Source organism: Halobacillus amylolyticus (assembly GCF_022921115.1).
In the GTDB taxonomy this organism is placed as follows: domain Bacteria; phylum Bacillota; class Bacilli; order Bacillales; family Halobacillaceae; genus Halobacillus_A; species Halobacillus_A amylolyticus.
Genome location: NZ_CP095075.1, coordinates 2,959,728 through 3,421,100 on the forward strand (window position 1 = coordinate 2,959,728; position 461,373 = coordinate 3,421,100).

At 41.6% G+C, this 461,373-nt stretch carries 430 protein-coding genes, 15 pseudogenes and 3 riboswitches (1 of these 448 cut by a window edge); of the genes and pseudogenes, 310 read left to right on the forward strand and 135 right to left on the reverse strand.

Translation table 11 applies throughout. The features are described 5' to 3' along the window. The 22 genes and pseudogenes from MUO15_RS15235 to MUO15_RS15330 form a co-directional block, all read left to right on the forward strand. A protein-coding gene (locus tag MUO15_RS15235) for an ABC transporter ATP-binding protein (RefSeq protein WP_245030442.1) crosses the window boundary here: on the forward strand, positions 1 to 932 show its 3' portion. 889 nt of this gene lie to the left of the window's left edge; only the last 932 of its 1,821 coding nucleotides appear in the window; its start codon lies beyond the left edge, outside the window; it ends in the stop codon at positions 930 to 932. A gap of 172 nt (positions 933 to 1,104) precedes the next feature. Beyond that, positions 1,105 to 1,527: a GNAT family N-acetyltransferase gene (locus MUO15_RS15240; protein ID WP_245030444.1), complete on the forward strand. Its 423-nt coding sequence runs from the start codon at positions 1,105 to 1,107 to the stop codon at positions 1,525 to 1,527. Positions 1,528 to 1,765: 238 nt separating this feature from the next. After that, positions 1,766 to 2,710, forward strand: a complete 945-nt coding sequence (locus MUO15_RS15245) for an ATP-grasp domain-containing protein (RefSeq protein WP_245030446.1) — start codon at positions 1,766 to 1,768, stop codon at positions 2,708 to 2,710. A 279-nt stretch (positions 2,711 to 2,989) separates the two neighbouring features. Then, the gene (locus tag MUO15_RS15250) at positions 2,990 to 3,283 is read left to right on the forward strand and encodes a hypothetical protein (protein ID WP_245030448.1); all 294 of its coding nucleotides are present in this window, start codon (positions 2,990 to 2,992) and stop codon (positions 3,281 to 3,283) included. Positions 3,284 to 3,606: 323 nt separating this feature from the next. Next, a complete protein-coding gene (locus MUO15_RS22205) occupies positions 3,607 to 3,744 on the forward strand; it encodes an IS1096 element passenger TnpR family protein (RefSeq protein ID WP_396266256.1) in 138 nt (45 codons plus the stop codon). A gap of 301 nt (positions 3,745 to 4,045) precedes the next feature. Next, on the forward strand, positions 4,046 to 4,504 hold the full coding sequence (locus MUO15_RS15255; RefSeq protein WP_245030449.1) for a cupredoxin domain-containing protein: 459 nt from the start codon (positions 4,046 to 4,048) through the stop codon (positions 4,502 to 4,504). Between the two features lie 212 nt (positions 4,505 to 4,716). Beyond that, complete coding sequence (locus MUO15_RS15260) at positions 4,717 to 5,616, forward strand: DNA-3-methyladenine glycosylase family protein (RefSeq protein ID WP_245030451.1); 900 nt, start codon at positions 4,717 to 4,719, stop codon at positions 5,614 to 5,616. A gap of 299 nt (positions 5,617 to 5,915) precedes the next feature. After that, entirely contained in the window at positions 5,916 to 6,227 is a 312-nt protein-coding gene (locus MUO15_RS15265; RefSeq protein WP_256464192.1) for a nucleotidyltransferase substrate binding protein, read from the forward strand. Between the two features lie 2 nt (positions 6,228 to 6,229). Further along, positions 6,230 to 6,535, forward strand: coding sequence for a nucleotidyltransferase family protein (locus tag MUO15_RS15270; protein ID WP_245030455.1), 306 nt, complete (start codon positions 6,230 to 6,232; stop codon positions 6,533 to 6,535). Positions 6,536 to 6,661: 126 nt separating this feature from the next. Next, positions 6,662 to 7,201, forward strand: a complete 540-nt coding sequence (locus MUO15_RS15275; protein WP_245030456.1) for a TetR/AcrR family transcriptional regulator — start codon at positions 6,662 to 6,664, stop codon at positions 7,199 to 7,201. A 439-nt stretch (positions 7,202 to 7,640) separates the two neighbouring features. Beyond that, positions 7,641 to 8,533 (forward strand): annotated as a pseudogene (locus MUO15_RS15280) (3-keto-5-aminohexanoate cleavage protein). Positions 8,534 to 8,535: 2 nt separating this feature from the next. Continuing rightward, the gene (locus tag MUO15_RS15285; RefSeq protein ID WP_245030457.1) at positions 8,536 to 9,501 is read left to right on the forward strand and encodes an L-carnitine dehydrogenase; all 966 of its coding nucleotides are present in this window, start codon (positions 8,536 to 8,538) and stop codon (positions 9,499 to 9,501) included. A gap of 25 nt (positions 9,502 to 9,526) precedes the next feature. Next, positions 9,527 to 9,997, forward strand: coding sequence for a thioesterase family protein (locus MUO15_RS15290; RefSeq protein ID WP_245030458.1), 471 nt, complete (start codon positions 9,527 to 9,529; stop codon positions 9,995 to 9,997). 36 nt (positions 9,998 to 10,033) lie between these two features. Beyond that, positions 10,034 to 11,233: a quaternary amine ABC transporter ATP-binding protein gene (locus tag MUO15_RS15295; RefSeq protein WP_245030459.1), complete on the forward strand. Its 1,200-nt coding sequence runs from the start codon at positions 10,034 to 10,036 to the stop codon at positions 11,231 to 11,233. Then, on the forward strand, positions 11,230 to 12,060 hold the full coding sequence (locus MUO15_RS15300; RefSeq protein ID WP_245030460.1) for an ABC transporter permease: 831 nt from the start codon (positions 11,230 to 11,232) through the stop codon (positions 12,058 to 12,060). The genes MUO15_RS15295 and MUO15_RS15300 overlap by 4 nt, the downstream gene beginning before the upstream one ends. 21 nt (positions 12,061 to 12,081) lie before the next feature. Next, a complete protein-coding gene (locus tag MUO15_RS15305; RefSeq protein ID WP_245030461.1) occupies positions 12,082 to 12,963 on the forward strand; it encodes a glycine betaine ABC transporter substrate-binding protein in 882 nt (293 codons plus the stop codon). Between the two features lie 65 nt (positions 12,964 to 13,028). Continuing rightward, positions 13,029 to 13,313, forward strand: a complete 285-nt coding sequence (locus MUO15_RS15310; RefSeq protein WP_256464137.1) for a CocE/NonD family hydrolase — start codon at positions 13,029 to 13,031, stop codon at positions 13,311 to 13,313. 16 nt (positions 13,314 to 13,329) lie between these two features. Next, positions 13,330 to 13,428: a CocE/NonD family hydrolase gene (locus MUO15_RS21725; protein ID WP_256464138.1), complete on the forward strand. Its 99-nt coding sequence runs from the start codon at positions 13,330 to 13,332 to the stop codon at positions 13,426 to 13,428. Between the two features lie 162 nt (positions 13,429 to 13,590). Further along, a complete protein-coding gene (locus MUO15_RS15315; RefSeq protein ID WP_245030462.1) occupies positions 13,591 to 13,779 on the forward strand; it encodes an aspartyl-phosphate phosphatase Spo0E family protein in 189 nt (62 codons plus the stop codon). Positions 13,780 to 15,158: 1,379 nt separating this feature from the next. Next, entirely contained in the window at positions 15,159 to 16,010 is an 852-nt protein-coding gene (locus MUO15_RS15320; RefSeq protein WP_245030463.1) for an ABC transporter permease subunit, read from the forward strand. 5 nt (positions 16,011 to 16,015) lie between these two features. Then, complete coding sequence (locus MUO15_RS15325; protein ID WP_245030465.1) at positions 16,016 to 17,026, forward strand: ABC transporter permease subunit; 1,011 nt, start codon at positions 16,016 to 16,018, stop codon at positions 17,024 to 17,026. Positions 17,027 to 17,049: 23 nt separating this feature from the next. Next, entirely contained in the window at positions 17,050 to 17,298 is a 249-nt protein-coding gene (locus MUO15_RS15330) for a hypothetical protein (protein ID WP_245030467.1), read from the forward strand. A gap of 35 nt (positions 17,299 to 17,333) precedes the next feature. On the opposite strand, the gene MUO15_RS15335 is transcribed toward MUO15_RS15330, so the two are convergent. Further along, positions 17,334 to 17,795: a GNAT family N-acetyltransferase gene (locus tag MUO15_RS15335; RefSeq protein ID WP_245030469.1), complete on the reverse strand. Its 462-nt coding sequence runs from the start codon at positions 17,793 to 17,795 to the stop codon at positions 17,334 to 17,336. Positions 17,796 to 18,000: 205 nt separating this feature from the next. Here MUO15_RS15335 and MUO15_RS15340 point away from each other — a divergent pair, with 205 nt between their 5' ends. Next, entirely contained in the window at positions 18,001 to 18,147 is a 147-nt protein-coding gene (locus MUO15_RS15340) for a hypothetical protein (RefSeq protein WP_245030471.1), read from the forward strand. 45 nt (positions 18,148 to 18,192) lie between these two features. Here MUO15_RS15340 and MUO15_RS15345 read toward each other — a convergent pair whose 3' ends face one another. Further along, on the reverse strand, positions 18,193 to 18,351 hold the full coding sequence (locus MUO15_RS15345; protein ID WP_245030473.1) for a hypothetical protein: 159 nt from the start codon (positions 18,349 to 18,351) through the stop codon (positions 18,193 to 18,195). A 731-nt stretch (positions 18,352 to 19,082) separates the two neighbouring features. On the opposite strand from MUO15_RS15345, the gene MUO15_RS15350 reads away from it, so the two are divergent. The 10 genes from MUO15_RS15350 (at position 19,083) to argF (ending at position 30,832) form a co-directional block, all read left to right on the forward strand. After that, complete coding sequence (locus MUO15_RS15350) at positions 19,083 to 19,349, forward strand: GNAT family N-acetyltransferase (protein WP_245030475.1); 267 nt, start codon at positions 19,083 to 19,085, stop codon at positions 19,347 to 19,349. 26 nt (positions 19,350 to 19,375) lie between these two features. Beyond that, entirely contained in the window at positions 19,376 to 19,738 is a 363-nt protein-coding gene (locus tag MUO15_RS15355) for a hypothetical protein (RefSeq protein WP_245030478.1), read from the forward strand. A gap of 112 nt (positions 19,739 to 19,850) precedes the next feature. Continuing rightward, positions 19,851 to 21,161 carry a lysine N(6)-hydroxylase/L-ornithine N(5)-oxygenase family protein gene (locus MUO15_RS15360; RefSeq protein ID WP_245030480.1) on the forward strand — a complete coding sequence of 437 codons (1,311 nt, stop codon included), beginning with the start codon at positions 19,851 to 19,853 and terminating at the stop codon, positions 21,159 to 21,161. A 325-nt stretch (positions 21,162 to 21,486) separates the two neighbouring features. Continuing rightward, complete coding sequence (gene argC / locus MUO15_RS15365) at positions 21,487 to 22,521, forward strand: N-acetyl-gamma-glutamyl-phosphate reductase (RefSeq protein ID WP_245030482.1); 1,035 nt, start codon at positions 21,487 to 21,489, stop codon at positions 22,519 to 22,521. 24 nt (positions 22,522 to 22,545) lie between these two features. Then, a complete protein-coding gene (gene argJ, locus MUO15_RS15370; RefSeq protein WP_245030484.1) occupies positions 22,546 to 23,769 on the forward strand; it encodes a bifunctional ornithine acetyltransferase/N-acetylglutamate synthase in 1,224 nt (407 codons plus the stop codon). Then, positions 23,732 to 24,547 carry an acetylglutamate kinase gene (gene argB / locus MUO15_RS15375; protein ID WP_245030486.1) on the forward strand — a complete coding sequence of 272 codons (816 nt, stop codon included), beginning with the start codon at positions 23,732 to 23,734 and terminating at the stop codon, positions 24,545 to 24,547. Before argJ ends, argB begins: the two co-directional genes overlap by 38 nt. Next, the gene (locus MUO15_RS15380; RefSeq protein ID WP_245030488.1) at positions 24,544 to 25,728 is read left to right on the forward strand and encodes an acetylornithine transaminase; all 1,185 of its coding nucleotides are present in this window, start codon (positions 24,544 to 24,546) and stop codon (positions 25,726 to 25,728) included. The genes argB and MUO15_RS15380 overlap by 4 nt, the downstream gene beginning before the upstream one ends. Before the next feature lie 64 nt (positions 25,729 to 25,792). Continuing rightward, a complete protein-coding gene (locus MUO15_RS15385) occupies positions 25,793 to 26,860 on the forward strand; it encodes a carbamoyl phosphate synthase small subunit (protein ID WP_245030489.1) in 1,068 nt (355 codons plus the stop codon). Continuing rightward, positions 26,853 to 29,885 (forward strand): carbamoyl-phosphate synthase (glutamine-hydrolyzing) large subunit, encoded by a 3,033-nt coding sequence (locus tag MUO15_RS15390; RefSeq protein WP_245030491.1) that lies wholly within the window; start codon positions 26,853 to 26,855, stop codon positions 29,883 to 29,885. Before MUO15_RS15385 ends, MUO15_RS15390 begins: the two co-directional genes overlap by 8 nt. Further along, positions 29,882 to 30,832, forward strand: coding sequence for an ornithine carbamoyltransferase (gene argF / locus MUO15_RS15395; RefSeq protein ID WP_245030493.1), 951 nt, complete (start codon positions 29,882 to 29,884; stop codon positions 30,830 to 30,832). Before MUO15_RS15390 ends, argF begins: the two co-directional genes overlap by 4 nt. 53 nt (positions 30,833 to 30,885) lie before the next feature. Here the strand turns inward: argF and MUO15_RS15400 are convergent, their stop codons facing one another. Then, a complete protein-coding gene (locus MUO15_RS15400) occupies positions 30,886 to 32,310 on the reverse strand; it encodes a Na+/H+ antiporter NhaC family protein (protein ID WP_245030495.1) in 1,425 nt (474 codons plus the stop codon). Positions 32,311 to 32,825: 515 nt separating this feature from the next. Continuing rightward, positions 32,826 to 33,245, reverse strand: a complete 420-nt coding sequence (locus MUO15_RS15405; RefSeq protein WP_245030497.1) for a VOC family protein — start codon at positions 33,243 to 33,245, stop codon at positions 32,826 to 32,828. 411 nt (positions 33,246 to 33,656) lie between these two features. On the opposite strand from MUO15_RS15405, the gene MUO15_RS21805 reads away from it, so the two are divergent. The 3 genes and pseudogenes from MUO15_RS21805 to MUO15_RS15410 all read left to right on the forward strand — a co-directional run bounded on the left by MUO15_RS21805 (position 33,657) and on the right by MUO15_RS15410 (position 35,209). After that, positions 33,657 to 34,118 carry a CBO0543 family protein gene (locus MUO15_RS21805; RefSeq protein ID WP_305853291.1) on the forward strand — a complete coding sequence of 154 codons (462 nt, stop codon included), beginning with the start codon at positions 33,657 to 33,659 and terminating at the stop codon, positions 34,116 to 34,118. 306 nt (positions 34,119 to 34,424) lie between these two features. Beyond that, a pseudogene (locus MUO15_RS22210) lies at positions 34,425 to 34,793 on the forward strand (DUF4181 domain-containing protein). A 284-nt stretch (positions 34,794 to 35,077) separates the two neighbouring features. Continuing rightward, positions 35,078 to 35,209 (forward strand): YpzI family protein, encoded by a 132-nt coding sequence (locus tag MUO15_RS15410; protein ID WP_245030499.1) that lies wholly within the window; start codon positions 35,078 to 35,080, stop codon positions 35,207 to 35,209. Positions 35,210 to 35,365: 156 nt separating this feature from the next. On the opposite strand, the gene MUO15_RS15415 is transcribed toward MUO15_RS15410, so the two are convergent. Both MUO15_RS15415 and mnmH read right to left on the reverse strand, forming a co-directional pair. Next, entirely contained in the window at positions 35,366 to 36,799 is a 1,434-nt protein-coding gene (locus MUO15_RS15415) for an alkaline phosphatase PhoX (protein WP_245030501.1), read from the reverse strand. Between the two features lie 260 nt (positions 36,800 to 37,059). Next, the gene (mnmH, locus tag MUO15_RS15420; protein WP_245030503.1) at positions 37,060 to 38,100 is read right to left on the reverse strand and encodes a tRNA 2-selenouridine(34) synthase MnmH; all 1,041 of its coding nucleotides are present in this window, start codon (positions 38,098 to 38,100) and stop codon (positions 37,060 to 37,062) included. An 883-nt stretch (positions 38,101 to 38,983) separates the two neighbouring features. Between mnmH and MUO15_RS15425 the strand changes: the two genes are divergently transcribed. From MUO15_RS15425 to MUO15_RS15435, 3 genes are read left to right on the forward strand one after another with little or no spacing between them, the layout of a single operon-like run. Beyond that, complete coding sequence (locus MUO15_RS15425; protein WP_245030505.1) at positions 38,984 to 39,448, forward strand: AAA family ATPase; 465 nt, start codon at positions 38,984 to 38,986, stop codon at positions 39,446 to 39,448. A 20-nt stretch (positions 39,449 to 39,468) separates the two neighbouring features. Next, complete coding sequence (locus MUO15_RS15430; RefSeq protein ID WP_245030507.1) at positions 39,469 to 40,740, forward strand: ATP-dependent nuclease; 1,272 nt, start codon at positions 39,469 to 39,471, stop codon at positions 40,738 to 40,740. Then, entirely contained in the window at positions 40,737 to 42,110 is a 1,374-nt protein-coding gene (locus MUO15_RS15435) for a UvrD-helicase domain-containing protein (protein WP_245030508.1), read from the forward strand. The genes MUO15_RS15430 and MUO15_RS15435 overlap by 4 nt, the downstream gene beginning before the upstream one ends. A 47-nt stretch (positions 42,111 to 42,157) precedes the next feature. Here the strand turns inward: MUO15_RS15435 and MUO15_RS15440 are convergent, their stop codons facing one another. The 6 genes and pseudogenes from MUO15_RS15440 to MUO15_RS15465 all read right to left on the reverse strand — a co-directional run bounded on the left by MUO15_RS15440 (position 42,158) and on the right by MUO15_RS15465 (position 46,894). Continuing rightward, the gene (locus MUO15_RS15440; RefSeq protein WP_245030510.1) at positions 42,158 to 42,523 is read right to left on the reverse strand and encodes a recombinase family protein; all 366 of its coding nucleotides are present in this window, start codon (positions 42,521 to 42,523) and stop codon (positions 42,158 to 42,160) included. A gap of 24 nt (positions 42,524 to 42,547) precedes the next feature. Next, complete coding sequence (gene istB, locus MUO15_RS15445; protein WP_245030512.1) at positions 42,548 to 43,315, reverse strand: IS21-like element helper ATPase IstB; 768 nt, start codon at positions 43,313 to 43,315, stop codon at positions 42,548 to 42,550. 1 nt (position 43,316) lies between these two features. Beyond that, positions 43,317 to 44,890 (reverse strand): annotated as a pseudogene (istA, locus tag MUO15_RS15450) (IS21 family transposase). Positions 44,891 to 44,999: 109 nt separating this feature from the next. Continuing rightward, a pseudogene (locus MUO15_RS15455) lies at positions 45,000 to 45,203 on the reverse strand (recombinase family protein); the annotation flags it as partial. Between the two features lie 255 nt (positions 45,204 to 45,458). Beyond that, positions 45,459 to 45,656 carry a hypothetical protein gene (locus tag MUO15_RS15460; protein ID WP_245030514.1) on the reverse strand — a complete coding sequence of 66 codons (198 nt, stop codon included), beginning with the start codon at positions 45,654 to 45,656 and terminating at the stop codon, positions 45,459 to 45,461. A 455-nt stretch (positions 45,657 to 46,111) separates the two neighbouring features. After that, on the reverse strand, positions 46,112 to 46,894 hold the full coding sequence (locus tag MUO15_RS15465) for an ornithine cyclodeaminase family protein (protein WP_256464139.1): 783 nt from the start codon (positions 46,892 to 46,894) through the stop codon (positions 46,112 to 46,114). Between the two features lie 303 nt (positions 46,895 to 47,197). Here MUO15_RS15465 and MUO15_RS15470 point away from each other — a divergent pair, with 303 nt between their 5' ends. Then, entirely contained in the window at positions 47,198 to 47,407 is a 210-nt protein-coding gene (locus tag MUO15_RS15470) for a hypothetical protein (protein WP_244751817.1), read from the forward strand. A gap of 125 nt (positions 47,408 to 47,532) precedes the next feature. Here MUO15_RS15470 and MUO15_RS15475 read toward each other — a convergent pair whose 3' ends face one another. The 4 genes from MUO15_RS15475 to MUO15_RS15490 all read right to left on the reverse strand — a co-directional run bounded on the left by MUO15_RS15475 (position 47,533) and on the right by MUO15_RS15490 (position 50,855). Continuing rightward, positions 47,533 to 48,111, reverse strand: a complete 579-nt coding sequence (locus MUO15_RS15475) for a hypothetical protein (RefSeq protein WP_244751816.1) — start codon at positions 48,109 to 48,111, stop codon at positions 47,533 to 47,535. Positions 48,112 to 48,461: 350 nt separating this feature from the next. Beyond that, positions 48,462 to 48,689 carry a hypothetical protein gene (locus MUO15_RS15480; RefSeq protein WP_245030518.1) on the reverse strand — a complete coding sequence of 76 codons (228 nt, stop codon included), beginning with the start codon at positions 48,687 to 48,689 and terminating at the stop codon, positions 48,462 to 48,464. 694 nt (positions 48,690 to 49,383) lie between these two features. Next, the gene (locus MUO15_RS15485; RefSeq protein ID WP_245030520.1) at positions 49,384 to 49,869 is read right to left on the reverse strand and encodes a DUF4367 domain-containing protein; all 486 of its coding nucleotides are present in this window, start codon (positions 49,867 to 49,869) and stop codon (positions 49,384 to 49,386) included. Between the two features lie 554 nt (positions 49,870 to 50,423). Then, the gene (locus tag MUO15_RS15490; protein WP_245030522.1) at positions 50,424 to 50,855 is read right to left on the reverse strand and encodes a DinB family protein; all 432 of its coding nucleotides are present in this window, start codon (positions 50,853 to 50,855) and stop codon (positions 50,424 to 50,426) included. Between the two features lie 352 nt (positions 50,856 to 51,207). Here MUO15_RS15490 and MUO15_RS15495 point away from each other — a divergent pair, with 352 nt between their 5' ends. From MUO15_RS15495 to MUO15_RS15525, 6 genes and pseudogenes are all read left to right on the forward strand, one after another. After that, the gene (locus tag MUO15_RS15495) at positions 51,208 to 51,816 is read left to right on the forward strand and encodes a recombinase family protein (RefSeq protein ID WP_245030524.1); all 609 of its coding nucleotides are present in this window, start codon (positions 51,208 to 51,210) and stop codon (positions 51,814 to 51,816) included. A gap of 42 nt (positions 51,817 to 51,858) precedes the next feature. Beyond that, positions 51,859 to 53,321: pseudogene (locus tag MUO15_RS15505) on the forward strand (Mu transposase C-terminal domain-containing protein). Then, positions 53,314 to 54,120 (forward strand): AAA family ATPase, encoded by an 807-nt coding sequence (locus MUO15_RS15510; protein ID WP_245030530.1) that lies wholly within the window; start codon positions 53,314 to 53,316, stop codon positions 54,118 to 54,120. Before MUO15_RS15505 ends, MUO15_RS15510 begins: the two are co-directional and overlap by 8 nt. A 784-nt stretch (positions 54,121 to 54,904) precedes the next feature. Further along, positions 54,905 to 57,706, forward strand: coding sequence for a pullulanase (locus MUO15_RS15515; RefSeq protein ID WP_245030532.1), 2,802 nt, complete (start codon positions 54,905 to 54,907; stop codon positions 57,704 to 57,706). 390 nt (positions 57,707 to 58,096) lie between these two features. Continuing rightward, complete coding sequence (locus MUO15_RS15520) at positions 58,097 to 58,567, forward strand: YdcF family protein (protein ID WP_245036052.1); 471 nt, start codon at positions 58,097 to 58,099, stop codon at positions 58,565 to 58,567. 82 nt (positions 58,568 to 58,649) lie between these two features. Next, positions 58,650 to 61,409, forward strand: coding sequence for an alpha-amylase family glycosyl hydrolase (locus tag MUO15_RS15525; protein ID WP_245030542.1), 2,760 nt, complete (start codon positions 58,650 to 58,652; stop codon positions 61,407 to 61,409). A 128-nt stretch (positions 61,410 to 61,537) separates the two neighbouring features. On the opposite strand, the gene MUO15_RS15530 is transcribed toward MUO15_RS15525, so the two are convergent. The 7 genes and pseudogenes from MUO15_RS15530 to MUO15_RS15560 form a co-directional block, all read right to left on the reverse strand. After that, a complete protein-coding gene (locus tag MUO15_RS15530) occupies positions 61,538 to 62,068 on the reverse strand; it encodes a DDE-type integrase/transposase/recombinase (RefSeq protein ID WP_245030544.1) in 531 nt (176 codons plus the stop codon). Between the two features lie 275 nt (positions 62,069 to 62,343). Further along, complete coding sequence (locus MUO15_RS15535) at positions 62,344 to 62,559, reverse strand: transposase (RefSeq protein ID WP_245030548.1); 216 nt, start codon at positions 62,557 to 62,559, stop codon at positions 62,344 to 62,346. A 445-nt stretch (positions 62,560 to 63,004) separates the two neighbouring features. Then, positions 63,005 to 64,033 carry a LacI family DNA-binding transcriptional regulator gene (locus tag MUO15_RS15540; protein WP_245030549.1) on the reverse strand — a complete coding sequence of 343 codons (1,029 nt, stop codon included), beginning with the start codon at positions 64,031 to 64,033 and terminating at the stop codon, positions 63,005 to 63,007. Positions 64,034 to 64,072: 39 nt separating this feature from the next. Next, positions 64,073 to 66,451 carry a glycoside hydrolase family 31 protein gene (locus MUO15_RS15545; RefSeq protein WP_245030551.1) on the reverse strand — a complete coding sequence of 793 codons (2,379 nt, stop codon included), beginning with the start codon at positions 66,449 to 66,451 and terminating at the stop codon, positions 64,073 to 64,075. A 65-nt stretch (positions 66,452 to 66,516) separates the two neighbouring features. Continuing rightward, positions 66,517 to 67,359 (reverse strand): sugar ABC transporter permease, encoded by an 843-nt coding sequence (locus MUO15_RS15550; RefSeq protein WP_245030553.1) that lies wholly within the window; start codon positions 67,357 to 67,359, stop codon positions 66,517 to 66,519. 1 nt (position 67,360) lies between these two features. Next, a pseudogene (locus MUO15_RS15555) lies at positions 67,361 to 68,643 on the reverse strand (carbohydrate ABC transporter permease). 94 nt (positions 68,644 to 68,737) lie between these two features. Continuing rightward, positions 68,738 to 70,018 (reverse strand): extracellular solute-binding protein, encoded by a 1,281-nt coding sequence (locus tag MUO15_RS15560; RefSeq protein WP_245030554.1) that lies wholly within the window; start codon positions 70,016 to 70,018, stop codon positions 68,738 to 68,740. A 294-nt stretch (positions 70,019 to 70,312) separates the two neighbouring features. On the opposite strand from MUO15_RS15560, the gene MUO15_RS15565 reads away from it, so the two are divergent. The 8 genes and pseudogenes from MUO15_RS15565 (at position 70,313) to MUO15_RS15600 (ending at position 76,933) form a co-directional block, all read left to right on the forward strand. Continuing rightward, entirely contained in the window at positions 70,313 to 72,076 is a 1,764-nt protein-coding gene (locus MUO15_RS15565; protein ID WP_245030556.1) for an alpha-glycosidase, read from the forward strand. A 40-nt stretch (positions 72,077 to 72,116) separates the two neighbouring features. Continuing rightward, on the forward strand, positions 72,117 to 73,493 hold the full coding sequence (locus MUO15_RS15570; protein ID WP_245030558.1) for an MATE family efflux transporter: 1,377 nt from the start codon (positions 72,117 to 72,119) through the stop codon (positions 73,491 to 73,493). A gap of 323 nt (positions 73,494 to 73,816) precedes the next feature. Continuing rightward, positions 73,817 to 74,071, forward strand: a complete 255-nt coding sequence (locus MUO15_RS15575; RefSeq protein ID WP_245030560.1) for a site-specific DNA-methyltransferase — start codon at positions 73,817 to 73,819, stop codon at positions 74,069 to 74,071. Between the two features lie 143 nt (positions 74,072 to 74,214). After that, a pseudogene (locus MUO15_RS15580) lies at positions 74,215 to 74,409 on the forward strand (helix-turn-helix domain-containing protein); the annotation flags it as partial. Between the two features lie 206 nt (positions 74,410 to 74,615). Continuing rightward, the gene (locus MUO15_RS15585) at positions 74,616 to 74,888 is read left to right on the forward strand and encodes an HU family DNA-binding protein (RefSeq protein ID WP_245030562.1); all 273 of its coding nucleotides are present in this window, start codon (positions 74,616 to 74,618) and stop codon (positions 74,886 to 74,888) included. 716 nt (positions 74,889 to 75,604) lie between these two features. Then, complete coding sequence (locus MUO15_RS15590; protein ID WP_245030564.1) at positions 75,605 to 75,793, forward strand: hypothetical protein; 189 nt, start codon at positions 75,605 to 75,607, stop codon at positions 75,791 to 75,793. 76 nt (positions 75,794 to 75,869) lie between these two features. Beyond that, positions 75,870 to 76,319: a JAB domain-containing protein gene (locus MUO15_RS15595; protein WP_245030567.1), complete on the forward strand. Its 450-nt coding sequence runs from the start codon at positions 75,870 to 75,872 to the stop codon at positions 76,317 to 76,319. A 224-nt stretch (positions 76,320 to 76,543) separates the two neighbouring features. Next, a complete protein-coding gene (locus MUO15_RS15600; RefSeq protein WP_245030569.1) occupies positions 76,544 to 76,933 on the forward strand; it encodes a hypothetical protein in 390 nt (129 codons plus the stop codon). Positions 76,934 to 77,297: 364 nt separating this feature from the next. Here MUO15_RS15600 and MUO15_RS15605 read toward each other — a convergent pair. Then, positions 77,298 to 78,436 (reverse strand): annotated as a pseudogene (locus MUO15_RS15605) (M14 family zinc carboxypeptidase). Between the two features lie 100 nt (positions 78,437 to 78,536). Beyond that, positions 78,537 to 79,589 (reverse strand): M14 family zinc carboxypeptidase, encoded by a 1,053-nt coding sequence (locus tag MUO15_RS15610; protein ID WP_245030571.1) that lies wholly within the window; start codon positions 79,587 to 79,589, stop codon positions 78,537 to 78,539. A 300-nt stretch (positions 79,590 to 79,889) separates the two neighbouring features. On the opposite strand from MUO15_RS15610, the gene MUO15_RS15615 reads away from it, so the two are divergent. Next, positions 79,890 to 80,345 carry an SgcJ/EcaC family oxidoreductase gene (locus MUO15_RS15615; RefSeq protein ID WP_245030573.1) on the forward strand — a complete coding sequence of 152 codons (456 nt, stop codon included), beginning with the start codon at positions 79,890 to 79,892 and terminating at the stop codon, positions 80,343 to 80,345. 283 nt (positions 80,346 to 80,628) lie between these two features. Next, the gene (locus MUO15_RS15620; protein ID WP_245030575.1) at positions 80,629 to 82,512 is read left to right on the forward strand and encodes a Xaa-Pro dipeptidyl-peptidase; all 1,884 of its coding nucleotides are present in this window, start codon (positions 80,629 to 80,631) and stop codon (positions 82,510 to 82,512) included. Between the two features lie 901 nt (positions 82,513 to 83,413). Here MUO15_RS15620 and MUO15_RS15625 read toward each other — a convergent pair. After that, the gene (locus MUO15_RS15625) at positions 83,414 to 84,205 is read right to left on the reverse strand and encodes an ABC transporter permease (RefSeq protein WP_245030577.1); all 792 of its coding nucleotides are present in this window, start codon (positions 84,203 to 84,205) and stop codon (positions 83,414 to 83,416) included. Between the two features lie 8 nt (positions 84,206 to 84,213). Then, complete coding sequence (locus MUO15_RS15630; protein WP_245030579.1) at positions 84,214 to 84,852, reverse strand: ABC transporter ATP-binding protein; 639 nt, start codon at positions 84,850 to 84,852, stop codon at positions 84,214 to 84,216. A gap of 540 nt (positions 84,853 to 85,392) precedes the next feature. Between MUO15_RS15630 and MUO15_RS15635 the strand changes: the two genes are divergently transcribed. Next, entirely contained in the window at positions 85,393 to 86,595 is a 1,203-nt protein-coding gene (locus MUO15_RS15635; protein WP_245030581.1) for an MFS transporter, read from the forward strand. Positions 86,596 to 86,842: 247 nt separating this feature from the next. Here MUO15_RS15635 and MUO15_RS15640 read toward each other — a convergent pair whose 3' ends face one another. Beyond that, complete coding sequence (locus MUO15_RS15640) at positions 86,843 to 86,938, reverse strand: putative holin-like toxin (protein WP_245030583.1); 96 nt, start codon at positions 86,936 to 86,938, stop codon at positions 86,843 to 86,845. 234 nt (positions 86,939 to 87,172) lie between these two features. Between MUO15_RS15640 and MUO15_RS15645 the strand changes: the two genes are divergently transcribed. Together MUO15_RS15645 and MUO15_RS15650 are read left to right on the forward strand one after the other, a co-directional pair. Next, on the forward strand, positions 87,173 to 88,099 hold the full coding sequence (locus MUO15_RS15645; protein ID WP_245030585.1) for a DUF4349 domain-containing protein: 927 nt from the start codon (positions 87,173 to 87,175) through the stop codon (positions 88,097 to 88,099). Between the two features lie 3 nt (positions 88,100 to 88,102). Further along, complete coding sequence (locus MUO15_RS15650) at positions 88,103 to 88,624, forward strand: GNAT family N-acetyltransferase (protein ID WP_245030587.1); 522 nt, start codon at positions 88,103 to 88,105, stop codon at positions 88,622 to 88,624. Between the two features lie 43 nt (positions 88,625 to 88,667). On the opposite strand, the gene MUO15_RS15655 is transcribed toward MUO15_RS15650, so the two are convergent. Continuing rightward, on the reverse strand, positions 88,668 to 89,189 hold the full coding sequence (locus tag MUO15_RS15655) for a GNAT family N-acetyltransferase (protein ID WP_245036053.1): 522 nt from the start codon (positions 89,187 to 89,189) through the stop codon (positions 88,668 to 88,670). A 170-nt stretch (positions 89,190 to 89,359) separates the two neighbouring features. On the opposite strand from MUO15_RS15655, the gene MUO15_RS15660 reads away from it, so the two are divergent. The 3 genes from MUO15_RS15660 to MUO15_RS21995 all read left to right on the forward strand — a co-directional run bounded on the left by MUO15_RS15660 (position 89,360) and on the right by MUO15_RS21995 (position 92,042). After that, on the forward strand, positions 89,360 to 89,797 hold the full coding sequence (locus MUO15_RS15660) for an SRPBCC family protein (RefSeq protein WP_245030589.1): 438 nt from the start codon (positions 89,360 to 89,362) through the stop codon (positions 89,795 to 89,797). Between the two features lie 125 nt (positions 89,798 to 89,922). Further along, the gene (locus MUO15_RS15665; protein ID WP_245030591.1) at positions 89,923 to 91,065 is read left to right on the forward strand and encodes a DEAD/DEAH box helicase; all 1,143 of its coding nucleotides are present in this window, start codon (positions 89,923 to 89,925) and stop codon (positions 91,063 to 91,065) included. A 185-nt stretch (positions 91,066 to 91,250) separates the two neighbouring features. Beyond that, complete coding sequence (locus MUO15_RS21995; RefSeq protein ID WP_318036166.1) at positions 91,251 to 92,042, forward strand: CAP domain-containing protein; 792 nt, start codon at positions 91,251 to 91,253, stop codon at positions 92,040 to 92,042. A 189-nt stretch (positions 92,043 to 92,231) separates the two neighbouring features. On the opposite strand, the gene MUO15_RS15675 is transcribed toward MUO15_RS21995, so the two are convergent. Further along, positions 92,232 to 92,591 (reverse strand): hypothetical protein, encoded by a 360-nt coding sequence (locus MUO15_RS15675; protein WP_245030593.1) that lies wholly within the window; start codon positions 92,589 to 92,591, stop codon positions 92,232 to 92,234. 478 nt (positions 92,592 to 93,069) lie between these two features. Between MUO15_RS15675 and MUO15_RS15680 the strand changes: the two genes are divergently transcribed. From MUO15_RS15680 to MUO15_RS15695, 4 genes are all read left to right on the forward strand, one after another. Next, the gene (locus tag MUO15_RS15680) at positions 93,070 to 94,026 is read left to right on the forward strand and encodes a Gfo/Idh/MocA family protein (RefSeq protein ID WP_245030595.1); all 957 of its coding nucleotides are present in this window, start codon (positions 93,070 to 93,072) and stop codon (positions 94,024 to 94,026) included. A 21-nt stretch (positions 94,027 to 94,047) separates the two neighbouring features. Further along, positions 94,048 to 95,442, forward strand: a complete 1,395-nt coding sequence (locus MUO15_RS15685) for an amidase (protein WP_245030597.1) — start codon at positions 94,048 to 94,050, stop codon at positions 95,440 to 95,442. A gap of 13 nt (positions 95,443 to 95,455) precedes the next feature. After that, entirely contained in the window at positions 95,456 to 95,956 is a 501-nt protein-coding gene (locus tag MUO15_RS15690) for an NUDIX hydrolase (RefSeq protein ID WP_245030598.1), read from the forward strand. A 62-nt stretch (positions 95,957 to 96,018) separates the two neighbouring features. Continuing rightward, positions 96,019 to 96,162, forward strand: coding sequence for a hypothetical protein (locus MUO15_RS15695; RefSeq protein WP_245030599.1), 144 nt, complete (start codon positions 96,019 to 96,021; stop codon positions 96,160 to 96,162). 185 nt (positions 96,163 to 96,347) lie between these two features. On the opposite strand, the pseudogene MUO15_RS15700 reads toward MUO15_RS15695, so the two are convergent. The 9 genes and pseudogenes from MUO15_RS15700 to MUO15_RS15740 all read right to left on the reverse strand — a co-directional run bounded on the left by MUO15_RS15700 (position 96,348) and on the right by MUO15_RS15740 (position 104,322). Further along, positions 96,348 to 97,105, reverse strand: a pseudogene (locus MUO15_RS15700) (class I SAM-dependent methyltransferase). Between the two features lie 3 nt (positions 97,106 to 97,108). Next, positions 97,109 to 97,870 carry an alpha/beta hydrolase gene (locus MUO15_RS15705; protein ID WP_245030600.1) on the reverse strand — a complete coding sequence of 254 codons (762 nt, stop codon included), beginning with the start codon at positions 97,868 to 97,870 and terminating at the stop codon, positions 97,109 to 97,111. 20 nt (positions 97,871 to 97,890) lie between these two features. After that, positions 97,891 to 98,895, reverse strand: a complete 1,005-nt coding sequence (locus tag MUO15_RS15710) for a hypothetical protein (RefSeq protein WP_245030601.1) — start codon at positions 98,893 to 98,895, stop codon at positions 97,891 to 97,893. Between the two features lie 78 nt (positions 98,896 to 98,973). Beyond that, positions 98,974 to 99,594, reverse strand: coding sequence for a response regulator (locus MUO15_RS15715; RefSeq protein WP_245030602.1), 621 nt, complete (start codon positions 99,592 to 99,594; stop codon positions 98,974 to 98,976). Between the two features lie 180 nt (positions 99,595 to 99,774). Then, a complete protein-coding gene (locus MUO15_RS15720; protein ID WP_245030603.1) occupies positions 99,775 to 100,767 on the reverse strand; it encodes a zinc-binding dehydrogenase in 993 nt (330 codons plus the stop codon). Then, on the reverse strand, positions 100,764 to 101,720 hold the full coding sequence (locus tag MUO15_RS15725) for an ArsA family ATPase (protein WP_245030604.1): 957 nt from the start codon (positions 101,718 to 101,720) through the stop codon (positions 100,764 to 100,766). The genes MUO15_RS15720 and MUO15_RS15725 overlap by 4 nt, the downstream gene beginning before the upstream one ends. A 147-nt stretch (positions 101,721 to 101,867) precedes the next feature. Continuing rightward, the gene (locus tag MUO15_RS15730) at positions 101,868 to 102,134 is read right to left on the reverse strand and encodes a cory-CC-star protein (protein ID WP_245030606.1); all 267 of its coding nucleotides are present in this window, start codon (positions 102,132 to 102,134) and stop codon (positions 101,868 to 101,870) included. A 14-nt stretch (positions 102,135 to 102,148) separates the two neighbouring features. Beyond that, a complete protein-coding gene (locus MUO15_RS15735; RefSeq protein ID WP_245030608.1) occupies positions 102,149 to 102,526 on the reverse strand; it encodes a hypothetical protein in 378 nt (125 codons plus the stop codon). 59 nt (positions 102,527 to 102,585) lie between these two features. Then, positions 102,586 to 104,322, reverse strand: coding sequence for a carbon starvation CstA family protein (locus MUO15_RS15740; protein ID WP_245030610.1), 1,737 nt, complete (start codon positions 104,320 to 104,322; stop codon positions 102,586 to 102,588). Between the two features lie 281 nt (positions 104,323 to 104,603). Between MUO15_RS15740 and MUO15_RS15745 the strand changes: the two genes are divergently transcribed. From MUO15_RS15745 to MUO15_RS15760, 4 genes are all read left to right on the forward strand, one after another. Beyond that, positions 104,604 to 105,209 (forward strand): anthranilate synthase component II, encoded by a 606-nt coding sequence (locus MUO15_RS15745; protein ID WP_245030612.1) that lies wholly within the window; start codon positions 104,604 to 104,606, stop codon positions 105,207 to 105,209. After that, positions 105,206 to 106,945: an aminodeoxychorismate synthase component I gene (gene pabB, locus MUO15_RS15750; protein WP_245030614.1), complete on the forward strand. Its 1,740-nt coding sequence runs from the start codon at positions 105,206 to 105,208 to the stop codon at positions 106,943 to 106,945. The genes MUO15_RS15745 and pabB overlap by 4 nt, the downstream gene beginning before the upstream one ends. Positions 106,946 to 106,964: 19 nt before the next feature. Next, positions 106,965 to 107,336, forward strand: a complete 372-nt coding sequence (locus tag MUO15_RS15755; RefSeq protein ID WP_245030616.1) for a thiol-disulfide oxidoreductase DCC family protein — start codon at positions 106,965 to 106,967, stop codon at positions 107,334 to 107,336. Positions 107,337 to 107,504: 168 nt separating this feature from the next. After that, on the forward strand, positions 107,505 to 108,335 hold the full coding sequence (locus tag MUO15_RS15760) for an STAS domain-containing protein (RefSeq protein WP_245030618.1): 831 nt from the start codon (positions 107,505 to 107,507) through the stop codon (positions 108,333 to 108,335). A 266-nt stretch (positions 108,336 to 108,601) separates the two neighbouring features. Here the strand turns inward: MUO15_RS15760 and MUO15_RS15765 are convergent, their stop codons facing one another. Then, positions 108,602 to 109,621 carry an NADP-dependent oxidoreductase gene (locus tag MUO15_RS15765; RefSeq protein WP_245030619.1) on the reverse strand — a complete coding sequence of 340 codons (1,020 nt, stop codon included), beginning with the start codon at positions 109,619 to 109,621 and terminating at the stop codon, positions 108,602 to 108,604. A gap of 98 nt (positions 109,622 to 109,719) precedes the next feature. Between MUO15_RS15765 and MUO15_RS15770 the strand changes: the two genes are divergently transcribed. The 6 genes from MUO15_RS15770 (at position 109,720) to MUO15_RS15795 (ending at position 115,370) form a co-directional block, all read left to right on the forward strand. Beyond that, positions 109,720 to 110,466, forward strand: coding sequence for a GNAT family N-acetyltransferase (locus MUO15_RS15770; RefSeq protein WP_245030620.1), 747 nt, complete (start codon positions 109,720 to 109,722; stop codon positions 110,464 to 110,466). A 274-nt stretch (positions 110,467 to 110,740) separates the two neighbouring features. Beyond that, positions 110,741 to 111,514, forward strand: a complete 774-nt coding sequence (locus MUO15_RS15775) for a DUF4037 domain-containing protein (RefSeq protein WP_245030621.1) — start codon at positions 110,741 to 110,743, stop codon at positions 111,512 to 111,514. Between the two features lie 57 nt (positions 111,515 to 111,571). Continuing rightward, positions 111,572 to 111,675: riboswitch (TPP riboswitch) on the forward strand. A 91-nt stretch (positions 111,676 to 111,766) separates the two neighbouring features. Next, positions 111,767 to 112,369, forward strand: a complete 603-nt coding sequence (locus MUO15_RS15780) for a Ykof family thiamine-binding protein (protein ID WP_245030622.1) — start codon at positions 111,767 to 111,769, stop codon at positions 112,367 to 112,369. A gap of 1 nt (position 112,370) precedes the next feature. Next, the gene (locus MUO15_RS15785) at positions 112,371 to 112,955 is read left to right on the forward strand and encodes an ECF transporter S component (RefSeq protein WP_256464140.1); all 585 of its coding nucleotides are present in this window, start codon (positions 112,371 to 112,373) and stop codon (positions 112,953 to 112,955) included. Further along, positions 112,952 to 114,604 (forward strand): ABC transporter ATP-binding protein, encoded by a 1,653-nt coding sequence (locus MUO15_RS15790; protein ID WP_245030623.1) that lies wholly within the window; start codon positions 112,952 to 112,954, stop codon positions 114,602 to 114,604. The genes MUO15_RS15785 and MUO15_RS15790 overlap by 4 nt, the downstream gene beginning before the upstream one ends. Beyond that, positions 114,591 to 115,370, forward strand: coding sequence for an energy-coupling factor transporter transmembrane component T family protein (locus MUO15_RS15795; protein ID WP_245030624.1), 780 nt, complete (start codon positions 114,591 to 114,593; stop codon positions 115,368 to 115,370). Before MUO15_RS15790 ends, MUO15_RS15795 begins: the two co-directional genes overlap by 14 nt. A 37-nt stretch (positions 115,371 to 115,407) precedes the next feature. On the opposite strand, the gene MUO15_RS15800 is transcribed toward MUO15_RS15795, so the two are convergent. Together MUO15_RS15800 and exaC are read right to left on the reverse strand one after the other, a co-directional pair. Continuing rightward, complete coding sequence (locus MUO15_RS15800; RefSeq protein ID WP_245036055.1) at positions 115,408 to 115,776, reverse strand: DUF779 domain-containing protein; 369 nt, start codon at positions 115,774 to 115,776, stop codon at positions 115,408 to 115,410. A gap of 23 nt (positions 115,777 to 115,799) precedes the next feature. Beyond that, positions 115,800 to 117,320, reverse strand: a complete 1,521-nt coding sequence (exaC, locus tag MUO15_RS15805) for an acetaldehyde dehydrogenase ExaC (RefSeq protein WP_245036056.1) — start codon at positions 117,318 to 117,320, stop codon at positions 115,800 to 115,802. Between the two features lie 253 nt (positions 117,321 to 117,573). On the opposite strand from exaC, the gene MUO15_RS15810 reads away from it, so the two are divergent. Next, complete coding sequence (locus MUO15_RS15810; RefSeq protein ID WP_245030625.1) at positions 117,574 to 118,449, forward strand: 5'-3' exonuclease; 876 nt, start codon at positions 117,574 to 117,576, stop codon at positions 118,447 to 118,449. Between the two features lie 91 nt (positions 118,450 to 118,540). Here MUO15_RS15810 and MUO15_RS15815 read toward each other — a convergent pair whose 3' ends face one another. The 3 genes from MUO15_RS15815 to MUO15_RS15825 form a co-directional block, all read right to left on the reverse strand. Beyond that, positions 118,541 to 119,173: an SDR family oxidoreductase gene (locus tag MUO15_RS15815; RefSeq protein ID WP_245030626.1), complete on the reverse strand. Its 633-nt coding sequence runs from the start codon at positions 119,171 to 119,173 to the stop codon at positions 118,541 to 118,543. 66 nt (positions 119,174 to 119,239) lie between these two features. Next, complete coding sequence (locus MUO15_RS15820) at positions 119,240 to 120,184, reverse strand: PD-(D/E)XK nuclease family protein (RefSeq protein ID WP_245030627.1); 945 nt, start codon at positions 120,182 to 120,184, stop codon at positions 119,240 to 119,242. Positions 120,185 to 120,209: 25 nt separating this feature from the next. Further along, the gene (locus MUO15_RS15825) at positions 120,210 to 120,524 is read right to left on the reverse strand and encodes an MGMT family protein (RefSeq protein WP_245030628.1); all 315 of its coding nucleotides are present in this window, start codon (positions 120,522 to 120,524) and stop codon (positions 120,210 to 120,212) included. 101 nt (positions 120,525 to 120,625) lie between these two features. Between MUO15_RS15825 and thiD the strand changes: the two genes are divergently transcribed. Beyond that, a complete protein-coding gene (gene thiD / locus MUO15_RS15830; RefSeq protein WP_245030630.1) occupies positions 120,626 to 121,423 on the forward strand; it encodes a bifunctional hydroxymethylpyrimidine kinase/phosphomethylpyrimidine kinase in 798 nt (265 codons plus the stop codon). Between the two features lie 208 nt (positions 121,424 to 121,631). Here the strand turns inward: thiD and trhO are convergent, their stop codons facing one another. Continuing rightward, positions 121,632 to 122,573 (reverse strand): oxygen-dependent tRNA uridine(34) hydroxylase TrhO, encoded by a 942-nt coding sequence (trhO, locus tag MUO15_RS15835; protein WP_245030632.1) that lies wholly within the window; start codon positions 122,571 to 122,573, stop codon positions 121,632 to 121,634. Positions 122,574 to 122,832: 259 nt separating this feature from the next. On the opposite strand from trhO, the gene MUO15_RS15840 reads away from it, so the two are divergent. Then, complete coding sequence (locus MUO15_RS15840) at positions 122,833 to 124,335, forward strand: flotillin family protein (protein ID WP_245030634.1); 1,503 nt, start codon at positions 122,833 to 122,835, stop codon at positions 124,333 to 124,335. A 67-nt stretch (positions 124,336 to 124,402) separates the two neighbouring features. On the opposite strand, the gene MUO15_RS15845 is transcribed toward MUO15_RS15840, so the two are convergent. Together MUO15_RS15845 and MUO15_RS15850 are read right to left on the reverse strand one after the other, a co-directional pair. Next, on the reverse strand, positions 124,403 to 124,945 hold the full coding sequence (locus MUO15_RS15845) for a cysteine hydrolase family protein (RefSeq protein ID WP_245030636.1): 543 nt from the start codon (positions 124,943 to 124,945) through the stop codon (positions 124,403 to 124,405). A gap of 224 nt (positions 124,946 to 125,169) precedes the next feature. Then, the gene (locus MUO15_RS15850) at positions 125,170 to 126,357 is read right to left on the reverse strand and encodes an MFS transporter (RefSeq protein ID WP_245030638.1); all 1,188 of its coding nucleotides are present in this window, start codon (positions 126,355 to 126,357) and stop codon (positions 125,170 to 125,172) included. A 276-nt stretch (positions 126,358 to 126,633) separates the two neighbouring features. Between MUO15_RS15850 and MUO15_RS15855 the strand changes: the two genes are divergently transcribed. The 5 genes from MUO15_RS15855 (at position 126,634) to MUO15_RS15875 (ending at position 131,737) form a co-directional block, all read left to right on the forward strand. Beyond that, on the forward strand, positions 126,634 to 127,122 hold the full coding sequence (locus MUO15_RS15855) for a PTS sugar transporter subunit IIA (RefSeq protein ID WP_245030640.1): 489 nt from the start codon (positions 126,634 to 126,636) through the stop codon (positions 127,120 to 127,122). Between the two features lie 17 nt (positions 127,123 to 127,139). Continuing rightward, entirely contained in the window at positions 127,140 to 128,549 is a 1,410-nt protein-coding gene (gene treP / locus MUO15_RS15860) for a PTS system trehalose-specific EIIBC component (RefSeq protein ID WP_245030653.1), read from the forward strand. Between the two features lie 29 nt (positions 128,550 to 128,578). Further along, the gene (gene treC / locus MUO15_RS15865) at positions 128,579 to 130,264 is read left to right on the forward strand and encodes an alpha,alpha-phosphotrehalase (RefSeq protein ID WP_245030655.1); all 1,686 of its coding nucleotides are present in this window, start codon (positions 128,579 to 128,581) and stop codon (positions 130,262 to 130,264) included. Between the two features lie 24 nt (positions 130,265 to 130,288). After that, positions 130,289 to 131,002: a trehalose operon repressor gene (gene treR, locus MUO15_RS15870; RefSeq protein WP_245030657.1), complete on the forward strand. Its 714-nt coding sequence runs from the start codon at positions 130,289 to 130,291 to the stop codon at positions 131,000 to 131,002. Positions 131,003 to 131,230: 228 nt separating this feature from the next. Beyond that, on the forward strand, positions 131,231 to 131,737 hold the full coding sequence (locus MUO15_RS15875) for a DUF6933 domain-containing protein (protein WP_245030659.1): 507 nt from the start codon (positions 131,231 to 131,233) through the stop codon (positions 131,735 to 131,737). A gap of 197 nt (positions 131,738 to 131,934) precedes the next feature. On the opposite strand, the gene MUO15_RS15880 is transcribed toward MUO15_RS15875, so the two are convergent. Together MUO15_RS15880 and MUO15_RS15885 are read right to left on the reverse strand one after the other, a co-directional pair. Continuing rightward, positions 131,935 to 132,588 (reverse strand): DUF429 domain-containing protein, encoded by a 654-nt coding sequence (locus MUO15_RS15880; protein ID WP_245030661.1) that lies wholly within the window; start codon positions 132,586 to 132,588, stop codon positions 131,935 to 131,937. A 226-nt stretch (positions 132,589 to 132,814) separates the two neighbouring features. Continuing rightward, positions 132,815 to 134,095, reverse strand: coding sequence for a helix-turn-helix transcriptional regulator (locus MUO15_RS15885; RefSeq protein ID WP_245030663.1), 1,281 nt, complete (start codon positions 134,093 to 134,095; stop codon positions 132,815 to 132,817). A 693-nt stretch (positions 134,096 to 134,788) separates the two neighbouring features. Here MUO15_RS15885 and MUO15_RS15890 point away from each other — a divergent pair. Then, positions 134,789 to 136,738, forward strand: a complete 1,950-nt coding sequence (locus MUO15_RS15890; protein ID WP_245030664.1) for an aconitate hydratase — start codon at positions 134,789 to 134,791, stop codon at positions 136,736 to 136,738. Between the two features lie 195 nt (positions 136,739 to 136,933). On the opposite strand, the gene MUO15_RS15895 is transcribed toward MUO15_RS15890, so the two are convergent. The 4 genes from MUO15_RS15895 to MUO15_RS15910 form a co-directional block, all read right to left on the reverse strand. Next, entirely contained in the window at positions 136,934 to 137,887 is a 954-nt protein-coding gene (locus tag MUO15_RS15895) for a ring-cleaving dioxygenase (RefSeq protein ID WP_245030666.1), read from the reverse strand. 89 nt (positions 137,888 to 137,976) lie between these two features. Next, positions 137,977 to 138,684 carry a YqjF family protein gene (locus tag MUO15_RS15900; protein ID WP_245030668.1) on the reverse strand — a complete coding sequence of 236 codons (708 nt, stop codon included), beginning with the start codon at positions 138,682 to 138,684 and terminating at the stop codon, positions 137,977 to 137,979. A gap of 70 nt (positions 138,685 to 138,754) precedes the next feature. After that, positions 138,755 to 138,907 carry a sporulation histidine kinase inhibitor Sda gene (gene sda, locus MUO15_RS15905; protein WP_245030670.1) on the reverse strand — a complete coding sequence of 51 codons (153 nt, stop codon included), beginning with the start codon at positions 138,905 to 138,907 and terminating at the stop codon, positions 138,755 to 138,757. 18 nt (positions 138,908 to 138,925) lie between these two features. Beyond that, a complete protein-coding gene (locus tag MUO15_RS15910) occupies positions 138,926 to 139,495 on the reverse strand; it encodes a helix-turn-helix domain-containing protein (protein WP_245030672.1) in 570 nt (189 codons plus the stop codon). A 261-nt stretch (positions 139,496 to 139,756) separates the two neighbouring features. Between MUO15_RS15910 and MUO15_RS15920 the strand changes: the two are divergent. After that, positions 139,757 to 140,367: pseudogene (locus tag MUO15_RS15920) on the forward strand (trimeric intracellular cation channel family protein). Between the two features lie 68 nt (positions 140,368 to 140,435). Here MUO15_RS15920 and cysK read toward each other — a convergent pair. Next, positions 140,436 to 141,365 (reverse strand): cysteine synthase A, encoded by a 930-nt coding sequence (cysK, locus tag MUO15_RS15925; protein ID WP_245030685.1) that lies wholly within the window; start codon positions 141,363 to 141,365, stop codon positions 140,436 to 140,438. Between the two features lie 214 nt (positions 141,366 to 141,579). On the opposite strand from cysK, the gene helD reads away from it, so the two are divergent. Next, on the forward strand, positions 141,580 to 143,898 hold the full coding sequence (helD, locus tag MUO15_RS15930) for an RNA polymerase recycling motor HelD (protein WP_245030687.1): 2,319 nt from the start codon (positions 141,580 to 141,582) through the stop codon (positions 143,896 to 143,898). Positions 143,899 to 144,024: 126 nt separating this feature from the next. Here the strand turns inward: helD and MUO15_RS15935 are convergent, their stop codons facing one another. After that, on the reverse strand, positions 144,025 to 144,663 hold the full coding sequence (locus tag MUO15_RS15935; RefSeq protein WP_245030689.1) for a YpmS family protein: 639 nt from the start codon (positions 144,661 to 144,663) through the stop codon (positions 144,025 to 144,027). A gap of 16 nt (positions 144,664 to 144,679) precedes the next feature. Further along, positions 144,680 to 145,603 carry an SGNH/GDSL hydrolase family protein gene (locus MUO15_RS15940; protein ID WP_245030691.1) on the reverse strand — a complete coding sequence of 308 codons (924 nt, stop codon included), beginning with the start codon at positions 145,601 to 145,603 and terminating at the stop codon, positions 144,680 to 144,682. 182 nt (positions 145,604 to 145,785) lie between these two features. Here MUO15_RS15940 and MUO15_RS15945 point away from each other — a divergent pair, with 182 nt between their 5' ends. The 5 genes from MUO15_RS15945 to MUO15_RS15960 all read left to right on the forward strand — a co-directional run bounded on the left by MUO15_RS15945 (position 145,786) and on the right by MUO15_RS15960 (position 151,443). Then, on the forward strand, positions 145,786 to 147,786 hold the full coding sequence (locus MUO15_RS15945) for an ATP-dependent DNA helicase (RefSeq protein WP_318036167.1): 2,001 nt from the start codon (positions 145,786 to 145,788) through the stop codon (positions 147,784 to 147,786). After that, positions 147,738 to 148,067: a helicase C-terminal domain-containing protein gene (locus MUO15_RS22000; protein ID WP_318036168.1), complete on the forward strand. Its 330-nt coding sequence runs from the start codon at positions 147,738 to 147,740 to the stop codon at positions 148,065 to 148,067. The genes MUO15_RS15945 and MUO15_RS22000 overlap by 49 nt, the downstream gene beginning before the upstream one ends. 145 nt (positions 148,068 to 148,212) lie before the next feature. Next, on the forward strand, positions 148,213 to 148,941 hold the full coding sequence (locus MUO15_RS15950; protein ID WP_245030693.1) for an SDR family NAD(P)-dependent oxidoreductase: 729 nt from the start codon (positions 148,213 to 148,215) through the stop codon (positions 148,939 to 148,941). Further along, positions 148,934 to 149,965 carry an S-adenosylmethionine:tRNA ribosyltransferase-isomerase gene (locus tag MUO15_RS15955; RefSeq protein WP_245030695.1) on the forward strand — a complete coding sequence of 344 codons (1,032 nt, stop codon included), beginning with the start codon at positions 148,934 to 148,936 and terminating at the stop codon, positions 149,963 to 149,965. Before MUO15_RS15950 ends, MUO15_RS15955 begins: the two co-directional genes overlap by 8 nt. Before the next feature lie 221 nt (positions 149,966 to 150,186). Then, a complete protein-coding gene (locus MUO15_RS15960) occupies positions 150,187 to 151,443 on the forward strand; it encodes an L-lactate MFS transporter (RefSeq protein WP_245030697.1) in 1,257 nt (418 codons plus the stop codon). A gap of 220 nt (positions 151,444 to 151,663) precedes the next feature. On the opposite strand, the gene MUO15_RS15965 is transcribed toward MUO15_RS15960, so the two are convergent. Beyond that, entirely contained in the window at positions 151,664 to 153,112 is a 1,449-nt protein-coding gene (locus MUO15_RS15965) for an Eco57I restriction-modification methylase domain-containing protein (RefSeq protein WP_245030699.1), read from the reverse strand. A gap of 246 nt (positions 153,113 to 153,358) precedes the next feature. Here MUO15_RS15965 and MUO15_RS15970 point away from each other — a divergent pair, with 246 nt between their 5' ends. Beyond that, positions 153,359 to 153,949: a biotin transporter BioY gene (locus MUO15_RS15970; protein ID WP_245030701.1), complete on the forward strand. Its 591-nt coding sequence runs from the start codon at positions 153,359 to 153,361 to the stop codon at positions 153,947 to 153,949. 60 nt (positions 153,950 to 154,009) lie between these two features. Then, complete coding sequence (locus MUO15_RS15975) at positions 154,010 to 155,059, forward strand: PQQ-dependent sugar dehydrogenase (RefSeq protein ID WP_245030703.1); 1,050 nt, start codon at positions 154,010 to 154,012, stop codon at positions 155,057 to 155,059. A 52-nt stretch (positions 155,060 to 155,111) separates the two neighbouring features. Here MUO15_RS15975 and MUO15_RS15980 read toward each other — a convergent pair whose 3' ends face one another. Then, positions 155,112 to 155,510 (reverse strand): hypothetical protein, encoded by a 399-nt coding sequence (locus MUO15_RS15980; RefSeq protein WP_245030705.1) that lies wholly within the window; start codon positions 155,508 to 155,510, stop codon positions 155,112 to 155,114. A 185-nt stretch (positions 155,511 to 155,695) separates the two neighbouring features. Between MUO15_RS15980 and MUO15_RS15985 the strand changes: the two genes are divergently transcribed. From MUO15_RS15985 to MUO15_RS16060, 16 genes are all read left to right on the forward strand, one after another. After that, positions 155,696 to 156,136, forward strand: a complete 441-nt coding sequence (locus tag MUO15_RS15985) for a DUF6376 family protein (RefSeq protein ID WP_245030706.1) — start codon at positions 155,696 to 155,698, stop codon at positions 156,134 to 156,136. A gap of 152 nt (positions 156,137 to 156,288) precedes the next feature. Beyond that, on the forward strand, positions 156,289 to 157,389 hold the full coding sequence (locus tag MUO15_RS15990) for a M24 family metallopeptidase (RefSeq protein WP_245030708.1): 1,101 nt from the start codon (positions 156,289 to 156,291) through the stop codon (positions 157,387 to 157,389). A 384-nt stretch (positions 157,390 to 157,773) separates the two neighbouring features. Continuing rightward, the gene (locus MUO15_RS15995; protein ID WP_245030710.1) at positions 157,774 to 158,172 is read left to right on the forward strand and encodes a hypothetical protein; all 399 of its coding nucleotides are present in this window, start codon (positions 157,774 to 157,776) and stop codon (positions 158,170 to 158,172) included. A 159-nt stretch (positions 158,173 to 158,331) separates the two neighbouring features. Next, positions 158,332 to 158,991, forward strand: a complete 660-nt coding sequence (locus tag MUO15_RS16000) for an alpha/beta hydrolase (RefSeq protein WP_245030712.1) — start codon at positions 158,332 to 158,334, stop codon at positions 158,989 to 158,991. A gap of 149 nt (positions 158,992 to 159,140) precedes the next feature. Further along, positions 159,141 to 159,341 carry an alpha/beta-type small acid-soluble spore protein gene (locus tag MUO15_RS16005; protein ID WP_245030714.1) on the forward strand — a complete coding sequence of 67 codons (201 nt, stop codon included), beginning with the start codon at positions 159,141 to 159,143 and terminating at the stop codon, positions 159,339 to 159,341. Positions 159,342 to 159,580: 239 nt separating this feature from the next. Next, positions 159,581 to 159,937: a spore coat protein gene (locus MUO15_RS16010; protein ID WP_245030716.1), complete on the forward strand. Its 357-nt coding sequence runs from the start codon at positions 159,581 to 159,583 to the stop codon at positions 159,935 to 159,937. Between the two features lie 190 nt (positions 159,938 to 160,127). After that, on the forward strand, positions 160,128 to 160,481 hold the full coding sequence (locus MUO15_RS16015; protein WP_245030718.1) for a lmo0954 family membrane protein: 354 nt from the start codon (positions 160,128 to 160,130) through the stop codon (positions 160,479 to 160,481). A gap of 29 nt (positions 160,482 to 160,510) precedes the next feature. Next, positions 160,511 to 161,152, forward strand: a complete 642-nt coding sequence (locus tag MUO15_RS16020) for a PspA/IM30 family protein (protein WP_245030720.1) — start codon at positions 160,511 to 160,513, stop codon at positions 161,150 to 161,152. Between the two features lie 83 nt (positions 161,153 to 161,235). Then, the gene (gene liaF / locus MUO15_RS16025) at positions 161,236 to 161,952 is read left to right on the forward strand and encodes a cell wall-active antibiotics response protein LiaF (RefSeq protein ID WP_245030722.1); all 717 of its coding nucleotides are present in this window, start codon (positions 161,236 to 161,238) and stop codon (positions 161,950 to 161,952) included. Beyond that, entirely contained in the window at positions 161,949 to 162,989 is a 1,041-nt protein-coding gene (locus MUO15_RS16030) for a sensor histidine kinase (RefSeq protein WP_245030724.1), read from the forward strand. Before liaF ends, MUO15_RS16030 begins: the two co-directional genes overlap by 4 nt. Continuing rightward, on the forward strand, positions 162,986 to 163,618 hold the full coding sequence (locus tag MUO15_RS16035; protein ID WP_245030731.1) for a response regulator transcription factor: 633 nt from the start codon (positions 162,986 to 162,988) through the stop codon (positions 163,616 to 163,618). Before MUO15_RS16030 ends, MUO15_RS16035 begins: the two co-directional genes overlap by 4 nt. A gap of 454 nt (positions 163,619 to 164,072) precedes the next feature. Further along, a complete protein-coding gene (rpiA, locus tag MUO15_RS16040; RefSeq protein WP_245030734.1) occupies positions 164,073 to 164,774 on the forward strand; it encodes a ribose 5-phosphate isomerase A in 702 nt (233 codons plus the stop codon). Between the two features lie 139 nt (positions 164,775 to 164,913). Then, positions 164,914 to 166,440 (forward strand): RQC-minor-2 family DNA-binding protein, encoded by a 1,527-nt coding sequence (locus MUO15_RS16045; protein ID WP_245030736.1) that lies wholly within the window; start codon positions 164,914 to 164,916, stop codon positions 166,438 to 166,440. A 67-nt stretch (positions 166,441 to 166,507) separates the two neighbouring features. Then, the gene (locus MUO15_RS16050; RefSeq protein WP_245030738.1) at positions 166,508 to 167,152 is read left to right on the forward strand and encodes a DUF4166 domain-containing protein; all 645 of its coding nucleotides are present in this window, start codon (positions 166,508 to 166,510) and stop codon (positions 167,150 to 167,152) included. A 13-nt stretch (positions 167,153 to 167,165) separates the two neighbouring features. Next, positions 167,166 to 168,002 carry a tryptophan 2,3-dioxygenase gene (gene kynA, locus MUO15_RS16055; protein WP_245030740.1) on the forward strand — a complete coding sequence of 279 codons (837 nt, stop codon included), beginning with the start codon at positions 167,166 to 167,168 and terminating at the stop codon, positions 168,000 to 168,002. 97 nt (positions 168,003 to 168,099) lie between these two features. Continuing rightward, complete coding sequence (locus MUO15_RS16060) at positions 168,100 to 169,437, forward strand: polysaccharide deacetylase family protein (RefSeq protein WP_245030742.1); 1,338 nt, start codon at positions 168,100 to 168,102, stop codon at positions 169,435 to 169,437. A 198-nt stretch (positions 169,438 to 169,635) separates the two neighbouring features. On the opposite strand, the gene MUO15_RS16065 is transcribed toward MUO15_RS16060, so the two are convergent. Together MUO15_RS16065 and metX are read right to left on the reverse strand one after the other, a co-directional pair. Further along, positions 169,636 to 170,610 carry a homoserine dehydrogenase gene (locus tag MUO15_RS16065; protein WP_245030744.1) on the reverse strand — a complete coding sequence of 325 codons (975 nt, stop codon included), beginning with the start codon at positions 170,608 to 170,610 and terminating at the stop codon, positions 169,636 to 169,638. Further along, entirely contained in the window at positions 170,607 to 171,674 is a 1,068-nt protein-coding gene (gene metX / locus MUO15_RS16070; RefSeq protein WP_245030745.1) for a homoserine O-acetyltransferase MetX, read from the reverse strand. Before metX ends, MUO15_RS16065 begins: the two co-directional genes overlap by 4 nt. An 80-nt stretch (positions 171,675 to 171,754) precedes the next feature. Next, positions 171,755 to 171,868: riboswitch (SAM riboswitch) on the reverse strand. A gap of 154 nt (positions 171,869 to 172,022) precedes the next feature. Between metX and MUO15_RS16075 the strand changes: the two genes are divergently transcribed. The 3 genes from MUO15_RS16075 to MUO15_RS16085 all read left to right on the forward strand — a co-directional run bounded on the left by MUO15_RS16075 (position 172,023) and on the right by MUO15_RS16085 (position 174,188). After that, a complete protein-coding gene (locus tag MUO15_RS16075; protein WP_245030747.1) occupies positions 172,023 to 172,223 on the forward strand; it encodes a DUF2188 domain-containing protein in 201 nt (66 codons plus the stop codon). Positions 172,224 to 172,456: 233 nt separating this feature from the next. Further along, positions 172,457 to 173,674 (forward strand): NAD(P)/FAD-dependent oxidoreductase, encoded by a 1,218-nt coding sequence (locus MUO15_RS16080; RefSeq protein WP_245030749.1) that lies wholly within the window; start codon positions 172,457 to 172,459, stop codon positions 173,672 to 173,674. 40 nt (positions 173,675 to 173,714) lie between these two features. Beyond that, on the forward strand, positions 173,715 to 174,188 hold the full coding sequence (locus MUO15_RS16085) for a hypothetical protein (RefSeq protein WP_245030751.1): 474 nt from the start codon (positions 173,715 to 173,717) through the stop codon (positions 174,186 to 174,188). A gap of 26 nt (positions 174,189 to 174,214) precedes the next feature. On the opposite strand, the gene MUO15_RS16090 is transcribed toward MUO15_RS16085, so the two are convergent. After that, the gene (locus MUO15_RS16090; RefSeq protein ID WP_245030753.1) at positions 174,215 to 175,060 is read right to left on the reverse strand and encodes a TetR/AcrR family transcriptional regulator; all 846 of its coding nucleotides are present in this window, start codon (positions 175,058 to 175,060) and stop codon (positions 174,215 to 174,217) included. 112 nt (positions 175,061 to 175,172) lie between these two features. Here MUO15_RS16090 and MUO15_RS16095 point away from each other — a divergent pair, with 112 nt between their 5' ends. The 3 genes from MUO15_RS16095 (at position 175,173) to MUO15_RS16105 (ending at position 180,781) form a co-directional block, all read left to right on the forward strand. Next, complete coding sequence (locus MUO15_RS16095) at positions 175,173 to 178,322, forward strand: efflux RND transporter permease subunit (RefSeq protein ID WP_245030755.1); 3,150 nt, start codon at positions 175,173 to 175,175, stop codon at positions 178,320 to 178,322. 256 nt (positions 178,323 to 178,578) lie between these two features. After that, the gene (locus MUO15_RS16100; protein ID WP_305853250.1) at positions 178,579 to 179,685 is read left to right on the forward strand and encodes a threonine synthase; all 1,107 of its coding nucleotides are present in this window, start codon (positions 178,579 to 178,581) and stop codon (positions 179,683 to 179,685) included. A gap of 133 nt (positions 179,686 to 179,818) precedes the next feature. Then, positions 179,819 to 180,781 carry an NAD(P)/FAD-dependent oxidoreductase gene (locus tag MUO15_RS16105; RefSeq protein WP_245030757.1) on the forward strand — a complete coding sequence of 321 codons (963 nt, stop codon included), beginning with the start codon at positions 179,819 to 179,821 and terminating at the stop codon, positions 180,779 to 180,781. Between the two features lie 251 nt (positions 180,782 to 181,032). On the opposite strand, the gene rarD is transcribed toward MUO15_RS16105, so the two are convergent. Together rarD and MUO15_RS16115 are read right to left on the reverse strand one after the other, a co-directional pair. Then, complete coding sequence (rarD, locus tag MUO15_RS16110; protein WP_245030759.1) at positions 181,033 to 181,938, reverse strand: EamA family transporter RarD; 906 nt, start codon at positions 181,936 to 181,938, stop codon at positions 181,033 to 181,035. 185 nt (positions 181,939 to 182,123) lie between these two features. Next, positions 182,124 to 183,716, reverse strand: coding sequence for an FAD-dependent oxidoreductase (locus MUO15_RS16115; protein ID WP_245030761.1), 1,593 nt, complete (start codon positions 183,714 to 183,716; stop codon positions 182,124 to 182,126). 201 nt (positions 183,717 to 183,917) lie between these two features. On the opposite strand from MUO15_RS16115, the gene MUO15_RS16120 reads away from it, so the two are divergent. The 4 genes from MUO15_RS16120 (at position 183,918) to cls (MUO15_RS16135) (ending at position 188,995) form a co-directional block, all read left to right on the forward strand. Further along, a complete protein-coding gene (locus MUO15_RS16120; protein ID WP_245030762.1) occupies positions 183,918 to 184,415 on the forward strand; it encodes a PTS sugar transporter subunit IIA in 498 nt (165 codons plus the stop codon). Between the two features lie 810 nt (positions 184,416 to 185,225). Then, positions 185,226 to 186,689: a glycoside hydrolase family 32 protein gene (locus tag MUO15_RS16125; RefSeq protein WP_245030764.1), complete on the forward strand. Its 1,464-nt coding sequence runs from the start codon at positions 185,226 to 185,228 to the stop codon at positions 186,687 to 186,689. 167 nt (positions 186,690 to 186,856) lie between these two features. Continuing rightward, positions 186,857 to 187,378: a transcription repressor NadR gene (locus MUO15_RS16130; protein ID WP_396266357.1), complete on the forward strand. Its 522-nt coding sequence runs from the start codon at positions 186,857 to 186,859 to the stop codon at positions 187,376 to 187,378. A 174-nt stretch (positions 187,379 to 187,552) separates the two neighbouring features. After that, entirely contained in the window at positions 187,553 to 188,995 is a 1,443-nt protein-coding gene (gene cls / locus MUO15_RS16135) for a cardiolipin synthase (protein WP_245030768.1), read from the forward strand. 438 nt (positions 188,996 to 189,433) lie between these two features. Here cls (MUO15_RS16135) and MUO15_RS16140 read toward each other — a convergent pair whose 3' ends face one another. The 6 genes from MUO15_RS16140 to MUO15_RS16165 form a co-directional block, all read right to left on the reverse strand. Next, positions 189,434 to 189,868, reverse strand: a complete 435-nt coding sequence (locus tag MUO15_RS16140; RefSeq protein ID WP_245030769.1) for a cell wall hydrolase — start codon at positions 189,866 to 189,868, stop codon at positions 189,434 to 189,436. A 301-nt stretch (positions 189,869 to 190,169) separates the two neighbouring features. Further along, positions 190,170 to 190,436 (reverse strand): lysozyme inhibitor LprI family protein, encoded by a 267-nt coding sequence (locus tag MUO15_RS16145; protein WP_245030771.1) that lies wholly within the window; start codon positions 190,434 to 190,436, stop codon positions 190,170 to 190,172. A 154-nt stretch (positions 190,437 to 190,590) separates the two neighbouring features. Then, a complete protein-coding gene (locus MUO15_RS16150) occupies positions 190,591 to 190,848 on the reverse strand; it encodes a transposase (protein ID WP_245030779.1) in 258 nt (85 codons plus the stop codon). Positions 190,849 to 190,925: 77 nt separating this feature from the next. Beyond that, positions 190,926 to 191,414 carry a DUF4372 domain-containing protein gene (locus MUO15_RS16155; protein WP_245030781.1) on the reverse strand — a complete coding sequence of 163 codons (489 nt, stop codon included), beginning with the start codon at positions 191,412 to 191,414 and terminating at the stop codon, positions 190,926 to 190,928. Positions 191,415 to 191,604: 190 nt separating this feature from the next. Continuing rightward, a complete protein-coding gene (locus tag MUO15_RS16160) occupies positions 191,605 to 191,778 on the reverse strand; it encodes a hypothetical protein (RefSeq protein WP_245030783.1) in 174 nt (57 codons plus the stop codon). A 488-nt stretch (positions 191,779 to 192,266) separates the two neighbouring features. After that, on the reverse strand, positions 192,267 to 193,415 hold the full coding sequence (locus MUO15_RS16165; RefSeq protein WP_245030785.1) for a S1C family serine protease: 1,149 nt from the start codon (positions 193,413 to 193,415) through the stop codon (positions 192,267 to 192,269). Between the two features lie 194 nt (positions 193,416 to 193,609). Here MUO15_RS16165 and MUO15_RS16170 point away from each other — a divergent pair, with 194 nt between their 5' ends. The 9 genes from MUO15_RS16170 to MUO15_RS16210 all read left to right on the forward strand — a co-directional run bounded on the left by MUO15_RS16170 (position 193,610) and on the right by MUO15_RS16210 (position 204,980). After that, positions 193,610 to 194,302, forward strand: a complete 693-nt coding sequence (locus tag MUO15_RS16170; RefSeq protein ID WP_245030792.1) for a response regulator transcription factor — start codon at positions 193,610 to 193,612, stop codon at positions 194,300 to 194,302. Then, positions 194,299 to 195,648, forward strand: a complete 1,350-nt coding sequence (locus MUO15_RS16175; protein WP_245030794.1) for a sensor histidine kinase — start codon at positions 194,299 to 194,301, stop codon at positions 195,646 to 195,648. Before MUO15_RS16170 ends, MUO15_RS16175 begins: the two co-directional genes overlap by 4 nt. 123 nt (positions 195,649 to 195,771) lie before the next feature. Beyond that, positions 195,772 to 196,284: an acyl-CoA thioesterase gene (locus tag MUO15_RS16180; protein ID WP_245030796.1), complete on the forward strand. Its 513-nt coding sequence runs from the start codon at positions 195,772 to 195,774 to the stop codon at positions 196,282 to 196,284. 220 nt (positions 196,285 to 196,504) lie between these two features. Further along, positions 196,505 to 197,920 carry an alanine/glycine:cation symporter family protein gene (locus tag MUO15_RS16185; protein WP_245030797.1) on the forward strand — a complete coding sequence of 472 codons (1,416 nt, stop codon included), beginning with the start codon at positions 196,505 to 196,507 and terminating at the stop codon, positions 197,918 to 197,920. A gap of 134 nt (positions 197,921 to 198,054) precedes the next feature. Next, complete coding sequence (locus MUO15_RS16190) at positions 198,055 to 198,807, forward strand: PRC-barrel domain-containing protein (RefSeq protein ID WP_245030799.1); 753 nt, start codon at positions 198,055 to 198,057, stop codon at positions 198,805 to 198,807. Positions 198,808 to 199,395: 588 nt separating this feature from the next. Beyond that, entirely contained in the window at positions 199,396 to 201,294 is a 1,899-nt protein-coding gene (locus MUO15_RS16195; protein ID WP_245030801.1) for an ABC-F family ATP-binding cassette domain-containing protein, read from the forward strand. Positions 201,295 to 201,469: 175 nt separating this feature from the next. Continuing rightward, positions 201,470 to 202,717, forward strand: a complete 1,248-nt coding sequence (locus tag MUO15_RS16200; RefSeq protein ID WP_245030803.1) for an aminopeptidase — start codon at positions 201,470 to 201,472, stop codon at positions 202,715 to 202,717. 141 nt (positions 202,718 to 202,858) lie between these two features. Continuing rightward, a complete protein-coding gene (locus MUO15_RS16205; RefSeq protein ID WP_245030805.1) occupies positions 202,859 to 203,038 on the forward strand; it encodes a hypothetical protein in 180 nt (59 codons plus the stop codon). Positions 203,039 to 203,450: 412 nt separating this feature from the next. Further along, complete coding sequence (locus MUO15_RS16210) at positions 203,451 to 204,980, forward strand: BCCT family transporter (RefSeq protein WP_245030807.1); 1,530 nt, start codon at positions 203,451 to 203,453, stop codon at positions 204,978 to 204,980. 44 nt (positions 204,981 to 205,024) lie between these two features. On the opposite strand, the gene kynB is transcribed toward MUO15_RS16210, so the two are convergent. The 3 genes from kynB to recQ all read right to left on the reverse strand — a co-directional run bounded on the left by kynB (position 205,025) and on the right by recQ (position 209,173). Then, positions 205,025 to 205,645, reverse strand: coding sequence for an arylformamidase (kynB, locus tag MUO15_RS16215; RefSeq protein WP_245030809.1), 621 nt, complete (start codon positions 205,643 to 205,645; stop codon positions 205,025 to 205,027). A 12-nt stretch (positions 205,646 to 205,657) separates the two neighbouring features. After that, positions 205,658 to 206,932, reverse strand: coding sequence for a kynureninase (gene kynU / locus MUO15_RS16220; protein WP_245030811.1), 1,275 nt, complete (start codon positions 206,930 to 206,932; stop codon positions 205,658 to 205,660). 90 nt (positions 206,933 to 207,022) lie between these two features. Further along, positions 207,023 to 209,173 (reverse strand): DNA helicase RecQ, encoded by a 2,151-nt coding sequence (gene recQ, locus MUO15_RS16225; protein WP_245030813.1) that lies wholly within the window; start codon positions 209,171 to 209,173, stop codon positions 207,023 to 207,025. Positions 209,174 to 209,376: 203 nt separating this feature from the next. On the opposite strand from recQ, the gene MUO15_RS16230 reads away from it, so the two are divergent. Next, positions 209,377 to 210,309: an NADP-dependent oxidoreductase gene (locus tag MUO15_RS16230; RefSeq protein WP_245030815.1), complete on the forward strand. Its 933-nt coding sequence runs from the start codon at positions 209,377 to 209,379 to the stop codon at positions 210,307 to 210,309. Positions 210,310 to 210,610: 301 nt separating this feature from the next. Here MUO15_RS16230 and brnQ read toward each other — a convergent pair whose 3' ends face one another. Continuing rightward, complete coding sequence (gene brnQ, locus MUO15_RS16235) at positions 210,611 to 211,921, reverse strand: branched-chain amino acid transport system II carrier protein (RefSeq protein ID WP_245030817.1); 1,311 nt, start codon at positions 211,919 to 211,921, stop codon at positions 210,611 to 210,613. 280 nt (positions 211,922 to 212,201) lie between these two features. Here brnQ and MUO15_RS16240 point away from each other — a divergent pair, with 280 nt between their 5' ends. After that, positions 212,202 to 214,073: a cation:proton antiporter gene (locus tag MUO15_RS16240; protein ID WP_245030819.1), complete on the forward strand. Its 1,872-nt coding sequence runs from the start codon at positions 212,202 to 212,204 to the stop codon at positions 214,071 to 214,073. Positions 214,074 to 214,394: 321 nt separating this feature from the next. On the opposite strand, the gene MUO15_RS16245 is transcribed toward MUO15_RS16240, so the two are convergent. Next, positions 214,395 to 214,574: an SE1832 family protein gene (locus tag MUO15_RS16245; protein WP_245030820.1), complete on the reverse strand. Its 180-nt coding sequence runs from the start codon at positions 214,572 to 214,574 to the stop codon at positions 214,395 to 214,397. Positions 214,575 to 214,667: 93 nt separating this feature from the next. Between MUO15_RS16245 and MUO15_RS16250 the strand changes: the two genes are divergently transcribed. Continuing rightward, positions 214,668 to 215,516, forward strand: coding sequence for a GNAT family N-acetyltransferase (locus MUO15_RS16250; protein WP_245030822.1), 849 nt, complete (start codon positions 214,668 to 214,670; stop codon positions 215,514 to 215,516). Between the two features lie 37 nt (positions 215,517 to 215,553). On the opposite strand, the gene MUO15_RS16255 is transcribed toward MUO15_RS16250, so the two are convergent. Next, positions 215,554 to 216,621, reverse strand: a complete 1,068-nt coding sequence (locus MUO15_RS16255) for an AI-2E family transporter (protein WP_245030824.1) — start codon at positions 216,619 to 216,621, stop codon at positions 215,554 to 215,556. Between the two features lie 197 nt (positions 216,622 to 216,818). Between MUO15_RS16255 and pepT the strand changes: the two genes are divergently transcribed. From pepT to MUO15_RS16275, 4 genes are all read left to right on the forward strand, one after another. Continuing rightward, a complete protein-coding gene (gene pepT, locus MUO15_RS16260) occupies positions 216,819 to 218,057 on the forward strand; it encodes a peptidase T (RefSeq protein WP_245030826.1) in 1,239 nt (412 codons plus the stop codon). A 274-nt stretch (positions 218,058 to 218,331) separates the two neighbouring features. Next, a complete protein-coding gene (locus tag MUO15_RS16265) occupies positions 218,332 to 219,135 on the forward strand; it encodes a TerC family protein (protein ID WP_245030828.1) in 804 nt (267 codons plus the stop codon). Positions 219,136 to 219,204: 69 nt separating this feature from the next. Continuing rightward, entirely contained in the window at positions 219,205 to 219,390 is a 186-nt protein-coding gene (locus tag MUO15_RS16270) for an SE1561 family protein (protein ID WP_245030829.1), read from the forward strand. 19 nt (positions 219,391 to 219,409) lie between these two features. Continuing rightward, on the forward strand, positions 219,410 to 219,862 hold the full coding sequence (locus MUO15_RS16275; RefSeq protein ID WP_245030831.1) for a GNAT family N-acetyltransferase: 453 nt from the start codon (positions 219,410 to 219,412) through the stop codon (positions 219,860 to 219,862). An 8-nt stretch (positions 219,863 to 219,870) separates the two neighbouring features. On the opposite strand, the gene MUO15_RS16280 is transcribed toward MUO15_RS16275, so the two are convergent. Then, positions 219,871 to 220,791, reverse strand: coding sequence for a prenyltransferase/squalene oxidase repeat-containing protein (locus tag MUO15_RS16280; RefSeq protein WP_245030832.1), 921 nt, complete (start codon positions 220,789 to 220,791; stop codon positions 219,871 to 219,873). Positions 220,792 to 220,940: 149 nt separating this feature from the next. On the opposite strand from MUO15_RS16280, the gene MUO15_RS16285 reads away from it, so the two are divergent. After that, positions 220,941 to 221,387, forward strand: a complete 447-nt coding sequence (locus MUO15_RS16285; RefSeq protein ID WP_245030834.1) for an OsmC family protein — start codon at positions 220,941 to 220,943, stop codon at positions 221,385 to 221,387. A gap of 63 nt (positions 221,388 to 221,450) precedes the next feature. Beyond that, entirely contained in the window at positions 221,451 to 221,801 is a 351-nt protein-coding gene (locus MUO15_RS16290) for a hypothetical protein (protein ID WP_245030835.1), read from the forward strand. A gap of 31 nt (positions 221,802 to 221,832) precedes the next feature. Here MUO15_RS16290 and MUO15_RS16295 read toward each other — a convergent pair whose 3' ends face one another. After that, positions 221,833 to 223,488 carry a glycoside hydrolase family 13 protein gene (locus tag MUO15_RS16295; RefSeq protein ID WP_245030837.1) on the reverse strand — a complete coding sequence of 552 codons (1,656 nt, stop codon included), beginning with the start codon at positions 223,486 to 223,488 and terminating at the stop codon, positions 221,833 to 221,835. Between the two features lie 272 nt (positions 223,489 to 223,760). On the opposite strand from MUO15_RS16295, the gene MUO15_RS16300 reads away from it, so the two are divergent. The 3 genes from MUO15_RS16300 (at position 223,761) to MUO15_RS16310 (ending at position 226,153) form a co-directional block, all read left to right on the forward strand. Next, positions 223,761 to 224,093, forward strand: a complete 333-nt coding sequence (locus tag MUO15_RS16300; protein WP_245030839.1) for a hypothetical protein — start codon at positions 223,761 to 223,763, stop codon at positions 224,091 to 224,093. 131 nt (positions 224,094 to 224,224) lie between these two features. After that, positions 224,225 to 224,404 carry a hypothetical protein gene (locus tag MUO15_RS16305; protein ID WP_245030841.1) on the forward strand — a complete coding sequence of 60 codons (180 nt, stop codon included), beginning with the start codon at positions 224,225 to 224,227 and terminating at the stop codon, positions 224,402 to 224,404. Between the two features lie 279 nt (positions 224,405 to 224,683). Continuing rightward, positions 224,684 to 226,153, forward strand: a complete 1,470-nt coding sequence (locus MUO15_RS16310; RefSeq protein ID WP_245030843.1) for a potassium/proton antiporter — start codon at positions 224,684 to 224,686, stop codon at positions 226,151 to 226,153. A 165-nt stretch (positions 226,154 to 226,318) separates the two neighbouring features. On the opposite strand, the gene MUO15_RS16315 is transcribed toward MUO15_RS16310, so the two are convergent. Continuing rightward, positions 226,319 to 226,648, reverse strand: coding sequence for a four-helix bundle copper-binding protein (locus MUO15_RS16315; RefSeq protein ID WP_245030845.1), 330 nt, complete (start codon positions 226,646 to 226,648; stop codon positions 226,319 to 226,321). Positions 226,649 to 226,719: 71 nt separating this feature from the next. Next, entirely contained in the window at positions 226,720 to 227,376 is a 657-nt protein-coding gene (locus tag MUO15_RS16320) for a DUF4396 domain-containing protein (RefSeq protein WP_245030852.1), read from the reverse strand. Positions 227,377 to 227,525: 149 nt separating this feature from the next. Here MUO15_RS16320 and MUO15_RS16325 point away from each other — a divergent pair, with 149 nt between their 5' ends. The 5 genes and pseudogenes from MUO15_RS16325 (at position 227,526) to MUO15_RS16345 (ending at position 233,936) form a co-directional block, all read left to right on the forward strand. Beyond that, a complete protein-coding gene (locus tag MUO15_RS16325; protein WP_245030861.1) occupies positions 227,526 to 227,843 on the forward strand; it encodes a metal-sensing transcriptional repressor in 318 nt (105 codons plus the stop codon). Between the two features lie 13 nt (positions 227,844 to 227,856). Beyond that, positions 227,857 to 230,260, forward strand: a pseudogene (locus MUO15_RS16330) (heavy metal translocating P-type ATPase). A 25-nt stretch (positions 230,261 to 230,285) separates the two neighbouring features. Continuing rightward, complete coding sequence (copZ, locus tag MUO15_RS16335) at positions 230,286 to 230,489, forward strand: copper chaperone CopZ (RefSeq protein ID WP_245030863.1); 204 nt, start codon at positions 230,286 to 230,288, stop codon at positions 230,487 to 230,489. Positions 230,490 to 230,984: 495 nt separating this feature from the next. Beyond that, complete coding sequence (locus MUO15_RS16340) at positions 230,985 to 231,374, forward strand: ArsR/SmtB family transcription factor (RefSeq protein WP_245030865.1); 390 nt, start codon at positions 230,985 to 230,987, stop codon at positions 231,372 to 231,374. A gap of 21 nt (positions 231,375 to 231,395) precedes the next feature. Beyond that, complete coding sequence (locus MUO15_RS16345) at positions 231,396 to 233,936, forward strand: heavy metal translocating P-type ATPase (protein WP_245030867.1); 2,541 nt, start codon at positions 231,396 to 231,398, stop codon at positions 233,934 to 233,936. Between the two features lie 93 nt (positions 233,937 to 234,029). Here MUO15_RS16345 and MUO15_RS16350 read toward each other — a convergent pair whose 3' ends face one another. Beyond that, a complete protein-coding gene (locus MUO15_RS16350; RefSeq protein WP_245030869.1) occupies positions 234,030 to 234,977 on the reverse strand; it encodes a cation diffusion facilitator family transporter in 948 nt (315 codons plus the stop codon). 121 nt (positions 234,978 to 235,098) lie between these two features. Further along, positions 235,099 to 235,425: an ArsR/SmtB family transcription factor gene (locus MUO15_RS16355; RefSeq protein ID WP_245036058.1), complete on the reverse strand. Its 327-nt coding sequence runs from the start codon at positions 235,423 to 235,425 to the stop codon at positions 235,099 to 235,101. 291 nt (positions 235,426 to 235,716) lie between these two features. Continuing rightward, positions 235,717 to 235,866, forward strand: a riboswitch (FMN riboswitch). Positions 235,867 to 236,039: 173 nt separating this feature from the next. Between MUO15_RS16355 and ribD the strand changes: the two genes are divergently transcribed. From ribD to MUO15_RS16390, 7 genes are all read left to right on the forward strand, one after another. Next, the gene (gene ribD / locus MUO15_RS16360; RefSeq protein ID WP_245036059.1) at positions 236,040 to 237,113 is read left to right on the forward strand and encodes a bifunctional diaminohydroxyphosphoribosylaminopyrimidine deaminase/5-amino-6-(5-phosphoribosylamino)uracil reductase RibD; all 1,074 of its coding nucleotides are present in this window, start codon (positions 236,040 to 236,042) and stop codon (positions 237,111 to 237,113) included. A 2-nt stretch (positions 237,114 to 237,115) separates the two neighbouring features. Continuing rightward, a complete protein-coding gene (gene ribE / locus MUO15_RS16365; protein ID WP_245030871.1) occupies positions 237,116 to 237,763 on the forward strand; it encodes a riboflavin synthase in 648 nt (215 codons plus the stop codon). Positions 237,764 to 237,779: 16 nt separating this feature from the next. Further along, the gene (locus MUO15_RS16370) at positions 237,780 to 238,973 is read left to right on the forward strand and encodes a bifunctional 3,4-dihydroxy-2-butanone-4-phosphate synthase/GTP cyclohydrolase II (RefSeq protein ID WP_245030873.1); all 1,194 of its coding nucleotides are present in this window, start codon (positions 237,780 to 237,782) and stop codon (positions 238,971 to 238,973) included. Between the two features lie 308 nt (positions 238,974 to 239,281). After that, positions 239,282 to 239,752: a 6,7-dimethyl-8-ribityllumazine synthase gene (gene ribH, locus MUO15_RS16375; protein ID WP_245030880.1), complete on the forward strand. Its 471-nt coding sequence runs from the start codon at positions 239,282 to 239,284 to the stop codon at positions 239,750 to 239,752. A gap of 358 nt (positions 239,753 to 240,110) precedes the next feature. Beyond that, entirely contained in the window at positions 240,111 to 241,355 is a 1,245-nt protein-coding gene (locus tag MUO15_RS16380; protein WP_245030883.1) for an aminopeptidase, read from the forward strand. 218 nt (positions 241,356 to 241,573) lie between these two features. Beyond that, on the forward strand, positions 241,574 to 242,587 hold the full coding sequence (locus MUO15_RS16385; RefSeq protein WP_245030885.1) for an acyltransferase family protein: 1,014 nt from the start codon (positions 241,574 to 241,576) through the stop codon (positions 242,585 to 242,587). 86 nt (positions 242,588 to 242,673) lie between these two features. Then, a complete protein-coding gene (locus tag MUO15_RS16390) occupies positions 242,674 to 243,333 on the forward strand; it encodes a type 1 glutamine amidotransferase domain-containing protein (RefSeq protein ID WP_245030887.1) in 660 nt (219 codons plus the stop codon). Between the two features lie 65 nt (positions 243,334 to 243,398). Here MUO15_RS16390 and MUO15_RS16395 read toward each other — a convergent pair whose 3' ends face one another. From MUO15_RS16395 to MUO15_RS16410, 4 genes are all read right to left on the reverse strand, one after another. Continuing rightward, positions 243,399 to 244,754: a YjiH family protein gene (locus tag MUO15_RS16395; protein ID WP_245030888.1), complete on the reverse strand. Its 1,356-nt coding sequence runs from the start codon at positions 244,752 to 244,754 to the stop codon at positions 243,399 to 243,401. Positions 244,755 to 244,879: 125 nt separating this feature from the next. Then, positions 244,880 to 245,752 (reverse strand): fructosamine kinase family protein, encoded by an 873-nt coding sequence (locus MUO15_RS16400; RefSeq protein ID WP_245030890.1) that lies wholly within the window; start codon positions 245,750 to 245,752, stop codon positions 244,880 to 244,882. Positions 245,753 to 246,085: 333 nt separating this feature from the next. Continuing rightward, positions 246,086 to 246,979, reverse strand: a complete 894-nt coding sequence (locus MUO15_RS16405) for a GNAT family N-acetyltransferase (RefSeq protein WP_245030892.1) — start codon at positions 246,977 to 246,979, stop codon at positions 246,086 to 246,088. Between the two features lie 94 nt (positions 246,980 to 247,073). After that, positions 247,074 to 249,200, reverse strand: a complete 2,127-nt coding sequence (locus MUO15_RS16410; RefSeq protein WP_245030894.1) for an immune inhibitor A domain-containing protein — start codon at positions 249,198 to 249,200, stop codon at positions 247,074 to 247,076. Between the two features lie 264 nt (positions 249,201 to 249,464). On the opposite strand from MUO15_RS16410, the gene MUO15_RS16415 reads away from it, so the two are divergent. The 6 genes from MUO15_RS16415 (at position 249,465) to MUO15_RS16435 (ending at position 254,768) form a co-directional block, all read left to right on the forward strand. Then, complete coding sequence (locus MUO15_RS16415) at positions 249,465 to 251,102, forward strand: ABC1 kinase family protein (RefSeq protein ID WP_245030896.1); 1,638 nt, start codon at positions 249,465 to 249,467, stop codon at positions 251,100 to 251,102. A gap of 114 nt (positions 251,103 to 251,216) precedes the next feature. Continuing rightward, positions 251,217 to 251,408 carry a hypothetical protein gene (locus MUO15_RS16420; RefSeq protein WP_245030898.1) on the forward strand — a complete coding sequence of 64 codons (192 nt, stop codon included), beginning with the start codon at positions 251,217 to 251,219 and terminating at the stop codon, positions 251,406 to 251,408. Positions 251,409 to 251,562: 154 nt separating this feature from the next. Continuing rightward, complete coding sequence (coxB, locus tag MUO15_RS16425; RefSeq protein ID WP_245030900.1) at positions 251,563 to 252,258, forward strand: cytochrome c oxidase subunit II; 696 nt, start codon at positions 251,563 to 251,565, stop codon at positions 252,256 to 252,258. Positions 252,259 to 252,286: 28 nt separating this feature from the next. Beyond that, positions 252,287 to 254,059: a cytochrome c oxidase subunit I gene (gene ctaD, locus MUO15_RS16430; RefSeq protein ID WP_245030902.1), complete on the forward strand. Its 1,773-nt coding sequence runs from the start codon at positions 252,287 to 252,289 to the stop codon at positions 254,057 to 254,059. Positions 254,060 to 254,061: 2 nt separating this feature from the next. Then, positions 254,062 to 254,196, forward strand: coding sequence for a hypothetical protein (locus MUO15_RS21730; protein WP_256464142.1), 135 nt, complete (start codon positions 254,062 to 254,064; stop codon positions 254,194 to 254,196). Then, on the forward strand, positions 254,193 to 254,768 hold the full coding sequence (locus tag MUO15_RS16435; RefSeq protein WP_245030904.1) for a cytochrome c oxidase subunit 3: 576 nt from the start codon (positions 254,193 to 254,195) through the stop codon (positions 254,766 to 254,768). Before MUO15_RS21730 ends, MUO15_RS16435 begins: the two co-directional genes overlap by 4 nt. A gap of 182 nt (positions 254,769 to 254,950) precedes the next feature. On the opposite strand, the gene MUO15_RS16440 is transcribed toward MUO15_RS16435, so the two are convergent. The 4 genes from MUO15_RS16440 to MUO15_RS16455 all read right to left on the reverse strand — a co-directional run bounded on the left by MUO15_RS16440 (position 254,951) and on the right by MUO15_RS16455 (position 258,582). Beyond that, positions 254,951 to 256,186 (reverse strand): GNAT family N-acetyltransferase, encoded by a 1,236-nt coding sequence (locus MUO15_RS16440; protein ID WP_245030906.1) that lies wholly within the window; start codon positions 256,184 to 256,186, stop codon positions 254,951 to 254,953. Between the two features lie 280 nt (positions 256,187 to 256,466). Next, positions 256,467 to 257,378, reverse strand: coding sequence for an IS3 family transposase (locus MUO15_RS16445; RefSeq protein WP_245030908.1), 912 nt, complete (start codon positions 257,376 to 257,378; stop codon positions 256,467 to 256,469). Continuing rightward, the gene (locus MUO15_RS16450) at positions 257,378 to 257,683 is read right to left on the reverse strand and encodes a transposase (protein WP_245029473.1); all 306 of its coding nucleotides are present in this window, start codon (positions 257,681 to 257,683) and stop codon (positions 257,378 to 257,380) included. The genes MUO15_RS16445 and MUO15_RS16450 overlap by 1 nt, the downstream gene beginning before the upstream one ends. Before the next feature lie 182 nt (positions 257,684 to 257,865). Next, the gene (locus MUO15_RS16455) at positions 257,866 to 258,582 is read right to left on the reverse strand and encodes a YwaF family protein (RefSeq protein ID WP_245030910.1); all 717 of its coding nucleotides are present in this window, start codon (positions 258,580 to 258,582) and stop codon (positions 257,866 to 257,868) included. Between the two features lie 383 nt (positions 258,583 to 258,965). On the opposite strand from MUO15_RS16455, the gene MUO15_RS16465 reads away from it, so the two are divergent. Beyond that, on the forward strand, positions 258,966 to 260,303 hold the full coding sequence (locus MUO15_RS16465; RefSeq protein ID WP_245030913.1) for a sodium-dependent transporter: 1,338 nt from the start codon (positions 258,966 to 258,968) through the stop codon (positions 260,301 to 260,303). 107 nt (positions 260,304 to 260,410) lie between these two features. Here the strand turns inward: MUO15_RS16465 and MUO15_RS16470 are convergent, their stop codons facing one another. After that, positions 260,411 to 260,650, reverse strand: coding sequence for a hypothetical protein (locus tag MUO15_RS16470; RefSeq protein ID WP_245030915.1), 240 nt, complete (start codon positions 260,648 to 260,650; stop codon positions 260,411 to 260,413). 234 nt (positions 260,651 to 260,884) lie between these two features. On the opposite strand from MUO15_RS16470, the gene MUO15_RS16475 reads away from it, so the two are divergent. Continuing rightward, positions 260,885 to 261,184 carry a YwdI family protein gene (locus MUO15_RS16475; protein WP_245030917.1) on the forward strand — a complete coding sequence of 100 codons (300 nt, stop codon included), beginning with the start codon at positions 260,885 to 260,887 and terminating at the stop codon, positions 261,182 to 261,184. Positions 261,185 to 261,196: 12 nt separating this feature from the next. Beyond that, a complete protein-coding gene (locus tag MUO15_RS16480) occupies positions 261,197 to 261,565 on the forward strand; it encodes a DUF423 domain-containing protein (RefSeq protein WP_245030919.1) in 369 nt (122 codons plus the stop codon). On the opposite strand, the gene MUO15_RS16485 is transcribed toward MUO15_RS16480, so the two are convergent. The 3 genes from MUO15_RS16485 to MUO15_RS16495 form a co-directional block, all read right to left on the reverse strand. Next, the gene (locus MUO15_RS16485; protein WP_245030921.1) at positions 261,562 to 261,810 is read right to left on the reverse strand and encodes a hypothetical protein; all 249 of its coding nucleotides are present in this window, start codon (positions 261,808 to 261,810) and stop codon (positions 261,562 to 261,564) included. The two genes, MUO15_RS16480 and MUO15_RS16485, sit on opposite strands and share 4 nt — an antisense overlap. A gap of 68 nt (positions 261,811 to 261,878) precedes the next feature. Further along, positions 261,879 to 262,412 carry a spore coat protein GerQ gene (gene gerQ / locus MUO15_RS16490; RefSeq protein ID WP_396266258.1) on the reverse strand — a complete coding sequence of 178 codons (534 nt, stop codon included), beginning with the start codon at positions 262,410 to 262,412 and terminating at the stop codon, positions 261,879 to 261,881. 20 nt (positions 262,413 to 262,432) lie between these two features. After that, positions 262,433 to 262,855, reverse strand: coding sequence for a cell wall hydrolase (locus MUO15_RS16495; RefSeq protein WP_245030923.1), 423 nt, complete (start codon positions 262,853 to 262,855; stop codon positions 262,433 to 262,435). A gap of 144 nt (positions 262,856 to 262,999) precedes the next feature. Here MUO15_RS16495 and MUO15_RS16500 point away from each other — a divergent pair, with 144 nt between their 5' ends. Further along, positions 263,000 to 263,665 carry a response regulator transcription factor gene (locus tag MUO15_RS16500; RefSeq protein ID WP_245030925.1) on the forward strand — a complete coding sequence of 222 codons (666 nt, stop codon included), beginning with the start codon at positions 263,000 to 263,002 and terminating at the stop codon, positions 263,663 to 263,665. Next, positions 263,662 to 265,020: a sensor histidine kinase gene (locus tag MUO15_RS16505; protein ID WP_245030932.1), complete on the forward strand. Its 1,359-nt coding sequence runs from the start codon at positions 263,662 to 263,664 to the stop codon at positions 265,018 to 265,020. The genes MUO15_RS16500 and MUO15_RS16505 overlap by 4 nt, the downstream gene beginning before the upstream one ends. Positions 265,021 to 265,032: 12 nt before the next feature. On the opposite strand, the gene MUO15_RS16510 is transcribed toward MUO15_RS16505, so the two are convergent. Then, a complete protein-coding gene (locus tag MUO15_RS16510; RefSeq protein WP_245030934.1) occupies positions 265,033 to 265,530 on the reverse strand; it encodes a DUF1648 domain-containing protein in 498 nt (165 codons plus the stop codon). Positions 265,531 to 265,664: 134 nt separating this feature from the next. On the opposite strand from MUO15_RS16510, the gene MUO15_RS16515 reads away from it, so the two are divergent. The 4 genes from MUO15_RS16515 to MUO15_RS16530 are packed head-to-tail and all read left to right on the forward strand — an operon-like array spanning position 265,665 to position 268,003. Further along, positions 265,665 to 266,600, forward strand: a complete 936-nt coding sequence (locus MUO15_RS16515; protein ID WP_245030936.1) for an ABC transporter ATP-binding protein — start codon at positions 265,665 to 265,667, stop codon at positions 266,598 to 266,600. Beyond that, positions 266,578 to 267,282 (forward strand): ABC transporter permease, encoded by a 705-nt coding sequence (locus tag MUO15_RS16520; RefSeq protein WP_245030938.1) that lies wholly within the window; start codon positions 266,578 to 266,580, stop codon positions 267,280 to 267,282. The genes MUO15_RS16515 and MUO15_RS16520 overlap by 23 nt, the downstream gene beginning before the upstream one ends. Then, a complete protein-coding gene (locus tag MUO15_RS16525) occupies positions 267,282 to 267,719 on the forward strand; it encodes an ABC transporter permease (protein ID WP_245030940.1) in 438 nt (145 codons plus the stop codon). The genes MUO15_RS16520 and MUO15_RS16525 overlap by 1 nt, the downstream gene beginning before the upstream one ends. Continuing rightward, a complete protein-coding gene (locus MUO15_RS16530; RefSeq protein ID WP_245030942.1) occupies positions 267,716 to 268,003 on the forward strand; it encodes an ABC transporter permease in 288 nt (95 codons plus the stop codon). The genes MUO15_RS16525 and MUO15_RS16530 overlap by 4 nt, the downstream gene beginning before the upstream one ends. Before the next feature lie 105 nt (positions 268,004 to 268,108). Here MUO15_RS16530 and hemQ read toward each other — a convergent pair whose 3' ends face one another. Further along, a complete protein-coding gene (gene hemQ, locus MUO15_RS16535) occupies positions 268,109 to 268,846 on the reverse strand; it encodes a hydrogen peroxide-dependent heme synthase (protein WP_245030944.1) in 738 nt (245 codons plus the stop codon). Positions 268,847 to 269,075: 229 nt separating this feature from the next. On the opposite strand from hemQ, the gene pta reads away from it, so the two are divergent. Then, positions 269,076 to 270,047 carry a phosphate acetyltransferase gene (pta, locus tag MUO15_RS16540; protein WP_245030946.1) on the forward strand — a complete coding sequence of 324 codons (972 nt, stop codon included), beginning with the start codon at positions 269,076 to 269,078 and terminating at the stop codon, positions 270,045 to 270,047. Between the two features lie 168 nt (positions 270,048 to 270,215). On the opposite strand, the gene MUO15_RS16545 is transcribed toward pta, so the two are convergent. Beyond that, positions 270,216 to 271,058: an octanoyl-[GcvH]:protein N-octanoyltransferase gene (locus MUO15_RS16545; protein WP_245030948.1), complete on the reverse strand. Its 843-nt coding sequence runs from the start codon at positions 271,056 to 271,058 to the stop codon at positions 270,216 to 270,218. A gap of 182 nt (positions 271,059 to 271,240) precedes the next feature. On the opposite strand from MUO15_RS16545, the gene MUO15_RS16550 reads away from it, so the two are divergent. The 7 genes from MUO15_RS16550 (at position 271,241) to MUO15_RS16580 (ending at position 278,059) form a co-directional block, all read left to right on the forward strand. Continuing rightward, a complete protein-coding gene (locus tag MUO15_RS16550) occupies positions 271,241 to 272,083 on the forward strand; it encodes a glycerophosphodiester phosphodiesterase (protein ID WP_245030950.1) in 843 nt (280 codons plus the stop codon). A gap of 176 nt (positions 272,084 to 272,259) precedes the next feature. Beyond that, positions 272,260 to 273,555 (forward strand): HD domain-containing protein, encoded by a 1,296-nt coding sequence (locus MUO15_RS16555; RefSeq protein WP_245030952.1) that lies wholly within the window; start codon positions 272,260 to 272,262, stop codon positions 273,553 to 273,555. Between the two features lie 14 nt (positions 273,556 to 273,569). Continuing rightward, on the forward strand, positions 273,570 to 274,070 hold the full coding sequence (locus tag MUO15_RS16560; RefSeq protein ID WP_245030954.1) for a YwgA family protein: 501 nt from the start codon (positions 273,570 to 273,572) through the stop codon (positions 274,068 to 274,070). A 119-nt stretch (positions 274,071 to 274,189) separates the two neighbouring features. Beyond that, positions 274,190 to 276,178 (forward strand): ABC transporter permease subunit, encoded by a 1,989-nt coding sequence (locus MUO15_RS16565; protein WP_245030956.1) that lies wholly within the window; start codon positions 274,190 to 274,192, stop codon positions 276,176 to 276,178. 113 nt (positions 276,179 to 276,291) lie between these two features. Beyond that, positions 276,292 to 276,729: a GNAT family N-acetyltransferase gene (locus MUO15_RS16570; RefSeq protein WP_245030958.1), complete on the forward strand. Its 438-nt coding sequence runs from the start codon at positions 276,292 to 276,294 to the stop codon at positions 276,727 to 276,729. A gap of 42 nt (positions 276,730 to 276,771) precedes the next feature. Then, a complete protein-coding gene (locus MUO15_RS16575) occupies positions 276,772 to 277,320 on the forward strand; it encodes a class I SAM-dependent methyltransferase (RefSeq protein ID WP_245030960.1) in 549 nt (182 codons plus the stop codon). 169 nt (positions 277,321 to 277,489) lie between these two features. Next, positions 277,490 to 278,059, forward strand: a complete 570-nt coding sequence (locus tag MUO15_RS16580; protein ID WP_245030961.1) for a GNAT family N-acetyltransferase — start codon at positions 277,490 to 277,492, stop codon at positions 278,057 to 278,059. Between the two features lie 71 nt (positions 278,060 to 278,130). On the opposite strand, the gene MUO15_RS16585 is transcribed toward MUO15_RS16580, so the two are convergent. Further along, entirely contained in the window at positions 278,131 to 278,562 is a 432-nt protein-coding gene (locus MUO15_RS16585; RefSeq protein ID WP_245030963.1) for a hypothetical protein, read from the reverse strand. Positions 278,563 to 278,863: 301 nt separating this feature from the next. Between MUO15_RS16585 and MUO15_RS16590 the strand changes: the two genes are divergently transcribed. Next, positions 278,864 to 279,841 carry a ring-cleaving dioxygenase gene (locus tag MUO15_RS16590; protein ID WP_396266259.1) on the forward strand — a complete coding sequence of 326 codons (978 nt, stop codon included), beginning with the start codon at positions 278,864 to 278,866 and terminating at the stop codon, positions 279,839 to 279,841. A 363-nt stretch (positions 279,842 to 280,204) separates the two neighbouring features. Further along, a pseudogene (locus MUO15_RS22215) lies at positions 280,205 to 280,336 on the forward strand (hypothetical protein); the annotation flags it as partial. A gap of 325 nt (positions 280,337 to 280,661) precedes the next feature. Here MUO15_RS22215 and MUO15_RS16595 read toward each other — a convergent pair. Beyond that, positions 280,662 to 282,182: an AbgT family transporter gene (locus MUO15_RS16595; RefSeq protein WP_245030968.1), complete on the reverse strand. Its 1,521-nt coding sequence runs from the start codon at positions 282,180 to 282,182 to the stop codon at positions 280,662 to 280,664. A gap of 768 nt (positions 282,183 to 282,950) precedes the next feature. Between MUO15_RS16595 and MUO15_RS22220 the strand changes: the two genes are divergently transcribed. Next, the gene (locus MUO15_RS22220) at positions 282,951 to 283,250 is read left to right on the forward strand and encodes a beta-galactosidase (RefSeq protein WP_396266260.1); all 300 of its coding nucleotides are present in this window, start codon (positions 282,951 to 282,953) and stop codon (positions 283,248 to 283,250) included. Here MUO15_RS22220 and tatC read toward each other — a convergent pair. The 3 genes from tatC to MUO15_RS16610 all read right to left on the reverse strand — a co-directional run bounded on the left by tatC (position 283,179) and on the right by MUO15_RS16610 (position 286,088). Next, the gene (gene tatC, locus MUO15_RS16600; protein WP_245030970.1) at positions 283,179 to 283,901 is read right to left on the reverse strand and encodes a twin-arginine translocase subunit TatC; all 723 of its coding nucleotides are present in this window, start codon (positions 283,899 to 283,901) and stop codon (positions 283,179 to 283,181) included. The genes MUO15_RS22220 and tatC overlap by 72 nt on opposite strands. 72 nt (positions 283,902 to 283,973) lie before the next feature. Beyond that, complete coding sequence (tatA, locus tag MUO15_RS16605; protein WP_245030972.1) at positions 283,974 to 284,207, reverse strand: twin-arginine translocase TatA/TatE family subunit; 234 nt, start codon at positions 284,205 to 284,207, stop codon at positions 283,974 to 283,976. Positions 284,208 to 284,456: 249 nt separating this feature from the next. After that, positions 284,457 to 286,088 carry a PhoX family protein gene (locus tag MUO15_RS16610; protein ID WP_245030974.1) on the reverse strand — a complete coding sequence of 544 codons (1,632 nt, stop codon included), beginning with the start codon at positions 286,086 to 286,088 and terminating at the stop codon, positions 284,457 to 284,459. Between the two features lie 454 nt (positions 286,089 to 286,542). Here MUO15_RS16610 and MUO15_RS16615 point away from each other — a divergent pair, with 454 nt between their 5' ends. Continuing rightward, on the forward strand, positions 286,543 to 287,967 hold the full coding sequence (locus MUO15_RS16615) for an aldehyde dehydrogenase family protein (protein ID WP_245030976.1): 1,425 nt from the start codon (positions 286,543 to 286,545) through the stop codon (positions 287,965 to 287,967). Between the two features lie 93 nt (positions 287,968 to 288,060). On the opposite strand, the gene MUO15_RS16620 is transcribed toward MUO15_RS16615, so the two are convergent. The 4 genes from MUO15_RS16620 to MUO15_RS16635 form a co-directional block, all read right to left on the reverse strand. Beyond that, the gene (locus MUO15_RS16620; RefSeq protein ID WP_245030978.1) at positions 288,061 to 288,453 is read right to left on the reverse strand and encodes an ectoine synthase; all 393 of its coding nucleotides are present in this window, start codon (positions 288,451 to 288,453) and stop codon (positions 288,061 to 288,063) included. A 46-nt stretch (positions 288,454 to 288,499) separates the two neighbouring features. Then, entirely contained in the window at positions 288,500 to 289,780 is a 1,281-nt protein-coding gene (gene ectB, locus MUO15_RS16625; RefSeq protein ID WP_245030986.1) for a diaminobutyrate--2-oxoglutarate transaminase, read from the reverse strand. Between the two features lie 30 nt (positions 289,781 to 289,810). Next, on the reverse strand, positions 289,811 to 290,353 hold the full coding sequence (ectA, locus tag MUO15_RS16630) for a diaminobutyrate acetyltransferase (RefSeq protein WP_245030988.1): 543 nt from the start codon (positions 290,351 to 290,353) through the stop codon (positions 289,811 to 289,813). A 568-nt stretch (positions 290,354 to 290,921) separates the two neighbouring features. Next, entirely contained in the window at positions 290,922 to 292,007 is a 1,086-nt protein-coding gene (locus tag MUO15_RS16635; RefSeq protein ID WP_245030990.1) for a mechanosensitive ion channel family protein, read from the reverse strand. A 162-nt stretch (positions 292,008 to 292,169) separates the two neighbouring features. Here MUO15_RS16635 and MUO15_RS16640 point away from each other — a divergent pair, with 162 nt between their 5' ends. The 3 genes from MUO15_RS16640 to MUO15_RS16650 all read left to right on the forward strand — a co-directional run bounded on the left by MUO15_RS16640 (position 292,170) and on the right by MUO15_RS16650 (position 294,889). Continuing rightward, the gene (locus tag MUO15_RS16640; protein ID WP_245030992.1) at positions 292,170 to 293,105 is read left to right on the forward strand and encodes an alpha/beta fold hydrolase; all 936 of its coding nucleotides are present in this window, start codon (positions 292,170 to 292,172) and stop codon (positions 293,103 to 293,105) included. Next, complete coding sequence (locus tag MUO15_RS16645; RefSeq protein WP_245030994.1) at positions 293,032 to 293,817, forward strand: alpha/beta hydrolase; 786 nt, start codon at positions 293,032 to 293,034, stop codon at positions 293,815 to 293,817. Before MUO15_RS16640 ends, MUO15_RS16645 begins: the two co-directional genes overlap by 74 nt. Positions 293,818 to 293,989: 172 nt before the next feature. After that, complete coding sequence (locus MUO15_RS16650) at positions 293,990 to 294,889, forward strand: hypothetical protein (protein WP_245030996.1); 900 nt, start codon at positions 293,990 to 293,992, stop codon at positions 294,887 to 294,889. A 291-nt stretch (positions 294,890 to 295,180) separates the two neighbouring features. Here the strand turns inward: MUO15_RS16650 and MUO15_RS16655 are convergent, their stop codons facing one another. Continuing rightward, positions 295,181 to 295,591 (reverse strand): GlcG/HbpS family heme-binding protein, encoded by a 411-nt coding sequence (locus tag MUO15_RS16655; RefSeq protein WP_245030998.1) that lies wholly within the window; start codon positions 295,589 to 295,591, stop codon positions 295,181 to 295,183. Between the two features lie 96 nt (positions 295,592 to 295,687). Next, complete coding sequence (locus MUO15_RS16660) at positions 295,688 to 295,870, reverse strand: 2-hydroxymuconate tautomerase (protein ID WP_245031000.1); 183 nt, start codon at positions 295,868 to 295,870, stop codon at positions 295,688 to 295,690. A gap of 171 nt (positions 295,871 to 296,041) precedes the next feature. Here MUO15_RS16660 and MUO15_RS16665 point away from each other — a divergent pair, with 171 nt between their 5' ends. Both MUO15_RS16665 and MUO15_RS16670 read left to right on the forward strand, forming a co-directional pair. Next, positions 296,042 to 296,590, forward strand: coding sequence for a YwhD family protein (locus MUO15_RS16665; protein ID WP_245031002.1), 549 nt, complete (start codon positions 296,042 to 296,044; stop codon positions 296,588 to 296,590). Between the two features lie 191 nt (positions 296,591 to 296,781). Then, positions 296,782 to 297,123 carry a YolD-like family protein gene (locus MUO15_RS16670; RefSeq protein WP_245031004.1) on the forward strand — a complete coding sequence of 114 codons (342 nt, stop codon included), beginning with the start codon at positions 296,782 to 296,784 and terminating at the stop codon, positions 297,121 to 297,123. A 229-nt stretch (positions 297,124 to 297,352) separates the two neighbouring features. On the opposite strand, the gene MUO15_RS16675 is transcribed toward MUO15_RS16670, so the two are convergent. Continuing rightward, positions 297,353 to 299,404 carry a transglycosylase domain-containing protein gene (locus MUO15_RS16675; RefSeq protein WP_245031005.1) on the reverse strand — a complete coding sequence of 684 codons (2,052 nt, stop codon included), beginning with the start codon at positions 299,402 to 299,404 and terminating at the stop codon, positions 297,353 to 297,355. A gap of 203 nt (positions 299,405 to 299,607) precedes the next feature. On the opposite strand from MUO15_RS16675, the gene speE reads away from it, so the two are divergent. From speE to MUO15_RS16705, 6 genes are all read left to right on the forward strand, one after another. Beyond that, a complete protein-coding gene (gene speE, locus MUO15_RS16680) occupies positions 299,608 to 300,441 on the forward strand; it encodes a polyamine aminopropyltransferase (RefSeq protein ID WP_245031007.1) in 834 nt (277 codons plus the stop codon). Between the two features lie 3 nt (positions 300,442 to 300,444). Continuing rightward, complete coding sequence (gene speB, locus MUO15_RS16685) at positions 300,445 to 301,317, forward strand: agmatinase (protein WP_245031013.1); 873 nt, start codon at positions 300,445 to 300,447, stop codon at positions 301,315 to 301,317. 620 nt (positions 301,318 to 301,937) lie between these two features. Continuing rightward, entirely contained in the window at positions 301,938 to 302,384 is a 447-nt protein-coding gene (locus MUO15_RS16690) for a hypothetical protein (protein ID WP_245031015.1), read from the forward strand. Between the two features lie 78 nt (positions 302,385 to 302,462). Continuing rightward, positions 302,463 to 302,891, forward strand: coding sequence for a YwiB family protein (locus tag MUO15_RS16695; RefSeq protein ID WP_245031017.1), 429 nt, complete (start codon positions 302,463 to 302,465; stop codon positions 302,889 to 302,891). Beyond that, on the forward strand, positions 302,888 to 304,555 hold the full coding sequence (gene argS, locus MUO15_RS16700; protein ID WP_245031019.1) for an arginine--tRNA ligase: 1,668 nt from the start codon (positions 302,888 to 302,890) through the stop codon (positions 304,553 to 304,555). The genes MUO15_RS16695 and argS overlap by 4 nt, the downstream gene beginning before the upstream one ends. 302 nt (positions 304,556 to 304,857) lie before the next feature. Then, positions 304,858 to 305,037, forward strand: coding sequence for a XapX domain-containing protein (locus MUO15_RS16705; protein ID WP_245031020.1), 180 nt, complete (start codon positions 304,858 to 304,860; stop codon positions 305,035 to 305,037). Here MUO15_RS16705 and cls (MUO15_RS16710) read toward each other — a convergent pair whose 3' ends face one another. Next, a complete protein-coding gene (gene cls / locus MUO15_RS16710) occupies positions 305,038 to 306,219 on the reverse strand; it encodes a cardiolipin synthase (RefSeq protein WP_245031022.1) in 1,182 nt (393 codons plus the stop codon). Positions 306,220 to 306,415: 196 nt separating this feature from the next. Here cls (MUO15_RS16710) and MUO15_RS16715 point away from each other — a divergent pair, with 196 nt between their 5' ends. The 8 genes from MUO15_RS16715 (at position 306,416) to icmF (ending at position 318,091) form a co-directional block, all read left to right on the forward strand. After that, positions 306,416 to 308,548: a heterodisulfide reductase-related iron-sulfur binding cluster gene (locus tag MUO15_RS16715; protein ID WP_245031024.1), complete on the forward strand. Its 2,133-nt coding sequence runs from the start codon at positions 306,416 to 306,418 to the stop codon at positions 308,546 to 308,548. A 315-nt stretch (positions 308,549 to 308,863) separates the two neighbouring features. Next, positions 308,864 to 310,051 carry an acetyl-CoA C-acetyltransferase gene (locus MUO15_RS16720; protein WP_245031026.1) on the forward strand — a complete coding sequence of 396 codons (1,188 nt, stop codon included), beginning with the start codon at positions 308,864 to 308,866 and terminating at the stop codon, positions 310,049 to 310,051. A 15-nt stretch (positions 310,052 to 310,066) separates the two neighbouring features. After that, positions 310,067 to 310,918: a 3-hydroxybutyryl-CoA dehydrogenase gene (locus MUO15_RS16725; protein WP_245031028.1), complete on the forward strand. Its 852-nt coding sequence runs from the start codon at positions 310,067 to 310,069 to the stop codon at positions 310,916 to 310,918. A gap of 21 nt (positions 310,919 to 310,939) precedes the next feature. Next, complete coding sequence (locus MUO15_RS16730) at positions 310,940 to 312,085, forward strand: acyl-CoA dehydrogenase (protein ID WP_245031030.1); 1,146 nt, start codon at positions 310,940 to 310,942, stop codon at positions 312,083 to 312,085. A 15-nt stretch (positions 312,086 to 312,100) separates the two neighbouring features. Next, a complete protein-coding gene (locus MUO15_RS16735) occupies positions 312,101 to 313,240 on the forward strand; it encodes an acyl-CoA dehydrogenase (protein ID WP_245031032.1) in 1,140 nt (379 codons plus the stop codon). Between the two features lie 21 nt (positions 313,241 to 313,261). Further along, positions 313,262 to 314,194, forward strand: a complete 933-nt coding sequence (gene meaB, locus MUO15_RS16740; RefSeq protein WP_245031039.1) for a methylmalonyl Co-A mutase-associated GTPase MeaB — start codon at positions 313,262 to 313,264, stop codon at positions 314,192 to 314,194. Between the two features lie 2 nt (positions 314,195 to 314,196). Continuing rightward, on the forward strand, positions 314,197 to 314,826 hold the full coding sequence (locus MUO15_RS16745) for a TetR/AcrR family transcriptional regulator (RefSeq protein WP_245031041.1): 630 nt from the start codon (positions 314,197 to 314,199) through the stop codon (positions 314,824 to 314,826). Between the two features lie 19 nt (positions 314,827 to 314,845). Then, positions 314,846 to 318,091 (forward strand): fused isobutyryl-CoA mutase/GTPase IcmF, encoded by a 3,246-nt coding sequence (gene icmF / locus MUO15_RS16750; protein ID WP_245031043.1) that lies wholly within the window; start codon positions 314,846 to 314,848, stop codon positions 318,089 to 318,091. Between the two features lie 744 nt (positions 318,092 to 318,835). Here icmF and MUO15_RS16755 read toward each other — a convergent pair. Continuing rightward, positions 318,836 to 320,113, reverse strand: coding sequence for an IS110 family RNA-guided transposase (locus tag MUO15_RS16755; protein ID WP_245031045.1), 1,278 nt, complete (start codon positions 320,111 to 320,113; stop codon positions 318,836 to 318,838). Between the two features lie 695 nt (positions 320,114 to 320,808). After that, entirely contained in the window at positions 320,809 to 321,126 is a 318-nt protein-coding gene (locus MUO15_RS16760) for a hypothetical protein (RefSeq protein WP_245031046.1), read from the reverse strand. 291 nt (positions 321,127 to 321,417) lie between these two features. Here MUO15_RS16760 and rpoE point away from each other — a divergent pair, with 291 nt between their 5' ends. The 44 genes and pseudogenes from rpoE (at position 321,418) to MUO15_RS16985 (ending at position 364,586) form a co-directional block, all read left to right on the forward strand. Beyond that, positions 321,418 to 321,972: a DNA-directed RNA polymerase subunit delta gene (gene rpoE, locus MUO15_RS16765; protein WP_245031048.1), complete on the forward strand. Its 555-nt coding sequence runs from the start codon at positions 321,418 to 321,420 to the stop codon at positions 321,970 to 321,972. Positions 321,973 to 322,127: 155 nt separating this feature from the next. Then, the gene (locus MUO15_RS16770) at positions 322,128 to 323,738 is read left to right on the forward strand and encodes a CTP synthase (RefSeq protein WP_245031049.1); all 1,611 of its coding nucleotides are present in this window, start codon (positions 322,128 to 322,130) and stop codon (positions 323,736 to 323,738) included. Positions 323,739 to 324,005: 267 nt separating this feature from the next. Continuing rightward, the gene (locus MUO15_RS16775; RefSeq protein WP_245031051.1) at positions 324,006 to 324,374 is read left to right on the forward strand and encodes a response regulator; all 369 of its coding nucleotides are present in this window, start codon (positions 324,006 to 324,008) and stop codon (positions 324,372 to 324,374) included. Between the two features lie 375 nt (positions 324,375 to 324,749). After that, entirely contained in the window at positions 324,750 to 325,613 is an 864-nt protein-coding gene (fba, locus tag MUO15_RS16780; RefSeq protein ID WP_245031052.1) for a class II fructose-1,6-bisphosphate aldolase, read from the forward strand. Between the two features lie 102 nt (positions 325,614 to 325,715). Beyond that, the gene (fsa, locus tag MUO15_RS16785) at positions 325,716 to 326,357 is read left to right on the forward strand and encodes a fructose-6-phosphate aldolase (RefSeq protein WP_245031054.1); all 642 of its coding nucleotides are present in this window, start codon (positions 325,716 to 325,718) and stop codon (positions 326,355 to 326,357) included. A 67-nt stretch (positions 326,358 to 326,424) separates the two neighbouring features. Further along, positions 326,425 to 327,711, forward strand: coding sequence for a UDP-N-acetylglucosamine 1-carboxyvinyltransferase (locus MUO15_RS16790; RefSeq protein WP_245031056.1), 1,287 nt, complete (start codon positions 326,425 to 326,427; stop codon positions 327,709 to 327,711). Between the two features lie 261 nt (positions 327,712 to 327,972). Next, a complete protein-coding gene (locus MUO15_RS16795) occupies positions 327,973 to 328,212 on the forward strand; it encodes a hypothetical protein (RefSeq protein ID WP_245031058.1) in 240 nt (79 codons plus the stop codon). Then, positions 328,185 to 329,150, forward strand: coding sequence for a class II fructose-bisphosphatase (gene glpX, locus MUO15_RS16800; protein WP_245031060.1), 966 nt, complete (start codon positions 328,185 to 328,187; stop codon positions 329,148 to 329,150). The genes MUO15_RS16795 and glpX overlap by 28 nt, the downstream gene beginning before the upstream one ends. 416 nt (positions 329,151 to 329,566) lie before the next feature. After that, positions 329,567 to 330,828 (forward strand): annotated as a pseudogene (gene rho, locus MUO15_RS16805) (transcription termination factor Rho). Between the two features lie 261 nt (positions 330,829 to 331,089). Beyond that, positions 331,090 to 331,335 (forward strand): type B 50S ribosomal protein L31, encoded by a 246-nt coding sequence (locus tag MUO15_RS16810; RefSeq protein WP_244754827.1) that lies wholly within the window; start codon positions 331,090 to 331,092, stop codon positions 331,333 to 331,335. A gap of 226 nt (positions 331,336 to 331,561) precedes the next feature. Continuing rightward, positions 331,562 to 332,182 carry a thymidine kinase gene (locus MUO15_RS16815; protein WP_245036062.1) on the forward strand — a complete coding sequence of 207 codons (621 nt, stop codon included), beginning with the start codon at positions 331,562 to 331,564 and terminating at the stop codon, positions 332,180 to 332,182. Between the two features lie 126 nt (positions 332,183 to 332,308). Continuing rightward, complete coding sequence (locus MUO15_RS16820) at positions 332,309 to 332,710, forward strand: HMG-box domain-containing protein (RefSeq protein ID WP_245031062.1); 402 nt, start codon at positions 332,309 to 332,311, stop codon at positions 332,708 to 332,710. Positions 332,711 to 333,268: 558 nt separating this feature from the next. Next, on the forward strand, positions 333,269 to 334,339 hold the full coding sequence (gene prfA / locus MUO15_RS16830; protein WP_245031065.1) for a peptide chain release factor 1: 1,071 nt from the start codon (positions 333,269 to 333,271) through the stop codon (positions 334,337 to 334,339). After that, entirely contained in the window at positions 334,332 to 335,189 is an 858-nt protein-coding gene (gene prmC, locus MUO15_RS16835; RefSeq protein WP_245031067.1) for a peptide chain release factor N(5)-glutamine methyltransferase, read from the forward strand. The genes prfA and prmC overlap by 8 nt, the downstream gene beginning before the upstream one ends. Before the next feature lie 127 nt (positions 335,190 to 335,316). Further along, positions 335,317 to 335,931 carry a stage II sporulation protein R gene (gene spoIIR, locus MUO15_RS16840; RefSeq protein ID WP_245031069.1) on the forward strand — a complete coding sequence of 205 codons (615 nt, stop codon included), beginning with the start codon at positions 335,317 to 335,319 and terminating at the stop codon, positions 335,929 to 335,931. 189 nt (positions 335,932 to 336,120) lie between these two features. After that, the gene (locus MUO15_RS16845) at positions 336,121 to 336,447 is read left to right on the forward strand and encodes a hypothetical protein (RefSeq protein WP_245031071.1); all 327 of its coding nucleotides are present in this window, start codon (positions 336,121 to 336,123) and stop codon (positions 336,445 to 336,447) included. Positions 336,448 to 337,021: 574 nt separating this feature from the next. Continuing rightward, positions 337,022 to 338,053: an L-threonylcarbamoyladenylate synthase gene (locus tag MUO15_RS16850; protein ID WP_396266358.1), complete on the forward strand. Its 1,032-nt coding sequence runs from the start codon at positions 337,022 to 337,024 to the stop codon at positions 338,051 to 338,053. 52 nt (positions 338,054 to 338,105) lie between these two features. After that, positions 338,106 to 338,648, forward strand: a complete 543-nt coding sequence (locus tag MUO15_RS16855) for a manganese efflux pump MntP (protein ID WP_245031081.1) — start codon at positions 338,106 to 338,108, stop codon at positions 338,646 to 338,648. Between the two features lie 69 nt (positions 338,649 to 338,717). Next, positions 338,718 to 339,329, forward strand: coding sequence for a low molecular weight protein arginine phosphatase (locus MUO15_RS16860; protein ID WP_256464143.1), 612 nt, complete (start codon positions 338,718 to 338,720; stop codon positions 339,327 to 339,329). A 96-nt stretch (positions 339,330 to 339,425) separates the two neighbouring features. After that, entirely contained in the window at positions 339,426 to 339,872 is a 447-nt protein-coding gene (gene rpiB / locus MUO15_RS16865) for a ribose 5-phosphate isomerase B (protein ID WP_245031083.1), read from the forward strand. A 251-nt stretch (positions 339,873 to 340,123) separates the two neighbouring features. Continuing rightward, positions 340,124 to 340,675, forward strand: a complete 552-nt coding sequence (locus MUO15_RS16870; protein WP_245031085.1) for a TIGR01440 family protein — start codon at positions 340,124 to 340,126, stop codon at positions 340,673 to 340,675. Between the two features lie 25 nt (positions 340,676 to 340,700). After that, positions 340,701 to 341,954, forward strand: coding sequence for a serine hydroxymethyltransferase (locus MUO15_RS16875; protein ID WP_245031087.1), 1,254 nt, complete (start codon positions 340,701 to 340,703; stop codon positions 341,952 to 341,954). A 477-nt stretch (positions 341,955 to 342,431) separates the two neighbouring features. Further along, the gene (gene upp / locus MUO15_RS16880) at positions 342,432 to 343,064 is read left to right on the forward strand and encodes a uracil phosphoribosyltransferase (protein ID WP_245031090.1); all 633 of its coding nucleotides are present in this window, start codon (positions 342,432 to 342,434) and stop codon (positions 343,062 to 343,064) included. A gap of 12 nt (positions 343,065 to 343,076) precedes the next feature. After that, the gene (gene wecB / locus MUO15_RS16885) at positions 343,077 to 344,225 is read left to right on the forward strand and encodes a non-hydrolyzing UDP-N-acetylglucosamine 2-epimerase (RefSeq protein WP_245031092.1); all 1,149 of its coding nucleotides are present in this window, start codon (positions 343,077 to 343,079) and stop codon (positions 344,223 to 344,225) included. A gap of 307 nt (positions 344,226 to 344,532) precedes the next feature. Continuing rightward, entirely contained in the window at positions 344,533 to 346,725 is a 2,193-nt protein-coding gene (locus MUO15_RS16890; protein ID WP_305853251.1) for a S8 family serine peptidase, read from the forward strand. 507 nt (positions 346,726 to 347,232) lie between these two features. Next, positions 347,233 to 347,601 (forward strand): ATP synthase subunit I, encoded by a 369-nt coding sequence (locus MUO15_RS16895; RefSeq protein WP_245036066.1) that lies wholly within the window; start codon positions 347,233 to 347,235, stop codon positions 347,599 to 347,601. 24 nt (positions 347,602 to 347,625) lie between these two features. Next, on the forward strand, positions 347,626 to 348,348 hold the full coding sequence (gene atpB / locus MUO15_RS16900; protein ID WP_245031101.1) for a F0F1 ATP synthase subunit A: 723 nt from the start codon (positions 347,626 to 347,628) through the stop codon (positions 348,346 to 348,348). A 49-nt stretch (positions 348,349 to 348,397) separates the two neighbouring features. Continuing rightward, positions 348,398 to 348,610: a F0F1 ATP synthase subunit C gene (atpE, locus tag MUO15_RS16905; RefSeq protein WP_026799008.1), complete on the forward strand. Its 213-nt coding sequence runs from the start codon at positions 348,398 to 348,400 to the stop codon at positions 348,608 to 348,610. Between the two features lie 244 nt (positions 348,611 to 348,854). Continuing rightward, positions 348,855 to 349,376 (forward strand): F0F1 ATP synthase subunit B, encoded by a 522-nt coding sequence (gene atpF, locus MUO15_RS16910; protein WP_245031103.1) that lies wholly within the window; start codon positions 348,855 to 348,857, stop codon positions 349,374 to 349,376. After that, entirely contained in the window at positions 349,373 to 349,918 is a 546-nt protein-coding gene (locus MUO15_RS16915) for a F0F1 ATP synthase subunit delta (protein ID WP_245031109.1), read from the forward strand. The genes atpF and MUO15_RS16915 overlap by 4 nt, the downstream gene beginning before the upstream one ends. A 22-nt stretch (positions 349,919 to 349,940) precedes the next feature. After that, positions 349,941 to 351,449 carry a F0F1 ATP synthase subunit alpha gene (gene atpA, locus MUO15_RS16920; RefSeq protein ID WP_245031111.1) on the forward strand — a complete coding sequence of 503 codons (1,509 nt, stop codon included), beginning with the start codon at positions 349,941 to 349,943 and terminating at the stop codon, positions 351,447 to 351,449. A gap of 142 nt (positions 351,450 to 351,591) precedes the next feature. Next, the gene (gene atpG / locus MUO15_RS16925) at positions 351,592 to 352,455 is read left to right on the forward strand and encodes an ATP synthase F1 subunit gamma (protein ID WP_245031120.1); all 864 of its coding nucleotides are present in this window, start codon (positions 351,592 to 351,594) and stop codon (positions 352,453 to 352,455) included. Between the two features lie 40 nt (positions 352,456 to 352,495). Further along, positions 352,496 to 353,887: a F0F1 ATP synthase subunit beta gene (gene atpD, locus MUO15_RS16930; protein WP_245031122.1), complete on the forward strand. Its 1,392-nt coding sequence runs from the start codon at positions 352,496 to 352,498 to the stop codon at positions 353,885 to 353,887. A gap of 90 nt (positions 353,888 to 353,977) precedes the next feature. Further along, positions 353,978 to 354,382 carry a F0F1 ATP synthase subunit epsilon gene (locus tag MUO15_RS16935; protein WP_245031124.1) on the forward strand — a complete coding sequence of 135 codons (405 nt, stop codon included), beginning with the start codon at positions 353,978 to 353,980 and terminating at the stop codon, positions 354,380 to 354,382. A 614-nt stretch (positions 354,383 to 354,996) separates the two neighbouring features. After that, a complete protein-coding gene (locus tag MUO15_RS16940) occupies positions 354,997 to 355,230 on the forward strand; it encodes a DUF1146 family protein (RefSeq protein ID WP_245031126.1) in 234 nt (77 codons plus the stop codon). Between the two features lie 84 nt (positions 355,231 to 355,314). Beyond that, positions 355,315 to 356,031: a YwmB family TATA-box binding protein gene (locus MUO15_RS16945; RefSeq protein WP_245031134.1), complete on the forward strand. Its 717-nt coding sequence runs from the start codon at positions 355,315 to 355,317 to the stop codon at positions 356,029 to 356,031. A 34-nt stretch (positions 356,032 to 356,065) separates the two neighbouring features. Further along, the gene (murA, locus tag MUO15_RS16950) at positions 356,066 to 357,376 is read left to right on the forward strand and encodes a UDP-N-acetylglucosamine 1-carboxyvinyltransferase (protein ID WP_245031142.1); all 1,311 of its coding nucleotides are present in this window, start codon (positions 356,066 to 356,068) and stop codon (positions 357,374 to 357,376) included. A 127-nt stretch (positions 357,377 to 357,503) separates the two neighbouring features. Beyond that, positions 357,504 to 358,535, forward strand: a complete 1,032-nt coding sequence (spoIID, locus tag MUO15_RS16955) for a stage II sporulation protein D (protein ID WP_245031144.1) — start codon at positions 357,504 to 357,506, stop codon at positions 358,533 to 358,535. 941 nt (positions 358,536 to 359,476) lie between these two features. Then, a complete protein-coding gene (locus tag MUO15_RS16960) occupies positions 359,477 to 360,478 on the forward strand; it encodes a stage II sporulation protein SpoIIQ (RefSeq protein WP_245031146.1) in 1,002 nt (333 codons plus the stop codon). A gap of 413 nt (positions 360,479 to 360,891) precedes the next feature. Next, positions 360,892 to 361,170, forward strand: a complete 279-nt coding sequence (spoIIID, locus tag MUO15_RS16965; RefSeq protein ID WP_245031148.1) for a sporulation transcriptional regulator SpoIIID — start codon at positions 360,892 to 360,894, stop codon at positions 361,168 to 361,170. Positions 361,171 to 361,338: 168 nt separating this feature from the next. Next, positions 361,339 to 362,340: a rod shape-determining protein gene (gene mreB, locus MUO15_RS16970; RefSeq protein WP_245031149.1), complete on the forward strand. Its 1,002-nt coding sequence runs from the start codon at positions 361,339 to 361,341 to the stop codon at positions 362,338 to 362,340. A gap of 75 nt (positions 362,341 to 362,415) precedes the next feature. Continuing rightward, entirely contained in the window at positions 362,416 to 363,243 is an 828-nt protein-coding gene (locus MUO15_RS16975) for a flagellar hook-basal body protein (protein WP_245031151.1), read from the forward strand. Between the two features lie 216 nt (positions 363,244 to 363,459). After that, positions 363,460 to 364,302, forward strand: coding sequence for a flagellar hook-basal body protein (locus tag MUO15_RS16980; RefSeq protein WP_245031152.1), 843 nt, complete (start codon positions 363,460 to 363,462; stop codon positions 364,300 to 364,302). Between the two features lie 20 nt (positions 364,303 to 364,322). Next, positions 364,323 to 364,586: a DNA-directed RNA polymerase subunit beta gene (locus tag MUO15_RS16985; protein WP_245031154.1), complete on the forward strand. Its 264-nt coding sequence runs from the start codon at positions 364,323 to 364,325 to the stop codon at positions 364,584 to 364,586. Between the two features lie 285 nt (positions 364,587 to 364,871). Here MUO15_RS16985 and MUO15_RS16990 read toward each other — a convergent pair whose 3' ends face one another. Further along, positions 364,872 to 365,648, reverse strand: a complete 777-nt coding sequence (locus MUO15_RS16990; RefSeq protein WP_245031156.1) for a nuclear transport factor 2 family protein — start codon at positions 365,646 to 365,648, stop codon at positions 364,872 to 364,874. Positions 365,649 to 365,921: 273 nt separating this feature from the next. On the opposite strand from MUO15_RS16990, the gene MUO15_RS16995 reads away from it, so the two are divergent. The 3 genes from MUO15_RS16995 (at position 365,922) to MUO15_RS17005 (ending at position 368,587) form a co-directional block, all read left to right on the forward strand. Then, positions 365,922 to 367,169 (forward strand): FAD-dependent monooxygenase, encoded by a 1,248-nt coding sequence (locus tag MUO15_RS16995; RefSeq protein WP_245031158.1) that lies wholly within the window; start codon positions 365,922 to 365,924, stop codon positions 367,167 to 367,169. Between the two features lie 333 nt (positions 367,170 to 367,502). Further along, complete coding sequence (locus MUO15_RS17000; RefSeq protein WP_245031160.1) at positions 367,503 to 368,036, forward strand: hypothetical protein; 534 nt, start codon at positions 367,503 to 367,505, stop codon at positions 368,034 to 368,036. Continuing rightward, positions 368,024 to 368,587 carry a class I SAM-dependent methyltransferase gene (locus MUO15_RS17005; RefSeq protein ID WP_245031162.1) on the forward strand — a complete coding sequence of 188 codons (564 nt, stop codon included), beginning with the start codon at positions 368,024 to 368,026 and terminating at the stop codon, positions 368,585 to 368,587. Before MUO15_RS17000 ends, MUO15_RS17005 begins: the two co-directional genes overlap by 13 nt. Positions 368,588 to 368,854: 267 nt before the next feature. Here MUO15_RS17005 and MUO15_RS17010 read toward each other — a convergent pair whose 3' ends face one another. Beyond that, positions 368,855 to 369,001 carry a lmo0937 family membrane protein gene (locus tag MUO15_RS17010; RefSeq protein WP_245031164.1) on the reverse strand — a complete coding sequence of 49 codons (147 nt, stop codon included), beginning with the start codon at positions 368,999 to 369,001 and terminating at the stop codon, positions 368,855 to 368,857. A gap of 203 nt (positions 369,002 to 369,204) precedes the next feature. Here MUO15_RS17010 and fabZ point away from each other — a divergent pair. From fabZ to MUO15_RS17030, 4 genes and pseudogenes are all read left to right on the forward strand, one after another. Further along, positions 369,205 to 369,626, forward strand: a pseudogene (gene fabZ, locus MUO15_RS17015) (3-hydroxyacyl-ACP dehydratase FabZ). A 426-nt stretch (positions 369,627 to 370,052) separates the two neighbouring features. Beyond that, complete coding sequence (locus MUO15_RS17020; protein ID WP_245031166.1) at positions 370,053 to 371,369, forward strand: S8 family peptidase; 1,317 nt, start codon at positions 370,053 to 370,055, stop codon at positions 371,367 to 371,369. Between the two features lie 161 nt (positions 371,370 to 371,530). Further along, on the forward strand, positions 371,531 to 372,802 hold the full coding sequence (locus tag MUO15_RS17025) for an N-acetylmuramoyl-L-alanine amidase (RefSeq protein ID WP_245031168.1): 1,272 nt from the start codon (positions 371,531 to 371,533) through the stop codon (positions 372,800 to 372,802). A gap of 189 nt (positions 372,803 to 372,991) precedes the next feature. Then, positions 372,992 to 373,345, forward strand: coding sequence for a hypothetical protein (locus MUO15_RS17030; RefSeq protein ID WP_245031170.1), 354 nt, complete (start codon positions 372,992 to 372,994; stop codon positions 373,343 to 373,345). A 522-nt stretch (positions 373,346 to 373,867) separates the two neighbouring features. Here MUO15_RS17030 and MUO15_RS17035 read toward each other — a convergent pair. Beyond that, positions 373,868 to 374,056, reverse strand: coding sequence for a YjfB family protein (locus MUO15_RS17035; RefSeq protein ID WP_318036169.1), 189 nt, complete (start codon positions 374,054 to 374,056; stop codon positions 373,868 to 373,870). Positions 374,057 to 374,326: 270 nt separating this feature from the next. On the opposite strand from MUO15_RS17035, the gene MUO15_RS17040 reads away from it, so the two are divergent. Next, the gene (locus MUO15_RS17040; protein ID WP_245031172.1) at positions 374,327 to 374,950 is read left to right on the forward strand and encodes a hypothetical protein; all 624 of its coding nucleotides are present in this window, start codon (positions 374,327 to 374,329) and stop codon (positions 374,948 to 374,950) included. A gap of 422 nt (positions 374,951 to 375,372) precedes the next feature. On the opposite strand, the gene MUO15_RS17045 is transcribed toward MUO15_RS17040, so the two are convergent. Both MUO15_RS17045 and MUO15_RS17050 read right to left on the reverse strand, forming a co-directional pair. Beyond that, positions 375,373 to 375,660 (reverse strand): hypothetical protein, encoded by a 288-nt coding sequence (locus tag MUO15_RS17045; RefSeq protein ID WP_245031174.1) that lies wholly within the window; start codon positions 375,658 to 375,660, stop codon positions 375,373 to 375,375. Positions 375,661 to 375,902: 242 nt separating this feature from the next. Then, positions 375,903 to 376,496, reverse strand: a complete 594-nt coding sequence (locus MUO15_RS17050; RefSeq protein ID WP_245031176.1) for a hypothetical protein — start codon at positions 376,494 to 376,496, stop codon at positions 375,903 to 375,905. Between the two features lie 272 nt (positions 376,497 to 376,768). On the opposite strand from MUO15_RS17050, the gene MUO15_RS17055 reads away from it, so the two are divergent. Further along, a complete protein-coding gene (locus MUO15_RS17055; RefSeq protein WP_245031178.1) occupies positions 376,769 to 378,109 on the forward strand; it encodes an efflux RND transporter periplasmic adaptor subunit in 1,341 nt (446 codons plus the stop codon). Further along, positions 378,110 to 381,196 (forward strand): efflux RND transporter permease subunit, encoded by a 3,087-nt coding sequence (locus tag MUO15_RS17060; protein WP_245031180.1) that lies wholly within the window; start codon positions 378,110 to 378,112, stop codon positions 381,194 to 381,196. A gap of 472 nt (positions 381,197 to 381,668) precedes the next feature. Here the strand turns inward: MUO15_RS17060 and MUO15_RS22225 are convergent, their stop codons facing one another. Then, positions 381,669 to 381,812, reverse strand: a complete 144-nt coding sequence (locus MUO15_RS22225) for a putative holin-like toxin (protein WP_396266262.1) — start codon at positions 381,810 to 381,812, stop codon at positions 381,669 to 381,671. 323 nt (positions 381,813 to 382,135) lie between these two features. Between MUO15_RS22225 and MUO15_RS17065 the strand changes: the two genes are divergently transcribed. Next, positions 382,136 to 382,321, forward strand: coding sequence for an H-type small acid-soluble spore protein (locus MUO15_RS17065; RefSeq protein WP_245031182.1), 186 nt, complete (start codon positions 382,136 to 382,138; stop codon positions 382,319 to 382,321). Between the two features lie 36 nt (positions 382,322 to 382,357). Then, positions 382,358 to 382,537: a small acid-soluble spore protein H gene (locus MUO15_RS17070; RefSeq protein ID WP_245031184.1), complete on the forward strand. Its 180-nt coding sequence runs from the start codon at positions 382,358 to 382,360 to the stop codon at positions 382,535 to 382,537. 101 nt (positions 382,538 to 382,638) lie between these two features. Here MUO15_RS17070 and MUO15_RS17075 read toward each other — a convergent pair whose 3' ends face one another. Then, the gene (locus MUO15_RS17075; RefSeq protein ID WP_245031186.1) at positions 382,639 to 382,854 is read right to left on the reverse strand and encodes a hypothetical protein; all 216 of its coding nucleotides are present in this window, start codon (positions 382,852 to 382,854) and stop codon (positions 382,639 to 382,641) included. Between the two features lie 336 nt (positions 382,855 to 383,190). On the opposite strand from MUO15_RS17075, the gene MUO15_RS17080 reads away from it, so the two are divergent. Together MUO15_RS17080 and MUO15_RS17085 are read left to right on the forward strand one after the other, a co-directional pair. Continuing rightward, a complete protein-coding gene (locus MUO15_RS17080) occupies positions 383,191 to 383,343 on the forward strand; it encodes a Fur-regulated basic protein FbpA (protein WP_245031188.1) in 153 nt (50 codons plus the stop codon). Between the two features lie 270 nt (positions 383,344 to 383,613). Further along, positions 383,614 to 383,808, forward strand: coding sequence for a hypothetical protein (locus tag MUO15_RS17085; RefSeq protein ID WP_245031190.1), 195 nt, complete (start codon positions 383,614 to 383,616; stop codon positions 383,806 to 383,808). Positions 383,809 to 383,832: 24 nt separating this feature from the next. On the opposite strand, the gene MUO15_RS17090 is transcribed toward MUO15_RS17085, so the two are convergent. After that, positions 383,833 to 384,114, reverse strand: coding sequence for a hypothetical protein (locus tag MUO15_RS17090; protein ID WP_245031192.1), 282 nt, complete (start codon positions 384,112 to 384,114; stop codon positions 383,833 to 383,835). A 303-nt stretch (positions 384,115 to 384,417) separates the two neighbouring features. Between MUO15_RS17090 and MUO15_RS17095 the strand changes: the two genes are divergently transcribed. The 4 genes from MUO15_RS17095 (at position 384,418) to MUO15_RS17110 (ending at position 387,682) form a co-directional block, all read left to right on the forward strand. Next, a complete protein-coding gene (locus tag MUO15_RS17095; protein WP_396266263.1) occupies positions 384,418 to 385,749 on the forward strand; it encodes a copper amine oxidase in 1,332 nt (443 codons plus the stop codon). Positions 385,750 to 386,139: 390 nt separating this feature from the next. After that, complete coding sequence (locus MUO15_RS17100; RefSeq protein WP_245031194.1) at positions 386,140 to 386,448, forward strand: hypothetical protein; 309 nt, start codon at positions 386,140 to 386,142, stop codon at positions 386,446 to 386,448. Between the two features lie 2 nt (positions 386,449 to 386,450). Continuing rightward, positions 386,451 to 387,125: a class F sortase gene (locus MUO15_RS17105; protein WP_256464144.1), complete on the forward strand. Its 675-nt coding sequence runs from the start codon at positions 386,451 to 386,453 to the stop codon at positions 387,123 to 387,125. Between the two features lie 368 nt (positions 387,126 to 387,493). Continuing rightward, on the forward strand, positions 387,494 to 387,682 hold the full coding sequence (locus tag MUO15_RS17110; RefSeq protein WP_245031198.1) for a hypothetical protein: 189 nt from the start codon (positions 387,494 to 387,496) through the stop codon (positions 387,680 to 387,682). Between the two features lie 125 nt (positions 387,683 to 387,807). Here the strand turns inward: MUO15_RS17110 and MUO15_RS17115 are convergent, their stop codons facing one another. Next, positions 387,808 to 389,280, reverse strand: a complete 1,473-nt coding sequence (locus tag MUO15_RS17115) for a spore germination protein (protein ID WP_245031200.1) — start codon at positions 389,278 to 389,280, stop codon at positions 387,808 to 387,810. Positions 389,281 to 389,653: 373 nt separating this feature from the next. Continuing rightward, positions 389,654 to 390,250 carry a class I SAM-dependent methyltransferase gene (locus MUO15_RS17120; RefSeq protein WP_245031202.1) on the reverse strand — a complete coding sequence of 199 codons (597 nt, stop codon included), beginning with the start codon at positions 390,248 to 390,250 and terminating at the stop codon, positions 389,654 to 389,656. Between the two features lie 622 nt (positions 390,251 to 390,872). Between MUO15_RS17120 and MUO15_RS17125 the strand changes: the two genes are divergently transcribed. Then, positions 390,873 to 391,622: a MerR family transcriptional regulator gene (locus tag MUO15_RS17125; protein ID WP_245031204.1), complete on the forward strand. Its 750-nt coding sequence runs from the start codon at positions 390,873 to 390,875 to the stop codon at positions 391,620 to 391,622. Positions 391,623 to 391,633: 11 nt separating this feature from the next. After that, positions 391,634 to 392,632, forward strand: coding sequence for a phosphotransferase enzyme family protein (locus MUO15_RS17130; RefSeq protein ID WP_245031206.1), 999 nt, complete (start codon positions 391,634 to 391,636; stop codon positions 392,630 to 392,632). A 62-nt stretch (positions 392,633 to 392,694) separates the two neighbouring features. Here the strand turns inward: MUO15_RS17130 and MUO15_RS17135 are convergent, their stop codons facing one another. Continuing rightward, on the reverse strand, positions 392,695 to 393,102 hold the full coding sequence (locus tag MUO15_RS17135) for a PilZ domain-containing protein (protein WP_245031208.1): 408 nt from the start codon (positions 393,100 to 393,102) through the stop codon (positions 392,695 to 392,697). Between the two features lie 462 nt (positions 393,103 to 393,564). Beyond that, positions 393,565 to 394,272: a CBS domain-containing protein gene (locus MUO15_RS17140; RefSeq protein ID WP_245031215.1), complete on the reverse strand. Its 708-nt coding sequence runs from the start codon at positions 394,270 to 394,272 to the stop codon at positions 393,565 to 393,567. 326 nt (positions 394,273 to 394,598) lie between these two features. On the opposite strand from MUO15_RS17140, the gene MUO15_RS17145 reads away from it, so the two are divergent. From MUO15_RS17145 to MUO15_RS17240, 20 genes are all read left to right on the forward strand, one after another. After that, complete coding sequence (locus tag MUO15_RS17145) at positions 394,599 to 394,928, forward strand: helix-turn-helix domain-containing protein (protein WP_245031217.1); 330 nt, start codon at positions 394,599 to 394,601, stop codon at positions 394,926 to 394,928. 268 nt (positions 394,929 to 395,196) lie between these two features. Continuing rightward, a complete protein-coding gene (locus tag MUO15_RS17150; RefSeq protein ID WP_245031219.1) occupies positions 395,197 to 395,958 on the forward strand; it encodes a tyrosine-protein phosphatase in 762 nt (253 codons plus the stop codon). Positions 395,959 to 396,267: 309 nt separating this feature from the next. Then, a complete protein-coding gene (locus tag MUO15_RS17155) occupies positions 396,268 to 397,035 on the forward strand; it encodes a tyrosine-protein phosphatase (protein WP_245031221.1) in 768 nt (255 codons plus the stop codon). Between the two features lie 90 nt (positions 397,036 to 397,125). After that, the gene (locus MUO15_RS17160; protein WP_245031223.1) at positions 397,126 to 399,000 is read left to right on the forward strand and encodes a polysaccharide biosynthesis protein; all 1,875 of its coding nucleotides are present in this window, start codon (positions 397,126 to 397,128) and stop codon (positions 398,998 to 399,000) included. 25 nt (positions 399,001 to 399,025) lie between these two features. Further along, positions 399,026 to 399,904, forward strand: a complete 879-nt coding sequence (galU, locus tag MUO15_RS17165) for a UTP--glucose-1-phosphate uridylyltransferase GalU (protein ID WP_245031225.1) — start codon at positions 399,026 to 399,028, stop codon at positions 399,902 to 399,904. Positions 399,905 to 399,926: 22 nt separating this feature from the next. Next, the gene (locus tag MUO15_RS17170) at positions 399,927 to 401,255 is read left to right on the forward strand and encodes a UDP-glucose dehydrogenase family protein (protein WP_245031227.1); all 1,329 of its coding nucleotides are present in this window, start codon (positions 399,927 to 399,929) and stop codon (positions 401,253 to 401,255) included. 311 nt (positions 401,256 to 401,566) lie between these two features. After that, positions 401,567 to 402,199, forward strand: a complete 633-nt coding sequence (locus MUO15_RS17175) for a sugar transferase (RefSeq protein WP_245031229.1) — start codon at positions 401,567 to 401,569, stop codon at positions 402,197 to 402,199. Positions 402,200 to 402,201: 2 nt separating this feature from the next. Next, positions 402,202 to 403,071 (forward strand): NAD-dependent epimerase/dehydratase family protein, encoded by an 870-nt coding sequence (locus MUO15_RS17180; RefSeq protein ID WP_245031231.1) that lies wholly within the window; start codon positions 402,202 to 402,204, stop codon positions 403,069 to 403,071. Positions 403,072 to 403,075: 4 nt separating this feature from the next. Then, positions 403,076 to 404,296 (forward strand): glycosyltransferase family 4 protein, encoded by a 1,221-nt coding sequence (locus tag MUO15_RS17185; protein WP_245031233.1) that lies wholly within the window; start codon positions 403,076 to 403,078, stop codon positions 404,294 to 404,296. A gap of 42 nt (positions 404,297 to 404,338) precedes the next feature. Then, entirely contained in the window at positions 404,339 to 405,370 is a 1,032-nt protein-coding gene (locus MUO15_RS17190; RefSeq protein WP_245031235.1) for a nucleoside-diphosphate sugar epimerase/dehydratase, read from the forward strand. Between the two features lie 12 nt (positions 405,371 to 405,382). Then, the gene (locus MUO15_RS17195; RefSeq protein ID WP_245031237.1) at positions 405,383 to 406,477 is read left to right on the forward strand and encodes a polysaccharide biosynthesis C-terminal domain-containing protein; all 1,095 of its coding nucleotides are present in this window, start codon (positions 405,383 to 405,385) and stop codon (positions 406,475 to 406,477) included. 3 nt (positions 406,478 to 406,480) lie between these two features. Beyond that, positions 406,481 to 407,608, forward strand: a complete 1,128-nt coding sequence (gene wecB, locus MUO15_RS17200) for a non-hydrolyzing UDP-N-acetylglucosamine 2-epimerase (RefSeq protein ID WP_245031239.1) — start codon at positions 406,481 to 406,483, stop codon at positions 407,606 to 407,608. Between the two features lies 1 nt (position 407,609). Continuing rightward, a complete protein-coding gene (locus tag MUO15_RS17205; RefSeq protein WP_245031241.1) occupies positions 407,610 to 408,761 on the forward strand; it encodes a glycosyltransferase family 4 protein in 1,152 nt (383 codons plus the stop codon). A 144-nt stretch (positions 408,762 to 408,905) separates the two neighbouring features. Beyond that, entirely contained in the window at positions 408,906 to 410,102 is a 1,197-nt protein-coding gene (locus MUO15_RS17210; RefSeq protein ID WP_245031243.1) for an O-antigen ligase family protein, read from the forward strand. A gap of 172 nt (positions 410,103 to 410,274) precedes the next feature. Beyond that, the gene (locus MUO15_RS17215; RefSeq protein WP_245031245.1) at positions 410,275 to 411,675 is read left to right on the forward strand and encodes a hypothetical protein; all 1,401 of its coding nucleotides are present in this window, start codon (positions 410,275 to 410,277) and stop codon (positions 411,673 to 411,675) included. Positions 411,676 to 411,885: 210 nt separating this feature from the next. Next, entirely contained in the window at positions 411,886 to 413,037 is a 1,152-nt protein-coding gene (locus MUO15_RS17220) for a polysaccharide pyruvyl transferase family protein (RefSeq protein ID WP_245031247.1), read from the forward strand. Positions 413,038 to 413,040: 3 nt separating this feature from the next. Beyond that, positions 413,041 to 414,675, forward strand: coding sequence for a cytidylyltransferase domain-containing protein (locus tag MUO15_RS17225; protein ID WP_245031249.1), 1,635 nt, complete (start codon positions 413,041 to 413,043; stop codon positions 414,673 to 414,675). Between the two features lie 12 nt (positions 414,676 to 414,687). Further along, the gene (locus MUO15_RS17230; protein ID WP_245031251.1) at positions 414,688 to 415,761 is read left to right on the forward strand and encodes an N-acetylneuraminate synthase family protein; all 1,074 of its coding nucleotides are present in this window, start codon (positions 414,688 to 414,690) and stop codon (positions 415,759 to 415,761) included. 23 nt (positions 415,762 to 415,784) lie between these two features. Then, entirely contained in the window at positions 415,785 to 416,783 is a 999-nt protein-coding gene (gene galE, locus MUO15_RS17235; RefSeq protein WP_245031253.1) for a UDP-glucose 4-epimerase GalE, read from the forward strand. A 166-nt stretch (positions 416,784 to 416,949) separates the two neighbouring features. Continuing rightward, positions 416,950 to 418,239 (forward strand): flippase, encoded by a 1,290-nt coding sequence (locus tag MUO15_RS17240; RefSeq protein WP_245031255.1) that lies wholly within the window; start codon positions 416,950 to 416,952, stop codon positions 418,237 to 418,239. Between the two features lie 698 nt (positions 418,240 to 418,937). On the opposite strand, the gene MUO15_RS17245 is transcribed toward MUO15_RS17240, so the two are convergent. From MUO15_RS17245 to MUO15_RS17255, 3 genes are all read right to left on the reverse strand, one after another. Beyond that, on the reverse strand, positions 418,938 to 420,548 hold the full coding sequence (locus MUO15_RS17245; RefSeq protein ID WP_245031257.1) for a hypothetical protein: 1,611 nt from the start codon (positions 420,546 to 420,548) through the stop codon (positions 418,938 to 418,940). 287 nt (positions 420,549 to 420,835) lie between these two features. Beyond that, positions 420,836 to 421,117: a YdcF family protein gene (locus MUO15_RS17250; protein ID WP_245031259.1), complete on the reverse strand. Its 282-nt coding sequence runs from the start codon at positions 421,115 to 421,117 to the stop codon at positions 420,836 to 420,838. A 14-nt stretch (positions 421,118 to 421,131) separates the two neighbouring features. Continuing rightward, a complete protein-coding gene (locus MUO15_RS17255) occupies positions 421,132 to 421,434 on the reverse strand; it encodes a YdcF family protein (RefSeq protein WP_245031261.1) in 303 nt (100 codons plus the stop codon). Positions 421,435 to 422,155: 721 nt separating this feature from the next. Between MUO15_RS17255 and MUO15_RS17260 the strand changes: the two genes are divergently transcribed. The 5 genes from MUO15_RS17260 to MUO15_RS17280 all read left to right on the forward strand — a co-directional run bounded on the left by MUO15_RS17260 (position 422,156) and on the right by MUO15_RS17280 (position 427,359). Continuing rightward, on the forward strand, positions 422,156 to 423,565 hold the full coding sequence (locus MUO15_RS17260; RefSeq protein WP_245031263.1) for a PTS transporter subunit EIIC: 1,410 nt from the start codon (positions 422,156 to 422,158) through the stop codon (positions 423,563 to 423,565). Positions 423,566 to 423,595: 30 nt separating this feature from the next. Continuing rightward, a complete protein-coding gene (locus MUO15_RS17265) occupies positions 423,596 to 424,636 on the forward strand; it encodes an ADP-ribosylglycohydrolase family protein (RefSeq protein ID WP_245031265.1) in 1,041 nt (346 codons plus the stop codon). Beyond that, entirely contained in the window at positions 424,626 to 425,339 is a 714-nt protein-coding gene (locus MUO15_RS17270; protein ID WP_245031267.1) for a GntR family transcriptional regulator, read from the forward strand. The genes MUO15_RS17265 and MUO15_RS17270 overlap by 11 nt, the downstream gene beginning before the upstream one ends. 214 nt (positions 425,340 to 425,553) lie before the next feature. Continuing rightward, entirely contained in the window at positions 425,554 to 426,534 is a 981-nt protein-coding gene (locus MUO15_RS17275) for a translation initiation factor eIF-2B (protein ID WP_245031269.1), read from the forward strand. A gap of 9 nt (positions 426,535 to 426,543) precedes the next feature. Further along, a complete protein-coding gene (locus MUO15_RS17280; protein WP_245036071.1) occupies positions 426,544 to 427,359 on the forward strand; it encodes a BtpA/SgcQ family protein in 816 nt (271 codons plus the stop codon). Positions 427,360 to 427,991: 632 nt separating this feature from the next. On the opposite strand, the gene MUO15_RS17285 is transcribed toward MUO15_RS17280, so the two are convergent. Then, positions 427,992 to 429,131 carry a Fic family protein gene (locus tag MUO15_RS17285; RefSeq protein WP_245031271.1) on the reverse strand — a complete coding sequence of 380 codons (1,140 nt, stop codon included), beginning with the start codon at positions 429,129 to 429,131 and terminating at the stop codon, positions 427,992 to 427,994. Positions 429,132 to 429,964: 833 nt separating this feature from the next. Between MUO15_RS17285 and MUO15_RS17290 the strand changes: the two genes are divergently transcribed. The 4 genes from MUO15_RS17290 to MUO15_RS17305 all read left to right on the forward strand — a co-directional run bounded on the left by MUO15_RS17290 (position 429,965) and on the right by MUO15_RS17305 (position 433,026). Continuing rightward, a complete protein-coding gene (locus MUO15_RS17290; protein WP_245031273.1) occupies positions 429,965 to 430,762 on the forward strand; it encodes a glutamine ABC transporter substrate-binding protein in 798 nt (265 codons plus the stop codon). 76 nt (positions 430,763 to 430,838) lie between these two features. Continuing rightward, positions 430,839 to 431,498, forward strand: coding sequence for an amino acid ABC transporter permease (locus tag MUO15_RS17295; RefSeq protein ID WP_245031275.1), 660 nt, complete (start codon positions 430,839 to 430,841; stop codon positions 431,496 to 431,498). Then, a complete protein-coding gene (locus tag MUO15_RS17300; protein WP_245031277.1) occupies positions 431,498 to 432,220 on the forward strand; it encodes an amino acid ABC transporter ATP-binding protein in 723 nt (240 codons plus the stop codon). Before MUO15_RS17295 ends, MUO15_RS17300 begins: the two co-directional genes overlap by 1 nt. Before the next feature lie 236 nt (positions 432,221 to 432,456). Further along, the gene (locus tag MUO15_RS17305; RefSeq protein ID WP_245031279.1) at positions 432,457 to 433,026 is read left to right on the forward strand and encodes a DUF7713 domain-containing protein; all 570 of its coding nucleotides are present in this window, start codon (positions 432,457 to 432,459) and stop codon (positions 433,024 to 433,026) included. Positions 433,027 to 433,816: 790 nt separating this feature from the next. Here the strand turns inward: MUO15_RS17305 and MUO15_RS17310 are convergent. After that, the gene (locus tag MUO15_RS17310) at positions 433,817 to 434,320 is read right to left on the reverse strand and encodes a sigma-70 family RNA polymerase sigma factor (RefSeq protein WP_245031281.1); all 504 of its coding nucleotides are present in this window, start codon (positions 434,318 to 434,320) and stop codon (positions 433,817 to 433,819) included. A gap of 193 nt (positions 434,321 to 434,513) precedes the next feature. On the opposite strand from MUO15_RS17310, the gene MUO15_RS17315 reads away from it, so the two are divergent. The 3 genes and pseudogenes from MUO15_RS17315 to MUO15_RS22230 all read left to right on the forward strand — a co-directional run. Then, positions 434,514 to 434,981 (forward strand): sigma-70 family RNA polymerase sigma factor, encoded by a 468-nt coding sequence (locus MUO15_RS17315; protein ID WP_245031283.1) that lies wholly within the window; start codon positions 434,514 to 434,516, stop codon positions 434,979 to 434,981. A 312-nt stretch (positions 434,982 to 435,293) separates the two neighbouring features. Next, positions 435,294 to 436,247 carry an LCP family glycopolymer transferase gene (locus tag MUO15_RS17320; RefSeq protein WP_245031284.1) on the forward strand — a complete coding sequence of 318 codons (954 nt, stop codon included), beginning with the start codon at positions 435,294 to 435,296 and terminating at the stop codon, positions 436,245 to 436,247. A 267-nt stretch (positions 436,248 to 436,514) separates the two neighbouring features. Continuing rightward, positions 436,515 to 436,598: pseudogene (locus MUO15_RS22230) on the forward strand (hypothetical protein); the annotation flags it as partial. Between the two features lie 425 nt (positions 436,599 to 437,023). On the opposite strand, the gene MUO15_RS22235 reads toward MUO15_RS22230, so the two are convergent. From MUO15_RS22235 to MUO15_RS17330, 4 genes are all read right to left on the reverse strand, one after another. Beyond that, the gene (locus MUO15_RS22235) at positions 437,024 to 437,122 is read right to left on the reverse strand and encodes a putative holin-like toxin (protein WP_396266265.1); all 99 of its coding nucleotides are present in this window, start codon (positions 437,120 to 437,122) and stop codon (positions 437,024 to 437,026) included. Between the two features lie 407 nt (positions 437,123 to 437,529). Further along, on the reverse strand, positions 437,530 to 437,730 hold the full coding sequence (locus tag MUO15_RS17325) for an amidohydrolase family protein (protein WP_245031285.1): 201 nt from the start codon (positions 437,728 to 437,730) through the stop codon (positions 437,530 to 437,532). A 287-nt stretch (positions 437,731 to 438,017) separates the two neighbouring features. Then, positions 438,018 to 438,179: an amidohydrolase family protein gene (locus tag MUO15_RS22240; RefSeq protein ID WP_396266359.1), complete on the reverse strand. Its 162-nt coding sequence runs from the start codon at positions 438,177 to 438,179 to the stop codon at positions 438,018 to 438,020. Beyond that, a complete protein-coding gene (locus tag MUO15_RS17330; protein ID WP_245031286.1) occupies positions 438,107 to 438,304 on the reverse strand; it encodes a hypothetical protein in 198 nt (65 codons plus the stop codon). The genes MUO15_RS22240 and MUO15_RS17330 overlap by 73 nt, the downstream gene beginning before the upstream one ends. 272 nt (positions 438,305 to 438,576) lie before the next feature. On the opposite strand from MUO15_RS17330, the gene MUO15_RS17335 reads away from it, so the two are divergent. The 8 genes from MUO15_RS17335 to MUO15_RS17370 all read left to right on the forward strand — a co-directional run bounded on the left by MUO15_RS17335 (position 438,577) and on the right by MUO15_RS17370 (position 448,044). Beyond that, entirely contained in the window at positions 438,577 to 439,725 is a 1,149-nt protein-coding gene (locus MUO15_RS17335) for an acyl-CoA dehydrogenase family protein (RefSeq protein ID WP_245031287.1), read from the forward strand. Beyond that, positions 439,722 to 440,822: an acyl-CoA dehydrogenase family protein gene (locus MUO15_RS17340; RefSeq protein WP_245031288.1), complete on the forward strand. Its 1,101-nt coding sequence runs from the start codon at positions 439,722 to 439,724 to the stop codon at positions 440,820 to 440,822. The genes MUO15_RS17335 and MUO15_RS17340 overlap by 4 nt, the downstream gene beginning before the upstream one ends. After that, positions 440,819 to 441,625, forward strand: a complete 807-nt coding sequence (locus tag MUO15_RS17345; RefSeq protein WP_245031289.1) for an enoyl-CoA hydratase/isomerase family protein — start codon at positions 440,819 to 440,821, stop codon at positions 441,623 to 441,625. Before MUO15_RS17340 ends, MUO15_RS17345 begins: the two co-directional genes overlap by 4 nt. 60 nt (positions 441,626 to 441,685) lie before the next feature. Beyond that, complete coding sequence (locus MUO15_RS17350) at positions 441,686 to 442,660, forward strand: TAXI family TRAP transporter solute-binding subunit (protein ID WP_245031290.1); 975 nt, start codon at positions 441,686 to 441,688, stop codon at positions 442,658 to 442,660. Between the two features lie 39 nt (positions 442,661 to 442,699). Next, complete coding sequence (locus tag MUO15_RS17355; RefSeq protein ID WP_245031291.1) at positions 442,700 to 444,685, forward strand: TRAP transporter permease; 1,986 nt, start codon at positions 442,700 to 442,702, stop codon at positions 444,683 to 444,685. A gap of 11 nt (positions 444,686 to 444,696) precedes the next feature. Next, complete coding sequence (locus tag MUO15_RS17360) at positions 444,697 to 445,917, forward strand: CaiB/BaiF CoA transferase family protein (RefSeq protein ID WP_245031292.1); 1,221 nt, start codon at positions 444,697 to 444,699, stop codon at positions 445,915 to 445,917. A gap of 24 nt (positions 445,918 to 445,941) precedes the next feature. After that, positions 445,942 to 446,718 (forward strand): IclR family transcriptional regulator, encoded by a 777-nt coding sequence (locus MUO15_RS17365; protein ID WP_245031294.1) that lies wholly within the window; start codon positions 445,942 to 445,944, stop codon positions 446,716 to 446,718. A 630-nt stretch (positions 446,719 to 447,348) separates the two neighbouring features. Beyond that, complete coding sequence (locus MUO15_RS17370) at positions 447,349 to 448,044, forward strand: hypothetical protein (RefSeq protein ID WP_245031296.1); 696 nt, start codon at positions 447,349 to 447,351, stop codon at positions 448,042 to 448,044. A gap of 136 nt (positions 448,045 to 448,180) precedes the next feature. On the opposite strand, the gene MUO15_RS17375 is transcribed toward MUO15_RS17370, so the two are convergent. Then, positions 448,181 to 448,789 carry an RraA family protein gene (locus tag MUO15_RS17375; RefSeq protein ID WP_318036235.1) on the reverse strand — a complete coding sequence of 203 codons (609 nt, stop codon included), beginning with the start codon at positions 448,787 to 448,789 and terminating at the stop codon, positions 448,181 to 448,183. A gap of 604 nt (positions 448,790 to 449,393) precedes the next feature. Between MUO15_RS17375 and MUO15_RS17380 the strand changes: the two genes are divergently transcribed. Next, complete coding sequence (locus MUO15_RS17380; protein ID WP_245031298.1) at positions 449,394 to 450,386, forward strand: N-acetylmuramoyl-L-alanine amidase family protein; 993 nt, start codon at positions 449,394 to 449,396, stop codon at positions 450,384 to 450,386. 179 nt (positions 450,387 to 450,565) lie between these two features. Here the strand turns inward: MUO15_RS17380 and MUO15_RS17385 are convergent, their stop codons facing one another. Beyond that, positions 450,566 to 451,780, reverse strand: a complete 1,215-nt coding sequence (locus MUO15_RS17385; protein ID WP_245031299.1) for an ROK family transcriptional regulator — start codon at positions 451,778 to 451,780, stop codon at positions 450,566 to 450,568. Positions 451,781 to 452,107: 327 nt separating this feature from the next. Between MUO15_RS17385 and MUO15_RS17390 the strand changes: the two genes are divergently transcribed. From MUO15_RS17390 to MUO15_RS17415, 6 genes are read left to right on the forward strand one after another with little or no spacing between them, the layout of a single operon-like run. After that, positions 452,108 to 453,694, forward strand: a complete 1,587-nt coding sequence (locus tag MUO15_RS17390) for a solute:sodium symporter family transporter (RefSeq protein ID WP_245031300.1) — start codon at positions 452,108 to 452,110, stop codon at positions 453,692 to 453,694. A gap of 26 nt (positions 453,695 to 453,720) precedes the next feature. After that, the gene (locus MUO15_RS17395) at positions 453,721 to 454,878 is read left to right on the forward strand and encodes a galactokinase (protein WP_245031301.1); all 1,158 of its coding nucleotides are present in this window, start codon (positions 453,721 to 453,723) and stop codon (positions 454,876 to 454,878) included. Between the two features lie 16 nt (positions 454,879 to 454,894). Then, complete coding sequence (gene galE, locus MUO15_RS17400) at positions 454,895 to 455,884, forward strand: UDP-glucose 4-epimerase GalE (protein WP_245031302.1); 990 nt, start codon at positions 454,895 to 454,897, stop codon at positions 455,882 to 455,884. Between the two features lie 20 nt (positions 455,885 to 455,904). Beyond that, positions 455,905 to 457,425 carry a UDP-glucose--hexose-1-phosphate uridylyltransferase gene (gene galT / locus MUO15_RS17405; protein WP_245031303.1) on the forward strand — a complete coding sequence of 507 codons (1,521 nt, stop codon included), beginning with the start codon at positions 455,905 to 455,907 and terminating at the stop codon, positions 457,423 to 457,425. Between the two features lie 20 nt (positions 457,426 to 457,445). Beyond that, positions 457,446 to 458,384 (forward strand): aldose epimerase family protein, encoded by a 939-nt coding sequence (locus tag MUO15_RS17410; protein ID WP_245031304.1) that lies wholly within the window; start codon positions 457,446 to 457,448, stop codon positions 458,382 to 458,384. A 1-nt stretch (position 458,385) separates the two neighbouring features. Beyond that, positions 458,386 to 460,338, forward strand: coding sequence for a beta-galactosidase (locus MUO15_RS17415; protein ID WP_245031305.1), 1,953 nt, complete (start codon positions 458,386 to 458,388; stop codon positions 460,336 to 460,338). Positions 460,339 to 461,373 lie beyond the last annotated feature (1,035 nt).

Here is a 461,373-nt window from a genome sequence, read left to right on the forward strand (position 1 = left end):
CAATTTCAATAGGTGTCATCGTAACATTTACAACCTATTCCCGACAGTTTACTCGCCCGCTGAATGATCTGGCCAACCAGTATAATATGATTCTATCAGCAGTGGCCGGGGCAGAACGTGTTTTCCAAATAATCGATGAAGCGGAAGAAAAGCAAGATGAGGAGGAAGCGGATGATATAGCTTCGATGACTGGAGAAATCGAATTTCGCTCAGTTGATTTTTCCTATGGTGACGAACAAGATACGCTGACCAACATTAATTTTCATGCCAATCCAGGCGAAACCGTAGCCTTAGTCGGTCCAACAGGTGCAGGTAAGACAACGATCATCTCACTCCTTTCGCGCTTTTATGAAACAAAAGGCGGACAGATTTTAATTGATGGAAAAGATCTGAAGACGATCAGCCGTGACAGTTTACGTCGCCAAATGGGAGTGGTGCTTCAAGATTCCACCATGTTTCACACAACCATTCGCGAAAATCTACGCTATGGCCGTTTGGATGCTACAGATTCCGAAGTCGAACAGGCAACAAAAGCTGCTCACGCTCATGAGTTTATCGTAAAGCTTCCCCAAGGTTATGACACCGTACTCGATTCAGATGGAAAAGGTGTCAGTCATGGTCAGCTTCAATTACTTTCGATTGCTCGTGCCATGCTCGCTGACCCAGCATTGTTGATTTTGGACGAGGCTACAAGCAGCATCGACACAGTGACTGAAATGAAAATTAATGATGCTTTGACTAAGTTAATGAAGGGGCGCACCAGTTTCGTCATCGCACACCGGCTGAACACGGTTCGATCAGCTGACTTGATCGTAGTGTTGCAGCACGGTGAAATTGTTGAACAAGGTAGTCACCGTGAGCTTTTGGGGCAAGAGGGTTTTTATGCAGAGTTGGTAGAGGCACAGCAAATGGAGAGACGGGGGTTGATGTAACCCGCCCGTTTGCAGAATTCGCAGCTATTTTTTGATTTTCACGGACAAATCGAGAAAATAGCGGCTAAATTCAATTTTTAGCGGCCAATTTGGAAATATCGCGGCTAAGTTAGGTTTTGTACGGGTGAAAAGTTGAGAGGGAGAATCAATATGATTATTCGACGAGCTAATCATGGAGATGAAAGAGGGATTGCCCAAGCCTGCATTGCAGGGGACGAGTTTACTTACCCGCGATATCATTCCTTCAAGTTATGTAGATCAATACTTAGAAGAGGTGATTGGTAAATGGTACACAGAAGAGAGAATTGCTAAAGGAATTGTTGACGTGGGCCGTGAGTGGAACGGTTGGTTTGTTGCTCAACAAGGTGGGGAAATGTTGGGATCTATTGGTGGGGGGATGCACGATGAGATCACTTCAGAGGTGTACGTCCTATACCTCCATCCAGGGAAAAGAAATGGTGGAATTGGAACAAAGCTTCTAGAAATACTAACTGAGGTTCAGCGAGGATACGGTGCTACAGAACAATGGGTTTCGGTGCTAAAGGGAAATCATTATGGCTTTCCTTTTTATGAAGCAAGCGGGTTTCCTTTTTAAAGGGAAGAGCTATCAAATGATACCGATCCTAATCAAGAGTTATATTCTTTGAGATTGAGCGGGAAATTTAGGGAGCGTTTTCTTTTTATTGAATAGAATAAATTGTATGAGCATAACAGGGTAAAAGGGTCGGTATAATGTGTTATATTCAATATAGATACTCTAATATAAAAACGATTTCTTACTCTCAACACCAAAGAGAATGACTCGAAGCTCAATCAGAAAGGAGTCTGATCCCATGAGTAAAATTTATGTTTTACACGAAAATGACGAATGGACAAATCATTTAACAAAACGTCTACAGGAACTAAAGCTGCCATTTGAGGTATGGCACTTGGATCAAGGAAACATCGACTTAACTAGTGAGCCTCCAGAAGGCATTTTTTATAATCGTATAAGTGCCTCTTCACACACAAGAGATCACCGTTTTGCCCCAGAATTTACAGAAGCCGTGCTTGCTTGGCTTGAGCGACACGGACGTACGGTTGTAAACGGAAGCCGTGCGCTTCGGCTAGAAGTAAGTAAAGTGAATCAATATATGGCCCTAAATGAGACCGGCATTACGCCACCGAAAACGATCGCATCTGTTGGCAAAGATCAGATTATTAGCGCTGCCAAAAAGCTGGACTTAGTTCCCTTCATTACTAAACATAATCGTGCAGGGAAAGGGCAAGGTGTTCAATTGTTCCATTCCATCGAAGCACTGAAAGAGTATGTATATGGGGATTCATTTGACGAACCCGTCGATGGGATTACACTTGTTCAGCAGTACATCGAAGCACCAGAGCCTTATATTGTACGTCATGAATTTGTCGGCGGAGAATTTTTATATGCTGTAAAAGTAGATACATCTGAAGGCTTCGAATTATGCCCGGCTGATGCATGCACCATCGATGACATTTATTGCCCAACAGGTGAAGAAGAAACAGGTGGGGCTAAATTTGAAATTTTAGATAACTACCACCCTCCGATCCTTGAACAATATGAGAAGTTCTTGCAGGAAAACAATATTCAAGTTGCTGGTATTGAAGCGATTCAGGATCAAGACGGACAACTTTATACGTATGATGTGAATACGAACACGAATTATAACTCTGATGCTGAGGCTAGAGCAGATGTTTATGGTATGCTTGCTCTTGCCAAATATTTAGGGCAGCAGTTGTCTTCTCTTCAAAAAGTGTAATTTTCTGCTTATAAGGAATGTGGACTAAATGTTAGATCCACAGATTTGTTTAGAGAAAGCAATGGCCCGACTCATTATGTCGGGCCATTGCTTTTTTCGACAGAATGAATATATTGATAGTATCAAGCCTGGTCAAGGCAGGAAAGTTAATGAAGAACACATATGAGGTACCCGCACCTATCCTCAAAAATTTCTTTGAATACTTAAGTTATTTGGAAACGAACCAAGTTAAATTAACGAAAGCCAGACAGCATCTCCCCCGAAAAGGACCTGCTTGCGATGTATGCCGATCTAACTGATGTGGACGATGAGATTCCGAAAAATCCAACCCAAATAGATATTCCAATTTTACATTTTTTATACCACCTTTTAAAAGAGCTTGTTCCTAAAAACAGGCAGAAAGCGCCAAAGGATATTGACTTCTTATTTGATATTCTTGAAGTCTATCCGGCCAATCATCCAATTAAAGTTAGTCAAACGGATAGACTAGAAGATCTTTTGAAAGACTATGCTTACTTCTTACACTATTTTACTTATTTTGGGCTGTGGACGTTTGAAATTGACAAGTTTTAAACCGAGCAACTACATAGCGCCTCTTTTGTTAAAGAGCTAAAACTATCTGATTTGTTTAAACAGGCAGCTTCAAGACTCATTGATGGAAACGTGGAAAGAACCTGTTAACACGACTTTCGGAGCTGCAGCACATTTGTTTCATTAATGGGTCTCCCTGGGGAGGACGATAACCAGGTGGGGGATGAAATAGAAAGACTCTTTCCATTATTAAAGAGAATGTATCCATCATGGGAGCTAAACAAAACTTTATTAAGGAAGAGGGACGAGTTTATTGACGGAACATTTGTTTTCAAAGTTCAATCCTACCCTTCCCTCCTCATACATTGGAGCTATTAGGTACGCAGACTCTTTTGGAACTCCATCACGCTATTCAGCAAATCTTTGATATGAGCGACGACCACCTATACGCTTTTTATATGGATGGCAAGAAATTCGGTGAACAAAGGTTATCACTCCCATAGTGAAAGTAGAGGACCTTTTGTGAACGATAAAAAGATAGGTGATTTAGGTTTGTATGAGGGAGGGAATTTCTTTACTTGTATGATTTCGGAGCTAAATGGGAATTCAATGTTGAAGTTATAAGGATTTAGGAATTAAAGTGAGCATTGAAAATAGTCACATTCGCGGCTAAATCCTGTGTTTCCGTGGCTATTTCGAAAGTATCTGAGGGAAATCGGCTTTTTCATAAATAAAAAAATAATAGACAAGTTCCTATGGTTTGGTTGCATAAGCATAAGTAAACAAGCCATGGGAGGGGTCACATTGAAAGTATTATTTCTTACAAAGCGGAAAATTGGATTTTTTCTCGGTGTTCTAGTGCTTGGAGCTGCTGCATTTTTTATAGGAAATTCATTATGGTGGAATGACACAACACCTACACTATCGGAGTCAGTAAATGCAGAAACGCGAGTGATTAATCTAGTTACAGGAGAATTCAAATCCAAAACAGCTGACGGAAAAGAACTAGAAGCCTACCGCTGGGATCCAGGAACAATTTATGTTGAAAAAGGTGAGCAGTTTAGGTTAAGTATCTATGGAGTGAATGGCAAGGAGCATCCGTTTACAATTGAGGGAACAGACGTGAAGGGCGTGGTCAAAAAGGGCGAAGAAACAATCGTCGATCTTAAGTTTGATGAAGAAGGTGTATATCGACTCATTTGTCAAACACATGCCGACATTCAATCCAATGGTCCAATGATTGCTTATATCGTTGTTGACTAATGTAGATTGTAGATTGCGAGTCTCCTAGCATTAAAGAACGACAGAATGTGAATCTAATTTTATGGTATTATTAATTATAGATGATTACAGAATGGATCTAGACCTCACCCATTGAACCAGCAGGCCAATAGGGAGGTCTATTTTATTATCCATTTTTGAGGAATAAAGTGAGCAGCCACGTGCATGTGAATGCAAAGATTAGGGGGCAAGAGATGATGACCAACGATAATTATATGATCATTCCCACACCATCGGATTTTAACTTTGAAGAATGTTTAGTGTATTTAAACAGATCTAATCAAGAAGTACTTCATCAAGTTGAAGGAAAGAAGCTAACCAAGCCCCTCAAAATAAATGAATCTCTTATTCTGCTTAAGATGACAAGCGGAGATGATGCTTTAACCGTTGAGTTTCCTTTTGATAAACCAAGTCTAGAAAAGTGTGTAGCTGTAGAGTCTTACATATGTAACTGGTTTGACCTAGGAAGAAATCTAGAGAGTTTTTATAAAATGGCACACGAGGACTCTATCCTAAACAACCTCGTCCTAAAACACTCTGGATTACGCATCGTTGGAATTCCAGATTTGTTTGAGGCTCTGACTTGGGCTGTCATCGGACAGCAAATCAACCTCACCTTCGCCTACACACTTAAGAAGAGGTTTGTTGAGTTTTTTGGTGAAAGGGCCGAGCATCAGGGCGAGGAATATTGGCTTTATCCTAAAAGTGAAACCATCGGATCCCTCACAGTTAATGATTTAAAAGAGCTGCAATTTACAACTAGAAAAGCAGAGTATGTAATAGGGATCGCCAAAGCAATAGTTTCCCGGGAAATAACGAAGGAGGAGCTTTTGCAAATGGATTATTCCGATATGAAAAAGAGATTAATGATGCTGAGAGGCGTAGGGGAATGGACGGCAGACTACGTCATGATGCGATGTCTCAACCAAACCTCGGCCTTCCCAGCAGCCGATATTGGCCTACACCATGCGTTAAGAAAACAACTCGGATTAGATCGTAAACCTTCGACGGAATATGTTGAAAAACTATCAAGGAATTGGGGGGATTGGCGAGCATATGCAGCCTTTTATTTGTGGAGGTCTCAATATGGATAAACCAAGTACACTGGATCCCCTTCCTACAGAGGTTGGGATTTTGGAAATCCAAAGGTAGAATGTAGTCCTAAAAAGTAAATTATAGGGTTATGCAGTTAATCTTTCGGGAAAAGATGGTTGTTGAAGTATGCAAAGTCTATGAAATGAGAAAATATAAAATATATTATTTAATCTTAAAGAGAACAAGAACTGCAAAGGGGATGTTTCAGACTATGGACGGAAAAGAAAAACGTTGGAAAGAGAGGTTTGAGAATTTCAAACGGTGTTATAAACTTTTGGATAAATAATCCAATAAAAATATTAAAACAGAATTGGAGAGAGCAGGAGTCATTCGATTTTTTGAAGTGACGATTGAATTGGCGTGGAAGGTGCAAAAAGACTATCTGGAATCAGAAGGGCATCTCGTTAGAAGTCCAAGAGCAACGATCAAACAATCCTATCAAGATGGTTTGATTGAAGATGGTCACACTTGGATGGATGCATTAGATAAAAGAAATTCAACAACACATACGTATGATGAGGTGTTGGCTGAGAAACTAGTTAATGAAATCATACAAAGGTTTCTCCCCGCCTTTAAACAATTATATATAACTCTGCGGGAGAAACTTTAGTTATGTATGGGTTACTGGAAAGAGACCTGGATTATATGATGCAAGCTTTTAAAAGTCTTACGGAAATTGAGACGGTTCGTTTATTTGGAAGTCGGGCCATGGGAAATTACAAAAAGGGATCAGATATAGATCTAGCTGTTTTTTGGGCCCATGTAACCAGTCGTACTATTTTTAAGCTGACTGAGTTATTAGAAGAAGTGTATCCTCTCCCTTATTTTTTTGATATTGTTCATTATGAATCGATAACAAATGCAAAGTTTAAGGAGTGTATAGATCAACAAGGGGTAGATCTATTCAAACGTGTATAATAAACTCACCCCACTGGTGTATAGTAATAACTTCCACATAGGAATAAAAGTCATGATTGAAACTATACCGTCTGGATAGTATAGTCATAGTCATAGTCGTAAATCTTTTATTAAAAGGAGATTAGTATGGGCAGAAATTCTAGGAAAGTAGAAATTCTTCATGCTGCATCTAAAATTGTTAGTGATAAGGGTATTTTTAATTTAACCTTAGAAGCGGTAGCCGAACAGGCGGGAATTAGTAAAGGCGGCTTGCTCTATCATTTTCCATCGAAGGAAGCGTTAGTTAAGGGAATGGTGGAACATTTAGCTAGTAATTATCAAGAGAAGATCAGTCATAATGCTGAATTAGATCCAATTGAAAAAGGAAAATGGACACGCTCCTTTTTGAATGTAACGTTTAATCAAAGTTATGAAAATAAGGATATGAACGCTGGGTTACTTGCTGCTAAAGCGGTAAACTCGGATTTGCTTCATCCAATTCGTGAGGCCTATTCGAATTGGCAGCATGAAATTGAGAATGACGGATTAGACCCCATTAAAGCAACGATTATTCGTTTAGCCATTGACGGGATTTGGCTATCTGAACTGTTTGATATTTATCAGATTGAAGAGGATAAGAAAGATGAAGTGTACAGAAGATTGAAATCATGGGCAGAAGAGGAATGAGCTCCATCCATTAGGGTGGAGCTTTTTTTGTTGCTTAAAAAGGTTAGCGCTTCGGATATTTTGGTGAACGCTCACAAATAGGTGCCAAGCGCTCGGAAAATAGCTTTAGGCGCTCACAAAAGTGACTAACCGATCACTTTTTCTTTCTAAACGCTCATCGCTTGAAACTTTAACAAGAAAACAAAACATTTAATTAAATTTTTTAAATAAAATATTCAACTTGTTTAGTTTTTTCTGTACAGATGTGAAGCGCTGATATGAAAGGGTATATAGAATTTTTATTGTATTGTAATAATGCTCAGGAACGTTTATAGACGTGAATAATCACTTGAAACGTAACCGTCTGGATGGTACAGTTTTATTTGTATTTAGAAACCGTCTGGATGGTATAGTAATTAACTTTTATAAATATAGACAAACATTTTAGGAGGAAAACACGATGAATAATAAAGTGTTATTAACAGCAGCTGTTACAGGTGCAGGTGATACAACGCAAAAAAACCCTCATGTCCCGGTAACACCGAAAGAAATTGCTGATTCGGCGATCGAGTCTGCTAAAGCTGGGGCTACGGTAGCGCATGTCCATGCTCGTGACCCGCAAACGGGTGGGATTAGCCATAACGTTGATCATTATCGTGAAATTGTCGATCGCATTCGCGAATCGGATACAGATGTCGTTATTAATATTACATCAGGTGGCGGCGGTGATTTTATTCCGAGTCTAGCCACGCCAGCTGCTGGCGGTGATGGTACGGATATGCAGACACCGGAAGAACGTCATGCACCTGTGGGGCAATTGCTTCCTGAAATGTGTACGCTTGACTGCGGCAGTACGAACTTTGGAAATATGATTTATCTAAGTCCGACAGATTGGCTTCGTGAGCAAGCGAAGCTCGTTCAAGCAAGCGGTGTAAAGCCAGAGCTTGAATGCTTTGACACTGGTCATGTGCGTTTTGCTAAGCAATTAATTAATGAAGGTCTTGTTGATGGAGATCCGATGTTCCAATTTTGTCTCGGCATTCCTTGGGGGCAGAGGCAGACGCAGAAACGATGCTTTATATGAAGAATCGGTTACCTGAAAATGCTCACTGGTCCGCGTTTGGTATCGGACGCATGCAAATGCCGATAGCGGCACAGGCAGCTATGTTAGGCGGCAATGTTCGGGTTGGTTTAGAAGACAATATTTATTTGAAAAAAGGTGTTATGGCACGAAATGACCAACTTGTTGATAAAGCAGTCGATATGCTGCACGGAAATGGTATAGAGATTATGACACCACAAGAAGCTCGCGAACAATTTAATCTGCGTAACCCTCATGAAGGAGGAAAATAACTATGGCTATGAACAGAACAATTAATAATATTACAGTAGTTGGAACAGGAGTCATCGGGAATGGCTGGATCGCTCGCTTTCTAGCTCAAGGCTATGATGTCGTTGCCTTTGACCCAGCTGTTGGTGCTGAAGAGCGCACTCGTAAAGCAATTGACCATGCCTGGACATCATTGGAACAGAGAGGACTTGCTCTAGGAGCTTCAAAAGATCGTTTGCGTTTTATCAATACCATGGAAGAAGCGGTAGCTGAGGCTGATTTCATTCAGGAAAATGTTCCTGAACGTGAAGATCTGAAGAAAAGTGTTCTGGGAAACATTGATCGCTATGCAAAACCCGAAGCCATTATTGCATCAAGTACTTCTGGAATTATTCCGACTACATTGCAATCGAATTTACAATATCCAGAGCGGTTCATCGTAGCTCATCCATTTAATCCTGTTTATTTACTTCCTTTAGTAGAGGTTGTAGGCGGAGAATCTACTGATGCAGCTATTATTAAAGAGGCGTGTGGACTTTTTGAAAAAGTTGCCATGAAGCCGCTTGTTATTCACAAAGAAATCGATGGTCACGTTGCTGACCGTTTAATGGAAGCTCTTTGGCGTGAAGCACTGCACTTAGTCAATGATGGTGTGGCAACGACGGAGGAAGTTGATACAGCAATCATTTATGGTGCTGGTTTGCGCTGGGCGCAAATGGGTCCGTTCTTAACATTCCACTTGGCCGGGGGTGAACAAGGGATGCGCCATATGCTTGAGCAATTCGGCCCAGCCCTTAAACTCCCATGGACGAAGCTCAAGGCTCCAGAGCTTACAGATGCCTTAAAAGAACGAGTCATTGAAGGGTGTGAAAGTTACGCAGGTAATCAGTCTGTTGCGGATCTTGAACACAAACGAAATGAGTTTCTAGTTAAACTGCTAGATTTAGTTGAAGAGTATTGGCCTGAGTCCAAAAGTCTTGTGAAAGAATAAAAAACTCATAGATGGAGTGATGAATATGCCAGAGTCAGCGTTTAATTATCAGGATCATGTGCATAAGGAATGGGTGGATTACAACGGTCATATGAATGATGCCGCATATGCAGCTATTTTCAGTCACGCGGTGGATTATTTCATGGATTACATCGGTTTAGATGAAAAAGCTCGTGAATCGTTTGCTTATACTATTTTCACATTAGAGACACATCTTTGCTATTTGAAAGAAGCCCATGAAAATGAAAAGATTCACGTTTCTGTTCAATTAATAGACGATGATGCAAAGCGTCTTCACATCTTTTTTGTAATGAAAAATAATCACGGGGACACGCTGGCTACAAGTGAGCAGATGCTAATGGGAATGAGTACGGCTGAAGGGAGGCCCGCTTCGTTTCCTGAATCAGTCTCTCAAATGATTAAGCAAATACGACAAGCACATGAACATTTAGAAACGCCTAAACAAGTGGGCAGACAGATTGGTATTAAGCGATAAGTCATCACTTGATCGGGATAAAAGAGGAGAATGTTTATGAATAAGATCGAAGTCAAAAATATGACGAAAATCTTTGGTTCTCATCCTAAACAAGGCTTGAAACGTTTAGATAATGGGGAACAGAAGGATCAAATTTTAGAAGAAACAGGTTTGACGGTTGGAGTGAACCAAGCTTCATTTGACGTTAAGCCTGGAGAATTCTTTGTGATTATGGGGCTGTCAGGAAGTGGGAAATCAACATTGATTCGCCTGGTGAATCGCCTGATTGAGCCAACAGCTGGTGAAGTCTATATTGACGGAGACGATATTACAAAAATGAACCAGGCCTCCTTGATCGAAACACGACGCAAGAAATTAGGGATGGTTTTTCAAAAGTTTGGTTTATTCCCCCATCGCACAGTATTAGCTAACGTAAGTTATGGACTAGAAATACAAGGAATGAAAAAAGAGGAACGAGAAGAAAAGGCGCAGAAGTCGATTGAGGATGTTGGCTTGAAAGGGTATGAAAATAGCTATCCTGATCAATTGAGTGGCGGGATGCAGCAGCGTGTAGGCCTTGCTCGTGCCCTTGCCAATGATACTGACATCCTGTTGATGGACGAAGCTTTTAGTGCCCTTGATCCTCTCATCCGTAAAGAAATGCAAGATGAGTTGCTTCATTTACAGAAAAAGTTGGGCAAAACGATTTTATTTATTACCCATGACCTGGATGAAGCATTAAAACTTGGTGATCGTGTCGCCATTATGAAAGATGGACGCATCGTACAAGTAGGTACTTCTGAAGAAATCCTAGAGAATCCAGCGAACAAGTATGTATCTAATTTTGTGAAAGACGTAGATCGCTCCAAAGTACTGGAAGCTCATCATGTCATGCAGAAGCCTGAAGTGTTAACAACGTATAAAGATGGTCCACGTGTGGCTGTCCGCAAGATGGAAGAGGCGGGTGCTTCCAGCATTTTCGTTGTCGATAAAGAGGATAACTTCAAAGGCTTGTTAACAATTGATGATGCTATTGAAGCGTACAACAAAGATATTCCTTTAGAAAAAGTCCTAAAAGAAGATGTACATGCGACCTTACCCGAGACACCACTTAATGAGCTGCTCGGGATTGCAGCAGAGACGAAGTATCCAATTGTTGTACAAAATGAAGGCAAGCTAGTTGGGATTATCTCACGTGTTTCTATTCTTTCAGGACTTGTGCTTGGAAAAGAAAAAGATGAGGTGAATGAATCATGAATTATTTCTACTTGCCTTTAGAAGAGTGGACGAATTCTTTTGTGAATAATTGGCTGCTCCCTGTGTTGGGTGGATTTTTCAATCAAATTAGTAAAGGCCTTGGAGCATTTATTACGGGTGTGACCGATTTACTCATTGCCGTTCCCCCAGAGATTATTGCCATTGTACTGATTTTACTAGCTTGGAGGACTGCTGGTAAGGGCATAGCATTATTTACGCTGATCGGTTGTATTTATTTAGGCTCTGTCAATCTATGGGATGGTGCGATGCAGACAGTTGCCGTCGTGATTGTCTCGACATTACTATCAATCATTGTCGGTGTACCTGTGGGGATAGTAAGTGCAACCAATTCAATAGTCGATAAGATCACCCGTCCGATTCTCGACTTTATGCAGACATTGCCTAGTTTCGTTTATTTAATTCCAGCAATATTACTATTTGGACTTGGCGGTGTCCCGGCGGTGATTTCAACATTTGTATTTGCTACCCCGCCAGCGGTTCGTATGACGAGTTTAGGAATAAAACAAGTTCCTGCCGATGTGGTTGAGGCCTCAAAGGCTTTCGGTTCTACACCAAAGCAGTTGCTTTTCAAAGTACAACTGCCTATGGCTGTACCAACGATTATGGCGGGAATCAACCAGACGATCATGTTAGCCCTGTCGATGGCGGTTATTGCCTCAATGATCGGTGCGCCAGGACTTGGATCAACTGTTCTATCAGGGATATCAACAGTTAACGTCGGACTTGGCTTAACAGGTGGTTTAGGCATTGTTGTGTTAGCGATTGTTCTTGACCGAATTACTCAAGGATTAGGTCAAAAAGTATAAATCAAAAGGAGAAGGTTACTAATGAAAAAGATTTTATTAGGTATTACGACAACACTACTACTAGCATTTATCGTCGGCTGTTCAGCTGAAAAAGAAGCAAGCAGCAGTGAAGCTTCAGATGAGAATGGCAAAGATAAGACGATTACTTTTGGTGTGACACCGTGGACAAGTACTGTCCCTCCAACTAAAATCGCCGGACTGATTTTAGAAGATATGGGTTATACAGTTGAGGAAACAAAGGCAAACGTTGGCGGTGTATTCATGGGATTATCCCGTGGAGATCTTGATGTGTTCATGGATGCATGGCTTCCTATGCACCAGGTGCACTTGGATAAATTCGGAGATAAACTAGATGACACAGCTGTAAGTTATCCGAAAGCAGAAACTGGCTGGGTCGTACCGACGTATATGAAAGATATTAATTCGATTTCCGACTTAAAAGGAAAAGAAGACCTGTTTAATAACAAAATGTATGGAATTGAAGAAGGGGCAAGTGCAACGAAAGAGTCTAACGAGATCATTAAGGCTTACGGGTTAGATATGAAACAAGTGAACTCTTCTGAAGGTGGTATGATCGCACAGGCGTCCCGTATGATGGCCCAAGAAAAGCCAGTCGTATTTTATGGTTGGCGGCCACACACGATGTTTAACAAATTTGATTTGAAAGTACTCAGCAATGACCAAGGATTCTTTGGTTCTTCTTCTGTTCACGTCATTACTAACAATAAACTGAAGGAAAAAGCACCAGATGCCTATGAATTCCTAAGCAACTGGAGTATTTCTATTGACGAAGTTGAGGCAATGATTGTGGAAATTGAAGAAAACGGCAAGGATGCTGAAAAAGTCGCTCGCGAATGGATTAACAACAACCAGGACAAAGTCAACAAAATGTTGGGTAAATAATGGTTTATGAGAGGTCTGTAGTCAACTGCAGGCCTCTCTTTTACATAAGAAAGGATGACTATTCGATGCAAGAAAACGAGCGAATCATTGTACAAAAAGATGTTTCATGTACTTTGAGAGATGGCACGATATTATATGCGAATATTTATCGTCCTAGTGTAAGGGGGTCTTACTCAGTTTTACTGACAAGACATCCTTATAACAAAAACCTTCCTGATTTCTCTCATCGTTATGTTGACCCATTTAGGTTGGTGGAAGCGGGGTTTATTGTCATCATTCAAGATGTACGTGGGCGCTTTGCGTCTGAAGGTTACGATATCGTCGAGTGGGCTTCCTCAACTGCCCTATAGTAATGGGAAAGTAGGAATGTTTGGCTTGTCTTACTATGGATTTACACAGTTGTACGCTGCTGTTGAACACCCTCCTGCGTTAAAAGCAATCTTTCCTGCAATGACGGGATATTGAACTTCCCATTATTCCTATAAGGTAATGTCTCATTTTGAGAGATATTGACATTGTTTGTAGAAGATGTTGATTTATTTTAAATAAGTAATCATAATAATACCGTTGTGTTTTGAGACTAACGATCTAGGTTAACCAATTAAATCCATGGGAGGAAGAAAATAGATGACTAAAGTCATAGAACCTGTCCGATATGATTTAGCAACAGCGATTTCAGTTAAAAAGAAAAAGATGATTGAACTAGGTATGAGGTATGGATTGGCAGATAAAAGAACAATAAAATGCAGTCAGCAACTTGATGATCTTTTAAATAGATATACAAATGTAAAACATCAGTCATATGAAATTATTTAAGATAGAAGCTTTTATTGAGTATAAGCTGCAAGGCCGTAATATTATTATGTACAGTAGAGTAAACACCTTGGCTTGAAGTCCTCACGTGAAGAATGGCGCCGATTATCAATTGACATACTTAAATTAGAAGGATTGTCAGCAACACCATTGAATAAACCCCAAAGATACTTAAGGTTAATTTCATCATCACACTCCTATGTTGGAGAATGCTACCCAACACTACACCTACGATAATGCGTTGAGAATTTTGGTACGTAGTCTTCCCTTCAACCTCATGAATTTTTGCAAAAGAGGATGGCTTGCCTAAGAAAAGAGCCCAAGTAATAAGTTAAGAAACAGGTTTAGTTGGTAACAGACGAATTTTCCTTCTATTACGGTTTCAGGTTGACCTCGTCCTTCTAAGTCAGCTTCTGCTTACAACTTCTAAATTTCTTCTTTTATGTTTAATGGATAATGGAATCAATTTCATAATTTAGGTCCCATTGCCCAAGGGATTCAAAACGTAAAAAGAAGCCCCTCAAGTTTAGTCAAATTTTTTAAATCATTTTTATTAGGTTAAGGGCAGTAATCCGGAAGACTCCATCTCGAGATAGGTTTCCGTTGCCTTGGATGGAGAAGGAGGTCCAGGAAATCACACGCTTTCCGTAGGCATGCGCTGAGTCTCCTCGGACTCCGTCGAGGCCACTGAAAAAGTCTATTTAAAGAAAAAATACTATATATTGGTGGTTACCTCCTTTTAATTTTCTGTATGTTGATTGATTTCATTGTTACTTTCTGAAAAAATCAGTTCTTCAGTGGCCTCACTCCGTCCTCCGGGGTCTCACCTGTCATGTTCATCCCCAGGGAGTCTCGCCATTTCCCCGCCATTTCCCGGACCTCCTTGTGTTTGTGAGAAAAACGGAAACACTTCAGGTTCACAAGTCACCCAAACGACAGAAGAACTTCTTATCAGAGAGAGGATAATCTTCTTGTGATGCAGTTATTATGCCATATCATGGTGGATGAAACCCTCTGAACATGGGAGACTCATTCGGACTACGAATGGCTCCGTTCATCACTTTTCGGAAAAGAGCCTTCTATTCTGCCAGTCTTTGGTGTTTTAAAAAGAGCAATTATGAAATTGATTATATAAATATTTGGCTACTCAACAAAAAGTACCTGGTAGGTAAGGGGGATTTTAAGTAAATGGAAGATATTCCAAAGTCTATGTGTTATATTTTGTAAAACTAAAATAACCTAATGCGTACTAAAAGGAGCCTATTATGGCTCCTTTTAGTATGTTGAGGGGGCTTCACTTTTTTGAAAAGTTAATATACTATAGTTATATTCCAAAAAAATCCTTTTGGTCTTATAGAGATCTTATGAAAAGGAGAGATGGTGTGAGATATGTTGTTCGCTTTTTTATCATCATTACTACTATTCTTATCATCGGTGGCATCACTAGTTTATTTCAAAACGGTATTAATATCGATATAACTACATTTTTTTCAAATATGAAAACACTCATTTCTCTGATATTCAACCCCTTAGATCTAACTTTTCGGACCACCTCATCTATTCATGCCACCGAATACCCTGTCTTTCCTCAATTTTTTGAGTACTATGGTTATTCGTTGTTTATGCTGTTTTGCGGTCTCTTATTATCTTTGATCCTCTCCCTGCTATTAACGGTCCTTACACTCCATCTTTCCATTAAGAAACGTGAATTCGTTTTGTGGGTATCAAATTTATTTGAGTCTCTTCCTGACATTTTTGTTATTGTCATTGCTCAAGTCACGTTTGTTGCTATTTATAGAGAAACGGGTCTTTTAGTATTTCAGGTGGCAGGAGCATCCGACAGGCCCTTCATGCTCCCACTGCTCACGTATTCGATCTTACCTACGATCTTTCTTTTCCGCACGTTGATCATGATCTTTGAGGAGGAATTAAAACGACCTTACGTCGAATTGGCTAAAGGGAAAGGAATGACACGCACATACATACTGTTGCGCCACGTTTTTCGTAATGGGGTTACAAGTCTAGTTAATCATTCCAAAATGGTCATAGCTTTCATGATTTCTAACCTAATTATGCTTGAAATTCTATTTAATTCTTATGGTATGACATGGTTTGTTATCAATCATCCAACATTTGAAATAGCAACCATCAGTATGATCCTCTTATTTATCCCTATTTATATTGTAGAGTGCATCGTCCAACAGGTTAGAAGAAGGTCGATAGGGGAGGGGTGAAGTCGATGAAGTTGTTAAAAAATAAGTCGTTTATGGTTGGATTCTTATTTATTTTCTTAATGGTGTTAGGAAGCCTGATGTATGGTTGGTTATTTGATAATGCTATTCCGACGGCAGAACTTCGCTATACAGAGGATGGGGTAAAACGGCCGCCATATTCTCCTGCTGAATATCCGCCATTTGGAACAAATAATATGGCGCAAAGTCTATTTCATATCATTTTGATTGGTGCGAAATATACACTTGGGATCGCTTTTGGAATCGCTATTCTAAGGTTTACTTTTGCCACGATGATTGGTACGTTATCTGAGGTTTACTTACCAAGACTAACTGCAAAGCTACAACATTTTTTAGAAGGATTTTATTACTTTCCCGTCACACTCATTTCTTTTCTCGTTCTAGAGTGGATTTTATTCCAGGATGGATTTGACGGTCCCAATAGGGATTTCACTTATAGTTTCGAAACCAGAATTATTTTCGAGTTGGTTGTATTAGTGATTGTGGCGCTTCCGATTACGTCAACGTTAATCGCCAAAGAAGTGAAGCAAATCAGGCAAATGGAGTTCATGGACAGTGTCCAAATACTAGGTGGCAGCCGCTTCCATATTATAAAAAAACACATCTATCCCTTTCTTAAACCACAGCTTGTGGTGATCTTACTTAGAGAGGTCATCCAAGTACTAATCCTATTGGCGCACCTTGGTATCCTGGGGATCTTTTTTGGAGGGGGGCAAATGGCGGTTGATATCTTTGATAATTCTATATTTGTATCGCTTTCTAATGAATGGTCAGGATTAATTGGAGAAAATTACACCTTTTTATTTACTCCTTTTTGGTGGATCGCCCTCGTTCCGATTATTATGCTTACACTTGCGGTACTAGCGGTAAAACTGATGCTCGAAGGTTATCAAAGAGTAATAAATAGTAAGGAAAAGAGGGAAACGAAGAAGCAGAGTGAACAAGAAATAAATGTTACAGATGAAACGTTGTTTAAGCGTGTGTCGAATAATAGATAAAATCATCCGAGGGGGATTTTTAGATGAAAATTAAAGCACGACTTCCTCTAATCATCATGACATTTGGCATTGTTGCTGCTATTGTAGAAAGTGGATCATATCCATTTCTAATGAATAGCATATACATATTCAAAGGGTTGGTAATTTTAATAGTCACGGGGGCTATTTGCTATAGCTTTGAAAAATTGAAAATGAATGATGTCGAGATTCATTTACTCACAGCTGTCTTAATTGTGATGGGAGGAATAATGGTCGATTCTACTATCTTCTAGCCAGAGGAAATAATAAAGAAAAAGCCCACAGCGTATTAAGTGAGCCTTTTCCTAAACCGGATCATATCTAATGCCTGAATTCCGTCCTCATAAATAGGTTCAGGATAGCTGGTGAAAAAGTCCTTGTAAATAGCATCGATTCGAAAGCCGGCTTTTTGATAAAAAGCCATATTGGCTATACTTGAGTTAGCAGTCCCGACAACCATGTCATGAACCCCTTTATCTTTGTACAGCTTGAAAGCTTTTTTTACTACAAGTTTTCCTAAGCCCCTTCCCTGATAACTGGAATCGATAGCAAAGTTCTTCAGCTCAACGCTTAAAGGAGAAGAGAAAGTAAACAGACAAACTCCGATAGTTTTGTCATTATACTCAATGGAGTACATCTCTCCTTCATTGATGTATTCTTTAATGATGTCTTCCGTTTCATCTGCCAGAAGAAGATACGGTAAATAATCGTTTCTGTTCTGAACAGGAGTTAACTTAATTGAATCAGCCATATGGCATACTCCTCACTGGATAGTTCCTCTTTTAGTCGAATAAAATCTTGATCGCTTAGTTCGAGTCAGTTCACTTTAGCCTTCTTCTCGTTAACATCATTACGAATGAAGAAAAAATTTGTTTCAAACGTGTTAAAATAAAAGAAATGGGGAAGGTATTTGATACAAATTATCATAGCAATACGTAAGGGGAGGTGTAAGAGTAATGCAAAAGAAAGTTTCGCTTGCAGGCTGGCTGTTGTTCGTAATTGGTGTCGGCTTTTGGGTTTCTGATATACAAACCCCACTTTTTGACATAGACTCCGTTTTTGTAGGCATTGGAGCTGTATTGCTGCTAATCTCTGGGTTATGAAGATAAAAAACCAACAAAATGAATGACCTTTCTTAACTATTATCCCTACCTTTCCTCTCTTAATAAATCCAGCGTTGGCCACCAGGTGGATGGTTCAGTTGACTGAAACCTCAAACCCTTCAACTTTAATAAGAACAAGCCCTGTTGTACTGTTATGGAAATAATGGCCAGCCCCTGATCAACCCCTTCATACCATTTATCCACTTTTCTTACACCCAAATTCACTTCGTACCATTTCTTCAACCGTTCTAAGTTCGTTGCGGGATAAATATACTGCCAATTTGAAATATAATGATCACTCCTTTTTTCTTCTTACCTTGAATAAATTTCATAATTTAAGACCCTTGTGCCCCTCAAAATTAGCTGCAGACCGTATCAATGCACACTGATATGAACAACAGGCTGGATTAATTTCCTTAGACTCTAGTTTGGCGTAACAGTGACTCCACTGCGGCATCACGAACACCTTCATAACAATAACCTTTACGAATAGAGTATTTTAAAAAACAAGAACTCAACATTCGGCTCGTCTTTGTATTTTTTAAAAGCGCAATAATGAAATTGATTCACCTTATTAACGATTCTAACGAAATTTAAGTTTCAGGAAGGAAAAAAGATTTTTAAGAAGAAAGTCTAAACTAATGAGGGAAAATGAGTAAAAAAGGATTGGTGTACATGAAAATAAAACCGTTTACTAATACGGATAAGGATCTAGAAGCGATTGTGGAAATTTACTGCTAGTCCTTTCAAGAGGAAAACGCAGAAATAGTCCTGCAAACAATAATCAAGCATTCTACATATGAAGGAATCTCAGGGATAAAATATGTAAATGAGAGTAGAAAAGTATTAGGTTTTGCTTATGGATATTCCTCTCTGCCAGGTCAATTTTACCGAGAAAAATTACAATCGCAGTTGAATGCAGAGGAACGAATTCATTGGCTGGACAACTGTTTGAATTTGTAGAACTGGCTGTGGCCCCTGGCCGTAGAAAGAAGGGCATTGGACGTATGCTTCATGATGAATTATTAAAGACCACAAATCACGCCACTTCCATCTTGACTACATCTACTGATAATCTCCCAGCGATCCAATTGTATAAGCAGTGCTCCTGGCAAGTTGTGAAAGACTGTGCAGCCGTCATTCCTAATCTTCCTCCCTTAGTGATCATGGGAAAAGAACTGTGGAAAGAGGAAGTTAAATGAATGATGTGCGTAAGTAGTTCACGGCTATGCATAATCAATTTTTGATAGAGTGGTCTAAAGCCTTGGAAAACGGAGATACTTCTACCATCGAGAGAATGTCACCAGACTACTATGTTACCTTCTTCTCTGAAAATCAGCTTCCTGAGTATTTTGATGGCAAGGAAGCTGTAGAAGGGATGCGTGCTTCTGTAGCATCCGCTCGTGGCTTTACAAAGGCATATGATAACAGAACTATCCGAATGAGAAATAAAGATAATGTCGTGGGATTCTATGAACAAGTACTTCTTAACAGGGAACAGGAAGAGGTCAGCCGACTGTTTACGATAGAAAACTGGTGCAAAGCGGACGAACAGTGGATTTTAGTAAGAGAGGTAGAAGAGAAAATATAAACCATACTTTAAATAGCCGCCTCCCTAGGCTTGTTACCGCCTTCTTAGGAATATGGTAACATGGGAGTAGTGTTCTGAAACGGAGCTTTTCAGAAAAAGGAGTAGTGTAATTATGGAACAACAAGACAAAATGTACGACTTAATCGGGGTGGGAGTAGGCCCCTTTAACTTGAGTCTGGCCGCACTCTTAGATGACATAGACAGTGTCGATAATCTTTTTTTCGAACAAAAAGACACCTTCGATTGGCACCCAGGTATGCTTATAGAAGGCACGAAAATGCAAGTCCCCTTCATTGCAGACCTCGTAACCATGGCCGACCCAACCAATAAACACAGCTTTCTCAACTACATTAACGAAAACGAACGCATGTACCAATTCTATTTCTTACAGCGACTTGACATCCCACGACGTGAATATAATGAATATTGCCAATGGGTCACCCGCAGGCTCCCTAGCTGCAAGTTCGGCCAACGCGTCACCGGCGTACACCACATCAATGACAATGAAGAATACTTCAAAGTAGAAGTACTCAACCTCGCTACCAACCAAACAAGCGAATTTAAGTCACGGCACCTCGTTATGGGCACAGGCTCCGTTCCTGTTATGCCAAAGTCGTTTAAGGACCTCCCTGCTGAAGACGTGTTCCACACAGCAGATTTCCTCCCTAACCGAGAACGTTGCCGAAACGCTAAGTCAATTACCGTCGTTGGCTCCGGTCAGAGCGCCGCCGAAACCTTCCGCGAGCTATTGAAAGAACAGCAGGATTACGGTTACAGGCTCGACTGGATTACCCGCTCATCAGGCTTCGCTTCGATGGAAGAGTCCAAGCTGAGCCTCGAGCACTTTTCACCAGATTATGTGAATTACTTTTACCAATTGCCGCAAAAGCAAAAAGACGAGATTTTTGCTACACAAGGGTTATATTATAAGGGAATCAGTAATCACACGATTAATGACATTTACAATCTCTTATATGAATACTCTGTAGGCTGTGACGAGCTTGATGTCGGACTTCAGGTGCTAAGCGAAGTGAAGAATATTAAGCCTAGACAAGACAGCAATGGCTATGAAATTACCTGTTATCACACGCAAAAAAAGCAAGAATTTACACACGAAAGTGATGTTGTGATTACGGCAACCGGCTACAAGCCTAATGTGCCAGACTTCGTTCATTATTTAGGCGACTTTCTCGAATGGGATGAAGAAGGACGTTATAGGGTTGAAGCGGACTATCGACTGAAGAAAACAGATGACTCAACAAATGAAATCTATGTTCACAGCGGGATTTCTCATACGCACGGTGTTGGTTCAACCAATCTTGGTTTGTCGGTTCACCGAAATAAAGTAATCATTAATCATTTGATGGATCGTGAAGTGTATTCGATCCCGCAAAAAAACATCTTCCAAAACTTTGGACTATAAATAATGGAGAAAAAGGTCAGCTTCGGCTGGCCTTTTTTTATGTCAGTAAACGCTTATGGGGTGTCTGAGGTTATAAAAGCAGTAATACAATTGCACGAAATTGGTGGGGAATTGCACGAAATAGAGCCATAATTGCATATATCCAAAAAAAGAAGGCCCATTTGCGCACAATCCCGATTTCATGCTCAGTCTTCCCCCCTTAAAGCCGAGAAAATTCAGAAACTTTCTCATAACCTATTGACATTTTGCACGTAAAAAGGAATAATAGCATAATTATACGGTGTTATTAATAAATATACATTTATATACGAAAGGAGCCGGCAGATTGAAAATAGGAATCGTTGGAGCCACTGGATATGGCGGAGTAGAGCTTTTTAGATTGTTATCCTCACATCCTTCTATTCAGTCCATTACTTTATATTCTTCCTCGCAAGCAGGGGAGAACGTGAACGAGATATACAGCCATTTGAATACGATACAAGATCAACTGCAGCCATTAGAGCCAGAACATATGAAGGAAGAACTGGATGTCATTTTTCTAGCTACACCTGCTGGCGTGTCAAGCGAGCTAACCCCAGACCTTATTGGAAAAAAAGCGAAAGTGATCGACTTATCCGGAGACCTTCGCCTCCTAAGCCAGGATTCTTATAAACAATGGTACAAGAAAGAGGCAGCTCCTGATTCAGTGGTTCAACAAGCGGTTTATGGTTTGCCGGAATGGAACAGGTCAGCGATTAAATCAGCGAAAGTCATTGCAAATCCCGGATGTTTTCCAACTGCTGCCTTGCTGGGACTTGGCCCTTTGATAAATGAGAGGCTGTTAGATCCAAGCCGAATCATCATTGATGCGAAGACGGGAGTGTCTGGTGCGGGGAAAAATCCAAGCGCGATTACTCATTTTGCTCATACACAGGAAAATTTGCAAATTTACAAGGTCAATCAGCATCAGCACATTCCAGAAATTGAGCAACAGCTTACGATTTGGAATGAAGCAGTATCGCCTGTCACCTTTTCCACTCATTTGATCCCGATGACGAGAGGAATTATGGCAACGATGTACGGAGAGCTGACAAAGGATGTATCCGCTCAACAGCTGCATGATTGTTACCAAGCCTATTATGGCGAACATCCTTTTATTAGAGTTAGGAAACAAGGGCAATATCCTTCCACAAAGGATGTTTATGCGTCGAATTATTGCGATATGGCTATAGCCGTTGATGAGCGTACACAGCGAGTAACGATTGTTTCTGTAATTGACAACTTAATGAAAGGGGCGGCGAGCCAGGCTGTCCAAAATATGAATCTAGTAATGGGGATAGAGGAAACGACAGGGCTCCTTCATGTTCCTGTTTATCCATAATTATCGAAAGGGAGAGATCGATTGATGCAAGCAACGGAGGCATACACGATTGAAAAGGTGGAAGAAGGAACGATTGTAACGCCTGTAGGGTTTACGGCGGGTGGCCTGCATAGTGGCCTTAGGCGTGTGAAAAAAGATTTCGGCTTACTTATGAGCGATCAGCCTGCCTCCGTCGCAGCTGTTTATACGCAAAGTCATTTTCAGGCACCTCCCCTTAAAGTAACGCAAGAGAGCATCGCCGCTTCAGGTAAACTGCAGGCTGTTGCCATTAATAGTGCCATAGCGAACGCCTGTACAGGTGAACAGGGCCTTGCAAATGCCTATAAAATGAGAGAACTGATCGCTGATCGCTTCTCTATTCGAAAATCATACGTGGCTGTCACCTCAACGGGTGTAATAGGGGAACAGCTCCCGATGGATAAAATCACTTATGGGGCTCAGAACGTGTATGCAACAAAGGATGGGGCCAACGATTTTCAACAAGCGATTTTGACAACAGATACAAAAGAGAAGAAGACTTGTTATCAGCTGATTATCGATGGTGAAACAGTGACGATCGCAGGGGCAGCGAAAGGGTCTGGAATGATTCACCCTAATATGGCTACGATGCTCGGGTTTATTACGACAGATGCAACGGTTGAATCTGAATACTTACAAACTGCTCTAAGTCATTCGATTGAAAAATCCTTTAATCAAATTACGGTCGATGGGGAGACGTCCACTAACGACATGGTGCTTGCTCTTGCGAATGGCAGCATCGCAAATAATTCCCTTACACCACAGCACCCGGATTGGCCAGCTTTTCAACAGGCGCTTCAGCTTGTTTGCGAGGATTTGGCAAAGCAAATTGCAAAGGATGGCGAAGGGGCAACGAAATTAATTGAAGTCAACGTAACAGGTGCCGCTTCAAATGAGGAAGCAAGAATTATCGCCAAGAATGTTGTCGGCTCGAACTTAGTGAAGACGGCCGTGTATGGAATGGATGCCAACTGGGGGCGGATCGTCGGTGCCATTGGCTATAGCGAGGCCAAGGTTGATGCTGATCGATGCAGCATTTCCATTGAAGATCAGCTTGTTTTCAGTCAAGGCACCCCGTGTCCTTTTTCAGAAGAGCAAGCGAAACAAGATATGAGTAAGGAAAAAGTGACGATTGCGATAGGACTCAATGAAGGTGATGGATTGGGAACGGCTTGGGGGTGCGATTTGACGTATGATTATGTCAAAATCAACGCTAGCTACCGAACGTAATCAGAAGCCTGTTGTGGTGGTGAAACTTGGTGGGAGTATGCTTGATCGATTGTCGAAAGACTTTTACCAAAGCTTTATGGAGCTGCGCAAACATTATCACTGTGTCATTGTTCATGGCGGGGGCCCGGCGATCACGTCGATGCTTGACCGGCTGAAAATTGAATCCGAGTTCCATGAGGGTTCTAGAAAGAGTACGAAAGAGATCCTTGAAGTGGTTGAGATGACGATGGGTGGAAAGGTGAACGCGCAAATCACTTCGAAGCTTGGGCGCCAGTCGATTCGGGCAATTGGTATAAAGGGATCGGATGCATCGTTGTTAACGGCTCGCTTGATTGATCAGGAGAAATGGGGATATGTCGGAGAGGTGGAACAGGTAGAAACAGATCTGCTGCTCCGCTTACTTGAAGCAGATTACCTGCCTGTCCTTGCCCCACTTGGAAAAACCCAAGACGGGCAAACCGTTAATATTAATGCAGATCTTGCAGCGGCAGCTGTAGCCAAGGCTATGAATGCTGAGAAATTATTGTTTGTAACAGATGTTCTTGGAATAATGCGTCAAGGTGCTGTCATGGAGGAAACTACGCCAGAAGAGATCACTTCACTGATTGAAAATGGCTGGATATACGGCGGAATGATTCCGAAGGTGCAGTCAGCTGTAGATGCGCTGTCTGATCAGCTTGAGGAAGTGATGATTGTCAGTGGAGAACAGCCACTGATTCAGAAGAACCAAATGGTCGGGACGAAGATTCGATCAAAGCGAAAGGAGGGGATCGAATGAGTTTATTTCCAACCTATAATCGATTTCCACTGACACTCGTGTCGGGGAATGGAACAACAGTCATGGATGATCAAGGGAAAGAATACTTGGATTTTGTTTCAGGTATTGCCGTGTGCAACCTGGGCCACCGACCTCCAGCCGTTCAACAAGCTATGGAGGAGCAGCTTAATAAATTGTGGCACGTATCGAATTTGTATGAGATCCCTCTACAACAGCAAGCAGCAGAGCTCCTAACGAACGTGACAAATTTAGATTATGTGTTCTTTTGTAATAGTGGAGCAGAGGCGAATGAAGCAGCGATCAAGCTGGCACGAAAACATACAGGCAAAGAGAAGATCATCACCTTTAAGCACTCCTTTCATGGCCGAACTTTCGCCACGATGAGTGCAACAGGGCAAGATAAAGTTCATAAAGGCTTCGGAGCATTGCTGCCGACGTTTGAATACTTGCCATATAACGACGTGGAAGCACTAAAATATCTCCAAGCTGATGATGCAGCGGCCATTATGGTTGAGGTCATTCAAGGAGAAGGAGGCGTCGTAGCAGGAACCACTGCTTTTCTTGACGCCGTTCAGAAAAAATGTCAGGAGATCGGTGCTTTGCTCATTATTGACGAAGTACAAACAGGAATCGGCCGTACAGGCGCACCTTTTGCGTATCAGCATGCGGAACTAGATCCTGATATTGTAACCTCCGCAAAAGGCCTTGGGAGCGGCTTTCCCGTTGGAGCAATGATCGGAAAGGAACCACTAGCTAACTCCTTTAATCCAGGTTCACACGGTTCAACATTTGGAGGAAACCCACTCGGTATGGCTGCCGTGAAAGCGACGCTTGACACGATCTTTAATTATCATTTCCTAAAGGAAGTGGAGGAACGAGGAACCTTTTTTCAAAAGGAATTGCAAACGCGGCTGCTTCCTTTGGCACCTGTTCGTGAAATACGCGGCCAAGGATTAATGATTGGTATCGAAGTGAACGTACCAGTTCCGGCCATCATTGAGGAGCTGAGGGAGCAAGGCTTACTAGCCGTCCCTGCAGGAGCTCAAGTCGTACGCCTATTGCCACCTTTAAATGTGTCCTATGAGGAACTCCAAACAGCAGTCCAGCAACTTGAATTCGTACTCAAACAAAGCAAGTACACAACTCAAGCGAAAGCTAATGTTGAAAATACAACCCATTAATATAACAAAACAGAGCGGTGAGCCCGCAACCCATAAATAATAACGTACAGCGAGGTGTTTAGCTATGCAAAAAGGATATCTTACCTTACAAGACGGTCAACAGTTTCAGGGCGAAGCATCTGAAGATTGGGCTGACCCCATTGAAGGAGAAATCGTCTTTTTCACCGGTATGACTGGATATCAAGAGGTGTTGACAGATCCATCCTATCAAGACCAAATCGTCGTCTTCACCTACCCGCTAATCGGGAATTACGGCATCAATGAAGATGATTTCGAAAGCAGCAAACCACAAGTGAAAGGTGTTGTCATGCTTCAATGCGCTGATACAGCGTCACATTACAAAGCGACGACTTCACTCAAAAAATATCTTCAAAAAGCAAGTGTCCCTTTTTTAACAGCCGTCGATACTCGTGAAGTTACAAAAGCGATCCGCACAGGAGGGACCCGCCAAGCAGCACTGGCAACGACACCAGCCAAGCCTGAAGGTCTTCCTGGCAAAAAGCAGATTTACCAGGCTAAAGGCGAGAAAATAAACACCTACGGCCAAGGGACCGAACACATCGTGTTAATCGACTTTGGCTTCAAACATTCGATTTTAACCCGTCTTTTAGAAAAAGGTGCTCGCGTGACGGTTGTTCCATTCACTGAAATCCATGCGATAGATGAACTCAATCCAGATGGTGTCGTTCTCTCAAACGGTCCAGGAGATCCAAAGGACACCGCACCCTTTTTGCCAAAACTGAAGACCGTACTTGAATCTTATCCGACACTAGGCATTTGCCTCGGTCACCAAGTGATTGCCCTCACATTTGGGGGGGATACGAAAAAGCTTTCCTTCGGTCATCGTGGAGCCAATCATCCTGTGAAAGATCTCGAAACAGGGAGAGTGTTTCTAACCTCACAAAACCATAATTACGTTGTGGATGAAGACAGCCTGGAAAATATAGCACTCCACCCCTGTTTTACCCATGTCAATGATCAGTCAGTAGAAGGGCTGAAACATGAAAGTTTGCCGATTTTATCTGCACAGTTTCACCCGGAAGCGAAGCCAGGACCTGAGGATGCACTATGGTTATTCGATGACTTTTTCGAGCTAGTAACAACAACGAAAGGGGAGAAAGCCTATGTCTAAGAAGATTCTTGTGATCGGATCAGGGCCGATTGTGATCGGGCAGGCGGCAGAGTTTGATTACTCTGGAACCCAAGGTTGTCTCGCCCTCAAAGAAGAAGGATACAATGTTGTACTTGTTAACAATAATCCGGCAACGATTATGACGGATAAAAAGATGGCAGATGCCGTTTATTGTGAACCACTTACGGTGAACAGTATCGAAGCCATTATAAAAGAAGAAAAACCAGATGCCTTACTTGCAGGACTTGGAGGACAAACGGCCTTAAACTTGGCGGTCGAGCTTGATAAGCACGGTATTTTAGCAGCTCACCAAGTGGAGCTCTTAGGTACGAGTGTACCCTCGATCCAGCAAGGAGAAGACCGTGAATTATTTCGTGAGCTGATGAGCGAACTTAACCAGCCTGTTCCCGAAAGTGAAGTAATTGTAAGCGTGGATCAAGCTGAAGACTTTGCTAAACGTGTAGGATATCCCGTCATTAGTCGCCCGGCTTATACCCTTGGCGGACGCGGAGGCGGGATTACCGATAACGAAGTGGAGTTAAAAGACCTGATTCAAAATGGCCTGAAAGCGAGCCCCATCGGTCAGATTATTATCGAGAAAAGCATCGCCGGATTTAAAGAAGTTGAATATGAAGTGATGCGCGATAAGAATGGCACATGTATTTCTGTGTGTAACATGGAAAACTTTGATCCCGTTGGTGTCCATACAGGTGATTCCATCGTAGTGGCCCCATCACAAACACTAACAGATCAAGAATATCAAATGCTCAGAACAGCGGCGTTTGAAATTATTTCTGAACTTGAGGTGATTGGCGGCTGCAACGTACAGTTCGCTCTTGATCCAAACAGTCAGCAATATTATGTTATCGAAGTCAATCCAAGGGTAAGTCGTTCCTCTGCACTTGCATCCAAAGCGACCGGCTATCCGATCGCTAAAATGGCAACAAAAATAGCTCTTGGCTATACCCTGGATGAGTTGAAAAACCCGCTGACTGGAACAACATACGCAAGCTTTGAGCCAACACTCGATTACGTTGTCGTTAAATTCCCAAGATGGCCGTTCGATAAGTTTCCTCAAGCTGACCGTAAGCTTGGTACGAAAATGAAGGCAACGGGTGAAGTGATGGCGATTGATCGTACACTCGAAGGCGCTTTTCAAAAGGCTGTTGAATCACTTGATCAGTCGATTCCAGCACTTGACCCTAACAACCTGATGACACACTTGAAACAGCCAACAGATCTGCGCTATTTCGCCATTTTAGAACTGCTTCGTCAAGGGAATACGGTGGAACATATCCACAACGAAACAGCGATCGATCTATTTTTCTTAAACATTCTGAAAAACCTTGTGCACATGGAGCAATCGATTCAAACGTACACGAGTGAAACCTTGCCAGCGGAACTTTTGCAACAGGCAAAAACCTATGGATTTACTGATCAGTCGATCGCCAAGCTGATCAAAGCGAACGAAGAAACCATCACACAACTAAGGCAAAATTACAATCTTTATCCGAGTTACAAGATGGTCGACACCTGTGCCGCTGAATTTGAAGCGGCCACCAATTATGCCTATGCTACCTATTCAGGCATAAACGAAATCGAGCCGCTCAAATCCGACAAAAAAGCACTCATCATCGGCTCTGGACCGATCCGGATCGGCCAAGGAGTCGAATTTGACTACAGTGCCGTCAAAGCCATCGAAACACTGCGAGAGCTTGGCTGGACGACGATCATGATTAACAACAATCCAGAAACCGTCAGCACCGATTACGAAACTGCCGACCGTCTCTATTTTGAACCAATCAATAAAGAAGTCATTGAAGGGATCGTCGCACACGAACAAATCGATCACATCTACACCCAATTCGGCGGCCAAACCGCGATCAACATTGCAGCCCAACTTGAAGAAGCCGGACTGCCACTTGCCGGTGTCACGGTGGATACGATCGCCCAACTTGAAGACCGTGATCAATTTTATTCACTATTAAAAAGTCTTGATATTCCGCACATTCCCGGGGCGATGTGCCACACGATAGAGGAGGCCTTGCACGCAGCAAGCTCCTATACGTATCCACTCCTGTGCCGCCCATCCTACGTCATCGGCGGCCAAGGCATGGTGAAAGTTAACAGCGAACATGAACTAAAGGCGGCTCTTGCGGAAACAGAAGCCCGTCACTATCCAATCGTGCTTGATCAATTTTTAACAGGTCAAGAAGTGGAGGTGGACTTGGCGGCTGATGGAGAGCACATTTTCATTCCGGAAGTGATGGAGCACGTTGAGCCATCAGGGATTCACTCAGGCGATAGTATGGCTATTTTTCCATCAACCATCAATGAAAACGTGAAGGAAACGATCAAAGAATATGCTCGTAGAATGGTACAGCATGTCTCGTACAAAGGCATCATGAATATTCAGTTTCTCTTAACTGGAGACACGGTTTATGTGCTCGAAGTAAATCCGCGTGCCAGCCGTACGGTGCCGATCGTTAGTAAAGTCTCAAATATTTCCTTGATCGATCTTGTGACACGCATTCTTGCCGGCGATGATTCCCTTCAAATAAGTAAACTACCACAGCCGGAATTTCAGCATGTGGCAATCAAATATCCACTATTCTCTGATCATGCTTTACCAGAGCTTGATCACAAACTGAATGCTAATATGAAGTCAACCGGTGAAGGCATGTGCCTTGGGCAGACAGTCCAGGAAGCATTGGCGAAAGTGTTCGAGCATCTGCCACACTTTTATAAGAAAAATGTTTGCTTTATGGAAACCACCTTTGCACATGAAGGGCTACCGAATGAGCTCAATTTCTCAGAATGGATCCAGACAAAAGACGCGAGTATATATGTAAATGATCAGCAAACAGTGGAAGCGAAGGAAAGAAGAATCCAAGCATTGAAATACGGGATTACCGTTTTCAGTCAAAAGGAAACTTTTGAAGCTTATATAACTTCACTGCATTCAAATCCGTATAGACCAACCCCATTACCCGGGGTTTCACGAGAAGGAGTGCAACTAGGATGAATTTAATGTATGAAATGATGAACCACACTTACTCATTAAAGGGCAAAAACGTCAATACATGGCTCGACTTTTCCCAATCCGATATATCTGGGCTGCTCGCGCAAGCGCAGCATTTAAAGGAGAATCCCCATAACAACATCTTAGCAGGAAAAACGCTAGGCATGATTTTTGAAAAGTCGTCCACGCGTACCCGTGTCTCCTTTGAAGTGGGCATGTTTCAAATGGGCGGCCATGCCCTTTACTTGAACTCCCGGGACATTCAAATCGGTCGTGGCGAAACGATTTCGGATACAGCGAAAGTCTTATCAGGCTATGTCGATGCCATCATGTATCGCACGACATCACATGAAAAACTGCAGGAGCTTGCTGAGCATGCTACCATCCCTGTCATTAACGGGCTGTGTGACCAGTATCACCCCTGTCAGGCGCTGGCAGATATTTTCACAATCCTTGAACTGAAAGGCAAATTAGCCGGAATAAAAGCCGTTTATGTCGGTGACGGCAATAATGTGGCCCATTCGTTCATGATCCTAGGGGTGCTGATGGGCATGGATATCGTTATCGCTTCACCGAAAGGATATGAACCTGACACAGAAATCTTAGCAAAAGCCAAGCAAGTAGCAGTAGAAAATAACGGGTCTGTTGTTGTAGAACATGAACCCATCAAGGCTGTTGAGGATGCAGATGTTGTGTACACAGACGTTTGGGCAAGTATGGGGCAAGAGGGGGAAGCAGAAGAACGCATGCAAGCATTCCAAGGATTTCAAGTCAATGATGAGCTATTAAAAGAAGCTAAAGCAGATGTCCACTTTTTACACTGTCTGCCAGCACACCGTGAAGAGGAGGTCACCGCAAGCGTCATTGACGGTACGCGATCTGCTGTTTTTCAACAAGCTGAAAACCGCTTGCACGTACAAAAAGCAATCCTCCAATCTGTGATTGGTTAAGATAGGTGAACAAAATACAGTGAAAAATCCTCACCCGCGCGGGGTGAGGATTTTTACATGAAGAACGCTAGTGCTAAATAACCTAAAGCTGCCACACCTGCTGCCATCAAGCCCGGCTTCAACTTAAATTTGGCGTACTCAATCGTATTTAAGTTCAAAATCCCGGCTGTCGTATTTGTATCGTCGCTTAAAGGGGAAGCGAAGGCACCGAACGTTCCACTCGCAAACACGGCACCAATAACAACGGGGAGGAAGCTGCCTGCCGTTACCGCAATGGAAAGAGCAACAGGCATCAAAATCCCCCAGGCGCCCCACGCTGATCCAATAAAATAGGCGAGTCCACAACCTAGAACAAAAATAACAACAGCAACATATCCAGATGGAATCCAATTGAACCAGGAGGAGATTGTTTCCGCAAAGCCAAGCGCAGCTGTGCCCTTACTCAATCCCCACACCATTGCGAGCAACAAAATAACTCCCATCATCTCGTTGCCGCCCTCAATCAACTCTTTCATCTGTTTGCGGAGCGGTTCTTTAGAAAATTTCAAGTACACGACAAACCAAATTAGTGTTAAGACAACCGCTAAGACCATGGCACCCAGCACATTATCATTAATTAAGGCTTGGAATCCGGATTTTCCTTTTTCAACTCCGATCGCATACATGAAGGCAAACGTAAGGATAATGACACTGGCAAGGGGAATAATCAAATTCCAAGGTTTTGCCGGAAGGTCTTTTTTTACGGCGGGGTGACAATCCTCCCATTTATCATCCTGTTGGTCATCCTGCTGGTTGTCGCCTTGTTTATTTTTATTCTCCGCATCCGTTGCATTTTTCTTCGAACGATGAAAGAAACTTAAATAAAATCCGAGAAGCAGCATCGCAAAGGCAAAGAAGTTAAAGGGAATGCTTTGTAGAAAAAGGGTATAGGGGTCCCCAGATGTACCGGCCTGATGAATGGACAGCTCAACAACCGAGGTCATGTAGCCTACAAATGCTGTCGCAACAGGTATAACAGCCACGAGTGGCGAGGCCGTCGTTTCAATAACAAAACCAATCTCCTGTTTTGTCATCGGAATTTTCTTGCGCATCGCCTTCATCACAGGTGCGATCGTCACAATACGAAAACTCGGTGTACTAAACGTTCCCACTGCAGACAACCATGACAAAATAAACGCTCCTCGCTTATTCTGTACTTTTTCTGTTGCTGCCTTCACAAAACCTTTAATTCCCCCTGACATGCGTACAAGGCCAATCATGGCGGAAAAAGCGTATAGGAAGATGATGATTTTTAAATTATTTTCATCTTGAAGCCCTTGAATGATGAACTGGACAGAAGTAAGCATTCCATTTAGCCAGTGAGGCTCTGCTAAATATCCGGCAACAATCACGGCAAATAGTAAGCTCGGAACCACCTGCTTTGTCCAAATTGCCGCAATAATTACGACAACGAAAGGAATAATTGATAACCAACCCATTGTGGCACCTCTTTCCGTTGATAGATCATTTTTTTAGCATGGATGAAGAAGGTGATTTGTATGCATAATGAATGCAGGAAAACCTGGGGATAAGTGTGAGTACTCAAGTAGGAGGTTGTCCACATGTGGATATATTTCACAAGATTGTAATGTAAATGGGGATAAATTAAGGCGTAAATAGCACGTAACTGTTACTTATGTTCAATTTTATTCATCGGTTGTGGATGGGGTTGTTTAGGAGGAGCTTTTGCACAGGCTTAATCAGGTTTTACTATCGAAATCAGATAAGTTAGAATAATTTTGAGTTAAGTTCGAATCCAGGAGAAAAGGGGGAGAATCAATACAAATTAGGGAGGAATCTTTATTATTTAGTCAGAATCCTGAAGAAGGTTTTCTGGAATTGTGTTAGATGGGAAGTCTGGCATCTGTGGACATATGAATGATTTACACTTATCCAGGAAGACAAAAATATAGCTGGAAGCAATCGATATTTGCATCGCTCTCCAGCCAGACTCTTAATGCTCATTAGGATAATCACAAAACTCGATGATCGTTCCTTCTGTATCTGCAGGATTTAAATAAATTAAGCGTCGACCATGTTTATTTGTCCTCCTGGTGTCCTCCATTACACGAATATTTTCATCTTTTAGCGAAGCAATAGCCTCATCAAGGTGATCAACCTGGTAAGCAACGTGGTGAACACCCTTTCCTTTTTGCTTAATAAAACGAGCAATGGGGGAAGTGGTGTTATTTGTAGGGCATAACAGCTCTGTTCGATTTCCGTCAATATCCATGATCGCAATCTCGCTTTCGACTCCCTGTGCTTCACTGCGGTAACGGTCAATCATCGTAGCCCCTAATATATTTTCATAAAAGTCGATGCTCTCCTGGAGCTGTCGGACAGCCACTCCAATATGGTCAAATTTTTTATTCATTCTGTTCTACTCTCCTCGTTCGTTTGCCACTTACATTTTATCACAATCAACCACACATTTAGTTTTAAAAGGTTTCAAGCAAAGATAAGCGGGATCAGGAATAATAACGAGTGGTTAGCTTAATTTAAATCTGCGCATTTTTAAATTTTTTAGTCGAAGTGAGACAAACTAAGGGCAAAGGAGGTTATCATATGGGAAAGAAAGCTAAAAACAAAAGTAAAGAAGATATAAATGCCTTGAAGAGAGAAAAAGGTGAAAAGAAAGAAAATGGGACAAATAGTCACCCCTAATTAAGAGGAGAGACTTTTTTAATAACAAAATTATGGTATCTGTCCCCGGTGCTTTACCATACCGGAGACAGATACCATTGCTTATATTAATATAGAAGGTTGAGGGGATGCTACCGTGGAAATGATCACCCTGTGGTGTTTGCACATATTGGGTTTGGTGCTTTTCATATTTGCGTTAAGAAAGCCACCGCGGAAAGATTGGTTGTTAATGTTCTTGATTAGCGCCTACTTTGCCATTATATTGGGCGTCATAGTCGTGGAGGAACATCTCCTTACATATCCCGTTTCGTTATTCAAACACTTCCAATCGAGTGTTCTGTTTGAATTTCTGTTATTCCCAGTTTTATGTACCTATTATTATCAAACGTCCTACTTTACTGGCGCATTCGGTATCATTTGGCAGGCCGTTGTATTTAGTGGTGTTTTGACGATCATTGAATTTTGCTTGGAAAGATACACAGATCTAATTAGATACCTACAGTGGGATTGGTATTATACCTTTACAAGTGTTTTCTTATTTATGGTCAGTGTTCGTTTTTTAATGTGGTTAATTAATTATAGAGTAAGGAGCATTGCAGAATAAGTAGCATTTAAACGTGATATAAAGTACCTTCTTCATCCACTTCGCGCGCCCCATAACGAATAACATTCATTACTTGGTCAAGTAAGAAAATCCATGGTTTCTCCAACTTTTTCAGGGTTTTTTGGTGTTGCCGCTCTCTCTTTTCATGTATTTATAATAAGATATCACCATTAATGTAATGAGGAAAATTTTTGACTTTGCTAATTCCAATTGAAACATTTGCTGTTCCTATTCGTAGTAACAGTAAATGAAGGATCTGGAAGGGAAGATTTTGTAGTGTATTTCTATGGAATCGAACCAATAGACATGATTAGGTTGGTTGTTCTCATTGCAGTGTTCGTAAGTGTATTTTTAATTCTCCATACGTTAGTGAGAAAATGGCTAGGTTTGAAAAAGAAGAATGGGTTTAACAATCATTTCATCAATGATACTCATAGACGAGGGGTATGGTTTATGAGTATCGTGTTTTTAGTTGTCTTCTTTTTCTTTAGAGCAGCGTACCCTTATCTTTCTCTCTTTTTTACTTGGGCACCATTTGTCTAAACGTTTGTTCTTTTAAGTTTTCGTGCATTTATGGTGTGGAAATACGCAGAGAATTCTAGATGCTACATCCTTACTTTAAGTGACCTTGGCCTTTTTATTATAAGCGTACTCTTGATTAATGAGTTTCTCTAGTTATTTATAGTAAGCGGCCTGAAGCAAAACCTGTCTTATACTTATTGAATTAAAGCTTGTAAAGGGAAGTGATTTGTATAGACACAAGAAAAAATAAAGAGAGTAAATGGGGCTGGGTAGCTGACCTTCTAATTTCTATTCCAGAACTCTTGGTCTATGTTATTAGAATGATCCTAAAAGGCCTTATTACTGTAATAAAATTCTGGAACTAATCACATCTTCTATTTTTTAAAGTATGACAACGTCGGTCTCTCTTCATAATAACTATGAAAGGAGGCTATAAAATGGGAAAAGATCGACAAGAGAAAAAGTTAAAGAAGTCAAACAGGGTTGAGTCTGACCGTGATCAAAGCTTGGATTATCCTGGGGCTACTCAAATGGAAAGTGCGGAACAAGCGCGTAAACGGAATAAGTAAACAGAGCTTTGTGGATAGGCTCGGTTGTCTTTAAATGACAGACAAGATGCGAAAAAATCTGTGGCAGGACCTACCTGCTACAGATTTTCGTATCTTATCTTCTAAAGCTTGTTTCTGTCTCCTTATCAGCCTGAAGTGGGTTTCTTTTACCTCTTACTACAAAATTGGCATGCCATGGCGCTGAAATGCAGCAACTTCTAAATCAGACATTCCTTGAACTTCAGCAAATGCCGAAATCTTGTCCGAAACTTTAGGTGCATACTGTGCTGGTGGAGCGGCGTGTCCCATTTGTCTTCTGCGACCGGCATTCTTACGTGCGAATGGCCCCCAAATCGCGAAAGTTAAGCCAGGGCTTTGAATATTTACGAAAAATGTATTTCCTTTTGTGGAGAAGGTAGGGCCAGCCAGTTCAGAGCCGTTGATTTTATTTTCCGAAAAGACGTAAGTTTCGCCCTCAGGTGTAACCCCAATGATGCGATCAACCCCGCCGCCATCTTCAGAAATCCATAAATCTCCCCATGGAGTGATACAGATATTATCGGGCATCTCTAAATCATTAGCTGACGTTGATTCATAAAAAAGTTCTAATGTATTGGTCGCTGGTATATAGCGGTAAACGCGTCCTAAATTTTTTTCACCTGCTGAAGTATCGTCAAACCAGAACACACCACTTTCAAAATAAGCACCTTCTAAGCGGCTGAAAGAAATACATCCTTTACGACCTGCCTCAAGGGTAGGTTTTTCCGGATCAACATCCTTCCAAACGATTCCGAGTTTTTGTCCGGTATAAAAATCGCTTGTACTAGCTGCGCTCATTTCTTCCATAGCTGCGGCTTGCAATGTACCCCCTTTTTGAAGGGCGCCAATCTTTTGACTGCGATCATTTGGAAGAAACCGATAAAGATAGCTTGGACCGCCATCTTCTGTCAGGTAAACAATCCCTGTAACAGGATCTATGGCCGTTGCTTCGTGTGAAAAAGCACCCATCTCCCTGATTGGAGTTTTTGAGGTCTTATTTTCTGGATCATGAGGGTCGACTTCAAAAACATAGCCATGACCTTCCTCAAGCGTCTCTTCACAGGTTAACCAAGTTCCCCAGGGTGTCGTCCCTCCAGCACAATTTCGAATCGTCCCTGAAGACGAGACGTACTCACTGCTTACTTTGCGATTGGCTCCTACAACTAAAGCTGTAGTTCCACCAGTGTTATCTTTGTGATATGGATTTTTACCAATGACAGGATACTTTGGATTGCCGCTCAATTCATGATTACGTACTAAAACAGTTGAATTGTGCGGCCCATCGAATGCTGCCATACCATCAAAGTTCTCCGGTATAGGACGGCCATCTGAAAGTTTACCGCCTTCCTCTGAGATAATGCGATATTGGAATCCCCGTGGGAGATCGAGGATTCCACCAGGGTCTTTTACTAAAGGCCCATAGCCACTTAACGATTTGGACTTCTTTGGTGAGGCTAGTGCACTATTTCCACCGAGGGAAAGAATTCCTGATGTACCTAGTGCCATGGCTGCCGTGCTCATTCCGCTTACTTTTAGAAAATCACGCCTGTTCATATTAGATTTGTCGCTCATTAAAAGATGCCTCCTTTGATAATGTTGAGGTGAATCTATTAATAAGCTAGCAAATTTGTTTTAACTAGATGTTTGATTATTGTGAAATTATTGTTAATAAGTTGAATCATCTGAAAGTAGACTTAAAGTTAAAATATGTATGGTTAGGGATTTGGGGGAAGATATGGAGGATTCAAGGTCACTCGCATCGTTTCGATTTGAAATGGTTTGACATGCCTCACCCTGCTATGGGGGAGAGGACTGTCAAATTGAAGTTATCCTTATTTCACTTGTAATTCATCTGCGATATTTTGAACGTTCTTTATCGCTTCAGTGATATTATTCGCTTGAACGGTGATTTTACTGTTATCTGGGTATTGCTTGGCATTGTGGTCGTAAAGAGGGTCATAATAATACTCCAGCAGCAATTGAACCGCTGAATAAAATTCTCCATTTTCTAAATGGCTTTCAATCTCATTGGCAATCGGCGTGTGGATTCTTTTTTTGATGATCCGAAAGGCTTCGATACATTCCTCTTGATGATTCCAAGGTTGATAGTCTTCTAAGATGTTCATAATCCTCTCATTTATAGGTAAGTCGATAAATAGTTGTGTTCCTTGTTCCTTTTTATTAAATAGAAAATCAGGGAGAACTGCTTTTCCAATGCGTTTGCTTTCCCCCTCTAACAAGACATATGGCGATTGTTGGTAACGCAATAGATCTTGCACGAGAAGTGATTCAAATTTCTTCTGGTTATTTGGCTCGAGTCCGATTTGGCCAAAGATGGATCCCCTGTGATTCGCCATTTTTTCTAGATTAAGAACGGGATATCCTTCTTTCTGCAGATGACGTAAAATGGTGGTTTTTCCGGATCCTGTATATCCGTTGAGAGCGTAAACTCTTGGTTCGAATTCCAGCTGTTCCAGTGTATGAACGACCCATTGCCGATAACTTCTGATCCCACCTTCTAAGCGATAAACGTGAATTCCCATTAAATCAAGGACAGTAGCAGCAGTATTACTACGCATCCCGCCCCGCCAACAAAAAACAGCTTTCCGTGTATCAATTTGATTGAATTTCTTGATAAACTGTGGGAGCTTAGCTGAAAAAATTTCAAGTCCCCGCTCCCTTGCAGCTTGTGAGCTCACTTGTTTATAAAGGGTACCAACTTCGGCTCTTTCCTCATTATTAAATACAGGTATATTTAAGCTGCCGGGAATCGTAGCATCGTTATATTCGGACGGGGAGCGGACATCGACAAAGGTAATCTCCTCACTATTTTGTAAAGTGAGTAATTTATTTAGCGTGATATCTTGATACATTTTTTAATCCGCCTTTCGCAAAACCTTAGTTAATATTAAGGTAACGGCACATAGTAAATCGAACATCAACACAGGTTTGGTTATACTACTATGAAAAAGACCCCTCACTGCCAAACAAAGCACTTGAGGGGGTATGTTTAATAATCAACCAAAAGATATATCTGGTGAGTTATGGTAGAGATTCTGTGGGCGTCACGTCTTGAGATGTCTACTAAAATAGAGACAGAATAGGAGATTAATAGTGACGCTCAAAACCCCTTTATTATGCTATTATATCATAGAATCTCTCACTAATTGAATATCGGGGGTTGAAGAGCGAGCCCTTGATGGAGACACATTTGTAAAACCTTCTTATATGAGCTCATCTTGGGATAGAAATAGCCTTTACTACGAAGTAAGAAATGATACTCAAACTGGAAGTGCTTCAGGAAGATCTCTTAGTAGCGATACTTCTTGTAAAGAGGTTTAGTTTGGAATATCGGTACATCTTCGTTTCCTAGTGCTATTCAACTTTAACGTATTCTAACTATATAGATGGAGGAAATTACCCATTTCTTTAATCCGATGGTTTAGCTGCCAGTAATAATATTGGTTACAGTATTATATCTGATGTGTATACTTACGGTACACCCTGAGGAAACAGGTAAAAAGACTATAGGACCAAGGGTAAAATCTTCATTCCGGGTTGTTCCGCAAACGGTTCATATAATGGGTTGATTTCTTGCAAAAGTTATGGAAAATAAGGGCAGGATTGTTGAAGACTCAGTTTCGGGAATAAAGAATGAAAAGCTCAATTTCTGCTAGGTTCCCTATCAACAATGTTGTTCCATAATTAGGAATGGTAGTATAATTGAACCACCCCAATATGTAAAGGAGTATCGCTTTGAAAATTTCAAATATAAAGGTCAAAAATTATAGAAACCTTAGAAACGTTAAGATTGATACTAATAATGTTGTTGTCTTTATAGGAGATAATAATAGTGGAAAAAGTAATCTTCTCAGGGCTATAACCCTTCCTTTTATTAATCATGAAATTGGAGCATTTAATAAGAATTTGGGTTGGCAGGATCTTAATAATGATGCAAGACAAGAGTATTACTCATTTATAGAAAGTAACTTAGACAAAATCAGAGGCGACGAGTGTGAACTAGATGATTTTCGTAGTTACATACCTTCAGTAAGTGTGGAAGTATCATTCACTCCTCAAGCTTTATCGGAGGAGTATTATGTTCGTAATTGGACTAATAACTTAGAAGCGAATCCCCTGCCTTTTCTATTAGATATGAATTCAAAGTTGAAGAACCTCAAGATCTACTTAATCATATCTCAGGCGTATTACAGGATGTAGATTCTATAGAAAATTTAAAGATGAATTTACTACCAATTGAGTTCTATAAATACCAAATAATTATCCCTACAACAAATGAAAAGGTTTCATTTACAGAACTTTCTTATTTCAAATACAATTCTTTAGCTGCTGAAAGAGATGATTTCTCAAATAAAGCTTCTCAGTTGGGATCTAAATCATTAGTATCTCTTTTGCATAGTAAGATGGACTCTGATGATAAAAAGAAAGTAGAACAATCATATGAGACTTTCTTCAGCGATTTAAAGGACATTAGTAGTTTAGAAGAAGTATTTAACTGGCAGGAAACATCGGGATTAGAGAACGCTAGAGATTTCTTCGAACAGATTACTTTACTTCCGAATATCCCTACAATGAACTCTTTATTAAATAACGTTCGCTTGGGATATGGAGATGAATACTTAAATGCTCAAGGGCTAGGTTATCGAAACTTGATATATTTATTTGTTATGTTGAACTCATTAAGTATAGAGAGTGATGTGGCTTTAAACATCTTAACAATAGAAGAGCCAGAGGCTCATCTAAGTGTAAGCAATGAACACCTTTTAGCTAGCTTTATCAATACAACAATGAATAACAACAATCAACTGCAGCTTTTTATTTCAACACACAGCCCAGAATTTCTTAATAAGCTAGAATTAAAGAATGTGACTATAGTATCAGAAGGGAAAACTTATGCTTTAAAGAAACAACTGGAAGAGGATCAGTTAGATTACTTGGCGAAAAAACCAAACTTAGATTTTCTTAAGTTCCTATATTCAAGAAGATGCATTTTAGTAGAAGGCCCCACAGAAGAAATGCTTATCAAATCATATTTAAGTACACAAACCGACCAGTTGCATGACATTGAAGTGATTTCTTTACATAAGGGTTTCAGAGACATGATAGATATATGGCTTAAAGTGAATGAAGGGTCCAATCACAGAATTGGTATAATCAGAGACTATGACAACCAGCCAAAAGCTCAACAGCATCATGAAGAATATAATCATTATTCCAATGTTTGTGTTGCAACTACCCAAGAATACACACTAGAACCTGAATTCGTAAAAACAGGTGATAATTTCGATAAATTGAAAGCATACTTCTCTACTGAACATTCTTGGAAAGAAATTGATACGGAAGAACAGCTATCTGAGAAGTGGAAAAAGGCAAAAACGGATACAATGCTACGCTTTTGCAGAGATATAGGTACTGATGCATTAAACGACGTTGAAATGCCACCTCATATAAGCAATGTAATTCATTTCTTGAAAACAGGTGATAAAATATGAATATTGTAGTCGCTGGTGCTGGCGCAGGGAAAACAACCTCGATGGCTGAAGTCGTAATTTCAAGGCTTAAAGAGGTTGCAAATGGTAAATTCATATACGTCATTAGCTACACTAATTCTGCAAGAGATAGAATTAGAGAAAAAATAAGGGAGAATGAGGGGAGTATTCCTAGACAAGTAAAAGTTGAGACTATTCATTCTTTCTTGTTACGAGAAGTTATTTACCCTTTTAATCATTTAATTTACGGCGACTTTTATAAATCTGCCTCGCAAATGCCTCTCCCCACGAAACATGCATTTAAAGCATCAAAGAAAAAGGAGTTAAGGGAGAAAAATCTAATACACGTAGAAGACGTAACAAAGACTGCTAGATACCTTTTATGTGGAAAAAGCAATGATACCAAAAAGATTAAATTTAGGCGTGATAATGCTTTGAAAATGTTATCCGGATACTTGGATTCAATATTTGTGGACGAATCACAAGATATGGACAATGAGTTTTCCAAGGTATTGTCTATGCTAAATCATAATAATATTAGTGTTAATCTAATAGGTGATCCTAAACAAGACCTGAGAAATAGAGGTGCTTTTAGGCAAATTATATCTGGGGAGATACCTGTCAAATACAAGCCAGAAAACCATCGCTGTCCCATTATACATGTTGATTTTTCAAATAGATTTATAGCATCAGAAGAACATCAAATTTCGACAAAAGAAGATGGTACTTTAAAATACTTAGTGGAGTCCAGCTGTGATATTCAAAAAGAAATTGAAAGTGATATATATGATTTAGCTTATATTTATCAAAAAAATGCTCGATTTAAAACTCATAAAGAAGATAAAACAAAAATAGAAAGTCAATTATTTTACGAATTGAAAATACTCACACGTAAGTCGTCTTCTATGAAGGAAAAGAACATAGACCAACAGGCATATATACTTTTAAGGAAGACGATTAATACAATTAAAGACAGAAAAAGCACTAGAACAATTTTTAATGGACTTGAAAATGATCTTTCAATAATTATGGATTACAAAGATAAGGGGAAAATTGGTTCTGCTGTAGATGAATACAGAAGGGTTCTATCAGATGAACCTGGTGTGTTAGTAAATTCAATTGACGGGATCAAAGGTTTAGAAGGAGATAATTGTTTATTCATTGTTTCTACTCAGCTTGCACCATACTTATTTAAGGAAGTTGTTGACCAAAATAAAATGATGAACTATTTATATGTAGGGCTTACAAGGTCGAAAAGCGATCTAACTATAATGGTTACAAAAGAAGTTGAAAAAGAATATGGATATCAATACATTCGTCACCAATTTAAGGAGCTAGGTATAGAAGAGTTAAGACCACTCGAAAGAAAGTGATCAACAGTTATTAAAAATATTATAGCAAAGTTGAATTATAAAGATATTTACCGCCTGCCAAGGTAACGGTAGAACGTAGCCCTGCTTACTTCTGTAGCACCCAATATCTCCTGAATACTGTATTCTTTACTATCATACATCCTAAAGGCCATATCCAATTTGGATTGGTCTTTTTTCGGTCGCCCGCCTTTTCGCCCCCGAGCTCTTGCAGCATCCAATCCGGATTTCGTTCGTTCAGATATAATGTCACGTTCAAACTGAGCCAAACCACTAAAGATCGTAAAGACGAGTTTCCCCATCGCTGTTGTCGTATCAATATTCTCATTTATAGAAACAAAGTTAATGCCTTTATCCTGGAAGTCATTAATTAGATCCACCAAGTGTTTTGTGCTACGACCAATTGTAACCGTCAAGTGATTTTGAACACTTTTTGATCATTAATTCTGAACAGTTTCTGACTGAAATAATGACTTTCGATATTTAATTCGGTGACTTGGCCCATCGAAATGAAGAACTTCAGAACGGTGAAGAAGACGATCCAAGATGGCTGTCGTAATTCCTTGATCACCAAGGAGCTCTCCCCATTCCTCCGGTCCTTTATTTGAGGTCAGGATAATTGAACTTTGCTCATACAGATGATTTACTAAATGGAAAAATAGATTCGCTTCGTTTTGATCCATCGCCATATACATCAAGTCATCAATGATGACCAAATCAGCGTTTCTTATTCGCTTTAACTGCACTTGTGATTTGCGAAGATATTCTTCACTTTTCAATAAAGGTACCAGCTCTCCGATCGACACAAAAGAGACGCGAAGACCGTTATAAATGGCTTCTAATCCAAGTCCGATGGCGATGTGTGTTTTACCTACACCTGGCGGTCCCAGAAAGATTAAATTATATGATTCTTCCAACCAAGTAAGCTCTTTTAGCTGTTTGATCTGTCTTTCACTTAACGACGAGATCTCCTCGATATCAAACTCCTCAAGAGTCTTTTGATACGGGAATTTCGCCCACTTCAAGTGTTTATCAATCATTTTCTCTTGTCTTCTTTTCTCCTCATATGTGAGGAGTTCCCTCAGGAACTCTTGATAAGTCCAAGAATGAGCTTCGGCCTTCCGGAGAAAGGTCGGAAGCTCTTTGGACATTTCGGACAGTCTTAAGTGATTAAGCTGATCCTGCAAGTTTTTAACCGAATACTCCATCTCAGGCACCCCCTAAGATATCCAGATAACTATCCAAATCTCTTAACCTTGCTTTCTCTTTAAAATGGGCAGGGGGTGGAGACATATCCGGTATTTGTGATGGTACGCTATTCGTATCCATGATCTGAACTCTATGCAAGTGCTCGGCTACGTCATAAAAGTCATTGGCACTCCATAGCTCCTGGTCAATACATTGCTCCAGGGCTGGATGGATGAACGCAGGAAAACATTTGATGGTTTTTTGTATAATTTGCAGCTGATCCCTGACATACCTGGGATAGCGTTTCGATATTTCTTCAAGAAAGAGATTAATCTTACTTTCCTCTTGAAATGGCTCTTTGACAGTGTCTTTATAGGCGTTAATTCCTCTTGTTCGATCTCTGGTGTGATGCTTATTCTTAATCAGTTGCCCTTTCCCTTTGGAAAGGGCGTGAATAGCTATCGGAGTATCTCCCCGTGTCTTTTCAATGATCAACTCGTTCTGGTCGATTCGTATGTAGACCTTGTTATCCCCATGAGGCTGATAAGTTCCCAAAGGGACGGAATAACGATTAGAGAGATACTTTACGATATTGTTCTTATGGACCGTTCTTGTTATACTTGAACCACGGTTACTCTCGAAAGAGAGTAGGGTAGAGACTTTTCGTAAGTGTGGCTTTTCCAGGGCAAACACTTCGACAGGTCTCTTTTTTGTTGTATTGTGAACTTGATAGTTTCCTTTCTTTTCAAGCCACCTCATGCATTGTTCATTCCAGGAGCTAATATTATGGAAGAGGCGGTGCTTCGCAAAATTCCTTTTAAGGAACTTGACCACATTTTCAACTTTACCCTTTGATTCTGGATCAGCAGCTTTACATAGATAAACGGAAAATCCTCTTTGCTGTTTGTACGCTTGGAACTCTTCTGTAAAGATAATATCTCCACCATTTTCGCTTACGGTCATTAACTTATCCTGGTCATAAACGATCTCTTCTGTTCTTCCTCCATAAAACTCAAAGGCGTTCTCATGAGAACGCAACACATCACGTGTAGTAAAAGGATGTTCCTGCCATTCCGCATACTTATATCGCGAATGAGAGAGGACAAAGGCAATGACATAAACTTTTCCCCCTTTCCCTTCAGCCTTTTCAACTTTCGCTTCTCCAAAGTCCACCTGCAATTGGTGACCGGGGGTAATTCCTCTATTTCTTCGTACGTTCGATACGTCAACGTTTTTGGTATGTGATACTTATCTCTCAATTCCCTCACATACGTTCGGACGGTGCTTTCCCCTACGTCTGAAAAAGAACATCGTTCTTCCAGCCAGTATGAAATTTGAGAGGCTGATAAATCCGGGTGTTCTTTCAACCATGAAAGAATTTGTTTCTGGTAAGGATCCAGTTTTCTTGATCTGGTTTTCAAAATCTCCACCCACTCCAATGCTTCTTCAAAGTCTTTATCTAGGTATTCATAAACTGTCGTTCTAGATAGGTTACATTTCCGGGCAATGGCTGCCACTCTAAATCCTTGCTTTTTTAATTGATGCACTTCCACAATGGTTTCTAATTTGTTCACCTTCCTGATCCTCCACTTCATCCGTTAACATTCATACCTATTTATTTTAACGGATGGGAGGTGATTGGGGATCAAAAAGTGTTCAAATTTATCAATCAAAATCTGTCTAGTTTAGTCTAGCAGTTACACCAATTCGATCAAGCTTATAAACTACCACTGTATCTCCTTCACGGAGATACTTCATCATTTCAGTGAATGCGGGCCGATCTTTTTTCGTTCCCGTAATTTTTTCTGAATAAATATTTTTTCCTTCCACACCGTATTTCTTTAACGCATCAAATTGCATATGTAAATTTTGATCTTTTGTACTGACCCGGGCATATCCAAATAACATATTTTTGTAACTCTGTGAATTTCAGTGATAAATGACGCATTAATTTGAGAGCTATTTGTCATAAGAAGGTTATCCCTAAACGAATTTGGTTGTTATATAAAAACACCATACGAATTTTTCGTACGGTGTTAAAAGATTTTTTTATGATTAGACGTTCAACACAGTGTTTCTATCTTTTGCAATCGCTATTTAATAAGTGAAGAGCTCTTATTAGCTGATATTAAGCAATTACTTTAGTTGCGGTACAAAATAAATCTAAAATCCCCCACCGCCCATTGGAGGACCACCCCTCCGAGACTTCTCTTTTTCAATGGCCCTTTCAACTTCTTTTTCTTGCTCTGTCTTCTCACGATAAGGGGTGTGGAATTTCCTTTTTTGTTTTCGTTTATCAAGGTAAACCATGAAAATTATAAATAAAACTAAAAACAATCCCCATAAAATGTTAGAAAGCAATGTGTACTCACCTTTCAATAATTGCTAAATCAAGCTATTAGCGAATGGCGCCCGTTTAAGTAAGATAAGCTTTTAGTGTCAAGAGTAGTCACGATCTTGAAATCGCTTAGAATTACTACGAGAAGACGGGATACCAAGCAAGACACGTAGAACCCCTATAAGAATAAAGGTGATCATTATTCCTAAAGCAATTCCCATAAAATTATGACCTCCCACTTATGCCTTTTAGTGTACTATCTTGAAGTTTTTTGTTCACAAAATTTTCTTTAAGTTAATAACAATTATTTCAAATATCCATAACTTTCACAAGGAGTTACTCCATTATATGGTCCTATACATAAAGAATGAGCACAATTCATTATTTCAGAATGGCGCCCCTTATACAGAAGACTTGATTTCAAGTTATCTTCCACCGTGGCTCCCTATAAGGGAAGAATAGGATCGCACAATTTCAGTTATTTGTGAAATTCAAAAAAAGACCCGACATCATTCTTAACTGCTTTTTGGAAAACTTCCCAAGCAATGATAAGATCTTGAAAGGCCAGACCTACACAACCAAATATCGTCGTTTGGTTGGAATCAGCCCTTCCACATCTTTGACTACCTAGTACCTCTCCTAATTCATAGACATTAAAAATCGACTCCTTAAGTTTCTTATCTTGAAGTACCCCCATTCTGTGGCCTAGTTCAACATCATCACAAACAATGACTGATTGTCCTAAAACATTTGGACTGACTTCAAACTTTCCTGGTTGGTCAGCACCGAGAGTAGTAATGTGTGTGCCTTCTTTTATCATCTCCGGATAAATAAAGGGAACTTTTGACCAGGTAGCCGTAATAATTATATCAGCATCCATCAAAGCCTCTTCTAATCTTTCACATATAATAAAAGAGGTTTTCAATTCCTTACTCATTTCATCAACAAATTTGATTGAATTCTGACTGTTTGTATCAAATACGTAGACTCTTGATATTGAACGAAAGTAAGATAAGGATTTCAATTGTGTTCTTCCTTGTACTCCACTACCTACAATTGCAACGTTCTTCGCTTCTTTTCTTGATAAAGTATGAGTGCCAAGAGCGCCAGCTAAACCTGTTCGAACTGCTGTCAAATAAGAAGAATCCATAATAGCTAACAATTCTCCTGTTTCTATATCATGTAGTTGGATAATTCCTTTTATGGCCTTAGAATCGTCTGGAAACTTAGCATGAGTTTTAACAGTGTAAGCTGGGGTCAAGTCAGGAAAATGCGGATTTACAACGTTAAGATTTAAAAAGGGAAAAGAACCTAAATCCTCTGTGTATTAACTGAGAATTTAGGTTCTTAATCTTCAACAATCGCGCCCCTTTTCATGAATACTTGATTTCGAGATATTATTAATAACGATCTTCCGATTTTGCCCCCTTTACCAGAAGACTTGGATTCGAGATAATTAAAAGACAATAAATTATCTGTTTTACCTTCCACTAAAATACGTTTCAAAATGTGTATGTTAAAATAGGAAAATAATCCACTATAAGTATAGAAAGGCGTGTATTCGATGGAATTAATAATCCTAGGAGGAATCATAGGTGCCATTTCAATTAGTGTAATTAAATTCGCAATTAAAGGAAAACCTTCGGATTCCAAAAGACGAGAGTACACTCCCACAAGTGATGTATATAGTGGAAAGAATAGAGATTATAGCAGTCATGCACCTGTAGAAACTCATAGAAAAGCTCCTTATGAAGAAGTGGACAAAACAGAATAAACTAAGAATTGATCATTGAAACATTAAAAATGGTGCCACCTTTTCCATTGTAACTCAACTCCTGTTCATCTTTTCTTCTATAATTATAATTGAAACTGTAATATAATATCCCGCAGAAATTATATTTACCTCTTACTTCGTCGCGCTATAATGAAATACACGCCAACCAATAAAACGACCGTAACAGCCAAATAGATATATACAGAATGATTATTTGTATTTGTTAAATCAACAGAAACTTCCTCTTTCGGTGCCTCTCCTTCACCTAGAGCATGAATATCCTCATCTGCTTCCGACAATAGTGCTGTTCTGGAACAGAGGCTGACATGAAGCCCGCCATCCCTTTCATTGGCATAGACGATATAATCCTTATTTAAACTAAATTCATATCCGCAGCTTGCTGAACTTCTTTCCGTATGTACGACAACCTCTGATTTATCCATTCCCTTCCATGTCTCTTCCACTTCTAAAACAACTGCAATTGGATCAGTAGATGATTGAATAAGATTATTTTTGTTCTTATCCATTATCTTCACCACTTTTCCAGAGAAAACCGCCATACTCTCCTCAAGTTCTTCTTCTGGTGTACCGGGTAACACGCATGAACAAGCATAACTGTTAGTTGGTAAAAAAGTTAGAATAAAGCTCGATGTTATCATAAACAAACCAGCATACCTGAAAATTTTCTTGTTTACTTTGGACAAAATCAATCCCTCCCCATACTAATTTGACGATATCTCACTTAAGAAGTTACAAAAAGCCTAATTTCTCCGTATTAGAATTGAGAAATTAGGCTTCTTTCATTACTGCATTAATTAGCCCGATTCAGAAGGACTCACTATTCCGTTAGCGCGCCCCATTAATTGAATACTTGGATTCAAGATAATTTAAAGGAAAACCCATATAGATAAGCAAAACATAGTGAAGTGATCTTGTTTGTTCCAATATGCAGATAATAAATTCATTTACTTGCCACATAGGTAAGCCACATTCCAATTATAGAATGCCTTTTTGCAATTTGTTATCTCATTAAAAAAATTCTGGAATGGGTGTCCTAGAAGCCTGATCCACCGCCAAATGTATTTCTATTTGCTTCCGCGTATGCCCGACTTTTAGCCTCTGCTTGGTTTAGGGAATCTGGTTTTCTTCTGTCTAACCGATAATCTCTGTTGTTCTTTTTGCTTTTGAAGAATATTTTTTTGAAAATAATTCCAATTAAACCAGGTAAAAACAACACAAAGAGAATTCCAAATAGTGTTAAGACTGCGCTTAGTATAAGCAATCACTCCCTCCGTTTGGATTAGTAAGAAGTTGAAACCACCTTCATATTAACACTGGACCTTAAAAGTAAAACGGATGCGTTATTCGATACACGCGCCCCCCTACAAGGGAAGATAATGGAGTAGAGCCAATTGCCTTATTTAGATTGTATTAATTTTAACACAAATTGGAGTCTTACTTTAAAAATCCTTATTCAAGAATATGCCCCTTTTCTGAAAGAAAGAGCGCAAGTCTTATTCAAGATTTGCTCCCTTAAACAGAAGACTTGATTTCAAGATAATCTAAAAAGACCATGATACAGACCTTCCACTATTGCCCCTTTATGCAGAAAGCCCAGTTTAAAGATAAATGAAACAGTGTGTTAGTTCGTATAAAGCTGTTTTGGTTAGGATATATTAATTCGATGAGTGTCAGAATCAGACACTTATGAGTAGTCTCGATCATTGTAAAGATCGGATCTCCTACGTGAGGATGAAATTCCGAGTAGAACACGAACTACTCCAATGAGAACAAAAATAATAACTAACCCTAATGCAGCTCCAATTTAAATACCACCTTTTATTGATGTTTCTACCCTTGTATTTCTCATCAGTATCAATTCAACATTACGTCGTTAGATTGAAGAATTGAATTTACATACTCTAAGCCGAAAGAAAGAGCTAAGCATTACATGCTGTCTAAACTTGATTACTTACTCATTTAAAAGATTCCGCAATTTGAATTAGTTCTTCTTTGGAAATTTCCGCTTCTTTACTTGTACTAGCCGTAGATAAATTGTAAACTACACCTTCATCCTTCCAAACTAACCGCTTAACTTTTGTTTTTTTATCATTCACTTCACTTTCAGCATAGTCACCATCAATGGCACCTACTTTCACTTCTTCCGTCTCCATGTCCAGATTAATGGACTCCCCGTTAAAAGTCATCAACTCTACAGAATTATTTTCACCAATAAAGTTAAAGTTAAATACTTTCTCCTCGTCCATAGTTGGAGTAGGTGAAAAAGAGGCATCTTCAACTTCAAAAGGAAATTCTGTTGGGAGCATGGGCTGATAAGACTTTTCCTCCAATTGTGTACGAAGATTTTCACCATCGTAGGATATTTGTCCGCTGGCATTACCATTTGTACACCCGCTTAAAATAAAAAAAGCTGCTATAATGGACAACAATAACACTCTCATTTCTGTTCCTCCTTAAAAAATTCCAATAATACATGTACGCATCATTACACCAAAAAGTTTCAAGCTAATCAGTAAGTAAATTTGAATTCTAAAAAACATAATAGTGCTTTATAAAATTCACATTTATCTCGAATTCAAGTCTTCAAGATAATGGCCGATTGTTGAAAGAGAAAGATGAAACACTTATCTAATAATTTTATAATCTTATCAGTAGGGTTTACTCTATTGATAATCTTTTGCATGACGATTATTACAGTGTTTTGACTGTCTCATATACATGTACCAAAATGGCTTAACGTTGTAAATCCGCATTTTCCTGACTTGACCCCAAGCTGGAATTGATTCTAACAACCCTGGGAACAGAACCATTGAACTAGTATTCTTTCTTGGAAGGTTTGATTGTGCACGTTGCCCCTTAATTTTAGTAGCATGTGAATATTTTATAAACCCTTCCTTAAGATCATTAATATGGTGTTTTGGGATGATTAACTGTCTAATGTCAAGATCACTTAAAAGTAAAGTCATGACTTCTCCTCTCTATAATTACTTAAAACCTACATTGACCACTCATTTATCCATTGGTTCGGCAAAGTCAATCCTGCTTGTTTGAGAGCAACAAAATATTGACCTTGATGTACCCCTTCATGTTGAACTGTAGTATTTAAAAACTCTAAGATAGTTAAATTTTCGCCTCCCATTCGAATTACTTCCCGATTAGTGTTCGAAAACTCTCCTGCTAATTCATTTGTACTTCTTTCTAACTGATCTTTAATGTCTATATCTTTCGAAGGAAGAACTCCAGGGAACGATACAGTACCCTTTCTTAATCCCTCTGTATATGTATCACGTACTCGAATTAAATGAATAAATAACTTTCTTAATGTACCTAATTCCGTTATTAACTGTTTATCCCATTGATTTTCAGGAATTTCTATTGCTAATCTGTTCGTCATATTAGCTGCATATACAAAGCCAATTGCATTCATTTGTCTATAACCTCTTTTCTACGTTGGTTCTTAGTAAGAAGATATTCGAGATTCTCAATCATCTTCTAAATAACTGCCCTTTAACTTAATACCAATTATTTCAAAATCACATCTTTTTCACAATACTTTATTCCAGATAATGGCCCTTTTCCGAAATAGTGTTTTATTAGTGTTTGTAAAAGTAAACCTTTTCGAACAGTTTAGTTTTACATCTACTAGTGATCTATTAACGTTCGAAAATAACCGAAAATCATTTTGTGAACGTCCGCGGTTTAGTCTATACATTTACGAACGATTTGATGTATAATTAAGAATATAAAAATAACTCTTATAGAAAGGTGCATCCTAGAATATGGAAAGTAGACGAATGGGGTACTTAAGGGTAAGTAGCAAAGACCAAAATGAAGAACGACAAATGGCGGCTATGAAAGAACATGGAATTAACGAACGGGATATTTTCATCGATAAAGTTAGTGGCAAAGATTTTAAACGCGAAAACTATCAACTCCTCAAACGTGTTCTTCGTCCAGGTGATATTTTATACATTCATGCGCTTGACCGTTTCGGAAGAAACAAAAACGAAATTGTCGAAGAGTGGAATGATATCACAAAAAATATTCAGGCAGATATAGTTGTCTTGGACATGCCCTTGTTAGACACCACCCAATACAAAGACAGCATGGGGACCTTTATTGCTGACCTCGTCTTACAAATTCTATCTTGGATGGCGCAAGAAGAAAGAGATCGCATTCGAAAACGGCAACGGGAAGGTATTGATGCCGCATTAAAACAAGGGAAAGCCCTTGGAAGACCGAAAGCTAATATAACAGAAGTCTTCCGAGAAACCTATGTGGAATGGAAAGAAGGAAAAATCACGGCCACTCGGGCTATGCAGAAAGCCCAGGTTAAGAAAACGACCTTTTATAAGCTTGTGAAACAGATGGAGGAGAATCCGACATAATCCTACCTATTTATACCTGAAGTATAAGAAAGGGGAAAAAACATGTCGCCTCATAATAATTCCGTCCTGACCTCTTACACTGAAGAACAAAGAGCCAAAGCCATGGAAAGGTTCCGTCTTATTCGCCCTTACTTAGAAGGCGAAACGTCTTTATCGACTATTGCTTTAGACACTTCTGTTTCATTACGTACTTTGCAAAGGTGGGCCCAATATTATCGCAAAGGGGGATTGCAAGCACTGGTGACCAAGGAACGCTTCGATCGAGGCAGCCGAAAATATCACCTGAAATCGTTAAAGTGATTGAAGGGCTTGCTTTAAAAAAAGCACCTCCCAGTATGGCTTCCATCCATCGAAAAGTTGAAAGGATTGCGATGGAGCATGGATGGACGGTTCCGAGCTATGGAACTGTCTACGATATTATCGAATCCCTTCCTTCTTCGTTAAAAACATTAGGGAATGAAGGATCAGTTATATACAAGGAAAACTTTGATTTAATTCATCGACGAGAAGCCCAACAGCCCAATGAGATATGGCAAGCCGATCATACCTTATTGGATATTTGGATTTGGAATGAAAAAGAAAAACCAGCTCGCCCTTGGCTAACCATTATTATGGATGACTATAGCCGTGCCGTAGCTGGTTACTTTTTAAGTTTTGATGCTCCTTCGGCTATTCAAACGTCTCTCGCATTACATCAAGCCATTTGGTCAAAGGAAGACAGCCGATGGAGGGTTTGTGGTATTCCGAGTATTTTCTATACGGATCATGGCAGTGATTTTACTTCGGACCATCTGGAACAGGTTGGTGCTGATCTACGTATGCAACTTATTTTCTCCACTGTTGGGGTCCCTAGAGGACGAGGGAAGATTGAGCGTTTTTTCCAAACCATCAACCAGTTATTTTTACAGGAGCAACCCGGTTACATCTCCCATTCACGACCTTCACTATCTCCATCTATGACTTTACCCGAACTTGATCGTCAGTTACGAGAATTTCTGATTGAAACGTATCATTTTCGTGTTCATGGAACAACTGGTTTCCCACCTGTGACACGCTGGGAATCCGAAGGTTTCCTTCCTCAACTCCCAAATTCTCTCGAGGATTTGGATTTACTATTATTGAATGTTGCTACATCTCGCCGTATCCATCCGGATGGCATACGATTTCAAGGTTTTCGCTATGAATCAACGACATTAGCTCCTTATATCGGAGAAGATGTGACCATTCGATATAACCCTCGTGATTTAGCTGAAATAAGGGTCTTTTTTCATCGCCAGTTTTTATGCCGGGCAATTTGTCCGGAACTAGCTGGGTATGAAGTGGATATCAAAGATATTATAGCTGCACGAAGTCATCGGAAAAGAAATGCCACCCGTCAAATCAAGACACGTAATGCGGTTTTTGAAGAGTTGGTACAAGATTCCCATAAAAGGTCCAAAACAACAGAAGCTGACGAAACTCCGAAATCATCTAACACAAAATTAAAGAGGTATAAGTATGAGTGATCAGTCAACCTTTTTAGAAACGAAGGAATATCGCCGTTTTGTGGAATTTTGTGAAGCTTGCCGGAAGTACCAATATATTGGTGTATGTTATGGGGAGGCTGGTGTCGGCAAGACAATGGCTGCAAAGCACCTCACCCGGTGGGACCTATTATCGCCATGGCTTGATCTTCCAAGAATAGAAGATGATCAACAAGTCCCATTAGAAGTCCTCGATGAACATACTCTGTATTATACAGCTCCTGTTGTTAAACCGGCTCAGATTGGAAGGGATTTATCTGTCTTGAATCTTCGCTTAGCCATGCTGCATGAAAAAGCGCATTATCAAAAAGATGGCATACAGAGACGAATCCCAGATTTTTATGGCAGTACCGAACTTGTACTCGTTGACGAAGCTGATCGTCTTAAATTAGTAGGGTTGGAATTAATCCGAGACATGTACGATCAACATCCAATGGGGGTCGTACTTATTGGTATGCCTGGTTTTGAGCGCCAACTAATGCGCTATCCGCAGTTATATTCCCGTATTGGCTTTGCGCATGAATATAGAACGTTAAAAAGAGATGAAATGACCTTCATATTAAAAAATAAATGGAAGGAACTCAGTCTGAACATTAACCTTGAAGATTTTACGGATTACGAGGCCTTTACGGCTGTCGTTCGTATGACTGGTGGGAATTTTCGGCTTATTCAGCGCCTCTTCACGCAAGTTGAACGAGTCATGGCCATCAATCAGGTCGAGACTATATCGAAAGAAGTGGTTGATGCGGCCAGGGAAAGTCTTGTAATTGGTCATAAATAGGAAGTTGTTATTGATTATTTCATCATAAAAGTTTGAATGAAACATTATGGGTTATGTACGTCATTTAAAGATGAAAAAATCCCGCCATTTATCTCTGAAGTTCACAGATAAATTTTCGGTTTCGTATGCTTGTTATCAAAAACGAACGATTATGAGAAGAGTAAACAGAGTAAAGAAACCAGTTTCACTCGTCATTTTTCCTGTACCTTTTTCGTTCCATAAAAAGGACCTTTTCCAAAAAAGTAATCTCTTGCTCTATAGTATTTTTCACACATTTATCATTGCAGTTATTAATCTCTCTCTTTAGTCGTATCAGTTCCCTGGATATAAAGGCTATTTCCCATTGATTCAAGTTCTATCCCCCTGACATCCTTTGACTTCCCTTTTTAACAGGAATTAGACATACCATTATCATCCTATTAGGGTTATCTTGATATTGAATCTTCTACATAAAGGGGGCATATTTGTTTGAGATTATCTTGAAATAAAGTCTTCCGTTAATACGAAGGGCCATTTTGCGGAAGATCGGTAGGAATTTTTTTGAAAGAAATTATAACCACTAAGCTGCAGATTTGTGAAAGAAGGAGTCTACTAAGAGATAGTGATGGTTTAAAATTCAGACTATTATAAAAATAAATTGAAAGGGCTTACAAATAATGATAAAGTGGTTAGTGATGTGAAAGGAGGAAATTAAGATAATTGGAACTTTTTGTTTGTTCATTGTGCAAACGATTGCCTAAATTTCAGGCTCAGATTCTTCATAAATTGATAGGGAGGAAATGTAATGAGAAAAGTGCTGGGAAAAAGTGTTCTTATCATGTTGGCGTTTGTTATGGTTTATTCATCATCAGGTAGCATTGTTGCTAGTGAATTTAGTAAAGATACTGCCTCTAAATCACTTACTGAATCACCGATTCCAGAGGGTCATATAAGAGTTCATTACCAAAGGACAGATAGTGATTATAGTGGTTGGGGGTTGCATCTTTGGAATCAGGATGGGGACAACCCCGCTATTGATTTTGTTGTGGACTGGTCAGAGCCTATTATGTTCGATCAGAAATCTGATTGGGGAGTCTATAAAGATATCAAAGTAAGTAATATTAAAAACGGCTTAAACTTTATTGTTCATAAGGGTGATACAAAAGATGTTGTAAAGGATCGTTCTTTTCCGACATCAGGGGAAAGAGAATTTTGGCTTGTTCAAGGTCAAGAAAAAGTCTATTTGGAAGAACCTGAAACAAGTAGCGAACTGACATATGTTGAAATTACTAGCAAAAGTCAAATGACAGGTTACTTAAATGGAAGTGGTGAAGAGCTATCACGTGATGAGTTACAAATCGTTGATCAACGTGGCAATGAAATCGGAATAAAGAGCGTCAAGGTAAGTCATTCACAATTCACGCTGACTACTACTAAAAACCTTGATCTGTTGAAAAGTTATACCGTTTCTCTTAACGGTACAGAAAAACATGCGAGGATTTCTTGGGAATTAATGGACAAAGAATTTGCCTACAAGGGCAACGATCTTGGGGCTACTCTACATGATAATGGAGAGGCAACATTAAAGTTCTGGTCACCTCCTGCTACGAACGTTTCCGTTATTCTCTATGATAAAGACAACCAATATAAGGTGATTAAAGAAAGTACACCGATGTCTAAAGGTGAAAATGGTGTATGGAAAGTCCAACTAGATCAAGCTAATACCGGGGTTAGTGACTTGAGTGGCTATTACTATCAATACCAAATACATGTATATGGACAAACGAACATAGGCCTTGACCCTTATGCAAAATCAATGGCCGCATGGAGCAACGAAGATGGAGATAGCGTTGGTAAAGCTGCTATTATTGACCCATCGTCGATTGGACCACAATTAGATTATGCAGATATAGATGGGTTTGAAAACCGAGAAGATGCTATTATTTGGGAGGCTCATGTCAGGGACTTCACCTCTGATCCGAGCATTGATTCAGATCTAAAGTCACAATTTGGAACATTTAATGCGTTTGCTGAGAAATTAGATTATATTAAAGAGCTAGGAGTAACACATATTCAACTACTTCCAGTGATGAAGTACTACTTCGGAAATGAGCTTAACAGTGATGAAAGAGAAATGGAATATTCTTCACAAGGCAATAATTACAACTGGGGATATGATCCACACAGCTATTTTTCTCCAACGGGGATGTACTCTGAACAACCAAAAGATCCAAAAGCACGGATAGCAGAACTAAAGAACCTCATAAAAGAAATTCATAAAAGAGATATGGGAGTCATTCTTGATGTAGTTTACAACCACACTGCGAAAGTAAGTATTTTGGAAGATCTCGTTCCAAACTATTACCACTTCATGGGTGAAGAGGGCAATCCTAAAGTGGGCTATGGTGGTGGAAAAGTAGGGACTACGCATGCCATGTCCAGAAAATTAATGGTTGATTCCATTAAATATCTGGTAGAAGAATTTAAAGTGGATGGCTTCAGATTCGATTTGATGGGAGATTTGGATGCCGAAAGTGTACAAATAGCCTATAACGAAGCTAAAAAATTAAATCCGAATATCCTCATGATCGGAGAAGGCTGGAGAACTTTTGTTGGAGATGGTGGTCCTGAAGATGAGGTCATGCCAGCTGATCAGGATTGGATGAATCATACAAATGGCGTAAGTGTGTTCTCTGATGAAATAAGAAATGAACTAAAGTCAGGATTTGGAATCGCAGGTGAACCGAGATTTATAACAGGTGGGGCGCGTGACATAAGAACTATATTTAACAACATAAAGGCCCAACCAGGAAACATCAAGGAAGATGATCCGGGTGACGTCGTTCAGTATATAGCCGCACACGATAATCTGACCCTTCATGACGTTATCGCTTATTCGATTAAAAAGGACCCAGCAGAACACGAAGAAGAAATCCAAAAAAGAATCAGGTTAGGAAATTCCATGATTTTAACCAGTCAGGGAATTGCATTTCTGCATGCCGGGCAAGAATACGGACGAACCAAGCAATGGAAAGGCGAGGAAAAGCCTAAGAACTCAGCAATCTATATGGTAGACCAAAATGGTGAACCTTTTGATCACCCTTACTTTATAGACAATTCCTATGATTCTTCCGATCGTATCAATATGTTTGATTGGAGCAAAGTGACAGAGAAAGGTGTTCATAAGGAGACTATGGAATATACAAAAGGTTTGATTGAATTACGGCGCTCAACAAACGCTTTTCGACTAGGAACGATGGACGAAGTTAATTCAAATATTTCGATGATCGATGTCCCCGAAATCGATGAACGAGACATGGTCATCGCTTATAAAGCAGAATCTACCGATGACACGGGGAATTACTTTGTGTTCGTTAACGCCGATAATCAAGAGCGTAAACTTACATTACATGAATACAATTTAGCAGCAGGTAAAGTTATAGTAGATGACGATGAGGCAGGAAAGGAAAAAGTAAGCGATCGTTCAGGCTTCAAATTGAATGCCAATGAGATTACATTGGAGCCTTTAACAACGGTTGTAGTGAAGTGTGATTCTCCCGGCAATGGGCATGACCCTTGTGAAAAACCAAAGAGAGGAAAGAAATAAGCTAGTGACAAATGGGCTCCACTTCTTTTGTGGGGTCCTGCTTATGCTTCTAATTTGCGATTTTTGTTTAAGAGGTATGGGAACGATGAATATGCCCGGGAAACAATATTGTGGCTACACTTTCACTGGATTACTAAAATGATTTTGTGGGTATAAACACGGGGGCTTTTTCAATGTCCAAGTATCGGGCGCGCGCGACAAGTTCTGTTATAAGCGCTTTTCAGCGTGAAAATACAGGAATTTTAGACATTTAAAAATTCAACTTTACAATGGAGGATGGGAATGACGGAACCATGTTTTCTGAAACCATCCCGCCAATACTCCTGCATGCGTTAGGACCGGAATTTCTTGTGGCTGAAGATTCCGTGAATTCTTCTAAATGATGCCATCATCGTTTTAAGTGGAAATGAGGAACGTTTTGAACATGCAGCGGAGTTATTCAGCGAAGGACTAGCTGAACATATGATCTTGACGAATTCCTCGGAAAGTGGGACCACCCCGGAGGAAGCCATGGATTTGGTAGTGCCTCAAGAGGCCATTTATGAAGAACCTGATGCTGATGCTAGTAGTACATATGAAAATGCGACACTTTCAAAACACACTATGGAAAAAAAGGGACTTAAATCCTCTCTTGTGGTCACTAGTGATTACCATTCCCGGCGAACAAAGATGACATTTGATGATATATATGACAACCAGATAGAGCTGAACCACTCCTTTGCTCCTTCTTTCTTCAATCCTTCCGATGGAATGACAGAACACGAAAAAAGAATGACGTTCAGCGAATATGTGAAAATAGCAGTCTATTGGTTCCGTTTATCTTTGAGTAAACGGAACTTTTTTTCCTTTTCTGACATTTAATCACTTAGTCCTATGGACATTCTCTTTCGACTCCTTTATTATGAGAGCGATTTCACTTATATTTTGAAAGGATGGGGTTCGTTTGATTAAAAAACGATGGGTTTGGCTGATTGGTATTGCGCTTTTATTTTTGTCAATTGCGCAACCGTTTGCATCAACTTATGCAGATGCCAAAACTTACGATCAAGTAGTATTGCGTGGGAACGCTGAAACCTTAGATTGGAGTTCGGATGATAATCCACTGAGTTACAATGCCGAAGAAGGAGTATGGATCAGTAAGCCAATTCCTTTGGAAGGTGGACAAGTGACAGAGTTCAAGTTTGTTTATGATGGAAATTGGATGCCCGGAGCAAACTTGACGTACACAGCTCCTCAAGATGCGGAGTATATATTCGCTTTTCACCCTGAAAACGAACGCAAAGTCGACATCCGCCTCGCTGATACTTACGAAGCAAGTGTAGAGCTTGAACTCACCGTCCCTGAGGGAACGCCAGAATGGGTAACGCCTACGGTCGGTTCAAGCAAAAATGACTTCCATTACACAGCCGCACCTATGACAAAAACCTCTGAACATACGTACACAGCTAAAATTGTAGGGCAAGCAGGCGAAGAAGTTTCTTATTTTTATAGTCTTGCCGGGGAATCTTATAATGAAGAACGCTCCGAACCTCGTACAGTGACTTTATCCACAACTGGCGATACCAAAGAGGATACAGTCACCCAGTGGAAAAAAGTACCTGTCGCCCAATCGGTCACTCATGATTTTAACCATACCCCATACGTACCTGATCACCGTGATGATGTAACGGTTAAAGTCGAGGTGCAGCACTTTGGACCAATCGACAAAGGAGCCATCTATTACACGACGGACGGCACCACTCCAGGTGGAAAACGCGGAGAAGCTGTCGATGGACAAACCGTTCCTTTAAAAGTGACGGATACATCTGAAGATGCCGATGGATTGAAGACATCAATTATGGAAGGGATCATCCCCCCACAGAAAAAAGAAACCCGCGTAAAATATAAACTCGATGTTTGGAATTCAAACAGTGACGGCTCTCAATTTGCCGATAATAATGTGTTGAATTCTGAAGAAGCCACCGAATTCGCTTATTATGTAGACACATATGAGTCTCCGAAGTGGGCGAAAGAAGCGGTCATTTATCAGGTGTTCGTCGACCGTTTCCGTGATGGAAGTACAGAGAACAATACGTCTGTAAAGCCTGAACAACCATATGACGAACAGTTAAAAGGCTGGCTGGGTGGAGACCTTCAAGGTGTCCTTGAAAAAATGGATTATATCGAGAATCTTGGAGTGAATACACTTTGGATTTCACCAATTTACGAGGGACCGTATTCCCACGGGTATCATCCGACAGACTTCATGAACATCGACCCTCGTTTTGGCAGCAATCAACTCATGAAAGAGCTTGTCGATGAAGCACACAAACGTGATATGAAAGTCGTCTATGATCTCGTACCGAACCACACATCCGATCAGCATGACTTTTTCCAGGATGCTTTAGAAAAAGGTCCGGAAAGTCCTTACTATGATTGGTATACATTTACGAATTACCCGAATGAATATGATACGTTCTATGGCATTCAAGAACTTCCTGAATTGAACAACGACAATCCAGAAACACGCGCGTACATGTTGGATGAAGTCGTCCCGTTCTGGATGAATGAAATCGGTGTCGACGGTTTCCGTCTGGATTATGCCAAAGGTCCAAGCCAAAGCTTCTGGGTCGATTTTCGTCATAAAGTAAAATCACTGGATGACGATGCTTTCATCTTCGGAGAAGTGTGGGACAACCTTGATACCATCTCTTCTTACAAAGGAAAGTTAGATGGGGCGATCGATTTTGAGACGCATTCAGCGATTACGAATGCCTTCATTCAAGATGGTTCAGTAAACGCACTAGCGTCATCTCTTGAGGAGACTTTCGGAACTTATGGCGATGAATTTGTTGCGGCAACCTTTTTAGATAGTCATGACATGCCGCGCTTCCTGTTCGAAGCAGATGGAAATGAAGAAACATTGAAAAATGCAGCTGCTTTACAGTTTACGCTGCCTGGCGCACCAATCATCTACTATGGAGATGAGGTCGGCTTGTCTCAGAGCGGTGACCATAACCTTGTGGACGAGTGGAAAGACCGCTACTACCGGGAAATGATGATTTGGGAGGAAGAAAAGCAGAACGAGGAGATTCTCTCACACTACAAAACGTTGATTGATGCAAGAAACAATCAGCCGGCCTTAACGCATGGAGATTTCAACATCATCCACTCTGATGATGATGTACTGGTCTTTGAACGTTCCGTGCCACAGGACAAAGTGCTTGTCGTCATGAACCTGGGTGATGAGGACCGGAAGCTGGATATCATCGACCTCTACAACCAGCAAACACCGAACAAAGTACAGCTCACTTCACTTCTTGACAAGGAAAAGCTAAAGAGTCATAAGGGCGAGCTTGAGATGACGAGCGAAGCTGGCTCTGTGGATATTTATGATGTCAAAGGGAAGCTACGCTACGAAGCTCCATCGGAAGAAAAGAAATACAACAAAGTCGTATTGCGTGGATCTGCACCGTTCGACTGGTCCAGTGATGCCAACATGCTGACCTTCGATGAAAAAGATGCCCTTTGGAAAAGTGAGCCGATTGAATTGATCGCAGGGGAAACGGTGGAATATAAATTTGTCCGTGACGGCGAATGGCTTGAAGGTGATAACCTCCGTTTCACACCTGAGGCAGGTGGGAAATATATCTTTATATTCGATCCGCAAAACGAATACCAAGCGACGGTGGAACGGATTCAAGCTGTGAATGAAGCCGCCTGACAGAAAAAGCTTCCTACTTTTTTGAGTAGGAAGCTTTTGTTATTTAGGATAATCCCACAGAATCTTCCACTCCCTTTTTCTTCTGCCACAGGGTATCCTAATGCTGTGAAAAGATTCAATATAGGCATTCATATTGGGCGATTTAGGCGGTATTCGCCCAGTCCCCTTTCTTCACAGAAACGATGAAATGCCCAACCACAGAACTGTGGCCCGTTATCGCTTCGTATGATGAGGTTCTTTTCGCCATCGTTAAGTCCTCGGTTTTGCAGGGCTTGTTCCAACATCGAGACAATGTGAGATCCCTCACATACATGACCATGGTAATAACCGACAATGGAGCGATCATAGACATCAATCGCAATCGCCAGGAAGAAGAAACGCCGAGACGAGCGTACGGATCCATATTTGATATCCACCTGACACAATTGATTGGGGCCTGTCACCCGGCGGTTTTTCGCGAGATGACGCGGTGCTTTCTCTTTGACTTCCCGTTGTGGGATCAGGATATCAAGTTCTTTATACAGGCGATATACTTTTTTCTTATTGATGATTAAGTCATAATCGCGACGCAAACAACTTGTCAACTTCCGATAACCGTAAGCAGAAGCTTCCCCCTTCACAAGCGTGAGGATATACGTTTTGACTTGCTTGTCGGTCACTGTATCCCCGATCTGCGTCTTGGTGTATCCCGGCGCGGGACGCCCTCCCTTTCTATGGGGAACAGGAGTCCCATGTTTACGCCGGTAATAATACGTGGAACGGGAGATCTTCAAGAAATACAATACCCGTTTAGCTGGGAATCCCTCGTCCACCCACTGAGAAGCGAGATCTATTTTTTCGGTGAGGTCGGAAGCTTTTTTTTTAGCTGTTCCCGAAGGAGAGCGACCTCTAGTTCTTTTTCTCCTAGGCGCTTCATGGCCTGATCATATTTTGTTTATAGATCGTGCGATGAAGAAGGGACAGAGAGGGTCGTTTCGTTCTCCCGTTGCATCTCTTCCTCTATCTCATCCCGATAGCGTCGTACCCATTTATGCAGCGTGGAGGAAGAAACCCCTACTTTCCGAGCGATAAAAGCCATGTTGCCAGATTCTAAAGCCATACAAACATATTGTTTTTTAACCTCTTCCATCGGCTGATTTTTTTGACTCATATAGACGCCTCCTCTTATATTTTCATTATAAAAAATGAGTGGGGAGGTGTTCAAATCGGATAAGGGGCTAAATAGAAATCACTTCGAATAGCCATCAATTGTCTACTAATAGCAGCTTTCTCAACATTTAAGACTGTCAATTTACCTAATGGTTTGCTAGGGTTTTTGTTTAGTTGTCCATTTTGTAACGTTGATGCCTTTTCCATCCAAGGAAAAGTCTGACGATCCTGTTAAATAAGGAGTACCATTCTCCTCATTTCGTGTAAAGGGTCATTATGTATATACCTTTTTGTCAGACTATTCTGAAATTGACCTTTTCGAGGGGTTGGGCAAAAACACCCATTTATACTATCCATTGTATGATTATAAACTTTGAAAAAAAGAAAAGGTATGAAGAGAAAGCGGCCTGGCTTTCCTTCACACCTTTTGGCAGTTATGTCACTAATTAATTTGTCTGGCGGGTTTGACATGAGTTACGCTCTACAAGTCGGTAAGGGACTGTCACACGTTTGGGCTTTGTTTCCGGGACTTTAATTTTTTCGATTAAACTGTCCGCGGCTTCATAACCGAGCCAGAAAATGTTAATGCAGACCGACGTTAACGACGGTGTCGATATTTCCGAAAGCATCACATTATTAAAACTGATGACTGAAATATCATCAGGAACTTTAATGTCCATTTCACTAAGCGTCTTTAATATGCCAAGTGCCATCAGGTCATCGGTAACAACGAGACCAGTCGGCGGTTCCTCAAGGGACATGAGTTCATTAATGGCTTCCTGCCCTCCTTCTTCAAGAAATTCCTCATGAACGACGTAATCGTCACGATACGTTAATCCTGCTTTTTGAATAGCCTTTTCATAGCCTAGCAGCCGGTCAACTGTAACAACAAGGCCCCTGTCTCCCCCGACGAAGCCAATCCGATCATGCTGCTGTTGGATTAAATGCTCTGTCGCGTCTTGAGCTGCTCTAAAATTGTCGTTGTCAATGTGGGTAATGTCTTCAATGTTTCGAAATGGTTTTCCGATCACAACAAATGGGAAATTGCTTTCCTGCAAATAAGTCATGATGCGGTCATCAACGCGTGAATACAACAGAACGATCCCATCTACACGTCTTCCTTGAATCATGTCAACCACACCGTCATACATCTCCTGCTCAGACGTTCCTGTCGTCATATAGAGCGCATACTTATTTTCGTGTGCCTTTGCACTGATGCCGCGAATCACTTCCGGAAAGAACGGGTTTTGAAACACACTATTACCTGAACTCGGCATAACAATGCCAATTGCCTGCGTATTTTGATTAGCGAGGCTTCTGGCACTGAAATTTGGATGATAGCCGAGTTCCTTCATCGCTTCTTTGACCCGTTTTTTTGTTGCTTCACTGATCCGAGGATTGTTAGCAATTACTCTCGATACGGTTGATGGTGCTACATTTGCAAGTTTTGCAACGTCTTTGATTGTGACTGCCATTCTCGTGCTCCTCCTCAGGTCCGAAAGTGATCCGACCATTTACATACTAATATTAAAAGTTAACGTCTTTATGCTACAGTTGAATGTCAACTCATTCTCATCCAACTGTCGGTCATCTACAATAACTGCTGTCTCTTTTGTTTGGTCGTGCAGCACGAAGGTAACCTTTTCCCATTTCGGTTCAAAACGGCTGTTTTGCTCATCTATTGTTATTTTAACGGTATTTTCGTCAAAATAACAGCTTATTCTCTTTTCCACTGTGATGCCATCCTGATAGGCGAACGTCTCACCGTCATCATCATAAAACGTATACGCCGATTGACCTTCCTCGACTGGATAAACATGAATTGTCATTTTTTCATCAGCCACAGCTGTTGATTGCTTGACTTCACCTTCAGACAAGACAGCTCCTGCTTTTATAAAAATCGGCAGTGTGTCAAGATCGGCTTCAACAAGTACGTGGTTTCCACCCCTGTACTTATGGTCATTCCAATAGTCGTACCAGTCACCTTCCGGTAAATAAACGACGCGATGTCTTGTGTCTGGTTTTAGAATCGGTGCGATGATTACATTTTCCCCTATTAAAAACTGATCTGACAATTTGTACGTGTTACTGTCATAAGGGGATTCCATTAACAATGGACGCATCACTGGCACACCTGTTTCACTTGCTTCTTTAAACAACGTGTATAAATGAGGAAGCCACTTGTAGCGCAGTTCAATATATTTTTTGATAATGGATTCGTATTTTTCACCGAAAGACCATGGCTCTTGTCTTGCAAACTCTAATGCGCTATGATTTCTGAAATAAGGCGTGAATGTCCCGAACTGAGTCCAGCGTGCTAACAGCTCAGCGGATGTGCCGTGTGCAAATCCTCCAACATCCGGACCGGTGAAAGCAACGCCGGAAAGACCGAGATTCATACACATCGGCAGAGCCATCGATAAATGCTCCCAGAAACTGCGGTTATCACCCGTCCAAACAGCACCATAACGCTGAACACCGGAGAATCCGGCTCGCGTTAGCAGAAATGGGCGTTTACCGTCCAAAAGCGACTTCATTCCGTTGTATGTTGACTCTCCCATGTATAAACCATATACATTATGCATTTCACGATGCGTTTTCAAATCACCGTCGTTATCATGCATGACCTTAACATCCATCGTTTTTGTTTCATTGAACACCGCGGGCTCATTCATGTCGTTCCAAATACCTTCAATGCCGAGGTCTGTGTAAAACTTGTGTTTTCGGCCCCACCATTTACGCACTTTGCTGTTCGTAAAGTCCGGGAATGCACTGTTTCCCGGCCAGACGTCACCAAAGAAGATATTTCCCTCAAGGTATTTGCAAAAAAGATCACCGAGAATACCATCTGAATAAATAGCATATTCCGGGTCTTCTTTTACGCCCGGATCAACGATTGGAACGGTTCGAATCCCTTTGACTTTCAAGTCCTGAATCATCTTTCCCGGTGTCGGGAAACGTCCGTGATCAAATGTAAAGACACGATAGCCGTCCATATAATGGATATCCAAATAAATCGCATCAAGTGGGATCCCTTTTTCAAGAAACGTATTGGCAAGCTCCCTTACTTCTTTTTCGGTTTCATAGCTATATCGTGATTGATGATAACCGAGTGACCATTTTGGAGGGAGCGGCATTCTTCCGGTCAAATCAGTATATTGTTCAACTACGTCCTTCGGTGTTGGGCCCGCAAGGATATAGTAGTCGATCTGTCCGCCGTCAGCAGAGAATGAGTAAGTATTCTTTCCCGTTTTCATGTCGAAAACGGTTTTAAACGTGTTATCAAAATAAATACCGTGGGCTTTGCCGTCCCTTAGTGTCATAAAGTAAGGGATCGATTCATAGAGCGCATTCGTTTCGGGATTATGCGGAGCATAAACATCGGAATTCCACATTGTATACTTTTCACCGCGCTTATCAAGAAAACCGGCTTTTTCACCAAAGCCGTAAAAGTGATCGTTTTCGCTCATTTTTTTGAAACAAATCACTTCTTTGTTTTCTTTGTAGACCATCCCCATCTCCGTTTCGAGAACGAGAGGACGGGCATTTGCATCGTAAGCCGAAATTCGAAAAGGCTTTCTTTTTACAACAAGTTTGATGTGGCTGCTGTCAATGGTGATAGAATCTGTTTCTTCATTTACAACAATCTTCACATCTTCAGGTTCTTTCACAAGAGCAAAACTGCTTTTCATCGACGGTTCTTCAAAAGGATTCATCACCACACGGACACTATCCGAACGATAAAACCTTATTTTTACATAACCTTGTTCACCAGTAAACTGAACGTCTTTGCCGCTTTTCTTTACATGCTTAAGGTTTCCGATATCGTGATAAGTTGTGTCTTTTAGTTGATTTTTTTTACCTGGATGAATAGCAAAGCTTGTATCCTGCATTGGTGTCCTCCTATCCTGGCTCTTATCATATTCATTCTATTTTACGAGTATGTTTCCTGTCTGTATTAACCTTTCGTTCCGCCGGCTGTTAATCCTGAAATCAAGTAGCGTTGCAGTGACAGGAACAATAGTGAAATCGGAATGGCGATTAACACAGAACCTGCCGCAAATTTCGTAAATTCAGCTCCGAAGTCATTGGCTACTAATTCATAAAGACCAACTGCTAGTGTAAACTTTTCATCAGATGACAAAATAATCCCAGCAAGAATGAAGTCAGTAAACGGTGTGATGAAGCTAAACAGTGCAACGACAGCAAGAATCGGCTTCGCAAGCGGTAGAACAATTTGCCAAAAGATTCTTAAATGCCCGGCTCCGTCCATTCTTGCTGACTCGTCTAACTCTTTTGGAATTGTGTCAAAGTAACCTTTAGCAAGCCATGTGTTCATCGGTAACAGACCACCGACATAAATTAATATCAGTGCTAAGTGGGTATCAAGCAACCCGGTGACTAACGCCAATACATAGATAGCGATTAACGCAGCAAAGTTAGGGATCATTTGTAAAATCAAAAATGTCATTAACCCATACTTGCGGCCCAAAAAGCGATACCTTGAAAAGGAATAAGCCATTAAGGAAATCATCGTTACTGCCACAACCATCGTAATGCTGCATATTTTCACCGTGTTCCAGTACCAAAGCAAGTAATTACTTTCTTCAAGATTAAACAGTTCCTTATAATGCACAAGCGTTGCATCCTCTGGTATCATCGATGCACCTGATAAACTATTCCCGGGGTTCAGCGAGGAGCCAATAATCCAGATGACCGGATATAAAATAATCGCAATGACCGTGAAAATAATAACGTAAGACAACGTAAGTCGAATGATATTTTGAGTTTTTATATTCATATTACATCATATCCTCTTCTTGGAATGACTTCGTTCTCTTAAACTGCCATAAAGCAACCGATATGACAATTAGTGAAAGAATCATCGTAATCGCAGCTGCTTTCGCATATTGTGCAGATTCCAATGTCAAGGAATAAATCCAAGAAATTAAAATGTCTGTTGAGCCGGCAGTCGACCCAGGAACAGCAGGTCCCCCGCCGTTAAATAGGAATATTACGTTAAAATTATTAAAGTTAAACGTATACTGCGTAATGATAATAGGCGCGGTGGCAAACAGTATCATCGGCAATGTAATATTGCGAAATTTGTGCCACATTGAGGCACCATCCATGGTTGCCGCTTCATACAATTCATCGGGAATCGACTGCAGTACACCTGTTGTCATGGCAAAAATGAACGGAAAGCCCAGCCACGTTTGGATCATAATCAATGCAACCTTTGTCCAAAATGGGTCCAGCAGCCACTCGATTGGCCCAATCCCTAAAGGCTCCAAAAGTTGGTTGTTGATCGCTCCGAACGTACCGTTGAACATTCCGGCAAAAACGAGAATTGATACAAAGGCTGGAATCGCCCAAGGCAAGATGAATAGCGTACGAATGGACCTCTTAAACTTCAAATCTTTCTGATTCATTAGTACGGCTAAAAAGATGCCGACCACAACTTGGAGCGTTGTGGCACATAATGTCCAGATAATCGTCCAAGAAAATACATCGATAAACGTCTCGCGCCAAAGGTCAAGTTTGAATATATCAATAAAGTTTTGAAAGCCCACCCAATTGACTAAATTGGCAGGGGAGAATGATACAAGTCATAATTCGTAAATGAGAGCAATATGACGAAAAGGATCGGAAAGATAACAACAAAAACCAATAAGAAAAAACCTGGTGACAACATCAAATATGGAAAACCCGTATCCACAACATTTCGGTATTGTTCTGAAAGTGACCCTAGTCTGATTCCCATGTCCCTTCTCTTACCGCTTTTATAAGCATCTATTAAATTGTAGGCATAGATACCAAGCCCGAACATGAGCACAATGAGCGCAATGATCCCTTTGACTAAAAGGAAAATTGAGTGATCTCGCGGGGTCTCTGTACCTAACGTGACTAATCCCCACAGCCCTATATCGAAAAGATCTCGGAATACAACGATAAAGGAAATGGCGATAATGAGGAGAACCGAACCTTTAACAAATTGACGATTATACATCTGACCCAAGCCTGGAATGACAGATAAAGCTAAAGCTGTCTTTCGTCGTTTCGTGCTGTTCGTATTTTCATCCATAAACACCAACGATCTCCTTTCCACCTAACTTCACTCGATAAAGTGAGAAGCAGCACCTCACCTTTGAGGTACCGCTTTTTATTTTTTAATATGTTTATTTCATTGCATCAATTTTTGCTTGAATGTTTTCTGCAGCTTCATTAAGTGCTTTCTCTGGTTCCTGCTTCCCTGTTGCAATTAACTGAAGTGCTGTTGCCATTGGCTCCCAAACTTGACCCATTGCAGGAATGCTTGGCGTTGGAACACCACGTTTTGCTTGGACAAAGATTGCTTTTGAAGCTTCATTTTCTTGAATAAGCGGATCTTCTACTAGAGATTTAATCGGTGGAATCTCTCCGGTCTTCTCGTACCGAATCTTTGAATTTTCCTTATTGGTTATCCATTTGACAAGTTTCTTTGACCATTCCTTATGCTCTGAGTAGGCACTGACATGCCAACCCTTAACACCGATAAACGTTTCAGGATATTCGCCGTTAGGCAGCTTTGGAAGCGGAGATACACCGTATTCGATTCCGGCATCCTCAATCGCTTGGAAAGCCCAGGGCCCATCCATTTTTGAAGCTACTTTCCCGTTGCTGAATAATCCATTCATCGTTGAGCCGCCGCTTTTTCCGATAATACCTTTTGGAAATAAACCCGATTCATACCATTTTTGAATATAATTGGCACCTTCTATTGCACCTTCGCTGTTGATACCAAGATCATTCGGATCCAATTGACCACCATCATTTTTGAACACATATCCGCCGTATCCACCCGTAACGGCATGGGAGAAATAGAAATTATCCCAGAGTGCCAAAAATCCGTATTTCCCCTCTTTCGTAAAATCCTTGGAGAATGCCCATAGTTCTTCGAATGTCTCCGGGGCTTTGTCCATGTATTTCTTGTTATAAATAAATATTGGTGTTTCAACTGCTTTAGGCAAACCGTACAGTTGACCCTTATATGTTAATGCCTGAATGGAAGACTCTGTGAATTTTTCAACGACTGACTGATCTACTTCCATCGGTTCAAGAAGGCCTTGAACAGCTAAAGCACCAATTTGGTCGTGCGGAAGTGTGAGTACGTCAGGACCTTTTCCAGCTGGTCCGTCCAAACGAAGTTGTTTCTTGATATCGATCATTGGAAATTCTTTGTACTCAACTTCAATCCCGTATTCCTCTTCAAAACTCGCAATTGCTGGTTCTAAAGCAACACCACGGTCTTTGTCTTCCCAAACAACAAGTTTCTCTGGTTTCGTTGTGGTTTCTCCTGATTTTTTATCCCCCTCTTTATCACCTTCATCAGTATTCCCTGATCCTGTTTCGGCCGGTCCACATGCGGCAAGAACACCAAGCAAAAGAACAAACGTCAATAATAATGCCAACTTCTTCACTTCTAACCCCTCCAATAAGATGATTAGTTTATCCAACACAAACTTTGCGCCAATCCGGTTAAAATAAACTCTGCAATTGGGAAACCGTTTGCACTGTGTTTTCGTTTTTATTATAAACGAACTATATTTTCAGCGCAAGCGTTTTCATAAAGTTTTTTGAAAATTTTATATTTGACCTTAAAACGACTACTGTATAGAATACTAATTAATTTAAGGGCAATGCTTTGTACTGACAACAACCCCCGTTTTCCCAGTCGGAAAGCGGGGGTTTCTATTTTTGAAAGGAGACTTTTTATGCTGAAAGAAGCGATATATCACCGCCCGAAAAATAATTTTGCTTATGCATACGATGAGAAAACGCTGCACATTCGCTTGCGTACAAAAAAGCATGATGTTGAGAACGTTTCGCTCATTCACGGCGACCCTTATGATTGGGAGGACAACAGCTGGAAGACTGTCCGTAAAGAAATGTCCTTAACAGCATCTGATGATTTATTCGACTATTGGTTTGTCGAAATCAAGCCACCTTTCCGCCGTCTCCGCTACGGTTTTGAACTGACCGATGGAACTGAAAAACTCGTGTACACGGAGAAGGGTTTTTTTGATGAAGCACCGTTTAACGAGATTCAGAACTACTTCTGTTTCCCGTTTTTGAATGCGATTGATGTCTTTCAGGCACCTCACTGGGTGAAAGATACGGTCTGGTATCAGATTTTCCCGGAACGCTTTGCTAACGGAAACAAGGATAACGATCCTGAAGGTGCATTGGAATGGGGCAGTGAAGAACCGAAGCCTTCAAACTTTTTTGGTGGAGATTTCGAAGGCGTCATCGAACACCTTGATTACCTTGTAGAGCTTGGGGTCAGCGGCATTTATTTCACACCGATTTTCAAAGCGTATTCCAACCACAAGTATGACACGATCGACTACATGGAAATCGACCCACAGTTCGGAGATAGGGAAACGTTTAAACGTCTTGTTCAAAAGTGTCATGAAAAAGGTATTCGCGTTATGTTGGATGCGGTATTTAATCACAGCGGTTATTACTTCCCTCAATTTCAAGATGTTCTTGAAAAAGGAAAGAATTCGGCATATACGGATTGGTTTCACTTATCGGGATTTCCGATTGAAAAGGAGCCTAGTCCAAACTATGACACGTTTGCATTCGAGCCGAATATGCCGAAGCTAAATACTGAAAATCCGGAAGTGAAACAGTATTTGTTGGACGTTGCAACCTACTGGATTAAGGAATTTGATATTGACGGCTGGCGTCTTGATGTCGCCAACGAAGTCGATCATCAATTCTGGCGTGATTTTAGAAGAGCAGTGAAGGAGATCAAACCAGAAACTTATATTCTCGGGGAGATCTGGCACGATTCGATGCCATGGCTGCAGGGAGATCAGTTTGATGCGGTTATGAATTATCCGTTTACGATTGCGGCCCTAGATTATATTGCTAAGGACGAAATCAGCGCGAAAGATTTCGCGAATCAAATGTCGAATGTCTTTCAATCTTACCCGGAGAATGTAAATGAAGTTGCTTTTAATTTGCTTGGGAGTCATGACACACCACGCGTGTTGACGTTGTGTAACGATCAGAAGGAAAAAGCGAAACTGCTTTATCTTCTGCAGCTGTCGTTCGGAGGAACGCCTTGTATTTATTACGGGGACGAAATCGGCATGACCGGCGGAGGCGATCCTGGCTGTAGAAAATGTATGGTTTGGGATGAAACTCAACAAGATTTAGACTTAAAATCATATATGCAGAAACTCATCCAGTTGCGTAAAACAGAGCCGGCTTTCGGCAATGAAGGCAACCTACGCTTCATTGAAGCAAACTGTGAAACGAATCATTTAATCTACTCAAAGTCTCATGAGGATGGGATTATTTTAATAGTCATTAATAACACGGAACAACCTGTAGATGTGACCATTCCAGGGAACTTTAACGAAAAAGAAATCGAAAATTTGTGGACTGACGAGAAAGTAGAAACAAACAATGGTTCATTGACAGTGAATTTAGATATATACGGATTTTCTGTATTAAAAGTAAGCTAGCAGCTACCTTATTCACTGCTTTTTTAACGAGGATGAGATCATGACAAAACAAGGAAAACTGACTAAAAATGAGCTTAGCCTCTTTGCATTAACATGGCCAATTTTCGTTGAAGTGCTCCTCCACATGCTGATGGGGAATGCGGACACGTTAATGCTCAGCCAGTATTCGGATGCTGCCGTTGCTGCTGTTGGTGTCGCAAACCAGGTTCTCGTCGTCATCATTGTGATGTTTGGATTTGTGGCGACGGGTACAGGTATTATTGTCGCGCAATACCTCGGGGCCAATAGCAGTAAAAGTGCTTCAGAAGTTGTCGTGACCGCCCTTTCCGTCAACTTTTTGTTCGGGCTCGCCTTAAGTTTGGTCTTATTTCTGTTCGGAAAACCGATTTTGCTGGTGATGAATCTGCCGGAAGAATTGATAGAGCAAGCTTTAAATTACCTTAAAATTGTCGGCGGCTTTTCTTTTGTTCAAGCTCTTATTATGACTGTGGCCGCTTCCCTTCGTAGTTACAGTTTTACCAAAGATGCAATGTACGTGACAATGGGGATGAACGCGCTGAATGTTATCGGAAACTACTTATTTATTTTCGGGCCGTTCGGTTTCCCAGTTCTCGGTGTCACCGGCGTGGCGATTGCAACTTCGGTCAGCAGAAGTATTGGTCTTGTTGTTTTACTCGTGCTGATTGTCAGACGAATCGATGAAAAGCTGCCGCTTTCGATGCTGTTTACTTTTCCAAGGCACCATATCCGAAGCTTGTTAAAAATCGGCATCCCTTCTGCGGGAGAACATCTTGCTTACAATATGTCGCAAATGATGATTATGTACTTTATCGCTATGATGGGAACCGAGGCGATTACGACTAAAGTGTATACGCAAAATTTAATGATATTCATCTTTTTGTTTTCCATTGCCTCTGGCCAAGGAACGCAAATTCTTATTGGACGGTACATTGGTGCCAAACGTGTCGATGATGCTTACACCCGTTGCTTGACCAGCTTGAAAATGGCGATGGTCATTTCCGTCTCGGCTGCGATTGCATTTTCGATTCTTTCAGATAGGTTGTTCAGCATCTTCACAACCGACCCGGATATTATCACACTCGGTGGTACGTTGCTTGCGATGACGATTATCCTTGAACCAGGTCGTGCATTCAATCTTGTCGTCATTAACTCGCTGCGTGCCACAGGTGATGTCAAGTTTCCTGTATACATGGGCATCATATCAATGTGGGGCATCAGTGTCCCGCTTGCTTACGTTGCCGGCATCGTATTTGATTGGGGTCTCGTCGGTGTTTGGCTGGCTTTTATTGTTGATGAGTGGCTCCGGAGTGTGATTATGCTGATCCGTTGGCGTTCACGTGTTTGGGAGCGAATGGCGTTTGTTCATGATGAAAAAGAATTAGCCGAAGTACGTTAAAAGTGAGTCTATAACTAAACAATCTTTTCGTTTAAAAAAGCTGATATGGGTCAAGACCCATATCAGCTTTTCCCATTCAGGGGGCTAGCCATCATTTTAACGTTCCACCCACGCTAAGACAGTATTTTCCATAAAAAACACGGGTTTAACAACTTTAAGCAATAATCTCATATTTCTACGCAAAAATTTTAAACGCATTAATGATTTGAAAAAGTCCCGAAGTTCATAATTAGGTGATTTTGAAGCCGAATTTTTATCGTAGAATACGACATCTACGATAATTTAAATGTATTTTTGTAAGAAAATGGTCTAGCGCGGGTTGCGTGTCAAAAAGTTATAAAACAGAAATAATGAAAAGAATGAATCGCACTTTGAAAAGCTTTCCAGAACTATGGATGAATGAAACTTTGAACAAGACTCAAGTTATCCATTCTATTCGAAGTTTTGATCCAAAGCTATTAGATAAACTTTTAGCTGATGAACTAATCGGTCAAACATATACCCAAAATATAGGGGATGTCAAAGTCTTTAAAAGACAAGAACTAATCGATTTTTTTCGTGAAGGAAATGGCAGATGAACTTGCTGAATTGGTGTTGAATGGCACCAAAACAGCGACAGCTTCCAATTATACGATGTATGAGGAAGAGGAGCCGTTACCGCACGTTGGTCTCGATAATAGACAGTGCCTTTTGCGAAGTGACTGAAGAACTCGCTTATTTAGAACGTGAAGGAATTACTCTCGCCAAAAAGGAAGGGAAATATAGAGGTCGAGTAAAAAAGTATCATTCGAAACATGAAGGCATTAACTATGCTACGGAGCTTTACAAAGAGGGAAACATGACTGTGAAAAAAATTTGTAAGTTCACAAATGTATCAAGGTTAGCTTTGTACAGAAAACTGGCGGAGGAGAAGTAAAAAGATGCCACCCCTAACGTATCGCCCCTCAATCTACGAATCGTTTCCGAACCCCTTTAATAAGACTCACTGAAACCAGTTCAGTTAAGTGCATCACTTAAACAGTAACGGTCAACCGGGTAAATAACCGGATTCTCTCATTACCTTGATAACTAAGGGTATATATGGTAAAACAAAAGTGTGTCGTATAAAAAGGAGAGATACTAATGAACAAAACAGATTTAGTTAATAAAGTTGCTAAGGATTCTGAGCTATCGAAGGAGAATGCAGGAAAAGCTGTTGATGCCACTTTGGAATCCATTACAGAAGCACTTGCAAGCGAATATAGTGTTCAATTAATTGGATTTGGTAACTTTGAATCAAGAGAGAGGGCAGCACGTAAAGGCCGTAATCCACAAACAGGTGAGGAAATAGACATACCAGCAAGTAAAGTACCTGCATTCAAGCCGGGGAAAAGCCTTAAAGAAGCAGTAAAATAAGATACCTTTAAGTCAACATTACATGTTGACTTTTTTATTTTGTCTTGGGGAATAATATTTATCTCGTATTTAACAACAAAGGCGTTATGCTTTGAGATAAATAAATCCATCCAAAGGTGAATTTCCTCCTGATGTCGGAAATCGTGTCGTTTACTTTCGTTTGACTCCAATGATTCACTCAAAACTTTATATGCCTTGTTTCGGGCATCGATCCCTCACAAACCGACTATTTCAAAAGTGCGCTGAAATAGTTCGCTCAAAATCGTAATGCTGCGGCCAATGAAAACCAATTGGCTGCAGCATTATTTTTTTCGCTTTCACTCTTGTTCTGCGGGCATCCAACCCTTGAAAAAGATAAAAGCTGTCTCTTTACCGTTTTTGTGTGCTGTATTTTTTTACCTTTCTTCTTTGTGTCTCCTCATTATACATTCTTTGTTCGTAACTCCATCAAGGGCAGGCGAAAAGCAAAGGAAATCGGCAAAACCAAGTAGGCTAACTGGCACTAGCAAAGCAAAGTACGTTTTGGCAATGGCCAGTAAGTCATTGGGTTTCACTCGTTTTCCAACGGACACACCATGAGAGAGCTAATATGTTGATTTGTGCCTACGTGTCCTATGCTTTTCTGGCAAGTCGGCTACAATTCAAGCCGACCCTTGATTCCGTTCTCACAAAAATGTGGTGGGGAGCCATCAAAAAAAGAAAGAGAGGTGAATCAAATGATCATCGAATTAGTAATCACAGTTATTCTCATAGCTGCAGGGTGTTTAGTTTTCTTGCAGCTGTATGATTTCTTTGAAAATGAAACAGTCCGCACGCTATTGGTCGTAGCATACGGACTGTTCACTGTGTTCATGTTGTTTCATTGGTTTGCTGATTACATCTTGTATCAATTAAACAATCTGTAATCGACGAGGGGAAGGTGCCACTTCCCCTTTTTTCTTATGTGCTTACTATATCACAAATTTTAGGAGCGTGTTACAAATGGAACCGATTTATAAAATTGTACGAATTAAGCAAGTGGTAAGGGAAGCAGAATTATCAAATGTCGATGTTATTCGATCACCTGAAGACGGTGCAGACATTGTCCATCAGCTAATTGGTGATGATGATCGGGAAGTGTTTTTGGTGATTTGCTTATCAACGAAAAATGGTGTTATAGCTGTTCATCGCGCTCGTGTTGGTGCGGTAAATGCGAGTATCGCTCATCCGAGAGAGATATTCAAAAGTGCAATATTGAATAATGCTGAAAGCATCATCATTGCACATAATCACCCATCAAGTGACCCTAGTCCTTCCCCGGAGGATATACAGGTAACGAAACGCATGTTGGAAGCAGGCAAGATTGTCGGTATCGAGGTTCTTGATTCCCTTATTGTCGACAGTAATTCCAATAAACATGTTAGCTTGAAGGAAAAATGCTACATCAATTAACTTGAGAGGGGGTTTCCCCTTTCGAGTTTTTCTTCTTAAAAAGATGCTCATTTTTGCCTAGTTACGTTGTCAAAAATGAGAAAACAAAAAGATTTAATGAAAGGGCGGATTATAATGAAAAAGCTACAAAACAAGTGGTTTCTTAAATTCCAAACTTAGAGCAGTATTTATCAAACCGTGAAAGCACGCTTTTAGCTGATGATGCGTTATCTTCCTTAGATGTAGTGGAACAGACATTTTTAAAGTTAGCTTGGTTTTTTGAAAATCCTGAAAAGGAAAATTTCAATTTAGAATGTCTGTATAAGCATTTAGAGAATGAATGGTTGGAAGTTGCACTTGAAGTGGTAAATACTTTCTTTAGGAAAGATACGTTTTTAATCAAAAATCCAACAACGTACTTTGTAACTGAAAAAGATATATATTTAAACCAATCACAGTTCGCGGATTTTTTAACGGAACACGATGTACCGTTTACTCGTCACAAGTTGAACAGTTATTTGAGCCGAGGTGTTTTTCCAAACCCCGATATGGTTGCTGCAGGTACAAAATATTGGCATCAGCAAACGTGTGAACAGTATTTAGGGACACTTGATAAGCAAAGTAGTTCACACTAAAGGTTTCATGCAAATGTTTGGCTTGGGTGAAAAATAAATGACCTGTGCGACTGCGCTACAGTCTGACCGAAAAGCCAAACAACGCTTTTCGTCATTCTGTATGTGTCGCTTCCCCCTAGAATCTTCGATAACAACGGACTGCCCTAAATCTTATAGAATGGTAGTAAACGACTACTAATCAAAAGATTGGAGGGGCTCCCTATCTATGTCTATTATACGACTAATGATTTACACAGCAATATATCGGGGGTGAAGATTGAGAGGTTTTCTCCTGACTGAATTGAAATGGGGAGGGCAGAGCGCATTCTCCCTAAAATTATGTAAAAAGAAGAGACGAAAAAATAACTCGTCTCTTCCTGCGATTTTATAAACCTGGAGAATAGGATGTTGTTGGAATCTCATTATACCGATCAGCATCCAGGTTCTTCACTGTACCTTCAGCTACTCCCTCAATAATACCATTTAGACCTGTTTCAACTGCTTTAACGAGCATTCCTTTTTTCTTCTGTCCCATGCTCTGAGTTTGACCTGTTACCTCAAATAGTACAGCGCCGCTGCCATTTAAGGCGAAGGAGCCTAGCGCTGTCCCTGGGAGATCCAGTCCTTGACTGTATAGAGTAATGTTATCAAAAGGCGAATTGCCCATGGATTGAAGGGCACCATAGGCTGCTAGGTTAAGTTGTTGTGAGAACTCATAGTTATAGGTGTCTGCATATTCTGCGTACTCTTGTCCTTCAGAACTATTTGGATGGGGGACAAATTGGCCTGATAGAGATAGGGTGACAGGGTCATCTGTTCCGTCAACGTAGTACAGTCCTTGGTGATGCAAGTCCACAAAGACGTCAACCGTACCGAATTCTTCTTTTAACCCTTTGTACACGTCACGAACCGTTTGTGACTCTGGAGTGATATACCAGCCTGGGTCGTCGGAGGTTCCCGGGATGTCTTTGGCTTTTGGTACATAATCAAGATCCGGATTAAAATCACGATTTACATCAAAACCGGGACGAGGAGCATAGTTATCACCTTGCAAAGTTCCTGTGTAATAATTCCATGTAGGCCCATCCGCCTTGGCAAGCTGTGGGAAATCTGCTAATACTTCTTTCCAAGACATATCGTTTCCTCTTCGGTCTAATTCAGAAGCATCTGGGTTCATTTTTGGCAAAGCGACTAAAGTAATTTCTTCTCTTACTTTTTTAGCATGGGGGAATTGCTTGAACCTAAGTATTGTAAAATATTTAACAATGCCTCGGTTCCTGTTTTTTCGTTCCCATGAATTTCACTCTCAATCATGATGACGCGGTCTCCGGTCCCGACCCTTGCTTGATAGATATTCCTTCCACTATTCGAGTGGCCGGCCACACTGACTTCAACTTTCCCTTTACTAGTTTGTTCGATTTTATCAAGTTTCTTACCTAACTGAGTATAGTCCGTGAAACCAGAACTATTATAGGTTTGTTGATCAGGAGTTCCCGGATGATTCCCTGCCGCAGATGCCGGCATCACCATGCTGGTAGAAAGGACAATCGTGCTTAAAACAGCCAGAATTTTTTTCTTCTTCAAACTCACCACACTCCTTCAACTTTTTTTGTCAAATTAATAATTATTCTGCAGAGTAATTACTTTCCGGCAGTGTTTCCCAGAAAGAGGTATCTGCTGAATTGATAGAACCGTCAGCTAGTGAATTTAAGCTTGCTTCCATAGCTGTTACAACTTGCTTAATTAAGTAGCCGTTACTTTTTTGCCCTAATACGTAATCTTCATAATAATGGTCTGCCATTCCTCTAACTTCAAGTAATAGAGTAGAGATTCCATACTCTAAAGCTAGTCCGTTTCTGCTGATTGTTGGTTTGTTACTGCCAGGATATTTGGAAAGAAGGCCGTACCCTTTGGAGTCAATAGCATTGTATAAGACAGCACCTAGCTGCTTTGACTGTTCTCGAACTTCTGGGGCTACATTTTCGTTTGTAGGATAAAGAATGGATCCTGAAACAAGCTCACCTGTTTCCCCTAGAGTGGCTTGAGTTCCTTGGTGGTGCAGGTCGATCATGTAATCAGGTTGGTATTTTTGCAAAACATTTTGATGCAATGCTTTCGTTTCGGGCTGGTTACGATCAACATGGTCACGGTTAAGATCAACACCGTTTGCATTGTAACGAGTGTGAGTTCCGGCGACGTAGTTCTCTAAGGAGAAATTGACATCACCTTCAGCACCATCCACGTTTAATCGGGGAGCGATAAGCACATTTACATTATTGAGGATTTCTTGTACTTGTTTTCCGTTAGAAGTTAAGTTTTTAATGACTTGAAGAGCGCCTTCCGTCGTCAGTGTTTCATTGCCGTGCTGCTGGGTTAGAAACAGGATGGTTGGGTTATCTTCATCTATGCCAAAATTGGCCAAGTATAAATCCCTGCCTTTTACAGATTGACCATAAACCTCAAGCTCCAATGCTTCAGAACGCTTATCTGCTTTTTCCAAGAAGTCGACCATTTCTTCGTAGGAGTGAAGGCGTTCATTTTTAATGGTTTCATTTCCTCCATAGTTCGGTCCGTTGGGGCTGTTTTCTTCTGCCAAAACTGTACCTCCCCCTGTCAAAAATGTCCCTGATATCAGTAAGGCTCCACTTACTACTGCTGTTAAGACTTTGTTTTTCATAAACATCCTCCTAAGATTTATTTATAAACTATTTCGGTTAGTAGCAGGTGGATACCTTTCTTAGAAAGGAAAATAATTCCATATGCCCACAGTTGTTTAAAGTGTTAGTAGTTTAAAGGCCTTTTGAAATGGATATATTTACCTCGTTATAAAAGGAGCTGTTCGGCGGCCATTGAATTGATGTCACTTTGAGTTATATACTGTCATATGAGTGTGTATAGATAGCTTAAGAACAAATATTGATATTCAAATGATACGAGGATAATTGGAACGGCATTGGGATTGTAGGAGGTATGTATGATGGATCATTCTCGAATAAAAGAAGAGGTAACTGCACTCTATAAAAAGTTAATAGAGGCCTGGAACCATCGAAATGCAAAGGCTATGGCTACACTATATACCGAAACAGGCGAGCAAATTGGATTTGATGGAAGTTTAATGGAGGGACCAGAAGAAATGGTTTCGGAGCTTAGTGAAGTATTTGGCCAGCATCCCACCCCACCATTCGTTAGTAAAGTAAAGGATGTTCGAATATTAGGAGAGGAAAGTGCTGTGTTACGCGCCATCGTAGGAATGGTTCCCCCAGGTCAGACAGAACTAAATCCAGAACTTAACGCTCATCAGACACTTACTGCGGTGAAAAGAGATCAAGAATGGAAAGTTGAACTTTTTCAAAACACGCCTGCTCAATATCACGGCAGGCCGGATTTAGTCGAGGCGATGACAGAGGAGTTGAAAAATACCCCGGATAAGTAAACTATGTAAGCTGATGCTAGAAGAAACCTAGCATTAGCTTTTCTATTCTTATGAGTTTGTCCACATCGTGTTTAGCCAATAGGGGAACAGCCTTACATTCAGTGAAAGCGAATTTTGTATAATTTAATAGATATATGGCGCATTATTGAGGTGATTAATTATTCATGGTGCATTAGCCCCGTGCCCTTTCTAGTGTTTTTAGATTTTTTCGAAATCTTAGAGGGACTAACTAGAATTTCAGCGAAGATATAACTTATGAATTCTAGTTTAGGAGGGGTAATCTGTGAAGAAAAAGGTATTCTTACATACCACGTTTTTATTATTGATATTATCAACTGTGCTTACCGTTCAGCCGGCTGGTGCTGAAGACGGTAACTCTAAGCCTTCAGATGTCCAACAAATTGAAGTGAAAGACGGAAAAACTCAGCCGGTTTATTCCCATGAAGAAGCGATACGGGAAACAGTCTTTATCGAAACGTCTGTTGATAGTGATGGCGACGGGGAACTTGATCGCATCCACGCAGACATTATTCGACCGAAAGAAACGGAACAGGGTTTAAAAGTTCCGGTCATCTATGAAATGAGCCCATACCGTGCTGGACTCAATCCGATCAATTTCCATGATGTCGATGTCCCTTTAAATCCAGTAGACCATAAGAAACCTGCGAAAAAAGGGAAGGATGAACAAGGTGAAGTAAGTCTTGCACAAGACCAGGGTGCGACCAGCACATCTGCAGCAGCCGGTCCAAATGAACCATCGTTCCCAGGTTACTATGACGATTATTTTGTTCCCCGTGGATATGCAGTTGTTCTTGCTGAAAGCCTAGGAAGTGGGCTTTCAAATGGATGTGCAACGTCAGGCGGCGAGAACGAAACGCTTGGTACAAAAGCCGTTATTGATTGGTTAAACGGCAAAACAAAAGCTTATGACAGTGAAGGGAATCTTGTTGAGGCTGATTGGTCCACTGGAAGTACAGGCATGATGGGGATTTCCTATAATGGTACATTGCCAAATGCTGTATCTACAACGGGCGTAGAAGGATTAGAAACGATTGTTCCGATTGCGGCAATTAGCAGCTGGTACGATTATTACCGAGCAAATGGCGCTGTTGTAGCACCAGGAGGGTATCAGGGAGAAGACACAGATGTCCTGGCACATGCTGTTACGACGCGTGCGAACGCAGGAGAATGTGATGACGTTCTTCAGAAACTTGAGAGATTACAGGATCGTGAAACAGGCGACTACAATGAATATTGGGACGAACGTAACTATGTAAAAGATGCTAGTAAAGTTGAAGCAAGTGTTTTTGCCGTACATGGCCTAAACGATTGGAACGTAAAGACGAAGCACCTATCCCAATGGTGGGACGCTCTTGGCGAAAATAATGTAGAACGTAAACTTTGGCTTCACCAAAGCGGACATGCCAATCCTTACTATCTCCGTAATGAAGAATGGCTTGATACGCTAAATAAGTGGTTTGACTATTGGTTGTACGACATTGACAACAATGTAATGGAAGAGCCAATGGTAGATATTCAACGAGAAGATGGAAATTGGAAAACGTATGAGTCTTGGCCTGCGAAGGATGCAAAGGACATTTCTTTAAACTTCCAGGCAGAAGGGGCTAGTCTTGATCTAAAGCCAATGTCAGGCAAAAATAAGACGACAGCGACTTTTGTAGATAATCCAGCAATAACAGCTGAAACACTCGCTGAGAATCCAGATAGTGATCAAGAGAATCGATTAGTTTACCAAACACCAAAACTTGAATCTGCACTTCGAATAAGTGGAACACCTGAAGTTTCCATTCGAGCAAGCATTGACGCACGTGCCGCTAATTTAACGGCACTGCTAGTAGATTACGATCCAGATGAAAAATCATTTGAAATCGTCACGAGAGGTTGGATGGATCCGCAAAACCGCCATTCGATTTCTAAATCCCACTCGCTTGTACCAGGTAAAGAGTATAAGTTCACGTGGGGGATGCAGCCTGAAGATTATATCTTTGAGGAAGGCCACCAAGTAGGTGTGGTTCTGCTTTCTTCAGATCATAACTATACGATTCGTCCGGAAGCGGGGACTGAGATTACTGTTGATCCAAAACGGAGTAAGGTTATCTTGCCTATTGTGGACGGAAGGAAAGCCATTACTTTTTCGAACGAATAGTTTTTCTTGGAATTCCATGACAACCATACTAACGCCTCCTGGATCTTGGCTAGGGGGCGTTTTTTGCTGAGTGACAGTAAAATTGGTCTCTCAATTTAATGAAACAGACTGTTTTTCTTAAACAAACGGGGCGTATTCTGAGTAATGTCTTGTGCAAATGATAGAAAGAGGTCTTGCTTAGAAACTAAAACCAGCTATTTGAGAATCCTAGCTGGTTACTTAAGGATTCTCCCATGTTATTTAAGAATTACCCCGGGTTATTAAGAATCCTCTCATGCTATTTAAGAATCACAACTGGTTATTTTAGTAACTGAAAGTGTCTGTGTCCCCCGGCGCGTTAATGCATTAACGCGCCGGGGGGCACAGGCCACCAAATCTAAAAAGTTAGTACCTAACGGGTATGTTCAGGAATATGTGGATTTGTATGCCAACAACATAACTGCAAATCCGCAGCCCCATCTCCACATAGGACTGGCTTTTGGAAGGTTTTTTCTTGCTAAACTTATTCTTAATAAAACAGCAAAAACGTGGAAAGATATATGCTAAGGATAGAGCAGAATCATTGTTTTTGATTATGTAAAAAAGAGAGTGTCCCACAATGGTTTGTGGGACACTCTCTTTTAATTTTCCACAGTGTAACTTTTGAGTATCTGTTACAAAGACCTCTTTTTTCTAATCTTTAGTCTTTGGATCATCTTCATCTTCTCCATCATTTTCTGGATCGTCCAACGGCTCTTCCATGTTTTCTTCAGTATCTTCGGGTTTAATGCTTCAATATTTATGGGGGCTGGTATGTTAATTATAAACATATGTTTAGGTGTGGTTGCTTACTTACATATTGTCCTCAATAAAGGGGCGTTGTACTAAAAAATTAAAAAAGCCGATATGAGAGATTCCCATATCAGCCTTTACCATTCATTGTGTTATGGAGTAGTTGACTGCTTTCGTTGAAGAATACTTTATAGGCTAGATTGACAAATACGATAACCGTTAACGAAACGGCCCCAACAATACCGAGCAGGATGGCAATTTGATATTCGATAGCGACGAACGGACTCGCTCCGGCTAAAATCTGCCCGGTCATCATTCCTGGTAAAAACACAATTCCCATGCCGACCATTTTGTTAATGGTGGGCAGGATGGCGGAATCAAATGCACGATTGACCCATTTTTTGGTGGCTGCCTGTGGCGTCGCACCAAGCATTAATGCCGCTTCCACTTTATGCCTCTGGTCATTCATCCCATCAAGCAGGGTCTGTACACCGAGCGTAACCCCTGTCATGGCGTTACCAATAATCATTCCGGCGATTGGAATGAAATATTGAGGGTCGTACCAAGGTGTAAGCTGGATGACGATAAAATTAAAGTAAAGCAAGCTAACGACAGAGCCTGCAATCATAGAAATTAGAACGGCGCGCTTTAGCGGTTTGCCTAGCTCCCCACGGACCCTGCTTGAAATATTGCGGATAGAGAAGGCGACCATGATCGCAACGACAAGGATGGTCAGTAATGGGTGTGGGTTTTCAAATAACAACATTAAAATATAGCCGACAATAAGCAACTGTAACGTCATTCGTATGGTGGCAATTAAGATCTGTTTTTCCCTCGGGATTTTGCGCCAGCGTACGATGGCTAATAAAATAATAATGAATACATAAGCTGCTCCGAGCTGCCAGAGCGTGAGGTTAATCATTTCATCTCTCATGATGATCCCTTCCCTTGTAACGTATATTCATGGAAATCAATGGTTTGATCAGAAAACGCAGCCGCCACTGAACTGGAATGGGTCACAAAAATAACCGTTTTCTTTTGTTCCTCTGCAAATGTCATAAAATTCTCCATGACTTCATGCTCCAGATCCTCATCAAGGGAGGATGTTGGTTCATCCAGCAAATACACCGGGCTTTCCATAAGCGTCATTCGTGCTAAAGCCAAGCGCTGCTGTTCACCTCCAGATAAGGTTTCAGCCTCGCCCTCAAGATCTTTATGTAAACGAAAACGTTCCATCGCTTTCTTGCAAGCTGCTTCATCGGGTACTTCCTGCTCAGCGAAGTGAATGCCGGCTAACAGATTATCTTTCACACTTTCGCCAAACAATACGGGATGTTGTGTAAGCATGACTACTTCTCTTCGGTGCGCAATGGGCTCAAGTTCTGAGACATTTTTGCCACGGAAAAACAGCTTGCCGTCACTTGGGGAAATCATGTGATTCAGAAGCTTTAGAAATGTAGACTTACCACTGCCGCTTTCGCCGACAATACAAGTTTTCTGATGTTCATTGATCGTTAATGAAGGTATATGCAAGATATCATGATAGGTGACGTTCTCAAAGGTGAACAAAGCGGAAACACTCCTTAGACATAACAGAATGGGTACTTTTATAAGACTCTCTAAAGCCAATTTTATCCTAAATGAAGGACTAGAGAAACTAATACGAAACGGGTACGCCTTAATTTCCCACAAAGGTCATAAATTATCACATAGGTAGAGAAACGAGAGAGGATAAAGGATCATATAACGAAAGCGATGTCATTGCTGTTACAATTTGGGTTTGAAAATTTAAATTTGCGTCGCTTAGGACTGGATGTTTTTCATATAATGAAAGAGTGATTCGATCATTTCAGAAACTAGGCTTCAGGCAGGAAGGAGTCATTAGAAATAATCTCTATTACAATGGAGACATTATGCCTTATGGGTGTACTAAAGGGAAGGGTTTCTTGAAAAATAAGGATTGATGACATTTCGCTACTCCTAAGTGAAAAAATGTAGTAGTTTTTTGTGTCAACTGCAATGTTTTTTGAAAATAGTTAGGGGGTTCTCTTTATATGTAAATACTGCCTTTTTTATCAATCATTAAAACGATAAAAAGGGGTAGTGAATATGAAAACTCAATCTTTTCGGTTCTTATGGATCGGCCAGGCGGTTGCCAACCTAGGTGATGTGTTATTAATCGTTGGGCTGATCTCCATTTTATACACCTTAACTGAATCAGCATTGTATTTGGCGTTGTTGCCATTTGTGAATACGTTTGGACGTTTTATCAGTGGAATGATTTCTTCAATTGTACTAAATAAATATCGGCTGAAGTCTTTGTTAGCTTGGTCTCAAGTGGGAAAAACAGCTGTATTGTTTGGACTTTCATTATTGATCAGTTTTTTGCCCGATCCAAACATCATGGTTATCCTTACATTTGTTTTAGGGATTGCTTTTTTGGACGGATGGGCAGTACCGGCAACTCGTGCCATGCTTCCGAGGTTAGTTTCTGAACAAGATATTGTGAAAGCGAATAGTTTCGTATCGGTAGTAAGTGAAACCATCCAATTTGGAGGCTGGGCTCTTGGGGGAGTTCTTGTTGCACTTACAAGCGGTGGCCATGTCATTTGGCTTACGTTTGCTTTGTTCATTAGCGCCTCCTACATGATGCATAAGGTTGTTGATCACACACCTTTTCAAAGAAAAAAGAGTGGCAACCACCCAATCGCAGCTATGAAAGAGGGTTGGCAAATGATTTGGGGATCCAAGCTTTTTAGGAACCTCCATGTGATGATTTTCTTTGAAGCCATTGCGAATGTTGTTTGGATAGCCGCTATCCTCTACGTGTTTGTGACAGAAGTGCTACATCAAACAGAAGCTTGGTGGGGCTATCTCAATACTTTATTTTTTATAGGATTAATTTTGGGAGGGGTATTTTGTTCGAAATTCTCTCTTATCCTTGAGAAAAAAATGAGGAAGTTTCTCATCTTATCTTCATTTGGTGTCAGCCTTCTAACGTTTACATTTGGATTGATTTCAGTAGCTTGGATAGCGCTGATTTTTGCAGCTTTTCACGGTTTTATCGAGCAGCTCAAAACGATTACGGTTCAGACCTATGTTCAAAAAGAGGCTGCAACAGATGAGTTGCCTAAGCTTTATGGAGCTCAAAGTGCGTTAGTATCCCTCACATTTGGAGTATCTTCGCTAGTCTTTGGATTCTTGGCGGACACATTTGGAGTTCCATACGCTTTCTTTATTGCGGGAATATTGCTTGCTGGATCGGCGATATATGCTTTTGTTCAGCGCGGATCTTTTCCTGAAAAAGTATGAATAGTGGGGAGATGCGCTTTTCGCGCGGATATAATCAGGAAATCGCAGATAAGGTTCGGGGTGGAAACTTTGTTGATCAACAGTGGTAAGGTAAGCTTGCACATGGTATAATAGTTATAGAAAAACATATAATGAAAAAAGGGGCGCAGCTGCTACTGCGACCCTTTTAGATAATGGTTCCCCCAGGGGATCAGCTATTTAGAGAAATAGACCTCTCCCGATCAACTTGTCAGGTTAATAGGGAGGTCTATTTTTTATTGATCATTTTTATGATCAATGCGAGCAATGCAATCAAAAACGTTCCAAATGTAAACAAAACCATTAGAACTTCATACATGCTCATGGGCATCACCCCCTTATTGTCGTGGGGTTAGCCGACCACCCTAAAAGAATATTATCCAACTATGATTTTACCACACTTGTGTACACAAACCTATTCATTTTTAGAACAAGTGTTCCCGATGCTGATAAATTACAAAATTATCAAGTATATGTAACCTTTTTCAGTTAATTCCGTCTATACTACCAAAGCCGTTCAATCTTCCCCGGAGAAGAATTGATCAGACAGGAGGTCAACATGAGAAAATGGATGGTTGTGATAGTGATTCTCAGTTTTTGCGCTTTAGCCACTTCCTGCAGCGATGACTCAAAAAGTACGGAATCGTCAGCTGACAAAGCGACTTTGGTGACCGAAGAAAGTGGTAAGTTTTCTACTCCACCAAATGAATTAGAAAACGTACAACAAGATGACGCGTCTAAAGAGGGAAGTACTCAAGCAGGAACAGGTGAAGTGAACCAATCTGATCGAAAAGTCATTTATACGGCCAATCTCCGTATTGAGGTCAAAGATTACCAACAATCCATCGACGATATTCAAGCAAAGGTTTCTGAATATGGTGGTTATATTGTGGAATCAAATATGTCTGGAGATTCTGGCGAGGATTCAGCCAATGGGCATGTAACCGCGCGCATCCCCCAAGGAGAGTTTCATGAGTTCATTCAGTTGGTGGAAGAGGGCAGCAGCAAGGTTCTTGAAAGTTCGATTTCAGGGCAAGACGTGACAGAGGAGTACGTCGATCTCGAGTCTCGCCTAAAATCTAAACGTGTAGTTGAGAAGCGGCTGCTTTCTTTTATGGAACAAGCTGAAAAAACGGAAGATCTATTGAAGATTTCTAACGATTTGGCTAAAGTCCAGGGCGAGATAGAAGAAATACAAGGGCGAATGAATTACTTGCAAAATAAAGCTGATTTGGCCACTGTAACTGTTCATATTCAAGAAAATAATGTGCGTATTTCTGGGATGAATGATGAGGAACTAAATACGTGGGATCAAACAAAGCAACAATTTTTGAAGAGTATAAACTTTCTCATTTCCATTTTCTCAAGTTTAGTTGTTTTCTTTGTCGGCAACATACCCGTGTTGCTTCCTCTGATCATCATCGGTGTAATTGTATTCTTGATGATTAGGAAGAAAAGAAATAAAAGATCACAGGAAGGAGTATAGTATATGGGACATGTATCTTTGATTAAACCTACAGCGAATTTAGAAAAAGAGTACCTTTCCTTTTATCAAGAATGGAAAGAATCTGGAGAGGAAATGGTTCCATGGGTGATTGGAAAAGACCCGTCAGATTTTGGTGCAATGGTTGAGAGTCTTCTGGCATCAGAAAAAGGGAGGAATCTTCCAGAGGGGTGGGTGCCTGATTCGACCTTTTGGCTTGTAGACCGTGATCAAACCGTGTTAGGCGTAGTAAATGTACGCCATCAATTAACAGAAAAGTTGTCCAACTCGGGCGGCCACATCGGCTATGGCATTCGTCCTTCTGCAAGGCGGAAAGGGTATGCTGTAAAATTATTAGCTTTAACTTTAGAAAAGGTGAAAGAATTGGGGATCCTAAAGGTCCTCGTCGTTTGTGATGAAGGAAATATAGGATCTGAAAAAACAATTAGAAAAAATGGCGGAGTTCAGGATGATGACTTTGTTGAAAAGGATGGAAATGTAATGAAAAGGTTTTGGATAGAAGTATAAGGAACGAGCCCACAACCTGTTTGGCTGTGGGCTCGTTCTATGGTCAGCCCTGCCACTCAGAGTCTAAGATACTCATTTCATATAAACTCCAGTATTCGTTGTTCATTTTTCGATGATCACGTAATAAACCGTCCTTTTTAAACCCCGCTTTTTCATAACAGCGAATGGCCGGTTCGTTAAAGTCAAACACTCCAAGGCTGACTTTATGAAGTTTAAGTTCATCGAAGGCTATTTTAAGAACTTCCTTCATCATCGTTGTCCCCATCCCTTTTCCACGAGTCTGATCTCCTACGATGACTTTTCCAATTCGGGCCGATTTATTTGTTCTATCAATGTTTCGCAAGGCTATGTGTCCAACTATAGTGTCCGTCCGTTTGTTGATCACGCAGTAGATGAACTGACTGGCATGCTCAGTATTTGAGTCGGTTACATAGTCTTGTAATTGCTCATAGTCAAGTGGGTATTGAAACATAGGGCCGCCCCATTGTAGTAAAAATTCTGGAGATTTGATCCAATCCATTAGTTGAGGAAAATCGTTTTCTGTAAAATAGCGAAGTTCTATCATATCCATCACATGTTCCTTTCCGTTTTTGGCAAAATCAATATTGTTATAGATAGTGTACTTTTTCTAGGTGATGAAGTCACGAGGCATGTCCTTATTTCGTAAAGGAAATTGCTAAGCTATAGTGAATGGGATACAATAACACGAAGAAGATCGATCATGGAGGGGTACATATGGCGTTCCTTGAGAGTAGTGTTATCATACAAAAACCGATTGACGAGGTATTCGCTGTAGCGACAGACTTTTCGAAGAGTCCAGAAATAATGAAAACGGTAGTCGATGTTGAATCCTTAACAGAGGGACCAGTCCGGGAAGGCTATCAATTTAAAGAAGTACGCGAGATACGCGGCCGTAAATCTGCGTCTATTATTGAAGTTACTGATTTCGAGCAAAACAAGAGCTATTCGGTTCGAAGTGCGCAGCATGGAATTGATTTGCGCTATCATTATACTTTTATTGAAACGACGGAAGGTACGAAGGTTGAATTTAATGGTGAATTAGAAACATTAGGTTTACGCAACACATTAATGAAGCCGCTTATCAAAAAGATTATCAAAAAAGAAGATGCCAATCACTTGGGTAAAATGAAGACATTCATTGAAGAGGGTTAGCCTCAGTGTGATATAATGAGAGAAATCAAAATAGACGTACGCAATTAAAGGTCTCATTCTGTAAATTTGGGGACCTGTTTTTTTATGAATTAGAAGAACGCGTCCGGCAAAGGAGAAGACTAGTTATGACCCAATCGACAGACCCTATATGGTTTCAGAATTTAGCACCTTTTATAAAAGAAGCGTGGGAGGAATCGAGCTTCGATCAACCCACATCCATTCAACTACAAGCCATCCCACTTATCAAAGAAGGAAAAGATGTCATCGCTGAGGCACCCACTGGCAGTGGAAAAACACTTGCATATTTATGGCCGCTGTTGGAACAAATCGATCCTATGAAAAAGCACACGCAAGTACTTGTGCTCGCTTCTTCGCATGAACTCGTCATGCAAATTCATCAGGAAGTTCAGGCATGGTCAAAAAATAGTGGTCTAACAAGCGCGACGTTAATTGGCGGTGCAAATGTAAAGCGTCAAATTGAAAAACTTAAGAAGAAACCGCAAATGGTTATTGGTACGCCGGGCAGGGTATATGAATTAATGAAGCAGAAAAAGTTGAAAGCACACGAAATGAAAACACTCGTTTTTGATGAAGCGGATCAGCTTCTTGTCCCAGAACATCAGGAGACTGTCCACAACATTGTTAAAGCAACCCTTAAAGAAAGGCAAATCCTCCTTTTCTCAGCAACGTTACCAAATGAAGTAGAAACATTAGCCAATGAGTTTATGAATGATCCTGAAGTAGTTCGCGTAACGAAAGAAGTGTTAAAACCGAATGTTGAACATGTATATATTTCTACGCAAGACCGTGACAAGGTAGAAACACTTAGGAAATTAGCCCGAATGGAATCGTTTAAAGGGCTGGCATTTGTGAAAGATATTGGGAATTTAAGTGTTCAGGCAGAAAAACTTAGGTATAAAGGCTTGGAAATAGGTGTCTTGCATAGTGGTGCTAAAAAGGAAGAACGTGCCAAAGCATTGAAAAGTTTTCGTAATGGGGATTTTCCCCTGTTACTAGCAACGGATGTAGCAGCCCGAGGTTTAGATATTAAAGATATTACGCATATCGTTAATATAGATACACCCAAAATTGCCTCTGAATACATTCATAGAGCTGGACGTACTGCGCGTTTAGGAGCTGCATCGGGTACGGTAATATCACTAACTAATCCAGTAGAAGATAAACGTTTGAAAAAGTTTGCGAGAGACTTCAACTTCTCCCTTACAGAAAAAGAGATCTATAAAGGAAAGTTAACAAACTGTAAATAAACATCACTATTTTTCCAGTACAGGAATGGGTTTGATAATAATTCTTCGTTGGGAATGCAAGAAATTCCTGGTGTTTGCTAGGGAAGACTTACGATAACTATCGGCCCTTGTTGCTGGATGCTAGGCATGGAATACTAATGTTAACGCTTCAAGCTGCATTAAACAAAACAAAAGGAGTGAAAGCTTTGCTTAAAAGATATTCTTTCATTTTAGTCGCTGTTTTAGCTATCGTTTCCATTTCTTCTCCAGCAACAGCATCAGCCCAAGAGCGGGGAACTTGGAAAGTAGAACAAGTAAATACACAGTCTGCTGGAGAATGGATGACCTATATACAAGATTGGTTATCAGAACAGAACCTGGAATTCAGTGTGGAGAGATTCGAGCAGAACTTTAAGGTTCTCTTTAACCCAGAACAAATTCCAGCGGAACAACAACCAGCACAGCCTTCTCAAACACAAGAACTAGAGAAGGAGCAACCACAACCAGCTCAGCAAGAGCAACCAGTCGAGCAAGCTGCTCAGGCTCCCCAGTCAGGGCAAGAGTCTACAGAAGCATCTCAAGCACCAGCTGAGGTTGAAGCAAATGCAACATCTAATTACGAAGAAAAAGTTGTTCAGTTAGTCAATGAGGAGCGAGCAAAAGAAGGATTGGCACCTCTTGAAATGCATAATCGCCTAAGTGATCTTGCACGTATGAAATCACAAGACATGGCAGACAAAGGATATTTCAGCCATACGTCACCAACTTATGGTTCACCTTTTGACATGATGAAGCAATATGACTTCAGCTACTCAACAGCAGGCGAGAACATCGCGGCAGGCCAACGAACTCCACAAGAGGTAGTGGAAGGTTGGATGAACAGCCCTGGACACCGCGCAAACATTATGAATGAAAGCTTTACTCATATCGGTGTAGGTTATGTTGAAGGCGGTTCATATGGTACGTACTGGACTCAATTATTTATGACACCTAGATAAGTAAGATAGAAAAAGACAGGCTCTCAACTCGAGAGCCTGTCTATTATTTTGTTAACGTAGGAGCTTAACTGAGCAAGACTAATTATCCATCCCCTTGATGATCACGCGGAGGAAGTTCAATCGCTGAGTACCCTGGAGAGTTAGGTGTTGGTGCATGATGTTCCTGTTTTAACCCACTCTAAACTTTACTTAAATTCCCTTTATCGGGCGAACATATCCCTCGGCACTGGTGTTGTCGATTTTCTTTTCAGCTTGAACCCACTGGTGGATGAGGTATACCAATGTTAAGAGCATCGTGATAAGCCCGGCGATCATAAATCCAAGTGTCGGAGTAGATTCGTAATAGACAAAGGAGACCTGATGGTAAATGAAGAAGAGTAAGGTTGTTCCTGTAAAGTAGGCAAGCTTGTCTAAATAAGCCCTTGATTTCTGGAATGGGCACTTGAGAATTAGCGGACCCCAATAAATGATGGAGCTGAACCCGAGAATCATGAGGTGGAGAACGATTCCCCATTCGTTGGAAATCGTGTGTAATACCTCATAACTCACTAATACTCCACCAACAAACAGAGCCATGCTAGAGAGCAGCCGATTACTTCTTTTTACAAAAAATCGAAATGAGCTCCGAAACCATAAATGGTGTTGATTTGCGTATGAAATGAGCAGAGGAGCAACTATAAAAGCGATTAAACTACGTGATGTATTTTCGATAGGTTGAACGTACAAACTGTTGAGGATTACGATACCGATAACGAAAAAACAGATAAATAAGTGAGGCAAGAATTTCCGAGTGCGAAGTGTTGAGGTTTGTCCCATATTTACCATCTCCTTGAAGCTTTACAGCTAGATTTCCTGCGTGGATATTTATTAAACCGATAAGAAACGGTTTTAATGATATAGGTTAGTGTGTCAACTTTTGACTTATTTAGTAGAGGAAAATAACGTTAATGAACGTATCATGTTGTTTAAACTTGATCGCCTTAAAATGTTATAATTTTAAGAAAAGTACGCAGAAAGAGGTGTTGATATGAAGTGGGGGATTTTAAGTACAGCAGCGATTGCAAAGAAAGCACTTATTCCAGCACTACAACGTGCAGAAGATGCGGAAGTTGATGCGATTGCCAGTCAAAATGGTAAAGAAAGAGAAGTAGCAGAGGAGTTTGGTATTCCCAAGGCCTACTCCAGTTATGAGTTGCTTTTAGCTGATGAGGAAATTGAGGCTGTATACATTCCGCTTCCTAACCATTTGCACAAAGAGTGGACGATCAAAGCGGCTGAAGCAGGCAAGCATGTTTTATGTGAAAAGCCTGCTGCACTAAAAGCTCAGGACGTGGAGGACATGATCACAGCTTGTAAACAAAATCAAGTTTATTTTTTAGAAGCGTTTATGTATCAATTTCATCCCCAGCATGAGAGAGTGAAGCAATTGATAGAAGAGGGGGCAATTGGTGACGTTGGACTTGTCCGTGCTAGCTTTTCCTTTCATTTTAATCGAGATTCTAATAATATTCGCTTAGACGTAAACAAAGGCGGTGGAGCCCTTTGGGATGTAGGTTGTTATGGTATCCATTCAGCCTTACACGTGCTGAGTCAGGAAGTGAAGAACGTTAATGCAGTTGCACACATCGATGATAAGTTCGGGGTGGATACAACAGCAGTTGCTACGTTGATGTTAGAGGACGAAACCATTGTGCAAGTAGATTGTAGCTTTGATGGTGTGCCGCGCAATGAGTATGAGGTGATTGGCACCAAAGGCATGATCAAAGTTCATGATGCCTACCGTCCAGATAAGAAAGACCATCAGGGCATCGTTACCATTCAAACTGAAAATGGCACAGAAGAGATGATCATTGAAGGGGATCAATATCGCCTTCAAGTGGAGACCTTTATGAATGCCATTCAACGGCAGGAATCCTTCGTTGATTATCATAGGGAGACGGTTCGTTACATTGAAGTGATGGAGGACTTGCAGCAGCTTTTGTAAACAAAGGAGTTTTTGTTAAAAATGAAAATCCCGGAATTGGCGCAGATGGACGGATTGGATCAACTCCATCTGATAAGAAATAACCAAATAAAGGTTACAGAGATTACCGAGCACTATATTCAAGTGATCAAAGAGAAAAATCCACAGCTTAACGCGGTCGTGCACACAATGTTTCATACAAGCACGAAAGAGGATGGTGTCTTTGCAGGGATGCCCTTTTTAGTAAAAGACTTGAATGCAGTTAAAGGGGAGCCGTTGACAAGTGGTTCGAAGCTGATGGACGGGTATACGGCGGAAGTGGATGATGTGAATGTAAGACGTTTCAAACAGGCAGGACTTACGGTTATAGGAAAAACGAATACGCCTGAGTTCGGATTTACTCCTGCGACTGAATCGACATATTTAGGATACGCGAAAAACCCTTGGAATAGGAACTACTCCCCTGGGGGATCGAGCGGGGGAGCCGCTGCTGCTGTAGCCTCTGGAATGATCCCCTTTGCCCATGCGAACGATGGGGGAGGTTCCATTCGAATTCCTGCCTCCTGCTGCGGTTTATTTGGATTAAAGCCTACCCGAGGGCGAACGCCTTTATCGCTGAGCTTCAATAGCTTATCCGTCAATCACGCTGTGACAAGGTCTGTAAGGGATAGCGCCGCACTATTAGACGTATTAAAGGGCCCTCAGAAAACAGATTCCTTTTTCACCCCGAATGATCAAAGTTCTTTTTTAGAGCAAGCAGGGAAAGAACCGGGGATATTGAAAATTGGTTATATGGCGGACTTTGGATCATTAATGGAAATTGACGGGGAAGTACAGAAATCGACGAAAGCTACAGCTGAGCTTTGTGAACGTCTTGGTCATCAAGTTGAACTCGCCTACCCAGATTTTGATTTGCACCGATTTATGGATGCTTTTGTAACTGTATGGGTCGTAGGGGGAGCATTGGCTGTGAAAGAAGCTGCCCGTTTAAATCGGAAAGAGATAAATGAGATGAATATGGAGCGGATCCTTTTCACCTTACATAAGAAAGGTAGTAATATGACAGCACTGCAGTATGAAGAGGCACGACAATATCTACATACAGAAAGTGTAAAGGTACATGAATTCTTTGACAGCTATGATGTGCTTCTGCACCCCGTGAATTCGAAGCCACCACTGCCGTTAGGGCATTATAATGGAGAAGAAAAATCGGTGGATGAAATATTGGCAGTGTCCGCAGAGTATGCCCATTTAACACCTATTGCGAATGTCACAGGCCAGCCGGCCATGAGTGTACCTCTCTATTGGGGTGAGAATAACCTTCCGATTGGCTCGCATTTTATGGGGCGTTTCGGTGATGAATCCACTTTAATTAGGCTTGCTGCACAGTTAGAAAAGGCACAGCCGTGGTGGGCAAAATATGGGGAGCTTGTTTAGGAGGTGGACTAGGGTGTATAAACAAACAATTGCATTTATAACAAAAGGTGATTTATTGTTAATGCTTAACCGAAACAAAGCACCTAACCAAGGGTTGTGGAATGGTGTTGGGGGTAAAATGGAAGCTGGAGAAAGTCCAGATGAATGTATTGTACGTGAAGTTAAAGAAGAAACTGGACTTCCTGTAGACCAAATGCATTTTATCAATAAAGGCTCGGTGAGATGGGAAATTGACGAGAAACGGTTTGGTGGTATGTACGTTTATCACGTAAAATTGCAGGGGACATACGCGCTTCAAACGCCATCAGCAAACGTTGAAGGGATCTTGGACTGGAAAGATCAATCATGGGTACTAGATGAGCAGAACCAGGGTGTTGGAGGAATGATCCCTAGGTATCTTCCCCAAGTTCTAAAGGGAGTAGAACCGTGTGATCATCATTTTATAATGCAAGATCAGAGAATTGCCCGATATGAGTGCCAACCTTTGTCCGTGGCGAAAAACTTTAAAATATAAGGCAGTAGGAGTATGATTGGAGTGATCTATTCATATGATTGAAAAAATAAGGAGGAATTGAAATGGCCTGGTTTCACACCATCCTGTCAGCTAGATTTCTATTTATTGGTTTCTTCTCCTTAACTGCATTAAGTTTACTTACCTTTCAATCTGTTGCAATGTTTCATGCAATGATCGATTTCTTTGAAGTATTCAGGAGAAAATAAAACAGAAAGAAAAAGGATGAACCAATTGATGGTTCATCCTTTTTCTCTGATAGGTAGGAATTCATCTAAATATGCAATTAATGTCTGATTTCACGCAATTATCCCGTGAAATATGCAATTAATTGATATTTGGTGCAATTATCGCATTTTATGTGCAATTATCAATGATTTCGTGCAATTCGAAATCAGTCGGCCTGACGATGAGCGGTAGCTTCAAAAGTAATCGTCCCGGTGGAATTCGTAGGATAGCTGTCAAACTGATAGTCGCTTGACAGAATGATATCCTTAAACCCAAGGCTTTGTAAAATCAGCCTGAATTCCTCCACACCATACCAACGCAGTGGAAAGCGTTCGAGTTCAGTTTGTATTAACTGACCGTTTCTCCACCTTTCATATTGACTGTAAGAGATAGAATATTGGTTAACCTTCAACAATATGATCATCTAATGTAACCATATCACCATTGTCCAACTCCCATGTTCGAGTAGAATGTTTTCCAATTGGAAATTCAGAGGGTACCATGAGATCAATGATAAGACGACCCCCAGGTTTCAAATGTCTATGGAAGTTTCGTAACGCTTGTAGAGAAAGTTCTCTTTCATAGAGTAGAAGGAACGTGCCCGTAGGAATGATGATCGCCTCGTAAGTCTCATCAGTTGCAAAGGACTCCATTTTATCTTGGAAGAGAGTAGGTTGAAGTCTTCTCTGTTCACAGTTGGTTCGGCATATTTCGATCATATCAGCGGAAAGATCGAACCCGTCGACATCTAATCCTTCTTCAAGTAAAGGAATGAGCATCCTGCCAGTTCCTGATGCAGGTTCTAGGATCTTGCCTTGTACGGATGCTAATCGCTTTTTGTAAAATTCGATATCACCAAAAGAGTGGCCAATTGGCTTCTAGGTTGTACACTTCTGAAGATAATTCACTGTAAAAACTAGTCATATGTTATCCTCCATTTGCAAATGTTAAAAGCCAGTCTGAGGCAGTTTGTTGAACCACGTCCAGATGGTCAATAAAGCTATGTTCGGCCCCGTTAATGACCTTCAATTTGGAGCTTTCAGGAAGCCACTTCATACCTTGCTTCGTAATCGGCATTAGAGTTCCTTCTTCCCCTTGATCTCCATGAATAAGGAGAGTAGGGCAGGTGACGTTCGACAACAGCTGCTCTTGATCACATCGTTCAAAATCCTTCAGCATTTCTTCGGTGATGAGCATATTGTTTCGGTAAGGACCATTCACTTCTACTGTAAAAGTACCAGTTCTTGCTAACTCTTTTAGCTGTTCTTGATTAAATATGTCTGGCCAATGATAGTTTACAGGTCCCGTGCCGGCCCCCGTTAAAATCATTGTTCTCACATATCGATGGTTAAATGCTTCCAGGCACACCCGTGCTCCTAAACTGTGCCCATACAGAATAATGTCCTCATAACCTGACTCAATCGCATAATGCATAGCCGGAGTTAAGTCATCGACCTCATTGGCTAATGTAAGCGGACTGTCTTCGCTCTCGCCACAACCACCAAAGTCAAACCGTAATACACTAAGGCCGAGTTGGTGAAAGGCAGAGGCAAACAAGCCAAAGCGACCGCGCGAGGAGCGGTTAGAGAGAAAACCGTGGCACATAATAATAACCGATGTTCCTTTGTTGCTATGTAAATCGCCAACTAAGGTTAAATCCCTACTGTTAGAAAAAGTAACACGTTTCACCTAGAAAATGCCTCCTTTCATTAGTCAATTGCACAATGAGAATAGTGAATAAGTTCCCCCGTTAGCATATGTAACTGTTGAATATTTGCTTTTGACAACTGCTGGAAGCCTAAATCTAGTAAGCTATTTTGAACATCTTGAGGACAGGAATCAAGAAACTCTTCTATTAACCTGTTGTCAGTCTCCTTAAAGAACAACCACAAAGCTTCGCCATAGGCTATCCAGGCAAGATGGGTGTCTTGAGATTGGTACCTTTTTGCTTTGTTAACAAAAATAGAATCCTGGTGTGGAGAGAGGTCAAAGGAGAGAGTTTTTTTCCGATTTCTTAGATAGTGTCGGAAATTACTGATGTTATTGATAATGGCCTCTGTATTCGGCAAGGATGTAAATGGTGAATGGGTCAAAAAAGATTGAAGGTGTTCTGTATGTTTTTCTTGAATAAAAGGAATGACTGCACCAGTGGATAACGTGCCCTGCTCCAAATAGGAATACAGGAGGGCTGCCTCGGCCCAAGCTCCAAGAGAAGCTTGGGTTGCTGTCGTGGGATAGCCTGCTTTTAGCATTTTATCCGCATAAGATTGCCGTTCATTGACTATATTTGTAACGATTTTAATTAGCTTTCTTTTTCCTTCTGGAGAATAGAGGAAAGCCTTTGCCTGATTCTGCAAGTGATAAAGCCTGTCATCGTTATCCTTTATGATGTATAATTCGTCGAGATAACGATGGCCCCATGGATCTTCAAGGAATTCGTCGATAGAAGGTCGTTTAGAGATTGGATAAAGGTCTACTTGTAGCATCTTATTTCGATAGGATTCGTTACTAGAAGTCTCTGCATCGATTCCGCTTGAATAAATGCTTAAGTCTAGATCACTATATTGATCATCATCACCCCGTGCTACTGAACCGGTGACAAATGCATAGTCCGCACCCATTCCTTGCGATTCCTCAACAAAGCACTTAGCAACCTCTATTAAATCCATATAAGCTAATCTCCATTCATATTTTGAAATCGTTACGATCATCATAACATTACCATTCTGCCAATTGGTACCTAAGTCCCTTTAAGAATATGCAAAACGGAAGCCCTGTCAAACAGGCTCCCGTTAATTCGTATACCATTTATAAAGTTTTTTCGGGCGGCCGATCTTTTGGTGACCGATGACTTGCTTAACCTGTCCTTCTTCCAATAAATACATTAAATAGCGATAGACGGTGGGATAGGCTAACCCGACACCTTGTGAAATAGTATCAACAGAATTTGCCCCCCGATGTTCTTTTAAAAAATGTGCTACAGCGTCGAGTGTCCCTTTGCTGATCCCTTTTGCACTGTAGACGTCTTCTTCGGACTCGAGTCTTTTTCTCATATTAGCGATTTGGATGTGTAAGTGAATGCGGGAAATAATGTCGAGTTCCTTTACAGGTTTTAAGGCAAAGTCTGTGGCACCTGCTTTCCTAAATGCATCGGCAACATCTTGATGATCATCTTCTGTTAAAACAAGAATAGGAATTTGCTGATTTTCCAAACGAATTCCCTGAACTAACTCAAGTCCATTCATGATAGGCATGTGATAGTCTACGATTAAAATATCATAATCATGTTTTCTGAATAAGTTAAAGCCGCTTTGTCCATCTATAGCGATCTCTGCTTCAATCCCATCTTTTTCACATAAATCTTTTAACATTGTACGTAGAGAATCATCATCATCGACAATTAAGATCTTCATTCTTACACTCCCCTCACAAATCACCGAATCATTTATCTTTATCACGTTGCAGTATTAATACTATTTATATTATAATTTTATGCCATTGTTAGCAATGGGGAAGATCGATAAAAATAGAATTTTCATCACAGATATTTGCCTATAAGAATCCCCATGGCGTTAACCATGGGGACGATTCAATCATTCAATCGTAAAACCGATTTTTCCGAAGTTTTTCGTATCGCGAAGATATTCAAAGGCCTCTTTATACTGTGATAAGTTAAACATGCGATCGAGTTCAGGCTTGATTTTATTTTTTTCAATGAAAGAAAGCATGTCAGCAAATTCCTCGCCGCTTCCCATTGTAGAACCTAGCAAGTTATATTGCCCATAGAAAAACTTGCGGATATCAATGGTGACTTCATCTTCTGTCGTTGCACCGAACGTGACGATCGTTCCGCCTCTGCGAATAATAGATAAGGACTTATCGAACGTCGCACGTCCAACGCTCTCGATAAGCAGATCTACTTTTTCATTCTTCAATTCTTCCTTCCAGTCAGATTGGGTAGGTATCGCTACATCTGCCCCGAGCTCTTTAGCCTTTGCTAGCTTCTCGTCATTTCTCGACGTAACAATGACCCTGGCGCCGACAGCTTTCGCAAATTTTAGTGCAAAAGTGAGAACACCACTACCGATCCCTGGCAGCATGATGGTATCACCCTGGGTCACTTTTCCTCGAGTAAATAATACGCGGTAAGCTGTTAAGGCGGCAAGAGGGAGGATGCCCGCTTCCTCCCATGATAAGTGCTCAGGCTTAGGTGCGATATTATCAGCAGGGACGGAGATGTATTCTCCGAATGTACCATGATCAGGCAATCCTAAAATATCAAAGCCCTCAGGGGGAGCATCGCTATTATGCTTCCATCCCAGTCCAGGATTGATAATGACTTCATCGCCTTTAGTTAAGCCTTGAACGTTCTGGCCAACTTCTTCAACGACTCCAGCCCCATCTGAACCGAGGATTAAAGGGGGCTGATTTGTTTTATGTCTTGACGTTACAGCAATATCCCGGCGGTTCATCCCGGCCGTTTTCAACTTAACTTTAACCATACCATTTTCCACGGTCGGCTCGTCTATATCCTGGTAAGATAGTCCCTTTAATCCTTCTAGTTCTGCATGTGTAATTGCTTTCATTTGTGTGTCTCCTCCTTCGTCAGTTGCTTCAAATGGGTAGCGAAGATTGATAGCTTGTCCATATCTGCCACATCTTCCTCGAACAATGGTACTTTAATCGTTTGTTGATGCGGGAAAGTTTGATCAATTTGGTGTAGATAGTCCTGCTCCTGTTTTCTGCGTTTCTGTAAAAATGCTCCATCTGCATGGTCAGGCAGCACTTTGTTGACGATCAATGTTTTAATGTGAAGGTGGTGTTTATCCAACTGCTTGATAGCTTGTTGCGTTTCTAAAATGGGTAACCGTTCAGGTATTAAAACAAAAATAAAACCGGTCTGTTTGTCATCCAGAATGATTTCCCGTACAGCAGCAAATTTTTCTCTTCGCTTTTGCAAAATCTCGTAAATGGGATCGTCGACAGGTTCTCCGTCATTAAGAAGCTCAGTATAATTGTCGTTGATTTTTTTCCTACGTTCAAGCATTCCGTCTATCCATACACTCATCAACTCCGGCAGTGTCAATAACCGTATCGTGTGGCCTGTTGGGGCGGTGTCAAAAATGATTTTATCAAAGTGGTCAGCTTCTTCAAGGATGATGGAAATTAACCGATCGAAAAGGGCCGCTTCATCAGCCCCGGGAGAAGCACTGGCCATATCGATTTGGCGGTGAACTTCCTCAACCATTTTCGACTTTACTAATCCCTGTAAGTTGTCTTTTACACCTTCAATGTACTTTTTAGACTCCCTGTTAGGATTAACCTCGATTCCCCATAAATTTTCTTCAAGTTTGGTTTTTTCATGCTGAACCTTTTTATGAAAAATATCCCCAAGGTTATGGGCGGGATCTGTTGAGACAATTAATGTCTGGTTGCCTGCGCGAGCGAAGGCAACGGCAATCGCAGCTGAAGATGTAGATTTTCCTACACCCCCCTTACCACCCACGAATAGGATTTTGTTTCGGTGCAAATTATTCATTGTCATGTCCCCCCTCTTTGTGAACCAATTGGTGTCTGGCCTAGCACCCTGGTTCGGTGCTATTCTTTTCGTTTAGGCAGCTGTAAAAATATTTTACTGTGGTAAAATTACATGAAGTGGCCACATTCAGCGCAAGCGCTTTTGTGCTTAACAGCAGCGAATGCCATCAAGTGGAGATTTCTCCATGCCCATCCGCAGATGCCAGTCGTGGAATTTCTCAATAATGTATGGATACAGTTCGAGTGTATAATAAAAAGCGGGGTTTGGGATGCCGAGCATGTCAGAATAAACGAGCAGCAGGAATAAGTCATCTTCATCACGAAGTTCTCTTGCAATTTCATTCTTGTGGGGGAGGCTTAACACTTCATCATAGAATTCAAATAGTCGTTTAAGTGAGAACTTTTTATTTGTCATAGAACACCACACCCTTATGCATATAACATATCTTCAATTAATGTATCACAGTTTTCTAAGTCTTCCGTATATTTGCCATTGATGAAAACAGCATTATATTTGATATGGAGGGAGAAATGTTTAATGGCTTTAAAGAGAGGTATATGACGATCTTTTACTTGCTTCATAAAGTACATACCTATCGCGAAGATGTTTCTAGGGTCTAGAAAATTTATCAAAATTTGATCGCCATATGTTGCTTCCAATCTCCTGTAGAATTCACCCATAAGCTGCCGGTCAGGATCATGATGCTTAAATTCGTCTTTCATTTCTATGAAACCATCCCCGCATATTCCTCCACAGCATCCCATTCCGATCTCTTTTTCCGCACGGATAATCATAATTTCAACCATTCGAGCTCCTCCTTTATAAGGATAAAAGCCGCACTAGATCAGTGCGACCCTAATTATACTTAAGCACTTTTTTCTATATTGTCATCTTTTCCATTAAGAAGGACTGAGGCGGCTGTAAGTAAGATCCAAATAGTAAAGATAAGGATAATCGCTCCAAAGCTGAATAGGAGCCAATCACTTCCAGCTGCCCATGGGGCCCATTCCGTGATTACCTGGTCAATCATTGCCCATAGTGTCATAAACATGAGGAACAGCATAGGGATCAGCGTTGGCCAATAGTTTCTTCCCAGTCGTTTGAGCCAAATAGATATTAACAGTAAACTGATTCCTGCTAGAAGCTGGTTCGATGTACCGAAAAGCGGCCAGAGTAAGTAGCCTCCGGAACCAAATCCTTTAGGCCCCTGTGGGATTAAGGTCAAGGCAGCACTTGAGACAACAGCGACTGTTGTAGCTACATGTGTCTTTGTTAATGGTTGAACGTTATATTCAACACCCAATTCTGAAATGATATAACGCATAAGACGAACAGATGAATCAAGGGTTGTAGCAGCAAAGCTTACGATGATAACCGAAACAATCGTTGAGGCAACGCTTGCTGGTATGCCAAGCCCTGTGGCTAATTGTGCGGCGCCTTGGATGAATACAGTAAGCCCAGCGCCGCTTGCCGCTGTAAAGCTGCTGTACGTTGCAGAAAATTCGCCTGCAGTAGGGAAAAAGGTGATGACGGCAATGATAGCGATTAAAGCTAAAGCCCCTTCACCAACAGCTCCTAAATATCCTACAAAACGGGCTTCTGACTCGTTGTTCAATTGCTTGGAAGTCGTTCCGGATGAAACTAATCCGTGAAACCCGGAAATCGCTCCACAAGCAATGGTTATGAATAAGAGTGGAAACCAGGAAGTATCCGCCTGCCCATTACTTACAGGAGCTGTTACTTCTGGATTTGAAAACAACAGACCCAAATAAAGCAACCCTAAACCGACCAGCAGCTGGTGTGAGTTGATGTAATCACGCGGCTGTAACAGCTTCCAGACAGGTAAGGTAGAAGCGATGTACACATATACCATCAAAACAATGATCCACACGAGGAATGCCATTGAAGTAGCACTTGCGCCGAAGAGACTTGTAGCCCCTTCACCACCGAAGTAGCTTACTAGATCAATTTGCAAAATGGGCACATAGCTTGCTACAATCGCCGCCAAATACATCACGGCAAGGGCAATAACCGACGGCAGCAGCATATTGCCTTTTTTCTTATACACACTGTACCCGATCCAAATCGCTAGTGGAATTTGAATAAATACGGATAAAACACTTGCTGGAAACGAAATAAATAAGTTTGCAATGACCCAGGCAAATACGGCGTTAACCATAACAACTAGTAATAAAATAATGAATAAAAACAATTTCTTCGCCCGCTCGCCGATCAACTTGCTGGCTAATGTGCCCATCGATTGACCTTTATTTCTAACAGACAAGACTAGTGTTCCAAAATCATGAACACCAGCAGCGAATATGGTCCCAAGCAAGACCCATAAAACAGCAGGCAGCCAGCCCCAATAAACAGCTATAGCTGGCCCGACAATAGGTGCCGCTCCAGCAACCGATGTAAAATGGTGCCCCCAAAGTACAAATTTATTTGTGGGTACAAAATCGACCCCATCTTTGTACTTATGAGCTGGGGTTACGTAGTTTGGATCTAAGCGGTAAATTTTTTCCGCTATAAACTTTGAATAGTACTTATAACCTAATGCAAAGACAATAATTCCGACTATTGCAATCCAAATACCACTCATAAAATCCCTCCTAATGTTTGTGACAAGTACTATATGTATACGTTTGCAACTCATAAATATTATACTATGAACTTTTCTTTATTTACAATAAAATTAACTGACTTATCAAAATATTGCGCCGAACCTTTCACGTAATGGCTTTTCGTAGAAACAAAAGATATAGGTCAAAAATATCAGTAAGACAAGATTCGGTAAAATTCGTGTGTTTCGTGAATTTAGGATCGTGAACAGATATAATTGGGAAGAGAATGATTTAGATAGAATTGAAGGAGTTCTTTGTAATGATTGTAATGATAGATAACTATGATTCATTTACTTATAACCTGTTCCAATACTTTAAGCAATTGGATGATGATGTGAGTGTGTTTCGAAATGATCAAGTGACGATAGATGAAATAGAACAGTTAGATGCAGACTTGATTGTCATTTCACCTGGCCCAGGCCAGCCTGATGGTACAGGGGTTTGCTATGAAGTGCTAAGCCATTTTTCGCGCACCACACCGATTCTGGGTATTTGCCTTGGTCATCAAATGATCGTTGAGTTTTTTGGAGGGAAAATAGAAAAAGGATTACGGCCGATGCACGGTAAAGTGACAATGATCACACATGACGGGAAATCTGTTTTTCATAAACTTCCGTGTTCTTTGAAAGTGACAAGATATCATTCTCTTCATACGCCAGCTGAAGAACTGCCATTATCGCTTGAAATTAGTTCCATGTCTGAGGATTCTGCCGTGATGGGGGTCCGTCACCACATCTATCCAGTTGAGGGGATACAATTTCATCCAGAGTCTATTTTGACAGAGTATGGTTTTCAAATGCTTGAGAACGCTTATAAACAAGCCTTAGTCTTTCGTGAAAAAAAGGGGGAAGGAGTGATGCTATGACACAGCCACATTTGTTTTTTGAATTTGCGGATCAGAATGGTAAGAAACAACCAATGTGGTTTACTGAACCTCATTTGATAATTAAGGCAGACAGTTTGGAGGAGGTTCGCAGTGCTTCTATTGAAGCAGAGGAAGCTTTAGAAAAGGGGTTTTACGTTGCGGGATTTGTTTCCTATGAAGCATCACCAGCTTTTGACTCTGCTTTGAAAGTGAAACAAAAGGGGAAGTGGCCACTCGTTTGGTTTGGAGTGTTTACTGAACCTCAGCCTGAAGGTGCCATCTCTTCGTCACAAGCGTATTCGCTCTCCTCTTGGGAACTTGGTACCACTTACGGGGAGTATCAAGAAGGGATGGGGCAAATTAAGGCTGCTATTGAGCGTGGGGATACTTACCAAGTGAATTACACTACAAGACTGCAAGCTGCTTTTAATGGTGATGCCTTTTCCTTTTACAGACAATTAGCCTCCAACCAACAATCATCTTACAGTGCATATATGTCATTAGGAAATGAACAATATGTCTTATCGGCTTCTCCTGAGCTTTTCTTTCGTAAAAATGGTTCAAGTCTTGTGACAAGGCCTATGAAAGGAACTGCAAAGAGAGGACGTACATTAGCCGAGGATGAGAATTATAAAGCAGCACTGAGTTTATCGGAAAAAGATCAAGCCGAAAACTTAATGATTGTTGATTTGCTAAGAAATGATGTCGGGAGGCTGGCATTGCCAGGAACGGTTAGGGTGCCGAGGCTATTTGATATCGAAACTTATCCAACCGTTCATCAAATGACTTCAACAGTAGAAGCACAATTACCCGAAGGCACATCGATGTACGAAATCTTTCGTTCTTTGTTTCCGTGTGGGTCAATTACAGGTGCTCCCAAAGTGCGAACGATGGAGTATATCGCTAGCCTTGAAAAAACGCCAAGGGATGTATATTGTGGGGCTATAGGTTACATGACACCATATCAAGAGGCTGTGTTTAATGTCCCCATTCGAACTGTTTTGCTTAACAAAGGACAGGCTATATACGGAACGGGCGGCGGTGTAACATGGGACTCGACGACAAACGGTGAATACGATGAGCTTCAAACGAAAGCAAAGTTGTTAACAGAAGCAATACCCTCCTTTAAGCTTCTTGAAACGATGCAGCTTAAAGATGGGTATTATCCATTATTGAAGCGTCATATCGAGCGAATCAGCCAATCGGCACATTATTTTAATTATTCATTTGATAAAAAGGCTGTAGTGGAGAGGTTGGAACAAAATGCACTAAATTATCCCAAAGGGTTACATCGGGTTCGGCTGCTCAATGACCAACTGGGAGAGGTTGAAATTGAAACAACAGCATTGACTCCACCATCTAAAGAAGCCCATTGTACATTAGCTCATTCACCAATCGATTGTGAGGACCCTTTTCTTTTTCATAAGACGACACATCGCCGCGTGTATCAAAAACACCAGCACAAGGCGGGAGGAGAAAGCTTTGCGGTCTTATTATGGAATGATAGGGGAGAACTTACAGAATTTACAATAGCCAATCTAGTAGTAAAAGCGAATGGTGAGTATCTGACCCCGCCTATTTCAAGCGGCTTGCTTGGTGGAACCCTAAGAGGAAAGTTAGTGGAACAGGGAAAAGTAAAAGAACGTGTCATGTATAAAAGTGATCTCGCCTCTTTTGAAGAAATTTGGATGGTCAATGGACTGCGAGGATGGATCAAGGTACAGATGCACGAATAATTAGAAGGAGGGGATATGGATGAAACATATTGTGTTTTACGATGCAAAGTGCCCTTTTTGTTTTAATGTGAAGCGTGTAGTGCACAAATTCGATTGGCGTAAACAAATGAAGTGGGTATCGATCCAAGAGGTTGAAAAAACGTACGGAAAATATCCATATTTAGAAGGCCGGAATACGCGTGATGAAATTCATATGCTCACAAAAGAAGGGGAATTGAAGGCAGGATTCCAAACGATTCGTCGACTATTAATCCTTTTACCGCCGTTTGCCTTTATTGGATTGCTGCTATACTTACCTGGAATGGAGCGGATTGGATCACCTCTATACAGATGGTTCTCGGGTCATCGTTATCAATGGTTTGGCCAATACGATCAACCTCGGTATAAATAAGATGCCTTAGCTTACCAGAGGAAGTTCGATTAAACTCTGAGTGGAGTTTGACTACTAGCGACACGTCTCATTGCATAGATACTTTCCGCAAGTCTTCGAATCGTTTTACAAATGCTCAATGCTTTCATTATCATAGATATATAAAGAATAAAAGGAGATTCATATACTATGGAAGAAGAGTTAGCTTATATAGGTAAAGAAATTGTCGAGCAGCGTCATGAACTCGCTAATAGAATTCAAGCCAAAGAAGGAAAAGGATTTGAACGCAATCTTGTCCTTGCAAATGTGAGCCGTGAACAAATAGACGGCTGGAGGGCGACATTATTTCAATACTTAGGTGAAGCTTTATATGGAGACTATGAAACGATAGAATCACAAATAGAAGAATGGGCGATTCAAACCGGCGACGTAGCATCCAAATATGACGTGCCTTTAAATGAGATTATCCCTACACTCGGTTATTGCAGGACGGTGATTTGGAACATGTTTGAAAAAGAATTAGCGGAGGACCGCTTTGCTGCGAAAACAATTTTACACGTAAGTAAGCTAATCGATCCATTACTAGATAAGGTTATGCATCAGCTTAGCCAAATCTATAATAAGCATCATAGTGAAGAATGGCAAAAAGCTCAGGAAAAGCTGATGGAATTATCTGTGCCTGTGGTTCCCATCACAAATGGAGTAGCGGTATTGCCGATCGTTGGGGGGATAGATACAGAGCGAGCCCAGTTGATTATGGAAACTTCTCTTGAGAAAAGTACGAAATTTCAACTGCAATACCTGTTAATTGATATTTCGGGTGTCCCAGCCATTGACACGTCTGTGGCTCACTATATTTTTCAAGTCACCCATTCCTTGCAACTCGTTGGGGTGGAGACGATCTTAACAGGGATTCGCCCTGAAATCGCCCGTTCTGTTGTTGAAATGGGAATGAAATTTAGCAAAGTTAAAACACGGGCCAATCTGCATCAGGCTTTAAATGAGATTGGGGTAGGTTGAACCACCTTTCAAAGTTGGGGAAGAGATATTCTCGAACAGTGGGGTATAAAACAAACGCAAGTACATTGCGTTTGTTTTATACGTTAGGTTGAAATTATGCTATTTATCAATAGGGTAGAATCTTTTTAGTTTTGGGCAGAATGATGACAAATTAGAATCATTGTGAGTTTGGAAGAATCATTCTATATTTGGACAGAATCCGGCTGAGTTTGGGAAAAATAACTCAAACCAAAATACAGCTGTTTTATAACACTTTTCGACCCCAATTATTGCGGATCAGCTATTTTGACTAATTGTTTGCCTGTATTGTTTCCTTTAAATAGACCAAAGAAAGCATCAGGAATGTTTTCAAATCCCTCGTGAATCGTTTCTTCATAAGTGAGTTTGCCATCTTTAAGCCAAGCGGAAAGGTGTTCAAATCCTTCCTTAAAACGCTCTTGATAGTCTCCAACAACGAATCCCTTGATTGTAGCGCTTGATTTTATTAAATGCATTTGTATCCGTGGACCCTGATCATTTGGTACATTGTACGAAGCAATAGCGCCACATTGTGTAATACGCGCAAATTTATTTAACAAAGGGTAAACACTGTCGGCAATTTCTCCCCCTACATTGTCAAAATAAATGTCTACACCACTAGGGCAGGCAGATTGAAGAGCCTTCGCGACATTCTCGGTTTTATAATTGATTGCCGCGTCCGCTCCTAACTCATTTGTAATATAATTTGTCTTTTCATCACTACCGGCGATGCCTACAACTCGGCAGCCGAATAGTTTCCCAAGTTGTACCACCGTTGAACCCACAGCACCGGCAGCTCCAGAAACGACGAGAGTTTCTCCTTCTTTTGGCTTCCCGATATCAATAAGGCCAAAATAGGCAGTAAGTCCTGGCATCCCAAGAATTCCTAATGATGTGGTGATCGAGCCAAGGGTTGGATCCACTTTTCTAACTGAATCAGCAGATGTAATCGCTTTTTCCCTCCATGGAAGAGAGCCTGTCACAATATCCCCTGTAGTGAATTGCTCTGCTTTAGACTCTATTACTTGAGCAACAACTCCTCCCGAGATAGCTTCGTTTAATTGAAAAGGGGCGACGTATGACTTCGCATCATTCATGCGTCCCCTCATATAAGGATCAACCGATACATATAACAACTCGACTAACAATTCGCCTTCTTGAGGCTGCAGCGATTCAGCCTCAATGATACTTAGATGCTCATGAGTCGGGACAGTTTTTGGCCTTTTAATTAATTGAATTTCTCGATTCAAACTCCTCACTCCTTCCATTATTTACATTTCCTATTGTATCGCATCTATGGATCCAGATGAAAAAGAAACGGCTGGACGTTAGAATATAAAATGAGTACATGGCAAGGAGGGCAATTATGGAAGAATGTGATTTTGATAAGGCCAAGCTTTATGAAAAAGTGAAATTTGTGGAGGGGGAGAACTTTACTACAGTTGAAGAAACGAAGCATTTATCACAAGAGGAGTTTCTTCAACTGATAGAGTATTTAGGTAAAGATGAACGTTTGAAAAAAGCAGGAACCCTTTCCATTCTAGTTCAATCACCCCATCATATTGATAAAATAGATAGAGAACTAATCGATGCCGGATTTATGCTGCATGATGTGACTGTTACTGTGAAAAGGGATCTATCAAATCTGAGCCTGGCGGAAACAGGGGCTTATAGATTTGTTACCATGAAACCGGGGATGGAGGACACATTCAAAGATATATGGTCTCAAGCTATAACAGGCTCGTTGAATGCGCAGTCAAATTTGACGATGGATGACCGACTAAAAAGTGTAGAAAAAGAGCTTGGCCCTAATTTTAGGCGTACATGTCTAATTGCATATGAAGGAGAACAGCCCATTGGTGTAGTCATGCCCCATATTGAACCTGGTACGATAGCAGAGGGTAGATTATTTTACTTTGGGCTTATCCCTGAAGCACGTGGAAAAGGGAAGAGTAAGACATTGCACCGCCAAGCATTAACTATATTGCGTCAAGAGTTTGAAGCGACCTATTATATCGGTTCTACCAGCTATCAAAACACCCCGATGTTAAAGGTGTTTGCCCACAATGGTTGTGTGGAGATCGATCGGAGTAAAGTGTTTAGTAGGTCTTAGTAAAAAACCCCCTGAAATGGTAATAAGTCTTATTTGCAAAATTATCAAACAATTTATCGCTTCATTCTCTGATTTTTGGTAAAGTTAAGGAAATCATTTTTTTACTTATGGAAAAGATATTGAAAGGTGAAACAGATTGGCATGTGTAGGATCAACAGTTATTAGGGAGTAGTTAGTTCACATGTATGAAAGGGCTTTCTGACTAATCAATCGTGTTGTCTCTTATTCCATTTATCAAAAGTCAGTTTAAAGAACAGGCGGTGGTTGATAGACTATGGATTTAAAAACATTAGCAACAAAAGTGGCAAACGTATATGAACAAAATTCTAAAGTAGAAGCTGTTTATATCGCAGGATCTGTTGCGAGAGGCTGGGAGGATTATTATTCCGATGTAGAACTAAATGTGTTGTGGTCCGAGGGGCCGACAGATCAAGATCGTCTTTCTGTTATTGAACAGGTGGATGGGCAACTGATGGATTTCTACGCTTATGAAGATGAAGAATGGTCAGAAACATTTCAAGTGAATGATGTTAAATTTGAAATAAGCGGTTTTTTAACGGAGACCATTCGGAAGGTCGTCCAACGTGTAACGAAAGAGTTTGATATCGATCTAGATAGTCAATGCCTGATCGCTTCGATTCATTATGGAGAAACTGTGTCAGGTACAGAGCTAATGGATGGGTTGAAGGCCAAAGTTCAAGTGTATCCTGATCAATTGGGTCATGCGATGATTGATGCTCACTCTGTTCTTGGAAACAGATGGAAAAACCGTCAAGCTTTAATTGAGCGGGAAGACTGGCTGATGCTCTACACCGTTATGACTTCTGTCCAGCATAACATGATGGGGGTATTATTTGGACTCAACTGCATGTATGTCAATCATCCGGCATTCAAATGGCAGCGGCAAACGTTAAACCTAATGAATATTAAGCCGGAAAATATTATTGAGCGACTGGAAAGTGTATTTTTATCCAGTCCAAAACAAGGACTAGATGAGCTTGAGAGTATTGTGCAGGAAATGGACGAACTCGTTAAGGAAAAAGAATAAGCTTTACAAAACAGAAACCTTCCATTACGATGAAATTGTACAAAACTGCATATAGTTAACGAACACTAGGGGAGCTGCGGACGCGGCTGAGAGGAAATGGATTCCGACCCTTATAACCCGAACTAGATAATACTAGCGTGGGGAAGTGGAGTCGATCGTAGAATAGCAATGGTATACACATATACTTACGTTCGTAACTGCATTCCCTCGGGGATGCAGTTTTTTTGTATTTAATAAAAGGAGGAAGAAATCATGAGTCAAGGTTGTGGATCAACAAATCGTATTACAGGAAGTTCATTTTCAATTTATCCGATGACCGATCTTTTTGTCGAGATTATTAAGTCATCACTTAACGAGGTCGACACTTCTAAGGTATGGATAAAGACAGACGACGTGACAACAACGGTTAGAGGACAAATGACACATGTGTTTGATGTAACCAGAGCAATGTTTTTACAGGCGGCAAAAATGGGAGAACATGTTGTTTTCCAATCAACCTATTCAATTGGCTGTCCCGGAGATTCAGCAGGGGATGTCTATATGGCAGAGGATGGCGTCCCGTTGAACGGATCGCAAAGTAAGCGGATCGGTCAGGATGTTGCAGCTAAGTTTTCACTTTACCCAATGGGTGGCGGGGACTACATGGATGTAATTTATAGTCAAATTGAAGAGATGAAGAAGCAAGGAGTCGAGGTGAACGAAGCCCATTACTCTACACGTTTAGATGGGGATGGAAATAAGGTTTTTAACGGCCTTGAGCAGGTGTTTGAGCAAACAGAGAAGCAAGGGTCCGCACATACGGTTATGACGGTTACAATGTCTGCAAACAGTCCGTCAACAAAAGGAGGAGAGTAGATTGAGCCTTAAAAATTGGAAGTTAAAAGAAATTGTTGTCATGTCAGTGCTTTCCGTTGTATTTGCAGTTGTTTATTTAGCTTTTCTACCAGTTGGAAAGCTGCTAGCCGGTCTATTTGGGCCAATTGGCTATGACCTAATCTTCGGAATTTGGTTTATCGTCTCTATCATAGCTGCCTATATTATACGAAAAAAGGGAGCGGCCTTTTTATCGGAAACCATTGCGGCAACAGTTGAAATGCTGCTTGGAAATGCCATGGGACCGATCTTAATTTTAACAGGTATCATCCAGGGTCTAGGAGCAGAAGCAGCTTTTTCGATAACAAAGTATAAAACGTATAACCTGCCTGTATTAATGTTAGCTGGTGCGGGAGCGGCTCTATTCAGTTTCGTCTGGGGATACTTTCGCTCAGGGTACGCCGCCTTTGGGACTGGTTACGTGATCAGTATGCTCGTTGTCCGCATAATTAGTGGTGCCCTCATCTCTGGCTTGTTAGGGAAGACTATAAGTGACGCACTGGCAAAAACGGGCGTGCTGACAGGCTTTGCATTAGGAAAAGAACAACGAAGGAAGAAGGCCGCATGAAATTAATAGAAGTGAATCAACTGCATATTCGATTTGAGGACGAAGAGAACGATGTCTTGTCAAATGTGAGTTTCTCAATGGATAAAGGGGAAAGACTTCTTTTGTTAGGGCCGAGCGGATGTGGGAAAAGTACGTTGACATATGGGCTGAGTGGCATTCATCCTCGTGAGTTGGACGGGACAATGACAGGTGATATTCAGTTTAGAGGACATCCTGTAAAAAACTATTCCCCAGGGGAAATGAGTCAGCATGCCGGTGTTGTTTTTCAAGATCCAGACAGTCAATTTTGTATGATAACGGTCGAGGATGAAGTGGCGTTCGGCCTAGAAAATATGGGTACACCTGTTGAAAAAATATCTGGTCTGATTGATCAAGCTTTGCTTCTAGTTGGTTTAGAAGGTGTAAAGCTGAGGGCGATAAGCACGTTATCTGGTGGGCAGAAGCAAAAACTTGCTTTGGCCTGTGTGCTTGCCATGGAGCCCGAGCTGTTAATTCTTGATGAACCAACCGCTAATCTTGATCCGAAAGCTACCCGTGATTTTATTGAAACGATCGAAAAGCTCCAAAAGGATAAGGGGTTTGCGCTGATCGTTATCGAACATCAACTGGATGGCTGGGTTTCTTTTATCGAACGGGGTCTGATGATGAATCGAAGTGGAAGCATTTTTTATGACGGGCCGATCAGACAAGGGATCTCCATCCATAGACATACATTGCAGGAGCAAGGGATTTGGATGCCAGCCATCACTGAATATGTTATCGAAAAAGGATGGGACCAATTTGATCATTTGCCGCTAACTGTAGATGATTTTCTCAACGAATGGAGAGGGACGCGAGAAGAAGTGGGGGGCTCCTCCGCTACCAGGGATGATCGTTCCTCTCTACCCATTCTTGAACTATCAGCTATATCCTGGACGAAGAGTGACCGAAAGATCATTAACGATGTGTCCCTTGAGATCAGAGGGGGAGAATTCATAGCTATAGCGGGGGCAAACGGAAGCGGCAAAACCTCTCTGTCTAGAATAATGTCAGGCATTCAAAAGCCGGGCATGGGCAAAGTGTCCTTTTCAGGGAAATCGTTATACTCTTGGAAAGAAATCGATTTACGGCAGCATCTGGGCTACGTCTTCCAAAATCCTGAGCATCAATTAATTACTGACACCGTTTATGATGAAGTTGCCTTTAGTCTCAGGATTCAACAAATGGGGGGAGCGGAAATGGATAAACGGGTAAGGGGGATTCTTAGCACATGCCAGCTTGACGGGTTAGCCCATCGACATCCATACACATTAAGCCAGGGCCAAAAGCAGAGGTTGAGTGTGGCAACAATGATTGTCGATCATCAAGAGCTGCTCATTTTAGATGAACCTACGTTTGGTCAGGATGCCAAATCCACCAAACAGCTTATGGATTTGTTAAATATGAGATGCAGTAAAGGCTCAACGATTGTGATGATCACCCACGATATGGAACTTGTTGATCGTTTCGCTGACAGAGTTCTTGTTGTTAACGATGGGCAGATTGTTGCAGATGAACACCCGCATAAGCTCTGGGAAAATAGTAATTTAGCGGATTGGCAGCTTGACTATCCTGTTCGTGTGAAACTCAAGCATTTGATGAAAAGGGAGGGGTTATATGCTTCTTCATAGACTCAATCCAAGTATAAAGGCTTTAACCGTTATTGCAGCAGTTATCGGACTTGCTCTGATTTTTGACCCGATCACCCCATTGTTATTTAGCATTTTGACAGTGGCTTGCACCTTTCTTTTCGGAAGAGTAAAGGTGAAGTATTATCTCATGTTTTTAATCCCATTTACGATTATTTCGTTTGGGATGCTGTGGACCACAATTGTCTTTGCGGATGCACCGGAGCATCCTAATCAGATTGTCCATTTGCTTTTGTGGGAAGTGCCGAAGGAAGATGTCATTGTTGCTCTTTCTCTCGCTTTAAGAATGTTCGCATTTGCGACCTTATCGTTAATGTTTATTTTTACAACGGATATGGTTGGTTTTATTTTAAGTCTGATGCAGCAATGTAAGTTATCTCCAAAACTAGCTTATGGAGTCTTAGCAGGGTATCGCTTTTTACCTTTAATGAAAGAGGAGTTTCAGCATATTCAAGAAGCCCATCAAGTGAGGGGTGTGAAACGGGGAAAAACGATGAAGGAATCGTTTAAACAGTATAAGCGGTTTGTTATTCCATTGTTAGCTGGTGCGATCCGTAAAGCTGAGAGAACAGCTGTGGCGATGGAATCTAAAGGGTTTACTGGCAGTAGAGAGCGAAGTTTTTATCGAGTCTTTACCGTGAAAGGGATAGACTGGATCTTTTTCATCACTACGCTTGCTTCATTAATCGTGATTGCCTATATTTCCTATCTGCTGGGGTACTTCAGCTGGTATCAAGGACAATTTTAATTATAAATCCCCTGCTTTGATCGGCAGGGGATAAGATTTACACCAACCCCGCTGTTTTAAGTTCTTTATATTCTTCATCGGAAAAGGCGCGAGAACGTGTTAAGAATCGTTTTCCTTCCACACCTTCTAAGGAAAACATTCCACCGCGTCCATCCACTACATCAATAATGAGCTGGGTATGTTTCCAGTAATCATATTGCTTTTTGTGAATATAAAAGGGGGTCTCGCCAATTTTTCCGAGCAGGACGTCCTGGGCACCTGTAATAAGGTCTCCTTCTGGATAGCACATCGGAGAACTCCCGTCACAGCAGCCGCCGGACTGATGGAACATAAGCGCACCATGTTTATCTCTAAGTGATTGAATCAATTGGAGGGCTTCATCGGTAGCTGTTACACGATCAACCATCATCCGTCACCTCCTCTCTAAGATTAAAAGAATCCTAGTTTTTGAGCACTGTAACTTACGAGCATGTTTTTCGTTTGCTGGTAGTGGCTTAGCATCATCTTATGATTCTCACGGCCAACACCAGACATCTTATACCCGCCAAAGGCTGCGTGAGCAGGGTAAGCGTGGTAGCAATTCGTCCACACGCGGCCGGCTTCAATGCCGCGGCCGAAGCGATAAGCTGTATTGATGTCACGAGACCAAACACCTGCACCAAGACCATAAAGTGTATCATTGGCAATCTCCATAGCTTCCTCAGGATCTTTAAATGTAGTCACCGCAAGGACAGGACCAAAGATTTCTTCTTGGAAAATTCTCATCTTATTATTTCCTTTAAACATCGTTGGCTGGACATAGTATCCGTCAGCAAAGTCGCCATCAAGTTTGTTGCGTTCTCCGCCGATGAGACATTCCGCCCCTTCCTCTTTACCAATATCAAGATAAGAAAGGATTTTATCAAGCTGTTCGGAAGACGCTTGTGCCCCCATCATGACTTCAGGATCAAGTGGGTTCCCCGTTTTGATTGCTTTGACGCGATCAATTACTTTTTCCATGAACTGATCATAGATAGATTCATGGACGAGCGCTCGTGAAGGGCAGGTACATACCTCTCCCTGGTTTAGGGCGAACATAACCATTCCCTCAATCGCTTTATCGAGGAAGTTGTCATCCTTGCTCATTACATCTTCAAAGAATATGTTCGGGGACTTCCCGCCAAGCTCAAGGGTGACAGGGATAATATTTTGCGAAGCATATTGCATAATCATCCGGCCAGTTGTCGTTTCGCCGGTGAAGGCCACCTTATTGATTCTAGGGTTTTGGGCAAGCGGCTTCCCAGCTTCGAGGCCAAAACCATTAACGACATTTAGTACACCTGGCGGAAGTAAATCTTCAACTATTTCTAAGAAGTATAAAAAGGAAGCAGGTGTCTGCTCAGCCGGTTTAAGTACAATCGCATTTCCGGCAGCTAATGCAGGAGCTACTTTCCACGTCGCCATTAGAATAGGGAAGTTCCATGGGATGATTTGTCCAACTACACCTAGGGGTTCGTGAAAGTGATAAGCAACCGTGTCGTTGTCAATTTCGCCAATTGAACCTTCCTGGGCACGAATCACAGAAGCAAAGTAACGGAAATGATCGATGGCTAACGGGATGTCTGCATTAAGCGTTTCCCTGACAGCCTTTCCATTTTCCCAGGTTTCCGCAACCGCCAGCTTCTCAAGGTTCTCCTCCATACGATCGGCGATCCGATTTAAAATCAACGATCGCTCTGTGACCGACGTTTTACCCCAAGCGTCCTTTGCTTCATGAGCAGCATCAACTGCAAGTTCAATATCTTCCTCTGTAGAACGGGCCACCTGACAGAACGTTTTCCCTGTTACTGGAGTGACATTATTGAAGTATTGTCCTTTCACCGGCGGTGTCCATTTACCACCGATAAAATTATCGTAACGTTTTTTGTACTGTACAATCGACCCCTCTGTGTTTGGAAACGCGTATACCATGTTATTCATACCTCCCATTATTATTCTAATAGTGCAAACGCTTACAAAATAGCATATGTAAATAGATTGCACTTAATTCGAAATTACCACTATATCAGAATATTGTCAATTATTAGATAGTTGCCACGCCTTGAAATAAATACGGGAGGGCGATTTGGAATTAGGGGGAGTCTTCTCCATATATTTCTCCCCCAGTCGGCAGTCTATTTTTGTTATAATAGAATCATCTTTATTGAAAAAAGGGGAACGGACGATGACAACAACGAATCGAATTATGCTCGTTGACGGAATGGCATTACTTTTCCGCGCGTTCTATGCCACGGCAATGAGCAATTATTATATGATTAATAGCAAAGGCGTGCCTACAAATGCTGTTTATGGGATGATGAAGCATTTATTTACAGCGATTGATACGTATCAGCCGACACATGTTGTGTGCTGCTGGGATATGGGAAGCAAAACGTTTAGGAATGATCTGTTTCCAGAATATAAGGCGAATCGCGGAGAAGCACCTGAGGAGTTGATCCCGCAGTTTGAACTTGCCAAGGAAGTTGTGGAATCATTGAATATCCCGAATGTAGGCCAGGCTGGTTTTGAAGCAGATGATTGCATGGGAACATTAAGCCGCTTGTACTGTGAAGATTCACAAGTATTCATCCTTACAGGCGATCAAGATATGCTGCAGTTGCTGCAGCCGAATGTCTCTGTTGTATTATTGAAAAAAGGATATGGCAACTATGCTGAATATCAGGAAGGTGCTTTTTTTGAAGAAAAAGGAATCACACCTGCCCAAATGGTAGATTTAAAGGCATTAATGGGGGATAGTAGTGATAATTATCCGGGCGTGCGAGGAATTGGTGAAAAAACAGCACTAAAGCTATTAATCAAGCATAAAACGATCGAAAGGATACTAGAAAATATCGATCAGTTAACAAAAGGGCAACGCAATAAAATTGAACAGGACCTTGAGATGCTTCACCTATCGAGGAAGCTTGCGCGTATTCATTGTGAAGCGGACGTCAATTGCTCATTGGAGGATGCTCTGTTTTTCATAGATGAAGAGCAAATGGGAAGGAAATTTGATGAGCTGGAGTTTAAGAATTGGCAGAAGAATATTGTAGGGATGTAACAAACAGCCGGTTCTCAGGGTAGATGCCGACTGCTGCCGTGTCTATACTAAAAACAGCCGCCCCTTGTTTGGGAGCGGCTGTTTTACTTAATTAAAGGCTCTTTAGCGCATCTTCGATTTGTGTGTCACCGGAAACCATTTCGAATGTTTTATGGTAGGCATTCGGTTCTTCGAGTGCTGCGATCATCGTCTTCGCGACATCGGCTCTTGGAATAGAATCACGGTCTACTTTTTTACCAACTTTAATTTTACTAGTACCTTCCTCGTTGGTTAAACCACCAGGACGGACGATCGTATAGTCTAACTCTGTGCCTTGCAAGTATTCATCTGCTTCAAGTTTCATTTTCAAATAATGCTCCATCGGTCCAGAGCCTTGACTAGGGTCATCTGCAGAAATTGCACTTAGCATGACAAACTTCTTAATCCCTAGGTTTTCTGTTGCCTTAACGAGGTTGATAGCCCCGTCACGGTCAACCGCTGTCGTTTGATCTGAGCCTGTGCTTGATCCGGAGCCAGCTGCGAAGATGACGGCATCCATTCCTTTAACCGTATGCCCTACATCTTTCGTTAAATCAGCTAAGACGGGGATACCGCCTAATCCTTCAATCTTTGTTTTCTGTTCTTCTTTACGAACCATACCATAAGCTTCGTGGCCATCTTCTTTCAGATATTGTATGAGTAAACGTCCTGTTGTACCATTTGCTCCTGCTACTAGTACTTTCATAACTTGTAAACATCTCCTTCTGTTCATTCTACATGAAGTTTATCCGTTCTGCTGTTTGTTCAAACATCATTTGCTTGCGGGAAAGCAAAGTTCCTGATAGTTACAGCGGGCACATATCCGCGGATCTTCTTGCATGGGGTACTGTTCAATTGGCAAAGGTTGGTTTTGTTCACTATCTAAAAGGTGTTCCTTCATTTGTTCGATACTAATATGATAGAGACGCTGAACATTTACCAAATCGTGCTCATTCAGCTTATGCTCAATGTTAGTACTTTCTAATAAATACTCGTTGCGGATGATAATATCATCGAGTGACTCAATGTCATGCTTTTGCTGTAAGTACAGTGCATAAAGAGCAAGCTGGTTGCGATCTTCATCAGACGATTTGCCTGTCTTCCAATCAACAATCACCCATTTGCCTTGTCGCAAATCCTTGTACACTAGGTCCATCACGACAAAAATCTTCGTTCCATCTACCTTCATAAATCTGAATTTCTCGGATTCTATAAACCGCATATTTTGTTTATTAAGAACATCTGCAAACGATTGACTAGCATAAAAGTTTTTCACCGTGCTATGAAGTCGATCCGTAATTTTTGTAATCTTGGACGGTGGGAGAGTATTCGTCTGGCTATAGTAAACTTCGTGAAGCATCGTATAATGCTTAGGGCGGTTGTACCAGAGATGCTCCTTGCGAGTGGATTCAACGAAGCCTCGATTCAAGTGATGACGAATCTCATCAACGACAGCCTCCTCGCTAGGAATCTCTTTACCGCTTAGTACATGTTGAATAATTTGATAGATTAGGTCATGCACAACACTGCCGAAATGCATCTCAAGATTCGTGATTTTCTTTAAGCGATAAGCTTGGCGGGCCAGCGAATCCCCATCCGTCAGCCAACCGTTGTGGGAAACATAATAATCATAAGCATATTTCCGTAAGCAAGTCAGCATCGTCTTATGCCGCGACAACGACCAAGACAACTCCGGAAAACGCCTCACCTCAAACATCCCAATTCCTCCTCAGGTCTTACAATCATTTCCTTTCATTGATACTATACTGATATGTATCTAAGTCCACGCGTTTATTTATGACAACAATTCCTTCAGTCTCCAGTAACAACTGTTGTTCCATAGCAGCGGCTTCATCCTTTAACGCTATTTCGCCTTTAACATTGATCACTCGGTGCCATGGTAGTTGATACTTCCTGCTCATCGAATGAAGAACGCGCACAACCTGTCGCGCCGCCCGAGGACTGCCCGCAAGGCGTGCTATCTGTCCATATGTCATCACATATCCCTCAGGAATCTCCATGATAATTGCTATCACTGCTTCTGTAAAAGGTTTCACACGCAAGCCCACCTCCTAAAACCATCTATAACAAATAGCCTCATCTATGTAAGAATGTTACAATTCAACTTATAGAATTGATAGAAAGCGGAGGCCTACCCATGAGTATACCACGAACACTAACCATCGCAGGATCAGCAGCCCAAGGGAGTGCCGGTATTCAAGCCGACCTGAAAACCTTTCAAGAACTAGACGTCTACGGTATGAGCGCCATCACAGCCATCGTCGCCAACAACTCCACAACAGAACAAGGCATTTTTACACAACAAATCGAAGCCATCGAAGCACAGATCCACGCATCCTTCGAGCACGTTGGACCAGATGCACTAAAGACCGGCATGCTTTTCACCGAGCCGATTATCAAGCGAACCAGTGAAATAATTGCATCCTCTTCGGTAAAAGGGATCGTAGTCGACCCCGTTATGATTGGGAAAATGGGGTCACAACTCCTCCAAGATGAGGCAATCGAAACGCTAATCACTCACCTGCTGCCGCTTGCAACGATCATCACACCCAACCTGCAAGAAGCGGCACGAATACTAGATGAACCTTTGCCACAATCCCCTGAAGCGATGGAGGCCGCCGCCTGCAAGCTCCATCAGCTAGGGCCAGATTATGTACTCATCAAAGGCGGTTCACTTAAAAACCATGCTGCCGTTGATATTCTATATGACGGGAGTACAGTGAAGCGCTTTGAGTCTGAGCGTGTTAACACGATCCATACAAGTGGAGCAGGATGTACGTATTCAGCAGCCATCACCGCTGAACTTGCCAAAGGGAAAACGGTAGAAGAGGCTGTAGGCATCGCAAAAGCGTTCGTAACAAGCGCCATCCAACATGCCCTCTCCTTCAACCGTGGCATCGGCTCAACCAACCACGCCGCCCACAGAAAATACTAGGAATATGAATAAAGTAAAAAAGTTCCACCTCAGGTCATCCAAAATATGGATGACCTGAGGTGGAAGGATATGTAATTGTGGGGGGCGATGCCACCCTGGTAAGGATGGACGTCCTGCTGCCTTAATCATAGCGATCGATTATGCATTTGATGAAAGGTAAACCAAGCAAAAGACCCTCGCACAAAAGCGAGGGCCTGCCTATTTACATTTAATTGTTAATACGATCATATTTATCGATTTGTTTTTTGCGAACGGCATCCCAGCGATTCTCTGGGTGCTCTTTACATTCTGTTGTACAAGCTGCATGATGCTCTTCTTCACATTCTGCACAGCAAACGTACTGACGATTACATACAGGGTTGCTGCAGTTAATCATTCGGTCTTCCACCTTGCCGCAATGCTCACATTCCGCAACTACTTTTTCTTCAACCTGGTTCACAGGTACGGAAATGCGCTCATCAAATACGTATAATTTTCCATCAAAAAGCTGTCCCTTTACTTCAGGGTCTTTTCCATACGTATTCACACCGCCTTCAAGCTGGTACACATCTTCCACACCATTTTTCATCAAAATGCCGGTCAGCTTTTCACAGCGAATACCACCGGTGCAATAGGTGATCACTTTCTTATCCTTCCATTGATCCGCGTTCTCGGCAATCCATTCTGGGAATTCACGAGAATGCTCGACTCCAGGCTGGATCGCATTGCGAAAATGGCCAATACGGTATTCATATTCGTTACGCCCATCAATCACGACGGTGTCATCATCCTGAAGCATCTCGTAAAATTCCTTCGGCTTCAAGTGTTTTCCACCTATTTCTTTCGGATCGATGTCATCATCCTCAATGCTCCAGTTTACAAGCTCAGGCTTCACACGGCAGTGCATTTTCTTAAACGCATGTCCTTCATGTTCATCTATTTTAAAGTGAATATCTGCAAAACGTTCATCTGAGCGTACATAGCCCATATACTGCTCCACTTGTTCAACAGTTCCAGAAACCGTCCCATTGATTCCCTCAGGAGCAACAATAATACGACCGCGAAGGTCAAGATCTTTACAGAATTTTAAATGATTCGCACAATACTCTTCGTAATCGGGTAGATCAACATATTTATAATACAACAGAACTCGGTAATCTTGTGAGCTCATTGGTGATTCCTCCCATATTTAGATCCATAACAGTAGTTAATAACATAATTGTCCATACACTATCATAGTCGATTTTTTCAACAATTTCAAATGTCGATTCCTCAATTTGTATTGCAATCGTTTTTAAGCATCATTTTTTAAAAAAATGGAAATAGACTAGAACTATACGATTCTAGGGGATCAATAAATTTCCATTATTTATTTTCCTTTTCTTGACAAAATGCTACAATATAATTAGATTCTTTTAGGGGGAATACATATGACAATGGTTAAGATTCTATCAATCTTAATACCTATTTTAATTGTCGTGGTTATCGCGGCAGTGGTAGGGTTCTTTTGGTTGAAGCTTCGTTATCGAACATCGAAGTCTAACGAAGCATTGATTATTACTGGTCCTAAATTGGGGGACCCAGAGAAAGAAACCAATATTTTCAGTGATGATGAAGGCCGTTCCATGAAGATCATTCGCGGGGGCGGGTATCGCTTAAAGATGTTCCAAACGTCAACACCGGTGAACTTGACATCTTTTCAGTTAAAGCTTGAAACCCCTCGTGTCTACACAAACGGTGGAGTCCCGATTGTGGCGGATGCTGTCGCGATGGTTAAGGTTGCGGATAGCTTAAAAGGAATTGCTAACTATGCAGAGCAATTTTTAGGGAAAGAACAGTCTGAAATTGAAACCGAGATCGTTGAAGTATTAGGGAGTAATCTACGTGCCATCCTTTCTAAAATGACTGTTGAAGGCATCAATGAAGATCGGGAAAGCTTTAACGAACAAGTGACAAAGATTGCTCAGCAGCAGTTGGATGCCATGGGGTTCAAAATCACATCACTAGGACTAACAGATTTACGTGATGCCGATGAAGATAATGGATACTTAGAAAACTTGGGCCGTCCACGTATTGCGGAAGTTAGAAAACAGGCAGAAATTGCAGAGGCAGACAGCGAGCGTGAAACCCGGATGCATGTTGCCCGTACAGATCAAGAAGCGAAAGAGGAAGAGTATAAGCGGGAAACATCTATTGCCCAATCACGTAAGGAAAAAGATATTAAGGACGCTGCTTTTAAAGAAGAAACTGAACGAGCGCGTGCTCAAACAGAACAATCCTATGAATTAGAGCGCACCAAGCTGGCTAAAGAAGTGCAGGAAGAAGACTTACAGCTTAAGCGCCGCGCCAAAGAAGAACAACTTGAACTTCAACACATCGAACGTGAACGCTCGGTGAAATTAGAAGAAGAAGAAGCCAAAGTCCGGAAAGCCAAAGCCGATGCACAAGCTTACGAAACGACTAAACGTGCCGAAGCTGATGCACGGAAATCCTCTATTGCAGGGGAAGCACAGGCTCGAATTAAAAAAGAAGAAGGGCTGGCAGAAGCTGAAGTTATTCGTGAAAAAGGTAGGGCAGAAGCGGAGTCCAGACGTTTGATTGCTGAAGCGATGGAAAAACACGGTGACATCATTATCGTTGAGAAAATGATTGAAATGCTACCACTGTTCGCTGAGAAGATTTCGGCTCCATTGAACAATATTGATTCCGTAAAAATCATCGATTCAGGGAACGGTCAAGGTGTCCCATCCTTTGGAAAGAGTGTGACCCAAACGATGATGGATATGCACGAACCACTAAAAGAATTAACAGGATTTGATATTACCGACATGCTTTCCTCTATCAGTAAAAACGGTACAAGTGTGAATACAGAAGCAGATAAACAGTCGAACGCACAAGCCCTAAATGAAGGGACATATAAGGAAAAAGAATAAGCTCATTCAATAGAAGGCTCCCTCATCGTGAAGGAGCCTTCTATTTTTATGAGGAATAAAATACCATTTACCTAACTTCAGCCCCCAGGACATTTTTAAAATGTCCAAGTGCCCATTCGTGCCCCGCCAGGTTAAAGCTAGCCGTCGCCTCTTTATGAACCACAATCTTATATCCTAAATTATAAGCATCAACTGCGGTATGAAGCACACAAATATCAGTGCAAACACCAATTAAATGAATCTCTTTAATCCCACGCTCACGAAGCTTCACATCCAAATCCGTACAGTGAAAAGTACTGTAACGAGTTTTATCCATAAAATAAACCTCGGAACGATGAACATCATACAAATGTTTCAGCTTGCCATATAAACGCCTGCCTTCTGTGCCCCGAAGATTGTGGGGAGGGAACAATTTTGTCTCAGGGTGGTACGGATCAACTTCCTCATGTATATCAACAGCCATCACGACATATTCCCCTTTTTCCAGAAATTCTTCCGTAGCCTGAACTAGGGGATCCTCAATATTCTGACCAGGCTCCCCACAAGTAAGGGCGCCTTCGTTTGCCACAAAATCATTTGTATAATCAATTACAATAAGTGCACGATTCATCGTCTCAACCGCCTCCTTGTGTATATACATATATCTTAACACAAGGTGGAAAGCGTCTAATAAGCAATTATAGTTTTTTTCGTGCAATTAATTGGTATTATGTGCAATTAACCCGAATTTCGTGCAATTAATTCAAATGATGTGCAATTAACGAGGATTTCGCGCAATTGACTAACACTGGAACAAAATAAAAAGACCAGGCGAGCAACCAGCCTGATCTACCTTTATACAGAATGTGCATGCCGTACTGCTTGGGGATTTTTGTGCATCGTCATAAACATAACTGCCCCACACAAAATAAGCAGCCCGCTCGTAACGAAAAACACAGCAGAAAAGCCATATAATCCCGACAGGATCCCACCCATGGCCGGACCGATTATATTTCCTAGAAAACGAATACTCGTATTGTAGCCAAGCACCTCACCCTGCATCGCGAGAGGAGCTTCCTGGCGAATGTACGCTGTCCGAACTGGAATAATGCCGCCAATCGAAACACCAAGCAAGAAACGTAACCCAACAAGCTGCCAAATATTCGTTACAAACGCAGCCGGAATGTACACAATTCCCGCCATGAACAGCAGGAACACAAGAATTTTCACATACCCTTTACGATCTGCAATTCGTCCCCAGCGCTGGGCCATTAACAAATTACCGAGCCCAGCTGCCGAAAAGGCGATACCAGAGAATAGCGCTAAATTCGCAGGTCCATGCAACTCCCCAACATATAACGAAAGAATTGGCTGAATACTAAAATGAGCGATTTGAACAAACATGGACACAATCATGACCATCAAGAGCACCGGATGCCTAACAATGTGCTGAATCACTTCCCGTGAAGTATAACTCGACTTTTCGCCTTCCTCTTCTTTCTCAATCGTTTGTTCATGAATCCCTAAGAACACAATAATTGCTGAAAGAAAGACCGTCACCGATACAAGTTGAAACGTCGTGCCATAACCGATAGAGTCAGCAACCAGACCACCGATCAAAGGGCCAAGCAAACTTCCTGTAATACTCCCTGTTTGGAGCGTACCAAGGACCTGCCCGGCAATTCGCTTCGGTGTTTGTGTCGCAATTAACGCTTGAGACATAGGTATGAATCCGGTAAAAATCCCCATGAAGAGCCGGAGCAGAAATAGTTGCCACACCGTGGTTGCGAACCCCATCAATAAGACGGATAAAGCTAGCCCTGTTGCAGAGAAGATTAGGATGTTACGTCGCCCATACTTATCACCAATCCGCCCCCAAATAGGAGAGAAAATAAATGCCGTAACAAACGTGATTCCAAAGACTAACCCTGACCACGTTTGCACGAAAGAACTAGAAAAGTCACCAAGTTCTTCAATATATAAGGATAAAAACGGTAAAACCATCGTAATACTACCAGCTATGAAGAAGTTGGCAAACCACATAATCCATAAATTACGTTTTGCTCGTTGTTCCTGTGTAAGGATAACAAATCCCTTCTTCCTAATTTATTTCGCTACCCTAAATATTTATATCATAAAAACTTCCATATATAAAGAAATAAATCCAGAACAGAGAGCCTATTAAGAGTATGAAAAGAACGGGAATATCATTCCAAATTAAAACGGTTGCAAAACATGTATATACAAATTATAATCATAATTGAGTTATGTATATACATGTTAATTGGACGTAATGTAAGCGTTTAAGGAGGAGTAAAAATGTTAAAAAAACTTTTTGGAAATAAAGAACAGTCTGTATCGATTTTGGCCCCTGTACAAGGGAAGGTTCTGGCTTTAGAGAAAGTTCCTGACCCTGTTTTTTCAGAGAAAATGATGGGAGAAGGAATGGCCGTTCAGCCCACCGACGGAACGGTCGTCAGTCCTGTTGAAGGAGAAGTTGTGCAACTTTTCCCTACCAAGCACGCTGTTGGACTAAAGACGAAAACAGGTGCAGAGGTACTCATTCATATCGGATTAGAAACCGTCAGCATGGATGGGGAAGGGTTTGAAGCCTTTGTAAAACAAGGAGATAAAGTGAAAGCAGGAGACCGCTTGATTACGTTTGATATTAACTTAGTAGATGAGAAGGCTAAGAGTACAGTTACTCCAATTATTATCACAAATAGTGATGAATTCGAGGTTAAATTAACAGATGAGAAGGAAGCTACAGCCGGTGAAACAGAACTGCTAACAGTAAACAATAAATAAAGGTGGGAGGGAAGAGCATGAATCACAAACAGCAAGCCGAACAAATATTAGAAGCCATCGGCGGCAAAGAGAACCTATCGGCTGGTACACACTGTGTCACTCGACTTCGTCTAGCTCTCCATGATGAAGGGATTGTCGATCAGGAAAGGCTAAATGAAATTGATGCAGTTAAAGGTTCTTTTTCAACAAATGGCCAGTTTCAAATTGTAGTAGGACAAGGAACGGTAGATAAAGTATATAAAGAATTAATAAAATTGGCGGATATTGGTGAGTCATCAAAAGATGAAGTAAAAGAAGCATCAAAGGGTAATATGAACTGGCTTCAACGCGCAGTTAAGACATTAGCAGATATATTTATTCCCATTTTACCGGCCATCGTAACAGCTGGTTTACTTCTTGGTATTAACAACATCTTAACGGCACCGGGGATTTTCTTTGATGAACAATCGATTATTGATGTGTACCCTCAATGGTCCGGTATCGCAAACATGATCATCGTCATTGCAAATACCGCCTTCGCCTTCTTGCCAGGACTGATCGGTTGGTCGGCTGTTAAGAAATTTGGCGGTAGTCCAATTCTCGGTATAGTCATGGGTCTTGTCCTTGTAAATCCGGAATTATTGAATGCATGGTCTTACGGGGATGCTGTTAAGGAAGGCACCGTTCCAACTTGGGATTTATTTGGAATGACTGTTGAAAAAATTGGCTATCAAGGTCAGGTGCTGCCTGTACTTGCTGCTTCCTATGTGTTAACGAAAATTGAATTGTTTTTACGTAAAAGAGTTCCTGACAGCATCCAGCTGTTAGTTGTTGGCCCAATCGCTTTACTTGTAACAGGTTTCTTAACCTTCATTATTATTGGCCCAATCACATTTGCAATCGGAAACGCTATTACTGATGGTTTAGTATCTGTTTTTGATAATTTTGCGGCACTAGGTGGATTAATTTATGGTGCCCTTTATGGTGTAATGGTTATTACCGGAATGCACCACACTTTCTTAGCTGTAGACATTCAGTTGATCGGCAGTACAGGAACGACATTCTTATGGCCGATGCTTGCTCTATCAAACATTGCTCAAGGTTCTGCAGCACTCGGTATCATGGCAGCATCTAGAGATGAGAAGCTGAAAGGTCTCGGGCTATCTTCTGGTATCTCAGCATATCTCGGTATAACAGAACCAGCCTTGTTTGGTGTGAACTTACGATTTAAATATCCATTTATTATCGCTATTTCATCTTCCGCGATTGTTGGTCTTTATGTCGCAGCTTCCGGAGTTGTGGCAAGCTCAATTGGTGTCGGTGGAATTCCGGGGATATTCTCTATTGTTGCAGAATATTGGCTGGAGTTTGCTATTGGGATGGCATTTGTTATCGTAGTTCCATTCGTGGCAACATTGTTATATGCAAAACGTAAACGTGACGTGTAACCTTAATTTTCAAGAACGGTGGTGCTCCTATGACAGAACAACCTTGGTGGAAACAAGCTGTCGTCTATCAAATTTACCCGAAAAGTTTTAACGACACGACAGGAAATGGTGTAGGCGACATTCAAGGCATTATCGAAAAACTAGACTATTTAAACACACTTGGGGTTGATGTCCTATGGCTGACCCCAATGTACAAATCGCCGCAAAATGATAACGGTTATGATATTAGTGATTATTACGACATTCATGAAGAGTATGGGACAATGGCTGATTTCGAGCGATTGCTTGAAGAAACTCATAAACGCGATATGAAGCTGATCATGGACATTGTTGTGAACCACACGTCAACAGAGCATGAATGGTTCCAAGAATCGAAGAAATCGAAGGATAATCCGTACCGTGACTATTATATTTGGAAGGATCCCGTTGATGGGGGTCCTCCAAATAACTGGCAGTCCAAGTTCGGTGGGAACGCATGGGAATTTGATGAGAACACAGGTCAATATTACCTCCATCTATTTGATGTGACCCAAGCTGACGTAAACTGGGAGAACCCGGAAGTCCGCGAAGAAATTTACGAAATGATGCGCTTTTGGGGTGAAAAAGGTGTCGATGGCTTTCGACTCGACGTTATCAACTTGATTTCAAAGAACCAAGACTTCCCGAATGATGACGGAAGTGTTGCCCCAGGAGATGGGCGCAAGTTTTATACAGACGGGCCGAGAGCTCATGAATTCATGCATGAGATGCACCAGGAGGTTTTCGCCCCTTACGACCTTATGACAGTAGGAGAGATGTCATCAACGACGATTGACCATTGCATCCGCTACACAGCGCCTGAAAGAGAAGAACTAAGCATGACGTTTAACTTCCATCACTTAAAGGTCGATTATCCTAATGGGGAAAAATGGACAAAAGCCCCGTTTGACTTTTATGAGCTAAAACAAATTCTCTCTACATGGCAGGAAGAAATGAATCAAGGCAACGGCTGGAATGCCCTGTTTTGGTGTAACCATGACCAGCCCCGTGTGCTGTCAAGATTCGGAGACGATGTAAACTATCCAGTCGAATCAGGGAAAATGCTTGCGACGACGATTCATATGATGCAAGGAACCCCCTATATTTATCAGGGTGAAGAATTTGGCATGACGAATCCTGGTTTTGACTCGATTGATCAGTACCGTGATATAGAGTCTTTAAATGCTTACAACATGCTCCATGAAAAAGGTTTGAGTGAAGCAGAAATCATGGGGATTCTAAAACAGAAGTCCCGCGACAATTCCCGTACACCGGTTCAGTGGAATAACGAACAGCATGCCGGTTTTACAAAAGGCACTCCGTGGATCCCTGTGGCTGAAAATTACCCGCAGATTAACGCGGAAAAAGTGATGCAGGAACAGGCCTCCATTTTCGCCCATTACCAGAAGTTGATTGAGCTGAGAAAAGACAATCCGATCATCACGCACGGAGATTATCAGCTGCTGCTTCCTAACAATGACCAAATTTTCGCGTATCTAAGGCAATGGCAGGGAGAAAGCTTGCTCGTTATCAATAATTTTTACGGGCAAACAGCAACATTCACTCTTCCTGATGATGTTGAGGTAAAAGGGGCCAGTGATGTGATGATAAGTAATTATCAAGACGCACCTAAGGACTATCATCATGTTGAGTTAAGACCTTATGAGTCCATCGTTTACCACATCCGCTCAACTTGATATGATAAAAAGCGGTGATAGCAAATGAAGAATAAATTTATCGTAATTTATAATGATTTAGTGAAGGCCCTCCGGCAAGGTGAATTTAAAGCTGGTGATACCCTCCCCTCGGAGAATGAATTAACTATCAGGTTTGAGACTTCTAGAGAAACGATACGAAAAGCACTCAACCTGCTTTCACAAAACGGTTATATTCAAAAAGTCAGAGGGAAAGGTTCAGTGATTCTTGACCACAGCAAGTTTGAATTTCCGGTCTCCGGATTGACAAGTTTCCATGAATTATCCAATCAACTCGGCCAAACCGTTAAAACCCATGTTCACGAGTTGTTTTTAGAAACGGCCAATAATCAATTGCGTTCGCGGCTGAACTGTTCAGAAGACATGAGGATTTGGAAAATCTCACGCTCGAGAGAGATTGATGGGGAGCGGATTATTCTAGATAAGGACTATATACTTGAAGATGTTGTACCAGGATTGACAAAATCGGTTGCCGAGCACTCGATCTATGACTATATCGAGAATCAGCTCGAGCTTGAGATCAGTTTTGCCAAAAAAGAAATTGTAGTCGAACCTGTAACAGAAGAAGATAAAGCCCATTTGGATTTAGACAACCACTCCCAGGTCGCTGTTATTCGAAGCTACGTTTATTTGGCAGATGCTACCTTATTTCAATACACGGAATCAAGACACAGACCCGACAAATTTCAGTTTGTTGATTTTGCCCGGCGAACAAAATAGCAGTGAGGAAGCCAGAACCCATTACATGTTGTGGCTTCTTTTTTTCTCAAAGAGGCAATTAATCGCTGAAAAATGCAATTATGCTCTCATTTCGTGCAATTAAATCACTTTATGTGCAATTAATCAAAATGATGTGCAATTCAATTGGTTAAGCTAAGGGATATGAATAGAGTGGATCATGATTAACTGTTACACTAGGGATAGAAAATGACTTGAGGTGGGAAGAGTATGTTTGTCATAGGAGCAACACAGAAGCTAGCGAAAGAACTCAAAAAAGATTTGGAAGATCCAGAACAATATCAAGACGTCTCAAAAATTTATCAATGGCATGCGAATATCATCACAGTAAACAGACGTAAATGTCTGATGTTGATGAATAACAAAACAGGGTTGAACCTAACATTGTTCGGGCTTAGAAAGCAGCAATTCGAGAACATCGAAAATGTAATTAAAGGTTCCTTGAATCAATTGTTTCAACTGTTAAAAATAGATAAAGGAATTTCAGATCATATGTTAGAGAACGCTAGTGGATTTGCTTTTACAAAAACAACAAACCGTCAGACTTTAGGCATGATGAACCAAGTAAAAGCCATGGTGGAAGACGCTGCAGATGGGTTGGAATATGAGGCTATTGATGCAGAAGAAATAAATTACATTACCAATGCTGAATTGATATACGGCCCTCTTAGGTATAGTACACCCGTTGAAACATTGAAGGATTATTTTGAAAACTAAAAAGGACCACACCGCAAGGTAGGTGTGGTTCTTTTTAGTATACGTTGGATGAAATACTTAAAAGTAAGGCTCTATTGTTAATTGCAAATCAGCTGAGCATTAAGAAACCATGTGCAACTATAGCCAATTAAACGTTTAGTTGGCTATGATGCCTAGAAAAGGTATAGTGTTTACATACTTAAATGGGGTTCTTTTTCCTAACAAGAAAAGGGATAAGGATGATGTGGCGGGTTGGCATCATAACTCCATATTGGATTACGATTTGGACTCCCATAACCCCAAGCTGCAATAGCAGCGGCACAGGCGTCAATGAGATGACTCGTTTGCAGGAGGTTTACTTGCATTCCTCTTAAACCGAAAGTCATCATCCAGTTCGCGATCCAATCCGCACTTTCAGGGGAACGTTTATAAAATAGCGAGTGCTCTCGTCCCTCATCCTGAGGTATTCTTGCAGCTAGAGTTGCTCCAGGATGAACCTCAATAACTTTAACATTCACATGATGATTCAACAAAGAAGCAAGCTTCATTCCTCTGGCCGTAATGTATATCATTTTAGTTAACGTTGGCGGCATAATTGAACCAGACTTCATCCCCAATTCCTTTGTGAATTGCCTTAGTTCTTTCTCAAGCTTTCGATCCCCACCGCCATCTTCATAGGAAAGAGGGGCATCAATGCCGACAACCACCTGTTCTTCAGCAGACAAATTTGTAATTAGTGAAAGAATATCCTGATCTGATGCAGTATTTAGAAGCTGATCAAGATAGAGTGTATCACCTTGATCATCAAAAACTGCAACAGCTGTATCCTTATGATTGGAAGGTCCTGATAAATCAATGCCGACTATTTTCATCTATATCCCACCTTTTTAATAAAAAAATACTCTCTACCATTATGATAGAGAGTCAATAAAATATATAGGTATAGGATTAGGGGGTGTTCATTGTTCATAAAATCAAGGTTGTACTAGGCTTGTACTACTAAAGGTTCCGGCCAAGCTTCTTCAGCGCTATCATAAACAACTGGAGATGTAGCGCTAGCTAAAAACGCAACAAAAGCTAGGATTGCAATAAGCTTTTTCACAATAATATCCCTCCTAATTGAGAATGTTTATTTAACAATTTAATTGCTAACCTAAGGTAGGATGAAGCCTTTTTATACATCCGCTGTTTCTCCAATAGATCTGCTAGAAACATTGAATAACGGATGATATATATGTGTTCCTTCTTCTGTTCGAAGAAGGGAATAACATCACTTTCCAAAAAGTTACTTATATCCTTATCATCGTTAATAACCTTTTTATAAAATTCAAAGTGAAATTGAAAGGGTTTTGAGGGATAGATTTTAAGTTTTTCTTCACCATAGTTAACCCATTTAAGACACCCCTCATGGTCATCTTTCTTATAATGCTCAATTACTAAACTATGAATAGAAGTTAATAAATAAGAGTTTCGAAATGATGTACTTAAATCATTATATTCAATACTTTTTTCATAACTTTCAATAGCGACCGCATGATTACCCATGCGTGCTTCTAATGTACCAATATTGATGTAAACGAGAGTGAGTTGGATATTGTTACCAATTTGTGCAGCAATCTTCCGTGCAAGATGATAGTTTTCAAGAGATTTGGCGTAATTCCTTAAACGGCTATAATTTATCCCTTGAATAATATGGCAATCAGCACTCTTAGCTAAATCATATTGTGTTTGGAAGATTTCCAGTGCTTGATCCGTATAAAACACAGAAGCTGATAAATGGTTAGCTTGGCTTGTGCTCAAAGCAAGCAGGTAAAAAAGATCACTTTGTTCCCAATCTTCTATTTCCAATGAAGAACTATAGTTTTTAGCCTCCATTAATTGTTGAAAGGCATCATTAAACTCATTTCTATAATACTTCACCAGTCCTGAAGCTAAATGGTAATAGAACTTCATCTCATCATCAAAAGTATCCTTGTGCTGCCGGATATTTTCCCAAGCCTCATAAGCCTTCTCCACCTCATTTTTCAACAAAAGATGTCGAATGCGGAACAACTCGAAAAAGATATACAATTGATGATTGGCCAGCGTTTCTTTTTGCTGGAGTAGCTCTTCCTTCAGCAGCTCAGCATCTTCCCTACGCTTAAACACGATCGCTTCATACCATTCCTTCAACTTTTCCTTGGAAGGATGGCTGTAAGAGGATTCGCAAAAATCCAGACCGAGCCTTTCGTAAAGCAACTCGAGCACCTCTATAGCTGGAACGGTTTGATCGTTCTCAATCTTAGAAAGGTAAGCTGACGAAATAATACCCTCAGCTAGCTGGTTTTGAGTCAAACCTTGTTTAACTCGATGAAACCGAAGCACTTTACCATATTCCATTTTCCACACACCTAGTTGATCAACTGTAGATTTGTCAGAAGTTTCTCTTTCAAATCTATATTCAGAATACACGTTCGACTAGGATATTTCAACTATATTCATAGGTTTCCCAAGTCGTTCAAATTTCGTGCCTTTAAGGGGGATAAAAAGCACTAACTTTCACAGACCTATAGCAAGAAAAATTATGTTATAGTGTCGTTGTAGCACAAAAAGGGAAGAAATGGATCAAATAGAAGTCGTTTGTGGCGAAAAATGTCACAGGACCGTGTTTGATTTCAATCCTTAATTTCAAGCGCTATTTCTCAAGCCGCTCATGATGCGAGCTCGGAGTAATGTGGGTGCTTAGTAACATTTAATTTGCGAATTCCTCCCCTAAAATATATCGATGTGGATGAGATCTTTGATCTCATCCTTTTTTTGGCTTAAATGGTTTTCTCTCCGGTCAAGCTAAGCGTTCACTTTTTTAGCCTGTAAAACGCTATCTAAAGAGGTTTGGTACAAAGTAGTACCTATATGGAATAGGACCTGTCCAATCATCGAACAAAGCAGCACGCCCTCTGACCCTGAGGATTTCAGATTTTCTTAAATATTTGCGATAGAAAATGGGAAACATGAGTAAATTAAGATTGAAAAGGGTATAAATGTTATAGGTGAATATTTATGGGCAATTGTTAAAATAAGGAGGAATGCTGTGTGGGATATAATGTCACACAAAAGCTGATTAAGGATCATTTGGTCGAAGGTGAGATGAATCCTGGCTCAGAGATTGGGCTGAAAATTGATCAAACCTTAACTCAAGATGCGACAGGTACGATGGTCATGCTTGAGTTAGAGGCAATGGGAATTGATCGGGCAAAGACAGAAGCTTCTGCTCAATACGTCGACCATAATTTAATTCAAGAAGATAGTAAAAACCCGGATGACCACTTGTTTTTAGAGAGTGCGGCGAAACGATTCGGATTATATTTCAGCAGGCCTGGTAATGGAGTCAGTCACCCTGTTCATATGCAGCGTCTGGCTAAGCCTGGGCAAACACTGCTTGGCTCAGACAGTCATACATGTGCAAATGGCTGTATGGGGATGCTTGCTATGGGGGCGGGCGGTATTGATGTCGCTATGGCCATCGCAGGAGAGCCTTTTTATGTGAAAATGCCGAAAGTATGGGGTGTAAAAGTAACAGGAGAATTCCCGGACTGGGTAAGTGCTAAGGATGCTATCCTGGAAATGCTTAGACGGCATGGAGTTAAGGGTGGAGTCAATCATGTCTTTGAATATTATGGCCCAGGAATTAAAAATTTAACAGCTATGGACCGCCACGTTATTGCTAACATGGGTGCGGAATTAGGGGCAACTGGGACAGTTTTCCCTTCGGATGATGAAACGAAAAGATACATGAAGCTGCAAGGACGTGAAGATGACTGGATTGAGTTAAAAGCTGATGATGATGCTAAATACGATGTACATGACGAAATTGACTTATCGGAGCTTGAGCCAATGATTGCTAAACCTTCAAGTCCAGGGAATGTAGTCCCTGTCAGCGAAGTGGAAGGGGAACCGATTTATCAATCCTATATTGGATCCTCCGCAAATCCGGGATTTCGTGATTTTGCTATTGCCTCAAAAATTGTTGAAGGCAAGCATATTGCGGATGGTCTATCGTTTGATTTGAATCCTACCTCACGACAAATGCTGATCGACTTATCCCAGCAAGGGCATATCGCAAACTTCTTGCAGGCGGGTGCTCGCCTTCACCAGGCCGGATGTAACGGTTGTATCGGTATGGGGCAGGCGCCGGCAACAGGCCGTAATAGCCTGCGAACAACACCACGTAACTTCCCGGGTCGTTCAGGTACCAGAGAAGATAGTGTATTCCTATGTAGTCCAGAAATAGCTGCTGTCTCTGCACTGAAGGGTGAAATTACCGACCCCCGAAAGGCTGGATTTGATTACCCGAAGGTTCAGGAATTAGATAAACCAACCATAGATACACAGCTACTTGATAAACCATTAACTCCTGAAGAATCTGCTAAGGAAGAATTAGTGAAAGGGCCAAATATAGCATCTATCCCTAAAATGGATGAATTGCCTAATGATATGGAATTGCCGGTCTTACTTAAAGTCGGTGATGACATTTCAACAGATGAAATTTTAGCAGGCGGGGCCAGGGTGCTGCCATTCCGCAGTAACCTTCCTGAGATTAGTAAATTCACCTTCGAAATTGTAGATGATACTTATTACGATCGAGCGATGAAACAGCGTGAAGATGGTGGTCATGTCATTGTTGGAGGAACAAACTATGGTCAAGGATCAAGTCGTGAGCATGCGGCTTTAGCACCTAGATATATGGGATTGAGAGTGGCTATTGTGAAGGACTTTGCGCGAATTCACTGGCAAAACCTAGTCAACTTCGGTATTCTTCCACTCACTTTTGTTAATGAAAAGGATTATGAAGATCTTGAACAGGGCGATGTGCTGGTCTTTAAAGATCTTCGGAATACAATTCATAAGGGAAATGAAGTAGAAGTGAAAGTGAAGGGTAAAGATAAAACGATTAAAGCTGAGCACGCCCTTTCTAAACGTCAGCTTGAGATGATGCAATCAGGCGGCCTAGTGAACTGGGTTAAAAACCGCTTGAATAGATGAGTAGGAAAGGTAAAATGACGGTGCAGCATAGTAAAAGCTGTGGTCCAAAATAGTGGACCACAGCTTTTTAACTCCTGAAGTGTCTGCGCTGCCCAAATCCGACAAACCGCCCTCTCTCTCCTTAAAAAGCGGTTCACAAATCTCAAGGTTGCATAAGAAATAAAAAATCCGTCCAATAGGGCGGATTTTCTAAATTTACTCATTTGTAGTTTCGAGCGGAGTCAGGTTTGCTTCTATTTGTTCACGCTTATGTTCTAAGAATGGAGGCAAGGCTAAATTTTCTCCCAGATGCCCCTCATCTTCATCTGTGGTAAAGCCTGGTCCATCCGTTGCCAGCTCAAATAGAATGTGGTTTGGCTCTCTAAAATAGAGCGATTTGAAATAAAAACGATCAATCAGACCTGAGTTAGGGAATCCTGCATCCTGGATTTTATCTTTCCATTTTTCAAGTTCCGCTTCATCTTCAACGCGAAAAGCCACATGATGGACACTTCCCCGTCCAGGTCGTTCCCGGTGTAATTCCGGATTTGTCTCAATGTGAACTTCAGCACCCGTTCCACCTTCACCCGTTTCAAATACAATACGATCATCAAACGTTCCAACTTTACGGAATCCAAGGATTTCTGTTAGTACTTTTGCTGTAGGAGCAGCCTCGGCAACTGTTAAATGGACTGGACCAAGTCCGTTAATTCCATTTTCTTGTGGAACAATGGATTTGTCCCAGGCAGTGCCAGCAGTTACTCCTTCATTATTCTCATCTGATACCAGCATCAATCGTTGGCCCTCGGGATCACGAAAGGCCAGCGTTTTTCTACTCATTGTTTCTTTGATCGGATCCTGGTCAACACCGTATGCGTCAAAACGTTCTCTCCAATATTCTAGCGCTTTATCATCCTGTACCCTAAGAGAAGTTGTTGAAATACTGTGTGTGCCGGGATAAGTCCTACCGGCACGAGGTATTTCGAAAAAGGTTAGATCCGTACCTGGGTTTCCTTTTTCATCAGCATAAAATAAATGGTACATTGAGTTGTCATCTTGGTTAACCGTTTTTTTTACTAAGCGCATGCCCAAAACATCTGTATAAAAGTCATAGTTCTTTTTAGCATCGGCTGTAATAGCAGAAACATGGTGAATTCCTTTTATATTCATCTCAACAACCTCCCCTAGTTGCGTGTGTAGAATATCTCGATTTCAAGATAGATGATACAATAAAGTACATATTTTGTCAATTGGAATCATCATTGACAATACCCTGTACGTTTAAAAGGGAAGAGATGAGTCTGCTGGCTTTTTGAAAAATGAGTAATCGGTTTTCGTATAAACCATTTGTTTGGAAGGGGTGTTGTTAGGCCTTGAATAGATATGTCTGCTGAGGCATGTTGAAGCTGCCAGCGTTTATGAACAATTGGCCCTTTAAAGACATGCTGTTTTCTTGTAAGCCATAGAGCGTAGCGTTCAGTTAACCAGTACAGAAGGGAACCGGGGCTTGCTAGGAAAGGGGCGCCAAATGGATGTACACATGCATGGAAGTGAGCAGGGGGATACCCATTGTGTGTACGCCTGCTCGTATAGTGAACAGTATGGCCGGTTCGGTCTAATCGCATGTTTGCATGGAGGTAAGGCAGGTTGAACTGTCTTGCGAGAACAACACCTGCAGGGTGATTTGCATCTAACGATAGAAAGTAGACACCGGGTTCACCCTTATACGTAACGTATGTTCGTACATTTAACTCCAGTAAATGACTGAAATAGGGGAGAGGTGGAAGTCCTCGCAGACGCATATGGTTTATGTGAAATGGAACAACGGCAAGCCAGGCAGACCCTTCAAACGTATCTATTTCAAAAGACTTAGGTACGAAAGGACGAATAATATGCGTAGGCATTGGCCAGTGGAAGAAAGTCAATTCCTCCCATTCTTGATACATAGTCCAAGGTTGAAAGCTCATAAAAACATCCTTTTTTATGATGGTTTACCCATTTTAGCTCATAACCATACAATCAAAGGAAAGTAACTAATTATTTCACTTTCTTAATGCGAGCCTTTTTTTCCTGTTTCCTTCTGTTTAGTTCTTCCACGATTAGATCGATAAACTCCTCGTCCAAACCTAATTCAACCGCCCTCTCAAAGGTAAGGTTAAGGATGCGTCCAGGTAATTGTTCTAGATTCATGATAGGTCCCCCCTTGCCCTAAGGTAAAAGTTCAGTGGATGTTGTAGCTGCTCCGAGTACTTTTCCTTCATCGTTATATAAAGGTTGGCCAAAAATGTAGTACTCAGTATGACCAGTGGATAAAGGGAATAAAATTCGTCTGTGTATAGTAGCTTCGGTTTCTATGACCTTGCGTTTTAACTCCATAAGTTCTGTGATTCCGTCGTTTAGATCACTATGATCATCTCGTTTTCCTATAACTAGGTTTGTATCAAAATCTGGATCTGGGTTAAACATCCATGTGTACTTTAACTCTAAATCACAATGAGCGACAATGACCGGGGAGTGGAGGAGAGCGATCCTAAATGGCTCACTTAAGTGTGCTGAGAAAGACAGATATGGATTGACATGAAGGAAATTTGCGATTTGTGAAGCTACCGCTATGCTTGGATTTCTGGTGCTCGTTTCTATTTGGGCATAATAAGCTCGGTCAATAAAAGCTCCTTTAGCAACTTGCTGTTGTGTTAAGTTCCTTTCTTTCCTGAGTTGAATCAGCCACTCTCTTATTTTAATCACACCCATTACGTCTTTAGTTAAATAATAGTTCAAGAGATAGTTCAAAACTCCTTGTGGCAGTTTGCAACAAAATAGCCCGTCACTTATAAAACTTTGGAAATGGGGAGGGTTATTTTCAAAAATCCTATTATATAGCCTTTGAAGCATACCTTGTCCATCTTATAGGTGGGATTTTATCGGTAGTAGTTTTTACCCTAAACTAAACAAAAGTAATCTAATCAGAACGATTATTTTGTGCTAAAATATTCTTTTGAGACTCATTTATGCCGGGAAAAAGAGGGGGATTGCTGCGGCATGTCCTTTGAAACATTAACAATCATAGCTGTAAGTGCGTTTGCGTTTAGTGGGGCCATTGTGGCTTTAAGTGAGCGATATGATATTTTCGGTACGTTCATGTTAGGCATTGCAACACCATTTGCAGGGGGATTATTCGGAATATTGCCATGGATGTACCTGTGGTGCATGTCTGGGAACAAGGCCATTTGTTTTATGTAGCGATGGGAACGATTGCGATCGTTTATTTTTTTCCAAAGGGATGGGTAATGTTCTGGGACCGCTGGAACATTTATTTAGATGCGATTGGATTATCAGCTTTCGCCCTCCAAGGGGCAACCTTTGCAATAAATCATGATTTTCCATTAGGGGGTATCATCTTTGCAGCGATTTTGACGGGTGTTGGAGGTGGAATGACCAGGGACGTGCTCGCACAGAGGCGTCCGATGGTGCTCCACCAAGAAATATATGCAGTTTGGGCTATGGTGGTGGGATTATTAGTTGGTTTAGAAATAGTTGATCTAGCAAGTTCTTGGCAAAAGTACACACTGTTTTTCGCTATTATCGGATGCCGAGTGCTTTCTTATCACTTGGGATGGCACTTGCGATTTCGTGATTTGTACCGGTTATAAGAGGCATAGATATGGATAAAACAAAAGTGAGCTCCTTTATAGAATAAAGGGCTCACTTTTTTCGTAAATTAATAACGGAATAGATCTCCTGATAAATAGCGTTCACCTGTGTCAGGTGCAATCACGACGATAACGTCCTCTGCATTCTTCCTTTTGGCAACCTCCATCGCTGCCCAGCATGCTGCTCCGCCTGAAGTTCCAAGTAACAGGCCCTCCTCTCGGGCTAACCGACGGGTGACTTCATAGGCATCTTCATCGGTAACCTGGAAGATTTCGTCCATTATGTCCATGTTTAAAATATCAGGTATAAACCCAGGGCTTGTCCCTACAAGCTTGTGCTTGCCGGGCTTTCCTCCTGAAAGAACCGGTGAACCTGAGGGCTCGGCCACATGAATGGTTAGATCTTTGTAGTATTTCTTTAACTCTTCCCCTGTTCCAGTGATCGTTCCCCCTGTACCTGCTGTTGAGATGAAAGCTGAAAGAGGTTTTCCAATGGAGTCCATTGCTTCAATGATTTCTGATGCAGTTGTGTGCCGGTGGGCATCGGGATTGGCCATGTTTTCAAATTGCATGGGCATAAAGGCGTTATCCATTTCCTTAACAAGTTCTTTAGCCTTAGCAATAGCCCCAGGCATTTTGTCATCACCGGGTGTTAAAACAATTTCAGCACCGTAGGCCTTCAGTAAATTGATGCGCTCCTGTGTCATTGTGTCCGGCATAACAAGGATCGCCCGGTATCCTCGTGCAGCAGCATTCATAGCAATCCCTATCCCGGTATTCCCACTCGTTGGTTCGATAATAGTGGATCCTGCATTGAGATGGCCATCCTGTTCGGCTTGAATGATCATATTATAAGCGGCTCTATCTTTTACACTGCCACTAGGATTTTGCTTCTCCAATTTCATATAAATAGTGGCCCCGCCCTCTGGTGTAATGCGGTTAAGTTTAACGAGCGGAGTATCTCCGATTAGGTCAGCGATGTTGTTTACGACACGCATGCGGTCACTTCCTTTTATATATAACTTTGTAAAAATTGTATCATAACCTAATCGTTTGCATAAAAAAAAGACACACTAGTGTCTGTAAATTGTTTTTCAGTTGCAAGTGTGATAATATCAAGAGTGGTATTTGAATTTATATATAATTATCCAATATATATTTTACGCGAGTTTGAAAGGTTTGTCAACTTTTTTGTGGAAGGAAGATATCGATATGACCTTCGAGGGTAATGATTGGGACGTTGAACAACAAAGAATCGCTGAAGTGCGTAAAGTTATAGAAGCAAAAAAGGAACAGTTGCTTAAAAGTACGGGTGCTCTCAAAGGGGACATTATTGATCTTAGGAAGAAATTCTGGGATGATGTGACGGTTAATTTTGATGAAGTAGATGACGCTGTTGAAACCTATGCAAGCATTAAGCAGCAATCAGAGCTTTTGTCAGAACGTGAAAGAAGCCACGGGCAATATTATAAGAATAAAAAACTGCTTGACCGCATGGAGGAGTCCCCTTATTTTGGGCGAATTGATTTTGCCGAAGATGAAGTAGCTAAAGAAGCGATCTATATTGGCATTTCCTCATTGATGGATAAAGAAGAGGATCATTTTCTTGTGTATGATTGGCGTGCACCTGTCTCAAGCATGTACTACGACTTTGAGCCTGGCCCCGCTCACTATGATACACCTGAAGGTACTGTTGAAGGGGAAATAGAGCTTAAAAGACAGTTTGTTACAGAAAATGGTATGTTAACAGGAATGTTTAATACAGGGATTACCATTGGAGATTCTTTACTGCAAAAAGTGCTCGGAGATCAGGCGAGTTCGCAAATGAAAAGTATCGTAGCTACTATACAAAAAGAGCAAAACGCCATCATTAGAAACGAAAGTAGTCGACTACTGCTTGTGCAGGGTGTAGCCGGAAGTGGAAAAACATCTGCCGCCATGCAAAGGGTCGCCTATTTACTTTATAGATACCGTAAACAAATGAATGCAGATCAAATATTATTGTTCTCACCAAACCAAATGTTTTCAAGCTATGTGGCGTCAGTCCTTCCTGAGTTAGGTGAAGAGCCAATGCAGCAATCGACCTTTCAAGAATACGTTTCCAAGCGCTTAGATGATGAATTTGATTTGCAGACACCGTTTGAACAATTGGAAAGTTCTTTAGTAACTAAAGGAAGTGGTGAAAATCATCACGAGAAAGAGGCCGTAGATTTTAAATCAAGCGCTTCTTTTAAAACGATGATTGATAACTATCTGGGTCATTTGTCTAGCAACGGAATGAAGTTTAGAAGTATCAAATTCCGTGGAGAGGTTAGGATTTCAGCTGAGCGGATTGAGGAATTCTTTTATCAGCTAGATTCGGCGATGTCGATGGCCAATAGAGTGGACCTCGTTAAGGACTGGTTATCTAGTCAGCTTAAGCACGTGGAAAAGGAGGAGCGAGCTAAAGATTGGCCAGAGGAAGAAGCTGCCTTACTTACTAAAGAAGATTATTTGAAAGCCTTTCAAAACCTTGAACAACACCAGAATTTTAATGAAGAGACCTTTAATGATTTTGAAAAAGAGGAAAACCTGCTGAAGAAAATGGTAGTTAGACGAAGGATGGCTTCTTTGAGAAGGAAAATTGCAAACTATAAATTTATCCAAATGGAAAAGGTGTATGAGGGTCTTTTTAATGAGTCATTCCCTCAGGTTGATTTGCAACCGAAAAACTGGACTCAAATAAGTAAACATACAATGCAAAACGTACAAGAACGTTATCTTCCTGTGGAGGATCAAACGCCTTATTTATATTTGCAGGACCAGCTTGAAGGGCGAAAGGTAAATGCCTCTATTCGCTATGTGTTCATGGATGAAGCACAGGACTATTCCGTTTTTCAATACCTTTATATTAAAGAGATGTTTCCATACGCTCAATTCACACTTTTAGGAGATAAACACCAAGCCATCTATACACATAACCATGGTGGCATGACAATTCTAGATAAGCAGGCTCACAACGGGGAAGCGAAGAAAATGGAGCTATCCAGAAGTTATCGTTCCACAAGGCCCATCGTGGAATTTACCAAACATTTATTGGAGGATGGAGCAAGTATTGAAGCCTTTAATCGAGATGGGCAGTTGCCACGTCTATGGGAAGTGACAGAGATTCAAGAAGCCAAGCAAAAGATTATCGAAGTCGTTCAGGATCGTCATAGAGAAGGCCATGAGACAATCGCCATTCTTTGTTATTCCCTTGAGGAAAGTAAACAAGTTAATCAGTTAGTGGGGGAGCAGCTTGGCGCCACATTGATTTATAAAGAAACACAGCAATTCCAATCGGGTGTGCTCATTTTACCTGTTTATTTTGCGAAAGGGATTGAGTTTGACAGTGTTCTCGTTTACGACGCTGCGCAACAAGGCTACCAGGACGAGGAAGGACGTTTGATGTTATATACTGCCTGTACTCGTGCTATGCATGAACTGGATATTCTTTATAATGAGAAAGACAGTTCCATCCTTTCAGAAATTCCAGAAGAGCTATATACCTAGAAAAGCGAGACGCCCTGGTAGGCACGACAAGCATAAGCGCAGCGGCGCAGTGAAGTGCTTTTTCTACACCGAAACAAACTGTCTATGTCGCAAAAAAATAAAACCGCTGCTCGGGGAGCGGCGGTTTTATTTTAGCTTTTCTTCTACGAGGGCTTGCGCAAAATTAAAGGTGTCATTCGGCACCGAGATACGGAAAGCCAACTGGTTTGAATTTAAGTTGAAACGGTCTACTGCTATTTTAAAGTTCGAAGCTGTATCCATTTGAGTAACAGCAACATAAATATTTTCTTCATTAGGATGAACTCTTACCCACTCAGGCAATTTATAATTTTCAGCTACAAATTCCAACACCTTTTTATTAGGCAGGGGGAGCTTCCCAAGCGATATTCGCTCTTGTTCCAAAATAAGGTCACCATTTTTTTGAACGACAGGTTTTAGTTCTAGCTTAATAGGAATTGTTTGCTCAAATGCTTTAATATTTCCGATGAGTGTAACGTTCCTGTCTAAGGAGATCGAATAATCGAATATCGTTTGTGTAGAAAGCTCACCTAAATATTCATTAGCTAGTTGTTCAAGGTTTTGCTTTGTCGAAACAATTGTAAACTCAGCATCCGAGCTCTCTCCTTCAGGTTCAACATTAACAATTGTGTAGGCTGTTGGAAGGAAAACAAGGGATAGGATCCAGACGATGATTCCTAGATTAATCACGGCCAATACGCCAAAGGAGGACCTCCATTTATTTTTTAAAAACCAACGTTTTAACATTTACATTCCACCTGTATTATTTCTCTATTTCCGGCCTGATCACTTCAAGTATCCGTTCTGCCATTTGCTTATATCCTTTAACATTAGGATGAAAATGGTCCTGCTTCCATAAAAGTTCTTCCTCTTTACCCGCAAAAATATCTTTAATTGGTATGAAGGTGGCCTGATCATATTCGGATATTACCTCTTTGCCAATACGATTCCATTCATTCATAATTTGCGTGAGTTGCGGGATATTGTCAAAGTATTTCGCGAAAGGATTATATAACCCGATCAAATAAATCGGTGCATCTGAGTTTAGTTCTATAATGCGCTTCATGATTTGATGAAGCCGCTTTTCATAGCCAACGTGCTCAGCAGCGAAGTCTTCGTAGTTCAAGCTAGTAAAGTTATTTTTCACAACTTCCATAACGTCATTGGCACCAATTGTAATTAAAACAATATCAGCTTCTTCAATAGATGAAGCCAATTCATCTTTCTCCATTCGCTCAAGCAGCTGATCTGTTCGATTGCCACGTTTTCCATAGTTTTCGATATTGATATTTTCACTGTCTTCATTACTATTAATTGTCTCTTCTAGAATACCTACATAGCCACCGTTATCTGTACGATCACCGACGCCTTGAGTTAAGGAATCCCCTATTGCTACAATTTTTAAATCTTCATGAACGAACAGGTTTTTAGCGCCTTCAATGACACTCGTAAACACTTCCTGCAAGCCTTCACTTAAGGTCCCTTCTTCTTGTTCTTCAACAGGCTTCTCTTCATACTCCTTTTCTTTAGGAGATGGCTTTTCTTCTTCTGTTTGCTTTTCTTCGGTGGCTGGCTGGCTATTGTCTCCTTGGGACATGCTTTCAGGTTGGTTAATCAAAGATGCGATTATCAGAACAAGAAAGATGAGAGAAAGAATAACGATAGCTAGCCACTTTAATTTTTTCATAGTGCTATCACCTGTAGTTTTTGAATAAATTCGCTTATCATATATTATATGATTAATTCACAGTTTGAGAAATATAATAGTTTTACATGTTATTATAACATGTAAAACTATTGAATAGACATTCGAAATCGGCTGACAAAAAAAGGCGGTCCACTGTCGATTTTGTTATAGGAGGGCTTCCTTTGGATCAGCAGATGAGCATTTCAGTACGTGAATTAGTGGAATATGTATATCGGGAAGGAAGCATAGATAATCGCTTTCGTACAAATACAGCATTGCAGGAAGGAACAGCAATTCATAAGGCGGTTCAAAAAGAATATAAAGAAGGCGAAGAAAAGGAGGTCCATCTCGAGTATGTGTATGCATATGATGAGCTGAAACTACGCATTCATGGTCGGTGCGATGGGCTGCTAAGAACAGAAAAGGGCCCTAGAATTGATGAGATTAAATCAACTGCAAGAGATCTAGAAGAACTTACAGAAGAAAGTTTCCCTGTATATTGGGCACAGGCGAAATTATACGCTTATATATATATGGAACAGGAACAGCTGGATGAGATTGACGTGCAGTTGACTTATGTTCAGAAGCAGACAAAGGAAAAGAAGCGTTTTGTTCAAACATACACGAAGGGAAACTTGGCGTTATTTATCAGAGAGACAGTTGAAGAATATGTGTCTTACGCCAGGATATTACTTCATATTCGAGAACAAAAAGAGAAAACAATCCCTGATTTAACTTTTCCATTTTCGAGCTACAGGGAAGGACAGCGTCAGCTCGCAGGAAGTGTATACAGAACTGTAAAAGAAAAACGGACCCTCTTTGCGCAAGCCCCAACCGGGATTGGCAAAACGATATCTACTTTGTTTCCATCTGTTAAGGCAATGGAAGCGGGACAACATGAACGGTTATTTTATCTAACAGCAAAAACGGTTACCCGGTCCACAGCAGAGGAAGCTCTCCAGTTGATGGAGGAAACAGGATTAATGTTGCGTTCTGTTACATTAACTGCAAAAGATAAGATTTGTTTTAAGGAAGAAACGATCTGTCAGCCTGACTACTGTGAGTTCGCAGACGGCTATTATGATCGGATTAATGGTGCCATTGTTGATGTGCTTATGAATGAAACGCAAATAACACGAGCAGTTATTGAAGAGTATGCAAAAAAACACAGTGTATGTCCTTTTGAATTTTCATTAGATCTTACGGATATTGTTGATGTAGTTATTGGTGATTACAATTATATATTTGATCCAAGGGTGGCATTGAAAAGACTCATGCCTGAACAAAAGAAGCAAACCACTCTACTCGTTGATGAAGCACATAACCTAGTGGAACGTGCCCGAGAAATGTATTCAGCTGAAATCACCCGCGATTCCTATAGAAAAGTGGAAGAGTTGTGGCGAACGGAGAATGTAGAATTAGCTGAAGCCGCAAGGGCCATAACGAAGGATATGAATACTGTCGATAACGGACAGAGTGAAACAGAATACGAGCTTCAGGATGTGCCGGGTCAGCTTGAGGAGAATTTGGAGCGGCTTATTAATAAAGCGGAACGCCAGCTTCGCGATCAGAATGCAGAAGAAGAGAAAGATGAATGGTTGCTGGAATGTTACTTTGCCACACAAAACTTCCTGAAGATCTTGGGTATAGTTGATGAACACTATGTGCATATTGGTGCAAAATTGGGTCGGGATGTGTCTATTAAACTTTTCTGTATTGACCCATCCTATGTTCTAAGGCAAGCCGCAAAGCCGTTTCGCTCAAGTATCTTCTTCTCAGCTACTTTATCGCCTTTTGGTTATTATAAGGATATGCTCGGTGGTCACGAGAAAGACTATATTCTCAGGCTTCCATCTCCCTATGCTGCAAGTCAAATGGAAGTATCAATTGCTCCATTATCAACGAAGTATAAAAACCGAGAAGAGACAGCGGAACGTTTGGCTGCGTTATTGTACCACCAGGTTAATAAACAATTCGGTAATCATTTATTCTTTTTCCCTTCCTATCAATATATGCAATTAGTCTATCAATATTTTCAAAAATATCACAATATCAATTCCGTCGCACAGGAGCAAGGGATGACTGAGGAACGAAGAGATGACTTTCTTGCCCAGTTTGTTACTGGGGGAGGCTTGTGGGTTTTGCTGTTCTTGGTGGTGTCTTTTCGGAAGGTGTTGATTTGAGAGGAAATCGTTTAAATGGAGTTGCCGTTATAGGAATTGGTCTTGCGCCGCGCAATTTTGAACGGGAATTAATCAAATCTTACTTTTCAAACCGCGGTCGAAATGGTTATGATTACGCCTATGTATTCCCCGGTATGAACAAGGTGTTACAAGCTGGGGGAAGACTAATTCGTTCTGAACATGACTATGGTGTAATTCAGTTAATTGATGACCGTTTCTTGAGTAGAAAATATGTCAATCTTCTACCTGAGGAATGGAAAGACTACAAAATAATCAACTAAACTATTTCCCGGGAAATAAATTACGACAAAGGTCGTAAGGTTCCTAGATCTAATGTGTGAGGGTAATATACCTTGATTGCATCATGTCTCTTTTCTTTCCTTTTTCTATACTAAGAGTAACTTAGGTGGAGAAAGGAGAATTTTTATGAAGAAAACTATTATGATTACAGGCGGGTCGAAGGGGCTTGGGAAATCTTTGGCTCTCGGCTTTGCTAAGCAACAACATCGTGTCGCCATTTGTGCAAGAGGTGAGAATGATTTAAAAGCAGTAGAAGAGCAGATAGAAACATTGGGGGCAGAGGTAGTTGCAACAAAGGCCGACATGTCAGACGCAGCAGATGTAGAGAAGTTTGTTTCTATAGTAGAAGATCGTTTTGGCAGCGTCGATGTTCTGATTAATAACGCCTCCATATTTGGACCGGGACCGAGGCAACTCCTTGATTATACTGATGAATCGTTCTCCAACGTACTAAAAGTGAATCTTATGAATCCGTTTTTAGTTACAAAACGGGTGTTGCCTGGAATGATTGCTAACAGGTCGGGGTCGGTGATTAACTTGACGTCAGAAGCAGGGAGAACCGGCTTTGCCGAATGGGGCGCTTATGGTATTTCAAAGTTTGCCATTGAAGGAATGGCTGAGACTTGGGCAGCAGAAGTGGCAGAGTATAACATTAGAATAAATATGGTCGACCCTGGCGAAATAGATACAGCGATGCATGACAGGGCCGTGCCGGATTGTGACTACGATCTGGCACAGCCAGAGGAAAGACTTGATGTCTTTTTCTATTTGGCTTCTGATCAATCAAGTAAGCATAATGGGGAACGATTTGAAGCGGCAACTTTCGTAAATGAGGCAGGGGTTTCAAATGAATAAGATGAAAGCTCCCTTTCAAGTACCTGCTCATCTTCATGCAACTGCCCCTGTTGAATATCGTCAAGGTGAACGTGACAACGTAAGGTTGATGGTGCTAGACCCTTTGACTGGGCAGAGAAAGCACACAAACTTTCATGATATTATGAATATTTTTCAAGCAGGCGATGTTCTCGTTTTGAATCAATCTAGGACGATTCCATCAAGTCTTCACGCAACTGGAACACGTGGCGATGTCGAAGTACGGTTAGCCAGAAAGATAGATGAGCATAGATTTGAAGTTTTGTTATTAGGAACTACCTATGAAGAAGGAGATCAGATTTACTTTCAAAATGGTTTCTTTGCGACTGTTGAAGGCAACGGTAACGAGTATCCCTTGCAAGTAGTCAACTTTAAGCTTAGTGGTGTTTCGTTAATGGAGTTTATTTATGAATATGGATCTCCTATTTATTACGAGTATATTAATGATCCATGGCCTTTAAATAAATATCAAACCGTGTATAGTTCTACCCCAGGTTCAATAGAAATGACTTCTGCAGGACGTGCTTTTACATGGGGAATGCTTTCTTCACTTGTGAAGAAAGGGGTTCATCTATGCTATGTAACCTTGCATACCTCTTTAAGCTATTATGGAAATAACAAATGGCCAACACCGTCGAATCACCCGGAGCTCTATTCCATTCCAAGAGAAACGGTTGACACTATTAATGATGCAAAAGCGGAAGGCCGTAAAGTAATTGCTGTAGGAACAACAGTTGTTCGTGCGCTAGAATCCGCGGTTATCGAGGGTCACTTAACACAACAGAATTCTGTGCTTACCGACTTGTATATTAACGGTAACTATTCTTTGAAAATAACAGATGCCTTGTTAACAGGGTTTCATGAACCGGAAGCAAGTCATTTGGATTTACTGAAAGCCTTTATTGACGAAGCTGTTCTCCTAGAGGCTTATAACGAAGCCTTGAAGCAAGAATATTTGTGGCATGAATTTGGAGATATGAATTTAATTATCACAGGTGCCTCTTAAATGCCGCACTCGAACCCCTTCCTCTAAGCGTAAGTGAAGGTGAGAGTATTCATGACGCTCCTAACAAAGGAAATTATTGAGATCGCTCAAAAGATTAACAGCGCTGGATGCTTGTACCTGTAAGGGTTTACAAGTATCCAGCACCTTTTCAGAAAATTTAGAGTTTACAACTTAAGAAATTAGGTTAATATTAATGATGTCAGAAAAAAAGGAGGTACATTATGACAGAGCGAAAAGTTAAAAATCGTTGGCTCATTGCCTTATCTGCTGTTGGAATACATATATCCATCGGCTCTGTGTATGCTTGGAGTAATTTTACCTCTCCATTGAGAGAGGAATTTGGCTGGGATTCACAGCAAGTACAATTAACCTTCAGCATAGCTATTTTATTTTTAGGGTTATCCGCAGCGTTTTTAGGATGGTTTGTAGAGAAGTATGGGCCGAGAGTTGCGGGGATTACCGCTGCAGTCTTCTTTGGGGTTGGTATATTTGGTTCTGGATTCGCAATCAATTTGGGATCGTTATGGGCCCTTTACTTTTTTTACGGAGTGTTAGGTGGTATAGGTCTTGGAGTAGGGTATATTGCCCCAGTTTCGACATTAGTTAAATGGTTTCCAGATCGACGAGGTCTTGCTACGGGTATGGCTATAATGGGATTTGGTTTCGCAGCAGCTATCTCTAGTCCGATTATGAATTGGTTGATTGGTTCGGTAGGGATTGCGGCTACGTTTTATATACTGGGGGCCAGTTACTTCATAGTTATGATTTTGTCTTCCTTGTATTTATCAAAACCCCCACAAGATTGGAAGCCGGAGGGATATGAAGAATCGGAAAACAATAAAAAGAAGGGCAAGGATTTAGCCAACCTTCGAGCCAAAGAATCTTTGAAAACAAAGCGTTTTTATTATTTATGGATCATGCTGTTCATTAATGTGACGTGTGGGATAGCTGTGATCTCGGCAGCAAAACCACTTGCGGAAAACAGTGTGGGTTTAAGTGCCGGCGCTGCAGCGACTCTAGTAGGTGTGATGGGGCTCTTCAACGGCTTAGGTCGTATTGGCTGGGCAAGTGCTTCCGATTATATAGGCCGAGCGAATACGTACGTTACGTTTTTTATCATTCAGATTGTCTTATTTCTGGTGCTTCCTTACACAAGCTCTGTCGCACTATTTGTTATTTTATTTGGCCTTATTTACACGTGCTATGGAGGGGGATTTTCAACTATTCCTGCGTTTATCGGGGACATGTTTGGTACAAAAGAGCTTGGTGCAATCCATGGTTACATTCTCACAGCATGGTCAGCAGCGGGACTAGCCGGACCACAGTTTGCCGCTTATATGAATGATAAGACGGGAAGTTATGAAAGCAGCCTGATTTTCTTTGCAGGCTTGTTCGTCATTGCTCTGATCGTGTCGGTTTTAACCAAGATAGACATTAAGAAGAAAAGGAAAGATCTTGAACAGACATCAACAAATTAGGCATTAAAAGCTCAAGCTATTTAATAGCTTGAGCTTTTCCTCACGCCAGGAAATTGTAAAAAATATTTGCCCGTGAATAAGCTTACATGAAGTTAGCCACATCCAGCTCCAGCGCCCAGACACTCGAGACATAAGTCAATCGCCTCCGTGGAGAAACACCACTCCACGCGCCGCTTGTCTTATGCTTGTCGTGTCTACCGGGGCGCTTACGCTTTTGTTGTTATAGCATTTCGATCAGCATGTCACAGAAGTTTGTGACATGCTTTCTATTTTCGGGAGAAATTTGATAGACGTCAAAAATGCTGTCATTTATTTTTTGCTGGTGAGCTGAAGAGTCATATGACAAGGTCTTTTTCTTTTCCGAAACGATGTTCTCCACTTGCTTTGCAATGCTTCTTTTCAACTGTGGAGGTGGTTCAATATAGGGAAGCTTCTTAATATATCCCGATGTAATCATATTGGTACGATTCAGAACTTTACGGAGCATATACGTTGTCAAACTGCTGTTAAGCAGCCCTAATATATAGTAAAGATCTTCATCGTTTTCAGTGAAAAGATTTGTATTAACCCCAAATAAGCTGCCTGCAGGAAGGTATGAAGCTTGAAAGTCTATTCCCATAGAGGAGCAGGTAATTCCTTCACGATAAAAGTATTGTTGGTTACGAACGGTGAAATTAGGAATCGCCTGGCTGTACTTTTTCCAGTTTTTATGGATATAGTGTTTGGGCTCGTAATACCACCTATCACGAATGCCGCTGTTTTTATAAAAAGGAATCCATTCCTTGTCTTTTGTATCAATTTCCCAAGGTTTACGTAAAAACACTTTATCATTACCGGTCGAGATCCCTGTGCCCCCGTCTACTTTATCGACTAGTGTATAGGCAGGAGTAATAAACAACGATAGGATTTCAAGAGGAACATTAATGGCAAAGTTGAAGTTAGGCATCTTGTGAAAATAGGATTGCGGCAAATATTGAACGCGCTCGCTTGGTGGTGTCTCATAATCATCGGTCGCGAGGCGATCTACTAATTTCATTTGATGTCTAGAGGCAGGTGCTCCTTTTTTAATTGTGATGATGGCTGTCCGAACATCAGCTTTACCGCTATGAAACAGCTTCCGTGGAGCGAGGGTGACTTCCAGAATTTCCGTGTTTTTAAGTAGATACTCACGAAACTTCGTATAATAAACATTTGTTAAAAATGAATCCTGTACGATCATACATAGAATGCCATTCTCTTTCAATAATTGAAGACCTTTATAGATAAAGAGTGTGTACATATTATGTACGCCAATTTCTTTGAATTCTTTTTCAAGCTCGTCTTTATGTTCGCGGAAATATGTGCTTTGCCGTTTCGATTTATATGGTGGATTCCCGATAACAGCATCGAATAATTGACTGGGCCGTGCTTTAAGAAAATCCTGATGAGTAAATTGGACCTCAAATTCCTCAAGAGACACTTCATGATCGATATCATAGGCATGAATGTGGGAAGGCTTTTGCCCTTCCTCTATCAACGATTTTACAAAAACACCATCCCCTGTTGAGGGATCTAATATAAGAGGGGGACGCTTATCATGTCCTATTTCTTGCAGTACAGTTTTAACCATATACTTAACGGTAGATATGGGTGTGTCATATTGTCCCATGGATCGCTGATAGGAAAGCATGGATACTCCTCCGGTACTTTTTCAGTATACTTTACACCAAAATGAGGAAAAAGTCACCATATAATGGGTTTAAAGGAGGGCGCACATACACTTAGCTGCATTATTCATGCAAAAATAAATCAGTATGATAAGAGGTTTTTGAAAGAAAGGTTTTTAAAATATATGTTAACCTATTAATTTTTAAGTTGACAGTCTATACCTTCCTTCGCTATCTTAGTAATAGATAAGTATGGAGGAGGAATAGAATTGCAGAAATCACGTTCAACTGCTTACGATATGACAATAGGAGCCTTATTTGTAGCGTTAATGGCAATTGGCTCAAATATTACCGCATTTGCACCTTTTTTATCGATCATGAACGTACCACTTACTTTGCAGACGTTTGTGGCCATTTTAGCCGGAATTATATTGGGAAGTCGTTTAGGGTTCTTCTCGATGTTTGTTTATACAGTTCTAGGTTTAATAGGTGCACCTGTTTTTGCAGGATTTAAAGGCGGAATAGGGACTATCTTCATGCCGACGTTTGGCTTTATCCTTTCTTTTATGATTTTAGCTTTTGCCGTTGGAAAGATAGTTGAAAATCGACGCACCTTTTCGATGTACATGAGTGCCTCCGTGGTAGGGTTACTGATTAATTTTATTGTTGGTGTGAACTGGATGTACATGGCACTTCAACTATGGGTTGGTGAAGGTTCTGGCATCGGGTATGCGATTGCCTGGTCGAGTATGACACCATTTCTGGTGAAAGATTTAGCGTTAGCGGTTTTAGCAGCAGTATTTGCTTATAGATTGGAAAAAGGTGTGCTTCACCGAACTCCTCTGCGTCAAACAGCATAAAACGTGCGCTGTCATAGCTGCCCTGCTACAATGAGGGTACCAATGTATCGGGAGGCAGGTATGAAAATTCTAATGTGGCTGATGATTGTATTGATAATGACCGCTTGTCAACCTAATGAGGAATCGTCGAATCAAACACCACAAGAAAAGTCTGGTGACTCTACGGAAGTAGCAGCAACCCTGCAGTCACCATGGGATATCGAGGCAAATGGTGGCACCATTTTTATAACGGAACGTGAAGGACAGATCGTTTCATGGACGGAAGAGCAAGGAGTAAGCAGAGCCGAAGTCGTCACAGAGAAAGACATTACCCAAATCGGTGAGGGAGGACTGCTCGGGTTTAAGCTTGACCCGAACTTTAATACAAACCATCAAGCATTTGCCTACCATACCTATGAAGGAGAAAACGGTCAGATTAAAAATCGAATAATCATGCTTACCTACGAGAATAGTCAATGGACAGAAACAGACGTGATCCTTGAGGGTATACCAGGCGCGAACTTTCATAATGGCGGTCGCATTGAGATAGGGCCTGATCGTAAGCTGTATGTAACGACAGGGGATTCATTAAATGGAGATTTGGCACAGGATAAGGAGAGTTTAGCAGGGAAAATCCTGCGCCTCAATTTGGATGGTTCTGTTCCGGAAGACAACCCATTCGAAGGCTCTTATGTCTATAGTTATGGTCACCGTAATCCACAGGGGCTTGCGTGGGACGAAGATGGGCAGCTCTATGCCTCTGAGCACGGACCTGATAACCATGATGAAGTGAATAAAATTAATCCTGGCGACAATTACGGATGGCCTGACATAGTCGGGGAAGAAAATGCGGACGGGGTAGAGGGGCCTATTTACCAAACAGGTGAAAATACATGGGCTCCTTCAGGAATAGCTGCCTTCAATGAAAGACTTTACATCGCAACATTAAGAGGAACGGCTTTACGGACGCTATCCTTTGAAGGTGAGAATCCATCTATAGTAGTGGATGATTACGGAAGAATTCGTGACGTTGAGCAAATCGGTGAATCGATCTATTTTATTACCAATAATACCGATGGGCGAGGGAGCCCAGAGGAAGACGATGATCGCCTTATAAAGCTTTCCCCTTGATTGTAGATAATCCAAGAATACTCCTTGTTTGGAGTTTTCTTGGATTATTCCTTTATTCCTCTGAAATAAACTTGCCATGAACAAAAACCATGATGGCAAAAACAACAAAGGCAATTAATAATATAGTTCCACCTACGATAAAGAACACGGTGTTAAATGTTCCCATGCCTCCAAAAGGTTTTGTGAAATATAACCACATTCCTGTCGTTAGGCCTAATACACCGAAAAAGGATGTCCATACATGAACCTTGGCAAGTTTAGAGTCTTTTGGAATAGAAAAGACTTTGTAATAAATAGCGAAGGCAAATAAAGACAGCCATCCCACAACGAGGATGTGTGCATGAACAGCTGTGAGTTGATAGCCGCCCCCTCCAGCCATATGCGACCCCATAAAGGCACCGATTAAAGCATAAATTGCTGAAACTCGTACAAAAAATCGGGTACGATCCAATGGAAACCCCTCCAAATACTAATTAGAATCTTATGCCATTATATCGAAGCTGAAAACTAAAAGATACGAACAGATAAGGAATGTTGCAAAAGGTTCAAAAATGCTTCATTCTATAAACGAGGTTTTTGAATCTTTTTCTCCATTCATACGTAGGATAGGTAGTCGTGACATGAGGAGGAAATGAAGTGAAAAAGTTTTTAGTACTATCATTGTTACTAGTGGCTTTAAGTGGCTGTGGACTTATTGAGGAAGCAACGAACGGATTGCAATATACTGAGGATGTGACAGCATTTATTTCTGATGCTGAGGAGTTTTCCAGTGACTTGCCTAATTTAATTGAGCAAGCTCAGAATGATGCGATTAGTTTTGACGATGTGGAAGAACGCCTACAAGAATTTCAAACTGAAATCGAAGAAGTGCAGGCAATAAATCCGCCAGAGCTTGCTGAAAGTATTCATAACGACCTTATGAATTACACCGATCAACTGGAAACGGGTGTGAATGAAATGATCCAAGCTGCCCAGGATCAAGCAATTAATATGGAATCTCTAGAAAACTCTTCCCTGTTCCAAGCGATCCAACAAATTCAGCAAATCCAAGAAAACATAAACCAATTAGGTGGTTAAAACGAGCATACTATATGCTCGTTTTTTATTGGGCAAAACTTCCACCTCAGGTCATCCAAAAAATTGGATGACCTGAGGTGGAAGTTTTATGGGATTTGGATGAGGTGCCTTTTTGATATATGATAGAGTTGAAACGAAGAAGGGATGATCTTATGGAACATAGATTGAATCGTTTTTCTATCTACTTAAAAGAGAATCATATTGATGTAGCTTTCTTAAATTCTAAAGAGAATGTCTTTTATTTAACAGGTTTTCAGACCGATCCGCACGAACGGTTGCTAGGCTTGCTTGTTTTTCCTGAAGCTGATCCGATCGCTGTCCTTCCTGGTATGGAGGCAGGTCAAATTCGTGATGCCGGCTGGACCTATGACGTGATTGGCTATGCTGATCATGAGAATCCTTGGACGATAATGGCGGATAAGATGAAACAACAGGGGGTTCTTCAGCCGAAAACGGTAGGGTTCGAGAAGCAAGTTCTTTCCTATGGACGCAGTGAGTCACTACTAGCCCTTTTTAAGGAAGTATCTGTCATAGATGTCGAGGGACAGCTTAATGAGATGCGCCTCGTGAAGGACGAGCAGGAAATCAGCATTATGCGTGAAGCAGCTGAGCTTGCTGATTTTGGTGTGAAGATAGGAACAGAAACACTTAAAGAAGGTATTACAGAAATGGAAGTTCTCGCGACGATCGAGTACGAATTGAAGAAAAAAGGTGTCGCGGAAATGTCCTTTTCTACAATGGTGTTGTTCGGTGAAAAGTCTGGACAGCCCCACGGAAATCCTGGCGACCGTAAGCTAGAAGCTGGCGATTTCGTTTTGTTTGATCTTGGTGTTGTCTGGAAGGGGTATACATCAGATATCACTCGGACGTATGCTTTTAAGTCAATTTCCGATGAACAAAAGTCTATTTATGAGAAAGTTCATGAAGCCATTGAAGCATCGCTTTCCATTAGTAAACCGGGGACCCGTATTGGCGACCTCGACCAAACAGCAAGGGATATCATCACAGACGCTGGTTATGGCGAGCTATTTCCTCATAGAATCGGTCATGGTTTAGGGATCAATGTTCATGAATTTCCTTCCATGAGCCATCTGAATGATGGCGTGTTGAAGGAAGGCATGACGTACACGATTGAACCTGGTATTTATGATCCGGCAGTCGGTGGTGTACGTTTAGAAGATGATGTCTTAGTAACTGCCGATGGTTGTGAAACGTTAACAAAAACTCCAAAGGAACTCCGGATAATTGAATAGCTGTTAAAGCCTGACATCCTAAATGAATGTCAGGCCTTTTTTGTTTTTACAAAATGGAAACTCTTTTGTGAAGGGGACTCAGAAATATTTTTTAATAAATAGATCCTTATTTTTCACTCCTAACAGCAAATATATTTCCTTATTATGTTAAAATTATCACGGTTACAATATAAATATCATCGTACTAAGGAGTGGAGCCTTGGACTTTCTAACAGATAAAGTGATATACATATCTTGATTCATATTAATCATCCATTGGTGGTGGGGTTGGTGTGAAGGCAAGGGGATTTTATTAATTACTCGAAACAGCTAGGAATGCATTATTATAGTCATGTCTATGTTGAGGGATGAACATACGAAAAGCCACAGAGAGGAATGGGCAGTATGGTTGAATACTTTTGGCTTATCCCACTGGTGAGTTTGATTATTTTGGTTCTTCATGGAACTAAGGAATTTCCGAAAATCTACAAAATTATTGGTGATGGATACTTTTTTATACTTACAGTGGTTTTTATCGTGATAAGGGAAAGAATTAGTTATCTTTACGAAGAACCACCTATACCTGATATTTATTGGGGCAAAAATTCAGCTTGGGCAGAAGTAGCCTCCTGGCTATACTTATTGCCAGCAGCAGTAATCATGTTCATTGCTTATTGCATTTGGTTTGAAAATACAAGCGGGGTGAAAAATAAAGTTCTTTTATCCATTAGTATTATTCCGGTCATTTTCATTTTCATTACTTATACAATAGTATTTGGCCTAATTTATGGATACAGGCCATAGTAGTGGGCTTATTTAGGTAGAGGTAAGTGAAAGGCTTATGCTCTGAACAAGTATAGATTAGCAGGTGATAAGGTACCTAACCTCAAAGAGACCTATACGGGAGCAAGATATAAAGAAGAACACGTGCATACATTAACTGTCAGGAAGGAGGAGGGAGTGATGGAAATCATACAAAAAGAGATTCTTACCACCATTAACCACTCGATTCCATACACCTATGTTCAGAAAAAAGCAGATAATAATAAAATCTGTATTATGATTCCAGGATTAGGATATACAACAGACCAACCATTGTTTTACTATGCCACTGGTCTGTTTTTAGGAAAAGGTTTTGATATTTTACATATTAATTATAAATATGATCCAAAAGAGTTCAATGAATTGGAGCGGGGTGAAAAGGTCGGGATAATTAAAGAAGATGTTCAATCTTTCTTGGATCAAATTTTACCTGCAGGGAAATATATCCGAAGTTATATAATTGCTAAATCGATTGGTACAGCGGCACTAGCTAATGAGCTAGCAAACCGTGGAGAACTAAAGAATGCTAAAGCCATATGGTTAACCCCTTTGCTACAAGTAGATTATATCTTTGATCACCTTATTAACAATAAGCAACAGGAAGGGCTCGTCATTATTGGTGATAATGATCAAGGTTATATTGAGGAGCGTTTTAGTAAATTGTCTGGAAGTGAAAACATAAATAGTATCTTGGTAAAAGGAACGAATCACTCGCTGGAGCATAAGGATGGACTGTATAAATCAATTGATTGCCTTAAAGAAATAATAGAGGAAATTGATAAATTCATCTCAATTGAATAGGGAGAGAGAAACTCATCCCAATTCATGATGTGATCTGAACACTAATATCGGTTTTGGTGATATTTTCCGGGTGTAGAACTAACTTTTATCCAAAATATAAGTACTGAACAGTGTTAAACTGTTCCAATTCCCACTAGGGGTGATCAGTGATGGCCGACAACAATAGGAATGAATTGTTAGTGCCTGGTGCAGAAAATGCAATGGATAGTATGAAGGAAGAAATTGCAAGTGAATTTGGTGTTAAGCTCGGAGCAGACACCACTGCGCGCGAAAACGGATCGGTGGGTGGCGAAATGGTCAAACGAATGATCAAAATTGCCGAATCAAGTATGCAAGACAAAAACAAATAGTAAGAAGAAAAGGGGACTCTTATTTCGGGAGTCCCCTTTTCTTTTCCCAAAAGGCAAGCACTCATTGGTAGGGCTCAGAAAAGGCTAGAATAAATTATATAACCTTACAAAAGACTCTCTTTGAATAGTGGAGGTGTGAAGAATGGAAAGCGAAAAATTTGGGGTCCATGAAGTGACTGACTTGCGCGAGCTAATTAATTTTAAAGTAGCTTGTCATTTGACACAAGGGAGGTCCAAAGATGAATAATTTCCTTGAAAAAATAACGGGCATGGCGCCATTGACCGATCAAGTCATTGCGACAGACATTTTATTGGCTGTTAAGTCTGAAATAAAAAGTTATTCTTTAGCTATTACTGAAACGGCTACGAAAGAAGTTAGAGATACATTAACCCAGCAATTAGAGGAAGTTATTGCGTTCCATGAACAGATCTCAGCTTATATGATAGAAAACGGATTCTACCATCCACATGATACATCCAAACAGCTGCAAGTGGACATGAAAACGGCCGATACGGCATTGAGTATGACGAAGGGTAAAAATTTCAGTACCCTAAGCCTACGGGGACAAATGACTAGAAATATAAATAAGCCATGATATGCAGGTGATTCAAAATCCTGCGTATTATGGCTTATTGTTTTTTTTATGAGCTTGTCCATCCTGACTATAAAAGTTTATACGTACATACGCCTCAAGTCGTAGGCAGAAATATGTCTCTGGCTCATTACTGAGAAAGACGATTCACCGTATGATAGAGGTAAGAAATCGGCGAGGAGGGAAATAATCGATGAAAAAGTTTTTGCTGTTTATTGCAGGACTAGTTGCACTTGGCGTTCTCCTAACAAATCTCGGTCCAATGGTTTTGTTAGGCGTCAGCGTATGGTTACTGTATGTCGTGTTCAAGCAATTTATGAAGAGTGATTCAACTGCCGGAAAAATTGGCTGGGTTGCGTTAGGGCTGATTATCCTTAGTGTGGCGGTTTCCAACATCTATGCAGTCATTGGACTCGTTGCAGCTTATGCTTTATACGTGATTTATAAGAAAATGACAACGAGAAAGGATGAATCCGTGGTTAAATCAAATAGTAGTGACGATCCGTTCACGAATTTTGAAAGACAGTGGGCAGAGTTAAACAAGTAATTTTACTTTAAAAAAGGGAGAGATTGATAATGGCTAACTTATTTACCCGTTTGAAGGATTCAATCACGTCAGATCTGCATGAGGCCCTTGATCAAAAGGAGCAAAAGAATCCGATCGCTATGCTGAACCAGTACTTGCGTGAGAGTGAAAAGGAAACAGAGAAGGTTCGTAAGCTGGTGGAGCGTCAATATCGTTTGAAGGACGAGTTTGGACGCGAATATCAAAAGGCTCAAGACATTGCGGACAAGCGTAAACATCAGGCTGAAGTGGCTGAAAAGGCTGGAGAAGAGACGATGCATGCCTTTGCCGTGAAAGAACAGGAAGAATACGAAGCACGAGCGGAGCGTCTTAAAGCTTCTCGCTTGGATGCAATTGAGCAGCTAGAGACGCTTGAGCGTAAATATGAGGAAATGAAACATAGATTGAAGGACATGCATTTGAAGCGGATGGAACTGATGGGACGAGAAAATATCGCCCGTGCCCATAACCGGATGAATCAAGTCATTGAAGATACAGCGGACAAGCCTTATTCTAGGTTTTCAGAAATGGACCGCTATATTGAGGATTTAGAATACAAGGTGAACAGTGCCTATTACCGTAACACTTTTGACAGTAAGATTGCACAGCTGGAAAAAGATATGAAGAATACAGAGGATGTTACGGTCCAGTAGGAATCATGGTATCATTAAAGGCGCAGTGTACTGCGTCTTTTTGGTCCTTATAAGATAGGATTAGCGGGAAGGAGGATGCCTGTATGTTTAAGCACATGTCAACAAACACGATCAACACGATTTTAATCATAGGGGTGGTCCTCCTCGTCCTAGAAGTCACCTTTTTTAATGGAGGCCTGATTTTCTCCTTATTATTTTCAAGTATTTTTCTTTATATAGGTAAGAAAAAGTACCGAAAGCTTTCGGGAAAAGTCGTGTTTTGGATCGGCCTGTTGAGTCTTGTGTTAACGATCTTGAACATGATTGCTGTACGATTTCTGATTATAGTCGTCCTTGTACTCTTCGTCCGTCATTATTTTCGTTCGAAAAAAGAGCCTGAACAAATCGAACTTGATGTCCAAGTTGATGATTTTGCTGAGTCAGAAGAGCCTTTTGTTAAGCAAAAGTTTTTCGGTGATGAAATGACAGCGAAAACGTCTTATAAGTGGCAGGACGTAAATGTGCATGGCGGATTTGGTGATCGGATGATCGATCTCAGTCATACTGTGCTTCCTGATGATGAGGCCGTTATTTCCATTAGACACTTAGTTGGCAATGTTCAAGTGTACGTCCCTTATGAAGTAGAAGTGGCGGTTAATCATAGTGCGATCTTAGGGCGGGCTGCTATTTTTCAATATCGTAAAACGAAGCTGTTTAATCAGACCGTATCCTATCGCACGCCGGACTATATGACAAATAAACCCAGAGTGAAGATTATCACCTCCATTGTGTCAGGAGATCTTGAGGTGAAGCGAATATGAATAGTTGGCAAAAACAAGTTCTGATTGGTCTCTTGTCATTTATCATATTTGCAGCTATTCTGCTAAGCTTTACCTTTACTGCATTTCCGTTAAAGGACTGGGCGGATTTATGGTCAACGGAAGTGCTTGATTTACCTTATGTTCTGCTAGCGCTGGCTTTTGCTGTAACTGTTGGATTAACCATTGGTATAGTCCAGGGCTTTGTCCTTAGAAAAAGATTCCACTATGTAGAACATCAACTTGATGAAATCGCAAAAGGGAATCCTGTTTTATACGATGATGCAGATGCAGGTGAAATGCAGCAAATCGAGGAGAAAATGAAGCAAATTGAAGCAAGGTTTAAAAAGCAAACGGAGACGGCTCAGCGCTTAGCCTCCGAGCGTGCTGAAGAACGAGAGAAGAGCTTGCAGGAGGTTGTTATACAAGAAAGAAACCGGCTTGCTCGCGAGCTTCATGACTCCGTGAGCCAACAATTATTTGCTGCTTCGATGATGATGTCAGCTATTAACGAAGGTGAGACTGAACAAAAGTCGTCAAATAAGCAACTCGCGATGGTCGAGAAGATGATTCATCAGTCACAGCTTGAAATGAGAGCATTGCTTCTTCACCTGCGTCCGGTTGCTTTAAAGGATAAGTCGTTGCAAGAGGGCTGTGAAGAACTTTTGCGTGAGCTCACACAGAAAGTTCCGATGACGATCGAATGGACGGTTGAGTCATTGGCACTTGAAAAAGGAATAGAAGATCAATTGTTCCGGATTTTACAAGAAGCCGTATCCAATACACTCAGGCACGCGAAAGCTGATACGCTGACAGTTATGCTCATCGGGCGAGACGACCATATTATTTTGCGAATGGTGGACGACGGAATTGGATTTGATGTCGAGGAAGCAAAAACAAGCTCCTATGGATTACAAAATATGCAGGAGCGAGCCTTTGAAGTAGGGGGCACATTGAAGATTGTCAGCTTGAAGAATCAAGGAACGCGGCTAGAAGTAAAAGTACCTCATTTTAAAAAAGAAGGAGAAGAATCGACATGATTACGGTTTTATTTGCTGATGACCACGAAATGGTCCGGATTGGTGTATCTGCTTATCTGTCTGCCCAAGCAGATATTGAAGTAGTGGCTGAGGCGAATGATGGCGGTGAAGCAGTGGAAATGGCTTTAGCCCATCGTCCTGATATCATTTTAATGGATCTCGTTATGGAAGAAATGGATGGCATTGAAGCAACGAAACAAATCATTGAGCAATGGCCGCAAGCCAAGATTATTATCGTAACCAGCTTTCTTGACGATGATAAGGTGTACCCGGCGCTTGAGGCAGGCGCGACAAGTTATATGTTGAAAACGTCGAAAGCAGGCGAAATTGCCGATGCAATTCGTGCTACACATGCCGGACAGTCCATTCTTGAGCCAGAGGTAACCGGTAAAATCATGACAAAGATGCGTACGCCACAAGAAGATGGACTTCATGAACAACTGACAGCAAGAGAAATGGAAGTCCTCCTTCTTATGACTGAGGGAAAAACGAATCAGGAAATTTCGGATCAATTGTTTATTACTTTAAAAACGGTGAAAGTTCACGTCAGTAATATTCTAGGCAAGCTAGGGGTACAAGATCGTACGCAAGCCGTCATTTATGCCTTCAAACATGATCTCGCTAAGTAGATAGCCTCGCCAAAAGGTGAGGCTATTAGTTTATCACTACATACAGTATGGCGAGTAATAAAATCAGATAGAAGATGATAAGTTTGATGTAGACGTTTCTCATGAGATTCCCCTCCCCATGAAGGTCTTTTTCTAGTTTATGTAGAAGGTATGTAATCATTACCTGTCCATCTTAAAGTGAGTGTTCAAAAAGTTGCCAAATTAGAACGCCGACAAGGATCGTCACATCCTGTGACAAAGTCGGCACTAGCACGTCCTGTGCGTCGCAAGAAGTTCGAGACGCGGAAGTTTGGAGGACCACAGCGTATGCCCTTAATACGTGAGGACCGGAAAAACCGAGCAACGAAGAAATTCGCCGTTTATCATTTGGTGACTTTTTGAACAACCTCTTAAAGGAATATTTTCGTTTTTTTAAAAAGAATTAGGGAATAACAAGAAGGATGAGGTGATAACAATGACGTGGAATAATCCTTTAGCAAAAACGTTGAAGTGGTCGGGGGAGATTTCCAATCAAGCTCAAAAAGAGAGAGTAGCTCAACAGGTGAGTAGTTTTGTAGAGGACGGGGATGTGATTGGTGTCGGGTCTGGTTCTACAGCATTTCTGGCCCTTCAAGCCATCGCCAAGCGTGTCACAGAGGAAAGCTTAAAAATACAGGCGATTCCAACATCTAAGGAGGCTGCTCTCAATTGTGCGGCTCTTAATGTACCAGTGACGACCCTAACTGCAGCACGCCCGAGGTGGGGGTTTGATGGAGCGGATGAGGTTGACGAACAAAGTCGTTTAATTAAAGGACGGGGAGGTGCATTGTTTGCTGAGAAACTTGTTATCGCAAGCTCAGCTAAAACGTACATTCTCGTCGATAAAAGCAAATTTGTTAAAAAGCTCGGCTCAGTGTTTGCTGTACCCATTGAAGTCGACCCACGGGCCATTCACTTAGTGGAAACTAAACTGAGTGACTACTTCGATCCACAATCGATTACGTTAAGGATGGCTGTATCAAAAGATGGTCCTGTGATTACAGAAGCGGGAAATCTGTTATTAGATGTACGTTTTAGTGAGATTATTTCCACCATGGAGAAGGAAATAAGCGCGATCCCAGGGGTGATTGAGTCGGGGTTGTTTTTTGATTATCCGATAGAAATTTTATCCGTGTAAGTACTTGTACGAAAAGGTTTTCGCCTATCTTTTGGTGGCTTTTCGCCCTTAATAAGCCCAAAATTACAATAATCATTGGTAAGTTTACATACTTTTTCTATAATAGAAGTATATCCTTCAATTCTAAAGGGGAATTAATATGGGACTGCCAGAAAGTATGACTTACAAGTATGATCGCTACCCGTACGTTATCCTTACTCCTATAGGGAAAATGAACAAACAAATTCGCTCAATTGGGCATAAATTTGAACGAGGACTGCTGTCTCGTATCAATGATGCGATTGCCGATCAAGTGAACCATCGTTCGCTAAAATTAGACCGGCTGCAGCGTTATTTAACCGTTGAAGGAAACACAGCTCTACCTATTTCTTATTTAAAAGATGATGTAATAAACCCTTATTTAATCAGACCTGAGCTATTTCTTTGGACCCAGCATCCGAAAGAACATGGGCTGCCTTATAACAAAGAATTTTTATATGATACAAATGTTACTCAGTTATCTTCGAAGGGGCTTGAACACCATTTGGCGCAAGTGATGGATGATTATTTCTTTTTAGCTGAAATTGCAGAGCATCCAAAGCAGTATTGGTTTAATAAAATTGCTGAAAGTTTTCATCAGCATCCGATTGTTCAGCTTGCCCACTGGAAACGGGATGTCATAGAAGCTGTTGAAACGATGAATCAGTCTGCGTTACTCTCACAACTAAGGTATCCTGAAGAGGTTGCGAGATGGAGAGACCGCATTGATACTGTGATGCGACCATTTCGTGCATTACCAAGGCTTTGGTTGACCCAGCAAAAAGAAATGTGCCGGCATGAGAAGCAACTGCATTTCAATTCCCGTAGCCGGTCAATTAGCTGTCGCTGTGAAGTGTGTGACCTGACTGTGTTTTATCACCTTGACAATGATTGTGTTACCTTACAAGAAGAATATAATTTCGAACGTACCAGTAAGAGAATCACGACAATTGAACAGCAGTTTAATGATATAGCTCAGAAGAATACTACTATTCTTAACCAAATTCAAGAGCTGACAAGGATGAAAGGAAATCTACGGCCAGCCAAGTCCGTGTTAGATGAATCTGTGAGAGTAGCAAGGCAAATCGAGAGGTATAAGGAAGGAGAGAGTGTGCTAGCTTCTTATCCCCTGCTTGAAATGCATGACCAATTGACGTGTTCAGCCTTTCCGACTAAACGTTCACCTTCTGTGTTAGTATGGCTGTCTAACGTTCACCTTTGTGATGTCGGCATGTTGAAGCAGCTTTCTATTTGGAGAAATCATATGGATGGTCAAGTTCATGCTAACGCTGACACTCTGCTTAAGGAACTGCAGGCCCGACTTGATGAAGTTGAATATACCGATGAAGATATTATTATCGAGATCAAAGGTCATGAACTGAGCTATGCCTACGTTCAGCAGGTGCTTGATTTGATCCACTACTACGGAACAGATTATCCTGCTCATACACTCGTTCAAGTGCTTGCAGGCAAATCTACGAATAAGCTACGGCGCTTAAAGCTTCACGAAATACGCTGGTTTGGGTTGTTGTCTGACTGGCCCTCTAAACATATTCAACACTTATTTAATCAATTAGAGAGACAAGGTTGGCTGATGAAACAACGAAAAGGCTATTCGATCAGCGCTTTTGCAGAAGAAGTATTGTAATGAGAAAACAGGGCTTTTTAAAAAGCCCGCTACATAACAACTTTAAATACAAAGGAGGCAGGTACACGTGAAATCTATTTATCATCAAGCACTAGGTGAGAAATTCGATCGTCTTCATCCTGAACTGCAGAAGAAATTTGGGATAACAAGTGAACAAAAAGTAATGGTGCTGGGACAAGGACGCATGACAGAAATTCGCGGGACACCGGCACTTATTCGACCATTTTTGCATATTGGATCAAAAGATCACGTAATTTTTGCAGAAAGGGGGAAAGACGTACCGTTTACTCTTGAGAATTATTCCTATGTTGATGAGCAAGGTTGTGAAGCAATCAGCTACATTCGAAGGTTCTTTTTTCCCTATGCCATACGTGGATTTGATGCAGTGATGTCTTATGATCCGGAGCAGGAAACGGTAGTCGATGATCTGGGCAAGTCCGGCCGTTTATCAACGGTAATGGAGCTTGATGTTACTAAAGAAGGAGGCTTGCTGATGCGTTCAAGGGAAATGAAACTCAATAATCATTTTACTTTTATCGGACCGCGTACTTCCTTGTATGAGCATTACGAAGAAAAAAATCAAGCCTTTCGTGTACATGTGCACGTGGAACATCCATTGGTAGGCACATTGCTCATGTACGAAGGTCTTGTTCATACAGAATTTTTACCAATTACTCCTAATCATATTCCAGAGCGAGGAATTCTAACCTAAAGGAGGAATTAGGATGAGCAAACATGATTCTAAAACAACCGAGAATGTACATACGGAGTTTAAGGAACATATGACGTACGGGGAATATTTAAATCTGGATCAACTACTTTCTGCTCAAAATCGACTTTCGAAACATCATGATGAAATGCTGTTCATAATCATACACCAAGTGAGTGAATTATGGATGAAGCTGACTTTGCATGAACTGAGGGCTGCAATTGACACGATCCGAGAGGGGGATATACAGGAAGCGTTGAAAATGCTGTCGAGAGTATCAAAGATCCAAACACAAATCATCCATGCATGGGATGTTCTCTCGACCCTGACACCGGCTGAATATGTCCAGTTCCGTGACGATTTAGGTCAAGCATCGGGTTTTCAATCCTACCAATATCGTATGGTTGAATTTGCCTTAGGATACAAGACGCCACACGTTTTGAAAATTTATGAAAAGGACCCTGAGCTTCATAAGGAACTTCGAAGCGCTTATGAAGCACCCGGTATATATGATGCAGCAATTGAAAAGCTGGATGAAGCTGGGTTCGAAATTAATAAGGATCTCATAAACAGGGACTTTACAACTATTTATCAATCCGATTCAAGTGTTGAGACTGCCTGGCAGGAAGTGTATAAAGATGTAGATAAATACTGGGACCTTTACCAGCTTGGAGAGAAATTGGTAGATATAGAGGATTGGTTCCAACAGTGGCGTTTCAGACATATGAAGACAGTTGAACGGATTATCGGCCACAAATCAGGGACGGGCGGCTCTTCGGGGGTTAGCTATTTGAAGAAGGTACTCGATCACCGTTTCTTTCCAGAATTATGGGATATTCGTACGAGCCTCTAAATTAACTGAATAAATGGAACATAACAAATATATTAATTAATTATTACGTTTATGTTACACTAAGGTGTGAATTTATTACGGGTAAAGAGGGAAGGTTATGAAGCGATTAAATGTATATATAGCACTCCTTAGTTTATTGTTGATATTGACGGCTTGTTCCTTTTTTATAGCGGATGCAAATGAGAGATCGGATAAAGTAAGCTCAGCGTCATCCAACCACTATGAGGTAATGATGGAAAGTGAGATTGAAGAATACGAGAATTATCAAATTACGATTCATTATCCGCAAACACCAAATGATCAAATTGACCAGATTATTATAGATTATGTGAATCAGAAGAAGGACTCATTTAAAAAGAAAAGCTATGAAGTTGTCATCAATAGCGAAAATAATTCAGCTCACGAACTGCATATTGATTACGAAGTTCTTTATCAGGACGACGAAGTATTTGTTGTCCGATTTGTAGAGAAGACAGATATCGGGCAAGATCAAATTGATGTTACCCGCACAGTTATGAATTTTAATAAATCAAGCGGAAAACGTTTAGATCTTAAGAACCTATTTAAAAGGGATACAAACTATTTAGGGGTCTTAGCCAAGGAAACTAACCAGCGACTTGAAACACAAAAGGAATTCGAGGCTGACCCGAGCAACTTTGAAGAACTAGCTTTAATGGGTGACTCTCTCGTTGTATATATAACTGGAGAAGATCAAAAGAAACTGGCTACAGAAAAATCAGAGGTCTCTATTGATAAGAGTGCACTCAAAGATGTTTTGTTGCCAAAGTATGCCAAGAAAATGAGACCTCAATTGCAAGACAATGATACAACATCTTATCCACCCATCAAAATGAAGGAAGAACCTACACAAGAGATGACTGAGAAACTTGTCGCCATCACTTTTGATAATGGTCCTCATAAAAAGAGAACACCACTTGTTTTAGATGTGTTGGCAGAATATGATGCGAAGGCTACCTTTTTTATGATTGGAAAGCGAATCAAACATTATCCTGAAACGGTAAGAGAAGTAGCTGAACAAGGTCATGAGATCGGTAACCACACATGGGATCATTCAAGCTTTGATCGGCTTTCAGATAGCGAGATTAAGCAACAGCTGGTTGATACACAAAATGTCATTCAAGAGGTAACAGGGATAACAACAAACCTTGTCCGTCTTCCATTTGGTGAAGGTCTCTCGGAAGCTTATGAACCCTATTTTGATGTCGTTTCATCAACGATTACCCCGACCCAGGATTGGAATCTAACGAATGCATCAGAAATTGCCCATTATGTGACTTCTAACGTGGAGGATGGATCGATTATTGTGTTAAGCGATCTTCATTCAACCACACCGAACGCACTGAAGATGATACTTGCGGATTTATCCGAGCGAGGGTACAGTTTTGTAACAGTAAGTGAACTAGCAAATAAATAAAAGGAGCCTTTAACTATCACTCTAGTTAAAGGCTCTTTTTTAACTTAGGAAACTATACAGTGCCCGGACACTTGAGACATAAGACAATCGTCTCCGTGGCCTCACAGGATGTGGGGCCACGAAGACGTTGAAATAAGATGTTTCGAACATAGTCGAACATCACCTCTCGTGTCTATGGAGCGCTCCTGCTTTTGTTGCTTAATATTGAAGTAGTTTTACTGGATAGGACTGAAGAATATGAACAAAATCTTCCACCATCGCACTCGCTGTCGACAATTTACCGGCACCAGGCCCTCTTAATGTCAAGGGACCTGCTAAATCACTGATAAGATGAATAGCATTATCAACCCCGTCAACAGAGTGAAGCCCATGTGTTGGCGGTAAGGCTTGGGGTTTTATACTGGCATATAGTTCACCATTTTTTTCTTCAATCGCAGCGATGTGACGTATTTTCTGCCCGCTGGTTTTAGCGGAGGTTAAATCTTCAGTTGTGACGTTAGTTATCCCTTCACATGGGACATCGGCCCAGTTTGGTTGTCTTTTATAGATGAGTTGACTAAGAATCATCAGTTTGTAAAAAGCATCATAGCCTTCAATATCGTTCGTTGGATCAGCCTCAGCAAATCCTTGTGCCTGCGCTTCTGTTAGTGCGGTATTGAGACTTTTTCCTTCGTTCTGCATGGAAGAGAGGATAAAGTTACTAGTTCCATTCAAAATGGCCTCAATTTTTGTTACTGAATTGACCTGCAGAAGCTTAGTGATCATGCTAATGATGGGGGTGCCAGAGGCTGTTGTTGCTTCATAGCCAATGCCTACATGGTTTGCGGCTTTATCTAACAAATGAGTGCCGTGTTTGGCAAACATTACTTTGTTTGCTGTAATGACGTGAATTCGCTTGTCGATGGCTTTTGTTAAATAGGAAAAGCTAGGCTGTTCACCAACAATAGCCTCAAAGATTACATCAGGTTCTTGTGCAAGAATCGCATCAAATTGATCGGTTATAAGAACAGAATCAGGCAGAATGCGTTCCTTCGCTTTGTTTTGAACGAGGACACCACATAACTGTACTGATTCTCCTGTTAATTGGGTTAGCTGTTTCTGTTTATTTTGCAGAATTTGATAAACGCCCTGTCCGACTGTTCCAAATCCTAGAATCGCTACTTTAATCGTCAACCTTCATTCACTCCCTCGTTCAATTTATCACCAAGCCACGCCCCCCATTCTGAAAATTCCACAAGAAATCCATCATGTCCATAGTCTGTTTGTACATGATAATGCTCACTGTCTGAGGCATATTCACTAAAGGGCTGAATCAGTTCTTTTGGATAGAGAAGGTCGTGTTCAAAGCTTACGGTATAGAGGTGCGGTTTATAATTCTCAGCCGTTTCCTGTAAGTTACCGCGTCCTCTTCTAATATCATGGTTGTTCATGGCTTCTAGCAAATAGAGATAGCTATTCGCATCAAAACGCTGCTTTATTTTTTCACCTTGATAATTTAAATAGGACTGGATCGAGTAAAGAGCATCCCCCTGCTCCCGTGCAAATCGTTTTTGAAAAAGAGGACCGCTTCTGTACGTAACCATGCCGGTCATTCGGGCAATTTCAAAGCCGTGCAACTCGTCATTAGATCTATAATCTCCGTCATTGTAGGCTGGATCATCCTGGATAGCCCTTGCCCCAATATGGTTAAAGGCAATCCCGTAATCACTTAAATAGGGGGTGGCGGCTAAAACGTAGAGCTGCTTCATAAATTCTGGATAAAGCATTCCCCATTCAAGTGTTTGCATCCCCCCAAGCGATCCCCCCGCCACGGCATGAAGTTTGGTAATCCCTAACTTTTCAAGTGCTCTGTGTTGGGCGTGAACCATGTCGCGGATCGTTACGTTTGGAAAATCCAGGCGGTACAACTCACCAGTCTCAGGATTTATACTTGCAGGCCCAGTTGACCCGTGGCATCCTCCAAGGACGTTGAATGTGATCACTTGAAACCGGGTAGTATCAATCGGACATTGCTCCCCGACAAGACCAGCCCACCAGCCGGGACTTTCTTTAGAACCAATAGCGTACTGATTTCCGGTTAAGGCATGGCAAAGTAGAATGACGGGGGCGTTCCTAGGACCGTAGTGCTCAAAAGCCAGCTCCACTTGAGGAAGTGTCTCACCAGATTCAAATGTAAAGTTTCCAATCGAAACTTTTGCTGTTGTCTGTTGCTGTTCAGTAGGGTTTTGCAATGACATGCTTCATCCCTCCTTCAAAATGATTTCCATATAAAAAGCCCTCTTCTTTAGTAAGAAGAGGGCGTATGTATCGATTCCTCCTCTTATCTGTCAGATCCAGATTCGATCTGTAGGAATTAGCACCTTTTCAAGCCGATTGCTTGAAGGTTGCCGGGCATCACAGGGCCTAGTCCCTCTGCCACTCTCGATAAGAGATATTCAGTTCACTTACTTTTTAAATGTATGTTTCGAATTATAAAAGGAGAATGTAGTATTGTCAAACTATTTTTGATAATGAACCGGAATGTTTGAGGCGATTTCATAGTGGGAAGACTCATTGTAGAACAATGAATAGAGGAGAGATAATTGATGAAGGAATACAGTGTTGTACCAAATAAAGATGTGACAGGCTGGTTAGTGAAAATTGAAGATGTCGCGCCGACTGATTTATATGATGAGCGGGATACAGCGGTCGAGAAGGCAACTGAATTAGCGGAGAACGATAAGCCTAGCCGAGTGCTTATCATGGACCAAAATCATAATATAGAACAAGAAAAGAAGTTTGAATAGACGAAAAGGCTCCCACGATGGGAGTCTTTTTTAGTGCAGGAGTCGAAATATGCAATTATGTTATCATCTCGTGCAATTATGCTGTTTTATGTGCAATAAATGATAATTCCGTGCAATTATACGTTATTTCATGCAATTAATTCACTGCAACCCACCCCTCAAACTCCTAACTAGCTGTTTTTGTGAAAAAACGTTACGCTAAAGAAAATAGGGAGCGAAGGATGTGCAGGGAGATGGAAGAATATGTGGATGTTGTGATTGTAGGAGCGAGAGTGGCAGGATCAAGTCTGGCGATCTTACTTGGAGAAATAGGGAAGCGGGTGCTGCTGATTGATAAGGCATCTTTTCCGAGTGATACACTATCTACACACCATATGTCACATGTCCATTACCTTGCGAAACTGGGTGTATTGGAAGAGGTCGAAGCAAAGGGGTTGCGGAAAATTAATAGAATGCGTACATATATTGGTGATAGTTTTGTAGAGGGCCCGAGAGATTCCTATACGATTATTCCAAGACGCAGTCATTTAGATCACGTTCTTCTGTCCAAAGCCTGCAGTTATGATAGGGTCGAGTTCTTATCAGGATGGTCTGTAAGAGAACTGTTTTATGATAAAGACCAAGTAAGCGGAGTTGAAGCGGTCGATAGCAGAGGGGAAACCAAGACGATCCATGCTTCGCTTGTGGTGGGGGCTGATGGAAAGCATTCAAATATTGCTGAGTGGGTTCAGGCAGGAAAATACGGGGCACATTCCCCGCTTCGCCCCGTATTCTACGGTTATTATCACGGGATAGAGCCGTTAATCGAACCGACGACAGAGATCTTCCTTAATGAAGGCCGAATCGGCTTCCTATTTCCGATGGAACCTGGGGTCGAATGTTTAGGTCTTGAAGTACATCCAGAAGAATTTAAGGAATTTGCTAAAAACCCAGCAAAGTTTGAGGAAACCTACCAAACATTTTATGGGATGGAGCGACGGTTAAAGCACGCGTCACTCCAAGGGAAGATTATTGGCACGCCAGGTGTGCCGAATTTCTTCCGTGAGCCTTCAGGAAAAGGATGGATCCTAATTGGCGATGCGGCCCATAGTAAAGATCCGAGCACGGGACTTGGTATCAATGATGCCTTCATGCAATCCTTTTTGTTAGCTGAGGCGATGCAGAAGTATGAAGAGGGAACACCCTGGAAAGAAGTCATGGCTGAATTTAAGGTGAAACGAGATGACCGGCTTATGCCTGGCTACCGCCTGACCCTTGATTACATTCAGTCAATGAGATCATGGTCTAAAAACGAAGAAGCCCTCTTTCAGTCGATGGCGGCCAATCCGATGGTATGGAATAAAATTATCCCCCATCTTCCTGATTTGTTAAAGGAGCATTCTGCAGATGTTCCAGAACTTTATGGGTCTGTGGAAGGGGAAGCGAAGAACTTTGGCTTAGGGAAGGAGTAAGGGCCTCTCATATAGAATGAAGACTATAGAGGTGGTTATAGTGACATGGACGAAAGAAGAAGCTTTTGCAAAACTACAAAGCATTTACACAGATAAAGTCATGCAAGAGGAGAAGCGCAGAATCTTTCAGCAAGTGTATCGCCACTTGCATGAACACTTGGATGACTTAGCTGTTAAGTCGGGTCTAAAACAGGAAACAGAGAAGCAGCTGAAATTCTTCAAAGAATATACCTTTATGCCTGGCGATAATTTGTTTCAGTCGATGCGCTATGTATTTTTGTTAGCACGGGGTGAACGTGAAAGCGATGCACAAACGACAGAGCAGCATTTGAATCGAATTTACCGCTCGCTGTTCCAACCCGCTGGCTTGAAAAATCCCTATATCCCTGACTCCTTTTGGTCAACAACATTAGGCGTCGCTTGTCTAGTTGCACAAAAGGGCGTTGAGTCGGTGTATCCGATTCTTGATGAAATCGTTGAAGCAGAGCAAATGGAAGAATTTAATAACCGCTAGATGTGTTAAGCGTATTCTAGCGGTTATTAGATTTGGAAAAAAGAACGAATTTGTCCAACGACTTGCTGAAAGTCATGTTCTTCTTCAAGGTTTGTCAGCATACCTTTAATGACAGCAAGACGAGGTTCGGAACTTTTAAGTTCTTCAAGAATCACCGCAATCGTGTCTTTAATATCCTTTGGAGAGGATGTCTGTCTTTCTTGCAAACCTTCTACAATTTGATCTAATTGTTGAGAATAGTAGTCCCTTGGAATAATTTCACTCATGATTTTTTCTGTGATGACTGGTTGGTCATTACTGCGGTTGAATCCCTCTACTAGAAAGTCAACTCGCTTTAGCATCCCTTCGCAAAGGTTTTCAATATCAAATTTAACATTCTCAATAATGATCAAATCGATATACGTTTTAAATACCCCCTGAAGAAGAAGCGTAATTTCCCATACACACTCTTTTATGTCCTTCCCATAGATATCCATAAGGTTTTTTTTATAAAAATGATAGGAGTTAAATCTCATATGCTGCAGGAATTTTTCAATATCATCATTAAACGGAATCGCCTGCTCGCGTATTTGCATAATAATAAATTCACGATGTTCGATGATTTCTTTAAATGTGACGGAAAGGTTTTTAATAAACTTCTCCCGCGGATTCAAATCCTTAGCTTGAATTTCATCTGTTTTCACCTGAATTTGTCTGGAGTAATGGTAAAAAATGTCTAATAAAAGGGCGTCCTTCGACTTAAAGTGTAAATAAAATGCTCCTTTGGATATGCCGCATTCATTGGCGATCTCCTGGACAGAGGTTGCACTAAAGCCCTTTTTAGCAAAAAGTTTAATTGCCTGTTCGATGATGAATATACTTTTATCTTCCATGTTGTTTACCCCTTAAATTGTAAAATAAAAAATGTACCTCTTGACTTTTGACCGGTCAGTCATTTATATTATAATCTGTTATGACTATCTGGTCAATCAGGAGGGGAATAGTGTGAAGCAAATTATAAATTTTTCTATGAACAACAAGTTTGCAGTTTGGTTAATGACTATTATTATAACCATAGCAGGTTTATATTCAGGTTTAAATATGAAACTAGAAACAATTCCAGATATCGAACCGCCGATTATTACGGTATCTACCGTTTATCCAGGAGCCACACCTGAAGAAGTGGCTGAGAATATATCGGAACCCTTAGAACAACAGGTGGCTAATTTAAGTGGATTGAAAACGGTCAGTTCTACATCTTATCAAAATGCTTCTACACTTACGCTGGAATATGGATTTGATAAAAACTTGGATGAGGCAGAAGATGAGTTGAAGGACGCAGTTGGCCAGGTTAATTTACCGGATTCTGCCCAGGATCCTACTGTCAGCCGGTTGAACTTTAGTGCTTTTCCTGTTGTCAGTTTAAGTGTGATCAATAAAGAGCAATCCTTAGATGAGCTGACGACAACAGTAGAAGACCAGGTTGTACCCTCACTAGAAGGAATTGAAGGCGTTGCTGACGTGCAAGTGTCAGGACAGCAAGTTCAGGAAGTTCAGATCGATTTTGACGAAGCTGCTTTAGAAGAGCGTGGGATGAATGTTGAGACAGTACAGAACTTAATCAAAGGTTCGGATGTTTCAATCCCGCTTGGGTTATATACTTTTGAAGATACACAAAAATCTGTCGTCATCGATGGGGAATTAACAACAGTTGAGGATCTAAGAAACCTAGAAATCCCTGCGATCCCTACGTCACAGGGATCGGCAGCACCACAAGGCCAGCCTTCTTCCCAAGGAGAAGCTCCGGAACAGGGGCAGGCATCTGGGGGAACGATGACGGCAGAACAGGCAGCCGAGGCCGGAATCCCAACTGTCCAGCTTCAGGAACTTGCCGAAATTGAAGTTGTCGGGCAGGCAGAGTCTATTTCCCGTACTAATGGGGAAGATTCGATTTCCCTGCAAATCGTAAAATCTCAAGAAGCTAATACTGTCGATGTCGTTAATTCAGTAAAAGAACAAACGGCAGAATTAAAAGAAGAACTCGCTGGAACAGAATTTATTTACTCTTTTGACCAAGGAGAGCCGATTGAAGAATCGGTTAGCACGATGTTGAACAAGGCGCTGTTTGGAGGATTATTCGCCGTTATCGTCATCCTCTTATTCTTGCGCAATTTCAGAACAACAGTCATTTCTGTGATATCGATTCCGCTTTCCTTATTAATAGCCGTCCTCATTCTTAAGCAGATGGATATTACATTAAATATTATGACATTAGGTGCCATGACGGTAGCTATAGGCAGGGTAGTAGATGATTCGATTGTTGTCGTAGAGAATATATACAGGCGAATGTCACTGTCTGATGAAAAGTTAAGAGGCAAAGACCTTGTTCGCTCCGCTACACGCGAAATGTTTATGCCGATCCTATCCTCGACGATTGTGACGATTGCCGTATTTTTACCGCTAGGACTAGTAGAAGGAACCGTTGGGCAAATCTTTTTACCGTTTGCTTTAACCGTTGTCTTCGCATTGCTTGCCTCCTTGCTTGTAGCCATTACTATTGTGCCGATGATGTCCCATTCATTATTGAAGCAAGGTAAAATGAAAAAAGTTGATCACGATCATAAAGATGGACGTTTAGTTAGAGTTTATCGAGCACTGCTAAATAGCACGTTAAATCACAAAATTATTTCATCGATGATTGCATTAGTGATTTTAGTTGGTAGTGTCGCTCTCGTACCGTTGGTAGGGGTGAGTTTCCTGCCTGCTCAAGAGCAGAAAATGATCATAGCCACATATAGTCCGGAGCCAGGTCAGACACTTGAGGATGTTGAAAATACCGCCATTGATGCCCAAGAATATTTTGAAGGCAGAGAAGGTGCAGAAACGATTCAATATTCTGTGGGTGGGGAAAATCCGATGAGCCCCGGTGCATCGAATCAAGCCGTATTCTTTGTGGAATATGATAGTGAAACCGAAAACTTTTCCTCAGAAAGTCAAATGGTGATTGATCACCTGCAAGAATCAACTGAAAAAGGAGAATGGTCATCCCAGGACTTCTCTTCTACAGGCTCAAGTAGTTCACTCGAACTTCTCGTTTATGGAGATAGCATTGACGAAATTGAACCTGTTGTAGAAGATGTTCAAAACGTTTTGTCTAAACAAGAGAATTTGACAGGAATTGATTCAAGCCTATCTGAATCATACGAGGAATACACACTCGTTGCTGATCATGGAAAATTAAGCGAACTTGGATTAACAGCAGGTCAGTTAGGTATGGAGTTGAGTCAAAATGGTGAACAGCCTGTACTCACAACGATTAAACAGGATGGTGAAGAGTTAAATGTGTATGTTGAAGTAGAGAAGGACAATTATGCAGGCATTAATGATATAACAGACCAGGAACTGCAAACTCCGACAGGTCAATCTGTTGCCATTAGTGAAGTGGTTGAGGTGGAGGAAGGAACAACAGCTGATACCATCACTAAAAAAAATGAACGCGTTTATGCCAGTGTCAGCGCCAAGATTACCACTGACGATATCGGCGCTGTGTCTGCTGATGTACAAAGTGAAATTGACGACCTTGAATTACCGCCTGGCATGGAAGTAACCATGGGCGGAGTCGCGGAGGATATTCAAGAATCCTTCACCCAGCTAGGGTTAGCGATGCTTGCAGCAATTGCGATCGTCTACCTCGTGCTCGTGATCTTCTTTGGCGGGGCCATGGCGCCGCTTGCCATTCTATTCTCGTTACCATTCACAATTATTGGTGCTGTATTAGGCTTACTTATTAGCGGAGAAACGATTAGCATTTCCGCCATGATCGGTGCCCTAATGTTAATTGGAATTGTCGTGACGAATGCGATTGTTTTAATAGACCGCGTGATTCATAGAGAAAAAGAAGGCTACACGACAAGAGAAGCATTAGTAGACGCCGGAATGACACGCCTGCGACCGATCCTTATGACTGCACTTGCCACGATCGGTGCCTTGCTGCCATTGGCTTTAGGCCTTGAAGGTGGATCAATTATTAGTAAAGGACTAGGGGTTACCGTAATCGGAGGGTTAACAAGTTCCACGTTGTTAACGTTGCTTATTGTGCCACTAGCCTATGAAGTATTAAGTAAGTTCCGTAAAAAGAAGAAAGTTAAAGCGTAGAGATAAAAGAGCCATCCCATATTGGGATGGCTCTTTTATCAGCGCTTAGGAGAGATTTATCAGCGCTTAGGAGAGATTTATCAGCGCTTAGGAGAGATTTATCAGCGCTTAGGAGAGATTTATCAGCGCTTAGGAGAGATTTATCAGCGCTTAGGAGAGATTTATCAGCGCTTAGGAGAAATTAACCGACGCCCGCTCCGTCATGAAGGAATTAGAACGAGGCATATCGAAAAAAGAAGAGAGAGGAGAACTGTATATGAAAGACAAATTTATAGACTCAGGAACAGGGGAAGAGTACACACCCTCTATATCAGAGTGGCGTCCCCAAAAAGGAATCTTTACTCTAAAGCCATACCATGTCGAATTTCCTATAGAGAAGATTAAAGGTCGCGGTCCATCTATGTGGAGGTATCAGGAAGCACTACCATTCGAGGATCAGGAACCCCCCTCTGCCATCACACTTGGAGAGGGGATGACCCCACTCGTCAGCCTTGATGGACGCAATCCTAACATTCTGATGAAAATGGACTATCTTATGCCTACGGGTTCCTTTAAGGATAGAGGAGCAGCTGTTTTAATAGCGAAGGCTAAAGAACTTGGAGTGACATCAGTGATCGCTGATAGCAGCGGAAATGCGGGGACATCGATCGCTGCCTACTGTGCTCGGGCGAATATCGATTGTCACATCTATGTTCCGGCCTCCACTTCTGAAAAGAAAATCGCTCAAATTAAGGCACATGGGGCTGAATTGCACAAAATTACTGGTTCGCGTGAAGATACAGCGCGAGCCGCCATAGCTCATGTTAAAAAGGAAAAGCTTTTTTATGCGAGCCACGTGTATAATCCCTACTTTTACGAAGGGACGAAGACGTTTGCTTTTGAAATATGGGAACAACACAACTTTTGTGCGCCAGATACATTAATTCTTCCAGTTGGGAATGGGACACTGCTATTAGGAGCTTATATTGGCTTCAAGAACCTAAAACAAGCTGGAATGATCAAGAGGGTTCCTAAGATCATTGCTGTTCAAGCTGAGCCTTGCGCACCTATCGCCAAGGCCTTTCATCAAAACAAGGCCATTTCTGCTGTTGAAAATATTGGCACCCAAGCGGAAGGAATTGCGATCGCAAATCCAGCTAGGGGGCAACAAGTCATTTCTGCTGTAAAAGATACAGAGGGTACGATCATTACAGCACCAGAGGCTCAAATTGATTCAGCAATACAGGAGCTAGCTAGGAAGGGTTTTTATGTGGAACCGACAACGGCCGCTACGTATGCCGCATTCAAAAAATATAGGGGAAACTTTTTAAATAAAGATGATGTTACTGTCCTATCACTATGCGGTTCAGGTTTAAAGAAATAAATGAGGAGAGGATTCATATCAATGAAAAGGAGGGGAGAAATCGCACATTTGCAGAAAGGAATGGAACAGACTGAATAAAATAAATTTAATCAGGTGGTCAGTCTTTTTTCATAAACAAGGAGGAAAATCAATTATGCATAGGTATGATGTTGCAATTATTGGATCGGGTTTATCGGGGATTATTGCGGCACAAAAACTACATCAATCCAATTCCAAGGTACTCCTTTTGGAAAAAGATCCGCGTGTAGGAGGCAGGCTTGCGACAAGGAAATTTTCTAAAGGTAAAGTAGATTATGGTGCACAGTTTTTCACTGTTCGATCGGATGAACTTAACCAAGAAGTTCAAGATTGGCTGGAAAAAGGCTGGGTGAAGCAGTGGTTTGGCGAGGATTATCCGCGGTATACCTCAGTAGCTGGAATGCAGGAATTCTCAAGGTGTTTAGCCGCAAATCTGCCGCTATTCCTTTCAAGAAACGTATCGTATATAAATGATCAGGGCTCCTATTTTTTATTAGGTGATGAAGAGGGAAGGGTCTACGAAAGTGAACAGGTAATATGTACAATGCCTGCTCCTCAAACCTTGAGCCTTCTTGCCAACAGCCCCGTCCGTGTTGCGCACACAGCGCAACATGCGTTAAGGGCGCTTACGTACAAATCTACATATGTAGGGCTTTTTCAGTTTGATCAGCCTACCGTTTTTCCAGAAAACGGCCACATGGATAAAAATCTGCCTTTAGGGGTGGAGCGGATGGTCGATCATCAAAAGAAAGGGATTTCATCAGAGGCGATCGTTAGTATTTATATGACGGCCGACTGGTCTGTGAACCATGACGAGGAAAAGGATATCCTCGAATTGGTGAGAAACAAGACGGCATCCTATCTAGATTTTCAAACTCTCGTTTCTCAGCAACTGGAAACATGGCGTTACGCGCAATCAGCTGACACGTATCCTCAATCCTTTTTACAGTTAGATAAAGAAGGGAGAATATTTGCTGTCGGAGACGCTTTCCTGCGAGCAGATGACCAAGCGGGGCGAACCCGATTTGAAAGTGCCTTCCTTTCTGGATATGATATAGCATCCCACTTAAGAGCTTGAAGAAATTCTGCGAGAAGTAAAAGAGGCTGGGACAAATTCTAGTGAAATCTATTCGGGTTATTTGTGCGCCAAGGAAGGATTTCTACCATCGCTCCGTCAAAACACTTCGCTTTCCTGCGGGATCTTTGGCTCGCGCTGTTCCCGCAGGAGTCTACGTATTTTGACTACGCTAATTATCTGCGTTTATACTATTCATTTTTTATCGTTCGTTCTTTGACATCATTGCTTTACTTATGTCCTAGCCTCCAATTTCATTGAGCTGTTTTACCTTCATATCTGCGCAACCGTTTCATTCTAGAAACTGTATATACGGCAAGTCCCGCCCAAATTAACGTAAAGGATACAAGGTGCACCTCTGTAAATGGTTCATTATAAAGAAAGACGCCGAGAAACAGCATGATCGTAGGAGCGAAGTATTGTAGAAAGCCTACCATTGAGAGCGGTATTCGCTTGGCACCTGCTGAGAACAGCAGTAGCGGAATAGCCGTAGCGACCCCTGATCCAAATACGATTAGTGTCGTTATTGACCAGAAGTCGATATCCGGAGGCGGTCCTTGAACACGCAAAAGATAAGTGAGTGCTATGGGGGAAACGATTAGTGTCTCAACCGTTAAGCCAAACATCGCATTCAATGAAACGAGTTTTTTCAGTAAACCGTAAGCCCCGAAGCTCAATGCCAGTAGTAAGGCGATCCACGGCACGGAACCGAAATGTACGGTCATGTAAATCACGCCACTGGCCGCTAAAATGAAAGCGAGCCATTGTGGTTTTGAAAACGTTTCTTTTAAAACGATCATTCCAAGCAGAATACTGACTAGTGGGTTGATATAGTAGCCAAGACTGGCCTCAACTACGTGATTATTGTTGACTGCCCATATGTATGCAAGCCAGTTAATACTAATCGTAATCGAAGCAAGCTTAACCCCGATCAAACTTTTTTTATCAGCCCAAATCCGTTTCGACTCATCGACAAATGGTTTCCATTTTTTTAGAATGAGCACAATACCCATCATAAATACGAAAGACCAAACGATGCGGTGAGCTAATATTTCAAAGGCGGGGATCTCTTGTATCAATTTCCAGTATATGGGTAAAAACCCCCATAAAATATATGCACCTGCTGTATATATTACACCGAGCTTATTATCATCCAACATTAAGCATAACCCTTTCGTGATCCTGTTTATCTACTTAAGCTATTCTAGCCAATTAAATAAAAATTGGAAAGAAAAAGGGTTTATAAATTAAAAGATACTATTCAAGCTCCAAAATGAATCTTTGTTTCCTTTGTTAAAAATGTTTACTAAACAAAAAAAGAGCGCCAAATAAGCGCTCCTTACTCCTATTGATGATCAGTGGATTCTTCAAAAGCTTCCGGATCATCAGGAATCATGGGAACTTCCTCACTGTCATTAAATTCGATTTTTTCAAGGGGGCGTTTTGCCGGTCCTTCCATAACGGCTCCGTCATATGAGAAACGGGAACCGTGGCAAGGGCAATCCCATGTATGCTCGCCACTGTTCCATTCCACTTCGCAACCCAAGTGTGTACAAGTTGTATCGAGAAGATGGAGCTCTCCTTTATCATCTTTATAAGCACCTGCCCGTTTGCCTTCCCACTGTACGATGGTTCCTTGACCTTCTTCTAAGGTGGCAGGTCCCTTATCTACAAGCTCTACTTTTCCTTCGACTAAATGTGCAGCCACATTCATATTATTGGTAAGAAAATGCTTAATGCTCGGATCCGCTTTAAATCGTGCAGGTGAAAAGACAGAATGATATTTGGACTCTCGCCCCATTACATAATCAGTAAGTAATTGACCAGCAACTGCGCTGTTCGTCATACCCCATTTTCTAAACCCTGTCGCTACAAAAATTCGATCGTTATTCATCGTCATCGGTCCAATATAAGGAACTTTATCTAATGTCGTTAAGTCCTGGGTTGACCACTGGAATAATTTATTTTTGACCCCGAATGTGCGCGCTGCATATTCTTCAAGCGCTTTGTAGTGAAAAGACATATCGTTTCCTTCACCCGTACGATGACTCTCGCCGCCAATCAACAAAATTTCCTTGTCATCAAATACAGCAGATCGAATGGATCGTTTAGGTTCATCGATGGATAAATACATCCCGTTTGTCCATTCTTTTTCAGGCTCGATGGCGATTACGTAGGAGCGTTCAGCATACATCCGGCTGAAGTACATCCCTTTATCGTAAAAAGGGAAGTGTGAACATGTGATAAGGTAATCAGAGGTAATCGTGTGGCCCTCTCCCGTCTCAACTTCGACTTGCTTTCCTTCTTTAACATCCACAGCTTTCGTATGTTCGTAAATTTCACCGCCTAGCTCGATGATTTCATTAAGGAGATAGGCCAAATAACGTAATGGATGAAAATGTGCTTGATTACGCATACACAGGACCCTTGTTGTTTCCGTGTCGAAAGGAAGATCGTCAAAATGTTCCCCCGCAATTTCCAGCCGCCCATACGCTTTCTGTTCCCTTTCAAGCTTTTTGGCACCTTGCTCTGTTGTCGCGAATAGATAGGCATCTTCACGCTGCCAATTACAGTTTATCGAATGATCATTAATGTGCTTTTCAATGGTGGCCATGGCGTCTTCTTGTGCTTTGAAATAAAGAGCCGCTCCCTCTTCGCCAAAATGCTTAATGAGTTCATGATAAATAAGACCATGCTGAGCTGTTACTTTCGCTGTTGTATGGCCAGTTGTTCCATTCAATAGTTCATCTGCTTCAATGAGGGTAACCTTTTTCCCCTCTTTAGCAAGCATGTAGGCCGTTGTAATTCCTGTAATCCCCCCACCTACAATCGTGACTGTTGTCGCTGTCGATTCCTTGAGCACCGGGAAACTGTCAAGCTTCGTATTCTTCCTCCACATTGGTTCTGGCTTTGTCCACTCTTTGAAGTTTTTACTCATATGGATCCTCCTTTATTTTGTTGCTTTTTCACAGTTTGTCCTATCCTGCACTATTCATGTAAAAATCGACTTCTTAGTATGGAATGACATGCGCAAGCCTTAAGAAATTTTGCAGTGCCAGATTTACATAACATTTAAGTTTACTGCAGGGAATCAAGGGAAAAGTAAGAATAGCTTTTTTTAAAAGAGAGGAATGATTCCATGTTAAAAAAGTTATTTGGTGGAAATAAAAGTACAGAAGAACAGTTCGTTGCTCCATTGTCAGGAAAGGTTGTTCCCTTAGATGACGTTCCAGATCCTGTCTTCAGTCAAAGAATGATGGGGGACGGGGTAGCTATTGAACCAACAGATGGTAAAGTAGTCAGTCCTGTCGCAGGAGAAATTATTCAGGTTTTTCCGACGAAGCATGCGGTTGGCATTAAGACAAAATCGGGTATAGAAGTACTCGTTCATATCGGACTCGAAACGGTTTCAATGGAAGGCGAAGGATTTGAAGGGCACGTGAAGGCTGGCGATGACGTACAAGTGGGAGATTCTTTAGTGACCTTTGACCCTGTCCTTGTTAGTGAAAAGGCTAAGAGCACGACGACACCAGTCATTATTACTAATTTTGAGGATGTTGTAGATCATTTTGAGCCATCATACAGTGATACGGCAGCTGCCGGCGATACACATATCATGACAGTGAAGACGAAATAAGATAGTGGGAAAACAATAAGTCTAGAGTGATGACTTTCGACAGTCCTATTTTTTGGTTCTTTTCTCCAACGCCTCTCATTTCCTATTCTAGAAATAGAACCTTGTAGAGTATTTTAGATTGTTGCTATCTGGGTCCGCCGTTGCTACACACTTCGCTTTCCACGGGCAGCCAGTGAGCCTCCTCGAACTCCAATGTCGTTTCGTTCTGCGGGGTCTCGCTTTTCTCGCGTGCGTTTTCGTGTGTATCAATGGCTCCCGGATTCTGCTTAAATTTATTGTTTTAAAAACCAACATTTCTTTATAAAACGGCCTCAAGAAGAGATCGACAAAATAAAAAGGAAATGGATTCATCGCAAAGTTGAAGGAAGGGATTTAAAAGAATTGGTTGAGGCGCTCCTAGTCTTTGCGAAGAAAAGCCAAGAACAGTTGCTGCTGACGGTTGCTTGTCTGAAAATAAAGAAGATTGCCTTAACCTAGCTAGGGTCAGTTAGGGGAAGGAGAGTCTTTTTCGCTTACGGGAGGGCGAATACTGTGAGACTCCTGCGGAAAAACGAGCGATCGAGACCCCGGAGTGTGGTTTCACGAGGAGGCTCGGGTGTTCGTCCGCGGAGAGCGAGTGGTATTTGCCCGTACGTACACACAAATAATGCTTGTAGAGAAAAAAACAAGGGGTTCCTCTACAAGCTGCCCAGAGTGATTACTCTGGGCTTATTTTTGCTAGAAACCAATGATAGAAAAAAGGTATAATTGCAGGAAAGGCGGCTAAACAGTAGCCAGAACAGTAAGGTATAAGAAGGTGGAGGGAAGTAAATGTCTAATAGAGATATTGAATTACGCAACAAGGCAGAAACTGCCGTGGAAGAAAACAGGGAACTGGTTCATTCAGATCAGTACAGGCCTAACTTTCATCACATGCCGCCTGTCGGATTATTGAACGATCCGAATGGTCTCGTCCAATGGAACGGTGTTTTTCATCTTTTTTATCAATGGATGCCGTTTAAAACAGACCATGGGGACAAGTTCTGGGGGCACTATACATCAACAGATTTCGTGAATTGGGAGCAGCAGCCCATTGCTCTGGCACCATCCAGTTGGTTTGATAAAAACGGTTGTTATTCAGGGAGTGCAGTCGTCCATGATCACACATTGTATCTTTTTTATACAGGGAATGTGATGAATGAAAAGGGCGAGAGAGAAGCCCATCAATGTTTAGCGGTTTCAACAGATGGAATTCATTTTGAAAAAAAAGGACCAGTTGTTCATTTGCCAGACGGCTATACTGCTAATTTTCGTGACCCGAAAGTGTGGAGAAAAGGCCACAGCTGGTATATGGTGATTGGTGCGCAAAGTAAGGATCTGCTTGGAAAAGCGGTTTTGTTCCAATCTGATAACCTGACAGAGTGGGAATTGGTTGGAAATATGGCAGGCGCGTATGAGAATGGACTCGGTGAATTTGGTTACATGTGGGAATGCCCGGATTTTTTTGAATTGAATGAGCAAGGTATTTTAATGGTATCTCCCCAGGGATTAGAGGAAAAAGGAATGAACTATGCCAATACGTATCAAAGCGGTTACTTCACAGGAAGGCTGGATTATCAGCAGCCTGATTTTAATCATGGTGTGTTTAAGGAACTTGACCGCGGATTTGAATTTTATGCTCCTCAAACAACCTTAGATGAAAAAGGACGCCGTATCCTTATTGGCTGGTTAGGTGTTTCTGACCAATATGAGCAAGCACATCCCACCATCAGAAATAAGTGGGTGCATTGTTTAACGATACCAAGAGAGCTGATATGGAATGGATCTCAAATCGTGCAAAAACCTTTGGAAGAACTGAAAGAAATGAGAGACTCTATCCTCCTTCATTCCGATATAACGATTGAAAATGATCAAAAAGGGATTCGCGGTATTGGCGGAAAATCAATAGAAGTGAACATTGAGTTCGAAAATATTGAAGAACAATTTGCTGTTGAATTATTCCACTATGCTGCCTTTAACTATCAGAAAAAGAATGGTGTGCTTACACTATCAAGACCCCATTTAGAAAACAAGGACAAAACAGAATTTCGCCGAGTTAAAATTAGCAATGAGTTAAAGCAATTGCGGCTGTTTATTGATCACTCTACACTTGAGATTTTCGTTAACGAAGGTGAAGAAGTATTTACATCACGTATCTTCCCTCAGATAGAGGATGAATCCGTCTTATTCACCTCCCTAGGGTCAAGTACGTTTTCTATCGAACAATGGAAGTTAAACGGATATACTTATTCATAGAGAAAAGCGTCCGAGCGAGGGCACCTTTCTGTTATATTCGGGTTGCTATTGACGTTATACTGACATAGAGCATACGAGAGAAAACCCTCTCTCCTGACTTACAATTATGATAAAATAGGGTATATGATCATGGTACGAGGGAGTCGTTAACATTGGGTGAATCAAAGATGAAAGCAAACGAACGGAGACAACAGATCCTGACTTTATTAAAAGAGCAGAATGAGCCGATTACAGGAAGTTCTATAGCGAAAGAAATGAATGTGACCAGGCAAGTTATTGTAGGGGATGTATCGCTTATCAAAGCTAGTGGGGAGCCAATTGTAGCAACAAGTCAAGGATATGTTTACTTAACAACAGTGCACCCTGAATCGGCATGTAAGCGGACGATTGTATGCCGGCATTCCGCGGAGCAGACGGAGGAAGAGCTGACGATCCTGGTAGATCACGGTGTGAAAATAGAAGATGTGGTGGTGGAGCACCCGGTTTATGGTGACTTGACAGCGCGGTTAAATATTTCGAGTCGCCGAGACATTCAGCGTTTTATTGAGCAAGTAAATTCGACGAACGCATCGTTTTTACTGGAACTAACAAGTGGGATCCATACACATACCATTTCAGCTGATCATATTGAGGCTTTAGATGATGTGGAAAAAGAACTTGCAGAAAAAGGAATTTTATTAGAATCTTAGTGAGTAGAGGCAGACTCTTCAAGAGCTTTGCCTCTTTTTTGTTAGCCATGATTTTATGCAATACGAGGGGATAGACCAGGCTGGCTTCCTCTTTATGACTTTGTTTCTAGGTCATAAAATCACAATTATGCTATAGTATAGAAGCAATAGTGTATAGAAAAGGAAGTGAATGATGTGGACTTTCTCCCTTATGTATTAAGTACAACTCTTGTTTTAAACGTCATTTTAGCCTTGGCTATTATCTTCCTTGAACGTCGGGATGCAAGTTCCACATGGGCTTGGTTAATGGTTCTCCTCTTTATTCCAATAGCAGGTTTTTTTCTATATTTAATTTTTGGACGTAAATTAAGTAATAAAGAGATTTTTACGTGGGATAAGAAAAGCCGCTTAGGCCTACTGACAGCTGTCCAAGATCAGCTGCGTTCCATTAAGGAACACACGATGAAGGTACACCATGAAGACATCGTCCAATATGAAGACTTGATCTATATGCATCTGAAAAATAATGATGCATTACTTACACAAAATAACGAGGTGGAAATTTTCACAGATGGTCAAAAGAAATTCCATGCGCTCATAGAAGATCTCGAACAGGCTAAAGACCATATCCACCTTCTGTATTATATTGTCCGGGACGACCAATTAGGTCAGCGAATAGCTGATGTGTTAGTTAGAAAGGCGGAGCAAAACGTTGAAGTGAAGCTCCTCTATGATGACATGGGTTCAAGAAAACTAAGCCGTAAATTCGTAAGGAGAATTGAAGCGGCTGGGGGAGTAGTTGACTCATTCTTTCCACCACTGATACCTAAGTTAAACATGAAAATTAACTTTCGTAATCACCGGAAATTAGCGATTATTGATGGAAAAATCGGCTACATCGGCGGCTTTAATATTGGTGATGAATACTTAGGCTACAGTAAACGCTTTGGTTATTGGCGTGATACACACATTCGTCTTGAAGGAGGGGCTGTAAGCAATATGCAGACCCGCTTTATCTTGGATTGGAATTATGCATCAAGGGATGACATTTTTTATGATGAACGTTATTTCCAAGCGGAAGCAGAAGGGAATGTTGGTGTTCAAATTGTTTCAAGCGGTCCCGATTCCGACTGGGAACAAATTAAGAATGGCTATATAAAAATGATCATGTCAGCAAAAGAGTATGTCTATATCCAGACACCTTACTTTATTCCTGACGATAGTTTATTAGATGCTCTACGAATCGCTGTTTTATCAGGTGTTGATGTACGGATTATGATTCCAAATAAACCGGATCATCCGTTCGTTTATTGGGCTACCTATTCTAACATTGGCGATCTATTAAAGGCAGGAGCGACCGTTTACATTTATCAAAAAGGCTTTCTTCACGCGAAAACGATCGTTGTCGACGGGAATATTGCTTCTGTTGGAACAGCCAACATTGATGTACGAAGTTTCCGGTTAAACTTTGAAGTGAATGCGTTTCTTTACCACCCCAATACTGCCCACGTATTGGCTGCTCGTTTTCATGAAGATATTATCGATTCGACTGAACTTACGTTTAATCTGTATAAAAACCGTTCGTCTTGGATTAAGTTTAAAGAATCCGTTGCCAGGCTTTTATCACCTATTTTATGAAGAAAGGCAGAAAACCGCCCTGGTCATGGCTGCAAGGAGTTTGGCGTCTTTCAATGTCGAACGAATCAACATCTCATTAAGTTTAGCCGTGGTTTCTTTGATTTGCCTGCGAAATTAAAAAAACGCTGTGGTATGATCGGTAGGGCCGAATTCCACATTCACCCTGTATCCAGTACAAATAAAGTTATTTCTTTAACGTCTAAAGCCGCATTCTTCCATTGAAAAATGCGGCTTTTTTAAAAAAGTTGATTCTTTGTTCTGCAATCGCACCCGTTTTCATAAAGACTTGATTTCAAGATAATATTGATAGCATTCTCTAGCTTTTGCCCCCTTATCTTCAAGACTCAATATCGAGGTTCTTTCGCATCATCTTTTAAACTACCCCCGTTAGTTTAAGTGCAATTTCATCAACTCGTTTTCTTGGAGAAATATAATAACTCAATAAACACTGGCACATGTTCCAGCTGCTGGTTCATAATAACAATGATTTTTATAACGACCAGTTAAAGGTTCACCGTACCATGTTGGAGGACACGGAGCATATGGATTGAAATACCAAAGAGCATATTTAGCCGGGTGTTGCCTCCAAAACTTCAAATTCTTTCTTGCTAATCTTTTCTCAACAGATCTCGCTCCTTTATAAAATAGACTACCCTTTTGAACAGCTTCAAAAGAAAAATTTCCTCCTTGTACTTGAAAAATAACATCTCGAATGGTTCTTACATCTGTAAAATCTAAACAATCCGCTACAGCCCGGTTAACAACTACATTTCCCACATACAACATTCCTTGTTTTCCTTCACCTACGGCTTCCGCTCTCATCATCCTTGCCATTAAAGCTACGTCTGAACTTGTGTATTTTACTCTTGGCATTTTTTCCACCCCAAAAATATTGTATGAAAAAAGCCTGCTTTGATGTCATTAAATAGTGCTTCGTTTTAAATCTATAGGTTTTAAGTGTGTAAGATTAAAAATATGTCATTCTTTTTTACACCTTTATTCAACTAATCTGCTCTTCAATTCTAAAATAAAGAAATGGCGGCTGTTCTTATTGAATAATCGCGTCCGTTTGTTTAAGTGCATTTTTTACAAACAAAGCTGCCATCTTCAGACTGTCTCAAGTACTGGGTGAATAACTTAAATGGAAAATAAAGTACGCGTTAGTTTTGAAATATTACTTCATATAATTTGCAACTAACTCATAGCACCTTTCTTTTGTAAGACTTGCTTGCGTAGCCACATATTCTAATGATTCTGTTGAACCACCTTCATATTCTAGTGATGCTTCTTTAGCAGCCTCATCTCTAAATTCTACCCAATTCCGTTGTTCTTCTGTTAATTGATCCATCTGTTCTGGACTAAGCTGTTCTTTCAATACTCCATAGATTTCATTCAATGCCTTATCCCAGTTTTTATATCTTTCCTCCTCTTGTTCCTCCATATCTGATCACTAGTGTTGCATTAATATAGTTTGAAGATTCAGTTTTATTACTTTCTCCCTTTAAAGTTAAAAAGGGAACACCCACCTAACAAGCGGTTCTATCCATTTGGTATTTTTATACAGATAAACAGGCGGAAACCACAGCTTTTTAAGATTATGGTACACATCGAAGAGCATTTTCCCACTCTTGATAAGGCTCCCATAGTAAAGCTTTTAGGCGTCTCGCGACCTTCAAAGGACTGGATGACGATTGTTTCTCTTGCCTGTGTAAAACGAGTAAACAATAGGTGATCAAGGCCATGTAAATTTGATTCTGGGCAGCTTCTTCATCGAAGCTGAAGAAACGTTTAATCGTCACATGTTGCTTGATCCAACGAAAGAAAAGCTCAATGTGCCAACGGTTACGGTACATTTCAGTTAAGGTTTCAGCTGATCCATGAGAATGTCTAACTGATTTCGGTCATGGTCTTTCGCTGGTGTCATGACGGCTTAATCCGGAAATTGGTGAAGGTCATCCATAAATACAAGTCTCAAATGGATTTTTAGACCTCCTTTGGTCTTCCGAAATTGAGCCCAAGGAAATTGATCATGATTTAGAGAAATCGTTGTGGAATCAATGAGATAGAGGGGTTTTCCGAATTTCATCGGCGTTTTACCACCCTTGATTTTCATGGCTAAATCAGCGAAGATGGCGGCCAGAATGTCTGAATCCACAGATCGATGTTTGCGTGATAATTGAGAAACACTGAGCGATTCGAAGCCTAGGTGAGCTTGTAGATTTTTATTCACTAGAGAATCTTCCAACGCCCGAAGGCTCGTCACTTCGTTCAAATGAGCGTAAATCATCAAATGAAGATAAGATTCAAACGAACACTTTTTCATGTATCGATCCATTTCTTGAATGGGATCGTCTAAATATTTTAAGTTTAAGGGTTCTACGTATTTACCAAATGACGTTTTTGCGGTATTCTTGTCCATGAGATGGTCCTTTATATTGGATTTGGACAGGAACTCCCTGCACCAACCATTATAAGGGATTTTTTTATGGAAAAGAGTAGATTCTGAACATTTAGATATTATTTATGCAATACTAGTGATTTCCATTATAAAAAAATATTGTAACTCATAAATCGTTTATTATACCTATTTTCTGGAAGTATCATTTCTACTACCTTACAATAATGTTGTCATAAATCGCATACATAAAAAAGAGCGCCCCGGCTACTGCCAGGGCGCTTTTAACCTCATCACTTTTCGTTAATCCTATTAAGAAATTTCTTAAATAAACATAATGTTCTTTATAAATTTCCTCAATTAGTTCTAATGGATTGATCTTATGCATTTTTAAACCCCCCGCAATATCTCCGGCATTAAAGTGACGATTATAATCCAAAAAGGTTGCAATCTTTTTAAGTTTCTAAAAAAATTAAAGGGACCGTTTAGTCGGTCCCTTAGGGTAAAGAAATTCCTTTATAGTTCTAACATAATAATCTGGTGAATTCTGTTTCTTTTTATATTTGGGTTCTGCTTTAACAATTGACGAACAAATTCAGTTTTATTTATTGGAGAGATGGTAGTGGTCTTAAATCTCCTACCTTATCCATGGACAAGGCGGGGTCAGCAAATGGGTTTTTTGTCGGTCTAATACTACCATAGTTAATGTCTTTATTATATTTTAACATAAATATCCAATTTACCTACTATTTCTGAATATAGTCCGTTTGGGGAACATCTTGATTGTCACTTAACACCATGAGCTAATACATCAAAAAAGGACCTGTGCTTCTAGTCACAGGCCCTTCTAAAGGAGAGAGGTTAAATTTATATTTTTTACTGGGAGGAAAGTTCGAGTGAAACTTTCATTGGTTCACCATTTCGATAAACTGTGAGTTCTACTTGTTCGCCAGCTTTCGCTTCTGTATATAAATAATGGCGTAGACTCATGAGCGATGTTACTTTCTTGTCGTCAATTTTTGTAATCACATCATACTTTTGTAGATTAGCATCGGCAGCAGGTGTTCCTTGTGCCACTCCGGCAACGATAACGCCTTGTTTAACGGCGCTAGGCAGGTTTAATTTCCTTTCAAGAATAGATCCTGGAACTTGGCTAACATCTTGTAAGGATACACCCATATAAGGTCGTTCTACGCTTCCATGGTTTTCTAGATCTTTAATTACTGGCTTAGCTACATCCATAGGAATCGCGAACCCGATACCTTCCACTTTTTCTTTGGCAATTTTCATAGAATTAATCCCTATGACTTCACCTTGAAGGTTAACCAGTGCTCCGCCGCTATTTCCTGGGTTAATAGCAGCATCTGTCTGAATCACTTCGGTTTGCCAGTCTGGCTGGCGGTCTCCGTTTATATCAACAGGGATATTACGGTTAAGACCACTGACAATTCCCTTGGTGACTGATCCAGCGAACTCCATGCCCAGTGGGTTGCCGATGGCTATGGCAGTTTGGCCAACCTCTACGTCTTCAGCTGACCCTAGCTCAGCAACTTCTTCGACATGTTCGCTATCTATTTGTAAAACGGCTAGATCTGTTAATGGGTCACTGCCTTTCAATTCGGCTTCCACTTTCGTACCATCACTTAAAATCACTTCAAGTTGTGAAGCATTTTCAACAACGTGGTGGTTTGTCACGATGTAAGCTTGATTACCGTCTTTTTTATAAATGACCCCAGATCCTGTGCCGGCTTTTTGTAACCCACGTGGACCTTCCTTAATGTTACTGACACCTACTACAGTCTGTGCCGTTTCATTTACAGCTTGTGTGACAGCCTCTTGAGTTTCACCAAGTTTTAACTCGTCGGCCTGGGCGGTCGGTTTACTCGTATTGAAATTGATCGAGATCCCCTTCCATTGAAATACAGTTGTTATAAAAAACACAGCTATAATAGCTCCTAATACCCCATAAGCTAAACCGGAACGTTTGTAATGCTTTCTGGACTGTTTGTTCTCCTCGTCTAACATATGATCAATGACCCCTTTCTCAAATCAAAAAATGATCAAGTGGATGACTGACTGCTTCTCTCTGTACAATTTTTATTCTACTCATGAGTTATGGCATGACTTTGGAGGAAATGTGGAAAAAGTGTGTAAAACGAGTTTCTTTTTTAAAAGTATGCGAAAATGTAAAAAAGCCTTGATCGTAAGGAGGAAATTATATGGACCAAACGATTGGTTTAGTCGAAGATGACGCGAATATTAGTGACATCGTAATAGGTTATTTAAGTAAGGAAGGATATAAAGTAAACGCTATGGAAACGGCGGAAGCAGCCTGGGAATTATTTGAGCAGGATCCTCCAGATTTATGGGTGCTTGACCTCATGCTTCCAGGTATGGATGGGTATGAATTTTGTAAGAAGGTTCGGCAAACGTCTGAAGTACCTATCGTGATCATTTCAGCAAAAGACGAGGAGCTTGACAAGATTTTAGGCCTTGAACTAGGGGGCGATGATTATTTAACAAAACCTTTCAGTCCGAGGGAACTTGTGGCTCGTGTGAAACGCCATTTAAAACGGTGGGAGGTTATGAAACCTGAAAATACACCCCCGTCTGATCATATAAAAGCAGGCAGACTTACTTTAAATATTGCAGAGAGAAGTGCCTACTTTCGGGAACGAGAAGTTGAGGTGACGACAAAGGAGTTCGAACTGTTAAGGATACTGGCTGAGCAAGACAATCGTGCCTTTAGCAGGGAGGAATTGCTCGTTCAAGTTTGGGGCGATGATTACTTTGGCAGTGACCGAGCTGTAGATGATTTAGTGAAGAGGCTGCGCAAGAAAATGCATGACCTGCCGCTTGAAACCGTTTGGGGACATGGCTACAGGCTGCGGGTGAACCGAGGGAAATCATGAGGCTCCTTTACCAGTTGAATGCCGCATTTACAGCCCTTATTATTGTCGTCATGTCGATTACCGCTTTCTTTATTTATTCATTACTGATGGACACACTTATTTTAGATGAGCAGCGTCAATTGAAACAGCGTGCTGGGTGGCTTGTTGATATCACCAATGAGCAGGATCCTAATGTCAGAATTCCTCAGTTATCTAAACTGATTCAAGATCGCAACTTCCCGCTTTTAATATTTGATCGTAATGAGGAAGAGGTTTTATTTAGAACTCTCCCAAAAAGTACGGCGCAATCTTGGGTGGAGCGTTATGATAGTGAACTAGTCGACAAAGAAGTGTGGGAGAGTCAAGGTGAAAGTTATGTCGTCTATGCTCTTCCAATTGCCCCTGGAAATAACAGAGTTTTGGTGATGGCAACCCCCTTAGATGATCTTCAAGCTGTCCAGTCTCTTTTCGCAGTTCGGATGGTTGGTGTGTTCTTTATCGGGTTGATGCTTGCGATTATTGTAAGTTACTTTCTAACCAAAAGGCTCGTGACTCCGCTTACGAGATTGAAACAGGAAGTGGAGAAAATTGAAAAGAGGCAGTTTGATCAAGTGCAAACTGTAAAATCAAGCGGAGAGATTAAAGAAGTAGAGCGTAGTGTGAGACAGATGGCTTATGAACTTGAACGCTATATTACATCACAGAAGCAGTTTTTCCAAAATGCCTCCCATGAATTAAAGACACCGCTGATGTCAATTCAAGGCTATGCGGAGGGGATCCGTGACGGTGTTTTTGAAAGGGATGCTGCAGATAAAGGGCTTACGGTGATCGTCAGTGAGACTGAGCGATTGAAGAAGATTGTAAATGAAATGATTTTATTAGCAAAGCTTGATAGCAATGAGGACGTGTATCATCCTGAAGAAACGAATGTTGTAGAATTGATTTCTCAAGCGAAGGATCGTTTGGTTCCTCTTGCAAAAGGTAAAGACATAGAATTGCATTTTGAACAGAGTGAATCCTTCTATACCTATATCGATAGAGAACGCATTCTTCAAGCTTTAATAAATATGGTTGGCAATGCTATACGTCATGCAAACCACCAAGTTACCCTTCACTCTTTTGTGAAAAATGATACGTTGAAGTTTCTTGTAACAGATGATGGTGAGGGAATACCGGATGAACTGCTTCCCCAATTATTTGAACGTTTTATCAAAGGAAAAGGTGGGGAGACGGGGCTTGGGTTAGCGATCTCCCGTGCCATTGTTCAACGGAGCGGTGGTACCATACGTGCATATAATAATGAAGGGAAACAAGGGGCAACCTTCGAAATAACCTTAACAAAAAGGATGGCAAATAAGGATACGTGATATAATAGCAACAGGGAACGATTCCATATAAGAGATGGTTTGAAAGTTGCCGAAATAGGCAGGCGACTAAGATCACTCCCACCATTTGGAACCTACATTACCAAAAGAAAGAGAGGGATGACAATGGAAGCAAAACCTTGCATTGATTCATTAGCCGTTAAAAATTCACATGTACTGCCACCAGATACAAATAGTCATGGAACACTATTCGGAGGCAAGCTGATGGCTTATATTGATGACGTTGCAGCGATCGCGTCTGTACGCCATGCCCGTAAACCTGTAGTCACAGCCTCGACTGACTCCGTCGATTTTCTTCAGCCTGTCTTTGAAGGTGATACGATTTGCCTGGAGGCTTTCGTCACTTGGACACATAATACATCTATGGAAGTGTTCGTTAAAGCAATCACAGAAAACTTACTTACAGGTGAAAGAAAAGTATGCACAACGGCATTCTTATCCATGGTTGCTGTTGACGAAAACAATCAGCCAAGCCCTGTCCCGCCAGTTTATCCGGAAACGGAGCAAGAAAAATGGCTGCACGAAGGGGCTGGCAAACGTCGGGAACAGCGTAACCTAAGAAGAAAAGAATCGAAAGAACTAGCTGAATTGTTCGGAACAGGATTACCATGGAAGTAGGACCCTCCTTCAAAGGGACCTAGAAGACACGAAGCCCTGGCCATATGGTCAGGGCTTATTAAGGTTAATCTGATGTAAATGCATGTCCTATTTCAACTTCGTATGATTATTGGTAAAGTGGACAATGGTGCTTCATCTATATATTTTTTTGGTTTCTATTAAGACCAATAAGGGAAAGGGTTACTCAGTGTAAAAAAATTTTAATTTGGAGGTGGATTGGATGGAAGGTTTATTAACAGAATTGAATAATTGGATGTGGGGTTACATACTTGTAGCAGCATTATTAGGTCTTGGTCTTTATTTTACTATTCGTTTGAATTTTGCTCAATTTCGTTATATTCCTGAAATGTTTCGAGTCTTGTTCGATAAGAGGGCAATTTCTGCTAAAGGGAAGAAAGGGACGTCACCGTTCCAGGCATTCGCGATCAGTACAGCATCTCGTGTAGGTACAGGGAACTTAGCAGGTGTGGCTGCGGCCATTTCTGTTGGTGGTCCAGGAGCTGTTTTCTGGATGTGGATGGTGGCTCTTTTAGGCGGGGCATCAAGCTTTATTGAGAGTACATTGGCCCAAGTATATAAAGTACCTAATAAAGATCAATATCGCGGCGGTCCGGCTTATTACATGGAAAAAGGGCTGAACAATCGGACGTTGGGAATTGTCTTTGCTGTTACGATCACCTTTACATATGGGCTTGTATTCAGTTCTGTACAGTCCAATACCATTCGATTGGCTTTTGAACGCTCCTTTGATATTGAAAGATGGACCATGGGGATTATTCTTACCATTATTGTTGCCCTGATTATTTTTGGTGGTCTAAAACGGATTGCACAGGTTACTCAATTTGTTGTACCAATTATGGCGATCTTCTACATCATTTTAGCCGGGTATGTACTTATCGCTAATATTGGCGGCATCCCTCAGATGCTCAGTATGATCTTTCAGGGGGCGTTTGGATTTCGTGAGGTAGCTGGCGGAACGTTCGGCGGAATGATTCTAGTGGGCGTGAAGCGCGGGTTATTCTCAAATGAAGCCGGCATGGGTAGTGCCCCGAACGCTGCAGCAACTTCAGAGGTGAGTCACCCTGTAAAACAAGGTTTGATTCAAACACTTGGTGTATTCACTGATACCCTGCTGATCTGTAGTGCAACGGCAGTTATCATCTTGTTCTCAGGTGAATACACAGGTTCAGATCTTGATGGCATACAACTAACTCAATTAGCTTTTGAGACTCAGTTGGGACAGTGGGCAGCGATCTTTATTGCTATTGCCATTTTCCTATTTGCATTTAGTTCCATAATCGGAAATTATTATTATGGGGAAACGAATATTGAATTCATTAAGGGAAGTGCAACAGGGATGTTTATTTATCGACTTGCCGTTCTTGCGATGGTTCTATTTGGCGCTGTTGCTGAATTTGGCCTTGTTTGGTCTCTTGCTGATCTGACAATGGGTATTATGGCGTTGATCAACCTTTATGCCATCTTTAGGCTATCTAAAGTGGCTTATGCAGCATTAAAAGATTACAGTAGTCAGCGAAAGCAAGGGAAAGATCCTGTTTTCTATCAGGATCATTTACCTGGTGTCAAAGGGATGGAATACTGGCATAGGGATCAAACGAGCGAAAAAGAGCATTAATTTAAAGGGAGGGCTCTCTAAAACGCAGATGCGTTCTAGAGAGCTTTTTTTATCTCCTTTCAATAATGAACGTTTATGGAATTACGCACCGGGGAATTAAAAAGGAAAGGCGCATTTTTCAAGGAGGCTTAAAAGTGATTCATAATGAAAAGACAATTCAAGGCTATAAGATTAATGCAACAGACGATGAGTTGGGGAAAGTTGACTCCTTACTTTTTGATGATGAAAATTGGACGGTTCGCTACCTTGTAGCGGATACCCGGAAATGGCTTCCAGGACGAACGGTATTGCTTTCACCGATTTCCATCAAAGCAGTCAATCATGAAGAGGAACAGGTTTCTGTTCATCTCACGAAAGATCAGGTGAAAGATAGCCCCGACATCGACACTGAAAGTCCGGTCTCTCGCAAACAGGAAATGAGATTAAATCAGTTTTACGGTTGGGGAAGTTATTGGGGTGGTCCTGGTGTTTGGGGACCAGCGATGTATCCAAGTGAATTATTTGAAGAGGATTTTGTGCAGGAACCGCAAGGAATAGGCGAGAACTCAGAGGAGTCTCATATAAGAAGCACCTCGGAAGTTCAGAATTATGAAATCCACGCAGAAGACGGTGGGATCGGTCATGTTGAGAGTTTTCTTGTAGATGATGAAACGTGGAAAATCCGTTATATCATCGTTGACACAAAAAATTGGAAGTCTGGAAAGAAAGTGCTTGTTGCACCAGCATGGATTACAGAAGTGAGGTGGGCTGAAAAAAGGGTTTATGTTTCCCTAGATCAGAAAAAGGTTGAAAATGCCCCAGAATACGATCCTGACGCTCCCATCTCTAGAGCGTATGAAGAAAAACTGTACGGTGCCTACGGAAAAAACCCATACTGGAAGGAATAAGAAAATGAAACGAACGGGGGACTCTCTCGTTCGTTTTTCTATGTGAATCAATTTCATAATTGCTCTATTTAAAAAGCCAAAGACTGGCAGAATATAAAGCTCTGTCCGAAAGGTTCAAAATGGGTTCTTATCCAGTAGATTTTTAAAGAAGTTTGAGACTTTCTATCAATGTTGCTTCACAACCGCCCTCGTTTATTGAATTTTAGTAAGGTTCCGTAGTTTTTAATAGGAGAATGGGGGGCTTGAGAAACCACTCGCTTTCCACGGGGAAGACGGCAAGCCTCCTTGGTCTCCGACCTCCGGGGTCTCGCCAGCCTTTCCTTTCCCGTAGGAGTCTCGCAGTTTCCCGCCCCCATTTCGATAATGAGATCAACGGAACCATCTTAATAAAAGTCGGAGGCGGTGTCTTTGCGAAAGTCTTTTGAATACTACAATCCTGCAAAGAAACAACTCTTTATACTTAACGATTATGTAAATCCCAATGGGTGGAAATAGGCACCCTGCTAACACCCAGATCTCCCCAGAGGAAAACTTAACGATTTTTATGATAAAATGGGGGTTAGTTTGTTAGATAAAGGGTGAACGAAAATGAGTCTATTGTCTGTTGAGCAACTGAGTAAAAGCTACAGTGATAAAGAACTGTTTACCAATCTATCGTTCACTATTTCAAACCAGCAGCGCATTGGTTTAATTGGTGTCAACGGGACTGGGAAATCAACATTAATGAAGATTATTGCTGAGATTGAATCAGGTGATACTGGAACAACTCAGCACGCGAAAGATTTTACGATAGAATATTTACCTCAAGATCCTGAACTGCAGGTAGAGAAAACCGTGTTAGAACAAATTTATTACGGTGATTCTTCTGTGATGGTTGCGATTAGAGAGTATGAACAAATTTTACGGCGGCTTCAAGTTCATCCTGAGGATGAGCAGATTCAAAATCAACTGCTTAAACTACAGCAAAGAATGGATGAAACAGGTGCTTGGGAAGCAAATACACAAGCAAAGACGATTTTGACAAAACTTGGTGTAGTGGATTTTGATAAAAAGGTGAAAGAGCTTTCCGGCGGCCAGCGAAAACGGGTAGCCCTGGCTAAGGCCTTAATTCAGCCGGCCGACCTTTTGCTGCTTGATGAACCGACGAACCATTTGGATAATGAAACGATTGAATGGCTTGAGGAATATTTAGCGCAATTTAGAGGCTCATTGATGGTTGTAACTCATGACCGCTATTTCCTGAATCGGGTGACAAATATTATTTATGAGCTCGATAAAGGTAAGCTGTACACGTATGAAGGGAATTATCAAACCTTTTTAGAAAAGAAAGCGGAGCGGGAAGAGTGGGAAAGGCAAGCAGAACAAAAGCATCAGAACACCCTTAGAAGGGAGTTGGCCTGGTTAAAACGCGGGGCCAAGGCACGAACGACAAAGCAAAAGGCTAGAAAACAACGAGTTGAGACGATGCAGGAGCAAAATTTTAATACAAATAAGCAAGACGTTGATATGGCTATCGGCTCGTCACGTTTAGGGAAGCAGGTCATTGAATTACAGAATATCTCCCACGCTTTTGGTGCCGAGTCGATTATAGAAGACTTTAACTATTTAATAGTACCTGATGAACGTTTGGGGATTATTGGGCCCAATGGCTCCGGGAAAACAACTTTGTTAAATATTATGGCGCAGCGTCTTAACCCTGACCATGGGGATTTGACCATTGGCTCTACTGTGAATATCGGCTATTACACACAAGATCACGAAGAAATGGATGAATCACTAAAGGTCATCGAATATATTAAGGAAGTTGCTGAGGTGATTTCTACAGCAGATGGGGAAGAAATTACAGCTGAACAAATGCTTGAAAGGTTCCTTTTTCCAAGGCCACAACAATGGACGTATATTAAACGATTATCTGGCGGGGAACGCCGGAGACTCTATTTATTACGTGTGCTCATGAGTGAACCGAATGTCCTTTTCCTCGACGAGCCAACGAACGACCTTGATACGGAAACGTTAAGTATTCTAGAGGGATATTTAGAACAATTCCCAGGTGTCGTCATTACCGTTTCACACGATCGCTATTTCTTGGATCGAGTGGTTGATAAGCTGCTTGTGTTTGGAGGAAATGGGGGCATTGAAACGTTCTATGGCAATTATTCTGAACATCTCGAACAAACGCAGGTGAGGCAGAAGCAACAGGCGATGCAAGTGCAAAGTACCGTCTCAGAGCAAGAGGAAACGAGAAGGTCGAATCGTAGCCGTAAATTATCTTATCGGGAAAAACAAGAATGGAAGACCATTGAGGATGAAATAACCACGCTTGAGGAACAAATAGAAGCTATTGATGAACAGGTTTCTGAAGCGGGGAGCGACTACAATAAGGTCGAGGAGCTATATAAAAAGAAAGAAGAATTAGAACAACAGTTGGAAGCGAAAATGAACCGCTGGGAAGAGCTATCCCTCATCGTTGAAGGAATAGAGAAATAAACCTGAGGATGACGTGACTACTTTTCTAAGTAAAGTTAATAATATAGATCATGCTCACTCATGCAATAAGATCCAATCGAACTGCTTTTCAGCACCGTTGGGTCTTATTTTTTGTGACAGATGGTGAGTTGTGAAATAATGTATACGGATACATAAAAATTAGGGGAGGTAAACTATGTTATTACCTAGTCAGGAACAATTGGAGAAGTATGCACAACTTGCTTTGCAAACGGGTGTAAATTTACAGAAAGATCAAAAGCTTATGATTAACTCAACGGTAGAAGGCGCGCCATTTACTCGTATAATTGCCAGAAAAGCTTATGAAATGGGTGCCGAGGATGTACACATTGTTTGGACTGATGATGAGTTAACCCGTTTACGCTATGAGCATGCGGATGTAGAAGTATTGAAGGAGGTCCCTGATTGGCAGAAAGATATGTATAGTTATTTCGGTGAAGAGGGGGCAGCAATTCTGTCTGTTCGTTCAACAGATCCAGACCTACTAAAAGGAATTGACGCAGGAAAAGTAGCTGCTGCAACTAAAGCTCGGTCTGAAGCGATGACGAAGTTTAGAGGGTTTACAATGAATGATCGCATTCAATGGTCAATTGTGAGTATTCCAATTCCAGCTTGGGCACAAAAGATCTTTCCAAATGAGACAGAGGAAAATGCTGTTGCTAAGTTGTGGGAGCAAATCTTCAGTATCGTAAGAGTGAACCAGGAGGATCCTGTGGCAGCATGGGAGGAACACAACCGTAAATTAAGACAGGCACGTGAGTTTTTAAATAAGAAGAAATATAGCAAACTAATTTACAAAGCACCTGGTACAGACCTGGAGGTTGAATTGCCGGAAAATCACATTTGGAAAGGCGGTGCCGCTCAAACCGCCGAAGGGAAAGTGCCATTCAATCCGAATATGCCGACAGAGGAAGTGTTCACTGCTCCCCATAAATACGGCGTAAACGGTCAAGTATCAAGTACAAAACCGCTTAATTATGGCGGTAACGTTATCGATCATTTCACACTCACCTTTAAAGAGGGCAAGGTGGTAGATTTCAAAGCTGAAGAGGGTGAAGAAACACTTAAGCATCTATTGGATACAGATGAAGGTTCTCGCAGGCTGGGAGAACTTGCCCTTGTTCCACATGAATCACCGATTTCCCAGTCCGGATTAATTTTTTACAACACGCTTTATGATGAAAATGCCTCTTGCCATTTAGCTTTAGGAAAAGCTTATCCTAACAACGTAGAAGGGGGCTCAGACATGAGTGAATCTGAACTTGATCAGAGTGGCGTGAATCACAGCTTAAGTCATGTTGATTTCATGATGGGATCAGGCGAACTGGATATTGATGGTGTGCTAGAAGATGGATCAACAGAGTCCGTAATGAGAAAAGGAAGCTGGGCCATATCTTTTGAATAAAAAATATAAATGATCGGACACTTTGAAAAGACGCTGATATCAGCGTCTTTTTCCATGAAAAATATCGTAAATAACGGAGGAGGATTGAACAAATGGAAAGAAGGGTATTAATAAGTAAACAAATAAAAAGGAGGCTTATCCATGGTAGATATAGAGAGTGAACTCCCAGGATTTCAGTCTAATCCAAATACCTTTGGTAAGTGCAGTAGTTGTGGGAAAGAATTAATGACGAAAAAAGAAGCAGAAATAACGATGTGTAAAGATTGCCAGAAGCGTCATCGAGATAAAGATCATGTTTTAGATGAAGATAAAAAAAAATAACTAAGTAAGAGTAAAAGGCTACAGCTGATCTAGTGCTGTAGCCTTTTTAATTGAGTGAAAGCAGCTATGCCTTTACATAAAACAATAATAGGTGGTAGAGTATAACATTGTGTGGAAAAATTAAGACTAACTATATTAAAAAGGATGTTCAAAAAGTCACCAAATGATAAAGTGAAACTTCCGTCAGTGTGGTTTTACTGACCGTGAATGCGGGATAACGGCGAATTTTTTCGATACTCGGTTTTTCCGGTCCTCACGCATGAAAGGCGCTGTGGTCCTCAAAACTTTCGCACCTCGAACTTCTTGCGACGCGCAAGGAACGTGCTAGTGTCGACTTTGTCACAGGATGTGACGATCTTTGTCGACGTTCTCATTCGTCAACTTTTTGAACACACACTTAAAGGAGTTATTTATGCATCAGAAACAAACCGGTAAAATAGACTGGCCTGTCTTTATAATTAGTGGCGGGGCTTTGCTATTATTTGTTATTTTAGCACTTATTGATATTAACTGGATCGAATCATTTGTTAACACAACTTTTGCCTGGTCAGTCACTTATTTTGGTGCGTTCTGGCAACTATTAATGTTAGCGACTTTCTTTGTTGGTTTATGGCTGGCATTTTCTAAATATGGAAAAATCAAATTGGGTGGAATCGACAAGCCTGAGTTAAGTTTATATAAATGGTTATCGATTATTATGGCTACTTTATTAGCTGGAGGTGGCGTGTTTTGGGCGGCTGCCGAGCCTATGTTCCACTTTCTAACTACTCCCCCGTACCTGTCTCATTTAGGAATCGAAGCCGGTACAGAAGCAGCCATTAATCCAGCACTGGCACAAAGCTTTATGCATTGGGGATTTTTGGCTTGGGCGATATTAGGAACGATTAGTGCGGTCGTTATGATGTATGGACATTATCATAAAGGTATGCCAATGAAGCCGAGAACGCTTCTTTATCCGATTTTTGGTGAGAAAATCCGTGAAAATTGGTTCGGTACACTTGTCGATGCCTTTTCTATCATTGCTGTGGCAGCAGGAACAATCGGCCCTATTGGTTTTCTTGGTTTGCAAGCAAGTTACGGACTCCAAGAAATATTTGGCATCCCTAACGAATTTAGCACACAGGTTTTAATTATCATTGCCGTGGTTTTAATCTCGACAATATCAGCTATAACGGGTCTGTATAAAGGGATTCAGTTTTTAAGCAGCTTTAATGTTCGTCTTGCTTTAGGGTTGATGATTTTTATTGTGATTTTTGGCCCTGGAGGATTCATTATTGATCATTTCGTTTCATCGTTTGGATTCTATGTGGATCAGTTTATACCTATGAGTACATTCCGTGGCGACTCTGATTGGTTATCACTATGGACTGTGTTCTTTTGGGGATGGTTTATTGGTTATGGGCCAATGATGGCTATTCTAGTAAGTCGTATTTCACGCGGTCGTACGATTCGTGAAATCATCGTAGCTATTTCCATTTTTGCACCCATTATCTCTACTTTCTGGTTTACAATTCTTGGCGGCTCAGGTATATTCTTTGAGCTTCAGAATCCAGGATCAATCTCTGAAGCCCTAAATGCGGCAGGAAAGCCCGCAGCTATGTTTGCCATCACCGAGCAATTTCCGTTGGCAGCTATTATTTCACCTTTGTTCTTATTACTGACAATTCTGTTCGTAGTGACAACGAGTGATTCGATGTCTTATACCATTGCCATGGCCGTTACAGGTGAAGGGAATCCGAAAAAATGGCTCCGTGTTTTCTGGTCTGTCATTATGGGTGCTATTGCAGCGATTCTTCTCATTACCGGAGACAGTGGTATTACACAGTTGCAGAACTTTATTGTCGTGACAGCCGTGCCTGTATCTCTGCTATTATTGCCAATGATTTGGCTCGCCCCACGGGTTGCCAGACAAATGGCTATTGAACAGAATATAAAGAAGTAAAATAAAGAGCTCTTGCGCGTTAGATTCGCGCAAAGAGCTCTTTATTATTTTTGACGAAGAACAGCACGGACGGGGCTCCCATCTGCTTGCTCCATCTTGAGCGGGAAGGCCATAAGCTCATATGTTCCAGGAGCGACATGGTCAAGAACAATGCCTTCAAGGATCAGAATGTCATGGTTATAAAGGGAGTGGTGAGCTTGTAAGGACTCGCTCGTCTCGGGATCAACAGAAGGAGTGTCAACACCAATTAGATCGATGCCCTGCTCTTTTAAATAAGGGCCCACATCCTCATCGATCACGGTATAATTATTAGGGAAATGTGTTCGATCCTCCCAACTGATCGAACGGAACAACACCTTACTCACACCTTCAAACGCAAACGCCTGTAAATCTTCCTTCGTAATGACATCTTTGCCTTCCATATTGACGACTAGTGCATCACCGTAGAAGCGATGAACATCAAGATCAGCCATTTTTAATCCATCGTTATCATAATGAAAGGGTGCATCGACATGTGTGCCGATGTGATTGCTCCCTTTATGGCTTTCAATATTGACAGAGCCGGTTTCTTCCATGGATGCGGTTAACTGATAGTGGAAAGGTTCGTCACCAGGCCATGGGGGTGTGGAATCATTGAGTGTCATGGAAATGTCAATCAGCTTCATCAAGTTACCTCCTTAAGCAATCGTGTCTCGCTCATTTTTAAACTTTTTTTGTTTTCCGTGTTTGACAATATCCTTTAAGATCATCATAACCTCATAAAGGTCTGTGTAGGAAGTGTAAAAAGCTATCGGCGCCAAACGGATCACGTTCGGTGAACGAAAATCTGGTATGACATGAGCTTGCTTCAATGCTTTGCAAATGCTTGCCGCTTCTTCATGAATTAAGCTCACATGCCCGCCACGTCGCTGATCTTCCTCAGGATTTGCTATGGTAAATCCCAACTGAGCTAATTCCTCTTCAATAAAGTTCATCATAAAGCGCGTCTGTTTTAGTGATTTTTGCCGTACTTGTTCGATTCCCGCCTCTTGAAAAATGTCCAGTGATCCAAGTAACGGAGCTGAGCTTAAAATATGCGGTGTACCCATTTGGAAAGCGCCGGCACTTTCTGCAGGGGTAAGATCGTGATCCATGTCGAATTGCTTGTCTTTATTAGAACTGAACCAACCAGCGAGACCTGGTTTTCGGCCCAGATGCTTCTCATGCACAAACAATCCCCCTACACCACCAGGGCCGCTGTTTAAATATTTGTACGTACACCAAACAGCAAAATCTACACCCCAGTCATGGAGCTCGTGAGGGAGGGCGCCAATAGAGTGAGCTAGATCAAAGCCAACGGTAATCCCTCGGTCTTTGGCGGCTTCCGTAATTTTTTCAATATTGAGCAGCTGCCCGCTCCGATAAAGCACAGACGGCAGCAGTACAAGGGCAACCTCATCATTCAATGCGTCGATGATCGAGTCTTCTGATAAGGTATAACCATCGGCACTTTTTACTTGAACTAGATGTTCAGAAGGTTCATAGCCATGAAGCTCAAGCTGACTCTTTAGTGCATAAATATCAGATGGAAAATTCAGTTCGTCTGCCACGATTTTAGTCTTTTTTCCTTCAGGTTTATAAAAAGTAGCCAGCAGTTGATGTAAATTTGTTGTGATTGATCCCGTGTTAATGACTTCTGCAGGCTTTGCACCAATCAGTGGAGCGGTTTTTGCCCCGAGTTTTTCTGATAGATAAAACCATGGTTCTTTACCTTCTGTCCAGCCATTAATGCCGAGTTGTTTCCAATCTTGGAGCGATGTGAGCAAGGCTTGTTCCGACCGCTTAGATAAAAGGCCGAGGGAGTTTCCGTCCATATAATATGTATTCTCAGGTAAATGGAACTCCTGCTTAAACTGTTGTAATGGATCCTCTTGATCTAGTTTCACAGCGACTTCTTTTGTTAGACGTTGCATAGATATCCCATCCTTCCCAGAAACTACTTTCCTTTACCATAACAAGCGAACTGCTGTTAAAAGAACTGCCATGATAGACAGTTCTTTGTACTATTTCATATACCCATGTTTAACAAGGACAGCTTTGACTAGCCGATAGGAGTAATCCTCTGGAAGTGCTTCCTTGAGCGGCCGTAGTTTTTTTTCATCCAATTTACTATATTCCATTAAAACATTCTCTTCTTGCACATCATTAAACCATACATCCCAATCTATCATTTCACCTTCTCTAATAGACCGGAAGATATGATTTTCAATCGTTTGTGCACTCATTTCTCGGAGTTCCGCAACTTCCTCAATTGTCTTCTCATCCTTTTTCCACATGTCAAAAGAGATCTCATGACTTGGCCTCGGATCGGCAGGGTCCTTTTTCTTGACCCTGCTTGGCTGGGAATAGGAAGCGGGTGGCTTAGGGCGTGATTCTGCTTCCTCAGCCCACGGCTTAATTTTCTCTAGAAAGGCTTCTCCATACTGCTCAAACTTTTGTTCGCCGACGCCCTTCATTCTCAGCATTTCCCTTTCGTTCATAGGAAGGTAGATCGTAAAATCCTTTAACGTAGCATCTGAGAAAATAACGTAAGGAGGCAGATTAGCAGTATCAGCTAATTCTTTTCGCAACACTCGAAGCACTTCAAATTTATCTACATCATAGTCGATCTCTTGCTCTGATGTTGTCGTTTCAACAAGCATTTTTACGGGCTTTTCCCCTTTTAGAACGGTAACGGATTCAGGTGTAAGCTTTAATGTTGGATACCTTCCCTCACCAGGGCTCAACAGGCCTTCCGCCGTTAAAAAGTTGATAAATTGCGTGAGTCCTTTTTCTGTATAATGAGATAAAATTCCGTATGTTGTCAGCTTATGGAATTTAAATTGTAATACTTTTTGATCAGAGGAGCCACGAAGCACTTTGGCCGTTAACCCTGCTCCAAATCGCTCACCCATTCGTTTAACACAGGATAGCACCATTTGTGCTTCCTTTGTCATGTCTTTCTCTTCCCCTTCATATAGGCAGTTGGAGCATTTCCCGCACGGTTCGGTATGAGTAGGGTCGGCGAAATAGTCAAGAATATATTGCTGAAGGCACATATGTGTATGGCAGTAATTGATCATCGATTGAAGTTTCTGATATTCATCCTTCTTTTTCTCTTCACCCATCATCGACTGGTCAATTAAAAAGCGCTGCAGGTGAATATCTTGCCCAGAAAAAAGCAGCACACAATCGCCGGGCTCACCATCTCGCCCGGCACGGCCGGCTTCCTGGTAATAGGACTCAATATTCATCGGCATCGAGTAATGAATAACATAGCGGACATTCGATTTATCGATCCCCATGCCAAATGCGTTTGTAGCAATAATCGTTGTGATTTCATCCTGGACGAAATCACTTTGCACTTGCTTTCGCTGATTTTCGGTCATTCCAGCATGGTACTTCCCGGCAGAAAAGCCTTTCTTGGACAGGAAGTTTTGCAAGTGGTCAGCATCTTTTCGTGTAGCGGTGTAAATAATACCTGACTCATTGGGCCGCTGTTCTAAATATTCAAGAATAAAATCACGCTTATCCCGTCCTTTTATCATACGAAAAGATAAGTTTTCACGGGCGAATCCTGTATTCACAACGGATTCATCTGTCACCTGAATCAACTTTTTGATATCTCTGATTACTTCTTGTGTCGCTGTAGCCGTTAACCCCATAATGACAGGGAGATTTGGGATTTGGTAAAGCGTTTGAACGATTGAGCGATAGCTTGGCCGAAAGTCATGCCCCCATTGCGAGATACAATGGGCTTCATCAAAAGCAATTAAAGACAGTTTGATCTGTTTAATCGTTGATAGAAAGGAACTGGAATCAAAGCGTTCAGGGGCCACATAAACAAACTGATAGCGTCCGCGCTTCATGTCATGAATACGGTCACGCTGCTCTTCAAATGACAGGGAGCTATTAATATAAGTTGCCGCAATCCCGTAGGAGGAAAGCGCATCAACCTGATCTTTCATAAGAGAAATTAGTGGTGAAATAATGATGGCTGTGCCTTCTAAAGTAAGACCGGGAATTTGATAACAGAGCGATTTCCCTCCGCCCGTTGGCATTACAGCAAGTGTGTTTCTATTTTGCAGAACATGTTGAATCGCTTCCTCCTGACCAGGACGAAACGATGTGAATCCATAATATTCTTGTAAAAAACTTTTAGCTTGTTCGATCATGTTTAGATCATCCTTTAGAGAATTCTTTTCCTATCGTATCATGTTTTGATTTACTTGAAAGGGGAAAAATAAGGGGTGTACATTTATTTTAATTAGACTGAGGGTTCAAAAAGCTTCTGAGTGCGAAATAGCAAGTTAACGAAGAGATTCGCCGCTTCCCATTTGCTGACTTTTTGAACAACCTTTTAGGAAGGTGAAATATAGTGAAAGCAATCGTAATAGAACAGTATGGTGGAAAAGAACAATTGATAGAACGAGAGGTGCCCGCCCCAGAAATACAGCAAGATCAAGTGTTAGTTGAACTTCATGCAACATCGATTAACCCGATTGATTGGAAATTAAGAGAGGGATATTTACAGGAGAAACTAAATTTTGAATTCCCGATTATCCTAGGATGGGATGCAGCAGGAGTCGTGAAGAAAATAGGAAGTGCAGTGAAAAATTTTAAAGAAGGTGACCGGGTATTTGCTCGTCCAGAGACAACGAGGAACGGAACTTATGCACAGTACGCAGCCGTTGATGAATATTTGCTAGCCCACCTTCCCGATTCGATATCTTATGAGGAGGCGGCAGCTGTTCCTCTTGCAGGATTAACAGCTTGGCAATGTCTCGTTGATTTTGCCAATATAAAAAAAGGCGATAAGGTTCTGATCCATGCTGGCTCAGGCGGTGTTGGTCATTTTGCGATTCAAATTGCCAAGTCCTTTGGAGCCACAGTTGCTGCAACTGCTAGCAGCCGTAATCAAGATTGGGTAGAAGAACTTGGTGTCGATCACTTTATCGATTATAAACAAGAGGATTTCTCAGAGCTATTAAGTGATTATGATATTGTCCTCGATACGATGGGCGGCGACATTCAGGAAAAAAGCTTCAAGGTGCTGAAAGAAGGTGGCCGAATGCCATCAATTGTCCAGCCGCCAGATGGAGAAGTGGCAGAATCCTTTGGCGTGAAAGCTGGGTTTGTCTGGCTTGAGCCTGATGGCGGTAAGTTAAGCAAGCTTGCCAACCTGATGGTGAAAGGGGAAATGAAGCCTGTTATTGGTCATCAATTTGACTTTAGTGAACAAGGATTGAAGAAAGCGCATGAGTTAAGTGAGACCCATCATGCTAAAGGGAAGATTGTTATTTCTATTTAATCAAAAAGTTAACCTCAGGTCATCTTTAAAGGCCTGAGGTTTTCTACTGTTAAAATCGGCAAATGTGCAATTAGGATTCGATTTCGTGCAATTAATCAGTTTAATATGCAATTAACTTCTTTTTCGTGCAATAATGCCATTAAATATGCAATTAGTACGTTCATTCGTGCAATTATTATTTCCAGTCCACTACAGGGGTGTACCGGGGCGCCGGGCAAAGCCTTGACGTAAAAGTAAGTGTTACGGTTATCGTCAATAAGAAAAAAGGGGCAGTTCCCCCTTGAATAGAGGAACTGTCCCTTTATTTTGAGACTGTATGCGGTGAGGGTGAGACGATCGAGTGAATAATTCCTCCTGCGATACCACCAATAAGCGCTGGTACGAGCCAACTTAGATTAATCTCATAAAACGGTAATGATTGAATATAAGGTGTAACTGCCGATAATGGTACGCCTGCAGCTACAAGCCCATCATATAAGCTAACAAGACTAGTCAGAATAATTGCTCCTCTGTAAACGTAAGGTGAATGATGAATGATTCCCCCTGTAAAGGTAAGAATAATTAACACGATAGCAATAGGATACACGAATACAAGTACAGGAACAGAATAGGCAATAATCTGGTTCAGTCCTAAATTAGCAATAGCAAAGCTTATGATGGTAACGGCTAAAGCAACTTGCTTGTAAGACAGTGATGGGAAACGGCTGCTGAAGAATTGAGCACAGGCAACAACTAATCCAACACATGTAGTAAAACAGGCCAGTCCTACTATAAGGCCTAAGAGGAGGGTGCCGATATCTCCATACATTATATTAGCAGCTCCTGCGAGGATCGCGCTTCCATTATCATAATTTCCTTCTGTTGCCATTTTAGCGCCTATCCATCCGATAGAGATATAAACACTCATTAATCCAAATGCGGCTACACTTCCAGCCTGGAATGTACGAAACGTGAGCATTTTTGAGCTAACCCCTCTGTCGCGTAATGAAGTGACAGTAATAATTCCGAATGCTAAAGCGGCGATAGCATCCATTGTTAGGTAGCCCTCTATAAAACCTGTGAAAAATGGCTGTGCACTATACTTTTCATTCGCTTGCTGTACCTCACCCGATAACAAAAAGAAACTCCCGATAACTAAGCCGACGATAGAGATGAACAGTGCTGGTGTCAGCCATTGGCCGATCCGGTCTACAAGCTTAGATGGATTCAAACTTATAAAAAACACTAGTCCGAGGAATAGTGCAGTAAATAATAGTAAACCTAAAGAAGAAGATTCTGTTAACCAAGGAGCAAGCCCTGACTCATAAGCTACACTTGTAGCACGGGGAATAGCAAAGAGAGGCCCGATGGTCAAATAAACAACAGATATAAACACAATTCCGAACAAAGGATGGACACGACTGGCTAATTCAATGGCTCCGCCCCTAATACGGGAAATAGCGATGACAGTAATAATAGGAATCCCAACTCCTGTCAGGATAAACCCGGCAATGGCGGGTAAGTAGGAAGTTCCGGATTCCATTCCAAGTGTAACTGGATATATTAAGTTTCCGGCACCAAAAAATAAAGCAAATAAAGTAAAGCCGGTAAAGAGTGTATCTCTTCCTTTCATGTCTGTTCCTCCTCTAAGGTGTCAGTTGTATATAGGGTCAAAGTGATTCTTAACAAAAGAAGCATTCTACTATAAGTGTTTCATCACCGCCGTAATATTATCAATGTCAAAAAATTATGTCAATGTTTAAAGGTTAGGATGTCATTTAAAAGGGGAGCGTTTACATAGTTATTTTAAACTTTTCGGTACAATATAGTTTACAGATGAAAAGTAGCAATATAGAATATGTCTATGTTATTAGCGAATATACATAATCCTTTTCAAAGTAAGGAGACATTTTATGATTGATTCACTTCTGTTAGAACTAATGCTGGTCGGTCTTTTGGGGATCGGCTCACAGTGGATATCCTGGCGTTTTCGCCTTCCCGCTATTGTTGTCATGTCGATTGTTGGTTTACTTGCCGGTCCGGTTTTTGGGTTGATGAATCCTGAACAGGACTTTGGCAATTTATATAGTCCGATCATCTCACTTGCTGTTGCCGTCATTTTATTTGAAGGCAGTCTCAACTTAGACTTTAAGGAAGTCAAAGGGCTCGGGAGACCTGTATTTCGAGTAGTTACATTTGGTGCCTTTATCAGCTGGGTACTTGGTTTGCTAGCTGCTCATTATGTCGCTGGTTTATCTTGGGCTGTAGCGTTTGTAATCGCAGCCTTGTTTATAGTTACAGGTCCAACCGTTATTTTACCTTTATTAAGACAGTCAAAATTGAAGCCAAGACCAGCAAAGATTTTAAAATGGGAAGGGATTATTGTAGATCCCATTGGTGCTTTGCTTGCTGTATTTGCTTTTGAGATCACTGAATTTCTTGTCGGTACCAATCATTCACCTATGGCACTGCTCTCGTTTTTCCTGGCAGCCATTTTTGCGGTGATGCTCGGATATGCATGTGGTAAAGGCGTAGGCTGGATGTTTGAAACAGGTTATGTTCCGGAATACTTGAAGTCTCCTGTCGTACTTACCGTTGTCATCGCTTGTTTCACTATTGCGGATGAAATTACTCACGAAACGGGATTGTTGTCTGTAACAGCAATGGGGATGACCCTTGCTAATATGCATATCTCTTCGATAGCAGATATGAAGCACTTTAAGGAGAGTATTTCATTATTGTTGACATCAACAATCTTTGTACTTTTGACAGCCTCTCTCACACGTGAAACGTTACTGCAAATTTTCAATATTGAAATCATCGGGTTTGTACTCTTAATGTTATTTGTCGTTCGTCCGCTGTCCATTTTTGTATCGACGTGGGGTACCGATTTATCCCGACCTGAGAAGCTGCTGGTCGGCTGGATTGCACCTCGCGGGATTGTGGCGCTTACCGTTTCCGGCTATTTTGCGGGTGTTTTATTAGATGCGGGATTTGAAGATGCTTCAATCTTAATTTCTCTTACCTTTGCACTCGTCTTTACCACCGTTGTGGCTCATGGTTTTTCAATTGGCTGGTTATCGAAAAAACTTGGTCTGTCTATGGAAGGACCACCTGGGGTCTTGCTTGTTGGTGGAAGTAAATTTACAACTAAACTTGCAAAAGCACTCCAAGATGTAAAAGTTCCTGTACTAGTCAGTGATTCCTCATGGGAAAGATTGTCGAGTGCACGGGCAGAGGGGATAAAATCTTACCACGGAGAAATCTTATCGGAGCAGACAGAGTATAAACTCGATATGACACCATATGAATACATGCTGGCTGCCACCGAGTTTGATTCGTATAATGCATTAGTTTGTACTACCTTTGTACCAGAATTTGGTCGCAACAACTTGTTCCAACTAAGTTTAAGTAAACGTGAAGGCGACAAGCTCGAGGACCTTGTTCATACGATTGGCGGGCGTGTACTATCTAAAGTGGGGGCTTCATGGGAAGAGTTGAATACGATGGTCGAACACGGCTATGTATTTAGACGAACAAACATTACCGAACGGTACACGTATCGGGACTATTTGAATAATATCGACGATCAAGCTATCCAAATATTCGTGAAAAAGCCTAGTAAAAAAGTAGAATTCTTTAGTGAAGAAATTGAAGCAAGAGTTGAGCAGGGGGACGTGGTTGTTTCCTTAACACCGCCAAAAAAAGAACTTGAAAAAATTCAAGAGAAGCTGGAGAGGCAGCGGAAGGCGAAAGATAAACAACCTGAGGCCGAAAGTGAATAGGAAAGATAACAAGCATTATGAATGACTACACACTATATAATGCCCTGTCCCCGTGTTAGAGTGGGTCAACAGGGATAAATACTATCTAGATTAGTCAAGAAAAAGGGTGTGCGATTAGGATCGCACACCCCTTTTTCATAGCTTAGGAAGCTATGGAAGGATTTGATTGTGGATAAGGTTACTCGAAGTTAGCACATCCAGCGCCAGCGCGCAAGACACGAAAGACTAGTCAATCGTTTCCGTGGAGGAAAACCACTCCACTGCGCTGCTTGCCTTATGCTTGTCGTGTCTCCCGGGGCGTTTGCGCTTTTGTTCATATGTTTATTTAGCTTCAGCTAGTTTATGGTTAAGATCTTTCAACTGTTCTTCCATGCGAGCCAGCTGATTTTCCGCGTTTTGCACGTTGGCCCCTGTTGCTTCAAGCTTATCTAGATCTCCTTGGATACGTACATAGTCTAATTTAAGAGCAGCAATTTCATTCTCAATTTCTTTCCTCGTCATCAAACAACACCCCCTTCTTTTATTGTAGAGGTTGTGTCAAGGGGTTATAATAGTGGAAATTTTCTTTAACGAATGAAAAGGGAGGCTGAACAGATGAGGGTGGAAAGACCAGTTGATTCAAAATTGTTTGCTAAGCAGGCTGAACCACTTTTATTACATAAAGAAGCGGAGAATAACCTGCCGCTCGGCATTATTGAACGTTGGAAACACACGACTGGGGAAGAGACTTCTGCGTTTATGCTCGAGTTATATGATGGGGATAGCCTTGTCTATATGACACTGAGGACCCCGCCGTATTTATGGATCCTGCCAGCAATTTCGACAGTAACCAGGGCAGAAATCAAGTTTTTAGTCGACTTTTTATTTGCAAACGGGTACGAAGTCCCTGGTGTGCTTGGCCAGTCTGAAGTTGTGCAATGGTTTGTGGAAGCATGGGAAGAATGCAGCGGGCAAAAGGGTGAGCTTCATATGAGGCAAGGCATTTATCGGTTAGGTAAGCTAGAAAAAATTACGAAAGCAGAAGGGGAGTTAGTGGTAGCCAAACAACAGGATTACATGCTTTTAGTTGATTGGCTGCTGGCTTTTAGTGAGCAGACAAGTGACTCCTTTAATAGAGTGTGGGCCGAACAACTCGCTGGTGATATGATTGCAGATCAAAAAATGCACTTTTGGGAGGTTGATGGAAGCTATGTGTCGATGGTCTGTCGAGCTCGTTCAACACTAAATGGTGCCACAGTGAATGCTGTCTTTACTCCAGATGAATGTAAGCGCAAGGGGTATGCTACACAAGCTGTAGCTGCATTAACAGATAAGTTGCTAAATGAAGGGTATCATTTTTGTGCTCTTTATACGAACTTATCCAATACAACATCCAACTCCATCTATCAAAAAATTGGTTACAAGATTGTTGGTCAATCACTCGTTTATCATTTTAAAAAGTAATTAATATCCCCGCTATCCAAATGACAGCGGGGATTTATTAATGCTCTGTTTTGTTTGCCAGCCACTCATGATAAAAGTGTGTGATGACCGTTTTCACAAGTGCATAAGCTGGAATCGCAAATAACAGTCCAAGGAAACCTGCTAAACTACCTGCGGCCAAAATGATGGTAATGACCGTTAATGGATGGATGTCTAAAGCTTTCCCCATAACGTTAGGTGACACAAGGTTACCCTCAATTTGCTGAGCTACAACCATGATGATCGCGACATATAAAACTAAAATCGGTTTTTGGAATAAGGCTACTAAAACAGCAGGGATAACCGCTAAGAAAGGGCCTACGAATGGAATGACGTTCATTAGCATAGCGAATAAGGCCAAGGTTAATGAGTAGTGCAAGCCGATTACTAAATAGCCTACAAGTAAAATCATTCCGACAAAAACACTGACAGTAAGCTGACCGATAATAAATGAATTTAACGTGTGGTCCATAGATTTGGCGAGTTTTTCAAAGCTTTTCCCGAATCGTTCATTCAAAAATTGCCTAACAAAAGGGACAAGTTTATCGCCATCTTTCAGCATAAAGAATAAGAATAGAGGGACTAGGACAAGAGCAAATACAAAGCCAATGAACTGACTAATTACATCGATAATAATGGTGGAAGCACCTTTTAAGTAAGATTCCAAGTTTTGTATGACACCGTTGATGGCACTATTGAATTGATCGGGAATAATAGCCTGGTTTTGCTGCCAGTAATTAATGGTTTCTCCGACCATGTCGATCATTCTCGGGAAGTTATCAATTAATCTTGAGAATTGTTCTTGGGCGATCGGTGCGATAAAACGGGTGATTAAGAAGCCAATGAAAATAAATAAGAGAAAGATAATTAAAATCGCAAGCAGTCTTGGCACACGGTATTTTTCTAAGAAAAGCAGGACAGGTCGTGAAATGTAAAAGAGAATGCCGCCGCCGATAAAAGGTATGGCTATGGCGGTTAAATAGGTGAAGAGAGGATCAAAGAAAAAATGAATTTCATGTATGAGTAAGATGAATAGTGAGAGCAGGATCCCAGCAATTAAACTTTGAAACCAGCGTTTATGAATCATGCGGAACACACCTTTATGTATTTATTTTCAGTATCTTTAAGATATTCGCCTTATAAAGTGAAATTCCTGCTATTGGAGGAAAATACAGTCTACAAAAATAATATGATATAAGGTTATCACTATTGCTCTTTCATTGAAAACATTTTTCAAAAAGCATATGGTTAGGATAATAAAGATACTTGCAGAGGAGAATGAGCATGAAAGATGAATTATTAAGGCGGTTTACAAGTTATGTCAAGGTCGACACACAGTCGGATGAATCAAACGAGACCTGTCCATCGACGGAAGGACAGCTTACACTTGCCAAACAACTGGTTGAGGAGTTAAAAGAAATCGGGATGGAAGAGGTAACAATGGATGGAAATGGGTACGTCATGGCTACGCTTCCCGCCAATACAGAGAAAGCTCTTCCTGTAATCGGATTTTTAGCACATGTAGATACAGCAAGGGATTTCACAGGAAAAAATGTTCGCCCTCAAGTTATTGAAAATTATGATGGCGGTGATATTCATTTGAATGAGGAGGTAGTTCTTTCCCCGAGTGATTTTGAGGAATTACTTACATATAAAGGCCATACCCTTGTGACGACGGATGGCACGACATTACTTGGGGCTGATAATAAAGCGGGTGTCACGGAAATTATGACAGCTATGCACTATTTGATTGATCATCCCGACATTAAACACGGGAAGGTACGTGTCGCTTTTACTCCAGATGAGGAGATCGGGAGAGGACCGCATAAGTTTGACGTCGAGCAATTTGGTGCTGATTTTGCTTATACTGTAGATGGCGGACCGCTTGGTGAGCTCCAATATGAAAGCTTTAATGCGGCTGATGTAAAAATAAACTTCAACGGCAATAGTGTTCACCCTGGAACAGCTAAAGGTAAGATGGTCAATGCTTCAAAGCTTGCCGTGGAGTTTATTGAACAACTGCCAAAGCAGGAAGCACCAGAATTTACTTCTGAATATGATGGTTTTTATCACCTTGTTTCTTTCCAAGGCGATGTGGAAGCAGCCCAGTTGTACTATTTGATTAGAGATTTTGACAAAGCGGCATTTGCGGAACGAAAAGACAACCTGCTTTCTATTGCCTCACAATTAAAGGAGAAATACGGCGAGGATCGTGTTAGCATAAATGTGAATGATCAATATTATAATATGAAAGACAAAATTGAACCGGCGAAGGAAATTGTTGATGTTGCTTATCAAGCGATGACCAACCTGTCTATCGATCCGATTGTGCGGCCGATTAGAGGGGGCACGGATGGATCACAGCTTTCATATATGGGTTTGCCCACACCAAACCTTTTTACGGGAGGGGAGAACTTCCACGGTAAATATGAATACGTCTCCCTAGATAACATGGTGAAGTCTACACAGGTTATCGTAGAAATTTGTAGACTTTTTACGGAGGATCGTAAAAAATCCGTATAGTTTGTACATCAACTACCATAATAATACTAGTTAACCGGACAGGGACATATATCTGTTGACAAATGCCGGAACCATGCTATGATGAAATAAGAATTAGCATTTCCTAAAGGGGAGTAGCTGGACAATAAAGTCGTCATTACGGGATCACCCCCGGCTTTATTGGCAACGGGCGTTGTTAGCGAGACCTTTACCCACCAGGGTAAAGGTCTGTTTTTTTATGGTCCTTACCTAAAATGGTGGGATCATTTTTTATTGAAAAAGGAGAGTAACAAACATGGATGCTCAATTATTGATTGAATATGGCTGGGTATTACTTGTGCTCATCGGTTTAGAAGGTATTCTCGCTGCTGATAACGCACTAGTACTCGCCATAATGGTAAGACATTTACCACCAGATAAACGAAAGAAGGCCCTGTTTTATGGACTGTTAGGTGCATTTATCCTGCGGTTTGGTTCATTATTTGTCATTTCTTTCCTCGTCGATGTATGGCAGGTACAAGCTCTGGGTGCGGCTTACTTACTGTTCATCTCTGGTAAAAACTTGTATGACAGGTGGAAATCTAGAGGAGACGCAGAGGCTGCATCAGATCCTGATGATGCTGAGGTGGATACAGAAGGCCAAGGAAGTGGCTTTTGGATGACGGTGCTAAAAGTAGAGCTTGCCGATTTGGCATTTGCGGTCGATTCCATTCTGGCAGCCGTTGCGTTAGCTGTAGCCCTGCCTGAAACACCATTGCCGCCGGTAGGAAGTTTAGACGGCGGACAGTTTGCTGTCATCTTGACGGGTGGTATGATCGGGATTATTATTATGCGTTTTGCGGCCAATATTTTTGTGGAAATTCTTCACTCACGGCCAGGTCTTGAAGTTGCAGCCTTTCTCATTGTTGGCTGGGTAGGGGTGAAACTGGCAGTCGCAACACTTGCCCACCCTGATATTGCCTTGCTAAGTGATGGCTTTGCACACTCAACTGCCTGGAAGTTGTTCTTTTACTCCGTATTAGTACTAATCGCAGCCGCAGGTTGGTTCTTATCAGGTAAAAAAGGGGAACCGGAAAAACAAGGGCAATCTGATCAATAAGAAAGAGAGAGGAGAGCCTTATCATATAAGGCTCTCTTTTAACTATCAAAAGTTTAGGGGGATAACCAAATGGGAAAGGCAGCAGAGACACCATCTGAGCAATTTCGTTACGTGAAAAAGCGCATTCAAATGCTGAATCAAGTCGTTGAGGTGATGGATCCAGAACAAGTCGATCAGGAAGACTTTGAGCGGATCCTTGACATGATTGAACAACTGCAGATGAAAATGCAGCGTTTTAAAAAAGACTGGGAATAGGGATAGGGAGTTGACTACTGTGGAATTTCGTCCAATCACCCAAGCTGAAGCTGAAATCATTGCCGGGTGGCATTACCCAAAGGAATACAGCTTCTACGATATGAAAGCCGATAAAGAAGACTATGAGGAGTTTATTAACCCTGACGTGAGAAGTGAACATACATACAGTGTCTATCAGAAAGGACAGTTAATCGGCTTTCTCACAGCTAATTCAGCTGCTCCGAAAACCGTCACTATCGGTCTTGGTATGCAACCTGACCTAACTGGAAAAGGAGGCGGAAGCCTATTCTTAGAGAGTTGCCTTGATTTCGTGTACGAACACTATGAGCCATCGAAGATCACATTATCCGTCGCATCTTTTAACAAAAGAGCCATTAAAGTGTATAAGCGGGCAGGATTTGTTTACGTTAAGTCATTTCAGCAGCAAACGAACGGAAGCATTTATGAATTTGTCCAAATGGAAAAGTCGTGAGATACAAGTTATCTCACGACTCTTTGGTAGTTTAACAGCAACTTGAGTGCTTCATAAGTGAGAACGCCACGCCATTCTTGTTTGGCTTCTTCCCAGCTTTCTGAGTATGCATTCCATTCCCACGGAGGTTCGATAAATGGGTCATTCTCTAAAGCTTGAATGAAAAAAGCCAAGTTATCATCAATCTTCTTTTTTGGAATTCCAAATTGAGTGCTTTCCGGGTCTAGTATAAATTTTAACGGAAAAGGTACGTAATTTTTCCACTTTTCCTCATCAATAACAACAAGGGATTGGACCGCTTTTCCTAGCTGCTCCGCTGCTGTGTTCGTCACTAAATCAGGGTGCAGTTGAAAGAAACGCTTATAACAATAGACTTCATGTTCAGATTCAAAGGTGGTTAAACTTAAGAAATAATCGACACACTGTTGTACTAACTGATCGACATCGAGGCGGGTGACTTCGCTGCGATAGCGACGCAGATAGCCGATGATTTCTGCACTAGGATTCCCCCAGTGATGATCAATCCAGGACATCCCATCCTCATGAACCGTCCACCAGAAGGCGTGCGGATATTCATTAACCTCTGGCGGCACAGCGTACCAGCCTTGCCGTTCACTATTGAAATGATTCTCAAGGTAACGAATCGCTTTTCCAATCATTTGCTTCGCCCGTGGGTCATTATCAATTTGCACTAAAACTTGCAAGGCAATGGTTGTAGCTATCGAGGAAGAATGCGGCAGTCTAATATCAGCCTCCAGCCCTTTTCCAAAACCACCATCTTCGTTTTGGTATCCAGACAGTACAGCTATGATTTCATGTTGATGCCCGTCTTCAATCAGATGTTTAACTCGGGCCTTTTCGAGGTCACGCCCATGTTCAAGGATCCAATTTTTTGCACGTTCAAAGTTGCCATTGGACAGTACTATCAAAAATGATCATCTCCTATCTTAAGGCTTGTTTCGCCATGGGAAGGGGGAATTCCTTTTTCTATGTAAGCAAATGATTTCATTTGAAAATACCTGCTCGTTTACAATGAGTAGACTAGATAATTTTTTTCGATTTAAAAGGAGTAGATACAATGGCGTTTCATCACTTTCATCTTAAAGCAAACTGGCCGGGTGGGCGTAACGAGGTCGGCTCTATCGAAGCAGATAAACTGAAAACAAAGATCTCGATTCCTAAAGAAATGGATGGACCGGATATTGGCACAAATCCAGATGAGATGCTGTTAGGGGCTGCAGCTACCTGTTATATCATCAGCTTGGCAGCAATGATTGAGCGTGCTCAATTGCCGCTAAAGGAGATGGACATGGAGTCTGAAGGGATCGTTGATGTTACAGATGGGATCTTTACGTATAAAAAGATTGTTCATCGACCAAGAGTGGTCCTGACCAATGATGCAAGCCAGAAAGAACTGACTAGATTGCAAAAGCTAGTCGACAAAGCAGAGGAAAGCTGTATGATATCAAAAGCCATTCAAGGTAACGTTGAGCTTGAGATGGAAGCAGATCTTACGATTGAATAATTTTCATGAAAGGTCTCTGTCGTCATAGGGCAGGGGCTATTTGTTAAAGGAAGGAATGCGGATATGAACTTTTTCATAAGTTTTCTTATTACATATTTGTATTATCTGATCATCATCATTGGGGCATCATTCTTGAAAACTGGTAAGGATATTTGGGGCGAAGTTCTCCTCAACCAGGGGCTATATGGCTTTTTTGTTACCTTGATTGGATGTGCTATTGCTGATCTACTGATTAAAGGTAAAGTAAGACCAGTACTCCCAATGGTTGGGTTAGTTGGTGTTGTCTATGGGGCGGGTATCTTGCTTTTGTTCAATATAGGTCGAGTTCCTGTTCTTGTCTTGTTTGTGTTTGCTGCTTTCACAAGTGTTGGTTTGATGTTGTTTTATTCGATGAGAACGAAAGGAAAAAACTAACCACGTCCGTAAAGACGTGGTTTAATTTTGGCTAAAACAAGTAAACGCGGGCTTCATAAGGTGACAGCTTTACATGTTTTGTCTCGTGGTCAGAAGGATTAGGTAGATTCGTAAGTCGCAGTGCATCCAATGTTAATGTGTAGTCACTTTCAAAGCTTGCTTCAGCTGCTGTTAAATTCGCTAAAATTAATGCGGTTTGCTCATCATATGTGCGTGTATAGGCGTAGACTTGTGGATCATCTGGAAGCAACAACTCATAGGTGCCATACGTAAACAATTCATGTTGCTTTTTTAATCGTACCAGTTGTTTATAATGTGAAAGGATGGAGTGCTCATCTCGCAATTGCTGGGCAACATTAATGGATGGATAATTAGGATTGATTTTCATCCATGGCTTCCCTGTGGTGAAGCCTGCCTGATCTTCTGCTGTCCATTGCATAGGTGTTCGGCTGTTGTCACGGGATGTTTTCCATAAGATAGGCATAATTTCTTCATGTGACCAGCCGTCTGCCTTTTTATTCTGATAAAAGTTCTTAGCAGCGACATCATCATAGTCTTCAAGAGATGGAAAAGCCACATTTGTCATACCTATTTCCTGTCCTTGGTAAATAAAAGGTGTCCCCTGCATGAGAAAGTACATCGTTGCCATCGCTGTTGCACTTTCCCGCCAAAATTCATGATCATTTCCCCACGTCGATACCGAACGAGCTTTATCATGGTTTTCAATAAACAGTGCATTCCAGCCATCGTCTTCAAGCCCTTTCTGCCAATGGCTTAGTGCTTCCTTAACACCGATGACATCAAGTTGCTGCTCAGTACCTTGATCCCAAAGGTCGAGATGCTCAAACTGGAACACCATATCCATCTTTCCTTCTTTTCCAACCCATAAATGTGCCTCGTCTGCACTTACACCATTAGCCTCCCCGACGGTCATGACATCATAATTTCCATAGGTGCGGTCCTTAAACTCTTGCAAAAAGGTATGAATGCCATCCTGGTTCATGTGCTTATCAAAGGAAGAAACGTAGTGTTTGTTATCAGGGTTCGGCATATCAGGAAGACCGTCCTGTTTCTTAATGTGACTGATGGCATCAATTCGGAAGCCGTCTATTCCTTTATCGAGCCACCAATTCACAGTACTGTACAGTTCTTCTCTAACTTCAGGATTTTCCCAATTTAAATCAGGTTGTTTTGTTGAGAAAACATGCAGGTAATACTGGTTAGTCTTCTCATCGTATTGCCAGGCGGAGCCTTCAAAGATACTTTCCCAGTTGTTTGGCTCCCTGCCATCCTTACCGTCCCGCCAAATGTACCAATCGCGCTTCGGGTTGTCCTTCGAAGAACGTGATTCAACAAACCATGGATGCTCGTCACTTGTATGGTTAAGCACAAGGTCAATAATCAGCTTCATACCACGTTTATGAACCTCATTTAATAGCTGATCGAAATCAGCCATCGTTCCGAATTCTTCTAAAATATCCTTATAATCAGATATATCGTAGCCGTTATCGTCTTTAGGAGATTTGTACATGGGACAGATCCAGATAAAATCGATTCCTAAATCCTTAATGTAATCCAGACGGTCAATCATACCTTGTAAGTCGCCAATACCGTCCCCGTTTGAATCCTGGAAGCTTCTTGGGTAAACCTGATACCCAACTGCTTCTTTCCACCAAACCTTCTCCATAATTATAACCTCCCTTAATAAACTTGTTTCTTTACCGTAATGCTCGGAGACACGACGAAACAATTCGTTTCCAAAAGATCGTATATAATAAAATGTTCAATATTTGTGCAAACGTTTTCCTGAACTAGGTCATATCTTAGCTGATTTTCTTGGATCTGACAATAGTATCCTATTGAAAAAAGCTGTGCTCTCAGGGAATAAGTCTTTTCGATTTGAAGTATGTCTTGATATAATAAGGTTTGGTAGTACTACGTAGGGAAGGAGGGAACGTCGTGAAAAAAAGCTTGATATCTTTAATGGGGATGTTAACGTTATTTTTCATGGTTTACACTCATCCAACCGAAAGGCTTGAGCAATATGCCACAGATTCATTGGATGAGCCGATGGTAACGGAAGCATACGTGAATGCTGAAGTTAAGGCAATCACCGTATCTCAAACGACGATCGTTCCTAATTGGAAGGGTGAATTTACACTTCCTGCCTCAGTAGTCAAACCACTTCCTCTACAAACGTCTATCCCTTATGAATTTAGCTTCGAAAGGCTCTATTCATCCGATTCATCAGGGTTTATTGACGTTATAAAATACCAATCAAACTACCTCTGATCACTCATATACAAATTTCTCATAATCCCTATCCCTATAGGCTTTTTTTCTATGGGAAAAAATAGGCTTAGACAAGATTTTTTTGAGTGAAAGCTTGTTTAAAGTGCATAAGATTAAAAGGAGAGTTGTATATGTCATCTAAACTAAAATCTTATAAAGCGGAAATGCTTGAATATTATTTCATGTTACTCCTCGTTTTAGCATTGTTTTTCGGTGTTATCTTTTTGTCAGGTGTACTGACAGGAACGAATTGGGCTGCTTATTTCCCTGGTTTCTCTTGGGGTATGCTCTTGAAGTGGGGAATCTTCTGATCTGATCATTGCTTTTTAACTTAAAAGCATTGGTTTAACAAGAGAGAAGTGCAATGGACGTACGATAGTTACGTATGTCCATAAGAACTTGCCCTTTATGTTGTATTTTTCTAAGGCAGATACTTCTATAAAACACTGCTGCAACAAGTCTGATTAGTGGATTATTATCAGAAAATATATTAATCTTAACTTAGTAGTTTTGACCGAAAAGGAAAATAGTTTTAGGGCGAGTAAACAGCTAGTTTTTAGCTGGGATCTGTTATTTTAAAGGTGGGTTATATGGACTTTAGTGTTGAATCAATTATATTATTACTATCAATCATGCTATTAACTGGCGTATTGACTACAAAGTTTTCCATACGCTTAGGGATGCCCTCTCTAATCTTGTTCTTGGTGGCTGGAATGCTTTTAAATAACTATATCTATTTTGAAAATGCAAAACTTGCCCAATTGATCGGGATCTTTGCCTTGATTATCATCCTTTTTGATGGTGGTACACAAACAAAGTGGAAGGATATCAAGCCGATTGCAGGCGCAGCCAGTTCACTTGCGACCGCAGGGGTGCTGATAACTTCATTTGTTACAGGGGCTGCGGCTGTTTATATATTTGGTCTTTCATGGCTTGAAGGGTTGCTGCTAGGTGCGATCGTTGGTTCAACTGATGCAGCAGCTGTATTCTCCGTTTTAGGTAATAAAAACATAAAGAAGAAGATCACATCGACCTTGGAGGCAGAATCTGGGACGAACGATCCGATGGCCGTTTTCTTAACGATCATCTTCATTGACCTAATCCAAATTCCTGAGACGTCTGTTTGGGAAGCGATAGGAAGCTTTTTTGTAGAAATGGGATTAGGGCTAATCGCTGGATTATTGCTAGGGAAGTTGACCGTTTTTGTTGTTAACAAAATTGACTTGGATTCATCAGGACTTTACCCTGTGCTTGCTTTATCGTTTGCTATCTTTACATACGCCTTCACTGCTACTATTGGCGGGAGTGGCCTATTAGCCGTATATATTATGGCTGTTTTTGTAGGGAATAGCGACTTAATGTATCGCTTCGCAATTCTTCGTTTTAATGAAGGATTCGGATGGATGATGCAAATCCTCATGTTTATGATGCTTGGTCTTTTGTCTTTTCCAAGTCAGCTGTTAGGAGTGGCATGGAAAGGGATTCTCTTATCCATCATATTGATGTTCATCGCAAGACCGATCGGAGTATTTATCAGTACGCTCGGAATGAACTATAACCTTAAGGAGAAAACCTTCATATCATGGGCAGGATTGAAAGGTGCCGTACCGATCGTGCTAGCCACATACCCCCTTATAGACAATGTGGAAAACAGCGATCTCATCTTTAATGCTGTATTCTTCGTTGTTATCATATCCGCATTAGTCCAGGGCAGCACCTTATCATGGGTAGGTTCACGTTTGAAATTAGCAGGTGATCCGAAGAATCGTTCGATTGGTGAACTTGAATTAATTAACCTAGGGAAAACAGAAACAGAAATTATCGAAGTAACGCTTGGTGAAGATTCACCTATAACTGGCCGTGAACTCAACGATATTGATTTTCCAAAAGAAACGATTATCGTAACGATTGCCCGTGGAGATGAAGTGATCACACCAACCGGGGACTCAATCATGCAAGCCTATGATACCGTTTATGTCCTAACACAGAAAAAGAAACGTAAAGAAGTGAGAAAACTGTTGACAGTTAAAGGGCAGGAAACAGCTAAGAAGAATAATTAATCCTGTAGTAGGTGTACTGAAGTTTAGGATGTAAGGCTAAATATACGATGTCATGATAATTCTAAGCAAATCTAATAAATAGATAAAGAACCACAAACCTTCAGATAAGGTTTGTGGTTCTTTGAAATTACTCCTATTTCAGGCTTTTCGACAGTGCGATTGTTATTATGAGACTAGCTTTTCACACTCATCTGCACATTTGCGACATGCTTCTGCACACTTTTGACAATGGTCGTGGTTATGTTTGGCACACTCATCACCACATTGGCGGCAGGCTTTAGCACATAATTGAGCGTATTCCCTTACAAAAGGTGTATCACGAGTTAATGCTTGCTCGAAGGAGGCGCAAATATCTGCACATTCACGGTCGAGCCGTATGCATTCGGCCATATCTTTCACATGGTCTTCTTGCAGACAAGACGTGAAGCAGTGGTTGCAGGCTTCCATACACTCGTGTAACACTTTAATTACATTTTGATATTGTTTATGACTCATATAATATCCTCCTAAAGTATGTCTTGCTACAACTATTTCCAGAGCAACATTATTTAAAACATTAACTTGAGCTACATTTCCTCTTTAATCCCCCTTCTCACTAACAACCAATTAGCAGGATAGCTGGTAAGGAAACCCAAAATCATAGCAATTTGCATCATAAACCAATACGTTGGTTCAGCTGGCCTTGGCGGAGTGGTAAATAACACAAAGTGTACAATAGCCATCCAGCCGAACATTCCTATTTCAAATGCAATCAAGGACAACGAATCTGCCTTAATTGCTGCTTTAATGGATCCTGTGATACCTTGATCCTTATTCATAGGATAAATGGCGTAAAATTGAAAAATAATACCAAACACGTATGCTAAAATAAATTCCACCATGTAATGAGCAAGTAGTGTGGAACCCGCAATCGTCATCGCTGTTAAAGCGACAATCGGAATGCCTAACACATCGCCTAATGTACAACCAGATGAACAGTGACTGGTAGATACAAACACCTTTGCTGGCCTTCCGCGGTTGTCTTCTGTATCTGAATTTTTGGCCTTTAACCGGCCCCACTTAAAATAAGTCCATAAAGCAAACGGTCCAAAGAACCAGCCATTGATCGGCCAGACAAAATTCATGATCTTCATCATCTGAGGGTGTCTTAACACATCGACTATGATGATGGCAGAGCATAAAAAACCTATTCCTAGTGCTATCCAAGAAATAAGGGTTAACATTAGATTACCTCCTGTTATAGCATTTGCTTAACATATACCCAGTACCAGTATTTAAGTAAACGTGTGATGCTGTAAAGTAATGGGTTGTAAGTCTATTGACTCAAAATACCTGTATAGGGTATATTATAAAAAGAGGAGGATTAATAAGAATGGATGACAACATTTTGCCTGAAAAAAGTGGGAAACAACCCGCAGCTCCTAGAACAGATGCAGAGAAGCAAGCCGTGTTAAATCGATTGAAGCGAATTGAAGGTCAGGTTAGAGGGATTCAGAAGATGGTTGAAAATGACCGCTATTGTGTCGATATCCTTGTTCAAATTTCAGCTATAAATAAAGCAATAAATAAGGTAGGTTATTCATTATTAGAGCGGCATACGCATCATTGTGTTGCCGACGCGATTAAAAAAGGGGAAGGCGAAGAAGCTATTGATGAATTAATGAAAGTTGTTCAGCAGTTCTCCAAATAAGGGGCATGAATCGATGAGTGAACAAAAGAGTGTCAATGTTGGTATTACGGGCATGACGTGTTCTGCCTGTGCCACTCGTATTGAAAAAGTGTTGAATAAAATGGACGGCGTTGACGCCAGTGTCAATCTGGCCATGGAAAACGCCAAAATTAGTTATTACGAAGATCAGGTCCAACCAAATGACCTTATCGAAAAAATTGAAAAGCTTGGATATGGTGTTCAAAAGGAAAAAGTTGAACTCGATATCCATGGGATGACGTGTGCAGCATGTTCCACTCGTATTCAAAAAGGCTTAAGCAGAATGTCGGGCATTGAAACAGCCAGTGTGAATCTAGCCACAGAAGCTGGTGTTGTTGAATATGATCCAGGCTTCGTTTCCCTTGACGATATTATCGCAAAAGTGAAGAAGCTCGGTTATGAAGCGGTTATTAAAAAGGATCGAGAAGAACAAAAAGATCACAAAGAAGAGGAAATCAAAAGAAAGAAAAGACAACTGGTCATTTCGGTGATCCTTTCATTGCCATTACTGTACACAATGGTAGCACACCTGCCGTGGGATCTTGGAATTCCGGTCCCTGCACTTCTAATGAATCCCTGGTTTCAGTTTCTCCTTGCCACACCGGTTCAGTTCTATATTGGTGCACCGTTTTACCTCGGAGCCTATCGTGCATTGAGTAACAAAAGTGCGAACATGGATGTACTTGTTGCCCTCGGAACGTCTGCGGCTTATTTTTACAGTGTGGTAGAAGCGATCCGGTGGCAGCTAAATCCAGACGTTATGCCTGAGCTATACTTTGAAACAAGCGCAGTACTGATCACACTGATTTTGGTAGGGAAATTATTTGAGGCCCTAGCCAGAGGACGGACGACAGCGGCGCTAACGAAACTTCTTAGTTTGCAAGCGAAAGAAGCCACTGTCCTGCGTGATGGTAAAGAGGAAAAGATTCCTGTTGAGCACGTACAGGTTGGTGATGTGTTACTTGTTAAACCGGGTGAGAAAATTCCAGTTGATGGCAGTGTAACGAGGGGCAATCATCGATTGATGAATCGATGATTACCGGTGAATCATTGCCGGTTGAAAAGTATGAAGGCGATGCTGTGATTGGTTCGACAATTAACAAAAACGGTACACTACAAATGAAAACTGAAAAAGTTGGAAAAGACACGGCTCTTTCAGGGATTGTAAAAATTGTCGAAGAGGCGCAAGGTTCTAAGGCGCCCATCCAACGGACAGCTGACGTGATCTCAGGTATTTTTGTTCCCATCGTTGTCGGGATTGCCGTCGTGACTTTCCTGGTATGGTATTTATTTGCCGCCCCTGGTGAGTTACCTGCTGCACTTGAAGCAGCGATTGCTGTCTTAGTCATTGCCTGTCCTTGTGCACTCGGCCTTGCCACACCGACATCGATTATGGTTGGTACAGGGAAAGGTGCCGAGAAAGGAATCCTCTTTAAAGGGGGGAATATTTAGAAGGCACACAACAATTAGATGCCGTCCTGTTAGATAAAACGGGTACAGTGACGAAAGGGAAGCCTGAAGTCACAGATTTTGTTGCTTTAGAGGAAGATGAAAAAGCGATTTTAGCTGATTTAGTCACTGCAGAAAAGGCATCCGAACATCCGCTGGCAGAAGCAATTGTTGCCTATGGTGAAGAAAACGATGTAGAAATAAAAGAAGCGGATCACTTTGAAGCTGTACCTGGACACGGGATCAAAGCTCAAATAGAGGGAAGACAGATTTTCGTTGGTACTAGAAAACTGATGAAGCGTGAAAATATAAGCTTTGAGGAGCACGAAAGAGAATTGTCCCAGCTTGAGAAACAGGGTAAAACCGCTATGTTTATTGCCACTGACGGAACTATAAAAGGGTATGTTGCCGTTGCCGATACGGTCAAGGAAACTTCGAAAGAGGCGATTCAAGATCTGAGGTCGCTTGGAATCGAGGTTTATATGATTACCGGGGATAATGAGCGAACGGCCCAGGCCATTGCCGAACAGGTGGGCATTGACGGGGTATTTGCTGAAGTGCTCCCCGAAGAAAAAGCCGAAAAGGTCAAAGAACTGCAGCAGCAAGGGCAAAGAGTGGCCATGGTCGGCGATGGAATTAATGACGCTCCTGCATTAGCAACGGCCGATATCGGTGTCGCAATCGGAACGGGTACCGATGTGGCTATTGAAACGGCAGATATTACGTTAATCGGCGGTGACCTTGAACATCTAAGTAAGGCGATCATTCTCAGCAAAAAAACAATGAAAAATATTCGCCAGAACTTGTTCTGGGCTCTAGCTTACAACACAGCTGGAATTCCGATTGCTGCAATAGGGTTGTTGGCCCCTTGGGTCGCGGGTGCAGCGATGGCGTTCAGTTCGGTTAGTGTAGTTAGTAATTCGCTCCGTTTGAAGCGAGCTAAAATATAAAATTTTATGAAGGGAAGATGTTGAAATGCAAACAACGTTACAAGTAAAAGGAATGACTTGCGGTCATTGTGAGGCAGCTGTAAAAGGGGCACTACAGGAAGTAAACGGCGTGAAGGATGTAAATGTTGACCTTACTACAGGTAAAGTGGATGTCTCCTATGAGGGCGATGTAAGTCATGCTGAAATGGAAGAGGCCATTGAAGAACAAGGATATGATGTTGTTTCTTAACAAACAAAGAGGTTTTTTATAAAAAAAGATCCTGTCGTTTGCTGGTTGTGGATAACATGCTGCCCGGTATTGACAGATACGGAGATTTGTAAAGCTATTCAAAAGACCACCCATCTCCCCGTTCTGATGTTAACAGCCTGAACTGATATGAGGATCGAGTACGCGCCCTTAGAGAAAACTAAATGGAGTTAACTACAAACTGCCTAAATAGAGGTGAAGATAGATGATGAATATGAAGGAGACCTTATTAGTGACAAAAAGTTTGTTGAAGTTGTGAGGATTAATTTTCTATAAAGGTGCATAACCAGAATACTTTGCTTTTCAGCATTACGTATCGTATGTAATGGAGAGACACAGGCTGTCATGTTTTGTTGACTGTCTGTGTTTTTATTTATCTTTTATGCGACTGAAATAAGTCTATTTGTTGACAAAATTCAGAGAGAAGCATATGTTGTGATTAAATAATCAAACAAGTATTAGAATGAAGGTGATGAAATGGCAGAGGAAACGTTAAAGATAAATGCAAAGGATATATGCGATACGTTTTGTTTCGATGAACAAAAAGTGGATCGACTGCAACCTCAAATCGAAAAGGTTCAAGGGGTAGAATTGATTTTTAAAGCTCTATCTGATGCTACGCGGTTAAAGATCGCCTATGCCCTAACATTAGATGAGGAATTATGTGTATGTGATGTCGCTAATATTATTGGGTCAACTACGGCTACCGCTTCTCACCACTTGCGGCTCTTACGAAATATGAGATTAGCGAAATACCGTAAAGAAGGAAAGCTGGTGTTCTATTCTCTAGCAGATGAACATGTACACCAACTTGTTTCTATTGCCATGGTTCACTCTAGAGAAGGAAATAAGACTGAACGAGTGTGACGGTAGGACGGAGGGATCGGAATGAGCAACACAGAAAAACAAATGCAGGAAAGCTGTTGTAAAGAGGATCATTGTTCATCAAAGCAGGCTTCTCAAACGGCTCCAAATTCAGAAGAAAACACTTCATGTTTTGAAGATGAACCATGTGGAAATATAAGCGATCAGAATTCTCAGATGGCAGCCCAAACTTCTGCCTGCTGTGGGGACAATGATTGTAAGGGGAACAAAGAGATTGATGATCAAGGTACGACGTCGCTTGAAACGTTCGAGTATCAGATAAAAGGGATGGATTGTCCTTCTTGTGCCACAACCATCGAAAAAAGTCTCACCAAAACAAAAGGGATCAATACGGTTCAAGTCAACTACGGTACTGGCAAAATGGCTGTTGGCGCTGATCATTCCTCGGTTTCAGACCAGATTCCTAAACACGTCCGTAAGTTAGGATTTGAAGCTGAGTCCATTCCCTCCAAAAAGAATACGCAAAGCTATAAGATTGAGGGGATGGATTGTGGGTCCTGTGCGATGACGATTGAAAAGCATCTTACAAGGAACCCGAATGTAAAGGAAGTCAGTGTGAACTTTTCTACAGGGAAAATGCATATTGACCACAATACCAATCAGCAGGAAATTATAAAAGAAGTGGAAAGGGCTGGTTTTGGGGCCTCTCTTGAATCTAGCAGAAAACAACAGGAGGGACCTTCTGAGACAAAACAAAAGGATGCAACAACAATGATTTCCGGACTCCTTTTAGCCCTCGGATTCTTTGGCTCTTTTACCAACATTACTCCTGAATTAATCACAGTATTATACGCTGCAGCAATTGTCATCGGAGGATATAAGCCAGCTAGAAGTGCCTTTTATGCGATTAAAAGTGGATCACTAGATATGAACGTGTTAATGGCATCCGCAGCTACTGGAGCAGCATTCATTGGTGAATGGTTTGAAGGAGCGACGGTAGTTTGGTTGTTTGCATTAGGAAATACACTGCAAAACAGATCGATTGAACGTACGAGAGAATCCATCCGGAGTTTAATCAATCTTACCCCATCTGAAGCTACTGTCAAAATAGGAGAGAAGTTGGTCCGTAAACCTGTGGAGGATGTTTCCATCAATGATAGGATCGTCATCAAGCCAGGAGAGAAGATCCCGCTTGATGGGGAGATTATTTCAGGAACGTCAAGCATCAATCAAGCCCCTATTACCGGGGAATCGATGCCCATCGATAAGCAACAAGGGGACACGGTTTATGCTGGAACAGTCAATGAGAACGGGTCCTTAGAGGTTAATGTAACAAAATTAGTAGAAGACACAACAATCGCCAAGATTATTCATCTTGTTGAGGAAGCCCAAGAAAAAAAGGCTCCGACGCAAGCGTTTGTCGATCGATTCGCAAGAGTTTATACACCGATTGTTTTCGGCCTTGCCCTCCTCGTGATGGTTATTCCCCCGTTATTAGGGTTTGGAACATGGTCAGAATGGCTTTATAAAGGTCTTGCCTTATTGGTAGTTGCTTGTCCATGTGCTTTAGTGATTTCCACGCCTGTAGCCATTGTCTCCGCTATTGGAAATGCGGCCAAAAATGGCGTTTTAATTAAGGGTGGGACATTTCTAGAGAAGGCAGGGGCTATTAAGGCGATAGCTTTTGATAAGACAGGAACATTAACTGAGGGGAAACCAAACGTTTCTGAAGTGTTATCTATCCATGGAAATGAAGAGGAATTGATCAGCATTACACGAACGATCGAAGAACACTCTACCCATCCCATTGCGCAAGCGATTACAACCTACGCAACTGAACAGGACATTGATGCAAAAAACGGAGACTCCTTCAAAGCCATTACCGGCAAAGGCGCACAGGCAACGATTAATGGAGTGGAATACTTCGCGGGTAATCCTAAATTATACGATGAAATGAATGTTCCTCTTACGGATCTAGAGGATCGCATTCAGACTCTACAGCAGGACGGCCATACACTCGTAGTGGTAGGGACTCGTTCAGAAGTTCTAGGTGTCATTGCTGTGGCGGATACGATACGAGACATTACCGTTCAATCCATTCAGAATCTCAAGCAAGCTGGGATGGGAGAAATGGTGATGCTGACAGGTGATAATGAGGGAACAGCTAAGAAAATTGCTGCCCAAACCGGGGTGGATCGCTATTTTGCTGAACTGTTACCCGAGGATAAGGTGACAGCTGTGAAGAAACTGCGGAAGGAAGGAAAAAGTGTTGCCATGGTCGGAGACGGCATTAATGATGCTCCTGCCCTTGCCACAGCTGATCTTGGGATTGCGATGGGCGGCGCAGGAACGGATACCGCCATGGAAACAGCAGACATTGTTTTAATGGCGGACAATTTAGAAAAGCTTCCTCATACGATTCGTTTGAGTAGAAGGGCATTAACCATCATCAAACAAAATGTTTGGTTCTCCTTGCTTACAAAATTGGCTGCGTTGTTTTTAATTTTTCCGGGAATTTTAACTTTATGGATGGCCGTGTTAAGTGATACTGGGGCTGCCCTGTTAGTGATACTCAATAGCATGAGGTTATTAAAGCAGAAATAGGAAGGTGCAGACCTTCCTATTTCTTTTACCATTTAATTTGAGGAAAGGAACAATCCCAAACGCTAAGTCTAGGAGGTAAAAAGAGCATATGATTTAGTGATCATGTTGGTGAGAGTGATCTTCACCTTTACATAAAAGTGAATCATCATGAAGGTGTTCTCGTGTTTCCATTTGAACCGTCACATGCCCGATATCTTTATTCTGTAGTTGATCTTCAACATTCCTTAATAGTTCCTGACACTCTTGGATCGTTAAATTCTCCGTGACAACAGCATGACAGGAAAGCGCATTTTGTCCACTTGTAATACTCCAAACGTGTAAATCGTGAATACCTAAAATACCAGGAATAGCTTCGATTGTATTGGTAATGTCTTTAATATTGACGTTTTTGGGTGTTCCTTCCATTAAAACATGGACAGCATCTTGCGCTACACGCCAACCACTAATTAAAACGAGAATGGCCACAATGACACTTGCAAGAGGATCTGCCCACCCCCATTCAAAAAACATGATGAGTAGTGCAGCAATAATTGCGCCAACAGAACCTAATAAGTCACCTAAAACATGGAGAAATGCACTACGTAAATTCAAATTTTCTTTTGTATCCCCCTGGCGCATCAGTATCCAAGCCACTGAAATATTTACAGCCAAACCAATAATAGCAATAGTTAGCATCCCCATAGATGCAACCTCTGGAGGGCTGGTGAAACGTTGATAGGCCTCATAAAAGATATACAAGGCGATTAATACAAGAGTAACCCCATTAAATAGGGCAGCAAGGATTTCAAAACGTTTATATCCGTATGTCTTACTGTAATTCGCTACTTTTTCACCCATTACAAAAGCTAGTACCCCAACCCCCAGTGAGACGGAATCACTAAACATGTGACCAGCATCGGATAATAAAGCAAGACTGTTCGTTAAGAAGCCCCCAACAGCTTCAATCACCATATAGGTTGTTGTAATAATAAAGCTGATCAGTAAGGCCTTCTTATTTGCTCCGTGAGTATGATCGTGTCCATGCCCATGCCCATGTCCCATTAGAATCCCTCCAATAAATCTTTATATAAATACATCAACATATGAACATATATTAACTTAAAGTGAATAATGTTACCTTTATCTTTAATAAAATTTTTCATTCTATGCTTAGTTGAAAATTTCAGTTATGGCACGCATGTTCAATTGTTTGTTTGAGCACACCCATAACGTGGACGTCATCATGGGAATAAAATAACGTGGTGCCTTCTCTTCGATATTTTACAAGTCGTAAGTTTTTCAAAAAACGTAATTGATGGGAAACAGTTGACTGTCTAAGGTTTAAGCCTTCAGCAATTTCATTTACTGAATATTCTCGATCAAAAAGTAGATATAGAACTCGGATTCTTGTGGGGTCACCTAGTGCTTTGAAAGTTTGAGATACTACAAATAAAGTTTCTTCACTTAATCCTTGTTGTTCCTCGTTGCCTAATTGTTCTTCATGGTTGATTTCTTTCACGTAAATCCTTCCCTTCCTATCCAATTTGTATGAATATAATCCTAAGTAATATGTGTATATCAGTATATGTACATATTTTATTATCAATGAAAATTATTGTCAATTTATCCTGCGGGAGTAAGCATCGAAACATCACTGACAAACATGGAGGCATGTATCGCTGGTTATTTTAATTGCGAAGTAGAGTGCTCTTTTCATTACCTTAAAAGCTAAATCAGATAATGCTAATTAGTTGCGAATTTATCAGGATTTGTTTATATTAATTGTATGACAATTAAATCATTAATCCTTCGGGGCAGGGTGTAAATCCCGGCCGGCGGTGATGGACATATCGTTCAAAGCCCGCGACGGGGAAGAAGTGTAACGATTCTTCCCCCTGATTTGGTGAGATTCCAAAGCCGACAGTGAAAGTCTGGATGGGAGAAGGAGCGAAAGCGTAATTGAGGTGCGGAGATTCTGTTCTTGTACCTTCTATTCGCTGTACTTATTTTTCAAATGATAACATGCCCTGAAGAAGTCTATCTTCTTCAGGGCTATTTTTTTTAGATAGGATTATAAAGCCAAGTACACTGGAGGTGGTGAATCTGGAACGTGATCAAAGGTATATGGCGATGGCGATTCAAATGGCAAAGGAAACAATAGGCCAAACGAACCCCAATCCTTCTGTCGCTGCAGTCGTTGTCAAAGATAATCAAGTGGTTGGTGTCGGTGTTCACGTAAAGGCTGGGGAACCACATGCTGAAGTTCATGCTTTGAAGATGGCAGGAGAGAAAGCGCGGGATTCTGAAATATATGTGACGCTTGAGCCTTGCAGCCATTTCGGACAAACGCCTCCATGTGCACAAGCGATTATTGATGCGGGGATAAAACGTGTCATTATTGCTTCTCATGACCCAAACCCTAAGGTAAGCGGTCGAGGCATTCAAATGATGGAACAGGCGGGAGTTGAGGTGAAGTCGGGCATTCTAAAAAGGGAAGCCGATCAAATGAACCGTGCCTTTTTCCATTTTATAAAAACAAAGCAGCCCTATGTAAGGTTGAAATCAGCAATGAGCTTGGATGGTAAAATTGCTACTTCAACTGGTGAAAGTCAGTGGATTACTGGTGAGGCGGCAAGGTTGGATGGCCATGCTTATAGACACTGTTCCGCTGCTATATTAGTCGGCATTAATACAGTTCTTGTGGATAATCCTAAACTAACGACTCGTATAGAAGGGGAAGGCAGGAACCCAATCCGAATTGTGCTAGATACCGAGCTGCGAATCCCGACTTCTTCTCAATTAATTCAAAACGATGAAGCCCCGACATGGATTTTTACAGGGAATGGCGTTCAGGATGAAGAAATCGAAGCCTTTTTACGTATTCCGCATGTGGAAATCATTCGATTGGAAAGTGAAAGAGTAGAAGTGGAAGCTGTTCTAAATTTCCTAGGTGAACGAAAACTGACTTCATTGCTGATTGAAGGCGGAGGAACGATTGCAGATGCTTTTGTTCGAGCAGGTAAAGTGAACGAAACGATCACTTACATCGCGCCGAAATTGATTGGCGGCAAACAAGCGCTCACACCTGTAGCCGGGAAAGGAATAAGCAGTTTAAGAGAGGTAGACGCCTTTCAGTTTCTTTCCACAGAGCAGCTTGGCGAGGATATTAAGATCGTTTCGGTTAAAAAGGAGGAGTGAAGATGTTCACGGGAATCGTAGAAGAAATGGGCACGATTAAAAGTATTAAGAGCAAAACGGAAGCGCTTGAGTTAAGTATCGGAGCGCAGGAAATTTTGTCCGATATGCAGTTGGGTGACAGTATTTCGATTAATGGCGTTTGTCTTACTGTTACAAGTTATAGTGATCAAAGTGTGGAATTTGATATTATGCCTGAAACATTTCGTGCAACGAACCTGCATGAGCTGAAGGAAGGCAGTCCAGTGAACCTTGAGCGTGCTATGGCGGCAGGCGGACGCTTTGGTGGTCATTTAGTATCAGGACACATCGACGGAACTGGTGAGATTATCGCTAAACGGCGGGAATCCAATGCGGTTTACTATGAGATCGAATTGCCAAAAGAACTTATTCATTATTTTGTATATAAAGGGTCGATTACCGTCGATGGAACGAGTTTAACCGTATTTGGGGTGGATGAAGACCGGGTAACAATTTCACTTATTCCGCACACGATGGAACATACTGTACTTGGCAATAAAGAAGCAGGTGATGTAGTGAATATCGAATGCGATATGATTGGAAAATATGTCGCGCACTTTTTAGGGAAAGATCAAGAAAGCAGTCAATCAAGGCTTACGAAGGATTTTCTAAGTGAAAATGGATTTGCATAAGGAAGAGGGTGGGACGATGTTTGATTCAATAGAACAGGCAATTACAGAATTAAAACAGGGTAAAATGGTCATCGTCTGTGATGATGAGAACCGGGAGAATGAAGGGGATCTGGTTGGTCTTGCCGAACATGCAACACCTGAGATGGTTAACTTTATGATTACCCATGGCAAAGGGCTTGTTTGCACACCAGTTACTGAGAAATTAGCGGATCAGCTGGAATTGAATCCGATGGTGGACACTAGCACAGACCCTAACAAGACGGCATTTACAGTAAGTATTGATCATAAGGATACGACGACAGGCATTTCCGCAGATGAGCGTGCTTTGACGATCCGGGAAATGCTTAACCCGTTGACCGGAGCGGATGATTTCCAAAAACCGGGCCATATTTTTCCATTGGTTGCGAAAGAAGGCGGAGTGCTTCGTCGGGCAGGTCATACAGAAGCAGCTGTTGACTTAGCGGTACTTTCTGGCTCAAGGCCAGCTGGAGTGATTTGTGAAATCATTAAAGAAGATGGGACGATGGCAAGAGTGCCTGATCTTCGCAAAATGGCAGATGAATTTAATATTCCGATGATTACGATTGCAGATTTAATTCAATATCGTTACCGAGTGGAAGACCATGTTAAACGTGAAGTAGAGGTTCAGCTCCCCACAGAGTACGGCGATTTTCGAGCTGTTGCCTACACGAATGACATCGATCATAAAGACCATATCGCTTTAATAAAAGGAGACATTGATCCAGAAGAGGCTACACTCGTTCGGGTGCACTCTGAGTGTTTAACAGGTGATGTGTTTGGATCCTATCGATGTGACTGTGGACCACAGCTCCATAATGCCCTACGGCAAATTTCAGAAAACGGCAGTGGCGTTCTACTTTATATGCGTCAAGAAGGCAGAGGAATCGGGCTATTAAATAAACTATATGCTTACAAACTGCAGGAGGAAGGCCTTGATACCGTTGAAGCCAATGAGAAGCTCGGGTTTGGGCCAGATCTCCGCGATTACGGCGTAGGCGCACAAATTTTACGAGAGCTTGGCATTTCTCAACTTAAGTTGTTAACAAATAATCCGAAAAAGATCTCCGGCCTTGGCGGCTACGGCTTAGAAGTCATCGAACGTGTTCCGATCCAAACGGAATCAAGAAGAGAAAATGAGGGCTACCTAAAAACAAAACAATCCAAAATGGGCCACCTATTTCATTATTAAAAGAAAAGTGAAAAAGCCCGCTTAGCCCGTAGGCATAAGAAAAGCGATGGAGTGAGGTGGTCTTGCCTCACACAGAGGGAATGACTTATGCTCTTATTAGGGGCCGGGCTTGGGAGCTGGACAGCCTCGGTCAGACTCGATATTTAAACAGTTAAGAAAGTCTAGTTTAGCCGCGTTTTTTTATAATCGCCGCGAAAATCGAAAAATAGCCGAGATATTCGAATGTGGCTGCGAATAGCGATCGTGCTTATACACAAGTGTTCAGAATAAGTAGTAGTAACTAATGAAAGACAAAGAGGAGTGGTTTGATGATTAAAACATTAGAAGGAAATTTAGTAGGAAGCGGATTAAAGATTGGAATTGTAGTAGGAAGGTTTAATGACTTCATTACAGGAAGATTGTATGACGGCGCACTTGATGGTCTAAAGCGACACGGCGTAAACCTTGACGATGTAGAAGCAGCATGGGTCCCTGGAGCCTTTGAGATTCCTTTAGTGGCAGGTAAAATGGCTAACTCTGGGAAATATGATGCTGTCATCACACTAGGTGCCGTCATTCGTGGCTCTACCCCACATTTCGATTACGTATGTGGAGAGGCAGCCAAGGGTGTTTCACAAGCAAGTGTGCAAAGTGGTGTGCCGGTAATATTTGGTGTTATCACAACGGATACGATTGAGCAAGCCATTGAGCGAGCAGGTACAAAAGCTGGAAACAAAGGCTGGGAGGCGGCAGCGGGCGCTATAGAAATGGCCAACCTCAATCGTCTCTTTGAAGCATAAAAATACGACCATCGTCAGGAAATAGCTTCCTGACGATTTTTTTCTGGCCATTCATATAGCGGTTTTTTAATTAGGGAAGAATAATCAAGAGTTTCGTCGAAATGTTTAAGAATTTGGAAAGAATAACAAAGAAGTAAGGTAGGATCCTTCTGATTTTGGGTAGAATCACAAAGGGTTCGGACAGAAACATAGACCATTCGGGCAGAATCCCAATCAGGAAGACGCGAGAAGTACTGGATGATAAGGCGAAAATTCTAACTTTAGGGCAACTCGATAGTACCCTATCTAATTTAGTGGGATTTATTCGAAAAATATGAAATAATAACTAGTAGATTATTTCATAGTTGGAGGTATTCAATTGACTACACATAAAAAACAGTTAGAAAAGTATGCTGAGCTAGCGTTAAAGAAAGGCGTTAACTTGCAGAACGGCCAGGGGCTGATTATTAATGCTCCAATTGAAGCCGCTGATCTTGTCAGAATTATTTCAGCTAAAGCTTACGGGAAAGGCGCTAAGAACGTTCACGTTGAATGGAACGATGAAATACTGAGTTATATGAAAATGAAAAATGCTCCAAAGAAAGTATTGGAGACCTTTCCGAAATGGAAGGCAGAAGGATTAGAGGAAATGGTGAAGGATGGCTATTCCTTATTAACAGTATATGGTCCCAACCCTGACCTTCTAAAGGGGATTGACTCTGAACGGATTGCGAAGGCAAATAAAGCGAGTGCTGAGGCTTTATCAGAATACCGTGATTACATCATGAACGATAAAACGACATGGTCGATCATTGCCTACCCTCAAGCTGCCTGGGCTGAGAAGGTTTTCCCGGATTTGAACACAGAAGCGGCTCAAAGCAAGTTATGGGAGCAGATTTTTAAGATTACTCGAATTGATCAGGAAGACCCAATCAAGGCATGGGAGAAACATAATGAAAGCCTGCGTCAGGCGAGAGAGTATTTGAATAAAAAGCAATATAAAAAGCTTCATTATAAAGCGACAGGTACTGATTTAAGTATTGAATTACCTGAGAATCACATTTGGCATGGTGGCTCGGCTACTTCTGAAAAAGGGATTGAGTTTAATCCGAACATGCCGACTGAAGAAGTGTTTACGATGCCGCACAAGTATGGTGTTCAAGGTAGAGTCAGTAGCACGAAACCGCTCAGCTATGGCGGGAACTTAATTGAAAACTTCACACTGACATTTAAGGATGGGAAGGTCGTTGATTACAAAGCTGAAGCTGGACAGGAAACGCTTAAGCACTTGCTGGAGTCAGACGATGGTTCACAGCGACTAGGCGAAGTGGCCCTCGTTCCTAATGAATCGCCGATTTCCCAGTCCGGTCATATTTTCTACAATACGTTGTATGACGAAAATGCGTCCTGCCATCTTGCTTTAGGAAAGGCTTATCCGACCAATATTGAAAAAGGTCCATCTATGTCCAAGGATGAAATGGACAAGCATGGAGTTAATGACAGCCTTGTTCATGAAGATTTCATGATGGGCTCAGCAGAGATGGATATTGATGGAGAGACTCAGGATGGCAGCTACGAGCCTATATTCCGTAAAGGCTCATGGGCTATGGAATTTGAATCATAAGTCATTTTTAAAAGCCTGCGGTATTTTCGCGGTTTCTGACAATAGAGTTTATTTGAAAGTCCCAGATATGATGTAGCTGTTACATTTTTGACATTCCGGTTACAGTTCATTTAAAAAGCGATAAAAATGACTTTCCCCCTATATAAATGTGGTAAAAAGGAGTAGGACATAGTTTGAAGCTTATGCACTAACCACAGAAATTTAAAGGGTGGACAATTATGAAACGTGAAGCACTTTTTGACAATGCGAAGCTCTTACTGATTTTTCTAGTTGTGTTTGGCCATCTTATTCAGCCATTTACCGATGGTTCACACATCATGTACACCATCTATATGTGGATTTATACGTTCCATATGCCAGCGTTTATCCTTTTATCAGGCTTTTTTGCTAAAGGGTTAGGGGATAAGGATTATATTGTTAATTTAGCGAAAAAATTGATCTTACCGTATATGATTTTTCAACTCACCTATACAGGCTACTTCTTCTTTATAGGAAAAGATGGCTGGCTGAGCGGTCCATTTTATCCTCATTGGTCATTATGGTTCTTATTTAGTTTGTTTTGCTGGCACATTATGCTCTATTGGTTCAAAAAGGTTCCTGCCCCATTGGGAATGTTTGTTGCGGTTGGACTTGGGATAGTTGTCGGGTATTTTAATGATATCGGCCATATGTTCAGCCTCTCTAGGACGTTTGTGTTCTTTCCATTTTTCTTAGCTGGATACTGGTTAACGAAGGAAAACGTCAAGAAATGGAGAACACCTCAAGTTCGCGAAGCGACACTTCTTTTTGCAACTGTTGTAGTGGGCTTAATCGCCATTTTCCCAGAGTTTGATTCAGGGTGGCTGCTCGGTTCAAAATCGTACAGTATACTAGGAAATCCTGAATTTGGCGGTTTACTCCGTTTTGGTGTTTATGTAATCGGTGGAATAATGACGGTTTGTATTCTTGCTTGGATACCGAATAAATCGTATCGCTTTTCTGTATTGGGTGGAAGAACACTGTATGTGTACCTGCTTCATGGTTTCTTCATCCAGTTTTTCCGGGAAGCTGGTTGGTTTAAAGTTGATAATATTTTTGACTTTGCCGGCTTGGCTATTGTATCGGCAAGTATTGTATTCTTGCTGTCAAGTACTTCCATTCGTACATTAACACAGCCAGTGATCGAAGGAAGAGTACAATTAATGAAAAAATGGTGGTATAAACTAGCCAAAAAAGATTATACAACAAATTAATTGAAAGAATCATACCTCTCTTAGGATTGAAATGGGTCGTCTAGTGAAAGACTATTGATATAGAGCCTAAGGGAGGTATTTTTTGTATGGGAAAAAAGATCTTATTCATTGCTACAAATGTTGATCAATGGGAAGATGGACAAAAGACTGGGTTATGGTTGCAGGAGTTTGTAGAGCCGGCTACAGAATGTAAACAAGCTGGATTCGAAGTCACTGGGGCCAGCATAAAAGGCGGCAGGATTCCAATTGACCCGAACAGCTACAGTAATGAACTACCCAGGGTTTGGGATGGAGTCATGGAACCGATTCACGATACGGAAAAGCTTGAAAACATAGACTTGAATGATTATGCAGGTGTATTCTTCACAGGCGGCCACGGAACGATGTTTGATTTTCCCGATCAGGAAGTCATCCATTCTGTACTGCAGCATTTTGTAGAGAAAGATAAAGTGATTGGTGCTGTTTGTCATGGTCCAGCAGCCTTTGTAGGGGCAAAAGATTCTAGTGGGGACCCGTTTATAAAAGGAAAAAACATAACAGGCTTCAGTACGAAAGAGGAGAAGGAAATGGACTTTACGGACAAGGTACCATTTTTGCTTGAAGATCGATTGAAAGAAGAAGGAGCAAACTTTCAAACCGCTGCCCCGTTTGAGGAACATGTTGAGGTGGATGGAAAACTTGTTACAGGACAGAACCCTCAATCAAGTTTAGCAACCGCCGAAGCTTTTCTTAAGAAATTGACATAAAGAAAGCCGCTATTCCAACATAGGATAGCGGCTTATTTTTCCTGAAAGTGACTTTTGAACAACCTCTAAAAGATTAGATGAGCGATAAGAGCAATAACTGGAAGTGTAATAATCGTTCTTAACAAGAAGATAATGAATAAATCCTTCATGTTTACAGGTACTTTAGAGCCTAACAGCAATCCACCGACCTCTGACATATAGATCAGCTGAGTCACGGATAAACTAGCTATCACAAAACGCGTCATTTCACTTTCAATCGATGCACCAATAATGGCTGGCAGGAACATATCAGCAAAGCCAACTAAAATCGTCTCAGATGCGGCTTGAGCATAAGGGATTTGCAACAATTCAAGTATTGGAACAAAAGGTAGGCCGAGCCAAGTGAATACTGGCGTGAACTCAGCGATGACAAGCGCAATGGTACCTAAAGCCATAACAATCGGAGCAACCCCCATCCACATGTCTAGAATATTTTGTCCGCCTTGTTTAAAGAATTCTTTTACTCCGCTTGATTTGTTTCCACGATTAACGGCCTGTGTATAGGCATAAGTAAAGGTATTATGCTGTTCAGGAATCGCCTCGCTAATATCATCAGCTTCTTCGGTAACATACGTATTAAGCTTGCGAGATAATGGTGGGATTCTCGGCATGATTAACGCCGCAACAAGACCAGCAAGAGCAACGGTTAAATAGAAGGGAATAAACATATGCTCAAGACCTACCTCAGTAATAACAACTAAACTGAAAGTAATGGATACGACGGAGAAGGTTGTACCGATCACGGCCGCTTCTCTTTTTGTATAATATCCTTCTTCGTACTGTTTACTTGTTAAAAGGACACCGATTGTTCCATCGCCAAGCCATGAGGCTAAACAGTCAATGGAAGAACGTCCAGGCAGTTTAAAAACGGGGCGCATGATCTTCGTTAATAAGACACCGAAGAGCTCAAGCAGTCCAAAATTAAGCAGTAATGGCAGGAATAAACCAGCAAATAAAAAGACCGCAAATAGAACGTGCAATAAGGAATCTAATAGTAGTCCGCCCGTAACATCAGAGATGACGGCATCAGGTCCGATTTGAAAATAAACCATAACAGCAAAAATCATCCCTAGAACACGAGTGACAACCCATACCCATGGCACATTGAACAGTTGTTTGAAGAATGGAGTATTATCCAGCTTGTCGGGTCCAACCAATTTAACGAGAACAGTTCCGATCGCTGTGATCGATATAATCAACATCATGATGAGAGAAAGGTAGTTGGCTAGTGCTCCCTGAATCCAGCCTGCCATGATAGCAATTAGAATCGTAACACTCCCATCCCCTGGATTATAAAATGGGACCATAAATAAGAATATACCTAGTAAAGATGGCAATATGAATTTTAAATGTGATGAAACTTTGAAGTCGCTTGCTTTCATCGAAGTATCGCTCCTGACTGATCAATTTTTATAATACAGAATAAATATGCAGCAAAATAAATTTTAATACAAAAACCGTCAGTTGCCAATAAAAATTTTTTACCAGTATTTAATTTGGAGACAGTTTACCCCCCTGTATATCTGGTTAAAATTCTGTCAACAGGCGGACCATAGCTTTCACCGAACATGTTTAAATGAACGAGAAGATAGTATAGCTGGTATAGTGGTTTCATGTCTTCGTATTCGAAAGGGAGCGGCATCATTTCTTGGTAAGCCGCATAAAAAGTTGATGGAAACCCTCCAAATAACTCTGTAAAAGCTAGTTCAAATGCATGATCTCCATATACAATGGATGGGTCGATGAGATAGGGGATACCCTTCTGTCCAATCATATAGTTTCCAGCCCACAGATCGCCATGAAGAAGAGAAGGCGAAGGGTGGTGAGGAATCCATCGATCTAATCGACTAATCAATCGTTCAAGCTTGTCTCTTCTTTTGTGTGGCAACGTGCTGCTTTCAATGGCCAATTGAAGCTGAGGCTGCAGGCGATTTTCCCTATAGTAATCTAACCAGCTCTCGCTCCAGCTATTGTCTTGAGTCAGCCGCCCAATAAAAGTTGGCTGGTCGAGTCCAAACTGTTCAGCCGGATGTAGGTGCATTTTCGCAAGGTTTTGACCAAATTTTTCTGCAGAATGGGCTTGTCTATCTTCTTCAATCCATTCCATGATAAGGACTCCTGTTTCTCCCTCGTCAGGTTCATTGTAGTGATAAACCTTTGGGACATTTATGGTATTCGTTTGATCAATACGCTCTAACCCAAGTGCCTCTACTGTGAAGAAGTGTGACGGTACATTGGTATTTGCCTTAATAAAATATTCATGATGGCTTGTCCGTACATAAAAAGCTTCGTTAATATCACCGCCGCTTACACTTTGCATCACCTTGATAGGGCCAGGGTCATTTAGTTGTTCAAGTGCTCTTTGAATGACTGGCTTCATAAGAACCTCCTCTTTCTTACAATAACTTAAAACCCTAAAAGTTGAAATAGTGAAATAATTTTAGTTAACCATGTTATTCGTTTGTTTGTTGATCACGATCCTGTTTTATGTAAAGGAGATTCCGAGTTTATTTGCGTCCTAAACTTAAAAATAGGGAAGGGTCCCCGATTATTTTGGGATTTAGACTGATCGGATTTGCTTAAATGGACCACTCACCATATCCTATACCGTACAGCTGGAAAGTCTGATTAAGAAAAAAAGCCAGAGCAGCGTTATAGAAACTGCTTTGACTTTCCGTGGAAAAATATGCTTAATGTCATCAACGAATGGTTCTTAATGATAGAACGGCGGTGCTTCTAAATCATTCAGGTTTTTCTCATAGGCATAAATCGTGTTAATATCTCGGAACCCCAACTGTTGATAGAGCTGTTCAGCCTGGGTGTTTTGATTGCGGACAGATAAGGTCACTGCATCGACTCCATAGACGTAGAAGGCATATTGTAGAGCGTGCTCGATTAACTTTGTCCCGATCCCTTCGCCACGGTCATTAGGCTGAACATTCACAAAACAAATCTCTCCCTCGGAGGCAGTGATCGTTTCATAATAAAGGTACCCGACAAGATGTCCATTCTCCATGTAGCCAAAAAGCCTATTTTCGTCTTGTTGAGCATGTTGAATCATTTCTTCGGTCGTGTAATAAGCCCCTGCTGGATGAAGCACATGTAATGATTCAAAATCGCTACCTGATCGTTCAGATATATGTGTGCTTTTCTCATGTGAAGGGGAGAATTGCGAGCGATGCATGGCTAACGTTTTTTCAATGTTATACAACGTAAAGTCATGCCGTTCCGCAAAAGAAACTAAAGGTTGATTCGCTTTGAAACAAGCTACCTTTACACTATCAAAATGGAGCATAAGGGTAAGGGAAGCTTTATCCCATAGCTGTTCAATCACATCAGTGTTTTCTCCTTTAGTAAAAGGCCCAAGCAAACGAGCAAGATTTTGATCGAAGAAAGGGAGAATCCCAATAAAGCCAATGATCTCATCCTGGTCCCAAGCTACATAGGCAAGGGGTTCCTGAAATTGTGTCAATGTCCAGATTTGTTCAAAAATCTCATTTGGATCTGAAGCAAGCCAGGCAACAAAGTGTTTATCTTGTTCGTTCATGGAGTGAAGCCACTGAGCGATGGTGTGTAACTCTTTTACCTCTAATTCACGGATCTGCATACGATCACCTTTTTTCCTTTTTAATCAAATCATGCCACAAAAATAAAGAAAAACCAACCAGCAAAGAGGCTGGTTGGTGAACGGATGAAAAAAGTTAGTTTTTCTTAGGTCCTTTCCCGTTATTCTCTTTGAACTCAACTTCATATTCAAAAGGAACAGGAATTGTGCTATCTAGTGGTGCAGCATAATACGTAGTCATGTACGTTTTTCCTTTTCTAAAGGCTTGTTGAAGTTCCAATGCTTCCTCGTCGGTCACGTTGAATGGATCAACTTCAATGACTTGGAATTTACCATTGTTCTTCTCTTTGATGAACGTCACACCATAGTTTACGTATTCCTCTTTCAGCTGAGCTTCAGACATAAAGTCCTCTGTGCTCGTTCCATCGTAGCTAAGTCCGATTTCAGGGATGGAAATATCATCAATGAACCAGCCTGAATCATTATAGCCCCAATCCGTAAGATAACGGAAGGAGATTAGCACTTCTTCTCCAGCATATTCAGATAGATCAAACGCTTCTTTTTGGAAATCTTCATAGTGTCCTGTGAACCCAGGAACATTTTCTTTAATCGTAGGATAACCATTTTCAACGACATCTGACCGGGTATTTTCGTTCTCTAACGATGTCCACGTTTCCCCATTATCTGTGGAAACTTGAACCATTCCGAAATCCCATCTTTCTTCAATATCGATGAAGTTATCAAATGTAAGTGTAGCCTCATTAACGCCGGTAAGATCAGCATCGAAAATCATCTTGTTATCGAGTTCATTCCCTTTACCAGCCCAGTACACTTGATCATCACTGCCTAGTGGGTCTTGGACGGACTCCCATTGTAGTGGAAGGAAGTCGATCCCGTTAAACTTGAAGTTCTCAACATTTTGGTTTGGTGCGAAATTAAACTCTTTAAAATCCGTACCCCATGCAGGGACACCGTCTTTTTCATACGTTTTTGCCTTTTCAAAATTCACGGTAAAGCCGCGTTCGCTGCCATCTTCTACTGGAATTTCACGTAAATCGATGTTCTCGAAACCATATTTCCCGCCTTTAAACTTGTCATCGTCGACGACAAGGGCAGTGGAGAAATCCTGGTACACTTCATTGAAGGTTACATTTAGACCAAAGTCTTTATAGGCTTGCTCAAAACTAGCAATACTGTTCTCCTCATCAACAGCTACATGGCGAATGAACTCTTGTCCGAATCTTTCATAGTTATAGACGGTAAACAGTTGCACTAAGGCATAGTCAGCAATCGTTTCGGGCCCAGTGGCTGCATTTACATGCTCGTCCCAGCTTGTTAAGGAGTTTTCAGGGTGGTCAAGCAAGAAGTTGATACTATTTGTTCCAAGACCATATCCACCAAGAAATTCTGAAAACGTGGACATTCCTTCATTCAACCATGTTGTTTCATCACCGTCATTGTCAGCGTGAATTAAGTGCTGCAGTTCGTGAATTGTGGTTGCGAAAAATGTACTTTCTAGTCTTTCTTCCCAATCGGCGGAATCGATGGAAATAATGTTACGGTCCGTATAATTTTCGAGTGTTTGCCAGAAGAATCCTGCGACGAAAAATGGATAATCTGGGTTGTTAAAGTTTTCATCAGGAATATTACTGACATGAATCATGACTTTGTCGCCATCACCTTCGTAATATCCTTCAGGGACAAGACCCAAATCCTCAAGTTGGGCATTTGTTCCGTCAAGTGAATCAGGCATGCCAAAGAAATCAGTAGCTTTTGGATAAATGTTAGAGTCAAATTCAGCAGCCATCTTGTTCACTTGTTCTTGGGTCACCACATGTGGATCACGTGGGTCACCTTCACCAAAGGATAGGTCATTGGCTACCCAGATCTCTACATGCTCACCAACACTGCGTAACGTGTACTCTTGGAATGCTAAGTTACGGTCAAGAAATAACTTGGTTTCCCCTTCCTCGTATGTAGAGGTAGAATTATCCTCATTAGATTCTGAGGACTTAGCTTCATTAAAATTAACCTCTTCAGCAGCTTCTTTTATTTCCTTAACTGCTTTCTTTTGAAACTCTTCACTTTGTGATTTCTTTTCAAGCATTCCATCAATATCAACCCGATCCCCATACCGCTCAACGTTCCAGTTGCTGTAATCAGCGCTTGAATCGGCATTTGCACTTACACCCGATGCTGTAGGTGCAAGCAAAGAAAGCGATAACGCGCCGACCGACAGTAAAGCTGTCATCTTATTCTTCATGTAGAAGTACCTCCCCCAATTATTTAGTCCCCTTAGAACCATCTTCTATTATAAAGGCAGAGTGAATAATTTTCAAAAAATTTAGAATAGTAAATTAGGATGATATTTACGACAAAAGAATCAGAAGTCATCATTCGAAAGTCCCTTTTGAACTCGAAGCGTTGCATATATTGTCGAATGAGAAGCCAACTCTTTTTAAGGTTGATGAATTTCTAATAAGGGTAAAGAAGACAACATACAACCTATAGGAAATGGGGGAGGGGAATGAACAGCCAGTTGAAATACATATCGCTTTACCGTATCACAGTAATCGTTTGGATGGCAGTGAAATTTTTATTGCAAATTTTTTGGTTTCATAAAATACATCGTATATGGGATCAAGATACAAAAGATAAGTGGAAAGAGTTGCTTGAAAAACAGGCATGGGAATATAGAAGGAAAGCCATTGAACTTGGCGGGCTGCTGATTAAGTTTGGGCAATTTCTTAGTTCGAGGGCAGACCTGCTTCCACGTTTATTTATTAAGGAGCTTGAAGGATTAGTTGATCGAGTCGAGCCTACTCCATTCCATTACTCCGAGCAGATGATAGAGCAAGCGTGGGGAGGTCCTATTGATGAACAGCTCAAATCAATTGATAAGACACCGGTAGCTTCCGCATCCATCGGGGATGTGTACCGTGCCGTATTACATGATGGAACCCCTGTAGCAATCAAAGTCCAGCGCTATCGCGTGAACGAGATTTTTAAAGTCGATTTCAAAGCATTACGGATGGTCTTCTTTATTATAAGAACATTTACGAGATATGGAAAAAAGGCTGACTTACCGGCCTTGTATAAAGAGGTCGTCACAGTCATTACGAATGAACTGGATTTCACTCTTGAGCTTTCAAATGCCAATCGTTTTAAAAGAAGATTTAAAGATTTCCCTTCTGTTTACATTCCCGACTACTACAAAGAAATATCCACCAAACGTGTTCTCGTAATGGAATGGATTGAAGGAGCGAAAATAACGGATCTAGCTTTTATGAAGAAACATCAGATCAGTCCAGAGAAAGTAGCCAAAACTTTGTTTGAACTATGTGTCGAGCAATATTTATTTTCAGGGATGTTCCATTCAGATCCCCACTCGGGAAATTTAATGATCCGATCTGATGGAACAATTGTAGTCATTGATTTTGGTATGGTTGGTGTGATGAAACAGACAGAGGCGGATTCTATTCGATCAATGGTGCAAGGGTTTATTTTAGAGGATTACGATCGTGTGATTCGTGCACTGATTGAAATGGATTTTTTACTAGCGGATGCAGATATTGAACGTGTGAAAAAGTTAATTAAGCAAACAACTGATTTATATTTAGAGGGCGGTTTCGGAAAACTGGATGCGAATAAAATGAATGACATCATGGATGAACTGCAATCTTTTATTAAGGAACAGCCGATCCAACTTCCAGCAGACTATGCTTTTCTAGGAAGGGCAACATCGATTGTTGTGGGGGTATTAATGGCCATTTATCCGCAGGTCGATTTAGTAGATTGGGGCAGACCCGTGCTTAAACGGTGGATGTCAGGGGAAAGTTCACGTGCTTCCTTTTATAAAGAGATTATCAGTGAATCAGCTAAGCCCCTTCTTTCACTTCCACGAGCATTGATTCGCTATTTAGAGGATGGCAACAAGCAAAGGGAGTGGGAGCGTACTCAACATCAGAAGAAACTTTTTCATCAGTTTTATTTGTTTTACGGGATGATGGCTTTTTTACTCATGACGTCAGGGGGAGTTTCGGCCCTTTATGCAATGGTCCGTGACATTCGTCTATTTTTAACAATGGGGATCGTTCTTTGTGGACTAGGTGTTATAGGAATGCTTGTTGTGGGAATCAGTCACATTCGTATGATAAAAAAATAGTAAACACAACAATGAGGAGGAGTAAAAAGTGAGAAGTTTATTAAGACAAGGTTTTTACCTCGGGTTAGGTGCAGCTGGAAGTGGGAAAGAGAAGTTTGAAAAAAGGTAAATGAAATGGTAGTCGTCAAAGGTGATGTAAATCCCACTGAAGCAAAGGATATCTTAAATGACTGGGTAACAAAAGGTGAACAAACAAACGAGGAGTGGAATGAACAATCCCAAGCAAGAATACAAAGACAATTGAAGAAGCTTGGATTTGTAACGAGAGAAGAATATGAACAATTAGAAGAAGGCTTGAACGTCTAGAAAAGCGGGATAACTAAAGTGGGTGTTTTTTCTACGGGTACTAAGTCATGATAGGAATCCTACATGTTTTAGCTGTTGATATATGGGAAATGGTTATAACAAAGATAGGTTTGAGGGTGAGAGGGAAAAAATAAAACAGTAAAGGTTGAGTGGTATGAAGAAATTATTTCCTTTGCTTACACTTGTTTTGCTGAGCGGTTGTAATTTACGAGTCTTAGACCCAGCTAGTGATTCGGCGGAAAAAATAACCGATTTGATTTATGTAAGTTTCGCGATCATGATGCTCGTATTGGCGGTCGTTTTCGTTTTATTTGTTTTGTTCATAAGGAAGTATAAAGAAAGACCAGAAACGTCTGACTACATACCAAAGGAAAAAAAAGAAAATAAGCTGCTTGAAGTGACCTGGACGGTTATTCCTTTTCTTTTGCTAGCTATCTTGGCTGTACCGACTGTCAAAGCGACTTATGATATTACAAGCAAAATGTCTGATTTGAGTGAAAGCGAGCCAGAGGAGGCGGTGGTCGTTGATGTGGAAGCGAAGCAATTTCGCTGGGAATTCACCTATGAGAATGGGAAAACAACGATTAATGAACTTGTCTTACCTAAGGATCAAAAAGTTACATTTCGGCTAACATCAACGGACGTGATCCATTCTTTTTGGATTCCACGTTTAGCAGGCAAAATGGATGTGCGGCCAAATAAGGAAAACAGGCTTTCCTTTGTCCCGCGTGTCACTGGAACTTTTCAGGGGAAATGTGCTGAATTCTGTGGTACCGGACACGCGAATATGCGCTTTGAAACAAAAGTAGTGACTCAAGAGGAGTTTGAGAGCTGGTTGGCAACAGAGTGATAGTATCGTGAATAGAGGTGAATAGACTATGAATCTACCATTGATTGGACAAGTACCTTCTGATGTGGTGGCAGCATGGATTTTTTCAATATTGGGTGGTATTGTACTCTTTTTATGGGTGACGAAGAAACAAAAATGGCCTGTCGTATTCGAATATATGAGAACAACCCACCATCGTAAAATTGGAACGATGTATATCTTGTTTGCGATTGTCTTTTTCTTTAGAGCCGGGATAGATGCTTTGTTTATAAGAACACAACTATCTGTGCCAAATAACGATTTCTGGGTATTTCAAGGCGATAAATACAATGAGGTTTTTACAACCCATGGAACGATTATGATCTTTTTCGTGGCCATGCCGCTGCTGATCGGTTTAATGAATGTCGCTGTACCGCTGCAAATCGGAGCTAATGATTTAGCCTTTCCCTACTTAAATGCCGTAAGCTTTTGGCTATTTCTTGCGGGCGGAATTATTTTCAATATGTCCTTTTTCTTTAATGCAGCACCTAACGCAGGGTGGACAGCCTATGCCCCGCTATCTACCGATACCTATTCACCAGGACCGAACATCAATTACTACATATTTGGGTTGCAAGTATCGGGACTTGGAACAATATTTACAGCGATTAACATGATTGTAACCATCGCCCGTTTAAAAGCCCCAGGGCTGAAATTAGCACGTATGCCGCTATTCTCATGGTCAACACTTGTGACATCCTTTCTCATTCTTATCGCGTTTCCTGTTTTAGCCATCGCTTTATTGTTGTTAACCTTTGACCGATTTTATGGGACATCCTTCTTCGGAGGGGAGATGGGATCACCTGTCTATTGGCAGCATTTGTTCTGGATATTCGGCCATCCGGAAGTTTATATTCTCGTACTGCCGGCCTTTGGTATATTTTCTGACGTGATTTCAACCTTTTCTAGACAAAGAGTCTATGGTTACACATCAATGGTGATCGCCCTGGCCCTGATTGGTTTACTCGGCTTTATGGTTTGGGCCCATCACATGTTCACAGTCGGACTCGGTCCGCTTGCGAACTCTGTCTTCGCCATTACAACTATGCTGATTGCGATTCCTACAGGGATCAAGGTATTTAACTGGTTATTTACGATGCGAGGCGGTGTCGTAAGAATAAAAACCCCGATGTTGTTTGCGCTCGGCTTTATCCCGACCTTCGTCATGGGTGGGGTAACAGGAGTAATGCTCGCTGTAGCTGCAGCCGATTACCAGTATCACGACTCTTATTTTGTCGTTGCCCATTTTCACTATACGATGGTTGGAGGTACGATCTTAGGGGCCTTTGCCGGAATTTATTATTGGTATCCGAAAATGACCGGGAAAGTTCTTGATGAAACACTTGGACGCTGGCATTTTTGGCTATTCGTTATCGGTTTTCACCTTACCTTCCTGCCGCAGCATTTCGCAGGACTGAACGGAATGCCGCGTCGTGTTTATACCTACACATGGGAGGATGGCCTGTTTGTTTTTAACTTCATAAGTACCATTGGAGCGTTTTTAATGGGGATAAGTATGCTATTCGTCATCTGGAATCTTTATAAAACCCATCGATTTGGTAAAAAGGCTGAAGGCGATCCATGGGACGGGCGGACCCTTGAATGGTCAGTGGACTCCCCGGCCCCTGAGCATCCCTTTAATCCGATGCCTAAAGTCAAGACAATCGATTCCTTTTGGTACAGCAAAATAGGGAAGGCGAAGCTTGAAGATGCAGAAGAACCGAGACCGTCCCCCCGATTGCCGTTGAGAGCTATCAGCCTGTCACGCTGGCGGGAATTATGATCGTGCTTAGTATTGCTTTTGTCTACAATTGGATTTGGCTGCAAGTGATTTTTGGCATCACCGTTTTCATCTTTTTTATTGTCCGTTCGTTAACGGATGAACGGAAAACAGCCTACAGAGAGGAGGCGGAGAAATGAGCCAGTCAGCGTCTCAGACTTTATTTGGTGATAAACGGTTAGGTTTCTTCATTTATTTAGGAGTAGAGGCTGTCATGTTTGCGACATTGTTTGCCACCTATATTATTTTTACTCCTGCTTCACAAGGGGCCGCTCCTTCAGAAGTATTTGAGCTGCGTTCTGTTGTATTGGCATCCGTATTTCTACTGTCCAGCAGTGGGACATTGCTCATCGCGGAAAAAGGCTTAGAAAATGGGGATCGAATGAAGATATGGATGGGGCTGATCACAACGTTTCTGCTCGGTGCCGTGTTTTTGGGATTAGAAATCCATGAATTCTATAAATATGTGCATGAGGGCTATGTCATATCAATGAATAATTTTCTGGCCTCCTTCTATGTTCTCGTCGGGCTGCACGCCTCCCACGTAGCTTTTGGACTTGGCTGGATGATTCTGCTCATGCTTCAATTGAAACGGGATCTACCTAAGGCGTTATTTGAGGAAAAACAAAAGATATTCAGTTACTATTGGCATTTCGTTGATTTTATTTGGGTCATGATCATTATCTTCGTATATGCACCTTATTTCTTTTAGCATCAAAAAAGCGACTAGTCTTAAGCAAGCTAGTCGCCTTTCTTTGGAAAAATCAAGGATTGGGTAGAATCAAGCTCGTTTTGGGCAGAATCAAGCGATTTTGGTCAGAATCAATGAATTTCAGTTATAATTCTTTCCATTTTAGTCAGAATCCTTTTTAAAGAGGGAAGAATAATCTCGCACTAAAAGAAGGACCAGTTTTCTGGTTTTTGTGGCGAGTCAAAAAGCCGCTTCACTTGTCCGGCCTGACCTTCTGACCCTTTTATCTCAGCTCTTTTATAACGTGAAAGGGTAGATAAGGACACACACCCCATTAAAAGAGAAGAGAGGTCGGCAATCCCGATAGCGACACGGACCCCATCGCCAAGGTCATCACACATTTGAGGTTTTCCTTGTTCAAAACGGTAGGAATAAGTTGTCGGCTCCGTATCCGTAAGGGTGTCTTCCACATCGAAATGCACCGTAACCGTTTCAGAACCAAAAGAGTGTTCACTGATGTATTTCATGAATAGGGGAAGGTCGACGATGCGATACATCACACCTGTTCCTCGTTTATGTGTTTCATGATACAAACGGAAGATAAGATCCTCGGTAACGTTTCTCGGATCATCCAATAAAAAAGCCAGCGAGTCATCATATGTCGGAAACACGATGGATCGTACTTGATCCTTTTGGTTATGAAGAAAATTAATAAGAGATTGAAAGGCTTCATCTGTCCGTGTGAACCAGTCGGTAACATGCAGGTCGTGACGTAAGAAAGTATCACCTGTCTCTCGCTTAAATTGATAGATCATGTAGCCTTCGAGTCTTCCGTTGTTCCGGCAGCCAATTGCATCAGTATGCTCCATAGCCACGTGGCGAAATTCATAGTCATCTTTATTACAGGCGCCGTGGGTTTCTTCGGCCCATTCATTGTAAAAACGTTGGATTTCCTGCTGATTCTCAAGACGGGTCGCTGTGACTACATTTTCAAAATAGGGAAGTTGACCTGGTGAAAATTGGTAGACACTGAGTTGTGGTCCAAATCCGAAACCCATTTTTCGATAAAAGTCTGGACGAAAAGGGTACAAATGGACAAGCGGATAACCTTCATTTTGCGCCTGTTCGATGACGTGTGTGACCATTTGTTTAGCTATGCCTTTTTTCTTATATGGAAGGTCAACGGCAAGTGTACCTAAACCAGCAGATGGAACCGTTTGGCCATATACATTCATTGGAATAGAGTAGTGGATATAGCCTGCAACGAGATTGTTTTCTTCATACACACCTATATGGCTAATTCGATCATATTGATCCATTTTCTCACGATGTTCGGTAGCCTTTTGCTTATCTTCTGCTGTATTCAATCCCATCCCTGGGTAGCAGCGGCTTTGAATATCTGTGAATGAAGCGAAATCTGATAATGCTTTGATTTCCATAAAAAACCTCTCCCTTCTATCTAATATAGTAATCTACTCATGGATGAAAGGAAAGCATGTTCGTCGAGAGACTGAAAAAGTCTGACCCGGAAACAGGTTAGGGAAGAATCTTTTTCAATTAAGGCAGAATCCCAGGAGTTTTGGGCAGAATTGGAGATCTGTCAATATAGTGGACATTCATAGACCGGTATTTGAACCATTCTTTTTCTTCCGCGCGTCCTCTTTCGAGACGCTTGGATGCCTCCGCCTAAAGGAAAGAATCAAAAACCAATTCATTCCTTTAGGCAGAGGACATTTGGTTCTTTTTGAGCTTTTTATCATGGTTCATTTTATAGCTCTTTTCTTTTTCTAACGGAGTTAAATAGTCCAATGTAGAATGGATTCGTTTTTGGTTATAAAAATTGATGTAAAACTGAATGGCTAGTTTGGCTTCTGCTTTTGTCTCATAAACATGTTTGTACAGGTATTCTTTTTTCAGAGAGGCAAAGAAACTCTCTGCACATGCATTGTCGTAGGGGTTTCCCTTCCGACTCATACTTATGGTCGCTCCTGCCTCCTTAAGTGTATCTAAATAAGCCTTAGAACAGTACTGAGAGCCACGATCTGAATGGTGAATCCAACCCGACTTAGGGTTACGAATGGCCAAAGCCTTTTCTAAAGCTTTTAAGCACAGGGTGTGATCCATATGATCGTCTAACTGATAACTTATGATCCGTCGGGAAGCAAGATCAATAACAGGATTCAGATATAAAAAGCCTTCTCCTGTGTGAATATAAGTAATATCAGTAGCCCAAACCTGGTCTGGGGCCTCTGGAAGAAAGTCACGGTTTAAATGGTTTGAGTGAATGGTTTCATCGTGATCAGAGTCTGTCGTATTGATGAACTTTTTAGGTGGTGTGGCATAAAGGTCCAGTTCTCTCATTCGATTCGTCACTTTCTTTTGAGAAACCTCCACCTGATCCACTTCTCGAAGCATAAAGTGGATGCGAGGGCTGCCGTAACACCCATAATTATCATGATAATGGAAGAGGATCCGTTCATCGATATAACGGTTCCAAGCCTCTCTTTCCGTTTCTTCTCTGTCCAGACGATTCAAATAATCATAATAACCAGATTTAGACACACCAAGAACTTGGCACATCCTCGAAATGGTGTGTTCGTGTCGGTGTTCATGAATGAACTTGAACTTCACTACTTTTCCTGATTGAAGATGTGCATGGCCTTTTTTAAAATGTCGACTTCCTCCTGGAGCTCTACGTTACTTTTTTTCTCTTTTTCATACATTTCCTTGTACTCAGAGGCGGTCAACAGTTGATTCTGTGCTTCTTTTTCTTCCTTCTTTTTTTGGTCACGATACTCCGTCTTCCATCTTTTAAGGTTACCGTAGGGAATATCGAGTTTCTGACTAAGGTCCGTCATTTTGTGTCCGTCCAATTCCATTAACTTCACAACATAAAGCTTAAACTCAGGGTCATAATTTCTGTACTTTTGGGTCAATGTGAACACGTCCTTTAATGCTTTGTGATGATTAAAACATGGTTCAATACTAGTGTCCACTTTTTATACTAACTCTAGAATTTCTTTCAATTTGGAAAGAATCCTTTGTGACTTCGTTAGAATTAAATAGATTTTGGACAGAATCTCTCCAGATATGGACAGAAAGATGAAAAAGGGAATGTTCATCTAAGGGAGCTTCCTATACGATAAACCCCTAACATAAGCAAAAAGACGAGCAAAGCAAGTAAAGATAAGTGGACGTAATACCAGCCCCCTTCACCCAAATAATCTAACGGAGTCGCAGCGGCGGGCGGGCCACTAAGATAAAGGTAGTTTGATCCAATCAGCTTATTAACAAACCCAATCAGAATGGAGTAGAGAACAAGATAGCTGTACGTTTCAAATAGGACTCGTCGGTTAATAGAAACATGAGTTGTGACAATCAGAAATAGACTTGCCCATGTAATCGCCATATGATGCAGGAAGAACTTCCAGAAGCGGAAATGCTCATAGCCATGAGGGATATCTGGAGTGATTAGTGCAAGCAGGGCTGGGGCAATTCCAATGAAAAAGTTGATTTGAATAAGTTTTTTGTTGTAAGTGAGCAGTCCAATCATTGCGATCAGGGAAGCGACCCCACACAAATGCAGTGGTAGATGTTCCGCAGGGGAGAATACTTCATTAGCTACCGTCCATACTTGATAGCTGACTTCGCAGGTGACGAGTAGGAAGAATAATACCCACCTTATCCAATCGTGAATGCGTGTTCCTTTTTTAATACGTGAAGAAGACAGCCATAATCCGATCATTCCAATGCTGAATATCACAAGCATGATTAAGTGGGCAGTTCCAAAGGCATGAAAAGGCTGATCGATCCATGGGCCGAACCATTGTTTCATCAATACACATCCTAGTGATTCTAGTTTTGCTGTGCTATGATTCTATTATACAGACGTTATAGAAAGAGGGGTATCATGCGTAAGGTTAACTGTTTCAAATGTAAGCATTTCTTTACTACATGGAATCCGCAGTTTCCCAGGGGATGCAAAGCTTATGGGTTTAAAGGAAAAGAAATGCCTTCTGATCTAGTTTTGAAGACAACGGGAACGAGCTGTATGCAGTTTGAGTCTAAGTCTAGTCCATCCCAAAAACCATACTCATCGCCACATTCACATATAGATATCAGGATGTAAATAAAATGTAATTGCTATTGTTTGTCGTTCTTCATTTAAATGTATGATATGCTGAAAAATATTTAAATAGAATGAAAGGAGATGAAGATATGGCAAGAGAGAAATGGGGGACGAAGCTCGGCTTCATGCTGGCGGCCTTAGGTTCAGCTGTAGGATTAGGTAACATTTGGCGTTTCTCTTTCGTAGCAGGAAATAACGGAGGAGGCGCTTTTTTACTTTTATACATTGCTTTTATTATTGTAATCGGCGTGCCGCTCCTATTAACGGAAGTTAGTATTGGGCGAAAGGCGCAGAGTGATGTAGTCGGCTCCTTTAAAAAGCTTGCCCCAGGTACACCCTGGTTTTTATCTGGATTTTTTGGAGTTATAAGTGCATTTTTAATATTAGGCTTTTATAGTGTTGTCGCGGGCTGGTCGATTTACTACTTCTGGAAGTATGTAACCGGCGAATTTTTCACCCAGCCAGCAGCAGGCTACGCTGCCGTATTCGGTGATTTTACCGCACATGCGTGGCATCCTGTTTTTTGGACGGCTATGTTTATGGCCTTTACGATCTTTGTCGTATTAGGTGGTGTGAATAAAGGTATAGAGTTTATCAACAAACTGTTTATGCCTATTCTTGCAATCATATTAATTGTTCTTGCCTTTTACAGTGTTTCACTTGATGGAGCAGCAGCAGGATTGAAGTTCCTATTTTATCCTGACTGGTCATCTCTCCGTGATCCATCGATCTATTTAGCTGCACTAGGACAGGCATTCTTCTCTCTCAGTCTCGGTATGGGTGCAATGCTGACATATGGCAGTTATTTATCGGGTGAAAATAAACTGCCTGGAGCAACGCTTGGAATCGGGCTTGTGGGAACAAGTTTTGCTGTGATTTCAGGTGTCGTCATTTTTCCGGCAGTATTTGCTTTTGGGATTGACCCAGCATCAGGGCCCAAGCTTGTGTTCATTACGCTCCCCGGAATATTTGAACAAATGCCTTTTGGCGGGATCATTGGAATTGTATTCTTCTTTGCCATTATTATTGCTTCTTTAACGTCATCTGTTTCGATGCTTGAAGTTCCTACCGCGTACTTCATGCGTATCTTTAAATGGTCACGTCAATTTACGACCATTCTCGTCGGTGCAACGATGTTTGTGATTGGAATTGTTGTTTCGTTAGGTTTCGGGGTTTGGTCTGGTATAACACCAATTGGTAATAACAACATTTTAGATTCGATGGACTATGTGGCATCGAATATTCTGCTGCCAATGGGTGGACTTTCCATGGCCTTGTTTGTAGGATGGTATTTTACTAAAGAACAAGCTTTACAAGCAGCTGATATGACGGACTCAGTCTTTGGGGGCGTGTGGTATAAGGTAGTTAAATATATCGCACCGGTTATGATTATACTCATCTTCTGCCAAGCTCTCGGGATTATCTAATAGACGTGGGCAATTTTTATAAAAGAGGAATATGTATGAGATGGCCGTATGATTTTTGTGTAAAATATTTTCTTGCAAAATTTTTCGATTGTTGAAAATGGGTTCCGTTATAAAAAAGGAGAAAGGTGGGGGAAACGACTCGCTTTTCGTGGGCGGGCGCCGAGCCTCCTCGCTTCGCTGCGGGGTCTCGCCAAATCCTGCACCACAGGGAGTCTCTCCGTTTCCCCACCACCTATGATCATTAAAATGAACGGAACCGCTCCTATCAGTTCGTGATAGGTGAGCCTGTGATAAGAAATCACTGTTTTAGGTGTTCCATTCCGGCAATCATTAGTATACATTTTCACTCTTACCTCCTTAACGTTTAGAGTTGTCATACGCACGACTTATAGTAGTGATGGCTGATAGCATGTCATCCCCTTCCCCCTGTCTCTGCTTTTAACAACGGAACTTATTCCAAACCTTTATTTATTTGATTGCCCTCTACAAGACATAAAGAATGGGGGCATGTTAAGATGATAGCGGAGATACTTTAATGTAGTGTCTGAGATACGGAAACATGAAAAAGGAGCAGTCAGATAATGGCTATAACGAATCAAACGATATTAAAAAAGATGTCGAGTGAAATTCAGGAAGCAATGCTGAATCATGGGGATGACCATAAAGTTCGTGAGCATATTCGTGCAGTTAAACTGCTGTCTGATCTCGTATTAGAAGAAGGATCGGATTCCAAGCAGACTACTGCGGGGGCGGTTCAGGAACCGACTGTTGAAGAAATCCGGAAAATGATGGGGGCCGATAAGCCTGTACAAAAAGCACCCAAGCCGGAATCCGGCTTAAACCATGATGAGGCAAATGGGAAGTCGATTTTTGATTTTTAAGGGGTGGAACAAATGAAACTGTTTTTAATACTTGGTGTGCTGAATGGATTTTTATCTGTTGCGCTAGGAGCATTCGGGGCACATGGATTGGAAGGAAAAGTTTCCGAAAAAGGGTTAAGCCAATGGAGTAAAGCAGTAGACTATCAAATGTTCCATACGATGGCACTGCTTGTGACAGGGTTATTAATGAGCAAAATCCAGACCGGTATGATGACGAGTGCGGGATGGTTCTTTTTTATAGGAATCCTACTATTTTCAGGTAGTTTATACATTTATGCACCGACTGGGATTAAGACCTTTGCAATGATTACGCCGCTTGGTGGATTGTCATTTTTGATCGGCTGGATCCTGCTTGGTTACGCTATTATCAAACATATTTAAAAATAGAGAATCGTTACGAAAATGAACAGAACGATAGCACGCAGCAGCTGACTTATGCATGAGATCAGTTGCTGTTTTTTTAATTCAATAAATGCTTCGATGGCTAAGCCGGCTGCTAAAATGTAAAACATAAACAAAATAATCCATTGATGCCCTAGGTTGAATAGAGCAATTATGGCTAGAACAACTGCTACAAGCAATGTCGCCAACTGCAGCTTATAGTATTGTTCATAGGGGTGTTTCATAACATCACCCTCTTTAAAATAGAATGATGCAGGAAACCCACTATGTGATAGTGGGTTTCCTACATTTACTAACGTGGCGGGTACTGGCTCATTCCCTGTGATCCATAGGGATAGCTGTAGTTAATTTCACCTTGGAATGTAATGTAATCTAAGTAAATCATGAGCAGTAAATAACGCTTGCCTGATTCAGGGTCACTTAAGATGATATGGTCACGACCGGCAGCTTCAATGATTCCTCTGAAGACTTGAGCGTTCCACTCTTCATTGTTCTCAAAGGTCATGTAAACCGTTGCTCTTTTACCTTCATTTAAACGTAAAATATTTTCGATGTAGGATTCTTGCATGGGAAGCATTCCTTGAGGGTTGACTCCACCACTTTGCTGAACTTGAGGCATTGGTGGAACTTGCATCCCTCCTTGCTGTCCTTGAGGCATTCCTTGCATTTGTCCCCCTTGCATGTATGGGTTAGCGTTGGCGTTGACGTTACCTCCTTGATTTGATGCTCGTGCGGCTTGATAGTAATGTAAGTAAGGATTTCCTGGATAGTAGGGGTTCGGCTGTTGTTGTGCCCCTTCTTGTTTCCCGGATTGTTCATTAGCCAATGTAATCACTCCTTATATTATTAATAAGCTTTTGGACACTCGGAGCTAAGAGGTGCATAGAAGCAATGTGATTTGTATCTTCCTACGTTCCATTGTCCAAACCACTGGGCTGGGCAGCTCCCTGGCGGCTTGAAAAACCAGAGGGAATTGGAAGCGGGGTGGTATCTGTTACCTTTGATTACCTTACGGGCAAGGGCAATATCCTGCTCACGTGCTCGTTGGTAAAAGTACCCCTTCTGTGTAGCCTCAAATCCTCCTGGGCTTTGAAAAACCATGTCTCTGATTGTGCTAATCTCAGTAAAATCTAGACAATGTACTCTTACACGGTTGACCCCCGTATTTCCAACCATTAACATGCCAAGTTTGCCATCACCTTCAGCCTCAGCCCTCATTAACCTAGCAAGCAGTTTTACACCTTTTTCGGTCTTAGGTATGACAGCCATCCTGTCACCTCGCTTTATACTTCATCAAAAGCTGACTCTTAATCACTATATTCAACTGCCTGTATGTTATGAATGTAAATATTAAAAAAGTGGCGGAGATGGTGTATCATTTACTGTAAGAAAAAGTAAAAGGGAGAGGGAATCATGATGCATATTTTATACCTTGAAGATGATACCGAAATAGGGGAATGGGTCACGCAAAAGCTCACGGAGCGTAACTACAAGACTACATGGCTCACATCGGGGATTGATCTTCCTGAAAATTTCAGCTTGTATGACCTGGTCATATTAGATGTGATGCTTCCGGGGCTCGATGGTTTCTCGATAGGCCGTCGTGTGAAAAGAAATGACTCGACCATTCCAATCATTATGCTTTCAGCCCGAACCTCAATTGATGATAAATTAGAAGGGCTTGAATTCGCTGACGATTACATGACAAAGCCTTTTCATCCGGAGGAATTGATTAAGAGAATCGAGGTGCAGTTAAGAAAGTATGAACGATCTACGGAGCAAACGATCCGAATAGGCCATTTAAATATTGAGCAACATGTCATTATGAATAGAGAAACGAACGAAGAAATTATTTTGACAGGGAAGCAATTTTACATATTCCGTTTTTTCCTTAAGCATTTAAACCAAATCTTAACAAAGGAACAATTATATGAGGGGGTATGGCAGGAGCCTTATCGTGAAGGCGATAAGGTGTTAATGGTCCATATCAGACATTTAAGGGAAAAAGTAGAGAAAGATCCGTCCAATCCCATTATTATTGAAACAATACGCGGAATCGGCTATCGGGTGAGAGCATGAAGAAATGGCTAAAATCGCTGCAAGCAAAATATTTACTCCTTATCTTGCTTGCTTTCCTTGCATTGCCTATATCTTTCCCGTTTGTATCTATGGTTGTCTACCTACCAGCCACCCTTTTGGAAGAACCGAATGAGCCATATGGAAACCATTCGACCTTTGAAGCTAGGTGGAATAAAGAAGCAGATGCCTTAAGCGGGGCGGAAGATGAGCAGGTGAGTGCACGGCTTTATGAACTGTACGAGGAGTTTCCAGATGCATCCATGTTTTGGGTGAACGAACAGGGAGAAACAATGGAAACCGTAAATTATGAGGACTCATTGCCTGAGCAATGGTCATCGTCATACACTGTTCAATTTATGAAAAACAACTATGACAATGATCCGTTTACTGTCGTTTCGTTTATTGGGGAGTCAGAAGAAAATCAAGGTTTCATGGTAGTCCAGCTTGATCGTGAATTCATCGGCCCCCCGATTACACAATTAAGCAGTTTTTACAACTACGTCTTTGGTGCTGTTATCCTCTTGTTTATGAGCGTATTTGTTTTTCTATCATGGCTATTTTTTAAAAAGTTCCATAAGAGGCTTGTAAGATTGCAAGATGCAATGGAACGAAAAGGAGAAGCGGGTATTCCTTTCCCCGTAAAAAGGTCGAACGATGATGAAATCGGTCAACTGGAAGAAAGTTTTAATCATATGATCCATGAGCTCGAAGAAAGTCGGCAGCGCGAGCAACAAGAAGAGAAAATCCGTCGGGAATTGATTGCTAATTTGTCCCATGATTTGCGTACGCCATTGACGACGATCAGAGCAGCATTGAATGGGGTCAGCCCGGAAGTAACAAGTGAACAGGGGCGGAACAAGTTACTGTCCGTCAATAATAAAATCGACTATGTGAGTGAACTGATCGATAATTTATTTTCATTCACCCTTTTGACAGGGAAAAAGTACCCTTATCATCCAGAAAAAATGGAGATGAACCGTTTTATTAGAGAAACAGCTGCACACTGGTATCCAGCGTTAGAAGAGCATGAGATAGAGGTCGATGTGCAAACATTAGATACGCCAATTTATTGGAATGTTGATCCCAAGTGGATGGAGCGCGTGTTTGATAACCTTTTGCAGAATCTTGTGAGGTATGCCTCTGATGGAAGGTATGCTGGATTGGTCGTCACCCATGATACGATAACGGTTGAGGACAACGGTCCAGGGATGGAAAGAACTGCAGATCGGCAGGGGGCAGGAATCGGTTTGTCGATTGTTGAATTAATGACCCGGGAAATGAATGTGAAATTAGCGATAGAAACCAATAAACAAGGTACAAAAGTGAATATCACTAAAAAGGACGCCGATGCTTAAACAGCAGGCGTCCTATTTTAACAGCAGGGAGCGGATAAGGAAGTAGAAAGTCACCCCTAAGGTTCCTCCAAGCGTAATAATCATGGGCCATAATCCTAGACTTTCCTGATAACCGAGGCCGATCTGAATGCTGGCCCAAGTTAAATAAGAGAAGGTTAGAACAATGACGAGTTTTAACATACTCAGCATCAGCACGGCATTTTTATATTGAGCTCCGGCGTTGTTTTCATTTATATTGACGATGTAATTATGCACGTGAGGATATTTTTCAAGCATTGTAAAGGTTACCCAGATGAATAGAGAAATAATAGGAAGAGCCACAACAGACCACTTCCCACCATATCGATCAGGTTCTCCACTTACACTAAAATGAACAGGTATGGTATCGGGGATGCGAGTCCAGACGATAAACAAATAAATAAAGGCAACAACAATGGCGAGAAAGGAAAGCAGGGTAGAGAATTTTTCGAATGTAGAGGCAGGCAATTTAATTCGGGGTTGGTTTTTCATCGTGTGTTAACCTCCTTCATTATAATGTACGGATGAAACTTGTAAAAGGTTTCCTGAAATTTAAACCAAATTTAAACAAACCTTGAGTTTCATTTAAATAAGGGTGTGTAACATGGGTGTAGAGGTGATGAGTGGTGAATGAAACGATTATTCAAACCCATGGATTGTTAAAAACATTTAAACAGGCAAACGCAGTGGACCGTGTGGATATTACGATTAAAAAAGGGGAGATTTACGGATTCCTCGGTCCTAATGGCGCAGGGAAAACAACAACGATCAGAATGCTGCTGGGACTGATGAAGCCAAGTGGCGGAAGTATTCAGGTGTTTAACAAAGATTTAAAGAATCACAAGATTGATATTCTTCGCAAGGTAGGTTCTCTCGTTGAGTCCCCGTCCTACTATGAACATTTAAGTGGTAAAGAAAACCTGGAAACATTGCGAAAGCTTTTGCAAGTACCAAAGGAGCGAATTGACCATGTATTATCTGTTGTTCGTTTGACAAAAGATGCCCACAGGCTTGTGAAAGAATATTCGCTCGGCATGAAGCAGCGTTTAGGCATTGCTTCGGCCTTACTCGGAGATCCAGAATTGCTTATTTTGGATGAGCCAACGAATGGCCTTGATCCTTCCGGGATACATGAGATGAGGGAATTAATCAAATCGATGCCAGAAACGTATGGGATTACCGTGATGATCTCAAGCCATTTACTGAGTGAGATTGATCAGATGGCGACACAAGTTGGAATCATTTCGAAAGGAAGAATGATTTATCAGGATTCAATTGAAAAGTTAAGGAGCAAAGCTCGTCCGCACATTCGTCTGAGGGTAGGGAACGGGGCTGTGGCCAAATCGAAACTGCTTAAATCAGGATATGTGGTTGAGAGTGATGACGATTATATTTATATGGAAGATGGAAGAGATGAATACATTTCGGAACTTGTAGCCACATTGGTAAACCAGCGGATTCCTGTTTATCGCATTGAGGAACAACGCCAGTCTCTCGAGGATATTTTTCTGGATCTGACAAGGGAAGGGAGCGGGTCACATGCTGCCCATTCTGCGAGCTGATTTATTAAAAGTAAAGCGGAAATGGTTTTGGCTGCTTGTGTTCTTAGGGCCATTTGGGGTGATAGCTCTTCAAGGGGTGAACTATGGGGTACGCTATGACTGGATCATGCAGAATTACCCTGATCGATGGGGGACGTTAATTCAGTTCGTCAACATGTTCGTCTGTCCAGCCTTATTGTTAGGAATGGCGATTTTAGCTTCGCAAATCGCCTCGATTGAACATAAGCAAACCTCCTGGAAGCAACTATTAGCATTGCCTGTAAGAAGAAGAGATGTGTTTATTTCAAAATTTTTGATTACCGCAATGATGATCGGATTATCATCTATCTTATTGTTTATCGGAACAATTGTCCTTGGAGTAGTGTTGGGATTTGGCTGGAACTTTCCAATGGTCGCTATCCTGGAAAATAGCTTTTACCCCTTCCTGGCAGGACTTCCGGTTTTGGCCCTGCAGCTTTGGATGTCGATTGCAGCAAAAAATCAGGCTGGACCGCTGGCTATTGGCATTTTCGCTGCTGTTTTCTCAACCTATGCTTATGAAGCACCAGACTGGTTGATTTGGAAATGGCCGCTGATGTTCCCAGGAAAAGATCCACTTCCATTTGTAGGACTCGGCTTGCTAGTTGGATTCTTAATTGTTTTCGTTGGTGTACTTGATTTTAAGAGAAGGGATATTGCCTAATGCTGTTATCATTGCTTTCTTCAGAGTTTTTGAAAATAAGAAAAACGAAAGTCTGGCTGCTGTTATTTGTCAGCCCGATATTAGCAGGGGTTATCGGCTCTACAGCCTCTCCTCCTATGGAAGAAGGGACGAATGGATGGGCTTTTTTATTCATGGTTATGGTGCCAGTACATTCGTTGCTTTTGCTTCCATTAATGGTGAGCGTATTTTCAGGGTTCATCTGTCGGTACGAGCACCAGAATGGAGGATGGAGACGGTTGTTTAGTATGCCCGTTTCTAGGCAGAAAGTCTATGCAGCCAAGTTTTTGATAGTATATGGATTAGTGGTATTAAATCAAATGATGTTTTCCGGGGCCTTTGTTTTAGTGGGGGCGATCAAAGAAATCGGGGAGCTATACCACTTGAACTGGTACTTAAATGCATGGCTGGTGGCTTGATCTCAACACTGCCTTTGATCGCGGTCACTTTATGGTTAGCGATGATTTGGTCAAGCTTCGCAGCACCGTTCACTGTCAATGTTATCCTTACATTGCCTAATATGTTAGTAGCGAACTCAGAAACATTCAGTCCCATTTATCCATGGGTACAGCCATTTATGATGATGATGCCTAAAGGAGGCGTGTTTTCTGTCCCTATCGAATCACTAATAATCGCCATCGGAGCAGGTTTCATCATCTTCTATACCGCAGGAAGCATCAACATCCAAAAACGAACCGTATAAAGGAATAAACTTCCACCTCAGGTCATCCATTTTATGGATGACCTGAGGTGGAAGTAACTGTAAAACAAAAAACAGCCCTGCTTAGGGGCTGTTTTAGAAGCTAGGTTATACGTGTAAGAATTGTTCAACGGATTCTGGTTTCAGCAGATTTCCAACGTAGAAGGAACCGAAGTCGCCATAGCGGGAGGTTACTTCATCAAAGCGCATTTCATAAACGAGCTTTTTAAACTGCAGCACATCGTGTGCAAATAGCGTAACGCCCCATTCCCAGTCATCTAAACCGATAGAACCAGTAATGATTTGACGAATCTTACCTGCATACTGACGCCCAGTCATGCCGTGAGCGTACATCAGCGTCGCGCGCTCATCTTTTTCAAGTACGTACCAGTTATCATTCCCTTGACGACGCTTGTCCATCGGATAAAAGCAAATGTGATTCCATTTCGGTAAAATCGGCTTCAAGCGCCCTTTAATATTTGGATCTTCCTCATCCACTTGCCCCATGTAATCCGATAGTTCAACTACTGAAACATAAGAATAGTCTTTCACAGTGAATTCAGCTAGTTTGGACTTGTTAAAAGCCGTTTCAAGTTCATTCAGTTCTTCTATAGTAGGACGAACAAACATCATCATAAAGTCTGCTTTTTGACCGACAATTGTATATAAAGCATGACTTCCCTGTTTGCTTTTCTCCGTATCATCCCACTTTCCAATCAGCTGGTGAAATTCGCTGATGGCCTGTTCGCGTTCTTCACTGCTTGCATATTTCCATGAGGTCCAATCGATTGAGCGGAAATCATGCAGGCAATACCAACCATCCGCCGTAACAACTGTTTCTGGCATGGCTTGATCGCTCCTTTTTATATAAAATGTTTAAGTAATCCTTCCTATCCCAATATAACACAATTGCCCTACCCGCATCAGTTCAGGAAATTTGAAGGTATTGTGAACAAAAAAGTAGGGTACATTGAAGATGTAATCGCTTTACCAAAATATTTCCTATCATATTACTTTTAATTAAACACAAAACATCTTATTATATAGTACAGAATAAGAAATAGGAGGGGTCAATATGAGTAACCTATTTGACACGCTGAAGGCTAAAATTGATGGAAAAGGTAAGAAGGTCGTGTTCCCTGAAGGGTTAGATGACCGTATTCTGACCGCTGTCAGTAAACTAGGTGCAGAAGGATTAGTCACACCTGTACTAGTCGGAAATAAAGAAAAAGTAGAACAGAAAGCATCAGAGCTAGGAGTGGATATTTCTACATCTGAAATTCTTGACCCGGAAAACTACGATGCTTTTAATGACATGGTTGCAAGTTTTGTGGAACGCCGTAAAGGCAAGGTAACAGAGGAGAAAGCACGTGAAGTTCTAAAGGATGAGAACTATTTCGGAACGATGCTCGTGTATATGAACGAAGCGGCAGGGCTCGTTAGTGGTGCGGCTCATTCTACAGCTGATACCGTACGTCCAGCCCTGCAAATCATTAAGACAAAGGTCGGCATAAAGAAAACATCCGGCGTATTTATCATGGTTCGTGACGAGGAGAAATATGTATTCGCAGATTGTGCTATCAACATTTCACCAGACAGCCAGGACCTGGCGGAAATCGCGTTGGCTAGTGCTGATACTGCGAAGCTTTTTGACATTGATCCTAAAGTTGCGATGCTTAGCTTTTCAACTAGGGGTTCAACAAAGTCCACTGAAACGGAAAAAGTAACGGACGCACTGGAGCTTGCTAAAGAACAGAATTCAGACTTGCTGATCGACGGTGAGTTCCAATTTGATGCTGCATTTGTTCCCTCTGTTGCCGAGAAAAAGGCGCCTGATTCTCCATTAAAAGGTGAGGCCAACACGTTTATTTTTCCAAGCCTTGAAGCGGGGAACATTGGATACAAAATCGCTCAGCGTCTAGGTAACTTTGACGCGGTGGGGCCAATTTTGCAAGGGCTGAACCAGCCGGTCAACGACTTGTCCCGCGGCTGTAATTCTGATGATGTCTATAAACTTGCGATCATTACCGCGGCACAGTCTCTTTAAAAAATGCCCCGGAGGCTAGTCAGCTTTCAGGCTCATTTTTTATCAAATATGCAATTATTCCGTTAAATGTGCAATTATCTGGATTTACGTGCAATTATTTAAAATTATGTGCAATTAACCTCAGATTTCACGCAATTCCATAGTAGGCAAACCAAAAGCACTCGTGCGTTATTCCATCCGCTCGAGTGCTTTTGCATTTCGCTCAATCATTTGTTCAAATCGTTTATTGAATGAGTCTATTTCCTCACCTTCAAGCTGCTGAACGACAACTCTTTCTGATAACGTCCTCAACTGATATAGGATCCTGTCGCGAACATCAGCGACACTTAACTGGGTTCCTAACAGCTCGTTCATTGACGCCATAACCGATGGATCGATATAAGGATAGCTGAAGCGGGTTTCCTCATCTTGTCTTCCAATTTGGTAAAAGTTCTTGAGCAAAAGTGCCCGCTCCATGCCGCTTCCTGTCACGTCTAAATAAATTTGCACGGCTGATCCTTGTTTAACACGACGCTGTGATATCCCGGCAAATTTCCGTCCATTGATACTTAAATCATAAGTTCCTGGACAATAAGATTGGGTAATTTCATAGGCCTCGATTTCGTCAGTGAGATCTGCAAAGAGATGCTTGATGAACACGACCATTGCCTCATACCCTTCGTGGATATTGACCTCTTTTGAATCAGGAAAAATGAAAGAAAGGTTCAAAACGCCTTCATCAAGTACCACAGCAAGCCCGCCCGAATTCCTCACAATAACCTGATATCCCTGTGTTTTTAAATAATCGACAGCTTCAGATATAAAAGGCAAGCGTGCGTCGGGTATGCCGAGCACAACGGTATGATGATGAACCCATAACCTTGCAGTAGTCGGAGACGTCCCTTGTCCAACGGAGATAGCCAGGGCATCATCTGTCGCAAATGATTGGAGGGCCGAAAATCCAGGCCCTAAGCTGCTTTGGTCAATGAAACGATATGTTTTAGGGTGTAATAATGTGTGAATGTTGTTCATGAAAATGTTTCTCCTTTTTAGTAAACCGTACTTATTATAACAGATGAAAGGAGTAAGTGCCTTTATGAAAAAACCTCCCTTAGATAGATTTACCTAAATTTACAAAAACACAATATTACCTATATATTCCTTTAATGTAAGATTGATAGAGTTAGAGATACCAAAAGAAGGGAGAGAAGTATATGCCGCGTTTTTTGTTTATTTTGATCACGGGGGTTTTATTTATGGGAGTATTTAGCACGTCAGGAGAATCCGTATCGGCAAATGAATTGAAGAATAAGGATCGCCAGCAAACATTGACCATTGCCCACAGAGGAGCTTCCGGATATGCGCCTGAGAACACCATGGCAGCTTTTGAAAAATCAGTCGACATGAAAGCGGAAATGTTTGAGCTTGATGTTCAAATGAGTAAAGATGGAGAGCTTGTCGTCATTCATGATACCACAGTCGACCGCACGACAAATGGATCCGGACAGGTGAAGGATTTTACATATGAGGAATTGCGACAGCTTGATGCAGGCAGCTGGTTCAGTGAAGAATTTGCTGGTGAAAAAATTCCGACACTCGGGGAAGTGCTTGATGCCTATAAAGGAAGGTCCGGGATTTTAATTGAGTTGAAATCGCCATCCCTATATCCAGGAATTGAGCAAAAGGTAGCTGCTGCCCTCGTTGCCCGCAATATGCATAAGCCTGAAAATGATAAAATCATCGTCCAATCTTTTGACCATGAATCTATGAAAACTTTTCATTCGATTCTGCCGTCTATGCCAGTAGGGGTTCTGCTTGGATATAGTGAAGAGGGGGTCTCAAATGAACAACTGGCAAACTTCTCTTCCTATGCAGAGTATTTCAATCCAAATAAAGCGATGATTACAGGAGATCTTGTAAACCGTATTCATGAATTTGGTATGAAGACACACCCCTATACTGTTAGGGATCAAGAGTCAGCAAACTTTCTATTAAGCGTGGGAGTGGATGGTATTATCACAGACTTTCCTGACTACGTCGATCCGCACAAAGGATAATTTTCTTTTAACTTAATAAGAGACTGGTAAGGTTGATAACTTACCAGTCTTTTTTGTGTTTTAAGCTTTTACATAGTATCTCAGTTCGGTTGGCATTTTCGTATCTGTCAAGATGTTTTTTTATATTAAAATAAGGTATATAATAGTAGGAAATGTCGTGAAGAAAGGATAAGCTAATGGCCTATCGTGACGAACAATTAAGTGAAGAAAAAGTATTTAAGGATCCCGTTCACCGTTACATACACGTACGTGATCGTGTGATTTGGGATTTGATTGGCACCGCGGAATTTCAGCGGTTGCGAAGAATCCGGCAGCTTGGGACATGCTACCTAACCTTTCACGGGGCAGAGCATAGCCGCTTCAACCATTCACTCGGAGTCTATGAGATTGTTAGAAGGATCATTAGCAACTTTAAGGATCGTCCGAATTGGAATGAAGAAGAACGGCTGCTATGCTTAGCGGCTGCATTGCTGCATGATCTCGGCCACGGTCCCTTTTCTCACTCGTTTGAAAAAGTATTTAAGCTCGATCATGAAGACTTTACGCAAGCGATTATTCTTGGGGACACAAAGATCAATCAAGTGCTCTCAAAAGTGGAGAAAGGCTTTCCGAAAAAAGTTGCAGATATCATTAATAAAACGTATAAAAATAAGCTTGTTGTCAGCCTGATTTCCAGCCAAATTGACGCGGATCGGATGGACTATCTGCAGCGTGATGCCTATTTCACAGGTGTAAGCTACGGACACTTTGACATGGAGCGGATTCTTCGTGTAATGCGCCCGATGGAAGATCAAGTCGTCGTGAAAGAGAGCGGCATGCATGCAGTAGAAGATTACATTATGAGCCGCTATCAAATGTATTGGCAAGTTTATTTTCATCCGGTAACGAGAAGTGCCGAAGTAATTTTGTCAAAGATCCTCCACCGCGCAAAAGAGCTTCATGAGAAAGGTTACACTTTCAAACTTGAACCGACACACTTCCTCTCCTTTTTCAAAGGGGAACCGAATTTAAGAGAGTATTTAGCGTTAGATGAATCGATTACGCTCTACTACTTCCAAATGTGGATGAATGAGGACGACCCGGTTTTATCTGATCTATGTGAACGTTTCGTTAACCGGCGTCTCTTTAAATACATTGAATTTAACCCTAATTTGCAAATGAATGAATGGATGGAGCTTTATAAGCTGTTCGACAAAGCAGGTTTGAATCCAGACTACTATTTAGTTGTTGACTCAAGTTCCGACTTGCCCTATGACTTTTACCGTCCCGGGGAAGAAGGCGAGCGCCTGCCGATTCATTTACTGAAGCCAAATCAGGAGCTTAAGGAATTGTCCCGTCTATCCGATATCGTTGAATCGATTTCCGGAAAGAAGCGGACGGATCATAAATTGTATATTCCTCTCGATTTTCTTGAGGAAATGTCGAGTCGAAGCAAGACGAAACAGCGTATTATGGAAATTTTGTTTGGATAAGGAGTGGAGCCGTTATGTTGGAGAATCATGCAAAGCTAATGCAGTTCTTCTCAAGCTCTGAAGATATCGTAGGACGAAAAAAGCTGCAAAAAATGATTTACATCTTGAAAAAGTGTGAAATCCCTTTTGAGGAGCGGTATGAATTTCACTTTTATGGACCCTATTCTGAGGAGTTGACGCTTAGAATCGAGGAAATGTGCAATTTAGGTTTTATAAGTGAAGCCAAAGAGGAGAAAAAGAATTACTACCAGTATCGGTACCGCATTACAGATTCCGGCCGTGAGTTTCTAGAACAATCGTCAGTAAAACTTCCGCCGTTTGATCAACATATGAAGGAAATGAATGCCAAGAGCTCCCGCTTTCTTGAACTCGTTTCGACGATGCTTTTCTTTGAACATCTGCCTAAAGATGAGATTACCGAGAAAGTACACACTGTAAAGAGTAAACAAAACTATTCTAGTGAAGAAATAACAGATGGTTGGAATTTTATTGAAAAAATCCGCCGTATTCATTAATATAGATAGTAGATAAGATATACTGTTATACAGTGTATCTTTTTTTTACATACAGGTGACTGATAATTATAAAAATTAAAAAACAGAAAGGCTTGTTAAAAGCTTTCGGGGGTTAAAAAATGAAGATAATCAAGTTTTTATCTTATTATGTATTTGGATTATTTGGCATTTTACTGATCAGTGCATCACCTGCATTATTTAGAGCGGGAACCTTTCTCAACATGCCTGCATACCTAGATGAACTTACAAATTTATTCGGTAACATGGTTCAACCCTCCGAATGGGTGTATTTTTTTAAAGGCAGCCCTGAGCCGTTGCTACCGTATTTGTGGGAACCTTATCGTTACTCGATGACAATCTTTTTCGGCGCCATTGCCGTAGGATTCATTTTAGCGTTTGTATTTGCAGTCGGGACGTTTTTTCTGCCAGCGATTTTAAAACGGATCGTTATGCGCTTCTTAAATCTAGTAGAAGCTGTTCCAGACTTGCTCCTCGCTTTCAGCTTTCAGTTACTGATTGTTTGGCTGTATAAGCAGACAAATGTGTTGTTCATGGATTTCGTAACAGTTGGCCAAGAGAAAATTTATTGGCTGCCTATCATCGCGTTGGCCATCCTTCCAATGGTTTCATTATACAAAATCATCTTAGTTCAGTTAGATGAAGAAATGACGAAATCCTATGTGCAGATGGCAAAAAGTAAAGGCATGGTTAAATCGTTCATCCTCAACATTCATATTCTTAGAAACATTATTAAAAGTGTCTTTTACCACTCCAAGATTATTCTGTGGGGTGCATTATCCAGCTTGCTTATTATTGAATATATTTTTAATATCAACGGCATTACAACGGCGTTCATGAATGATTTTAGACCGATCGTAACAACAGTTATTTTGACCATGTTATTTACACCGTTCTTTGTCTTCTACCAGGGAACAGAATTGTTTATTTTTAAGGAAAATAAAATAGCCGAAGAAACCAATTTGAAGATGAATCGCTTTGTTGATTCTTTTTCACGAAGGCCAAGCGGAAAATGGCTAAAGCAGTTCTTTCGTGAAGCAGGCGTCCATTTTAAAAATATAAAATTCCTCATCGGCTTTGGTGTCATTTTTGTTATTGTGGCTATCAGTGTGATTTATACAGCAACTGCCGATCCGCTAGTTGATAAGTTTTATCACATCTATGGGGAAAATGGTCAACTGGTCAGTGCCGCTCCGCACAGTCCTGAATACGTGTTTCTAGGTACAGATGAACTTGGGTTTAGTATTCTTGACCAGCTGTTAACAGGGGCAAAATACACCGTTCTATTTGGAATAGCGATTGCTTTCCTCCGCGTAACGATTGGATTTATCCTGGCCATTCCTTACGCTTTTTTCTGTCCGCCACGGCTGCAACGGGTGCTAGAAAAACTTGTGGATGGGATGCATTTTCTCCCTTTAACCGTCATCGCCTATTTATTACTGAGCCCTGTCCTTTTGATGCCCCCGGGTGGTTTTACGACTACGGAAGTGGAGCGCATTATTTACCAGGCAGTTATTCTTACCTTATTAGCGGTTCCGCTCGTCATCATGTTATTTGGAAACGAAATGAAGTTGATTATGAAGGAAGAATTTGTGTTGAGTACGAAGGTGTTAGGTGGCAGTTCGGTTCATTTACTGTGGAAGCATTTGCTACCCCATCTGAGTGCTCGTATGGGAATTGTTTTTGGCCAGCAATTCATCCAAACCCTGCTCATCTTCGTTCATTTAGGCGTTCTCGACATATTTTTCGGCGGAACCATCGTCTCAAGCGGCGGGTTTATGCAAGACCCGCCGCAATCAACAACATATGAATGGTCTGGACTGGTTGGATCATCTAAAAATGCTTTGATGACAGGGAGATGGTGGTACATCATTCCTCCGCTTCTCGGATTCATGGTCGTCATCATTGCTATGCAGTTTGTCATTCAGGGAATTAAAGAAGTTCAGCAAAAGCGTGTCGGTGTACCGATTGACCGCAGCCAATGGTTCCGAAGACTTTTCCGCAAGCGGACAGTGGAAAAAGCTCCTGTAAAGCAACCTGCAAAAGAGGACTTTGTATTTAAACATAGTGAACACAGCCGTTCTTCATAAAAATGAACTGACCATAGCAGGGATGAATATAGGACGGCAACGGCGAGGGTTCTAGAGTAATTTAAGTCCTGATTTAAGGAGAAGTATCATATTTAATCAGAAAGAGGGATCTTATGAAAAATACAGTGATTAAAGAATTACAATCTCACAAAGCAATACTTGAGGCCTTTCCAGTTATGAATCAACTACGAACTCATCTAGATGAAGAAACATACTTAGCACTTGTAACAGAAGCAAAAGAAAAGGAAAGCTACAGGCTTTTTGCCCTATATGATCGAGGTGAAATCGTTGCTGTAACGGGGTTTAAACCTATGATCACCCTTTACTATGGTCGGTTTGTGTGGGTGTGTGACCTTGTAACAAACAGCGAAAGTCGTTCAAAAGGATATGGAGACAAGCTGCTTACTTTTGTACATGAATGGACGAACGAAAATGGGTATGAAAGTGTTGCTTTATCATCGGGATTGCAACGAATGGAGGCGCATCGTTTTTATGAAGAACGGATGGACTACGACAAGGTAAGTTATGTGTTTAAAAGAAAGATCGATTAGCAAAGACGGCAATAATGAAATGATGGTTAGGAGCGGTGGATAATGAGCCATGAAAAAGTGGTGATTGGAGCTGGCGAATATAACAATAACCCTGGTTGGAGGCAAACTCAAGAAACAGAACTTAACTTACTCAATAAGAACGATTGGATAAAAGAGTTCTCAGAAAACAGTCTATCTGCCATATTAGCTGAACATGTTTGGGAGCATTTGACCTATCAAGAAGGAAAAGCAGCTGCAAAAAATTGTTTTGAATTTTTAAAGACAGGCGGTTATGTCCGTTGTGCTGTACCAGATGGTTTTTTTAGGAATGAGACCTATCAGAATATGGTTAAGGTAGGCGGTCCTGGGCCTGAAGATCATCCTGCAGCTAGTCACAAATACGTACATAATTATAAGACTTTAACACACTTATTTGAAGAAGCTGGTTTTGAAGTAAGGTTACTTGAATACTGCGATGAAGCTGGCGTTTTTCGACAAAATGAGTGGGAGGGAAAAGAGGGGGTTATTTTTCGCTCGAAGAAGTATGATCCCAGAAACCAGGGTGATGGAGTAGCTTTTCCATCTTTAATTATCGATGCTATTAAAAACTAAAACTACTGAAGTGGAACCCTTACTTCATCAATAATATGGGAGTATCAGCTATTTACAAAGAGCGTATAGTGCAAAAAGACTGGAAATCAACATGGAATAAGATTGAAATTCATCACCTTCATCATTATTAAATATGATGAGACTTGTTAGACGAAAGGAGTCCTTTTATATGAATCCTATACTACTCGAATTTCCTCATGAATTTAAAACAGACCGATTACTAATTAGGATGCCGAAACCTGGGGACGGAAAGGCCGTACATAGTGCGATAAAAGCTTCAATTAAAGAATTAAAGCCCTGGATGCCGTTTGCTCAAAATGACCAAAGCGAGGAAGAAACTGAAATAAATATACGTGAATCCCATGTCAAGTTTTTAAAACGGGAGGATCTAAGATTGCTTGTTTTTCTTGAAGAAACAGGGCAATTGGTTTGTTCCTCAGGTCTACACCGTATCGATTGGGATGTCCCCAAGTTTGAAATAGGATATTGGGCAGACACCCGTTTTAGTGGAAAAGGATATACAACTGAGGCTGTAGCAGGCATAACAGAGTTTGCCTTTAAAGAACTAAGTGCAAAGCGAGTGGAAATAAGGTGCGATTCAAATAATTCGAAAAGTATGGCTATACCCGAAAGACTGGGTTTTAAGTTAGAGGGAGTACTTAGAAATGACGACCTTTCAGTGGAAGAGAAGGAGCTAAGGGATACTTGCGTCTATTCAAAGGTAGACTTAAAAGATTAGCCATATTCATATTACGTTAATTTGATAGGAAGATAGGGAGATCCTTACCCTATCTTCCTCCAAGCTTTGGTTTACATACGAACAATTACTGCACCGCCGCCGCTCCCTTGGACACACTTGGTATCTTCCTGACCATGCATCGACTGCAGCAATTGATTATTTTGTGCAATCAATTGACTAAGCTTATCCATCTGATTTTCAAGTCTGTGTATCACCTGCAGCATATATTGCATATCTGGTGAGTTACCATGATATGAATTGGCTGGGAAAGACGAATATGGGTAGCCATGAACGTTCTGTTTCTTTTGGAAAGGGCGTTGGGAGGGAGAGGGATACTCTGGAAATACCCCATTCTTGTGCATGGCACCTTGAGATTGTGTTCTTTCTTCTGATCCTTCGCCTTGATCGTTGACGTAACTTTGATATCCATTCCTTTCACTTTTTCCCCATTGATTTTGACGATAGGGGTGCCACTCTGGTTGGGATGAATTGTGGGAAGACATCCTTTAATCTCCTTTTATCATATATTCGGTTTTTTCCTTTATTGGGTATAAACATTTAATAAATGATTGATTTGCCCATGAATATAGCATCCTCCTGTATTTTTACTGGCCTACAAAACCAAAATATTGACAGCAAATTTTATGAATAGTATATTTATCTTGAATTAGAGATAAATGATTTTAGGCTAAATGTAAATACGTAAATAAAACAGGTCATTTACTAAAAAAATAAATAGTTAGAAGTCAGTTCAGTAAAGGGAGAGAGAATCCCTATCCTAGAGGTGAAATGGAGGAATTTAAAATGAACGGATTAAAAGGACTACACCACGTTACTGCCATTACGAGTAGTGCAGAAAAGAACTATGAATTTTTCACATACGTATTAGGGATGCGCTTGGTGAAAAAAACGGTGAATCAAGATGACATTCAAACCTATCATTTGTTTTTTGCAGATGACACAGGCAGCCCAGGTACAGATATGACATTCTTTGATTTCCCTGGCATCCCAAAGGGGGTACATGGCACAAACGAGATGTCAAAAACATCTTTCCGTGTGCCAAGTGATTCTGCACTGGATTATTGGGTGAAACGTTTTGATCGTTTAGAAGTGAAACACAATGGAATTAAACAGCAATTTGGTAAAAAGACACTCTCTTTTGTAGATTTTGATGATCAGCAATATCAATTGATTTCAGATGAAGGAAATGAAGGAGTAGCTGCTGGTACACCATGGCAAAAGGGACCGGTCCCTTTAGAATTTGCCATTACGGGATTAGGACCGATCTTTGTGCGGGTCGATAACATTGATTATTTCAAAGAGATGATGGAAAAGGTTCTGTTATTCAAAGAAATCGATAAAGAAGGTTCATTCCACTTGTTTGAAGTAGGGGAAGGGGGAAATGGTGCACAGGTTGTTGTGGAATATAACACGATTCTTCCTCAAGCTAGACAAGGTTATGGTACGGTTCACCATACGGCATTTCGTGTCGAAAACCGCTCTGTTTTAGAAGAATGGATTGAACGTATGCATAGTTTCCGGTTCCAAACCTCTGGTTACGTCGACCGACACTTTTTCCAATCACTATATGCAAATGTGGCACCACAAATATTATTTGAATTTGCGACAGATGGGCCTGGGTTTATGGGGGATGAGCCGTATGAAACACTTGGGGAAAAATTATCTTTACCACCATTATTAGAACCAAAACGTGAGAAAATTGAAGATTTCGTTCGCCCGATTGACACCGTGAGGAGCACAAAGGAATTTACTAAGGATTAAGAGCATTTTAAACTGATCTACAAAGTCAAGCGTCTCTCTTGAATGGGGAGGCGTTTGTTCTGCGGGAGTGGTCACTGTTATTTCCTTTCAGAGTTAAAATAAAAAATCTATCCTAGAGGGCGGAGCGGACACTGATCGAATGCACGCCGCCTTATGATCAGCCCTATAGTATAGTGGGTGGCATTTTTTATAGTGAAACGCATGTCTTTAATTACCCTAAGGCTTAAGCTAGAGCTAGTAAAAGGATTACTTCTTTCCATGACCATAGTTTTTCAGATATTGTTTGTTTTTCCGAACATCTCAATCCTTTCTGAAAAATCAGTGTTAAATCCATGATAATACGTGACGTAACGGACCCTTCGTTATTACGATCAAATTGCACTAGTGCAACCAGCTGGCAAGGAGGCTACAGGGAAAAGACTCTATACGGAAAAGGAAATGCTAATGCTCGAAAAGGTCGTCATCCTTAGATGTTTCAGGGGGATGAGCTTTTAGCTGGAAAGTTCTGGAAGGCGCGAAAACCGAAAAATCATTCTCAAAAGATGAGGCTATATCCGGTATCACAAGAAATTACACGATTTATCAATGAGGCTATATCTATTTATGAGAAAGGGTGTAATACAAACGAGAGCAATTGAGAAGGAAGGGTTTTTCTGAGTAAATTAGATCCGGGGAGGTCACTAATTTAAAACTACTCCCTCCTTCCCTAGGATCATTATAACAGAACATTTGTTCCTGTGTAAGGTTTAAGCACAATAGTACAAGTATATAAAGAAGTAACCGTCATTGAGCGGTTACTTCTTTGTTATAGTCTATTTTTTTAGTAATGGATAGGTGACCCTGGTCCAAGATCAATTCCTAATAACATCCATATGATTAGGAATAACGTCCATGAGACGAGAAAGAAAATGGAATAAGGGAACATTACGGAAATAAGAGTACCAATCCCCATTTTTTTATCGTATTTTTGCGCAAACGCAATAATGATAGCAAAATAGGTCATTAATGGTGTAATAATGTTCGTGGACGAGTCTGCCACCCGATATGCCATTTGGGTCAATTCCGGAGAATAACCAAGTTGCATCATAATTGGTACGAAAACAGGGGCCATCATTGCCCATTTAGCAGAGGCACTCCCGATAAACAAATTAATAAAACCAGAGACGACAATGAAGCCAAGAATCAACGGGATACCAGAAAGATTAATCGATTCAAGGAACTGGGCCCCATAAACTCCAATGACAATTCCCATATTTGATTCTGAGAAAAAGGCAACAAACTGTCCTGCTGTAAAAGCTAAGACAATGAACATTCCCATAGACGCCATGGTGTCGGAAAGCTGATCAGCAACATCTTTATCGTTGCGGATATTTTTGGTTACCTTTCCATATACAAGGCCAGGGATGAAGAATAAAATAGCAATAATCGGTACTAACGCATTCATGAACGGAGATTGAACGATGGATCCATCTTCTCCTCGAAGTGGAGCGTTAGGCGGTACGATGAGTAAAGCAAATGCAATGATTCCTATTGCAAGGGCAATACCTGATGCAATAAGTCCTTTTTTCTCTATTGGGCTAAGCCCTTTGAGTTCTTCTGTAGATTCGCCTTTATACTTACCTAAACGCGGTTCTACAATTTTTTCAGTTACCCAAGTACCAACAAAGGTGAGCAAGAAGACTGAAGCAAAGATAAAATAATAGTTCATAGCTATGTTCATGCCTTCTGCATAAGCAGGATCTATAATGGCAGCCGCGTCAATGGTTAATTCCCCAAGCATTGGGTCGGTCGCTGATAAAAACAGGTTAGCACTGAAGCCAGCTGAAACACCAGCGAAAGCAGCAGCCAAGCCAGCTAAAGGGTGTCTTCCCAGGGCGATAAATATGACGGCGCCTAATGGAGGCAGCACCACATATCCTGCATCAGAAGCAACACTGGACATAATACCGGCAAAAACTAGTCCAGCTGTAACGAGACGTTTTGGTACAGATAGCACAAATCCGCGTAAGCAAGCACTAATTAGACCTGTTCTTTCAGCAAGTCCAATACCAAGCATTGTAGCCAGTACCACTCCAAGTGGTGCGAATCCTATGAAGTTATCTACCATACTTTCAAAGATATATTGAATACCTTCAGCATTTAACAGGTTTTTGACTTCTACCATTTCTCCTTCTTTACCGGGGTGTTCTACACTAACACCAGTTGAAGAGATAATAGCTGAAAGTAAAATAACGGCCAACGCTAATAAAGCAAATAATGTAACCGGATGGGGGAGTTTATTTCCTAAGAGTTCAACCCCGTCCAGAAAACGTTGGAACAGTCCTTTACGTTTCTTTTCCATTGTTTTCGTTCTCCTCTCCGTTATTGGGAAATAACCAGTAATGAAATTTTTCTAAAAACTATACATAGTTGTTTACTAGAATCATTTATCATTATATAGGGAGGTTCGTATAATTTAAACACAGTTAGAATAAGTAGGAATAGTAAAAAGATTATATCGTTTCTTAAAATTTAACAATTAAATGAAGGGAAATTCTTGATACATTGAAGTTAGTTTTGAGAGCGCTATATAAAAGATCTAGCGAAGGGTTAGATCGTGGAAGGGTATGCCACTCTATTAGTGCGTGTTCAAAAAGTTGCCGAATGAGAACGTCGACAAAGATCGTCATATCCTGTGCCAAAGTCGACACTAGCACGTCCTGTGCGTTGCGAGAAGTTCGAGCCACGAAAGTTTTGAGGGCCACAGCATATGCCTTTCATACAGGGAGCGGAAAAATTGAGCAATGAAAACGAGGAAGTTCATCGTTTATCCTGCATTAACGGTCAGTAAAACCCCAAAGATATCGTCGTGAAAATAAGAAGCTAAGCGGGGAGGGGGGGTTAACTGTCCGTTAATGTCCGATTTTAAGGAACACAGACTAAGGTCGCCACGTCTTGTGGCAACGTCTGTGTGACCCACGTCGTGTAGGCCTCAACGAACCATTAGTGAAAACCCCACTGATGGAAGTTTCACTTTATCATTTGGTGAATTTATGAACATCCTCTATTATTAAAATAGTAAGGACTTGCTAAAGCATATATCACTGAAACAGGCAGGGAAAGATATTGGGTGATCGTCATCAGTGCTGTCAATTCTTATATCTATAGGGAGTATGGCGTCCCCGTCACCAGAGAACTCGTTCGTCCCTGCCAAAATGAAAAAGAAATCATCGTATGGCAAATTGATAACGAGTTCGGCCAATTTCCTAGAAATAAATATTGTTATCTTTATCCTTCAAATCTTCCAAAAGAAAAGGCCACCGTTACTCCTCTTTCCGTAACCGGATGCAACTCATTACTATGCCGCGACCGAGAGCTTCTGTTTGCGTTTATACACCACTTTAGACAGCAAGACACTACATTCATATAAAAATAGCATAGGAACCACAACTAATATATCTGCCAATAGATCTGGCGGTGTAATCAAGACAGCAATTAAAACTAGCACAAAATAGGCATACTTCCTGATTTTCTGAAGTCTGTACGGGTTTAATACACCAAGGCTAGTCAAAAACATAATGATGACAGGAAGTTCAAATAAAAATCCGAAGGGCAGGGTCATATGTAACATAAAGCGGAAATACTTCTCTGTTGTGAAAAAGGTGTAAAACATGTCCTCTGATAAAGAAAGCAAGAAATCAAAAACAATGGGAAAGATCACAAAGTAGCCAAATGAAATACCGACAAGGAACAGGATGAATAACGCTGGAATGTAAGCTAGCGTTACTTTTTGCTCTTTAGGGGTAAGGGCGGGCCGAACAAACAGCCAGATTTGATGGGCGACGATCGGGATTGTGCCGGATATTGAGACGACACAGGCGATCATTAAATATACCCAAAGAATTTCGCTAGGTCCAAGAACAGCCAGTGTGACATCGATATCTTTACTCAACCACCTGTAGATCTCTTTTACATACATAAATGCCAAAATAAAAAACAGAATAAATGAGCCGAGGACAATGATTAGTCGTTTGCGCAATTCGCTTAAATGTCCGATAAGATCCATTTCGTGCTTTGTCATCATGATGCCTCCTTAAAGGATAAAAGAAAGATGTAAGCAGGAGAGGGCTACTTACATCTTCTTTTATTTGATTTAGTTCGTTGATTGTTTTTCTTTTTGCTCGCTTGAAGCGGCTTGTTGCTCTTTATCGACTTTATCCTCTTTATCCTCTTTATCATCAGACATTAAATCTTGCGTAGACTTTTTAAATTCCTTTAGAGTCGTTCCAAATGCTCGTCCCATTTCTGGAAGTTTAGACGGTCCGAAAATGATCAACGCAATTACGAGAATGATAATTAAACCAGGTATTCCAATATTTTGAAGCATATAGATTCACCTTTCATTTATGGTTTGGTGGTGATTTGGTGCCTTTGCCGGAGAAAGTTGAACAGCTTATAATCCGCTTTTCTTTCACATAGCTGGCATTCTTTATCACAGCTCTCATGCTCCTCGTGAGATAAAGAATGGACATGAGGGAGATCAATCAATTTCAAGGCATTTTTGACGTGTTTCGCACATACCATTATCAATCCTGTCCACCTCCCAGTTTAAAATGGTGTGATACTCGAGCAACGGCTATTTGTTGAATTTTCCCCCTTCAACGGTCACAAGACAAGAACGTCCGAACTCGTATCCTGGGTGTTGATTCCAGGTGGCAGGATGCTGTACATCTAAAAATAGTGTACGCTCGTCTGGAGTCAGCCATGGGCCTGTGACCTCGCTGCCAACAGGTCCTGAAGCAAATTGGAATGGTTCTCCAAAGTTCTTTCCATCAGTTGGGATCATGAAGGCACCGCAATTCTTATATTCAGAGTAAACGTTATCCTCTGTAGCTGCGAAGTCTTCTACGACCCATAGGTTTCCTTTGCTGTCAAAGTGAAGGTTATCAGGGCAAGTAATTCCAGATTCGCGTCCACCTGCTACAAATACCTGGAACGTAAATTCAAGGCTGCCGTGATCCTCCTTGGCAGGTTCGAAGCGAACAATTTGGCCATAGAAGTTTCCATGATCTGAGTTATTCGTTAATGAAAGGAACACACTGCCATCTTCAGGGTTAATTTCCACATCCTCTGGACGGTCAAGCGGGGTTGCTCCTACTGCACGCGCCGCATCACGCGCATAAGTTAGCACATCTGCTTGATTTTTAAAGAAGGTCTCCCCATATTTTTTATAGGTTTGCAAATCCTCATTATTATCATAATCAAGAGCTATCCATTTTTGATTGCCTAGATCCGCTACGTACAGTGTTCCTTTTTCTAATAGATTAAAGTTGGCTTCACGGCTGGAAGAATTGTACGTTTTGTCACTAATAAATTTGAAGAAAAATTCATCGCGCTTATCATCACCCATGTAGACAACGACTCTGCCGTCTTTCGTTAGTCCCATAGCGGCATTTTCGTGCGCGAAACGTCCAAGTGCCGTATGTTTATGTATGGGTCTATTTGGATTAAATGGGTCAACCTCAACAACCCAGCCATAATGTTCATCCGTGAAATTTGGCCAGCCGTAATCATCGGCGTAGAATGTATTTTCTTCACAGGAAAGGGCGGTATTCCATAGTGTGCGCCCACCACTGCAGTTGCCAAGAGTTCCTTCTACCGTTGTTGCACCTTTGACGGCTTTGCTTCCGGCAGCGGGACCTGTTAATTTGATAGGAGTTTTGGCGGTAACACGACGATTATATTGATCATCTTGGACAAGTTTCCATTGGCCATCTTCCTTCGTAACTCGGATGACAGATCCGCCTACTGATTCCTTTTGCATGTTTAATAGTTTCGGATAGTTCTTCAAATTAAAAGAGTCAAAGGATTCCGGATTTATGCCTAGCATGTTCATGTAATGCTCAGGTTCAGGAAATTCATGGTTGACCCAGATCACACCGTCTTCTGAACTGTTGCCACCTTCTAAACTATCAATGGGGAAATAGACTGTAAGATCTGCAGAATCCCCAAATGTTTCTCCTTTAGAGTTAATGACATCACCATAGGAAGCAACGATATTATAGTGGTACCCTTTTGGCAGAACGAGATCATTGTCCCATGTACGCTCAATAGATTTGAACGGAGCCGTGAGAGGTTTGCCATGTCCTTTGTGGGGCGGCCCTTGACCATGGCCTTTTTTGGAGCCTGCAGCACTTATTCCTGTAGAAGCGACAGCCAAAGCAGCTGTACCACTCCCCATATAGGTTAAAAATCTACGACGATCCATTTACGTTCCACTCCTTAACCATAGATTAGTGACTTACAAGTTAAAGTATAGGGACACCTGGTGAAAAAGTTAATAAACGTAGTGTAAAGTATTATTAATTTCCGTTAAGAAATGGTTAAAAATCAACAAGATGAATCTATTGTTGTAATTTGGATTTTAGAATTGTGGACGAATGCGGTTGATCATGGAGGGAATTCCAAGAATGTATAGAAGTTTATAAGGAGGAGGGGATCGTTGTGGGTACACATACGGGAAACTTAGGGTACAGAAAGGTTTCATCGAGTCTAGGAATACGGTTTTATGGTAAATAATCTCTAAGAATTTGGTTATACTCCAGTTACTGATCTTTGTTTTAAATGGAAGAGTTAAGGTTATATAGTTTCTAGAAACGAATATAATTCAGATGATTTGTTTAACAGGAGCATAATCTTTCTATAAAAAGGAGACGGTGGGTATGCGTAATCAATTGAAGCATTACATTAATGGGGAATGGGTTGAATCAACGGGTTCTGAAATAGAAGAGGTCATTAATCCAGCGACGGAAGAAGTTATGGGTAAAATTAGCCTTGGAACGAAGGAAGATTTGGACAAAGCTGTAAAGGCAGCACGCGCAGCACTTCCTGCTTTTTCACGAACAAAAAAAGAAGAGCGGGTAGAAATGCTCGAAAGAATTGCCGCTGAGTACGAGAAGCGTAAAGAGGATCTGATTGAAGTCATGACGGATGAGTTAGGCGCTCCTTTGTCCATCTCAGAGAAAGTTCATTATAAAATGGGCTATGCACACTTTTCACAAGCTGCCGAATCTCTTAAGGAATTCTCATTCACTGAGGAGCGCGGCAATCATACTCTCGTGAAAGAAACGGTAGGAATCAGTGGGCTTATTACACCATGGAACTTCCCAACAAACCAAACGTCAACTAAGATTGCCAGTGCTTTTGCGGCAGGCAGCCCGGTTATCTTAAAACCATCTGAACTGACGCCGTTTGCCGCGATTATTTTGACGGAGATTTTTGAAGCTGCTGGCGTGCCAAAAGGAGTCTTTAATCTCGTGAACGGTTCAGGAGAAGTAATCGGAGACGGCATTAGCTCCCACCCTGACATTGACTTCGTTTCCTTTACAGGTTCAGTGGGCGTCGGACAGAAGGTTATGGAAAATGCTGCGAAGACAATTAAGAACTTTGCACTCGAACTAGGAGGCAAATCACCCCTCGTCGTGCTTGAGGATGCGGATCTAGAACAAGCAGCAAGATCAGCTGTGACTCACATTGCAATGAATACAGGTCAGGTGTGCTCGGCAGCTACACGTATCCTTGTTCCTTCCTCCATTAAGGAATCTTTTGAAGAAGCGGTTCAGCATGTACTTCCAGAGTTTCCTGTTGGGGATCCGCGTAAAGAAAACTTCGTTGGTCCACTTGTTGCCAAAAAGCAGTGGGATAGGGTTCAATCCTATATTGAGAAAGGCATTGAAGAAGGTGCCACACTAATTGCTGGTGGGAAAGGTAAACCAGAAGGCATTGAAAAAGGTTACTTTGCAAGACCAACTGTCTTCACGGATGTGAAAAATAACATGATCATTGCACAGGAAGAAATCTTTGGTCCAGTCATGTCGATCATCACCTATGAAACGATAGACGAAGCGATTGAGATTGCCAACGATACTGTTTATGGATTAGCTGGTTATGTAGTTGGTGAAGATCCAGAGCTTCTTCGCAAAGTGGCGACAAGCATTCGTGCCGGTCGAATCACGGTCAATGATAAGGGGAAAGATTTCTCCGCACCATTTGGCGGCTATAAGCAGTCAGGTATTGGTAGGGAATGGGGCGATTTCGGCATCGAGGAGTACCTCGAAACAAAAGCGATTCTAGGCCTCCCTTCATAAGTACAGATCAAACAGGGCATGAGTTTCTCACTCATGCCCTGTTTTTCTATGAATATAAAAATCCTCCCTATCCGATAGGGAGGATTTCATCATTTATTCATCATCTACTGGATATACTCCATTTTCGTCATGAATTTCACGGCCTGTAAGCGGCGGGTTAAATACACAAACCATGCGCATATCTGAGCCTTCATAAGCACGCAAGAGATGCTCATCATTCTCATCAAGTGCGTAGATTTCATTCTTTTTGATCGGCCAAACCTTACCGTCTTTTAGTGTTTCAACTTCGCCTTCCCCTTCAATGCAATAAACCGCTTCAAGATGATTTTGGTACCAAATGTGTGTTTCTGTGCCTGCTTTAATCACAGTATCGTTGACGGAATAACCCATGCCATCCTTTTTAAATAACAAGCGGCGGGATGTCCAGTTATCGCCCTTTACTTCATTTTCTGTTCCAAGTACGTCTTCTAGTTTTACTACTTTCATAATGTTAGCCTCCAATAGGTGTTATATGTTTAATTGTATCGTGTAATTAAGATGTAACTAATTCTTTTTCTTTAGCAACAGCTTCAACGGCTGCTTCAATTTTCTTAAAGCCTTGTTCAAGTGCTTCCATCTCAATGTTGATCGGTGGGAACAGCTTGAATACTTCATCGTCTGCGCCAGCTGTTTCCATAATTAATCCTTGTTCAAATGCGAGCTCCGCGACTTTTTCAGAGAAACCTTCGATATCAGAAGAGATTCCTTGCATGATTCCACGGCCTTTACGATAGCCGTTCATTTCAGGGTATTTTTCAATCAAGCCGTCTAGGAATGTAGTGATCTTGTCGGCTCTTTTTTTAATCCCTTCTTCAAAGCTTGGATCTTCCCAATATCTAAGAGCTTCTGTTGCCGTAACGAAGGCCATGTTATTACCGCGGAACGTACCGTTATGTTCACCTGGAGCCCAAATGTCATGCTCTGGCTTAATCAATGTGATCGCAAACGGTAAGCCGTACCCGCCAATGGATTTAGACAGGCAAACAACATCAGGTTTAATACCAGCGGGTTCAAAGCTGAAGAACGTACCTGTTCGACCAACACCTGCTTGAACATCGTCAATGATTAGGAAAATGTCGAATCGGTTACAAATGGACTCAAGCTTCTTCAACCACTCAAAACGTGCTGTGTTTAAGCCGCCTTCGCCTTGTACCGTTTCAAGGATAACTGCAGCTGGAATTTCTACACCACTTCCGCCGTCTTCAAGATAGCGCTCGAAATAGTCAAGTGTATCGAGATTTTCATCGATGTAGTTGTCGTAAGGCATGGTAATAGCGTTATGAAGTGGAATACCTGCGCCTTTTCGTTTGAAAGAATTTCCGGTAACAGAAAGTGCACCAATGGTCATGCCGTGGAAACCATTTGTAAAGCTGACAACTTCCGTACGTTTTGTTACTTTACGAGCTAGTTTTAAAGCACTTTCTACAGTGTTCGTGCCTGTTGGTCCAGGGAACATCACCTTGTATTCAAGGTCACGAGGTTTTAGGATCACATCGTTTAGTTTGTTTAGAAAGTCTGCTTTCGCAGTAGAAGCCATATCTAAACTGTGAGTAATTCCATCATGGGTAATATATTCAATAAGCTTTTCTTTCATGTTTGGATCGTTATGGCCATAGTTCAAGGCACCAGCCCCACTAAAGAAATCTAGATATTCTTTGTTATCAACGTCCCACATCTTGTACCCTTTAGCTTTTGTAAAAATGGTTGGGAAGCTGCGGCAATAGGATCTTACCTCTGATTCCAATTCGTCAAAAACCTTTAGATCGTTATTCATATAGTGCAATCCTCCTTGAAATAGTCAGTTTTATTTATTTAATTCGGGAGATTTCTCTTTAGAAAATGGTCCAATTCGAAATGTCAATTCTTCTTCATGTTCGTCTCCAGGGAATAGCTTCTCCGGAAAGCACTCTGTAATTGTACAAGTTGTTTTGTTATCACGAGCTAATCGTTTAAACAAGGACTGTGAGGCATCATTCGATGGTGTCACTGTTGCTTCGAGGTAGCGCACCTCGCTGCCGTCCTGACGTTTAACAAGCTCATGTAAAATTTTAGAGGCTATGCCTTTTCCACGCTGGGAAGCATCGATTCCAATTTGCCAGACAAATATGACATCGCTTCTCTCAGGCGGAATAAAGGCAGTGACGAACCCAACCAATTTGTCGCCTTCCTTTGCAACGACACATGTTTCGGAAAAGAATTCACACATCATAATGTACTTGTAGGGTGAATTTTGATCGAGGGATGAGTTATTTACGAGGTCCCACATAGCTGAGCCGTCTTCAACAGTTGGTTTATCAAAAATTAGCTGTTCATTAGTACGAGTGATGGTTGCGGTTTCCTGATTCATGCAAGATCACCTTTTTCATACTGGAATGTTATTATGACAATGTCCTCCTTTAGAAGTTTTATAACTAATTTTTTAGGATCATTGAACAAACAAGACAGAAAGGTTCTGCAATCGCTTACGCTTAGCCATTTGGAAATTCTGCCGTTGTCAATATTTTTATAATAGTGTTCTGTCCAGATATAATCAAACCAGTTTTATAGGTAAAAAACGGCATTAATTGGTATGAATGGGGATGGCACACACTAAGTACCGCGATATTACAAATTGCTAGTGTATAGTTAAAAATACAGACGATTTTAAGAAATCTGATTTTTCTAGCGTGGTAAAAACCTTCCAAAACCCTATACAGATCAAGGGTTTAGATATAATGAGATATAACGAGTAAAAAAGAGAAAAATGAAGTAAAAAATTTGTAAAAGAAAGTAGAAAAGTTTGGAGGGTTGTTTTATTCTTTAAATGATCCCCACTTATCCGAAAAGAAGGGGCGATACAAACGTTTGGGGAAGCGTAGATAAAGAGGGAGCCTGCAGCAGTTTTCCATTGCTGCAGGCTTCCGCGAAGACCCGAATTATTTTCTTGTCTGTCTCAGCACTTCCTCATCGATACTTCTAACATGTAGATCTCTTTGCGGAAATGGAATCTCTATGTCATGTTCCAGCAGTTTATCATGAACTCGAAAGTTGAGGTCGCTTTTTGTTCTAATGACTTCTTCAGGGTTAGACAGCCAAACAAAAAGTTCAAAGTCAATGGACGATTCACCAAAACCCACAAAGTTCACAAATGCTGCAGGTTCAGCTAAAACAACTTCAGATGCTTGCTCGGCCTCTTCAGCCAATTCTTCAAGTAACTTTTTTACTAGGTGAACATCTGTACCGTAAGCGACACCAACAGGAATAGCAAGACGGATTCTAGGATCACTGTAGGAACGGTTTACGACTTGTTCCTCTAAAAAATATGAGTTTGGCATAATAATGTGTTCATTTTCAATGGTACGAATAACCGTTGCTCGCATGTTGATTTTTTCTACGTCTCCAATTACATCGTTAACGATGATGCGATCCCCAACCTTAATTGGGCGTTCAAACAGAATAATCAGCCCGGAAATAAAGTTTGAGGCAATATTCTGCATTCCAAAGCCAATCCCCACACCAACAACCCCAGCAAATACCGTTAACGCACTGAGGTCAATTCCGACAGTTGTTAAACTGACGATCACAGCAATAACCATAATCACGTAATGGAATACTCGCTCTAATGTAAAACGAATACCTCGGTCTAGACGGTACCGCTCATAGACGGCGGGCAGCAATAAATGATTCAGAATTTTCGACAGACGGTTGGCTAAAGAAATAATAAGGATGGCAATAACAATTAAAAATACAGAAATTCTTACCTCGCCTACGGTAAAAATGGCTTGAAATAACCATTTAGTTTTTGAAAAGTAAATCAATAGAAAAAGAAAGGCTCCGTTATAAGCGGCCCAATTGATAAATGAATTGAGTGCATGTTGGATGCGATTATTGTGTTTAATTGTTCGAACGATGACAAAATGCAGGATCCATTTTAATGCGAAGATGCCAAGTAAGGCGAAACAAACAAGTAAAGCATCTTGCCAGAAATACCATGTTATGATGTATTCCCAATTGTTTGACATAAAGATACTCCTCCAATAGATGATGGGGTCAGGATATATTATCTCATATCTCTAATTGAAGACAAATAAGGGATACTGGTTTGATAGCGAAAGCTTGTATGTTTGTAAAGGAGAAGAATTTTCACACCATTTACTTTCGTGAAAGGTAGGGGAGCAGTGACCATGAAAGAGTTTCAGAAAACGATAGAACAACATACATTTCACGTATATACAGAGGGCAGGGAACAATTGCCCGCTCTTGTCTGTCTTCATGGGGTGACGGCTGATTCGAAGACATTTACCGGGATGGTTGAGCACATGAAGAATCACTTTCATCTTATTTTATTGGATGGACCCGGCCATGGGAGGACCAGACCGCTTGTCCACGAAGAGGATTATGCGTTTTCATTCCTAGCGAAGCGGTTAGATCAAGTCATAATGCAGCTCACCAGTAAGCCATTTTTTATTATGGGACATTCTTGGGGTGCCGACCTGGCTCTTCATTATACAAAAGCCTTTCCGGAAAAAATAGAAGGTGTCATCTTGCTTGATGGTGGATATGTTTTCCCAGAGCACGTGCCAGGGTTAACGAAAGAGAAAGCCCTCTCCGCTTGGGGAGAGTACAGTCATACGAGTGTTTACTCATCCTGGGGAGAATTTGTTGATACTTATCAGGGATATACAACGAAAAAATGGGATGACACACTTGATCTAACAATTGCCTCAAACTTTAAGAAAGAAAAAGGAAAATATAGATTAGTAGCAGAATCCTTTTCCCTGTTATCAATGATTAAAGCTTTCTATCGGGAGCCTAGTTCAACTGCTTACACGGATATTAACTGTCCGACACTACTATTTCACGCTGCCTTACCATTAACCGATAAGTCTCGAAAGCAGGGTTTAAGACAGATTCAAGAAAGTATTCCAGACCTTAAGGTGATAGGAATCAAGAATACGAAACATAATGTCCATTGGGATGCACCTGAAAAAGTATCTCAAGAAATAAAATTGTGGATAGGAAATGACATCTTGGAGGTGGCCCATAATGCTGGAAAAATTCAAAATGTTTATACCACCTTTTGGCCAAGAACGAATGATTCGAATCTATTTACCAACTAAATACTATAAAGAGAATATAAGATTTCCTGTGTTATACATGCACGACGGTCAAAACGTATTTGAAGATCATGATGCGATTGGCGGAGTTTCCCTTGGACTTAAAGACTATCTCGATGACAAGGAACTTGATGTAATCGTTGTAGCCATTGATACTAGCCTAATAAAAGAGGATAGAGTGAACGAATATTGCCCATGGGCGGGGGGTGAGTTCAGTAAAGTGATCACGGGCAAGGATAGTGACTTAGGGGGCAAAGGGGGAGGGTACATAGAGTTTATTATCAATGAACTTAAACCTTTGATAGATCATAAGTATCGTACGCTTGAACATGATACTTCAATGGCAGGCATATCGTTAGGGGGCCTAATCACCACCTATGCGGCTTGCTGTTACCCTGATACTTTTTCTAAAGTTGGCGTGTTATCCTCCGCGTTTTGGCGTAATCAAGAAGAAATAGAAAAGCTGATTCATGTGTCGGATTTGTCAAAGGTTGACAGATTTTATCTAGACTGCGGGACGAGAGAAACGAGGGACGATTGGATAAATAGTAAATTTTTCGCCTGTAATCAATCAGTCTATGAAATGGTGAGCAAGAAAGTAGCGAAGACAAAGTTTGAGATAGTAGAAGGTGCTGAACACCATTATTCGTTTTTTCAACAGAGAGTTTCTGACGTTATAGCTTATTTGTTTCCCGGAAGCTCGAATGAAAGGTGAAAAGTCCTTCTCGTGTAATTAAAATCCAATTTATGGAGTAGGGTCGTTATATGTAAGATAGGTGGGGGTGTAAGAAACAATTTCTAAGTTACCTCCCCTATTCAATTGGAAGTAAGTTTAGTGAACCTACAAAAAGCTGAGGTATTCAGAGAAAGGATGAAGACTAATAAATTTGGCAAAAGCGTTCTATCTTAATGGGAAGAGCGTCTTTTTTACAGAAAAAACAGAAGGGATTATTAGAAAGGGAATAGAAATGGTAAAAGATGAACTACATCTAATTGGAGGAATTTTTTTAATGAGATATGCCGTTTCAGTTACAGATACCACATTTGTAAAAGAGATAGAAGAGAGTGGAATCAGCCTAAATGAGCAGTTGGCCGATTTTGCTAAGTCATTAGCAGAAATTACGAGCTTTGAAAAACCAAGAGGAATTGTTTTCCATGATCTCAAATCAGCAACAGAACTTTATTCAGAGATCCCGCTACCCGCCTATACTTCTAGAGACTTGATCCATATCAATCCATTAACTGAAGTTTGGAAAGACATTTTTTTGGAATCAGCCAGGGGAAAGAGCGTCACAAAAGCGGAATTGTATTACTCATCACTTGAGGACGTTGATGTTGCTATCATTGCTGCCCATGAGCTTACCCATCATGCTGACTTCTTTCGTGATGATTTTGAAGGTGATGAGGAGAATATGTGGTTTGAGGAAGGCATGTGCGATTACATTGCGAGAAAGTTCATGCTATCGGAAGAAAAGTTTGATGAAGTTTCAGAAGTGGAAAATCTTTTGATTGAGGCCTACAAAGAGGATTACGGTGAATATACACTTGACCAATTTGGAAAGTCAGGATATAGGCAAGGGAATAGTTCGGGTTATTCTGCTGACTTTTACGATTATTGGCGCAGTACGAAAACAGTGCGTACGCTTGTGGAGAAATATTTTGACGGGAGTGTTGGGGGGCTTATTGATTGTTATGAAAAGTGGGATGAAAAGGTCCCTCTCCATTTGTATTTTGTTAATCGTTTGGAACTGTCGGAAGAAGAGTCTAAGAGGTTGTGGTTTAGATAGAAATAGTTTTTCAGAAGGGGAAACCGGTCTAATATCACCATGATGAACATGCTTTGACTTTTATGAGTGGGCAGTGGAATGTTAACAAGGAGTTGGTCTAAGAGGATATAGACTGTAACTTCCCTTTACCAGCCCAAGGAGAGGTGTTGATAGTGACAAAAGCAGGAGCGGATTTTTATCGGAGCATCGCGCTTGTTTCCTTTTAGGAAGTCGGCAGATCAGCAGACGTAAAGAAAGCCCACTTGGTATGATCAGTAATCGCATACCTAAGCAGGCTGGGGATGTTTTATTTTAAAGCGTTTCGAATGCTTTAACAGCAGCTTCCGCAACCTGCACATCATGTTCTACTTTACTGCCGCTGACACCGACAGATCCGACTACTTTTCCTTCTTTAACGAGCGGGATTCCGCCGCCAAACACTACAATACGACCGTTATTGGTTGTGTTCAGTCCATAAAGTTCTGCTTTTGGTACGGTTGCATCTGCTAGATCAGATGTAGGCATCTTAAGGGCAACAGACGTCCATGCTTTATTTTGGGCAATGTCAACGCTTGCAAGCCAAGCATCGTCCATACGATGAACAGCAGTGAGGTTGCCTCCTTCATCATAGATCGATATAACCATCGCCACACCAAGGTTTTTCGCCTCTGTTTCTGCACTTTCAATCAGTTTCTTTGCCTTTTCCAATGTTAATTGACTCATGTTTGCATTCCCCACTTTCTGAAATTTAATTTACATAGACTACCTTCCACTTGTTATAATTTTAAAACATATCGTTAGGCTTTATTTTTCACAATATCAATCTGCTAATCGTTTTCCTGCCACGCCATAGTTCTGCTTGGACATTTCCTCTATAACAACAGTGACCGCTTCTTTGCGGGCACCTGTGGTATCTGTCACAGCGTCAGTTACTTTTTCAACCAAAGCCTGTTTCTGGTCGTCGCTTCGTCCTTCGAGCATTTGTACTGTAATAATCGGCATGCTGTTCTCTCCTTTAATGCGTTAATTGGGTTACTACACCTTCTTCTGCAAAAAACGTCAAATTCCTGCTTGCTTTTAATAGAATTTTTAGAGTTCTCTGTTGTGAAAAGTAGCATGCGATTATGTTAAAGTAGAAGCAACAGTTAGTCTAGAAGGAGGATGTCGTTTAGCATGAAGGAATTTGATCAATTTAAAAATAAAGATGAAGGCGAAAATAGTGATAAGAAGAAAAATCAATTTACGATCATAAAAGACGATTCAACTGATGGACATGGCGGATATGGGGTTGGGTCCATCAGTCTTGAGAATATGACACCTGTCATCGTCGATCCTAATGAAGAAGAGGCGTTCGTTGATATGGGGGCACTCCATGCACGAAGCAAGGTCGAGAAGCGGGTTCGTTTTAAGCCTGATCGTTTTGAGGTGCCAAATGGCAAGCTGTATTGGATTGCCTGGGTGACTGTCGCTCATCGTGAAGGTCTTCCTTGCTATTATGGGGTGGCTGGAAGTGAACTAGTCGTTGATCGTGAAATTCGCCGGGGTTATAAATCGATGCCGGAGCATGTTAATCAGATGGACAAATCATTGAAAGGACGCTTTGTTGTCGAGCATATGGATGAGAAGTCGAAGCGGATCCTTGGTGAATATTTACGTGATTTCAAACCAGAACTTTGGGAAAATACTGGTCAAGAATTGAAAGACTCACTTGGAGTACAATAACTGAGCTGCTGTGCCTTCTCTTTTTCAAAAAGAGGAGGCGCTTTTTTGTGTAAATATGCAATTAACCTTCTGTTTCGTGCAATCCCCTCCACAAGGCCTGATTGAACTTTTTCTGGGAGAAAATACAAGTATACGTGAGGTGTTATTGTGATAGAATGAGAACAAGTGTTCTTGATAAAGGAGGGGTTACTATGGATCATCGCAATCATGACCGTGGGACAATCAAATGGACATCATTGATGCTGCCGGAGCATGTGGAATTGATCAAAAAGCAATGGAAGGAGGATCAACGAGTCGAGAAAGGGATCATCGATGAGCAAAAGGCGGTGGAGATTGACTTTATTTTGCAGAGAGCGCTCCATGACGATTTAACGGTTAATGTCAAAGTCCATAATGGGTTTGATTATGAAAATATTCGTATGAAAATTACTTACATGAACAAGTTTGAACGTAAGGTCTTTGGCAAGGAGGAAGAGTCGAAGGAAACAACAAGTTGCAGGCTTGATGACATTGGTGATATTACCATCGTGTAGCCTTTATAAAAAGTTCACAAAATGTTCACTTAAAATAAGTGGCTTTTTAGAAGACGAATCTTGACGAACAAGCTATCTGGATAATATATTAATTAACACATGGGTTATACATGTATTTACTAGGACAAAGAAAGCGACCGGCTAGTCACCGGTCGCTTTCTTTGTCTTTTTATACATTTACTTCCACCTCAGGTCATCCAGAAAATTGGATGACCTGAGGTGGAATATATTAGGAGAACCAGTCGACGATGCCATCGAGCCAGGAGTCATCTTTGAGTTCTTCGTTGATTTCTTCCTCATCGCTTTTTTCGTTTTGTTCACATGTTTCGGTTGGAATGTTCTCCTCATCCATGTAAACGAGCCGTTCCTTTGGACAGCCTGGACCGGATAGTTTGCCCGTTTTAGGATTAATGTACACACCCTTAACTCCAGGTGTCGGGGTAAAGGCTGCGGCGGGCAGCGGTTGATGGATCGTTTCCATCGTGTCGGCCCACAAATGTTTGGCATATTGATGATCTTTTGTTTTTGTAATCGCACGGTTGTCGTCATAGCCTGTCCAAACCCCCATGATATACTGCGGGCTGAAGCCGATCATCCAGCTGTCAGAATCTGTTGTTCCTGACTTACCGCCATACATACGGGTCAATTGGTCAGCAATACTCGCCCCTGTCACACTCATGTAACCATTAAGTGCTGTATCGAACATACCTGTCATCATATGGGTGACGGTAAAAGCAACATTGGGATCGATGTTTCTTTCGGTATCTGTATCGGGTTCATACTTGTACAACACGTTATCATGGCGATCGGTGATCTTTGTGATTGTGTGACCGCGGACAGCTTCAGATCCACTCACCATCCTCATATAGCCATCGACCATTTCATAAAGTGAAATTGAAGCAGTGCCAAGGGCCAAAGAAGGTACGGCAGGCAGCTCACCAGAGATCCCAAACGTACGCAATGTATCAACAAAATTCTCTGGGCCGATATCGACATTCGTTGTTACAGCGTAAATGTTGTCAGATAAAGCTAAAGCTTGAGCCATCGTAATTTTTCGGTTGGCATAGTAATTGTTATAGTTACTTGGTGAATAGACTTTGCCGTTTTTCAGCTCAAACGTTGTCGGTTTACTCGCAACCATCGTCAGCGGTGTGTAGTCACGCAAAAGGGCAGCATAGTAGAGGAATGGTTTAATAGTAGAGCCAACCATTCTTTGTGCATCTGTTGCCCTGTTATAGGCGCTCTCGGAATAATTTTTTCCACCAGCTAGAGCTGTGACCGCACCTGTCTGACTGTCCATAATGACACTCGCTGTTTGAATTTCAGAGCCATTGGCAATGGTTTGATCAATCGACTGCTCAAGCTCCTTTTGGTGATTTTTATTTAAAGTTGTATAAATGTGGTACCCGCCTGTTTTAATGGCATCCACATCTGTTTCAAGTAATCTAGCTGCTTCCTCGGTTACTTTATCCTGGAAGTAAGGAGCCACAGCTTTCGTTGCTTCGCCGGAATGATCATAATAATCGAGGGACACCTTTAACGCTTGTTGCTCTTTATTAGGTGAAATATAGCCAAGCTCCTCCATACGGGAAAGAATTTGTTCCTGGCGTGAGTTAGCATTTTCGGCATTGTTAAGAGGGGAATAGTAGCTCGGCCCCTTTGGAATGCCGGCAAGCATTGACGCCTCAGCAAGCGTTAGCTCTTTTGCATGCTTGTCAAAATAATATCGGCTGGCCGCTTCAATTCCGTAAGCGCCATGTCCGTAATAAATCGTGTTCAAATACCCCTCAAGGATCTCATCCTTTTCATAGAAAATTTCTAAACGCATCGCATAGAAAGCTTCCTTAATTTTTCGTGTCCACGTTTTTTCATGAGATAAGTAGAGGTTACGTGCATATTGCTGGGTAATCGTACTCGCCCCTTCAACCATTTTCATAGCCTTTAAGTCTGTCAAAGCAGCAGACGCAATTCGTCTAAAGTCAAAGCCAAAGTGGTCGTAGAAGCGGTGATCCTCAATGGCGAGTGTTGCATGGACGATCTCTTCAGGCATTTCCTTTTTACTAATCCAATAACGCTCCTGCGCCCCGTGGGTTTCGTCAATCACTTTCCCTTCCGAGCCATAGTAGATGGAATTCTGCTCGGTGTGAAGAGAAGGGGGTCCCAGACCAACGGCATAAATAAACACAGCAACAAACGCAATGAGGCCAAGGACTCCGCAAGTGACTGCGGTTTTCATTGTTCTCCGTATCCATTTCCATTTAAAACGAATAAATAATAGCATTTTTACTTCTCCTGCCTGTAAAGAAATAATAAATATTGCTATTATTATGGGAGAATGGTGGACAAATTAAACATTCCCTTGCTTTTTCTAACGTTTAATCTATAATTTGATTGGTTACAAATGTATGTTTAAGAGGCTGCCGCTCATGATTTGGTGACTTTTTGAACAACGTCTTACATGAGTGTTGAAAGGAGAACATCAATATGGCTACATGGTTTACCGAAAAACAAACGGAGAACTTTGGCATTACCGCAAAAGTGAACCGTTCATTGCATAAAGAGCAAACGGATTTTCAAGAATTAGAGATGCTCGAGACCGAAGAGTGGGGGCGGATGCTGCTGCTTGACGATATGGTGATGACGACAGAGAAGGATGAATTCGTTTACCACGAAATGATGGCACACGTACCGTTGTTCACACACCCGAGTCCAAAGAAAGTACTCGTCGTTGGCGGTGGTGACGGCGGCGTGATTCGTGAAGTCTTGAAGCATGAAAGTGTCGAGCAGGCCACCCTGGCTGAAATCGATGGCAAGGTCATCGAGTATTCGAAAAAATACTTACCGAGTATTGCAGGTGCCTTAGAGGATAAGCGTGTCGACGTGCAAGTTAGCGACGGCTTCATGCATATCGCGAAAAGCGAGCGGGAGTATGATGTGATTATGGTCGATTCGACTGAGCCTGTAGGTCCAGCTGTTACCCTTTTCACAAAAGGATTTTACGAAGGAATTGCGAACGCCTTGAAAGAGGATGGCATTCTGGTCGCTCAAACAGACAATCCGTGGTTTAAAGCGGATCTGATTCGCCAAGTGTACGGTGATGTAAAAGAGACCTTCCCAATTACCCGCGTCTACACGGCGAATATCCCGACATATCCGAGCGGGCTGTGGACGTTTACAATGGGGAGCAAGATTTACGATCCGCTCCAAGTGCCAGACGAGCGTTTTCAGGAAATCGACACGAAATACTACACGAAAGAGCTTCACAATGCCTGCTTCGCCCTGCCCAAATTCGTCAAAGATGTAACCGAGGGGGATTAACCTATGCGATTTGACCCGGCCTATTCAGGAAAAGTATTTATCATGAGCCGCCCGAATGAAGAGGAAGCGGAGGCTGTGATCTATGGCATGCCGATGGACTGGACGGCAAGCTTCCGCCCAGGTTCCCGTTTCGGTCCAAACCGGATTCGTGAAGCTTCAATCGGACTTGAAGAGTATAGCCCTTACCTGAATCGTCATTTAGAAGAAGTCAATTATTACGACGCCGGCGACATGCTGCTTCCGTTTGGCAATGCCGAGCGCAGTCTTGAGATTATTGAGGGCTATATCGACGGGCTTTTGGAAAAAGGGAAGTTTCCGCTCGGACTCGGTGGAGAGCATCTCGTCAGCTGGCCGGTCTTTAAAGCGTTTCATAAAACGCAGCCGAACCTGGCTATTATCCATATCGATGCCCATGCCGACCTTAGGGAGGAGTACGAGGGAGAAATTCTCTCCCATTCCACTCCGGTCCGAAAAGCATGTGAGCTGATCGGGCCTGAGAACGTCTACTCCTTTGGGATCCGCTCCGGCATGCGTGAGGAATTCCAGTACGCTGAGGAGAGCGGCATGCACATGTCGAAGTTTGACGTCCTCGAACCATTGAAACAGATTTTGCCTGAATTGGCCGGCCGCCCCGTCTATGTCACGATCGACATCGATGTTCTCGATCCAGCCTACGCCCCAGGCACAGGCACAGCAGAAGCAGGCGGCATTTCGTCAAAAGAATTGCTCGCCGCCATCCATAAGATTGCTGCTTCTGATGTAAAAGTAGTGGGTGCCGATTTAGTTGAGGTTGCTCCAGCTTACGACCAAACAGAGCAAACGGCGATCGCAGCCAGTAAATTTGTGCGCGAAATGCTTTTAGGGTTTGTTAAATAAATGATAAAATGGGTCCGTTGCTAGACGCAGCGGATCTTTGTTTTTAGAGGTTGTTCAAAAAGTCACCAAATGATAAGAGACGAATCTCTTCGTTGGCTTGCTTTTGAAGAGCGTGTGCCCTGCCGTCTACGAGCCTATTCAAAGAAGTAAATTCCCCGGGACAAGGCAGCGAAGAAGGATATTCTCTGAAGTGGCTTCGCTACTTACGTATTATTAGGCAGCAGTGGAACTTCTATTAAAACCGTGCACGGTCCTGTGCTGTGCACAACCTAGAAGTCAGCACGTCCTGTGCAAGTCCGTTCCTTGGAAAAGAAGGACACTTTTCCTTCGTGCGAAGCCAATTCGGGGGAGATTTCCTTGGTGATCAAAGCTTCGCCGCCACGACCTTCTTTCTTCTAAATTGGCAACTTTTTGAATACTCACTTTTATGCAAATATGCAATTATTGATGATTTCATGCAATTATCGTGCTGTTTCGCGCAATTAAGTCTGGAAATGTGCAATTATCTGAAATTATGTGCAATTAGCCGTAAATTCGTGCAATTGTGCTGATCACTATCGTATAAAAAGGCAGCCGAATGGATGACTTTCTGACTCACCCAAATAAGGAGTTTTACGACTATGAACAAAAAACTAATCAGCGTAACTGCAGTGTACGCCCTCATTATGGCTGCCCTGCTTATTTTGACCTTCAATTTCGATTGGAACCCGTCTGGGTATAGCTACGAAGTGAACGGTTCCACACTGACCGTACAAGAAGGACTCGGCCATTCAGAGGTAACAACTGTTGAAATTAGTGAGCACATGTCGAACGTGCTGCTTTTTCAAGTAGCCATTAGTGATGTGAAGACTCACTGGCACACGGATATCATTATGCTAGCCCTGTTTTTCCCGCTGATTTTATTTGCTATTTTCAAAGACAAGCGGCCATTTAAAAAGGTGCTCTCCTATAAATGGTTCCTCGGGATTGTCTGCGCGGTTATTCTCATTTATACCGCAGCAACCGTGCCTAATTACTTTTCACAAATTCAAAAGGTTGAAGAGAACGTACAAAAGTTGTCAGATTAACTTGAGTTTTTGCTGCTGAGTTCTTATAATAGATAAGTTAAGGATGGACGCAGGATCTGATGGATGGAGGAGTATGAAATGACAGACGTGAAGCTTAAGCTCATAACGGAAATCAGAGATGCGGATCGTAAAGAAGAGATGACGCTGTCTGAGCCTGGGAAATTTTATACGCGTGATGAAACGGAGGTCCTCACGTTTACAGAGCATCCTGAAGAAGGGGAGTCTGTAAAAACGATGGTGACAATTAAGCCGGATCATATTAGTATTAAACGAACAGGTGCGGTAGAGATGCGGCAAGTTTTTCAAAGGAAAAAAGAGACGGAAAATATTTATCGCCATACCTATGGTGATTTTCATATGAGGACATGGACAGACCAAATTGAGTATCGTTCGCTGACAGAAGCTTCTCAAGGTCGTCTGTTTATTAGTTATCAGATGACAGTAAACGATGATGTCACACAACGTCATCGATTGACGCTTATTTTTGAGGAGGAAAGGGAATCATGAACATTGTCGAACAGACGGAACAGAAGTTGAAGGATGAAATTGTCCAAGCTGTGAAACAGGCAGGCCTGGCCACAGATGAGGAAATGCCGATCGTCGTTCTTGAACAGCCGAAGGATAAATCACACGGAGATTATGCCACGAATATGGCGATGCAATTAGCCCGGATTGCGAAAAAGAACCCGCGCCAAATTGCAACGGAGCTTGTCGAACAGTTTGATCGTTCCAAAGCTTCGATTGAAAAAATTGAAATCGCCGGACCAGGGTTTATTAATTTTTACATGGACAATCAATATCTCTCAGATCTTGTGCCGTCCATCATTGAGGCTGGCGAAAATTATGGACGAACGGATAGCGGACAAGGCCATAAAATCCAAGTTGAGTTCGTTTCAGCGAACCCAACTGGTACGTTGCATCTAGGCCATGCACGTGGAGCCGCTGTTGGTGATTCGTTGAGCAATGTCCTTGATGCAGCTGGTTATCAAGTATCGCGTGAATATTATATTAATGATGCCGGAAACCAAATGGCGAATCTGGCCTTGTCTGTCGAGGCACGCTACATGCAGGCACTCGACAAAGATTGGGACATGCCTGAAGATGGCTACCATGGTAAGGACATCATCGAGCTTGGCAAAAAGTTGGTCGAAGAAGACGGCACGAGATGGGTGGATGCCTCTGAAGAAGAGCGCCTGGCCTTTTTCCGTAAATATGGGCTGACTTACGAGTTGAACAAAATTAGGACAGACTTAGAAGAGTTTCGTGTTCCTTTTGACGAATGGTTCTCAGAGACGTCTCTTTATGAAGGCGACAAAATTGACAACGCGTTAAATGTGCTGAAAGAAAAGAATTATGTCTATGAAAAAGATGCTGCCACGTGGTTTCAGACGACAGCTTTCGATGATGATAAAGATCGAGTGCTCATTAAAAATGATGGCACATACACCTACTTAACCCCGGACATCGCTTACCACAAAAATAAGCTCGACCGCGGCTTCGATACACTGATTAACATTTGGGGAGCCGACCATCATGGCTACATTCCACGGATGAGAGCGGCGATTCAAGCCCTTGGCTATCAAAAAGATACGCTTGAAGTGGAAATCATTCAAATGGTCAACCTGTTCCAGGACGGGGAAAAAGTAAAGATGAGTAAGCGGACAGGCAAAGCCGTTACACTAAGAGAGCTGATGGAAGAGGTCGGAATCGACGCGATGCGCTATTTCTTCTCGATGCGCTCAAGTGATTCCCATCTTGATTTCGATATGGATCTCGCCCGTTCAGAATCCAATGAGAACCCGGTTTATTACGTTCAATATGCTCATGCGCGTATTTGCACGATGCTTCGCCAGGCTGAAGGAAAGGGACTTGCAGGTGGAGAATTCGATGGCAGCTTCTTAACATCGGAAAAAGAAGAAGATCTTCTGAAGCGCCTCGGTGAATTCCCGCAAATCGTTGCCGATGCCGCCGAAAAGCGCACACCGCACCGTGTGACACAGTATGCCTTTGAGTTAGCATCGAATCTGCATAGCTTCTACAATGCAGAAAAAGTGCTTGACGAAGCACATCCGCAACGTACGGCTGCAAGAATTGCGCTCATGAAGGCCGTCCGTACCACCTTGCAGAATGCACTACGCTTGATCGGCGTTTCTGCACCGGAACAAATGTAGCTGCATAACCTAATCAAAGAGTGTCCTTGCTGTTTTGGCGGGGGCATTCTTTTTTTCAAAAGAAAAGGCCTATCGAATTCGCGATGAATCGAGTTTAGTCAGAATCTTTTCCGGTTTGGACAAAATCTTTCTGAGTTTAGTTAGAATCTTTCTCAAATCAGGGAGAAACTTTCTGAATTTGGAAAGAATCTTTACATATTTGGGTAGAATCGCGTTGTATTTGGTCAGAATCACACGAGTCGAAAGGATAGCTCTTCATGAACGGAGAAAGATAGTAATAAGAGTAAGAGGAGGAGTAGACAATGAAGGAAGTCATTTTAGCTTTACTAACAGGTTTTATCGTAGGAATTATTTTTGCTGCGTTTAAATTGCCGATCCCGGCTCCTCCAGCGTTAGCCGGAGTTGCGGGAATCGTTGGCATTTATTTGGGGTTTAAATTCTTTGCCTGGGTGGGGCCGATGGTGATGACGATTTTTAAATAGTTAGAGAAGCGGCCGTAGCAGCTTAGCTATTTGAACGTTAATTTTTGTTGCGAGGGAGCGTTGAGCCAGCCATTCTTCATTAAAGGGGATGGAATTCTGAACGTCATCCATATACCCCTTTCGTAGATCATTAATAAATGACTCGTCATAGACAAAGGTATTGACTTCTTTATTCAAAAACAGGCTGCGCCGGTCGAAATTGGCTGTTCCGATATCGGCCAGGCTTTGGTCCACAATGAGTGTTTTTGCATGATAGAAACCGTTATCGTACAAGTGAATGTGTGCGCCAAAGCGATACAGCTGTTCTAAATAGGGAATGGCAGCTTCTTTTACAAAGGGATGATCAGCTTTAAGCGGTACCATGATGCGAAGGGTAATTCCTCTTTCAAGCGACTGCTTAAGGGCATCCATCAATTTCCTTGTAGGGATGAAATAAGGAGTACCAATTAAGATTTCCTGCTGAGCTCGTTCAATCATTTGCAAAAATTCATGCTCAAGTTTAACGCCGTCTGTCGCCATCACTTTGACCGGATGCTTGGCTTCGGCGTGATGGACTGAGGGAGCATGTTTTTCGCCTGTTGCTCCATACCAGTCATCAAGAAAAACGTGATGAAGCTCTTTGACTACAGGACCAGTTAAGCGCAGGTGATAATCACGCCAATCGCCGAATTTAGGGTTCTCGCCTAAATAGTTGCGGCCGATATTAAATCCGCCAACATAAGCAATTTTTCCATCAATGACTGTGATCTTTCGATGATTGCGCCGATTTAATTTATAAAAAAAGTACGGGAAACCAGGAACGGCAGAAAATTGAAATTGTACTCCAGCGTCTTTCAAGTCGCTGCGAATCGACTTAGACATCTGGTAGCCTCCCAATCGATCCGTGAGTAAGCGGACTGGCACCCCTTCACGTGCTTTATTCTTCAACACTTGGAGAAAATCACGTCCTGCTTGATCGCTGCTAATTAAATAGAAGAATATATCCACTTGCACTTGTGCTTCCGATATTTCTTGAAAAAGGTCCTCAAATAAAGGTGCTCCATTTTTATATAACCGATAATCCCCGGTTGTTTCGGCAAAGGGAAGAATGCGAGCATTATTTTGATGGCTTTTCTTTCCTAATTTAAAATCTAAAATAATAAGAAGTAGGATGAGTAGGCAGATTAAGATCATAGTAAACATTTAGTAGTGTCTCCTTTCCCATTAGGTAGCTTTCCCTAATATTGCTGATTTGAACAGGAAATATGTAAAATGTATTGACTGAATGCTCATTCATAATTATAGTTAATATATAAGATTCAGAAAATTGACAGGTTTTCGAATTGGCATGGGGGTGTGATTCGGAAATTTGTGTAACCAACGTAGAGGGGGAGAACAGATGAATCCTTTGTTACTGGCAAATTGGATTTTATTCCTGGGTGTGACGGTATATGGCTTATATTTGTTTGTACGAGTTGTGCGTACACGCGTCGCCTATATCCAAATGGGGAAAAAAGTCGAATTTGATGGTCAGATAAAGAGACGTCTTCAAAAAATATGGATTTACGTGTTTGGACAGAAGAAGTTGTTGAAGGATAAGAAATCGGGAGCCATTCATGTCATGATGTTTTATGGCTTTATCCTCGTTCAGTTTGGAGCGATCGATTTCATTTGGAAGGGACTAGCACCTGATTCACATTTACCGCTAGGTCCGCTGTATCCTGGTTTCACCTTTTTTCAGGAGCTTGTGACATTAACAATTCTTGTCGCTGTCATATGGGCGTTTTACCGTCGCTATATTGAGAAGCTTGTTCGCTTAAAGCGTGGTTTTAAAGCAGGAATGGTCCTTCTTTTTATTGGATTATTAATGGTTTCAGTACTTATTGGAAATGGAATGGGATTAATTTGGCATGGTCATGAAGGAGCATGGACAGAACCAATTGCGACAATTATTGCAAACGCTTTCGGGTGGATGCCGCCTGCAGCTGCAGCCAGCGTATTTTTCGCTATGTGGTGGATTCATTTATTAGTTCTTCTCACATTCCTTGTCTATGTTCCACAATCGAAGCACGCACACTTGCTCGCAGCGCCAGTCAATGTGTTCTTAAGCCGTGAGGGTCCTCCCGGCAAACTTAAGAAAATTGATTTTGAAATGGATGAGGAAGCCGATGAAGAAGACGTTTCCTTTGGTGTTGGAAAAGTGGAGGATTTCAATCAGCTGCAAATGATTGACTTCTACGCTTGTGTTGAATGCGGCCGTTGTACAAATGTATGTCCAGCGGCAGGTTCAGGAAAGATGCTGTCACCGATGGATTTGCTTGTTAAAATCCGCGACCACTTAACGGAGACAGGGGCAGCCGTTACTGGTAAGGCGCCATGGGTTCCTTCCTATGCTTTTGCAGGAACTGAAGGCAATACCCTTGCAAAAATGGCTGAGTCCCAAGGTGGAAACGAGGCGGCTGCTACGGCTGAAGACGTAAACGGTAAAAGCTTGATTGGTGACGTGATTACAGAAGAGGAACTATGGGCTTGTACAACATGCCGTAACTGTGAAGATGCCTGCCCAGTTATGAATGAACACGTCGATAAAATCATTGACCTTCGCCGCTATCTCGTTTTAACAGAAGGTAAAATGGACCAGGATGGACAGCGTGCGATGATGAACATCGAACGCCAAGGAAACCCTTGGGGACTATCTAAGAAGGAACGTGAAAACTGGCGCGATACCGAGGAAGATGTATCGATTCCGACTGTAAAAGAACTTAAAAAATCAGGCGAGGAATTTGAGTATCTGTTCTGGGTAAGCTCCATGGGCTCCTATGATAACCGCAGCCAGAAGATTGCCATGGCTTTTGCCAAGCTTATGAATAAAGCTGGCATTAAGTTTGCGATTCTCGGTAACAAGGAGCAGAACTCCGGCGATACGGCCCGCCGCATGGGGAATGAATTTTTATTCCAAGAACTTGCGGAGAAGAACATTAAAGAATTTGAGAAGCATGACGTCAAAAAGATCATTACGATTGACCCGCATGCGTATAATATTTTCAAAAATGAATACCCTGATTTTGGCTATGAAGCGGAAGTCTTTCACCATACGGAAATGCTGGCTGAATGGCTGAAGGACGGCAGATTGAAGCCTGACGTTGAAGTGAACGAAACGATTACCTATCACGACAGCTGTTACCTTGGGCGTTACAACGAAGTGTATCAGCCGCCACGCGATGTCCTTGAAATGATTCCAGGCGTAAAAGTCGTTGAAATGAATCGTAACCGCTCAAACGGCATGTGCTGTGGAGCCGGCGGCGGGATGATGTGGATGGAAGAGAAATCAGGTAACCGCATGAACGTTGCCCGTACAGAGCAGGCTTTAGAAGTAGAACCAACGATGATTTCAAGTGGCTGCCCATTCTGCCTAACGATGCTTTCTGATGGTACGAAAGCGAAGGAAGTGGAAGAGAAGATCAGTACAATGGATATTGCAGAGATTTTAGCAAAATCGATTTTCCCGGAGAAAGTGGAAAAGTCGGCATAGAAAAGCGGAACACCTTGAAGCTAAACGGCTAAGATGTAAAGTTTGGACGCTAACTATTTAAAAAAGCCGCAAAAAATTAAAGTTGGCCACGGTAATTGGGAAGTGCCCGCTAAATGTAGGATTTAGTCGCGAAATTGAATTTTGAACGGTTATCTTCCAAATCGACAAGGACAAAAACTATCTTTTTATGAATCTAGTGTGAAAAATGTGGAAAGTGTACAGTAAATTATGTACACTTTCCTTATGAGGGGAAATTGAGCGAGCGTTCAATCGCTATTATTGTAAGCGTTACCAATATAAAGGAGGAAATTCATTATGACGAAAACTGTAATCGTAGCAGGGGCACGTACACCTTTTGGAAAATTTGGCGGAGGTCTGGCCCCTTTAACGGCTGCACAGCTAGGCGGAATTGCCATCAAAGCTGCTTTAGAAAGAGCGAATGTGAAAGCAGAGGATGTGAAGGAAGTCATCATGGGCACGGTTTTACAGGGTGGTCAGGGACAGTTACCTTCCCGCCAGGCTTCACGTGAAGCGGGCATTCCTTGGGATGTGAAGACGGAAACGGTTAACAAGGTTTGTGCATCTGGCATGCGTAGTGTAACGATGGCTGATCAGTTCATCCGTTTAGGGGAAGAAGATATTATTGTTGCCGGTGGTATGGAAAGCATGAGCAACGCACCATACTTCATGCCGAAAGCGCGATGGGGCATGCGTATGGGTGATGCAGATGTCAAAGATATGATGGTGCATGATGGGCTTACTTGCTCTTTTGAAAATGTGCATATGGGCAGCTACGGAAATCGAACGGCCAATAAATTTGAATTGACGCGTGAGTCGCAGGACGAATGGGCGGCTCGCAGTCATGATCGTGCTCTTCAGGCGATTGAGGATGGCAAGTTGGCTGAGGAAATTGTCTCAGTTGAGGTTCCGCAGCGTAAAGGGGATCCGGTTGTTATTGACACAGATGAGGCACCGAGAAAAGGAACGACTGCTGAAAGGTTGGCGAAGCTGCGTCCTGCGTTTGATAAAGATGGAACGATTACAGCTGGAAATGCTCCAGGTGTGAACGATGGGGCTTGTGCGATGCTGCTTATGTCTGATGAAAAAGCGCAAGAAATTGGGGCTGAAACGTTAGCTACCATTCTTGCTCATGATGAAGTGGCGGTTGAAGCCCATGATTTTCCGGAAACGCCAGGGTTAGTAATTAATAAGCTGCTTAAAAAAGCTGGTAAGTCCATAGATGAAATTGATCTTTTTGAAGTCAATGAGGCTTTTGCAACGGTGTCGCTAGCGAGCGGAAAAATTGCTGGCATTGATCCGGAAAAAGTCAACGTAAACGGTGGCGCTGTGGCACTTGGACACCCGATCGGAGCAAGTGGTGCCCGTATTTTACTTACCTTAGCACATGAACTGAAGCGTCGCGGCGGCGGTTTAGGTATTGCGGCGATTTGCTCTGGCGGCGGTCAAGGGGATGCCGTATTGATCGAAGTACCGAAACAGTAACGAGGGGGAGTCAACATGTCAGTTAATCAAGTGATGGTCATTGGTGCCGGACAGATGGGAGCAGGGATTGCTCAAGTATTCGCTCAGTCAGGCCTGAAAGTGAAATTAAATGATATGAACGAGGAAGCATTAAACAAAGGGATCACAGGTATTGAAAAACGTTTGCAACGCGTAGTAGATAAAGGCAAATTAACAGCAGATGAGCAGGCAAAAGCGAACGAATTGCTCTCCGGAACGACTGATTTGAACGATGCATCTGATTGCGATCTCGTGATTGAAGCGGTCGTAGAAAATATGGATGTAAAAACGAAGGTATTCCAAAGCCTTGATGAAATTACACCGGCTCATGCAATTTTGGCATCCAATACCTCATCTTTGCCAATCACTGAAATTGCAGCGGTTACGAAGCGTCCATCTCAAGTCATCGGTATGCACTTCATGAACCCGGTGCCAGTCATGAAACTTGTGGAAATCATCCGTGCCATTCAAACGAGTGATGAAACGTATCAAGTGATTGAGGAAATGACGAAGAAGCTGAATAAGGCGCCTGTTGAAGTCAATGACCTTCCAGGCTTTGCTGCCAATCGGATTTTGATGCCGATGATTAATGAAGCGATTTTTGCTGTTCATGAAGGTGTCGCTTCCGTAGAAGATGTTGACACGGTCATGAAGCTCGGGATGAACCACCCGATGGGGCCACTGACACTGGCTGATTTCATTGGTCTTGATACATGTCTGTATATTATGGAAGTTCTTCACGACGGCTTTGGCGACAGTAAGTATCGTCCGTGTCCACTGCTTAGACAGTATGTAAAAGCAGGCTGGCTCGGTAAAAAGTCAGGTCGAGGATTTTACAGCTACGAATAACAGGTGAGGGAGAGAGCAAGCATGAACCTGCAGTTTACGGATGAACAACAGATGATGAGGAAGATGGTGCGGGATTTTGCCGAGAAGGAAGTTGCTCCGGCCGTTGAACGTATGGAAGAGGAAGATCGTTTTCCTGTGGAGTTGCTCAAAAAAATGGGGGAGCTTGGTTTAATGGGCATCCCGATTCCTGAACAGTATGGCGGTTCTGAGATGGATTACACATCTTATATCATTGCGATTCATGAGATTGCTAAAGTTAGTGCGACATTAGGGGTTATTTTGTCCGTGCACACGTCGGTAGGTACCAACCCTATTCTTTATTTTGGCACAGAGGAACAGAAGCAAAAGTATATTCCTAAACTCGCCTCTGGGGAATACTTAGGAGCGTTTGCTTTAACAGAGCCAAGCGCTGGTTCGGACGCTGGCAGTTTAAAGACACGTGCGGAAAAACAAGGTGGCCATTACATTTTAAATGGATCAAAAGTATTCATTACAAATGGCGGTGAGGCGGACACATTTATCGTTTTTGCACGAACGAATCGTGATGAAAAAAACGGCAAAGGGGTCAGCGCCTTTATTGTTGAACGTGACACGCCAGGTTTTTCAATAGGCAAAGCGGAGAAGAAAATGGGACTGCATGGGTCGAGTACGGTGTCACTTAATTTTGATCAATGCCAAGTTCCCACTTCGCAATTGCTTGGTGAAGAAGGGGAAGGCTTCAAGATTGCCCTTGCGAACTTAAATGTCGGCCGAATTGGCATTGCTGCCCAATCTCTAGGAATTGCAGAGGCCGCACTCGAACACGCGGTTGCCTATGCAAAAGAAAGAGAGCAATTTGGCAAGTCAATCGCAAAGCACCAGGGGATTTCTTTCAAGCTCGCCGACATGGCGACAGATGTGGAAGCTGCAAAACTATTAGTCTATCAAGCGGCATCCTTACAAGCGGCTGGCGAAAAATGCGGCAAGCAAGCATCGATGGCTAAACTATTTGCATCAAAAGCAGCGGTCAGCACGTCGATTGAAGCTGTCCAGGTGCACGGGGGCTACGGCTACACGGAAGATTACGCTGTCGAACGTTTTTTCCGTGACGCGAAAGTGTGCGAAATCTATGAAGGAACGAGCGAAATCCAGCGAATTGTCATCAGTAATCATTTAATAAAAGGTTGAACAGGGGGATGGACGATGAATTTCAAGCTTACAGAAGAACAAGAAATGCTTAGAAAAATGGTACGCGATTTCGCGAAAAATGAGGTCGAGCCAACAGCAGCTGAGCGTGATGAAGAAGAGCGTTTTGATCGTGAAATTTTTGACAAAATGGCGGAGCTTGGCTTGACCGGAATTCCATGGCCAGAAGAGTATGGCGGGATTGGGTCAGATTTTGTCAGTTACGTGATTGCCGTTGAGGAGCTGTCCCGTGTTTGTGCATCAACAGGGGTAACGCTATCCGCGCATATTTCTCTATGCAGCTGGCCAATTTATAAATTCGGAAATGAAGAGCAAAAGAAAACCTACCTCGCCCAGCTTGCTTCAGGCGAAAAGCTGGGAGCTTACGCGTTATCAGAGCCGGGAGCAGGCAGTGATGTCTCCTCAATGCGTACACAAGCGAAACTTGATGGCGACCATTACGTGTTAAATGGTAACAAAGTGTGGATCACGAATGGCGGTGTCGGTGATATTTATATCGTTTTTGCCAAAACAAATCCGGATGCTGGCAGCAAAGGAGTTAGTGCCTTCATCGTTGAAAAAGGAACAGAAGGCTTTACGTTTGGGAAGAAGGAAAGAAAGCTCGGCATTCGTTCCTCTCCAACAACAGAACTGATTTTTGAAAATTGCAGGATTCCTAAAGAGAACTTGCTTGGTGAAGAGGGGCAAGGCTTTAAGATCGCAATGATGACACTTGACGGCGGCCGTAACGGGATTGCTGCTCAAGCACTTGGGATCGCTCAAGGAGCACTGGATGAATCGGTTAATTATGCAAAAGAGCGTGAACAATTTGGTAAGCCGATCGCCAAACATCAAGGGGTCTCCTTTAAGCTTGCTGACATGGCAACCGAAATTGAAGCAGCCCGGCTATTAACCTACCAAGCGGCTTATTTAGAATCAGAAGGCCAGCCCTATGCGAAAGCGTCTGCGATGGCGAAATTGTTTGCCGGCGATGCTGCCATGCGTATAACGGTTGAGGCTGTCCAAGTCCACGGCGGCTATGGTTATACGAAAGATTATCCAGTTGAACGTTATATGCGTGACGCGAAAATTACGCAAATTTATGAAGGTACAAATGAAATCCAGCGTCTCGTTATCGGGCGTATGGTAACACAGTAAGAGAAAGGAAGGCCCATAGCAATGCACCCTCTAGCTGAACGGATCAAAAAACAGGATATGCGGGCACTGGCACGGGCAATTTCAGTCGTGGAAAGTGACCATCCAGATAAACTGTCGTTAATGAGTGACATTTTTTCGATTAAAAAGAGTGCCCATTACATTGGAATCACAGGCTCTCCAGGGGCTGGGAAGAGCTCACTGATTAATCGTCTGCTCACCCATTTGAGAAACCAAGAGCTTACCGTTGCGGTCATTGCTGTTGACCCGACGAGTCCGTTTAGCGGTGGGTCGTTGCTCGGGGATCGTACGCGCATGAATCAGCATTTTCTCGATCCAGGCATTTTCATACGCAGCATGGCAACGCGCGGAAGTTTAGGGGGTCTGGCGCGGGCGACGAAGGATGCGATACGTGTATGTGATGCCTATGGATTTGATGTCATTTTAGTGGAAACGGTCGGGGTAGGCCAGTCAGAACTAGACATTATGAAGGTCGTTGATACGACAGGTCTAGTGCTGACACCGAATAGTGGCGATGTCCTGCAAATCTTCAAGGCGGGGATTATGGAGATTGCTGATCTTTTTATTATCAATAAAGCGGATCTGCCTGGAGTCGTCAAATTAAAAGCGACCTTAGAGGAATACATGATGATCGCCGATCCTAAAGGCTGGCGGCCGCTCATCGTTCGAACAATTTCCACAGAGAACAAAGGGATGGAAGAACTTTGGGATGGGGTATCCCGCCACCGCACCTATTTATATGACACTGATCAAGGAGAGAAAAAACGCCGTCAGCAGCTTCAGCTTGAGGTCTATGAGTTGGTCCGTGAAGAAATTTGGCGTGATGTGAGAGAGCATGTGGAGGATGATCAGGAGAAGCTGCGTGAAGTCAGCGATCCTGAAGCAGATCCATACAGGCTCGCACGCTCCTGGTATCAACAATGGAAGGGTGACTGAACATGACGAAAAACCAAGTACCCTCTTCAATAAAAGACGAAGCCCTCGTAGAGAAACGGCGTGAACAAATGGTCAAAGGAGCGGTAACCCTTTTTACGGAAAAAGGGTTCCACAAAACGACCACTCGTGAAATTGCCAAGGCTGCAGGGTTCAGTATCGGCACATTATATGAATATATTAGAAAAAAAGAAGACGTCTTGTTCCTTGTTTGTGATTCTATCTACGAACGAGTAAAGGAACGAATGGAAAGTTCAATTGATCAGAATGAAACGAGTATCGACAACCTCGTTTGTGCTGTGCGTTCGTACTTTTCCCTGATGGACGATATGCAGGGGGAGGTTCTCGTTATGTACCAGGAGGTCAAATCATTATCAAAAGATGCTCAAGACTATGTCCTGCAGAAGGAACGAGACATGGTCGCCATGTTAGAGAAAGTAATCATTAATAGTCTTCCTAATCAGCTGCCGGAAGAGGATACGGCACTGATCGCCAATAACATATTTGTTCAAGGGCAGATGTGGGGATTCAGACGGTGGATGCTGCAGCGCACGTTTACTTTGGAATCTTATACAGACAGACAAATCCATTTGCTGCTTCAAGGGCTGAATGTTCCAAAGGCGAATTTATCTTAGGTGAAGGAGGAGAGGTATAATGGAACAACCGCACGTATATCAAGCGAAAAACCCGGTGCGATTTGTGACGTCATCGAGTCTTTTTGACGGCCACGATGCGTCGATTAATATTATGCGCAGAATTTTACAAGCAACTGGAGCTGAGGTCATCCACCTCGGACACAACCGCTCCGTAGAGGAAGTCGTCAATGCGGCTATTCAAGAGGACGCCCAAGGGATTGCCATCTCATCTTATCAAGGGGGCCACGTCGAATACTTCAAATATATGGTCGATCTCTTGAGAGAAAAAGGGGCCGACCATATTCGAGTGTATGGCGGAGGTGGAGGTGTCATCCTTCCACGCGAGATTAAAGAGCTCCACGAGTACGGTGTTGCCCGCGTGTTTTCACCGGAAGACGGCCGCGGCCTTGGCTTGCAGGGTATGATCAATACGATGATGGAGGAGTGCGATTTCCTTCCGCCGCTCAATGTAAAAGAAGCGGTCGCTGATTTGAAAAATGGCAGCCACCAGGCGATGGCACGCTTTATAACATATGTTGAGAATACGCCGAAGGAAGACCGTGAAGTCGTTGCAGCATTCGAAACTGCCGTAGAAGATACGACAGAAAAAACGATACCGGTCCTCGGTATTACCGGCACAGGTGGGGCAGGAAAAAGTTCATTGACAGACGAATTGATCCGCCGCTTCATTCATGAAGTGCCTGATAAGAAGATCGCTATCCTGTCTGTTGACCCGACGAAAAAGAAAACAGGGGGCGCTTTGCTTGGTGACCGTATTCGCATGAACGCGATTTTTAACCCGCGTGTTTATATGCGTTCGCTGGCTACACGTGATGCCAGCTCTGAGGTATCGAAGTCGATTGAAGAAGCGATCCAAGTCGTCAAGGCAGCAGGGGTTGATTTTGTTATCGTTGAAACGAGTGGGATTGGTCAAGGGGATGCGGCAATCACCGACATTACTGATCTATCGATGTATGTGATGACAGCAGAATTCGGTGCCCCTTCCCAGCTTGAGAAGATCGATATGATTGATTTTGCTGATTTTATCGTGATTAATAAATTTGAACAAAAAGGCTCGGAGGATGCACTTTCACAAGTACGGAAGCAATATGAACGCAGTCACATGCTGTTTCATCAAGATGCGACGAAGTTCCCTGTTTACGGTACGATCGCCAGTCAATTCAATGATCCGGGTACGAATACATTGTTTGCCGGTATCATCGATAAACTAAATGAAGATTATGCCTGGCAGGATGACACATCATTTGAACGTGTCGATAAAGTAGAAAAACAGAACGTGATCATTCCAAATGAACAAAAGCAGTATTTGCGTGATATTTCGCTTGCTGTCCGTGACTATCATAAACATACGAATGATCAAGCAGATCAGGCCCGTAAGCTTTACCAGCTCAATGGAACTCTTGAGATGCTCGGAGACGATGAACAAAAAGCAAGTATCGAACGTCTGATAGAAGATTATGAACGTAGGCTTGACCGTGAGTCGAGCGAAAAACTTGGGGACTGGGATGATCTGCACGAGCGCTACAGCGGAGAAACCTACACATTTAAAGTCCGTGATAAAGAAATTACCATGGACCTGACGACAGAAAGCCTTTCCGGAATTAAAGTGCCTAAGGTAGCATTACCTCATTATAGCGACTGGGGTGATCGGTTAACTTGGTTGCTGCGTGAAAATGTACCAGGAGCCTTCCCATTTACGGCCGGTGTTTTTCCGTTTAAGCGAAAAGGGGAGGATCCGAAGCGTCAGTTTGCTGGTGAAGGAACACCTGAGCGTACCAATCGCCGCTTTCATTATCTTTCAGAAGGTGATGATGCCAAACGTCTAAGCACAGCTTTTGACTCGGTTACGCTATATGGGGAAGACCCAGATGAGCGTCCTGATATTTACGGAAAAGTTGGCGAGAGCGGTGTCAACATTTGTACACTTGAGGACATGAAGAAGCTGTATGATGGGTTTGACCTCGTTGACCCGACAACGTCTGTATCAATGACGATCAATGGTCCGGCTCCGATCATTCTGGCGATGTTTTTCAATACCGCGATTGACCAGCAGCTGAATAAGTTTAAGGAGGAAAATGGTCGCGAACCGAATGCAGATGAAGCGTCGAAAATTAAAGAAGATACGATTCATGTCGTACGCGGAACGGTTCAGGCGGATATTTTAAAAGAGGACCAGGGACAGAATACGTGTATTTTCTCAACAGAATTTGCATTGAGGATGATGGGCGATATTCAACAATACTTTATCGATCATGAAGTCCGCAACTACTATTCTGTATCGATTTCCGGCTACCATATTGCTGAAGCTGGGGCGAACCCGATTACACAGCTTGCTTTTACATTGGCAAACGGGTTCACTTACGTGGAGTACTATTTAAGCCGCGGCATGGACATTAACAAATTTGCACCAAACCTGTCGTTCTTTTTCTCAAACGGCCTTGATCCAGAATACACCGTACTTGGCCGCGTAGCCCGCAGAATTTGGGCGATTGTGATGAAAAATAAATACGGTGCCAATGAACGCAGTCAGAAGCTGAAGTACCATATTCAAACATCCGGCCGTTCTCTGCACGCACAGGAAATCGACTTTAACGATATTAGAACGACATTGCAAGCCTTGATTGCCATCCAGGATAATTGTAACTCTCTGCACACAAACTCTTATGATGAGGCAATCACAACACCAACCGAGGAATCTGTTCGACGTGCGATGGCGATTCAAATGATCATCAGCAAAGAATTCGGCTTAACAAAAAACGAAAACTCCCAGCAAGGCGCGTACATTATTCGTGAACTGACTGATTTAGTTGAGGAAGCCGTTTTACAGGAGTTTGAACGGATGAACGACCGCGGTGGTGTGCTTGGCGCGATGGAACGTCAATATCAGCGTGGTAAAATTCAAGAGGAATCGCTTTACTATGAAGGCAAAAAGCATTCTGGTGAACTGCCGATTATCGGCGTAAACACCTACTTGAACCCGAACCCACTGACAGAGGACGATATCAATTCAATGGATATTGCTCGTGCAGACAAAGAAGAGAAAGAGCACCAAATCACAGAACTACGTAACTTCCAGCGGACGAATGAAGCGAAAACAGCTGATGCTCTCAAACGTTTGCAAGAGACAGCAAGCGGTGGAGGCAACATTTTTGCTGAATTGATGGAAACGGTAAAAGTAGCCAGCCTCGGGCAAATTACCAATGCTCTGTATGCAGTAGGCGGACAATATCGACGTAATATGTAAGTAGAAAAGCGGAAAAGCCCGTTTAGCCCCGTACGCATAAGACAAGCGGCGCAGTGAAAAAGGATTCAAGGAAGTTCGGTTTTAGCCGAACATCCTCTAAACAGCAAGCCTCCTCAGGCGAAGCCTTCCGGGGTCTCGCCTCGCTCCTTCTCCCGCGGGAGTCTCGCCGTTTTCCCACCCACCTGTTTTGTGATGAACGGAGCCATTCGTATTCCGAAAGAGTCTCTCAGAGGGCTTCATCCATCATGATGTGGCATAATAACCGTGTCACAGAGAGATTTTCAGCTCTCTGATAGGAAGTTCTTCTGTCGTTTTGGGTACTGTGAATCTGTAATGTTTCCGTTCTTCTCACAAACACAAGGAGGTCCGGTAAATTGCGACACTCCCTCCGGAAATATTGATACATCAAGGGTTATAAGCTATTTTTATCTATCAAAAAATTTTTTTGCACGCCACTCACCAATCAGTTTATTCCTTTTCCTCAAATTTAAGGGAGTTACGGTTACGCGTTGCGTTCCCTAAATGGAGTAGGGTTCCGTTTTGTATAAATCGATGCATCTTGGATCTCTGCTTTCTTATGAGGACGTACCCTCCCATGTCTCTTGGCGTCGTGCGCCTACATTCCTTCGTTCGGTCTCATCATAAGGCAGAGGCCGGCCTATTTCTCCTGTTTAGACTCGTAGTCTCCCGTCTCGCCTGGCGCCAGCTTCTCCGTGTCATCTTATGAGTTGGGAATGTGTTTGATCACGCGGCCTGTTTGAGGCAGTGAAGGTCCTGCTTCATTCGGTCCTCATTGAAATGAACCTGGTGATTCGATAAACCAAAAAAGATTTTTAACAGTTTTCCGCAAAGTACAACCATAGCTTCCTTTTTCTTCAAAGGATTTATGGAGCGAGTGATATAGTATTGATACAACTCCTGAAATATGCTGTTATTTTGAAGCAGCGGTAAAATGGCGCGATAAAGAAGGTTCCTGAGCCGTTTCCTTCCACGTTTGGAAATCTTCTTCTGTCCCTGGTGTTTTCCAGAAGAGTTCTCACGCAGCGTTAACCCCGCTAATTTAATGAGTTGGCGTGGGTGGTTGTACTGCTTAAGAGATCCGGTCTCCGCGATCAAGTCAATGACCGTATTCTTTCCAATGCCGGGAATGGATACAAGGTATTCGTATTCCTCAAGTTGTGTAGCCAGCTCCTCCAATCGGATATTGATGTCCTGTAATCGACGTTCGACAAGGAGGAATTGGTCTACAAGGGTGGCGATTTCAAATCGTGCCATCTCTATCCCTTCCGTAAGCCCAATGGATGCTTCGGCTGTACGCTTCATCTTTCGAATCGTACTCTTCGCGGGTGATCGTATGTCCGCCTTTTCCCTGTAGATCAGCGCCAGTTCTTCTACTTCTTGATGGAGAAGATCTTCCGGTAATGGCGTGTGCTTTAAGATCGCACAGGCCAACTGTCCAAAGCCTTTAATGACGGTTTTAAATTCCGGGAAGTATTGGTCTAACCACCTCGTCATCTGGTTTTTCAGACGTGCGTGTTCCTCTTTGAGTTTCCATCGCATGGACGAACCGTTTCTCAGTTCAGCTTCCACACCCTCTGGAATCCTAGGATAGCTAAAGTTCCCGCCTACCATGAGTTTCGAGATGAGACGCGAATCCTTTTTATCATTTTTTGTTTGAAGATTATCATCAAATTCTTTAGATTTTTTTACATGCATGGGATTGACGACCACGAAGGGAATATTCGATTCCATCAGGAAGGAAGCTAAATTCATCCAGTAATGGCCTGTGGGTTCAAAGCCGATGAGAACACTGCTCTTCTCATGCCGTCGAAGCCATTCATTCAACTGTTTGCGAAAGTCTTCAAACCCTTCCAAGCTCTGTTTGAAACCTATGGGACCTTGTAATTCGCGTCCGCGGTCATCTAACGCGCATGCATAGTGAGTTTTCTTAGCGATATCGATACCGATCACTAAGGACTCTTCGGTGATTTGATTTATTCGTTCATTCCTATTATGATTCAAGGGGAAGTCCTCCTTTTGATGTTTGTATTTGGTTGTACAAATGCATCATAACGGAGGGCTTTTTTTTATGCAAGAACCTCTATTCTAAATCCCACAGGAATCTCCTGTGGGATGAACATGACAGGTGAGGCCCCGGAGGACGGAGTCCGAGGAGACTCAGCGCATGCCCACGGAAAGCGAGTGATTTCCCGGACCTCCTTCTCTATCCAAGGAAACGGAAACATATCTCGAGATCGAGTCTTCCAGATTACTGCCCTTAACCTAATAAAAATGATTTCAAGTTTCCTACTTGACTAGATTTGGGGAGGTGCTTCCTTTTTTGCGTTTTGAATCCCTTGGGCAGAAGGGGCTTAAATTATGAAATTGATTCATACAGTAAAAAAAGCGGAAAATAGAACCCAGCCTCTTAAACCGGGCTGGATTTTTAACGTTATTGAAGAGTGGATCTATGTAATGAAGTGAAAAATGGCTAAATATGCATATATTCTATATTTCGTGCAATTAATCAGAATTTCATGCAATTATCCTTGAATATGTGCAATTATTGAGGATTTCGTGCAATTATTCAAAAATATGTGCAATTACGGCTAGTCACCAGTTTTTAAAGGAGTCAAATTATGATGACATTCGGCAGAGGAGATCTAGCATAATAGAAGAAAGAAAAATCAGCCCTGCCTAAGCAGGACTGACCTTGTTTAATGACCGCCGCCGACGCTGTCTTCGTCATGGGCTTGGTTAATTTGTACGATATATGGATGGGTATTCCCGTACCACTCATAAGAGATGTCATAGCTTTCACCAGATGTCAGCACCATCCAGGTATTCGTATCTTTCACGTGAAGCTGCTGATCATCGACAGTTATAAAATAGCCTTTTTCTCCATGAGTCTTTTCGGTAATCGTCGCTTCAGTTAAGTGTTTCTCGTGAATGATTCCATAGTTTGTGAATGCCCATGTACCAAGTCCAACAACTATAATAATTAGTATGATCCAGTCAAAAGGGTGTGTCTTCATATCGTCTCTCCTTTTCATACTCTCTCCTGTTATTTTACGACAAAAAATGGAGAACACCAAATGAGAATGCTTTCTTATATGGTGTTTTCTTCCACCTCAGGTCATCCAGAATCTGGATGACCTGAGGTGGAAGAAAAAGGGTAGTGGATGTAGGTGTTTGTCTGCCTTTTTCTTATGGATGATTTGATTTTTGTTAAGGCTGACCATATAATGGATGGTATGATTAAATGTGATCCGTATGCCTATGATGTAATTAATAGATCATTTGATGAGTAAAGGAGTGCTTTGAAGGTGAGTGTAAAGGAACTGAGTAAAGAGCAAGTAGAGGAAATATCAATGATTGAACTAGCAACAATGATCCTTGAGGATAAGAGAGAAGCGATCGATTTTAACGAAGTTTTCGAGCGTATTGCTTCATTGAAAGGATTCAATGAGAAACAGAAGGAAGAATACATCGCCCAGTTCTATACAGATTTAAATGTAGACGGTCAATTTATGACGATAGGAACAAATAGATGGGGCCTAAGAAGTTGGTATCCTGTAGAACAAATGGAAGAGGAAATTGCCAACCTTCCACAGAAACGTAAAAAGAAAAAGAAGAAAAAGAAACCATCTAAATTACTTGAAGATGAATTAGGTGAGTCTGGCTACGATGATAGCGGTGACGATGATGATGACCTGGAAGAGGATATTGAATTGACTGATGAGGACCTTGATCTAGGTGATGATGACGAAGATGATGACGAAGGTGACTATGAGGATGACGACTTAGATGAAGAGGAAGAAGAAATGGTTGAAGACGACGTCAGCTTCGTTGGTGATGATGACGAGAAAGATAAATCCTAAGGTTGACTTTCAAAGTCCGAATGAGTAGTATTTTACTTGGGCTCTTTAAATTTTGATTAACATTCAAAAACGCTCCCCTTATTGGGGGCGTTTTTTTTATTTTTTCACCACCCTGAGAATACTACCAAAAGGATCAGTTTATAAAAGAAAGAGGGATGATTGTGGCAACGAAATATATTTTTGTAACAGGCGGTGTAGTCTCGTCTCTTGGAAAAGGGATCACAGCAGCTTCACTTGGCCGATTATTGAAAAACAGAGGATTAAAGGTGACGATCCAGAAGTTCGATCCATACATTAACGTGGACCCGGGGACGATGAGTCCTTACCAGCACGGGGAAGTATTTGTAACAGAAGATGGGGCGGAAACGGACCTTGACCTCGGACATTATGAGCGTTTTATTGATATTAACTTAAATAAATTCAGTAACACAACAACAGGGAAAGTCTATTCAAACGTCATTAAAAAAGAACGCCGTGGGGATTACCTTGGCGGAACGGTGCAAGTCATCCCACATATTACCAATGAAATTAAGGGACGCGTTTTCCGTGCTGGACATGAGACGAATGCAGATGTTGTGATCACAGAGATTGGTGGAACGGTCGGGGACATTGAATCCCTTCCATTCCTAGAGGCGATTCGCCAAATTAAAAGTGACATCGGTCGCGAGCATGTCATGTACCTTCACTGTACACTCGTCCCATATTTGAAGGCTGCTGGAGAAATGAAAACGAAGCCTACCCAGCATAGTGTAAAAGAACTTCGTTCGCTCGGAATTCAGCCTGATGTTATTGTGCTGCGTACTGAAATGGCCATTTCAGAAGATATGAAAGAAAAGATTGCCTTGTTCTGTGATATTGATAAGCAAGCGGTTATTGAAGCGGGAGACGCTGACACTTTATACAACGTGCCGCTTGATCTTCAAGCCCAAAAGCTCGATGAACTCACGTGCAAGCATTTTGGCTTAAAAACGGATCCTGCTGATATGACCGAGTGGAACAAGCTCGTAGATAACGTGAAAAATTTAAAAGGAAAAGCTACAATCGGTTTAGTCGGGAAATACGTTGAGTTGCCAGATGCGTACATTTCTGTTGTAGAGGCACTCAAACACGCTGGCTACAGCTATGACACAGATGTAGAAGTGAAGTGGATCGATTCCGAAGAAGTTTCAGATCAAAATGTTCGCGAAATGCTAAGTGATGTGGATGGTGTACTAGTGCCAGGAGGCTTTGGTGACCGTGGCATCGAAGGGAAAATTACTGCGATCCATTATGCCCGCGTGGAGCGTGTTCCGTTCCTCGGTATTTGTTTAGGAATGCAACTGGCTACGGTGGAATTCGCGCGCCATGAACTCGGATTAACAGGTGCACATTCAGCAGAAATTGACCCATCTACACCGCATCCAATCATCGACCTTTTACCCGAACAAAAGGAACTTACTGATCTTGGCGGGACCCTTCGTCTCGGTGTTTATCCTTCTCGTCTTATGGCCAATACGAAGGCGCTGGAAGCTTACGGGGAAGAAGTGATTTACGAGCGTCATCGTCATCGCTTCGAATTTAATAACCATTATCGTGAACAAATGGAAGCAAAAGGCTTTCTTTTCTCAGGGACAAGCCCTGATGGCCGATTAGTTGAAATTATTGAGGTGGAAGATCATCCATGGTTTGTCGCAAGCCAGTTCCATCCAGAATTCAAATCACGTCCGACACGCCCCCAGCAGCTGTTCCATAGCTTTATCGGAGCCGTTATTAATGAGAAATTATAAATGATAAAGAGGCAGGCTTTACGGCTTGCCTTTTTATATAAAGACTTGTTATTTACCAAAAATTGCAGGAGTTTGCGAGTTGATATAGAAGATATAAGACTAGAGAAGGAAAAAGGTATGGGCATGCAGATAGTAAAAGATGGTGGCCTCCCAATAGACACACCATAACAAATGGCTTTTTGGACCGGGACTCTTTAGAAGAAGTTGTTTGATTCTAAGCAAGTGTCGAGGCAGCTAACACTAGAAAAAGAAGGGCTGTGACAACCTATGACAAGCAAAATTCTCATTGTTGACGATCAACCAGGAATTAGAATGTTACTAGAGGAATTTCTTAAAAGCGAAGGATATGAAACTATTAGTGCAAATACAGGAAAACAAGCTTGTGAAATGGCAATGGAGCATAACCCGGATCTCGTTTTAATGGATTACAATTTGCCGGTAATGAGTGGTGGAGAGGTTCTCAACTACTTAGATATTGAAAAATTTGATAAGCCCGTTTTTATTATGACAGGTCTCTCTGTAAGCTCGATTGAAGAAGATACTCACTATTCCTTTGTTCAACATGTCATCTCAAAACCATTTGACATTCACGCGATTCGTCAAATGATAGCAGACTGTCTTGTTCGTGAAGGTTAACGAGAAAAATTTAGCACAACCACAACTTCTACATTATATAAGGATGGACATATGAGGGCAGTTTTCCATACCTTCTGCCTTATTTCTCTAAGTTTTGCGAGAGTCGATTTCGAAGTAGATTCTTATAACGAAGGGAAAATTTTTTATAAATAGGATCAAAACACGTAGCTTTCTATGCCATAGTACGCTGGCATTTATTGATGATATAAAAACTTTTCTAATTGAAAGCGCTATCTGACTCTCGCGATGTTGCACCTTCGAGAGGGTATTGGTATTCTAATACTGTAGCTTTATTTATACGACATATTTTTCAGTACGGAAATTGAAAATATGGAAGTAAATACGAGAAGTATTTTATTTGAAGGAGGATCTTTCATGCCGTTAGTTTCAATGAAAGAAATGCTAGAAACAGCTAAGGGAGAACGCTACGGAGTAGGTCAGTTTAACCTTAATAATCTTGAATATGCTCAAGCGATTCTTCAGGCTGCTGAAGAAGAGCAATCTCCAGTTATCCTCGGGGTATCTGAGGGTGCGGGCCGATACATGGGCGGCTTTAACGTAGTAGTGGCTATGGTTAAGTCACTTATGGAATCTTATGGGACAACTGTACCTGTTGCGATTCACTTAGATCACGGATCAAGTTTTGAGAAATGTGCAGAGGCGATCCACGCTGGATTTACTTCTGTCATGATCGACGCGTCTCACGATCCGCTTGAGGAAAACATTGCTCTTACAAAAAAAGTTGTTGAGCTTGCTCACATTCACGGGGTTTCTGTTGAAGCAGAACTTGGCCGTGTAGGTGGACAAGAAGACGACCTTATCGTGGATGATGCAGAGGCAGCTTATGCGATTCCTTCCGAGTGTAAACAACTCGTTGACGAAACAGATGTTGACGTATTTGCACCTGCTCTAGGCTCTGTTCATGGACCATACAAAGGTGAACCAAACCTTGGCTTCGATCGCATGGAAGAAATCATGGGGCTTGTTGACAAACCACTTGTGCTTCACGGTGGAACAGGGATCCCAACAGCGGATGTTAAAAAAGCTATTTCTTTCGGTACAGCCAAAATTAACGTAAACACAGAAAACCAAATTTCTCAAGGTAAAGCAGTGCGTAAAGTTCTTGCTGAACAGCCGGAACAATACGATCCTCGTAAATACTTGGGACCTGGTCGTGACGCAATTAAAGAAACCGTCATCGGCAAAATGCGTGAATTTGGTTCTTCTCAAAAAGCATAGCTATGCACGTCCAAGGAAGCCGTTACCAAGTAACGGTTTCCTTTTCAACATGTATGAAAACGCAACCATATGACATATTTCGACATCGGAGGGGTGTTTAGGATGAAATTTTTTGTAGATACGGCTAATATTGATGAGATAAAAGAAGCGAACGCTTTAGGGGTGCTGGATGGGGTAACGACAAACCCGAGCTTAGTTGCGAAAGAAGGCGTTTCTTTCCACGACCGTTTAAAAGAAATCACTAAGGAGGTCGATGGTTCAGTAAGTGCTGAAGTGATCTCACTTGATGTTGAGGGCATGCTCAAGGAAGCGAAAGAACTTGCAGCCATCGCCCCAAATATCACGGTAAAAGTCCCGATGACACTGGACGGGTTGAAGGCTGTAAAAGCTTTGAGCGATTTGAACATAAAAACAAATGTAACCCTTATCTTTTCAGCCAACCAGGCATTGCTTGCGGCACGTGCAGGAGCGTCCTACGTATCACCGTTCCTTGGACGTCTTGACGACATCGGTCACAACGGAATGGAACTCGTTGCTCAAATTGCGGAAATTTTCGACCGTCATGCGATTGAGACAGAGATCATTGCCGCATCTGTTCGTCATCCTGTCCATGTAACAGACGCAGCATTGAATGGAGCCCACATTGCAACGGTTCCATTTAAACTTTTTGGCCAGCTCGTTAAACATCCTCTGACTGATCAAGGTATTGAAAAATTTCTTAATGACTGGAATAATCAAAAATAAAGAGTCATTTGGCAAAAATTGCACATAATAAAGATATAATCTTTACCTTTAAAGCGAGGGGTTTCTCATGAAAAAACTACTAGTAGAAGGCGGAACCCGCTTGCGCGGACAAGTACGCGTAAGTGGAGCAAAAAACAGCGCCGTTGCTCTATTGCCTGCCGCGATTTTAGCGAACTCAAAAGTAACAATCGAAGGACTTCCGAGCATTTCTGATGTAGGGACCCTTTCTGATTTGCTTGAAGAAATTGGAGGTACCGTCCGCCGTGACGGCCAAACGATTGAAATTGAGCCATCCGAAATGATTTCAATGCCGCTTCCAAACGGCCGTGTCAAAAAACTGCGTGCCTCTTATTATTTTATGGGGGCTATGCTTGGTCGTTTTAATAAGGCTGTCATTGGATTGCCTGGTGGGTGCCACCTCGGGCCGCGTCCGATTGACCAGCATATTAAAGGATTCGAAGCACTTGGCGCTGAAGTGACCAACGAACAAGGTGCAATTTATTTGCGTGCAAAAGAACTGCGCGGTGCAAGAATCTATTTAGACGTGGTCAGCGTGGGAGCCACCATCAATATTATGCTTGCAGCCGTCAAAGCCAAGGGGAAGACAACCATCGAAAATGCAGCGAAAGAACCCGAAATTATTGACGTGGCCACACTTTTAACAAGTATGGGTGCGAAAATAAAAGGGGCAGGAACTGACGTGATCCGTATTGAAGGTGTAGAGGAGCTCAACGGCTGTCTACACACAATTATTCCAGATCGGATTGAAGCAGGAACCTATACGATCATGGCTGCAGCTCAAGGCGAAGAAATGATCATTGATAACGTGATTCCGCAGCATCTTGAATCCCTTTTGGCAAAACTGCGCGAGATGGGTGTAACGATTGAGGAGAATGATGAACAGCTCTATATTAGACCAGGTGAAAAGATCAAGAGTGTTGACATTAAAACGCTTGTCTATCCCGGTTTTCCAACTGATTTACAGCAGCCATTCACGACATTACTAACAAAAGCTGAAGGTACAGGGGTCGTGACGGATACGATTTATCAAGCGAGATTTAAGCATGTCGATGAATTACGAAGAATGAATGCATCAATTAAAGTCGAAGGCGGTGCAGCTATCGTCGCCGGCCCTTCCCGACTCGAAGGTGCAAAGGTAAAAGCCTCAGATTTAAGGGCAGGAGCTGCATTAGTTATTGCTGGTCTAATGGCAAAAGGAGTAACTGAAATTACTGGCGTAGACCACATTGAACGAGGATACGAAAACATTACAAATAAACTAGTAGAACTCGGCGCAAATATCTGGTATGAGGAAATGTCAGAAGAAGAAGTCGAACAATTTCAGAATTCATAGGAAAAGCGGAAAGGGGCGTTTAGACCTGAAACGCATAAGTAAGACGACGCAGTGAAGTGATCTTCCTTCACGGAGTTGGATTACTTATGTCGCGAAGGTCTGCCCCTTGCAGCTAGACATAGGAAAAGCGGAAAGGGGCGTTTAGACCTGAAACGCATAAGTAAGACGACGCAGTGAACAAAAGGATTCAAGGAAGTTCGGTTAAAAACGGCGCGTCCTGTGCCAACACCGAACGACCCCACGTCCTGTGGGGCCACGGAGTTGGATTACTTATGTCGCGAAGTTCTGCCCCTTGCAGCTAGACAAAGGAAAAGCGAAAGCGCCCTGGTAGACCGATTAGAGGAAGTTCGGCTAAAGCCGAGTTATGAGGAAGTTCAACGTCGAACTACCCCGCGTCCTGTGGGGCATGCTAAAACATCATTTCCATGGGGAGATGAGGAAAAATTCTATATAGAGAATGGGGAGAATGAACCATGGAAAGAAGTTTATCAATGGAACTAGTAAGAGTAACAGAGGCAGCCGCTTTATCATCGGCCCGCTGGATGGGAAGAGGAAAGAAAGACGAGGCCGATGATGCAGCTACCTCAGCTATGCGTGATGTGTTTGACACCATCCCAATGAAGGGGACGGTTGTCATTGGTGAAGGAGAAATGGATGAAGCGCCGATGCTTTACATTGGCGAGAAGCTCGGGAATGGCTTTGGTCCGAGAGTTGACGTAGCTGTTGATCCACTTGAAGGCACAAATATTGTTGCTCAAGGGACGTGGAATGCGCTGGCAGTCATAGCCATTGCCGATCATAACCGGCTTTTGCATGCACCAGATATGTATATGGAAAAAATTGCAGTTGGCCCTGAAGCCGTTGGAAAAGTCGACATCAATGCGTCGGTAGCTGATAATCTTGCAGCGGTAGCTAAAGCGAAGAACAAAGAGGTTGAAGACGTTGTAGCGATTGTCTTAAATCGAAAACGGCATGAAGGAATCATTGAAGAGATTCGTGCAGCGGGAGCCCGTATCAAGTTAATCTCAGATGGGGACGTGGCTGCAGCCATTAATACTGCTTTTGACGATACGGGTGTTGATATTTTGTTCGGATCAGGCGGAGCGCCAGAAGGAGTGCTTGCCGCTGTTGCTTTAAAATGTCTCGGTGGTGAAATTCAAGGAAAACTTATTCCTTCAAATGATGAAGAATTGAAAAGATGTACAGACATGGGAATTGAAGATATCAATAGAGTTCTTTACATGGATGACTTCTGTGGTGGGGATGATGCCATCTTCGCAGCGACAGGTGTAACAGATGGAGAACTTCTACAAGGCGTCCAGTTTAAAGGGCAGAAAGCAACAACTCAAACCGTTGTCATGCGTGCGAAATCAGGAACCGTCCGTTTCATTGACGGCGATCACAGCCTTAAGAAGAAGCCGAATTTAGTGATTAAGTAATGGTCTAATGGGAGGCTCTGCGCGACCTTAGCCTCCCTCATCCTACTTTTTACCCTCTTACCAACTTGCCAAAAAAACCTCTTGAACCGACATGATTACTAGATGTACAATAAGGTAGGTTTACAAGCAATAATAGAACAACATAAATAAGCGAAGCCTCTGTAAGCTTCACATCCCTCTTGTTTCTTCTTTTTATTTCCAAAAGGGCAACTAGTGCTCCTACTTGAATCACATAGATTGGTAGAAGGCTTACTCTGGTATACAAACAATCTCAAGATTTGAAAAAACGCAAGCACTTTGCTAGAAAGTATTCGTTTTCCTTCGATAAAGCGATGGTCTAAGCAGCAGCTGCTTCCGATAAAAACAATTAAAGTGGTGATTTTGTGGCAGAACTAACGATATCCAATTTAGAAGGCATGACCTTAAAGAAACTCTACTCTTTAGCGAAACAGTACAAAGTTTCCTATTATGCTAAGCTAACGAAGCGAGAGTTGATTTTTGCGATTTTAAAAGCACAGGCAGAGAAAGATGGCTTTCTATTTATGGATGGTATTTTAGAAATTATTCCCTCAGAAGGCTTTGGCTTCCTTCGTCCTATTAATTACTCGCCAAGCGCTGAAGATATTTATATATCCGCTTCACAAATTCGCAGGTTTGATTTGCGAAATGGAGATAAAGTCAGTGGGAAAGTACGTCCTCCTAAGGAAAATGAACGATATTATGGCTTGCTTCACGTCGATGCCGTTAATGGGGAAGATCCTGATTCAGCAAAGGAACGTGTTCATTTTCCAGCATTAACCCCACTTTATCCAGACCGTCACATGAAGCTTGAAACAGAAAGCAAGAAACTTTCCACTCGTATTATGGACTTGATGGCACCAGTTGGGTATGGGCAGCGTGGATTAATTGTTGCTCCACCTAAAGCAGGTAAAACGATGCTGCTTAAGCAAATGGCCAATAGTATTTCAACCAACCACCCTGATTCGAAGCTGATTATCTTACTTGTTGATGAGCGTCCAGAGGAAGTGACCGATATTGAACGCTCCGTAGCGCCAGATGTTGATGTTGTCAGCTCAACCTTTGACGAAGTACCGGAAAACCATATTAAAGTGGCCGAACTTGTCCTTGAACGGGCGATGCGTCTCGTTGAACATAAGCGCGACGTCATTATCTTGATGGACAGCATCACACGGCTTGCCCGTGCGTACAACTTGGTTATTCCGCCGAGCGGCCGTACACTTTCCGGGGGATCGACCCGGCAGCCTTCCATCGTCCTAAGCGTTTCTTCGGTGCGGCTCGAAATATTGAAGAAGGCGGAAGCTTTACCATTTTAGCGACAGCTCTTGTTGACACGGGCTCCCGTATGGACGATGTGATCTATGAAGAATTTAAAGGAACAGGGAACATGGAGCTGCATCTTGACCGCAGCCTGGCTGAGCGCCGCATTTTCCCGGCCATCGATATTATGCGTTCAGGAACGAGAAAAGAAGAACTTCTCTTACCGAAAGCGGAGCTCGATAAAGTCTATGCGATTCGTAAAGCCCTTTCTGATTCCCATGACTTTACCGACCGCTTCCTGCGCAGACTGCGTTCATCGAAAACGAACGAAGAGTTTTTCGACCTTATGGACAAGGATATGAATATGAAAGGGAAAGCAGCACAGGGCCGTCGCAGCTAACCCGATTTCTTTTTTTCCAGAAGGCTCTTTTAATAAAGTTGTTTTTGTATAGGAAGACCGCAGAGGGAAATATGCCCACTTTTCCGAAGACACAACTTTCCAGAATAAAATGGGAATCATCTAAGGCTGTTGCATTGGACAGGATAGACTGATATAATCTTTCTATGTGAGTTTCAGTAAAAGGTGTATGCACTAACCTTCGACGGCTCTTACAATAACTCTGTTTCTGAAGGACTCAGGGCAAAAAGGAGTGGAAGAATCATGAAAGCAGGAATTCATCCAGAATACCGTAAAGTTGTATTTCTTGATACAAGTTCTGATTTCAAATTTCTAGGTGGATCTACACAAGGATCTGAAGAAACAATTGAATGGGAAGATGGGAGCACATACCCACTAATCCGTGTTGAAATTAGTTCTGCGTCTCATCCATTCTACACAGGCAAACAAAAAGCTGACAAAGCTGGCGGCCGTGTGGATCGCTTCAAGAAAAAATATAACCTTTCATAATAATGAGTGGGCATCCTTTAGGATGTACACTGCATAATTTTGAGCAAGAACAGGCAAATTGTCTTACCGTTTGCCTGTTTTTTTGTAAAAGAAAAGCGGAGGCGCCCTGGCAGACACGACAAGCATAAGCAGAGCGGCGCAGTGAAGTGATCTTTCTTCACAGAGGCGAACTGCTTATGTCTCGAGTGTCTGGGCGCTGAAGCTAGACAAGGGAGCGACAGTGGACGTGTATGTCATGAAACAGAGCGGATGGGTAGAAGTGATTTGCGGTAGTATGTTCAGTGGAAAATCGGAGGAATTGATCCGCCGAGTCCGCCGAGCTACATACGGAAACTTGTCTGTTCGTGTATTTAAACCCGCCATTGATAACCGATATAAAGAAGATTCCATCGTGTCACACAACGGAACATCTGTCCTTGCAAGACCTGCATCTGAGTCACTTGAAATTCTCGAGAAAGTGAATGATGAGGTGGACATTGTCGGTATAGATGAAGTTCAGTTTTTTGATGAATATATAATTGAAGTCGTCGAATGTCTTGCTGATCGCGGCATTCGCGTCATCACAGCAGGACTGGATACAGATTTTCGAGGGGAGCCTTTCGGGAAAGTTCCTGAACTCATGGCTTTAAGTGAAAGTGTCACAAAGCTAAACGCCATCTGTCCCGTCTGCGGATCTCCGGCTAGTCGCACGCAGCGCCTGATCGACGGGAAGCCGGCTTCCTATGATGATCCGATTATTTTAGTCGGTGCCTCAGAATCGTACGAGCCGAGGTGCCGTCACCATCATGAGGTCCCAAATAAACCCAGGCAAGCGCAAGTGAAAGCCCACGTTGAAAAATATGCCTGATGTAAAACCCACCAACTTTTTGAAAAGTTGGTGGGTTTTTTTGTGAACAAATGTTTAGTTACAAGGTACGCATAATCCTCTTCATCTCTGTAAAAACTAGAGAAAAAGAGAAGAGGTGTGTAAGAGATGATTCGAGTAATTGGAGTACTTGTAATGATGACATTGATAACGGCGGCATGCGGCCAGCAATATGAGAACTTCCAGGGAAGCACGAACCGCGAGGACATAGAGAATATGAGTCTGCAAGATGAAAACACATCAGATGTGGAATATGAAAATCCCCGTTCGATGGATCGAGTCGGTGATACGTGGGGACGAAAGCAAGATCGGGAAATGATGAAAGAGGCCGCAAACCAAGTTCCAGGGGTTACGGTGAAACGTGTCATTATTGAAGCAGGTCAAGCGTGGGTGACGGTTAGTGTCGACCGCGAATTGAGCAATGAGGAAAAAATGGATTGGAGCAAACAAATTAAAGAATCTGTGTATGGAGCTGTACCGCGCTATAATATAAATGTGAAAATTAGGTAGTAGCGACTCCAGGGTTTTCGACCTCATGCTGTTTTCATGTAAATATGCAAATAATCGTCTAATTGGTGCAATTATTGACTTTTTCGCGCAAATAACCCGAAAGATATGCAATTGAGTAAATTTCATAATTTAAGCCCCTTATGCCGAGGTATTAAAAAAAGGGGGTACCTCCTCAAGTCTAGATTAAGCAACGCCAAAAGAGGATAAGCTAAAACCCGAATCAAAAACAACATGAATGGCTCATGTTAGCTGTTGAAATACAAGAAGACTCCTGCGGGAACAGTGACCAAAGCGAGATTCCACAGGAACGGAACGTCAGTGACGTTCGAGGAGGCTCGCTGGTTGCTCGCGGGAAAGCATATTTTAACTGCGTGTTTATAACAACAAGCTTTTCGAAAAAGTGCCTTAAATCTTTGTACTTTTTAAATTTTTTTGCAATTTAGCTTCGATTACGTGCGATCCACAATAACGCTAAACCTGTTTTTAAGAGGGATGTGGTTGTAACCCTATCCTCTCTATAATATAATTAGACTGTTATGGAGAAAGAGGTGCATACCATTGATCGAACGTTTGCAAACACTTGAAGACCGTTATGAAAAATTGAATGAATTACTCAGTGATCCTGAAGTAATTTCGGATACGAATAAACTACGTGAATATTCAAAAGAGCAATCAGGTTTACAGGATACGGTGACGGCCTACCGTGAGTATAAGGAAGTAGCCGAACAGCTTGACGATGCGAAAGTCATGCTTGATGACAGCCTTGATAGCGAGATGGAAGCAATGGTGAAAGAGGAAATCAATGAGCTTTCTGAGCGAAAGGTAGACCTTGAAGAGCGTTTGAAAGTCCTTATGCTTCCGAGTGATCCAAATGATGATAAAAACGTAATTATGGAAGTTCGCGGAGCAGCTGGTGGAGACGAAGCGGCTTTATTTGCAGGTGATCTTTACCGGATGTATGCAAGATACGCGGAGTCCCAAGGCTGGAAGACAGAAGTCATTGAAGCGAATGCCAATGATGTCGGCGGCTACAAAGAGATCATTTTTATGATTAATGGGGATCGAGCCTATTCAAAAATGAAATTCGAAAATGGCGCCCATCGTGTCCAACGTGTTCCGGAAACGGAATCGGGTGGGCGGATTCATACGTCGACAGCAACAGTCGTTGTTATGCCAGAAGCAGAAGAAGTCGAAGTCGAGGTACACGACAAAGATATTCGCGTTGATACATTTGCTTCAAGCGGACCAGGCGGACAAAGTGTAAATACGACCATGTCTGCGGTACGGTTGACGCACGAACCAACTGGAATCGTAGTGTCCTGTCAGGATGAGAAATCACAAATCAAGAACAAAGAAAAAGCGATGAAGGTGTTACGAGCACGTATTTACGATAAGTTTCAGCAGGAGCAGCAAGCTGAATTTGATGAAAGCCGTAAATCTGCGGTTGGAACAGGGGATCGTTCAGAGCGGATACGTACGTATAATTTCCCGCAAACACGTGTAACGGATCACCGTATCGGCTTAACGCTACAGAAGCTTGACCAGGTTCTGCAAGGCAATATGGACGAAATTCTCGAGGCTCTGCTGATTGAAGAGCAAACGAAGAAGCTGGAGTCTATCGGTGAATAACGAGCAAATGCCGTTTGCTACGATTCAGGAAGCCCGACGCTGGGCTTCTCTTTTTTTACAAAAGCATGGCCGCGAAGTTCGGGTAGCTGACCTGCTGCTGGAACATCAGCTTAGTCTATCATTTTCCCAGTTGCTCGCTTATGAACGCGATTCTTTTCCGGAACAGAAGCAGGTATGGTTTAAAAAAGCCGTTGAGGACCATGCCTGTACAGGCGTTCCCGTCCAGCACTTAATTGGAAAGGCGCCATTTTATGGACGAGAATTTACGGTTAATCATCACGTGCTAATCCCCCGGCCAGAAACGGAAGAGCTTGTGCTCGGTACAATCAAAAAGATGAAGCTGAAGTCGCCTGTGATTGCTGATCTCGGCACAGGCAGTGGGATCATCGCCATTACTTTAAAGCTTGAGCTATCGTCGAGCCAGCTTTTAGCTACAGATCTTTCCACAGAAGCCATCCAAGTCGCTAAGCAAAATGCTGACACACTCAATGCTGACATCGAGTTTTTCCAAGGTGATTTTCTCGAGCCGATCAAACAACAGCCTATTGATGTGATCGTTTCAAACCCGCCCTATATTGCTTTTTCGGAACAGCTTTCGGAAACGGTTAAAAATTTCGATCCATCGTTAGCGCTATTTGCCAAGGAAGAGGGATTGGCTGCTTATCGGACGATCGTTGAGCAACTCGCTCGATACAAGTTATCCCCATCGCTGGTTGCTTTTGAAATTGGCCATGAACAAGGTGAAGCAGTCAAAAGCCTGATTGAAAGAAAATTACCTGGCTATGATGTCCAAATCAAGCAGGATATTAACAAAAAAGACCGAATGATTTTTGCTGAATTAGCCGACTAGAGAACTTCCTCAAGGGGGCTGGCATGAATGTACAGCCCTAACTCATGTTCTGATCAGATTAATAGATTTCATGTTTAAAAGATTTCCTCCCTGCCCATACTAGCCAGTAACAGGGGAGGGATTTTTTATGAAAAAAATAATTCTTACTACAGCAGCGGTTTTAATAGTTTTATCAATTTTACCTTGGGGACATATGAGCGGAGCATCCTCAAGTTCACAATATCAAGTCATTCCGGACGAAGCGATTCGTCTGAGAATATTAGCTGATAACAATGATAAAAAGGCGCAAGAGCTTAAGCGTGATGTACGCGATGAAGTTAATGCTGAAATTACCAAGTGGGTGGAGGAACTTACCTCTATCGAAGCAGCTCGGTCGCTCATTCAGTCAAGACTACGAGACATAGATACGATTGTAAAAGAAACGATTGAACAAGCAGGGAGCGAGCAAAGCTATCAAGTAAAGTATGGCAAGCAAGTTGAATTTCCTACGAAGCTATATGGCTCATACATTTATCCAGCGGGTGAATATGAAGCAATCCTAATCACGCTGGGTGAAGGAGAAGGCGATAATTGGTGGTGCGTCCTATTCCCGCCGCTTTGCTTCTTGGATTTCTCTAACGGCGCGACCGTTGCCCACGCGGAGGAAACGGATGGTGAACAAGATTCTGAGCAGGCAAAAGAACCTGAGAAGAAAGAAGTGGAGTTCATTCTCGTAAAACTTTGGAAAAAAATCGTATCCTAGCATATCATCTCCTCTCTTTTCATAGAGTACTAGAAAGGTTGTTCAAAAAGTCACCAAAAGCGTGAAATTTCTTATTTAAAGGGGATCTGCATCTGTGTCTACAAGCTTACTCGAGAAAAAAGATAAGGAAGCCAAGAATAAATTCACGTTCGGCAGCTTTTTGAACACATACTAGATAGGGGGAGTTTTATGTATATTGAAAAATTGAACCTTAAACATAACGGAGAATGTGGATATGTGATCAAAAAGGATCATCATGAGGTGGGCTCATTTATTTTGGCTGAACAAGAGGAAGGGGTCAGCAGGCTACAACAGCTAAGTGTGGCAGAAGACGTATCTAAGGCGGGTATCTTATATGTCTTTGAATTGATTCAGGACTATGTGAAAGAAGAAGAGATTCGCGAACTGCAGGTGGAGAGTCACTCGAAAGATCTCAATCATTTACTCGCCCATCAACAGTTTGAGTGTAAGGACGAGGAGCAGCAGTTGTGGACATATAAAGTTATCAACAATTAATGTTGATAACCGGAGCACTTATTCACAATTATATAAGATTTTGTGGATATCGTGTGGATATACTTTCAGGTGGTAGAGGATATCCACCTGAAAGACACTGGATATGTGGATAAAACTGTGTATAAGTTGAGGATAACCTGTTAGTAGTGTCTGAATTTGCGATTATCTGCCGAATTATTCATAATTATTAGTAGTAAGTTGTTAAAAGTGAGTGTTCAAAAAGTTGCCAAATTAGAAGAAAGAAGGTCGAGGCGACGTAGCTTTAAGCGCCAAGGAAATCTTCCCCGAATTGGCATCGCACGAAGGAAAAGTGTCCTTCTTTTCCAAGGAAAGGACTTGCACAGGACGTGCACGGTTTTAGTAGAAGTTCCGCTGCTGCTTGTTGATACGTGAGTAGCGAGGCCACTTCAGAGAATATCCTTCTTCGCTGCCTTGCCCCGAGGAATTTACTTCTTTGAATAGGCCTGTAGACGCAGGGGAACACGCTCTTCAAAAGCGAGCTAACGAAGAGAGTCGCCTCTTATCATTTGGTGACTTTTTGAACAACCTCTAAAAAGGAGAACCAGGCATGAATATGACTACACAGTATTGGAAGCTATCCACAAATGCAACTGAGCACGATCAAGCCATCAGAGAAGCGGCTGGGCTGCTTCATCAACAGCAGGTCGTTGCTTTTCCGACAGAAACGGTTTATGGACTCGGGGCGGATGCGACGAATGAGGTAGCGGTTCAACGTATTTTTGAGGCGAAGGGGCGGCCGGCAGATAATCCCCTGATTGTTCATGTTGCAGACAAATCACAAGTCGAGGGGCTTGTGACAGAAACCCCGCCAATTGCACGCAAATTAATGGACAATTTTTGGCCAGGGCCTTTGACGCTGATCCTGCCAAGCAATGGCACGGCCGCTTCAAACGTAACGGCTGGTTTGCCGACGATCGCCATTCGCATGCCAGATCACACCGTTGCACTGAGCCTTTTAACAGCAGCAGGAAGGCCTTTGGCTGCACCGAGTGCCAATCGCTCGGGGCGGCCTAGTCCCACAGAAGCTGTTCATGTTAGTCAGGATCTCGATGGACGGATTGCCGGGATCGTGGACGGTGGCCCTACAGGAGTTGGCGTCGAATCAACAGTCCTTGATTGTACAGCGGAAATTCCGATGATTCTGAGGCCGGGGGGAGTTACAAAAGAAGACTTGCAGCCATTTATTCCAACTATCATTATTGACCCGGCATTGGCTGATCAAGAAACCAAGCCCAAGTCACCAGGGATGAAATATACCCATTATGCGCCGGAAGCCCCGCTCTGGCTCGTTGATGGAGATAGGGAGTTTTTTCAAAATCAATTGAATCAATTGAAAGCAACGGATCAGCGTGTTGGCGTCATCGCAAGTAGTGAACTAGCGGCAGAATTAGATCATAATAGGGTACTAACATGTGGGTCCAAGCAGGATTTGACTGAGGTAGCCGGCAACTTGTACGGGGCTTTAAGGCAGTTTAAGAAATCGGATGTCGACGTCATTTTGTGTGAAACCTTCCCGGAGCACGGGGTAGGGGCTGCGATTATGAATCGTTTAACAAAAGCAGCCGTCCAAAAAGTGAGTCAGTAGCAAACATACTTGCCCCATTTTCCGCATAGCATGTCCGGAGGGGGGCTTTCTCATGATAGTTGAACATGTTGCGTCATTATTGTTACTTTCATTTGCACTTGGTATGGATGCTTTTTCCGTATCTCTTGGGATGGGCATGCAGGCAGTTAGGCTTAAACATGCTTTTTTTGCAGGCATCGTCGTTGGGATTTTTCATATGCTGATGCCCGGCCTCGGAATGGTATTAGGTACATGGCTTTCAGATAGTGCTAGCACGTGGGCTGCGGTGGCAGGGGGCTTCTTATTGCTCGGACTTGGCTTTTACACCATTTTTGCATCATTTGCAGAAAAACGATCCGCTGCCCATACACTCGTCGGTGCCGGTCTGTGGATATTCGCAGTAAGTGTAAGCATTGACAGCTTTCCTGTGGGTTTCAGCCTCGGACTTAACGATACAGCCATTATCATATCGATCTTGTCTTTTGGAGTGGCTAGCACTGTACTTACGTGGGCAGGCTTTATTATAGGCAGACGAGCAAGCGGGCTTCTTGGAACGTATAGTGAATTATTGGGCGGGAGTATTCTGTGCGCGCTTGGTCTTTACGCCATTTTCTAAACTATTTTTTTCCGAAATAAATGTGATATGATAAATAAAAACGCCTCAGGTGAGGAGCAGTGAATCGACATGAACGTTTTATTTGTATGCACAGGGAATACTTGCCGCAGTCCTATGGCTGAGGCTCTTTTAAAGTTTAAAAATAATGACATTGACGTCCGTTCAGCAGGAATTTTTGCAGGATACGGACAACCATTGTCAGAAGGAACAGAACACGTGTTAAGTGAAATTGGGCTTTCCTTCAATCATTCTTCAACATCAGTTAACAAGGACCTTCTCAAATGGGCTGACCTCGTATTAACGATGACCGATAAGCATAAGCAAACTTTGGCATTGCAGTATCCTGAGGAGCAAACTAAATTTTACACGTTAAAAGAATATGTTCTCATTGATGAACAGCAATGGCAGCAGCTCAAGAATCTTTATGCGTCTTTTGAGGAAAAAAGGATCTTTCATTTAAGTAATATGGAAGAAGACCTGACGGAAGGCGAAATTGAAAAACGCCTTCGTAAAGAACTTTCAAATGAGATCGAAGTGATTCAACAACTTGAAGCCAAGATTCCAAGCTTAAATATCACAGATCCTTACGGCAAAAGTGTCCAAGTGTACAGGGAGACACGTGATGAACTCAATGAGCATATCGACCTTCTATTGAAAAAACTTTCCAACAATATCGATTAATGAAACGACGGATTAAGATCTTCTGCAAGGGGTTTTCCTTCCCTGCTAACTACGGTAAAATAAACGAATAACAAGATAGAGGAGAGTGTCGATCCGATGAAAGTGATTATAGCATCCGATCACGGTGGAGTGAATCTGCGTCGTGAAATAGCAGACGTACTCGATGAATTACATATAGAATTTGAAGACATCGGCTGTAATTGCGAAACATCCGTAGATTTCCCGGACTACGCCATTCCAGCCGCCGAACGAGTGGCCAGCGGCGAATTTGATAGAGGGATTCTTATTTGCGGGACAGGCATCGGCATGTCAATTTCAGCCAATAAAGTGAATGGTATTCGTGCTGCCCTTGTCCACGACCTGTTCACAGCAAAAGCAACTCGCGAGCACAATAACTCCAATGTCCTTTGCATGGGGGAACGTGTCATCGGACCAGGTCTCGCCAAGGAAATCGCTCGTACCTGGCTTGAAACAGATTACGAAGCCGGCCGCCATGAAAATCGGGTAGGGAAAATTACGAAGTATGAAGGACGAAAAGCATAGGCGAGCGTTTAGGTTTAGAAAATTTTACATCTTTCACGACAAGGGGAAAAAGAGATTTATATAATTTGCTGACAGCTCGATCAAATGCTCACCTTAGATAGGGATGCGGCCAAATGCCATCTTCTTTTTTTGAGCATACGTACCCAACGAAGAATTTTGAAAAATATGATAGAATGAAAATATTCAGGAGAAGCTCTCGTGCTTCTCTTTTTTACAAGAAAAATTTAGCCACTCAAAAAGGAGATGAGCATATGACTGATGTACAAGCCATTCAGCAGGAGGTAGCTTCCGTTGTCAGACAGCTGTTGGAAAGCGGCCATATCAAGAATGGTCTACTTGTCATTGGGTGCTCAACCAGCGAAATTGCTGGCGAAAAAATTGGCACTTCAGGCAGTGAAGCAATTGCCAAAGTTGTGTATAATGAATGGCAGAAGCTCACTGAACAAAAAGGAATTGACATCGCATTTCAGTGCTGTGAACACTTAAATCGTTCACTCGTCATCGAACGCTCTGTGCAAAAGCAGCATAACTACAAAGAAGTAGCGGCCATTCCCGTTCCGAAAGCAGGTGGATCAATGGCTTCCTATGCTTATAAACAGATGGAGGATCCTGTTTTAGTAGAGGCGATTGAAGCAGATGCGGGAGTAGACATTGGAGATACGCTAATTGGAATGCATTTGAAGCGCGTCGCCGTACCGCTTCGCCTTGAGCAAAAAGTAATTGGACAAGCACATGTCACGGTAGCTCGCACCCGCCCGCCACTCGTCGGCGGCGCCCGAGCGGTTTACGAACTTGAAGAGTAAAGTAACTTGAGAGGGGAATTCGATCATGGAACATGTTAAATCAACGGATGCAGAAGTGTTTGCAGCTATTAAGGATGAAAAAGATCGTCAAAACCACAATATTGAGCTGATCGCTTCTGAGAATTTCGTATCCGAAGCTGTTATGGAGGCAATGGGATCAGTTTTAACAAACAAATATGCAGAAGGTTACCCGGGGCGCCGTTACTATGGCGGCTGTGAGCACGTTGATGTTGTTGAGAACTTGGCAAGAGATCGTGCCAAGGAACTATTTGGGGCTGAGCATGCCAACGTCCAGCCGCACTCTGGCGCCCAGGCGAACATGGCTGTTTACTTTACGGTTCTTAACCCTGGCGATAAGGTGCTTGGCATGAACTTGAACCATGGCGGCCACCTTACTCACGGCAGCCCGGTAAACTTCAGTGGTACGCTTTATGACTTTGAAGAGTACGGTGTCGATCAAGATCATGAACAAATTGACTACGATGCTGTCTTGGCAAAAGCAAAAGAAGTGAAGCCGAAGTTGATCGTAGCAGGGGCAAGTGCCTATCCACGCGAGATTGATTTTGCTAAGTTCAGAGAAATTGCGGATGAAGTCGGCGCCTATCTCATGGTTGATATGGCCCACATTGCCGGGCTCGTCGCTTCCGGTTTGCATCCAAACCCAGTTCCACACGCCCAGTTCGTAACGACAACCACACACAAAACGTTGCGTGGACCACGCGGCGGCATGATTTTTTGTGAAGAAGAATTTGCTAAGAAAATTGACAAATCCGTATTCCCGGGCATGCAAGGCGGTCCGCTTATGCACGTGATCGCAGCAAAAGCTGTTTCTTTCAAAGAAGCGCTTGATCCGGAATTCAAACAATATTCCCGCCAAATTATCGCAAATGCAAAACAGCTGGCGGAATCGCTTAAGAAAAATGGTGTCCGCCTCGTATCCGGCGGTACCGACAATCACTTGCTGCTACTCGACCTGCAAACCCTCGGCCTAACAGGAAAAGTAGCCGAAAAGGCATTAGACGAAGTTGGCATCACGACCAACAAAAACGCGATTCCATTTGATCCGGAAAGCCCATTTGTAACGAGTGGAATCCGCATTGGTACAGCGGCCGTTACAAGCCGTGGCTTCAAAGAAAAAGAGATGGAAGAAATCGCTGAACAAATTGCCCTAACACTGAAAAATCATGAAGATGCTGATAAACTGAAGGAAGTAGCTGAACGTGTACAGAAGCTGACGTCCCGCTTCCCACTTTATCCAACATTGCTGACAACTTCCTAATGTAGAAGCCACTAGCCTCAGGGTTAGTGGTTTTTCTTTTGCGTTTCGGCGTTGTCGAGTTGGTCGGAGGTCGTGGCTAATTGCACGGAATTTTAAATAATTGCACGAAATTTGGATTAATTGCACGAAATTCGAGATAATTGCACATAATCCGGGATAATTGCACGTAAATCTCATTAATTGCATATATCCAAATTTGCAGAGGAAGGGCATTTTTTCGTGACCGGCTAGCTGCGAGGGGCAGCCCTTCGCGACATAAGCAGTTCACTTCCGGGAAAAAAGAGCACTTCACTGCAGTGCTCTGCTTGGGCCCGCAGGACGCGGGTCAGTTCGGCGTTGGAACAGGACGTTCCGTTTTTAGCCGAACTTCCACTAATTCAGGTCTAACCGCCCCTCTCCACCTTTCGTGACTTGCTTGTTCGATTTTTTTTCAGTACAATTTATAGGATGCATATTATGAGAAGGAGTTGACTGGCAATGGGAAAAGTTTATGTGTTAGACCATCCATTAATTCAACATAAATTGACGTACATACGCAAAAACGAAACAGGGACGAAGGATTTTCGCCAATTAGTCGATGAAGTCGCCGCCCTTATGGCTTTCGAAATCACTCGTGACCTGCCGCTTGAACAAGTGGAAATCGACACCCCGGTTGTATCAAACGCGAAAGCCCAAGTGCTGACAGGGAAGAAAATTGGTCTAGTACCGATCCTTCGTGCTGGTCTAGGCATGGTAGACGGGATTATCAAACTGATTCCTGCAGCGAAAGTAGGTCATGTCGGTCTTTACCGCGACCCTGAAACACTGCAACCTGTAGAATACTATGTCAAACTTCCAAGTGATATCGAAGAACGTGAACTTATTGTGATTGATCCAATGCTCGCGACAGGCGGTTCCGCCAACGAAGCGATCGAATCATTGAAAAAACGCGGCGCCCGCCAAATCCGCCTGATGTGCCTCGTCGCTGCACCTGAAGGTGTCGAGGCTGTTCAAGAGGCGCATCCAGATGTTGACATTTATTTAGCCGCAATGGACGAGCGTTTGAACGAAAAAGGCTACATCGAACCAGGCTTAGGCGATGCAGGTGATCGCCTGTTCGGCACGAAGTAAGGAGGCCCATCCATGTCCAACCGCATTAAAGTCATGACTATTTTCGGAACACGCCCCGAAGCGATTAAAATGGCGCCGCTTGTTTTAGAATTAAAAAAAAGGTTAGAGCAGTTTGAGCCCATCGTCACAGTGACCGCTCAGCACAGACAGATGCTTGACCAAGTCTTGAATATTTTCAGCATTGAACCCGATTACGATTTAAACATCATGAAGGATCGTCAAACGCTGACGGCTGTCACAGCACGAGCGCTTGAGGGGCTTGACGACATCATGAAGAAAACCGAGCCGGATGTCGTGCTTGTTCATGGTGACACAACGACAACATTCGCAGCCTCTCTCGCAGCCTATTACAATCAAATTCCCGTCGGACACGTCGAAGCGGGGTTAAGAACGTGGAACAAATACTCACCATTCCCGGAAGAAATGAACCGCCAGCTAACAGGTGTCATGGCCGATCTTCATTTTGCACCGACGAATAAATCGCGAGATAATCTGCTAGCTGAAAATAAAATTGAGAATAACATTTTTGTCACAGGAAATACTGCAATTGATGCTTTGAAGACAACGGTCGACAGCGAGTATACTCACGAAGTCCTTGACCAACTAGGTGACAAGCGCCTCGTGTTGATGACCGCCCATCGCCGCGAGAATCTCGGCAATAACATGCAGCAAATGTTCCGCGCGATTAAGCGTTTGGTGGAAACTCATGACGATGTGCAAGTGGTCTACCCTGTCCACTTAAACCCTGTCGTGCAGGAAACAGCTGATGAGATCTTAGGGAATGATGACCGCATCAAGCTGATCAAACCACTTGATGTCATCGATTTCCACAACTTCGCATCGCGCGCCCACTTGATTTTAACCGATTCAGGCGGCGTCCAAGAAGAAGCGCCATCCCTTGGTGTTCCTGTGCTCGTTTTGCGTGACACAACCGAACGTCCGGAAGGCATCGAAGCAGGCACATTGAAACTTGCCGGCACAGAAGAAGATCATATTTTCAACCTGGCCAACGAGCTCCTGTCCGACGACAGTAAGCACGAAGCGATGTCACAGGCTTCAAATCCTTACGGTGATGGACAAGCGTCCGCTCGCATTGCCGAAGCAATTCGCTACTTTTTCAAGGATCGCGACGATAAGCCGGATACTTTTGAAACGAAATAATCAAAAAGGATCAAACCCACTCGCCGGGTTTGATCTTTTTTTATGAAATAAGTCGTTTGGTCAGAATCCTTCCTTGTTTAGTTAGAATCCTCACGATTTTGGGGAGAATGCCTGAGCTTTTCATCAGAATAACTCCAATTTCGGGTAGAATCGGTTGGATTTTGGTCAAAATCCCTCGAACAGCAACCATTGAAAGCTCGGCAAAAACTCTAATGCTATTTTCATCATGCATAGCAACTTCTATTCATCACAAACTATGGAAAAAGGAGCTTCTTGCATGGGCAAAATTTCTGCACTCGTACTCCTCTTGGCGTTGGCAACCGCAGGGTTTAGCAATCAAGCTGATCCTATTCAGCCTACACGCCCTGAACTGCTGAAAGACCAGCCGGAGCCGTCAGAGGAAGTCACCATTATTGTCGAACTAGACGAATCACCAAAAGCTTTTGCGAGTCAGATCGAAACGAGGCTCCCGCGGCTCGAGATAGTCGCAACCTACACGACCATTTTTCAAGGGGTGGCGATCAAGGGAGAGGCGGAAGAGCTTGAGAAGCTCGCCCGTTTAGATACGGTCGTCAATCAATATCCTGTTCGAACCTACACCACTACCCTCACCCCACAAGCTGAAAAAACTCAAACGCTTACGACAGATGTGGTGCGAAGCCAGACCTCTTTTACAGGAGAGGGTGTCAAGGTTGGGGTCATTGATACAGGGGTGGATTACACACATCCTGACTTAACCGCCAACTACCGTGGTGGCTTTGATGTCGTTGACTTTGACCAGGATCCGATGGAAACGATGGGGCAGCTAGGGGCGACGATGCATGGGACACACGTCTCCGGGATCATTGCGGCTGATGGGGAAATGAAGGGTGTCGCGCCTGATGCTGAGCTTTATGTCTATCGCGCGCTTGGCCCGGGTGGATCAGGTTCATCGGTGCAGGTGATTGCCGCAATTGAGCAAGCCGTTGAAGAGGGGATGGATGTGATCAACTTATCGCTCGGAAACACAGTCAATGGTCCTGATTGGCCAACGACGAAAGCGGTCAACAAGGCAGTTGAGCTTGGCACGACCGTTGTTGTCGCAGCGGGAAACTCGGGCCCGGCCTCCTGGACAGTCGGTTCGCCGGGTACCTCACAGAAAGCGATCACGGTCGGGGCCGCCTCTCTCCCGGGTACGCAGCCTGTCCTTACATTGCCGGGGCAGGATCGAAAGGTCGGCGTCCAGCTTTTGCAGGGCTCCGTACCCTGGACTTTTACAAAAAAATATCCCTTAATCGACGGGGGGACAGGGGAGAACGGTGTGCCCCCGGCGTCAGGAAAGATTGTTGTGATGAAGCGGGGAGTTGTGCCCTTCGGTGTGAAGACGCGCCTTGCGTATGAGCAGGGTGCGGTTGGTGTGATTATTTACAACAATGAAGAGGGACAGTTTCAGGGAATGATGAACGGCAAGGAAATTCCGATTCCAGTTGCAACTGTCAGCAAGGAGGATGGGGAGTGGCTGCTTGAGCATGGCGTCGAGGAAAATCAGTGGCTCGAAACGACCATGAAGCAAATGGACCATGGCATCGCTCCGTTCAGTTCAAGAGGACCGGTGACGACGAATTGGACGGTCAAGCCGGACATTCTCGCACCTGGCGTCCAGATTATCAGTACGGTGCCGGGTGGATATCAACCGCTGCAAGGGACAAGTATGGCCGCACCGCACGTCGCTGGTGTTGCTGCACTCATCAAAGAAGCTCATCCCGACTGGACACCGGCCCAAATCAAGCATTCGCTCATGACAACAGCCGATTTGTTGATACAGAAGAAGGGACAGCCCTACCCGCCGACTGCACAAGGGGCCGGGTACATCGATACCGAAGCCGCGATTAATCCGGATCTCTGGATTGAACCGGGTGCACTCAATTTTGGTCGTATTAAGAATAACTTCTTTCGGGAAAAAGTTATGGTGACATTGCACAACAAAGGGGATAACAGCCAAACGATTAGTGTGCCTGAGCCCGAAAGTTCAAATGGGATCACATGGATGACGCCGCAAACCGTTGAACTTGAGCCAAATGAGAAGGTAGAGGTGCCTATCGAACTCAGCGTGTCGAAGGCTTTCGTTGAAGCGGGGGTTCATCAAGGATATGTCACCTTGAAGAGCGATGACCAGGCTTATGAAATCCCGTATCTGTTTATGATGGAAGGTGCCGATTACGAGAAAGTGTCAGGCTTTGAGCTTTATCAAGACTGGCAAACATCGAAGGATCTATCGTACCGCTTTCATTTAACAGAAGCGGTCGATCAGCTTACAGTTGACTTGTACCGTGCAGGAACAATGCTGCATCAAGGTACATTGTTCGAACTAGAAGAACCGGAGGCGGGCATGGTTGAAGGTGAAGTTGACCGCGGATTTAAAGGAGAACTAGGCGGAGCCTACATTGCCGTCGTCACCGTCACAAAAGACAAAAAAACTAGCACCACCACCTTCCCAGTCCAATTAAAAAACCAACAATAACTAACAATAACTTCCACCTCAGGTCATCCAAATTATGGATGACCTGAGGTGGAAATAATAGGTTTATAAGGAAACAACCACTCAAGCTTTGGGTGGTTGTTTGTGTGTTTGTGTCCATTGTGTGAATTGTGACGGAAATGTGATCGACTGGTGTCGTGTAATTGTACTTTTGCTCGTAAACTCATTGACATCATATGACCCCTATTGTATTCTTACATAGTGTGGAATGATAAGGTTTTCATCCCTTGGGAGCACTGGATATTTATTCTTTATAGCTTATGGATACAAGGGGTAAGTGATGCCTTTCACATAAGCAAATACACGTGGAATTTGTCTTTTTGAACCCCAGCTAGCGGGATGACCACTTACTGGTGTTTTTATGGAAGATAGATCGGATCTTTATTCCAAGCACACCCCTCTTTTCTAACATGAGGTCTTCTTATGCTTAGAAAGCAAGTACATGCGGAACGATTCATTTGGTACGAACGTACACGGGAGACGATGCACATGAAAGATTATCAACACATGATAGTCCGTCAGCGAAAGTGGATGTTCTACCTACTAGCCTTACTCGTTTTAGGGTGGGGAGTCACACCGTGGCAACCGGTTTTCCTCGGACTTCTACTAGGAAGTTCCCTTAGTTTCTACAACCTCTGGCTCATGCAGCGAAAAATCAAAAAGCTCGGTGAGGCATCAGCAGACAACCACTCTATCAGAGGGATCGGGACTTTTACAAGATTGGCTTCAGGTGCTTTAGCCGTAGTCATCGCCCTTCAGTTTGAAGAACATTTCCAATTGTTTGCAGTAGTATTGGGCTTAATGGCAGCCTACATTGTCATTTTAATAGATTACCTGTTCAACAAATCAACAGATTAGCATGACGGAAGAGAGGTGAACAGATTGAATCACGAAGCACCGATGTGGGAGGATGCGTTTGGAATCACCTGGCTTGATTTCAACTTATCTAACGTGTTAATGATGTTTATTGCTTCATTAATTGTATTTATCCTCGGAGTTGCGGCAACAAGGAATATGCAACGCTACCCTAAAGGTTTCCAGAACTTCATGGAATGGTTGATTGATTTCATAAAAGGAATCATCGGTTCAAATATGGACTGGCGTACAGGTCGGCTTTTCTTACCTCTGGGTCTAACATTATTTGCCTACATATTTGTTTCGAATATGCTGGGAGTCATTACCAACGGGGTTGTCGGACATAATCTATGGTGGAAATCACCAACAGCCGATCCAGGAATTACGATGACGCTTGCGATTATGGTCGTAGTGTTATCCCATTATTATGGGGTTAAATTAAAAGGTGGTAAAGAGTATGGAAAAGGGTTTGTACGCCCAGTGCCATTTTTGTTACCTTTTAAAATTATCGAGGAATTCTCAAATACGTTAACGCTTGGGTTGCGTCTATACGGGAACATCTATGCAGGTGAAATTTTACTTTCTTTATTGGTAGGACTTGCAGCTAGTGGTATTGGTGGATTCATTGGAGCGTCGCTTCCGATGGTCGCATGGATGGGCTTTAGTACATTTATCGGTTTCATCCAGGCATTTATTTTCGTTATGTTAACGATGGTTTATATGTCTCACAAGGTGAGCGATGACCATTAAAATAAAAGCATAAAAAAACTTTTTTAAAAATATGAGGAGGATTTTCATTATGGGTCTATTAGCAGCTGCAATTGCAGTAGGTTTAGCGGCACTAGGTGCTGGTATTGGTAACGGTTTGATTGTAAGTCGTACAGTTGAAGGGATTGCGCGTCAACCAGAATTGCGCAGTGCACTTCAAACAACAATGTTCATTGGTGTGGCACTAGTTGAGGCAGTTCCAATCATCGGCGTTGTTATCGCATTTATCGTAATGGGTCAGTAATTGAGACAAGCGTGGGTGGCGAAGTTCATATTCGTGAATCTTCGCCATTGCTTTATATCTTATTAAGAACTTCATACCCAAGTTTATGTAAAGGAAACTTCGCCTTAGAGCTTGCTGCTTAAAAGTCGGGCTTTTCTTGATTATCTAGCTCTAGCACCTAAAGCCTCTCGAGATCCTATCTCACGGCTGATCAAGTGCTTGTGCTTTTCTTATGTTAGGTGTGGTGTGGAAAGGAGTGACAACTGTGCAAGGATTTACTGCGAACTTAGTCCTGGGTGCAACAGGATTTGCCGTTGGCGATATGATTATTCAACTGTTCTTCTTCATCATTCTACTTGTACTTCTAAGGAAGTTTGCGTGGGGACCATTGATGAACATGATGAAAGAGCGTGAAGATTATATTGCAAATGAAATAGATACAGCCGAAAAAAGCCGTGAGGAAGCAGCACGTCAACAAAGTGAAGCTTCAGAAGAGTTGAAAAAGACGCGTCAAGACGCACAGAGTATTATTGAGGATGCGCGTAAAACAGCAGGACAGCAAGAACGAGATATCGTTGAATCCGCTCGTAAAGAAGCAGAGCGTATCAAAATCTCTGCTCGTCAGGAAATTGAGCAAGAGCGTGATAAAGCCGTTCAAACACTTAAAGATCAGGTGGCTTCCATGTCTGTTATGATTGCATCGAAAGTAATCGAAAAAGAATTGTCTGAGCAAGATCAGCAAGCATTAATTGATAAATATATCAATGAGTCAGGAGAAGAGCGATGAGTGATAATACGATCATTGCGAAACGTTACGCCACCGCTCTTTTTCAGCTCGGACAAGAACAATCCAAACTGGACGTAATAGAAACTGAATTACGTGCACTGCGTGTCATTTTCAAAGGTAATAAAGGGCTTGTCCAATTCCTTAAGCATCCCCGTTTAACAGTGGATGAGAAGAAACAGCTGCTGAACGATTCTTTGAAAGATTTTTCAAAGGAAACGCTTCACACTCTAATGCTGTTAATTGATCGTCATCGTGAAGAAATCATGATTGATATGATTGATCACTTCATCTTGAAAATGAATGATCTAAAAGGGATTGCAGACGCAACCGTTTATTCCGTGAATGAACTTTCAGACGTTGAAAAACAACGTATTTCAGCAACGTTTGCACCAAAAGTCGGCAAACGTTCATTAAACCTTACTAATGTGATCGACACATCCATTATCGGAGGCATTCGTCTTCGTGTAGGCAATCGCATTTTTGATGGTTCTGTCAGCGGGAAGCTTAGCCGAATCGAACGTCAGCTAGTTTCTCAGAAATAAAAGACGATAGGGGTGAAATGGCATGAGCATCAAAGCTGAAGAAATCAGTGCGCTGATTAAGCAGCAAATTGCAAACTACGAATCAGATATTGAAGTCAACGATGTAGGTACAGTTATCGAGGTTGGTGACGGTATCGCTCGTGCTCATGGTCTTGACAACTGTATGGCCGGAGAGCTTGTTGAATTTTCTAACGGTGTCATGGGGTTGGCACAAAACTTGGAAGAAAGTAATGTTGGTCTTGTTATACTTGGACCATTCACAGATATTAAAGAAGGCGATGAAGTTCGCCGTACTGGACGCATCATGCAGATTCCTACAGGTGAGAATATGCTTGGGCGTGTCGTTAACCCTCTAGGGCAGCCAGTTGATGGCCATGGTCCGATTGAAACGAGCAACACTCGTCCAATCGAGTCACCAGCTCCCGGAGTTATGGATCGTAAATCTGTTGATGAGCCGCTTCAAACAGGTATTAAGGCGATTGATGCACTTGTACCAATTGGCCGTGGACAGCGTGAGTTAATTATCGGAGACCGTCAAACAGGTAAAACATCTGTTGCAGTCGATACAATTTTGAACCAGCACGACCAGGATATGATTTGTATTTATGTGGCCATTGGTCAAAAAGAATCAACTGTTCGAGGCACAGTGGAAACACTGCGCCGTCATGGAGCGCTTGATTATACGATCGTTGTTACGGCAAGTGCATCTCAACCTGCACCGCTTCTTTACCTTGCGCCATATGCTGGTGTTACGCTTGGTGAAGAGTTTATGTATAACGGTAAAAACGTTCTAGTCGTATATGATGATCTTTCTAAGCAAGCAGCCGCTTATCGTGAGCTTTCCTTGCTGCTTCGTCGCCCGCCAGGCCGTGAAGCATTCCCAGGGGATGTATTCTACTTGCACTCCCGTTTACTTGAGCGTGCCGCTAAACTTAGTGATGCGAAAGGCGGCGGTTCTTTAACTGCTCTTCCATTCGTAGAAACACAAGCCGGCGACATTTCAGCCTATATTCCAACAAACGTTATTTCCATTACAGATGGACAAATTTTCTTACAGTCAGATCTATTCTTCTCGGGTGTGCGTCCAGCGATCAACGCCGGATTATCCGTGTCTCGTGTAGGTGGTTCTGCACAGATCAAAGCCATGAAGAAGGTAGCGGGTACGCTTCGTCTCGACTTAGCGTCCTTCCGTGAACTAGAGGCTTTTGCCCAGTTCGGTTCTGACCTTGATAAATCAACACAAGCTAAGCTTAACCGTGGTGCCCGTACAGTAGAAGTACTGAAGCAAGGACTTCACCAACCGCTAGCTGTTGAAAAACAAGTTATGATCATTTTTGCCCTAACTAAAGGACACTTAGATGAAATTCCAGTAGAAGATATCACTCGTTTTGAGTCTGAATTCCACATTTGGTTAGATAACAACCGTAAAGAACTTCTTCAGCAAATCCGCCAAACAGGTAAATTGGCAGATGAAGATGAAATGCACGGGGCTGTTAAAGAGTTCAAGAAAACCTTTGTCGTTTCTAATTAATCAATCATAACTAGAAAAGCGTTAAGCACCTGCTCACTTGGTAATCTTAAGTTAATTGATGCAATGAATGTAGCTGATCACTTAAGATACTTGAGGGAGGAGGCGCTTTTTCGCCAGACACTAGAAAGGGTGGTGAAACAACGTGGCATCCCTTAGAGATATTAAAGGTCGTATTACTTCAACGAAAAAAACAAAGCAGATTACGAAAGCGATGGAAATGGTTTCTGCCTCCAAGCTGAACCGTGCTGAACAGAATGCGAGACAATTTGTTCCTTATAGTGAAAAGATCCAAGAAGTCGTAGCGGGTATCGCTGCAGGCGGCGGTGTAACTTCACATCCAATGCTTGAATCTCGGGAAGTGAAGCGCACAGGATACGTGGTCATCACATCAGACCGAGGACTTGCAGGAGCCTACAATAGTAGTGTTTTGCGGAAAGTGTACCAGGAAATTAAGCAGCGTCACACTTCTGCTGACGAATATAAATTGATCACACTGGGACGCGTAGGCCGTGACTTTTTCCGAAATCGTAATATGCCGGTAGATAAAGAAATCACGGGTATCTCTGATCAGCCTGATTTCGCCGATATTAGCGATATTGCATCAGAAACGGTGCAGCTCTATACCGACGGCGAAGTTGATCAGCTATTCCTTTATTACAACCATTATGTTAGTGCGATTACTCAAGAGGTTACCGAGAAAAAAGCACTGCCATTAACTGATTTAGGCGGGCAGGCCAAAGCAGCCTCAAGCTCGTATGAATACGAACCAAGCCAGGAAGAAATCTTGGAAGTTCTGCTGCCGCAATACGCTGAGAGCTTGATCTACGGCGCATTGCTCGACGGTAAAGCAAGTGAGCACGCCGCTCGTATGACGGCGATGAAGAGTGCAACAGACAATGCCGATGACCTTATTGGCGACCTTTCACTTTCTTACAACCGTGCCCGTCAAGCAGCCATTACCCAGGAGATTACCGAAATTGTCGGCGGTGCAGCTGCCCTCGAATAGGTATCGATGGATTTTTTGAACAGTTAGAGGAGGGAAATCGATGAGTAAAGGACGCGTAACCCAAATTATGGGACCCGTAGTTGACGTAACTTTTGATGATGGTCAACTTCCTGAAATTAATAACGCAGTGGTCGTACAAGCAGAAAATGTCGACCTTACACTAGAAGTTGCCCTTCACCTTGGGGACAACACCGTACGTACCGTTGCGATGTCTTCAACTGAGGGCGTGCAGCGTGGAACGAGTGTTATCGATACAGGCGGACCGATTGCTGTACCTGTAGGCGATGTAACACTCGGACGCGTATTCAGCGTACTTGGTGAAAAAATCGACCTTGACGAGCCGCTTCCGAGCGATGTTCGTAAAGATCCAATTCACCGCCAGGCACCAACATTTGAAAACTTAGCAACCGAAACTGAGATTCTTGAAACAGGAATTAAAGTTGTAGACTTATTAGCCCCTTATGTAAAAGGTGGTAAAATCGGTTTATTCGGTGGTGCCGGAGTAGGGAAAACCGTTTTAATCCAGGAGCTTATTAACAACATCGCACAAGAACACGGTGGTATTTCCGTATTCGCAGGTGTTGGTGAGCGTACTCGTGAAGGAAACGACTTGTATTATGAAATGAAAGATTCAGGCGTAATCGCGAAAACAGCCATGGTATTCGGTCAGATGAACGAACCACCTGGAGCTCGTATGCGTGTTGCCCTGACAGGTCTGACCATGGCCGAGTATTTCCGTGATGAGCAAGGACAGGACGTTCTGTTCTTCATCGATAACATTTTCCGTTTTACCCAAGGCGGACTAGAAGTATCAGCCTTGCTTGGCCGTATGCCATCAGCCGTTGGTTACCAGCCGACACTAGCAACAGAGATGGGTCAACTGCAAGAACGTATCACATCAACAGATAAAGGGTCTGTTACATCGATCCAGGCGATTTACGTGCCTGCCGATGACTACACAGACCCAGCGCCAGCGACAACGTTCGCTCACCTTGATGCAACAACAAACCTTGAGCGTAAGTTATCAGAGCAAGGGATTTACCCAGCGGTGGATCCACTAGCTTCTACATCACGCGCACTTGACGCTGACATCGTTGGTGACGAACATTACGAAGTAGCTCGTGAAGTTCAACGTACCCTTCAGCGCTATAAAGAATTACAAGACATTATCGCCATTCTTGGTATGGATGAGCTGTCAGATGAAGATAAATTGACCGTTTCACGTGCTCGCCGCATACAATTCTTCCTTTCTCAGAATTTCCACGTTGCTGAACAGTTTACAGGACAAAAAGGTTCCTATGTCCCTGTAGCTGAAACAGTAAAAGGATTCAAAGAGATTCTGGATGGTAAGCATGACGACATTCCAGAAGATGCCTTCCGCCTTGTCGGCCGCATTGAAGAGGTTGTCGAAAAAGCTAAACAAATGCAATAAGCATATCATTTTAAAGTGTCACTCAGGCGCACGTATAAAATGCGTCGCCTGACATACCGGCACTTATGATCTGCCTAAGGAGGAATAGCTATGAAAACACTAACGGTGAGTGTTGTCACTCCTGATGGCCCGATACTAGAAGACGCATACGAAATGGTTAGCTGTAAGGCGGAAAGCGGGGAACTCGGCGTTATGCCCGGGCACATCCCAATGGTCGCTCCCTTATCTATCAGCGCCGTTCGTCTCAAAGGGAAAGGACAATCAGATCGAATTGCCGTAAGCGGTGGGTTCCTTGAAGTCCGTCCAGACAAAGTAACCATCCTGGCGCAATCCGCTGAGAGGCCTTCTGACATCGATATTGACCGTGCCCGCAAAGCTAAGGAACGTGCCGAGCAACGCATGGCCGATAAACAATCCGATATCGACATGAGAAGGGCTGAATTGTCACTCAAACGAGCCATTAACCGTTTAGACGTTCACGACAATAACTTCTAAAAACTGCTTTCATTATGAGAGCAGTTTTTTTATTTTACAAAAGTCGTTCATAAGCCTCCCTATCACTATTCGACTCCACATATTATCATTGCTCACCATCAGCGGTGAGGGTGTCCGCCCATCCCAGCAAAGCTATACCAAAACGCGCATTTAAAATGAAAACGGGCAATCATTTCCGATTTTATTGTCATTATTCCCCGGGAAATATTATCTCTTGTCAGAGGAAATGTTCATTTTGACAAAACATGTCTAGCTCTTGCTCCTAAAGCCAATCATCACCGTGAAGAATGATCACGGTCACAATTCAGATCAGGCGATTGTTGGGTGTATCTTGATGTATAGCACGTTGCACTTTTTCGCAAACTCTCGGCATCTATCCCTCTGAGTGGGTTGGAATCACTCACGCAAAGACGCTTGAATAAAACGTGCCGACCTTAGTCGAACTTCATCACATTTTTTCAAATATATTCGAGCCGCCTCTACTTTTTATAGTTCACACAATGTTCACAGATATCATGGGGAATCCCCACTATATTATTGACAAAAAAACGTTCTCATGTAATTGTTAATTATGTGTGCAAAATCGGTAGATCCGTCAGTGAGGTGTTTGACGAATGGATCAGTTTCTACTGCAAGACGCACTTCTCAGCATGACCTCTCATATTATTTTTATTATCATTACATGGAAGGTTTTGCAGGCAGTAAACCTGGATGCGTTTCTCCGAAAAGGACGCATCTTTGAAATTAGGGTGTTAATGATACTTATTACGATCGCCATCGCTACATCTGTCAGTAACTTCTTTCTAGACCTCATCAATTGGTCAAACAGTTTGGTTTACTTATTTTAGTGTCGTGTCTTGTCGGTAATTGTATCGTATGAAAGGAACTCTCCCTGTTCACACTTAGAGTATGATATGGGGGAGGAATTACATATGAAGATACTATGGACTTGTTTACTATCACTAACAATATTGGCAGGTGTTCATCCGCAGGAAACGGCTAAGGGACATATTGATCTTTCGCCGTTACTAGAGTTGGCAGCCTTTGTAGAAGATGAGCAGCTGGACATTAGTGAATACAAGATTGTACTGAAAGAATCGATTAAAACAGCTAACGTAGAAGAAATGAAGCAGCAAATCAGCGGGGTTTTTCCGAATGTAAAGATGAGAGAAGAGGATTCAAATCTCGCTCGTAAATATATCTTTACGAACGGTCAAAAAAACTCTAGTTTTAACGAAACTTTTACAGTGATCGTGCCAAAAGATAAGACTGTTTCATCTAATGTCGTTTACTCGCTTACTGCTGGGGGTACAGAAAGATTAACGCCAGATAAAATCAAACAACAAATCAATGAAATTAAGTCACGGATTTTTTCGAAAAATGTCACTTTATACACTTGTCTCAAAGCAGAGGCTGGTGGTATTATTGATGATGTTTTAATCTATCAAAAATTCAAAAAAGCACTCAATATAACAACGATCGAAGCAGCTACCGAAGAAAGCTGGACTAGCAGATCCGGCTACACACCAAGGTGGAGTCAAGCCATTCCATTACCCAATGGAGCAATGAATGTCCAATTCGCTACCCGTACATTGGGCGGTCGAACAACCATTACAATTGGCACACCTATCATAACTGCTGAATATTAATAATAATGAATATGGACGCGGAGGAGAATGAACCTTGGATAAAATCATCGTCCGTGGTGGAAGGCAGCTTAATGGCACTGTAAGAGCTGAAGGTGCAAAGAATGCCGTACTGCCTGTCATCGCAGCAAGTATAATTGCAAGTGAAGGGAAAAGTGTTTTGCACGACGTCCCGGCATTAGCGGATGTTTACACGATCAATGAAGTCATTAGACATATGAATGCAGATGTAGAAATGAAAGACCGATCAGTAACCATTGACGCTTCTAAACAATTAACAACAGAAGCTCCTATAGAATATGTTCGTAAAATGAGAGCGTCTGTACTCGTGTTGGGACCGCTATTGGCCCGCTATGGTCACGCAAAGGTCGCCTTACCAGGAGGATGTGCGATCGGTTCACGTCCGCTTGATCAACATCTTAAAGGTTTTGAAGCAATGGGCGCAGAAGTAACGGTTGGTAACGGATCAATTGAGGCTCACGTAAAAGGCCGTTTACAGGGAGCCAAGATTTACTTGGACGTACCTAGTGTAGGAGCTACAGAGAACATTATCATGGCTGCTGCACTGGCCCAAGGAAGAACAGTCCTTGAGAATTGTGCGAAAGAGCCTGAGATTGTTGATCTTGCCAACTTCTTGAACAAAATGGGCGCACGTATTGTCGGCGCAGGTACAGAAACGATTCGGATTGATGGGGTCGATAAGCTTTATGGCGCGACCCACACCATCATTCCAGACCGAGTGGAAGCAGGAACCTTTATGGTAGCCGCAGCCATCTCGGGTGGTAATGTACTCGTACAAGGAGCCATGCATGAGCACTTACGCTCAGTTATTTCCAAAATGGAAGAAATGGGTGTTAAGATCGAGGAAGAGGAGGATGGACTTCGTGTTATTGGTCCGAAACAGCTGAAAGCAACGGACATTAAAACGATGCCACATCCTGGTTTCCCTACAGATATGCAGTCTCAAATGATGGCACTCATGTTAAATGCGAAGGGCACAAGCGTTATCACAGAAACTGTTTTTGAAAATCGCTTCATGCATGTGGAAGAATTCAGACGCATGAATGCAAAGATGAAGATAGAAGGCCGCAGCGTTATTGTTGAAGGACCTTCTGCACTACAAGGAGCTGAAGTGCAAGCCACTGATTTAAGAGCAGGTGCTGCCCTTATCTTAGCTGGTCTTGTAGCTGATGGCTATACACGTGTAACAGAATTGAAGCATCTGGATCGAGGGTATGTTGATTTTACTGAAAAACTTGCCCAGCTCGGTGCTGATATTGAACGCGTCAACGAAGAAGAATCCTACGTGGAAGAATCAGAGCCAAGCGAATCAGTATCGACATTATAATATATGCCTATTTATAAGCAATCCCCGTCAATTTTTTGATGTGGGGATTGCTTTTTTTAGTTCTATCATCTGTCTCAAATGGATACATTTTAGTAGAGGGATCTACTTTGTTTCAGGGGGACGTTATATGAAAAAAAGGAATCGCATCGGAATCGCGGTAATGAGCAGCATTTTTGCAGGAATTATTTTTATCCCGACAGTAATCGTTCTACCATTCACGGGATCAAGTGACACAGCACAAGTCCAAGAAACACAGGCCCAAGCAGCAGAAGACGAAGAAGTTGTGACGGAGCTTCCAGCTAGTCTATCTCCCTTTTCTATTCATGTATTAAGGAGTGAAACAGACAAAGTTGAGGAGGTTCCCTTAGAGACATACGTTTCTAGAGTAGTGGCATCAGAAATGCCTGCCAGCTTCGAACTCGAAGCCTTGAAGGCACAAGCTCTCGCAGCCCGAACGTATGTCACACGACACCTCAGCCAAGGAGGTCCTGTTTCAGAAAATGCCGACGTTACGGATACAACCCAGCACCAAGTGTACAAAAACGAAAAGGAGCTTCGCAATTTGTGGGGAGATCATTATGTAGAAAACATAAGCAAAATTAATAAAGCTGTTCAAGAAACAGCAGGAGAAATTATCACTTACAAACAACAGCCAATCGAAGCAGCCTTTTTCTCAACAAGCAATGGGTACACAGAAAACTCTGAGGACTATTGGAAACAGGAGATCCCTTATTTGAAAAGTGTCGAAAGTCCATGGGATAAAGCATCACCGAGATTCGCTGATCAGAAAATTGTCCCTCTCAGCGGGTTAGAAACCGCCTTGGGTGTAGACGTGACACCATCCCTTTCCAATTTGAAGCTGACCAAGACAGAAGGCGGCCGCGTTGATCAAATAACAATTGGAAGCGAAACGTTCTCAGGCAGAAAAATAAGAGAAGCCTTCAACTTGCAATCTAGTGATTTTACATTGGAACAAAAAAATGACCACATCATTTTTACAACACAAGGATTTGGCCACGGTGTCGGCATGAGCCAATATGGCGCCAACGGCATGGCTAAAGCAGGAAAAACTTATAAAGAGATCATTGAACACTACTACCAAAATACTGAGATCTCACCGATGAGCAAGCAAACCGCCTCCATTACAACTGTTAAGTAGACGGTGAACTAAGAGGGAGTGTTTAATGGAAATGGAGCTTTTTGCGGAAAAAAATGAGCGATTTGATTTTGGCAGTAAGGAGTACTTGCAGTTTCTGCAAGTACTCCTACTCGATTGAGAGGCTAGCAATCCGGAAGTTTCTTTTGCTAAACGATCAGCGGATTGGGACAAACCTCGCTTTTCTAAAAGGAATCTAATTCTGAGGGGTGGCTCTCAATCGTTAATTGCACGAAATTTTAATTAATTGCATATAATTTTAAATAATTGCACGAAATTCGTGATAATTGCACATAATCCGAGATTATTGCACGTAAATCTCGTTAATTGCATATATCCAAAAATCGAATCGCCTGTGCCGATCTGCTTTGGCTCACAGGCCGCGCGCCCCCTGCCCCATAGGATGTGGGGTCGTTCGGCGTTGAAACAGGACGCTTCGGTTTTAGCCGAACTTCCTCTACCCAGGGCCTTTCCACTTTTCTATTGTCTAGCTCCGGCGTCTAGACTCTCGAGACATAAGCAATCCCCCTCCGTGAAGGAAAGCCCACTTCACTACGGCGTCTTGCTTATGCTTTTCGAGTCTGACCAAGACGCCTTCGCTTTTCTATTGTCTAGCTGCAAGGGGCAGACCTTCGCGACATAAGCGGTTCATCTCCGTGGGGAAGGACCGCCCCACTGCGATGCTCCGCTTATGCGTGTCAGGTCTAATCGCCCCTTTCCGTTTTTCTACTGGCTAGCTCCAAAGCCCAGACACTCGAGACATAAGCAGTTCGCCTTCGTGAAGGAAAAAACACTTCACTACGCCGCTCTGCTTATGCTTGTCGTGTCTAACCGGGCTTTTCCGCTTTTCTCACAAAAATTTTCCTCTCTATGTATAGATTCCCTTAAAAGTGATCAGAATGATTTTTGAGGTGATGAACATGAGAGAGGAAGGAAAGAAAAGCGTGACTAAATTAAAGTTTAAACGCTTAATGCGCAAGAAGTGGATCTATCCAGCTTTGTATCTGTCCGTAGCAGCTTTGGTGTTAGTAGGAGTGTTTTGGTTCCAGCAAAGTTCAAATGATGTAGCTGAACAGGTGAAGGATCAAAATCAAACCAACGTCCAACAAGATTCAAACTTACAAAATCAAGAATCCGTTCCCGTTACTGGTCAGGATGAGAATTTACAAATGCCAGTTGCTGATGAACAGTCAGCATCCATCGTAACAAAATTCTTTGATTATGACGCATCAAACGAAGCGCAAGAAAGTGCACTGGTTCTTTACAACAATAAGTACTATCAGAGTGAAGGGATCGATATAGCAAAAGGTGACGGAGCCAATTTTGAAGTAACAGCAGCTCTATCAGGTACCGTTACTGAAGTGAAGGAGGATCCTCTCTACGGCAACGTCGTTCAAATCAGCCATGACAATGATGTTTCAACTGTCTATGCTAGTCTATCTGATGTTCAAGTAGAAGCCGGATCTGAAGTGTCACAAGGGGACGCCATCGGTCAAGCGGGTCAGAATTCTTTTGGCCAGGCAAGCGGTGTACACGTTCATTTCGAAGTTAGAAAAAATGGTGAACCACTGAACCCGGAAAACTTCTTTGGAAAAGCAGTTAGTAGTATTGAAGCAAAAGAAGAGAAGGCAAATGCGGAAGAAGGAACTGACGCTCCTGATGCTTCTGGTACAGAGGAACAGCCAACAAATAGTGAAGTAGAGGATCCATCTACTGAGATTGATCCAGATGCATCCACTGGCAGTGAAGATGAAATGCAGCCAGCTCCTGAACAGGGACAGGCTCCTGAAGAGGGCGCTGACCCAACCGAAGGAGATGCTCCAACTGAGGGAGACGCTCCAACTGAAGGAGAAGGTACTCCATCCGAAGACGCACCATCTGATGATACGGAAGAACCGACACCAGATGAGGAAGGCTCTTCATCCATTTCATCAACACAAGCATAAAGAGAAAATGGGGGTTTTCGAACCTCCATTTTTTTCTGTTTAAAAATGAAAAACTCGACAATCGTGCGGCGATGTCCAGCAGTACCCCAGACCACTTAGGACAACCTGCGCGCCCCCGTTGGCCACCGTATAATTAAACATTTGGTAAAATGCACGAACAAGGAATGCAAGACAGCTCGAGGAAGAGTCGCGCTGAGCCCAACCTTCTCGGAATCGTACGATGCTTTTGTTTACTTCCCCCGCCTTTTGACATATCTGAGGACCTCGAGTAATACAATGAGGATAACCGAGCAGTCGGTAGCATCCAGGGTGAAACAACTAGAGAAAGTACCAAACACCTCTGAACGCCCAACAACTCTAAACTTGTCTCGAGAAGCGACCCCTTGGATAGTCAATCACAGGAGGCGAGTGATGTGCATGACTACATCAAAGAACGGACAGTCAAGACTGGGGAGTACATTGTCGAAACGAAGAAAACAGTAAGAGTGATTGCGAAAGAATTCGGTGTCTCCAAAAGCACCGTACACAAAGACTTAACAGAACGCCTGCCGGAAATTAACGCGGATTTAGCCAAACAAGTAAAAACGATTCTTGACCATCACAAGGAAATTCGACATCTAAGAGGTGGAGAAGCGACGCGCATGAAATATCGAACCGTTATTGAAGAAAAGCCTGCTGAACCTACCCACTAATCACGTATTCATCCTCCTACCTCCCATATACCTCTTATGTATGGAACATTTTTCATGAGAAATGCGACGAATGATGTAACTTTGTGATAGAATATAGTATTAGATGTGCTATGTTTTTATGAAAAAACGACCGAATAGTTTTTTATAATTAGGGAGGATCTACCGAAGATGTTTGCAAGAGATATCGGAATAGACTTAGGAACAGCCAATGTACTTATTCATGTAAAAGGAAAAGGGATTGTTTTAAACGAACCGTCCGTTGTAGCGATAGACAGAAATACTGGTAAAGTCTTAGAAGTGGGCGAAGAAGCTCGTCGCATGGTGGGACGTACACCAGGGAATATCGAGGCTACCCGTCCATTAAAAGACGGAGTGATTGCAGACTTCGACGTAACGGAAGCGATGCTTAAGCATTTTATTCAAAAAATAAACGTGCGCGGCTTTTTGTCTAAGCCTCGGATGTTGATTTGCTGCCCGACGAACATTACGAAAGTGGAACAAAAAGCAATTAAAGAAGCGGCCGAGAAATCTGGTGGGAAAAAGATTTATCTTGAAGAAGAGCCGAAAGTTGCAGCGGTTGGAGCAGGGATGGATATCTTTCAGCCGAGTGGGAATATGGTCGTTGACATCGGTGGAGGTACGACGGATGTAGCCGTTATTTCCATGGGCGATATCGTTACCGCTTCCTCTATCAAGATGGCTGGGGACAAATTCGACACGGAAATTCTTCAGTACATTAAGAAACATTACAAGCTCTTGATCGGAGAGCGGACAGCCGAGAATATTAAAATGAGTGTAGCGACTGTTTTCAAAGGGGCACGCAATGAAGAAATCGAGATTCGTGGCCGTGATATGATGACAGGATTGCCACGTACAATCACAGTTAATTCAGAGGAAATTGAAGCATCTCTCCGCGAAGCTGTGCAAACCATCGTACATGCAGCCAAGCAAGTCCTTGAACGCACGCCACCGGAACTGTCAGCTGACATTATCGATCGCGGTGTGATCATGACAGGCGGCGGCGCCCTTCTGCACGGCATCGACCAGCTGCTTGCAGAAGAACTGAAAGTGCCTGTATTTGTAGCTGAGGATCCAATGGATTGTGTAGCCAAAGGTACAGGCATCATGCTCGAAAACATTGACAAAATCACCCGCAATAAAATTAGTTAACAGAAGGATGTATTTGGAAAGTTGCTGCTATCATTCAGTGACGTTTTGAACAACATCTAAAAAGGAGCGATCGTCTTGCTGAGAGGATTTTATACGGCGGCCTCAGGAATGATGGCCAATCAACGCATGCAGGAAACACTATCGAACAACTTGTCGAATGCTTATACACCAGGGTTTAAATCAGACCAAGGAACAATGCGCGCATTTCCTGAATTACTGATTCAGCAAATGGGTCAAACGTCTGTCCCTACAAGTAATGGAGGTCTCAACCTCCCCACACAGAAACAAATTGGTTCCCTCCATACAGGTGTGTACATGCAGGAAACCGTGCCGAAATTCTCTCAGGGCGATTTAAGGGAGACAGGGATCGAGACAGACCTGGCTCTCTTAAATGGCAACCTTCCAGACGAAAATGGCTTCCTATTTTTTAACGTTCAGAACGAAGCTGGCGAACTCCGATACACAAGAAACGGTAACTTCACCGTCGACGGCCAAGGCTTCCTCACCACCAATCAAGGCTACTACGTCCTTGACGATGCAGGGAATCCGATTCAAACCGGCGGCATGGAGTTTGATGTCAGCGACAACGGTACCGTGAACGTAAACGGCGCAAACATCCCGCTCGGCATCTCTTACACTCCCAATTCTTTTGACTTAGTAAAAGGAGGAAATGGGCTGTACGCACCAGGTGAAAACGCCGTCCCATTAGTTGACGCCCGCCTAGGTCAGGGAATCAATTTTAATATCCAGCAAGGGTTTGTTGAGCGTTCCAATGTGGACCCGGCCCAAGCCATGACAGAGATGATGAATACATATCGTTCATTTGAATTGAACCAACGTGTACTGAAAGCGTACGATCAAAGCATGCAGAAAACCGTTACAGAAATAGCTCGGTTAGGATAAACAAAAAAAGCAGGACCAGGCTGGGAAATAAGCTAGACTAGGATAGAAAATAAACTAGGCTGGACTAGGGAAATGATCCTGAATGACTAGTGAAGTAACTAGCCGGTTCAGGATAACATCATACTTGGCCAGGGCGAAATAGCAGTTAAATCAGGATGTAATCATAGTTAGATAACGACATAGGATCAGATTAGGATAAAGGAGAGGGAATCTTTCATGAATCGTTCGATGATACAAGCCTCTGTAACGATGGGGCAGATTCAGCATAAACTTGACGTGATCGGCCACAACCTGGCCAACACAAATACACCCGGCTACAAAAGCAGACAAGCCGACTTTTCCTCCTTGCTTTTTCAACAAATCGATAACCTTTCTGATGAAGGAATAGACGAAGCTGCTAACCAGGAGGCCGCACCATACAGGCTGACACCAGACGGCATTCGCAGCGGATCAGGAGCAAGACTGGCCCACACGAACATTGATCTGAGCCAGGGAAATCTGAAGCAGACAGACCGTGCCTTAGACGTTGCTTTACTTGAAGACAATCAACTTTTTCAATTACAAGTAGCGACAGAAAACGGACTCGAAACAAATTATACCCGCTCAGGTAATTTTTACCTTAACCCGCTGAACAACGGCCAAATGTTGCTCACCAACGCTGACGGTCTCCCAGTTTTAGGAGAAGATGGTCAGCCGATTCAGTTCGCTGATGACATGGACGGCATGCAGATCCGTGAAGACGGCGCGATCCTCGTAAACAGAAACGGGGTTGAGGCCGTCGAAGCCCAGCTTGGAATCGTTGAAGCTGTCCGTCCACGCATGCTTGAAGCGGCAGGAAACAATCGCTTTCGTCTTACGGACAATGCTGATATAGTAGGAGAGGGAATCATCGCGAACGCGGACGGACAAGTTCAAAGCGGAACGCTCGAAACCTCTAATGTTGATATTTCAAAACAAATGACAGATATGCTGATGGCCCAGCGCGCCTATCAATTCAGCGCACGCTCCATCTCGACAAGCGATCAAATGATGGGACTCATCAGCCAGCTCAGATCATAAATGTAAGGAGTAAGACAATTATGCCGACAGATGCGAACAAACAAGAGAAAAAACAGTTGCGCAAACAGCACAAACCAGGAACCAAGGAAAAGAGAAGAAGGAAACAACGCCGACGTATTCTGCCAATTTGGCTGCGAATCATCATCGTTCTTTTCCTAAGTGCTCTAGCCCTGCTGGTCGGACTCGTTGTCGGCTATGGCGTCATCGGTGACGGAAATCCTCTCGATGCCCTCGATTGGTCAACATGGGAGCGCATCTGGAACCTGATCACCAAAACTCAATAACGCGGATCCTCATTATTCTATGAGTGGACAGCCACGTTAAGAACGCACAAGCCCCTTGGCTCGTGCGTCTTTTTTTGACTTTTTATAAAGATGGATTGTTCAATTGATCTCGATCTTGTAGTTCTTTCGTGACGGCGGGCGATGATTGTTCCCGATCTCTATGGGATTGGTCTCTATCTCCGCATGATTGTCCTTTAACAGGTAGGGATTGTTCCTGATCTTCTCGTGATTGTTCTCTAACTCCAAAGGATTGTTTCTTAACGCTGAGAAGCTTTAGACTTCGGTTTAGTTCACTATTTCTACTATGTTATCACTTGTAGGAATCATGGCATTCTCTAGGTGACTGCCGAAGACAATCTTCCATTGTCCGTTTTCCTTACATATAACCAGGTTGCTCGTGGAACTAAAATGATCGTATTTCTTTTCTATGTGAGCCATCGCCACTGAATCGGAAACCATTCTGACACCGAGGGCTGTAACTTCTGGAGCTGGTCCATCAGCTGCTGCCTTGAGGTGTTGATCAAGTTGCTTCGTGTTCGTTTGAGACAGTGGTTTGATATACTTTTTCATTTCCTTTACGTTGCCTGAATTGATCGCTTCCGAGTACTTTTGGATGGCTTGTTGAACTTGCTTTTCTGTTGAGTTGCGGTTTGTCTTGTCCGAGAATTCCACATATCCCGGCCCTGCAACGCCTCTAATGATTTTCCATTGCCCATCTTTGTTGACGACAGGCATTGTGCTGATCGCGATGAAATCTTTGTAGGTGGAATGCGTTGATACGATGGCTGTCGTGTCATTCACCATACTTAGATCTGTAATTTTTGCTTCTTGTAAAGGGTGTGATTTACAAAATCCAGTATAAAACTCTTTGACGTTACTAATCTTCTGTGAATGTTCGGATGTTTTCATCATTTCGTTGGCATCACAGTTTTTCTGAGCTGTGAGGAATTGAACAACAGCATTTAATGCGTCCTCTTTAGCTGCAGCGTGAACACTTGAACTCATGCCCAGGCTGGAGCCTGCTAGTAGCAGAGTGAGGGCGATTTTACCAAATAATTTCACTTGGATGACCTCCTGTATGTGTAATATCTTCCTCATTATTATTAGTCAAGCTGGTGCAGTTATCCTAAAATGATGTATTTGTTTCGTGACGGCGGGCAAGGATTCTATTGTTCCCGATCTCTTTGGGATTGGGCTCTGACTTCGCATGACTGTTCCCTAACCTAAATGTAAAGCTCAATAAGGGAAAAAGCCGTCTGGTTGGTCAAAAAGGTTTCCTGATCCTCGATTTGTGGAACTACTCAGTTATAGAAGCAACAAGGGAGGGTGCGACGTTTGAAGACGGATGTATTCATTGCCGGCGGCGGAGTGGGTGGCCTAGCACTGGCTGTCAAGCTGGCGAGCCGCGGTGTGCATGTGACGGTGGCGGAGCAGCTTGTGAAAAAGTCGTCCGCCTATAAAGGGGAGCTGCTGCAGCCGAAGACGCTGGCCATTCTGGATCGGCTTGGGGTACTAGGGGAAACGGAAGCGAGCGGGCATGTGATCGATCAGCTTCGTTTTCTGGAGATCAAACGCCAGTCTGGTGCCCTGCCAGAGGAGATCAATTTAACGGAGCTCAACTATAGCCGGGTGGCGAGCAGCTATGATCACGCGTTAATGGTTCCGCATGAAACAACGAAGGAAATTTTGCGTGAAAAAGGAGCGACTTATCCGGAATATTTTCACTACTTATCAGGTGCACGGTTTCTCGGCTTTGAAAATGGTCAGGCAAAAGTAAGGCAGCAAAAGACGATCCAATATGTTGAGGCACACGTTTACGTTGGGGCAGAAGGGCGCAGCTCACCGACACGCGATGCTATGAATGTGAGAGTGAAGCGGCAGGATTACAATCACCATTTTCTCACGGTGACGATTCCGAGGCCAAGCGACTTCAATAAAGGAAAAATCATTACGACAGCGCGTGACTTTCTCGGGTTATTCCCGCTCCCGGACGACGAGGTACGCACGGTATTTCTTATCAAAGCAGGAACGTTTAAACAAGTGAAAGAGCAGGGTCTTGAGCAGCTTTATCAGGCATATAGTGAATTAGAACCAGAACTTGCTCAAGGTGTGCGGGCGATAGAAGATTGGAAAGCCGTGCAGCTGATGATCCCGTTTACGTATCACGTCGATCGTTATTATAAAGGAAACCTTGCGTTGATTGGCGACGCCGCCCATACCGTCCACCCAATGGCAGGGGAGGGGATGAACCTCGCCATTCAGGATGCGGACGTACTCGGAGAACTGCTGGCCTGGTGCAAGCAAAACGATGTTCCGTATCATGATCATTTGCACTATTACGAGGACGTGCGCAAACCGCGGGTCAAATTTTTGCTAAACTTGAGCCACTTGTCAGCAATGGTCTACTCGGTTCCATACACGTGGTGGCGCAATATCCGCATGCGCGCCGTTCAGCGGATGTATGACGACGATCAGCTTCACGTCAAGCAAATGTTAAATATCTCAGGCCTCGGAAAATGGAATTTCACACTGTTCGATCGAGCGATCCAGGGAGTGTCCTTCCCGCCCGCAGCAGGACAGTGAGCGATCGCAAGCAGCGGCAGTTTTTGTTCAGCGAAGCGGAGGATTACCCGTGGAGAACATAATAGAAGTAAGTGTTCAAAAAGTTGTCAAATTAGAAGAAAGAAGGTCGAGGCGGCGTAGTTTTGAGTAACGGAACGTATGCTTAATGATACGTAAGTAACGAGGCCACTTCAGAGAATATCCTTCTTTTCTGCCTTGCACCGAGGAATTTACTTCTTGAATAGACTTGTAGACAAAGGCGCACACGCTCGTTAAAAACAAGTCAATGAAGAGAATCGCCGCTTATCATTTAGTGACTTTTGAACAACCTCTAGAAAGGGAAGGTGTAACATAATGAACGAATGGGTTACCGCCATGCAGGCAAGAAAATGGATGAAGAAGAACGAATCATTTTTACCAGGCTGGCATGCTTATGTAGGAACAGAACTTGGTTTATTTGACTACTTCGCCAAAGCAAAAACCGTCACTGACGTCGCGAGTGAAACCGGCTACGATCACGACCTGCTCTCCTCCTGGGTCCGCGTCGGCGTCGCCGTCAAACACTTGAAAAAGCGCCCCGACAACCGCTTCCGCACATCCAAGAAACGCTGCGCCGCGCTCATGGGCGACAACGCATCCCCTGGCGTCAAAGCCCTTTTGAAGGAAGTGATGGAGCTCCACATGCCAACACTCCTCAACTACCCGGCCTACATGAAGAACAACCATCGCGCCCACTTCGACCACGAACGCCATGGCGAGGTCGTTGCCGAAACCTCGGCCTTGCTTGAACATTTTGCCATTAAAAAAATAAAAAAGATGATACACGATCAACAGGTGAACGCGATTGTCGACTTAGGCTGTGGCCACGGGGGTATTTGCGAAAACTAGCCGAGGATTATCCAAACGTCCAAATGACAGGCGTCGATATCAATCAAGACGTCGTCGACCACGCCCGCTCCAAATCAGAAGGCTATCCTAATATCAGCTTTGAAGTCGGCGACATTGCCGATTGGAGACCGGCGGAGGGTTTCGATTCACCTGAAGTTATTCTGCTGCACAATATTTTTCACTATATACACCCTGAGCTGCGCGCCCAGCTGCTCAACCATTTGTATAGCTATTTAAAAAAAGACGGACTTGTTTCGGTTATTACGCCGATCAACGAAACTGAGCATGGCGAGGCCTTTTCCTCAGCGTTTAACAGTTTTTTCGTCGCCCATTCCAACCTGTTCGCCTTACCAAATGTGGCCGAACTTGAAGGTTTGGCCGAATCCTGCCGTTTTGACTTATTCGACCTCGATCCGATCATAAAGGAAGGATCCTGGTACACATTCTGGCTCACCCCAAGTATAAGAGTGGGGAGGATCGGCCGTTATCAAGAGGCAGAAGGAAACGAACAGACGCTAAACAACCCACGGCAGTTAACCAAATCCTCCTAACCTGAGGTGCCGCACCTCAGGTCATCCATTCATTTCCTTTCATCGCCTTTATTTCCACCTCAGGTCATCCAGTAAATTCCATATGGGTGGGTTATCGTGTGTTTTATGTGCAAATATGCAATTATTCCATTAAATGTGCAATTATCTGGTTTTTCGTGCAATTAATTAAAATTACGTGCAATTATTCATTATTTCGTGCAATTAATCCCGACAAAGGCAGCCAGCCTCAATCATACCAGGCCATTCTTTACAAGGATCGTCTGCCGGTTAATGCCGTCCACGCTTGCGAAACATTCGGATTAGGAAGACAACGAGTGCAACGACAAGCAATAAGTGAATCAACCCGCCGGCAATGTCGATAATGACACCAAACAGCCATAGGGCTAGTAAAATGATTAAAATTGTCCAAAGCATGAGAGAACCTCCTTATCTTATCCTCTGAGCACATCCATTCGAGATCATATATCCATTCCTCCGTCTTCCCACAGGACGCTCAGACTTAGTCGAACATCCTATGGAGCAGCTCACAAGGCTCCACGACTTTTTTATGAAAAGTTTTGTCGAATGGATAGGATGCCAGTATAATAAGGATAGTTTGTACTGAAAGGAGTTTTCCTATGCTGGATATTCAAGCAATCAAAGAAATCATTCCGCACCGCTACCCATTTTTATTAATCGACCAGGTGGAAGAAATTGAGGAAGGTAAACGCGCAGTCGGCTATAAAAATGTTACCGCGAACGAACCTTTCTTCCAGGGCCACTTCCCAGATTATCCTGTGATGCCAGGTGTGCTCATCACTGAAGCCCTTGCGCAAATGGGGCTGTCGCTATGTTGAAAAAAGAAGAAAATCAAGGCAAACTCGCCTTTTTCACTGGAATTGACAAATGCCGCTTCAAGCGCCAAGTCAAACCAGGCGACCGTCTTAAACTCGAAGTCGAAATCGTCCGCCTTAAAGGACCGATCGGCAAAGGCAAAGCGATTGCCACCGTCGACGGCGAAACGGCCTGCGAAGCGGAAATTATGTTTGCTCTTAAATAATGTGAAGACAAGCCGTCCTACTTGAGGCCGCTGAAAAAGTGATATTTGTTATTTTTAATAAGGAATCCACTCGACATATTGATAAATAAAAGAAGATGACCACCCTTGTATAGTAGGTGGTCATCTTTTTTAGCTATCAACAGACTTTTTCAGTGCTCTCTCCTACTTGGGCGGCTTTTTATGGTTGATGGTCTATAATTAAAATCTGTCCGCTCGAGGCAGATTCTCATGATCACTCCAGTCCCGAACTCTTCCACTCAAGCCGTATAAAGAAACTTTTAGTTTGCAGCCCTATCATTTCCCCCTGCTTGGTATACCTTTTTCTATTAGACAAGCGCCTTTTTTGCTATTATCCCCGATAAATACCGCCATCCCTTTTACAAAAAAACATAGAATACAGCATCAAGATAAAAAGGAGGTGGTAGAATGTTAGGATTCTCTATGATTCAACTTACCCGAGACCATAGTGATAAATTTGACAAAGAACTGCGCCAGAGGTTAGTTCATTTATATCGACCTTTACGCAGTACTCCTTGTTTTTTACACCGTCCCATTGAAAATAGGTTGAAAAAATCGAAGAAATTTCCCGTGATTATCGAATTCGAACAAATGTATTCAGGATTAACGAAGGCTTATGATCATATAAAGGCGGATGGTAAATGCAAGATCGTGCATGAGTTTCCGAGCACATCTAGTTGTTCGGCGGTTTTAAATGCAACCACAATTGAAAAACTCATGAACGATGACTGTCAGATTAAGAAGATTTACTATGATCGAGAAGTGACGGCCTTGCTGGATGTGGCTTCTCCCTCTGTTCATGCACAACAATTGAATAGCAAAGGGATTACGGGGAAAGGCGTTAATATTGCCGTTGTTGATACAGGTGTGCACCCGCACCCGGATTTAACGCAGCCAACGAATCGTATTATTGCCTTTAAAGATTTTATTAACAACAAAGTTGATCCTTATGATGATAATGGACATGGTACTCATTGCGCTGGAGATGCAGCTGGTAATGGATTTTCTTCAAATTTGAAATACCGTGGGTCGGCTCCTGAAGCCGGGATTATTGGAGTGAAGGTACTGAATAATATGGGTTCAGGCTCGCTCTCAACGATTGTTTCCGGTATTCAATGGTGTATCGACCATAAGGAGGAGCACAAGATCGATGTGATCTCGTTATCTTTGGGCGCAGCAGCTGATGAGTCAGACTGTAACGATCCCCTTGTTCAAATTGCAGATAAAGCATGGGAAAGTGGGATGGTTGTTTGTGTAGCTGCAGGAAACTCGGGGCCTGATCAAAGAACGATTGGCACCCCGGGAATCAGCTCGAAGGTGGTAACGGTCGGGGCAATGGATGACCAGAATACGATCAATCGTACAGATGAAGAAATTGCACCGTTCTCAAGTCGCGGCCCTGCTTGCGGGGAGGAATCAAAGCCGGATTTACTAGCTCCCGGAGTAAACATTGTCTCCTTAAGAGCACCCGGCTCTTTTCTTGATAAAACGACGAAATCGGGTCGAGTCGAAGATAATTACTTTTCTTTATCTGGGACATCGATGGCGACCCCGATCTGTGCTGGGGTAGCGGCTCTTGTTCTTCAAGTTTATCCAGAACTTACACCTGACCAGGTGAAGCAGCGACTTCTTGAAAGTGCAATTGATAGAGGATTGCCAGAATATGTTCAAGGTGCTGGGTATTTAGATGCCCAAAAGGCTGTGGAGTCTACGGATAGTGAGTAGTAAAGCCATTTTAGGGGAAGGAGGTGTTGGGCAAAAACCTTACGAATGAACCCGACCATAAAAGGGATTTTTTAATTATAAAAAAAGGAGGTTTTTACGATGTTTAAACTATATTTAGACCCAGGACACGGGGGGAGGACCCTGGTGCGACCGGAAACGGTTTGCTGGAAAAAAATATTAACCTTGATATCGCGTTACGTATCCGTGATATTCTCAACAATGAATATAGCAATGTTGATGTCAATATGAGCAGGACAACGGACACCACTAAGAGTCTAACCCAACGAACGAATGAAGCCAATGCGTGGAATGCAGATTACTATCTGTCCATTCACATCAATGCTTTTAATGGCTCAGCACGCGGATATGAAGATTATATTTATGTTGGTTTGTCGGAGTCATCGCAGACAGCCCAATACCAGGATATTATGCACGATGAGATCACGGATGTGAATGAATTAATAGACCGCGGTCAGAAACAGGCCAATTTTCACGTGTTAAGGGAATCCGCTATGTCGGCCCTTCTTACGGAAAATGGCTTTATTGATCATCCAGGTAATGCGGCAAAATTGGCTGATGCCTCTTACCGTCAAAAAGTAGCCCGTGGGCATGTAAATGGGCTCGAGCGTGCTTTCAACCTTGAAAGGGCCGCCTCCGAAACGATGTACAGGGTAATTGCTGGCTCTTTCCAGGTCAAAGAGAACGCAGAAGAGCGAGTCACTTACCTTGATTCTCATGGAATTCCAGCTTTTATCAATGAAACGTCGGTGTCAGGAAGCACATGGTATCGCGTACAGGCTGGTGCCTTTAGAAATCGAAGCAATGCAGAGCAACGGCTTTCAGAAGTGAAAGCCGTCGGAATAGACGATGCTTATATTCAAGTAGAGGAAGGCGACGATCCAGAAGTGTCGGGATACGGCATCTTAGGCTCTGTCTCACTTGCTCCGGAACAAATGGATCAATTTGTCCGCAGCTTTAATCCTGATGCCCCTTCACTTGGTAATTACTATTTAACCTTTGGGGAGGCTTATGGCATCAGAGGAGATATTGCCTTTGCCCAGGCTCTTCACGAAACGAATTATTTCCGTTTTACCGGAGTCGTTAATGAGGAACAAAACAATTATGCAGGCATTGGTGCAACAGGTCCCGATAACTCAGGAGCAAGTTTTGCTACACCTGAAGAAGGAGTCCTCGCGCATATTCAACACTTGTATGCCTATGCTTCCACTGAAGACTTACCAGATGACTATGCCTTAGTTGATCCGCGCTTTGGCCTTGTTACACGAGGTAGTGCGAGAGATTGGGTAGGTTTAAATGGAAAATGGGCTGTTCCCGGTGATCAATATGGACAACTGATACTAGGCCTGTATAAAGACTTAGTCAATGCGAGTATCAATCAACTACAGGCTATGCTAGACCAAATAGAAGTGTAAGACTTTGCCGAAATTACAATCTCCATGACCTATAATTGCCAGGGAGTGTGCCGCCAAAAGCTGGACTTTAGGCGGCACACTCTTCATTTTTAGCCACTAGAAAAATAAAAATCAGGCATAAACTGTATAAACCTTTTCATACACGGTTACAATAAAAATTGTATCGTAACAAAAAGGAGGAAACCTAACATGAACAATATCGCACTAAAACTACTCATTGCTTTCCTAGCCATCTCTGTTCTAGGAGCTTGTGCTGCTGAGGAAGAGGAGCAGCCAGCTGAAAACGAAGGAAACACAGAAGAGAACATGCCAGAAGAAGAAGGAAATAATGCAACAGAAGATGGCGCTCCGACAGAAGAAGAAGGAAACGCTGATGAAGGAAATACAGAGCAAGACACTGAGATGGAAGAAGATCAACAGCAAGGTGGAGAAGGAACAGGCGATGGTGGCACGGATACAGATAACGGTGGCACAGATACGGATGATGGAAACGGTGACACAACGAATGAAGATACCATGGAAGACCAAAATAATGATCAATAATGTGTCTATAGCCGCTCTCGTTTAGCGGCTCTTTTTTTTGCCCTTTTTTCGACGGCGATCCTTGAAGAAAGACAGTCAGCCGCTTCAGGGGCCGCTGAAAAAGTGACGTTTGTTCATTTCTATAAGGAATGTATTTGGCATGTTTGTATATCTGTGTTTTCTTGGTGGGTTCCGTTATAAAAAAGAGTACGGCGGCGGGGAAACGACTCGCTCGTGGGCAAACGCCTCCTCAATCGTTCCTCCCTCGGGGTCTCGCCATCCGGTGTTCCCACAGGGAGTCTCGCCGTTTCCCAGCCACCTTATGATCATTAAGATGTATGGAACCGCCACTATGAGAAAAGTGACTCCTGTGATAAGAATCACTTGTTATAGGTATTCCATTTCCGCAATCATTGGTGGACACTTTCACGCGTACATCCTTAAACGTTCTTAGCTGTCACACGCACGACTTATAGTAGTGATGGACGGCCCCTACTAGTTACGGTCAATGATGGTGAGTCGTTTCTCACCGCCTGTCACACATTATCCTTTGAGATCAATTTGCCCTCCGTGCGTGGGGTGCGGCACTGATTGCACCGACTGCTGCAGCATTTGCACCACCTGATTTCCCTTGGCTTCCGACGTTTGCATCGTTTTGTCCATCACAGCAAGGCTCGCCTGCTGCCTTACGTGCGCCTGACTCATGATCATAGACGCCGCCGCTATATCCATATGTGCACACTCCTCTCCATATACTTATCGGAAAATTTTCGGAAAAATGAACCACTCTATCATTACAATACGTTTACGATTTGCCCGCGACCTTGGCAAACAGTCCATCATTTCGGTAAAATAGAGAATAATAAGATGTTCATAAAGTCACCAATTAAAAGCTTTTTGAACATCCATTAAAGTCCCCTCATTCTACTTTACAACTTTTTTGCAAAATAGAAGTTTTCCAAACAGAAATGTGTGGAATAGGGAAACGAGAGGTGAAAATCGATGAAATACAGAACAGCCGCAGACATAAAACCATTACTATTTGACGAGCAAGAGAAAGTAGTAAACAAAATTCCTAGAGAAAAAGTCGATGTCTACGTCTATCTGAACCAAGACTTCGACAATACGTATGTTCCAGACGACACGATCTATCAATTCGTCTTTCGCCATTTCTTCAAGTTGGACAACCCGAGCCTGACAAGGGAATTCGAAACCGAATACTTCAAACTAATGGAAGAACAGCGCGACCAAGAACGCCCAAACATCGTGCAAATCACTAAACGACTGTACGACATCAAGAACCATAAAGGGAATCCAACTATGCAATTCCCGCTCGCCGCAGCCATGCTGCACGCCATTAACCCGGCGTTCCCGACATACGATAGCGACATCGCCAAAGCGTTCGACTTCTCATCCACCTACCATTTATCCGGCTTCGAGAAAAAAATGAAACGCTACATCAGGCAATACCAACACACCTATCAAACCTACAAGGAATTACTTGATGACGAAGCGATCATGCCGCTGCTAAACCATTTTGATGAGAAATTCCCCGATCACGTGCAGCTTCCACAGGTGAAAAAGCTCGATCTAATCGTCGCGCAGCTCGGCAACACGATGCAATAATCTACATAACCGTCAAGCTCAAGCGAGAGCCTGGCGGTTTTTTATGTCAAAAAAATACCCCCGAAAGTTTGAGGACGCTGAAAAAGTGAGGTTTGTTCATTTCTACTTTTGTATAACAAAAACCACAGATGACAAACTGATGAATAAAAAGTTCAGGAAGGGTTCCGTTATAGAAAAAGAGAAAGGTGGCTGGGAAACGAATTGTTCCCCTGACCCCCTGTCTCTGTTTTAAACAACGGAACTAGTTCCTAACCACATTCGTATTATTCCTGCAATAATGCATTCCATTATATAGTGAGTTTACTTAAATGTCGGTAGGATAGAATTCTGTATAAATACGCTCGGCTATACAATAACGGAGTGGGTCATCCCTTTTTTCCAGTGACCTCGAAAATTTGGAGGGACGTTTCGAAATCATCCTGCTATCCCAGAAGGAGCGTCATCGCAAAAGCCATCACAACAGCCAAGGTAAAAGAACCTAATACGAGCCACCTGGGCGTTCCTTTCACCATATATTGTACGAAGGAAACCACTATAAAAAGCCCAATTGCCGGGAGACCAAGCCCATTAACGGTAACCGTTCCACCCGTCACAAGCATGAAAGCTACAAATAGCATCCCATAACAGAATGCCGCCATTGTTGCATTGGAAGGCTCTCCAAATACGCCATTACGGTTCGACCGATGATCAAGTGCCTCTTCTTTTTGCATAAAGATCAAACCTCCTATACTAGAAGTAAGTGTTCAAAAAGCTGCCAAATTAGAACGTCGACAAAGATCGTCACATCCTGTGACAAAGTCGACACTAGCACGTTCCTTGCGCGTAGCAAAGAAGTTCGAGGCGCGAAAGTTTTGAGGACCGCAAGCCGTATGTCCTTATACGTGAGGACCGGAAAAACCGAGCAACGAAGAAATTCGCCGGTTTATCATTTGGTGACTTTTTTGAACAACCTCTAAAAACAGTTCTGTTGGATCCCATGAATTCCGATAATCTCAGCAGCGGTGCCACCAGCAATTTGCAGGAAATCCGATGAGTTACCCGCTCCCACGAGTAATCTCGCCGTTTCTCTGACCCCGCCTAAAGCTCTCACAGCCTTGTAAGCTTTAAAGATCGGTACAACAGCCGCCGTAATGAAAGCCGCACATTTCGTTACTTTCCAAGCTTTCCCCCAAAAGCCGATCGGTAATACCTCAGTCTTGCCATCGCTCGTCATGATCATCGAAGTTCCGTCCGTTTTAAATTCAATGGAAGTGGTATCCTCGGGCAGCCTTTGTGTTCCATCTTCAGCCAGCAAATAATTGACAGCATCAATGTTGCTGCTCTTCAAGTTGTTTACCAATACACTCGTTTGACCAACCAGTATATCCGTTTGAGGTGCTGCAAATAGATATCCGTTAAGAAATGGAGAATATGACATCGAAGGAGAAGAAGCTTCATTTTTGAACGTTTTCTCACCAGACGCGAATGACCTCTGTGGCAGAATGACCATACTAAGCATGAACATCAGAGACAAGGCTAGCAACATCCACCTTTTCGCCTGAGCCATCTAAAACCCTCCTAGTTTGCTCCAACCCAATTCTTAAATGCCTATTTCCCTTATTTTACCTTAGTTGTAATTTAGCATAAATTGTTGTAAATGCCCACATGAAAAAGGATGCAATTTAAAGAGCAGAATAGGGGGATGGCCCTACACTTTTTCAAAGGAATCCAGCTCCCATAACATTCACCAATTTGTCACCAGTCGACAAGTTGCAATCCCTTTCACACTTTAGTAACATTATCCATAATTATGACCACACGAGAGAGGAAAATGAACCGATGAAGCATCTTACATATATTGTCCTCCTGTTGACCATCACCACACTCACCGCCTGCAACAATCATGCTGACGAACAACAAGCCGAAACCCGCACCACACCCGTCGAAACCGCCGCCATCATTCAAGATAACTTCATTATTGAAAGAAAAATAGTCGGGAGGGCAACGACAGCCGATACCTCTCCCGTCATTTCAAGCGTCCCCGGCGAACTGGTGACGTTAAACGTAGCCAAGGGCGACCGCATTGAAGAAGGCGAGACTGTCGGCGTCGTTGATCCCGGAGACAGCAGCAGCCAAGTCGAGCTCCAGCAGCTCGCTGTCAAGCAGGCGAAAACTCAGCTCGAAAACGCGCAGGTTGCTTTTGAGCAAGCACAGGCAGGCGTCGAAAATGCCAAGAAGCAAGTCGACATTGCCCGCCAAGCGGCCGATGCCAAAGCAAGCCAAGGCAACAAAGCCGCTACGGCCGCCAAACAGCAATACGAACAAGCTCAAGCATTAGCTGATGAAACGAAGCAGCTCGTCGAAGAAGGGACCGTGCCAGAAGTCCTTTATCAACAAGCGCAAACCCGAGCTGATCAAGCGTACGCGCAATTTCAGCAGCTAACCGGCGAAAAGGGAGCCCCCACTAATTCAGCGGTTGCTCAGGCCAAGGCTCAGGTCGACCAGGCAGAGCAGCAGCTTGAGCAAGCACGGATTGGCATTGACCAAGCGGAGCTCCAGGTCGAACAAGCTCAAGTTCAGCTCAATCAAGCCGAAGAACAAGGGGCGAACGAAGCGATTACGGCCCCAGCCAGTGGGGAAGTTTCTACATTGAATGCTAGCGAAGGCGACATCGTTACCAATCAACAACCATTCGCAACGATTGTCAGCCTTAACCCGATGACAATCACGGCTGCTGTCACAGCTGAACAGCTCGGTTTATTTTCTGAAGGAAGTGAACTGCAGGTACAGATTGATACGCTGGAGGAACCTGTTACCTCAACGGTCAGCTACATTCCATCGGTTCCGGATGAGACAGGCCTTTATCCTGTCGAAGCGACCGTTGATAACGCGGATGAAACCATTAAACCGGGCATGATGGCCACCTTCCTTTTACCAGAAACGGTGGTAGAAGATACGATGATCGTGCCGACGGACGCTGTTGCGGAAGAAGGCGGCGAAGCTTACATTTACCAGGTTGTCGATCAAAGGGCTGTCCGGGTCGATGTGGAAGTCATCGAGTCGCAAACGGATCAGACTGCGATCTCAGGTGACGTAAAAACCGATGCGCCTGTGATCACAAGCGGTCAGCTGACCTTAAGTGATGGCGCCAAAGTGTCGATCATGAAGGAGGACGCGTAAGTGAAGCTCGTTAATCTATCCGTGAAGCGGCCTGTCGGTGTCATTATGATCGTCGCCGCGATTCTCGGGCTCGGCTTCGTTTCATTACGGTCGCTCACCATCGATTTGTATCCAGATATTGAACTACCGATCGCCGTGGTGTCAACGAGTTATGAAGGAGCGGCCCCACAAGAAGTTGAGAAGCTCGTCAGCCGTCCAGTCGAATCGGCTGTCAGTTCGCTCGAAGGTCTGGAGGTCCTGCAATCTCAATCACAAGCAGGCGCCTCGCTTGTGATGATGCAGTTCAGCACTGGTGTTGATCTTGATAGCACATTGCTTGAGGTCAGGGAGAAGGTTGACCAAGTGACGGGCGCGCTTCCTGAGGGAGCGGGGGAGCCGAACGTACTTCGTTTCGACCCACAGCAGCTGCCGATCATGACCATTGGTCTCTCCGGCGACACTCCTGCGAACTTGCAGCAAATTGCTGAGAGCCAACTCGTCCCGCATTTTGAACGCCAAGAAGGAGTCGCTTCCGTCAGCATTGAAGGGGGGCGAACACGGGAAGTTCAGGTGCTCGTCGACCGTGCGCAAATGGCCCAGTACGGCCTTGATTCACAAACGATCATCCAAGCATTGAATGCCTCAAACCAGTCCGCCTCGGCCGGCAGCATTAAAAAAGGCCAGAAGGACTTGCAAATCCGCATCAATGGCGATTATCAAAGCATCGAGGATGTTCGTGAAACGATTGTTCAGTCACCGGAAGGCGCCAGGGTCACCCTTGATCAGATCGCCGACGTCGAAGAGAATTTTGCCAAATCGAATACCGTCTCAAGAGTAAACGGCAATTCCTCCGTTGTCCTGTCCTTTTTGAAAAAAACGGACAGCAATACGGTAGAAACAGCGGATAACGTCACGGCAGCTATTGATGAAGCAATGGCTGATCTGCCGGAGGATGTCGAGCTTGAGGTCGTCCTTGATACGAGTGAATTTGTGAAAACATCGATTAACAGTGTCGTGAAAAATATTATCATCGGCGGGATCATTTCGGTTTTTGTGCTGCTGCTATTTTTGAAAAGTGTACGCGCAACGCTCGTCATCGGGATTTCGATTCCGATCGCCATCATCTCTACGTTTACGTTGATGTTTTTCACAGGTGAAACGTTAAACGTACTGACGATGGGTGGGCTCGCGCTCGGGATTGGGATGATGGTCGACAGCTCGATCGTCATTTTGGAAAGCATCTACAGTTATCGGCAGCGGGGCTACTCCATCGTCGAAGCCTCAAAGCAAGGGGCCTCTGAGCTCGCACCTGCCGTCATCGCGTCGGCGACAACGACCCTCGTCGTGTTTTTGCCGATCATTTTTGTGGAAGGAATCGCCTCCGAGCTGTTCACCCCGCTCGCCTTGACGATCTCTTTTGCGTTAATCGCATCACTGGCCGTATCCGTCACACTTGTGCCGATGCTGTCATCGAAACTGTTAACCAAACCGATCAAAACAAGCGGCCGTCGCGAATGGTTTGACCGTCTTTTAGAAAAAGTAACCAATGGCTATCGCAAGTTATTAAGAAAAGTATTAACGTTTAGGAAAACAACCGTCGCGATTACGGTTGCCTGCATTGCCGGCAGTATCGCGCTGATTCCATTGATTGGCACGGAATTCATCCCGCCCTCGGATCAAGGACAAGTATCGATTCGAGTCACAATGCCAGAAGGAACCGCCATCGAAGAAACACAAGAACTTACGAATCAGGTCGATCAACGGCTGGAGGAATTCAGCGACGTCATTGATGTCAGCTACCTGACGATTGGCGGGGGCGGTATTGGCGGTGGGGTCGGCAGCAGCTCCTCCGACTTCGGCTCCTACACGATTCAGCTTGTCGACCCGGGGGAGCGGGAACGAACAACGGCAGCCGTCGTGGAAGACATTGACGAAGCCTTAGGGGGGCTGGCTGGAGCGGACATCTCTGTTGGTGCGCTTGAAGCCGGGCTCGGCACAGGTGCGCCGTTACAAGTGCAGATCAATGGACCTGAATACGAAGTCCTAGACCAGCTGTCCCAGCAAATCGTCTACTTAATGGAAGATGTCGATGGGGTCAGCGAGCTGACGTCTTCAACAGAAGAAGGCCGGCCGGAAATGCAAATCGATGTCAACCGCCAGAAGGCAGCTCAATATGGCTTAAGCGATCAGCAAGTCATCAATCAAGTACAGCTCGCCTTTAGTGGCCAAATCGCCACAAGGTATCGGGAAGGCGGCAACGAAATCGATGTCCGCTTGATTTTGCCAAAAGAAGAACGCCAAACGATTGCCGATCTCGAAGGCATGTCGGTGCAAACACCAAGCGGATCGATTATCCCGCTTGCGACCATCGCTGATTTGACCCAAGTTCAGGGACCTGTTTCGTTGTTGCGAGAGGGCCAGCAGCCGCAAGTCAACGTTGAAGCAGAAGTCGTCGACCGTGACCTTGGCAGCACAACCGAAGCCGTCCAAGCCCAACTCGACAGCCTTAACTTTCCTGATGGCTATTCTTATTCCATCGGCGGACAGGCAGAAGACATGCGCGACGCGTTTGGAGATCTGGCCCTGGCACTGGTATTTTCGATTTTCTTGGTTTATGCAGTGATGGCAATTCAGTTTGAGAACTTCCTGTTCCCGTTTATCATCATGTTCTCACTGCCCGCCACGATCGTCGGCATTGCTGGAGGCTTGTTTATCACAGGACTGCCATTCAGCCTGCCAGCCTTCGTCGGGATCATCATGCTCGCGGGGATCGTCGTCAACAATGCTATCGTGCTCGTCGACTACATCAATATCTTACGGGAAAAATCATATGACAGAACGGAAGCGATTCTAGAAGCCGGCCCCGACCGCCTGCGGCCCATCCTAATGACAACACTCACCACCATCTTAGGAATGCTGCCGCTCGCACTCGGAATTGGCCAAGGCGCCGAAGCCCAACAACCGCTCGCGGTGACCATCATCTTCGGCCTGACCGTCTCAAGCTTCTTCACGCTCGTCCTTATCCCCGTTGTCTACACCTTCTTCGATGACCTATCAAACAAAATAACCGGAGCCTTCCGCAAATCAGAAGGAGAGGGAAAGGAATAAACTACCACCTCAGGTCATCCAATTTCTGGATGACCTGAGGTGGTTCTTATTTCCAATCTAGTGGTGAGCGGTTGGGAGGGTTGGGTGAGCGCAAATTTTTAAAAGTGGAGCTGCCAATGACAATTCTGGAGCGTTCGACCAAATATCTGAGCGTTTGTGCCACAAAAGTGAGCGCTCGCCTATTTTTGGAGGCAATCCATTGTTTGAATGACCAGCACTCGCCCAAAATATGGATGACCTGAGGTGGTAGCCAAATGGAATCTAATGTCGCGAATTCTGAGCCAATTGAGCTGCTAATTATTTATTTCTCAATTAACTTTTTCAAGAAATTATGGTATGATAAAGTTAGAAATAGGATACACATAAGAAAAGGGACCACAGGTTGCAACTGTGATCCCCTAGATAGTTGCTCTTTTAGGGCGCTGACTATTTGAAAAATAGACTCACCCCGATTCTTGCTAGAATAGGGAGTCTATTTTTTTATGCGCAAAATCGTCACAATTAGAGCTTTGATCGAAACAATTAGCGAACTAAAAGCAATCATAATCATCAGTGATTCATAAATGCACCCAGGCGTCACCCCCTTCCGTCCTACGACATGGGGGTTAGCCGACACCCTATTCAGCCTGCAAAAGCAGTATGATCGAACAACTATCTAATGCTAGTTATAACATAGGCAGATCATAAAATAGACATATTTGAGCCATCTTTTGTTCCAAAAGCTTACAGTAAGACGTGGCGATGTATAACCCTGATAAGATGTTCAATAGAGTTTAATATTGGAAAACCCTTCGAAAAAGGAATGAATCCCCACCTCAGGTCATCCAATTTATGGATGACCTGAGGTGGTTTTTATTTCCATGCCTATCTGATAAAAAGTGTATATAAATGGTGCTTCAAGTGAAAATTATACATAACCGATAAAGGAGGACTTTATTAATGAACAAAGAACGCGCCAAAGAAATCTTCCACTCCGACGAGATGATTAATGTGACCCATGATCAACGCCCTATCTATATCGAAGAGGTCATTGAAAGAAGTGAAACGGCCCGGGTTCACCCTGTTGACCAACCTAACATCGTCCAAGAAGTTCCGTTGTATGATTTGAAGGAGCAGCAGGAATAGAAGCAGAATATCACGAACCCAAAGGAGGTAGATGAAATGAATGCACAACGAGCACAAGAAATTGCTTCCTCTTCAACTATGGCTAATGTAACTTATAATGGGGAAGGGATCTACATTGAGCACGTGGACGAAACAAATGCAACAGCCACCATCCACTCCCTAAAAACACCCAATAATAAACAAAGTGTTTCTGTAAACAGCTTAAGTGAACAATAATCTAGATCAAAAAGAAAATAATCCCGTACCACTGTAAAAGTGATACGGGATATTTTTGAATGACTTGCTAGACATTCCTCTTGAACCATAAAAATGGTCGATTAATAATCTTCCTGCTCGCCTTCTTTTACGGAAGCTCTTGGGGCAGTATCTTCCTCTTCAACCTTTTCGAAACCTTTATCCACCTTTCCGGCATTTTCAATGTCCCCGGAAGCCTTGTAACCAGCGATTTCTGTATTAGAGGTTGTGCCGTAAAGACCCATTCCACCTAATTTTCCATTTACATTCTTCTCATTGCGCTCCTTTTTCTTATCCATTGCTTTCACCTCCCTGTTGGTAATATAACCAAAGAGAACTTAATCTATAGATTGGTAAAAGGACTATAGGATAGACAAAATCTGGATGACCTGAGGTGGTTTTTATTTCCATATAGTTGTCAGGTTTCCTATCAGGGAATGGTTAAAAACAAGATGAGGTTTACTTACACGGTTGATAATGCAGATTTAAAAAGATCTTAAGATTGAATTAACAAATTTCAAAAGTATAGGTGGTAAAGTGAGGGTAAGTTGGCATACAACAGGGGATCAAATAGTAATGATAATAACTCGGAAGCTGTATAGATTACTACCATAGCTGGTTGATGGAGGTGCGTGGTGAGAAATCATCTTCGTGAAGCTGTAGAAGACATGAGACAGCATTACATTAAAAAACTTCTAGATGCTAACGTCCTTAACGATTCAGACAAGGATCCTTCCTCATTTACCTTGAGTGAACTTAAAAATATGGTTACATTCTACCGACTTTAAGTTTGCATGAGGCGCCATTCTAGATTGGAAGAGACTTCAGAAAGCCCGTCTTCATAATACGAAAACGGGCTTTTCCCTCTGAGGAACGGTAATTAACGTTGCAAAGTCTTAGCTGGGTAGTAAGAAGGGACCTCACTGAATAAGGAAATAGGGGAACGGCTTCAGACGTGATTCATCCTCGTACTTCACGATTTTTAAGTTTCGTATATTCTTTCAACAATCTGTCAACAATGAAACTATGTAACTAGCCAAAAACGAGGAGCGGATAGAATGAAGACGGTAGATTATACGTTATCTGATACTGGATTACATTTGAGTCAAGCAGAGATTCAAAACCTAATACCCGAAGAAGAATACTGGTTTCTAAATGAAAAGTATGCTCAGGCTCTTAGAAATGTAGATGCCTTTTATCAATCGCAAAATATTGATCCTCAAGAGCTTTATCGACCCTTTCTAAGATCTTAAGGTGATTCTAAAAAGGATTCAGCCCTATGACTGAATCCTTTTTTCTATTCTATTCAATTTTAAATCATGCTTTCCTGTTTTCCCACTGAGGAAGTCTACATCAATTTGGAGGTTTCTCATTTGCCTTGATACCCCTTTGAAAATCTCTTTATAATCTTCCGAATTTTCATCTGTAAACCCGCTTCTTGTTTCTGAGGAAAGGTGATCGATCTTTTCTTCAAGGCGCTCTTGATTTTCTTCAAGACGCTCCTGACCATGCTTTAATAATTCTAGATATTCAAGGATAGAGTCCAGTTTTTTCTCCATTAATTATACCTCCAAGTATTTTCCATAATTATAACACTTATTCATAGGAACCTTATGAAGGAGCAGTTACTACTCCTAAAGTATGAACCCTCCTTAATTCCAGGGGGCTAAGTCTTCACTCCATCAAAAACATTCAATCCAAAGAATTTTTTAATAGCCCAAATCCTTTGTCACGACAAGCTTTAGAAAAAAATCAGCAAAAATCCCAAAAAAATTTATAAAAAAAGTGATCCAGTTGTCATCCACTCACGATAGCTATGTAACAAATCAAAGCAGAACAAAACTTTAAGGAGAGTGACACACTTGAAAACAGTAAAAAAAGCAGTCGTCATGTTTATGGCCATTATGCTACTGATTCCATCCCTAGCAATGGCACAAGACGGTGACACACAGACCACATCAAAAACACCAGCCGCTGATCTACGCTCGAGCTTAGATCAACTACTATCGGAACACTTTGTTCTAGTAACAACAGCGATGATTAAGGATTACAACAACGCAGAAGATGCTGATGAAGTGTATGAAGCTCTTGACCAAAACGCTCAAGACATGACCCCGGCCATTGCTTCCGTTTACGGTGAAGAAGCGGCCGCACAGTTTGAAGACATTTTCCTTGGTCACAACGATTACACACCAGATTTTGTAGAAGCGAAAGTCAACAATGATGAGGAAGCCCGTAAAGCAGCTGAAGCAGAAGTAGACGAATTCGTTAATGAATTCAGTTCTTTCCTTGCTACAGCAACAGAAGGTAACCTTCCTAAAGAAGCCGCAGCAAAAGTGTTAGCAGCACATGAACAAGATGTTATTAATGTATTTGATCATTATGTAGCTGGAGAATACGAAAAAGCATACCAATCTTTCCGCGAAGGATTTAAGCGTATGTTTGACATCAGTAAAGCCCTATCAAGCGCGATTGTAACGCAAATGCCAGAAAAATTTGAAGGGACAAAAGCCGTTACACCAGCCGCTGATCTACGTTCTACATTGAACCGCTTGGCTTCTGAGCACTTCGCTCTAGCTGTTCTTGAAATGCAAAAAGGCTATAACCAAGCTGAAGACTATGATTTCGTAACATGGGCTGAAAACATGAACACACAAGAATTCACAGAAGCGATTGGTTCTATCTATGGTGATGAAGCTGCCACACAGTTCCAAAAAATCTGGCAACAAAACCATATCAAAGCACAATCTGAACTTGTAACAGCAACACTTGAAAATGATGAAGAAGCACGCAAAGCAGCTGAGCAAAGCCTGCAGAAATTCGCTGAAACATTTGGCCAATTCCTTGGAATGGCAACTGAAGGCAACCTGCCAGCAGATGCAGCAACTAGCGCGCTTTGGGCACATGAAGAAGATGTCATCCAAACTTTCGACCATTATGTAGCTGGTGATTACCAAGCCACTTATGACTCTTTCCGTGACGGATATGGCTTCATGTTTGGAGTAGGCGAAACGTTAAGTGATGCAATTGTAAAACAAATGCCAGATAAATTTGCTGCAGAGCAAATGCCAGAAGATATGCCTAAGACAGGAATGGGCGGTACCGCAACAAGCAGCCTTTGGACTTGGGTAGCATTCGGTGCACTCGTCCTCATCTCTGGTGGCGTAATGTTTAGAAAAAAAGTACAACAATAAACAACTAGCTAAACCGCTCCTCAGGAGGTCAAGCTCCTGGGGAGAACAAGGGCACCCGCATTTACCTCACCCTTCTTGGGTCAAGGTGAATGCGACTGTCCTTCTACATTTTCAAGATAAGATCGGCGAGTCTGGCATAACCCTCTCTGGTAAAATGCAAAAGACTCGTCAATAACTGATAGGATAGAGGGGAGGGGAAACCCTCTCCTCTTTTCTATAAGAGGTTGTTCAAAAAGTCGCCAAATGATAAGCGGCGAATCTCTTCGTTGGCTTGCTTCTAATTTGGCAACTTTTTGAACACTCATTATAAGATAGAATTTTAAAAGAGAAATAGAGAAATGCATAACGCTGATACGCTTTAGATTCAATATATTAGAAAAGGTGATGGGTATGAAGTGGAGAACTTATTTTACAATTGTAGGCTTAGCGGCCCTCTTGCTTGCAGGGTACAACTCAAATGTGTGGGCGAATTTCACCTCCCCCTATGATCCCACCCCAGAGCAGGAAACGGAAGAAAAGAACTCAGAAAATGAAGCCTCTGATCTCTCGCTTAAATCAGAAGAATTTACCGTCGTTGATCAATCAGGGGATATAAAAGAGATTGACTTTGAAACGGAAACACCAGATCAAAGCAATGGAATTGTCCCTACCAATTTGAAGGTTCCAAGTCTCGATATCGACGCCCCGTTAACGAAGTAGGGGTGCTGGATAACGGACAAATGGGTGTGCCAAAAGACGATAAAACCGTAGGCTGGTTCGAGCCTGGAACGAAACCAGGCAACACAGGAAACGCCGTCCTCGCCGGACACGTCGATAGCTATAAAGGTCCAGCCGTATTCTTCTATTTGAAAGATCTGCAAAAAGGGGACGAAATCATCGTCACAAATGAGGAAGGCAAAGAGCTGACCTATGTCGTTCAGAAGCTGGAAAGCTATCCAGCCGATGAGGCGCCAATTAAAGAGATCTTCGGTAAAACAGATAAAAAAAGGCTCAATCTGATTACCTGTACGGGAGTCTTTGACCATGAAAGAGGAACCCATCTAGATCGCCTCGTTGTTTATTCTGAGCTGAAATCATCATTAGACGATGAAGAACAGCAGCCAAAAGAAGAGGCAGATTATGACATTAAAGCACCAACCAGTGTCGAAGTAAATGGAACCTTCGTCACATGGCATGCTGTGCGTGTAGACGGTGTAGCAGGCTACCGCGTGTATCGCAGTAAAAACGGAGAAGACTACGAAAAAGTCGCGAGCATTTCCGAACACGAACGCAAAACGTACACCGACCCTGAAGCATCCAACTACAACTACTATGTCACAACCGTTTACATGGATGGAACCGAATCCAACCCATCCAAACCCGCCAAAGCCAACTAGAATAACCACCACCCACACCCAAAAACCATAAACTTCCACCTCAGGTCATCCAATTTCTGGATGACCTGAGGTGGTTTTCATTTCCATTTTCTATTCTGCTTTTGCAGCCCTACGCGGGGATAGCACCTTAACGCGAGACGATAGCGACTTAACTTCAACAGATACGGCCTTAACGCAAAACCATAGCGACCAAACGACAGCAGATACTGCCCTAACGCGGAACTATAAACCCTAACTACCTCATTGAGTAAAGATTTATGTTTCTACTAGAGACGTATCGCTAATTAAGCAGATCTATTACTTTGTCCCGCTATAATCTACCTCACTGTAATGTTAACGGCCATCAAAGCATAGGTTTGTAAGGGGAGGTGGTAAAAATAGATCATGATAAAAAGCTAGCATTAGAAATGGCCATAAGGTTCATTCAAAATAGTAACGTAAAACCTATCTCTGGAGAGGAAGAAATCGAGTATTTATTCGACAATACGATCTATCCCTTTTCTACCATAGTCGATCATTTTCTTACTAATATTGAGTTCATTAACGAATGGGAATAACTCAGTGAGAGCATTTGCTCTTATTAAATCAGAATACAACCCCTACAAAATAACAAAAAATCCCACCTCAGGTCATCCAAATTATGGATGACCTGAGGTGGTTTTTATTTCCTTTTTTATTTCTTTTATCGGTCGGGGTCTTTAGGGTGGAGAGCGGATGGTCGTCGGTTTTTCAACGGCATTGGCGCTCTTAGAAACACATCCCTAATCGCACGATAGTCAAATGGGATAAACGGCCACAAATACGGAATGTTGAATGATTTTATTCGCGCAAGGGAAACAATCCACACAGTGATACCTACAACAAATCCAGCTAAGCCAAAGGCAGCCGTCGCAAACAGAAGACAGAGTCTAAACAAACGGTTCGCCAAAGCGAATTCATAAGAAGGTGTTGCGAATGTACCAATAGCAACGAGTGAAATGTATAAAATAACTTCATTCGTAAAAAGGCCGACTGCTACCGCCACCTGTCCGATAATAACGGCTGAGACAAGCCCGAGTGCGGTCGCCATCGAGGACGGCGTATGAATCGTTGCCATCCTCAACATATCCATCCCAAGTTCAACGAGAACAATTTGAATAAGCAGCGGAATAAGGATCGATTCTTTTGGCCCGATAAAACTTAGCACCTCAGGCAACAAATGCTGATTTTGAGCAAAGAAAAACCATATTGGCATCAGGAAGACGGATAACCAGATGGCCAAAAACCTGACGATACGAAAGTAAGCCCCCACTACGGGACGTTGCCGGTACTCTTCAACGTGTTGAAGATGGTGCCAGAATGTTGCGGGAGTGATCAGTACACTCGGTGAGCCGTCGACCATCACCAGCACGTTCCCCTCGTATAAATGAATAGCTGCCGTGTCCGGACGCTCCGTGTAACGTACGGTTGGGTAGGGGTTCCAGCCTCGACCGCATAGAAATTCCTCTACCGTCTTTTCGCCCATCGGCAACCCATCTGTATCAATTTTTTCAAGTGAACTCTTGATCTGTTCAACAATTTTAGGGTCAGCAATATCCTTGATATACGACACACAAATATCTGTTTGAGACCTTCTGCCGATCGACATGTATTCCATCCTGAGGGAAGGGTCTCGAACACGCCTTCTCGTCAGCGCAGTATTGAAAACAACCGTTTCAACAAACCCATCTCGAGGCCCGCGCGTCACGCGCTCCAAATCTGGCTCGGATGGACTTCTGACAGGGTACGTTCTTGCGTCAATGATGATGACTTTATCAATTCCGTCAACAAATAGCGCTGTCGCCCCGCTTAATACCCAGAAAACAGTTTTATCCAAATCATCTTCTGTACTTATCTCAATGTACGGAAGATAGGTTTTCATCAATTTCGTTAAAGGTTCAGTCCCAAGCTGATCTGGTTCAAGATCTGCAAGCAACTTCATTAAGTAATGTAAAATCTTATCCTTCGCGAAGCCGTCAATTAGAAACATGCCCATATTTCGCTCAGCATAGTTCAAATCCAGATGTATCGCATCAAAACTCTCACCGATACCAAGCTCTTTTTTCATATAGTCAATGTTGTCATCGAAACGATCATATACTGGTTGTTTCGATCGCTTATAACCTTCATAGCTCATTGGCGCCCCTCCTCTGTCCCATTCCTTTCCAACTAAGGTTAGATTCATACCTGCAAGAGTTAAAACTTTGTAGAATAATAAGAGGGAGGAAGTGGCTCAGCTATCGTAGTTTGAAGTGAGGATGTGATGTGGATTACGTCACCGTTAGCACTGCTTTTTTTGAAAAACTTGCATCTCTGTGAACCTATCTCAAGACAATAACGTCCTAACCATTAACTTCCACCTCAGGTCATCCATATTCTGGATGACCTGAGGTGGTTTTCATTTCCGGGAATAAACTAGACCAATACATTTCACAATATCAAAGGCTAAAACCCTTGATATGAATGGTTCTTTTTTAGGATTGTGTGAACTAAGAACAAGAAAACAGAAATCACTTTATACTACTGGATATAAACATGGAGGCATCTTGATTCATAAAAATACGATTTCCATGATAGAATGTCTTAATTTCAATTGATTTAAATCCAACTTCGGATAATCTTTTTTTCAGTTCTTCATGAGAAAAACCGTTATGAACTTTCGGATGATGTATTTTATCGTTTTTGTCAAAATCAATAATAATTAGCTTGCCGCCATTATTTAAAATGTTGAACAATTCTTTTAAAATTTTTTTAGTATCCTGAATATGAAGAAGGACGAGTGACATTAAAACGATGTCTGCCTTAAGTTCAGGAGTTTCTTGAGTAAAATCTGAATAAAGTACTTTTGAGTTGGTAATTCCTCTGTGAGAAATTTTAGCTTTCGCAACCTCCAACATTTGTTTTGATGAATCTACCAACAAAGTAGAATCAACTAAATCCGATAATTCTAAACTAATTAGACCAGTACCACTCCCATAGTCTATTAAAGATTTTGGTTTACTATTTCGTAATTCTGGTCTTACTTCCTCAACTATAACTTTAGCTAATTCAATTCTTTCTTCTGTATCATATCTTTTTGCCATCTGTTCAAAAACGTTATTTTCCATATTCCACTCCCCTATTTAATAAAAATTAAAGCTACATAGTGGTCATTATAGCAAGAATCAAAACCTTAAGGCGCGATTCTACCCCTCAAGCCCTTTTGTATAGACCCTGGTGGGCGCGGAAAGTCTACATAAACAATTTCGTATATTCCTTTCTTATCGAAGCAAATGTTAGATGGCCTAAGTATAATATTCTCCTCTGCTTATGGCATCTGTTGTTCCACTAAACTCCCCGTTACTTGAGTAATAACCTTCCTATTTTCCAATCCAAAATATGCCCATGTGATTTGTCGTCGAAGCCTTAGTACAAACAATAAAGGATTTTATCAGAAAAAAGTAGAATATGAAGAAAAGAAGAGGAGAACAAAACCCTATTGCATATCGGACTCTTACTCTTAGCACTCATCCTATCCGCTCGGCACAGCATCAGTAACCATAAACTTCCACCTCAGGTCATCCAGAATTTGGTTGTTATGGATCGCATGCTCGGATCTATTTTAAAGACACCACAGACCATCTACAAAAAATTTAGCACAAAAAACCATTGACCCTTACGCAACGTCACACCTTATAGTCAATACATAAGGGGGCGGAGAAAGTCCAAAAGAAAGGAGGTAAATCCACCATGCCAATGAAAGTAAAAGAAGTGGCTGAACTCGTAGGCATCAGCATCCGTGCCCTGCATCACTACGACAATATCGGCCTGCTCACACCACAGGAAACGACCGAAGCCGGCTATCGACTTTATTCAAATAAAGATCTAGAAACCTTGCAGCAGATTCTATTTTTCAAAGAACTTGATTTTCCGTTAAAAAAGATCAAAGAAATCATCACCAATCCCGATTTCGATCAAAAAGAAGCTCTTCAGCTTCACCGGAAAATGCTGCTTGAGAAGCGGCGCCGGCTCGACAATATGATCCAAACGGTGGAGAAGACGCTTCAACAACGACGAGGAGAGATTCATATGACGAACAAAGATAAATTTGAAGGCTTTGACTTCAGCCGCAATCCTTATGAACAAGAGGCACGCGAGCGATGGGGCGATGAAGCCGTCGATCGTTCAAATGCCAAGTTCAACCATATGTCAAAACAAGGAAAAGACCATATGTCCAGACAAATGGATACTATCTACAAAAAGCTTGCGACGCTAAGACATGACTCACCTGACTCCGATGCAGCGCAAGCCGCTATTAAGGAATGGTACTTTTTCATGAACGAGAGCATCAACAACGACGATCTGATGAAATTCAAAGGCATCGGCCAGCTCTATATCGACGATGAGCGTTTCACCAATAACATCGACAACTACGGTGAAGGCCTGGCCGAATTCATGCGTGATGCGATGGCGCTTTTCGCTGATCGCCACAAAAAATAATGAGGTGACACATGGAACAGTGGTTCGAGGAACAATTTTCAGATCATCTATTAAACGAGGCAGGCAGCCAATTCAATACCGACGCCACCCATGCCAAAAAGCTCGGAGACTTTGAAAACTATGTCTTCGAGGTGTACCAAAACAACCAGCCGTACATTTTGAGGCTCACGCACTCAAGCCACCGTAGTAAAACAGAAGTAGAAGCAGAGTTGCACTGGATCAACTACCTGCATGCAAACGGGATTAACGCTTCTTACGTTCACCCATCCAAAAAGGATGAGCTTGTAGCGAAAATTCCGATCCAACAGGGCAGTTTCTACGTCTGCCTGTTCGATAAAGCCCCAGGCACCCGAGTCCAATCAACGAGTCCCGAACTTTTTGAAAAGTGGGGGAGGGTGACGGGGCACATGCATCGTGTCACAAAGGAATACAAAGCAGGCAGCAGTCAGAGAAAAAGATGGGATCAAGATGACTTACTGGATTTCCGTCATTATTTAAACGAGGACACAGACCGCCAAATCATCTTAAGTGGAGAAGCACTTATCAGCGAAATCCAGGCCCTTCCGGAAACTAACGACAGCTTTGGCCTGATTCACAACGACTTGCACTCAGGCAATTTCTTCTATCATCAAGGCGACCTACACCTCTTCGATTTCGATGACAGCACGTATGTTTACTACATGAGTGACATCGCGATCCCGATGTACTATTCCGTATTGACGAAGTATGGAAGCAAGGACGTGACAACAAGATCCCAGTTTGCAAAAGAATTCCTGTCTCATTTCCTAAAAGGCTATCAAAAGGAAACCAGCGTTGATCCGTTCTGGCTTAACCAAATCCCGCTGTTCCTAAAGCTACGGGACTACACACTATACACCGTTTTTCACAAAAAATTTAATCCAGAAAAGTTACCTGAAGGAGAAAAGCAGCTCTTCAACCAAATCCGCTCCCGACTCATTCACAACGAACCCATCGTCGATATAGACGCTCAGGACATCTTACAAAAATAAAAAACCAACGTACTTCAAGGTTCATCACCCCTGAAGTACGTTGGTTTTTCATGAAATCAGTCCTACATCAAGGACCGAAGACCAGCATCACCTTCAGCTTTTTCCTTCAATCGATAAATCTCCTCACGCAAGCTCAACGGAAACTCAAACACATGCACACCACACGTCATCGTCTCACCATCCGCCGAACCCCAAATCACACGACCCTCAGCCGTATAAGTTACATGATCTAACATGAACGAAATAAACACTTCATCCCGAAACACAAGCTCCGGATTCACATCACACTGAAAACGAAGCCCATTCAAACTAATATCCATAATCCGTAAAGGTCCAGACACACGGCGATTCAACTTCTTATTGTAAAAACCGGGAAGGGGCACATCAAACGAGTACCGAAATGGCTCAATTCTACGATCTTCTACCATAAAAATTCCCCTTTGCATAAAAATTCCTGCTGTTTCAATCATAACTCCATCCCGATCCAAATATCAACACAAACCCAATCAACTATCAGAATTTTACGCAAAATGAGAATAGCTGATAAAGACAGTAAGGGTTAATGATATAATCTTTGGTAAGGGTAGACTGACGATGGATGCTATTGAGTGATTTTAGACTTACTTTTCGGCTTTTTATATATAAAAACTTATTAGGTTACAGAAGGGGGTAGTCCATTGTCTAACCATAAATCAGGGGTCAATTACCATAACTCATTAAGAAGATTAATAAAGAATCACACCTAACCTAACTCCTATCCACTAGCCTAAAGCATCTGCTGGTCCACCAAATCCCTTGTGAACAGCGGCACCACAAAAGAAGCCCTCGTTTCAAGCAAACTCTGTATAAGTGACAAAACAACGAGTCAGCGTGCCGGCAACACCGTTTTTTGACATAAGTAAAGAATCCCCTCACCGTTTGCTTCCCATCACTCATTCACCATCATCATCCAGAATCAAATCAAGCAACGTCACAATTCCAAGCAATTTCCCATCACGATCGCCGCCCTCCGTAATCATCACAGCCTTCAGCTTCTCACCCTCCCCATGACTACGCTCAAACAAATCCTCAATCTCAAACACCGACACATCTTCAGCCACAAACTCGACATTATGCACCTTCTCATGCCCAAGCACATCACCAACCGTCATCCCCTCAACCGCAACCGACCCCTCACGAACCGATTCCTGAAGCCAACGCACCACCCCAGCATCCGTCAACAGCCCAACAAATAACCCATCCCGGTAAATCGGAAACTGCGACACCCCATGCTCCCGAAACGCCTCAATCACATGAAGTAACTCTGTCTCTTCATAGAAGAACATCACCGGCCGAGTTGCCACATCAAGTCCCAAAGGAGGTTGATCAAGCGTTTGTTTAATTCCCTCAAGCTCCTCCACAACCTCAACATGGGGCGATGCAATATAATAGCCATCCCGCACACGCTCATGCACAATCGCATTCCGTAATTTCGCATACTGTTTCAATGCATCATAATGCACCCGAATCACACCACGATCCTTCGAATGCTGCAGCAACTCCGCAAAATTATCATTTTTCGGAAACCGATTCATCTCCTTCAAATGTTGATGAATCTGATTAAACGCCAGCTCAAAACGCTCCACTAACTCATCTGACATCCTTTATCACTCCTTCACATCCTACCCATTCGCTGTCGATTTCATAAAAAATATCATGGCATGTTCAGCAGCATCATAGTAGACAAATCCATATACACCTTATTATAACCAAAACCATCCATTCTCATAGGATAGATCCCCATATCACTACAACCTGCATAACCATCTAACCAATCGTTCGAAAAGACTGGTAAAGATAACCTAATTTTAATCCCTTACATTCATGTAAATTAAACCAACTAGGTCAAGTTATGGATTTTCGTACTTTAAATAGAACGCCCCAGCGAACTATGATATAATTTACACATAAGAAAGAAGGTGAAAGTATGATCGGTGACCGCATCAAGCAAATTCGTAAAGACCGTCATATGTCGCTATCCGAGCTAGCCGAGCGAGCCGGAGTCGCAAAATCCTACCTCAGCTCGATCGAACGCAACCTGCAAACCAACCCATCCGTCCAATTCCTAGAGAAAATCTCCAAAGAGCTGGACATCACGATCAACTACTTGCTGCACGGAGAATCAAGTGGTAAAGACGACGCCTTAGACAATGATTGGCTCGACCTAGTCCATGAAGCCATGAACTCAGGCATTTCTAAAGAACAATTTCGAGATTACTTGGAGTTTAATAAATGGAAGATCCATCAAGGAAAATAAGAAGAGTACGAGTAAAAACCGCTTTGACTACAATCGAAGCGGCTTTTTTGTATGCTTCTTTGTTGGGCTTTAACTAGCATCCAAGGATAAAGGGGACTGGAAAAGGCGGAAGATCTTAACTTGGAAGAAATTAATCCTGTTTTTCTAGTTATTTTATTTGGTAAAGTGACGTATACATAGAAGGTCTTATGTGATTACCAATTTATTACTATAATCAGAGCTGAATAGTTTATATAAGTATAGAGATTTATAAAGGGGAAACTGTCTTATGATTGACATACACACACATATTCTTCCTGGCGTGGATAATGGGGCACCCACGATGGAACACAGCATGAAAATGGCAGCAAAAGCAGTTAAAGAAGGAATGACAACACTTGTAGCTGCTCCATATCACAATAATGGAAGCTATAACAATTACAAAAATAATATACTCATTCAAGTAGGTGAGCTAAATCGTCAGCTTGAGGAGCGGGACATCCCTTTAACCGTTGTTTCCGGGCAAGTGACACGTATTTATGGAGACATGCTCGAAGGAATCCATAACAATGAGATTTTACCCATCAACGAACATAGCAGCTATGTATTGATTGAGCTTCCACACGACCATGTTCCCCACTACATCAGTAATCTTTTATTCAGCTTGCAAGTGGAAGGCTATCGACCTATTCTCGTCCACCCGGAAAGAAACCAGCAAATTGTTGAGCAGCCCAACTTACTCTACTCACTTGTTAGAAAAGGAGCGTTTACGCAGGTTGCTGCCGGTAGTTTATTAGGGGGAAATGGCAAGAAAGCCAAAAAGCTCTCTTATCAGTTGATTGAAGCAAACTTGGTTCATCTGATCGCATTGGAATCACATAACCCACAAGGATTCACGATCAAAGAAGCTTATCGACAATTAAGGAAGAAATATGGCCAATCGATGGTTTATTATCTTTCTGAGAATGCAGCGTATGCCGTAGAAGGTCAGGTGCTGGCGACTGAACCACCACAACGAGTGAAAAAGAAAAAGATTCTAGGATTATTTTAAAAGAAAATTAACAAATAACCTGTACTCTCTTAAAAGAGACAGGTTATCTTTATCATGTATACATATTGTAAGCGGATACTTTCAATGAACAAAAATAGACTAGGAAAAAAGTTTCGACAAAATATGACAGGAACATCCTTGTTTTGTAAGCATTTATCCCTAAAATTGTTAGCGATCTAGGAATATTCTCCAAATAGCCCCCTTCATTAGCCGACAAAAACCTGCTATAATAGCTTTAATATGAGACATTAAAAAGTGTATTCACAATACATGTTTAACGAAGCGAAACCTTGGAAAGGAGACAGACCCTTGATTGATATTCACAGCCATATTCTCCCAGGCGTTGATGACGGTGCACAGTCCATTGAAGAAAGTATTAAGATGGCCGAAGCGGCAGTAGCTGACGGCATACATACGATCATCGCAACACCCCATCACCAAAACGGAAAATACAACAACTACAAGAACAACATCACGATCCAAGTGGCTGAGCTCAATCGTCACCTGTCTGATTACGACATTCCATTAACCGTTCTACCAGGACAAGAAACACGGATACATGGGGAAATGTTAGACGGAATTAGAAACGACGAAATCCTTACCTTAAACGGAACAGGGAACTACGTCTTCGTAGAATTTCCATCAGATACGGTTCCAAGATATGCTAGTAAACTACTATTCGACATTCAGCTAGAAGGTTACCAGCCCATCATCGTTCACCCTGAACGGAATCGCCATATCATCCAGCATCCCGACACACTTTACGCTCTAGTTAAAAAAGGTGCCTACACACAAATCACTGCAGCCAGCCTATGTGGGCGTTTCGGAAAAAACATCCAGAAGTTCACACATCAATTGATCGAAGCCAATCTGACCCACCTTATTGCATCTGATGCGCATAACACCACTTCGAGAGGGTTTTGTATGAAGGATGCTTATAGGGAGTTAAGAAAAAACTATGGTCAGTCCATGGTTTATTTATTTGCGGAAAACGCGGAGTATGTTGCTGAAGGACAAGCGGTTGCGTCGGATGTGCCGCAGCATGTGAAAAAGAAGAAGTTTTTAGGATTATTTTAGTTAATAGGATTTGAATAGGGTGCTACAGAAGAAGTTTTCCTTCTGTAGCATCAAACACGATTAGAAGTAGGAAAGGGGTGTGTATTAGAAATGTCTTCAGCTTTTAGAAAAAGATTGGCCTTATTAATTATCATAGATTCTATTATTGTTTCTTTTTCAATATATATGTCTCACTTTTTCCTTAATCCTTATGTAGAAACATTTGATTGGATGATGTTTGTATCAGCTTTAACTTTATTGCTAACTCACCATCTATTCTCAAGTGTGCTCGGGATGTATAGGAAGAAATGGCGTTATGCCAGTATGGAAGAACTACTGGGAATTATAGTTGTTGTCTCCTTATCCATCATATCGGCTGCAGCTATTCAAGCTTTAGCTTTTAGTACAATCTATGAACGAGCACTTATTATTACTTGGATGCTACATATTCTATTAATTGGCGGGGTAAGGTTTGCCTGGAGATACTATAAAACATATGGTCTTACAGTTAATCCTAAAGGTAAAAAAGCAAAGTTGGTTAAAAACGATCCAAATATAAAAACGACATTAATCGTAGGGGCTGGCTCTGCAGGGCGTATGCTGGCTCGCCAAATGAAGGATTCAGCAGAAGTAAATACAAATATTGTTGGCTTTGTAGACGATGACTTCACTATGCACCACCTGACGATTAGTGGACTGCCTGTGCTCGGGAGTACGGAAAAAATTGAAGAGGTTTCAAGTAAATATGGAATCAATCACATAGTTATTGCAATGCCGTCGATCGAGCGCAATCGTGTTAAGGACATTATTCAGCAATCACAGAAAGTAGTGAAGAATGTTCAAACATTGCCGATGATTGAAGACATTGCTTTAGGCAATGTATCGGTTAATCAAATTCGTGATGTTTCAATTGAAGATTTATTAGGACGAGAGCCAGTCGAATTAGATATTGACTCTATTTCTAGTGAGATCAATGGGAAGACAGTTCTCGTAACAGGAGCAGGTGGATCTATTGGTTCAGAAATCTGCAGGCAGTTGGTCAAGTTTGGTCCTGAAAGACTTGTCTTGTTAGGTCATGGAGAAAATAGCATTTATAGCATTCATATGGAATTATCTCAGTTAGATATAAATATAGAGCTTGTGACGACTATCGCAGATGTTCAGGATCGTGACCGTATTTTTGAAGTGGTTAATGAATATAAACCGTCTTATATCTATCATGCGGCTGCTCATAAACATGTTCCGTTAATGGAAGCGAATCCGAAAGAAGCGGTAAAGAATAATGTGATTGGTACGAAGAATGTTGCGGAAGCGGCAGACGTTGCTGGAGTTGCAAATTTTGTTCTTATTTCGTCTGATAAAGCCGTTAACCCAACGAATGTAATGGGAGCCACAAAACGTGTGGCTGAGATGGTTGTGCAATCATTAAGTCAGGCTAGTCAGACCAAATTTGTGGCGGTACGGTTCGGTAATGTGTTAGGAAGCCGTGGTAGTGTAATTCCGTTGTTTAAGAGGCAGATTGCGAGTGGTGGGCCCGTAACAGTGACCCATCCTGATATGACACGGTATTTCATGACTATTCCTGAGGCTTCGAGGTTAGTGATGCAAGCTGGAGCCCTAGCTCGTGGGGGAGAGATTTTTGTGCTGGATATGGGTGAGCCGGTGAAAATTGTTGATCTGGCGAAAAATCTTATTTCTCTTTCTGGGTTTACGGAGGAAGAGATTGGAATTAAGTTTGCTGGGATACGACCTGGTGAGAAGATGTATGAGGAGCTTCTTGGTGAAGGTGAAGTTCATTCTAAGCAAGTCTTTCCTAAGATCTATATAGGTAAAAACAATGATGTGCCTGTTACTGAGCTATACAATTTCATTGATTTTGAGATTGATACACTAGCTAATATTGATATTAAGAATACCGTTTTTAGATTGATCAAACTAAGAGGTAACGATGTAAGGTCAACAGAGAAACAGATCGAGCACATTTAGAGTTTTTATAGGGGAGGGTATTTAGATGAAGAAAATTAAAAAAGCAATTATCCCCGCTGCTGGGTTAGGTACGCGCTTTTTACCAGCTACTAAAGCTATGCCTAAAGAAATGTTACCTATTGTTGATAAACCAACTATTCAATACATAGTTGAAGAAGCAATTGCATCAGGAATTGAAGATATAATAATCGTTACGGGTAAAGGGAAACGAGCTATAGAAGACCATTTTGATAATAACTTTGAACTTGAAGATAATTTAATGAAAAAAGAAAAATTTGAATTACTAGATAAGGTAAATGAAACGTCTAATGTAGATATTCATTACATTCGCCAAAAAGAACCTAAAGGATTAGGACATGCAGTGTGGAGTGCACGTAAGTTCATTGGTAATGAACCATTCGCAGTACTTCTGGGTGATGATATTGTAGAGGCAGATCCCCCTTGCCTTAAACAATTAATAGACCAGTATGAAGAAACTGAGTCGTCCATTATTGGAGTTCAACAAGTTGCTGATGATCAAACACATCGTTACGGTATTATTGATCCCTCAAGTAATGAAAACCGCCGTTACCAAGTGAAAACATTTGTAGAGAAGCCTGCACAGGGTACAGCACCTTCAAATTTGGCTATTATGGGGCGTTATATTCTTAATCCTGAAATCTTCCCATTCTTAGAACAACAAAAGACAGGAGCTGGTGGAGAAATCCAGTTGACTGATGCGATTCAGGAATTAAACGAACTTCAAAGTGTATTCGCTTATGACTTTGAAGGTAGCAGATATGACGTTGGTGAAAAGTTTGGTTTTATAAAAACTACGATAGAGTTTGCTTTGAAAAATAACGAAATTGGCTCAGACGTAGAAGAACTATTAAATTCTTTAGTAAATCCAAAAGTCCATAATTAAATAGTAAGAGGAGGGTTATAACATGAATGTTGCAGTAGTGGGTACTGGCTATGTTGGACTAGTTACCGGTGTAAGCTTGTCAGATATTGGTCATACCGTTACGTGTATTGATATAGATAATGAAAAAATATTAAAAATGCAACAAGGAATCTCACCTATTTATGAACCGGGTCTTTCAGGTATGATGATCAAAAATATTAATGAAGGGAGACTTTATTTTACGAGTGATCATAAGCAAGGTTTTGAAAGTGCAGAAGTAATTTATATTGCAGTAGGGACACCTGAAAGAGAAGATGGATCAGCTAATCTTTCATTCGTAGAACAGGTAGCTAAAGATATAGCTTCTCATGCTATTAGGGATACAGTCGTAGTGACTAAGAGTACAGTGCCGGTGGGAACGAACGATAAAATCCAATCTATTATTGATAAAAACTTAATGTATCCAGTTAACATTGAAGTCATTTCAAACCCAGAGTTTTTAAAAGAAGGGTCCGCTATTTATGACTCATTTAACGGAGATCGCATTGTCATTGGATCTAATAGTGAGGAAGCAGCAAGTACCATTGAAGAAATTAATAAGCCCTTCGGAGTCCCTGTATTTAAAACAGACATAAAAAGTGCTGAAATGATTAAGTATGCATCTAATGCATTTCTTGCAACAAAAATCAGTTTTATCAACGAGATCTCAAACATTTGTGAGAGACTAGGTGCTAATGTTGAAGATGTTGCAAATGGCATGGGTTTGGATAAGCGAATAGGAGACAAATTCCTGAATGCAGGAATAGGTTATGGAGGTTCTTGTTTTCCTAAAGATACGAAGGCATTGATTCAAATAGCGGGAAACGTAGAGTATGACTTTGAGTTACTTAAAGGTGTGGTAAGAGTCAATCAAAAGCAACAAGGATTATTGCTTGAGAAATTAAGCGAACGTATTCCTGATTTGAAAGGGAAACGCATCGCTGTATTAGGGTTAGCATTTAAACCTAATACAGATGATATGAGAGAAGCTGCTTCCTTAGTTGTAACAGAAGAATTAATTAATGTGGGAGTAGAGGTAGTAGCTTATGATCCGATTGCAATGGATAATGCGAGGCGAATTCTTAATGATAAAGTTCAATACGCTGATAGTGTGGAAGAAGCAGTGAGTGGCAGTGATGCTACACTGATTCTTACGGAGTGGGATGAAGTCAGAAATGTTAATATAGGAGTGTTTAAGTCAATGAACTATCCTCTTATTATTGATGGAAGAAACTGCTTTGCACTAGAACAGATGAAAGATAATAATATTGAATATCATTCAGTCGGTAGACCGTCAGTTTCTAGTAAAAATGGCCATGTATTATTAAGTTAGGTCCATTACTATGGTTTTATTATTAGGTGATGTCTCCATATTTATATCAATGGAGGCATCGTCTATATTTAAGTGATCGAGAGTAAACATTTAGGGCATTTTATAGCAACTAACTTTTTAGGGTTGATGAAAGCTTTTGCGTGTGGGGCTTTTATATAACCAAATCCCCGGAGTTGAAAGGTTGAATTGATAATTTAACATGGACATATTGATTCGGCTGATTAGTATTTAGTGAGTTAGTAGTTGGTTGGAGGGGCACGACCTCCAAATAAGTACTAAGTTACTAAAAACTCTCAAGGAGTGTAATATAAATGTATTTGAAAATTAAAAGATTGATGGATATAACTCTTTCTTTAATAGGGTTGATTGCATTATCACCTATTATCCTAATTCTAATAATAGCGATTAAGTTAGACTCCAGCGGGCCAGTCTTGTTTAAACAAAAACGTGTAGGGCTTCATAAGTCTTATTTTAATATGTTGAAATTCCGTACCATGAGAGTAGATACACCGAAAGACACACCAACACACCTTCTTGAAAGCCCAGAACAATACATTACAGGGATGGGTAAATTCTTAAGGAAAACCAGTTTGGATGAACTTCCCCAGATCTGGAATATTTTTGTCGGACAGATGAGTATTATTGGTCCGAGACCAGCACTATGGAATCAGTATGATCTTATAGAAGAAAGAGATAAGTATAATGCTAATGATGTCTCGCCCGGGCTTACCGGGTGGGCACAGATTAATGGTAGAGATGAACTTCCTATAGAAATTAAGGCGAAGTTGGATGGGGAATATGTTCAAAAGGTTGGTTTTTGGACGGACTTTAAATGCTTTTTTGGAACCATCGTGAGCGTTGTCAAGAGTGATGGCGTTGTTGAAGGCGGGACAGGTAATCAACAAGACAACGATGAGATCGCAAGTACCAAGGAGAATATGTAAACATGAAAAAGATACTGATAACAGGACCTAATAGCTATATAGGAACAAGTCTAGAAAAGTGGTTAGAAAATTCACCTGAACAATATTATATCGATGCTATTAGTCTTAGAGACGTCTTATGGAAGGAAAAAGATTTCTCTGACTATGATGTCGTTTTTCATGTAGCGGGGATTGCCCATGTTTCTTCAGACCCCAGAATGGAAGAGATGTATTATAAAGTGAATCGTGACCTTACTATTGAGACGGCAGAGAAAGCCAAGAATGAAGGTGTGAAGCAGTTCATTTTCATGAGTAGTATCATAGTTTACGGTGAAAGTATCAGTGATAAAAGATTCATTAATAGAGAAACAGTTCCTAGGCCAAGCAATTTTTATGGTAACAGTAAGCTAAAAGCAGAAGAAGGAATTAAGCCGTTAGAGAATGATAGCTTTAATGTAGCTATCATTAGACCACCTATGATTTATGGCAAAGGTTCCAAAGGCAATTATCCTAAGCTTGCTAAAGCGGCTCGGAAACTTCCTGTATTTCCGAATATTGATAACCAGCGAAGTATGCTCCATATTGATAACCTTTGCGAATTTATTCGGCTTATAATCGATAATGAAGAAAGCGGCCTATATTTCCCGCAAAATAATGAATATGTGAAGACGAGTGAAATGGTGAAGCTGATCGCTGAAGTTCATGGAAAAAAGATAAGGCTTACAAGGTTGTTTAATCCTTTTCTGAAGCTTATGGGACTGAAACTAGGAGTTATTAATAAGGTGTTTGGTAATTTGGTATATGAGAAGGAATTATCGAATTACAAAGAAGAATATAGAGTTAGAAGCTTACAAGATTCGATTGAATTAACAGAGAAATGGACGGGGAGGTAGACAGGTGAAGAAACACATTCTTGTGATTTCCCAATATTTTTACCCTGAGCAATTCCGTATTAATGATATTTGTATAGAGTGGATTAAGCGAGGATATAAGGTTACAGTCATTACAGGAATACCAAATTATCCTGAGGGAAGATACTACCTTGATTATGGGGTTTTTAAGAAAAGAAAAGAAGTTTATAACGGAATTGAGATCGTTAGGCTTCCTCTTATACCACGAGGTAATAACTCCGTTATGCTGGCACTTAATTATTTTTCATTCGTAGTATCTGGGTTATTTTGGAATTTATTCACAAAGTTAGATCCTGATTATGTCTTTATTTTCGAGGTATCACCAATGAGTCAGGCTTTACCGGGTGTATGGCATGCAAAAAAAAGAAACATCCCATGCTTTCTATATGTTCAAGATCTATGGCCTGAGAATGTAGAGATTATTACAGGGATCAAGAACAAATTTATTATTAATTCTATTGGAAAGATGGTTGATTATATCTACAAAAGGACAACTAAAATATTTACCACCTCTAATAGCTTCATTAAGGCAATTGAAAATAGAGGTGTTCCGAAACAAAAGATTGAGTATTGGCCTCAATATGCTGAAGGCTTTTATCAGCCTTTAAGTAATTGTTATGTAGATGAAATTCCTTTAGATGATATGTTTAATATTACTTTTGCGGGTAATATTGGATACGCTCAAGGGTTGGATATCCTTCCCCATGTAGCAAAAAGAATTCAAGAAAACTATAAAAATAACAATGTTCGCTTTAATATAATTGGTGGTGGAAGGTATAAAAGTGATTTAGAAGAATTAGTGTTTCAAATGGAAGTAGATAATATGTTTAACTTTATACCAAAGCAAAAGCCTGAAAAAATACCAGAATTTTTATCAGTGAGTGATGCAGCATTTTTGTGTTTAACTGAGAGTAAATTATTTGAGATGACAATTCCGGCAAAGTTGCAAACTTATATGGCGTGTGGAATGCCGATTATTGGGTCTGCCGACGGTGAAACCTCAAATATAATAAAAAGCTCAGGAGCAGGGGTTTGTTCACCAACTGGAGATATAGAAAACTTAGCAGAGAACATCATATATTTATCTAGAATAGGTAAAGATGAATTGATTCAAATAGGGTCGAAATCAAAAAAGTATTATGACTTTCACTTTAACAAAGATAATTTGTTAGAGTCTATGGATCAACACTTTATGTTAAATCATTGATAGTGCTGGAAAAGGACCTTATATTAGGAAAAGGGTGGCATAATGTTTAAAAATAAAACACTACTAATAACCGGTGGTACGGGGTCATTTGGTCATGCCGTGCTAAATCGTTTTTTAAAAACTGATGTGAAGGAAATTAGGATCTTCTCACGTGATGAAAAGAAGCAAGATGACATGCGTAGAGAATATCAAAATGAAAAAGTTAAATTTTATATAGGCGATGTTCGAAATAAAGAAAGTGTAAAGAATGCTATGTACGACGTTGATTATATTTTTCATGCTGCAGCATTAAAACAAGTCCCTTCGTGTGAATTTTTCCCTATGGAAGCAGTGAACACAAATGTGGTTGGAACTGAAAATGTTTTGGCAGCAGCTATAGAAACTGGTGTTGAAAAAGTAGTATGTCTCTCTACTGACAAAGCAGCGTATCCAATTAATGCGATGGGGATATCTAAAGCAATGATGGAAAAAGTTTTTGTTGCTAAGTCGAAAATTGTTTCTCCTACACGGACACTAATATGTGGGACAAGATATGGAAACGTAATGGCCTCAAGGGGTTCTGTAATTCCGCTGTTTATTAATCAGATCAAAGAAGGAAAGCCGCTTACGGTGACGGATCCTAACATGACACGCTTCTTAATGAGTTTAGATGAAGCTGTTGAACTTGTTGTATTTGCCTATAAGAATGCAGAGGCAGGAGATATCATGGTTCAAAAATCACCTGCCAGCACCATAGGGGTTTTGGCCCAAGCATTGAAGGAGTTATTCGATGCTAATAATGAAATAAAAATTATTGGTACTAGACACGGAGAAAAGCTTTACGAAACACTCTTGACAAAAGAAGAATATGTTGTTGCCGAAGATCTGGGTGGTTTCTTCCGAGTCCCAGCAGATCAGCGTGACTTAAACTATGATAAGTATTTTGAAGAAGGCAATAATCAGCTTTCTACCATACAGGAATACAATTCCCACAACACAAGAATATTAGATGTAGAGGAAGTAAAAGAGAAGCTTCTTGAATTAGAGTTCATCCAAGATGAGCTTATTCAGTGGAAAGATAAAGTAACGGTTTAAGGAGGTCTGACGTTGAAAATCTTAGTAACGGGTGCTAACGGGTTTATCGGTAAAAATCTGATAGCAGAATTAAATAATAAAGGCTATGAAGACATTTTGTCTTATACAAAGGAATCCTCTAAAGTTGATTTAGAGTCAATGGTTCAATCTTGTGACTTTGTCTTTCACCTTGCGGGTGTCAATCGTCCCAAGGATGAAAAAGAATTCTTTGAAGGTAACGTTGATTTGACTACAGAAATCGTTGCATTACTAAAGGAATATAGTAATGAGGCTCCTGTACTTCTTACCTCTTCTATTCAAGTAGAAAATAATTCTCCTTATGGTCGAAGCAAACGCGAAGCGGAGGAAATCCTCTTAAAAAATGTAAAACACTCGCGCATTTTTCGACTACCGAATGTATTCGGAAAATGGTCGAAGCCAAATTATAATACAGTAGTAGCAACCTTTTGTCATAATGTGGCCAGAGATTATCCGATTACTGTTAGTGATCTAGAAGAAGAGCTTGAGCTTGTTTATATTGATGATGTCGTGAATGAGTTTGTTCATGTGATGGAGATGGAGGATAAATCATCGGGCTTTTATACTATTCCTGTATCACATAAATTAACATTAGGGAAATTATCTGAAACTATTCAAGGCTTTAAAGATAGTAGAGAGAGTCACTTTGTTCCTGATATGGGAGATGCATTGACTAAGAAACTTTACAGCACTTATTTGAGTTTTTTACCAGAGGATCAATTTTCTTATCCATTAAAAATGAATGTAGATAATCGCGGTTCTTTTACTGAGTTCTTAAAAAGCAATGATCGTGGTCAGGTGTCGGTGAACGTATCTAAACCGGGGATCACAAAAGGAAACCACTGGCATCATACTAAAAATGAAAAGTTCTTAGTGGTAAGTGGTGAAGGACTCATTCGTTTTCGCAAAATAGATAGCGATGTTATTACCGAATATCGTGTGAGTGGAGAAAAGTTAGAGGTTGTCGATATTCCTACGGGATATACTCATTCAATAGTGAATGTTGGGGAGATAGATTTAGTAACTGTCATGTGGGCGAATGAAACATTGGACCCGGATCATCCAGATACGTACTTTGTGGAGGTTTAATAGATGAGCACAAAATTAAAAGTTATGACAGTTGTCGGTACTCGGCCAGAAATTATTCGCCTCTCGGCTGTCATAAATAAACTAGAAGAGTCAGAAGCAATTGACCATATTCTTGTTCACACTGGACAAAATTATGATTATGAACTAAACGAAGTATTTTTTAATGACTTTCATTTGAAAAAGCCAGATTACTTTCTTAACGCTGCAATAGGTGAAGCTATTGAGACTATTGGAAACATTTTAATGAAAGTTGATCCTATTATGGAAGAAGTAAGTCCAGATGCTTTTTTAGTTTTAGGAGATACAAATAGTTGTTTATGTGCGATTGCAGCTAAAAAAAGGCAGATTCCTATTTTCCATATGGAAGCAGGAAACCGTTGTTTTGACCAAAGGGTGCCTGAAGAAACAAACAGGAAGATTGTTGATCATGTGTCAGATATAAACCTCACATACAGTGATATTGCTCGAGAATATTTACTTCGTGAAGGACTCTCGCCAGATCGAGTGATTAAGACGGGTAGTCCGATGTATGAAGTCATCCATAGTCGCCTTGCCGACATTGAGAAGTCAGATATCCTAAGTCGTTTGGATTTGAACGAACGGGAGTACTTCGTTGTTTCCGCACATCGTGAAGAGAATATTGGTTCTGAAAAGAACTTTTTTGCTTTAGTTGATACTCTTAATGCTATTGCTGAAAGTTATAAACTACCGATTATTATGAGCACCCACCCAAGAACAAGAAAAATGATTGAGGAACAAGAAATTATCTTCAATCCATTAATCAATACAATGCAACCGTTGGGCTTCAATGAATATATAAAGCTACAAACTAAATCTAAGGCTACACTAAGTGATAGCGGGACGATTAGTGAAGAATCTTCGATATTAGGCTTTCCAGCATTGAATATCCGTGAAGCACACGAGAGACCTGAGGCCATCGAAGAATCGTCTGTTATGATGATAGGATTAGAGAAGGAACGTATTCTTCAAGGTTTAACTATATTAGAGACTCAAAAAAGTAATACTTTGAGATTGGTTAAAGATTATAGTATGCCTAACGTGTCTGAGAAGGTACTTAGAATAATATTATCTTATACTGATTATGTTAATAGAGTTGTTTGGGGGAGGTAGTATGAAAAAAAAAGTTTTGATAATGGCAGATTATTATGTCCCAAGCATCAAAGGCGGCGGCCCCATACGATCTATTAAGAATCTAGTGGATCACCTCTCAGATAGAATTGATTTCTATATAATTACCAATGATAGGGATCTAGGTAACGAACAGCCTTTTGAAAATATAAAAACTGATGAGTGGTTGCAAGTTGGGAAGGCAAGGGTATTCTATACAAATCTGTCAAAATTAACTTGGAGAAAAATGTTTTATTTGGTTGCTGAAGTTAACTATGATGTTCTGTATTTAAATAGTTTTTTCTCATATAAAGTTAGCATTTTACCGATTATGTTAAATAAAATTAAAAAAATACCAAGAACGCCTATTGTCATGGCTCCAAGAGGTCAGTTTTCCCCAGGGGCATTAGGCTTAAAAAGTAAAAGAAAAAGGTTATATTTAAAGGTAGCAAAGGGATTGGGGTTATATAGGAATGTCACGTGGCATGCAACAACTGATATAGAAAAAAAAGATATTGAGAAGGTAATTGGAAATACAGGAACGTTTAAAGTTTCTAATAATTTAACTGCCAATTACGGAGAACTCGACTATCACAAAAATATTCTAAAGAAAAAAGGGGAACTGAAAGTTGTTTTCATCTCAAGGGTTCACCCTAAGAAAAACCTTAAAAAAGCTATCGAGTTTTTAAAAAACGTTGATGGTAAAATTGAATTTAATATATATGGACCTTTGGAAGATAAACCCTATTGGACTGAATGCCAAAACTCAATAGAAAGCTTACCAGAAAACATCAAGGTTTCATTTAATGGCGTATTAGATCACGATAATATTATAGACGTATTTAAAGTACATCATGTCTTTCTATTTCCAACTTTGGGGGAGAATTTTGGGCATGTAATTTCAGAAGCCTTTATTGGAGGTTGTCCAGTAATTATAAGTGATCAGACTCCATGGAGAGGATTGGAAGAATATCAAGTTGGTTGGGATATACCACTTACAGAGGAAGAGAAATTTGAAGAAGTATTAAATTATTGTGTGAAAATGGATAATGCACATTATAAAGCCTTCTCGGAAAGATCCTTTCTGTATGGCAAGGAACTTTCAAATAAATCATGTGATAAGTCTGATGCTTACGGGGTTTTTGATATTGATTGAAATTAAATCAATTTAGATTAGTTTAAGGTTTAAAAGTACTCAATAAGAAAAATTACTATAAGTTAAACTTTAAAGAGTATGTATAACAATTTAGTGTTTAAAGGTTCAAAATTCTAATTTACTTATGCACATAGATGGTAATAAATGGGGACATTTGGGATGGTTATAAAATTTGATAAAAACTCATTCTTCAAAGTGATTGTAATATATTATTGGTTACTAATCTTGTTAATTGATTATGGAGCGACTTCAAATCGATCTAGTACACAATACTTCTTAATAATGTTGCCAATAATATTTTATATATTGATTAATATGAATGTTATAGTAAGGAAAAGAGTTACTTTAGAAGTTTTCTCTCTTCTAATGTTTTTGTTCTTTGCAATATCGTTTTCAATTGTAAAGTTTGATATAAATCCGATATTCGGTTTATTAATTTGGGTTTTACCAATTATAATTGTTTTAAATAACAAGGTTTATTTAAGCATTAAGTTAGTAAATACATTGTTTATCTTAACTATTGTTGCGGGAGTGTTTGCCTACCATATTGGAGTAAATGTTTATGGATATATTCCAGGACAATCTACCACAAACTTAACACAAGGACTTTGGTGGAGAATATCAATGTTTCCATATTCAACTCCACCATTATCAGCAGTTTTTGCTTTAATAGTACTAATTCTTAATTTTTTTTACAATAATAGTTTCAAGTGGAAAGTGTTTTTTGTTATTTTAAGCTCGTACTTTTTAGTTTTGAGTGGCTCAAGAACTGCCCTTATAGTAACTGCTTTAATTCTGATGACTTTGTTCATATCTAAAATTTTTAATTCAAAGATGACTTTTTTAAAGAAAGCATTATCAGTGAGCCCAATTCTAATGTTTTTGACTCTTTTCATATTTCCGGAGTTTTTATTAATTTTAGACTTTAACAATCCTTTTTTTAATAGTTTAATTTTTAGAAGTACTGATTCTTCCCAGTCTTTAAACGAGATCTTAAAAACGATGAATAGACAAACAATTTGGGAGGATTATTTTCATATATATATAGATAGTCCAATAATTGGGGGAAGTTCAGAGGAAATTAAAGAGGTAGGTCATTCTGAGACTATGTTATTCAGGTACTTAGCTCTATATGGATTATCAATAATATTCTTACTCAGTTTCTTATACCTAGTAATAGCGAATTCATTAATGAAAAAAAATTACTTAAGGTATGCTATAGGTATTATACTATTTGTATATCTCTTGGTATATTCTAGTTATTTCCAAACCTATAATTTTATTTTCTTATTATTATTGGGGTTGCTTAATTTTAATAATTCTAAAACTAGTGTTAAGTAGACTTTGCTGTAAACAATCTTTTAGAAGAATCCTTGCAAGAATATATAAAATTTTTAAGGTATCGATAGGTAATTGACGATCACCACCATATCTTTTTGGCTGAATAAAGGTGGTTAATTTTAAGAAAAGAGGTAATTTTTATAAATTAAAATGTTTGATTGGAGGAATAAGATTGCAGAACAAAACAAGAACATGGACAATCAAACAGATTTGTGAATATCTTTGGGAGTTCGAAAGAGAAAATAACCTGCTAGATTTAGAAATTCAAGGGGTTTTAATATGGCAAGCAATAAGATTTGAAGTTTACTCGACTATAACAGAAAAAACAGCAATTTATAATAGGGCTCACTCAACTATTGACCGCTCTATACGTAACTTAATTAAATTGCCTAAATTGATTCTGAATGCCGTTACAAGAAATCCATTCATAGGTGATTATACTAAAGAATTTTTAATTTATGATCATTCTAGAAAAATTACTGTTGATGGTAAAAACATTGATATTTATACTCATTATTTTATTGAAGGCCAAAATCAATCTTCATTTGATGTGATAGAAACTCAGTATTTGTTAGAACATTATACATCTGATATTAAAAAAAACCGAAGATATCGGGATCATGAAATGTTAACTGTATTAGCAAAGGAAAAGATTTTACCAATAAGACTTACAAGTAATGAAAAAGAGAAGTTAAAAGAATTGCATGAAAAATTTTGTAGGCATTTTAACCTTAGCACGATAGATATTAAATCCTTAGCAATTAATAAACTTAATAAATTTAAATATAAATATAATTACAATGTTAAATTATTAAAAAAAAGAAACCCGAAATATATATATATTGTTGTCTCTTATGGTAATATGCCTCTTATTGCTGCTGCAAAAGATTTAGGGATTAAAGTAATTGAGTTCCAACACGGTGTGATTACAAATTATCATTTTGCTTATAATTTTAGCGACCCTGAAAAAAAAATAAAATACTTTCCAGATAAAATTTTAACTTTTGGTGATTATTGGGCGAAAACAGATGGCTTTCCGAAGCAAACGGAGATCGAAGTTTATGGGTTCCCATACCTTAATAAACAACTAGAAAAGTACAAGGAAACACCTAAGAAAAAGAGCCAAGTTCTAATTATTTCTCAAGGGACAATTGGGAGAGAATTATCTAGACAAATCCAACAGGTTGCAGAAAGTATGCCTGAATACCATTTTATTTATAAACTTCACCCTGGGGAATACGATCGGTGGAAAAGTGAGTACTACGATCTGATAGCAGCATCAGATTTAGGTAATTTTGAAGTTATCGACCATAATGAAAAAAACCTTTATAGCTACTTTGCAGAATCGGAGTATCAAGTTGGTGTGTATTCAACAGCAATTTTTGAAGGGATAACACTTAACTGCAAGACGATACTTTTCAACATGCCAGGTATAGAATACATGAAGGATCTTATCGACCGAGATATTGTTAAAGTTGTACGTAATTGGGAAGAAGCAATCCGTAGTATAAAAAACTATGAAACGAAAAATTTTTCTAGAGATTATTTCTTTAAGGAAGAATGTAAAAGCTGATTAAACTATCTATCATCTTTGATAAATGCAATTACAATGGTTATTGTTGCTGATATTTTTAGGATCTATAAGTAAAAAAACCTAAATTATTTTATATAGGTATTATTATGTTACTACAGTTACAGGAGAAAAAATCGCCAAGGGAGAATCTTCAACACTTATTTGGATATGTGGTTATTTCTGGATTTATATTGGAAGGACGGGAAAAAGTTGAATACAAAATACTTTATTGCTTTAACTGGAGCCAAAAAAAATGTAGGGGATTTTTTAATAACAGATAGAGCGATTGCTCTGTTGCGTAATATTGCTCCAGAGTACGAATTCATAATAAAACCACATTGGGAGAAGTTGGATGACATTGAATTGGTAAATAATAGTGAAGGGGTCATCATCCTTGGTGGGCCTGGCTTTCAAATGAATATGTATCCTGATGTGTACAAATTGGTTAAAGATCTTAAAAATATTAAGGTGCCTATACATACGTTGGGGGTAGGATGGAAAGGAGTTCCAGGGGATAAAACTACTGAAAAATTATATCAATTTACTAGTTCAGCTAAGCAAATGTTAGATAAAATGAATGATACCTTTGCTGGAATGAGTTGTAGAGATCATCAAACAGAAAGGACCTTAAGAAATAATGGCTATAAAAATGTCACTATGACGGGATGTCCTGTTTGGTATGATTTAGATTCTATTGGAAAGGAATTTGTAGCTCCTAAGGAAATAAAGCGAATCGTTTATACACCAGCGCAAGATGAAGCCTTTTCCGATCAGAGTATAGAAGTATTAAAATTTTTAAAAAATAGATACAGCGCATCTGATATCATTGTATCCTTTCATAGAGGAATTGGTGAGGTTGATCAATATACACCGGAAAATGATGCAAGAAATACGGCAAAACTTGAAGATGCCGCTAAAAAAATGGGGCTACAGGTTGCTGACGTGTCATTTGATGCAACCAAGTTAAGTTTTTATGATGAATGTGATCTTCATATTGGCTATCGTGTTCACGCACATATTTACTTTCTAAGTAAAAGATTACCTAGTATCTTACTTCATGAAGATGGAAGAGGTAACGGAGTATCTGAAGCACTAAATTCACCTGGGATAGATGCTTACAGGCCTTCTGAAATTTACTCGGAGATATTTGGGAAATTTAACAAAAATGCACGTCTTTTATCATTATATAATAGGCTGGCATTAAAGGTTAATAAAAATATTACTGCTGACTTAAACGACTTAATTACCGAGTTGGAAGACACGAACTACAATCGCTTTAAAGGTATATCAAAGTATATTGATCAGCATTACAAAGTTATGGAGAAATTCATCAAAAATGTGATAAACAAGAATGGAGGCTAGAGGTTGAAGATACTAGTTGTAATTCCTGCACGTGGTGGGTCTAAAGGGATCCCAAGGAAAAATGTTAGGTTAATGTGTGGGAAACCACTTATAAGCTATAGTATAAAGAATGCATTGTGTAGTACATTTAATCTAGACGTGGTTGTTTCCACTGATGATGAAGAGATTGAAAGAATTGCCGAATCTCATGGTGCAAAAGTAATAAAGAGGCCTAATGAACTAGCAACTGACCAAGTTACTTTAGATCCTGTAATCCATCATACTTTACTTGAAATGGAGAGAGGGAAAAACGTAACGTATGATTATGTTGTAACCATGCAGCCCACTTCACCTTTATTAACAACAAGAACATTAGATGAGGCTATTAAGGACTTCTCACAGAACAGTTTTGATACAGTGATTAGTGGAATCAATAGTCCACACCTTTCTTGGACTGAGAAGGATGGAATAGTCGTCCCGCTTTATAAAGAACGACTCAATCGTCAATATCTCCCTAAAAATTTAATCGAAACGGGAGCATTTGTAATTACAAAAAGAGAGTTTGTAGAAGAAAATAGTAGGCTTGGCCCCAGCGTGTCGATATATGAAGTCCCAGAAAATGAATCTATAGATATAGATAGTCCTCAGGACTGGTGGGTAGCTGAAAAGGAACTTTCAAAAAAAATTATTTTAATTAGAACAGATGGGTACGCAGAAATTGGATTAGGGCATATTTACAGATGTTTGCTCTTAGCACACAATTTAATTGATCATGAAGTTAGATTTATATTAACAAGTCGCTCAGACATCGGTATAAAAAAAATTAGAGAAAGTCATTTTAAATATCATATCATAGAAGATGATTATGATATTGATAAACTAATAAATGAGTACCAATGTAATATTTTGGTTAATGATATTCTTGATACAACTGAGGAATACGTTAAATATTGTAAAGGTTTAGGAGTGCGAGTAGTAAACTTTGAAGATCTTGGACCTGGCGGGCTTCATGCAGATGCAGTCATTAATGATCTCTATGAAAAAAGAAATGATTATAAAAACTATTATTGGGGAAGCGATTATTATTGCATAAGGGATGAGTTTTTACTTGCCAAACCAGCAAAATTTAATGAAGAAGTCCAAGAAGTGTTAATTATATTTGGGGGGACCGATCCATGTAACCTTACATATAGAACCTTCGATGCTTTGAAAACATTCCCTTATAAAAATATCCATTATACTTTTATTTTAGGTATGGGCTATAGCCACACTGAAGAGTTAGTTTTTGCAGCTAGCAAGTCGAGTTTAAATATCGATATTGTAAGCGATGTGAAACGGATGACAGAATTAATGGGAAAAGCTGATATCGCAATATCATCTCAAGGGAGAACAATGCTAGAACTTGCCTCGATGGCAGTGCCTACCATTCTATTAGCCCAAAACGAAAGAGAACAACACCATGAATTTGGATATTTGCAAAATGGCTTTATTAATTTAGGGTTTGGTAATATCGTTGAGGATCGGACTATTAGAGAAACGTTACTTTGGTTAATAAGTAGCCCGCAAATAAGAAAACAAATGAAAGAGCAAATGTTGAAAAATGACCTAAAGAAAGGCGCACAACGAGTAATTAATTTAATACTTGATCGAGACCTGTAATGGAGGGATAAAATGAAGAGTCAAATTATAGAAAGAGCATTGGGAGGGAAGTTCGTACTGATTGCTGAAATAGGTGTAAATTACTACGATATTGCTAAGAAGCTGAATATTACACCTATGGAAGCAGCGAAATTAATGGTTAAAAAAGCAAAAAAGGTAGGCATACATGCTGTTAAATTCCAAACATATAAGGCAGAGACATTAGCAGCCAAGAATTCGCCATCTTATTGGGATACTAGTGAAGAGCCTACAACTTCTCAATATGAGCTATTCAAAAAGTTCGACAGCTTTACCTATAACGAGTATAAAGAATTGTACGATTATTGTAATGACTTAGGTATAGAATTTCTATCAACAGCGTTTGATGTTGAATCTGTAGATTATCTTTACGATCTGATGGGTGTTTTTAAGATTTCTTCTTCAGATTTAAATAATCTTCCGTTTGTTGAATATCAAGCAAAAAAGGGAAAACCAATTTTACTTTCCGTTGGAGCTTCGGGCGAAGAGGAAATCGCAGAAACGATTCAAGTTATAAGAAAGCATAATAATGAACCTATTGTTTTACTCCATTGCGTACTTGAATATCCTACACCGTATGAGCATGCTAATCTTAATAGAATCTTAACATTAAAAAATAAATACCCTAACGTAATAATCGGATATTCAGATCATACAAAACCTGATGAGGACGCGGATGTAATTAAAACTGCATACAATCTAGGTGCACTAGTGATAGAGAAACATTTTACTTTGGATAAATCGTTACCAGGTAATGATCATTATCATGCGATGGATACAGAAGATGCAAGTAAAATTATAAATGGAATAGATTTTACTAATAGCATCAGAGGCTCTTATGATATCAAATGCTTAGACACAGAATTAACTTCTAGACGGAATGCACGAAGGTCTTTAGTTGCCAAATGTGATATTGAAAAAGGCGTTACTATCAATAGCAAAATGCTTACCTTTAAGAGGCCAGGCACTGGGATCTCACCGGCAGAAATTAATAAAGTAGTTGGGAAAGTCTCAAAGGAGACCATTAGGGAGGATTCTATTATACAGTTTAAAATGATTGAGGAATAAGATTAGATAATGGGGGGAGTCTATTGAGAATACTTGTAACAGGTGGCGCAGGCTATATTGGTTCGCACACTTGCGTAGCTCTTTTAGATGCTGGATATTCGGTAATTGTTGCTGATAATCTTGGTAACAGTAAAGCAGAGACAATCGGTCGAATTCAAGAAATTACTAATAAAAACGTTTGTTTTCATAAAATTGATGTGACAGACAAGCAAGCATTAGAAAGAATTTTTTCAGAATATGAGATTGATGGAATAATTCATTTTGCTGGGTTAAAAGCGGTCGGTGAATCAATTGAAAAGCCGATTTCATACTACTACAACAATGTTCTCAGTACCATGATATTGGCGGAACTTTGTTTGAAATACAGAGTAACTCGACTTGTGTTTAGTTCGTCAGCAACTGTGTATGGGAACAACATATCGCCTCTTACTGAATCTATGGATTTACTACCCTCAACCAATCCATACGGCGAAACGAAGGCGGTTAGTGAACGAATTTTAACAGATGTAGCTAAAGCAAATCCAGATTTCTCAGTTTCCTTACTTCGTTACTTTAATCCTATAGGAGCGCACGAGAGTGGGTTAATTGGAGAGAATTCAAATGGTGTACCTAATAACATTATGCCCTTTGTTACTCAAGTGGCAAAAGGGGTGTTAGAGAAACTACTTGTTTTTGGTAGTGACTATCCTACCTTTGATGGAACCGGAGTGCGTGACTATATTCATGTAGTAGACTTGGCATTGGGTCATATTGCAGCGTTAGAGTACGAACAAAACGGTACAAATATTTACAACCTTGGGACTGGAAGAGGAACTAGTGTGTTGGAATTACTTCAGAAGTTTGAGGAAGTGAATAATGTCAAAGTTCCTTATGAAATTATTGGTAGAAGACAAGGAGACTTAGCGACTTGTTATGCAGATGTCTCTAAAGCTCACCAGGAATTGGGATGGACCGCAAAACGTAATATCTCCGACATGTGCCGAGACGCATGGCGATTTGAAAAAAGAATGATTACTGTTTAAGAAGCTAGAGCATAATTACCAAAGGACCTATAGAATTTATTTAGGTCCTTTGGTAATTACAAATGAATTCTAGCACATGATTTAATAAAGAGGAAACAATGGATAGCTATTTAATGGTTTGAATTTGAAAGAATATTTAGTGACTTACTGAAAAGAAGTGGGTATAATGTTAAAAAGAATATTTAAATTATCACTTGTTAAGTTATCAAGTATATATGCTATTACTGAAATAATAAATAAAGGAATCCCGTTTTTTTTATTACCGATACTGACAGTTTATCTAACCCCTACAGATTACGGAATAGTATCGATGTTCGGCGTCTTGATTGGATTTTTAGTACCTATTATGGGTTTAAATGTTCATGGGGCGATCAACCGAAAATACTTCGATGATGTTAATAAATATAACCATTACATTACAACAGCAATTTATTTATTATTTGCAAGTTCATCACTTACATTGTTAATTATTATATTATTTTCAGGTTTTATTTCTAACATATCTTCATTTCCAGAAAAGTACATATTTCTTGTTGTAATTGCTGCATTTGGTAATAGTATAATCCAAGTAACATTAGGCTTGTGGCGCGTTAGAGAAAAGGCTATTCAATTCGGTACTTTTCAAATACTACAAACAGTGCTAAATGTAACGGTAACAATAATACTTGTAGTAGGATTAGATTTTGGTTGGCTCGGAAGGGTTAACGGCCAAGTTATTGCAATATTATTATTTTCTGTCATAGGTATGCTTATAATTATTAAGCGCGAAAAGCTTTCATTTAAATGGAACCAAGATTATGCAAAAGACATATTGAAGTTTGGCGTTCCTCTTATTCCTCATACTATAGGTATGCTTTTAATCACTATGACCGACCGTATCTTTGTTACTAATATGGTAGGGATTAGTGAAACAGGCATATATACTGTAGGGTATCAAATTGGAATGATTATTGGTGTATTACAAGACGCATTTAACAAGGCATGGATGCCTTATCTATACAAAAGTTTAAAACTAAATAAGAATGTAATTAAATATAAATTAGTGAAAATTACATACATCTATTTCGTATTGATACTATTAATTGCATTTTTATTAAATATAATAGCACCTTTTTTTTTAAAAGTATTTATTGGAGATGCATTTAAAGATTCAATTGTGTACATTATATGGATAAGCATAGGATTCGCATTTAACGGGATGTACAAAATGGTAGGCGGAGTAATCTTCTATGAAAAAAAGACACATCTTTTGAGTATTGTTACATTTACAACAGCACTCTTAAATATAATCTTTAATTATATATTCATAAAAATAAATGGGGCGATAGGAGCTGCACAAGCTACTACACTAGCATTTTTTGTATCATTTATATTGACATGGTTTTTAGCGTCAAGAGTTCACTTTATGCCATGGAATATCATAAAATATAGAAAGGATCTAAAAAAGTATCATTGACATTGAAGCCTGACTATGGGCAGGAGCGTAGGGTGTAGAGATATATTTTATAGTCTCCTCCTATGTTATAAATGATAAAGGGTTGCTTTGTGTGTCGTAGAGGAGATATTGACGGTTGCTGTTAAAAGTAAATTCTTAAAAAAGGTTCATGGGAGAAAAGATCAGGTACTTATAAGCTCAGCCTCTTCTATTTCTTTATTTACCTGATCTTAAATTCTATCATATTTGAATATAAGTAAAAAACGATCCCTCCTGTTGAAGGAAGGATCATTTCTTGCTTATTTCATACTATTAAGAGCTCTCATTTGAATATTGGGGTCTGACCCATTTGCCTTGCATCATTGGTGTTGCAATCCACAAAAGTAATACTTTACCAATTGATTTTAGCCTTGAAATTAAAAAACGGGAACATGACCCTATATAGACCCTGGCCCCATTCTTTTCCATATTAATTTATAAAAAAAATAAACGTTACTTCTTCTTTTGTGACTTGATGATGGCTATATTTCCTTCAAACTTCGTCTCCTTTTTCATCGGTATAGGGACTTTCTGTCGCCCTCTTGATGTTTTACTTTTCTTTCAATTTCGGGGTCTGACCCCCGGTGCGTTAATTTGATAGGTTAAAGGAAAGCTTCTAGATCAACGCTCTCTGTTAGGCTTAAAAAAACAATTCAATTGCATTAGATTGTATATCTTGATCAACTTTTTTTAAAACCAAGTGTTTTTTTTATATTATCAAATATTTCTTCTAGCTTATTAGAATGGCTTTTTAAACGTCTAATATCACCAAATTTTTTATAAAAATAATTAGGGTAAGGAACAAATTCTTTATTGGTGATCTTTGTGTTTAAAAAACGAAAAATTGATATATCAAGGTTTTCAATAATATAAGCAATAATTTCAATATCCATTAGACCCAAATAGTCAAATTGGTTAACATTAGGGCTTAAGTCTTTTTGCCAATTTTGATCATCATAATGTAACCTCGGAAGACGTGGAAATGACTGATAGGAGACTGATAAAATACAAACCTTCTTGGCACCACCAAACTTTTCAGGCATTTGATCGAGTATTTCAGAATATGCCTTACTTGCCTGCATTATCGGCTTGGTAACGTATTTTTTAAAATCTTCTTCAGTAGTTTTTTCATCTGCTTCTAATTTTGTTTCTTTTCTTATCCTTCCACTTTTACATTCAACTATTAGTAAGGATTTGCCAAGTTGAATATATGCATCAGATGAACGTTTACTAAGGTCTTTTCCATAAGAAAATTCATCAATGAAATTATATGCACTAATTTTGGATGCCTTTACTGCAGCTTTTAACATATCAGAGACATAAATTTCGAATAATCTCCCAAAGAAGTCAAAAAACGAAGTGTCTCTTGTCTCGAAACATCTTCTAATTTTAAAAAATAATCCATCAAATATTACGGCATTCATATTCCCTGGTGAACTCGGAAAAGCTTTATTACCAGAGGAAAAAATAGGGCGAACTAAAAGGGGCTCGAAGTCGTATGGATTTTTTATTGTACTCCTTGCCCAATCTCTTAATTCAAGGGGATCTATACACAAATCCTTATATATAGCCAGGGCCTTGTCTTTGATTGATACATTTTTAAAGAACAGATCCGGGTTAATTCCCCAATCTATTCCCTCTACAATATCTTTATAAGAACAACCTTTAATACAGTTAAGGTTTAAAGAGAACGCTGTTGCGACATATTCAGCAATTGTATAACCAAACTTCATTTCAAATATTTGGTGTATATCAATGAATTCATTTTTTTCAAAGCGATGCACTTCTCTTGCCAGTTCTTCAAACATAATATGTTGTCTTAATAAAGATCTATCTAATTCTGTACTACGGTGGAATAAAGCTCCTTTAAGAACAACATCTTGCACATCTTCATATGTATCAATGTTATCAATCATGTAATCTGTAATTTTTAATACCGTAAGGAAGACATTATATGGTTTATCGTAACTATTATTAAATTTGTAATACGGATTTCTGGTCCCGTAAGCAATAAAACATTTCATTGCGTACATTAAATTACTTACGTCAAATACCTCTAAGCTATTAATAAATTCCTTATCTCTTACAAAAGGAAGTAGCTTATTTTTTAAACTTGTCATCGATTCTTTATCTAAGACTGAAAACATTGAAAGTATTGTTAAAGCCTCATCTAAATTAATACTTCTTATGTCTTGTTTAACCTCTTCTAACGGAGATTTAATTCCAAATATCTCAGAGTAAGAAAGATAAGTTTTCATATGAGAGAATATACTTGAAAACCTTTTTGACATAACCTTCACCCTTGTTATAGTTTTTATATGTTTTAACACTAGTGTTGCATAAATAGTTTCCGAATTTTCCAAATGTATTCTAAGAGATAAGAAAATCCTTTATAACGGGTGGCACAGGGGGCTCCTGTCCAAATCCAAAATAAAGGACTAACACATGGACAAGAATACCTCTGTTTCGGGGTCTGACCCCGGTGCGTTAAACCGTTAAAGTGTTTGTTATTTTTAACTTGAAGGTGATGTGAAGTGATCTGAGCACTAATGACATAACTTAGTGATGGGGATCTTTTTCACAGAGTAAAATGGTTCACTAGCGGAAAAGGAACTGTAACCAATACCCATTTGACATATTCCTTAAACGCGGTTCCACTTTCTAATTCTGTTATGCCATCTTCTGGATTATAAAATGAAGGTGCAAAAGAATACGACAAGGAAATATCATTATTATAAACCTTCTCAAAAGTAAATTTACTTCTAAGAGAATGATAGTTACTTGTTACCACAATAGCTGATTTGTAATTATTTGCTTGCATAATGTCTTCTGTGTACAAGGCATTTTCATATGTACTCATAGCTTTACGTTCTTCTATAGTGCCTTTTTGGAAATTCCTAATGCTACAGCTTCTTCGGTGGTGGTTCCTGGTTCTGTAGAGTTAGAATGAATAACAGTGTCGGCAAACCCTTTTTCATATAGGTTACTTGCATGCTCCAAGCGTTCTTGACCACCGCTTAAGACGATTATAGCGTCAGAGGCTACAGGGTTGCTCTCCTCTACGAGTAGCTCTGGACCTATGATAAATAGGGTTATGGAAACAGATGTAACAATAAAGAGACTAGTCAAAAATAATATTAGAAGTGCTCGTCTAGCCTTCAATTTTGTTAACCGCATTTGTTTGTCCCTTCCATTCACACGAATATTAAAGGCTATTAATCTCTTTATAAATTTAAATAGGGGGAAGTGCCAAACTGAAATAAGGATACCACATTTATAAAGAGAAAACACCTGGGTAGTGCCACCAAAATACTTAGATTTTGGGGTCTGAACCCCGTCACGTTAAAGTGGTAAAGGTTTGCATAAAAAATGTCGGGGTCTGACCCCCAGAGCGTTAAAGCAGTAAATGATGAACTTTAGTTTTTATTTAGGATCGTGCTTCTTTTTTAGAGAGAAGTGATAATGTTTTAATTTTGGACTTTTTCAATGACCTTGCAGGGGATCATTCTTTTTACATAAACGTAGGTGCCTGACACCTACGTTCTTTCTTTATATAAAATAATGTTTCTCGGTCGGATTCTGGTAGGGCCATTGGGTCTAATCCCCGGTGTCAATTGGATCTTACAGATTCGGAACAGTGGGAAAGCATCCTTCCCTGGTCACCGTCCCTTCCAGAGATTTGTCAGGTTCCAAATAAGTAAATCAAGCATAAACGAAACCCTCACCATTGCCTAGGTGTGGGTTCTTCATGATACAACTTATACAGAATTACGGAAAAATGCCAGAATATTTGAAAATATTTTATGTAAGGGTTTACACGAATTATATATACATATATTATTGTTATGAGGATATGACGTCATAATGACTATATTTTTAAAAAATGGGAGGGGATTTTATGGGAAAAGTAGATTCTTTAGCAGAACAATTGCTGTCATCGCTAGGGGGCCCGGACAATGTAGTGTCGGTAACTTATTGTGCGACACGATTGCGCCCTACATTAAAAGATCGTGGGCTAGTTGAAAAGAAAGAAATCGAAGCGTTAGACGGTGTAGCAGGACTTGTTGATACGGATCTAGGATTTCAAATAGTGATTGGTACTAATGTCGAAGAGGTTTATAATGAATTTGAGAAGGTATGGAAGTCAAGTACATCAACTGACGCGAATAACGATACGGCAGATATTGCGGATACAAGTGATGAAAAGAAAACTCATTGGTTTAATAAATTTATTGCTCTAGTTGTTAGTATTTTTTCCCCATTATTGCCACTGTTAGCGGGAGCAGGGTTGCTACGAGGATTTACGATTTTGGCTAATGAATTAGGTTGGTTATCAACTGAAAGTACAACAAATTTAATCTTAACTCTTGCAGCGACTTCCGTGTTTCATTTCTTTCCATTATTAGTAGCTATTACGACCGCGAAACGATTTAACACAAGTCCATACATTGCGGTTGCCGTGATGGGTGTACTGATTATGCCCGGTTTTATGAATCTAGTAGAACATAATGGTGGAAATATAGTTACCTTTATAGGCATTCCAATTATTGTATTCAATTATACTGGTCAGATTATTCCAGCTATTTTAACAATTTGGCTACAATCAAAAATGGAACACTATATGAATAAGAAACTACCAAGTAGTTTGCATATGATTGTGATTCCTACTGTATTATTATTTATATTAGTTCCCGTTGCTGCTGGAATATTTGGACCATTAGGAAACTATTTAAGTCTAGGTATCGCCAACTTTGTAGATTGGATAGCCAATATTAGTCCAATTGTTACCGGAGCCGTTATTGGAGGGATTTGGAATATTTTGATTATGTTTGGTGTGCATTGGGCACCGAATACAATTGTGGTTATCCCTGAAATTGCTTCGACAGGTACTTCTGCTCTTATTGCCTATGCTGCGACTGCGAACTTTGGTATGGCAGGTGCTGCATTCGCTATTTTCTTAATGAGTCGGAATCGAGAACTGAAGAATTTTTCAGTAACCGCTATAACATCCGTCTTTTTATCAGGAATTGTGGAGCCAGCAATTTATGGTTTGGGTGTGAAATTTAAGAGTCCATTAGTAGCAGGATGTTTAGGGGCTGCTCTTGGTGGTGCCTTTATGGGGGCTTTTAATGTAGTTGGGAACGCATTTGTATTTGGCGGATTGACAACAATACCTGCATTTGCAGGACCAACATTATGGGCATATGTCGTTGGTTTAGCAATTTCATTCTCGGGAGGAATGGTACTTACAATGATCTTTGGTATCAAAGATCCAAAAGCAGAAATGTCTAATCCAAAAAATAACTAGAAGATTTAATAATTAAAAAGGGTGATGAGCATGAGTTTGAACACAAAAATACAAGGAATTCTAGGATTAGCGGCAATTGGTGATGCGATGGGAGCAGCAACTGAAAATTTATCGTTTGATCAGATACGTAAACAATTTGGTCACCCCGTGAATAAATTTGAGAAACCTGGAGAAACAGCTTTTGCACTAGGAAATGAAGAAGGGCAAGTTACAGATGACTTTTCTCAAATTTATTTTCTTAGTCAAGCAATTTTGAAAAATGATGGCGTTCTTGATAGTGATATTGTAATTAAAGCTATTTTGGATTGGTCAAATGTTCCTTGGTATTTTGATCGTTTCGCGGGTCCTACAACTCGGAGTGCGGTGGCAATGTATAAAGCCCCGTCATTAAAAATGAATCCATTACCAGGGGCGGTCACAGTAGACTATGCATCAAAAGCAACGAATGGGGCAGCAATGAAAATTGCACCAGCTGGAATTTTACACCCTAACGATTTTGAAGGCGCTATTGACGCTGCAATTACGATTACACAAGTAACACACGATAACTCTTTAGCAATTTCCGGTGCTTGCGCAGTGGCTGTTACTACAAGTGCCTCTTTAGCACCGAATGCAACAGTTGAGGAAGCTTTAAGTGCTGGTTTTTATGGGGCTTTACGGGGTGAAACAAAGGCGAAACTAATTTCCCGTGAAGTAGCAGGTCCGAGTGTTGTAGAACGTATCCGATTAGCTTTAAATATAGTAAACGGTAATGGTACAAAAGAAGAAAAACTGCGTCATTTATCGCAGGTGGTGGGTAGTGGTTTGCATATTTCAGAAGCCGTACCTTGTGCATTTGGAATTATTGCTTTAAACAAAGATGATCCCTTGCAAGCAGTGATTGATGCGGTAAACATTGGATATGATACAGATACTATTGCAGCAATCGTAGGGTCTATGATTGGTTCGTTCATGGATTTAACCGATGCAAGATTTATGTCTTTGTTTGAGACTGTGCAACGTGCTAACGATTTTAACTTGGTAGAGTTGGCAAAATCATTAGAAAACGTAGTGAATGCTTATGAGAAGTAATAAAGCTAAATATTTAACGGTGTATGAAGAATTAAAACAACAGATCACCAACGAGGATTATCTCATTGGTGATCTGTTACCAGCAGAGCCCGAGTTACAAAAACGATATAATGTGAGTCGAATTACTATTAGACATGCCGTAGATTTATTGGTAGATGAGGGGTATGTTCAACGGCTTCATGGTGTAGGTACGATTATTATTAGTCAGAAAAAGTCATTACAATTACAAAAATTATTAAGTTTTTCAGAAGATAATAAAGGACGTAATTTACATTCATCATTGTTCTCATTTGAAGCTACTATTCCAGCAACTCTATTAGCTTATTCTCAACTTGATTTGCCAAAAGGAGCAATGGTTAGTTGTCATGAGCGAGTACGCTGGATCCAAGATACTCCGATTGGATTCCATCGTATATATTGTCCTTCATTCATCTCTTTATCTGCTGAAGAGCTCGAGGCGCCTGATGCGTCCTTATATCAATTGTTTCAGCAAAAAGGATATGTGGTGAAAAAAGCCAATGAAACAATTGAATCTATAGCTGCGAGTGAAAAACTGGCTAAAATTTTGAAAGTAGAAGAAAATAGTCCACTATTATATGTTCAACGGTCAACAAAAGATCAACAAGATCGACTAATTGAATATGCCCAAATCTTTTATAGGGGTGATCAATATCGGTACAGTGTCGAATTGGAATCTCCATGATAAAGAAAAGCACTATGAAAGAATATCTCAAATTTAAGTATGCCTAATTTAAGCTACAACAAATACGATGAGCTCTTGTCGTCTCTAAAAAAATTAATGGCTCTACTTCTTTGGAACAAAAACACAAGAATTTTACGAATGAAAAAAAGTGTCTAATAACCTCTAAAACACTTAAATCAATATAATTTTGTATAACAGTAAAGGTGATAAATTTATGATTTCTGAAAATGATGCTAGACAAGTATTGACTGATGAACAAAGTATTAAAGCATTTGACGATATAGTTTATCAAAGGATTTTAGGCGCAAGTAAACATATTAATATGATCAGCGATATGATTGAATCTATTGCATTGGAGGGGAGAAGAAATAATTTATCTGTAAATAGTGTAATAGAAAAAATCTTAACTATTTCTCAATATTTCATCGAAACTAGAGGTTCAGCTAGTCAGGCAATTAGTAATGCAATTAACATAATGATAAGAAATATAGATGAAGCAAGAGATTTAGATATCGAAGAAGCTGCAAAGTTTATTATTCAAAAAAAGAATGATTACTTAAATCAATACCAGGAAGCTGTAAATAAAGTTGTGGAATATGGGATCAAAACTGCATCATCAATGAAAACAATCATGGTCTTTGATTATTCAAGTACGGTCAACAAACTCCTTCAAAACCTAAAAAACGAAAATGGAGATTATACAATCATTATACCTGAAAGTAGAGTGATCGATGGGGGTTATCCATTTGTAAGCACTTGTCATGAAGCTGGTCATAAAATTAAATTTATACCGGATTCAGCAATTATGTATTTTTTAAAAGACTGTGATGGCGCATTTTTTGGTGCTGAAACATTTCATCCTGATGGGACTGCCTTTAATACAACTGGTTCAGACATGGTTGGATTAGTGTGTAAAGAGTTTAATATACCTCTTTACGTGCTCACACCTATGATGAAACTTGATATGAGAGCAATTTATGGTTATGAAAAAAAATTAAAAATAAACAACTTAGAAGATACATTAACCTCAAATTGGAATCTTGTTGAAAAAAGTAATATCGACTTCCTTTGTCCAGAACTAATTGGGGTGGAATCAAAATATATAACAGCAATTATTACGGAAAAAGGAATTATTCCTGCAAATCAATTAATCGAAACAAGTAATAGATTCCATAGTAGTTTGAAGGGAGAGTAAGAATTGAATATGCTAAATTCAAACTGTGTAGCTTTGTCTATGGTACAACCAGATCCTCTACCTGGAAGTTATAGACACACTGATAAAAAAATAGAGGAGATAGTAGATCAATCATTAAAAGAAACTGAAATGGTGTTGGAAAATGGATTTGATGGCATTGTCCTACAAAATATGAATGACATGCCGATAAAACAATTCTCTTCACCAGAAGCTATTGCTTATATGACTAAAATAGGAGATGCCATTAAAAGAAACTTCCCTGATCATAAATTAGGTGTCCTGATGAACTGGGACGGAGTAGCAGGCCTCTCTGTGGCAGATGCAGTAGGTGCAGATTTTGTAAGGGTTGAGCATTTATTTACTGGTGTAGAAGTAACTAGTGCCGGATTATTACAGGCTCAATGTGTAGAAATTAATGACCTTAGAAAAAAAATAAAAAGTGATATTCCTATATTTGCAGATGTATATGAGGTACATGGAACGCCTTTAGGAAGAAAACCTATCGAGGATGCTGCTTGGGAATCAGTACATGAAGCATTTGCGGATGGTCTTTTTATTGCAGGAAAGAAACCTAGTGAGAGTTTAGAGTTAGTAAAAAAAGCGAGAACAAAAGTGACAGACACACCAATATTTTTAGGAGGAGGTGCAACAGGAGATAATGTTTTCGAGCTTTTACAACAATATGATGGAGTGTGCGTTGCTACGTGGATTAAAAATGGTAATATGAAAAACCCAATAGATCCTCAACGGGCAAAGGTATTTATGGATGAAGTGAAACGTGCGAAAGAAGCAAAAAGGGAGATGAATTTTGAGTCGAGGGAATAAATAAGCGCATTTCTTAACCTGATGAATTTGGGGTCTGGTCCCCGGTCGTTAAAGCGGTAAAGGTTTGCATAGAAAAATCTTTTTCAAACCAAAAATAATAGTTAGCGACTCGTCATGGAATAAGTTCCTCGCCAGGTGGCGGTAACAGTTTATCCGTTGTCGGATGGGTTTATGTGAATAGTATTACGCCAGCTTCTGGTGAGTTGCTAGCTTGTTTTGAAATTGCGGGGTGCCGTGGACGAAATGGGTGAAGTTCATGCTGCCGTTAATTGCGATGTGGTATGTGTTGTCGATGGTGTTCTTGGCGATCGGGGTGTTGATTGGCTGGGGACCGAATGACTGATTGTAGCTTGAAGATATTATTACTCGCTTCTATTGTCAAAAAGGAAGCGAGTATTTTTTAGTCATAAAATGTCTCCTAATTATTGAATTGTGAAACGAGCATAAGTTTTCAGAGAGCTCGTTGAACTTGTGTAGGTTGGATACCTTGTGAACAAGCACATAATTACGTAGTTCGGAGAAGCAATCAAATAATTGTCGACTCGCTATGTCGAGACAAATCGGGGGCCAAACCTTTCAGTGGTTTAGCCCCAAATTTACTTAATATGCTTGAGGCTCTCTTCCCGTCAATATTAATCTAAAATACAAACCAGATAGTCCCCTCTAGACTCTCCAGGCCTAATCACATCAAGTTCTTTTAACTTTGATAAATTTTTAGCAATACTAGATGACGATGCATTCAACATATCATCAAACATTTGACGATGGAAATGCTCTCCATCATCCATTCGAGCGATAATTTCAAACATTGTTCGTGAGTGTCCTTTGCCTAATAACTCTTTAACATGTTTAATTCTGTCATAACGCTGAAGTTCCTTTAATACTTTCATAAGTGAGGCATTAATACATTCTAAATAGAATAATAAAAATGGTTTTAAGTCCCCTTGTGTTGCTTGCATAAGAGTGTCATAGTATTCTTCAATTCTTTTGTCAAAAAACTCCTCAACACTGAAAGCGTCTTTAATGGTACTTAAATCTGGGTGCATAAGGGCAACAAGTGTAGAAAAGGCGCGTGCTGTTCTCCCATTTCCATCAGGGAAGGGATGGATATAACCAATAATATGATGCGTAATCCCTGATATTAACAAGGGGTGAATTCTAAATTGAAGGTTTACATTGTGATCATACTGGTTTTCATGTCCCGTCACGCTCCTATACATCCAATTAAAGAATGCTCCCATTAATGATGGGATTTCACTATAAGACGGGGGCATATAACTAGCTTGCCCATCTCCGTCTTGTAACGAAACTGGAATTCCCCGATACCCATTTGGATGACCAGTCAAATCTTTCATCAAAAGTTCATGAATATTTTTTAAGACTTGTTCATCCATATCGGAGAAATTCTGACGAGGATTTAATTTATATAAATATTCATATGCTTCAAAAACATTTCTTACTTCTAGTTTAAATTTCTGAGAGGTGGTTAATTTCTCAGTCTTATAGTTTTGATACAGTTGTTCAACTTCCTTATATTCTAATTTGTTCTGCTCAATTTTAGTTGTAAAATGTGCTGTTCGTACCATAGAATTTCTAAGAATCGTTGGTTTTAAAGGATGATTCTTAAGGCCTAACCTTGCCAGAGCACCAATGTTCCTTTCAGCCTCCATGACTAATTCCATAAGTTCATAGTCATGAGGATTGAAATTGGGTTTATACACCAAATTGCCTTGTTCCTCAGCAAAATGTTCTCTTGAGAAATTATATGTCAAATTACTCACCTCTTTACATGTATAAATACTATTATATCAATGTTTAGATATTAATTTTATTATATTCTATTACACTTATTATGTACACAAAAAATTACTATTAAACATCCCTGAAAGGATCCAGTCATAAGTGAGAATTTTGAACAAATGGAGCTAGGGGAGTGTCGTCAAGCAGATGGGTTATCCCTGACATTTGTCGTAATATTTGAAATACTGAAATACTGATTTTGGGTTCTGACCTCCAGTGCGTGAATAGTATTACGCCAGCGTCTGGTGTGCGATTGGCGGGGTGCCATGGACGAAGTGAGTTAGGTTCATGCTGCCGTTAATTGTGATGTGGTATGTGTTGTCGATGGTGTTCTTGGCGATCGGGGTGTTGATTGGCTGGGGATTGAATTATTAAGTGAGAATAAGCCACCCCGCTTCTTTTTGAGCAAAGAAGCGGGGTGGCTTATTGGTTTCCTGTGCCGTTGTTTGATTATGAAGAATGTACCTATAGCAAGGCTGTTTTCGCAGGCGAGCGTAAATGGTCTGGAAGTGAGCGAAATTAGGTAGAACGTAGCGTAAAACAAAAATAGTGAGCGCAAGTACTTAAGCTGTGAGCGGAAAAAGTGTTCCCGTGAGCGTCAATTTTTGGGAAATCGTTTCCTGAAAACTCTTGATTAATTATAAACTGACGACTTCTGAATTCATATTTTCGTAATACTTGAAGTACATATAATATATAAGAAAATTATCCTACGCAGGCCGTTGAGCTCGACAAATCATTTAAGGGAGGTCATGAGAGGGCTGGTTTCGAAACCAGTTAGACTAACAAAAGGGGGAAAACAACATTGAAAAAAAGTAACTTGAAGTTTTTAGGTATTCTATTATTTTCTGCTTGTCTGATACTTGGACTTGCTGCATGTGGAAGTGGAGACGAATCAAGTGGGTCAGATGGTGAATTAAAGGATAAATATACAGTTGCAACGGACACTGGATTTGTTCCGTTTGAATTTAAAGAAGACGGTGAGTATACAGGTTTCGACATTGAACTCATTAAGGCGATAGCCGACGAAGCAGGATTTGAAATAGAATTGGCACCAACAAACTTTGATGGTATCATTCCCGGACTGCAAACGGGAAAATTTGATATTGCCATAGCTGGAATTGGGATTACCGAAGAGCGGGCAAAGAAGATTGATTACAGTGATCCATACTACGAATCGGGGCTGCGTATTGGTGTTCCAAAAGATAATACATCAATCAAAAGTCTTGAGGATCTGGAAGGAAAAACAATCGCTACAAGACTCGGGTCAACCAGTGCAGCGTTTATAAAAGAGAATATTAAAGATGCAACAGCAAATGAGTACCAGCAGATGAGTCAGGTGTACCTGGCAGTGGAAAATGGAAGTGCTGATGCTGTTCTGTATGATGCTCCAAATGTGGCCTATTACATCAAAACAGAAGGCAGCGATAAGCTGAAAATGGCCGGCGAATTGTATAAAGCTGAGCAATATGGAATTGCTATTTCCAAAGGGCAAGAAGATTTGGTAAAGGCTATCAATGATGCCCTGGCAACACTGAAAGAAAATGGCACATACGATGAAATTTATAAAAAATGGTTTGGTGAAGAACCAAAAGATTCATAAATAGCAGTTGAAGGGTGTAACCATCCAGTTGTTACACCCTTTTACACTTTTTATAGACAACAAGAGAGGTGAGAGTATGCTGGATAGATTTAATTTTGCCGGTGTTGTTGAATTTTTACCACAATTAATGACTGGTCTTTATTATACGCTGCTGATCTCGGTGGTTGGTCTTTTGATAGGTTTTGTTCTTGGTGCCATTTTTGGATTGGGACGTATTTCAAGATATAAAACTATTTATTGGATATCAAGTGTGTACATAGAGATTCTACGCGGGACTCCGGTTCTGGTCCAGGCCATATGGATATTCTATGCGCTACCGTTGATTATTAACTATAATTTTGATTCAGTTACAGCAGGTATTATTGTTATTGCTTTAAATTCGGGGGCATATATCGCAGAAATTGTGCGTGGTGCGGTCGTATCGATTGAGAAAGGTCAAATGGAGGCGGGCCGTTCACTTGGCCTGAATCATGGACAGACGATGCGTCATATTATTTGGCCGCAGGCTTTCAAACGAATGATTCCTCCACTGGGCAATCAGTTCATTATCAGTATTAAGGATACATCCCTGTTGTCAGTCATACTCGTTCCGGAACTGATTTTCCAAGGACGTTTGATTGCGGCCAACCACTTTAATGCTGTTGAAATTTATACGACAGTTGCCGTCTTCTATCTGGCCATTACTTTAACATTATCCTTCGTCTTGAGCATTGTTGAAAGGAGGCTGGATGTGTAATGATAACAGTTGAAAACTTGCATAAAAGCTTCGGAAAGTTAGAGGTATTGAAGGGGATTGATTGCAAGATTGAACAGAAAGAAGTGGTTTGTGTAATCGGCCCGAGTGGATCCGGAAAAAGTACTTTTTTAAGGTGTTTAAATCTGCTTGAAGAAATTACAAGTGGTGATGTTGTTGTAGATGGTGCACGTTTAAATGATCCGAAGACAAATATAAATGAAGTTCGAAAAGAAGTGGGAATGGTCTTTCAGCAGTTTAATCTGTTTCCACATAAATCCGTAATTGAAAATGTCATGCTTGCTCCACATAAAGCGCGTGGTATCAGTAAAGATGAAGCAAAGGACCGTGCACAGAAGTTGCTGGAAAAGGTCGGTCTGAGTGAAAAAGCTGACATGTATCCAAATCAGTTATCAGGCGGACAGCAGCAACGCGTGGCCATTGCTCGTGCACTTGCCATGGAGCCTAAGGTGATGTTGTTTGATGAGCCAACCTCTGCACTTGATCCAGAGCTTGTTGGTGAAGTATTAGCCGTTATGAAACAGCTTGCCTATGAAGGGATGACGATGGTTGTTGTGACACATGAAATGGGATTTGCCAAAGAAGTTGGGGATCGAGTCCTCTTTATGGATGAAGGAATTATCATGGAGGAAGGCGATCCGGAACAGATCTTTTCGAATCCTGAATCGGAGCGGACGAAAGAATTTCTGAATAAAATATTGTAATGAAAAAAGAAGCTATTGGTCTGTTATTTTGCAGACCAGTAGCTTTTTTTTGAGAGTGAGTGTGCTAATTGGCTGGGGACCGAATGATTAAGAGAGTGAGCGGCCCCGCTTCTTTTTGAGCGCCAGTGGGCCTGATCCCCAAGACGTAAGTAGCGGTGAAGGGGTTTGAAAGAGATTCTGTTTTTACTTCTTTCTTGCTATACTATTAATAAAAGAAATGGAAATGTGGTGGAACAGTGGATGTATGTAATCATTGCAATAAGAATGCTGTAAATGTCATAACAAAAATTGACGGTGAGGAAGCAGGACTTTGTTGGAGTTGTTATAACCAAATCATTTCGGAGGAGCTTGGCGTTGAATTGACGAATGAAATGAAAGAGGTAGCTTTGAGAGATCATGCCGGTGTACTTAGGAGGTTTTCAATTACTCAACGACTAGACCCTCTTGGCATCTTTATGGAAGCTGTTGAGATGAATGAATGTGGTTATGCTTTTGCCGTGCATGGTGAATTGGATGACGATCAGCAGTCCTTACTTCAGAAGCTTCTAGATAAAGTAAAGGCAGGGTTGGCGGAGTCCTATGTTGAAAAAGATGCTTTTCCAAATGGTCAAACCTATCACTCTATCACCAACGATCATTTTCTTGGCCGTATTGACCATGGAGGAGAACATGATGGGCCGGTTGTTGTCATAGATGGTAAACCCTATACGTGGGAAGAAGTCGGTGAGATGATGAAGTCATATGAAGGTTTTCAATTACAAGTTAAGATCTTTGATATGACCGACGACGTGGATTTAGGAATCTGACCAACGGTGCGTTAAAGCGCTAAGGAATCACTGTTTGATTTTGGGTTCTAGTCTATACGGTCTCGTAAGTTAAGCTAAACATCTATACTAACCATCCGCTTTTTTTGTTCCAAATTTCCCACTCTAAAAGTTGCGGAAAAATAACAAATTCATGTAATATAACTATGAGGTGGTTGAGTTGATAAGAGGTTATAAAGAGGAAATATTGTATATACCTAGGCATGATGAGAATATTCGAATTCAGATTTTGAAAACGGGTGTATATATAGGAAACATGTATTATAAAAATAGAGGCTATAAGTTTGAATCTATATCGAAGCAGGAAGTCATCAAAACTTTGTTAGACGATATTAATTTTGAAGTTTAATTTCAATTTTTATATTAGGGGCATCAAAGAATTTATATAGTTAATTCCTTGTTAAGCTTAACTTAATAGTTGAGTGTACTGATTTTGTACTCTGGCCCATGGTTCTAACTATTGCATTGGAAACGGAACCTGACCTCTATGACAAAGAACATCATGTTCATTTGAATGAAGCAAAAGTTTGGATGATTTTTCGTAATGGTGAGCGTCTCCCACAAGTAACTTCTCGTTGGGAAATTGCAGGTGTGATAAATAAAAGTCAATAACATTTACAAGGGATTTCTCTTTAACAAGTAGAATCGATTAAAAAATTATGTAATTAGATTCGACAATTGAGGCTGATGCTCAGTTGCCGAATCCTTTATAATCTATAGTTATAAAGCTGCAACTAATAATCTGATGCAGTATTGTTCAGGAGTTATCTTTTTAATCCTGAAGCTCCATCTCTAATTCCAAAGCCTTACGAAGTTTATTCCTAGCGTGTCTCCCCCAATTCTTTACAGCATCTCTTGTAACGTTTTCCAGTTTCGCGATTTGATCAATAGAAAGATCATGGATGACAAAGTAATAGACCCATTTCCACTGATTTTCCGTCAATATTTCCTTCACTTGTTCCCATAAGTAGTGATCTTGGATAATATCTTCGGTTTGAACGGCTTCCATAGTCGCATGCGTCTGAAAATAGGTTTCCTCATGCTTCGTATTTCTCGCTTCTTTACGAATGCGATCGATTAGAGCGTTTCGTATCCTCCAGCTTATGTACGTTGAGAATCTACCAAGTTCCGGGTTGTAGCTTTCATAAGCGTTCCACAGTGCCTCTAACCCTTCAGCAAAAAAGTACCCATCACGATCTTGAATATGCAGGCGGTGAATGTGATAGTGAATCAGTTGCTCATTTTCTTTAACGATTTGTTCGAAGTTCATGGTCATTTTGTTATCTCCTCTTTAAAATTTTTTCATTCATATATATTATCGTGTTGAAAACCAATTTTGGTGTCATAAGTCGCACAACTTTTTAAAATATTGTAAAAAATTGAAATAATTATTCCCTTTTTGTGGTGCATAGGTAATAATAGGAATGTGCACAATTTATTATTGAATATTCAATAGAAAGAAGAACATGATGAACCATCAGTACGAAGATTATCAAGGGCTCGTTTACACTGTGTTAAAGAAATTGAACATGAAGAAGCCTTACGAGGATTACATTCAGGATGCCTATTTCATTTATGATCAATGTATGAAAAATTACGACTCCACAAAGTCCAACTTTTCTACCTATTTCACGATTCAGTTGACTTTCTATTACATGTCATTATTTCGCAAGCAAAGGGATCAATCGTCACGGTTATCACTCTTGGGTCACTGTAGTAAGGATTCTTTTACACCTGATCCTATCTTAGATTGGATCTCCCTGCATGATATTTTCTATTATTGCGACTTGACGGAATTTGAAAAGAGTGTAGTTCGGCTAACATTAGGCGGCTGTACAGTTGGAGAAATTTCTGAAGCTGAATCTGTAAGCGAGACGACCGTGAAGCGAGCGAGGAAAATGATTAAAGAGAAGACGAGGAAGCATTTAATTATTTAATCGATGATTTTTTCCGGTAACGGTTATGAAGAGACGATGACGGCCCCGGGGGAGAGCGCCCTCTGATGATTAAACATTTAATCAGTGGAGGCATCCAGAACCTATTTTTGTCAATCTACGCGTCACACTTCTATGCAAAATGCATTACCAATACCTTGTCTGGCTTCAACCAATTCTAAGAAAAGTAGATGAAATGGCAAGGCTAACGTTTACTCCCCTTTTATAAAAAATTGTCGTATTCTTGCTGTCTATGTCATTTCTAGTTATAATAGACCATAGACAAATGACAGAATCTGGAGTGAACAAATTACTATGAAACGTTCGGATAAACACAAGAAAAAGAGGCGGAAGTGGTGGAAAGTTCCTCTTATCCTATTAGTCTTGCTACTACTAGGTGGAGGTACCTACCTTTACACCATTTACGCCGGGGCAAAAAGCACGGTTGATGAAAAGATGCATGAAAAGGTAGCTTCCATTGATCATGAAGCGGCAGAAAAGAAAATAACCCAAGAAGAACCTTTAAATATTCTTTTGATGGGTGTCGATGAACGAAAAGGCGACCGTGGAAGATCAGATGCTCTAATGGTCCTTTCCCTAGATCCTGCCAACAACCGCAGCCAGTTGATAAGCATTCCACGTGATACAAGAACAACACTTGTCGGCGATGACCCCAAAGCAGGAACCAAGGACAAGATTAATCATGCGTATGCATTTGGCGGCACGGACATGGCTATCAGGACGGTAGAGAATTTTCTGAATGTCGAAATGGATTATTACGTCAAGATAAATATGCAGGGCCTTTCTAAAATGGTTGATGCTGTTGGTGGAATTACCGTTAACAATTCACTAGATTGGTATGATACCGGTTATTACAAAGAAGGCTATCACTATGAAAAAGGTAAAATCACTCTTAATGGTCCGCAAACGATGGGATATGTACGCATGAGATACCAGGATCCAAGGGGTGATGCGGGTAGAAACGAACGTCAGCGGCAAGTCATTAAAGCGATTGTTGATAAAGGGGCGAGCATTAGTTCCGTGAATCGAATCGGAGAAATGATGGATGTGCTAGGTAATAACGTAACAACCAATATGAATTTCAGCGCCATGAAGAATATCGTGCTAAATTACCGTAGTGCCCAACAGAACATGGAAACGTATCAAATGACTGGGACAGGTACGAAAATCGGTGGTGTGTACTATCTACAAGTCTCTGACCAGGAAGTTCAAGAAGTTCACAATATGATTACGGAATATAGTTCTTAATGACAAGGCTGTCTCTTAGTAGGAGGCAGCCTTGTTCTTTATACTTAGAAACTTTGAACTACCTCTGAGTAAAAACGATAAGAAGGACGACAATGATCCAAAACGGAACACACATAAACAGTGCATTTCTAAATCCTTTTACAAACATGACCTTACACCTCATTCTTTGATGCTTTTAACATTGTTGCTACATGTATAGATCTATATACATTAGTCGTGTGAGAAGAGGGGGACGATTCAGTTTGAAGGAAAAACTCAGAGTCGCCGCTAGGAACGACCAACCGCGAATTACGTGAGGAAACAGGATATCAGGCGGAGAATGGGTATCTCTTGGGTTACTCCATCCTTTAGCAGGATCTACATCTGAAGCGATTCACCTTTTTGCAGCGAAGGCCGTTTCCAGGACTGGGGATCAGGCTCTTGAACTGAGTGAAGAGATTGAGATGCAGCTGGTTGATATGAGTGAATTGTATGCGCTAATTTGGAAGTGGTGATTTCAGACATGGAGCGGGATCTGCTGCTGTTCTGGGGTGTTTGGATGGTTGATACTGATAATATATGTAAGATAAATTCTCCATGTTGTCTTGAACCAATATGAAACTGAATTTTACTATTTAATTTAGCTTTTGTGAAAAATATGGTATAATTAAATCAGAAACAGGATACACATAAGAAAAGGAGATCACAGCGCCAACTGCGATCCCTTAGATAGTTGCTCTTGATTAGGGCAAGGCTATTCGTGAAAATAGACACTCCCCGTTATCCAGACAGGGTGTCTATTTTTTTACGCGTATTATCGCCACTATTAAGGCAATCAATGTTACATTCAAGGTACTAAAGGCTATAGCAACCATCAATGCTTCATAGACGCTCATGGCATCACCCCCTCTTCATTTGACATGGGGATTAGCCGACACCCTATTCAATTCGAACAACTATCTAATTCTATTATTACATAAATGTGTTTGTATTACTTGAAAAAATAAAATTCAACGTAACATTTTTACGGTACAAACAGACAAGGAACTTTTCTCGAAATTTCTAATTAATATAAAACTTTAATTTATAGAGGGAGGTAGCCGTATCAAAGGCAAAGGCTTGTTAATGGGGAAACACAGGAAGTGCTGCTAGCGGATCCTAGCAGCACTATTTTCATTCGCACGCTCAATGGGCAGCTTGGTGTCGAATGGGTCTTATTACGTTGAATTCTAACGTTTACGTACCCGTACATACATTGGTATGAGAGTTAGGGAGTTAAATCCCTGCCAAGGTAATGAATCATTTAGTTGGATTCTTGAAATGTTTCTTGACCATATACAATTTTACCATCAATGATTGTTGCGGCTACATCAATATCCTTAATCTTCATAGGATCCATAGCCATTGGATCATCTTCGAGAACAGCAAAGTCTGCCAGTTTTCCAACCTCAATACTTCCTAATATATCTTCTTCAAAATTTAATGTTGCTCCGTCTATCGTCATCGTTCGTAAAGCTTTTTCTACACTAATTTTTTAATCTTCTCCCAACACGTCATCCCCCATCGTTTGGCGATTGATTGCTGCCCAAACTGAAAATAGTGGGGATATAGGAGTGATTGGGCCAATCGGAATGTAACATGTAGGGATGGCCTCTTTTTGCAGCATCTGCTAAGGGATTAATTTGTTCTGCCCTGTCAGGTCCTAAAAAGATACGTTTATGTCTGTCACCCCCCAGTAGTAAACGTGGTTAATAAAGAAAGACCCTGCGACACAAAGTTCGTTCATCCTATTTAAGTCTTCGGTAGTCCCGTCTGGATATGCCCAATGCGGCGCCGATGGTCAGCACGAGGTTTAGCGGGTAGAGCATATTCGTAGGCATCTAGAATAGACTCAATGGCTCGATCGCCATTTCCGTGAATAGCAATTCTAAATCCTCTTTTGTGTAGATCAATATCTCTTCATTAAAATCTCTCCGCTTATGCAGGAGTTCTCCATAAGTCTCTGGTTCGCAGTAGTCAGGTTCTTTAAGTGCGGCGGTAATTCCTTGAATGGAACCATCCTCGCCGCTAGATAACATTCTCCTAAATTTAATCTACAAAACCTAGATTCTCTCTTTCCAGCTCGTATCGACTATTTTTACGCTTGTTCTCCAAAATGTATAGAAATTTTCAAAGTTATCTAAAATTTAAATGTAAGCTTACAATACACTCCTGATAATTAGTTGGCTTAGTTAGTAATTTGAAAATTTTAAAAGTTGTTGCTATTTATTTTTAATTCCGTTAGAATACAAATTATCAATTAAAGATAACTGTTACCGTATATCGGTAAAAGAGAAAGGTGTTTTTAAACATGAACAAATTAAAAGTACCGATAATGGGATTTACAGAAGAACAGGAAACATTTAGGAATGAAGTACGTCAGTTTATTAAAAGTGAAAAAGACACCTTTGAATCTCAAGTTGACTCATGGTTAAGTGGATATTCACCAGCGTTCTCCCAAAAGCTTGGGGAAAAGGGCTGGATTGGGATGACTTGGCCAAAGAAATATGGTGGGAAAGAGAGAAGCTCTTTAGAACGGTATATCGTTATTGAGGAATTATTAGCGGCAGGTGCTCCAATAGCTGCGCATTGGTTTGCTGATCGACAGACCGGTCCTTTATTTTTAAAGTTTGGAACCGATGAACAAAAGGAATTTTTCCTTCCTAAAATTGCAAAAGGCAGATGCTTTTTTTCAATAGGTTTAAGCGAGCCAAATGCTGGTTCTGATTTAGCAGCTATCAGTACAAGGGCAGAAAGGACAGAGAATGGTTGGGTTTTAAATGGGATGAAGATATGGACTAGTGGGGCACATCTTTCCGATTATATGATCGTCCTCTGTAGAACTTCACCAAAAAACCCTGACAGGAAACATGAGGGGTTAAGTCAATTGGTTGTAGATTTGTCCAGTCCCGGCGTTACTATAAGACCCATCAAATATTTAACAGGAGAAGAACATTTTAATGAAGTGTTTTTTGAAAACGTTATCATACCTGAAGAGAACATTGTTGGGCAGGAAGGGAATGGATGGAGGCAAAGCATGGCAGAGCTTGCTTATGAGAGAAGTGGTCCTGAAAGAATATTGAGCACCTTCCCTTTATTAGAGGAATTGATTGGAACTTTAAGAGAAAATAAGGATTTTCAAGGTATGAAAGAAGCTATGAAACTGCTGTCTCAATTATATAGCTTAAGACATATGTCCATCGGAATTGCCCAATTATTAGAGGAAGGAGCGGATGTAAATACAACAGCCGCTTTAGTTAAAGATATGGGAACAAAATTTGAGAAGAATGTCGCTGAGGTTGCTCGCTTAATTATAGCGAGTAGTCCATCGATGACGTCAGAGGTTCGATTTGAAAAATTATTGGCCCAGTCCATTTTGCATGGGCCGGGATTTACTTTACGCGGTGGGACCACAGAGATTTTAAGAGGAATCGTGACGAAAGGGGTGATTGCTGAATGAGTGATATGCAGGAAATTATATTGGATTCAACCAACAAAATGTTTAAGTCCTTATGTACAAAAGAATTGATTGATCGATCAGAAGAAGGGATATTTGCAGAGGAGTTGTGGTCTGTTTTGGTTGAGTCTGGGGTAACTTCAGTCGGTGTTCCGGAATCCTTAGGGGGCACGGGGGGAGATTACAATGATGCCCTTCATATCTTACAGTTAGCTGGGAAGTTTAGTGTTCCGCTTCCTTTAGCAGAAACATTAATGGTTCAATGGTTGTTGGCGGATCATGGGATATCGCCATCTTCAGAGATTTTGACCCTCTCCGTAAATCCTAAAAACAAGATTGAGCTAGAAGAAACGCCCAAAGGGTACTCCGTACAGGGAAAAGCAGTGAATGTACCTTGGGCAAGACATGCAAAAAGGATAGTAGTCATAGCTAACGTAGAAGGTAAATCCAAATTGGCTTTATTGCCATTAGATAAGGCTAATATTGAGTTTAATAGCAATCTAGCTGGGGAACCATCGGACACGATTCACTTTCAAAGTGTTGATGTAGCTGATATTTTCCTTGAGGAAGTTGATGTAGAGCAATTCAGGATGAAAGTCACTAATTTAGGAGGGTTAATAAAAATCGTAATGATGAGTGGCGCTATGGAAGCTTTATTGGAACTGAGTGTTCTTTTTTCCAAGGAACGTGAACAATTTGGGCGGCCGCTGCATCGCTTACAAGCCATTCAGCAGCACATTGCTGTATTATCTGGTGAAACAGTTGCCTCCGTTACCATTGCAAATAAAGCCATTTTAGCTTTTGGCAAAGGAGTAGATGATCATGAAATTGCTGCAGCTAAACTAAAAGTAAATGAAGCAGCTGGGAAAGTAACTGAAATTGCTCATCAGCTTCATGGGGCAATAGGAGTAACACATGAACATCGATTGAATCAAGTGACACGAAGGCTTTGGGCCTGGAGAGATGAATTTGGGAATGAAAATTACTGGGCAGATCAATTGGCTGACAAAGTCATGAACTCAAACACGGAAAGCTTATGGGAAATGATCACGGATCATCCGGTCATAGCAAAGGTTCAATTAGGGGAGGGAATAAAATGAGTGATTTGATTTTTAACGTGGAAGATCATATTGCAAAAATTACATTAAATAGACCAGATCGTTTAAATGCATTTAGTGAAGAAATGATTCATTTATGGATAGAAGCATTGGAAACAGTCCGAGATTCGGACCACATCCGTGCCGTGCTGATTAGAGGGAATGGTAAAAGCTTCTGTGCGGGCGGAGATATTAAAGAAATGATTGCTGGAAACGGATTTTACAAAAGTGAAGATGATCTGACAAGTACAGGTTTAGCAAGAAAAAATTCATTGTGGAAAAAGGTGCAAAGAATTCCTTTATTATTGGAAGAAATCGATCAGCCTGTCATTGCTCAAATGCATGGTGCAGCGTTTGGTGCAGGACTTGATATGGCACTCATGTGTGATATTCGTATTGCATCAGAAGAGATTAGATTATCTGAAAGCTATGTGAATGTAGGGTTGGTTCCAGGGGATGGGGCTGCCTATTTCTTGCCCCGATTGGTAGGTAAGGATAGAGCGCTAGATATGTTATGGACTGGTAAGGTCATTGAAGCAGAGGAAGCGAAGCAAATGGGGTTGGTGACGTTTGTAGTCCCCCAGGATGAGATCGAGACGTTTACAGATGGTTATTTACAAAAGATTGTGAATGGGCCTCAACAAGCCATTCGATTGACGAAAAGAGCGGTTTATCAAAGTGAAACTATGAGTTTACGCTCATCGCTGGATATGATTTCTTCTTCTATGGGGTTAGTCACTGAATTGGAAGATTACCAGCAAGGTGTGCAGGCGGTTATGGAAAAGCGAAAAGCTACTTTCAAGTAAGGTGACGGTGGATGTTGGTTCCCTTTGGTCTCAATAAATAATGGAGAGGGAGATTATTTTATGAAAAAGATCAGCAGGTTCGGTTTGGTATTAGTAGCTATCGTTCTTATTGTAAGCGGTTGCAGTGGTGCGGCTGGAAACTCAAAAGAGAAACCTCTTGTACTTTCAACAGGAACAACCACCGGGGTCTTCTATTCATTGGGAGCCTTATTATCCACTACTTGGACTAATGAACTGGGTACACAAGTGACGTCGCAAGGTTCTAACGGAAGCGTTGATAACTTAAACTTGATGAGCCAAGGAAACGTCACGATGGGTTTTTCAACCGTAAATATGATGTATCAAGCCTATAACGGGGTTGGCAACTTTGAAGAGAATCAGTACAAAGATATTCGTGTTTTAGCGAACCTGTACCCAAACGTGAGTCATGTCATAGCGTTAGAGGGGTCTGGTATTGAGTCAGTTTCTGATATTAAAGGCAATGGATTCGTGTTTGGTGCTCCGGGAAGTGCTACAGCCATAGAATCCAAATTATTATTGGAAGCACATGGGGTAAGTGTTGATAGTGTGAATGCGAACTACGTTGGATTTACAGAAGCTGTTGATTTATTAAGAAATGGTCAAGTAGAAGCGGCAAATATTTATACTGGTGTCCCTTCCTCGGCTGCAACGGAGCTCATCTCCACTGTTGATTCAAAAGTGCTAAGCTTTTCAGAAGATGCAATCAAAACATTAACGGATGAATCAGACTATCCATGGAATTTTAAACATACCATCGAAGCTGGAACTTACGATAATCAACCGGAAGATATTATTACAGTCGGGCAATTTAGCGGGATCGCTGTTGATGCAAATGTGTCGGAAGAGAAAGTTTATGAGCTGACGAAAGCATTATGGGAAAACCTTGATAAGTTGAAAGAGGGGCAGGCCGTTGCCGAGCAATTTGATCCTGAGTTAGCCGTACAGGGGACCGCAGGCGTTCCATTACACCCGGGTGCAAAAAAATATTATAAGGAAATTGGCGTCCTTGAATAAGCTCTATTTTGACACGACTATGAGGAGGAGGGGGAAAGGATGAAGTTCCTGCCTAAACGAAGGAAGGCAAAAGACTCTGAACAGCTTTCGGAAGTGGATCAGGCAGACGATAGTGTAAAACAGGTGAATTATTTAGGCTTTATGTCTAGAATCATTTTACTTCTATGTATTGTCTGGACTGTATTTCAGTTATATACGAGTAGTTATGGAGTTATGGAGACTGTGAAGTTTAGGGCCTGGCACTTAGGATTTTTGCTTGTATTAACTTTTTTACTCTATCCTGCCTCGAAGAAAAGTAGTGGAAATAGAGTGGCGCCGACGGCCTGGGATATCATTTGTGTCATTCTGGCGGTTGGATCGATTGGCTATTTTATTTCTATGTACGACAATTTTATCCTTGAAAGAAATGGTATCAATACGACACTCGATTATATCATAGGTGGGATTGCCGTACTCTTATTATTTGAGGCAAGCAGGAGGGTTGCCGGAAAAGGACTCACCATCATTGCGGCCATTTTCCTCCTGTATAATTTTTTCGGAGCTTATATACCTGGCCTATTAGGACACTATGGATTTACTGTCGAACGAGTGATTAATGTCATGTTCTGGGGAAGCCAGGGGATCTTTGGCATTGCCTTGGGTGTGTCAGCCACATACATTTTTGTCTTTGTGCTTTTTGGGGCTTTTCTTAAAAATAGTGGTTTTACTGACTTTATCAATGATCTAGCCTTAACCATTGCAGGACGTTCAGCAGGAGGCCCAGCAAAGGTTGCTATTTTTGGAAGCGGCTTCATGGGGATGATTAGTGGGAGTGCTGTCGGAAATGTTGTGACTACAGGTACGGTTACGATTCCGATGATGAAGAAAACCGGATATAACCCTAAATTTGCCGGCGCTGTAGAGGCGGTAGCGTCTACTGGTGGATTAATAGCCCCTCCTATCATGGGAGCTGCTGGGTTTATCATGGCCCAATTTTTAGGTGTGCCGTATACAGTGGTTATGATGGCAGCATTAATTCCAGCGGTCCTTTATTATGTAACCCTATTTATGGTCGTTCATTTTGAAGCGAAAAATATGGGGCTATCCGGTTTATCGAAGGAAAACATCCCAAACGCAGTAGAGGTCTTAAAGAATGGGGGCCATTTGCTAATTCCGCTGATTGTGCTGGTGGGAGCTTTATTTTCTGGTGTAACCCCATTGTTTGCAGCGATCTGGGCATTACTTTCGACCGTAGCAGCTAGCTGGTTAAGAAAATCGACGAGAATGAACGTTAGAACGATATTACGTTCTATTGAGGAAGGTGCTAAAGGAGCTATAAACGTTGGGATTGCATGCGCGATTGTAGGCGTTGTGATAGCAACAGTAAGTTTGACAAGTTTAGGACTCGTAGTAGGCAATAATGTGATCAATCTAGCTGGGGATAGTGTGTTCTTAGCGGCATTATTAACAATGGCTATAAGTATCATTCTTGGAATGGGCGTTCCTGTGACGGCTGCTTATATTATTGTTGCTGCCATTGCTGTGCCTATCTTGATCACTATGAATGTCGCACCGTTAGCTGCCCATATGTTTGCTTTCTACTATGCTGCTCTATCCAGTATTACTCCTCCTGTAGCTTTAGCCTCGTATGCAGCAAGCGGAATTGCTGGGACAGATTCTGGAAAAGTATCGATCGAGTCTCTGAAAATAGGATTAGCTGGTTTTATTGTCCCGTTTTTCTTCTTGTTTAACCCAGTGCTCCTGTTTGATGGAGGTTCTACGTGGGATAGTTTGCTTGCTGCTGTCACAGCTATTATAGGTGTGATTGCCCTGGCCTCCGTGGTCAAAGGGAGATTATTTATAAAAACGAACCTAGTCCAGAGAGTAATCATGCTAGTGGCAGCTTTCCTTTTAATTTTCCCGGGGCTATTGTATGGATTGCTTGGGGCGGCTTTGATAGGAGTTGTGACGGTTATGCAGAGGCTTAGTATCAGGAAAGAAGATGAGGCGGCTAAAACAACCTCGGGTAAACGACTTACCTTATAGGAGAGATGAACATGAACCAACCATTAAATGATATAAGAATTCTGGATTTGTCCAGGGTATATGCTGCACCTGCGGGATCAATGATTCTAGCAGATTTAGGGGCAGATGTTATCAGGGTTGAATCGTTAACAGGTTCAGATAGTATGAGGGAATGGGGACCTTTTGTAAACGGGGAGAGTACGTATTATTTTTCATCTAACCGTAATAAAAGATCCATTACACTAAATTTGAAAGAGGAAAAAGGGAAAGACATATTTCTGGATTTAGTAAAAAAAGCAGATGTCGTTCTAGAAAACTTTAAAACAGGGACGATGGAAAAGTTGGGGTTAGGCTATGAATACTTGAAGACGGTTAACGATCAGTTAATTATGTGTTCTGTTACAGGCTTTGGTCAGACGGGTCCTGATAAAGGCGCTCCTGGTTTCGATCCAGTGATTCAGGCAATAAGTGGTTTAATGGATGTTACCGGGGATGCTGAAGGAGAGCCTACTAAAGTTGGTGTGCCTATAGCAGATATTCTTACGTCTAATTATGTCGCGATTAGTATTTTGTCGGCCATTAGAATGAGAGACTTCAATAATCAGGGGCAGCATATTGATTTATCTTTACTTGATGTACAAATGAGCAGTCTGGCTAATGTATCGAGCAGCTATTTAAACGCTGGGAAAATCTCTAAGCGAGTGGGGAATAGTCACAATAATGTCGTACCTTATCAGGTTTTCAAATGTAAGGACGATCCGATTATGTTGTGTGCTGGAAACAATGGTCTGTACGTTAAATTATGTAAGTTATTAAACCATCCGGAGTGGGCTGAAGATCCAAGGTATTACACAAATAATAAGCGCTTAGAAAATGAAGAAGAGTTAGTTTCCATGATTCAACAAGTGATGAAAGAGAAAACGGCTGATGAATGGATGGAATTGCTCTCCCAAGCAAAAATCCCTGCTGGTAAAGTGAATACGATTGATCAAGCGTTTGATCACCCACAGGTTCAAGCCAGAGAAAGTGTAGAAGTGCTAACACATCCTATTGCTGGAGATATTAAAATGACAAAAAATCCAATGAGATTTTCAAACTTAAATATCTCAAGTAAATCTGCACCTCCCCTATTAGGAGAGCACACGGAAGAGTTATTAATGGAGGAATTGGGGTACAGTATAGAAGAACTTGAAGAATTAAGAGAGCAACATGTTATTTCCTATCCTGTTTTTGATAAAATAGTGGATGGATGATACTAAGCTAAATAGGTGATAAAAATGAATAAAGACAACTTCAAGAAGAATTACTCCATGCAGACTGTACATCGGGCCGTACAGATTTTGAGAGCTTTTTCGAGACACAATAAACGACTTACCTTAACTGAATTACATTCACTTACGGGGATTGGAAAATCAAGCCTCCAGCGGCTTCTTTCTACATTAACTATGGAAGGCCTGCTCCAAAAAAATGAGCAAGATAAACGTTATCAGCTTGGATTAGATTTTATCTTTTTTGCAGAGTTAGTAGAAAAAAGCTCAAGCCTCTTATCCATTGCCCAACCTGTGATGGAACGAATCTATTCCGAGACGACGGAAAGTGTTAGTTTAAGTGTCATTGAAAATAAGGAAAGAAAGTGTATTCACAACATTGAAAGTAAGCATGAGTTAAATGCGTTAACGTTTGTTGGTCAGACTTCCCCTTTATATGCGGGTGCTTCTGCAAAGGTTTTATTGGCACATTTTAATCAGGATGTATTAGAAAATTATTTAAACGATGTTTCCTTAGAGGGGATAACTGAACATACGATATCAACAAAAGAAGCCCTCATCGAGGATCTGACAAAAATAAGAGAAAATGGTTTTGCGACAAGTCATGGAGAGAGAGTAAAGGGAGCGGGCTCGATAAGTGCACCAATATTTGACCCTTTTTCAAATATTTTTGCAGCATTAACGACCATCATCCCTTCGGCGAGGGTAGACGATTATAACTTTGAGGAATTTACAGATAAAATAGTAAAGGGAGCAAAGGAAATTACGGATAAATTAAGAATGTAGGTGGTTCTTAGCATCTTAGGTAAAATCATGAAATTGTGAGGCCTTGTGAATAGATTCTTCACAGGGTTATTTTTTTTGCATGCTTTCGGGTGCAAAGAAGCCGAAGGAATATGTGCTGCTTTCTAGTATCCCCCATTAAAATTCATTAAAAAGATGTGAGGTCTGTCGCAGACAAGTTAAATGGCAGGTGGCAATCTGCATCTCTTTAAGACCCTAAAACCAGGGCGTGACGGCTGCCTGTTCCGTCCTCAAATAACTTGTCACTTTATCTTATGTATAATATACCAAATTAATTAAGTGAAGATTTTCGCACTCGACAAGAGAAAAAAGAATAGGGTTATTCATAATTTGCTTCTCTCATCTTCATCTAGGATAGTATTTCTTTGCTTCTTTCATTTCTAATCACTTGAGCATTAGCATCAGCTTTAATTGTTTTAAAGCTTTTTGCGTATTTTATTACCCAATAATAGGATGTTCTAAAAGGTGTAAAATATCAGATGGAAATGATCGGATGGATATTTAGATGCCCCCGGCTAAGAACCAGCCTCCTACAGTCAATAAGTGAAAATGTTTAATCTGGAGATTTTAGCAAATGATAAAATAAATAATTTTATGGAGGTACGCTAACTTATGGAACAAGAGGAAAAATTGAAAACCGCTGGTATTGCAATGGGGAGCGACTGGAAGGTCCAGACTGTTGGGGGCGCTGAAGAAACGACGGATACTGTTGTAGATAGGGATAAAGTTCAAGCCATTATTAATGATTGGAATGCGATGTCCAAGAAATCGGCTAATCTTACAATGGAACAGTACGGTCCTCCAAACGAGGCTATTTCAAGCAGACTAATCTGGTATAACAATGGACCGTGGAAACGGACGATTGTCTATCGTGATGAAATTCCACATGATTTTCCACAACCCCATACCGATGTGATTGAGAATTATATTAATTATTCAGTACCACCAGAAATGTTTAGTGAACTGGCGAAATTTGATGGAAGTGTCATCGTTGAACGGACAAGAGGGGAAGTCTCTTCCCGATGTGATATGGAAGCAGCCAATATTCTAGCTCTTAACCTAATGAATGATATTGTCACAGGTAAGTTAACTGTTGAAAAAGCTCGTGATACCTATTGTGAAGTGACCTCAGCATTTATGTTGAATAGACCGGCACCTTATGCGGAGAAACTGCAATTTGATGTCCCAAAAAGAGCAGAATATGATACGGACATCATTATGATTGCTGATGAAATGGCTGAGGAGATTATTGAAAATGTGAAAGATGCTGTTAACCCTGACAATAACCAAAATACAAATTATCATTAATCTCATTTCACGAAAACACGGCTTAAAATTCCGACTACACATTAAAACTAAGCTGGCTGTGATCTCAGCTCTTTTTTCTAAAAACCCCTCAGTCTATATGTAGTGACTGAGGGATTTTTTGGGTTACGTATGACTTTTAACCATCAGGAAATTCGCAGCCTTTTGCTTCCAGAATTTTATCTACCCATTTCCGATCAAGTGTTCCATCCTTAATGGATTGTAGAATCTGCTTCTCTTGCCTTTGTTGCTCCTGTGCAAGCTTGATCATGTCATTGGCACGCTGATAGGGAACAACTACGACACCATCTTCATCTCCAACGATAATATCTCCCGGATTGACGATTGTTCCATCCATTGTAATCGGTACGTTTATTTCACCTGGCCCATCTTTATAAGGACCATGGTGGGTAACACCCCGAGCATAAATCGGAAACGTTTCCTCTCGAATGACCGCAGAATCCCTGATCGCGCCATGAATCACAAACCCCGCAATTCCCTTTTTTTGAGCCATGCGCATCATAATTTCTCCAATGATGGCATGTGTCACTTCACCGCCCGCATCTACGACAATCACGTCTCCTGACTGTGCAAGGTCAATGGCTTTGTGAACCATTAAGTTGTCAGAAGGTCTGGTTTTGACTGTGATCGCACACCCAACCAGCTTTCCTTTTTTATGGTAAGGCCTTAAGTTAGCCCCGATACCACTTAGCCGGTGGGATGCTGATTGGGCAAGCGAACAAATGATTTGTCACATTACGAGTGTTCATAGGCATCTATTGATAATAAAAGATGAATAGCTGGCATGGGGATACAGTTGAACGGACTTGTTCGCATGTAAAGGCAGCCGGTGTTAAGTGACCTTTATGACTCCTATCCGCCATATTGAAAATAAGCAAAAAACAATCTCTTACTTTATATAGGTAGGGATTGTTTTTTTGCTTTTATTTAATTGTAGTGAGTATATGAAGGGGATTGGAAAGAGAGTAGGAACGAGATAGGGCCGATCCACCATAGAAGCGGCTTTTCGAACATCCTCACAATCCTATTGTTGATGATGTAGGTCGATAAGATGACAAGCAGCCATGGTTCATGGTGATAAGGGCTGTATCGTGCCAGGGGAGGAAGGAACCCATTCGTAGGTTAATATTTACAGTAAACCATTAATATTCCTTTATTTATGGTTTATTGGATTTATTTTTTATGATGAATATTGTAACCATTTGCAGAAGATTGCTACAATATTATGGCAAACATGGAAAGTAAATAATAGGTATAAAGGAGTGGATGGTCTGTTTAATCTTTTTAAGAAAAGTAGCTTCATACTTATGCTAGGTTGCTTCAGCCTTATCATGTCTCTATCTGTGCTGACTCCAACAGTTTCTGCAGAACAAGGGATTACATATCGAGTCGACGCTACTTCTTTAAATGTGCGCAGTGAACCCAATATTGGTGCGCCTATCATCGGCTCTCATGATGACGACACCTTGGTTACGGTTTACGAGAATCGGTTTGGCTGGGCAAGAATCAATCACAATGGTGTAAGCGGGTGGGTAGCCGCTTACTATTTGCTTGAGACGGACTCAGCCTCTCCCCAAGGTCAACAAATGACAGTAGCAGTAGATGCTGCCCATATACGGACAGGACCTGGAACGGGCTATGATAGTCTTGGGTTAGCCTATCGTGGTGACTTTTTTCCAATGATAGAAAAGACCAATGGGTGGGTACACGTGAGATTGTCGGATGGAAGTACAGGGTGGATAGCAGGTTGGCTCGGGACCAATCATTCCACTCCACCAAGCGGATCTTCTGCCTTAGAAGGGATTACCATTGTGCTTGATGCAGGACACGGAGGATATGACCCAGGTGCTATAGGATATTTCGGAGAGTATGAAAAGAACCTAACCTTACCAACGGCTCACACCATCTCTGATCAACTGCAGCAGGCGGGAGCCACGGTCGTTATGACTAGATCAGGCGATCAGTATTTACCCCTTGAGCAAAGGGTAAACATTAGCCATGCTTCTAACACAGATGCCTTTATTAGTGTTCACTATAACTCCAGCCTTTACACGAGTGCTCAAGGCATAAGCACTTATTATTATTCGAATGCTGACAGAGGGCTTGCTGATCAAATTCAAGGTCAGCTTATAGCTCACACCAACCTTCAAAATGATGGGGTGCAGGTAGGAGATTACCATGTGTTAAGAGAAAACAATGATGCGGCAGTCCTTGTTGAACTTGGGTTTCTATCAAATCCGATAGAAGTTGAGAGATTAAAAACTAGCAGCTATCAATCTAGTGTGGCTGAAGCCATCACACAAGGTCTGATTGATTATTTTTAGGAAAGTGTAACATCAGCTACCTGACCTCGTTGCGTTAAAGCGATCAGGGTTTTACTGGTTTGATTTTTATGTTAAAAGAAAAAGAACCGATAGCTGAGAGTAATATGCTCAGTTATCGGTTCTTTTAATGAATCTTGGAGACATCCTCTGCAAGACTTTTTGTTTCCATAGGAGTTTCTTTAATGCTGAGAAAAAAATTCTTCTAAAATCAAGACACACGCACCATAGGCTGAAGCATTTTCTCCAAGACTTGATAATACAATGGAGGTCTCTCTGGCTTCTTTCGTCAATCCTCTTGACTGAATGGTTTCTTTTAGACCTTCCATCAAAAAGTTTTTTGCGTTAGCAACGCCGCCGCCGATAATGATTCGTTTCGGGTTCAATGTGTGCATGAGGTTGACGAGACCTATTCCGAGAAACCTTCCCGTTTGATTTAATAATTCAACACTGAAATCATCTCCATCACAAGCAGCTTGATAAACCGTCTCTCCGTCTATCTTCTCGATATCATTCTCTACGAAGTCTAGAATACGTGAGGTTTTGCCAGTTTTTAAATGCTTTTTTGCTCGTGCTGCAATTGCTGGACCTCCAGCTAACGTCTGCAGACAACCATAATTTCCACAGGTACACTTAGGCCCTGACAGGTCGATGGTGACATGGCCGATTTCCCCGGCAATGTTGTTTTCGCCATGAAAAAGTTTTCCATTGATCATTATCCCTGCACCGATACCGTGGCCGACGTTGATCCCCACAATGTTATCCGTATCTTTTCCATTTCCAAACCATGATTCACCAAGGGTCATGGTGCGGGCATCATTTTCTACTTTGACAATCATCCTGAATTCACTTTCCAACTCTTGCTTAATGGGAATATTGTGAAGGTCGAAGGAAGGGGCGAAAAGTGAGATTCCCTTTTCTATATCAACAATACCATGCATACCTACACCAATGCCTAAAAATTTTTCCGTATCATTCTTGTCTGATTGTAACAATGAGTAGATACCTGTCTTCATTGTAGCAAGAAGGTCTTCCTCAGTCGGATATTCTTTAATCTGTAGTACGGTTGAATCTTTTAATTCACCAAACAAGTTTGTAACTATGAACTTCATCTTGTATCGTCCTACGTCAATGCCGATGATGTAAAAGTGTTCGGCATTAATGGCTAGCAAAGTAGGCTTCCTTCCGCCTTGTGAAGCACCTTGTGTGGTCTCGATAACGAATTGGCTGGTAATTAATTCTTTAACGATATTACTGACGGTGGGAGGGGTGAGTCTTGTTTGTTTTGCGATCTCTGCCCGAGAAATAGGGCCATCTTTCCGGATCATATTCAGGATGATGGATCGATTGATCGACTTCATTAATTGAAAACTTCCCCTATTGTACTTCGAAGACATAATTCTTCCTCCCACAATTGTAATTACATTCATCATAACATAGGACTAAAACTAAGGAAAATTAATTAACAAAGTAAACGTATTGGTTTACGCGTACCCTTTTTTTATAAAAGTAGAATGTAATTATTTTCAAGGAATAAAATAGCGTAATAACAACTAGAAATGGTCAAAAATGTGCTGTTAGGAAAGATGGGGAGGAGAGCTTGAAACCTAATAAAGGGTTTTCATTTTTCTGGTTCTTGTGATAAATTGTATGTTAGTTAATTAATTAATTTTATTAACTATATTGCAAACGCATTCAAACCAACTGTGCAAGGAGAGACAACTATGAATCTATTTACGATTGTATCTTTTCTATTTTTTACAGGATTAGTAGCACTTATCTCATACCTCCTAACTCGTAGGGAGAACTTAGACACCCAGGATGGTTATTTCCTAGGCGGAAGAAGTTTAGGGGCCTGGACGATTGCTGGTTCCTTAATGCTTACTAATTTATCTACGGAACAATTGATTGGATTAAATGCGCAAGGGTACTCCGATACCCTTGCTGTTATGGGGTGGGAGGTCGGTTCTGCTATTGCATTAGTAGTTGTTGCCTTATTTCTTTTACCTCGATATTTGAAGGGCGGCATTACTACGATTCCTGATTTCTTAGAAGATCGTTATGACTTTGGAACAAAACAAATTGTCACCATTCTCTTCTTGTTTGGTTATATTTTTAATTTGCTTCCCCCGATTCTCTATTCCGGAGCGGTCGCTATTAATGGTTTATTCGGTATTCCAGAAGCACTAGGTGTAAGCCGTATGACAGGTTTATTTATTACGGTATTTGCGATCGGTGTTGTCGGTTCCATTTATGCTATTTTTGGTGGATTAAAGGCCGTTGCCGTATCTGATTCAATCAATGGAGTGGGTCTTCTGATCGGGGGATTGATGATCCCGATTATCGGGTTGTTCGTCTTAGGGGATGGTTCGATTACAAATGGATTGAGTACGGTCATCCAAGAATCTCCAGAAAAGTTGAATTCAGTCGGCGGTTCCGAAAGCCCAGTACCATTTGGAACCATGTTTACGGGGATGCTGTTAGTCAATCTATTTTACTGGGGCACCGCGCAGCATATTATGCAGCGGGCGATTGCAGCAAAAAATCTGAAGGAAGGCCAAAAAGGGGTATTGATAGCTGCTTTTTTGAAACTCTTAGGACCAGTATTCCTGATTCTGCCGGGAATCATTGCTTTCAACATGTTCGGTCCTGGCTTGGAGCCGACGAATGCTTATCCCAGACTTGTTAAAGAAGTATTGCCGACACCTTTGGTAGGTTTCTTTGCTGCTGTACTGTTCGGTGCGATCTTATCCTCATTTAATTCAGCTTTGAACTCATCCGTTACGTTGATTGCACTCAATATTTATAAGCCATATTTCAAGCCTGATGCACCTGATCGTGAGGTTGTTCGTAAAGGGAAATATATTGGTATTGTACTCGCTTTGTTCGCGATGTGTATCGCACCACTGATTGATCTGGTGCCTCAAGGTTTCTTCCAATACTTACAAATCGTTAATGGTTTTTATAATGTGCCGATCTTCACAATTCTCATTGTTGGGTATCTAACTAAACGTGTTCCAGCTATTGCGGCGAAAATCTCGCTGTTTGTATTTATTTCGATTTATGCCGTCACCCAGCTGATTTGGGACACAGGTATCCATTTCCTTCATATATTAGCGATTCTTTTCGTAGTATGTTCAGGGTTAATGCTGCTTATCGGCAAACTTCGCCCTCGTGAAAAGGATTTCATTTTAGAAGAAAAGTCAAAGGTCGATATGACCCCGTGGAGACTTGTTTTCCCTGTCGGAGTGGCTGTTACATTGGCGATGATCATTATCTATACGTTGTTATCTCCAATAGGTATTATATAAATCTATTATAAGGTTAAGGTGAAAAGATGGAACAACTGGAAAAGGAATTTATTAATCAGTTCGGTGGTTATGGAGAACTTGTATCGTTTTTTGCCCCAGGACGTGTCAACCTGATTGGGGAGCATACCGATTATAATGGAGGCCACGTTTTCCCGTGTGCGCTCAGTGTCGGGACATATGTTATCGCCCGAAAACGACAGGATGATAAGGTGCGATTGCATTCTATGAATTTTAGTGAGTTAGGAATGATAGAAACCAAAGTAGACGAACTGACCTATGAACAGCCCCATGACTGGGCGAACTATCCGAAAGGTGTGGCGGCTGTATTTCAGCAAGCTGGTTACAAGATTGCCACTGGCTTCGATGCCGCTTTTTATGGGAACATTCCAAACGGGGCAGGTTTATCCTCGTCTGCCTCCGTTGAAATGGTTACGGCTGTTATGCTGAAGGAGCTATTTCAGCTTAAAATCGACAGGATTGAAATGGTGAAGCTAGCTCAAAAAGCGGAGAACGAATTTGTCGGTGTCAATTGCGGAATCATGGACCAATTCGCTATTGGAATGGGGAAGCAAGATCATGCGATTCTATTAAACTGTGATACATTGGATTATCAACACACTCCGATTTCCTTAACGAACGAGCAGCTGATTATAGCCAATACTAATAAACGAAGAGGTCTATCTGATTCCAAATATAATGAGAGAAGGCAGCAGTGTGAAACAGCCTTAAGTGATCTGCAAATCATGCTCGATATCGGCAAACTCGGTGAATTGACAAGGGGAGAGTTTGAGGCTAATAAAGGTTTGATTCATGATGCGCTTGCGCAAAAACGCGCGAAGCATGCCGTCTACGAAAATCTCCGTACAATCGATGCGGTCGAAAAATTAAAAGCAGGAGATGTTGAAGGTTTTGGTAAGTTAATGAATGAATCCCATATTTCATTAAGGGATGATTATGAAGTGACTGGAAAGGAACTGGATGCTTTAGTCGAGGCAGCATGGGAAGAAGGAGCCATTGGATCGAGAATGACAGGGGCTGGTTTTGGGGGCTGTACGATTAGTATTGTTCCAATCGAGATCACTACCCGTTTTATCGATCGCGTCGGCCAAAAGTACACAGAAGCTACTGGTTTAGAAGCAGATTTTTATATAGTCGATATTGGAGATGGAGCAAAAAAACTATAACAGGAGGGTACACAATATGGCGGTATTAGTATGTGGGGGAGCTGGGTATATTGGAAGCCATGCCGTAGCTCAATTGTTGGATCGTAACGAAGACGTCGTGGTGGTGGATAATCTGCAAAAAGGCCATAGGGAAGCTGTAGTCGAAGGAGCTGCCTTTTACCAAGGCGATCTTCGTGATGATGCGTTTTTAAACGAAGTCTTTGAATCTAATGACATCGATTCGGTGATTCACTTTGCGGCAGATTCACAAGTAGGGGAAAGTGTCGGGGATCCATTGAAATATTACGATAACAATGTGTACGGAGCTGTATGTTTATTGAGGGTTATGGCTGCCCATCAGGTGAAGAAGATTGTTTTTTCATCCACTGCCGCAGCCTATGGGGAAGTGGAACAGGTACCGATTCAGGAAACCGATCCAACTGTGCCGACGAATCCATATGGAGAGACGAAGCTTGCGATTGAGAACATGCTGAAATGGGCAGAGCAGGCCCACGACATCCAATCTGTAGTCTTACGTTATTTTAATGTGGCCGGAGTGGATCCGGAAGGGCGGATTGGCGAAGACCATGATCCGGAAACTCATTTAATTCCAATCATCCTGCAAGTAGCCTTAGGAAAACGGGAGAAAATCCTCATCTTCGGTGATGATTATCCTACCAAGGACGGGACTTGTATCCGTGATTATATCCATGTAACTGATTTGGTCGATGCCCATTTATTGGCCATTAAAAAATTGAGAAGTCAAAGCGGCAGTGCCACTTATAATCTCGGGAATGGCCAGGGCTTTACAGTGAAAGAAGTAGTCGATGCAGCAAGAAGGGTAACAGGCCACGACATTCCGGCAGAAATATCCCCCAGGCGGCCAGGCGATCCAGCACAACTCGTTGCCTCTTCCGAAAAAGCGATGAATGAACTAGGCTGGACACCACAACATTCGGACTTAGATAACATGATTCAAACGGCTTGGGATTGGTTTCAAGAACATCCCGGCGGTTACGATAACTAATTAAAGTGAGGTGAATGATCATGATCGTCAACATTCATAAAGAGATTGATCGTTTGATCTATTATGGTTTGCATAAAAAAATGATTTCTGTGTGGGACGTCGATTATGTTCGAAATGCTTTGTTAGAACTCTTTCAATTAGAAGACTATCAGCCGGCAGAAGTGCCAAAGGAGCGGCTTGAGACGCCGATTGACATCCTAGAAAACATGCTTGATTATGCAGTCGAGAATCAGCTGATCCCTGATGATACCGTCACACAAAGAGATTTATTTAATCCGAAAATCATGAATAAGCTGATCCCACGTCCCAACGAAGTCATTCAAACCTTTTACCATCACTATCAAACGGAGGGGCCGGTGGCAGCAACAAATTATTTTTATGAACTAGCTAAATCCTCCCATTATATCCGGACAGATCGTGTGGCCAAGAATGTTCATTGGTACAGTCCGACTTCTTATGGCGATCTGGAAATCACGATCAATCTTTCAAAGCCAGAGAAGGACCCGAAAGCGATTGAAGCAGCCAAAGCCAAGGCGCCTGTTTCTTATCCGAAATGCTTGCTATGTAAAGAAAACGTTGGATACGCAGGAAGACTGGATCATCCAGCACGTCAAAACCATCGCATCATCCCAATGGAGCTGCAAGAGGAGAGGTGGTTTTTACAATACTCCCCTTATGTTTATTACAATGAGCACGCGATCGTCTTTTCTCGTGAGCATCGGCCCATGGAAATTTCACGGGCAGGCTTTGAACGTTTACTCCATTTTGTTGAGCAACTGCCTCATTACTTTGTCGGATCGAATGCGGATTTACCAATTGTGGGGGGATCGATTCTAAGTCATGATCACTTTCAGGCCGGCCATCACGATTTTCCTATGGCGAAAGCGCCAATGGATGAAACGTTCAGCGTAAGTGATGAGCCTGACATCACTGTCGGCATCGTAAAGTGGCCGATGTCCGTAATCCGGCTTCAAGGAAATAACCGTGAGAAATTGGCAAGTCTGGGTGATCGAATTTTGCAGACGTGGAAAGGCTACAGTGATGAACGTGTGGGCATTTTTGCAGAAACAGAGGGGACGCCGCACAATACGATCACGCCGATTGCTCGCATGAGGGATGGACTATTTGAGCTTGACCTCGTATTGAGAAATAATCGTACGAATGAGAAGTATCCTATGGGCATCTTCCATCCTCATCAGGAAGTCCACCATATCAAGAAGGAAAACATCGGTTTGATCGAAGTAATGGGGCTTGCTGTATTGCCAGGACGACTTGTAGAAGAAATGGATGTGCTAAGTGAGTACATGCTTCAAGATGAATTGGATACAAAAGGAGTAGAAGATGAGCGTACAGCTAAACATGTTGATTGGGCCAAGCAAATCAGTGCCCGTCATGAACAGTTGAACAAACAAAATATAAAGCAGCTATTACAAGAGGAAATCGGAAGAACGTTCTCAACGGTGTTAGAACATGCCGGCGTATTCAAACGAACGACAGAAGGACAGGAAGGGTTCCGGCGCTTTCTAAGTGAGATAGTTTAATTTGCGCTGTAGGAGAGGTCATGATGATCAAGTATTCGATGTTCAAAGGGATAGATTCGATTATTTTAGAAAATAATCACCTTCGATGCACGATCCTGCCTGCTTATGGGGGTAAAATGGCAAGTTTATTTGATAAAAAGGCAGGATATGAATGGCTGTACCAAACAGAAGCCGACAAGATGACCATTCCTGTCTACGGACAAGACTTTTCCATGTTTGATTCCAGTGGGTTTGATGAAATGTTCCCTGGGATAGATGAAGGACCGCATCCACATGACTTTTTGCGTATCCCTGATCACGGGGAAGTATGGGCGATGCCCTGGCAAGTGACGGAACGTTCATACGGACTGGATTTAGAAGTGTCCAGTCCAGTTTTTCCTTATTCTTTAACAAAACAAGTGAATCTGAAGGAAGACCGTGTTGAACTAACCTACCAAGCGATCAACACATCTAATCAACCGTTCCCTTTTATTTGGGCGGCTCATTCCCTGCTGAACATGAATCAGGCGACAACCATACGCGTGCCATCGGATCTGAGTGAAGTGATTAATGTTGAACAAGCATCTGATCATCTTGGAGAGTGGGGAACCCTCCACTATTATCCAATCACCCAATCCATGCGAACAGGTGACTCGATCGATTTATCGAAAATGGAGGCCGAAGAAGCGAACAACATAGAGAAGTTTTATTTTACAAAACGGGTCAGCCAAGGATGGTGTCAGGCTGTTCAGAATGATATCGGAAGGACATTAACTTATACGTTTCCTCCTGATAAAGTGCCGTATTTAGGAATTTGGAAGACGCAGGGCGGCTATCGTGGCGATTATAACTTTGCTTTAGAGCCTTGTACGGGGATGTATGATGATGTATATGTTGCAAATAAGATCAACAAAGTATCAAAAATCCCTCCACGAGGCTCGTACTCATGGGATTTAACAATGAAGTTAGGAGGGGTGTAAGATGCCATATCTTGGAGTAGATTATTATCCGGAACACTGGCCAAAGGAAATGATGACAGAAGATATTCAAGGAATCAAAGAGATGGGGGCTAACATCGTACGGATCGGAGAGTTTGCCTGGCACCTGATGGAAAGGAAAGACGGAGAATTTAATTTTTCTTATTTTGATACGGTAATTGACTCATTGAAGGACAATGGATTGAATGTGATGTTCGGTACGCCGACCGCAACTTTTCCGGCTTGGCTGGTGAATAAGGATCCTTCCATCTTATCTGAAGATGAATATGGCCATAAGCGGATGTTTGGCGGTCGCCGCCAATACTGTTTTAATTCAGATCTCTATAGAGAATATAGCGCCCGCATCACGAAGGAATTAGTCAAACACTATCAAAATGAACAAGCAATTATTGTATGGCAAATTGATAATGAGTTCGGCCATGAAGGAAGTGACCAGTGCTATTGTAACCAGTGTCATGAAAAGTTCCAGGATTTCCTGGCTGAGAAATACTACAACATTGAACATTTAAACGAACGCTGGGGAACGATCTTTTGGGGGCAGACGTACAACCAGTTCAGTGAAATTCCAGTTCCCAAACCAACCATCACCACACATAATCCCGGGTTAAAACTGGATTGGGCAAGGTTCCGTTCAGCTTCCCTTAATAGCTTCGCCCATGAAATGACGAAGATCGTAAAACAGTATAAAGGAACCCATCAACAAGTGACCACGAACGTTGCCGGAGGATTTTTCAACAAATGGTTTGATCACGAGGAAAATCTTCTCCCAATGGACTTTGTTTCCTACGACAATTATCCAGTGTGGGGTGGACTGGAGGAACCGATTCCGCCGGCCGAGATTGCGATGACGCTTGATTTTAACCGGGGATTATTAGATCAAAACTTTTGGATCGTCGAGGAATTGATGGGGGCTCAGGGACACGATGTGATTGGTTACCTGCCGCGTCCGAACCAAGCTAAAATGTGGTCTTACCAGGCATTTGCCCACGGCTGCAACCATATGCTCTATTTCCGTTGGCGAGGAATGACAAGGGGAGCGGAGCAGTTTTGCTATGGGGTCATCGATCATGATAGTCAGTATGGGAGGAAGTATAGAGAGGTTCAATCGTTATTCCACGATATTTCCTCGTATGAAGATGTACTTGAATCACCGATCAAGTCCGAAGTTGCTGTCCTCTATGATTACGATAATATTTGGTCCTGGCGTGCACAGACTCAGAGTAAAGATTTCGATTTTAAAGAAGAACTAATGCGTCTGTATAGGCCGTTTTATTCCTTGAATACCCAGATAGATGTTATTCCTTCTGACAGAGACCTTTCCACATATAAAGTTGTCCTTGTCCCCGTTATGCAAATCATCGATCAAAGATTGGCAGATCAGTTAGCTGCCTTTGCGGAAGAGGGGGGGACTGTAGTCTTCTCGTTTCGAGCGGGGTTAAAGAATAAAGATAACAATATTTATTTCAAAGAGCCACTCCCAGGCCCGATCCGTTCGTTAACAGGGATAAGGGTCGAAGAAGTTGAATCACTAACAAAAGAAAGAACGGCACCAATCGAAGGAAAAGGCGATTATAATGGAGAAACTTCGTATGTAGCGATTTGGAGAGATTTAATTGTTGCTGAAACGGCAGAGGTTCTTTTTCGATATCAGGACGCACTCTATGGACAATACGCTGCCGTAACTCGAAATTCGTATGGAAAAGGGAATGTCTATTACATCGGCGGAGGACTTGGGGGAAACGCGATAGATAGGATGGCGTTGGAAATTGTAGGGGCAAACGGTCTTTCTTTTGTTGAATCTGATGAAGATGTCGAAGTCTATCGCCGTCATACAGATGGAGAAACCTTTACTTTTATCATGAATCATAGTGATCAAATGAAAACCTTTAAAGAGATTTCCCTTCAACCTTTTGAAAGTCGAATTATTGAACAATGACTGTTGTTTCTGTACGTTTGAGATAACCTAACCTATTAAAGGGCTCATCTTCCAGAAGGGGTAAGTAATCAAAAAATACCATAACCGAGAGGCCCGGTTGTCCTTTCACGCTACGGATACACATGGGTCAAGAAAGATGAGGGGAATTAGCCTATAATTGTTGTGGATCATGATTCTTTTAAAAGAATCATGATCTGCTGAACATAGACTAGATTGAGGGATTTTGGTGTTTATCTTGAACATGGGTCGATATAGACGTAATAATTAGAAAAATGCAGAGACAAACAGAGATAAGTCCTAGGTAATTTTTACATATTTTTGTAATAATCTGAAATCTTGATGCAATCTATGTTATATTGACAGTGCACGTCCTATCCACAGAATGAGTAATTCTCTCATAGTGAGGTGATTACTGTGACTCCGTTTGAAACGATAAGCATTATGTTGAGCTTTGGTATGCTGATAGCGTTTCTACAACAAAAGGGTCGGTAATAATGTTTGCTCAAGCTCATTCTGTTTTCAACCAAGGTGCCCCAACACCTTGGTTTTTTCTTGTTCAGGATATTATCTAATGATGTATGTTGAAACTTTGCTGTTGCTTTCTGTCATGGAGCTGGGTTCGATGCCCTTGCCCTTTTACTTATTGTCCTATGATTCATTACGATAGTTAAACAAAAGACAACAAATCATATTATACCGCTTTTTTGAAAAGATGGGATGGTTTCGTCAAATAAAGTCATTACCTTACAAAAAGTGATAATATATTCCTTCATGATGGGGAGCATTTTATCGATTTATAAGTGTTCGTTGCAAGAGAAGCGCCATGTTGAGCTCATCAAAGTCGAATCAACAGCAAAACCAACAATCTTCTGTTGATGATAACTTGATGTGTTTGCATCCAGTAGGAGACTAATGAAAAGTCACCTCTACGATCCAGGATTTGTTATCCCCGCGGATAAACTGGATAGGGGGAAACATGTACTTCATTTAGGTCGAAGCGCTCATCAATACACTCTGTTTCCACACATCCTCCGT

What these genes read in the sequence shown, in the direction of transcription:
- MUO15_RS15990 (WP_245030708.1), top strand. Translation starts at nt 156,289, where the DNA reads ATGGAACATAGATTGAATCGTTTTTCTATCTACTTAAAAGAGAATCAT.
- MUO15_RS16125 (WP_245030764.1), top strand. Translation starts at nt 185,226, where the DNA reads ATGTCTAATAGAGATATTGAATTACGCAACAAGGCAGAAACTGCCGTG.
- MUO15_RS15680 (WP_245030595.1), top strand. Translation starts at nt 93,070, where the DNA reads ATGAAGTGGGGGATTTTAAGTACAGCAGCGATTGCAAAGAAAGCACTT.
- MUO15_RS16570 (WP_245030958.1), top strand. Translation starts at nt 276,292, where the DNA reads ATGAAAAATACAGTGATTAAAGAATTACAATCTCACAAAGCAATACTT.
- MUO15_RS15485 (WP_245030520.1), bottom strand. Translation starts at nt 49,869, where the DNA reads ATGAGAGTGTTATTGTTGTCCATTATAGCAGCTTTTTTTATTTTAAGC.
- MUO15_RS15975 (WP_245030703.1), top strand. Translation starts at nt 154,010, where the DNA reads ATGAAAATTCTAATGTGGCTGATGATTGTATTGATAATGACCGCTTGT.
- rpiA (WP_245030734.1), top strand. Translation starts at nt 164,073, where the DNA reads ATGACGTGGAATAATCCTTTAGCAAAAACGTTGAAGTGGTCGGGGGAG.
- treP (WP_245030653.1), top strand. Translation starts at nt 127,140, where the DNA reads ATGAATCACAAACAGCAAGCCGAACAAATATTAGAAGCCATCGGCGGC.
- MUO15_RS15570 (WP_245030558.1), top strand. Translation starts at nt 72,117, where the DNA reads ATGACAAAACAAGGAAAACTGACTAAAAATGAGCTTAGCCTCTTTGCA.
- MUO15_RS16140 (WP_245030769.1), bottom strand. Translation starts at nt 189,868, where the DNA reads ATGCCAAGAGTAAAATACACAAGTTCAGACGTAGCTTTAATGGCAAGG.
- argJ (WP_245030484.1), top strand. Translation starts at nt 22,546, where the DNA reads ATGCAAGCAACGGAGGCATACACGATTGAAAAGGTGGAAGAAGGAACG.
- MUO15_RS17150 (WP_245031219.1), top strand. Translation starts at nt 395,197, where the DNA reads ATGATTGACATACACACACATATTCTTCCTGGCGTGGATAATGGGGCA.
- MUO15_RS15490 (WP_245030522.1), bottom strand. Translation starts at nt 50,855, where the DNA reads ATGAATGCAATTGGCTTTGTATATGCAGCTAATATGACGAACAGATTA.
- trhO (WP_245030632.1), bottom strand. Translation starts at nt 122,573, where the DNA reads ATGAGCTCACAAGATTACCGAGTTCTGTTGTATTATAAATATGTTGAT.
- MUO15_RS16665 (WP_245031002.1), top strand. Translation starts at nt 296,042, where the DNA reads ATGAAGGAATTTGATCAATTTAAAAATAAAGATGAAGGCGAAAATAGT.
- MUO15_RS16695 (WP_245031017.1), top strand. Translation starts at nt 302,463, where the DNA reads ATGACAGACGTGAAGCTTAAGCTCATAACGGAAATCAGAGATGCGGAT.
- MUO15_RS15330 (WP_245030467.1), top strand. Translation starts at nt 17,050, where the DNA reads ATGAAAATTAAAGCACGACTTCCTCTAATCATCATGACATTTGGCATT.
- pepT (WP_245030826.1), top strand. Translation starts at nt 216,819, where the DNA reads ATGAAAGATGAATTATTAAGGCGGTTTACAAGTTATGTCAAGGTCGAC.
- MUO15_RS16180 (WP_245030796.1), top strand. Translation starts at nt 195,772, where the DNA reads ATGGAAGCAAAACCTTGCATTGATTCATTAGCCGTTAAAAATTCACAT.
- MUO15_RS17360 (WP_245031292.1), top strand. Translation starts at nt 444,697, where the DNA reads ATGAACCAACCATTAAATGATATAAGAATTCTGGATTTGTCCAGGGTA.
- MUO15_RS16265 (WP_245030828.1), top strand. Translation starts at nt 218,332, where the DNA reads ATGGATGCTCAATTATTGATTGAATATGGCTGGGTATTACTTGTGCTC.
- MUO15_RS16455 (WP_245030910.1), bottom strand. Translation starts at nt 258,582, where the DNA reads ATGAAACAATGGTTCGGCCCATGGATCGATCAGCCTTTTCATGCCTTT.
- MUO15_RS15535 (WP_245030548.1), bottom strand. Translation starts at nt 62,559, where the DNA reads ATGAGTCAAAAAAATCAGCCGATGGAAGAGGTTAAAAAACAATATGTT.
- MUO15_RS17370 (WP_245031296.1), top strand. Translation starts at nt 447,349, where the DNA reads ATGGAACAAGAGGAAAAATTGAAAACCGCTGGTATTGCAATGGGGAGC.
- MUO15_RS17345 (WP_245031289.1), top strand. Translation starts at nt 440,819, where the DNA reads ATGAGTGATTTGATTTTTAACGTGGAAGATCATATTGCAAAAATTACA.
- MUO15_RS16015 (WP_245030718.1), top strand. Translation starts at nt 160,128, where the DNA reads ATGAAAAAGTTTTTGCTGTTTATTGCAGGACTAGTTGCACTTGGCGTT.
- MUO15_RS15410 (WP_245030499.1), top strand. Translation starts at nt 35,078, where the DNA reads ATGGGAAAAGATCGACAAGAGAAAAAGTTAAAGAAGTCAAACAGGGTT.
- MUO15_RS16935 (WP_245031124.1), top strand. Translation starts at nt 353,978, where the DNA reads ATGAAAACACTAACGGTGAGTGTTGTCACTCCTGATGGCCCGATACTA.
- MUO15_RS17390 (WP_245031300.1), top strand. Translation starts at nt 452,108, where the DNA reads ATGAATCTATTTACGATTGTATCTTTTCTATTTTTTACAGGATTAGTA.
- MUO15_RS15340 (WP_245030471.1), top strand. Translation starts at nt 18,001, where the DNA reads ATGCAAAAGAAAGTTTCGCTTGCAGGCTGGCTGTTGTTCGTAATTGGT.
- MUO15_RS17295 (WP_245031275.1), top strand. Translation starts at nt 430,839, where the DNA reads ATGCTGGATAGATTTAATTTTGCCGGTGTTGTTGAATTTTTACCACAA.
- MUO15_RS17125 (WP_245031204.1), top strand. Translation starts at nt 390,873, where the DNA reads ATGCCAATGAAAGTAAAAGAAGTGGCTGAACTCGTAGGCATCAGCATC.
- galE (WP_245031302.1), top strand. Translation starts at nt 454,895, where the DNA reads ATGGCGGTATTAGTATGTGGGGGAGCTGGGTATATTGGAAGCCATGCC.
- MUO15_RS17065 (WP_245031182.1), top strand. Translation starts at nt 382,136, where the DNA reads ATGAACAAAGAACGCGCCAAAGAAATCTTCCACTCCGACGAGATGATT.
- MUO15_RS16670 (WP_245031004.1), top strand. Translation starts at nt 296,782, where the DNA reads ATGGATCATCGCAATCATGACCGTGGGACAATCAAATGGACATCATTG.
- MUO15_RS16545 (WP_245030948.1), bottom strand. Translation starts at nt 271,058, where the DNA reads ATGAACAACATTCACACATTATTACACCCTAAAACATATCGTTTCATT.
- MUO15_RS15385 (WP_245030489.1), top strand. Translation starts at nt 25,793, where the DNA reads ATGCAAAAAGGATATCTTACCTTACAAGACGGTCAACAGTTTCAGGGC.
- brnQ (WP_245030817.1), bottom strand. Translation starts at nt 211,921, where the DNA reads ATGAAAGGAAGAGATACACTCTTTACCGGCTTTACTTTATTTGCTTTA.
- MUO15_RS15810 (WP_245030625.1), top strand. Translation starts at nt 117,574, where the DNA reads ATGACAACAACGAATCGAATTATGCTCGTTGACGGAATGGCATTACTT.
- MUO15_RS16310 (WP_245030843.1), top strand. Translation starts at nt 224,684, where the DNA reads ATGGACTTTAGTGTTGAATCAATTATATTATTACTATCAATCATGCTA.
- MUO15_RS17245 (WP_245031257.1), bottom strand. Translation starts at nt 420,548, where the DNA reads ATGTCAAAAAGGTTTTCAAGTATATTCTCTCATATGAAAACTTATCTT.
- coxB (WP_245030900.1), top strand. Translation starts at nt 251,563, where the DNA reads ATGAAGAAATTATTTCCTTTGCTTACACTTGTTTTGCTGAGCGGTTGT.
- MUO15_RS15510 (WP_245030530.1), top strand. Translation starts at nt 53,314, where the DNA reads ATGAGTGATCAGTCAACCTTTTTAGAAACGAAGGAATATCGCCGTTTT.
- MUO15_RS16520 (WP_245030938.1), top strand. Translation starts at nt 266,578, where the DNA reads ATGCTGCCCATTCTGCGAGCTGATTTATTAAAAGTAAAGCGGAAATGG.
- MUO15_RS16255 (WP_245030824.1), bottom strand. Translation starts at nt 216,621, where the DNA reads ATGATTCATAAACGCTGGTTTCAAAGTTTAATTGCTGGGATCCTGCTC.
- MUO15_RS16240 (WP_245030819.1), top strand. Translation starts at nt 212,202, where the DNA reads ATGATTGATTCACTTCTGTTAGAACTAATGCTGGTCGGTCTTTTGGGG.
- MUO15_RS15840 (WP_245030634.1), top strand. Translation starts at nt 122,833, where the DNA reads ATGACAATGGTTAAGATTCTATCAATCTTAATACCTATTTTAATTGTC.
- MUO15_RS16315 (WP_245030845.1), bottom strand. Translation starts at nt 226,648, where the DNA reads ATGAGTCATAAACAATATCAAAATGTAATTAAAGTGTTACACGAGTGT.
- sda (WP_245030670.1), bottom strand. Translation starts at nt 138,907, where the DNA reads ATGAATCTAGAACAATTACCTGGACGCATCCTTAACCTTACCTTTGAG.
- exaC (WP_245036056.1), bottom strand. Translation starts at nt 117,320, where the DNA reads ATGGTATACGCGTTTCCAAACACAGAGGGGTCGATTGTACAGTACAAA.
- MUO15_RS16735 (WP_245031032.1), top strand. Translation starts at nt 312,101, where the DNA reads ATGAATTTCAAGCTTACAGAAGAACAAGAAATGCTTAGAAAAATGGTA.
- MUO15_RS16620 (WP_245030978.1), bottom strand. Translation starts at nt 288,453, where the DNA reads ATGAAAGTAGTAAAACTAGAAGACGTACTTGGAACAGAAAATGAAGTA.
- MUO15_RS15315 (WP_245030462.1), top strand. Translation starts at nt 13,591, where the DNA reads ATGACTAAAGTCATAGAACCTGTCCGATATGATTTAGCAACAGCGATT.
- MUO15_RS15740 (WP_245030610.1), bottom strand. Translation starts at nt 104,322, where the DNA reads ATGAGTGGTATTTGGATTGCAATAGTCGGAATTATTGTCTTTGCATTA.
- MUO15_RS15285 (WP_245030457.1), top strand. Translation starts at nt 8,536, where the DNA reads ATGGCTATGAACAGAACAATTAATAATATTACAGTAGTTGGAACAGGA.
- MUO15_RS15800 (WP_245036055.1), bottom strand. Translation starts at nt 115,776, where the DNA reads ATGGTTGATCGTGTAACAGCTACCGATGAAGCCCTCCAATTGATTCAA.
- fba (WP_245031052.1), top strand. Translation starts at nt 324,750, where the DNA reads ATGCCGTTAGTTTCAATGAAAGAAATGCTAGAAACAGCTAAGGGAGAA.
- MUO15_RS15590 (WP_245030564.1), top strand. Translation starts at nt 75,605, where the DNA reads ATGATCATCGAATTAGTAATCACAGTTATTCTCATAGCTGCAGGGTGT.
- MUO15_RS16810 (WP_244754827.1), top strand. Translation starts at nt 331,090, where the DNA reads ATGAAAGCAGGAATTCATCCAGAATACCGTAAAGTTGTATTTCTTGAT.
- MUO15_RS16915 (WP_245031109.1), top strand. Translation starts at nt 349,373, where the DNA reads ATGAGTGATAATACGATCATTGCGAAACGTTACGCCACCGCTCTTTTT.
- metX (WP_245030745.1), bottom strand. Translation starts at nt 171,674, where the DNA reads ATGTCATTGCAAAACCCTACTGAACAGCAACAGACAACAGCAAAAGTT.
- argF (WP_245030493.1), top strand. Translation starts at nt 29,882, where the DNA reads ATGAATTTAATGTATGAAATGATGAACCACACTTACTCATTAAAGGGC.
- MUO15_RS15260 (WP_245030451.1), top strand. Translation starts at nt 4,717, where the DNA reads ATGATGACCAACGATAATTATATGATCATTCCCACACCATCGGATTTT.
- MUO15_RS16870 (WP_245031085.1), top strand. Translation starts at nt 340,124, where the DNA reads ATGACTGATGTACAAGCCATTCAGCAGGAGGTAGCTTCCGTTGTCAGA.
- MUO15_RS15540 (WP_245030549.1), bottom strand. Translation starts at nt 64,033, where the DNA reads ATGGCAGTCACAATCAAAGACGTTGCAAAACTTGCAAATGTAGCACCA.
- MUO15_RS22235 (WP_396266265.1), bottom strand. Translation starts at nt 437,122, where the DNA reads ATGAGCGTCTATGAAGCATTGATGGTTGCTATAGCCTTTAGTACCTTG.
- MUO15_RS15710 (WP_245030601.1), bottom strand. Translation starts at nt 98,895, where the DNA reads ATGATGATCGTAACGATTTCAAAATATGAATGGAGATTAGCTTATATG.
- MUO15_RS15875 (WP_245030659.1), top strand. Translation starts at nt 131,231, where the DNA reads ATGTTTGTCATAGGAGCAACACAGAAGCTAGCGAAAGAACTCAAAAAA.
- MUO15_RS17145 (WP_245031217.1), top strand. Translation starts at nt 394,599, where the DNA reads ATGATCGGTGACCGCATCAAGCAAATTCGTAAAGACCGTCATATGTCG.
- MUO15_RS15305 (WP_245030461.1), top strand. Translation starts at nt 12,082, where the DNA reads ATGAAAAAGATTTTATTAGGTATTACGACAACACTACTACTAGCATTT.
- rarD (WP_245030759.1), bottom strand. Translation starts at nt 181,938, where the DNA reads ATGTTGGATGATAATAAGCTCGGTGTAATATATACAGCAGGTGCATAT.
- MUO15_RS16160 (WP_245030783.1), bottom strand. Translation starts at nt 191,778, where the DNA reads ATGCATAAGATCAATCCATTAGAACTAATTGAGGAAATTTATAAAGAA.
- meaB (WP_245031039.1), top strand. Translation starts at nt 313,262, where the DNA reads ATGCACCCTCTAGCTGAACGGATCAAAAAACAGGATATGCGGGCACTG.
- MUO15_RS16500 (WP_245030925.1), top strand. Translation starts at nt 263,000, where the DNA reads ATGATGCATATTTTATACCTTGAAGATGATACCGAAATAGGGGAATGG.
- MUO15_RS15360 (WP_245030480.1), top strand. Translation starts at nt 19,851, where the DNA reads ATGGAACAACAAGACAAAATGTACGACTTAATCGGGGTGGGAGTAGGC.
- MUO15_RS16105 (WP_245030757.1), top strand. Translation starts at nt 179,819, where the DNA reads ATGCATAGGTATGATGTTGCAATTATTGGATCGGGTTTATCGGGGATT.
- MUO15_RS16170 (WP_245030792.1), top strand. Translation starts at nt 193,610, where the DNA reads ATGGACCAAACGATTGGTTTAGTCGAAGATGACGCGAATATTAGTGAC.
- MUO15_RS15615 (WP_245030573.1), top strand. Translation starts at nt 79,890, where the DNA reads ATGGATCATTCTCGAATAAAAGAAGAGGTAACTGCACTCTATAAAAAG.
- MUO15_RS16465 (WP_245030913.1), top strand. Translation starts at nt 258,966, where the DNA reads ATGGCAAGAGAGAAATGGGGGACGAAGCTCGGCTTCATGCTGGCGGCC.
- mnmH (WP_245030503.1), bottom strand. Translation starts at nt 38,100, where the DNA reads ATGTATCAAGATATCACGCTAAATAAATTACTCACTTTACAAAATAGT.
- MUO15_RS16030 (WP_245030724.1), top strand. Translation starts at nt 161,949, where the DNA reads ATGAATAGTTGGCAAAAACAAGTTCTGATTGGTCTCTTGTCATTTATC.
- MUO15_RS17175 (WP_245031229.1), top strand. Translation starts at nt 401,567, where the DNA reads ATGTATTTGAAAATTAAAAGATTGATGGATATAACTCTTTCTTTAATA.
- MUO15_RS16480 (WP_245030919.1), top strand. Translation starts at nt 261,197, where the DNA reads ATGAAACTGTTTTTAATACTTGGTGTGCTGAATGGATTTTTATCTGTT.
- MUO15_RS15335 (WP_245030469.1), bottom strand. Translation starts at nt 17,795, where the DNA reads ATGGCTGATTCAATTAAGTTAACTCCTGTTCAGAACAGAAACGATTAT.
- MUO15_RS16305 (WP_245030841.1), top strand. Translation starts at nt 224,225, where the DNA reads ATGTCATCTAAACTAAAATCTTATAAAGCGGAAATGCTTGAATATTAT.
- MUO15_RS16640 (WP_245030992.1), top strand. Translation starts at nt 292,170, where the DNA reads ATGAAAGAGTTTCAGAAAACGATAGAACAACATACATTTCACGTATAT.
- MUO15_RS16645 (WP_245030994.1), top strand. Translation starts at nt 293,032, where the DNA reads ATGCTGGAAAAATTCAAAATGTTTATACCACCTTTTGGCCAAGAACGA.
- MUO15_RS15760 (WP_245030618.1), top strand. Translation starts at nt 107,505, where the DNA reads ATGGAAGAAGAGTTAGCTTATATAGGTAAAGAAATTGTCGAGCAGCGT.
- MUO15_RS16610 (WP_245030974.1), bottom strand. Translation starts at nt 286,088, where the DNA reads ATGGATCGTCGTAGATTTTTAACCTATATGGGGAGTGGTACAGCTGCT.
- MUO15_RS16495 (WP_245030923.1), bottom strand. Translation starts at nt 262,855, where the DNA reads ATGGCTGTCATACCTAAGACCGAAAAAGGTGTAAAACTGCTTGCTAGG.
- MUO15_RS16985 (WP_245031154.1), top strand. Translation starts at nt 364,323, where the DNA reads ATGCCGACAGATGCGAACAAACAAGAGAAAAAACAGTTGCGCAAACAG.
- MUO15_RS16385 (WP_245030885.1), top strand. Translation starts at nt 241,574, where the DNA reads ATGAAACGTGAAGCACTTTTTGACAATGCGAAGCTCTTACTGATTTTT.
- MUO15_RS16165 (WP_245030785.1), bottom strand. Translation starts at nt 193,415, where the DNA reads ATGTTAGACGAGGAGAACAAACAGTCCAGAAAGCATTACAAACGTTCC.
- MUO15_RS16120 (WP_245030762.1), top strand. Translation starts at nt 183,918, where the DNA reads ATGTTAAAAAAGTTATTTGGTGGAAATAAAAGTACAGAAGAACAGTTC.
- MUO15_RS16660 (WP_245031000.1), bottom strand. Translation starts at nt 295,870, where the DNA reads ATGCCGATTATTACAGTACAAATGCTCGAAGGACGAAGCGACGACCAG.
- MUO15_RS16820 (WP_245031062.1), top strand. Translation starts at nt 332,309, where the DNA reads ATGATTCGAGTAATTGGAGTACTTGTAATGATGACATTGATAACGGCG.
- MUO15_RS16020 (WP_245030720.1), top strand. Translation starts at nt 160,511, where the DNA reads ATGGCTAACTTATTTACCCGTTTGAAGGATTCAATCACGTCAGATCTG.
- MUO15_RS16060 (WP_245030742.1), top strand. Translation starts at nt 168,100, where the DNA reads ATGAAGCGATTAAATGTATATATAGCACTCCTTAGTTTATTGTTGATA.
- MUO15_RS16980 (WP_245031152.1), top strand. Translation starts at nt 363,460, where the DNA reads ATGAATCGTTCGATGATACAAGCCTCTGTAACGATGGGGCAGATTCAG.
- MUO15_RS21725 (WP_256464138.1), top strand. Translation starts at nt 13,330, where the DNA reads ATGTTTGGCTTGTCTTACTATGGATTTACACAGTTGTACGCTGCTGTT.
- atpA (WP_245031111.1), top strand. Translation starts at nt 349,941, where the DNA reads ATGAGCATCAAAGCTGAAGAAATCAGTGCGCTGATTAAGCAGCAAATT.
- MUO15_RS17310 (WP_245031281.1), bottom strand. Translation starts at nt 434,320, where the DNA reads ATGACCATGAACTTCGAACAAATCGTTAAAGAAAATGAGCAACTGATT.
- MUO15_RS15290 (WP_245030458.1), top strand. Translation starts at nt 9,527, where the DNA reads ATGCCAGAGTCAGCGTTTAATTATCAGGATCATGTGCATAAGGAATGG.
- recQ (WP_245030813.1), bottom strand. Translation starts at nt 209,173, where the DNA reads ATGATCGAACAAGCTAAAAGTTTTTTACAAGAATATTATGGATTCACA.
- ctaD (WP_245030902.1), top strand. Translation starts at nt 252,287, where the DNA reads ATGAATCTACCATTGATTGGACAAGTACCTTCTGATGTGGTGGCAGCA.
- wecB (WP_245031092.1), top strand. Translation starts at nt 343,077, where the DNA reads ATGTCCAACCGCATTAAAGTCATGACTATTTTCGGAACACGCCCCGAA.
- MUO15_RS15880 (WP_245030661.1), bottom strand. Translation starts at nt 132,588, where the DNA reads ATGAAAATAGTCGGCATTGATTTATCAGGACCTTCCAATCATAAGGAT.
- MUO15_RS16725 (WP_245031028.1), top strand. Translation starts at nt 310,067, where the DNA reads ATGTCAGTTAATCAAGTGATGGTCATTGGTGCCGGACAGATGGGAGCA.
- MUO15_RS16715 (WP_245031024.1), top strand. Translation starts at nt 306,416, where the DNA reads ATGAATCCTTTGTTACTGGCAAATTGGATTTTATTCCTGGGTGTGACG.
- wecB (WP_245031239.1), top strand. Translation starts at nt 406,481, where the DNA reads ATGAGCACAAAATTAAAAGTTATGACAGTTGTCGGTACTCGGCCAGAA.
- MUO15_RS15470 (WP_244751817.1), top strand. Translation starts at nt 47,198, where the DNA reads ATGGAATTAATAATCCTAGGAGGAATCATAGGTGCCATTTCAATTAGT.
- MUO15_RS15635 (WP_245030581.1), top strand. Translation starts at nt 85,393, where the DNA reads ATGAAAACTCAATCTTTTCGGTTCTTATGGATCGGCCAGGCGGTTGCC.
- MUO15_RS15845 (WP_245030636.1), bottom strand. Translation starts at nt 124,945, where the DNA reads ATGAATCGTGCACTTATTGTAATTGATTATACAAATGATTTTGTGGCA.
- MUO15_RS16485 (WP_245030921.1), bottom strand. Translation starts at nt 261,810, where the DNA reads ATGAAACACCCCTATGAACAATACTATAAGCTGCAGTTGGCGACATTG.
- MUO15_RS15400 (WP_245030495.1), bottom strand. Translation starts at nt 32,310, where the DNA reads ATGGGTTGGTTATCAATTATTCCTTTCGTTGTCGTAATTATTGCGGCA.
- MUO15_RS15435 (WP_245030508.1), top strand. Translation starts at nt 40,737, where the DNA reads ATGAATATTGTAGTCGCTGGTGCTGGCGCAGGGAAAACAACCTCGATG.
- MUO15_RS15745 (WP_245030612.1), top strand. Translation starts at nt 104,604, where the DNA reads ATGATTGTAATGATAGATAACTATGATTCATTTACTTATAACCTGTTC.
- MUO15_RS17205 (WP_245031241.1), top strand. Translation starts at nt 407,610, where the DNA reads ATGAAAAAAAAAGTTTTGATAATGGCAGATTATTATGTCCCAAGCATC.
- MUO15_RS16550 (WP_245030950.1), top strand. Translation starts at nt 271,241, where the DNA reads ATGCCGCGTTTTTTGTTTATTTTGATCACGGGGGTTTTATTTATGGGA.
- MUO15_RS16770 (WP_245031049.1), top strand. Translation starts at nt 322,128, where the DNA reads ATGATTGTGGCAACGAAATATATTTTTGTAACAGGCGGTGTAGTCTCG.
- MUO15_RS16410 (WP_245030894.1), bottom strand. Translation starts at nt 249,200, where the DNA reads ATGAAGAATAAGATGACAGCTTTACTGTCGGTCGGCGCGTTATCGCTT.
- MUO15_RS17040 (WP_245031172.1), top strand. Translation starts at nt 374,327, where the DNA reads ATGAAATACAGAACAGCCGCAGACATAAAACCATTACTATTTGACGAG.
- MUO15_RS15650 (WP_245030587.1), top strand. Translation starts at nt 88,103, where the DNA reads ATGGGACATGTATCTTTGATTAAACCTACAGCGAATTTAGAAAAAGAG.
- MUO15_RS17240 (WP_245031255.1), top strand. Translation starts at nt 416,950, where the DNA reads ATGTTAAAAAGAATATTTAAATTATCACTTGTTAAGTTATCAAGTATA.
- MUO15_RS16325 (WP_245030861.1), top strand. Translation starts at nt 227,526, where the DNA reads ATGGATGACAACATTTTGCCTGAAAAAAGTGGGAAACAACCCGCAGCT.
- MUO15_RS17270 (WP_245031267.1), top strand. Translation starts at nt 424,626, where the DNA reads ATGAGAAGTAATAAAGCTAAATATTTAACGGTGTATGAAGAATTAAAA.
- MUO15_RS16440 (WP_245030906.1), bottom strand. Translation starts at nt 256,186, where the DNA reads ATGGAAATCAAAGCATTATCAGATTTCGCTTCATTCACAGATATTCAA.
- MUO15_RS17135 (WP_245031208.1), bottom strand. Translation starts at nt 393,102, where the DNA reads ATGATTGAAACAGCAGGAATTTTTATGCAAAGGGGAATTTTTATGGTA.
- MUO15_RS15685 (WP_245030597.1), top strand. Translation starts at nt 94,048, where the DNA reads ATGAAAATCCCGGAATTGGCGCAGATGGACGGATTGGATCAACTCCAT.
- MUO15_RS17120 (WP_245031202.1), bottom strand. Translation starts at nt 390,250, where the DNA reads ATGGAAAATAACGTTTTTGAACAGATGGCAAAAAGATATGATACAGAA.
- MUO15_RS17190 (WP_245031235.1), top strand. Translation starts at nt 404,339, where the DNA reads ATGTTTAAAAATAAAACACTACTAATAACCGGTGGTACGGGGTCATTT.
- helD (WP_245030687.1), top strand. Translation starts at nt 141,580, where the DNA reads ATGACCTTCGAGGGTAATGATTGGGACGTTGAACAACAAAGAATCGCT.
- ribD (WP_245036059.1), top strand. Translation starts at nt 236,040, where the DNA reads ATGGCGATGGCGATTCAAATGGCAAAGGAAACAATAGGCCAAACGAAC.
- MUO15_RS16730 (WP_245031030.1), top strand. Translation starts at nt 310,940, where the DNA reads ATGAACCTGCAGTTTACGGATGAACAACAGATGATGAGGAAGATGGTG.
- MUO15_RS15595 (WP_245030567.1), top strand. Translation starts at nt 75,870, where the DNA reads ATGGAACCGATTTATAAAATTGTACGAATTAAGCAAGTGGTAAGGGAA.
- MUO15_RS17085 (WP_245031190.1), top strand. Translation starts at nt 383,614, where the DNA reads ATGAAGACGGTAGATTATACGTTATCTGATACTGGATTACATTTGAGT.
- MUO15_RS15895 (WP_245030666.1), bottom strand. Translation starts at nt 137,887, where the DNA reads ATGAATATAAAAGGAATTCACCATGTTTCTGCTATTACAGCCGATGCT.
- MUO15_RS16720 (WP_245031026.1), top strand. Translation starts at nt 308,864, where the DNA reads ATGACGAAAACTGTAATCGTAGCAGGGGCACGTACACCTTTTGGAAAA.
- MUO15_RS15545 (WP_245030551.1), bottom strand. Translation starts at nt 66,451, where the DNA reads ATGCAGGATACAAGCTTTGCTATTCATCCAGGTAAAAAAAATCAACTA.
- atpD (WP_245031122.1), top strand. Translation starts at nt 352,496, where the DNA reads ATGAGTAAAGGACGCGTAACCCAAATTATGGGACCCGTAGTTGACGTA.
- MUO15_RS15645 (WP_245030585.1), top strand. Translation starts at nt 87,173, where the DNA reads ATGAGAAAATGGATGGTTGTGATAGTGATTCTCAGTTTTTGCGCTTTA.
- MUO15_RS15240 (WP_245030444.1), top strand. Translation starts at nt 1,105, where the DNA reads ATGGAGATGAAAGAGGGATTGCCCAAGCCTGCATTGCAGGGGACGAGT.
- istB (WP_245030512.1), bottom strand. Translation starts at nt 43,315, where the DNA reads ATGGAGTATTCGGTTAAAAACTTGCAGGATCAGCTTAATCACTTAAGA.
- MUO15_RS15855 (WP_245030640.1), top strand. Translation starts at nt 126,634, where the DNA reads ATGTTAAAAAAACTTTTTGGAAATAAAGAACAGTCTGTATCGATTTTG.
- MUO15_RS16210 (WP_245030807.1), top strand. Translation starts at nt 203,451, where the DNA reads ATGCATCAGAAACAAACCGGTAAAATAGACTGGCCTGTCTTTATAATT.
- MUO15_RS16345 (WP_245030867.1), top strand. Translation starts at nt 231,396, where the DNA reads ATGAGCAACACAGAAAAACAAATGCAGGAAAGCTGTTGTAAAGAGGAT.
- MUO15_RS17315 (WP_245031283.1), top strand. Translation starts at nt 434,514, where the DNA reads ATGAACCATCAGTACGAAGATTATCAAGGGCTCGTTTACACTGTGTTA.
- MUO15_RS17030 (WP_245031170.1), top strand. Translation starts at nt 372,992, where the DNA reads ATGAACAATATCGCACTAAAACTACTCATTGCTTTCCTAGCCATCTCT.
- MUO15_RS16595 (WP_245030968.1), bottom strand. Translation starts at nt 282,182, where the DNA reads ATGGAAAAGAAACGTAAAGGACTGTTCCAACGTTTTCTGGACGGGGTT.
- MUO15_RS15380 (WP_245030488.1), top strand. Translation starts at nt 24,544, where the DNA reads ATGAGTTTATTTCCAACCTATAATCGATTTCCACTGACACTCGTGTCG.
- tatA (WP_245030972.1), bottom strand. Translation starts at nt 284,207, where the DNA reads ATGCTTCAAAATATTGGAATACCTGGTTTAATTATCATTCTCGTAATT.
- MUO15_RS16205 (WP_245030805.1), top strand. Translation starts at nt 202,859, where the DNA reads ATGGTAGATATAGAGAGTGAACTCCCAGGATTTCAGTCTAATCCAAAT.
- MUO15_RS16585 (WP_245030963.1), bottom strand. Translation starts at nt 278,562, where the DNA reads ATGTCTTCCCACAATTCATCCCAACCAGAGTGGCACCCCTATCGTCAA.
- MUO15_RS16505 (WP_245030932.1), top strand. Translation starts at nt 263,662, where the DNA reads ATGAAGAAATGGCTAAAATCGCTGCAAGCAAAATATTTACTCCTTATC.
- MUO15_RS17075 (WP_245031186.1), bottom strand. Translation starts at nt 382,854, where the DNA reads ATGGATAAGAAAAAGGAGCGCAATGAGAAGAATGTAAATGGAAAATTA.
- MUO15_RS17335 (WP_245031287.1), top strand. Translation starts at nt 438,577, where the DNA reads ATGAACAAATTAAAAGTACCGATAATGGGATTTACAGAAGAACAGGAA.
- MUO15_RS15885 (WP_245030663.1), bottom strand. Translation starts at nt 134,095, where the DNA reads ATGGAATATGGTAAAGTGCTTCGGTTTCATCGAGTTAAACAAGGTTTG.
- MUO15_RS15965 (WP_245030699.1), bottom strand. Translation starts at nt 153,112, where the DNA reads ATGCTTTCCTATCAGCGATCCATGGGACAATATGACACACCCATATCT.
- galT (WP_245031303.1), top strand. Translation starts at nt 455,905, where the DNA reads ATGATCGTCAACATTCATAAAGAGATTGATCGTTTGATCTATTATGGT.
- MUO15_RS15295 (WP_245030459.1), top strand. Translation starts at nt 10,034, where the DNA reads ATGAATAAGATCGAAGTCAAAAATATGACGAAAATCTTTGGTTCTCAT.
- MUO15_RS17140 (WP_245031215.1), bottom strand. Translation starts at nt 394,272, where the DNA reads ATGTCAGATGAGTTAGTGGAGCGTTTTGAGCTGGCGTTTAATCAGATT.
- speE (WP_245031007.1), top strand. Translation starts at nt 299,608, where the DNA reads ATGGCTACATGGTTTACCGAAAAACAAACGGAGAACTTTGGCATTACC.
- treR (WP_245030657.1), top strand. Translation starts at nt 130,289, where the DNA reads ATGAAGAATAAATTTATCGTAATTTATAATGATTTAGTGAAGGCCCTC.
- MUO15_RS17355 (WP_245031291.1), top strand. Translation starts at nt 442,700, where the DNA reads ATGAAGTTCCTGCCTAAACGAAGGAAGGCAAAAGACTCTGAACAGCTT.
- MUO15_RS16580 (WP_245030961.1), top strand. Translation starts at nt 277,490, where the DNA reads ATGAATCCTATACTACTCGAATTTCCTCATGAATTTAAAACAGACCGA.
- MUO15_RS16525 (WP_245030940.1), top strand. Translation starts at nt 267,282, where the DNA reads ATGCTGTTATCATTGCTTTCTTCAGAGTTTTTGAAAATAAGAAAAACG.
- copZ (WP_245030863.1), top strand. Translation starts at nt 230,286, where the DNA reads ATGCAAACAACGTTACAAGTAAAAGGAATGACTTGCGGTCATTGTGAG.
- MUO15_RS17320 (WP_245031284.1), top strand. Translation starts at nt 435,294, where the DNA reads ATGAAACGTTCGGATAAACACAAGAAAAAGAGGCGGAAGTGGTGGAAA.
- MUO15_RS16555 (WP_245030952.1), top strand. Translation starts at nt 272,260, where the DNA reads ATGGCCTATCGTGACGAACAATTAAGTGAAGAAAAAGTATTTAAGGAT.
- MUO15_RS16370 (WP_245030873.1), top strand. Translation starts at nt 237,780, where the DNA reads ATGTTTGATTCAATAGAACAGGCAATTACAGAATTAAAACAGGGTAAA.
- MUO15_RS15950 (WP_245030693.1), top strand. Translation starts at nt 148,213, where the DNA reads ATGAAGAAAACTATTATGATTACAGGCGGGTCGAAGGGGCTTGGGAAA.
- MUO15_RS16010 (WP_245030716.1), top strand. Translation starts at nt 159,581, where the DNA reads ATGAATAATTTCCTTGAAAAAATAACGGGCATGGCGCCATTGACCGAT.
- MUO15_RS17385 (WP_245031299.1), bottom strand. Translation starts at nt 451,780, where the DNA reads ATGTCTTCGAAGTACAATAGGGGAAGTTTTCAATTAATGAAGTCGATC.
- MUO15_RS16940 (WP_245031126.1), top strand. Translation starts at nt 354,997, where the DNA reads ATGGATCAGTTTCTACTGCAAGACGCACTTCTCAGCATGACCTCTCAT.
- MUO15_RS16285 (WP_245030834.1), top strand. Translation starts at nt 220,941, where the DNA reads ATGGCGTTTCATCACTTTCATCTTAAAGCAAACTGGCCGGGTGGGCGT.
- MUO15_RS15850 (WP_245030638.1), bottom strand. Translation starts at nt 126,357, where the DNA reads ATGTGGTTTGCCAACTTCTTCATAGCTGGTAGTATTACGATGGTTTTA.
- MUO15_RS16565 (WP_245030956.1), top strand. Translation starts at nt 274,190, where the DNA reads ATGAAGATAATCAAGTTTTTATCTTATTATGTATTTGGATTATTTGGC.
- MUO15_RS15775 (WP_245030621.1), top strand. Translation starts at nt 110,741, where the DNA reads ATGGATTTAAAAACATTAGCAACAAAAGTGGCAAACGTATATGAACAA.
- MUO15_RS15815 (WP_245030626.1), bottom strand. Translation starts at nt 119,173, where the DNA reads ATGAAAGTACTAGTAGCAGGAGCAAATGGTACAACAGGACGTTTACTC.
- MUO15_RS16675 (WP_245031005.1), bottom strand. Translation starts at nt 299,404, where the DNA reads ATGCTATTATTTATTCGTTTTAAATGGAAATGGATACGGAGAACAATG.
- MUO15_RS17265 (WP_245031265.1), top strand. Translation starts at nt 423,596, where the DNA reads ATGAGTTTGAACACAAAAATACAAGGAATTCTAGGATTAGCGGCAATT.
- MUO15_RS16575 (WP_245030960.1), top strand. Translation starts at nt 276,772, where the DNA reads ATGAGCCATGAAAAAGTGGTGATTGGAGCTGGCGAATATAACAATAAC.
- MUO15_RS16155 (WP_245030781.1), bottom strand. Translation starts at nt 191,414, where the DNA reads ATGGACAAGAATACCGCAAAAACGTCATTTGGTAAATACGTAGAACCC.
- MUO15_RS16000 (WP_245030712.1), top strand. Translation starts at nt 158,332, where the DNA reads ATGGAAATCATACAAAAAGAGATTCTTACCACCATTAACCACTCGATT.
- argS (WP_245031019.1), top strand. Translation starts at nt 302,888, where the DNA reads ATGAACATTGTCGAACAGACGGAACAGAAGTTGAAGGATGAAATTGTC.
- MUO15_RS17275 (WP_245031269.1), top strand. Translation starts at nt 425,554, where the DNA reads ATGATTTCTGAAAATGATGCTAGACAAGTATTGACTGATGAACAAAGT.
- MUO15_RS16775 (WP_245031051.1), top strand. Translation starts at nt 324,006, where the DNA reads ATGACAAGCAAAATTCTCATTGTTGACGATCAACCAGGAATTAGAATG.
- MUO15_RS16295 (WP_245030837.1), bottom strand. Translation starts at nt 223,488, where the DNA reads ATGGAGAAGGTTTGGTGGAAAGAAGCAGTTGGGTATCAGGTTTACCCA.
- MUO15_RS17090 (WP_245031192.1), bottom strand. Translation starts at nt 384,114, where the DNA reads ATGGAGAAAAAACTGGACTCTATCCTTGAATATCTAGAATTATTAAAG.
- rpiB (WP_245031083.1), top strand. Translation starts at nt 339,426, where the DNA reads ATGAAAGTGATTATAGCATCCGATCACGGTGGAGTGAATCTGCGTCGT.
- tatC (WP_245030970.1), bottom strand. Translation starts at nt 283,901, where the DNA reads ATGACAAAGCACGAAATGGATCTTATCGGACATTTAAGCGAATTGCGC.
- MUO15_RS17230 (WP_245031251.1), top strand. Translation starts at nt 414,688, where the DNA reads ATGAAGAGTCAAATTATAGAAAGAGCATTGGGAGGGAAGTTCGTACTG.
- MUO15_RS16080 (WP_245030749.1), top strand. Translation starts at nt 172,457, where the DNA reads ATGGAAGAATATGTGGATGTTGTGATTGTAGGAGCGAGAGTGGCAGGA.
- cls (WP_245031022.1), bottom strand. Translation starts at nt 306,219, where the DNA reads ATGTTTACTATGATCTTAATCTGCCTACTCATCCTACTTCTTATTATT.
- MUO15_RS16690 (WP_245031015.1), top strand. Translation starts at nt 301,938, where the DNA reads ATGAACAAAAAACTAATCAGCGTAACTGCAGTGTACGCCCTCATTATG.
- MUO15_RS15245 (WP_245030446.1), top strand. Translation starts at nt 1,766, where the DNA reads ATGAGTAAAATTTATGTTTTACACGAAAATGACGAATGGACAAATCAT.
- MUO15_RS16850 (WP_396266358.1), top strand. Translation starts at nt 337,022, where the DNA reads ATGACTACACAGTATTGGAAGCTATCCACAAATGCAACTGAGCACGAT.
- kynU (WP_245030811.1), bottom strand. Translation starts at nt 206,932, where the DNA reads ATGCAACGTCTAACAAAAGAAGTCGCTGTGAAACTAGATCAAGAGGAT.
- spoIID (WP_245031144.1), top strand. Translation starts at nt 357,504, where the DNA reads ATGAAAAAAAGGAATCGCATCGGAATCGCGGTAATGAGCAGCATTTTT.
- MUO15_RS17160 (WP_245031223.1), top strand. Translation starts at nt 397,126, where the DNA reads ATGTCTTCAGCTTTTAGAAAAAGATTGGCCTTATTAATTATCATAGAT.
- MUO15_RS16115 (WP_245030761.1), bottom strand. Translation starts at nt 183,716, where the DNA reads ATGAGTAAAAACTTCAAAGAGTGGACAAAGCCAGAACCAATGTGGAGG.
- MUO15_RS17415 (WP_245031305.1), top strand. Translation starts at nt 458,386, where the DNA reads ATGCCATATCTTGGAGTAGATTATTATCCGGAACACTGGCCAAAGGAA.
- MUO15_RS15390 (WP_245030491.1), top strand. Translation starts at nt 26,853, where the DNA reads ATGTCTAAGAAGATTCTTGTGATCGGATCAGGGCCGATTGTGATCGGG.
- MUO15_RS17115 (WP_245031200.1), bottom strand. Translation starts at nt 389,280, where the DNA reads ATGAGCTATGAAGGTTATAAGCGATCGAAACAACCAGTATATGATCGT.
- pabB (WP_245030614.1), top strand. Translation starts at nt 105,206, where the DNA reads ATGACACAGCCACATTTGTTTTTTGAATTTGCGGATCAGAATGGTAAG.
- MUO15_RS16415 (WP_245030896.1), top strand. Translation starts at nt 249,465, where the DNA reads ATGAACAGCCAGTTGAAATACATATCGCTTTACCGTATCACAGTAATC.
- MUO15_RS16860 (WP_256464143.1), top strand. Translation starts at nt 338,718, where the DNA reads ATGAACGTTTTATTTGTATGCACAGGGAATACTTGCCGCAGTCCTATG.
- icmF (WP_245031043.1), top strand. Translation starts at nt 314,846, where the DNA reads ATGGAACAACCGCACGTATATCAAGCGAAAAACCCGGTGCGATTTGTG.
- MUO15_RS17070 (WP_245031184.1), top strand. Translation starts at nt 382,358, where the DNA reads ATGAATGCACAACGAGCACAAGAAATTGCTTCCTCTTCAACTATGGCT.
- MUO15_RS15565 (WP_245030556.1), top strand. Translation starts at nt 70,313, where the DNA reads ATGCTGAAAGAAGCGATATATCACCGCCCGAAAAATAATTTTGCTTAT.
- MUO15_RS17380 (WP_245031298.1), top strand. Translation starts at nt 449,394, where the DNA reads ATGTCTCTATCTGTGCTGACTCCAACAGTTTCTGCAGAACAAGGGATT.
- MUO15_RS15695 (WP_245030599.1), top strand. Translation starts at nt 96,019, where the DNA reads ATGGCCTGGTTTCACACCATCCTGTCAGCTAGATTTCTATTTATTGGT.
- MUO15_RS16290 (WP_245030835.1), top strand. Translation starts at nt 221,451, where the DNA reads ATGAACTTTTTCATAAGTTTTCTTATTACATATTTGTATTATCTGATC.
- MUO15_RS15995 (WP_245030710.1), top strand. Translation starts at nt 157,774, where the DNA reads ATGGTTGAATACTTTTGGCTTATCCCACTGGTGAGTTTGATTATTTTG.
- MUO15_RS15665 (WP_245030591.1), top strand. Translation starts at nt 89,923, where the DNA reads ATGACCCAATCGACAGACCCTATATGGTTTCAGAATTTAGCACCTTTT.
- MUO15_RS17395 (WP_245031301.1), top strand. Translation starts at nt 453,721, where the DNA reads ATGGAACAACTGGAAAAGGAATTTATTAATCAGTTCGGTGGTTATGGA.
- MUO15_RS16615 (WP_245030976.1), top strand. Translation starts at nt 286,543, where the DNA reads ATGCGTAATCAATTGAAGCATTACATTAATGGGGAATGGGTTGAATCA.
- MUO15_RS16250 (WP_245030822.1), top strand. Translation starts at nt 214,668, where the DNA reads ATGAGGGTGGAAAGACCAGTTGATTCAAAATTGTTTGCTAAGCAGGCT.
- MUO15_RS15270 (WP_245030455.1), top strand. Translation starts at nt 6,230, where the DNA reads ATGTATGGGTTACTGGAAAGAGACCTGGATTATATGATGCAAGCTTTT.
- MUO15_RS15250 (WP_245030448.1), top strand. Translation starts at nt 2,990, where the DNA reads ATGTATGCCGATCTAACTGATGTGGACGATGAGATTCCGAAAAATCCA.
- MUO15_RS16245 (WP_245030820.1), bottom strand. Translation starts at nt 214,574, where the DNA reads ATGACGAGGAAAGAAATTGAGAATGAAATTGCTGCTCTTAAATTAGAC.
- MUO15_RS16045 (WP_245030736.1), top strand. Translation starts at nt 164,914, where the DNA reads ATGGGACTGCCAGAAAGTATGACTTACAAGTATGATCGCTACCCGTAC.
- MUO15_RS16560 (WP_245030954.1), top strand. Translation starts at nt 273,570, where the DNA reads ATGTTGGAGAATCATGCAAAGCTAATGCAGTTCTTCTCAAGCTCTGAA.
- MUO15_RS15495 (WP_245030524.1), top strand. Translation starts at nt 51,208, where the DNA reads ATGGAAAGTAGACGAATGGGGTACTTAAGGGTAAGTAGCAAAGACCAA.
- MUO15_RS15900 (WP_245030668.1), bottom strand. Translation starts at nt 138,684, where the DNA reads ATGAGCTTTCAACCTTGGACTATGTATCAAGAATGGGAGGAATTGACT.
- MUO15_RS15660 (WP_245030589.1), top strand. Translation starts at nt 89,360, where the DNA reads ATGGCGTTCCTTGAGAGTAGTGTTATCATACAAAAACCGATTGACGAG.
- MUO15_RS17255 (WP_245031261.1), bottom strand. Translation starts at nt 421,434, where the DNA reads ATGCGGTTAACAAAATTGAAGGCTAGACGAGCACTTCTAATATTATTT.
- MUO15_RS16475 (WP_245030917.1), top strand. Translation starts at nt 260,885, where the DNA reads ATGGCTATAACGAATCAAACGATATTAAAAAAGATGTCGAGTGAAATT.
- MUO15_RS15820 (WP_245030627.1), bottom strand. Translation starts at nt 120,184, where the DNA reads ATGTTTGAGGTGAGGCGTTTTCCGGAGTTGTCTTGGTCGTTGTCGCGG.
- MUO15_RS17210 (WP_245031243.1), top strand. Translation starts at nt 408,906, where the DNA reads ATGGGGACATTTGGGATGGTTATAAAATTTGATAAAAACTCATTCTTC.
- MUO15_RS15655 (WP_245036053.1), bottom strand. Translation starts at nt 89,189, where the DNA reads ATGATAGAACTTCGCTATTTTACAGAAAACGATTTTCCTCAACTAATG.
- MUO15_RS16655 (WP_245030998.1), bottom strand. Translation starts at nt 295,591, where the DNA reads ATGAGTCAATTAACATTGGAAAAGGCAAAGAAACTGATTGAAAGTGCA.
- MUO15_RS15430 (WP_245030507.1), top strand. Translation starts at nt 39,469, where the DNA reads ATGAATTTACTACCAATTGAGTTCTATAAATACCAAATAATTATCCCT.
- MUO15_RS16745 (WP_245031041.1), top strand. Translation starts at nt 314,197, where the DNA reads ATGACGAAAAACCAAGTACCCTCTTCAATAAAAGACGAAGCCCTCGTA.
- MUO15_RS15405 (WP_245030497.1), bottom strand. Translation starts at nt 33,245, where the DNA reads ATGAATAAAAAATTTGACCATATTGGAGTGGCTGTCCGACAGCTCCAG.
- MUO15_RS15730 (WP_245030606.1), bottom strand. Translation starts at nt 102,134, where the DNA reads ATGACAAATAAAAAGTTCTCACTTAAACGACTATTTGAATTCTATGAT.
- MUO15_RS15640 (WP_245030583.1), bottom strand. Translation starts at nt 86,938, where the DNA reads ATGAGCATGTATGAAGTTCTAATGGTTTTGTTTACATTTGGAACGTTT.
- mreB (WP_245031149.1), top strand. Translation starts at nt 361,339, where the DNA reads ATGTTTGCAAGAGATATCGGAATAGACTTAGGAACAGCCAATGTACTT.
- kynB (WP_245030809.1), bottom strand. Translation starts at nt 205,645, where the DNA reads ATGAAGCTGATTGACATTTCCATGACACTCAATGATTCCACACCCCCA.
- liaF (WP_245030722.1), top strand. Translation starts at nt 161,236, where the DNA reads ATGTTTAAGCACATGTCAACAAACACGATCAACACGATTTTAATCATA.
- MUO15_RS16150 (WP_245030779.1), bottom strand. Translation starts at nt 190,848, where the DNA reads ATGTACCGTAACCGTTGGCACATTGAGCTTTTCTTTCGTTGGATCAAG.
- argB (WP_245030486.1), top strand. Translation starts at nt 23,732, where the DNA reads ATGATTATGTCAAAATCAACGCTAGCTACCGAACGTAATCAGAAGCCT.
- pta (WP_245030946.1), top strand. Translation starts at nt 269,076, where the DNA reads ATGAGTAACCTATTTGACACGCTGAAGGCTAAAATTGATGGAAAAGGT.
- MUO15_RS15735 (WP_245030608.1), bottom strand. Translation starts at nt 102,526, where the DNA reads ATGGTTGAAATTATGATTATCCGTGCGGAAAAAGAGATCGGAATGGGA.
- MUO15_RS16340 (WP_245030865.1), top strand. Translation starts at nt 230,985, where the DNA reads ATGGCAGAGGAAACGTTAAAGATAAATGCAAAGGATATATGCGATACG.
- MUO15_RS15325 (WP_245030465.1), top strand. Translation starts at nt 16,016, where the DNA reads ATGAAGTTGTTAAAAAATAAGTCGTTTATGGTTGGATTCTTATTTATT.
- MUO15_RS17350 (WP_245031290.1), top strand. Translation starts at nt 441,686, where the DNA reads ATGAAAAAGATCAGCAGGTTCGGTTTGGTATTAGTAGCTATCGTTCTT.
- atpE (WP_026799008.1), top strand. Translation starts at nt 348,398, where the DNA reads ATGGGTCTATTAGCAGCTGCAATTGCAGTAGGTTTAGCGGCACTAGGT.
- ribE (WP_245030871.1), top strand. Translation starts at nt 237,116, where the DNA reads ATGTTCACGGGAATCGTAGAAGAAATGGGCACGATTAAAAGTATTAAG.
- MUO15_RS17045 (WP_245031174.1), bottom strand. Translation starts at nt 375,660, where the DNA reads ATGCAAAAAGAAGAGGCACTTGATCATCGGTCGAACCGTAATGGCGTA.
- MUO15_RS16390 (WP_245030887.1), top strand. Translation starts at nt 242,674, where the DNA reads ATGGGAAAAAAGATCTTATTCATTGCTACAAATGTTGATCAATGGGAA.
- MUO15_RS17000 (WP_245031160.1), top strand. Translation starts at nt 367,503, where the DNA reads ATGAACGAATGGGTTACCGCCATGCAGGCAAGAAAATGGATGAAGAAG.
- MUO15_RS17250 (WP_245031259.1), bottom strand. Translation starts at nt 421,117, where the DNA reads ATGAGTACATATGAAAATGCCTTGTACACAGAAGACATTATGCAAGCA.
- MUO15_RS15515 (WP_245030532.1), top strand. Translation starts at nt 54,905, where the DNA reads ATGAGAAAAGTGCTGGGAAAAAGTGTTCTTATCATGTTGGCGTTTGTT.
- MUO15_RS15755 (WP_245030616.1), top strand. Translation starts at nt 106,965, where the DNA reads ATGAAACATATTGTGTTTTACGATGCAAAGTGCCCTTTTTGTTTTAAT.
- MUO15_RS17170 (WP_245031227.1), top strand. Translation starts at nt 399,927, where the DNA reads ATGAATGTTGCAGTAGTGGGTACTGGCTATGTTGGACTAGTTACCGGT.
- MUO15_RS17300 (WP_245031277.1), top strand. Translation starts at nt 431,498, where the DNA reads ATGATAACAGTTGAAAACTTGCATAAAAGCTTCGGAAAGTTAGAGGTA.
- kynA (WP_245030740.1), top strand. Translation starts at nt 167,166, where the DNA reads ATGAGCAAACATGATTCTAAAACAACCGAGAATGTACATACGGAGTTT.
- MUO15_RS15940 (WP_245030691.1), bottom strand. Translation starts at nt 145,603, where the DNA reads ATGAAAAAATTAAAGTGGCTAGCTATCGTTATTCTTTCTCTCATCTTT.
- spoIIR (WP_245031069.1), top strand. Translation starts at nt 335,317, where the DNA reads ATGAAAAAAATAATTCTTACTACAGCAGCGGTTTTAATAGTTTTATCA.
- treC (WP_245030655.1), top strand. Translation starts at nt 128,579, where the DNA reads ATGACAGAACAACCTTGGTGGAAACAAGCTGTCGTCTATCAAATTTAC.
- MUO15_RS15790 (WP_245030623.1), top strand. Translation starts at nt 112,952, where the DNA reads ATGAAATTAATAGAAGTGAATCAACTGCATATTCGATTTGAGGACGAA.
- MUO15_RS16320 (WP_245030852.1), bottom strand. Translation starts at nt 227,376, where the DNA reads ATGTTAACCCTTATTTCTTGGATAGCACTAGGAATAGGTTTTTTATGC.
- MUO15_RS16635 (WP_245030990.1), bottom strand. Translation starts at nt 292,007, where the DNA reads ATGTCAAACAATTGGGAATACATCATAACATGGTATTTCTGGCAAGAT.
- MUO15_RS16185 (WP_245030797.1), top strand. Translation starts at nt 196,505, where the DNA reads ATGGAAGGTTTATTAACAGAATTGAATAATTGGATGTGGGGTTACATA.
- ribH (WP_245030880.1), top strand. Translation starts at nt 239,282, where the DNA reads ATGATTAAAACATTAGAAGGAAATTTAGTAGGAAGCGGATTAAAGATT.
- MUO15_RS15720 (WP_245030603.1), bottom strand. Translation starts at nt 100,767, where the DNA reads ATGAAAGCAATTACACATGCAGAACTAGAAGGATTAAAGGGACTATCT.
- MUO15_RS17010 (WP_245031164.1), bottom strand. Translation starts at nt 369,001, where the DNA reads ATGCTTTGGACAATTTTAATCATTTTACTAGCCCTATGGCTGTTTGGT.
- MUO15_RS15415 (WP_245030501.1), bottom strand. Translation starts at nt 36,799, where the DNA reads ATGAGCGACAAATCTAATATGAACAGGCGTGATTTTCTAAAAGTAAGC.
- galU (WP_245031225.1), top strand. Translation starts at nt 399,026, where the DNA reads ATGAAGAAAATTAAAAAAGCAATTATCCCCGCTGCTGGGTTAGGTACG.
- MUO15_RS16435 (WP_245030904.1), top strand. Translation starts at nt 254,193, where the DNA reads ATGAGCCAGTCAGCGTCTCAGACTTTATTTGGTGATAAACGGTTAGGT.
- MUO15_RS16790 (WP_245031056.1), top strand. Translation starts at nt 326,425, where the DNA reads ATGAAAAAACTACTAGTAGAAGGCGGAACCCGCTTGCGCGGACAAGTA.
- MUO15_RS15625 (WP_245030577.1), bottom strand. Translation starts at nt 84,205, where the DNA reads ATGATTAACCTCACGCTCTGGCAGCTCGGAGCAGCTTATGTATTCATT.
- MUO15_RS16270 (WP_245030829.1), top strand. Translation starts at nt 219,205, where the DNA reads ATGGGAAAGGCAGCAGAGACACCATCTGAGCAATTTCGTTACGTGAAA.
- MUO15_RS17055 (WP_245031178.1), top strand. Translation starts at nt 376,769, where the DNA reads ATGAAGCATCTTACATATATTGTCCTCCTGTTGACCATCACCACACTC.
- MUO15_RS15770 (WP_245030620.1), top strand. Translation starts at nt 109,720, where the DNA reads ATGGAAGAATGTGATTTTGATAAGGCCAAGCTTTATGAAAAAGTGAAA.
- MUO15_RS17325 (WP_245031285.1), bottom strand. Translation starts at nt 437,730, where the DNA reads ATGACGATAGACGGAGCAACATTAAATTTTGAAGAAGATATATTAGGA.
- MUO15_RS16100 (WP_305853250.1), top strand. Translation starts at nt 178,579, where the DNA reads ATGAAAGACAAATTTATAGACTCAGGAACAGGGGAAGAGTACACACCC.
- MUO15_RS15935 (WP_245030689.1), bottom strand. Translation starts at nt 144,663, where the DNA reads ATGTTAAAACGTTGGTTTTTAAAAAATAAATGGAGGTCCTCCTTTGGC.
- MUO15_RS17260 (WP_245031263.1), top strand. Translation starts at nt 422,156, where the DNA reads ATGGGAAAAGTAGATTCTTTAGCAGAACAATTGCTGTCATCGCTAGGG.
- MUO15_RS17100 (WP_245031194.1), top strand. Translation starts at nt 386,140, where the DNA reads ATGAAGTGGAGAACTTATTTTACAATTGTAGGCTTAGCGGCCCTCTTG.
- MUO15_RS15725 (WP_245030604.1), bottom strand. Translation starts at nt 101,720, where the DNA reads ATGAATAATTTGCACCGAAACAAAATCCTATTCGTGGGTGGTAAGGGG.
- MUO15_RS17035 (WP_318036169.1), bottom strand. Translation starts at nt 374,056, where the DNA reads ATGGATATAGCGGCGGCGTCTATGATCATGAGTCAGGCGCACGTAAGG.
- thiD (WP_245030630.1), top strand. Translation starts at nt 120,626, where the DNA reads ATGAGTATACCACGAACACTAACCATCGCAGGATCAGCAGCCCAAGGG.
- MUO15_RS16945 (WP_245031134.1), top strand. Translation starts at nt 355,315, where the DNA reads ATGAAGATACTATGGACTTGTTTACTATCACTAACAATATTGGCAGGT.
- MUO15_RS15355 (WP_245030478.1), top strand. Translation starts at nt 19,376, where the DNA reads ATGCATAATCAATTTTTGATAGAGTGGTCTAAAGCCTTGGAAAACGGA.
- MUO15_RS16895 (WP_245036066.1), top strand. Translation starts at nt 347,233, where the DNA reads ATGAAAGATTATCAACACATGATAGTCCGTCAGCGAAAGTGGATGTTC.
- speB (WP_245031013.1), top strand. Translation starts at nt 300,445, where the DNA reads ATGCGATTTGACCCGGCCTATTCAGGAAAAGTATTTATCATGAGCCGC.
- hemQ (WP_245030944.1), bottom strand. Translation starts at nt 268,846, where the DNA reads ATGCCAGAAACAGTTGTTACGGCGGATGGTTGGTATTGCCTGCATGAT.
- cysK (WP_245030685.1), bottom strand. Translation starts at nt 141,365, where the DNA reads ATGCGTGTCGTAAACAACATCGCTGACCTAATCGGAGATACTCCGCTC.
- MUO15_RS15300 (WP_245030460.1), top strand. Translation starts at nt 11,230, where the DNA reads ATGAATTATTTCTACTTGCCTTTAGAAGAGTGGACGAATTCTTTTGTG.
- MUO15_RS16855 (WP_245031081.1), top strand. Translation starts at nt 338,106, where the DNA reads ATGATAGTTGAACATGTTGCGTCATTATTGTTACTTTCATTTGCACTT.
- MUO15_RS16405 (WP_245030892.1), bottom strand. Translation starts at nt 246,979, where the DNA reads ATGCAGATCCGTGAATTAGAGGTAAAAGAGTTACACACCATCGCTCAG.
- MUO15_RS16590 (WP_396266259.1), top strand. Translation starts at nt 278,864, where the DNA reads ATGAACGGATTAAAAGGACTACACCACGTTACTGCCATTACGAGTAGT.
- MUO15_RS21805 (WP_305853291.1), top strand. Translation starts at nt 33,657, where the DNA reads ATGATCACCCTGTGGTGTTTGCACATATTGGGTTTGGTGCTTTTCATA.
- MUO15_RS15960 (WP_245030697.1), top strand. Translation starts at nt 150,187, where the DNA reads ATGACAGAGCGAAAAGTTAAAAATCGTTGGCTCATTGCCTTATCTGCT.
- MUO15_RS16845 (WP_245031071.1), top strand. Translation starts at nt 336,121, where the DNA reads ATGTATATTGAAAAATTGAACCTTAAACATAACGGAGAATGTGGATAT.
- MUO15_RS15955 (WP_245030695.1), top strand. Translation starts at nt 148,934, where the DNA reads ATGAATAAGATGAAAGCTCCCTTTCAAGTACCTGCTCATCTTCATGCA.
- MUO15_RS16090 (WP_245030753.1), bottom strand. Translation starts at nt 175,060, where the DNA reads ATGGAAGATAAAAGTATATTCATCATCGAACAGGCAATTAAACTTTTT.
- MUO15_RS16005 (WP_245030714.1), top strand. Translation starts at nt 159,141, where the DNA reads ATGGCCGACAACAATAGGAATGAATTGTTAGTGCCTGGTGCAGAAAAT.
- MUO15_RS15585 (WP_245030562.1), top strand. Translation starts at nt 74,616, where the DNA reads ATGAACAAAACAGATTTAGTTAATAAAGTTGCTAAGGATTCTGAGCTA.
- MUO15_RS15765 (WP_245030619.1), bottom strand. Translation starts at nt 109,621, where the DNA reads ATGGAAGGAGTGAGGAGTTTGAATCGAGAAATTCAATTAATTAAAAGG.
- MUO15_RS16350 (WP_245030869.1), bottom strand. Translation starts at nt 234,977, where the DNA reads ATGGGACATGGGCATGGGCATGGACACGATCATACTCACGGAGCAAAT.
- MUO15_RS15795 (WP_245030624.1), top strand. Translation starts at nt 114,591, where the DNA reads ATGCTTCTTCATAGACTCAATCCAAGTATAAAGGCTTTAACCGTTATT.
- MUO15_RS15610 (WP_245030571.1), bottom strand. Translation starts at nt 79,589, where the DNA reads ATGAAAAACAAAGTCTTAACAGCAGTAGTAAGTGGAGCCTTACTGATA.
- MUO15_RS15715 (WP_245030602.1), bottom strand. Translation starts at nt 99,594, where the DNA reads ATGAAGATCTTAATTGTCGATGATGATGATTCTCTACGTACAATGTTA.
- MUO15_RS16035 (WP_245030731.1), top strand. Translation starts at nt 162,986, where the DNA reads ATGATTACGGTTTTATTTGCTGATGACCACGAAATGGTCCGGATTGGT.
- MUO15_RS16510 (WP_245030934.1), bottom strand. Translation starts at nt 265,530, where the DNA reads ATGAAAAACCAACCCCGAATTAAATTGCCTGCCTCTACATTCGAAAAA.
- MUO15_RS16875 (WP_245031087.1), top strand. Translation starts at nt 340,701, where the DNA reads ATGGAACATGTTAAATCAACGGATGCAGAAGTGTTTGCAGCTATTAAG.
- MUO15_RS16195 (WP_245030801.1), top strand. Translation starts at nt 199,396, where the DNA reads ATGAGTCTATTGTCTGTTGAGCAACTGAGTAAAAGCTACAGTGATAAA.
- MUO15_RS17365 (WP_245031294.1), top strand. Translation starts at nt 445,942, where the DNA reads ATGAATAAAGACAACTTCAAGAAGAATTACTCCATGCAGACTGTACAT.
- MUO15_RS17330 (WP_245031286.1), bottom strand. Translation starts at nt 438,304, where the DNA reads ATGTTATCTAGCGGCGAGGATGGTTCCATTCAAGGAATTACCGCCGCA.
- ectA (WP_245030988.1), bottom strand. Translation starts at nt 290,353, where the DNA reads ATGAATCAGGAAACCGCAACCATCACTCGTACTAATGAACAGCTAATT.
- MUO15_RS15780 (WP_245030622.1), top strand. Translation starts at nt 111,767, where the DNA reads ATGAGTCAAGGTTGTGGATCAACAAATCGTATTACAGGAAGTTCATTT.
- MUO15_RS16200 (WP_245030803.1), top strand. Translation starts at nt 201,470, where the DNA reads ATGTTATTACCTAGTCAGGAACAATTGGAGAAGTATGCACAACTTGCT.
- glpX (WP_245031060.1), top strand. Translation starts at nt 328,185, where the DNA reads ATGGAAAGAAGTTTATCAATGGAACTAGTAAGAGTAACAGAGGCAGCC.
- MUO15_RS17180 (WP_245031231.1), top strand. Translation starts at nt 402,202, where the DNA reads ATGAAAAAGATACTGATAACAGGACCTAATAGCTATATAGGAACAAGT.
- MUO15_RS16705 (WP_245031020.1), top strand. Translation starts at nt 304,858, where the DNA reads ATGAAGGAAGTCATTTTAGCTTTACTAACAGGTTTTATCGTAGGAATT.
- MUO15_RS16175 (WP_245030794.1), top strand. Translation starts at nt 194,299, where the DNA reads ATGAGGCTCCTTTACCAGTTGAATGCCGCATTTACAGCCCTTATTATT.
- MUO15_RS17130 (WP_245031206.1), top strand. Translation starts at nt 391,634, where the DNA reads ATGGAACAGTGGTTCGAGGAACAATTTTCAGATCATCTATTAAACGAG.
- MUO15_RS16075 (WP_245030747.1), top strand. Translation starts at nt 172,023, where the DNA reads ATGAAGGAATACAGTGTTGTACCAAATAAAGATGTGACAGGCTGGTTA.
- MUO15_RS15310 (WP_256464137.1), top strand. Translation starts at nt 13,029, where the DNA reads ATGCAAGAAAACGAGCGAATCATTGTACAAAAAGATGTTTCATGTACT.
- MUO15_RS17050 (WP_245031176.1), bottom strand. Translation starts at nt 376,496, where the DNA reads ATGGCTCAGGCGAAAAGGTGGATGTTGCTAGCCTTGTCTCTGATGTTC.
- MUO15_RS16760 (WP_245031046.1), bottom strand. Translation starts at nt 321,126, where the DNA reads ATGAAGACACACCCTTTTGACTGGATCATACTAATTATTATAGTTGTT.
- MUO15_RS16400 (WP_245030890.1), bottom strand. Translation starts at nt 245,752, where the DNA reads ATGAAGCCAGTCATTCAAAGAGCACTTGAACAACTAAATGACCCTGGC.
- upp (WP_245031090.1), top strand. Translation starts at nt 342,432, where the DNA reads ATGGGAAAAGTTTATGTGTTAGACCATCCATTAATTCAACATAAATTG.
- MUO15_RS17020 (WP_245031166.1), top strand. Translation starts at nt 370,053, where the DNA reads ATGTTAGGATTCTCTATGATTCAACTTACCCGAGACCATAGTGATAAA.
- MUO15_RS16420 (WP_245030898.1), top strand. Translation starts at nt 251,217, where the DNA reads ATGGTAGTCGTCAAAGGTGATGTAAATCCCACTGAAGCAAAGGATATC.
- ectB (WP_245030986.1), bottom strand. Translation starts at nt 289,780, where the DNA reads ATGAATAACGATCTAAAGGTTTTTGACGAATTGGAATCAGAGGTAAGA.
- MUO15_RS17340 (WP_245031288.1), top strand. Translation starts at nt 439,722, where the DNA reads ATGAGTGATATGCAGGAAATTATATTGGATTCAACCAACAAAATGTTT.
- MUO15_RS15275 (WP_245030456.1), top strand. Translation starts at nt 6,662, where the DNA reads ATGGGCAGAAATTCTAGGAAAGTAGAAATTCTTCATGCTGCATCTAAA.
- MUO15_RS17280 (WP_245036071.1), top strand. Translation starts at nt 426,544, where the DNA reads ATGCTAAATTCAAACTGTGTAGCTTTGTCTATGGTACAACCAGATCCT.
- MUO15_RS15550 (WP_245030553.1), bottom strand. Translation starts at nt 67,359, where the DNA reads ATGAATATAAAAACTCAAAATATCATTCGACTTACGTTGTCTTACGTT.
- MUO15_RS17410 (WP_245031304.1), top strand. Translation starts at nt 457,446, where the DNA reads ATGATGATCAAGTATTCGATGTTCAAAGGGATAGATTCGATTATTTTA.
- MUO15_RS16395 (WP_245030888.1), bottom strand. Translation starts at nt 244,754, where the DNA reads ATGAAAGCAAGCGACTTCAAAGTTTCATCACATTTAAAATTCATATTG.
- MUO15_RS16145 (WP_245030771.1), bottom strand. Translation starts at nt 190,436, where the DNA reads ATGGAGGAACAAGAGGAGGAAAGATATAAAAACTGGGATAAGGCATTG.
- MUO15_RS16130 (WP_396266357.1), top strand. Translation starts at nt 186,857, where the DNA reads ATGAAAGCAAACGAACGGAGACAACAGATCCTGACTTTATTAAAAGAG.
- fsa (WP_245031054.1), top strand. Translation starts at nt 325,716, where the DNA reads ATGAAATTTTTTGTAGATACGGCTAATATTGATGAGATAAAAGAAGCG.